The organism is Paenibacillus sp. FSL R7-0297 (genome assembly GCF_038009025.1).
Lineage (GTDB): Bacteria > Bacillota > Bacilli > Paenibacillales > Paenibacillaceae > Paenibacillus_AQ.
In genome coordinates this window covers 5,127,175-5,588,547 of record NZ_JBBPAQ010000001.1, presented here as the reverse complement: position 1 = coordinate 5,588,547, position 461,373 = coordinate 5,127,175, and the positions used below count along the sequence as shown (strand labels likewise).

The window sequence follows — 461,373 nt, the reverse complement described above, 5'->3', positions numbered from 1 at the left end:
CATGCTGAGACTGCTGGCTGAAGCGCAGCATTCAGGCGTTCTGAATCTGCAGCCGCGTAGAATTATCGCTGTAGCTGAAGTGCTGGACCCGCTGGACCAGCAGCATATTGAACGTACTTTCGGGCAGAGGGTGCATCAGGCATATCAATGCACTGAGGGCTTTCTTGGCTCCACCTGCAGTCATGGGACACTGCATCTCAATGAGGACATCGTACATATTGAAAAAGAAATCCTTGATAAGGAATCCCGTCGGTTCGTACCGGTTGTGACCGATTTCTCCAGATCCGTGCAGCCGATTATCCGCTACCGGCTGAATGATATTCTGACCGAAGCGGCTGAGCCTTGTCCCTGCGGTTCGCTGTTTACAGCGATCGAGCGGATTGAAGGCCGCTGTGACGATATCCTGTATCTGCCGCATGCTTCAGACGGCCAAATGGTCACGGTATTTCCGGATTTCATCACCCGGGCAGTGCTGGCAGCCTCTGCAGAAATTGAGCATTACCGGGTTATCCAGCATAGCCTGCTTGAGCTGGAGATCTCGTACCGCACACGGCCGGGCAGCGCGGAAGATATGGAGCCGCTGATTGCCGGCGAGCTGTCGCGTCTGTTCACGCGGCTGTCCTGCATTCCTCCGCAGCTGGAATTCACAGCGTACAGCTTCACCCCCGGCAGGCAGAAGCTGCGCCGGGTGGAGAGGGGCTGGAAGCTGTGAACAGCAGAGTCATTCAATATGACCGCCATTCGGTGGATCAGCTGGAGTGGCCGGATACAGAATATGGGCGGTATGCCCGCGATTATATTATTCCGCTGCTGGAACGGGAAACGGAATATTATATCTCCAACGTCCATACCATCGTTAAGGTGCTGACTGTGGACGGGATCCCGGTTCCGGTTACAGTCAATGATGGCAATTATGATAATTCATATGTGTGTTCCCCTTATACGCATTACGTCAGTTATGCGCGTGAGGAGCTTGCTCTGCTGAACAACCGGATGCTTGAAGGCGCATTGTCAATCATGCTAAGGGGAATGGGCTGGCTGCTGAGGCAAGGCAGGTTCAACCGGGTGATTCAAGTTAATAACTGGCTGCTGTCCACCAATCTCTATCCTGCGCTCAGCGCCGGGCAGCTGACGGAATTACTGGAGTATCTCCGTCAAGCCTATCCCGGCTATACGATTATCTACCGCTCGCTCAGTATGGAGACTTCAGGAGACCTCATCGGCAGTCTGCGCGGGTACGGCTGCAAGCTGGTGCCAAGCCGGCAGATTTATCTGCTGCAGCAGAACAGCGCCGGCTCCAAAGCCAGATGGCTCGTTAAACGCGACCGGAGTCTGCTGGCCAAACACGGGTACACCGAAGTATCCCCGGCTGAAATTACACCAGAGGATATTCCCCGGATTGTGGAGCTGTACAGGCTGCTGTACATTGACAAGTATTCGGCGTATAACCCGCAGTTTACAGAAGCTTTCATTGCCTTGGCACTGGAGCGGGGGACGCTGCAGGTCTATGGGCTGCGGCAAGGACAGGAAGGAAGGCTGGATGCGGTACTTGGCTTCTATGAGCGGGATGGCGCAATGACAGCGCCGCTCTTCGGCTATGACACGGCTCTGCCCCAGTCTGTGGGACTCTACCGTATGCTGTCTGCCGTTCTGATCGGGCTTGCCGGAAGCCGCAGTCTACTGCTGCATGAGAGCTCCGGTGTAGGCCAGTTCAAGCGCAACCGGGGAGCGGTGGCTGCTATAGAATTTTCTGCTGTATATGACCGGGGTACTACCTGGCTGAACCGCTGCGGCTGGTCATTTCTGGAGCTGCTGCTCCGGCGGATCGGCATGCCGCTGATTCAGAAGCTGAAGCTGTAGTCTGGATCAATGAATCGTCAGGAGGCAAAAAATGAATCTCGCTAACCGTATCACCTTATTCCGGATACTACTGATTCCTTTGTTCATTGCACTCTTTCCTATCTATCCGCAAGCGTTAATCAGCAAATCGGTGATCCTGCTGCATCTTGAAATACATGGTGTTTTTTATGCGGCCTTGGTCTTTATAGTGGCTTCCTTAACGGACAAGCTGGACGGGTATATCGCAAGAAAATATAATCAGATCACAAATCTCGGAAAATTGCTTGATCCTCTGGCAGATAAGCTGCTCATTGCTGCTGCGTTGATCCTGATGGTAAGCCTGCATTTGATCGCCTCTTGGATTGCTTTTGTAATCCTGGCGAGGGAAATAATAATGATGGGCATCCGGATCGCCGCTTCAGCGCAACGGATAGCTCTCTCAGCTGACAGATACGGCAAGTGGAAAATGGTGCTGCAGGTTGCGGCCTTCTCGGCAATCCTGTTGAATAATGCTCCGTTCAGCCTGTTCACTTCTTTTCCGGTCGGCCAGACACTGCTGTATGGAGCTTTGGCCATGACTGTATACTCCGGTTATAACTATATTAAGAACAACTATCTATTACTGCAGCTTGGACATTGAACATCACTTATCTATAAAAGGAGCTGCAATATGAGCATTATTCCAAACTTGCCCCACGGTCATGATCCAATTGCGCTGATCACCGGCACTTCCAGCGGTTTCGGGCTGCTGACTGCACTTACGCTGGCGCGCAGAGGCTATAAGGTAATCGCCACCATGCGGGATCTGAACCGCAAAGACGAGCTTGTAGAGCAGGCTGAACAGGCCGGTGTTCTGGAGCGTATTCATCTGATGACGCTGGATGTGACGGATGAATCTTCAGTTGCTTCAGCGATCCACGCGGTTACTGAGCTGTTCGGAAGAATTGATGTGCTGGTGAACAATGCCGGATTTGCTGTAGGCGGCTATGTGGAAGAAGTAAGCATGGAAGCTTGGCGGCGGCAGATGGAGACGAACTTCTTCGGCCTGATAGCAGTAACCAAGGGGGTACTTCCCATCATGCGCATGCAGCGTGCGGGTCTGATTATCAACGTGAGCAGTGTCAGCGGGCTGACCGGTTTTCCCGGATATGCGCCGTATGCCGCCTCCAAGTTTGCTGTGGAGGGCTTCAGCGAGAGCCTGCGGCAGGAGATGCTTTCTTTTGGCGTCCGCGTTGTATTGGTTGAACCCGGCTCATTCCGCACGCCTATCTGGGGGAAAGGTATTGCCGGCATCCATAGCAGCGAAGGCTCTCCTTACCAGGCCAGGCTGGAGGAGATACTGCGTTACTCCCGGCGGACCGCTGATACAGCACCGGATCCGCAGGAGGTTGCTGAGCTGATCGGGCGGATTACAGAGAAGCGCGCACCCAAACTGCGCTATCCGGTCGGCAAAGGCTCGCGGGTCCTCATGCTGAGTAAAATGCTGCTTCCCTGGAAGGTGCTGGAAGGCATAATTGCAAGGTCACTGCGCGCGATGAAATGAATGACAGCCTGAAATGGCAGGGAGATGCAAACCAAGGAGGAGGATTGCGTTCTGCCGGAATTTCCCTTACAGTTTAGCTATGGCGCTTATGCCGGAATTGTCCGGAAGATCAGAGGTTGAACTTGAACGGAGGAGAATGGTCATGCATGAGCTGAATGGAGCTAATCAATGGCATATCAGCATTGGCGGAGATTACGGGTTGAACTTCGCATCGTATGTAGGCTGTTCAGTCGGGGCATTGCGCGGACCTGGAGGGCAGCATGTGTGGCCTGCTTCCGGCTTTGACCCGGGTCTTCCGGACTCCGATTCGCTGAAGTTGGCTTATGAACAGTGGTGGCTGGAGCTGGTACGTTATAAAACGGATTGCATCCTGGCGGGGAAACATCCGCTTCTGCATCAGCCTCCGGGGTTTGAGACTGTGGCCGATTTGGCACTGCGGCAGACTTGTGCCGGACTTTGGCCTGCTTTTATAGAATGGTGGGAGATGGAGGTGGGGGGCCAGACCGCTATGCGCTTCTGGGAGGCTGCGCCGGACATCTATAATTATATTAACGAGTTTGAGGTGCAGACAGGCAGAAGCATTAGCACCTTCACACTCCGGATTGATCTGGTCTATGGTATTAAGGAACCCGTGAAGCCGGTCCATGGTTATCTTCTGCTGCCGCCCGGTTATAAGTATCTGGTGAACAAGCAATGGTGGATAACGCTTTTAGAGGAGTATTGTTAGCTGTAATTCTTATCTTTGCAGAAGCAGAACTGGGGTGTATGCATTGCCTGGAACAGTAGGATTACATATTTGCTTTGATGAGCGTGGCCGTGAGATTGAGGTTCTGGATGTGACTCCGGTTGCCAGGGACAAATACCGGATTGAAGAAACGCCTATTTTTAACCCGGGGATTGCTCTTGGTGACATCATCCGGGTGAGAGAACAAGAGGGCATTGCCTATTATGTAGAAACGGTGCAGAAATCCGGGTTCGTCAGGTATGCCTGGCTGCTTAGCAAAGAAGCGGCTGCTTCGCAGGAGATCCGCAGTTTCACAGAACGGGTTACGGAGCACGAGGGGAGATGGGAGCAGATTTTCGGCGGTTTGCTTGTAATTCATCTGCCTAAACATTCTGCTGTGGATGCAGAGCTGGAAATGTCACGGATTATCGGACGTTTTGAAGCCTAATTATACTAATTCGAGGTGGCAATATTATGAAGAAATTCTTGAGACAATGGGTGCCCAGTATTGCAATTGGCATTATTCTATCCCTATTTATCCGGACTTACGTGGCTGAAGCGATGAGAGTACCCACCGGCTCCATGATTCCGACCATTGAGATTAACGACCGCCTGGTTGTGGACAAAATGCTCTGGAACTCTTCGCTGAAGCATGGGGACATTGTTGTGTTCTATCCCCCGGTAGCCGGAGATGAGCATAAAAGATATGTGAAACGGCTGATTGGGCTGCCGGGAGATGAGATTGAGATTAAGGACGGTACCCTGTACCGTAATAATGAGGCGGTTGACGAGCCGTATCTCCAGGAAGCGATGACCTACACCTTCGGACCGGTCACCGTTCCCGCAGACCACTATTTCTTCCTTGGCGATAACCGGAATGTCAGCTTTGACGCTCATTTATGGAGTACTCCGTTTGTAGACAAAGACAAACTGATTGGTAAAGTGCTGTTTGATGTGAATAACCTTTTCTGAGAAAGGCTACGGGCGAACCGGGTAATCTACCACGACGACATTCTCCAGAATCCCCTCCAGCCTTGCAACAAACGCACGGTGCGCCGGATGCGGCCCGTATTGACGCAGGGCTTCCTGATCTGTAAAGGTTACGCGAAGCCCCAGCGTATAGCCGTGGATATTCTCCGTTTCCTCTGTCATGTTAACTCCTGCCGTAATCTCCACAATTCCCGGAATTTGATCCTTCAGCCCCAGCAGTACTGCGATCAGGCCTTCTTCACTGCCCGGCTTGAAATGCTCATTGAATTGGAACGCTACCAGATGCTCGTACATCATTGATCCTCCTAAAAGTTTAGTAAGCATAAGCTCCCTGAGATCACTTCGTCAAAACTGACTTCGGAAGCATAAGCATCGTTTTGTAAGCATAACGAGATTATACTATAAATTTTTTCAATAGAAAGGGGAAAACAATGCCTGAATACTCCACCGACAGCAAAATCAAGGCCCCAATGTCCCTTCGGACATTGATAGGCATCCTTCTCCCGGGGCTGCTCGTGGCTCTAACTCCCATAACCAACGTAGAGAGGCATCCGTATATCTACTATTTCCGGGTGTTCTGGTTAAGTGCCAGCCTCTTGGCCTTTCTGTTCATTCTAATCAACGCTTTGCGGAAGGCCGGCAGGCTGAAGTGGGGGACAGATGCACTTACAGTTCGCAACCGGAGTTACTCCGGCAAGGAGATTAAGGCAATATACATAGATGGTCCGTTAGTAGGAATATTGCCCGAAGGCAAAAGGATTGTCCCGGTTAATCTGTGCTTCAGGTTCATAGAAGACCGGGAGCAGGACATGAAAAGACTGATGAACTGGACGGAAGCCAACGGAATCAAGCTGAAATATAAGAGATTTGTGAAGTGGATGTGAATATTTAATGGAAAGGCGGCTAAAGACAGGGATTCATTTGAACTAGATTAAGGGCAGATTGTGACTTTCACCGGATTGTTACTTTGGGATCTATTGACTATGATCAAGTGGAGCATAACGGAATATTCCTATAAACTAAAGGGGTGCTGAAACTTGAAAGTACATGTCACGGATCTCAAACACGGCGATTGTCTTATGACAGACACTTTCAACGGTGTAGGTCTGCATGTTCTCCCCAAGGGGACGCATGTTGAACGGGAGGAGATCAGTATCCTCATCCGGCACAAAATTCATTATGTGGATATTGAGCCGCGCAGTATACTGCATACGGGCAGTGAAGAAGAGCAAAGTCATGGTTTGCATGATGATTTCGATCACGCCATTCTGAATTATGAAACGATTTTTCTGGAAGCATTGAGGGACGGGAAGTTCTCGCACTCCATGGTCGATAATACACTGAAGCCGCTTCTGGAAACACTGTCCGGACAAAAGGATGTAGTCTCCCTGTTGCTCCTGCTGGACCGCGATGACATCGATACATATCACCATTCTTTGCAGGTTGGACTGCTGTCCTATTACATTGCTTCCTGGATGGGCTACTCCAAGGAGGAGCGTTACCAGATCAGCCGTGCAGGTTATTTGCATGATATCGGCAAGAGCCAGGTGCCGTTGTCTATTCTGAACAAACACGGATTGCTGACGGATTCCGAACGGGATGAACTCGCGCGTCATACTTCCTATGGCTATGATCTGATCCGCGGCTCCAATATGGACGAGGTAACAGCGCTTGTGGCACTGCAGCATCATGAATATGAGGATGGTTCAGGATATCCGAAGAGGCTGCGCAAGAATGAGATTCACCCGTTCACTCAAATCGTATCTGTGGCTAACATCTATATGTCTCTGACCACTTCCACTATGAACCGTCCCAAGCAGGGGCTGGTTACCGTGCTGCGCAAGGTGCATGAAATGGGCTTTGGTAAGTTGAACGAGACGGTTGTGCAGGCACTTACCGGACATTTGCTGCCAAGCTTTGTAGGCAAGAATGTCCAGCTCAGCAACGGTGAAATGGGCATGATCGTAATGAATAATCCGCTGGATCTCTTCAAGCCGCTGGTTAAAGTAGATGAGGGCTTCAGAGATTTGTCGCGTGAGCGCAGCCTGTCTGTGGATGAAGTTTTTAACTGATATGCCGGATAAGCGGCTCTCTCTGGAGAGCACACGGTTCTTATGAACGGATATACCGTCCCCCGGGATAGTATATCCGTTTTTTGCGCAACTAGAAGAAGGTATAAGCTTGCCGGTTTGTATTCCGGGAATAGATTGGCTATGATTAATGAGAGATTACTATAGCAATTCTGTGCAGCAGCATAAAGGAGAAATTACAATGAATGCCGACAATCAGTTAGAGAAATTCAAGCAGATTAAATATGAGCTTACCCGGTTTATGATGATATACAAATTCGCCCTCGCTGAAATGGAGACCAAGATTGAGATTCTCAAAGAGGAATTTCAGCTGCTTCACGACTACAGTCCGATCGAGCACACCAAGTCGCGGATTAAATCCCCAGAGAGTATTATGAATAAAATGCTGCGCAAGAACAGCGAGCTGTCACTCCAGCAAATTAGAGCCAGCATTAAGGATATTGCCGGGCTGCGCATCACCTGCTCGTTCATTTCAGATATCTATCATGTCAGTGCCATGCTGCAGAAGCAGGACGATCTCAAGGTGCTGGCGGTCAAGGATTATATCAAGAACCCGAAGCCGAACGGTTACCAGAGTCTGCATCTGCTCATAGAGGTTCCGGTATTTATGTCTGACTGTCAGGAGCATGTCTGTGTAGAGGTACAGATCCGTACGATTGCGATGGACTTCTGGGCCAGTCTGGAGCATAAAATTTTCTATAAATACAGTCAGGCGGTCCCTGAGCATCTGACCCTTGAACTCAAGAATGCGGCAGACAAAGCGAATGCACTCGATCTGCAGATGGAGCGGCTGCACCGTGAGATTCAGGAGATCAAGGATGCCCAGGAGGACGAGGATTCCTTCTCTGGACTGCGGGAGATTATCCTCAATAATCAGCAGTTTAACCTGCCTGCCAACTTCATTAAGCTATTAGGGGAATAGCCGGATGACAAGCGGAAGATGGAGGGTGATAGACTCATGCACAGAAAGGCCTATGTTACGGATCTGGATGGAACCCTGCTGAACTCGGAACAAAAACTCTCTGCTTACACAGTGCGGGTACTAACGGAAGCGATGGAACAGGGGATGATAATCAGCTTCGCTACTGCGAGAGGGTTCATCAGTGCAGACAGCGTAGTAGCGGATATTTCCTGGAAATATCCGCTTATTCTTTATAATGGGGCACTTATCTATGACAGCATGACGCACAAAGTGATTACCGGTTACTGGCTGGATTCCATTATTTCCGGGGAAATCATTGACATTGGACGGGAATTTGAACTTACACCGTTTCATTTCCTGCTGGATGCAGCGGACGGCGAGCGGGTGCTGTATGAAGCGCCTATCCGGACCGGAGATGTGGAATTCTACAAGTCCCGGATGAATGATGTACGTTTCCGTGAGGTGAAGCGGCTTGAATGTCCGGCAGATCACCGGACGTTGGTGATAACTTACATTGGACGTTTGGAGGAGTTGGCCCCGCTGCATCAGAAAGTGCTTGACCGCTTCGGTTCAGAGGTACATATTCATTTCATGAAGGATATATACATAAAAGATCATTATTTCCTGGAATTCAGCCATCCGGATGCGAATAAAAGCCAGGGGCTGAAGCTATGGGCACAGCATATGGGGCTGGATACAGAGGATATCGTTGTCTTCGGTGACCATTTGAATGATCTGGGCCTGTTTGCCGCAGCGGGAACAAGTGTCGCGGTGGAGAATGCCCATGAGGAACTCAAAGCTGTCGCACATCGGATTACCGCATCCAATAATGAGAACGGTGTTGCAGTGTTTCTGGCAGAAACTATGAACAAGGGAGAGATGACGGGTGAGTGAACAGTGTCTTCGTACCATTACAGTGAACCAGGCAGGTTATTCGAGTGCAGGAGAGAAGCTTGCCCTATTTACCGGAGAGGGGTCCCGTTTCCGGGTAATTGATCTTCAGACTGGAAGCATTGTATTCACCGGACAGACAGGGGAGGGAGTGGAGGATAAGCCAAGCGGAAGCCGTGTGCACACCGGTGAGTTCTCCGCAGTAACGGCTACGGGGATGTACCGTATTGAAGGTGAGGATGGACAGGCCTCGGCTGCGTTTGTGATTGCAGACAAGCCTTACCAGGAGCTGCAGCAGGGTTTATTAAAAGCCTTCTATTTTTACCGCTGCGGAGTAGAGCTGAGCGGAGAATATGCCGGTCCTTGGGGACATGAAGCCTGTCATCTGGCAGCAGGGACCGTAATCGGCCGGCCGGAGCTGAAGCTGGATAGCTGTGGAGGCTGGCATGATGCAGGTGATTACGGGAAATATTCAGGGCCCGGAGCCAAGGCGGTTGCCGATCTGCTGCTGGCCTGGGAGCTGTATCCTGCGGCATTTGCCGGTGCACGTACGCTGCCGGAGAGTGACGGCGTGATGCCGGATGTACTGCTGGAATGTAAAGTGGAGCTGGACTGGTTGTTCAAAATGCAGGAGAGCGGCAGCGGTGCTGTGTATCACAAGCTGACCACACAGAACTTTCCGGGGCTTGATGTGATGCCGGAAGCGGATACGGCGGAGCTGTACTTCTCCCCGGTGTCCGCTGCGGCTACAGGTGACTTCGCCGGTGTGATGGCGATGGCGGCACGGATCTATAAGCCATTCGATGAAACGTATGCCGCCCGGTGTCTGGAAGCTGCAGCGGCGGCCTGGAACTGGCTGGAGGCACATCCGGCGGAGCCGGGCTTCACTAATCCGCCGGGCATTACGACCGGGGAATACGGTGATGAGGAAGATCGCGACGAGCGCTTCTGGGCAGCGGCGGAGCTGTTCCGGACTACAGGCGGTGAGCAATACCATAGCGCAGCGAGAGAATTGGTGAAGCATCCATTCCCGAAATACGGCCTCGGCTGGGCGGATATGGGCGGCTATGGCACATTGGCTTACCTGTTGAACGGTGAAGAGCAAGCTGTGGCCTCTCTGTATGCGGAGCTGAAGGAAGGGCTGGTGGCTGAAGCCGCTCGCCTCCTCCGGCAGAGCCGGGAGGATGGTTACAGAATCTCGCTGCGGGAAGAGGATTATATCTGGGGCAGCAACATGCTGGTCCTGAATAATGCCATGCTGCTGCTGGTTGCGGAGCATTTCAGCGGGGAGACTGAATATGCGGCTTGTGCACTGGATCATTTGCATTATCTGCTCGGACGCAATGTCCTGGGCATCAGCTACGTGACCGGCTTCGGTGAACACGCGGTCATGCATCCGCATCACCGCCCATCTGTGGGAGACAACATAGCAGAACCCGTTCCGGGTCTGGTCTCAGGGGGACCTGACCGCGGACTGCATGATGAATATGTGCAGGAGCACTTACAAGGCAAACCGGCAGCCCAATGTTTCGTTGATCATGAAGACAGCTACTCGACGAATGAGGTCACCATTTACTGGAATTCACCGGCGGTGTTCGTGACGGCAAGGTTCAATTCCTGATTAGAAGAGGAGACGGTCCATGCAGACATTTAAGGTTATTAGTCTGGATATGTTCCAGACTCTGGTGAATATTCAGGGGAGGCGGGCAGAAGTCTGGAAGCCGATCCTTAAGCAGAATTTCAGCGAAGACAAGTCCCGGGAGCTGGGCAGCCAGCTGCTTAGCCACTATTTCGCCGCAGCAACCAAAGCCCGGGAGGCGGGCAGCTTCATCAGCAGCAAAGAAATATACAGCAGAGGGTTTCAGCAAGTGTTCCTGCAGCATGGCATGGACTATGACTGTTTGCAGGCTGTAGATAACCTGTTTGCCCAGCACCGGCTGTCCGAAATGTATGCGGACACCGAAGCCTTTTTACAGCGGATTTGCGGGGAATATCAGGTCTGCATTGTCAGTGATACCGATGAGCTTATGCTTCCTGACTTCTACCGGAGTTATCCTATCTCTTTATTCACTTCCGAAAGGTATCAGTCTTATAAGAATGACAGTCATAACCGGATGTTCACTGAGGTTATAGCCCATTATGGTGTGGAGCCGGAGCAGATTCTCCATATCGGAGACTCGGCATCAGATGTGCTGGGAGCAGCCCGGGCAGGAATCAGGTCCTGCTGGATCAACCGGGAGCAACTCACCTGGAAGCATGGGGTGAAGCCGGATTATACAGTGGGTACCCTGGATGAAGTCTATGAATTTATATCAAAAGAGAGTAGTCCGATATCCATTGATTAATAGTGAAGGGGCCGTGAGGGAAATGAACCACAAACTGACAGAGCAGGACCTGGAGTTACTGAAGTATCCGATCGGGAAATTCACAGCTGTGGAGAACCGCACGGAAGAAGCACGGCAAGAATCCATACGGATCATGAAGCAGCTGGCGGCTGAACTTAGGGAGGCTGTAGGGCCGCTAACGGAGGAGCAGCTAGACACGCCTTACCGTCCGGGCGGCTGGACAGTGAGTCAGGTCGTGCATCATCTGGCGGATACCGGCATGTATGCCTATCTGCGGTTCAAGCGGGGTCTGACAGAAGAAGCCCCGCAGGTTCCGAGCTACAGACAGGATCTGTGGGCGGAGCAGAGCGATTATACGGATGAACCGGCGGAGTCCTCTCTTCAGCTGGTGGAGCTGCTTAACCGGAGATTCGCAACTCTGCTTACCTCACTGAAACCGGGTGATTATGATCGAAGCTTCGTAAGTGCCGGACTGGGCACGTTGACGCTGGATGCCGCAATTCAAAGATATATCTGGCATAGCCGCCATCACCTGGCCCAGATTACTTCATTAATCCAGCGTAACAGCTGGTAAATCATATTCTTTCAATCAAGAGCAGACGAAATTGGGACATACCCTTCCGTCTGCTCTTTTTCAGTTGTTCATTATCTCTGCATCATACGGTATTCTAATGAAATCTACTCCCTGCTGACCTGGACGTTTTTTCAGCAATGGAATCAGGTACCTTTTGGACAAAAAATGGAATGTAAAATGGGCGTGTGCTCCATTTCTTAATCGTATATAATTAAACAATACGGGCTCAGGCAGACATGGAGGTTAGGAAATGCCTATATCAAAGGGAGCGGAACATAAACCAAAGAGGAAAATCAGTCTTACTCTGCTCTTAATGGCCCTGGTGACTATGGTGTTTCTGCTCACTACAACGATCCTGCTTGCCGGGTCTTACCAATCTAAGAAGAAATCCCTGATGGCAACCACACTTAATTTGAATTATTCCAATGCGGACAGAATGAGTAAGACATTGGATTCACTCTTTCGATCGATGCGCAGCAGCCTGATTTACGATGCGTACACAATCTCCGGCATGGAGGCTGCGCAGCCTGAAGTTATAGATGAATATCTTGAGTTGATGCGTAACAGCAGCAATTATTTCAATTCAATTATCCGGGTGGATGCTGAGGGGAAGGTGCTCAATAACTCACCAGCCTCGTTGGGAATGGTTGGGAGTCAGCTTATTTCTCCACCAGCCCAGGAAGCGCTTGCCCTGCAGACCCCCTACCTGTCTGCACCGTATAAAGGATCTACGACCGGCAGGATGCTTATATTTATGAGCGAGCCGCTCTATAACAAACACAAGCAGTATCTTGGACTGCTCGGAGGCACGATCTATCTTCATGATGTCAATATCTTGAACATGATATTCGGGAGCAATGTTATCGATCAGACCGGATCGTATTATTATATTGTCAGCTCGGAGGGTCATGTACTGTTTCATCCCGATAAGGAGCGGATAAATCTGGATATCAGCGAGAATGTGGTTGTGCAGCAGCTGATGGAAGGGAAGAGCGGCGAAGTTCAAGCGCTCAATATGAGAGGAGTGCCGATGCTTGCCGGCTATTCGGCGGTTCCAGCCAATGGCTGGGGTGTTGTTGTCGTGTCCCCGGTGAGTGCAATTCAGAAAGAGCTTTTGGTACATCTGCGAAAAACACTTTCGTATACGATTATTCCATTTATATTATTGCTGCTGTGCGTATTTGTGCTGGCGCACCGGCTGGCGAAGCCGTTTGTGGTGCTTGCTGATCTGGTAAACCGTATCGGCAAAGAGAATGTTGAGCTTCCTGATCTGAAGCCTCACTGGAACCGGGAGGTGGATCTGCTGACCAAAGCGGTGGTCATTGCCTGGACGGATATCCAGAAGCAGACCAACCAGTTAACCCAGGAGGCCATGACGGATCTGCTGACAGGTCTTACTAACCGGAGAGCCCTGGATCTTAGCATAAGCCAATGGATTGCCGCCCGGGTGCCTTTTTCCGTGATCGTACTGGATGTGGATAAATTTAAGTTTGTTAACGATACCTACGGGCATCTGGCCGGGGATGAGGTGCTGAGGCAGGTCGCCGATGTTCTAACCGCAAATATCCGCCCGGGTGATGTGTGTGCCCGTTATGGGGGAGAGGAATTTGTGCTGCTGCTCCCGCGGACCAGACCCGAGGATGCCTACAATGTGGCCGAACGAATCCGTCAGACGCTTGAGAAAAGCAAGGTCCCCTTGCCGATGCAAGTGACCTCTTCCCAAGGGATAGCCCATTATCCTACGAATGGCCGCACGCGCGAAGAGCTACTGGGGAAAGCGGATGAAGCTTTATATACTGCAAAGCATACCGGCCGGAACCGCACTGTGATTGCCCGTGAATAGGGAAAAGGAGCATCTCCATCAGGGGATGCTTTTTAGGTTCCTCTCTGCAGCTGAAATTAATCGTCACCTGGGCCTGGGCGGATACATATCCTACCTCAGAACGATAAAAAACGGCCCCGATGAAAGGAAGGATTCGCGTGACCTCTTATATGGACTACACGTCACCTAATACACAGTTTACCTTTGATATGAATGGCAACACGTTGTTTAAAAAGGATGATTGCAATTATATCAACGTGCTCGGTATCAAAAACTTGAACACCCTGGAGAACACCTCGCTGCTGGATATATTTCTCAGCAAATCCAATGTGGTAGAACCGCATTATCATCAAAATGCTGCAGAGCTGGTGTATTGTATATCCGGCTGTGCAGTGGTATCTCTGATCAACCCGTTCACAAATGAGCTGCTGCATTTCCCCATATCACCGGGCCAGGTAGCCAATGTGCCGCAAGGCTGGTGGCATTATGAAGTGGCAACGACGGATTGTACCCATCTGCTGGCTATCTTCAATGCACCGACGCCGGAAGTCGTTCTGGGTTCGGATATTCTGAGCAAGACACCGGCCAATGTCCTGGCGCATACGTACTGTTTAAATGAAGCACTGGTTAAGGAAGCGCTGGCTCCCGTTAAGCCCCAGACCTTCATTGGCCCGCCAGCAGATTGCTGCGATCCCTCGCAAGCCGCTGCCGGGAATATGAAAGGAACCCATATGGCTCATGCCAATATGGCTCCGATGATGGCAATTGCAAATATGGCGCCTTATAGTTATCAGCCGGCTCCGCAAGCTTTTGGATACCAGCCTATGCCGGTCCATGGCTACTATACCCAGCCGTATGCCCAGCCTTACCGCCAGCATCCGTATGTCCAGTTCGATCCGAATGCGGGAAATGCCGTAAATGAAGCGGGAATCGAATAATAGAACAGGGAATGAAATAAGACGGTAGTGAATTCTGAGAAATCAGAATTCACTGCCGTCATGGTATATTGATTGAACTGAAAAATTAACCAGGAGCATCGCCGGGGAATTTTGGGGTTTTGGGACTTAGGACAGGCGGACAAGCACGCGGCCCCGTGTATTCGACTTCAAAATATCTTCGAGTGCAGCAGGCAGCTCCTTCAGGCTAATCTCGCGGTCCACCAGCTCCTCCAGCACGGCAGGCTTCATGTCAAGGCCCATACGTTGCCACAGCTTCGCCCGTTTCTCGGAAGGGCAGGAGACGGAATCGATGCCCAGCAGGCTGACTCCGCGCAGGATGAACGGCAATACCGTTGTGGGAACGGCGGTGCCTGCTGTTAATCCGCTTGCGGCAACTGCGCCGCCGTATGTGATTTTGCTTAGTACAGCCGCTAGAGGGGGGCCTCCGACGGAATCTACAGCAGCCTGCCAGAGCTGCTTATCGAGCGGCTTAACTGCACTGCCGGCCACATCCTCACGGGAGATCACTTCGGCTGCGCCTAAGGTCTGCAGATATCTGGCTTCATCAATTCTGCCGGTACTGGCCGTTACCTGGTACCCTTGCTTAGCCAGAATGGCCACAGCAGCACCTCCGACACCTCCGGTTGCACCGGTGACGAGCACTTTTCCATTATCCGGAGTTAGTCCGTGAGCTTCCAGTGCTTCAATAGACATTGCAGCTGTGAATCCGGCCGTTCCGTAGATCATCGCTTCCCGCAAATTTAAGCTCTCCGGCAAGGGAATAACCCAATCCGCCGGAATACGTGCATATTCACTGAAGCCGCCGAAGTGCGATACGCCGATGCCATAGCTGGTGGCAATAACGGACTGGCCTTCCTGGAAACGGCTGTCTGTAGAAGAGACCACAGTCCCAGACAGATCAATCCCGGGGACAAACGGATAATTTCGCACAATGTTGCCATTCGGGATGCCCGCTAATCCATCTTTATAGTTTACACTGGAGTAGGCTACCTTAATTAGGACTTCACCGGACGGCAGGTCTTCGAGTGACAGCGGCTTGACCTCTACAGAGAAAGTGTCAGTCTTATCTACCACTAAAGCTTGAAAAAGGTTAGTCATATCTTATATTCTCCTTAACCGAACTCTATTTGTACATCTGTTATATAATATTTATTCTGACCGGTCAACTTTTTATTGACTGTGATATAATACACATTACTCTTTATTCGCGGAGGTCTTATGGTACGTTACAAGAAATCTGAAGAGAAGCGCAAGCAGATCCTGCACGCTGCATTTCGGGCATTGTCCGAGCAGGGCTACGATGCTGTAACCCTGCAGATGATCGCTGATCATGCGGAGGTCAGCAAGGGTGTCGTCCATTATTATTTCGAGAGCAAGGAAGCGGTGCTGGTTGAACTTCTGGAATGGCTGACCGGCAGAATATCTGCCAAGGAGCAGTCCGCTGTGGGGGAACAGCATACCGCAACGGGGAAGCTGACGGCATACATCGGGTCTGCGTTTCCCGGTCCGGCGCAGAACCGTGCCTTTTACCGAGTCTATCTGGATTTCCTGGCGCGGGCCAGCCGTATTCCGGTGTACCGGGAGATTAATCAGCGTTTCTATGACAGCTGTGCGGGAATCAGTACGGAGGTGCTGACGCTGGGCCAGCAGGAAGGGATATTCTCCAAAGAGCTGTCGCCAGAGAAGACTGCCCCGGTGATCCGGGCGATTATTGACGGCTGCCTGATCCAGTGGCTGATGGCCGATAAGGACGAGCTGCATGAGGTGTTCAAGGATTCCTGTTACACGGCAATTATGAAGGTGCTCAGTGTGTAGAGGGGAGTATACAGAAAACAGGGGAAGGTTGATAGCATTTGGGGAGAAAATGGCGGAAAATCGTACTTATAGCTGTGGTCTGTCTTGTTCTTGGCGGGGGAGTGTTGTATTGGCTATACGGCACCGGATTCTCTCATGGTCACAGCAGACTGCGGATTAGCGAAGGGACACCCGTACAATATCTGCAGGGTGACGGGGTAGTGATTGTGGATGAAATGGAGCTTAGTTTAGGCAAGCAGAGCCAACCAGACGGCTACATCAGTATCTATAATCATTCGGAGATCTTGTGGAAGAAACCGGTCACGATTCCGGTGGGAGAAGGGCAGCTGATCAAGTTCACACAGGGAGGGAGTGCTGTATTTCCTGCTCCTGAGGTTATTTATTATTGGCTGTGTATTCAGCGTCCCGGCAAGCACGCAGAGGATGATCTTGTAACTTACTATATTGAAGCCAAAGTACTGGGAGAAGATGGAGATGCTGCGGCAGACAAGCTGCTAAAGCTTGCGGAGAACTGGGAAGTTCCGGATTGAGTAGGAATTATTATGTACAATCTGTGAACTGTAGTATATTGGACTTAGATTCGTCTGATGAGGGAGGCATATTCTATGTCAATTGCAACAACGATGATTATCCGGCTGGAGATCCGCAAGGCTGAAGCGTCTTTCGGGGATGTGGCAGCAAGGCTTGCGTCTGCGGGCGGCGATATCGTGGCGATAGACGTCATCCGTGGCGGCAAGGACGTAACAACCCGTGATCTTACAGTAAATGTGCAGGATGCGGCCAATGAAGAGATTATAAGTGTGCTAAGAAATATGCCGGGTATAAAAGTCATTAACGTCTCCGACCGGACCTTCCTGGCCCATCTCGGCGGCAAAATTGAGATTACTCCGAAAATGCCGATCAAGAACCGGGAGGATCTGTCCCTGGTCTACACACCTGGTGTGGCCCGTGTCTGTATGGCGATTGCCGAAGATCCCGCAAAGGCCTATTCGCTGACGATGAAAAGAAATACGGTAGCTGTCGTCACCGACGGCACCGCAGTGCTCGGTCTTGGCGATATCGGACCGGAGGCCGCGATGCCAGTGATGGAAGGGAAGGCCATGCTGTTCAAGCAGCTGGCGGATATTGATGCTTTTCCGCTGTGTCTGGACACGAAGGACCCGGATGAAATCATCCGGATTGTGAAAGCGGTTGTTCCGGGCTTCGGCGGAATTAATCTGGAGGATATCAGCTCTCCGCGCTGCTTCGAGATTGAGCGGCGGCTGTCAGCCGAGCTGGATATTCCGGTCTTCCATGATGATCAGCACGGAACAGCGGTGGTTGCGTTGGCGGGTCTGCTTAATGCGCTCCACGTGGTGGATAAGGTTATAGCCGATTGCAGAATTGTTGTCGTCGGCATCGGTGCGGCAGGCGTGTCGATCTGCCGTCTGCTGCTGGCGGCAGGGGCGAAGCAGATCTATGCTGTGGACCGGGCAGGGATTCTGAACCGGGACGAAACCTACACCAATTCCGAATGGAGCTGGCTGGCCAAGGCAACGAATCCGGAGAATGTGAGCGGAGGTCTTGACGAAGCGATGCGCGGGGCGGATGTATTCATCGGCGTCTCCGGCGGAGGGATTCTTCAAGTGAAGCATCTGCAGACCATGGCGCCGGACAGCATTGTGTTTGCTATGGCTAACCCCATTCCGGAGATTGAACCGGAGCTGGCTGAGCCTTTTGTCCGCGTGCTGGCCACCGGAAGAAGCGATTATCCGAACCAGATTAATAACGTGCTCTGTTTCCCGGGGATTTTCCGCGGAGCGCTGGACTGCCGGGCGAAGACCGTGAACCTGGAGATGAAGCTGGCCGCAGCACAGGCCATCGCTGCAGTTGTCCATCCGGATGAGCGGAATGAGCAGTACATTATTCCGAGTATTTTTAACGAAAAGGTAGTGGAGCAGGTACGTCTTGCTGTTATCCAGGCAGCCATCGCTACCGGCATAGCGCGGCGTATTCCGCCGGACATCAGCTGAGCGGAGAGGGCTAACCCGGACAGCGACTTGAATACTGGCAAGGCAAATGAAGCTGCGGCCACTATGGCTTGCGGCTTTTTGCAATCTGGGTAATTATGCATTATTAATAAAATGTATCACTCCGCTGAGAGACTAAGATAACGGAATAGAATTGCCAAGGGTTTGGCGGAGGAGGCGAGAGGCAGGGAATAGTTGGATTTTCTCCACTTGCTCATGAACGGAGGAGCCCTCGCCAGGCAACAGTTGGATAATCAGCACTTACTAGGCTGCAAATAGATCAAAGTGGAGGAAAGACGTGGAATTAAATAACGTATATCCAACTAATTAGTTAAGATGCATTGAAAGTTCCAAATTAAGATACAATTATCCAACTATTATGCGGTTGTAATTACGATCTGATTTTAGAAAGGAATCAGGTGTTATCAGACTATCCACATCCAATTAAAGCATGGTAGAATATACAATTGAAAACATCTATTCAATTATTCGGGAGGCGCTATGAACCGCAAAATTCATATTATGGGAGCTTCCGGATCGGGGACTACCACACTTGGCAAGGCGCTCGCGGCAAGGCTTCCGCATGTTCATCTGGACAGTGACGATTATTTTTGGGAGCAGAAATATAGTAAGCAAACTCCGGTTGCAGCGCGTCTAAGCAGATTGCGGGCCGATTTGGAGCAACAGGAGCCGTGGATTCTGTCGGGTGCAGTCTGCGGATGGGGAGACGGGCTGCGCGATACGTTTGATCTGGTGATTTTCCTGTGGATACCTGAACAGCTCCGGCTGGAACGCTTACGGGCGAGGGAATATCAGCGCTATGGCGATGCGGGTCTGCCTGGGGGAAGCAAATATGAGGATGTCGAGACCTTCATGGAGTGGGCGGCGCTCTATGATACGGCTGGACCGGAGGTCCGGAGCCGGGCGCTGCATGAGGAATGGATGGCCGGGCTGAATTGTGATGTTATGCGTTTGGAAGGAGATATGTCCGTGGAAGAACGGGTGGCGGCTGTACTGCACCATATGTCCCGGTAATTCCCGGCATGACCGGATCAGGCTTTTTTTCACAATATAAGCTATGGAAAAGAGGGCTAAACATGAAGAAGATCATGCGTGCGCTGCTGCTTCCCGGAGTCATGCTTATGCTGCTTACGTCCTGCAATACGGAAACTACTCATTTCAATTATACTTTTAAAGGCGAGGGTGAAACCTGGTCGGCTGTATATGAGCAGACAGCAAGCCAGAAGCTGATCATCAAAAATGACCGCGTGAAGGATTCCGTATCCAGCAAACGGTATACATTCGATCTTCATTACAAAGGTGAACAGTCAGACCTCGGAGAGATCAAACAGTTCAAATACAGCTATAAAGGGATAAGCGGCGGTGGCAGTCGGACTCAGGAAGGACCCGTTAGGCTCGACATGTTGCACTCAGGAGGGAATGGAACCGGTGCATTTGAGTGGGAGGATTCCGTCATTAAAGTAAATGTGGAATGGGACGGTCACAGTGAGGAATTTGAACTCATAAATGCTAAGTAGGGCAATGTTGTCACTGATTAGGAGAGGCTGCCCAAGATGATTAAAGAGAGGGTTACGGAGGAATGAGCTTAGGGCTGGTTAGGCATTTCAGAGTGCAGCACAAGCCGGAGCGGACCTGGCTGACCGGGGAACAGTTCAATCAATGGATTAAGGAATATGAGACTGCGCCTATTCAGCAGCCTGTACCTATGAGCAGCTTACAAAAATGGGATATTTGTCTGTGCAGTGATCAGGCGAGAGCGTTACATACGGCAAGTTATTTTGATGCTCAAGAGTTCGTATATACAGAGCAGCTAAGAGAAATTGATATAGCAGCCCTGCAGTTAGGTAAATTCAAGCTAAGCGGATTGCGCCTGCCTGTATCCTGCTGGCTTGCGCTTGGACGTTTGTCCTGGACTGCCGGTCATCCCTCTCAACCGGAGAGCAAAGCGGCTGTTCTGCAGCGTGCCCAGATGGTAATAGATTCTCTAGCGGCAGAAGCTGAAGCAGCTGCACCGGAAGGACGTGTGTTGATCGTCAGCCATGGAGCGTTCATGAAGGTGCTTGACCGGGAACTCCGGCGTAGGGGCTATAAGGCAGAACGGATGTTTTTTCCGCGCAATGGGCAATTATATCTGTATGAGAAGAACTAAAGGATTCACAAATATATGAAAGCGGGTCATACATACTATGGTAACGATCGAAGAAATCGGCATTGAATCGCTGGAAGCACTAAACACGCTGTACGAAGAACTGATTGGCGGACCGACAGATCCGGTGAAGCTGGAGACGGCATTCCGGTCCATCCGGGAGGATAGCCGGTATGTATTATTGGGTGCTTTTGTAGACGGGGAATTGCTGGGCTCTATGATGGGGATCGTCTGCCAGGACCTCGTTGGGGATTGCCGCCCGTTCATGGTGATTGAGAATGTAGTGGTCTCTTCGCGAGCTCGCCGGCAGGGCATTGGCAAAAAACTGATGACTGCCCTCGAAGACATCGCCCACGAGCGGGACTGCTACTATATTATCTTCGTGTCGGGAGAGAAGCGGAAGGAAGCGCATGTCTTCTATGAGAAGATGGGCTACAAAGAAGAGCCGGTGGAGGGCTACCGTAAGCATTTGAGCTCGCATTAGGCTAATCAGCCAACCGCCCAAAAGCTCTTAGCTGCAAAAGCTTTTCAATGGTTTTACATGATTTCCACCAGTTCTCGCTGATGGCAAATGCTTCAGGGTACCTGCTGTTGTTGTACCATTCCCAAGGAATAGACCAAACGCCGCTTTCGGGTTTTTGGTCTATTAATGTATCAAGTGCCGCATGGACCTCTTGCTTGTTCGCTTCATAAAATCTGCTTGCCCGCGACTGAACAAACTCAAGAGGGTTCGCCATAAAATTACCGGTTTCGTTACGTATTTTCTCACCAACCAAGCAGGGGATTTGCTTACACAGGAATTCATAGTCAAATTGCTCTGTTAATCCTGCACCTTCAATATCCTCAAGCAAATCACAATAACCACTAACCCCCATATCTCCGTACTCCGTTGTTGATTTCAGTTTTTCAATAAGAATTCCGCTGTAGGATAAAGCCATTGTATACAAGTGTGACTTGCTGTCTCCATAACGAAGAATGAAGCCGGATAGGCTTGCAGTAGTTCCAATACTCTGATAAGTATTTGTCCCAGCATTATAATCCCACCAGACACCATGAGGATAGTCATTATTCGATGGAATTGTAAACATCCAGCCCTCTTCCGTAATATGCTCTGTGTTCTCAAGATACCGGAATATACCCTTGTATATGGGGTGAGATACATCCGTGAAATCTATCTGTCTCAGCATTTTGATCACAATCTGGGCATTATACGGGGTGGAATGAGGGTTCCAGTTATCAGGATCAATGCCATTTCCATAACCGCCGTCGTTATTCTGATAATGCGATAGGGCCGCAAGAACAGGTTCTTTAGTTCCATTTTCAAAATGATACTGAAACAGAGTCAGATCAAGTGCTCTTGCATTACGATAAATCCAGGCCTTAATGTCATTGAAATCATGTATCCATAGTTTTTTCACAACAATCACCTCGTAAATATCTTATAGTCTAACATAGTATTTGTATTGCAAAAATCCGACTTCCCTTCATAAATAACTCCTTCTTCGCCTCCCCCTTCCAAATATTCCGTTTGACCATCCCGATGACAGCGCTTTATAATCCCTTCATGAGTGGCGGACCAGTGGTCATGACTACAGAAGGCGGGGGACAACTGTGAATCAAATATGCAAAGTGCTGATTGTGGACGATGAAATTCTGGTCCGGCAGGGGATTAAATATGTGCTGGACTGGGAACACGAAGGATTTCAGATTGTAGGTGAAGCGGCCAACGGGCAGGAAGCGCTGAATTCGCTGCAGACCCTGCAGCCGCATATCATCATTACCGATATTGTGATGCCGGTAATGGACGGCGAGGAATTAACACGCCTAGTGAAGCGGGATTATCCGGCTACAGAGGTAATCGTGCTGAGCAGCTTCAGTGAATTTCATTATGTGCGCTCCACGTTCCAGAATGGGGTGGCCGATTATATTCTGAAGCCGAAGCTGGAAGCCGGTTCGCTGCTGCAGGTGCTGCAGAAGACCCGGGAACGTATCCCGGGGCTGGGTGCCACCGCGGCTGGAGTTCAGCCGGAAGCGGCACCCCAGCGGCTGGATGCCCTGCTTAGCCGGTTGATCTCAGGCTACCGGCTGCAGCCTGAGGGGGAGGAGTTCGTGAAGCAGCAGCTTCCGCAGGACTGCTTCAGCTTCTTCGGCTGGGAGACCGGGCGAACCGGACCAGCCGGTGTTACCGGTGCCGATAACGCAGACAATGACGCAGACGCATTGACAGCCATCACCGCAGCTGTAACCGGGGAACTGGAACGGAATGTTCCAGGACTGATGCAGTGCATCATCCCTGGCGGCGAGCCGAATGCGGCACTGCTGCTGGTCAACCTGCAAGAAGAGCAGTGGCCGGCGCTCTTGCAGGCTGTGAATAAGCTGGCCCACGCCTTGGCCGGACAAGAGCCTGAGCTGCGCCTGACCCTGAGCCGGGCCTTCGGTTCGCTCAGCGAGGTGGCAGCGGTCTATCAGCAGAGTGTTCTGAAGCTGCGGCAGTACCGCTTCTTTTTGCCAGATCAGGTACTGCTGGTACACGATGAGCTGCCGCAGCGGGAAGCCCAGCTGCCGAAATTCAACCTGACCCAGTTCACGGAGCAGCTGAAGCGCCAGCAGCTGGAGGAGGCGTTCGGCGATCTGCATCAGCATGTCGATGCGCTAAGCCGGCAATATGACGGGGATGTGTTTCAGTTCAAGTCCTTCCTCGGCAATATGATCTTCAATGTGACGAATCAGTTCAGCCATCTGGGAGAGCTGGAGGAAGGGAAATACGGGCTGTTCCGGGCCATAGATGAAGCGGGCTCAGCGGATGGGGCCGTGCGGATTCTCGAACATTTTCTTGCCCGGGTCATGGAGCTGACCTCATCGGCAGCGCTGACACCAGGGAGCAATGCCAATATGGCCAAGCTGCTCCAGTATATGGAGGAGCACTACACCGAGCCGCTGAGTCTTACGGAGCTGGCCCGTCATTTTCATTTCAACCCTTCTTACCTGTCCAGTCTGTTCACGACCTATAACCAGGAGGGATTCAAGGAGCATCTCAATACGATCCGTACAGGCAAGGCGGCGGAATTGCTGCGGGCAGGCGAGGCACCGATTTCCGAGATTAGCAGCATGGTCGGATATGGGGATCACAGCTATTTTTGCAAAGTGTTCAAGAAATATACCGGCTTGTCCCCGAGCGCTTACAGACGTCAGCATTACGGACAGGAGTAGAGCCTATGCGCAGATATTGGGATCGTTTCAAATTCCACAGCCTGTTCATCAAAATATTCATCGTGATGCTAATCAGCATTATTGCTGTAGCCATCGCTTCTTCATGGACCACGGTCCGCATGTCGGAGAAGCTGTTCATGAACACCTTCAGCATTACGAATACCAAGGTGATCAGCCAGATTAAGGCGAGCTTCGAATCGTTTCATTATTCCATCGTTACAGCCACCAACAACACACAGCTGAGCGGCACCATTAAGAGCTTCCTGACGGAAGAGGACTCGAATTCCCTGCGGGTGCTGCGGACTTATTACAATATGACGACCCAGATGAAGAAAATCCAGTCTACTCTGGACTCCTACCAGGTCGGGATCAAAATCATGGGCAAAAACGGACGCAGCTATTCCACCAATACGAACAATCTGCTGATGAGTGACCAGGAGCTGCAGCAGCATGAGCTGACCAGGAATACACTGGCTGAGCCGAAACGGCTGATGTACCAGTTCTATGAGGAGAGCAGTAAGGATTCCCCGCAGAAAGAGGCTGTGATCGTAGCCAGCAAAGCACTCATGGAACGCACAACGGGCGATATTTACGGAACCTTGTATTTTACCATTCATGAGAAGGATTTCCGCCCCTTCTATGCAAGCTTTGTCAGCACCGGGAATGATGTCGCGATTCTGAACAGGGATGGCGTCATTGTCTCGAGCAACCGCAGTGATCTGATGGGCCAGCAGGCGGAGGATTTACTGCAGGTTGCCAAGGAGATTGAAGAGAAGCAGCTGGATTACAAAAATGTTGATTTCCGCGGCACAGATTCCATTCTGATTGCGGATTATCTGTCTTCCTATGACTTCTATATTGTGAATCTGATTGATAAAAAGACAGCTCTCGGCCAGATGGTCAACGGTAAGATGGTGGTGCTGATCTGCTCAGCCATCGTCATCGTGGCCCTGATCGTGGTGTTCCTGATCTTCAGAAGGCTAACCCGGTCGCTAACCTTGCTAACCCGGCAGATGTCCAAGATTACCCAGCGGAACTTCCATAATTACATCACGGTAACCGGCAGCTTTGAATTTCAGGAGCTGGGACATGCCTATAACTATATGCTTGATGAGCTGAATGATTATGTAGAGAAGCTGGTCGAGACACAGAAAGAACAGAGGAATGCCGAACTGGCCGCCCTGCAGCATCAGATTAACCCGCATTTTCTGTATAATACGCTGGCCTCGGTCAACTTCCTGGTGCAGCAGGGCAGCCAAGAGAAGGCGGTTCACACGATTCATGCCCTGATCTCGATGCTGCAGAATGCGCTGAGTAACGTCAGTGAGAGCATCACGGTAGCGCAGGAGCTGGAGAATCTGAAGTCCTATGTGTTTATCAACCATGTGCGCTACGGGGAACGGATCAGAGTGAATTTCTTCATCTCACCGGACTGTATGGACTTCCATCTGCCGAAGCTGATCATTCAGCCGTTTATTGAGAATGCTTTTTTTCATGCGTTTACGAAGAAAAGCGGGGGATATATTCATATCCTCATCTCCCAGGATGCCGGTTCCCTGGTCTGTGAGGTTGTCGACAATGGAGACGGTATGGATACCGGAGAAGCCGATCTCTACATGTCCGGGCCTGCGAGCAAGCGCCAGCTGTTCACCGGGATTGGGATCAAGAATGTGCATGACCGGCTGGTGCTGATGTACGGCGAAGAGTACGGAATTACTATTAAAAGCGTCCCTGGTGAGGGGACAGCTATTAAAATACGCTTGCCGCTCCTGAGGGGACAAAAATAATACAAATATCTAAAAAAAGAACAAATTGCAGATAGGTAGCGCTTACAATAAGGCGATAAAATGACAAATCCCTATAAAGTAAGTTCTAACGGCTCCTCTTACGCGGATGATAAGATTACTTATGTAATAAATAAGCGCTTACATTAAAGCGGACTCATAAAAGCGCATTAAAGGGGAGGATTACAAATGAAAAAAGGCATTGCGTTATTGCTGATTTGCCTGCTTTTGCTTACTGCCTGCAGCTCCAATTCGAACTCGGGCTCCGGCTCCAAGAACACAGGGAATGCAGCTGCGGACAACGGAACATCTGGAAACACAGCAACCACAGAACCTGCCCATGCAAAAGAAATTACAATTTGGGCCTGGGACCCTGCATTCAATATTGCCGCACTGGAAGTGGCCAAAGCGGAATATGCCAAAACCAACCCTGATGTAAAAATCAACATTGTAGAATATGCACAGGCTGATATTATCCAAAAGCTGAACACAGGGCTGAACTCTGGAACAACCAAAGGCCTGCCGAATATCGTGCTGATTGAGGACTACCGTTCCCAGAGCTTCCTGCAATCGTATAAGGATTCCTTCTACGACCTGAGCGGCTCGATCAAAGGCTCTGACTTCGCGGATTACAAAAGCGGTCCGACCAGCCTGGACGGCAAGCAGTACGGAATTCCTTTTGACTCCGGCGTAACCGGACTCTATGCCAGAACCGATTATCTGGAGCAGGCAGGCTATAAGCTGTCTGATCTGCAGGATATTGACTGGAACAAATATATTGAAATCGGCAAAGCCGTGAAAGAGAAGACCGGCAAGGCGCTGATTACTCTGGACCCGAACGACCTTGGACTGATCCGTGTGATGATTCAATCCGCCGGTGAATGGTATCTGAAGGAAGACGGCAAGACGCCGAATATTGCCGGCAATGCGCCGCTGAAGGAAGCATTTGAAATCTATAAACAAATTATGGAATCCAATGTGGCTAAGGTGCATGCAGACTGGAGCCAGTTCGTAGCTGCGCTGAACAGCGGGGACGTCGCTTCGGTACCGACAGGCAACTGGATCACTCCATCGATCACAGCTGAAGCCACACAATCCGGCAAATGGGGGATCGCACCGCTTCCCAAGCTGACTGCGAATGAATCGGTTCATGCCTCGAATCTTGGCGGAAGCTCATGGTATGTGATGAATGTGGACGGCAAGGAAACAGCAGCTGACTTCATGGCCAAGACCTTCGGCTCTAATGTGGAAATGTATCAGAAGCTGCTCACGGACATCGGTGTAATCGGTACCTTCAAAGCGGCTGCAGGCGGAGAAGCTTACACCCAGGCCAATGAATTCTTCAGCGGCCAGAAGATTGTATCGGATTTCGCCGCCTGGACAGAGCAGATTCCAAGTGTCAATTACGGCATCAACACCTACGCCATTGAAGACATCCTCATTGTAGAGATGCAGAATTATCTGAACGGCAAGGACATTGACAGTGTGCTGAGCGATGCCCAGGCCCAGGCTGAATCACAGATTAAATAGCTGAGTCTTGCACACAGGTAAACCTTGGGCGTGGCCTGCGGCTTCCGGGCTTTCAGGAGGGCGGGGCAGCGTCCGGGGTTTATTATTTCTTACCATGAAGGGGCTGGGCCGATGTGAAAAAAACAAATTCTAACGTTAGTATCCGCACCAAAAGCGTATTGACCGGATGGTCCTTCGTCCTGCTTGCGGTCATTTTGATCTTCGTCTTCTATTTCTACCCGATGCTACAGGCGCTGATTCTGTCGTTCCAGACAGGAACCGGCAGCAATCTTACCTTCACCGGATTCGACAACTATACACGGCTGCTGTCTGACAAGACTTTTATCGTTTCTGTAAAAAACACCTTCATTTATCTGCTGGTTCAAGTGCCGCTGATGATTGTGCTGGCACTGTTTATTTCAGTGCTGCTGAACGACAGCAAGCTGAAGTTCAAAGGGTTTTTCCGGACGGCGATCTTCCTGCCCTGTGTAACCTCGCTGGTTGCCTATTCTGTAGTGTTCAAGTATTTGTTCGCTGGTAACGGTCTGGTGAATACCATGCTGCTGAAGCTCCATCTGGTCAGTGCCCCGATTGAATGGATCACCGATCCGTTCTGGGCCAAAATTACGATTATTATCGCGATCACCTGGCGCTGGACGGGGTACAATATGATCTTTTACCTGTCCGCTCTGCAAAATATTGATCATTCCATTTACGAGGCCGCCAGAATTGATGGGGCTTCTGCATCGCGGCAATTCTTCGGAATTACTGTCCCGCTGCTGAAGCCGATCATCCTGTTTACCTCGATCACATCCACCATCGGTACCCTGCAGCTGTTCGATGAGGTCATGAATATTACGAAGGGCGGTCCGGGGAATGCAACACAGACGATCTCCCAGTACATTTATAATTTGTCGTTCAAATATTCAGCGGACTTCGGCTATGCAGCCACCGTATCGTATTCCATCGTGATTATGATTGCGCTGCTGTCGGTCATCCAGTTCAAAGTGGCAGGTGATAAAAATGGCTAAGAGTAAACGTTTCTTCTTGTATCTGTTCCTCAGCATCGCGGCCATTGTCTCGATCTTCCCGTTCTTATGGATGGTGGTCAGCTCCACGAACCAGTCGGTCGACGTCACCCGCGGGCGGCTGCTGCCCGGAACACATCTGCTGGATAATTTCCAGAAGCTGCTGGATACCACAGACCTGCAGTTATCCTTGATCAATTCCGCTAAAATCTCGATAACCACAACGCTGCTGGCGCTGCTGATTGCCTCGCTGGCCGGTTATGGCTTCGAAGTCTTCCGCAGCCGCTCGAAGGATGTTGTGTTCAACATCCTGCTGTTGTCGATGATGATTCCGTTCGCCGCGCTGATGATTCCGCTGTACCGGATGTTCGGCAAGATTTCGAATGTGTTCCCGTGGATGGGCATTGATACGATGACTTCGGTCATTCTGCCTACGGTGACCACGGCCTTCCTGATCTTCTTCTTCCGGCAGAGCACGAAGATGTTTCCGAAGGAGCTGCTGGAGGCCGGCCGGATGGATGGGCTCAGCGAGCTGGGCATCTTCCTGCGCATCTATCTGCCGACCATGAAAACGACCTACGCCGCGGGGGCAATCATCACGTTCATGTCAAGCTGGAACAATTATCTCTGGCCGCTGATCGTGCTGCAGACCCCGCAGACGAAGACGATGCCGCTCCTGATCTCGACACTCGGTTCGGGCTACGCCCCGGACTACGGCATGATTATGATCGCGATTGTAATCGGCACGATCCCGACTGCGCTGGTATTCTTTTTGATGCAGAAGCAGTTTGTGGCTGGGATGATCGGGTCGGTGAAATGAACAGAAGAGTTCACTTGGGGCGGGGCGTAGCTAGGGTGGATATTTTGGACTTCCGGCCGCTGTTGTCTCCAGATTTCTTGATTCTAGCCGCTTATAGCGGATGAAATCCGGAGACAAAGGCGGACGCTACCGCTCCTACAGTTCCAAAAATCCCCCTCCGTACGCAAGCCCTGTTGTAAAATTCTTAAGTTCATTTATGTGGGGTGTGGCAGGGGAGAATCGCGAAAGAGGCAAGCAGCAGAAAGGATGCTGCTTGCCTCTTTTTCTTGCTTATTTTACTAAACGAGGGTTAAATTAGGGGGGGAGAGGGATAAGATGAGATGCTTAACTGCGGACATTCATCCATAATGTGGCGGCTGGAGCGGTGTTCGTTCAACAATGCAGCAATTGATGTATTCATCCCCAAGCGGAATTCAGCAATAGTTGTATTCTGTACACTTAAAAACAGCGAAAAGGTAGACTCGCCTCTTTTAAGTGTAGTTTGTACAACTAAATTTGCTTGAATGGGTGAGAACCCATCTACATGGGCTTTTTAATTGTACGAAATACAACTAAACGGAGAATCGTTTGTAAATCAGACGTTTTAGTTGTACAAAGTGCAGTTAAGCGTAACAGAGGATGGACCGTAATCGGGTGATGTCAAACCTAAGCAGGCGATTTACCAAGGTTTTGTCATTAGGTTTAACCTGATACGGGTACTATTTTAATCGTTGCATGCGTTAACTTAACAAGAGCCGCAGTAGCGGGAGCGCTGCATTATTCCAAACGGAGCAGAATGAGAGGATGATTGTTACTATGAAGCAGAGAAAGAAGTTACTCGTGTTGCTGCTGACAACGGGAATGAGCTTGGCGTTATTAATAGGGGGTAGTACGGGGAAGGTGCAGGCAGCGCCTAAGGAATATCCGGTACTGCTCAAGATCAACGAGTATTATGTGCTCTATACGGCACCGAAGGCGCCTTATGTGGATTCACAGGGACGAATGATGATTCCATTGCGCTCGATCAGCGAGCTGCTCGGGGCGAAGGTCAGCTTCGATGCCAACAGTAAAACGGCTACAATCGGGATGGATGATGTAACGGTTAAGTTCACGATAAGGTCGAAGTCTGTTTCGGTTAACGGGGTTGCCGGCTCCATGGATACGATTCCGGTATTGGAGCAAAATTCGATGTTCATCCCGGTCAGTGTTCTGGCGGGCAGTTTGGGCATCGTGAGTAAATGGGATCAGAATAATCATCTCTATACATTGACAGGGGACACTCTGATGCAGACGGATATTATTAAATTAGCGATAGAGGATTTGGAGAGAAGCGCCTTTGGAGCACCGCCGGGGGCGATTATCAGCAACAATGCTTTCCGTCCTGTCTCGTATACGTATGACGCGGCAAAGGGCAGCTTTACTGTTAAATCGCAGAATATAACCGGAAATGATATTCCGGCAGGAGCAGCGGATGTAGCCGCATATGTGGTGTTTAAAGATTCGGTTCAGTTCCCGGTGCCGAGACGGGAAAGACCGGCTGTCGGGAAGGACGGGTTCACCTTGGTTACCGCTCAGAAGCAATCGCCCTATCCCCCGCTTTATTTGCTTGTCAAAGGGAGGCTGCTGGACCGCTCCCCCATATAAATACCTGAACAAAGGTGGAATCAGATGATGATAGATATGCAGGAAATCGTAAACGCTGTTAGCGGCTTGAAGCACCGCTTGATGAACGTATCGCGGCACCGGTTGCCAGCCTGCTGGGATACTACGCAATTCTGATGGATTCTCCCAAAAAGCGGGCATTCTGGGACTCCTCACCGGATTGTACGCATGTGCATATCGTATGCGGTGATTCCTTCGCTGAAGGCATGAAGCAAGCGTTGACAGGGCTGGGCTGGACAGACTCGCACAAGCTTGTTACACTCCGGGAGAATTATGCCATAGGTCCGCTGGGCCAGCTGGACTCGCCGGAGGGAAGGAAGGCCCGGAGTGAGTGGTTCCTCCAGAATATCCTGGGATACTCTACCGCCACTGATGAGTGCGAAGAAATGTATACGGAGCTTATGGACAAGCTTGTGCAGGTAGGTTTCCGACAGCAATGAGATTCTACAGTGTCAGACGCAAAGCAAACTGAGCAGGGAAACAGAACGTTGAATGCCGGAAGTTGAAAATTACATTACAATTCAGGAGGCAGCCTATGCAAACATTATTCCGTTATAACTGGATGGTCCGCGAGGAATGGTACAAATGGTGTGAGGAGCTGCCGGAAGAGGAGCTGCTGAAGGAACGAACAGGCGGAATGGGCGGAATTCTGAAGACACTTGTGCATATTATCGATGTGGAATTGAGCTGGATCCGGGATATGGAGGGTAAGCCTGATGTTCGGGCAGATTTCCCGGAATATAACACTCTGCAGAAGATCAGGGAGCTGGATGCAAGGTTCCGGCCGGAGGTGGAGCAGTTCGTGCTGGCCTGGCATGAGGGGCTGGAGCAGAACATACTGAAGGATGAGCGGGCGGATGGACGGGTAATTGAGGATACCTGGGGTGAGATTATGCGCCATATTATCGCTCATGAGATTCATCATTCCGGCCAGCTCTCTGTATGGTCCAGGGAGCTGGGCAGGAAGCCGGTATCCGCCAATCTGGTAGGCAGAGGGCTTGCGGGCATTTTGCCGGGCAGAGAATAAAGGGTGCGTTTAGTCACCTTTCAGACTTGATTTTACACTGCCAGCAGGCATGAACAAGATACAAATCTGAGTGTTGAAAAGGCTGCCGCCAAGGCGGGCGAAGCTTAGATTAGCTTTACAGCTCCGGCGGAAACCAAAGGTGACGCAGATCCACCCAGCCCTGGCTGTTGAACGTAACGCCGCGCACGGAGGGCAGATAAGCAGTTTCGGCAGGCTTTTCATACAGGATATGTAGCTGATGATCCTGGGTCAAGGTGTCCTCTATGATCTTGAAGCCCTCTGTCCGGGCAGCCGTATCAGGCTCGCGGGAGATCATCTGCAGTCTGCCTTCGATGTCGGCGCGGGTTCGCGGCTCGATATGCTGCGAGAGGGTCAGATACAGATCGTACAGCCGCAGCTGTTCATCCTGATCGCGGAGTAGCGAGAAGACAATCAAATCCGATTGCAGGCGGATCGGTCCTTTGAATTCCTCCGGGGATACGGAGACCACCTTACAGGAATATCCGTGCTGCTTCAGCCTTGAGGCAATGTATTCAGCGTCCCCGGCATACTGCGGAATGGTGGCAATTTGCAGTGCCGCCGCCGGAAGACCGGCTGAATGCCTGAAAGGTTCACGGGGAGCTTCATGCAGACAGGACAGAATATCGGCACGGAGAAGGGGATCGCTTAGCGGTCCCTTTTTTTTGGTGTTGCAGGTGACGAATTTGCGTACCGAGGATTCGGAATGAATCTTGCTCAGGGAGCCGGTACCCGCTGCCTGCGGATTCGGAATGACATGGAAGCCCGAACCCGTCTCGGAGGGTCCCGGCGCAAGCCCCCAGGGTACATAGATGATTTCCACACGATCCAGATGGGCCCGCCCCTGAAAATAATAAGGAAACACCTCCAGCACGCAAGTATCCTCGCTCATCTCTACTACCTTGAAAGGTCCCGTTCCCGCAGGTCTTCGTCCAAATACATTCTCACCGATGGACTGTAGGTCACGGGGGACGATCGCCGCCCGGCTGGTGCAGAGGAACGGGAGGAAGAGCTCGTTCGGCTTCTTCAGCAGAATGCGGACGGTGGAGGCATTCAGGGCTCTAACTTCCTGAATTTCCTTGAAAATATAGCTGTACAGCGTCCGCTGTGAGGTAGACATCATCCGTTCAAACGAGTAGACCACATCCTCGGCGGTCAGTACCTTGCCGTGATGGAACAGGACTTCTTTGCGCAGATGGAAGGTCCACGCGGTACGGGCTTCGTCGGTCTCCCAGGCATGGGCCAGACCGGGAATCACTTTGCCGCGTTCGCCGCTGCGGCCGACAAGACCGTCAAAGACATGGCTGGAAACAAAAGACTCTGCCAGCAGATTCATATACAGCGGATCGAAGGTGTGCAACTGCTGCGTGACCGGCAGCCGCAGCGTATCAATCCGTTTGTCACTCTGCATCTCGGCATGATGCCCGAAGTAAGCCAGCAGCCAGCCCTGTAGTGTATCCTGCAGGGCGGAGGTGCGGGCATGTCCGCGGATTCCCTCCAGAGCGCTGCTGATATCCTTGCTGCTGATGGCCTGCATCATGGATTCCAGGGCAATATCCTCGGAGGCTGCGAGGAACACCAGCTTGGAGCGCCGCCCCCGTCCACGGCTGGGCGTCCAGGTGATCCAGTTCATTTCTACCATTTTGCGGATCACATGCAGCGCGTTGCGGTGGGTACAGCCGAGGGTCAAGGCCAGCTCATCCAGGGTAACAAGGACCTCTGCCGGGCCTCCATGATGCGAATGCAGCTTCAGAAATTGGCTGTGCAGCTTCATCTATAAGCTCTCCTTTTACAAAATAGGAAATTAATAATAATATATTTCTCTTTTTCTTCTTATTTTATCAGCTAGAATCAGGGTAGGAAAGTAAAAAGATGGAGGAATTTACCATGGACAATCAAACCGTATCCAAACCGGGGTTTGCGCGCGTTGTTATGTTGGCCGCGTTTCTGCTTGCGCTTGTGCATCAGTACCTGTTCTACGGCAAGATGCCCGGAATCTCTTACCCGATTTTTGTAGTGCTGTTCTACGCGTTTATGTTCTATTTCGGCAAGGAGAAGCTGCGTAAGCACAACTGGTTCAGCTATATGTGGATGGGTTCAGTCTTCCTTTTGTCGCTGACGTACGCACTGTTTGGCAACTGGTTTTTCTTCGGACTTAATTTTCTTGTCATTCCGGCGGTGATTCTATTACATATGACTTATATGCTCAGTTACCGCCTGCCCTCCTGGGGCGGCTTCGGGCTGATCGGAGCGGCTTTGGAGCATTTCTTCCCCCAGAGCCTGCGCCACTGGAACACAGCGGTGAAGCTGTTACGCCGTAGCCAGGGCGGGGTGTCTAATGCACGCAAGCAGGTTCTTATCCGTATTGTGATCGGGCTGCTGATTTCCGTTCCGCTGCTGCTGATCGTCACCTCGCTTCTCTCCACGGCGGATGGGGTATTCAACCGGCTGCTGTCAGAGCTCCCGGGTTACTTTGACAATATCTCCTTTGGCGAATGGATCAGCAGGGCGTTGTGGATTATCCTGCTTGGCCTCGGGATGTTCGGCTTTGTGTGGGGGTTCATTGACAGTAAGTCCTATATCCGGACCTATCCGCCTGGCGGGCTGGATACTCTGACAGAGCGCGATGTGAACGAACCGGAAGAGGAAAGCATCGGCGTTGATGATCCGATCATCATTACTACGGTTCTGGCGGTGATCAATGCCGTATACATGCTGTTTGTGAGCGTGCAATTCTCGTATTTGTTCGGAGCCTGGGAAGGCATTCTGCCGGATGGCAAGACGTATGCGGATTATGCGCGGAGCGGATTCTTTGAGCTGATTCTGGTGACAGCGATCAATTTCGCTATTCTGCTGCTCTCCTTGCTGGCGGTGCGCAAAGCAGGCGGCGGGCTAAAGCGGGTAATTCAGATTCTGCTCTATATTCTGGTTCTGTGCTCCATGGTCATGCTCTACTCTGCATACGCCCGGCTGACATTGTATGAAGAGGCGTATGGCTATACCTATATCCGCTTTCTGGTGCATGCTTTCATGATCTTCCTCGGACTGCTGCTTGTTCTGGCTGCGGTGCGGATCAGCCGGGCAGAATTCCCGTTGCTTAAGTGTTACATCGTGCTTGGTTTGCTTTCTTATGTGCTGATGAACTATATCGGGATGGATCATATTATCGCCAGGCAGAATATTCAGCGGTACGCCGCAAGCGGCACCCTGGATGCCAATTATCTGGCCGGACTGTCCGCGGATGTGGTTCCGGAGCTAATTGAGTTCAGCAAGCAGGAGAAAGGTATTCTTGACGAAGCGCTGCACAGCCGTTTGTCTGACCGGTCAGAGCCGCTGAAGAGCTGGCCATCCTTCAATCTAGCCAAATTCCAGGAGCGTAAGGAACTGGAACAATATTTTGAGAAGGGCGTTGCACACTAATATGGGGATAAAACGGATAGTATTTATTCTGATTGCGGTGATCATTGCGGGTTTCGGTGTCTATCAATTCTCGGCATATTCCGAAAAGCTGACGCCTTCCACAGACCTTGCCCGCGAAGCGATCGGCGGTGTGAACCTGCATGACCATATTAATGACAGTCACCTGCTTAAGCAGTTAGGCAGCCCGTTAAGTAAAGAGGATAATGAGCTGTATGATTACTATCACTGGAAGGACGGTCTTGTCACAGCCTCAGTTCATTCCGGCCCGGATGAAGGAATGATCAAGCGGATCAAGATCACAGCCATAGATAATAACCGCTCAGATGACCCGCTCCATACGGCCTTGGGCATCGGACTGGGAGACAGCAAACAAAGTGTGCTTGACCTGTATGGAAGCAAATATTACAAAAGCAATGAGCAGACCGCAGATATTATCGGATATATTGATCATAAACAAGGAGTAACTTTGGAATTCTGGTGTTCTCCGGATGCTACAGTAAGTGAAATCCGTCTGGACGACGCCGATATGAAGTAACGCCGGTTCGCCCTTTGCCCTGGAGCTGTGGTACAGTTTGAACATAAGATTGACTTTACACGGCGGGAGAGGAAGAACTGCATGAATTCGATAGTAAATCCGGAGGCGGTACGCAGTCTTGCGGAGCAGAATAATCTTACGGCAATGTTCAGCAGCGTCGCAATTGCCCAGATGGAGCTTCGGCGCTACAGCGACGGGGACGCAGTGTGTTCAGTGGGCGACCGGCTGGAGAGCATGTTCATTCTGGTGCAGGGCAAGCTGAAGATTCACACCCTGCTGCCTAACGGCAAATCAATGCTGGTCCGGTTCGCCAGGCCGATGTCGGTAATCGGGGATGTGGAGCTGCTGCGCCAGTATCCGGTCAAGAATGAGGTGGTATCGGTGGGGGACAGCCTGCTGTTGGTGGCCGGAAGGAAGCTGCTGCTAAAAGAGTTCGAAGACAATACGGTGCTGCTGCGCTTCCTCGTCGGGGAGCTGAGCCATAAGCTGTATACGCTGGGCCAGACCTCGGCCATGAATGTGCTGTATCCGGTGGAGAACCGCTTTGCCAGCTACCTGATGTCACTCTTCTCGGACAACACCGGCGCTCAGCGCGTGGAGGAGATCCGCACCTCCAGCCTGACAGAGACTGCCGATCTGCTGGGTACAAGCTATCGGCATCTGAACCGGGTGGTGCGCCGCCTGATCGAAGAAGGGATCATCGAACGCAGGCGCGGCCGGCTGATCGTGCTGGACGAAGAGAGGCTGGCCATGCTGGCGAACGGGAATTTGTATGAATGAACCTGAGTGAACTCTAGTGAGACTGAGCAAACCTGGGTGAATGACAGCAGCCTACTTACATAGCTATAGAAGTTAAACGGATAGAGTACTCTTCCAGAACCGTCATCTCCTGCCTTTGGTCGGGGTGGCGGTTTTTTGTGTTTTTTATGTAAATATGGAGATTATGTTCTTGCATACAGGAATCCCGCTGAATCCCCCGGAAGCCGGGCCAAAGGAGAGTCAAATGTATGCGAAAAACCGAACACGATGTGCGGCCATGAAGGTACCCGGGTCAAATGTATGCGGAAAACCGAATACAATGGGCTGCTATGGAGGTAACCGGGGCAAATGTATGCGGAAAACCGAATACAATGGGCTGCTATGGAGGTAACCGGGGCAAATGTAAGCGAAAAACCGAACACAATGGGCTGCCATGGAGGTAACTGGGCCAAATGTAAGCGAAAAACCGAATACAATCGGAGCGGTGCTGCCATGGAGGTATGTTTCTGTAATTCATCATTCTTACAGCCTTGCCTGCATGTTTCAGCGAATGCTCAGCTTCATTTCAGATTGGTTTAAGGATTGGAACGTAAGATACAGACAAGAGGAAAAGATTAGTAACACGCTTAAGGAGGGACGGGCCAGCAGCAGACGTATGGAGCGCACATGCAGGTGGATACACGTAGGATACATAGTCTACAAGCCCCTAGGGGCAGGGGGTATGCAATATAGCTTACATATGGAGTGGAGGAAATTACTATGTTCAGCAGAATTAGAGGAATACGCGCCAAAATCATGTCCGGCTTCGCCGCTGTGATTATCGTGTTCATTATCGCAATTGCGGGCAGCACCTTATTTCAAGGTAAGGTGACCATGCTTACAGAACAGATCAACCGTAACTACAGCAAGCTGTCGCTGGTGCAGGGGTTAACCGATGATATCCGTACGGCAGATGGGCTGGCGGCGAGGTATGTCATGAGCAATACGGATGAGGAAAGAACGGCCAATCTGACTGCTTATGAAGCGATGATCCCGCAGATTACGGCGGCGGCTGAACAACTGAAGGATGCGGGCCTGAACGAAGCTGAGCTTGCGGGAATTACGAATCTGGAGAGTGAATGGGGCAATTATCTGGCCGTGCTGGAGGAAGCTTTTGCCTTAGCCAAAGACGGCAATTTCCCGGAAGCACAAAAGTCGTTTACAACGCTCTCTCTGGATACCATTATCGATTCACAGCTTGTATTTGAGACTATGCTGCATGAAGAAATTGCGAAGGAGCAGAGTCAGGCGGCTACCCACCGCAGCTCGTCTATGGTTACGAGTATGGGAGTCACGGGACTATCTGTCCTGCTGGCTGTGCTGATCGCGTTCGTGATGTCGGCACGGATTCTGAAGCCACTGAGTGATGTGAACAAGCAGCTCAAAGAGATTGCAGACGGCGATGCCGATCTGACCCGCAAGCTGAGTGTGCGGACGAAGGATGAGATCGGTGATCTGGCCCTGAATTTCAATAAAATGACCGATAATCTGGCGGCGATGATCGGCCAGGTGAATGCTTCTGCCAGCGGCCTCGCCGCTTCTTCGGTCAAGCTGACCGCTGATAGCGGAATGACTGCTGAAGCGACTGAGAAGATTGCCGGGATTATGGGCGAAGTTGCCACCGGCACGAGCCGGCAGATGAATGATCTGCAGACCAACATGAATACGATTATTGAAATGTCAGCCGGGATTCAGCAGATTGCTGCCAGTGTGCAGGATATTTCGGAAGCCTCGCTGCGCTCTGCCGAATATGCGGTTGCCGGAGATCAATCGCTGCAATCCGCCGGCCGTCAGATGGATTCCATCAACGAATCCATTCAGTCCCTCTCTCAGCAGGTCATAGGCTTCGTGAAGCGGTCACAGGAAATTGGCAGCATTGTCGGAGTGATCAAGGGGATTGCTTCGGAGACGAATATGCTGGCGCTGAATGCGACAATCGAAGCGGCGCGGGCCGGAGAGCAGGGCAGAGGGTTTGCGGTAGTGGCCGATCAGGTGCGCAGACTGGCCGAACAGTCAGCTGAATCCGCCAATCGGATTGCCGAGATGGCGGCCGGAATCCAGTCAGATGCCGACCATGCAGTGAAGATGATGAAGAACAGCATGAACGAAGTGCAAAGCGGAACTAATATCATTGAAGAGGCCGGACATTCCTTCCATGAAATCCGCAGCTCGGTTGATTCGCTGGCCGGACAGGTTCAGGAGGTATCCGGAGCCGTGGAAGAAATCACGGCGGCAACGGAGGAAATCGTAGACTCCATCCGCATGGTTACGCAGATCTCGGAGACCACTGCGGCGAATACGCAGCAGGTATCCGCTGCATCGCAGGAGCAGATGGCTTCGGTGGAGCAAATTGCCTCCTCAGCCAGCGCACTGAACAGGCTGGCGCAAGGTCTGCAGGGCCTGGTGGCACGGTTCAACGTGTAGATTAACTGGCCGTCAGCTTATTTTCAGCTTGATTATGCATAATAATTAAGAATTCTCTCCCAGAGAATAGATCTTAACCCCCTGCCAGAGACGGCGGGGGGCTTTGCACTCAGCGGGTAGAAGCGATCATAATCATACCTGCCCGATGGACGAATATACTATTTTGCCATCTTTCTCCGGTAGGCTTCCTCAAGAATTTGATGTAACCCTTCACTCCGTCTATGAATGAATGTTTCCCAGAACAGCCTGCCTTTCTCACTTAATTCTTGATCGGTGTAGCTGCCTTCTTCAAATTTCCCCCAGCAGCCATCTGCGGTAAGCTTGTCCCATCCCATATAGTCTGCGTACAACCGGTTATCAGCAGGGATGTTGGAGCCCATAGATTTCGTCTGGACAAGTTCAGGGCAGAGCCACATGGCGGTGCACACCGACAATAACCCGGCATGCATTTCATCTACCTCGTCCAAACCAGCTTGCGTCGCTGCTTCTGTCCAGGCATTAGGAGTGTTGTGATTCGGGGCGATCAAGAGAAGCTCAGGGTATTTGTAATTGATATGCTTAACAAAGGCGGCTTCCCAGTACGCTCCACCATGTCCATTGCAAACTACAAACTTGGTAAATCCCTGTCTTGCTAAATTAGTAATCATATCTTCTATCATTGCGGTCAAAATATTCGGGCTGACCGTTACCGTTCCCTTACAGTTGGCATGTTCTTCTGAAGTGTTAAATGGAAGGGTAGGCAGAACGTAGGTATTTAATGCCTTTCCATAGGATTCAGCATACAATTCTGCAATTAATGTATCCAAATGCATGGGAAGGAACGGACCGAATTGTTCGGTTGCACCAACGGATATAATAACAGTATCAATTCCGCTGGCTGCAACTTCGGTCGTTGTATTTTTATAACTAAGCATAATAACCTCCTGATCATTTGGCCATTTAATTATCCCGTAGAAATTACTTATACCTTCATATATTGTCTATACAGCTCCTCAAAAGTATCATAGCGTTCGACTGACCGGCCTGTCAGGTTATATTCTTCCAGATATTCATCCATCGCCTGCAGAAATTGCTCCTTAAATCCATCAAGCTGATCGGCATCGAAGTGTTGCATTAAATCAAACCTCCGGGTTCCCCGCGACTCCGTCATTTCATCCAGGAACTGCTGTGCTCCCATTGCGGTATAGAAGGCATAGGATTGGTCCTTCATTTCGGCGCTTGCAATAACCTTATGGCGGTAATTACACCATAGCTCCTCATAGGTGCCCGCCAGATTATCGTAGGCCGGTACAGGCGGGACTACATATTTTTGATATAGAGTTTTGTACAGATTGTGGATGCTTCTTAGAAGGGTATAGGTTGTGCTTCGTATGTCATCCATCGTCTTGGCATGAATCACATCCATATATATCCTTTCAAAATCCTCAGGAATATACCGGTAGGCGGCAATTTCCTCCAGATATCGCTTAAGCCCTCTTTTAAAATACGTATTATTCAAATTAGTCAGTGCACAGACCAGATTGTAGACCACCTCGCATGAAGCCAGCCTGACGGTCCCGAGATCCTCAGCAAGCATGGCATTCGCGTACTCCTGCTTGGCACTGTCGATCCACTTCTTCGCTCTGCCGATGCATTCGCTCCCGATAGGCTTAGCTAAAGTGTCCAGCGCCCGCTGTCTGTACGCATTGAATTTCTCCATATATTCCGGTTTGGCACAATAGAGCACCTGTAAATCTATCAGACTGGAGGTCATCGGACTCTCAAGCGCAGCCTGCTCTTCAATCCGGGTCTCCCATGGAGTGCAATAGATATCGTATCCGACATCCCCCAGTATGAAGCAGGAAGAGATGCCCCAGCCCTGATGGTTGTTATTGATAATAATTAGATCCAGATCGCTTTTGTCATGGAAATCTCCCGTACGAAAAGAGCCCGTAAGCCCGATCAATGCAATCTCCTCCGGATAATCCCGCTTGGCCCGCTCAATAACCATGTTAATGAGCTTCTCATTTTTGTGGAATAGTTCCTGCTGGTCAGCTTTATTCATGTGTAGTTCCTCCTTGGCCCGCGCCTTGTCTATTCATTGTATAGGCATCTTGCCTGCGGGGGTATGCCGACTTTAATTAAGATTAATCTCTCCTGGTGTTGGTCAGAGGAAGGACTCAAGTCAACTTCACTTAATTCGCTGCATAAAAATATGAAATCCGTATTTATGCACATACTAATCATAGAATACGCCATCGACCTAAATCTAGTGATATCTTATATTATTACCATAATTAGCTAGTTCGTAGCCATTCTCCGGGTTCGGTCGTTTCACTTGCGCTTGCGGAGAGGGCTGATCTGGCTGATTGCAACCTAATCTTCACAGCAGGGAAGGCAGGGGGAATCAAGGAGGCGAGGAGTATAAGGAGAGGGGATATTTTTGAAAGCGCATACTTTAAGGCCGCATCATAAAATTATAGGAGGTGGTTGGCAGATGATTACCAGACACAAGGCTTCTGTGAAAAGGACATTCCTGCTGTACAGTCTGATTCTTGCGCTATGTGTGGGCCAGTTGGCGTTATTCCCGGCAGTGGGGGCAGCGGCAGGCAATCTGGCTCAAGGCAAGACGATTACCGCTAGCTCGGTCGGTGATGTGTATGTGGCAGCGAACGCCAATGACAGCAACCAGGGGACGTATTGGGAGAGTGCCAGCAATGCTTTTCCGCAATGGATCAAGGTCGATCTAGGCTCCAACAGCAGCGTCAATCAGGTTGTACTCAAGCTGCCGTCAGCCTGGGAAGCAAGAATACAGACATTGTCCGTTCAAGGCAGTACGGAGGATGCTTCTTACAGCAACTTGGCTGCATCAGCGGCCTACAGCTTCAATCCTTCCAGCGGCTCTAACACAGTCACAGTTAATTTCACTGCTGCAACAGCCCGTTATATTAAAATAACCTTCACGGCCAACACCGGCTGGCCTGCTGCGCAGCTATCCGAACTCGAGGTGTACGGAACTGCGGTTTCTACACCGGGAACTTATGAAGCGGAAGCTGCCGCCTTGTCTGGCGGGGCCAAAACCAACACAGATCACACCGGCTATACCGGGTCGGCGTTTGTTGATGGTTATCTTGCCCAAGGAGCAGCGACAACGTTCACCGTTTCGGCTGCATCTGCTGGCAATTACAGCGCAGCGCTGCGGTATGCCAATGCCTCCGGCAGCACCAGGACGCTGAGTGTCTATGTGAACGGTATCAAGATCAAGCAGACCTCGCTTGCTAATCTGGCCAACTGGGATACCTGGTCTACACAGGCAGAAATCCTGGCGTTAAATGCCGGAATTAACACGATTGCCTACAAATACGATGCGTCCGACTCCGGCAACGTGAATCTGGATCAGCTGGTCCTGACCGTCTCAGCGGCACCGACCGCTACAGCTACACCCGTTTCGACGGTGGCACCAACGATAGCCCCGACTGCCACACCGGTGCCAACGGCAACAGTAGCACCAACGGCTTCTCCTACAGTAGCACCAACGGCCACGCCGGCTCCAACCCCAACTGTCACACCAACGCCTTCGCCAACTGCCTCGCCGACGGCCTCGCCAAGCGCGGGTCCTGGCTCGAACCTGGCAATCGGCAAAGCGGTTAATGCCTCATCTTCAGTCTTTACATTTGTACCCGCTAACGCCAATGACGGAGATGTGACTACGTACTGGGAAGGAGCGGGCGGAAGCTATCCGAATACACTGACTGTGAACCTTGGCGCGAACGCCAATGTAACCTCGGTAATTGTGAAGCTCAATCCGGCTGCGGCCTGGGCTACCCGTACCCAAACCATTCAGGTACTGGGTCATAACCAGTCTACAGGAACCTTCACGAGTCTGGTGCCGGCCACGGTGTATACCTTTAACCCGGCCAGCGGCAACTCCGTGACCATTCCAGTCACAGCAACGGCCAGCGAGCTGCAGCTGAAATTCACCGCGAACTCCGGTTCAAGCGCCGGACAAGTAGCTGAATTTCAGATCATCGGCACACCGGCTGCGAATCCGGATCTGATGGTAACGGCAATGTCCTGGAGCCCTTCCGCTCCGGTAGAGACCGATGTCATCACGCTGAATGCTACCGTCAAGAATACCGGGTCTGCTTCAGCGGCAACAACAAACGTCAGCTTCTATCTAGGTACCACGCTTGCCGGGACAGCATCAGTCGGTGCACTGGCTGCAGGTGCTTCGGCCACAGTATCGCTGAACATCGGTGCCAAAGATGCCGCAACCTATGCATTAACTGCAAAGGTAGACGAGAACAACACCGTCATTGAGCTGAATGAAGGGAATAACAGCTACTCGAATCCCGCATCGCTTACCGTAAATCCCGTATCCAGCTCGGATCTGATCGCTTCTCCGGTCAGCTGGTCGCCGGGGAATCCGGCTGGCGGGAATACGGTGAGCTTCTCCGTTGCTATTAAGAATCAGGGAACGGCAGCCTCGGCCAGTGGTGCACATAACATCACATTGACTTTGACTGATGCGACCACCGGTGCGGTAATCAAAACGCTGACCGGTGCTTATAACGGTGTCATTGCCAGCGGAAGCACTACAGCCCCGGTTACTCTTGGAACCTGGACCGCAGCGAACGGGAAGTATAATGTAAAAACTGAAATTGCCGCAGACGCGAATGAACTGGCAGTGAAACGGGCCAACAACATCCAGAATCATTCGCTGTACATCGGACGCGGGGCCAATATGCCTTATGACATGTATGAAGCGGAGGACGGGGTTGTCGGGGGCGGAGCGGTCAAGCTGAATCCGAACCGCAATATCGGCGATCTTGCCGGTGAAGCCTCGGGCAGAAGAGCAGTCACATTGAACACAACGGGCAGCTATGTTGAATTCACCACCAAAGCCAGCACCAACACGCTTGTTACCCGTTTCTCGATTCCGGACTCGGCAAGCGGTGACGGAACAACCGCTACACTTAATATCTATGTGAACGGCGTATTCAACAAAGCCATCACGCTGAACTCCAAATACGCCTGGCTGTATGGCTCAGAGATCAGCCCGGGCAATTCGCCAAGCGCCGGCTCTCCGCGCCACATTTATGATGAAGCGAATATTATGTTCGACAGCACTATTCCGGCGGGCAGCACAATCAGACTTCAGAAGGACGCAGCCAACACTTCACAGTATGCAATTGACTTCGTCAGCCTGGAGCAGGTAGCGCCGATCGCCAATCCGGACCCGGCCAAATATACGGTTCCGCTTGGTTTCACGCACCAGGACGTGCAGAATGCGATTGATAAGGTCCGTATGGATACGACTGGTAACCTCACAGGTGTATATCTTCAGGCCGGATCGTATGAAACCTCGAACAAGTTCCAGGTTTATGGCAAAGCGATTAAAATTGTCGGAGCCGGACCCTGGTATACGCGGTTCTATGCGCCGGTCAACCAGTCCAATACGGATGTTGGCTTCAGGGCTGCCGATTCAGCGAATGGATCAACCTTCTCAGGTTTTGCCTATTTCGGCAACTATACCTCACGCATTGACGGTCCCGGCAAAGTGTTCGACTTCTCCAATGTAGCGAACATTACGATCGACAACATCTGGACCGAACATCAGGTATGTATGTACTGGGGGGCGAATACCGACTACATGGTGATCCGAAACTCCCGTATCCGTAACACCTTCGCCGATGGCATTAATATGACCAACGGCAGCACGAACAACCTCGTGTCCAACAACGAAGCCCGGGCTACCGGAGATGACAGCTTCGCGCTGTTCTCGGCAATCGATTCTGGCGGCTCGGACATGAAGGACAATGTATACGAGAATCTGACCTCAATCCTGACCTGGCGTGCAGCCGGTGTAGCCGTCTATGGAGGTTACGCCAACACCTTCCGCAACATCTATATTGCGGATACACTCTGCTATTCGGGGATTACGATCAGCTCACTGGACTTCGGGTATGCCATGAACGGCTTCGGCGCATCGCCGACTACGAATTTCCAGAACATCTCAGTCGTCCGGGCGGGCGGACATTTCTGGGGCTCACAGACCTTCCCGGCTATCTGGGTATTCTCCGCCTCTAAGGTGTTCCAGGGCATCCGCGTCAGTGATGTGGATATCATTGATCCGACCTATCACGGGATTATGTTCCAGACCAACTATGTCGGCAATTCGCCGCAATTCCCTGTAGCGGACACGATTTTTACGAATGTCACGATATCCGGCGCGCAAAAGAGCGGCGATGCCTTCGACTCCAAGTCCGGAGTCGGTATCTGGGCCAACGAATCGGCTGAACCCGGCCAAGGCCCGGCGGTAGGTAACGTTGTCTTCAACAACTTGAAGATCCTGAACACTGTAACGCCTATTAAAAATACCACGTCAACGTTTACGATTACGGTGAATCCGTAGGCTGAATAGTATAGCTGATTATTGTATGGCTGAATACTACCCAGCTGCAATATGCTAAGCTGCATAATATTCAGCATGCTGCAAGAACCGCCTCCCGTGTGTCTGGGGGGCGGTTATTTGATGTAAGGAGAGTATGGGTCTACTGTTGCATCATCTTGATAGTATGATTCAGTTATGAGCCCATTTACTTTGGATGCGAAATTATTCCAGTGAGTATCATATCCAACATTATAGTTCCAGCCGCTTGACCGGAGCTTCTCAGCTAAATAAATATAATCAGCTCGTTGCTTATCGGTTAGGCTAACTGCCAAGGTTTCGTCACCAACCTTGAACTGTTTCAAGTAATCATGCAGCTTCCAAAGAACAGCATCCTTATCGTCACCCTCCATTCCTATGTGTAAGATAACTGAATCTATTGCATCATCTAATTTCTGCGTAACTAAGGGTTCGTTAATCCAGTCTTCTCTTCTCATACATTCCCTCCTCTGATTTTTACCATAATACCACATATCGGAATTCGCCTGGTTGCCGGAAATCCTGCATAATCTACAACAATTGTCATGTTCATGTCCCCGCCAAGTCTTGGCATCAGCTTTTACCGGAAGTCTGCTGGGTAATATGGATAGAATGTCAGTCCAGCAGCAGCGGCACCATCCGCCAAATCGACAGATAGCCTACTGTAGCGATACAATGGATGTTACATCGTGCATGAAGATTAAGACAGGAATAGGGGAGGTATATATATGACGAAGCTGGTAGTCAATAATATTACAGAGCTGATCGGCGGAACGCCGGTGGTACGCTTGAACCGAATTACCGGACCGGAGGATGCGGAGCTGTATGTGAAGCTGGAGATGTTCAATCCCAGCGGCAGCGTTAAGGACCGGGCCGCGTATAATCTGATTCTGCAGGCGGAGCTGGACGGGCGGCTGCAGCCTGGCGGTACGATCATCGAGCCGACGAGCGGCAATACCGGCATCGGTCTGGCGATGAACGCGGCGGCGAAAGGATATAAGGCAATCCTGATCATGCCGGATAATATGACGAAGGAACGGATCAATATCCTGAAGGCCTACGGCGCGGAGGTTGTGCTGACGCCGGCGGCGGAGCGGATGCCGGGCGCAATTGCCAAGGCAGTAGAGCTGGGCAAGGAAATTGCCGGGAGCTTCATCCCTCAGCAGTTCGAGAACAAGGCGAATCCGGACATCCACCGCATCACCACCGCTCCGGAAATTTTGGAGCAGATGGAAGGCCGGCTGGACGTATTCGTTGCTACATCTGGAACAGGCGGCACGATTACCGGCACAGGAGAGGCGCTGCGTGAGCAGCTGCCGGAGCTCCGCGTGGTTGTCGTGGAGCCTCAAGGCTCACCAGTGCTCTCCGGCGGCAAGCCCGGACCGCATAAGCTGGTGGGCACCAGCCCCGGATTCGTGCCGGCGATTCTGAATACCGGCATCTATAATGAGATTGTGCAGGTATCCGATGAAGATGCACTGGATATGGTAAGGAGGTTGGCCAGTACCGAAGGGATCCTGATTGGTCCTTCCGGCGGAGCAGCAGTATGGACAGCCTTGCAGGAAGCCCGGCGCCACGGCCGCGGCAAGCGGGTGTTGTGCATTGCTCCCGATACTGGTGAACGATATCTTAGTATGGGGATATTCGAATAACCCACTGGAGGGGACCCTATGAATCGCGTGAAGAGAAGTTCCCGGCACCGGCTGAAAGCTGCCGGATTGATGATTCTTACGGCGGCGCTAATCTCAAGCTTGTCCGGCTGTTCGCGGCCGGGCGGTACCGACAATTCAGGCGGTGCAGAATCTTCGGCCATGCCATCACCTCCGGTGGCGCAGAGTCCGTCGCCTGTCCCGCAGCAGACCGCCGTCCCGCAAACGGCGGACCCTACTGCAGCCGCCGCGGGTACCGAGTCGCCTGCCCTGGCGGCATTCCTCGATCCCGCCAAGCTGCAGCCTGTATTCGGCTTCGCCGACGAGACCGGGAGTCATATGCTTGTGACCTCGCAGGAAGAGGGAAGCGGGGAGCAGATGGAATCCCTGAATACCGCTATCGGCAACGGAGGCCAGGTGCTGGCTGTGAAGTTCGAGAAGCGGCAAGCGGGGAGTGAGAACAGCAATGGCCGGGAGCTGGCGAATAATTTCGCTAATCTGGCCGGATTTGTCTACACGATAGAGAGCGGCGCTGCGAAGCCGGATGAAACCTATTATCTGGCTGATTCCGCCCTCTTCCCTCCGGCTGCCTTGCTGGAGCTTCAACCGGCTGACCCGGCTGCTCCGCAGCTTGCCGCCGGAGATCCCGTGCGCAAGAGCATAGCTGCCGTTAAGCACCGGGAGATTCAGTCCGCCTGGAAGCTGGCTGATCTGGCCCAGAATAGGGAGCTGTATCTGATTCAATTCACAAGGCAGGATAAGGATATGCTGTTCAGTCTTGTCCTGAATGAAGACGGTAAGCTCAGCTTCATGGATTATCCTGCGGTTATTGAGAACGATGAATATTCGGTCTGGCGTGTCGATGACGGCGGGGAGATGCGGCCGGAGATGTTCTCGTTATTGTTTGCTGCACAGTCGGCAGACGGATTGCTGCTTGGCCTGAACTGGTGGGGAGCGGAGGGTGTGAACTCCTTTTTCCTGCTGCAGCAAGGCAATGCCTTCAAAGAACTGGAGATCCAGTACGGCCGGTACACTTCTCCTATATAAGGCGGGATATAGATTCTTAATGATGACAAAGGCTCCCCGTCACCTTTTGGTGACAGAGGAGCCTTTGACGGTTATAACAGGAGGATTAGACTTCGTATCATAGATGATCCTTCTATTGTCCGCTGGTGCGGAGTCGTCCTTATTGGCGGCACTGCCTTTTCCGCTTGGCTTAAATGCCTTCATCACAGGCCGGAACAGGATATACCCCAGCAGCCCGCCGAAGGTATTCAGAATGAGATCGTCCACATCAAAGGTTCCGATGTAGAATACCGCCTGCGCACATTCAAGCACCGCACTTAATGCCAAAGAGCGCAGCAGGACACCGGTGAAGGAGCCGCCGCCTTTTCCATTCGGGGACAGTAGCACAAGGAATATGCCATAAGGGATAAACAAGGCAATATTTCCCGCGAAATTAAGCATGGTAGTAGGTGTGAGATGATGATACGTATTGGACAGGGTAGCGAGCGGAACAAAGTTTCCTGTGCGCAGACTGCCGGCAATGTTATCCGGGCTGCGCTGCAGCTGCTGCCAGAGAAAGCTGAAGTTAATCGAACCAAACTTGAATAAGATGATTTTGAATAGTACATAGATGTATACGGCGAAAAGTGCCTGCAACCCGTATATTCTCAGTTTGTATGCCGGATTCATTCCGCATCACCGCCTTCTCTAGGTTATATTGTTATATGGCCTGGCTGTTATGGATATACCGTCATAATTACGCCGTCGATATTATTGCCCGAGAACTCGACATGCCGGCCTTCAGGGGTAGGAACCGGAGTATTTCCAGAGACCGCTATATAGGAAATCTGATATTCTGTATCGTTAACGGTAGCGGTAATCGTCTCCTGCTGCTTCAGATAATCCAGGTATTCTTCCAGGGTGAAATGCTTATCCCGCATAATGATGCTGTGCGGCAGGCCGACATAACGGAAATGCCAAGGCTCATACTGGATGCCGGTAATATCCGTCTTATCTTCAGGATAGCGCAGGATAAATCCGTAATCCCAGGCGTTGTTACGAAGCCATTGCCCTTCCGGAGCCTGGCTCATCGCCATCTGCGAGGAGCCGATATCAAGTGACAAGCCCAGGTTATGCTCGCTATGGCCCGGTGGAAGGGCATATTCGGCTCCCTTCTCCTCATAGAGCTGCTTCTGCTCCGAGTTGTTCCGGTATCCGCTGCTGATCAGGAAATTCTGGACACCCTGCCCGGCTGCAGCTCCTATCATAATCGAGAACTGCTCCGCTACCTGCTCGGAGAGCATCGTCTTGTTGTCCAGCAGACCATAGCCTTCGGTCAGCTCCTGATGCTCAGACAGATTCACAATATCTTTACTGACTCCCGGTTTATGTACAGGGTATTCTTTGTTGACGAGCAGCAGATTGCCCTGATGAACCCTGCTTTTAGGGATAACCGTCAGATTCTTGGAGCCGTGGTCCGTAAGGACTTGAACGATTGGGGTGTCCTGTCCGGGGACAACAGCTTCTCTGCCTTGGTGCACCCACTCCAATCCAAGCAAACCGGCAAGAACAACCCAAAAAAACCACTTCTTCATTTCATCTTCCTCCTTGGACTCTATGTCTATAAGAATAGGGAAGTGAATTTAAAAAGAAGTGGGGTAAAGATAAAGTTTTTCTTAAAATATTAAAATGCAAAGGCATTTCCGCGTAAAATAATTGAATTTAAATCTCTACTTGAGCAGACCCGGCAGCCGCACCTCAAAGAGAGTGCGGATCGTGTCACTCTGGACAGAGATCGTGCCGTGGTGCTGCTCGACGATATTTTTGGCAATGAACAGGCCCAGTCCGGTACTGCCCTCCTGATGGGTCCGCGCCCGGTCGCCGGTGTAGAACATATCGAAGAGAAAGGGAAGCTCCTCCTCGGGGATGCTATCCCCATAGTTGATCACCTGGACGAGCGCATTCTCTCCCTCCGGGTTGCAGCGGATATCGACATACTGGCCGTCTTTGCCATAACGTACGGCATTGGTCAACAGGTTCTCGAACACCCGGGCCAGCAGCTCGCCGTCCCCGGATATTCTCATCTGCGGAGCCAGCGCAAGGCGGGCAGTCAGCCCGTTGTTCTCCAGCACAGGATACAGCTCATCGTTCAGCTGGACGAGCAGCTCGCTTAGATCAAGCGGAAGCTTCTGGACGGTCAGCATGCCGTAATTCATCCGGGTAATCTCAAACAGCTCATCAATCAGCTTCTCAAGCCGCTGCGATTTGGTGTAGGCAATCGTTGTGTAATGCTTAACCTGATCGGCGCTTAACTGCCCGTCCTTCAGCACCAGATCCAGATAACCCAGCACGGAGGTCAGCGGTGTCCGCAGATCATGAGCCAGATTGAGCACGAGCTTGTCCTTGCTGTTCTCGGCGAAATCCCCGCGTTCTACAGCCTGCTGCAGCTTATCTTTGGCCAGATTCAAATCGGCGGCAATATCCTCGAACTCATCGCTGGATGTTATGCTGATGCGGCTCTTGAAATCGCCGTTCGCCAGAAGGCGGATATGCTGGGAGATCTCTTTGAAATAACGGGCATAAGGCTTGGTGAACAGGAAGAAGAACAGCAGCGCCAGCGGGATGAAGAAGATCAGGAAGAAATTGAGGTCGCCAAATTCAGCGATCATCCAGCGGTAACGGGCCAGCGTGTCCTCATACTTAACCTGTGAGGTATAGTACATTTGCAGGCTTTTATATAGCACAAAAGTAACAGCGCCCGAGCAGGCCATACTCAGCATCAACAGAAAGATCATTTTGAAGCGGAAGCTGCGGAACAGATTAGCCATTGAATGTGTACCCTACCCCCCAGATCGTTTTGATCCACATATTTTTGGTCTGTTCTTCGCCAAGTTTCTTCCGCAGGGTGCGGATATGAACCATGACCGTGTTCCCACCCTCATAATAGGCTTCACCCCAGACCTGCCGGAAGAGATGCTCTGCACTAAACACCTTCTTGGGATAGCTGGCCAGCAGATAGAGGATATCGAATTCCTTCGGCGTCAGCTCAACCGATTGTCCGTACAGCGTCACCGACCGGCGGTCCGGATCAATGATCAGACCTCCTGTTTCCAGCACTGCCTTTTGCTCCGTAACCGGCTGATTCAGCTGAGTGGACCGGCGAAGCTGCGCATTCACTCTGGCGACCAGCTCCATAGGGTTGAACGGCTTGGTCATATAATCGTCGGCGCCGATGACAAGTCCGGTGATTTTATCCAGGTCCGAAGTCTTGGCGCTCAAAAAAATAATCGGCAGCCCGTGCTTCTCCCGGATTTGCCGGGTCACCTCATACCCGTCCATGCCGGGCATCATAATATCCAATACCGCCAGATCAATATGCTGGGATTGGACCGCCTGCACAGCCGCTGATCCGCTTGTAACCTTGATGGGGTGATAGCCCTCTTTTTCCAGATGCAGTCCGATCAGCTCAGCAATTTCCGCATCGTCATCGGCGATAAGAATCGTAATACGTTTCATTTCGTTGTCTCTCCTGTATAGTCAGCATGAAATCATACTTGATTGTGCTTTGATCCTAGTGTACCCTATCGGATATGGTTTCGCGACCTGCTATGATAAGAAGATTGAGTTCCATCTTTGATGATTTTATATTTTAAATACTTAATTTTGTAACATTTACTTGCGGGCATAGCCCGAAAGAGTCATGCCGGGGAAGTCCCGGTAATGATAAAGTTATCTTCAGTATTAGGGAGGCGACTGCGACGTATACCCGAATTAAAGTGCTCATTCTGCTGATTCCAACACTTATGGTCGGCATCTGGGAGTTTGTGCGGCATCAGTTCCTGATGCAGTACATCTCCATGGACATGGGAAACTACTTAACTCCGGTGCTTGTCTTTCTGTTCAGTATCGTTCTGCTCCTGCCGCTCTTCCGGATGCTTGAACGGAGCCAGCGGGAGCTGGAACGGGAGCGGGCGGCAACTACGGCGATGGAAGCGCGTGAGCTGCTGGCCAAGGAGCTGCATGACGGGATGGCACAGTCGCTGTTTCTGCTCTCCGTGCGGATTGACCGCCTGGAACAGAACCGCAAAGACGGAGAGATCAGCGCAGAGAGCGTGAATCAGATCAAGAAAACAGTGCACGAAGTCAACCGCTATGTGCGCCAGGCCATTGCCAATCTGAAGGTGCCGGTCAGCGGCAAAGAGAGCTTCTCCCTGGAGCGGTCCATTCAAGAGCAGCTTGCCGGAATAGCCGGGGAAGTGATGATTGAGGTATCACTGGACTGGCATCTGGACGAGCAGGCGCTAACGGCAGCGGAACAGGCTGAGCTGTTGTCCTGCATCCGCGAGGCCATTATTAACGTGCGCAAGCATACGCGTGCAGGTAAAGTATCTGTCTCCGGCCAAGGCGATAGGCTGAATTGGAACGTGGATGTTGCCGATAACGGCGCCGGATTCGTGCATGCCGATCCTTTTGCGGTGAGTGGAAGTTATGGTCTTCAGATTATGAGAGAACGGGCACGCAGCATGGGCTGGAAGCTTAACTTACAATCCGGTTCTGCCGGAACAGTGGTAGAGATTTCGAAAGGGGGGACGACGGATGGAACGCTGCCGGGTGCTGATCGTAGATGACCATGCGCATGCTCGTGAAGCGATGAGTGAGATTGTGGCGCTGGATGAACGTTTCGATGTGATCGGCGCTGTTGCGAGCGGGGCGGAGGCGATTGTCTGGACGGGGCAATGGATGCCGGACCTGATTCTGATTGACATCGAGATGCCGGGAATGGACGGCCTGGAGACTACGCGGCGCATTAAGCTGGAATATCCCTATGTCAAAATCGTCATCGTCACCGTATCGGATGAGATCTCCTATCTGTTCGAAGCGCTCAAGCAGGGGGCGCAGGGGTATCTCCTGAAGAATCTGGCACCGTCTACCTGGATTGAGTATTTACTGGCTATTGTAAGTGAGGAGGTTCCGCTGAGCCGGGAGCTGGCTTTTCAGATTCTGAAAGAGTTAGCCGTGACCTCCGTCAAGGAAGAGCGGGAGGCATTAACGGCGAGGGAGAAGGAAATACTGGGCTGTGTATCTTCCGGGTCAACGAATAGGGAGATTGCGGCCACCCTCGGGATCTCTGAGCACACCGTCAAAAACCACCTCAAAAACATTCTCCAGAAGCTCCAGCTCCAGAACCGCACGCAGCTCACCCGGTATGCCATGGAGCAGGGACTGGCTTCGCGGGAACGGGATTTTCCGGGGAAAAGATAGAGCTTTGCAGAAGGATGATTAGACTACATAAGAGAGAAGGGGAGATCCCATTGAACAGACTTTTCCGTAAAATAGCAGCCCTGGCCGTACCTGCGGCCGCAGCACTAATGGTATTCGCAGCCGTAGCTAGTGCGCATGTAACCGTCAGCCCAGCACAATCGAGTGCAGGTGCCTGGGAGACTTACACGCTCAAAGTACCCTCTGAGAAAGATATTGCTACAGTGCAGATCGATCTGCGCATCCCGGCAGGAGCTGCATTCAAGCAATATGAGGCTGCTCCCGGCTGGGACGTAACGGTGGCTGGCGACAAGGTCAGCTGGATCGCGAACGGAGACGGCATTCTGGCCGGACAGTTCCAGCGCTTCTACTTCACCGTCCAGAACCCGGCCGCCGCAGGCGATATCGCCTGGAATGCCTATCAGCATTATGCCGACGGCAGCGTGGTCCAGTGGTCCGGCGAAGAAGGCTCGGAATCCCCGCATTCCATCACAGCGATTGCCGAAGCTTCCGGCGAAGGCACCCACTCCCACGGCTCCATGGACATGGCGGATAACGGCACCATGACCATGGACGAGCATGAGGCGATTATGGAGGAAGAGGGGAACAGCTCCAGCGTGTCACCGATGCTGTACATTGCGCTCGGCATCTCGCTGCTGTCCTTCCTGCTGGCCGCTATTGCTTTGCTGCGGGGGAAGAAGGAGTAGGGCTGGAACCGGGCTACTGCCTGAAGTTCAGGTAAGAGGATTGAAGCAGGTATTTGTACGAGGAATATAGTAAGCATATCTGCTATACTGGCCAAACGACTGTTCTGGCGAATCGGAAACCCCGTGCTTGAGGTGAGTATCACCCTCAGGTGCGGGGTTCTTTGTGGTTTGAGGAATGCTGGGATGTGGGGGATGTGGGGGATGTGGGATGTGGGGATGTGAGAATGGGAGAATGCTGGGATGTGGGAATGCGTAATATGCTGGAATGCTAGGATGCTAGGATGCTGGAATGCTGGAATGCTGGAATGCTGGAATGCTGGAATGCTGGAATGCTGGAATGCTAGGGATGAGGGTGCAGGATGTGCTGATGTGCTTATGCGATGATCGGTTGCATTCCCGCTGACTGGTGCCCAGCGATTTTGTAAACAAACTTTATCTATGGATGCTCACGCACGCCGGTTGGGAACAACAGTTGGAAAAACAACACTTAATTCCGGGAAATTCCCTAACATACCGGGCGTAGTTGGAAAAACAACACTTAATTTTGCGGGATCAGGCAATTACCCGGTGTAGGGGCAGAATTAAGTGACATAAATCCAACTGTTCTTGCTGAAGCTCCAGAGCCGGGAGCAATAAGTGTTATAAATCCATCTGTTATCCGGGTGCGGCGGTTCTACGAGCGAAGCGGCTGCTAAATGACAGTTCACATGAGAACAATCTTTACGGATGAGTTACTGACACCTATTCCGGGTGTGTTCCACGAATTTCCACATGTAGCCTTACAACTTATCCACTAACGTATTCCAGGTCAGCTCAATAATCGCGGTCATTTTATTCGGTTCGTTGGATACATAGGTAACCACTGCGTTCTTATCCGGAAGCATAATTACATACTGGCCATACATTCCGTCGAGCCGGTAGGAGTTAGGATAGGAGTTCATCCACAGCTGATATCCGTAACCCTGGTGATAATCTGGGGTTGCAAAGTCAGGAGTGAAATCATCAGTCTTTATCTGGACGGAAGTTGCTTGCTCCACATAACCGGATGGAATGAGCTGTTGTCCGTTCCACGCGCCTTTATTCAGGAGCAGCTGTCCGAATCTGGATAAATACTCTGCGGTTAAGTGTAACCCCGAGAACCCTTGCGGGAATCCCAGTGGACATCTGTCCCACTCCGGCTTGGGAATATCAAGAGGGTGGAATATTTTCTCATACAGATAGTCGTCCAGGTTTGCTCCAGTAGTGCTGCTAATGATTCTGGAGAGCATGTAGGTGGCGGAATTATCATAGGTGAAATGAGTCCCAGGCTCAAAGACAACCGGCTCCTCAAAAAACAGCTCAGCAATATCCCATTTCTGCCCGCTTCTCCAATCCGCCTTATTCACCGGACATTCCGCATGCCCGGACCCCATACACAGCAAATGATGGATCGTGATCCTTTTCAGAAATTCCGTGTTATTACTGCAGGTATGGAAATAATCAGGGAAGAAATCTACTACACGGTCGTTGAGTTTGAAATACCCCTCATGAACGGCAATCCCCACAGCCATGGAAGTAAAGGTTTTGCTTGCAGAGTATAGTAGGTGCGGCTGTTCCTCCTCAAAATCATGCCTGGCCATCAGCTCACCGTTCTGTCTGACCACCACATTCAAAACGCGCAGATTCTGCTTGTTCACCAATGCTACCAATTCGTCTAATAGTACAGTGTTCATTGTTTCGCCTCCGTAAGCCACAAAGTTAAGACTATTTGGAATTTGCCTAGTCTTACTATAGCTGGATATGTATTATACTGTAAGTGATATTGGTATGAGTGTAATAACTAACAAGACCCGATGTATTGTGGACGCTTGCGGAGGTGGATATATGGCTGCGAACTTCAATGTAATTACTTTTACCAAAAGGATAATTGATTTAAGCTGGCTACTCAAAGTCCTTCAAGGAAGAGGTTACGATGCTAATATTAATCAGATTGAATCTATCGGAAATTGGGAGTTCAACGATTTAATAAACCACCCGCAGGATGTTGAGATTGCAGAAGTCCTAGAGCTTCTTGAGAAAGGCCGAATTTTACTGATATTTGGTGAAATCCAGTCTTTTAAATTTGTAGTGATGTTAAGTAAAACTGATACCATCTATGAAACAAGAGTGTCTTTGGATACAAAATACATAGAATACTTAGATAGCGATACGCTTAATGATGTTACCCGGCCTATTTATGATGAAATTTCGAATGTACTGTTATCTTCCGAAATGGTGAATAAGTTACTTGTTTCTGCATTAGGTGTCGAGGTAGTTGTGGACTACGATGAGGATTTTAATAAGATGTATCTTGATAGCCATAATGTGGTGAGATGGGTTTTTGGAACGCAGGAGGGTGCAGGTAAACGTGATCTTATGGGTTACACGCGGGTAGCTGCTGGTGTTTGGGATAGAAATATTCAAGTATGACGACATAATGATGTAGAAGTTATATGGCGGGGAGATATCAAATGTCAGTATACTTTATGGACAATATTTTTCAGGAAAATGATATTGAACCTATGAAATGATCTTTAAAGAGATTAGAGAAAATTATTGGATTTTAAAAGGAGTTCCTTATTTTGAAGATGAACGGTAGTTGTTCTTTCACAATACGTAATGAAGCTTTAGATTTTGATTACATTACTAAAAGATTAGCATTTAAACCAAATTCAATCCTGAAAAAGGGGCAGGCCATCAGAAAAGAAGCAGTGACTCAGGCTCCCTTTGATATTTGGCGATATGAAGTAATAATATCTGAAGAAGTTGAACCGGAAGAAGCACTACAGCTTTTACCGAATGATCTAACTCCCAACTTTAAAGAAATTAATGAGTTAACAAGTCTTTATAAAGATGTTGGAATTGATTGTTACTTGAGATCGGGTTATGGCCAAATGGGCTTGCAGCTTACGACTGAAATGATGAAGAAAATATCGATTTTAGGATTAGGGCTTAATATACATATTCTTTCCTTTGGTGGGGTTGAAGAGGATGACTAGTACGAAACGGGAAAGGATAGGGGATTCATGTCAATCTCAGCCTCTATAAATATAAGTTTAAGCAATCATAGTCGTGAAAGCTTATCGTTACCGGATTTGTTTCAAAACTTTGAAAATGAAGGTTGGACATACGTAAAAAGTAATGGTGAGATTACTATACTGCCTTTGGGTGATGATGATTATAATTGGACATCTAGTGTACTTAATAGAGACAGCTTCTTCGATATCTTGAAAAAAAAGCAGGATCAAAAAGAGATTATTGGAATTGAGTTAATGCGGGTAGATTCTGAAGTTGGATGTGAGTTACTAATCTTTAATACAAATCAAATGATGTTTAGTTTATCAATAGCAAGAAAGAAAATTAATGCAAAAGATGATATAGATATTACTGATTTTAGTTGGTATTTGGAACGTGTTTTGCCTGTTTTAAAGAATTTACAAGTGGAACAAATAAGCTGTGAACAATTTTAGTAAGGAGTTTTTATTCTGGTTCTGATTGAGAGTGCTTAGAGAGGCGATAATTATACGATTCCATATAAATTAACTCAATATGAAGGGCTGATATAATATCTTTAAGATGGAGTTAACATTTGAGAAGCCGTTGGAAAGTATACCTGAAACAGAATACTTAATACCTGATTTAGAACTTGATGATGAAGTGGCTATTCTAATGTGTATATGCACAGCATTTGAAATTTCACAATCTGTATCTTTCGTTGTTGGTGGTTTTGGGCAAGATAATTGGCCTGTTGATTGTAGAACGGATCTATGTACTGTAATTGAACAAGTCCCTGATATATTAGGGAAAACAAGAGCGGGTATATACTCCTTTGAATTAGATTTCTACGAACAGGGAATTGAGAGACGGCTCCTATTCAAGGAGGATACAAATCTTGTTAAGGTCACTTGCATTAGTCGTACTAAATGGGAACCTCATCCAAGTTCAGTGTTTATGGAAAAGACCGTAGTTTCCAAAATATTTGAAGAGATTTATAGCGATTTTTGGGATTTAAGCGCTGTGTTGTGTAAGGGCATTACATGAAAACTTCATCCTAATTGAAAAATACCAAGCAATAGAAGATTCAATGTAGCTTATGATTTTTAATATATGATAAGGTGCTTATTTGAGAAACAGAACAGATCGACCGGCGGGTTCAGAGAGATTGCAAGCTTGAAGCTGCAGGCGGAGGGAGTACATGAACGACTTGAAAACATTTATTATCATCGGAATTATAGTCGTTGTATTGATCATACTGGCACTTGGCCTGGAGCGGCTCAAATCGGAGCGGGCCGCAGGGGGAAGAGCTGAATTCTCAGGTTCACTCTACGATCTGGTCAGTACGTTTAAGGGGGATGCGGCCACCAGCCGCGCCTTTACCTGGTACACCGGGGACCCCGGAGCAGACGGCTGGCTTGAGGTAATAAAGGGCAAGACGTCTGATTTTACCGGAGATGGGGTCATTAAGGTTCAGGCAGCCAATACCACGGTCAAGACGGATCAGGGTACAGCAGGCGTGCACAAAGCCGAGATTACCGGACTGGAGCCGGGAACACGCTACACTTACCGGGTAGGCAGCGGAGAGGAAGAGGAGTGGAGCCCCGAATACGGGTTCAGCACTGCGGAAGCGGACAGCGGTCAGGTGACCTTTATCAACGTTACGGATTCCCAGGGAGTAACAGATGCGGATTTCGCAATCTGGGGCAACACTTTGGAACAGGCATTCAAGACCTTCCCGGCAGCAGAGTTTATTGTGCATAATGGTGATTTTACTGAAGATTCGGAGGATAGTGCGGCGTGGAATAGCTTCTTTGGCTATGTTCAGAACAGGGTGGCCAGTGTGCCCCTCATGCCGGTGACCGGTAACCATGACGAGATTGATGAAGAGGCGGAGCTGTTTACCTCACATTTCAATCTGCCGGATAACTGGGCCAAGGGTTCGATCGCCGGCACTTCCTATTCCTTCGATTACGGCCCGGTCCATGTGACTGTGCTGAACACAGAGAGTAATCTGAAGAAGCAGGCTGACTGGCTGAAGAAGGATCTGGCAGGTACGGATAAGCCGTGGACAATCGTAGCGATGCACCGTCCGGCGTATGGAGGGAACATGTACAGTAAGGTCGAGGACTGGACGGCGATTTTTGACAAATACAAGGTGGATCTTGTGCTGCAGGGACATAATCATGAGTATTCCCGTTCTTATCCGCTGCGCGCCGGTCAAATTGTACCCGAGAGTGATGGTGGCAATGTTACAACAGGCGGAACGGTCTATGTGGTGACCAACGCCTCCGGGGCCAAATTCAACGGGAAGAAGGAAGACTTGTTCTACCATAAGGTTCATTTCCAGAATAACAAACCGATGTTCGCGGGAATCACGGTTAGCGGGGATACCCTGACTTATCAGGCGTATGATACAGACGGCAACAAGCTGGATGAGTTTGTTTTGAAGCATTAGTAAGCGAGGTTCTTTTGGATGACATTCCAACAGAACCTTTTATTGTTAAAATAGTAATAAAAAGTGTGAAAATGGTACGATGATTGCTGACAGTTTTCATATGAATTCGACCGTTTTCCCTCACGGTGCAGGTTGTCAACGCTCTATAATGAAAGCGTTATTAAAGAAAGAACCTGGGAGGTTAGAACCGTGATTCGAAAACGTATCCGAAGAATGGGAATGGTTGTCCTGCTGGCGGCAATGCCCGGCTCCTTGTTTACCGTTTCTCCCGCAGTAACTCATGCCGCAGCAAGTGAAGCCTACAACTGGAACAGCGTGGTTACCGGTGCAGGCGGAGGGTTTGTTCCGGGCATTATTTTTAACCAGACTGAGCCGAACCTGATCTATGCACGGACGGATATCGGCGGTGCCTACCGCTGGAATCAGGCATCCGGCAGCTGGACATCGATCAGTGATTCTGTCGGCTGGGTGGACTGGAACAAGAATGGCGTAGACGCGCTGGCTACCGATCCGGTGAATCCGGACAAGGTGTATATGGCTACCGGTACTTATACGAACTCATGGGACGGAAATGGACAAATCATGCGCTCCAGCGACCGGGGGAATACGTGGCAGACAACGCCGCTGCCGTTCAAGGTTGGCGGTAATATGCCTGGACGTTCGGCCGGGGAACGGCTTGTGATTGACCCCAATAAGAACAGCATCCTGTTCTTCGGGGCGCGGAGCGGGAACGGCCTGTGGAAGAGCGCCGACTCCGGGGTCACCTGGTCCAAGGTCAGCGCCTTCCCTAATGTGGGGACGTATATTCAGAATCCGACGCTTGATTACGGCAATGACCTGGTGGGGTTATCCTGGATTACTTTTGATAAAAGCACAGGCACCTCCGGGAATGCCACCCAGACGATTTATGTGGGAGTAGCGGATACGGCAAGCAGTGTCTACCGCAGCACGGACGGGGGAGCAACCTGGTCTGCTCTGCCTGGTCAGCCGGTAGGTTATCTGCCGCATCATGGTGTGCTGTCATCTACTGGCGATCTGTACATTACGTACAGTAACGGTGTGGGGCCGTATGACGGAAGCAAAGGTGAGGTCTGGAAATGGAACACAACAAGCGGGGTCTGGACCAATATCAGCCCCTCCACAGGAACGGATAACTGGTACGGGTTCGGCGGTCTCGCTGTGGATGCTCAAGACCCTGACACGGTTATGGTCTCCAGTCTGAATGCGTGGTGGCCGGATGAAGTGATCTTCCGCAGCAAGGACGGCGGTGCATCCTGGAGCCGGATTTGGGATTGGGGATTTTACCCGGAGCGGAGCTATAAATTTGCCATGGATATTACCGCTGCGCCATGGCTGAATCATGGCATTACCGACTCTACCTCACTCGACCCCTCGCCGAAGCTGGGCTGGATGATGGGGGATCTGGAGATTGATCCGTTCAACTCCAACCGGATGATGTACGGTACGGGTGCGACCATCTATGGTTCAAATAATGTAGGCGCTTGGGATACCGGCGGGAAAGTCAATATTTCCGTGATGGCGAAGGGAGTAGAAGAGACTGCAGTGCTGGGGCTGATCAGCCCTCCAGCAGGAGCGCACCTGATCACCGCACTCGGGGATGTGTCCGGCTTCCGGTATGATGATGTCACTGCAGCACCGGTGAAGTTCCAGACAAGTCCCTCCTGGGCAACCACAACCGGCATCGATTATGCTGAGTTAAGTCCAGCCTATGTAGTACGTGTTGGCGGTGCGGATAAGGAGAAGACACCAAGCATGAAGTCGATTGGAATCTCCAATGATGGGGGTATCAATTGGTATATGCCAAATGGCGAGCCTTCGAACGGAACCAAGACTACCGCAGGACAGGGACAGGTGGCAGTATCGGCGAGCGGAAACTCCATCCTTTGGAGCACCTCGGATATTGGAGTATATTATTCGAAGACTACCGGCAACACTTGGACCGCAAGCGCAGGGGTTCCGGCGGGAGCCAAAATCGCTTCGGACAGAGTGAATGCGAATAAATTCTATGCCTTCTATGCGGGAACCTTCTATGTAAGTACAGATGGCGGAGCATCCTTCACGGCTACGGGGGCAACAGGCTTCCCTACCAATAATGTCGGCGATCTGCAGCCTAATCAGGCCCAGATCAGTCTGAAAGCCATGCCGGGCATTGAAGGCGATATCTGGTTCGCCGGCGGCAATACGGTTGAGAACAAATATGGCATATGGCACTCTGTCAATTCAGGTGCAAGCTTCACCAAGCTGGCCAATGTTGATGAGGCTGACCTCATCGGGTTCGGCAAGGCAGCGCCGGGCCAGAGCTACATGGCACTCTATACAGTAGCTCAGATCGACGGTGTGAGAGGGGTCTTCCGCTCCGATAATGCCGGGGCGAGCTGGGTACGGATCAATGACAATGCCCATCAGTATGCCAAAATCAACATGGCCATCACCGGAGATCCGCGCATCTACGGACGCGTATATCTGGGCACCAATGGCCGGGGCACCTTATACGCCGATCCGGTGAATCCTCCGGCGGCAGGCTCAACGATCACGCCGGTCAGCGCCAGCTTCGACAAGAAGACGGCGAATCAGGCGGATATCGCCGTGACGATGACGCTAAACGGGAACACGTTAAGCAGCATTAAGAACGGTGCGTCAACGTTGACCGCCGGAACGGATTACACTGTGAGCGGCTCGGCAGTCACGATCAGCAAGGCATATCTGGCAGCGCAGGCGGTGGGTACGACAACGCTTAGCTTCAATTTCAGCGCCGGAGCGGCGCAGACCTTGGCTGTTGCAGTTGTGGACACAACGGCACCGGCCAGTAATTCTGCGATCACGCCGGTCAGCGCCAGCTTCGACAAGAAGACGGCGAATCAGGCGGATATCGCCGTGACGATGACGCTGAACGGGAACACGTTAAGCAGCATTAAGAACGGTGCGTCAATGTTGACCGCCGGAACGGATTACACTGTGAGCGGCTCGGCAGTTACGATCAGCAAGGCGTATCTGGCAGCGCAGGCGGTGGGTACGACAACGCTGAGCTTCAATTTCAGCGCCGGAGCGGCGCAGAACTTGGCTGTTGCAGTTGTGGATACAACAACGCCGGCCAGCAATTCTGCGATCACGCCGGTCAGCGCCAGCTTCGACAAGAAGACGGCGAATCAGGCGGATATCGCCGTGACGATGACGCTGAACGGGAACACGTTAAGCAGCATTAAGAACGGTGCGTCAATGTTGACCGCCGGAACGGATTACACTGTGAGCGGCTCGGCAGTTACGATCAGCAAGGCGTATCTGGCAGCGCAGGCGGTGGGTACGACAACGCTGAGCTTCAATTTCAGCGCCGGAGCGGCGCAGACCTTGGCTGTTGCAGTAGTGGACACAACAGCACCGGCCGCTGGCGGCCTTAAAGTTCAGATGTACAACAGCGGCACAGCGGCTGCGGCCAATACGCTGAGCCCGAAGATTAAGCTGATGAATACCGGCACGGCTGCAGTTTCACTGGCCGATGTAAAGCTCAGATACTTCTACACTATTGACGGTGAGCAGACCCAGAGCTTCTTCTGCGACTGGTCGCAGGTGGGAAGCGCAAATGTGACCGGGACGTTTGTGAAGCTTCCGGTTGCCAAGACCGGGGCCGATTATTACCTGGAGCTTGGATTTACAAGTGCTGCAGGCTCACTTGCGGCCGGGGAGAGCATAGACATTCAACTGCGGGCGTCCAAGTCGGATTGGAGCAATTACACCCAGACCGGAGATTATTCCTTTAATGCAGCGGGCACAGCTTATACCGATTGGGCCAATATTCCAGCCTATATCTCCGGCAGCCTGGTATGGGGAAATGAACCTTCTTGATTAGGAGTTCAAGTGAGTAGAGTAGCAGAGTCTTGAACAGTTTCGAACAGACAGCCCCTCTCCATATTATTGCGGAGGAGGGGCTGCTTGGTGTTTGTAGAATGAATCTGCCAGCGCTGTAGAGGCTATAAAGTCTGTCCGCTGTCGACTGTTATGATCTGCCCGGTCATGGCTTCCTGAGCGAGCGCGGAGCAGATGAAACGTGCGATATCTTCCGGCGCGGCAATGCTCTGCAGCAGCAGGTTCGGTGCGAGCTTATGCATCTGCGCTTCCCGGCCTGCCCACCACCGCGTCGCTACGGCTCCTGGGGCAACGCAGTTGACCCTTATGTCAGGGGCGAGAGCCTTGGCCAGTGACCGGGTCAGTCCGTGAACAGCCGCTTTGGACACGGCATAAGGAAGTGATGAACCGGCACCCGTATTTCCGGCAATACTTCCGAGGTTGACGATGGCCCCATGCCCGCTGCTTTTCATATACGGGGCGGCTGCCCGGGCACAGAAGAACATACCTTTGACATTCACGCCGTATAATTCATCCCACACTTCGGAGGTGACTGCCTCCAGATCATCCATAGGAATATGCTGAGTGATGCTGGCATTATTCACCAGCAGATTTACAGTGTCGTAGGTCTGTACTACTTGTTCTACCATTGCCCGTACCTCGGCATCTGCGGACACATCAGCTTGTACAGCAATGGCCTGCCCACCCTGCGCTATGATCATGTCAACCGTTTCCCGGGCTTCCGCTTCCGAACGGGAATAATTTACGGCAACCTTTACGCCTTGCCCGGCAAGCTCAAGGCAGGTAGCCCGACCGATACCTGTTCCTCCGCCTGTCACTATTGCGGTTTTACCCCTCAGATCCATCCTTATCCGCTCCCGACTACTTATTGTTATTGGATATCCTGAGTACAATTGTAATCAGTTTGCCTGGTTTTGTATAATTGAATGAAATGAATGCTTGGTTCAATAATATTGAACTAATCGAGCGAACTAGAGGGACTTCAACAGCAGATGGTCAATGGACTCTGAAATGAAACACCCTCAAGCTCAGGGCAGGCTGAATGACATTCGCCATTCCCTATTGCACTCTGTACAGTAGAATTCTGTTAATTCAGTGACTTTGAGCAGAAATCAGAAAATCAATTGTATGGAGTGCAACAGAACTGATTTTAGCGCATGAAAACGCAAATTCTATTGTAGAAAATGCAATGAAGAACGATAGGACGGCGGAAAACGGGAGTCTTACTGGAAAGAGGTTAGCGCAAATGGATTTCAAAACTTTAAAAACCTTTCAGGCCATTGTAAGAACAGGAAGCTTTAACCGTGCAGCCGAAGAGCTTAGCTACGCCCAGTCTACGGTAACAATGCAGATCCAGAAGCTTGAGGCTCAGCTGGGCGTTCAGCTGCTGGAGCGCGGCAAACAGCAGGTGATCCTGACGGAGGCCGGGAGGCTGTTCCATGAGCAGAGCCTGCAGATTGTGAAAGACATGGAGCGGCTGCAGAGCAGTCTGGCTGATCTGCAGTCGGGCGGAGCTGGGAGCGTCCGGATCGGTGCAACCGATCCGACTGCGAGTTACCGGCTGCCGCAGCTTTTGCGCATATTCATGGAACAGTTTCCCCGGATCGTACTTTCAGTAGAGATTGCTGGAACAGCGGCTCTCAGCGGGCGGCTGCTTCGGGGAGAACTCGACATGATCCTGTGTTCAGCCCCGCAGCTTGGGACGGAGCTGTATTTCGAGCCGCTTTTCACCGAGGAGTTCGTGCTGCTGCTGCCTGAAGGTCATCCTCTGGAGACGGAGAAGGAGATTACTGCGGACCTGCTTCGCGGACACCGTCTGCTCATTACGGCTGCGGATTGTCCTTACCGTAAGAAGCTGGAGAGTATTTTGCAGGAAGCAGCCGGTCCCCCGCTGAACACCATGGAAATCGGCAGTATGTCCTCCTTGAAATTCTATGTGGAGAACGGTATTGGGATGGCTTTTGTGCCTGAGATTACAATACAGACTCTTCCGTCTGGTACAGTGGTCAGGAGACTGTCAGGGCCGGCAGTTGATATGAGCTGCGGAATCGCCTGCAGAATAGCTGATTACCCGCTGAGAGGGGCGAGCTTACAAGTCTATCAGTTTTTGAAGCGGGAACTGTGGATACCTGTGCATATGTAGAATAGAGCTGATAAGAACCGTTTTTGACAACTATACATTACTTCCACATCCGGCAATTCATGACGAAACTCATGGGCGGCCGGTTTTTTTTGTGTAAGGATTGAATTTATTGTACTCAAAGGGAACCTTTGTCCCGCAGTGGACCAATATAGAGTGAAAACCAATACAGAAAGGAGAGAGACAGATGACTGAGGGAGAGCTGCATGGCTGTCTGCAAAGGCTGAAAGAAGGAGACAAGGATGCTTTCACTGCGCTGCATGACAGCATCAGGCACCAGGTGTACGGGACAGTCTGTCTGCTTGTTGACCGGCAGGGCGATGTGGCAGATGTAGTGAATGAAATCTACATTGAATTGTTCCGTAGTCTGCCGCAGTATGACAGGAATCGGCCCTTTGGGGCATGGCTGAACGGAATGATTGTACGGCAATGCAGCAACTGGAGCCGGAGAAGCTGGCGCAGGCTGCGCATCCAGATCCGCAGCAGGGAGAATGCATCAGAGTTGTTGCTGCCGGGGGCGGATACACCGCTCCTTGAGCAGGAACAGCGGGGAGAGCTGCTTCAGCTGGTGGCAGGGCTTCCCCCTAAACTGCGCAGTGTTGTTGTCCTTCGCTACTATGGGGAATGCAGTTTTGACGAGATTGCCTCTGCCCTGGAGATACCGCTGGGTACCGCTAAATCCAGGCATCACAAGGCAATGCGCAAGCTGCGGCAGCAAGCCGTATTCACAGAGGAAGATGAGATGAAGGGGGACTATACATGCCTGTCGAAAGTCAATTGAAACGGGAGTTTGCCAGCTTTAAGCAGAATACAGTAATGCCGGAACAGCTGGAGACACAGATTTCCGCAAGCTTTGATCAGTACTTTAAATCCCAAAACGAATGGAAAACCAAAAAACACATTCGCGGCACTGCAAGGATAGCGGTTGTTCTCTGCGGAATAATGCTGTTCGGAGGCGTGGTTTATGGTGCGGATAGGTTATGGGCCGTTACATATGGTTCTACTGGAATAGAGGCGATTGTTCATTCGGACTATACTGAATCCGTTGAACACGGTGAGCACGTGAAGCTGCTTGTTGAAGACATTCAGACTAAACTGGCTGTGAATGAATCCGCCTTCCTGTATGTGTCACTGCCCGAAGGGGGATATGACCTGCTTAAGGTAAACCGTCCGCAGCTGTTCTCCGATCTAGAGAGCTGGAAGGAGGTCATCGAGCCAATTACAGGAAAGCTGGCTGTACCTAGCAGTCTGCCGGAAGGATATTATTTTGCCGAAGCGAGGTCTGACAGTCAGCTTGGGATTATAGACGAATCCTGGGTAAAGAAATACACCAATGTCCTCTCGAAAAGGGTCAAGCCCGGTGAGGATTATGCCTGGATCAAGAGCTTCAATACTCCTAATAGAATAGCTAAGACTGTAAGCCCGCAGCTCATATATGAGGGTCCAAGAGGAAAAAGTGATGCAATTGTAGTTAAGTATACGCCTAGCGGACTGGAAGCGCAGCTCACAGCAAATTTTGCGGGGGCTACTACGGTTGAGGAGATAAAGGTTGGATCTTTAGATGCTTTATATATTGTGAATAAAGAAGCTTATGGGAACCAAAACAACTATTATGCTTATATCCAGTGGATCGAGCTAGGGGAGAATAGCGAATGGAACATTCTGCATGAAGTAAGCACAGAATCACCGGACGTATCCAAAGAGACTTTGCTTAAAGTTGCCGAAGGGCTGCGCTAAAGCAGCCTATGCCAAGGTCAGCTTTATGCTTGTCCGGCTATAACTAAAAAAATCCCCTATAACACATATAAACCTCTATTATTGATAGCTTCATCAACAATAGAGGTTTATATTATAACCACTATACCCATGTTCTTCTCAGACTCCTTATCCTATCCTTTGTACTCAGCCGGGTAGAAATCGTCCGAGGCGGCAGTCAATTTGCCTATCCTGCCCGTTAAATCTTCTCTAATTCATCCGCTGACCACGATAGGATTGATTGTGGGCTTTTGAGCTTAAAGAAGCTCATACCATTTCGTGTAGGGATGGATTGAAGGCTATAACGCCAGGATCAAAGATATAGTCTCAAGCTCAGGGAGTACAGCTGCTTAAGAGGACTGCCGGAGATTCTGCCCCCGCATGCGTTCTTACCGCAGTGTATGGTTCCTTGAGTTGATACCTGTATTATACCGGGATTCACCGCAGCCGTAAAAAGGCGAATACTTTAAATTTGCGGTTATTTTTCGCCGTAAGATCATGTAAGCGCTATTATGCTTCCTTATCCTTAGTTTTTAGGAGGATTCAGAACAATAGTTATTCACTCTAAACTTGATCCAACGTAACCCAGTCGCTGTAAGGAGGGATAAATACTCTGGACCGCAATCGGCGGTGTCAATCCGCGGACTGATTGCCGGTATATCGAAGCGGATTTCTTGCTGAAGTGGACTGAGAGGCCGTTATTTCGCCAAAAAGCCTCATGATCCGGAGGATTCGGACTGAGAATCCTTTATCCTGTTCTTTTAAGCGCTAAAACAAGGCGTTTCAGGATATTAACGGAATCTCAGTCCGAATGTCCTGCGAATTCGCCATTTCTTCGCAAATAACGGAATCTCAGTCCTCCTCACAAGCTGATGAGTTCATGAGCCCGTGATGCTCCAGCCAATCTCCAGACAAGCTCAGGTGAGGAAAAGTGCAATTGCTAAGCTTCTTAGCACCAGCATGATTTGTCCGCAGGTAAGCTTCACAATCTCTAGCTTGATTCACCTGCAGGGCAAAATTGGTGCCCTGGAACAGTGCCGTCTTATAAAATGGACGGCAAAAGCCTTGCCGTTTGCTGTATAATTTACTGATTGTTATGTTGCGGTTCAGCTATCCGGGTACTTGAAGGAGGAAGAAAAGGATGCGTTTGTTTGGAGTGAGGCTTGACGGAACCCGCAGCGGGTTAATCAAGTCTTTTCTGGAGGATAATTATGTATGTGCGGGAGATCCCTTTGCTGGAGATCTGGAGACTAGCGGAAGAGAGGATATCCGCAGCAGACTTGCTGCATCCGGAGCTTATCAGGGGCAAGAGCTGGAAGAGGCACTTGGCAGTTTAGACATCTTCATCAACGTGATGCAGGATGGGGATTATGTGCTGATTGCGGATGAGGAATGGGTATACCTTGGCGATCTGGGGGATTATTTCTATGATGCCCGGCAGGAGAGTGTGGAGGGCGGAACTGCGCACCGGCGCGGAGTAACCTGGCTGAAGAGTCTGCCCCGTACAGCTGTGAATTCTGCAGTACAAGCACTGCTTGCTTCGGATCAGGAAGTTACCCGTTATTCAGGAGTGCTGCCTGCAGCAAGAATGGATTTGTGGCTTGCAGACTCTTCGGCTGGCGATGTAGAAGCTGCTCATTCCCCGGCCCGTGTGGATGAAGCCACAATAGCTGAGGCGCTGGCTGTTCTGAAGGCTGCCCTGCACAGTCCGGATGCGGAGCGGCGGGAACGCGCGGCAGCGGCTATATTGCATTATGCCAAATAATCATCAGGCAGAAGCCTTATCTTATAGAGTGACAGCAAAAAGGTCTTCCGGTTAAGCTGCCGGAAGACCTTTTTGCTGTCAACTATGAAACAGGGACTTCTCTGGACCAGGTGTAGGCTCAGATAAATTCTACAAACTCATTAACCGGCTTGCGGTAGCCGCGCGGTCTAATTTTGTGCTTGTTGTCTTTGCCGATCGTAATCAGCATTACCGGAACGAAGTTATCGCTGAGTCCGAGAGTAGCTTTCACCGCCTCCGGATCAAAACCGATCATCGGGCAGGTATCCCATCCCTTGTCCTTGGCAATCAGCATGAACTGCATAGCCGACAAGGAAGCATTGCGGATCGCTTCATCCCGCTGGAAAGCGTCTTTTCCGGTGTAAGAATCATTAATAGACTGAATAGTACGGTCGTAATCGTCTTCACTCATGGCTCCCAGCATTTTAAGTCCGCTATAGATTTCTGGAGCCTGCTGGTAGGCATTTTTATCACCCAGCACGACGATGACAGCCGATGCAGTGTGGATTTTGTATTGGCCGTACGCACCTTTACGGATTTCTTCCTTCACAGTATCATCGCTAATGACTTTGTAGTGGGCGTGCTGCAGGTTGAAGGCCGATGGAGCCAGCCGGGCCAGTGAGAACATCTCCTCCAGCTCATTCTGTGGGATTTTCACCCCTTCAACGAAATTCATAGCCGATCTGCGGGACTGAACTAATTCTGAAAAAGTACTCATAAATAATGACCTCCATTGGGATATGTATGTTGGTTAGTAATAATCAATAGCTGATATTAATAAATAAACTTACAATAAGTTACTTACTTAAAATATCACGACCACAAGCATACGTCAATGATTAAACAACATTAAATTGTGAATTTTAGTTCAAATAGTCGATAAGTTTTGAAAAAGTGAGAAAAGAAGTGATTTTAATCACAAAATAAGGCTATAAAGCCAAAAACATTGTGACATTTATTACAACCGGAATGTTATAATAGTCACATAGTTTCAGTGGATGAATACTTTTAAGCAGCAATGCCATTGTAAAGGAGACTTTGATATGTCAGAAACCATTACCCAAACCCCTTTGGAACAAGAAATACCCGCAGCAGGCCTTCCCCAAGAGGATTTGCTGAATCAGCTTCTGAAACCGGAAGTTCAGGAATCCCTGATCCTTCTGGTGGAGCAGCTGCCGCAGATTACCCAACTGGTGAATGTATTAACCAAATCGGTCGATTTCGTACAATCGGTTGCAACGGATGAAGTATTGAAAAATGATACGGTAGGCGCAATCAAGGAGATGGCGGGTCCTGTGGTAGGCTCTGTCAAGAATCTGGCGGCTACGGTTATTGAAGCGAAAGACCGCGCGGATGCAAGCAGTGAAACCATCAGCTTGTTTGGCATGATGAAAATGATCAAGGACCCGCAGGTACAGAACGTGCTCCGTTTCATGAATGCATACCTGCAGGTCAGCGGCGAACGCCAATCCGGTAAGTAATTATTGTTCAAATCTTAATCGTAAGGACGGAGGAAATATGATGTCAAAACACATAGTTATTCTAGGTGCAGGTTATGGCGGCTTATTGAGTGCGCTAACCGTGCGCAAATACATGAGCAAAGCTGAAGCCAGAGTTACAGTGGTTAATCAGTATCCAACACACCAGATCATAACCGAGCTACACCGCCTTGCAGCAGGTAGTGCTTCGGAACAGGCGGTTGCCATGCCACTTGCGAAGCTGTTCGCCGGTAAGGATATCGATCTGAAGATTGCCAAGGTTAATTCGTTCTCGGTAGAGAACAAGCAGATCGTCCTCTCAGATGGTGTAATGCTGACTTATGATGCTCTCGTTGTCGGTCTGGGCAGCACGACGGCTTATTTCGGCATTCCGGGACTTGAACAGTACAGCATGGTGCTGAAATCGGCGGCGGATGCACTGAGGATTCACGGACATATTGAAGACCGGATTCGTGAATATGCCAAAAGCGGCAACGCGGCCGATGCAACCATCCTGATCGGCGGGGGCGGCTTGACAGGTGTTGAGCTTGTAGGTGAAATTGCCGATGTATTGCCCAAGCTGACTAAGAAATATGGAGCGAACCCGGCTGAAATCCAGCTGCTGCTCGTAGAAGCCGGACCGAAGATTCTTCCGGTCCTGCCGGATCATCTGATTGAGCGCGCTACAACCAGCCTCGAGAAACGCGGAGTTCAGTTCCTGACTGGTCTTCCCGTTACGAATGTAGCAGGCAATACCATTGATCTGAAGGACGGCCGCCAGATTGTGGCGAATACCTTCGTCTGGACCGGCGGCGTGCAGGGCAACCCGCTGATCGGTGAGTCCGGGCTTGAAGTGAACCGCGGCCGCGCAACCGTGAATGAGTTCCTGCAATCCACTTCACACCAGAATGTATTTGTAGCCGGTGACAGTGCGGTTGTGTTCGCACCGGACGGCCGTCCGTATCCGCCAACGGCACAAATTGCCTGGCAGATGGGTGAACTGATCGGCTATAACCTTTACGCTTACCTGAATGACAAAGCCTCCGAGACCTTCAGTCCGGTGAATTCCGGGACACTTGCCAGTCTGGGACGCAGAGACGGAGTAGCGATTGTCGGCGGCAATTCCACACCGCTGAAGGGTCTGCCGGCAACGCTGATGAAGGAAGCAAGCAATATCCGGTATTTAACCCATATTCACGGGTTATTCAGTCTGGCCTATTAATTCTCTCCTAACCATCTATACCTATTGCAGGCCGCTTCCATGCGGCAGATCATCCCCTTCAACCGCCAGCAGGCAGTTGAAGGGGATTTTTCATGCATTCAGACTGTGCAAGGAGAGCTGTGTGAAATTACATAGTAAATTACTGGAAGTTTCTTTATCCTGAATGAGGCATACATCCTATATATGAACTTATTGCGCAGCACTAGGAGGAGAAGATGATTCAGAACGGATTTATCTGCAATTGGATGGAGGTTCAAACGGACGGGCAGGGCCGCGGATTGTATTATAAATATTCTGCACACCGTGCACCTGCTGTCATCTTTATTTCCGGATTAGGGGATGGTTGCGATTCCTGGAGCGGTGTCCAGGAGAATATTGCACAGCATGCCTCAACGCTCGCTTATGACAGAGCGGGTACCGGGACCAGCCCGGGAGTGCCGGGACCGCGCACCTGCCAGGATCTGGTGGAGGAGCTGTACCGGCTGCTGGCACTGCTGGATATTAAAGCCCCTTATATTCTGGTCGGTCATTCCTTTGGCGGTCTGGTAGCCAGATTGTTCGCCTGCTGCTATCCGGAGCGGATTGCGGGAATTGTACTGATAGATGCTGCAGGCGAATATAAGGAGCTTACTTATGAGCGGGTGCTGCCCCCGCAGCATATCGCTGCGAACCGGGCGTACCTGCTGAACCCTTCGCTCAATAAGGAGCAGATCGATAAGATGCAGAGCTATAAGCAGATCTCTGCTGCCCGGGGTTCCATGCCAAGCCAGGTTCCGCTATCGGTGATAACCAGGGGGCTTGCGGATGAGGAGGGATCAGACTGGCCGGCACATGCGATACTGGAGATCGAGCAGAAGAACCAGGCGGAGTTCCTGGAATTATCTTCAGCCAGCAGACAGCTGATTGCGCCGGGTAGCGGTCATTATATCCATCATGACCAGCCCGGGCTGGTCATTGAAGTAATCATAGGGATGATACAGGCTCATTCTAACGGGCTTAAATACTGATATCAGCGTCTTCACAAGAACCTTCACAGTACTGGTGATTAGCTTGATCGCACAGCGCCACAAGGAGCATCCATTCCTTACATCTGAGGGTTTCCGGCTTCTGAAGTTGAGCGGATCGCCGCCAGGTTCGGTGGCCTGGCAATCAACCGAGAAGCCGCAGAAGGCAACCTGAATACTGTCCTGAATGAAGCGCTTAGAGCCGTGAACAGATTTACTCCGTAAATATGTAATGAAAACGTATTCGCAGGAAAATCTATTTGTTATAATGTTGATGTTTATACCATTTCAGATGTTTTCATAGGAGGATTTCAGGCATGCCATTTCAAAAGAACGATATCATCCTGTTCCAGGGTGATAGTATCACGGATTGCGGCCGCAATTACGCAGACGCTTCATCACTTGGTGTAGGTTACGCGCTGATGGCGGGCGCTCGTCTTGGGCTGCAGTATCCGGAGAAGAACCTTACCTTCATCAACCGCGGCATCAGCGGCAACCGCGCCGTGGATCTGCAGGAGCGCTGGGACCGGGATTGTCTGGAGCTTAAGCCGACCTGGGTGTCGATTTATATCGGTGTTAATGATACCTGGCGCTGGTTCGATTCCGGGCAGGAGACTACAGCAGCTGAGTTTGAGGCTTCCTACCGTGATCTGATTGAACGCACCAAGCAGAGCCTGGATGCCAAGCTGGTGCTGGTTGAGCCGTTCGTACTGCCGGTGCCGGAAGACCGTAAGGGCTGGCGTAAGGACCTGGACCCGAAAATTCATGTGGTCCGTGAGCTGGCCCGTGAATATGGCGCTGTATTGGTCCCGCTGGACGGACTGTTCGCCGCCGCGTCGGTTAAGGCCGAGCCTGCCTTCTGGGCCGGGGATGGCGTACATCCTTCACCTGCCGGCCATGCGCTGATTGCAGAAGCCTGGATGAAGGCTGTAGGGGCTATAAGCTAAAGCGGAATATAGCAGACTACTCCCTACATATTGAATTTGCTGCTCAGACCGGTTCCTGCGTATCAAGCGGACCGGTTTTTGCCATACACCGGGGCGGATAGGTTTCCTTCTGAACGGAAGCGGGAGATCCGTGAATTTCACTCTGCTTAAGAAGGCTGTTATACTTGTATCATACATAAGGATGTGGAGGTGGAACCCATAAGGCGGCTACAGCTGATTCTGCCTGTTTTTCTGGTTGTGCTATTAAGCGGCTGCCAGAATGCTTTCGGCTACATTAATTCAAGATGGATTTCTGAAATTGATTTGACCTATAACTCTATAGAGAGCCAAGCGGAGACGGCTCCCTCTGAGTCCAGGATTTTCAAAGACGGCGAGTTCATTAAGACGATGGCTTCTGCCATGAATACAAGCAAGCGTATTGCGGGAGAGCTGGATTACGATGCGGATTTCCGCATGAAGCTGGTGTACGGGGACGGCTACACAGAAGAATTTATTCTGGGTCTGGGCGAGCAGGAGGGGAACACCGGTCTGCTGCTGTCCGCTGAGCGCAGCGGGACAGGCTATACAGTCTCCGCCAAGAATGCCGATAAGCTGCGCAGGCTGATCTTCAGCGGCGGAAGTCCAGCAGCGGCGAAGTCCGAAGCGGATGAGGCATCGGTGGTAACTCAAGGTCCGATAACGGTCTCACGCAAAGATTTATTCCCGGTCACAGGAAACAAGGAATTTCTGAACCTGCAGCTGCTGAAAGGCAGCTACAGCGAGGATTGGTCCATCCCTTCTCCGCTGGCTGGACGGAACTGGAGCGGGCAATTCCGGCTGGCCATTACGGATGAACAGGGCGCAGCACTGGGCACGTTCGCGCTGAGCCGGCATTTCACCGAAGAATTGAGCTTCGGCGATTTGTTCCAGATTCAGTTCGCTGATTACAACGGAGACGGTAATCCTGATTTTACGGTTGGCCAATATGGTTCTTCGAATGGATCATTGTTCAAGCTGTTTACATTGAGACCGGATCATACGATCCAGGAGCTGCAGATTAAGGGGGCGGCATCCGGGCTGTTTATCAGTAGTCCTGAACGGTATTCGGTCAAGCTGGAGGCAGTCGAAGGCGGTTTCCAGGCGGATCATTATGACAACGCTCTTGGCAGGCAGGTTGAGTCTTCATACCGCTGGGACGGAGCTGCTTTTCAGGAAGTAGCCCCCTGAACCGCGGCTGAGAAGATAAGGAAGTGGAGGACCTGCAATTGTACAATATAATCGCTGTAATCTCCGATATACATAGCAACAGGTTTGCACTTGAAGCCGTGCTTAGAGACCTGGACAATCTGAAGGCTGATCTTATCATCAACCTGGGCGACAGCCTATTCGGGCCGCTAGACCCTCTGGCTACTGCAGAGCTGCTGATGCAGCGCCCGGATATAATCAACATCATGGGGAATTGTGATGAGCAGCTGCTGGAGGAGACGGGTACATCGCTCACCTACCGTTATGTTAAACCGCTGCTCCGGGAACAGGAAGAGAGCTGGATCCGAAGCCACCGCGGAACGTGGAGCTACGATGGATTATTGTTCTGTCACGGAACACCGTGGAGCAATACCGAGTACCTGCTGGAGGAACTTACGCCAGCTGCCGGTCCGATCTATAAGCCGGCGGAACAATTGGCGGCGGAGCTGCACAGGATAGAGGAGCGGATTGTTTTTTGCGGGCATAGCCATGTGTTCCACTTGCTGGAGCTGCCGGAAGGAAAGCAGGCGGTGAACCCCGGAAGTGTAGGCCTGCCCGCGTATGAGGAGGAACTTCCATATGCCTATGTTATGAAGTCGGGCACGCCTTTAGCCAGCTATTGCTTGTGCATCAGGGACAATGGTTCACCGGGCGGCTGGTGTATTGACCACAGGCTGGTTGAATACGACTGGGACAAGGCGGCGGACCTTGCGGAAGAGGCCGGGCGGCCTGATTATGCGGTGGCGATCCGCTATGGACGGATGACCGGAGAATCAACAGATACGAGAGGAATGTGAACAGGATGACGAGCGAGACACTGCAGGATTTGCAAGGACTGAAGGCAGCCGGTAAAGTGGTAGGCCACACCATCGCCGAGATGAAGAAAAGTGTAGTTCCCGGAATGACGACTGCGGAGCTGGACGAAGTGGGTGCGAGGATTCTGAACCATTTTGGCGCGAAATCTGCCCCTAAGGTAACCTATAACTTTCCCGGAACCACGTGCATCAGTGTCAATGAAGAGGTGGCACACGGAATCCCGGGTCAACGGGTGATCCAGGCCGGCGATTTAATCAATATTGATGTCTCGGCTGAGCTGAACGGGTACTACGGGGATGCCGGTGTCTCTTTTCAACTGCCTCCTTATAATGAGAAGCTGGTCCATCTCTGCCGGAGTACGGAGGAAACTATGATGAGTGTGATTAATCACCTCAGAGCGGGAATGAAGGTGAACGAGATCGGCCGGGTCATGGAGTCGGAGGCACACAAGCGCGGCTACAAGGTTGTGCGCAATCTGTGCAGCCACGGCATCGGCAAATCGTTGCATGAGAAGCCTTACGAGATCCTGCCGTTCTATAATCCGCGGGTAACGACTGTGCTGAAGGAAGGTCAGGTCATTACGATAGAGCCATTCCTGTCTACGGGTGCGGATTTTGTAGAGCAGCAGTCGGATGGATGGACGCTCAGTGTGGCGGACAACAGCCGTGTTGCCCAGTATGAACATACAATTGTGGTCACCAAAGGCAAACCGATTATTCTGACAAGCGCCTAAGAGCTTAGCACCTAAGAACGAACAGATACGGTCTGCCCTGAAGAGGGTGGACTTCTTTATTATTGTATTCTAGCAATGGAGGGACAAAGAATGGACAATCTACCGCAAGTCAGCAATGCATTCATGACGTTTATGAAGGAAGCACCGGAGCAGCAGAAGGCCTGGGGGGAAGTCGTGCAGAAGCTGGATGCAGCAAGTGCGCTTGATGCCAAAACAGAAGAAATTGCCTATATCTCCGTACTCGCAGCAGTCAGGCTGGAGAGCGGGCTGGCCTTTCATGTCAAGCATGCCAAATCACTCGGCGCTACCCGTGAGGAGATTATCAGCGCAGTCCTGCTGCCTCTTCCGGCTGTAGGCAATGTGGTCATTCAGGCCTTGCCCGTTGCTTTACAGGCTTACGACAGCGAGTAATATTGCAGAACGACGGATATAGAAGGAGCGGGTAGCGTGAAAATTGCTTTTATTCTGTTTGACGGCATTACGTTTTTGGATTTTGCGGGTTTTTATGATGTAATCTACAGGCTGCGCCAGTTCCCTGCAGGGGAAGGGCTGGAGTGGGATATCTGCGGTCCGGCCGGAGAAATCACAGATGAAATGGGTCTTACGGTCAAAACAGGTAAAGTGCTGCCGGATTTATCAGTGTATGATCTGGTATTTGTACCCGGCGGGTTCGGGACGAGGGCATTGCGTCATGACGAGAGCTTTATCTCCTGGCTTCAGGGAGCAAGCGGGGTTCCCTATCTGGTATCCGTATGCACCGGTGCCCTGCTGCTGGGTGCTGCCGGATTGCTGGAGGGACGCAGGGCCACAACACATACATCGGCTTATGAGCTGCTTGAGCCGTATTGCCGGGAAGTGGTTCAGGCCCGGATTGTCCAGGACGGGAATGTTATTACCGGAGGCGGGGTCTCAACCTCAATTGATCTGGGATTATATCTGGTATCCTTATTTGCCGGCCGGGAGGCTATGGCTGCCGTGAAGCAGCAGATCGACTATCCGTATGACGCGCAAGGTATTGTAATGTACTCCAATGAAGGAAACCATTGAAACCGGAGGGATGAAGGTGAATAGTGGCAAGCTTACCGCATTGCCGTTTCAGCAGCAGATAGAGAACAGTGAGCAATGGCCGCTGCTCGCAGAGGATTTCATGAACCGGAGCGGGCTGCCGGGTCCGCGGGCGAACCTGAGCCTTGCCGGGGAGTTCGCCGGGTATTACGCCCGTTCTGGACTTTCTGCACAGTCTTTGTCGCTGCTCGCTTCCTGGACTGATATTTCTGCAGCGGAGGCGGAGGCTAATGACCCGAAGGAATATCTTCCGTTCTGTGCTTTACTGGCTTGCGGTGCCTATTACGGATATGCGGAGCAGGGAGAAAGATCCGGGATAGAAGGCAGGCTGCGCAGGGCGATGAATGATTCAAGATGGCGCGTCCGTGAGGCGGCGGCAATGGCGTTGCAGCAGATCGGAGAGTTCGGCTTCGGGCTGCTGCACGGGGTGCTTGAAAGCTGGAGAATGGAAGCGACCATACTGGAACTGCGAACTTTTGTCGCCGCGCTGGCGCATCCTCCCTTGCTTAAGGATTATTCTTGTGCAGCGTATAGTCTGGAGCTGTCAGAGCAAATCCTGGATGAGCTGCTGTCGGGCAAATACAGTCAAGACGATCCTGAGCATCTCCGCGTATTATCCAAAGGAATGGAATATGCGCTTAGCCTGTTTGTCGCCAGCCAGCCGGATGCGGGCTTTGCCTTGCTGCGCAGACTGGCCGGGAGCGGCGATAAGCGGATGATCCGGATCGTAAAGAGCAATCTGGGGAAGAAACGGCTGAGTCAGAAGTACCCCGAAGAGGTCACGGAACTCCTTGCAGGATTGACAATTGTCTAGAATGTAACTATTATTGTTACATCTACCGCGAAGCATTCTGGTCAGTATGAAGGAGAGATTCCCATGAACATCAGCACCCGGTTTGCGGTCGCTATTCATATTCTAACTTTAATAGACAGCAACAAAGACGGTAAAAGCACCTCGGAGTGGATTGCCGGCAGCGTCAATACGAATCCGGTTGTTATCCGTCGTCTTACAGGCATGCTGAACAAGGCCGGTCTGGTGGAGGTCCGCCCCGGTGTAGCCGGTGCGAAGCTTACCCGAAGTAGCGCGGATATCACGCTTCTGCAGATTTACAAGGCGGTCAATGCAGTGGAAGAGGATTCACTGTTCTCTGTCCACGAGCATCCGAACCCGGAGTGCCCGGTTGGCAAGAACATTGCCGGGGCGATTATTCCCGTGTTCTCGCTTGCGCAGAAAGCCATGGAGAATGTACTGCAAGAGGTTACACTGGATCAGATCGTACATCAAATTCCTGTTTCGTGAGGCAGAGGAGGAATGTGCTATGCGAAACTCTATGCGCAAGCGAAAAGGCGCTGCTTTCTGGATAACGATTTTGCTCGGGCTCGGGCTATTGTATCTGCTCATTTTTCCTTCTCCTACACCTGAGCTCGCTGTACGCAAGAGCCTGCTGATCCGTGATCCTGCAGCTGCATTTGCGGGCAGGGTTACAGAAGGACAGATTAAGGATGATCCAAGGTACGGTAATCTGTACTATGCTGAAGAAACAGAGCGAAGCTACATCTATGTGAAGAAAAGCAGGCTGGGCTGGCATGTAGCCTCAAGCGGCACCGGACCGTGATGTAAGATTTTGTAGACTGCCACAGAAACTTAAGGAAACTTTCAGCATAGCTTTATGTACGCTTAAGGTTCGGGGATTATATTAAAGATCTCCACCCCCCAGTGGATACATTTATGATAGACTCCGCCGTGCCTCGGCAGGGTCTATCTCTTTGTTTAGGACTTATAAATTCATCAAACCTTTATTTGTTTTTCATCAGGCGTTAAGGTTGGGCCTGTATATTAATCACATGACCCCCTTATAATAGACTTTGGCCCTGCCGGTTCCCGGCAGGGTCCCTTTTTTGCGGCTGCAGAAATCGCTGGTACTGTCTTTACACATTATTCCAGATGGTTTAGACTGACACCAGGTGTGGTTTGCTGCAATAAATGGAGAAGAGGCGCGAAATATGATGATGTTCTTAGTACTGATTATATGGTTCCTGTCGTTGCTGGTCTTTATGCTGATTATCCGAAAGGCCATTGATGGATCTAGGGCTACCTACAAATTGGACGAATTGATTCAGGAAATCCGGCTGCTCCGCAAGGAGATCAAGGAGAACAAGCATATTATTGACAAGCGGCTGTAGCGGACGGTGCTGCCGGCAACTCATCTCTAAGGAGTGATTACCTAATGATTCTGTTCCACAGCGGGGACCTGAGCGTCCGTAGGCTGGAAAGGGAAGATGCGCCCCTGCTGGTACGGTGGCTCTCGGATCCCGTAGTGCTGGAGTATTACGAAGGCCGGGACCGTCCGCATGATCAGACGCTGGTGCAGGCACATTTCTATGAGGATGAAGAGGATGGAATAAACCGCGGAATTGTGCAGTTCAAAGACCGGCCCATAGGTTATATCCAGTTCTATCCTGTCGGCAGGGAAGAGAAAGAAGAGTATGGTTACGCGGATTATACTGGCAAGATCTACGGGATGGATCAGTTCATCGGCGAGCCGCAGATGTGGAATAGAGGTATCGGATCGCTATTGGTAGGCGGGATGGTGAAGCATCTGCTCGAAGCGGAGCTGGCCGACCTCATTGTCATGGACCCGCAATGCCGGAACCACAGGGCGCTTAGAGTGTACGAGAAGAATGGTTTTGTACGCGGCAAGCTTTTGCCGGAGCACGAGTGGCATGAAGGTGAATGGAGGGACTGCTGGCTCATATCCTATAATTCTAAATCTTAATTTACATACAAGTAAGGGGATGTTGTATATGAAGAACCGATTCACAATACTGGGAGCCGCACTGATTCTGGGTCTTTCGTATGTGGCGGGCTGCCTGCTTATCAGCAACGACCGGACAACCGGCTGGGAGCAGGCATCTGTGAGCCAAAGCACGGTCCACCCGCTTCTGACGCTTGCCGAGACGGCGGAGCTTCTGCGGATCAGTAAAGATCAGGTGATTAATATAATCAAGGCGGAGAATGCAGTTTTGAGCAATAACGGGCCTTTCGAGGGAATGATGCTGCCTTATATCAAGGTAGATGATAAGTTCCTGTTCAACGTTTTGGAAATACAGAACTGGGTTCAGCAGGCGACACTTGAACAACGGGTCTATATGGGTACGAAGATTACCAATAGATGAGACTAGGGGAGTATGGGAGCGCCAAATGAAATTTTATACAAAATCATGGTATGAAGAAATGCAGGTGCGCGGCTTTATGGTGTTCCCTGAGACGGAGCAGGATTGGCTGGAGGATGTTGCGTGGCATGCTGCGGAGGGGGTCAGCTATAGGGACAGGACGAGGGATTTCCTGGAATACCTCAAAGCGGATTTGCTGAAGTACCTTCCGGAATACTTCCATCCCTCCATTCATGACGGAACAATCAATTCTACTTATCCTGAACCTGAGTTCAAAGAAAAGGCGCAGCAGTGGCGTAGTGAATACGAAGCCAGGATGAAGGTGCTGGATGATAAATACTATAGAGGGTATCTCTCTATTAAGGACAGCTTGCCTGTACATGCTATTCAGCTAGTTGAGAAGTCCCTCCATGATTCAAGGGTGATTTCATATGCAGTGCCGGCGGCGGAGGTTGTGGAGATCATTCTGGACTGCAGTGGAGCCATGCATTATCAGTGTGATATCAGACTAACCTTTACCGGGGTGACCGGGCTGGTTCTGCCTGAACGCCTGAACAGAATGGTCTGGTTGTATACCGAGATCTATGCGGTGGAACAAGGGTTTGAATTACGTGTTCTGCTGGATTCGCCGCTGAGTGAGCTTAGAATTACTGCGCAGGATGTATCATTTGAAATGCTAAGTGAACCCAAATACAACGGATGACTGCTATCGGAGCCTGGCCAATTGGCCGGGTTTTTGTATTTCCTTGATTTTGAAAAGTAATTGACAAACATATAGAGCGCAACTATACTAAAGTTAGTTAATGTGTAACGGAAACAGTTACAAGCTTGAATGATGATTCTATAAAAAGTCAAGACTAAGCAGAACTGAGCACGAACGGCACCGGAGGGTTTGGCTTTTTTATATGATCCATATGCTTTTATTCAGGAGGGGTTTATATGACGACAACAGCAGCATTGCCGCAAGAACTGGAAATTGGACTAGTACAGATTAGAGTAAGCAATTTGGAGCGTTCACTCACCTTTTATCAGAATGTAATCGGACTGAAGATCCTGCACCGGCAGGGGCGTGAAGTGGAAATGACCGCGGATGGTGTGCATGTGCTTCTGGTGCTGCGGGAGATTGAACAGGCCCTGATTCTGCGCCGTAATTCGGCAGCCGGACTGTATCATTTCGCGATTCTGGTGCCCGACCGTCCAAGTCTCGGGTTGGTGCTGCGTAATCTGATTGATGCGGGCATCGAGATCGGCCAGGGCGATCATCTGGTCAGCGAAGCCTTGTACATTGAGGACCCTGACAATAACGGCATTGAAATATACCGCGACCGGCCGCGCGACACCTGGAAGTACGAGCCTACTGGCAATGTGGTGATGACTACAGACCCGGTTGATGTGGACGGCTTACTGGCGGCTTCCGAAGGGCTGAGCTGGACCGGACTGCCTGCGGGCACGGTGATCGGGCATGTGCACTTTCATGTAGGCGATCTGGCGGAGGCCAAGAAATTCTATGTGGATGCGCTTGGTTTTGCAATAACCGCTCATTACGGGGACGCTGCACTATTCATCTCGGCGGGAGGATATCATCACCATATGGGGCTTAATGTCTGGGCGGGACAAGGTGCTAAGGCGGCTCCGGCCCATGCGGCGGGAATCGATTATTTCACTCTGCTGCTTCCGGGCAGCGGGGATGTATCGGAAGTGGCGGAACGTGTGAAGCAAGCGGGGTACCCTGTAGAAGTAGAAGGCGGCATTACAACCTTGAGAGACCCGTGGAATATTGGAATCCGGTTGCTTGTCAAAGGCTGATAGGAATGAAAGCTTGTCCATTTTGGCTCATTCCCCTATAATATGTGGAAATAAATGAGCGAAAGGATGAATCTTTTGCACAATTTCAAAATGGCTTATGTTGTCCTCTGTCACAAGAGCCCTCAGCAGATTAATTTGCTAATTGATCGTTTAACGGATGAGCATGTGGAGTTTTTCATGCATGTGGATAAGAAAAGCGGCATCGAAGAGCAAATTATCCATCGCGAAGATATTCATTTCGTAGAGCAGCCGGTAGACGTACAGTGGGGCCATTACGGCCAGATTGAATGTATCCTGAAGTGCTTTGAACTGATCCGGGCAAGCGGGAATTATAACTATGTTCATATCATCAGCGGGCAGGATTTGCCTCTTGCCTCGAACGATACGATTGCTGATTTCTTCAAGGAGCATGAAGGACAGGAGTTCGTCAAGCATCTGCAGCTTCCAAATGAGGCGGAAATGTGGGGCTGCCTGTACCGGGTGTCTGTATATTATCCGAGGTTCCTGGTCTCCCGGGCCAAAGCTGTCTCAGAGATCCGCAACCGATACATCAATCTGGTGATGTCGGTACCCTGGCTTAAGCGCAGCCTGAAGGAACTGCCGGAGGTGCTGTATAAGGGCTCGAATTGGATGTCGCTTACCGGGGAATGCATGCAGTATATCCTCGAATTCATCGCGGAGCATCCCGGATACGTCCGGTTGTTCAGGAATTCGTTCTGCGGCGATGAGATCTTCTTCCATTCTATTATTTTGAACAGTAAATATAAGGATAAAGTAATCAATGAGATCAAACGCTATACGGATTGGGACACTGGACCGGAATTCCCCAGAACGCTGCGGGCCGAGGATTATGAACGGATTCGCGAGCAAGGTGCAGGCTGCTTCTGGGGCCGGAAGTTCGATCTGGATGTTGACAAGGAGATCATCAGCGATATTCTGCGGCTGGCTTGAGGCTCTAACTACCTCATCAGCCGGATGGATTCTGAAAAGAGAATATAGCGGGAGGCACAAGCGGAAATTCCGGTGTGTCTTCCGTTTATTGGCGTTTATGCAGTCAATGCAAATAGAGGATATAATATATTGAAAAAAGATATTCGGGAGATGATGGGGCTTGGAGACTTTTCTCGCTGTACTGCTGATGCTCGGGCTTATCGCGGTATCGAATATCGTGAACCGTTTCATTCCGTTTGTGCCGGTTCCTCTAATTCAGATCGGACTAGGGATCATTACTGCACTTGTACCGACCGGAATACATATGTCTTTTGAGCCTGAGCTGTTTTTTGTGTTGTTCATTGCCCCTCTACTGTTCAATGACGGGAGACGGACACCGCGTGATGAGCTGTGGAACCTTAGGGCACCCATATTGCTGCTAGCGCTGGGGCTTGTATTTGTAACGGTTTTTGTCGCAGGTTATGCCATTAACTGGATGATTCCTTCAATTCCGCTGGCGGCATCTTTTGCACTGGCGGCGATTCTGTCACCTACGGATGCTGTAGCGGTCAGTGCGCTGGCCGGACGGGTGCATTTGCCGAAGAGTATACACCGTATCCTTGAAGGTGAATCGCTGATGAATGACGCCTCCGGCCTAGTTGCCTTCAAATTTGCGATCGCGGCCATGGTTACGGGAGTTTTCTCGTTTCCTAAGGCATCGCTCAGCTTTGTAATGATTGCCGCAGGGGGTCTGCTTTTGGGTGCGGTGCTCTCTTTTCTGCTGATCCGCCTCAGTGTATTCATCCGCAGATTCGGCATGGAGGATGTGACGATCCATGTGCTTCTGCAGATTCTAACACCGTTTATTATTTATCTGATCAGTGAAGAGATTGGCGTATCCGGCATCCTGGCCGTAGTGGCCGGCGGTGTAATGTTTGCTATTGAGAAGGACAGGGCCGTATCGCCGCAGTATAAGCTGCAGCTTGTATCAGCCAGCACCTGGTCGGTGCTGCTGCTGGTGTTGAACGGTCTGGTATTCCTGATCCTTGGAGTATCCGTACCGGATGTGGTAGAGGTCATCTACCGCGATCAGAGGCTGAACAACTTTATGGTTGCGGGGTATGCGATGGCGATTACCGCGCTGCTCATTGCGCTGCGTTTTCTATGGGTCTATGCCTATTCCTTATGGGAGAGCCGATTCCGCCGGGTAGAGAAGGCGCCGCTTAAGTCACAGGTCATTACTTCAATCTCCGGGGTGCGCGGAGCGGTAACATTAGCAGGTGCCTTCTCCATTCCCCTTGTGCTCGGGGACGGTATCACGCCATTCCCTGAACGGGATTTGATTATTGCGCTGGCCGCAGGTGTCATTCTGATGTCGCTAATCATTGCCAGCATCTTCCTGCCACTGCTGGCCGACAAAGAGGAGACCGTGGTGAAGACCATTGGCTACGGAAATACGGAACTGGCAGCCAGGAATGTTGTGATCGACGCCGGGATGTCGATGCTGCGTAGCCTGGTTACGGAGAGCCCGGAGCGGGCGACACAGCCTGTCTTACTGGAGTTCACAGACAAGATCGACCGGCTGTGCACGGCCAAGCCGGACAGTGATCCGGCCACGGAGCAGTTCCGGCGTCTGGGCGTTGAAGCCCGGCTGAGCGGCCTGGAGGCAGAGCGCACAGAACTGCGGCGGATGCTGGAGAACGGTGCGGTACCCGCCCCAGTCGCCGTGAAGATGGAGGAGCTGCTCGATCATACGGAATCGCTGCTCTGCAGACGTCTGGATACACAAATTAAGTTCACAGTAACTGAAATTCAGCGTCTGTTCTCCGGCCTGTTCTCGGGCCGCTTCAATGGGGAAGAGGGCCGGCGTGCAGTGCAGAATGCCGAAAGTGCCCGGGCAGCGAAGATTGCGATGTGCCAGGCGGCCGTGTCAGCCGTCAGCGCCGGAATAAGCGACGAGAACCGGCTTGCCTCGCAGAAGGTCATCGACAAGTATGAGCGGCTGGAATCCCGGCTGGTGCAGGGCGAAGGCTGGAGTAAAGATGGTGTCGTCGATGACGAGAAGCTGGAACTGAAGCTGCAGGCCATTCAGGAGCAGCGGAATACCGTACAGGAAATGTATCAGAACGGGGCTATTAATCTCAAGATCGCGGGTAAGCTGCGGCGGTTCGTAGATCAGCTGGAAACATCCATATGGGAGGATTAATGAATGATGGGAGAATTGCTTGCTAGCGGGCTGCACTTTGCAGAAATTACTGAGGAACATCTGGCCGGTGTGCTAGATATCTATAACTATTATGTACTTAACACCACCGTATCGTTTCATACCGAGCCGCAGACCTTGACGCAAATGCGCCAGTCTGTGCTGAACGGGGATCCGCGATTTAAGTCATATGTCCTTCTTCGGGAAGGGGAGCTGCAGGGATACGTGCTGATTACTCGGCACAAGAACAAAGAAGCTTATGATACCTCCGGTGAAGTCAGTATTTACCTGAAGCCCGGCAGCGGAGGACAAGGTCTGGGCGGGCAATCGCTGCGGTTCATTGAAGAGCGGGCTAACGAGCTTGGGTTCCATGTACTGGTAGCTACCGTATGTGCAGACAATGAGCCCAGCCGCCGCCTGTTCGCGAAGCACGGCTACGAGCAGAGCGCCTTATTCAAAGAGATCGGCCGCAAATTCGGCCGGTGGCTGGATATTGTCAGCTATGAGAAAATCATCGGCTAATCGCTACCCGTTGCCAGAAGCCACTAACTAAATTCCTGCACGAAATATAACATTCTTTTCGTGATATCGAGAGTAATCAAGAATTGTTGTAGGAAATGCAGCATTGCTCCTTATCCGAGCGGTTACGCGGGGCAATTATTGTATTACATACAACAATCCTTAAGAATCACCCAGTTTCTGTAGTTCAAAGTTGCAATACGTACAACAATTAGGCATGTGTATGTAATCTAATAGGGAAGCAGGCACCGGTGGATGCCACCGTACAACGCAATAAGCCCGCTTGCCTTGCAAGGACCAGGTCCATGCAGGCAAACGGGCTTTATGTACGGTTAGGGCGTGCCGGCCGGCGGAACCCTGGGGAACAGCTATCCGGATACGTGCTTCCTCCGGAACATCTGTCCCAGTACCTCGCTCAGCACAAGGCCAGCGGCGATGGCCCCGGACAGCAGCAGCGCCTGTACGGCAAACTGAATTCCCTGGTTGTTGTCATTCTCCACGAACTGGCGCATGGCGTCATAAGCCAGGCCGCCCGGAACCAGCGGGATAATTCCGCCGACGCTGAATATAATCACCGGCATTTTGAAGGAACGCGCAAAAAATTGGCTGATCACTCCGACAACCACGGTGGCACCAAAGGTGGCAACAACGGTATCCCATCTGTCATCCAGCTGCAGATACAGCATCCAGCCGATCATTCCGGCGAAACCGCATTGAAGCAGTGCGCGCACCGGCGCATTAAACAGAACGCAGAAGGCTGAGGCAGCGATGAAACTGGTTATGAGTTGCAAAATCATGTAGGACTACCTCTTTCAAGTGGTAATTAGAAAAGGGACAGCACGAGTCCGATGCCGGTTCCAATGGCAAAGGCGGTCAGGAAGGCATCGGCTCCCTTAGACAGGCCGGACACCAGATGGCCGGCCATAAGGTCACGGACGGCATTCGTGATGAGCAGCCCCGGTACAAGCGGCATTACGCAGCCGATGATGATCTTGTCCATCTCTTGTCCGATGCCAAGCCTTACGGAGAAGAAAGCCAGCAGGCCGATGATAAAGGAGGCGATGAACTCCGCGAAGAAACGGATCTGAACCAGGCGGTGCAGATAGGTGACGGCGGCGAAGCCGACCCCGGAGATCAGCAGCGACGGAAGGGCATCCCACAGGCTGCCCTTGAACATTACGGTGAAGCAGGCGCCGGTCAGGGCGGCAGCTACAGTCTGCAGCCAGACCGGATAAGCATGCGCCGCGTCGTCGACAATACCCAGACGCTCGCGGGCTTCGGCGGCGGTAAGCTGGCGTTCGCTCAGCCGCCGCGAGATGTCATTGACCTCTGACACTTTTTGCAGATCGGTCGTCCGTTCAGCTATCCGGAACAGCTTCACCGGTTCGGTTCGGCTGGTGGTGAACATAATGACTGTCGGCGTAACGTAGCTATGCGCTCCAGGGAATCCGAGCGATGCGGCCATACGACTCATGGTATCCTCCACGCGGTAGGTTTCGGCGCCGCTTTGCAGCATGATTTTGCCGGCCAGCAGGCACAGGTCTATAATATCATGCGCGGTAGTATTGCTATTGTTGCTTGTGCTATCCAACTTCGTCGATCCTCCCCGGGAATGTTATCTATTCGATTGTCGCCGGAATGTGTGAAAATTTCAACCTTTATTCCATATATTCTGACGAATAATATATTTGTCTGGCAACCGGACAGCCTAAGGACGCGTTCTTTGCAGTCCAGTCTAGTCTTCCAGCGTACATAGACCGGTGGCAACACCGCCGGAGACAATAGTCAATATGGAATGGAAAAAAGTCTCTTTGGAGATCAGTGCACCGCCGGCGCCGATAATTACGAAATCCGTCAGGAAAATAATCACTCCGACATTGAGCGGAATGTAACGTTTCATAAACTTTGCCAGCAGATCTGTTCCACCCGTACTGGCTTTGAACCGCAGCATCAGGCCGAGCCCGCTGCCCATCAGGAAGCCCCCTATAATAGCGCTGGAGATGGAACCGAGTTCGATATAATACAGAAAGTAATATTGCAGCGGCCCGAGCAGTTCGATCAGAAAGGATGAAGTCATCAGCCCCAGAATGCTGTTATAGAAAATATCCCGCTCCCGGAACCAGGCCAGCAGGAAGATTGGAAGACTGCAAACAATGATGGCCAGTCCGATTTTGATGCCGGAGATGTAATTAATGATGAGGGCAATGCCGATAATTCCCCCATCGAGTATTTTATAGGGCACCAGAAAAAAGTTGGTTCCCGCTGCAATCAGCAGGCTGGCCAGCAGAATAATGACATACTTGGGATATGAACGCATCTTCAGCATCTCCAGACTTAAGGCATGTCTTAATAAATATGCGCCCGTCTGGAAAAAAATAGCTATTAAACAAAAAATCCTGCTTGCGCAGGATTAGAAGTGAGTTGCTCAGGCATGAACCGGCTCTGGTTTCTTTAGCTGCAGCGGAGGCGGGATCAGCCAGCCTTTCTGCTTGTTCATTTTGAGCAGTGCCATGCCGAAGGCGGCCATTTGCGCGTGGATCTTCATGAACATTGCGCCGATATCCTCGCGGATCGACATGCCCATGACCTGGCTGCAGACCACAAGACTGAGCGATACTGCACCGGAGAGGGCCGCAGCAATCTCGGGGTCGGAGAACCTTGCACCTGCCGGGATATCCTCGACCTTGACGGAGGGACGGTCCGGCAGTGCAGGCGGAGGCACGAAGCCGTTCAGCTTGAGGATTTTGTCACAGTCCTTAATTTCCTGCTGTGCCTGATCCATAAGATCATCGATAATCTTCTTCAGATCCTGGTCCCCGGCATGAAAGTGAAACGCCTGGTAGGTAGATAAGGACAATTTGGCTGTTGCCGAGACCTGCCACAGATTGAAGATCTCACCATAGTGAAGCGGTTCATCTTTGGGGCTGCCGTTTAGAACTCCCATAATTACATAACTCCTCTACAAATAGGTTATGAACGTAGTTTAGGTTGTCCAGTGCAATCAGCGTTATTCAAGTGCACTAAATAAAGTCACAGTAAAGCAGGTGTAGCCCGATGGATTATATCTATAAAGTGCTGGAGAGCGACATGGAGCTTCTGGCTGCGGCACTATCGGAGGTTCAGGTATCAGTTGTGCTGAAGGAGGGTACAGAGGAGGTGCTGGAACCGGGGGGACAGATCAGAGCATACACAGCGAAATCTGTCCGGATCCGTGGATTATCGTATTGCCGGGATGCACATGAATTCCGAATGCTTCCAGCTGAGCCTAGGTAGACTCCCCGCTCCCTGCCTAGAAGCGCTTGTGCTGCTGATTCAGCGGGAGTAACGCTTGCGGAAGCGCAGCGGAGAGATGCCAACCTTCCGGCTGAAGCGCCGGGAGAAGTAGGCGGTGCTCTCGAAGCCGGTGCGTTCTGCAATCCCGGAAATAGGGATTTCTGTCTTGAGGAGCAGCAGCTTGGCCTGCTCCAGCCGGTAATCCGTCAAGTATTCCATGGGGGTTAGCCCATAGACACGTTTCATGCAGCGGGCCAGATAATTGTAGTGAAAATGCAGCGCATCCGCCAGGGATGCATTCGTGAGATCCTCCGTAAAATGATTGCGCAGGTAGGCCTCCGTCTGCTCAGCGATCTCTGCCGCCTGGCTGCCCGCAGTATCCTGCTGGGCCAGATCCATCATCCGCAGCATCTCCTCAAAGATGCGCTGCTGTTGCCATACAGAGCTGGAGCGCCGTCCCTGACTAAGCTGCAGCAATTGCTCTGCCTGTCCGCTCCGCGCGAAGGGGTCCGGGAGTGGTCCGTACTGGGGGATGCGGATCGTATAAGGATGAATCAGGAATTGCCGGAAATGCTTCTCCCGCTCAGCATATACAGGATCGCCTTCCGCTTCCATCCACTCACCGACCGTGTGAAAATGAACCCACGTGAAGGAGGTGACCTCCTCGCAGGGTTTAACTGAATAATGATAGCGGTCCGGCAGCAGAAGGAGGGTGTGCCCGGAGGTTACCGCCCACTCCTTATCATCCTCACCGATGAACAGGCAGCCTTGTTCTACAATGATAAGATCGAATTTCCCCATGCGGCTGCGGTTTGGATGCTGCTCGCCGGGCAAATATACGGTATGGCCGCATTCCAGGAAATAGGGGAACGGCGGCGCCGACAGATGAATATAGGCAGGACTGGCTGGCATATCTGCTCCTTTCGCAAGCTCTTTTCAATTAGCCGGATTTCCGTGGAAGGTTAGAAATCTGAGTGTGAAATAGTACAAAAACAGAGTTGCTTATGATTCTGTTTTTTATTCATTTTACCGTCTATAATTGCAAATAGCGAGGATGAAATGAAAAGGGGAGATAACACATTGAGTAAATATGCAGATATTCAGCAAGCTACTGACACAAGCCGGCAGGTAGCTATTCAGGATGAATTCTGGGGGCGTTATATCCGGCTGGTTCAGGATACCGTTATTCCTTACCAGTATGAGGCGCTGCATGACCGGGTAGCCGGTGCGGAGCCAAGCCATGCCATCGCCAACTTTGAAATTGCCGCCGGCAGGAGAGAAGGCGAATTCAAAGGCTGGGTCTTTCAGGACAGTGATGTAGCTAAATGGCTCGAGGCTGTAGGCTATTCGCTCAGCATCAAGCGTGATCCTGAGCTGGAGCGCCAGGCGGATGAGATGATAGAGCTGGTCGGCGAAGCACAGCACGAAGACGGATACCTGAATACTTATTTTACACTCAAAGAGCCGGGCAAACGCTGGACGAACCTGCTGGACTGCCATGAGCTATATTGTGCGGGGCATTTCATTGAAGCGGCAGTGGCCTATTATGAAGCGACCGGCAAAGACAAACTGCTGGGCATTGTACGGCGGTTCGTTGACCATATTGAAACCATCTTCGGACCGGAAGAGGGGAAGCTGAAGGGCTACGATGGTCACCAGGAAATTGAGCTGGCCCTTGTGAAGCTGTACCGGCTGACCGGTGAAGAGAAATATCTGAAGCTCAGCAGCTTTTTCATTGATCAGCGTGGACAGGAACCGAACTTCCTGCATCAGGAGTGGGAACAAAGAGGACGGGTAACGCACTGGACAGGTACGGCTACAAGCAGTGTGGATATCAGTTATAATCAGGCCCATATCCCGGTCCGTGAGCAGAGCGTGGCTCTGGGACATTCGGTCCGTGCGGTCTATATGTACACAGCCATGGCCGATCTGGCCCGGCTTACCGGAGATGAGGGCCTGCGCGAAGCATGCGTGCGCCTGTGGAACAATATGACGGAGAAACAGATGTATATCACCGGCGGAATCGGTTCTACACATCATGGTGAAGCGTTCACCTTTGATTATGATCTGCCGAATGATACGGTCTATGCGGAGACCTGCGCTTCGATCGGGCTGATCTTTTTTGCCAAGCGGATGCTGGAATTGACCCCGGACGCCCGGTATGCCGACGTGATGGAGCGTGCGCTCTATAATAATGTGCTCGGCTCCATGGCACAGGACGGCAAACACTATTTCTACGTGAATCCGCTTGAAGTATGGCCGCAGGCCTGCAGCTGTAACCCCGGCAAACATCATGTCAAATCGGAGCGCCAGGGCTGGTTCGGCTGTGCCTGCTGTCCGCCGAACGTGGCGCGCCTGCTGACCTCGCTGAACCAGTATATCTACACTGAGCACGGCGATACACTATACACTAACCTGTATATCGGCAGTGAGCTGAAGACTACGCTGGGCGGCACAGAGGTAGCAATCAGCCAGCAGAGCCGTTTCCCTTGGGATGGAACCGTCACCCTGAAGGTTGATCCTGCGGAAGCCGGAGAGTTCGGAATGGCGCTGCGTATTCCTTCCTGGAGCGGCAACGTGGAGATCAGAGTGAACGGAGAGGCGTTAGTCGATTCTGCTGCAAGCTTGCAGCAGGGCTATGCCGTGATCCGCAGGGAATGGAAGGCCGGCGACGTGATTGAGCTGACTCTGCCGATGGAAGCGCACCGCGTTTACGCCCATCCGAATCTGCGTGCCGACGCCGGGAAGACTGCCATCCAGCGCGGACCGCTGGTCTACTGCCTGGAAGCGGCAGATAACAGTGAACCGCTAAGCTCGGTTTCCTTGAGTGAAGCAGCGCCATTCACCGAGACGTATGATGAATTGCTGCTTGGCGGTGCTGTAGTGGTAGAAGGCGACGGCTTCCGTGTAGCTCAGGCGGCCTGGACCGGAGGGCTGTACAGCAGAGAGAAGGCGCCGCTGGAAGAAGTGAAGGTAACCGCAGTCCCTTACTATCTGTGGGGTAACCGCGGTAGCGGCGAGATGAAGGTCTGGATTCCGTAGTTTACTCTTACGATCGGTAGCTACCGTATATAATGCTGAAACCAACCTGCCCATTTGGGCAGTAAGTGGACAAATGTATCTTAATTTCGCTATTTTGTTTCTCTGCAACAAGATAGCCCCCGGCTGAACCGCTTAGGCGGAACAACCGGGGGCTATTTTCAGTAATGCGAATTAACCCAATGTAACTACAACCTGGTGAACCGCACCGTCGCCCACAGGAGCGATGATGTTACCTTCAACAGCAGTGCCGTCGAGAGTCAGGCTGGCTACGCCTTTGGACACATGGTTCGGGTTCTGGATCGAGATGACATAAGTGTCTCCACGGAAGACGCGGGTGATTTCGAAGCTGTCCCACTCCGTCGGGATACAAGGGTCAACCTTCAGACCGGCAAAGTCAGCCTGGATACCGAGAATGGACTGTGTAATCGCTACATAGTTCCATGCAGCTGTACCTGTCAGCCAGGAGTTTTTCGCTTCCCCGTGACGTACAGCATCTTTACCGGCGATCATCTGCGAGTACACGTAAGGTTCCATGCGGTGAACTTCGCTGATATCTTCCAGGTAAGCCGGAGCAATTTTTTTGTAGATATCGAAGGCTCTGTCGCCGTGTCCAAGGACTGTTTCAGCGATCATGATCCATGGGTTGTTGTGGCAGAAAATACCGGCATTTTCTTTGTAGCCCGGAGGGTACGTAGAAATTTCACCCAGGTTCACGTAGTACTTGGAGTAAGGAGGCTGCTGCAATACGATACCGTAGTCTGTATCCAGACGTTCCTGAACGGAAGTCAGCGCACGGGCTGCTTCGCCGTTCTCCACACCGATACCCGCCATTACACACATCCCTTGCGGCTCGATGAAGATCTGGCCTTCTTCGTTCTCCTTGCTGCCGATCTTGTCGCCGTAGTGGTCATAAGCGCGCAGGAACCAGTCGCCGTCGAAGCCGTGGGACAGGGTGATGGCACTCATGTTCTCGATCTTGGCAACCGCATCTGCAGCGACATCATCCAGTCCGCGCATGCGGCAGATTTCAGCATAGTCCGGTCCAACGAAGACGAACAGACCTGCGATGAACACGGATTCCGCTACGCCGCCTGCGATATTCTCAGTAGTCTGGAACGATTCGCCCGGCTCAGTGGAGAAGCAGTTCAGGTTCAGACAGTCATTCCAGTCCGCGCGGCCGATCAGCGGCAGGCCGTGAGGTCCGAGGTTATTCGTTACATGCTCGAAGCTCAGCTTCAAGTGCTCGAACAGGGTAGCGGTGTGATCCGGATTGCTGTCAAAAGGAACCTGCTCATCGAGAATCGAATAGTCGCCGGTTTCCTTGATATAGGCAGCAGTACCCGAGATCAGCCATAGCGGATCATCGTTGAAGCCGGAGCCGACTTCGTTATTGCCCTTCTTGGTAAGCGGCTGATACTGGTGATACGCACTGCCGTCAGGGAACTGGGTAGCGGCGATATCAAGAATACGTTCTCTGGCACGCTCTGGAATCTGGTGGACAAAGCCAAGCAAGTCCTGGTTGGAGTCGCGGAAGCCCATACCGCGGCCGATTCCGGATTCGAAGTAAGAAGCGGAACGGGACATGTTGAAGGTAACCATACACTGGTACGGGTTCCAGATGTTAACCATCCGGTTCAGCTTGTCGTCACCGCTCTGGATCTGATATTTGGACAGCAGGTTATCCCAGTGTGCAGCCAGGGTAGCCAATGCAGCATCTACCTGGGCATCTGTAGCGAACTGATCGATTACAGCCTGCGCCGGTTTTTTGTTGATAACGTTCAGGGATTCCCATTTCTCATCTTCCGGGTTCTCGATATAGCCGAGTACGAAGATGAAGCTTTGCTCTTCGCCTGGTTCCAGCGTGATGTTGAGGGCATGGGAGCCGATTGGCGACCAGCCGCTGGCCACGGAGTTGGTAGCTTCACCTGCAGCAACTGCCTGCGGAGCGTCCAGACCATTGTACATACCCACGAAGGATTCGCGGTCGGTATCGAAGCCGGCGATTTCTTTATTTACAGAATAGAAAGCGTAGTGGTTTCTGCGCTCACGGTATTCAGTTTTGTGATAGATCACGGAATCCTTCACTTCAACTTCACCGGTGCTGAGGTTACGCTGGAAGTTCGTCATATCATCGTTGGCATTCCACAGGCAGAACTCGGCAAAAGAGAACAGCTTAACAGTCTTCTTCGCGTTGCCCGTGTTCTTAACGATCAGGCGGTGTACTTCAGCATTGTGGCCCATCGGTACAAAAGCAAGCTGGTTCACGGAAATTCCGTTACGCTCGCCTGTGATGGAAGTGTAGCCCAGACCGTGGCGGCATTCGTAGAAGTCCAGATCGCGTTTTACCGGCATCCAGCCCGGGGTCCAGAAATCACCGTCATCGTACAGATAGTAGTAGCGTCCGCCTGTATCGAGCGGAATATTGTTATACCGGTAACGGGTAAGTCTTCTCATGCGCGCATCGCGGTAGAAGGTGTAACCTCCGGCAGTATTAGAGATGAGGCCGAAAAATTGCTCGTTGCCGAGGTAGTTGATCCATGGGTAAGGTGTTTTTGGGGTGTTGATTACATACTCTTTGCGAGTGTCGTCAAAAGTTCCGAATTTCATTAGAGACAAGTCTCCTTTCAATTGTGAACGCGCGTTTACAAAGCTGAGAAAAAATCCCCTCGGGGTAAGGGGTTTTTCTGTATCCTGAAACATTACTGCTTCGGCGGCTGGCAGGAATCTCTTACCACCAAACGCGCCGGGAAACTGATAGTGCTGAAGGTCGGCTGCTGTGAATCGCACAGCTCGATGACCTTCTCGACAGCGGCCTTGGACATTTCGTAAATCGGCAGACGGACGGAGGTCAGCTTGGGATGAATCCGGGAAGCGAGCTGCACATCATCAAACCCCGCGATAGACATATCCTCCGGCACGGAAATGCCATGCTCGGAGAACGCTTCCATGGCCGAAATAGCCATATCATCATTGGAGGAGAAGAACGCAGTCGGCAGCGGGCCGCCGGAATTCAGCAGCTTCTTCACCTCTTCATAGGCGGTTTCCTTAAGGAAATCACCCTGTAGGATGAAATTCTCATTCAGCGTAAGCCCATGGCGCTTCAGCGTATCCTCGTAAGCCGTGTAGCGTTCCCGTCCGGAGTATGTGTTCATCCGTCCGCAGATCATGCCAATTTCCTCATGGCCGAGACCGATCAGGTACTCGATGGCTTCAGCCGTACCCTCATAATCCTTAGAATTCACTATAGCCAGATGATTGCGGTCCAGATGCTCCGACATAATCTCCGAAATGTCATAATCAATCAGCACAAGCGGCGAGTCGAGACCGACCATTTCCCGTACAATTCCGATATCCTTCTGGGTGCCGACAATGATGCCGCCGTCAATCCGTTTCTGCAGGAAAGCCTGCTTCACCTTCAGGAAGTCGTCGGGAGAATATACGGTGTGAATCAGAACATAACAGCCGCGGGCATTCGCCGTGTCAACAACGGCATCGACGAACGGGGCGAAGTAGTTATTCTGATAGATCCGCGTCGCGTTCTCTTTCTCATTCATGCTGATTGCAAAAAGCCCGATCGTATCGGTCTTCTTGCCGGCCAGAGCCCGGGCGAAGCTGTTAGGCTCGTACTGATGCTGTTCAATGACCTTCAGCACCTTGGCCCGGGTCTCCTCAGGGACATTGGAATAGTTGTTGATTACACGGGATACTGTGCTTCGCGAAACCCCGGCTAGCTTGGCAATATCTTCGCTTCGCATGGTGTACCCCCTCTATTGTAAACGCGCGTTTATGAACTCATTGTAAAATAAACCGGCGCGAAAATCAATCGTCCGCCCAAACTATTTTGCCTTGAAATATAAGAAAGATTAGTTTCACGCCAAACTTTATCCTTCAATTTCTCGCTGAAACGAATTCCATCCCTTGAGGATGGAATAGCCGTTTCCACTTGCCGGATTCTCCGATCTGCGTTACAAATAAATGCATCAGGAAAAAAGATTGTTATCTTTTATTCGTTAAAAAACCGTCTGATCGCGTACTTCGAGACGCTCGCTTCATGTTTAACTGTATTTTGTACAACTAAAGCGGGCGATTTATGACTCGGGGGAGTTATAACTGCACTTCATACAACTAAAATAACAGCTACGCCGCAAACGAACACTTTTCTCGATTTTAGTTGTACAGAGTGCACTTATCCTAAATCAACCGGGTTTTCGCCGTCTTATAACTGCACGAAATACAACTATTCCTTATGCAGTAAGTATAAAACCTCGTTGCAAAGAGATCGTATGTTCGCTATAGTGGTTTCATAATTTATATTTTTACTATAGAGGAGATGTATCCCAATGCAGCTGGGTTGTACGTATCTAATCGTCCGTGATATGAAGGGTTCCATTGCCTTTTATGAAGCTTTGCTGAATATGAAAGCAGATTCCCGGAAGCTGGAGCGCTGGGCACAATTCCACTGCGGGAACACGATCGCTCTTTGGAATCCGGAATTCGATAAGGAATTGATCCGCACGAATAGCGATGTGTCGGAGCATTTTAATGAGGCGTATTTAAATTATAAGCAAGAAAGTGAGGTTCGATACGGGAATAATGTGATCCTTAACTTCAACGTTTCTGATTTGAATGCTGAGTATGAGCGGGTGAAGTCACTGGAGATCGGAGCCGTATCTGAGATTTTCTATATCCATGTTGTGCGCCCTTATCACTGCTTCATGCTCGAAGATCCGGATGGTAATTTAATTGAGATCACAGGAGAATATCATACAGAATCAATTTCTCGATGGAGTCAGTGATTGCCTTGGATGCTTCTGTATTCCAGCGGCGAAGGAGTAGCAGTTACGGATTGATTAACCGTTAATTGAACTTTTAATTGAACCTTTGATCACCATCATCTCGCCCGGCAGCTTTGTCACATGACTCATTTACAAATAGTTCCACAAGAAATATGCTAACCTTACTAAATACTGAGCAATCACAAGGAGGACAACTGATGAAAGGGGCTTACCTGAAGTATTTTGGCGTGGCGATCATCGTGCTGGGGGTATTTGCTTGTATTCCAGTGGGATTCCATTTGGGCGGTGTGCTTGCAGTTGTTATATTCCTCGCCGTTTCCTGCATAGCCGGTATGTTTTTTATTGGCTTCGGTGAACTTGTCTATTCCTTGCAGCGCATTGAGCTAGAGATAGCCGGGGAACGTCCGCAGTATGATCCATTGACCGGACAATATCAGGTACCGCCCAAAGACAACGGTCGCTGATCATGGCAGAGTTCCACAGCTATTATGATTTACTTAAACATTCTGAACTCTAATACGATTACGAGGAGAGGGGCTGTGAGAAATGATGGCAACAGGTTTTGGGTCATGGCTTGCCGGCGGATTCAGCATATTTTTCTTTTTAATCTGGCTGGCATGTCTGGGGCTCGGTATTTATTTATTCGTTCTGGTAGTGAAGCTCGCGCGCAGAGGAATTGTTGCATTAGATCTGTACAATCATGCCAAGAATCTGGAAATCCGCAACCATTACGAATCCGTTCACAAAAATGATGAGTTCTAATTGATACATAGCCAATTAGAATTGGATGTGTGGATTCCCTGCCGGAAGGCGGGGTGTTTTTTTGTATTACGACAGATTCTAAGTCATTTGCATATTATGGTAAGATTTATTATACTCCCAGTATGTAAGTTTTAAATTTGAAATACATGGAGAGGAGTTTGATCGGGTGAAAAAGAAATTAACCGCTGCGCTGACTGTTTTTGCTGTACTTGGAGGAATGGGAACGGGGGTATACGCCGGAGCCAATCTGCAGGAGATCAAAGCTTTTCTGAACCCGGGAATTAAATTCAAGGTAGATGGCCAGCCTGTGCAGCTGAAGAATAGCAGCGGTGCAGTGATCGCTCCGATTTCTTATAAGGATACTACGTATCTGCCAGTCCGTTCTGTGTCGGATCTGCTCGGAGTTACCGTTAAATTCGATGCCGCCTCCAATACCATTTCATTAGGCGAGCAGACGGAAGGAGTCTCCATTGCAGCCGGTTTTGACTCGTCGTACCATACCAAAGATCCTGACAAAACCGTCTATAAAGATAAGGACTACAAAGATGTCCATTTCGATAATGGCAGCGGCACTCGCGGCAGCTCATTCATGCTCTACCCGAACAAGAAATATCAGAAGCTGTACATTCAGGTAGCGGCGATCGGCACTGATATTAAAGACTTTACCGTGCAAGACAGCGATACGGATACGGTGCTTAAGAAGCTGAACATTACCCCTGAAGAAGGGCTCGTAACCGTAGAGGTGGACATTGCCGGAGTAAGCTCTATCTATGTAACCGGGGACGTACAAGACGGCTCATCCATGTTCGTTCCATTGACTACTTCCTATTATAAATAACTATAGAAGAACCCGGGAGACTTTTGTCTCTCGGGTCTATTTTTTGTTGGCGGGGGTAGCTGTGACAGAGGTGTCGTATCCCCGGTCGGTCACATAATTCTCTATGCTCCAAATCCCCAGCTTCGCAGCCTTAGCCTTTTTCTCAGTGGCTCTGAGCTGATCCACATATTTCACATCCGGCGGATACATGGCAACCCTGGCCAGACCTTCTGCGATCAGCATTTCATTCACCATCTCATCACCGAGATAGACATAAGCCAGAATCCGGCCGTATGGATCACGTTCAGACACATCCATTTCGACCCTAACCGTTTGCCCGTTCAGAAGCTCCGTTAAGTATTCGCTGGCCTCAGGGCCAAAGGGCTGAACCGGTGTATTGGCGCGCTTGGTTTCAGGAGTATCAATGAGCAGGAGCCGGATTTTGTCCACCGTACCATCTTCGAACTTAACTTTGAAAGTATCTCCGTCGGTCACAGATAGAACTTCAGCCTGAGAAGAATATGTAAGAACAATCGTGTCCAGTGTTTCAAAGGTATTGTCCTGTTCATCTTTCGACAGGACAGCTGTCACCAACGAAAGCGTAAGAGCTAATACAATCAAGCCGTACCTGGTAAGCTTCTTACCGTTATTAGATTTGAACATTTGCTAATGACTCCTTTGCCGTGACTATATCATTCTGGTTCACTCAGCCGGAGGATCTTTTGGATCATTCTTAGATTTGCCGGGTCTAGAGAAAACAACTCCAAAGGCAATACCCAAGGCTATGCCCAAAGGCAAATTATCAAAAGCCATCCAAAACACTATACCAAAGCATAAGCCCAGGGCGATGCCTTGCTGGGAGGAGTCTTTTTTCTTATCCATATCCATGTCTCCTTCTATAGATGTAATTAAAATCAAGCAGCTGATTGGCGGAATAGCATAAAGGGTATTATCCGGTAAGCCTGCATATCTTACTGGCAATGTTAGGCCTAGAACGCTTAAGGAGTGAAGATGTGTATACCAAAAAACTAATCTTGACCTTAACGTTGATGTTATCCATGCTGGCAGTGAATGCCTGCAGTAATCAGCCGGATGTGCCTGCAACTGATTCTATGCAGACCTCTGCACCGTCCGCCGGGAACAATAGAGTTACGGCTCAGCCGGATGCTTCTGCCGCTTCCCAAGAGCTGCCGGAGAATCTGCCGGAGGATTTCCCGCTGCCTGAGGATGTTCAAATCAAGCTATCCCATTCTGAAGAGAACGAGGGTAAAAAGACAGCTCTTCTGATCTTCACCACAACGCAAAGCATGGATACCGTATCGAAGATCTATCAGGAGTATTTCTCTTCAAGACTCGGAAGCGATTCTGCGCAGACCCTTGATGACAAGAACCTGATTATCCAGGGGACCACCAAAGACAATAAGCAGAGCTGGTCGATCATCGGCGGTTCTTTGGCTTCCCAGGAAGGTACTGTAGAGCTAAATGTAACATGGGCGGAATTATAATTTTATAATCCTGTTTAGTGATGAACATCCGTTGGTGTAGGGTCAGGAGAGACCGGCGGATGTTTTGTTTGTATTAGTGTATTTTACCATACAATCCCCCGATATTAATCCCGCGTGGACCAGAGAAAGGCGGCAATACGCCTGAATTCCCTTCACTTGTTACGTTCGTCCTCTCAGAGAAGTTGCAAAATAAAAGAGCCTGGCAATTAGCCAGACCCTTGAAATCCGGTCAATTACGCTGGAGTAACAAATATCCGCTGATGCTTGAGGTTTTTTTGCGGAACACGATTCTGAAACCGATGTCGTTATCCTGCAGACAGGCTAAGGCCGTGCTAAGCAATCCGTTGGTTCTTAAGCTGGGCAAGCAGGGTTCGGCATTTCCGATAACCCGGCTGGCGGTAATTCTGCGTGCTGATCCGGGCACTAACGGGTTCCGGCTCCAGTTGATCAACACCAAATCCGGCTGACGAGTCGCCAAGCTAATCTACCCCTTTCTATTAAGGTTCTCTATATAGAATGCAGGGTAGAGAGTTTTGTGCTGGACAAAGGCGGAGAGAACGTAGGAGAGCTATAGAGTACGAACGAAATTTTGTGCAATGGACTTGGTTAACAGCTAATTGTTGAAAAAATACGCAGAATGGGGGAAAAAGTGTCGAATAATGTAAATAAGTAGTATACGTTGTGGCATGAGCAGTTATATAATTAATTCAATGAACGAAAATCAGTCAGGCGGTGTTATGGTTTGTCGTGGGAACCTGTGGGCTTTATGTTTTTCTCAACAATAGAAACTCTTGCTCTATATTATCTCATTATGTCGCTCTTTAGATTTAAATGGAAATGGTACTTATGGCAAGTATTGTTCGTTATCTTACTAAATAATCTACAAAGCTATTTGTTAAGAAATGAGCTCGGGATGGCGAATATCTCGCCGCTCATTCTAATATTCATTTTCATCCTGTTCTTCTCCGCTGTGGTCAGGATGCCTCTAATACTATCAATCATTGCTACAATATCAGGTTACGTTATTTTTGCTGTGATTCAAACGATCATAGTCCTTCTAGTATTTGGCTCCATATCTGATATTTATGCTAGCGTAGGGAATGGATATTTTCTGCAACTTCTAACTTCGGCAGTGGTGTTCTTTATCTTCAGTTATGCTTACCGCAAAGGGAAAGGATTCACTTTTGATCTGGATAAACTAAGACTGAAATTAGAAGATATTCTTCTGTCTGTATTGATACTAGGTTTTGTGATAGGCATATCAGTACTGCTCTACTACAATGATATCCTGTTAAATGCTGTGATCTTTGTGATCATGTCTGTATTCCTGCTATATTATTCAACCAGAAAGGAGAAGGAAGATGCTTGATATCATGTCCGCGAAGCTCGCTACCGGGATAAAAAATATTGTTCCGGAGCACCCGGCATCCTATGCTGTTTTAAAGTTTGCTATTGCGGTAGTCCTTAATGTGGTATTTATTATTGGTTTCACGTTGGCTGTATCCCTTCTGACCGGTAGGACAGGTGAAGCAATCCAGATACTGATCTCCTTTGCATTATTACGTCAAGTATCTGGAGGGGCACATCTCAAATCCGGAACAGCATGCGTCTTGTTTACGACAACGTTGTTTACGCTTTTGTCCTTTATTGAAATTAGCCCCTTATTGATTCTGCTTATGAATGGTATCAGTCTTATAGTTGTTCTATGGCTGGCCCCGATTGGAATCGAACATCAGACCCGGATTCCAAGAACGCATTGGCCCAAGTTGAAAATTGTAGCTGCACTACTTGTGACGGCTAATATCTTTATAGCTTCACCAGCCATTGCTGCCAGTTTTATGGCACAATCCATTAGTCTGATAGTCGCTAGAAAGGAGGTGAAAACCTTATGATGAAATCACTGCAACGTAAAGCTGTTTACAAACTTGCTTCTGGTTTGTCCGCAATGGCCGCTCTTCTAGTTTTGGTTACCGCTAGTGTATTATATGTAAATCAACCGGAAGTCCCTGAAGAGTTACTCAATTAATATTGGAGCTGATCCCTTTGAGTAGTATATCTGTCACAAGAGACACAGAGGGAAACACTGGTGTATTCTCACTCGATATTGCAAAGATAACTTATATGGAATTTGAACGAACTATCTATAGGATAATCGTCCATACGTACGATCAAACCTTTTATACAGTAGGTACGCTGAAATATTGGCTTAACACCCTTGCAAGTTCAGGATATAATTTCGTTCTTGCGGATAGAAACACGTTAATACAAGTCACCAATATTATCCAGATGGATAAGACATTTCATATCGCTTATTTCGGGGAAGACCACAAAGGGGTCGAACAAAAGTGTTATCTTTCAGAAAAGGGTTACAAAGAAGTTCTCAAAAATGTTAAAACGTCCGAAACGAATATTAAATTTGTCGAGCTACCGGAGTGGTAGCTCTTTTTTTTATTCGGTGAAGTTAAAGGGCGCCCCTAATCACTCAATCCCTTGCCATTCAAAATATGCGGCGTATATTTCTCAACCCGTGCTATACGGGTTTGGGATTGTTTGGGGTCCGTGAAATAAGTAATATATTGTCTTTTCCGTCCGGGGGTTAGGGCTTCAAAGGCTGCTTGCAAATCCGGATTCTCATCGAGTTTTGTTTGAAACTCTTCAGGAATCTCATACTCCCTATCCTTCTTATAGTCCACTTCCAGACCAGCGGTTTCAACCTCTATGGTATTATAGATATAGTCTTTAATAGTAGCTTCCCTATCGGCTATTTCTTGAACAGTAGTGAACCTGATCTGGCGCCCGGCCTGCACATTCTTGGTTTGCTGAATCAGAATGCCCTGGGGATCAGGCAGCAAGGAGCCTTTGACGAACATAATCGCACAATATTCTTTGAATCCGTGGATTAGAGCGATATTCCCGCCTTGAAAGGTATAACAAGGAACCCCCCACTTCAATTCCTCTGTCAGCTGAGATCCAAGCAGGATCGCCCGGAGTTTCCCGTATTCTTCCTTCCATTGGCTTACTTTATTAAAGAAAAAATCAACTTTAGGATTCATTTCACTACCCGTCATTCAGTAAGACCTCTTCTTATTAAATTATATATTTGGATGGCTATCCTCACTGGCAACTTTACGCTCGAAGTCTGTGATGAAGTAACGGCTGGATTGAGTTAGCCGGCTGCCGGTAACGACGGCCGATTTTATGCGATTTAGTAAACCGCTTCGTTTAAAAGTAATATTTGTAGCCCAGTCTGCTTTATGTATCTCTTCCAGGGCAGCGTAGAAAACTTTCTTACTAGTGCCTATTTCCCGGAATTTAGATTCTTCTTTTTGCTCGATATATTTTAGAATCAGATATATGATGGCTTCATTTCTTTTTATGTTCATTAGATAGGTCCTCTCGGAGTGAACTGCTATAATACTGCTGAAGTGCAGTGAATTCGGAAAAAGAATGGAGTTGAGGTTATCTCATGTATGATTTCATTTGGATCCATTTCAAACGATTATATCTCGAAAATCCAATCAACGGTACTCTAAGAATACTTGAATGCTAATTGGGAATTCACAAAATCAAACATCTAATGTTTTGTAAAGAAGTCAAAGGAGAAATTGAAGAAGTTACGGGGATATCTACTGACCCAAATGGGAGTTACGATTTTAACACACTTGATAATGTGAAAGAAATTAATTTAATTGAAATAGTTGTGCCGAGGAATATGGATGACAGTATAGAGAATGGGATCTCTAATATTGAAACCTCGATTGCTAAAGAGTTTTTTCTGGATTATAGATAAGTAACGGGTACTTGAATAAAAAAAAGATGGTTTACAGGAAAATAGACGCAGATTACTCTGAGATATACTTGAGTTTCGAGACACAATATTCACTATTCTAAATGAATAAGTATAGTGTATTACAATTATAGTTTATTTAGATTGGAATCTTTTAGAAGGTAAATGAAAGGAATTTGTCGAATTAACGGAAGGGGATTTTCATCCTAACATATACTTATTGGGAGCGGATTGTTATGAAAGACAAAACAAAAGGATTGATTTTTGGAGTATTGATTGGCACTATGTTAACGGGTTCTACAGTTTTTGCAGGTACGAATACAAAACTAAGTGTTGTATTAGAAAATGTAAAGTATATGTTTAATGGGGTACAGAAACAGGCTGCACAATCGATTGTATATAATGGACAATTATATGCGCCAGTTAAAAACATAGCCGATGGGCTAAATGAAAATTTTACATATGACGGTAAAACAAAAACAGCTTGGATCGGAAAGAAGGAAGGGACATTCGTTTATTTAGACGATGTTAGTTACGCTAGGATAGATGGAACCAATAAAGATAGTATTTATTTCAAGAACTGGACGTACCCTGCTGGGCTCAAATTTAAGATTGCTGATAAACAATATCTACATGGCATCGGCGCAATTTTAAGTACATCTATTATGTCTAACGATAATAAAAATTCAATAGATTATAACTTGAATGGTAAATATAAAAGGCTCACAGGATATATTGGGGTTGATGACTACACTAAAAATTCTGATAATACTGGTATTTTCATTATTTTAGGAGATGGGCAGGAATTATATAGAAAGGATAGTATGCGTGGTGGTGATTTAGCTACAGAAATAAACGTTAATATAACAGGAGTCTTAAAACTTCAAATTCAGTTTGAATCAGTAGTTGCTGATTTTGATAAGCCATTAGATCTGGTATTTACAGAACCTAAGATGTTTTAAACTTAATAATTGCGAAACCCTTGATCGAAATTGATTAAGGGTTTTTTATATAGGGATGTCGGATATTCTTAATAGTAAATTTATACCAATATGATAAGCTGGAATTATCCTACGCTGAGGAGAGGTTCAGATGGCTACTATTTTCAATGACAAGAACGTTTCGTTTGAACAAAGACAATCCCCGGTTCCTGAGTTTGCCTGGCATACAAGCAGGAAGCTGGCTGAAACGGCTGGGGCGAAGCAACTGCTTTTTGAGATCAGGTCGCTTGATCCAGGGAAGTATTCGTATCCATATCATTTCCATAGAAGTGTTGAAGAGGTATTTGTAATTATTTCAGGCCGGGCTACGCTCAGAACGCCAGCAGGGTTCCAGGAAGTGCAGGAAGGTGATACGGTGTTTTTTGAAACGGGGCCGGAAGGGGCGCATCAATTATTTAATCATACCGCCGAGCCTTGCAGGTACTTGGACCTACGTACGAACCTGGGGATCGATATTTGCGAATATCCGGATTCCGGAAAGATCAACATTCTGCCGTACGAGGAAATCTATATGGCGGAAGAGCGGGTAGACTACTATGAAGGCGAGGATAATGTGGCGGAGAAGTGGAAGTGAGCTAGCGTGCAGTCCGGGGCATTGTTAAAAGCCCTACCGCCAGTAATGGGGACTGACCCCATAACGTGAGACAAATCAAAACACCTACAAGAAAATGAAACCCTGTCGTAAGATAGGGAGATAATCTTGGAGGTGTTTTTGCGTTGGCAACGAGAGTGAGTTACCCGGTAGAAATCAAAATGAAAGCCATTGAGATGAGGTTGGCAGGAGTTCCGGTCAGAGAGGTTATGGAGGAGCTAGGGATACGGAATAACACACAGTTAAAGACATGGATGAGGTGGTATCGAAAAGGCGAAGTGCATCGTCTGGAGCAGCCCGTGGGCAAACAGTACAGCTACGGAAAAGGTCCAGAACACTCTACGGAGCTGGAAAGAGTAAAGGCGGAGAATCGTTTCTTAAAGCAGCAACTAGACGTGCTAAAAAAGTACAGGGAACTGGAAAGGAGGTGGAACCGCAAGTCGTTATTACCTGGATCGAGTCCATTCGAGAAGAAGTAACGGTGAAAGAGGCTTGCGCATGGCTTGGGATTGCAAGAGCCACATACTACCGCTGGAAAGCCGCAGTAGAAACCGAGCCTTCAGAGTCTATAGCGGAGAAGATAAGGCAGCTTTGCGTACAGCATAAATTCCGATATGGGTACCGGAAAATCACCGCACTCCTTCGGGCAGAAGAACCCATAAACCACAAACGAGTTCAACAGATTATGCAGCGTGAAGGGCTACAATGCCGTGTAAGGAGGAAGAAACGTAAGGCCCCGGGGCAGCCAGCACATCCAGCAGAAAATCTGCTGAAGCGGCAATTTCATGCAGAGGGGCATCTGCAAAAGCTCGTCACGGACATTACCTATTTACCGTTTGGAGGGAAGATGTTGTATCTCTCGAGCATTCTGGACCTATACAATGGGGAGATTGTAGCTTACAGTATAGCGGACAAGCAAGACACATCTTTAGTGTTGCATACACTGAATCAACTTCCAAAACGGGCAAATATGCTGCTTCATAGCGACCAGGGCAGTGTATATACGTCTCAGATGTACCAGACTGCAGTCAAAGGAAAAGGCATTACCATGAGCATGTCCCGCAAGGGAACGCCCGCCGATAATGCCCCCATCGAATCGTTTCATTCCACCCTAAAGTCTGAAACGTTCTACCTCGAAGATCTCATGTGTACAACGACGGCAATCGTTGAACAGACCGTTCGAGACTACATCACTTACTATAACTCAATTCGGATTCAGGCGAAACTAAATAACCAGTCACCGGTGGATTTCCGGCGACTGGCTGCTTGAACTTGCAGGGTGTTTTGATCCCTGTCTCACGAACGGGGGGCAGTCCCAATGGTTCGCAGGGCTTTTTTACTTTTTTAGATTACGCCTTCTCCTCCAATAGCATTTGCTGTGAATGCTATGGGTCCAAATAGATTTATAGGCAAGATGCTATCATTTTGAATTATCAATTCATAGTTGTGGATTCCAAGATAAGGACCATCAACCCACAGAACATTTAATTGAATATCAGTATTTGTAGTAAACGAATAAAAGGATCTATAAATATCGACCCCGGCACGCCGGATAATAACAATAAATTGACTATTAGCAAGTGCAGTAAGACTAAAACTGCCATTTAACTCGACTCTACTGGAGAAAGAGGCAGGATTAGCTGGACTAATATTTACTTGCGCTGTGGCTAGAGCCGCGCCTGCTCAAGGAATCCCCGCAACCGTTATAGCTGTAGTGAACGGGTCTAACGGGATTTTTGCCTCTGAACCATAACTAATAATTGTCGCCATTAATCATCACTCCATTTCATAGGTATACGTTAATATATTGTTAATCCGAAAGTATATATTGGACTTAATTCCTGATGATTATATCCATTTTAAAAAGAGAGAAATGAAATAACAGCAAGTAAAATCAAGCAAGGATCTTCCATTATCTTTAAAATAAATGTAGGGTGATTGAAACGGGGTGAATTAACGAATGTACGAGTGGCAGAAACAAATACAAATCATCATTGATGAAATTGACATAAGCATTAAAAATTACAATGATGAAGCTTTGACACTACGCAATCTTTCCTGCAGGCTGGGTTATTCCGAATTTTATACTACGAGAAAATTCAAGGAAATATCGGGGCTGCAATTTAGGGATTATCTGCGGCATAGAAAATTAGCTTTTGCACTAAAAGAAGTTCGGGATAGTGAAAAAAGCCTTTTAGATATTGCCTTTAATTATGGCTTTTCATCACATGAAGCGTTTACCAGAGCCTTTAAGGGAACCTATGCTGTAACTCCAAGTGATTTCCGGAAAAATCCTAAGCCAGTCGTTCTTCGTACAAAATTAAACCCTTTTGACCGCTACTTTTTAGGATTGGGAGAGATTGGGATGATTAAATCTACAGATGATGTGAAAATTTATTTTGTTACCATTCCCGCTCACAAATTTTTACACATTAAAAACTATGAGAGTAACGGGTATTGGGATTTTTGGCAAAAGCAAAATCTTATTCAGGGACAGGACTACGAGACCATCTGCGGCTTACTGGATAGTATCAAAGGCAAATTGGATGACGATGGCGGGAGTGAAACTAATGGGGGCAGCGGTCAGATTATGGCGTACATTAATGACCCGGACGGCAGACTCTGCGATTGGGGTATACCGCGTACAGAGTGTCATGGTGTACGGCTTCCTATGGAATTCGAAGGCCAAGTCCCCCCGCAGATGCTTATGATTGATGTTCCCGAAGACGAATATATTGTATTTGAACATGGGCCATTCGATTATGAGCAGGAGAATCGTAGTGTAGAGGAAAAGATTGAACGGGTAATGGCAACCTTTGATTTTGCAGACACGGGTTACTTCTTTGATACTACCCCCGGTCGAATCATTTACTTTTATTTTAATCCGGAACGGCATTTTAAGTACATTAGACCTGTGCGGAAGTAGAAGCAAAAAAGCCTTGAATATCTGGGCTTCCTGCGTAAAGGATGATGGGGTTCGGACCCCATCCCCCTACCCTGTCAAGTTGTTATAGCCCCTATAGATTACTTCCGTTTCTTCCGGCCAATTAAGCCGCCTACTATCCCAAAGATCAAAATACCAACAAAGGCAAATACAATCCAAAAAGCTATACGCACAACTATCACTCCTTTTAAATATACAATACGAGAATAGGTGGATTTCCGCAATGAAAGGTGTCAGGGGCGATTGATCCTGCAAGGATATGTAACGAGTACTTGTCTGGATGGCACCAGTAGGAGCGGTAGCAGATCATTGAAACCGGACAGAGCCGGACAGAAGTGTATTGGATCAACCTAGTAGTATCCGGGCTGATTGGATAGATGCAGTAAGCTTTTGGGCTGCAGCAAGAAAGTTACTCGGGGGCTCAGGTAGAAATGGCATAATAAAAGAGCTGCTTTCGCAACTCTCTCATGAACAGTCATTTTGGGATTAGAAATTTACTCCGGCATGATCCAAACGATCTCACAGATGCGTACAAAGAATTTTCTGCCTCTGATATCCAATACAACATGGTCTGGCTTTACATCCATCACACAGCCGCTAATCCCGCCGCGAGTGGTTTCAAGTACCACCTGCTTACCTTTTACAGACATTAAGGTTTCAACGACATAGGGATCAATTGGATAGACCATGATTGCTTGTGGCATCTGTTGATGCATTGGATACATTTGATTATTCAGCACTTTGTTACCTCCCAAATGGTTATACCTCATGCTATGCAAACGCCTAATTAATGAGCTGGGTGAGAGCCCATTTTTGATAGGTACTAAGCGTTATGACATAAATACGTAAAAATAATAATTCAACGTAGGGAACTGAGCCAGGAGATACAGAGAGTGAATGGTCAAGATTGTATTCCAACATGTCCAGAAAACTTCCGGGGATACTGCTTACAGTATAATAGCTAACACTTTTATAAATACCTTTGAAAATCGAGTACTGTTTATCCTCCTGATCGTATCGCACATTGGTATTAGAAGCTATCCGATCAAAAAAACAAAAACAAGAATGTGGCAGGTAATGCTCGACCCGTAATATTCATGCGGAAAGTCTTGTCGGATAAAATGTTTGATCGTGTTCGCAATCAAACTAGCGAAGGGCTCCATGTTACAAGTCGCAGTATTGAACGACAACAACTAACCTACACAGGCCGGAGCGTAGGAAGAGGAGGTGGACCTGGTCATCATCAATTCATAATATTTGGGGCTGCTTGCGGGTTTTTGAGTGCAGGCAGCAGAATGCCATCGATTAGCGCTGTAAAAAAAAGCTTGTCGAACGGTTTTCGCTGGATAAGTCCGCGAAAGGAAGCCATTGAAGTAATGACCTGGCAAGCCATCTCAATGTCCGCGTGAGCGGGAATTTCACCACGAACGACGGCACGGTTCATAAGCTCGCGGTTCATAGCCACCCATGGTTCGAAAATCCCCGCTGTTCCTGCTTCGGCAAATTCCGGCTGCTGCAAAAAGGAGCCCAGACCGGCTAGGACTCGGAATTTTCGCTCTTCTTCCGCAATCGATTGCGGCTTCAAAAGCACGAGGAAATCTTCGCGCAAGGTTCCTGTATCTGGTAAGCTTTCGAGCTCAAGTTGACTTCGGTTCATCCATGCTAAAGCGTCTCTGACTAATTCTGCCTTGGAAGACCAGCGGCGATACACTGTCGCCTTCCCAGCCTTTGCCCGAGCCGCGACCATGTCCATTGTCATCCCCTCAAAACTCGTATCAGCGAGGATGTCTATTGCCGCCTCGAGGATTTTATCATCCCGCGTGTGATCTCGCTTGCGGCCCAATGTTTGAGCAGGCTTGTCTGCCATGGCCTCTGGACTTTCGCCCCTCTCTGAAATTTCCTTTTTTATTTTACTCATAGAATTAGCTCCTTTTAAAATATATTTTAAAACTCTTTAGTTCCGGAACTTTACAGTTTCGTAATTATGTGATTTAATATCATTATCCCACATCGAACGGGAAATATATAGATGGTATCCCATACCAAGAAGGAGAACATAACCATGCAGATCAAACCCGTAGCCTTGATCACCGGGGCAAATAAAGGAATAGGTTTACAAATTGCGAAGGATCTTGCGGGACATGGCTTCACCGTACTCGTTGGATCACGCAGTTTTGAGAATGGGGAAACTGCTGCCAACAGCATCGGAGCAGATGCGCACGCTCTTCAGCTTGACGTTACAGATCAAAATTCCATCGTTGCAGCAGCAGCGCGAATTCGGAACGAATTCGGTCGTCTCGATGTACTCGTGAACAATGCAGGCATCTCACATGCAGGCAGACCGGGTGAGTTTCCAAGCAGCGGTGCGGCGAGCGGTCTTATGACTGTTGCTTCGCTCGAAGAGATTCGAGCGGTTTATGAAACTAATGTTTTTGGTGTAATTGCTGTCACCCAGGCCATGCTACCACTTTTGCGTGAGGCCCCCGCAGCTCGTATCGTCAACATGGGCAGCAGCGGCGGATCCCTTAGCTGGAACTCTATTCCGGGTAACTCACATCGTGCAATGTTCGGGGCCTATTCGGCGTCAAAATCGGCAGTTCATGCTGTGACACTTGCCTTTGCCTTTGCGCTTGAATCGACAAATATTAAGGTCAATGCGGCATGTCCAGGTTTTACATCGACTGCACTTAATAATTTTGCCGGCACTCGTAGCGTGGAACAAGGGGCGCATGAAGCTGTCCGGCTTGCGATGATTGGCGCGGACGGTCCAACAGGAACGTTTTCAGATGAGGCTGGACCAGTCGCGTGGTAATTATAGTTTATACATTAGTGGTTAACATCTTAAGGGGGATTTCATAATGCGTGTTTTTGTCACAGGAGCAACAGGTTACATCGGTTCCGCTGTCGTTCGTGAACTTATTGATGTGGGTCATCAGGTCGTTGGTCTGGTGCGTTCAGACAATAGCGCTGCGAAACTAAAAGATGTCGGGGCCGAAGTACACCGTGGCGACATCGACGATCTCGACAGCCTTCGTAGAGGCGCGGCAGCTGCGGACGGGGTCATTCATCTGGCATTCAATCACGACTTCTCGAACTTCGCCGGGGCACTCACAGCAGATCTGCTTGCGGTCGAAGCGATGGGGGCCGCGCTAGAGGGTTCTGGTAAGCCGTTCGTAATCACCACGCACAATAATGGAGCGGCAGTGGAAAACGTAGTATTATCTCTGGCTGAGCGTGGAGTGCGGACTTCGATCGTAGAGCTTTGTCCTTCGGTACACGGTGAGGGTGACACAGGATTTGTGCCGAGACTGATAAACATTGCCAAAACGAAGGGCATATCAGCCTATGTCGAAGAGGGGACCAACCGCTGGCCCGCTGTCCACCGTCTTGACGCCGCGCATTTATACCGCCTTGCGTTAGAAAAGGCACCCGCCGGTTCAAGACTAGACGGGACTGCAGATGAAGGAGTTCCATTTCGCGACATCGCAAGTGTTATCGGTAAACATCTGAACGTGCCTGTCGTCAGCATTTCACGTGAAGAGGCAGACGCCCACTTTGGTTTCCTCAGCACGCTTGCAGCACTCGATATCCCGAGATCAAGCGTTGCAACTCAGGAGCTTCTGGAATGGCAGCCAATGCAACCTGCCCTGATTCCCGACCTCGAACAGTCTCACTACTTCAACAACTGATTGGAATGTTCCCAATTCTAGCCAAAGGTACGGGAGCTTTTTTTTCTCTTAAACCTCAAGAACCTATTCGGTACGTCGAAGGATGATTAGCATTGAACTGGAGTTCAACACCATTTTTTAACGATCTCCTCTTGCCCAAACGGCGGAGGGATCTTTTGCTGTGAGTCGGCAAAAGATCCCTTATAGGTACATTACAATCTTTAGCACAAATAAATTCGTAGAAGCGCATTATCGTATCCTTCTAACCGGAATATGGCAAACACTGCTCCTATAGTCGGCATAATACAAAACTTGCCCCTACTTATGATAGGGTTCTCCGCGTTTAATCTTAAACTATTCTGCCAGTTAGCTTATTGAAGCTTTTTCATCGATAGTCATAGTGATTGATGCACAGTACGAAGAGATGATGCAATGGGCTGATAGGCCATCATCCGACAGCGTACGCTTAGCCGTCAGGCTGGAGCCGCACCAAATCATTAAGGGACAGAGAGGACTATCCCTCCTCTCCCGCTAAGGGAGGATACAACAAACGTGTATATTCGCAATTATCACTATTATCTCTCACACAACAGCTTTGAAATTAATAAAAAAGATGGTACTGATGAAGTATTGAAGATTTTGAGGAACACTAGAAGACATACCGCGAAGGACTTAAGGGTAAAAACGACCAGGACGGGGGAATAGGCCGAATGAAAAGGTGTCTAAGGATGTCTTTCTCAAAGGGTTGGAAAGATAAAAAATAAGTGGTGCCATAATCGGCACCAATTCACAATTTGAGTCATTGAGGCAATAGGCTGACAAAAAGAAAAAACCCTTATAAAATAAGGGTTTTTTCAGGTGATGCAGTATAGGACGGATGGGGTTCGAACCCATGACCCCTACCCTGTCAAGATAGTGCTCTCCCGCTGAGCTACCGTCCTGCAACGAGATTTATAATACCATACGATGTGAGGGAATGGCAAGATTTTTTTATAACGTTGAAATAGCTTAGGGCCAGCCGTGATTTGACAGGTGAGATTAATCCCTTTACTGGCGGCAGATGATAACTTAAGGCTCAGGTCCCGCTGAATGTGAGCGGGGCTTTTTTTGCAGCGAAAAAGTTGAGCGACACGGAAAAGATTATATATTATAATGATGGCGTTGCCTGGGAATATCTCTCAATCATTCCATTATACATAATGAAGCCGAAGGAGTTCTTCTAATGATCGTAACTTTGCATGAATCCGGGTGGCCTGAGCCCGGGATGGGTCTGAAATATGTTGTGATTGTCATGAAGCAGGGGGAGGACTGGGTTCTGGTGCGGCACCGCGAGCGGTCCACATGGGAATTTGCCGGAGGACATATTGAAGCAGGAGAGAGTCCTGATGAAGCTGCCGCCAGGGAACTGTATGAGGAAACAGGCGTTGAGGCGTACAAGTTATACCCTCTAGGCGTATATTCGGTCAGAAGTGAAGAAGTACCTGCGAGCTACGGGATGCTGTACTTTGCAGCTGTAGATAAGTTCGGCCCCCTGCCCCCATATGAAATGGAGGAGATTCGCAGATTCAGAGAAATTCCGGAAGCGGTTACGTATCCCGGGATATATCCCACGCTTATCGCGAGAGTAACTGAATATACCAAGCAGCTGAGCTAGAATGCCAATGAAACCAGATATATTGAGCAATTGTACTTTGGTGCGCAATAATCATACCCTTGAACGGAGCGATTGCCATGTCTATGCCTACTCATATTGTCGCGGTCGGAGGGATTGTAAAGAATGAACTGGGAGAAATTTTGCTGGTCCGAACGTTTAAGGGCGGCTGGGTGTTCCCCGGCGGGCAGGTGGAGGCAGGTGAGAATCTTATGGAAGCGCTAACCCGTGAAATACAGGAGGAAAGTGGCATCCTCACTGTTGTTGACCGGCTGATCGGCGTGTATTCCAATACGGGGATGTACAAAGGGCATGACGGTGTAACCGATGTTCCGACCAAAGTGATGTTGGACTATGTGTGCCGGCCAATCGGCGGGGCATTAGCAACATCGGATGAAACATCGGAGAGCTGCTGGATCAGCCGGGATAAAGTGCTTGAGATGATTACTAGCCCCGCTATCCGCACCCGTTATGAAGCTTATCTGGCGTTTGACGGTACAGTTGCTTATATGGCCTATCAGACCAAGCCTGAATTTATAGTTAGTCTAAGCAGGAAGATATAATGCAGTATCATATAAGGAGATTCTAGATGAACGTAGAATATGGGAAGTTAACTTTTCTGGAGATTAAGCAAAAAGCAGCCGAAGGCTATATGGCTATTATTCCAACCGGCTGCACGGAGCAGTAGGGGCCGCATTCGACCGTGGATTTTGATATCTGGTTGGCCACCGAGCTGTCTATTGAGGCAGCAACTATGGCAAATCTGAGCTACGGTGTGAAGTCGCTGGTAATTCCGACGATTCCGTTTGGTCCTACTCCCGAGCACCGTAATTACGGATATGGCTACATCGACATCCCGCAGAAGGTATATGAGGATGTGATTTATGCGGTTCTGGTTTCACTGGCCGGCCAGGGGTTCAGGCAGCTCGTGATTATGCGCGGCTGCGGCGGACATATGCTGAACCAGGTCGCTGTGAAATTCAATCCAGGAGTATGCAGGAAAAGCCATAGTTCATATTCCGCATCATCCGTTCCATGAGGTCTGGTGCACACATGCCGATCCAAATATTCCGGGTGGTCATGCCGACAGCTTCACCACATCACTGGGGCTCTACAAACATCCCGAGTGCATCCGTGAGGAGCTGATTGAGAATCCCGACAGCAGTGAACCGGATTGGGATGATCCCGGACTCGACTTCACCAACTACTCGGCAACGGGTGTCATTGGTGATCCAACTCATGCCAGCGAAGAATTAGGACGCAAGCTGTGGAAGGGCTCTGTAGAAGCTATAGCAGCCGAACTGCAGAAAATTGCTGGACAGGCTGCTGAGATTCGTGAGGCTGTAATGGAAACGTAGGCAAGCAGCAGAAAGATAAAAGCGAGATAGTTAAGCCCCATAGCTTCGTCCATGTTAACCGCGACGGCGGCTTGGAGAAGCCAGTGGGGCTATTACTATAGCTGGCGTTGCGAATGCGAAGGTGGTTTGCAGCTTTTTTATGCGAGAGATCATGTTATTGCTTCTCAAGTCCGAGTTCCGTGTAAGTTTGTGAACGGCAGAGAATAAGGTAGAATAGGGACACCAATTGCTGTGAGAAGAGGTTAGTTTATGAGCGATGAGAATTCGAAGTTCAAGCGGCTTGGAGAGTATCTGAAATCTCGCCGGAACCGGCTGCAGCCTGAAGCTGCTGGGCTTAAGGAAACTAACAGCCAGCGCAGAACACCCGGACTACGGCGGGAGGAAGTGGCGATTCTGGCTGGTGTCAGCAGCACCTATTACACGTGGCTGGAGCAAGGCAGAGAAGTTACCGCTTCCAGAGAGATTATGGAGAGTCTCAGCCAGGCCCTGCGCTTGACCCCTGATGAGCGGATGCATCTGTTCGAGCTGTGGAAACCAGGTATGCCGGATACAGTTCCTTCTATTAATACGGTGAGTCCCGATCTGAATCCGCAGTGGCGGGATATTATCAGCCAGCTGTCTTATCCGTCTTTTATTACGAATGAGCGGTCCGAGGTTCTGGCCTGGAATGATAAGGCGGGTGAAGTCCTTAGTGATTTCGGGAAGCAGCCCGCTTCCGAGCGTATTATGCTCCGTCTATTGTTTCTCGATCAGGGGCTGCGCCGCCGGATGCTGAATTGGGAGGAGTTCGCGCTCTACTCAGTAGCTGTGTTCAGAACCTATTATGACATGCATCTGCACGACCCCTGGTACAAAGACATGGTAGTGAAGCTTTGTGAGGACAGTATGGATTTCGCTGACATGTGGAAACTGCACAACATTCAAGGCAAAAAAGTAAATCGTGTAGTCATACAAAGTCTCGGCACGAATCAGTCTGTGACTTATGACATCAACTCTGTGGCAAGTCTGGCCGACCACCCGTGTCTGCATATCTGTATTTATACACCTGTGGCAGAGAGCCTAGAATCGAATTAAGTCATTTGAACGGCCGGTCTGCTGCTATTTCTGTGCTGTTCCCTGGTAATGATCTTACTAGCATAAACGTACTGTGGCTGCTCCATGGCAGGAAGGCTACAATAGGGACATATCCGAAGAATCTTTCACCGGGAAAAGAGGGAGACAACCGAATGCAGACAAGAACACTGGGAAACGAAGTACTGACAGTATCGGCTCTGGGACTAGGAACGATGATGATGCCGGACAATGAAGAGTCGGTAAAAGTGATCCATGGGGCACTCGACCTAGGAGTAACCCTGATGGACACAGCGGATATCTATGGAGATTTCGCGCTTCAGCGTTTTGGCAGCAATGAGAGGCTCGTGGGTCGCGCGCTTAAAGGCAGACGGGATAAAGCGGTCGTTGCGACCAAATTTGGCATTACGCATACTCAGGGCCCCAAGGGTGATCCGGCTTATATCAAAAAATCCATAGATGCCAGCTTATATCATCTGGGTATGGATTATATTGATCTGTATTATCAGCATCGTCCTGATCCGAACACACCTATCGAGGAGACTATAGGCACGCTGGCTGAACTGGTCAAGGAAGGAAAGATCCGCTACATTGGCTTATCGGAAGCTTCACCTGAGCTGATACGCCGGGCACATGCGGTACATCCCATCACGGCACTGCAGACAGAATATTCGCTCTGGAGCCGGGAGGTAGAGGATGAAATACTGCCGCTGGTCAAAGAGCTGGGCATTGGATTCGTGCCTTACAGTCCGCTGGGCCGCGGATTTTTGACCGGTCAGATTAAAAGCTTTGACGACCTGCCGCTGGACGATTACCGCCGTCACTACCCGCGGTTCCAGGGAGAGAATTTCGCAAGAAATCTCGAAGTGGTCTCTCTGATCGTGCAGATGGCAGCCGAGAAGGACTGCGCTCCTTCGCAGCTTGCGTTGGCCTGGCTGCTTGCGCAGGGGGATCAACTTGTGCCAATCCCGGGAACCAAGCGGCTGGAGCGGCTCCAAGAGAATCTCGGCGCGTTGCAGGTGGTGTTGTCAGCGGATGATCTGGCCCGGATCGAGCGGATCTCCCCGCAGGGTGTTGCAGCCGGAGGGCGCTTTCCCGGCCATTAAAGGCAGAAGGTTTGAGAACTGCAGCAGCATCGGTTATGCATCGAAATCCAAAAGCGTTCTTATCTGCACCGCTTGTTTTTGTGAGCGGTAAGATAAGGCCGCTTTTTTTAAGTTGCGCCGGCATACCGCCAATGTTCGGATTCTTGCGAAAACGAAAACGAAAACGAAAACGAAAACGGAAACAAGTAACAAGTAACAGGTAGCAGGTTAAAGGTAGGAGGTAGCAGGTAATAAGTAGTAGGTAGCAGGTGACGAGTAGTAGGTAGCAGGTGACGAGTAGTAGGTAGCAGGTGACGAGTAGTAGGTAGCAGGTGACGAGTGACAGGCGACAGATGACAGGTGACAGGTAACAAGTAACAGATGACAGGTGTACTGGAGCAAGTGTTCATCGCAATGTTAAGCGGACTGAGAGGACCCTATTTCCCGGAAAAGGCGCTTTTTGGGGCTCAATCGGACTGAGATTCCGTTATTTTGTTCATCCGGCCCCAAACTGAGGGGCCGCCGGGCATATAAGAGATTCTGAGTCCGATTGACCGGCGTATCTGCCTGATTTGCAGGAATAACGGAATCTCAGTCCGCCTCTTCAGCCAGTTGACGAGGGCAGATGAAGTTCCCGTTCATACCTCGTCAAAATGGGGGAACTCCGCATGATCATGCAAGATCCCGCGAGTTCCCGCCAAGTTCCCGCTCATACCTCGTCAAACTGGGGAAACTCTGCCAGTTTCCGCCAACCACAAAGGATGTTTTCGCTGCTATACAGTAGCCATTCTCCTATTAGAGACTAATTAGTGCATGCACGGCGGAGCAGTGCTTAGAGCTCGGCACTGCTAACTCTCGCCGCCACGGCACTGCTAACTCTAGCTGCCACGGCACTGCTAACTCTCGCCGCCACGGAGCTACTAACTCTAGCTGCCACGGAGCTACTAACTCTAGCTGCCACGGAGCTACTAACTCTAGCTGCCACGGAGCTACTAACTCTAGCTGCCACGGAGCTGCTAGCCCTCGCCGCCACGGCGTTGCAAGCTCTTGAGGCGCTCGGTCTCCTCCCCAATCCGCGCGATATCAATCCGTTCGAACAATAATTCCAGCTCCAGCACCGGCTGATGTGCCGGAACGGACACTGGCTGCCATAAAGGCTGTTCTAAGGCAAAGAAATGCCTGATCTTGCCGCAGGAGAATGGAATGAACGGGTTCAACAGATTAGACAGATTAGCGGTGATCTGCACACAGGTATACAGCGTGTTGCCGCAGGCGGCGGGGTCATTCCTAATCTGCAGCCACGGCTGCTGCTGATCGAAATATTTGTTGGCCTGGCGGATATGGGTGAAGACATGCTCCAGCGCTTCTTTGAAGCTGCCCCCCTCAATAAGTCTCCCGGTCTCGCTGTACAGAGTATTAATGCTGCTGGCCCAAACGGCATCCATTGTACCCTCAGGAACCTCGCCATTCCAGAACTTATTCACGAATACCAGACTGCGGTTAACGAAATTACCGAAGGCGCCCAGCAGCTCGCTGTTATGGCTGTAGATGAATTCTCTCCACGAGAAGTCGGCATCCCGTTTCTCAGGACCGTTCGCCGTCAGGAAATACCGGATGGAATCCGGGTCGTAGCGGCTGAGAATATCCGGCACCCAGACGGCCCAGTTACGGCTTGTGGAGAATTTCTCCCCTTCCAGCGTCATGTATTCACAGGAGAAGATGCGGTCCGGCAGATGCAGGTCTCCAGCACCCAGCAGCAGAGCCGGCCAGATCAGGCTGTGAAAAGGCACATTATCCTTGCCATGCACATAATAGGCCGTAATGGGAGGGTACGCGGCGTCTTTGCTCTCAGTGGATTCCAGCCAGAAATCCTCCCAGCGGTTGCCGGTCCCGGCAGCCCACTGCTTGCTGGCGGACAGATAGCCGCTGACCGCTTCGATCCACACATAGATTTTCTTGTCCGTGAAGCCGTCCACCGGAACATCCACCCCCCAGTCCAGATCCCGCGTTGCAGCGCGGTCCTGCAGTCCTTCCTGCAGATATCTGCGGGTTAAACGCACAGCATTGTCTCTCCAGCCTTGCGCAGAATCTACGTATTCTGAAAGTGCGCCCTGGAAGCTGGACAGTGACAAATAATAATGCAGGGTGGAACGCAGCACCGGAGGGGTTCCGCAGATTTTGCAGGTACGCTCCAGCAGGTCAACCGGGTCGAGTATCGTAGAACAGTAATCACATTGGTCACCCCTGGCCTGCTGTCCGCAGACCGGGCAGATTCCCTCTACATAGCGGTCCGGCAAGTAGCGCTGATCCTGCTCACAGTAGCATTGGAGCGTAGACTTCTGGTACAGATGGCCGTTATCCAGCAGCTTAAGGAACAGCTCCTGCACCACACTGTGGTGATGCTCCTGATCGGTCCGGGTGTATAAGTCATAGGTGAATCCAAGCGAACGGAAGCAATCGGCGAACTCCTGATGATATCTGCTGGCGAATTCACCAGGGGATACACCTTCCTGCGCTGCCTGTACAGCAACTGGAGTGCCGTGGCAGTCACTGCCGGAGACATACAGCACAGCGTCGCCTTTGGCACGGTGATAGCGGGCCAGGATATCTCCCGGCAGAATACTCGCAAGCCTGCCCAGGTGCAGGGAGCCATTGGCATACGGCCAAGCCCCTCCGATAAAAATGTTTGTCATGTCATTGTCCTCCTATAAGTTTTGTTGACAGATTTTCCTTGAAACGGCTTCGGACAAAACCCGTTTCGGAAAACATGTTTAGGTTTCTAAGCGCACAAAAAAGACTCTCATCCCCAAAAGGGACGAGAGCCTGCGCTCACGTGTTACCACCCAAATTCATCAATGCCTTGCGGCATCCACCTCTTCAGGTACGTCCGCATAAGCCTGCGGGTATACCCTAGCATGGTAACGGATGCGGGTTCCGGCGCAGCCTACGTCCCGTTTATGCGGGCTTCGATGCGCAGCTCTGAGACCATATTCCCGTGGGTTTTCTTTGCTCCTTTTCAGCGGCTGGAGCTCTCTGTGAAAGAATGGCCAAGGTACTCTTTCTCTTCATAGCTATTGTGGTTATCCTAATTACTGGATATCATATATGCAGGTGATGGCTTATGTCAACACCAGATACAGAAATAAAGGAGAATGAGACTTTTGCCGGAAAACAAGCAGGTAAAGAAAAGCTCAGGCATAATGGGATGGCTTGGTAGCGCGGGAGTACTGCTGCTGCTGAAGGGCAAAACTATTCTGTCTCTGCTCAAGCTGGGGAAGATTGCGGGACCGCTGATTTCGATGATGGTGTCTATCTGGGCCTATGCTCTGATCTCACCATGGCAATTTGCAGTGGGCTTCGTTGCCTTATTATTCGTTCATGAGATCGGCCATGTTATCGCCGCTAAGCGGATCGGGCTGCCGGTGAGCGCACCGCTGTTTGTTCCTTTTATGGGTGCATTAATTACGATGAAGAAACAACCGCTGGATGCCAGAGAGGAAGCCTACGTTGCTTTTGGAGGCCCTATTCTGGGGGGCATTGGCGCGGCCGCCGTCTTCGGAGCAGCTTATTATTATCAGAGCCCGCTACTCTTTTCACTGGCTTATGTCGGATTCTTTCTTAACCTGATCAACCTGCTGCCGATTCATCCGCTGGATGGGGGAAGAATTGCAACTGCGGTTACCCGCTGGTTATGGCTGGTAGGTCTGGTTGGAGGTCTGGCAGTGATCATCTATCTGAAATCTATTCTGTTCAGTATTATCTGGCTGTTATTTGCTTATGACATGTACAAGAAATATATCAGCCGGCGCACGAAGAAGCAGATGCATGCGGTTATGAAAAGCTTCCTGATACCGATTGAGGATTTGCAGGATCAAGGGTATCTGATTCCCGGACCTGAGCACAAAAGAGAACTACCTTTTACCACCTACAGTGATTTGAACCGCCAGCAATATCTTGGTGTCCGCTGGGATAATCTGGACTATTACGGTACAACGACTATGCCTGTACAGTCTATTATCAGTAAAGTCCGGATCGTGCAGCTGGACCAGCTGTATGTGGATGCTAAGCTGCAGCTGAAGATGCAGTGTGAGATCAGCTTTACGGTGTTTGATAATGATAAATATTATGATGTGCCGGCCGCGTCACGCTGGAGATATGGTATTGCTTATTTTGTACTCGCTGGCTTTCTCGGCGGCATGATGTACCTTGTGCATATCGTTGGCAATGTAAATCTGTAAGGATTCGTTTATGAAGCCCCTGATTCGTCAAAGCTGTATAGAGCCAAGAAGAACAGGGGGGTACAACTATGCGCAAGTCATTGGTGTGGAGCGGGGTCATTGGAGTGTGTGTGATGCTGGGGACGGCCGGATGTGCGGCTGGCAGTGAGGCTCCCGGATATACGGGGGTTCATAAGATGACTGGACTGGACGGGAGACTTGATACACCGGATGGTCTTATATCACCGGTTATGCAGGATGTGTACGACCGTTCGATTCCGGAAGAGGTGTATTCCATTCAATAGTCTGCCGGACGCGGCTTATCCGTCCTCCCTATCCCTGGAGCCCTCAGGCTCTATACAGGATATTAATAATTCTGTATAATGGCTCAATGTTGATAGGACCTACAGAGAGGGGTTAGAGGAGAATGGCAGTGGAAATCGTACATGTCACTACAGAGGAGCAGCTCCAGATGGCGCTTGCGATCCGCCATAAGGTATTTGTGGAGGAACAGAAGGTGCCGGCCGAAGAGGAAATTGATGAATACGATGTGATCGGAGACAATGCGCATCATTTCCTGCTTAAGGACAACGGTGAGCCGGCAGCTACAGGAAGACTGATTTATTACAAGGCAGAGATTGCTAAAATGCAGCGGATTGCTGTTCACGAGCAATACCGTTCCAAGGGTTTCGGACGGATCCTGCTGCTCGCTATGGAGGGGCACGCCCGTGAACTCGGCCTGGTAGCCTCAATTCTCGATGCACAGTGTCATGCAGAAGCCTTTTACAGCAAACTGGGCTATGAAGTGATTTCCCCGGAGCCCTTCTATGATGCCGGTATTCTTCACGTGAGAATGCAGAAAACGCTGTAATCAGGCCGGGTACATACTCTTTCGATTCTATGGACAAGCTATCTGGGAGCCAGATTGTTGGCTAATCCTAGGCGCGAAGGAGAAGATCCTAAGTGATGAACAACGAACGTGAACGCTTTATTGCAGCCCAAAGAAACGGTGATGGTGATCTGACCAAGTTCCAGACCTCTTCCGGCCGTGTGCTGGATTACCAGCAGGCACTTCAGGAGGTTCAGTCCGGGAGTATTGCCGGAGTCAACGCATTCAAAGGAAAAGATGGAGAAATGTATATTCGCGGCGATGCAGATGGAGATCCTACCAACAATCTGGATCAGCTTCCGCAATTTTAACTAGGTATAGATATTAGGATGAAACGGCCGGACAAGCGTCTATTCGATGCTAATGTCCGGCTTTTTTGTGTTGCGGGGAGGGGATGTCTCCCAGATATTTCTTATATTGCACGCCGAAACCGGTTTTATAATCGTGCGTTTTTCTTTTCTACTGCAAAAAGAAATAATTCCCTGAATTCTGCGCAACTTGTCGAATGGTTGGTAGTATACATTAACAGCATGAATTATTTGGAGGGGCTTTACAATGAGATGGAGAAAAATTGCTCTATGCGTGGTTGTGTTTTCCATGATGGGAAGCTCATATTTGTTCGCTGACGCTGTAAACCAGAAAATCAAAGTGTGGAGCAATGGAAAGGAAATAGCCGATGGCGGCTATTTGATTGACGGCAAGGCCTATATCCCTGCGAGAGAAGCGGGAGGTGTCGTCAGCTGGGACGGTTCAGGTAAAGTGACGATTCTCAAGCCTAATGTGCATATTGTGCTGTTCAAGGGCGATACGGTATTCGGCAATGTAAACACAGGCAAACTGAAGATGAAGATCCTTACCCAGGTTGACAGCCTGAAGGACAGCGTCTCAGCTGTGAAGGTGGCAATCACCGATCCGTCAGGGAATGTGAAGGATATTCTGGAGGATGCCGGCGGCTCGAAGAATGAGGACTTCTGGTTCTCCACCCCGGAATTCACCTATGATTTCAAAGAATCCGGTAAATACAGTGTAGGGTTCTTCATCAAGTCATCCAAGAGCGGAGATTACGTTCTTGTGTCAGAAAAGGTGGTTACGGCTTCGGCCAAGAATTAACCGCGGTCTGCAAATTGACCTGAACTTATCTTACGTGTTACGATACCAAATGTAGGATAATTCAATTTAAAGTGAGGTATTTCAATGAGCGATCACAAACATGAGCATGGCCATGAACATGGTGAAGCATGCGGTTGCGGACATGATCACGACCATGAGCACGAGGAGTTTGTGCTGACCTTGACGAACGAGCAGGGCGAAGATGTAGAGATGGTGCTGGTAGAAACGTTTGACGTAGGCGAGAAGTTATACGCACTGCTGCTCGAGCGCGAAAACCCTGAAGCAGACGGCATCATTCTGCGTATGGAAGAAGAAGACGAAGAAATGGTACTCTACAACATTGAAGATGAAGCTGAATGGAAAGCTGTTGAAGAAGCTTACAACGAGCTGCTGGCCCAGCAAGAATAGATTTCAGTGAATCAAGTACTTAGGCTTGCTGTCTTGGACAAGACAGCACCGCCTAATACAAAACCCCGATACTGTAATAGTATCGGGGTTTTGTATTGCTGCAGGGCCTGAGCCGATTAAGAAATAGGCTCAGCCTCAACAATTACTTTGATGTTGGTGATGCTGCGGTCCTCAGGGCCTTTGACCGGCAGGCCGATTTCCACATGGTCGATGATATAGTCAATGTTATCTTGGGTAATAACTTCACCAGGGAGAAGAATCGGGATGCCCGGCGGATAAACATAGATAAATTCTGCAATAATGTAGCCTGCAGACTCCCGGAAGGGAACCAGCTGTGTATCGGCGTAGAAGGCATCTCGGGGAATCAGGGCCAGCTGAGGGATATTCGGCACCTGTACCTTCATCTCATAGATCTCACCTTTGCTGTAATGAATCGCTGAGAGCACGCGCAGCGCGGCTAATAACTTATCTACCGATTCCTGGGTATCTCCAGGGGTAATCAGGCAAAGAATATTATACATGTCGCTGAGTTCTACTTCGATGTTATACTTCTGGCGCAGCCAGTTCTCGGTTTCGTATCCGGTAATGCCCAGATGGCGGACGTGAATGTTAAGCTTGGTCGGATCGAGATTGAAGGTAGCCTCTGTACCGAGAATTTCTTTGCCGAAGCTGTACAAGCCTTCAATGCTGTTAATGGCATCCCGGGCGTAGTTGGATAAGGCAATGGTTCTGGATGCCATCTCATGGCCGTTTAGCGCCAGATTACGTCTGGAGGTATCCAGAGAAGCAAGCAGAATATATGAAGTTGAAGTTGTGGTCAGCATGCTGAGAATGGTTTGTACCCGCTGAGGGTTAACAAGACCTGTCTTGGCATTGAGATTGAGTACCGAGCTCTGCGTCATGGAGCCACCCAGTTTATGCACGCTGGTTGCTGCCATATCCGCACCGGCCTGCATGGCCGATACCGGTAATTCCTCATGAAAATGAATCAATACTCCATGTGCCTCGTCCACAAGTACGGGAACCCCGTAACTGTGGGCCAGGTCGACAATCGAACGCAGGTCGGCGCACACGCCAAAATACGTCGGATTGATAACGAGGACACCTTTGGCATCCGGATGGCGCCTCAAAGCCCGTTCGAGCGAGCTTGTGGTTATGCCGTGGTCTATCCCAAGATTCTCATCCTGTACAGGAGAGACGAAAATAGGCTTGGCTCCGGAGAAAATAATGGCCGACATCACTGATTTGTGAATATTGCGCGGCACAATAATTTTATCTCCTTCTGAGCAGACAGAGAGGATCATAGTCATGATGGCATTGCTCGTGCCTTGTACACTGAAATACGTGTAATCGGCGCCGAAGGCCTCTGCAGCCAGCTTCTGAGCTTCAAGAATAACCCCGGTGGGCTGATGAAGATCATCAAGCGGTGCAATATTGATCAAATCTATGGATAGAGCGTTATCGCCGATAAACTCACGGAATTCGGCATCGGTCCCTAGCCCCTTCTTATGTCCCGGAATATGAAATTGAACTGGGTTTCCGGCGGCATGCTTTTTGAGAGCTGTGAAGAGGGGAGTTACATGTTGATCCATTTAATGCTGTCACAACCTTTCGCGAAGAGTCGATTTTTCAAAATATAAGGAAGTACTAGTTTATGCTATACTTGATCCTTATATTTCTCGTTGAAACGGATACCGCCCCTTAGAGGACTGACTAGCCATTTCTGCTTGAGCAAGCATCAGTATAACAAATCAATCACCATAATACTAGGATGTGATGAAATGTCTGGCAAAGTAGCGCAGCGTATGCATATCAATTTGGCCTCACCGTTCATTGTGGAGATGTGGGTTATTATTTTTCTGGTCGAATTCGTCAAAGGATCGCTGCTGGTAGCCTTGCTGCCAGTCTACATGGAGAATATTCTGGGCCTGTCGGTGACGGTGGTCGGCTTCGCCTTTGCCCTGCAGTATCTAGGGGATAATCTGTTCCGCAGCCCGTTCGGCTGGGTGATGGAGCGGATAGGCTACCGCTGGACGATGACAGGTGCGCTGCTGCTGATTCTGGTGGCTGTCGGAATGATCATCTATGCTAAAGATGCAACCACATTGTCCATTGCCTGTCTAGTCCTGGGCATCGGGACCTCGCCGCTATGGCCGTGTACCATGACCGGTATAACCGAACTTGCTGGTTCTACGGAAAGCGGCAGCAGCGGGGCGGCGATGGGCGCTGTGGAGATGGCGTCGCTGGCCGGTACCGGGATCGGTCCGATCATCGTCAATTTCATGATGGACCATGGCGGTCAGAGCTACCGTACGGTCTTTCTGGTGCTGATGGGCTTCGCCGCTGCTGTAGTGGCTGTAGCGCTGCTGCTGCCTTCTAGAATTGGCGGCCATGCGCCTCATGTCGTCCGTGAGATGAATCCCGAAGGGGCCGCAGTGCCGCACACGCCGCTGCGGCCGCTGCAGAGCCTGAAGCGGACCTGGCATCAGGTCAGAACTTCGCTGAAGGTAAGCCGGCTACTCTTCCCGGCGCTGTTCCTGCAGGCTTTTGCCATCGGACTCATGACCCCGGTGGTCACTTTGTTCGCCCGCTCCGAGCTGCATGTGACGCCTAACCAGTTCAGCCTGCTGCTGATTGCCGGCGGAGGCATCACGGTGCTGGCGCTGATTCCGGCGGGCAAGCTGGTTGATAAGATCGGGACATCGGTCTTCCTCAACATCGGCTTCCTGCTGGCAGCCTGTTCCCTGGCATTCTTCTCGCAGGTCCGCTGGCTGCCGCTCGCATTCGTTGCCGTGGCGCTGGTCGGAATAAGCTATGCGCTTATTCTGCCGGCATGGAATGCCTTCCTGGCCAAGCAGGTGCCCAAGGGAGAGCGGGGGACGGTCTGGGGCCTGTTCCTGACGCTGCAGGGCTCAGGAATGGTCGCAGGTCCCGTGTTGTCCGGCAAGCTGTGGGATTCCGTCAGCCATAGTGCGCCTTTTCTGGCCAGTGCAGGTGTAATGGTCCTGCTCTTCGGCCTGCATCTGCTGATTGTCCACCGGACGAAGCTGAAGCAAGGAAGCGCGCATTAAGTGCTGTTTTTCCTACAACAGCCGGTAATTGCAAAAGCCGCAGACAGACCGGTAAATCCGGCTGCCTGCGGCTTTTATATAGTTTATTTTGCCAATAGATCGGGGAATGACGTCAAAAGTAGGGTCTGGCGTTTGGAAAAGGCGGAAAGCGGGTAAAAATAGTCAATAAACCAAGTTACCGCTACATAAAATGAAGTATAAAATAAGTGTAAGACGAATGCAAAATGATGGTGCGTATGTGGAGGTCCGGCAGTCAGTTCTACTTCTTAAGTTAGGCCATGAAACTGGCTATGCTGTAACCAAGCAGTTAGGGGGGAGTGCCGTGAACAAAAATGACGAAGTGGAGTACTGCAATCTGGAGCTCCGGTTTGACAGACAACATATCCAGGACTTGATTAAGGATCTGATAAAGGAAGGCTATTCCCTTTACTGGAGTGAGAATGAGAATGTTTTTCTTATATCGGTGCGCACCGGACGCAAGCTGGTGAAGCTGCGCTTCCAGCGGATTAAGGATGGCTTCAAGCTGGTGGGAGATTATATGATCCGTGATGCGCGCCTGGCTGAATGGATGGAGAAGCTGATTGGTGATATGCGCGGTCATGCTGTAGTCAAACGTTTCCGCGACCGCCAGATTATTATTGAGAATATTCTATTCGGCGAAGTGATCCGCCTGGTGGAGATTTCCGGATATCAGCAGCGTGTCCTGTACCAGAAAGGTCCGCTGCTATCCGATCAGGAGCTGACGAAGCTGTTCTACTCTATTGAAGGCGAGGAGCGGATCCGTGACCGCCGGCTGGAGGTTGATGAGCAGCTGGACCGGCTGAGTGAAGCCATGCGCAATAAGGATTCTGCAGAGGTGGAGGCTTGCACGGCCAGGCTGAACATTCTAACGAGGGAGCTTGCCGCGCTTGAATGGTGAAATTGAATGAATTATCTTCAGTTCAAGGCATCCCGCTATGGGGTGCCTTGAACTTTGTAATGCAAGTTGCGTGCAGGGGTTCACTTCTGCGCCCAAAACCGTTAAAATAGTCATTGTGAGCAATTTCCCTGATTCTTAGGACTTTGTCAATGAAATTGATCTCTCTTTCGCAGGCAGAACTTTGCTGTCTCTGACAAAGGGTGGTATTCTTATACTGCGAGAAATGGATTTCACAAAAATACAGGGTGCAAAGGGTGGAGAACCAGATGTCAAAACAACAAATCGGCGTCATTGGCTTGGCGGTAATGGGCAAAAATTTGGCTCTTAACATCGAGAGCAAAGGCTTTAGCGTATCCGTGTTTAACCGTTCCCCGGAGAAGACACATGATCTGGTCGCAGAAGCATCAGGCAAGAACCTGGTAGGTACTTTCTCAGTAGAAGAGTTTGTACAATCTTTGGAAGTGCCGCGCAAAATTCTGATCATGGTTCAGGCGGGTAAAGCAACCGATGCTACCATTGAACAGCTGCTGCCATTCTTGGATCAGGGCGATATCATTATCGATGGCGGTAACGCTTATTTCCCTGACACCGTTCGCCGCAGCAAATATCTTGAGGACAAAGGCTTCCGTTTCGTAGGTACTGGCGTATCCGGCGGAGAAGAAGGCGCACTCAAGGGCCCTTCCATTATGCCTGGCGGTCAGGAAAGCGCGTATAAGCTGGTTGAACCTATTCTTACGGCTATTTCTGCCAAAGTGGACGGAGAGCCTTGCTGTACATATATCGGACCGGACGGTGCCGGACACTATGTAAAAATGGTGCATAACGGCATTGAGTACGGCGACATGCAGCTGATCGGCGAAGCGTATCATTTGCTGAAAGATGTGCTGGGCCTGGATGCCAAGGAACTGCATAACACCTTCGCAGAGTGGAACAGCGGCGAGTTGGACAGCTACCTGATCGAGATTACTAAGGATATCTTCGCGCAGTATGACGAAGAAACCGGCAAACCAATGGTTGATGTCATTCTTGACGCTGCCGGACAAAAGGGTACCGGCAAATGGACAAGCCAAAGCTCGCTGGATCTCGGCGTGCCTCTATCCATGATCACCGAATCCGTATTCTCCCGCTTCCTGTCTGCGATGAAGGAAGAACGTGTTGAAGCCAGCAAAGTGCTGAGCGGTCCCGCTGCTGTAGCCTTCGATGGTGACAAGGCTGAATTCATCGAGAACGTGCGTAAAGCATTGTTCGCCAGCAAAATCGTATCGTATGCACAAGGCTTCGCGCAGCTGCGTGTAGCTTCTGATGAATATGGCTGGGATCTGAAATATGGTGAACTGGCCAAGATCTGGCGCGGAGGCTGTATTATCCGCTCCCGGTTCCTGCAGAACATCACGGATGCCTATGCCAATAATGCAGACCTGAAGAACCTGCTGCTTGATCCGTTCTTCAAGGATGTTATGGATAACTACCAATCCGCATGGCGCAAAGTTATTGCTTCGGCCGTAACCCTGGGTATTCCGGTTCCAGGCTTCTCTAGTGCGCTTGCTTACTATGACAGCTACCGTACAGAACGCCTTCCCGCGAACCTGCTGCAGGCACAACGCGATTATTTCGGCGCCCACACCTTCAAACGCGTGGACAAAGAAGGCGTATTCCACCACAACTGGCTGGCTGAGTAACAGCAACCGCCCAGCTTAGGCTATAGAGAGCCCGAAATGCTTTTCGCTTCCTGCGGAGAGCTTTCGGGCTTTTTTACACCTCTGCTGCATTGTGCAAACTTTTCACCCTGTGTTATGATATGACAAATGTCGCGGTTGGAGGTAGTTATGTACCATAGAAATATCATACTCGTCGGAATGATGGCTACGGGGAAGACCACGGTAGGCGCTATGCTGGCTGAGGAGCTTGGATATGAACTGGTTGATCTGGATGCAGTGATTACGGAGAGTGAAGGCCGGAGTATTGCTGATATTTTTGCCGCGGGCGGCGAAGAGGCTTTCCGGAAGATTGAATCAGCCGTACTGAAGCGGATGCTGCAGGGTGAACGCAGAATTATCTCTACAGGCGGAGGCGCAGTGCTTGCACCCGGTAATGCGGAAGTTATGCTCGAGCAGGGACTTGTTGTGGCACTTACAGCCACTGAGGAAGCGATTATCGCCCGTGTCAGCGGGGATGAGAACCGGCCGCTCCTCGCCGGCAATGCTGCAGAACGGGTCCACGCTATTATGGAGCAGCGCAGGGAAGCTTACCGTTTCGCGCACTGCACGGTCGATACAACGGAGCTGAATGTGGCCGAAGTCTCACAATATATTTTAATGCATTACCGCGCTTGAGCTTTTAAGTGTGTTTGCGTTCGTGATATGACTAGGCTTGTTCGGTTTCATTCCATTCAATCATGCCGCCGCTCAGATTCGAGCCCTTAATGCCGAATTGCTGCAAATATTCGCAGACACGCTGGCTGCGGTTGCCGGAACGGCAAATGAAGATGATCTCGGTATCAGCCGGAAGCTCATCAGTCTGCTGCGGGATCTGGCCCATTGGGATATGCTGCGCACCGGGAATCATGCCGAAGGCAACCTCATCGTCTTCGCGGACATCGATCAGAACAAGCTCTTCGCCTGAAGCGAGCCGCTCACGCAGTTCCTGCGGTGTAATCTGTGGGATTTCATTCATGGTTGTACCCTCTTTTCTGTCCTAATAGAATGTATCAATGATAACACAACTGCGGATTACCCTGTCAAACGGGGCCGTACATACAGAAACTATATTACTTTAAGGAGCGCTTAAATTATGGACGTTATTGTTAGGCCAACGCCGACACTGCAAGGGGAATTCGGAGCTCTGTCATCCAAAAATTACACAACACGCTACCTGCTGGTAGCTGCCCTGTCGGAAGGAGTCAGCACGATTTATCATCCCGCGCACAGCGAGGACAGCGATGCCATCCGCAGATGTATCGCCGATCTCGGTGCTGTACTGACCGAAGATGAGGAGAAGATTGTAGTTCAGGGGTTCGGGCGGCACCCGCGTGATGTCAAGGAGCTGAATGTCGGGAATGCCGGCGCCGTGCTGCGTTTCCTGATGGCGGTTGCCGCGCTGAGCCCGGAGGTCACTTTCGTGAATACGTATCCGGATTCGCTCGGCAAACGCCCGCATGATGACCTGATTCAGGCGCTGAGCCAGCTTGGTGTAGAGGTGGAGCATCATAACGGAAGGCTGCCGATCACTATTCGAGGCGGCAAACCGCAGGGTGGACGGATTACCGTATCCGGTGCCGTTAGCTCACAGTATCTCAGTGCGCTGTTATTTCTTACTCCGCTTCTTGAAGATGACAGCGAGATTATCGTCCTGGATGATCTGAAATCCAAGGTGGTCATCGGACAGACGCTTGAGGTCATGGAGCAGGCCGGTATTACCGTACATGCTGCTGAGGATTATATGTCCTTCAAGGTGCCTGGCCGTCAGGCCTATGCGGCCAAGTCCTATACGGTTCAGGGAGATTATCCGGGATCAGCAGCTGTACTTGCTGCCGCAGCGGTGACCAAATCGGATGTGACGATTCACCGTCTGGCCGAGCGTAGCAAGCAGGGGGAACGGGCGATTGTCGATGTGCTGCGGATGATGGAGGTACCGCTCACGCATGAGAATGGTACCGTGCATGTGCAGGGCAACGGTATTCTTAAGGCGGTGGAATTCGATGGTGATGCCGCTACGGATGCTGTGCTGGCCATGGTGGCAGCGGCAGTGTTTGCCGAAGGGACATCACGCTTCTATAACGTGGAGAACTTACGCTACAAGGAATGTGACCGTATAACCGATTACCTGGCCGAGCTGACCCGTGCCGGTGCGAAGGTGGAAGAGCGCCGTGACGAGATCATTGTCCATGGCACGCCTGAAGGTGTCGAAGGCGGCGTAACCATTAACGCGCATTATGATCACCGCGTAATTATGGCGCTAACAGTAGTGGGCCTCAGAGCCCGTCAGCCGCTGCGGATCAAGGATGCCCATCATGTCGCGAAGTCGTACCCGCAATACTTCGATCACCTGCGTTCGCTGGGCGCGAATGTGGAATGGGTAGAATAACAACCATGACAACGGCAGGTCCATTAAGTATTGTTCCGCTCACTGAGGACGATATTTCGCCGGTATCGGAGCTTTATAAGATTGCAATCACGGATGCCTTTGAAAGAGAAGGATTGGGTCACCTGCAGGGTGACATTCAGCAGGAGGTCGAATCCAAGATACGAATGGCTACTGCTTCCTTGAATCCGCCGAATTCAGATACCTGGTTCTGGGTTGCCCGAATAGATGGGGGTGTCGCAGGCACCATTTCTTATGCACCCTGCGGAGAGGACATCAGGGTCTGTACCGGGAATCAGCTGGATGCTGTAGGCGAGCTGGGTAGTCTGTACGTTTTGCCTGAATATCAGGGGCAAGGGGTTGGGTCCGCTTTAATTGCGATGCTTATGGTATTTCTTCGGGAGCAGGGTATCACTCAGTTCTGCCTGGACAGCGGCTACAGACGCGCACAAACCAGGTGGCTGCGGAAATTCGGAGAACCCTATGTGATAGTTAAGGATTATTGGGGTCCTGATTCTGTCCATATGGTCTGGCTGTGTACGGTGAGCTGAAATTTCTACCGCACCAATGCGAACGTGTCTCCCCGGCGCCGGCTTCTTTGCCAGACTGGTAATGAACAAGTTCTGCAGTCGCGTGAGCCGTGTGAATTTGGAACTTGGTAAGCTCCGCTGTATGATGTATTTATAACGAACATCTAACCACAGGAAGGGGAAATACACATGAGCTTTGAGAATCCAAGCAGGGAAGAAATCGGAGATATTCTGGCTGGAGCAGGTAATATTGCCGTAGTCGGCCTATCTGACAAAACGGACCGCACCTCTTATATGGTCGCAGGCGCTATGCAGAGCCGGGGGTACCGGATTATTCCGGTCAATCCGTCGGTAGACGGAGAGGTCCTGGGCGAGAAATGCTATCACACGCTGGCGGAAATTCCTGAGCCGGTGGATATTGTGAATGTATTCCGCCGCAGTGAATACTGCGCAGCTGTAGCGCAGGAAGCCGCAGATATCGGAGCGCGCGTGCTCTGGCTGCAGCAGGGCATCATTAGCCAGGAGGCTGCTGACATCGCCGCTGCACACGATATGATCGCCATCATGGACCGCTGCATCAAGGTGGAAGAAGCGATTACGATGAAGGGCCGGAGCCGGACCTAGATGATCGAATGTAACCGGATGAAAGAGCTCATGTGGAGCCGGATGGAGCCCGGCTTCTGGTTTCCATCATCCGGAATTCTGGAACGGTACTGAGCCTTAAATCCGCTTGTTTGTAACAGAAACTGTCTTCTTGTCGTGCACGGCAGGGGGAGTATAGAAAGAATAGGCATATGGGTTTAGCATACATGATCAGCTCATCTGTGAAGATCAGTTACTCATGCAGATTATAGATTTTATTGATTGCGATTGCTGTACTTGAAACAGACGAAGAACGTCCTTAACTCCATTTCATGGGGGAAGGGCGTTTTTTTATTTTACAGGAGGTCATTCATATGGACTTTGAACAGGCACATTGCACGTTTATGGAGACGCATACTAATGAACGAGCTGGTGAACGGCGGGGGAGGATGCTGCGTGGACACAACTATGCGGAGAAACTGTTTTTACAGAATGTATGGTGGCCGCTGTTTGAGTAGCTGGAGCAGCTGCATCCGGAATACGGAGTATATGACTGGAACCGCAAGTCGCAATTTTTGGATTTTGCTTTTCTGCCTGCAAGCGGCAGCCGTTTCGGAATCGAATGCGATGGTTTTCAGAGTCATGTTAAAGAGATGGACCGTGAAAAATTCAGCTATGCATTTAACAGGGATACCTTCTTAACAGGAATGGGTTGGAAAAGGCTGCATTTCTCATTCGACGATATCCAGCAGCGTCCGGAGGTATGCCGGATGCTGCCGCAGCTGGCGTTGGCTCCTTATTTAGCCCGGAGTACTGCCGGAGGAGAGAAGCTGTTATCAGCAGAAAAAGAAGTGCTGCGCTTGGCGTGGCAGATTGGCAGGCCGCTGCGGCCGAAGGAGGTTACCGACTTTATCCAGATTAACTTTCGAACTGCCCGGAAGATGTTAAACTCTTTGAGCAATAAGGGGTTGCTCCAGCCCGTTCCTGGCGGAAGAGGAACAAGATCTTATGAATTGAAGCCGATGCATCCTGATCAGAGTTGGTAAAGAGAAGCAGTTAAGCTTAAGCGGCAAGCTCGTTAGGTGGGGGAGATGAGAAATGGAAGTGAAGCTGGGGATAGGGCAAATATATTGGTTATCTGTTACGGCCTCCACTACTTCTACAACTGCTACTGCGTTGGATTGATTGTATTTTGTACACTAGAATTCATTAAAAAAACACTTTTTTAAGACTCTGTTGCACTTTGTACAGCAGAATAATGAATTTTGATGGATTATAATCGATTTTTGAGAATTCTATTGTACGAAGTGCAATAGATCGTTAATTTGAGCGGATATAGAGTCAATCTATTGTATAAAGTACAATTGCGGCTTAAGAGCGACCAAGATAATGGTTAGGCCTACTATTCAATTACGATTCAACACATTCCCAATACATCCTTGTAAACTTTGCATATGTTTCCATTGCAGTTCTCACCTCTTTTTTGCAGATGTTCTTCGGAATTATGTCCCCGTCTCCATTACTTGTTCCTGAATTCAGACGATACGATTGCCTAAATTCTCACACGTATTCTTTTGACAAAAACTGCTGCAGCGCTTACCATTCAATATAGAAAGAAAGGAGAGGGTCACCTTGAATTGGCTCGGATCTTTGCAGCAGTTAGGCAGAGCCATTATGCTTCCTACCATGGTGCTTCCGGCGGCGGCCATCTTGCTGAGTCTGGGCAGCTTACCGTGGTCTGCATGGGGACTTTCTTCGGTATCCGAAGTGACGACATACGCGGGGCAAGGAATATTCTATTTCATGCCTTATTTGTTTGCTGTCGGTGTAGCGTGGGGATTGTCCAATCAGGCCGGACCGGCCGGACTGGCGGCGCTCGCAGGGATGTTCACTTATGACCGGATTGTTTCCAACATGGGAGACGGGGCTGTACAGCCTGCAACATTAATTGGTATTATCCTTGGGATTGTAGCCGGCGTAGCGCATAACCGGTTTAAGAATATTAAGCTGCCGGAGGCGATCCAGTTTTTTGGAGGGTCGCGTTTTGTACTGCTTTTTATGGGTTTGTTCTCCGCGCTGTTCGCCTGGGTGATGCTTGGCGTATCCCCGCTGCTCCAGCAGCTGCTGAATGATCTCTTCAGGGTAGTGCAGGTTACCGGCGGATATGGAGTTTTTGTCTACGGGGTATTGTATAGAGTGCTGACGGCCTTTGGCCTGCATCATATTCTCAATAATGTATTCTGGTTTCAGCTGGGCTCCTTCACGACGCCTGACGGAAGTGCGGTCGTGCAAGGGGATTTGCCGCGTTTTTTTGCCGGGGACCCTACAGCGGGGATCTTCATGGCCGGGCTATTCCCGATCATGATGTTTGCCTTGCCGGCGATTGCCTTTGCTATTATTCAGGAAGCGCGCGAGGACCTCAAGCCAAAGATCAAGAAGACTTTTTTGCGTGCCGCTTTGGTCTGCTTTCTGACCGGGGTATCGGAGCAGATTGAATTCGCGTTTCTGTTCGCTTCCCCGTATTTATTCGCGCTGCATGTAGTCATGTCCGGCCTTGCCATGGTACTGACCTACTCACTCGGTATTCATCACGGGTTCTCCTATTCGGCCGGTGCGATCGATTTCTTCCTCAATCTGCATCTGTCCCAGCGGGCTTGGCTGCTGATTCCGATCGGGATTGGTTACGCGATTGTTTATTATAATCTGTTCCGCTGGGCGATCCGCCGCTTCCAGATTCCTACACCGGGCCGCGAAGAAGGGTCCGAGCTGGGAGACTGGGCGGGGAATATACCGTATCAGGCTCCGCTGATTCTGGAGGCGCTGGGCGGCAAGGAGAATATCGTACAGGTACAGGCCTGCATCACCCGGCTAAGACTCACAGTGCATAACGACCGTTTTATAGATACAGGAGCACTTAAGGGGCTTGGCTCCGCAGGCATTATCAAGCTGGGCGGCGGCAATGTGCAGGTCGTCTTCGGTACATACTCGGAGCTGATCCGGGAAGAGATCGATAAGCTGATGCTGCGCGATTTGCCGCAGGTGCTGTTCAGCTCGCCCATCCAGGGCCGGATGATGCCGATCGAAGAGGTGCCGGATCATATTTTCGCCGCCAAGCTGGTTGGGGACGGAGTAGCCTTTTTCCCGGAAAAAGGAGAGCTGGTCTCGCCCGTATTCGGCAAGGTGATGCATGTATATCCTACAATGCACGCAGTGGGCATTTCTACACCCGAAGGGCTGGAGGTGCTTATGCATATAGGGATTGATACTTCGCAGCTTAAAGGGCCATTCGAGGCGCTTGTACAGGAGGGGGACAGCGTGGAGCCGGGGCAGCTGCTGGTCAGGTTTGATCTGGCTTTCTTGAAGGAGCATGCCGCTTCACTCGCTACACCTATGGTCATTACCAACCCGGACCGCGTAAAATCCTGGAGCTATGCTCCATTTAAAAATGTTAAAAAGGGGCAGTCGTCAGTCATGTCTGTGGTTCTACACGAAAGTAATGTTGGAGGGATCGAAGCATGATACAAGGCATAGGCGCCGCAGCAGGTGTTGCCATCGGGAAGGCCTTTGTCTTGCCGAACTGGGAATGGAGTCTGCCGGACACTCAGGTGAATCCGGTGGATCTGGCTAAGGAGTTTGAACGTTTATACGAAGGGATCCGCACCTCTAAGGATGAGATCGAATTTATCAAAAGAGAATTCCGTGAGGTCGTCGGACCGGAGGAGTCGAGTATTTTTGATGCCCATCTGGCGATCCTGGACGACCCTGTGTTCATGAGCGAAATCCGCGGTATTATCGAACGCCAGTATAAAGCGGCTGAGGTGGCGGTTAAGGAAGCCATTGACCATTTTGTAGCGATGTTCGATCTGCTGGACGATGAGTATATGAAGGAGCGAGCGGTGGATATCAAGGATGTCGGCAACCGTCTGCTGAAGCATCTGCTGGGTGCGCCGGAAGTTACCCTTCCGTCTGATACACAGCCTTATATTCTTGTGGCGAAGGAGCTCTCTCCGTCCCAGCTGGCGCATTTGAACCCGGCCTATGTGCTGGGGATCGTCACGATGATGGGAGGCAAGACTTCGCATTCCTCCATCATGGCCCGGGCGCTCGGCATTCCGCTGGTCGCCGGCCTGGAGAACAAAATCCTTACCCCGATTCAGACCGGGGACATGCTGGTGCTCGACGGGGAGACCGGAGCTGTGATGCTCCATCCGGATGAGTCCACCATGCGGGATTTCACCTCCAGACGTGCCAAGCAGCTCAAGAAGCGGGAACAGCTGGAGCTGCTCGCTACCGTTGAAGCTTTCACCAAGGACGGCGTATACCTGCGTCTGGCCGGCAATATCAGCTCTGTGAAAGAGCTTAATATGGCGCTGAAATATGGAGCCGAAGGTGTGGGGCTGTTCCGTACGGAGTTTCTGTATATGGACCGTAATACGTTCCCGACGGAAGATGAACAGTTTGAAGTCTATAAGCTTGTAGCTGAAAAAGTCGGCAAGGAGTCTGTCGTCATCCGCACCCTTGATATCGGAGGAGACAAGCATCTGGATTACTTCCAGCTGCCGGAGGAGCAGAATCCGTTCCTCGGCTACCGCGCCATCCGCATCAGTCTGGACCGCAAGGACATGTTCAAGACGCAGATGACAGCCATTCTGCGGGCCAGCCATTACGGTAATGTCCGGATGATGTTCCCAATGATCTCCTCCGTTGAAGAGGTTCAGGCTGCCAAAGCGGTGCTGGAGGAAGTGAAAAGCGAGCTGGACAGCCGTGGGATTCCATATGACCGCAAGCTGCCTGTAGGCATTATGATTGAGGTTCCAGCCGCCGTCATGATTGCCGATCTGCTGGCGGAGGAAGTGGATTTCTTCAGTATCGGCACCAATGATCTGGTGCAGTACGTACTCGCTGTGGACCGGATGAATGAGCAGATTGCCCATATGTATCATCCCTACCATCCGGCAGTGCTGCGCATGATCAAAATGACAGTAGATGCGGCCCGCAGCGTGGGTATCGATGTCAGTGTGTGCGGTGAGATGGCCGCAGATGAACGGTCATTACCGCTCTGGCTGGAGCTCGGAATTAGTGTGCTGAGCATGTCGCCGCAGGCGCTGCTTAAGGTGAAGCACCGTACCCTGAACACGCTGGCTTCCGAAGCCAGAGAAGTTGCCAAGCTCTGCTTCCGTAACCGGACCAGCTCGGAGACGGAGGCACAGCTGAGTGCCTTTGCCGGGCGCAGCGGAATTACACTGGGTGCAGGCGGGGATTCCAAAGAAAAAACGTCATAACCATTAACGGGCACACATAATGAGCTTATCTAATATAAAGTCCGGCGTGGTGGTCAACCCATACACGCCGGGCTTTTTGCTGTGAATAACAGCTGTCACTAGCTCCTTAAACAGAAGATGTCTTACCTATTTTTCTTATTTGTCCCAAAAAAGTAAAACCGTTTGCTGCGCAGCACAGTCAGTATATACAGAAATCAAAAAAAGCAGAGGGAGGATGCAGGATGGAGAATGTTTGGGAAGGCGAGCGGATGCGCGTCTTAAATGAGCAGGAACAGCTGTTCATCAGCCGGGTGCTAGAGCAGAAGAAAATACTCTACAGCATAGCCTATAGCTACTTACGGAGTGAGGCGGAGGCGCTTGAAGTAGTGCAGGAAACTACATACAGAGCCTGGGTCAAGCGTGGGAGTCTGAAGGATACGGACCGGTTTGCACCCTGGCTGACAAGAATTCTGATCAATTGCTGCAAGGATGAATTGAAGCGCAGGAAACGTCTGGCGTCTCCTGGTCCGGTTCCGGTTAGCGGCGGACTACAGGAGATGACCAGTGACCGCAAGCTGGATATGGAGCAGGCGCTGAATGGGGTCAAGCCGAAATACCGCCAGGTGCTCGTACTGAAGTATTACCGGGATATGACGCTGAGTGAAATTGCTGAGGTGCTGGGGAAGCCTGAAGGAACGGTCAAGACTTGGCTGAACAAGGGATTGAAACAGCTGCGCGACAAAATGAGACTTAGAGGAGGACTGCAGGATGGCCACGAGTGAAGAAACACTGCTGAAGGAGTATTATCACAGTCTGTCAGTTGAAGCGGATGAAATTGCTGAGCTGAAGCTGAATGCAGCCGTTCGTATGGGGATGGCCCGGTCGCGAAAAGTCACTCTGTCCTTAAGGGCGCGTTATGTACTAGGTTCGGTGGCTGTGCTGGCGATTCTGCTGCTGTTCTCATTGACCTGGGCAAGTGAAGCCTTAAAGCCCCAGACTGCATCTCAGGCTCCGCAGGTAACAGCGCAGAATTTGGAATGGTTTTGGGATTACAGCAATTTTGCCGGAAGTGATTCTACAGTTATTTCAGCATTTGAGGCGGGATCACTTAAGCAGCTAAGCGGAGCAACAGCTGAAAAGGACGGTTATATCCTAACAGTGGATTCTATCGCAGTAGATCGTATGGGGATTCTCGTGCTCTATTCGCTGGAGAACAAAAACAAGGAAGCACTGGATTACTCGTTTTCGGTGACCAATGACGGGGATATGGTATTAGGACAGGGACAATGGGTTAGCGGTAACCAGAACGACCTATCAGGGGTGAAGCATGGTTATCAAATCATACAATGGAACCGCAATTATACGAAGCTGCCCGTGCAGATAATGATGAAAGCTTCTGTGATCGTTCCGGCTCCGTCTGGGGAGAAAGCTGAGGGCCTACAGAGTTATGAGCCTACAACAGAAATCTCTGTGCCTATTACACTTGATCAGAGTGCCATTGCCAAATCGGGAGAAACTCTTACACTTAATAAAACGGTAAACGTGGCGGGTCAGGACATCGGGATCCGGAATGTATACGTGGCTGCAACGGGCATCTATGTGGAAACTGCATACAGTCCGCAGAATTCCATGGAAATATTCAGTCTGAATAGCCCGCATATTCTGCTTGGAGGTGGTAATGATTTTACTGCATTGTACTCCAAGGCATCGATTAATGTTGAGGGCAAACAGTATCTCGTATTCCCTGGCAGTGAATTGTCACCCGGCACCATGAAGCTGCAAATTAACGGTATCATCGGTCTTGAGAAATCTGCCCAGGAGCTGATAGTAGATACCGATAAGAAGCAAATTATTAAAGGACCTGACGGCCGCCTGCGAATCACCGCTGCGTCTAATCCTCATAGCTTGATTATGGAATACCAAAGACCTAGCAATAAAAGCGCTGGCTATATCGCAAATGTAATTCTGGATCGGACATTTAAGGACGGAGTAGGCAAATTGCATACGGCTACGTATAATTCCGCAGTGCCTGCTATTGATCCTGCTCATGCTGATGAGAAGGTTCCTCCGATTCAGTTTGGATACAAGCTGGGAACGGCTGAGCTGCCGCAGCCTTTGACTTTCAAGATCATCAGTTACCCGAATCTGATTAAAGGTTCTGCAGAGCTTACTCTTCGCAAATAATACAATGCAATTCAAAAGAGCCCTGCTCGCCGCTACAGCGGAGAACAGGGCTCTTCATGTATTAACATCACTCATCTTCAGTATGGAGCAGGTTATTCCCCCGCCAGCGCATCGCAGAAAGCCTTGCCGTAAGGCGGCAGATCCGGGGGACGGCGGGCGGAAATGATATGTCCGTCGGTCACCACAGGCTCGTCCTTCCAGATGGCTCCGGCATTCTCCATATCATCACGGATGCCTGGAGTGGAGGTGACCGTCACACCCTCCAGTATTTTGGCAGAGATCAATACCCAGCCGGCATGGCAGATCTGCCCGATAGGCTTCTTGGCATCATTGAAATCCTGCACCAGCTTCAGTACTGCGCTGTAGCGGCGGATTTTGTCGGGAGCCCAGCCTCCGGGTACCAGGATGCCGTCATAATCGGCTGCGTTAAGTTCATCCCATGAATATTCAGCGGTGGCGGGTACACCGTATTTGCCCACATAGGTCTTGTTTTTTTCCAGTCCGGCCAAATGAACCTCGGCGCCTTCTTCCCGCACGCGGTACACAGGGTACCAGAGCTCCAAATCTTCGAACTCATCATCTACAAGCGCTATAACCTTTTTGCCAGCCAGTCTCATTACATGCAGCTCCTTCCGGTTAATAACATCTCGGTTCTAAGCCATTCTATCAAAAGAAAAAGTTGAAGTCACTTTTCATTTGGTAAAACCTAAGCGTATTGCCAATTAAATCATTATATGCAAAACGGCAGGGATTCGCAGGAGTAAGGTCGAATATAGCATCTGAACAGGTAAACTTACGCGTTTTTTATAAGATAATGGATAGACTTCATGCAATAATTGTTCCAGGACGGTGTAGCTGTTTTTGCTTGGTTTATTAAAAGATCATTCTGAGGTGTGGGAGATGTATAAAGATAACTTAATGAAGAAGTCATGCGGCTGCGGCGGGATCATGACCATACATATGCATACGCTGATTTATAGTGCAAAGATCAAAATTACTCATGTACCGGTATATACCTGCAGGCAGTGTGCCCGCTATGAACCTTTGCCCGTGATCAAACGGGATCTGGGGAAGCTCATCGGGGAGCTTGCTGCAACTTCGCCTGGCCGGAAGCAGCTCTCGTTTGCAGAGCGCAATGAGTGGGCCAGTGTGCTGAAGGAAACGTTTGCTTCCGGTTTATTTGCCGGCGGCTTGCCTGAACTGGAGGAGTCAATCCGGAGTGCGATTCAGGGGCGGATAGATCTGCTGCTGGACGTTTACCGCGTAGCTGTAGATATGTGCGACAGGTCATGGATGGGTGAAACTGAACTTAGACTGTCCCAATTAACGGCTCAATCGGCAGAAAGTGCTAAATAAATGGCGCTTTTGGCGTTTTGAAAAATTTTTCTGCAAAATCAATGAAAATTTTTCAACGAATGTTGGATTTTTCACGCACTTTTTGATACGATAGAAAGAGATTACAGAATTGCTGCTGCTGTCTTGGGGATGGAGCGCAGGATCCGCTTTTATCCGCCCTTGCGTTTCTGAAATTTAAAGCGGTTTACGGCTGGGAGTTATTGGAGTATCAGGAATTGGCGGAAGGCTCTAAAGCCGCGCCAGGACTGGCGTTTCAACCTTTGAAAGAAATTTTGAAAGGAAAATGAAGCGTTATCATTGCACAATTGTACAAAGTGTCGTATCATAATTTTAATTAGTCGAACGATAAAATTTATCGCAATGGAGAGAGTAATTTGACGGTAACCATTTACGATGTAGCTCGAGAAGCAGGCGTATCTATGGCTACGGTATCACGGGTTGTGAATAATAACCCGAACGTGAAACCGCAGACCCGGAAGAAGGTTTTTGAAGCGATTGAGCGTTTGGGCTATCGTCCAAATGCCGTGGCGAGAGGTCTCGCCAGCAAGAAAACGACAACCGTTGGGGTTGTTATCCCTGATATCTCCAACTCGATTTTTGCGGAAATTGCCCGCGGGATTGAAGATATTGCCAATATGTATCACTACAATATCATTTTGTGTAATGCGGACAAGCGCAAGGAGAAGGAAATTCGTGTTATTAACACGCTGCTTGAGAAGCAAGTGGACGGGCTGCTCTTCATGGGCGGAACCGTTACGGAGGAGCATATTCAGGCTTTCCAGACCTCAGCAGTTCCAATTGTGCTCTGCGCCACGCGTGATGAGAAGGGTACATACCCTTCCGTCGATATCGATCATGAGACGGCTGCGTTTGATGCAGTGAACACGCTCATCCGTCACGGCCACCGTGAGATTGCAATGATCAGCGGAACACTGCAGGATCCCGCGAACGGCTATGCCCGGTTCCACGGCTACAAGAAAGCACTGGAAGCGGCAGGCATTGAGTACCAGGAGGATCTGGTCCGCATCGGTAACTATCGTTACGAATCCGGTGTCGAAGCCATGAAGTACTTCCTCGGTCTCAAGAAGAAACCGACTGCTATTTTTGCAGCAACCGATGAGATGGCCATTGGAGCAATTCACAGTATTCAAGATGAAGGTTTGAAGGTTCCAGACGATTTCTCGATCATCAGTGTCGACAATATCCGGATGGCATCTATGGTTCGTCCTTTGCTCACTACTGTGGCACAGCCAATGTACGATCTGGGAGCGGTCGCGATGAGACTGCTGACGAAACTGATGAAGAAGGAAACGGTGGAGAACCCGCGGGTTATTCTGCCGCATGAAACCATACTTCGCCTGTCCGTCAACCATGTGAACAAATAAGATTTGTCCGTTTAACAAGTGAATATAAGGTACGTAGAAAGCTCCTTCGGGAGCTTTTTATGTTTCAGGGTAGTAATAAAAGGGAGGGTTTTGGATGAGTGAAGTTCTGGGTCTGCTTGGCGCAATGGATGAAGAGATTATACTGCTGCTTGAGGAAATGAAGAATAGAGAGACAACCGTAAAGGCAGGGATAACCTTCCATTCGGGAAGTGTATTCGGCAAACCAGCGGTGCTCTGCAAATCGGGGGTCGGTAAGGTGAATGCTGCAGTTACAACGCAGATTCTGCTGGACAGCTTCGGCGTTTCGCGGGTCCTGTTCACAGGTGTGGCAGGCGCAGTGCATACCGATTTGAATATCGGGGACATTGTCATTTCATCGCAGTGCATCCAGCACGATATGGATGTGACAGCGCTTGGTTATGCCAGAGGGGTGATTCCCTACCAGGAGACCTCTTCATTTCCGGCAGATCCGCGGCTGGTGAAGCTGGCGGAGCAGGCGTGCCGGGAGCTGAATCAGAAGTCTGTGACAGGTATTGTATTGTCCGGAGATCAGTTTATTGCAAGTAAGGATACCGTTGCCGTGCTGCGTGAACAGCTGGACGGAGCTTGCGCCGAGATGGAGGGGGCAGCTGTCGCCCAGGTCTGCAATATGAACGGGACGCCGTTTGTGATCATCCGTTCCATGTCTGACAAAGCGGATGGTTCGGCCCATGTCAATTACCGTGAGTTCACGGTGACTGCTGCGGAACGTTCACACGCCATACTGGAGTATATGCTGAAGGCAATGTAAGCTCGGCGCAATGCAACTGGCTCCTATCAATACATGAACCGCTGTCTGAAGCGGACCCGGTCGAAGGTCTCGCGGGAGGACAGTGGAACAGCCTGGCCCATGCGGACCATCAGGCAATTGGCCGGATGGGAGCAGATTTCCGGGTCATCCGTGGCATACCACACCATATCTACGGTCTTCATCAGCTTCTCCATCATCTGCCGGTATTCCCAGACCGTGAGGCCGCTGCCCTTCAGATCCCAATGCCAATAATATTCTGTAGTGAATACGATGCAGTTCTCCAATTGCCCTTCTTCAAAAGCACTGGAGACCAGCAGCTTCGCAAGCCCGCATCCGCGGTATTCATCCGCGACTTCGATGGCCCCCAGCTCTACGAGATCTTCCATCCCTCCCTGGGACCACAGCTCCAGCTCATCCGGATAATGAAAGGTGACATACCCTACTATAACGCCTGAGACCACTGCAGCGACGACGCGGCCTTCCGCCAGTCCTGATATCTCGATCAACGCTTCCAGCTGTTCCTGCGGCTTCCGGAAGGCATCCAGATCCCGGTGCATAGCCAGGAGCTTGAGAGTATCCGGAGGTAAAGGTCCTTCAACGGATATAAGCCTGTCTTTACGCTCTAAGGTATGGGACACGAGGATTTTGCAGTGCTCCATGATTGGGCTCCCTCCGGTTCACTATATTATGGAATGTAACCGCTTCCTGTGATATACTGGTTCCGACACGAAAAATTCACATTTGGCGCGTTGACAACATTGCAGTTAAGAGATTCTTACCCTTAAAGCTTAAATCAAACCAGTAGGGGAGGCAAGAGTAATGGGGCAAGTCCACAGCGAAATTTTGCCGGGCCGTGTGCAGCACGCGAATATGAAGGATTATTCCCGGGCCGTTGACGAATTCCGGTGGGAGGATGTCGAGAGCAGCTTCTCCTGGCATGGAACAGGTAAGGTGAATATGGCTCATGAAGCCGTAGACCGTCATGTGCAGGAGGGGCGGGGAGCAGCTACTGCTTTGATCTATAGTGATACTGTGCGCGTGGAGAGGTATACCTTTGCCGACTTGCGTGAACGGTCGAACAAATTCGGGAATGTGCTCCATAAATATGGGATTGGTAAAGGGGACCGGGTATTCATCTTCATGCCGCGCACACCGGAGCTGTACTTCAGCCTGCTGGGCATTCTGAAGGTGGGAGCCGTAGCAGGCCCGCTATTCGAGGCGTTCATGGAAACAGCCGTGAAGGACCGCCTGGAGGATAGCGGAGCGGTGGCGCTGGTGACTACGCCGGAGCTGCTGCAGCGGGTGAAGCGCGACCAGCTTCCGGGGCTGCGCCACATTATTCTGGTCGGAGGTTCCTCATCTGAAGATCCGGGGCTGCTGAGTTATGAAGCGGAAATGGCTGCAGCTTCGGCAGAGCTGGAACCGGAATGGCTGGGTCTTGAGGATGGTTTGATCATGCATTATACCTCCGGGTCCACCGGTAAGCCTAAGGGCATCTATCATGTGCAGCGGGCAATGATACAGCATTATTATACAGGCAAGGTTGTACTGGATTTGCGTCCGGATGATGTGTACTGGTGTACGGCAGATCCCGGCTGGGTGACCGGAACCTCTTACGGGATCTTCGCTCCTTGGCTAAATGGAGTAGCCAATGTGATCCGGGGAGGCCGCTTCAGCCCGCAGGACTGGTATAAGACCATTGAACGTTATGGGGTAACGGTATGGTACAGTGCGCCTACGGCATTCCGTATGCTGATGGGAGCAGGGGAAGCAAGCCTTCAGGATATTGATCTGAGCAGTCTGCGCCATGTCCTGTCTGTTGGGGAACCGCTGAACCCGGAAGTCGTGCGCTGGGGTGATAAATTCTACCATCAGCGGATCCATGACACCTGGTGGATGACGGAGACAGGAGCGCAGCTGATCTGCAATTATCCGGGGATGGATATCAAGCCTGGCTCCATGGGGCGGCCGCTGCCCGGAATTGAAGCTGCGATCCTGGATGATCACGGCAACATTCTGCCGCCGTATTCCATGGGCAATTTGGCGATCCGGACACCCTGGCCGTCGATGATGGGTAAGGTATGGAACAATCAGGCCAAATATGATGAATACTTCCGGATTGCCGGATGGTATATTTCCGGGGATTCGGCTTATATGGACGAAGACGGTTACTTCTGGTTCCAGGGCAGGATTGATGATGTAATCAATTCTTCCGGAGAGCGGATCGGTCCGTTCGAGGTGGAGAGCAAACTGGTTGAACACCCGGCGGTGGCTGAGGCTGGAGTGATCGGCAAGCCGGATGTGATGCGCGGAGAGATTATCAAAGCGTTCATCTCACTGCGGGATGGCTACGCCCCGACTGCAGAGCTGAAGGACGAGATTGCTGCTTTTGTCAAAGCGGGCCTGTCTGCCCATGCTGCGCCGCGCGAGATTGAATTCAAGGAGAAGCTTCCGAAGACCCGCTCCGGCAAAATTATGCGCCGTGTCCTGAAGGCCTGGGAGCTGCATCTTCCGGCAGGCGATTTATCTACGATTGAGGATTGAAGACTCTATCAGCCAGCCTATAGAAAAGACCGTTCCCTCGGATACAGGGAACGGTCTTTTGCATTTCATTCAGAGCGCCATCCACAGACTGTAGCTTATGGCGTGGTTGCACCGGTATTGCCGCCAGATTCGTTGCTGCTGCCAGACGGTGTTGCTTCATTGCCGCCTGGCGGCTGGACAATGATTATACCCGGATCCTCGCTGCTTTCCGGAATGATTCCCGGATCAGGCGTTGGCTCCGTGCCGCCAGAGCCCGGTACTTCCTCTGGAGGCAGCGTCGGCTCTGGTGTAGGCTGAGTCCCGGCTACACTGCCGGAGGCTGCCTCATGCCCTGCAACGTCTACAGCAGCCACATAGAAGGTGGCATTGGCGCTGGCAGGCGTTCCGGGCTTGAAGACGGTACTCTCACCTGCTGAGAGTACAGCCTGCTTTTGGAAGGAGCCGCCGTTCAGTGAACGGTATAACCGGTAGCCTACAACATCGGATGATCCGCTTGAAGTGAAGGTAACTACAGCTTTGCCGGTACTGTAGGAGACCATCACTTCACCCGGAGCACTAGGCGCGCTGCCGTCATCCACCCGGGGGTCCACCTCAGTCGGGAAGTCAGTCTTGGCATCTTCCGGCATGTAATACGACAGAGATTCATGTTCTTTCATGGCCGGGAAGGCCGCAAGCAGTTCTTTGACCAAGTTCTGAATCGGCTTCTCCCGTTTGACGACAATCTTCTCTTTCAGGAAATCCTCGGGTGTTCCTTCCAACGGAAGGTAATTCACCCCGTTGTAGGTGATATATTTGGCTTTGGAGATTCCGTCATCACTTTCTGTGGGTACGAACTTGGTGTTGAACAGGTCCGTGGTGAATTTATCTGTCAGCTCCGACGGTTTCTTGCCGCTGTAAGCGGAGACCGTCGCTTTGACAATACCCTCAGGCTTCGGAAATTCCTTCGTCACGAACAGCTCCGGACGTTTGTCGATCACGGTATTCATAACCTTGGTCCACAAAGTCTGCGCTTGCCGTTTCTGCGTATCTCCCTGCAGGGTGTTAATCTGTTCTTTGTATCCAACCCACATGCCCAGGGTAACATCCGGGGTATAACCCATGAACCAGACATCCCCGTAGTTCTGCGTAGAACCGGTTTTGCCGACAATCGGAACTTTTTTGAAGTGCTCATATTTAGTTTTGACTGTACTTGCCGTACCGTCGGTTATTACTGTGCGCAACATATCCGTCATCAGATAAGCGGTCTGCTCGGAGAAGACCTGCTCAGGATTCACTTTGTGCTGATAGATAATCTTGCCTTGTGCGTCTACAATCTTCTCAATCATATAAGCATCATTGAATGCGCCTTGATTGCCGATTGAGGAATAGGCATTCGTTAATTCTTCAACGGAAACCCCGTAACGCAGTCCGCCGATTACTCCGGTCTGTGCGTTATAATCATCGTCCTGAATCGTAGTAATCCCGAGCTTCTTGGAGAAGGCCCAGGCTTTCTCGATCCCCACCTTGTCATTGAACAGCTTGAGGGCCGGAAGGTTCAGGGATTTGTTCAAGGCATAACGGGCGGTAACCAGACCCTGATAGCGGTTGTTGGCATTCTTCGGAATGTGGAAGCCTTTGCCGCCGTCCTTCATAATAATCGGTGCATCGTCCAGGATGCCGGCAGGCTGGATTAATCCGGCATCCAGTGCAGGCAGATACGCGGCAATCGGCTTCATGGTGGAACCGGGCTGGCGGATCATCTGGGTAGCATAATTCATTTGCTCGATGTTGAAGTCACGTCCTTCAATCATCCCGAGAATCGCGCCGGTCTTGTTGTTAATCATGATGCCGGCCGTCTGTTCCTTACCTCTGGCCTTGCTGTCCTTCGTGAAGTTATCGCTGTCTTCCGAGATGCTGTGCATCGCGCTGTACACTTTCTTATCAATGGTAGTGTATACACGGTAGCCCCCGGTCATCAGCTGCTGGCGGGCTTCCTCGAGAAGCTGCGTGTTGTCGGTGGGGGTGGCAGCAGCAGAATCCGAACCAGCACTTGCGTTGTCTTCGTTCAGCGTCAGCATAATTTCAGCCGCTTTGCGCTCTGTTTCCATCATCAGATAAGGGAAGGTAGCATAAGCCTTCTTCGTATGCGGAGCAAGCGAGCCCTTGACATCAAAGAGCAGGGCTTCATCATACTGGGATGTAGTAATCTTGTTCTCCTCCAGCATCCGCCGCAGCACCAGGCGCTGGCGCTCCATGGCCCGGCCAAAGGCAGTCTCATTGAATTCGCCTACGCCGCTAAAGGCGGAGTATTTGGATGGGAGCTGGGGCAGGCCGGCCAGATAAGCCGCTTGTGCTACATTCAGCTTTTCCAGATCATCGAGACCGAAGATGCCTTTGGCGGCAGCCTTGATGCCGAATACATTATAGCCATTCGATCCGTTCCCGAAAGGAACCTTATTTAAGTATGCCGTTAAAATTTCCTGCTTGGACAGAAAACGTTCCAGCCGAAGCGACAGCAGGATCTCCTTCACCTTGCGGTCTTCTGTCCGGTCCAGATTCAGGAACACGCGGCGAGCCAACTGCTGGGTCAGCGTACTGCCCCCGGTCTGAACGGATTCGTTCAGCAGCCTCTGCTTGACTGCACGCAGGGTGCCATTGAAATCCACCCCTTTATGATTGTAGAAATTATTGTCCTCTATAGCGAGAACGGCATCAATCACAAGCTGTGGAATATCGTTGAATTCAATAAGTCTGCGGTCTTCTTCCGTCCGGAGCTGGCCGATCGGCTGCCCGTCACTGAAATAGGCAAAGCCGGTAATAGCGTTCTGGCTGACTTCCTGTTGAATTAATTCTTCGGTGCGGACAGGGTCATCTTTCACTATCGAAGTCACGTAGCCTGCCACAGCGCCACCGGCAAACAGAATGCCGAGTATACCGAGTATAAACATCCACTTCACGACTGAACCGAACCTGCGGAGCCAGGATCTGCGCGGTGGACGCTGTTTTGCGGTCTTCTTCTTATTCTCCTCAACCATCGACGATTATCCTCCTTTTAACGGAACTATTATAGCACAATTTGGCGATTTTGAATGCGCTTCTGCCGCAGGGGATTTACTCTGACGCTGCTTTTGCCAAAGATGCTGAGGGCGGAATAGTCCTAAGTGTTGTTTCCGGGAGCAAACTATAGGAGTATCGCTATGCCGAGAGGGGGATAGAACAAAAAAAGCTCCCGGATAAAGTATCCGGGAGCTTTGATCAGATTCTGCTTGCAGCGGAATCTTAACGGTTGTAGAATTCGACGATTTGTTTCTCATCGATATCTTGGGACAGCTCGGCACGTTCTGGCAAACGAATGTATTTGCCTTCGAATGAACCATCAGCATATTCCAAGTAACCTGGAAGGTGGGAACGGTTGTCAAGAGCTTCTTTGATAGAACCCATAGCGCGGCTTCTTTCGCGAAGTCCGATAACGTCGCCCACGCTTACGCGGTAAGAAGCGATGTCGACTTTTTTGCCGTTAACGGTTACGTGTCCATGGGATACCAGCTGACGTGCGCCTGCACGGGAGTTAGCAAATCCAAGACGGTAAACCAGGTTGTCCAAGCGGCTTTCGAGCAGGAACATGAAGTTTTCGCCCGCGATACCCTGGAGCTTTTGTGCTTTGGTGAAAAGAGTTTTAAACTGCTTTTCGCCCAAGCCGTACATGTGACGCAGTTTTTGTTTTTCCAAAAGCTGCATTCCGTAGTTACTTACTTTTCTGCGTTGGTTAGCGCCGTGCTGTCCTGGTGGGAAAGGGCGTTTCAGGTCTTTGCCTGTACCGCTTAGGGAAATGCCCAGACGGCGGCTGAGTTTGAATTTAGGTCCGGTGTAACGTGCCATTATAGTAGACTCCTTTTAATTTGAAAATGTATTGTAGGGCCTATTTGCGCCGCAAATCGTATCCGTGAAAGCGTTAGATGGTTTCACACTGCCGAGGGAAGTTCAGCCGCTGCCCTGGCAGTAACGAAATGCGTAGAGGGTGACACAACGTTACGCCCAATTAAGACTTGTTACAGTCTTGTTCAACAATAAATATTATATGAAAATGACAGTCAAAGTCAAGCGCAACTTAAAAGAGTTTTTGTCTATCTTTGTCGTTAGTTCTTTGGTCCTAAAAAAAATCCCGGTTTTGAGGAAAATATAATGCAATACCTAAGAAAAGGGAGTAAAATATAGCTAATTAGATGTTTTCGGGAAAATTTGATATCAAATAGCAAAGGGGATCCTCTTTATGTCGGAGCAGGAAGCATACGACCGCAAGGGTAGTCGTATGCTGTTACAGGACATCAAGCAATCAGGCGGAGATTATGAAGATCCCACTGCTTGGCTGCGGGAGACGGACATAGTGTCCCATGATTTTCCTTATGCAGCCAATTTGATTGCCGAGAGTTTCAATGAATGGCTTGGACAGGCCGTACCGTCCTTCGCCAAGTCTTGGAACTGGTGTGTACTGAACTATGAAGCAGAATGGATTGATCCCATATTCGAATTCCGGCAGGGGCGTTGGAAGTCTGAATGGGAAGAGGCGGCGGAAGCCTGTCTGCGCTCTGGCGGGATGCATGCCATAGAGGTTCAAGAGGCTGGACAGGCGCGAACATTATTAGCTATGCCGATTTTCACACGCGGGCACGGGGAAATATTCGCGATCCTCGGCTGTGAGATGCCGTCAGAGCAGTATGCAGAAGGGGGAAGACATACGGCAGAAGCGATGTCGATGCACTACCAGACCTGCTTTTATCATAAATTTGAGCATGTATTTGTTTCAGATCTTGCAGGTGTGCACCTGCATGCTGAGCGGGAGAGCAGCCGCCGTTCACTGCTCTTTCAGATTGTCCAGCGGATGCATGACAACATTGATGTGGATGCCGTGCTTACCGAGGTGATTGACAGTATTGCGGCGATGTATCCCGGGGCTCGGCTGGACCTGTACATGTCGCAGGACCACCGCAGTGCGCATCCCCAGGTTAAACCGTTGCCGCTACGCTGGGCCATTAATGACGTATGTGCCAGAGCCTTCAAGGATGGCCGGGTTGCGCTTCATACCGGACGTGAGGACAGCTGTACGGTCGAGGTAGGTCTTCCGCTCGGAGGTAAGCAGGGGGTCTATGGTGTCTTTCATATGGTCCTGGACAAGTCCTCCTTCCGTGAAGTGGATCTGCGCTTTCTGACCATGGTTGCGGATACGGCCGGCACGGCATTCGAGAATGCCAAGCTGTATGAACGCTCCAACCAGCTTATCCGGGAGCTGCGCATGAGTAATGAACTTACGCAGCGTCTCAATCAGAGCCTGCGTCTTGGGGATATTTTTCAATTTGCCTTTGAGGAGCTTCTGGGGATGTTCGAAGCCGATTATTGCTGCATCCTCCATATGAATGAAGAAAGAGGCGGACTCGAAGTCATTGCCTGCAATCATATCCCGCTATTGGGGGAATTGGTGGAGGCCGGGCATGGACTGGGCGGAAAGGTCTATACTTCAGGCGAGCCGCTGCTTCTATCCGACTATAAGTACGCCGCCGGATTGACGTCTAAGCTTTTGGATGCTACAGGCTCACAGTCGCTGATCGCCACTCCGCTAAGTGTAGGGGGAGAAGTTCGGGGGGCTATTATGCTCGCCCATAAGGACGCCCACTTCTTCTCCTATGACAGCTACAGGCTGCTGCAGGCTATGGCTGGGCATATCGGGCTTGCGGTTGGCAATGCGCGGCTGCATGCTGAAGTGCGGCGCCTGGCGAACCGCGACAGCCTGACCGGGCTCTTCGCCCGGCATTATCTGGATGAGGAGATCCAACAGCGGCAGTCTACGGATTTCTGCGGAACGCTGATTGTTGTTGACATCGATCAGTTCAAGGCGGTCAATGACACTTACGGCCACCAGAAGGGTGACAAGATACTGAAGCAGGTAAGTGAAATTGTGAAGTCCTCGATCCGCCAGGGGGATATCGCCGCCAGGTGGGGTGGAGAAGAGCTGGCCGTGTACCTGCCCCAGCTTGGGGTGCAACAGGCAATATTTGTGGCCGAGCGCATCCGCAAGCGGGTGATGGGGGAGACGGAGCCGCGTGTAACCGTGTCCTGCGGTATTGCAGAGTGGAGCTGGACAGATGAGCGAGTGAGTGTAGAATCACTGTTCTACCGGGCGGACATGGCGCTGTATGAAGCCAAGAACAACGGGCGGAACCAGGTAGTGATTGATAACAAAATCGTTGAGAATACCGCTAAGAATCCTTGGGCCTAAGCCTCAAGGGTTCTTTTATTTATTGAGGCTCCCGCAAGATACTTGAGTCATCATCGAAGCCTAAGCTCCACTTTGTGGGGTTGTTTGTGGGGTTGATTTGCGTATAAGCCCTGCAATCAGGGAGACCCTAGGAAGAATGAATGTTAATCTGACCGGAGGTCTTGAATGCCATGATGAAAATATTGCTGTCCCGTCCAGGAATCCTCTCCCTTGTCCTGCTGATCTGTTTGATTCCTGTAAGCGGCTGCGGTGTCATGAATGACAGACCGGCTGCGGAGGATCTGAGTCTCGTACTGGCCGGGATGGACGGCAGTGACGGCGTTTCCTTCGAAGGGGCAGCAGCGCTGCTGGTCGGCGGCAAGGCGGTTCCGGAATCCTCACTCTATTATGGAGGAAAGGTGGCGGAGCATAACAAGGTCAGCTTATATTCCCTGCTGCCGGACGGGAGCCAGCCGGGTACCGCCTCCGAATCAGCCCCGCATCCTCTTGAGCAGGGCTCAAGGGATGTTCCGGCTTACTATACCAGACTGGTGAAGGAAGACGGTGAATGGAAGCCGCAGCAGGCAGCGCCGACTTCGCAGGAGAGTAATCCGCTGGAGGCGCTGAACCCGCTCAGGCAGCTGGAAGAGCTGGAGGGGCGGGAGAAGACGGTAACCGAGGAGGCGGGGAGTGCCAGGGGAACCCGCGTGCTGCGCATTGAACTGACGCCGGAGGAAGCGCGCAGCCAGCTGTCGGCGGAGCTGGAACGGGAGATGCAAGCGATAAGGCCCGCTAGCCAGGTTGCCACTGGAACGGCTGCTGGGGAGCCCGCTAAGGAGTTGGAGGCACGCGCAGCATTATGGGAGCAGAAGCAGGCTGAACTGCAGCAGAGACTGAAGCAAGCCAGTATCAGAACGGTTTATTATCTCAAGGTAGACGCGAAGCGCAATCTGCCCGCGCGGCTGACCTGCAACCGGACGACAACCTCCCCCGGCAGTGCGGGAGTGGTTACTGAGGAAACCTACATTACACAGGTTGATTTCTATGGCTATCAATGAAAGCTCACATACCGTAAGAGCTTGCGCTCTTTAGCGGGCATGCTACAATATAACGGTATATTTATTTTTAGCATGAGGAAGGAAGAGAGAGAAACATGAATGATCCACGAATTCAGAAGCTTGCGGCGAACCTGGTAGGGTATTCCGTAAACGTACAACCCGGCGAGAATGTGCTCGTCGAAATGATCGGCAGTGAAAGAGATTTAATCAAAGCAGTAGTGGAAGAAGTGGGCAAAGCCGGAGGCCGTGCATTTGTACAGCTGACGGATCGTACCGTTCTGCGCAGCATGCTTAAATATGCTACACCTGAAGGCATTCAGACCTGGGCAGAGATCGATCTGAACCGGATGAAGCAGATGGACTGCTATATCGGCATCCGTGCCGGTGAGAATGTCAATGATCTGGCTGATGTGCCTGAAGAGAACATGAAGCTCTACAATTCACTCTATTCCCACCCGGTACATAGCGAACAACGCGTCAAGCATACCAAATGGGTAGTATTGCGTTACCCTAATGCCAGTATGGCGCAGCTTGCCAATACAACAACCGAAGCTTTTGAAGACTTTTACTTTGCGGTCTGCAATCTGGATTATGCCAAAATGGACAAAGCCCAGGATTCGCTGGCTGAGCTTATGCGCAGAACGGACAAGGTGCGGATTGCCGGTCCCGGAACGGAGCTGACCTTCTCCATCAAAGGCATCGGCGCAGAGAAATGCTCCGGCCAGAAGAACATTCCCGACGGTGAAGTCTACAGCGCACCGGTGCGTGACTCTGTGAACGGGACAATCAGCTACAATGCGGCGACGCTCTATAACGGCGTGACTTTTGAGAATGTGAAGTTTACGTTTGAGAAAGGCAAAATCATCGAAGCCTCCAGCAATGACACGGTGCGGTTGAACGAGATACTCGATTCCGATGACGGCGCGCGCCATATCGGCGAATTCGCCATTGGCTTCAACCCGTATATTCTGCATCCGATGAAGGACATTCTATTCGATGAGAAGATCGCAGGCAGCCTGCACTTTACACCGGGCCAGGCTTATGATGTAACTGACAACGGCAACCGTTCGTCCATCCACTGGGATCTCGTGCTCATTCAGCGTCCGGAGTACGGCGGCGGAGAGATTTACTTTGACGATGTGCTCATCCGGAAGGACGGAATTTTTGTGTTGCCGGAGCTTGAAGGTCTGAATCCCGAGAATCTGAAATAAAATGTAAAACAAAGCTCTGAAATGCAAGCTTGCAAGCTTGTTTTCGAGAAACACCTTGCGTGAGTAAGCGGATTCAATGTATCATGGAATTGGTTACAAATGAACTTAAGTTTATAATCAAGTTGTGGAGGGATTCTCATGTCCAGTAACAATGCGGCAATCGTGGATATTGCACAAACAGCCAGCCAGTTTAATTCATCTATCGTTCTACAAGCGGACAACAAGTACATTGATGTTAAGAGTATCCTTGGTCTGTTCACTACTCTGGTATCCAGCCAAAGCTACGAGCTTCATGTACATGGCACAGATGCCGAGGAAGCCAAGAAAGCAATGAGCGAAGTATTTGCTAAGCACAATTTGAACTTTACAGTTGTAGCGGAGTAATCCATTATTTCCGAAGACGTCCGGCCTTGCGGCAGGGCGTTTTTGCTATGTGACCCGTAATATTTGTCCGTTCTTCACGAAACGTAAACTGAATTCTTGTATTAGGTCCTGATTTCGACTAATATTAAGTATAATAAGCAGTAGAAGCTGTAACTTTTGGACATAGGGGGGATAATGCATGACTTCATCGGATTTGCAGGAACAGCTTAATATTAAAGCAATCAATCTTCTACAAGAAGATGCCAATAAAATTGAGAAGCTTATCGAAGTGCAGATGGAGAATTTGGCGACTCGTTACTGCCCTCTCTATGAGGAAGTGCTGGATACCCAGATGTATGGTTTCTCCAGAGAGGTTGATTTTGCGGTCAGAGCCGGGCTGGTGCCTGAATTCACAGGCAAGCAGGTTCTAAGCAAGCTGGAACGCAACTTGGCTGTACTGTACGAAGCACTCAATAAGAAGGCTGAGGAGCGGGAGATGTAATTCCGGTCATTCATAAAAACGCACACGGGGACCCGGGAGGCCGCTCATGTGCGTTTTTTTTGTGCAGAGTTGTTATACCAGATAGAACGATACACCGAGAATCAGATATACCGTGAGCAGCAGCAGTCCTTCGTACCAGTTGGTTGAGCCGTCCTGAATAATCGACTTGGCGATAAATACCGATACAGCAATAGCTACAATCTCGATGGTAGTGAATACAATGGACATGGTGTTGCCCATGAAGTAGCTGGCAAAGATCAGCACCGGTGCAACGAACAGGGCAATCTGCAGACTGCTTCCAACGGCAATCTCTACCGCAGCGCCGATTTTGTTCTTCATAGCCAGCATAATGGCTGCACTGTGCTCGGCGGCATTACCGATGATTGCCACCAGGAATGCACCGACGAACAGCTCACTGAAGCCGAAGCGTTCTGTTAGGGTCTCCAGGGTGCCGACCAGCCATTCGCTGACGAAAGCGACCATAACCGTAGCAAGTACCAGATAGAGGATCGAACGGTTTCTGGACCAGACCGGGGCATGCTCATTAGGCAGCTCTTCTGCACTGTCATCCGTTACATCCGCGAGATATTTCTTGTGCGTAATCATAGAGAAGACGAGCCAGGCCATGTACGCGGCAATCAGGAGGCCGGCGACGACAAGGCTGAGTACATCTGTATCCTTCTCTGTGATAGAGTGGGTGTTGAAGAACATGGCGGGAACGAACAAGGCGATGACGGCAACAATCATCAGCGATCCGTTCAGCCCGGCGAGCGTGACATTGAAGTTCTGAACCTTGAACTTCATGCCGCCGGCAAAAATACTGAGTCCCAGCACCAGCAGCAGATTACCGATGATCGAGCCGGTGAGACTGGCTTTGACCATGTCAAAAAGTCCTTCTTTGACCAGGAAGAAGGCGATGATCAGTTCGGCAGCGTTGCCGAATGTGGCGTTAAGGAAGCCTCCCAGCCGCTGACCGGCATAGTGGGCTACGCTCTCTGTCGCCCGGCCGAGGAAACCGGCCACGAAGATAACCGAGATAGCGGACAATACGAACTGCAGGGTATGGTCCCAGTCCGCATAATGTCCTATGGCGCTGAGGAGGAAGGTGATGACCAGCAGCGCCGGCGAAATCCATTTTTTCAAGGTAAAGCACACTCCAGTCTCTGTATGTAGGTTGAATTCATAATCAATATACCCAAATTGTTCCTGACTGTAAACGGGAATGCGAGAAAGTCATTTGCTTTTTAGCCTGTTTTCGAATTACAATAATTGATAATGAGTGTAGGGGGGATATGGCATGGCAGAACAACTTCAACTTGAAATGGGAAATATACGGATATCGAATGATGTTGTCTCGAAAATTGCCGGATTGGCAGCTTTGGAGACTCCCGGAATTGCAGCCATGTCTGGCGGTTTGTCTGAGGGCTGGGCGAAACGCCTGAGCGGCAAGAATGTGCAGAAGGGCGTTACTGTTGAAGTAGGCCAGTTGGAAGCGGCAGTGGATTTGCGCATTATTGTTCTCTATGAAACGCCGATTCACGAAGTGTGCCGGATGCTGCAGCAGAATGTCCGCGAGGCTGTGGAGAGCATGACAGGGCTTCATATCGTAGAGGTAAATGTTAAGGTTGAAGGCGTGGCCTTCAAGAACGATGAGATCTCGTAAGCGCTAACTGCTTAAGGAGCATAGCGGGTACACAAAAGGCAGTCCGGGGAGTTCATTCCGGACTGCCTTTTGTTATACCCTATTCAACCGGTCAGGATGCAGCCACTTAACGGGCACGCGTGCTGGCACGGCTATTCGCACGCACCTGTCTGACGGTAGTGACAGACTTGACGACTTCCTCTTTGGAGGGACGGTTGGTTTCCCTGGAGATGCTGAGCATAATCCCCATACAGAGCATGGTGACCAGCAGGGAAGAGCCGCCGTAGCTGATGAAGGGTAACGTAACTCCCGTAAGCGGAATAGTGTTGGTCACACCGCCTATATTGATAAAGGCCTGAATCGCAATCAGCCCCATCACACCTATGCCGACCAGTGTGCCGAAGGGGTCTGTACACCGCAGTGCGATCAGAATGCCTCTCCAGATGAAATACAGATAGAGCAACAGGAAGATAGAGGTTCCTACAAATCCGAGCTCTTCACCGATAATGGCAAAAATAAAATCCGTATAAGGGTACGGCAGATAGTGCAGCTTCTGAATGCTTTGACCGAAACCGGAGCCATGTGTCCCGCCTTCACCTAAAGCGATCAGTGATTGCATAATATTATAGCCGCTGCCATCAGAGTTACTCTCGGGATCCAGAAAGGCTTCAATCCGGCCTTGTCTGTAATCCTGATTGGCCGCTGCCTTCTCGGTCGGCGGTGACAGGGAGTCGATGGCAGTCTTCGCTCCCATGACCAGTGCGACACCCAGCACCAGCAAGCTGATCGAACCAAGAATATGCTTCATGCTTGCGCCGCCGGCATAGATAACAAGTCCGCTGGTAGCCACGAGAATCAGACAGGAGCCCAGATCCGGCTGCATCATGATCAGTCCGGCCACAATGCCGACGATGATCATTACAGGGATATATCCGGTTCGAAGATCCCGCAGGCGTTCGCCTTTTTTGGTTATGAGTGCAGACAGGTACAGGATGATGGAGATCTTGGCCAACTCGGTAGGCTGGATGCCTAATCCGCCAATATTCATCCAGCTCTTGGCTCCGTTAATTCTCTCGGTGGTGGCCACGAACAGCAGTAGCACCAGGGTGATGACGAAGATCGGAGCGTACCATTTCTTGAACTTGCTGTAGTGGATATTCATCACCGTGAACATGACGAAGCTTCCCAGCACGGCCCAGACCAGCTGGCGTTTCACGAAATAAAAAGCGTCATAGCTGAATTTCTCACTGGCCAGAGTCAAGCTGGAGCTGGCGCTGAACACCATGACCAGTCCGAAGCCGACAAGCAGCAACGTGAGAATGAGCAATTGGAAATCGGGCGTTCCTCTTTTGGGCAGGCTGGCTTTGGAGGCTATCTTTCCCTTCGCGGTACTCAAGCTTCCAGCAGCTCTTTCAGTTGATGAATATGCTTCGTTGCCGTATCCAGCACCGGTTGAGGCACAGGAGATTCATACTCCAGACCATGGGGGAAAGTGGCTTTGCCCAAGTAGACGGCTTCAATGGCCAGTATGGCATCCGCCTTTTCCAGCTTCCCTTCCACAGCGCGGGTGTTGATCCGCAGGAAGTACTCGCCGCCGTTCTGGCGGTCTTCTATCTTGCAGTCGTATGTAGCGCGGTAGTATTCCCACTGCCAGCGGATAAACCCGGCTTTGGTTGCGCTCTCGTCCAGATAAAGAAGGTCACTCTTCAATCCTTCGAGGCCCGTGTTCTCAAATATCATAGCGCACAACTCCCCTGTTATGAAGTATAATGAAACATTTGTAATTAAAATTTGCGATGTTCCTCCTCATGATAGTATGTTTCACGGGGTTGTGCAAGGTAGAGCGGGCCTATTGATACCTACTTTTTTGTGTTTCTGCTACAATAAAAGATATATGGCATGCTGCGGCCGGTCTTTACATAGAAGAGTCAGACTGCAGGCTTGTCCGAAGTATGCTGCCGGAGAAGGGAATGGAGAATTATGGAGAGGTTAACGGTAGAGGACCTGCTGCCGGAGATGGTGAAATGGCGCCGCCATTTACACCGCCATCCGGAGCTGTCTTATCAGGAGAAGGAGACATCCGCCTATGTCGGGGCAAGACTGTCCGAACTGGGGATTGAAGTTAGAAGAAGCGGGTCCGGCTACGGGCTGACAGGTATACTTACAGGGGCATTGCCCGGCAGAACGGTTGTTCTGCGCGCAGATATGGATGCCCTGGCGATTACTGAAGAGAATGGGCGGGAGTATGCTTCGCAGAATCCCGGGGTTATGCATGCTTGCGGTCATGACGGGCATACGGCTATGCTGCTGGCTGCGGCTGCCTATTACAGCGCACGCCGTGAAGAAATCCATGGCGAGATCCGTTTCCTGTTCCAGCCGGCGGAAGAGGTCTGTCCGGGCGGTGCAATGGGGATGATCGCAGAAGGGGTGCTGGAAGGTGCAGATGCCGTCTATGGGCTGCATCTGTGGACGCCGTTTCCGCTAGGAACCGTGGGCAGCGCGCCAGGCCCGCTGATGGCTTCTGCCGATGAATTTTTCATCGATATTATCGGCAAGGGCGGCCACGGCGGCATGCCGCACCGTACGGTGGACAGCATTGTGGCAGGGGCGGCTCTTGTCACCCAGCTGCAGAGCATAGTCAGCCGGACTGTAGATCCGCTGCGTCCTGCAGTGGTCAGCGTAGGAACGATTCAAGGCGGATCTGCCCAGAATATTATTGCCGAGCGCTGCCGGATTACCGGGACTGTGCGCGCGTTCGATGAAGAGACGCGCTATCTGATCCGCCGCAGAATCGAGGAAATGACAGCTTCCATCGCAGCAGCGTATGGGGCAGAGGCGACTGTAGATTATCTGATGGGGTACCCGCCGCTGGTGAACGATGAAGAGGAGTTTAACCGCTTTTACCGTGTCGCCCCGGAAGCGCTGGGTGAAGGCGCTAATGTAATTCTGATGGAGAAAATTATGCCGGCAGAAGACTTCTCGTATTATGTTAAGGAAATTCCCGGCTGCTTCATCTTTGTGGGTGCAGGCAATCCGGACAAGGATGCTGTCTATCCGCATCATCACAGCAAATTTGACATTGACGAGGATGCCATGCTCTATGGGGCGAAGCTTCTGGTAGCTATGGCCGATTCCTGCCTAAATGAACAATAATGTATTTGTATAATATTTGACGCTTGAGGTAAAACTACTCACAAATGGCATGGTGACATGGCAGACAGGAGGGTTCATTCTTGAAGACAGTCAAGGAAGTAATGACCGCCGATCCGGCTTCGGTCACGCTGCTCGATAATATCTATGAGGTTGCCGTCAAAATGAGAGATTACGGGACGGGCTTCATTCCTGTAGTAGATTCGGCCGACGGGGCAACGCTGCTGGGTGTAATCACGGACCGTGATCTTGTACTCCGGGGCTATGCGGACAAGCATCCCGGTTCCACAGCCGTTGAAACCGTCATGAGCCGGGAGGTTATCTCCATTTCGGAGACGGCTTCTGTTGATGAGGCTGCGGAACTGATGGCTTCAAGGCAAATCCGCCGTATTCCGGTGACCCGTGACAAGAAGCTGATCGGAATTGTGTCGCTTGGCGACTTGGCGGTGAAAAGGATTTATGCGGATGAGGCAGCAGAGGCGTTAAGCGGAATCTCCCAGCGGCAGCTGCATTAAATAGGGTTATGGAAAGCTCATGTCCGTTACGCGGAGGTGAGCTTTTTCAAAATTGAAATTAATATGTGAAAAGCCCCACGTTGTGGGGTTATTTTGTGCTACCTGTCTATGGGATGATCCAATTCCTGCTGAATTAAAGCTTACACACTATAGATCACAAGGAGGGATACTATGAACACTGATGGAACGGGTGCGTGCATTACCAGAGACGACCGGACCGTTCTGCTGGAATGCGGCCATCCGGGTTATGAGGAGGCCAGGGCGGTCCTGGCTGAATTTGCCGAGCTTGTCAAAAGCCCTCCGGTCTATCATACCTACCGGATAACGCCGTTGTCCCTGTGGAATGCAGCGGCTGGTGGCCAGGAGGCAGAGGCGGTTATTGCTAAGCTCCGCAGGCTGTCACGCTGGGGAATTCCCTCAGGACTTGAGGGTGAAATCAGGCAGCTGATGTCCCGGTACGGAAGATTGCAGCTGCGCACGCATGTAACGGATCCGCTGCTCATGACGCTCTCGGCTGATCAGGCCGGACTGCTGGATGAACTGGAGGACAGCCAGATTCTGAAAGAACTGGGCTGGTATAGGGCAGGGCCGTTGCACAGCTATTGTCCGAAGAGCAACAGAGGGCTGCTCAAGCAGGAATTAACAGGACTTGGATATCCGGTACTTGATTATGCCGGTTTCCGGGATGGACAGGAACTGAAGCTTGCCTGGATAGAGGAAGCAGGCAAGGGCGACGGAATTACCGGGGAGGCTTTCGGGCTCCGGGATTATCAGAGGGATGCCGTCCGGCAGTTCCAGGGGATTGGGGGTATCGGAGGCAGCGGTGTTGTTGTTCTGCCTTGCGGAGCGGGCAAAACGGTAGTAGGGATTGCAGTCCTGGAGCATCTGCAGTGTGAAACGCTGATTCTTACCTCCAGCACCACCTCGGTGGAGCAGTGGCGGGGTGAGCTGCTGCAGCGGACGACCCTGAGCGCGGGTGAAGTAGGGGAATATACCGGTGAGAAGCGGGAGGTACGGCCTGTCACGGTCGCCACCTATCAGATTCTGACCCACCGTACAGCCAAGGGAGGACCGTTTGTCCACATGAATCTGTTCAATGAGCGGAACTGGGGGCTCATCATTTATGACGAGGTCCATCTGCTCCCGGCTCCTGTCTTCAGGGCTACGGCAGACATTCAGGCTACGCGCCGGCTGGGTCTTACAGCAACACTGGTCCGGGAGGACGGCCGGGAAGGTGATGTGTTCTCCCTGATCGGGCCCAAATGTTACGATCTGCCCTGGAAGGTGCTGGAGAGACAGGGGTGGATTGCGGCAGTGGATTGTACAGAAGTGATTGTCCCGATGGATGAGCGGCTGCGGCAGCAATATATCTATGCCGGGGCGAAAGAACAGTTCCGCCTAGCGGCCGGCAATCAGGCTAAGGCTGCAGCCGCGGCATCGATTGCTGCGGCACATGCCGGGGCGGCGATCTTGGTGATCGGCCAGTACCTGGACCAGCTGGAGCAGCTGGCGGAGACTCTGGGCGCGCCGCTTATTACCGGCAAAACTACACAGAAGGAACGGAGCGCATTGTATGCCGCCTTCAACGAAGGGCGGCTGCCCCTGCTGGTCGTCTCGAAGGTGGCTAATTTTGCCGTCAATCTGCCGGATGCCTCGGTGGCGATTGAAGTATCCGGAGCCTTCGGCTCGCGGCAGGAGGAGGCTCAGCGGCTGGGGCGTATTTTGCGGCCAAAGCCGGGCGACAACAAGGCGTATTTCTATACGCTGGTCTCGGGGGACAGCAGGGAGCAGGAATTCGCCTTGCGGCGCAGGATGTTCTTAACCGAGCAAGGCTACGATTACGCAGTCAGAATGCTGGAATCCGCGGAGGAGGCTATTCTATGATGAGGCAGAAGCCTGATGCAGATGTGCAGAAGCTGACGCCGGAAGCGCAGGCAGTACTCCAGGCGATATATGCGGAACATGCAGCCAGCCCTTGTGCGGCGGATAGCATTGAACGGCTGCGGCCGGCATTCCTGTGCCGCGCTGAGCAGGAGCTCGCGCTGAACGAGCTGCTCACGGCAGGAATGCTGGAGCTGCGCCAGAAAATGTGGGGAGAGAAGCTGTATCAGATCCCGCAGCAGAGGTTCCCCCGGATCGGGCGTAGCTTCTGGCCTGCCCGTCCGCAGAGTCTTGGAGAAACAGATGTACAGGCCCAGCTTGCTACCTGCACGGGGCTGGCTGCCGAGCTGTTCCGGGGGCTGTTATTTACAGCGCGGGAGGGCTTGCCGCTGACAGCCAAGGGACTTATACACAAGAAGCAGCTTGGCTTGCTCGCAGGCCAGCTGTCGGTGCAGGAGGAGCATCTGGCTGGACTTAAGCTGAACCAGGACAGTCCTGAGCTTTACCCGCTTTCGGTAACGGTTATCGTAGATTTGATGGTTGTTCTGGGTCTGATCAGCCGCAGCAGCAGCGGATATTTAATAGATATAACGAAGCTGCAGTGCTGGCTGGCGCTGACCGAGCAGGAGATGACCGATATGCTATACCGCATAGTAATCAACCGATACGGCTCTCCGAAGCCTGATGAACAGCATTTCAGGCATCTGATCTCCACAGCTGAATTCCCCTCGGGAGAATGGTTTGCCGTGCCGCCTCTTCTGGATTGGATGATACAGAGCGGCCTAACCAAGGTGCAGTCTGATGCCGGGCCGGACGCTTCGGAGCTTCATGCGTCCGCCATTGCCTGGCTCCGCTGCCTGGCAGGCTTTGGATGGTGTGACCTGGGTTATTCAGCCAAGGGAGAGCTCTGCTTCCGGTGGAAGGCAGTGAAGCCGCAACTGGACGGAGCTTCGGCAGGTACAATAGAACCGGAGATAAGTAGAGAAGATTCAGAAATAGTGAAAGCGAAGGAATCTCAACCAGATGAAGTTTGCGGCGGAGTTGCTGTATCAGAAGGCTGGCCAGAACATGGGCAGGAGGAGCAGGAGCAGGATCAGGAGGAGCAGGATCAGGAGGAGATACGCTCCGGCTGCTCATTGAAGTCAGGGGAGACTGGCGCGGACTGGGGTTTACCCGCAGAATCCGCTGTACCTGCGGCCTGCAGGTTCATTGTCCAGCCGGATTTCGAGGTACTGGTTCCGCCTGAAGTTCCTTATGCCATCCGCTGGACCCTGGCAGGATACGCCGAGCTGCTGCATAATCAGGACCTCTGGAGCTTCCGGCTGACCCGTGAAATGCTGGAGTCCGCAGCGGAGCTGGGCTGTCCTCCCGGGAATGCCATTGCTTGGCTTACCGCGCATGCTCAGGGGGGGCTGCCGGAGCAAGTGGAGCTGTCGCTGCGGCAGTGGGCTAAGGGAATCGGGCGGACATCATTGTCCGAGGTTATCCTGCTGTCCTGTGCAGGTGAACAGGACAGCGGAGATATTGCTGCCCATCCCCGGCTGCAGGATAGTCTGACCCGGATTGGCCCGCTCCACTTCATCGTTCGCCCGGAATCTGTCGGCCAGCTGCGCAAGGAGCTGGCTGCAGCCGGGCTGGCTCCGCCCAGAATCATCGGCGGCCGGGAGCAGGCCTTGCAGCCGCACAACCCGTTCGGACCTTTTGAACGGTCCGCTGCAACGCTCCGTTATGAGCTTCCTTCTCCTGCCGGGGAACGGGGACTGATGGATGCTGCCCCGTATCCGAAGCTCCTGCCGCTGGCGGGGACAGCGCAGGATCAGGAGCTGCTTCCGGGTGAAGATGCCGTTCCGCAAATGTGGTTCAACCACTGGAGGCAATACCATGTGACCACTGCGCAGAAGGTGATGGAGCAGGCGCTGGGCTGGGGAATCAAGGTTAGAATTTCCGTGCAGGGCCAAACAGCAGACTTCATTCCGGAGCAAATAAGCGGCCGCCCGTGGAGAGTACGTGGGAATCTGCTGCGTTCAGGTTCAGGGACTGTAGAGCAGATTCAGCTTGCTGCCGAAGACTGGCAGGAAATGAAGCTGCTGCATCCGGTCAAACAGAGAAATTCCTCTTCTTCTGGAGCAGCCGGATATGTTATGATAAGGTAGTCTACCGTTTGCGGTAGAACATTAATGCAGAAAGAGTTGAAGTTCATGAGCGTAGCCGAATTAAATACGGTCGATATGGCCGAAGTGCTGACATACGCCTATGAATTAGGCGATATGATTAACCAATCCGCCGAAGTGTCGGATTACTTATACTGGAAAGGGCGGGTCGATCAGAGCCCCGAAATCCAGGCCATGGTCAAACGGCTGCAGAGCAAGAAGGAGCTGTTTGAGGAGACACAGCGGTTTGGACATTTTCACCCGAACTATCATTCGGCCAAGGATGAGGTTGAGTTAGTAGAGCGGGAGATGGAACAGTTCGAAGAGGTTGTCCGCTTCAAGAACGCGGAGAAGACGCTGGATGATATTCTTCACTCCATGTCTGAAGCAATCGCCTTCTCGGTATCGGACAGCATCAAGGTTCCGAGCAATGACCCGTCCCCCAAAGGCGGATGCGGCAGCGGAGGCAAATGCTCTTGCGGATAAGCTGGCCGTATGGAGAATAGAGAAAGAAAGGCGGATGAGCTTATGTTTGCGGAACGGACAGGTTATATCGTTTGGGTTAGCGATGTCAAGGCAGCGCGTAACCTGGAGAAATACGGAACACTGCACTATGTTTCCCGAAAAATGCACTATGCGGTAATGTATGTGAACGCGGAACGCGCCGAGGAAGTTATGAAGAATGTCCGCAGACTTTCCTACGTGCGCAAGATTGAGCGTTCCTACCGCAATGAACTCAAGACTGAATACACCAGCAATGGACCGGACAAGTCCCGTTATTACGGTTTGTAAATTCAAATATAGTTATATTGGACAGGCGCCGCTGGCGTCTGTTTTTTTGAATTTAATGTATTTCTTGATCACTTAAACAATGCTCCAGCGATAGGGAAGACGAGCCGGATGTATGCGAAAACAATCATGGGTAGTGGGATGTGGATGACATTATGCAGGGGAATGTTAATTAAATTGACAGCTAACCGCCGGTGACTTACTATATCCTCAAGGAAAGCAAGCTGATCGCGCTGGGACTATCTGCAATAGATCTATACAATGAATACAACACAATAAATACAACACAACGAGTACAACAGAGGGCACAGACGTAATAGGTACGCATGGCAGAGCGATGCAAGGCTGATAAGGCGTCTTTTTTTATATCATGGCACTGCGGCAGGCGGGAGGGAATGGTATAGAACCGAAGCGCGAAATTACCAGTGTCGGAATTGATATTGGAACGAGTACGACTAAAATAGTCTTCAGCAGACTTACGGTCGGACGGAGATATGGTGTGTCCATGCTGCCGCAATATCAAATCACGGAGCGGAATATTATATATGAGAGCCCAATGCATCTAACACCGCTGATAGGCGAATCGCAAATTGATCTTCCGGCATTACAGCAGATTCTGTCGGCAGAGTACTGCAGTGCGGCACTGAAGCCTGAGGAGGTAGATACAGGGGCTGTCATTATTACTGGAGAAACGGCGGTAAGATCGAACGCGGATTCCATCCTCCATCAGCTGGCGGGAGAGTCGGGAGAGTTCGTGGTTGCCCAGGCGGGCGGGGATCTGGAGGCTGTCCTTGCAGGCAAAGGCGCTGGAGCGGAAGCTTATTCGCGAAGAGCGGCGGGGACGATAGTCAATGTGGATATCGGAGGTGGCACAGCAAACGCGGCATATTTCAACAGCGGAAGCATTATAGGAACCTTGAACTTTCATATCGGCGGCCGGCTGATTATGCTGGATAAGGCTGGAACCGTAGCGAAAATATATCCCGCAGCCCGGCAATGGCTGAACCGGGAAGGGCTGTGGCTGCAAGAGGGGGAGCAGACGGATTGGCCTGTGCTGCATGAGATCACCCGGAGATGGAGTGAACTGCTGCTGGAGAACCTGCTTAAGGGCAGTGATCCGCAAGCCTGTCCATTAATTTATGGTCACCCGGACCTTCCGGCTGCATTTGCAAGAGATGCTACAGTTACGGAGCTCTGGATCTCCGGGGGTGTGGGTGCATTAATGGAGCAGGCCGCTCCCCGCAATATCGCGGAGACTGCAAGGTATGGGGATATCGGGCCACTGCTCGCTCATGCCATTATAAAGGCGTCCGAACACTACCCGGTGAAGCTACAGGTCGCTCCAGGCGCGCAGCGGGCTACAGTGATTGGTGCCGGTGTTCATACCCTGCAGCTCAGCGGTTTATGCAGACCCCAACCTGCTGCCTCTGCGGAATATTCCCGTTGTAGAGCTGGTCTGGCCCGTACAGGTCCAGGACGGTGAGCAGCCGGATGAGATATTGGCCTCTATACAAGCCGCTTTTGCTGCGGGAGCCATAAGGCACGGTTCAAATGAACCGGAAGAAATGCAGTTTGCAATCGCCATCCCCGAAATGAACTCCTGCTCCTATTCTGTGTTACGCCGGATTGCTGAAGCAGTGACCGGGTGCTCCCGGAAGTATAAGCTGAAGCTTTGCATCCTGATCTGTGAGAATGACATTGCCAAAGCTTTGGGCAATTGTATCTATCTGCTATCCCAAGGCGGGCAAGCCTGCGTCTGTCTGGACCAGATTACAGTGGCACATGGCGATTATATTGACATTGGAATCCCGGTGGACGGGAATTATATACCGGTTGCCGTCAAGACCCTGGTTTTCAGTCCAACAAATTAGGGCGGAAAGGAATGAAGCGCGATGAAACTGACCGTCTCTTTGCTTGGCCAAAGCTACCGGTTTCATGATCTGAAGGAGCTGTTTGCCAAGGCAAATGAAGAAAAGTCCGGGGACCAGCTTGCCGGAATTGCTGCAGCGGACGACCGCGAACGGATGGCAGCCAAGCTTGTGCTGGCCGGCTTGACGCTGGCGGATATCCGCAGCCACCCGCTGCTGCCTCCAGAGACTGACGAGGTGTCCAGAGTGATCGAAGAGGGAGTGGATGAAGCGGTCTACGAAACGATCCGCAGCTGGACGGTTGGAGAGCTGAGGGAACAGCTGCTCGCTGCCTCTGAGACTGAGGTGCGCCGGATCGGCAGAGGCCTGAATAGTGAGATGGCCGCTGCGGCTGCCAAGCTGATGTCCAATCTGGATCTGATCCAGGCCGCGGCCAAGTGTGAAGTGATTACCCGCTGCAATACTACGCTGGGAGAACGCGGGCGGCTCGGGAGCCGGGCCCAGCCCAATCATCCTGCGGATGATCCGCTGGGGATGAAGGCTTCCGTCTATGAAGCATTGAGCTACGGCATCGGGGATGCGGTAATCGGTATCAATCCGGTCATTGATACAACAGAGAATATTATCCGCCTCTTCCATGAAACCAAAGAGGTCATTCACAGATGGGGCATACCAACGCAGAACAGTGTGCTTGCTCATGTGACCACCCAGATGAGAGCCATATCCAAGGGGGCTCCGGCGGATCTGATCTTCCAGAGTCTTGCCGGTACACAGAGCGGCAACCAATCCTTCGGGATTGATCTGCGGTTACTGCAGGAGGCGGATCAGCTGATCCGGGAGTCCGGCACGGCCAGCGGGGAGAACCGCTGGTATTTCGAGACGGGGCAAGGGTCTGAGCTGTCAGCGGGCGGTCATCACGGTGTGGACCAGCTTACACTGGAATCCCGCTGCTATGGAATGGCCAAAGCGTTCAAGCCGTTTCTGGTGAACACCGTCGTCGGTTTTATCGGACCCGAGTACCTGTATGACAGCAAGCAGGTAATCCGGGCCGGGCTTGAGGATCATTTCATGGGCAAGATCCAGGGACTCCCAATGGGTGTGGATGTCTGTTATACGAACCACATGAAGGCAGACCAGAATGACATGGATAACTTAGCTGTCCTCCTGGCAGCAGCGGGTGTGAACTTCTTCATCGGAGTTCCAATGGCGGATGACTGCATGCTGAATTACCAGTCGACCAGCTTTCATGATATTGCTACTGTACGGGAGCTGCTGCGTCTGCAGCCGGGGGCAGAGTTCTCGGCTTGGGCGGACAAAATGGGCATCCTGAAGAATGGCCGACTGACTGCACTTGCCGGGGATCCCACATTATTCATTTAAACAGCGAAGGAGGGGCAAGCATGGCATTCTACGATCCGGAGGGAATGGAAAGATTGCGTAAGGCTACACCGGCGCGGATCGGCACAGGCCGGGCAGGAACACGGCCGACGACCCGTGAGCAGCTGCAGCTGCGCCTGGATCATGCGGCTGCAGTCGATTCAGTATACGGCAGCGTCAGCAACACGTTGCTGGATGAGCTGGAGCTGTTTGCGGTTGACTCAGAGGTGACGGACAAGGAGCTGTACCTGAAACGGCCGGATCTGGGCCGGCAGCTGCCGGAGAGCAGTATCCGGCAGCTGCGGGAGCGCTGTATCCAGGCTCCCCAGGTGCAGATTGTGGTGTCGGACGGACTAAGTGCCGATGCCATTGACAGCAACCTGCGGGATATCTATCCGGCGCTGCTGGACTCTCTGTCGGTTCACGGTCTGGCTGCGGGGACGCCGTTTTTTGTACGGAAGGCCAGGGTCGGCTGTATGAATGCTATTGGCGATATTCTGGAGCCCGAAGTGATTGTAATGCTGATCGGAGAACGCCCGGGACTGATCACCTCCCGGTCTATGAGTGCTTATCTTGGCTACAGGCCGCGTTCCGGAATGACAGATTCCCAGCGGATGGTCCTGTCCAACATTCATCAGGGAGGTACTCCTCCGGTAGAGGCCGGCGCCCATCTGGGCAGCCTGATTGCCAGGATGCTGGAGCTCAGAATGAGCGGAGTCGGCCTGGAGCTGTAACTGAGGCTTTAATTCTAACGCATCCTAATTAAGTCTGATGCTCTTGTGTGTTTCTAACTTAACCTCATTCCGCAATTGCGGGCCTGAGGTTATTTGCTGTACCCGGAAATATCCTGAATATGTTCCGGTTAGTACAACAGTTCATTTAATGCAGTAATTTGTGTATTCAGTTTCAAATGGGTATTCAGTGATAGCTGTATTCTGTACTGTTAAACACAGCGAAAAGATGTGCGTGCATCTTATAACTGTATTCTGTACAACTAAATCTGCGAGAATCGGTGGAAGCCTTCTGCTACAGTCACTTTAATTGCACGAAATACAACTAAACGGAGAGGTGGTTGAAAATCAGAAGATTTAGTTGTAAAAAGTGCAATTATGCATACCGGATACTCTTAGGCATATACCATAACCGGGTCATTCCAGACCCTCAGCAGGCGGTTTGCCCATGTGTTTTTCACTAGTGTGAATCTAACGTTATACCAGTCCGGGCCTGTTCTAAATTACTGCCGGAAACCGATGACTGCCCCCCCATAGTTTATACCTGCTTAATACTTCCGGACTATGCTGGAGAGAGTGACAAAATTCACGAAGAAAACATACAGGTGATAAAATGAATAAATCAGGGACTCTGTCCCGCAAGCTGGCGGCACTGCCGCAATACCTCCAGCATCTGAGCGGAAGATTAAGGGAAGAAGCCAGGGAGCTGGGGAGATTATCCATGCTGCTTGATATTATGGATAAGGAAATGCTGGATACATACTTTCAGCCGATTCTGCATCTGCGGAGCGGGACAACGATCGGACATGAAGTACTGAACCGGCCGCCCAGCTCCCCGCAGTTTCCGAGCACCGAGCATTTCTATGATTTTGCCGGAAGGACAGAGCAGATGTTCAGATTCGAGCAGTATTGCCGGAGAATGTCCTTGTCCCGTTATATGGAGAGGCTGCCTGGGGCGGAGGCTGCGGGTGATAAACTGGTATTTATTAATGTGCATCCGGGAGTGCTGAATGATTCCCGCCACAAAAGCGGTGAAACTCTTACCCTCCTGAAGGAGCTGGGACTTGCGCCGGAGCGTGTGGTGTTTGAGCTGACGGAACGTCAGGCGGTGCAGGATTATATCGGATTCGAGAAAGTGCTGTCCCATTATCGTGAACAGGGCTTCCGCATTGCCGTTGACGATGCCGGTTCCGGTTATAATAGCCTCAAGACGCTAGTCTACCTGAAACCGGAGTTCATTAAGCTGGACAAGTCGCTGATTCGCGGAATTCACAGCAGCAGGGAACAGCAGGAGCTGCTGGAGCTAGTCAGGGAATACGCGGACCGCTCGTCCACCCGGGTGATTGCCGAAGGCATCGAGACGGCGCAGGAGCTGCTTTTTTTACAGAAGGCGGGAGTGGAGTTTGGTCAAGGTTATGCGCTTGGAAGACCGGCCCATCTGCCTGAACATGGAGGATTCCCTACTTCGGCACAGCCGTTTCCAGTAAGAGGAGGGTATAGGCATGTTTCTTCAAATTGGTGAAATCGCCGAACAGATTCCGGAAATTACGATTCATCACAAATGCGAGTTTGTAGATCAGATTTTCAAAAAGAATCCACAGCTCCAAGGCGTCGCAGTAACTGAGAATGGCTATACGGTAGCGCTCATCATGAGAATCCGTTTTTATCAGCAGATCGGTACGCTGTACGGTTATACGCTGTATATGGGCAGATCCGTGGAGCTGGTGATGGATAAAAATCCGCTTGTGGTGGATTATAAGACGCCGATCATTGATGTGAGCAGGCTGGCTATGGCCAGGAACGATGAGAATCTGTACGACTATGTGATCGTCACCCACGGGAACGCATTGTTCGGAGCGGTGAGTGTGCGGGATCTGCTGCTTAATTTTGCAGAAATTCAGGCGGTGGCGGCCAGCTTTCTGAACCCGTTAACAGGACTGCCGGGCAATGTCAGTATTACGGAGTGGATGGTTAGATCGCTGCTGCAGGAGCAGTTCAGTGTTCTTTACATTGATCTGGATCATTTTAAGGCTTACAACGATACATACGGGTTTAAGGAAGGCGACCGGATGATCCAGGCTACGGCGGAGCTTCTGAAGCATGAGGCGCTGCGGCTGGACGGTTTTCTGGGACATATCGGCGGGGATGACTTTATTATTTTCATCAGCCATTACCAATATGAGGAGTGCTGCAGGAGCATCATCAGGGCGTTCGATATGGTGGTAAAAGATTTCTATCATGCAGAGCATCTGGCCCAGCAGTTTGTGCTGACCGAGAGCCGTTCAGGACGGATGGAGGAAATTCCGCTGGTCTCGATCTCCATCGCCGTTGTAACCACCCGCAGCCGCAGATTCGCTTCGGTCGAGGACCTGTCCGAAGAGGCGGCCCGCTTCAAAAAAAGCTGCAAAATGATCAAAGGCAGCAGCTATGTTGATGACAGCGATATCTGCCTTCACAAGAACGGATACTAAGACTATCGCCTCTATGCTTGACGGAGAGGGCGGTATGCTTGAACAACAGACATCAATGCGGTAAGATTGACAACAATAAGAGCATGCCAAGACCCTTTTACGTGGAGTGTGATGACAATGCATGGCAAGGGGATGGAATGGTGGGGGGCGTATGAGCCCTTCCATATCGTGCTGAATGACTACGGGATTGCCGATATCGTGCTTACCCAGCATGCGAAGAGCCGCTATGCGGACCGTGTCGCAGAGGAGGATGACGGGAACGGCGAAGTGACGGCATGGATCTGGCAATGCTTGAAGCAGAACAGGGTGAGACCCTATTCGCTCAGTGAGTATAATGCCTATCTGATCGACGGTGATACGGTGATTGTGGTCGATTTCAGGCAGCTTGAGGGCGTGACTTCGCTCGCTGGTGAGCCGCTGTACGTCATGGTGATAGTGTCGTTTCTAGGCCGGATTTCGGCGACTCCCCAGCTGCGGGATCTCAAGAAGTACTATTCCTGGCTGCGCCACTCCCGCCGCATGAAGCTGATGAAGAAGCGCCGCAGACGCAAATAGAAGGGATGTAAGTCAAGGAAGGCATGCGGCTTAAGGCTGCGTGCCCTTTTTTTGAAGAATAGGCGTTCACCCGAAGCAAATCGCCACTTTGTGTGGTTATTTTGAAAAGGAGTCAGAAAAGCATGAACTTTCACCAGCTACATATTTTTTATACCGTATCCGAACGGGGCAGCTTCTCGGCGGCGGCACTGACGCTGCATATGACACAGCCTGCAGTGACAATGCAGATTCAGGCGCTGGAGGATTATTTCGGGGCCAAGCTGTTTGACCGGTCGACTAAGAAAATAATGCTCTCCGAAGCCGGCCGAACGCTGATGCCGTTCGCGCTGCGCAGTATGCAGCTAATGCGGGAGACGGATCAGGCGATGTCAGCCTTCACCCATATGCTGGAGGGGCGGCTGCAGCTGGGTGCGAGCCTGACCATCGGTGAATATGTGCTTCCGCGTCTGCTCGGTCCCTTCGGCAGAGAATACCCGAACATCTCAATCATGATGAAGGTGATGAATACCACGCAGATTATGGAGGAGATTAACAAACACCAGCTGAACTTCGGGCTGATCGAAGCGCCGGTATCCCATCCGGATATGGTCATCGAGCCGGTCATGGGCGATGAGCTCAAGCTGATCGTTCCGCAGGGTCATCCGCTGGCGGAGCTGTCTGAAGTTACCCTGAGTGATGCGCTCGGTTATCCGTTCGTGCTGCGTGAGCAGGGCTCAGGGACACGGAGGGTGATGGAAGAGCAACTGGTAGCGAAGGGACTTGATCCCGGTGACATGCGGATTGTGATGGAGCTGGGCAGTACAGGTGCAGTGAAGTCGGCTGTGGAGGCAGGGCTTGGAATAACGATTATTTCAACATCATCGGTTAAGCATGAGGTAGCGCTCGGACTGCTGAAGATTGTTAATCTCACAGATGCCTCATTCAAACGGCAGTTCTACGCGATTCATCTGAAGTCAACACTGCTGCCGATTTCGGCCGTGACATTCCTGACCTTCCTGCGCCAGCATGCAGACGGGCAATAGCTCATAAGAACGGCTAAGGCGTCTGCCCCTGGGCGGGTCCGGAAGCCGCAGACAAGATATACACTTGGAGAATGGAGGGGGATTCATATGGAAGTGAAGAATAATAACAGTGAATATACACAGGGAATAGAAGAGGGGCATGCACCGGGAAGATGTGATCTGCATAGCCATACACAGGCTTCGGACGGTATGCAGCCTCCTGCTGAGAATGTGCGTCTGGCTTATGAGAAAGGGCTGGCGGCAGTAGCCATTACCGACCATGATACCGTAAGCGGTATTGCAGAAGCGGTGGAAGCCGGTAAGCGGCTGGGTATTACGGTAGTTCCAGGTGTAGAGATCAGCACGAGGACCGGAGGGAAAGAGATTCACGTGCTCGGCTATTATATCGATACGGAGCAGGAGCTGTTCCTGTCCCGGCTGGAACAGCAGCGGAATACCCGCCTAGGGCGAAATGAGGCAATAATAGACAAGCTTCGCGGGCTGGGGATTGAGATCAGCATGGAGCAGGTGTTATCGGGCATGGGCCGGGAGCTGAAGCCGGATGAGAGTGTCGGCCGGCCGCATATTGCCGATGAGCTGGTGCGCCTGGGAGCAGCAGCGGACATGCGGGATGCGTTTGATAAATATCTGGCTGAAGGTGCAGCGGCGTATGTATCGCCTCCACGCATCACGCCGGAAACCGCCTGCCGCTGGATACAGGAAGCGGGCGGTGCAGCGGTGCTGGCCCATCCCGGTATTTACGGGGATGATGAACTGGTGCGGATGATCTTGGAGACCGGTGCTCTGCGCGGAATCGAGGTCTACCATTCCGATCATGGTCCGTCGGAGCATGAGCGTTATCTTGCGCTGGCTGAGGAATTCGGCCTGCTGGTCACCGGCGGCTCGGATTTCCATGGGGCGCGGCAAGGCGTGATTTTTCACGGGGATATTGGCAGTGTCCATGTATCCACAGCTGTGCTGGAGCAGTTGAAGGCGGCCCGAAGCTGAGCCTGAACCTGAATACAAAGCGATCCTCTTAAGGAAGGGCCGGCAGCCTGTGACAATACCTGCCCTATGAAACTTGAGGGCGGCAATACCACAAACAACCTCCATTCCATTGGCGATGATGCCAGTGGAATGGAGGTTGTTTGGTTTCCAGGGACTAGCTTCGCAGAACGCTTGCCAGACCTTTGATACGCTCTTCATCCGGTGTGACGAATAGCGTCCGCTGATGATCGTAGATGACGAAGCCCGGTTTCGCTCCGCTGGGCTTGCGGACATGCCGGATCAGGGTGCAGTCTACCGGAACGCTGCTCGACTGCTTGGCCTGGCTGAAGTAGGCGGCGAGCTGTGCAGCTTCTTCCAGGGTGGCATCGCCGAATTCCTCGCTGCGGATGACCACATGCGAACCCGGAATGTCTTTGGTGTGCAGCCAGGTATCGTTTGCTGAAGCCAGCCGGTTGGTGACATATTCGTTCTGGAGATTGTTTTTGCCGACATAGATATCTATGCCTTCGGAAGAGGTGAACACCTGCAGGGTAGGGCGGGTCGCCTTCTTCTTCTTTTTGCCCTTTTTGCTGCGGTCACGCAGGTAGCCCTGGCTTACCAGCTCCTCACGGATTTCCTCTATGTCATTCAGGGAGGCGTGGGCGAGCTGCTGCTGCAGCGTCTCCATGTAGGCAATTTCCTCATGGGTCTTGAGCAACTGTTCGCCGATGACCCGCAGGCTGTTCTTATATTTGTTGTATTTCTTGAAATAGCGCTGCGCATTGTCCGTAGGACTTAACAGCGGATCTAGCGGAACCGTGATTTCTGCCTGATTCTCATCGTAATAGTTTACTAGCTTTGCCGTCTTATCCCCTTTGTTCAAAGTATGCAGGGATGCGAACAGCAGCTCACCCCAGATCCGGAACTGGTCGGCGTCCTGGGCCTCGTCCAGATCCTTCTGCAGATTGGCAAGCTTCTTGATGTTTTTGCCTCGCTCATTGCCGAGGAAACGGATCAGGTCGCTTACCCGCTGCTTCACGGTATCCTTCTCCGCTTTATCCCCGTAATAATCCTCCAGACACGTGCTGATGGAGCTGTACTGCTTCACATTCCCGCCCATCAGTTTCAGCGGTATGGCGGAAAAGATCGGTTTGCCTTTGGCATTCAAGCCGGAGATCGGCGAGAACTGCAGCTCCCTTACCGGCTCCATTACGGAATCGAAGGCTTCCCACAGCCGCTCCGGATGTCTTGCCCCGCTGCTGAACTCCAGGGCTCCGCCACCGAGCTCCTGATACCGGAGGACAATCTCTCCGGCAATGAGCGGACTCAGGCCGCTCCAAGCATGAACCAGCCAGCCCGCGGGGTCGGCTGAAGGGGCGGGGCCGCCGGAGCCGTCGATTTTCGGTTCTTCCAGAGAGGCCAGAAGCCCCGCGATCTCGCCTTCAATCATATCCTCTTCAGGTTCTTCCGGATGCTCGGCCGCGTACAGAGCTGCTTCTTCGGCCGAAGCCATCAGGGCAATGAAATCCGCACGACCGGTGCTGAGCGGATTCAGCTTATGCTGCTGCGGCGGTTCGGTATAGGCCGCTCCCGGCATAACGACCCGGTAGCTGCTGATCGACGGGGTGACATGATGAATCCCGTCGATAATCGTGCCTGTGGACAACTCAGTCAGAATGATGTTGCTGTGGCGTCCCATCAGCTCGATGATGATCTTTTTGGCGGAGACATCGCCCAGCTCATCCCGGGTTCTGATTGTAATATGAATAATCCGCTCCATGCCTACCTGCGTGATGCTCTCAATGGTGCCGCCTTCACAATGCTTGCGCATCAGCATGCAGAACATTGGCGCTTCCGCCGGATTGATAGTGCTTCTCTCGGTCAGATGCAGCCGGGGGTAGGTCGGATTCGCTGACAGCAGCAGCTTGCCGCCGCCGCCCGCGCCGCGCAGGGTGAAGATCAGGTCATGTGTGCTGGGTTGATATATTTTGCCGACGCGTGCACCGATGAAGGATTGAAGCTCATGCACGATCGCTTTGGTAACGATGCCGTCTAATGCCATGATAAAGTTCTCCTGTCGCCTAAAAATAATGTACTCCCCCCTATGATGCCATACTTTCACTCGTTCGCGCAAAAGGAGAAACCGGATGCGGTGATAATTTGGGACGACCATGAATACACTTGGACATGAACAGGTGGAAAAGCTGTGCGCCGCCGGAAGTCAAGAAACGACCGGGAGGGGAAAGATAAGTCATGGAACAAAAAAGTTGGCACCGCCTCGGTGCAGAGGAGCTGCAGGAGATGTTCGGCGTTCATCCGGAAGCGGGTCTGAGCGCTGAGGCTGCTGCAGAGAGACGTAAAGAGAGCGGGTACAATGAGCTGTCGGAGGGCAAAAAGGTATCGCCTGTTACGCTCATGCTCAATCAATTCAAGGATTTCATGGTGCTGGTGCTGATGGGTGCGACACTGGTATCCGGCCTACTGGGCGAATATCTCGATGCGATTACGATTATTGCCATTATTCTGCTTAACGGGGTACTCGGTTTCGTACAGGAGTTCCGCGCTGAGCGTTCGCTCAGGGCACTGAAACAGCTGTCTGCCCCGTCTGCCAAGGTATTGCGCGGCGGGAAGCAGGAAGTGATTGCAGCCAAAATGCTGGTGCCCGGTGATATCGTCCTGCTGGAGAGTGGAGACCGTATCCCTGCGGATGTCCGCTGGCTGCAGTGCAGCGCCCTCTACGCCGAGGAATCGGCACTGACGGGGGAATCCTTACCGGTCTCCAAGCATGCGGAGGTGATTCATGCCGAAGAGATCCCGCTTGGCGACCAGAAGAATATCGGCTTCATGGGCACGATGGTAACCCGGGGAACAGGCCGGGCGGTCGTCGTCCGCACCGGCATGAATACCGAGATGGGCAAGATTGCCGACCTGATCCAGAATACCGAAACCCAGGAAACGCCGCTGCAGCACCGTCTGGAGCAGCTTGGCAAGATTCTGATCTATGTCTCCCTGGGCCTCACGATTGTCGTTGTCCTTGCAGGAATCCTGCATGGACAGCCCGCACCGGCGATGTTCCTGGCAGGTGTCAGTCTGGCTGTAGCAGCCATTCCGGAAGGTCTTCCGGCGATTGTAACCATTGCTCTTGCCCTGGGTGTCCAGCGGATGATCAAGCGCAAGGCCATCGTCCGGAAGCTGCCGTCTGTCGAGACCCTGGGCTGTGCCTCGGTCATCTGCTCGGATAAGACGGGAACGCTCACTCAGAATAAAATGACGGTAACGCGGGTGTGGAACGGCGGACGGAGTCTGGAAGTGACCGGAGAGGGTTATTCGCCTGCGGGACATGTACTCCATAAGGGCAAGCCTGTAGATCTGAAGAATGACCAGAGTCTGCGGCGGATGCTGCAGGTAGGCGCTTTATGCAGTAATGCGGAGATTTTTGAGACTGTCGCCGATACACGCGGCAAGAAGAAGGGCAAAGGCGCGGAAGTCGAAAAGGTTGCAGACGCCCAGTCTGTGTGGGAGCTTAAAGGGGATCCGACCGAAGGCGCGCTGGTGACCTTGTCTGCCAAAATGGGGTTAACCGCACAAACGCTTGCTGTTACCTATACCCGGGAAACAGAATTTCCATTTGATTCTGAACGCAAGCTGATGTCTGTGATCGTCAGCCATCCCGGCGGACGGATGATCTGCACCAAGGGCGCGCCTGATGTGCTGCTGAATTGCTGCTCCTATATGCTGTGGGAAGGCGGAGTGGTTCCTTGTACGCCAACCTTGCGCCAGAAGGTGCTGGAGGCCAATGAGGAAATGGCCGGAGGTGCGCTGCGCGTACTGGGGATGGCGTACCGCGAGATGCGTACCGGAGAAGTGGCCGGCAGCGAGAAAGAAGCGGAATGCCAGCTTGTCTTCGTAGGGCTTGCCGGAATGATTGACCCGCCGCGCCGTGAAGTGCGCGATGCGATTCAAGTTACCCGCCGGGCCGGAATCAAAACAGTGATGATTACCGGAGACCATGGAACGACTGCGGAAGCCATTGCCCATCAGCTCGGCATTCTGCAGAGGGGGGGCACTGTCCTAACCGGCAGCCAGCTTACCCGGATGGACGATGATGCACTCGACAAAGTGTCTGATAACGTCTATGTATACGCCCGGGTATCTCCCGAGCATAAGCTGCGGATTATCAAGTCGCTTCAGCGCCAGGGCCATGTGGTGGCGATGACCGGGGATGGTGTGAACGATGCTCCGGCAATCAAGGCGGCCGATATCGGAATCTCCATGGGTATCACCGGCACGGATGTAACCAAAGAAGCATCATCACTTATCTTAGGGGATGACAATTTCTCGACGATTGTTGCAGCCATTGAAGAAGGCCGGAATATCTATGAGAACATCCGCAAGTTTATCCGCTATCTGCTGGCTTCGAATGTCGGCGAGATTCTGACGATGTTCTTCGCCATGATGCTGGGGCTGCCGCTGCCGCTGGTGCCGATCCAGATACTCTGGGTCAACCTGGTCACAGACGGGCTGCCGGCTATGGCGCTTGGGGTAGATCAGCCGGAGAAGGATTTAATGGAGCACAAGCCGCGCGGAGCCAAGGAAAATATCTTTGCCCGCCGTCTGGGCTGGAAGATCGTCAGCCGCGGGCTGCTGATCGGTCTCTGCACCTTGGCCGCATTCTGGCTGACGCTGCGCATTGCTCCGGATAATGCACAGCAGCTGGTGCGGGCGCAGTCGGTTGCATTTGCCACACTGGTTATGGCCCAGCTCATCCATGTCTTCGACTGCCGCAGCTCCCGGTCGGTATTCCACCGGAATCCGTTCCAGAACAAAGCGCTGGTGCTCGCCGTTCTGTCATCCGTGATCCTGATGCTGGCCGTAATGTACCTGCCGTTCCTGCAGCCGGTATTCAAAACCGTCCCGCTCAGCTTCCGCGAATGGTGCCTGGTGCTTGTCATGGCCGGCGTCCCGACTTTCCTGATGGGTGCGGGCAGCGTCTGGGGCGGCAAGAAGAACCGCAGCCGCAGCGGTGGACGGCAAATGATAAAAAGTACAAAGTTTTCGGCATAAAATCAATAGCATCACTCCACTCCTTTAAGGTATGCTGGTTACACTGGGAAGCTTGGTTTATGATGAACCGGCTGGCATATTTCAAACAAAACTTTTAGGAGTGGACGATACAATGGAATTTACTAAGATGCACGGACTAGGCAATGACTTTATAGTTGTATTCGGCGAGGATGAGCTGCCGGGCAATGCTTCGGAGCTGGCAATTACGCTGTGCAACCGGTTCTTCGGCATCGGCGCTGACGGTCTGGTGTATATTCTGCCTTCAGAGCGCGGTGATTATATGATGCGTATCATGAACTCTGACGGCTCGGAAGCCGAGCAATGCGGCAATGCCATCCGCTGTGTCTCCAAATATGTGTATGAGCACGGACTGGTGGAATCGGAGCAGATTGTGATTGAAACGATTGGTGCCGGTGAACAGAAAGTGTCCCTGAAGGTAAAAGATGGTGTAGTGGAGACTGTTACAGTGGATATGGGCGAGCCGGTATTGTCAGGACTGCAGATTCCTGTAGCTATCGATGCAGAGCCTGTGCTGGATCAGCCGATCGAGGCGGACGGAACGGAATTCAAATTCACTGCCGTATCCATGGGTAATCCGCATGCGGTCATTTATGTAGACGATGCAGTATCCTTCGACCTAGGCACATGGGGACCGAAGCTGGAGGTTCACCCGCTCTTCCCGCGCAAAGTAAATGTGGAGTTCGCTACCGTTGTGGACCGCGGACATGTGGATATGCGTGTCTGGGAGCGCGGCGCCGGACCTACACTGGCCTGCGGAACCGGAGCCTGTGCCACTCTGGTCTCCTCCGTACTGAACGGGGTAACGGACCGTTCAGCCTGGATCAGCCTGAAGGGCGGCGACCTGTTCATCGAGTGGGATGAGGAAGATAACCATGTGTATATGACGGGTCCTGCACAGGTGGTGTATACCGGGTCGGTGGATATTTAATCTGTCTGACCCAATTAAAGATCAACACTATAAGAGCTATTCTCAAGTGGAATATTCACTTGGAAATAGCTCTTTTTTCGTATTTATGTAGAGAGTTAACTTATGTACTATAGGATAACATTCTTATTGTTGAATAAAGTCGAATAAGTGCAGGAAAAAACAACTGGACCAACCGATATAGAGTATAAGTTTCTTACAATTAAAGAAATTTACTTTCCAGACATTGATTAGTATTAGAGAGGCGGGCATTCATGAAACACAAAAAACACAAACCAACACGTATTTCAGCAATTTTATTAACCTTTGTGATGTTCATATCACTTGTGGGCTGTGCTGGGAAAGGGAACGAAGAAGAACAGAAGTCGGATGAACCAATCACATTGAATTTTATGTGGTGGGGGAAACCAACCCGTAAGGAGATCACGTTAAAGGTTATTGAGATGTTTGAGAAAGAGAATCCCAATATAAAAATAAAAACAGAGGATTACTCTTCAACTGCCGAGGTAGCCCAAAAGTTAGCGATCGATACCGCTGAGCAAAAAACACCGGATATTATGCAGACAGACTATAATTTTGCTTTCAATTATGTCACGCATAACTTAATCGAGCCGCTCGAACCATATATAAAATCCAAGATTCTTGATCTGTCCGATGTGGATAAATCCTATCTGGCCTCCGGACAGTATGAGGGGAAGCAGTATGGCATCCCCATGGGATCGAATGCTCTCGGAATTGCATATGACCCTGCTATGTTTGAACAGTATGGCATAGAGCTGCTTCAAGATTCGTATTCTATTCAGGATCTGCAACAAACCATGCAGCAATTTAAAGACAAGGTGGAAACCCCGGGTTTTTATCCTCTGTATGCGATGTTTGATTTGCCTTACTGGTTCAGAATGAACGGCGAATCCTTTTACAATAAAGAAAAAACGGGTCTTGGTTTCAAAGATGCCACGCTGGTTGAATATCTGACCTTGACGAAAACATGGCTGGATCAGGGGCTTCTGAACCCCGGTACGAATTCATCCTCTGATGAGAAAAATGCGCTGGCAACCGGGAAAGCCGCATTTTTACAACTTGTAAGCAACCAAATGGTTTCGAACGGTGACGAAGCGGGCAGAACCCTGAAAATCATGAACCTTCCCACGGTTGAGGGGGCTGTTGCAGAAGGGAACTTTGTGAAACCTTCCATGTTCATAATGGTATCTTCTTATTCTAAACATAAAGAAGCGGCGGTTAAATTCGTTGATTTTCTCACCAATAACAAGGAAGCGAATAACATTCTTAAGGGTGACCGAGGCGTTCCGATTGCTTCTAAAATTGCTGAAGAATTATCCGGTCAGTCCACCGAACAGGGGAAAGAACAATATACATATATGAATTATATTGCTAAACACTCTACCCCAATCGATCCGCCGGCACCACTGTCTGATACAGTTGTTCAAAATGCTCTGAAAATCATACAAAAAAACCTGTATGCCGGCAGTATTACACCAGAGGCGGCTGCAAGCACGTTCAGAGCACAGGCTGAAGAGATTTTGGGGCCAAGGGGGGAGGGAAACAAGTGAACAGAATCCAGGGGTTATTTCAAGCAAAAAGTATAAAACAGCGGTTGTATGTAGGATTTGGGATTGTTTTGATTTTGCTGGTGTTTCTCGGAGCTACCGGATACATCTATCTCTCACAAATTAACGGAACCTATACCAGCCTCCTGGAAAAACAAGTGGCTACGATTGGCTTACTCAAAGATTTGAACACTACAATCGAATCTGAACATGCCAATGTATCCGATTATATTATTTCCGCAGATCCGAAAAAAATGGATGGTTATGCAGCTGCACGCCTCGAATTCATGGAACATCATGCGAAGCTGGAATCACTGATAACTGATCCCGGAAATAAGCAGATTTTGGCCGGATTAGATCTGTTGCAGCTGCAATTTATTGTAATCTCCGATCAGATGATTGACGCGAAAAATAAAGGTGAAGTAGAGAGTGTTGTTTCTATTGCGGTTAATCAAAGCGTTGTGCTTGATAAGTTTGTTGAAGTAGCCCGCAACCTGGTTACCACAGAACAGGCTGAAGCTGATAATAGAACTGCAATGGCACAGCAACATGCCAAAGATGTGAAAGCGACAATCATAGGAATCAGTATCATATCTCTAATAGCAGCAGTGGCATCCTCTGTGCTGATCAGCAGTCAGATATCCAAGCCCATTAAGCTGCTGCAGACTGCAGCTGTCCGGATTGCTGACGGCGATTTGACACTTAACGAGATTCATATCAAGAATAAGGATGAGCTTGGAGATTTGGCCATTTCCTTTAATCACATGTCGGGCAATCTGCGGCATCTGATTCAGGAGATCGGGTCTCATGCAGAGCAGGTTGCAGCTTCCGCTGAAGAACTGACAGCAGGTGCTGAGCAAACAAGCCAAGCCACTGAACATATTGCCCGCACTACTGAGAATCTGGCCCAAGGTACGGATAAACAAGTGGAAAGTATAGCCGGAAGCATGAAGATGGTAAACAGGATGAATGAACAGGCATTTTTTATTGAAGAAAGTGCCTATAGTGTGAACCAGTCCGCTATTAATGCCTCGCAAATTGTGGTTCAGGGTTCAGATGCCGTTAAATTAGCTATACTGCAAATGTCATCGATCAAGGATAACTCTACTGAGGTTGCCGTATCTGTTAAATCCCTGGGTGAGAAATCAAAGCAAATCGGTACCATTATTAACTTTATCAATGAGATTGCAGAACAGACTCATCTGTTGTCCTTGAATGCCTCTATCGAAGCGGCGCGTGCAGGAGAAGCAGGCCGAGGATTTGCAGTTGTAGCTTCTGAGGTGAAAAAGCTTGCTGACCAAACCGCTATGTCAGGAAAACAGATATCTGAGGTCATCAAGAGTATACAGGCGGAGAGCGAAATCAGCGTATCCAAGGTATTGAAGGGAGAAGAAGTGGTGCTTGTGGGCATCCGTTCGGTCACTGAAGCGGTGGAAGCTTTTGGACAAATAGAATTGGCCATGAATGGTGTGACTGCTGAGATTAGTGAAGTTTCTGAGGCCTCCAAAGAAATGTCCCTTGATACCAACAATCTGGTTACAACCTTTGAAGGGATATCTGCAATTGTTAATGCAACCTCTGATGGGACACAAAGTGTGTCAGCTTCTGCGCAGGAAACACTGGCAACGGTAGAAGAAGTCAATAGTGCATCTATGGCTCTGGCAAAAATGTCTGAAGAATTATTAGAACTGGCTGGAAAATTCAAAATTAGCTAATCCTTCATTAATTTCACAGCAAGTCTCCCACTCGGAGATTTGCTTTTTTAAAATATAAGAATTTATATGTTTCACATAATAACTTATCCTTATATTTCTCGCTGAAACGGTACCGTCCTAATAAAAGGCCGGCAAAGCCGTTTCCACTTGTTAAGGTCTGTTAAGACGTATAGCTTTTGCTTGCTAAAGCTTATCATCCATCCCGTTTTATGTTACATTAGTATGAAACTAATGACAGTATAGGGGAGGTTCTTGCGGTGAAGCCGGATTTGCGCTCTGCATGGGAGAATAACGTATTGGTCGGAGACGGGGCGATGGGAACCTTTTTATATCAAAAGGGATTTCCTGTAGGCATCTCCTATGAGGAATTGAATCTGACCTCTCCGGAGGTGATTGAGGATGTGCACCGGAGCTACATGGAAGCCGGTTCAGTCCTGCTGGAGAGTAACACATATTCGGCAAACTATGATAAGCTCTCCAAATTCGGGCTGGAAGCGAAGGTTGCGGAGATCAACCGCGCCGGGGTGAGTATTGCCCGCCGTGCAGCCGGAGAGACCGGCTATGTAGTCGGGGCTGTGGGTTCTATACGAGCCGGCAAACGGGCTAATTTATCCTCGGCTGAACTTAAGCGGTTTTTCTCGCAGCAGATTGCTGCGCTGCTGGAAGAGCAGCCGGACGGTATCATGCTGGAGACCTTTTATGATGTGGAAGAGCTTCATCTGGCGCTCCGAACCGTCCGCAAGCTCAGCGGACTTCCTGTAATCTGCCAGCTGGCTGTAGATGACTCAGCGCGCACACTGGACGGGCTGACACTGCCTGAGGCGTTCCGCATTCTGGAACAGGACGGGGCGGATGTAATCGGCTTCAACTGCAACACCGGGCCGAACGGCATCAAGCGTGCGCTGGGCACTCTTCAGGGGCGGCTTGTGCTTCCGGTATCGATCTATCCCAATGCGGGGGTAGCAGATTATGTGGACGGCCAGTACCGCTATGGGGCGTCACCGGAATATTTCGGCCAGATGGCTCCGGTCTTCGCGGATATGGGCAGCCGGATCATCGGTGGATGCTGCGGCACTACTCCCCGGCATATTGCAGAAATTTCCGCTGCACTCAAGGATTATGCGATTACTCCGTTACCGGAACCTGATGAACATAGAATGGCAGAACGGATTTCTGTGCATGAGCATTTGAGTGAGGATGAAGGACAGGGCGGAGCAGAGCCGACGCTTGTGGATCTGGTGAAGGAACGGCATACAGTGATCGTAGAGCTTGATCCGCCGCGTGATCTTGACATCGCGAAGTTCATGCGGGGAGCGGAAGCGCTGCGCAGAGCCGGGGCGGATGCGCTGACGCTGGCAGATAACTCGCTTGCGGTTACCCGGATGAGCAATATGGCACTGGGACATCTGGTTCAGGCCCGTACGGGGCTGCGGCCGCTGGTGCATATTGCCTGCCGGGACCGCAATCTGATTGGTACCCAGTCGCATTTAATGGGCTTTGACGCTCTTGGCATTGACCATGTACTGGCGGTAACCGGTGATCCGGCGCGTTTCGGTGATCTGCCCGGGTCCAGCTCGATTTATGATCTGACCTCTTTTGAAATTATACGTATGATCAGACAGCTGAATGACGGTGTCGCCTTCTCGGGCAAGCCGCTCAAACAGAAGGCGAAGTTCGTGATCGGTGCTGCATTTAATCCCAATGTCAAGCATTTGGACAAGGCGGTGGAGCGGCTGGAGAAGAAGATCGCATCCGGTGCGGATTACATTATGACCCAGCCTGTCTATGATCCTGAATTAATTGCCCGGATTGCCAAAGCCACAGAGCATCTGGATATTCCGATTTTTATCGGAATCATGCCGCTGGCCAGCGGCCGGAACGCTGAATATCTCCATAATGAGGTTCCGGGAATTCAGCTCTCCCCCGAGGTCCGCAGCCGCATGCAGGGACTGGAAGGCGAAGCGGGGCGCGCGGAAGGCGTGCTCATTGCCAAGGAGCTGCTGGATGCGGCGACTGCGCATTTTAACGGCATCTATCTGATTACACCCTTTATGTTCTATGATATGAGTGTACAGCTGCTGGAGTATGTCTGGGCGAAGCAGGGACGCAGATTGTCCCCCTTGTTTCGCTAGTAAGAATCAATTACAATAGTGTAATGGATGTGATTCCGTTGTCATTTAGTATGACCGGATACGGTCAGTCATCCCTGCAATTCGGTGGACACAAGATTAGTTTCGAAGTCAAATCGGTGAATAACCGTTACTGCGAAGTTGTGCTGCGGATGCCCCGGGATTGGACGGGTTATGAGGATATGGTGCGGCGGCTGGTTCAAGCCCATATCAAACGGGGACGGGTAGATGTCATCATTAATAGGGAACTCACTGAGGGTGCGGCTGACGCGCATGCGCTGAACCGTACTCTGGTGAAGTCCTATCTGGACGCAGCAGGGGCCTTAAGACAGGAGTATGGATTCCAGGGAGAGTTGACTCTCCGTGATATACTTTCTATGCCCGGTGTTATGGAATTCAATGAAGAGATTCCAACTACTGCTGCGGATCCTACTGAAGAAGTTGCAGAGCTCCTCGAGAAGGGGCTCCGCCTTAGTCTGGAGGCCCTGCTGGAGATGCGTGCCCGCGAGGGCGGGTATCTGGCTGCTGATCTGTCACGCCGGCTTGACCGACTGGAGAAGCTGCATGCCGGGATAACCGGGCTTGCGCCTCTGGTTGTGCATGAATACCGCGAGAAGCTGCGGCAGCGGCTCAGCGGACTGAATGACGGGAACTTCCCATGGGATGAGCATAAATTCGGCATGGACATTGCTATTTTCGCCGACCGCTGCAGTATAGATGAGGAGCTTACCCGGCTGTACAGTCATTTCGGGCAATGCAGGGCTTTGCTGCTTGGCAGTGAACCTGCAGGACGCAAACTTGATTTTCTCATTCAGGAGATGAACAGGGAGACCAACACCATCGGGTCCAAGTGCAATCATCTGGACATCGTGAATCTCACGCTTGACATGAAAGCGGAGCTTGAGAAGATACGCGAGCAAGCGGCGAATTTAGAATAACAGGACCTGAAACAAGCAAAGATGTAACTTATGGGGGGAACAACCGGAACATGGCAATCAAATTAATCAACATCGGCTTTGGGAATATCGTGTCGGCCAACCGCATTATTTCCATTGTCAGCCCGGAATCTGCACCGATCAAACGAATTATTCAGGAGGCCAGAGACCGGCATATGCTGATCGACGCCACCTACGGAAGACGGACGCGGGCCGTCATCATTACAGACAGCGACCACGTCATTCTCTCGGCCGTTCAGCCGGAGACCGTTGCTCACCGCCTATCCAGCAAAGATGACGATAACGACGAATAACAACAAATGGAGTGTACTATGTCAAAAGGATTGCTGATCATATTATCCGGCCCTTCCGGCGTCGGCAAAGGTACGGTATGCACTGCGCTGCGGCCGAAGATGCCTGAACTCGTCTATTCCGTTTCCGCCACCACGCGTTCACCGCGTGCAGGTGAAGAGAACGGCGTCAATTATTTTTTCAAATCCAGAGAGCAGTTTGCGGACATGATTGAAGGTGACCAGCTGCTCGAATATGCGGAGTACGTAGGCAATTATTACGGTACTCCGCGTGACTTTGTGGAGAGAACACTCGAGAGCGGAAGAGATATTATTCTGGAAATCGAGGTTCAGGGAGCTCTCAAAGTCAAAGACAAATTCCCGGAAGGCATCTTTGTCTTCCTTCTTCCTCCGTCGATGGACGAGTTGAAGGACCGTATCCGCGGACGCGGTACGGAGCATCCTGATGTGATTAATCACCGCATGTCTGTTGCAGAGGATGAGATCGGCCTGATCCGGCATTATGATTACGCAGTAGTGAATGACGAGATCGATCTGGCCTGCAAGCGAATAGAAAGCATTATTATCGCCGAACATTGTAAGGTGAGATGACAGGCTCTACAGGATTGGTTCATATTTACAGTAAAAGATGAAGAGGTGTCTTACATGCTATATCCATCCATTGACGAACTGGTGACCAAGGTCGACAGCAAGTATTCCCTGGTTGTCGCTTCAGCCCGCCGGGCTAGAGCACTCCGTGAAGGCGGAAAGACTGATATCAAGAACCCGAGATCGCACAAGTATGTTGGTGTTGCGCTTGAAGAGATCTATGAAGACCGCATTATCGTAACCCGCGGCGACGAAGAATAGTCTCAAGGTTCCGGCTCAAGGCTCACAGCAGAAACGGAAACCATCCCGCTTAGGGATGGCGCAGCCGTTTCTTCTTGAGTTAAGCCAGTTAAGCTGCACAATGAAATAGATAATGGCCCGCACCGGGCTGTTCCTGACAACCGGAAGGTTGTTATTTTTTTCTCTATTTATAAGGGAATTTAGTTCCTTTATTCAAAAAACTAAATGAAATCTATACAGCTTCCTTTTGACGTAAATATGAAGATTTTCATTTCTTCTTTTCATAGCGGCATATACAATGGGCACAGATTGAGGTACAGGGGGGAGATCAGTTTGAAGAGTTTACAAGGAAAGTCGATTATACTCGGAATTACAGGAGGCATTGCTGCCTATAAGGCGGCGGCCCTCACCAGCAAGCTTACCCAGCAAGGCGCCGAGGTTCATGTTATTATGACTGCTTCGGCAAAGCAGTTCATTACGGAGCTGACACTGCAGTCATTGTCCAAGCAGAGGGTATACAGCGATACTTTTCAGGAACGCGACCCGTCCTCCATCTCACATATTGATCTGGCGGATTCGGCCGATCTGGTCTTGATCGCACCGGCTACCGCAAATATTATTGCCAAAATGGCGCACGGGCTGGCAGATGATATGCTGTCTACTACACTTCTTGCCGCTACAGCTCCTGTAATGGTGGCCCCTGCGATGAATGTTCACATGTATCAGCATCCGGCGGTACTCAGCAATATCGATACACTATACAACCGGGGGGTACACTTTATTGAACCGGGCGAAGGACTGCTGGCCTGCGGTTACGTGGGCAAAGGGCGGATGGAAGAGCCGGAAGCGATCGTGAAGGTTGTGGAGAACTTCTTTGCGCTGCAGAACGACAAGAAATCCGGCCCGCTCGCTGGTAAAAAGGTAGTTGTTACCGCTGGCGGTACGGTTGAACGTATCGATCCTGTCCGGTACATTTCCAATGATTCCTCCGGAAAAATGGGCTTCGCGCTGGCGCGGGCAGCACGCGCCATGGGGGCAGAGGTCACCTTGATCGCCGCGCGTACGGATGAAGCGCCGCCGCGAGATGCCGATATCCGGCTGGTCCGCGTGGAATCGGCGCAGGATATGTATGAAGCGGTCACGGAACGCTGGGCCGATTGCGACATTCTCATTAAAGCGGCTGCTGTCGCAGATTACCGCCCGAGACACAGCGCGGAGTCCAAGATCAAAAAGAGTGGTGACACCATGACCCTTGAACTGGTGAAGACTACGGATATTCTGGAGAGTCTCGGCAAAATGAAGGATAAGCAGTTCCTGATCGGGTTTGCCGCCGAAACCGGGAATGCGGAATACTACGCCAAAGACAAGCTGGTGCGCAAGAATCTTGATCTGATCGTAGCCAACGATGTTGCAGTGGAAGGTGCCGGATTCGGCACAGATACCAATATTGTGTCAGTCTATGATGCAGACGGTCTGGTTCTGGATCTTCCCTTAGCCTCCAAGGATGAGGTAGCGCGCCGGGTGCTGCAGCTCGCTGCTGAGCGTGTTGCCGGAGCCTTGTTATAATGGATATTGCCAAGGTCATAGTCGATGTTCCTGTGCGCAGCACCGACCGGCCGTTTGATTATTTGATTCCCGATTCACTGAAGCTTTGGATTGAAGTAGGCAGCAGAGTGGCAGTTCCGTTTGGACCCCGGACCGTTCAGGGCTTTGTTGTATCCCTGGAGTCGGGAGAGACCGGCAGTGTATCAAGAATGAAGCCGATTGTGGAAGTGCTCGATCTGCTGCCTCCGCTGTCGCCGGAGCTGGTTGAGCTGGGCGACTGGATAAGTCAAAGATATGCTTGCAGACGGATCTCCGCACTGCAGGCTATGCTTCCGACTGCCTTGAAGGGAAAAGCCGAGCGGCTGATCTCACTGGGTGATACAGAGGCAGCAGCCTATACTCCCGGAGATGAGCTGTTTCCGCTTTTCCTGGAGGCAGACAACGAAGAGCAGGAGATTACTGACTTCGTCAGACGTCACGGGGAAGTATCCATGAAGCTGCTGACCCGTACCTTCCCGGAGGCTGCTGAGACTGTAAAGTTCATGGTGCGGCGCGGGGTGCTGGCGGAGAGCCAGTCGATCAAGGACAAGATGGGCAAGAAGAAGCTGAAGGCGGTTGATTTGGCCATAGGCCTCTCGGCAGCACGCGAATCCCTGTCCGGCTTCCCGGCACGTTCGGCGCGCCAGAAGGAAATTCTGTCTTTCCTGATCGATATGGAGGCAACACTTCCCATGCCGCTCAAGGATGTGCTATCGGTTCTTCAGGTAACGGCCGGCACGGTTAAGGCTCTGGAGGACAAAGGGTATATTGAGATTAGTGAAATTGAAGTATACCGCGACCCCTATCAGGGACGCGATTTCAAGCCGAGCACACCCTTGCCGCTGACAGCGGAGCAAGAGGTTGTCTATAAGCGGATTGTGGGAACTGTTGAGCAGCAAACGCATGAAGTCTTCTTGTTGCATGGGGTAACGGGCAGCGGGAAGACGGAGATTTATCTGCAGTGCATTCAGCGCTGTGTGGAGCAAGGGCGTCAGGCTGTAGTGCTGGTGCCGGAAATTGCCCTGACTCCACAGATGGTTGAACGGTTCAAAGGCCGGTTCGGCAGCGGGGTGGCGGTAATGCACAGCCGGCTGTCTGTCGGCGAACGCTACGACGAATGGCGCAAGATCCGTGAGGGTAAAGCGATGGTTGCTGTCGGCGCACGCTCGGCAGTGTTTGCTCCGTTCGCCAATCTGGGCCTCATAATCATGGATGAAGAGCATGAAGGCTCTTATAAGCAGGAAGAAAATCCGAAATATCATGCCCGTGATGTCGCGGTCCGCCGGGCACAGCAGGGCGGGGCAGTAGTGATTCTGGGCTCGGCTACGCCTTCGCTGGAGAGCTATCACGCAGCCAGATCACAGAGCGACATTCATTTCTCGCCTATCCTGCTGGAGATGCCCAGCCGGGCACTCGGCAACGAGCTGCCCAAGGTGGCGGTGGTCGACATGCGGGACGAGCTGAAGGAAGGCAACCGCTCGATGTTCAGCCGCAGGCTGCATGCTGCGCTGGTGAGTAGGCTGGAACGCGGGGAGCAGACGGTGCTTCTATTGAACCGCAGAGGGTTCTCAACCTTCGTCATGTGCCGGAGCTGCGGATATGTCGCCGGTTGTCCGGAATGCGACATCTCGCTGACTTATCATAGCCGCAGTGACAATCTGCGTTGCCACTACTGCGGCCATGCCGAGCCGGCACCCAAGCTGTGTCCCGAATGCGGCAGCGAGCATATCCGCTTCTTCGGGACAGGGACCCAGCGGGTTGAAGAGGAGCTGGGCAAGCTGTTTCCGGGTATCCGCGTCATCCGCATGGATGTGGATACAACCACAGAGAAGGGTTCACATGAGAAGCTGCTCAACCAGTTCAGGGATAAGAAGGCCGATGTCCTGCTGGGAACGCAGATGGTGGCTAAGGGACTAGACTTCCCCGATGTTACACTGGTCGGTGTAATCACTGCGGACTCGGCGCTGAACCTGCCGGATTTCCGGGCGGCCGAGAAGACCTTCCAGCTGCTCACACAGGTTGCCGGAAGAGCGGGCAGACATCAGCTCCCCGGTGAAGTGGTGGTGCAGTCTTATACACCGGAGCATTATTCGATTATACATGCCAGCGGTCATGACTACAGGTCGTTCGTGCGGGATGAGCTGAAGCACCGCAAGGAGCTGCATTATCCGCCGTATTGCCGGCTGATTCTGGTTACGCTATCGCATGAGCAGCTTCCGCTGCTGCTGAAGCTGGCGGAGAATTATGCCCTGAATATCCAGGGCAAAGCAAGGCAGCTGCGCTGGTATGGAAGCCTGGACAAGCTCTCCTCGGATGCACTGGATCTGCTGGGTCCGGTAGCGTCACCCTTGCCGCGGCTCAAAGGCCGTTACAGATTCCAGTGTATTATCAAATGGCGCGGTGCGATTGATGCGATCGGACTGGCCCGTCAGGTGGCCGAGGAGCTGGAGGACTCTGTCCGTGACAAAGGACTGCAGATCAGCATTGATGTGGACCCGCAGATGTTGATGTAATCTCCCGGCGTGTTACAATGGGTAAGGTGTTTTACTATGAAATGAAAGAATGATTTCATTTTATATACTATAGACATGTTCAGAACAAGGATGGTGTTTTTGTAATGGCAATCAGGCTGATCGTGAAAGAACCGGATGAAGTATTACACAAGAAAGCTAAGACCGTAACAACCGTAACCCCGAATGTGCAAAAACTGCTCGACGATATGGCGGATACGATGTATGACGCGGAAGGTGTTGGTCTCGCAGCTCCGCAGGTTGGAATTCTAAAGCGTCTAATCGTAATCGATGCCGATGAAGAGCATGGATTGATCAAGCTGATTAACCCTGAGATTATCAGCATGGACGGGGAGCAGTTCGGACCTGAAGGCTGCCTGAGTATCCCCGGCCTGAACGGCGATGTACGCCGTGCAGAGACAGTAACCGTACGCGGTCTGGACCGTGAAGGCAACGAAATTACAATTACCGGAAGCGGATTGCTTGCACGGGCTTTTCAGCATGAAATCGATCACCTGAACGGTGTGCTGTTCACGGATATCGCCGAGAAGGTATATGAGTATACAGCAGAACGCAGTGAAACTGAGGAGTGAATGAAATGAAGATAGTGTTCATGGGAACGCCGGCTTTTGCGGTACCCTCCCTGCGGATGCTGCTGGAGGAGGGCTATGAGGTAGTCGCAGTGGTTACCCAGCCGGACCGTCCGCAAGGACGCAAGAAGACGCTTGCCCCTTCACCTGTGAAAGAGGCTGCACTTGAACTGGGCTTGCCGGTTCTTCAGCCGGAACGGATGCGGCGCCCGGAGGCGGTAGCTGAACTGGCTGCCTATGAGCCGGATCTGATTGTTACAGCGGCTTACGGGCAGATTCTGCCGAAAAGTGTGCTGGAGCTGCCGAAGAACGGATGTGTGAATGTCCATGGCTCACTGCTGCCGAAATACCGCGGCGGCGCCCCGATCCAGCGCTGCATCATTAACGGTGAGAAGGTAACGGGTGTGACGCTGATGTATATGGCGGAAGGACTGGATACCGGAGATATGATCTCGCGGGTAGAGGTGCCGATTGAGGACGAGGATACCTCAGGCACCATGTTCGGGAAGCTGAGCATTGCCGGACGTGATTTACTGAAGGCGGAAATGCCGCGCCTCGCGGCTGGACGTGTAGAGGCGACGGTGCAGGATGACAGCGAAGCAACTTATGCGCCGAATCTAAGCCGCGAAGATGAACGGATCGACTGGACGGCCGGGTCACTGGCAACCTATAACCGTATCCGCGGGCTGGTACCATTCTCGGGTGCCTTCACCCTATGGAATGACGAGACCTTCAAGGTATGGGCGGCGGCGAAGCCGGATAACGGCAGTTCCACCGGCGGCAATGCTGCTCCGGGTACAGTGCTGTCTGTAAGCGAACGCGGGGTTGAAGTGAAGACCGGCGACGGGATTCTCCTGTTGACAACCGTACAGCCTGCCGGCAAAAAAGCGATGAGTGCGGCAGATTTCAGCCGCGGCGCAAGTCTTAAGCCCGGCACGGTGCTGGGTTGAGCGCGGGCGGCAAAGGCGGCGGACCGCGTAATCCTTCTGGCGGCAATACATCAGCGGCTTCCGGGAGCTCAGCTCCGGGTGGTCAAGCCAGAGGAGCAGGCAAGAAGAAGCCGGGCGGCAAACCGCCGGCGGCAGCTTCTGCACGCGAGGTTGCGCTTGATGTTCTTGTCCGCGTAGAGCAGCAGGGGGCCTACAGCAATCTGCTGCTCGGCAGCAGCCTGCAGAAGGGCGCTCTCAGCCGTGAAGATACCGGACTGGCTACGGAGCTGGTGTATGGCACGATCTCACGGATGATTACTCTGGATTATGTTCTGGAGGGTTTTGTGAGCAAGGGAGTAGCTAAGCTTCAGCCTTGGGTGCGTAATTTGCTGCGTCTGAGCCTGTACCAGATTATGTATCTGGACCGGGTTCCTTCGCATGCAGCCGTTAATGAGGCTGTGAATATAGCCAAGAAACGCGGCCATCAGGGTATTTCCGGCATGGTTAACGGCGTGCTTCGAAGCGTGCTGCGGGCCGGGGAACTACCGGTGTTGCCGGAGGGGCTCAGCAGGGAAGAGCGGATCTCTATTGTTCATTCCCATCCGCTCTGGATGGTGCAGCGCTGGTCTGCGGAATATGGCACAGACACGGCGGAGGCCATGTGTGCTGCGAATAACGAAGCGCCTGCGGTCAGCGTCCGCGTCAATACAACTATGATCAGCCGTGAGGCGCTGCTGGCCGAGATGCTCGAAGCGGGTCTTGAGGCCTCTGAATCGAAGGTTAGCCCCTTCGGGGTGATTGTTAAGGGCGGCGGCAATATGGCTCTGACTTCCTGGTACAGGGACGGGTATCTCTCAGTGCAGGATGAAAGCTCCATGCTGGTGGCTGAGGTTGTAGCTCCTGAAGCAGGAATGAAGGTGCTGGACTGCTGCGCCGCTCCCGGAGGCAAAAGCGCGCATATGGGCGAGTTGATGAAGGACGAAGGAGCTATACTGGCCAATGATCTGCATGAGCATAAGGCGAAGCTTATCGCAGATCAGGCGGCCCGTCTGGGTCTGGAATGCATCGCCACCTTAAGCGGCGACGCACTGCAGTTGGGTGCCGTTCTTCAGCCGGAATCCTTCGACCGGATTCTGCTGGATGCCCCTTGCTCGGGGCTTGGAGTGATCCGGCGCAAGCCGGATCTGAAGTGGCGGAAGCAGCCCGGAGATGTGGACAGCGTAGCTGCGCTGCAGCATGAACTGCTGCAGTCGGTCGCCGGGCTCCTTAAGCCTGGCGGTGTATTGGTCTACAGCACCTGCACTACCGAGCAGGTGGAGAACGGCCGGATTATCGGGGAGTTCCTGGAGCATAATCCCGGGTTCGCTCCGGTCAGCTTCAAGACCGCCGTCTGGGGACGGCTTGAGGGAACCGCAATTGCCGCAGGCGATGGAATACAGCTGCTTCCCCATCATTTTGGAAGCGACGGATTCTATATTGCCCGGCTGGAGCGACTCTCGTAATATAGTGATTTCTGCATGGAATTACAGCTTCCCGCCCCGCAGAGGTTTTGCGCGGCGGGCTTTTCTTTTACCGGCTCTGGAATTTGTGTTAAAATAGGAAGAATGAGAAATAATACGCATATAATTTACGAAAGAACAGGTGCTAATAACAATGAAACCTTTAATATATGATTTTTCTTTAGAAGAGTTGCAGCAGTGGGCCAAGGATAACGGAGAGCCGGCTTTTCGCGGCGGACAGATTTTTGACTGGCTGTATGTGAAGCGGGTCAATGAATTTGAATCCATGAGCAATCTCTCCAAGGCACTGCGCGGCAAGCTGGTGGAACAATTCAGTATTTCGGCACTGACCGAAATTACGAAGCTGGAATCCAAAGACGGTACTGTGAAATTCCTGTTCGGTCTGCATGATGATCATGCGATTGAGACAGTTATTATGAAGCACAATTACGGCAACAGCGTATGTGTAACTACCCAGGTGGGCTGCCGGATCGGCTGTACCTTCTGCGCGTCTACGCTTGGAGGTCTGAAGCGTGATCTGACCGCAGGGGAGATTGTGGCCCAGGTAGTGCGTTCCCAGCAGATTCTTGATGCCCGCGGCGAACGCGTCAGCAGCATTGTTATCATGGGCACCGGCGAACCTTTCGAGAACTACGACGCAACCATGAGATTCCTGCGCCTCATGATCCATGAGAAGGGTCTGAATATTGGCCAGCGCCATATTACAGTATCGACCAGCGGGATTGTGCCGAATATTTACAAGTTTGCTGACGAAGATACGCAGATCAATCTGGCGATCTCGATTCATGCGCCTAATGATACGCTCCGTTCCAAGCTGATGCCGGTTAACCGCCGCTATCCGTTTGATGATGTAATCGAGTCATTGCGCTACTATCAGGCCAAGACAGGCCGCCGGATCAGCTTCGAATATGCCTTGATCGGCGGAGTGAACGATCAGCCTGAGCATGCCGAGGAATTAGCGGGTGTGCTTAAGACCATGCTCTGCCATGTGAACCTGATTCCGGTTAACCATGTGCCTGAGCGCAAGTATGTACGGACTTCCCGCAATGATATCTTTGAATTTCAGCGTATACTGGCCGATCATGGCGTGAACGTTACGATCCGCCGTGAGCAAGGCCATGATATTGCGGCCGCATGCGGTCAGCTGCGTGCCAAACATATGGAGTTGGGGTGAGGATATTTGATCAGAACAGTTCAAGCCAGCGACATTGGCCGGGTACGTACCGTCAATGAGGATTCGGTCTGGATCGGCGCTACGCGCCACGGTTATACCCTCGGCATTATAGCCGACGGGATGGGTGGACATTTGGCTGGCGATACCGCGAGCAGAATTGCGCTGGAGACGGTCAGGAACATTCTGGACCAGCTTCAGCCTGATCTTCCGGAGGCAGAGCTGAAGGAGGCACTGTCAGCCGCCATATTGGAAGCCAATCACACGGTCCACAAAGAGGCTCAAAGCGATGAGAAATACCACAACATGGGGACTACCATCGTAGCTGCTCTACTGAAAGGGTCAGCGGGATACATCGGCCATATCGGAGACAGCAGGGCATATCTCATTCAGGACGGTGCTGCAATACAACTAACCGAGGACCATACGCTGGTCAATGAGCTGTTCAAGAACGGCCAGATCAGCCTGGAGGAGCTGGGCAGCCATCCGCGCCGTAATGTGCTGACCCGGGCTCTGGGGACGGATGCCGTGGTGTCTGCAGATCTGGCTTCTGTTATGCTTGCGCCTCAGGAGCTTCTGCTGCTGTGCAGCGACGGACTCAGCAATTTCGTCAGCCCCGAGCATATGGCCAAGGTAGCCGGAATTCATGAGATTTCTCTGGAAGAAAGAGCGGATCGATTACTTCAGCTGGCATTGCTTGCCGGCGGCAACGATAATATCAGCGTTGCTATGTTAGAACACCAAGGAGAGGCCGCAGTGCCCGAGACAAAGGAGTGGGATAGATGATCGGTCACGAATTGGGCGGCCGCTACCAAGTCATCGAACGGATCGGTGGAGGTGGCATGGCGCTCGTCTACAGAGCCCATGACATTCTGCTCAACCGGAATGTTGCTATCAAAGTATTGCGCAACCAGTTTGTGCATGATGAGGAATTCATCCGCCGGTTCCGGCGGGAGGCGCAATCAGCTGCATCGTTATCTCATCCAAATGTAGTCAGCATTTACGATGTCGGCCAGGAAGATGAAGTTCATTATATTGTTATGGAATATATTGAAGGCAAGAATCTTAACGAAATCATTAAAGAGCGGGCTCCGCTGCAGGTTGACGAGTCCGTGCGGATTGCATCACAAATTTGTGATGCGCTTGATCATGCGCATCTGAATCAGATTATTCACCGCGATATTAAACCTCATAATATTCTGATCGGCCGTAATGGCCGGGTTAAAGTAACGGATTTCGGGATTGCCCGGGCGGTTACGTCCACTACCATAACCCAGACGGGTTCCGTGGTCGGTTCCGTGCATTATTTCTCGCCTGAGCATGCCAAAGGCGTGACCACAGGAGAGAAGAGCGACCTCTATTCTCTGGGAATCGTGCTCTATCAGATGCTTACCGGGGTGCTGCCTTTTCTGGGGGAAAGCCCGATTAGTGTAGCGCTGAAGCATCTGCAGGAGGAATTTGAGGAGCCGCGCCTGCTGAATCCGCTGATTCCGCAAAGCGTGGAGAATGTAATCCTGAGATCCATGCGCAAGAATCCGGAAGAAAGGTATCAGTCCGCCAAGCAAATGCTGCAGGATCTGGAGACCTGTCTGCTGCCAGAACGGCGGAGCGAGTCCAAGGTCTTATTCGATGACGAAGAGGACGAGGACAGAACGCGGGTAATTCCTGCAATCAAACCGCTCCAGCGGGGGCTGGGCAGCCGTGGCGGCGGTGGAGAGGAACGTGTCCGCAGTATGGAGGATGCTCCGCCTCCTCCACCCGGCAAGCGCAAATCGGGCCGCGCGGCGCTGTGGATCAGTCTTACCCTTATCCTGCTGATCGCCATGGGCGGGGTCGTCTGGTATGTCAACTCCAAATTGTCCGTGGATGAAGTGGCGGTGCCGGTTGTTACCGGTATTTCATTTGAGCAAGCCAAAGCTGCCCTAGAAGAGGTGGGCTTGTTCGCAGAGGAGCCGCCCGTGCAGGCGTACAACCCGAATTTTGCAGAGAATATCGTCTGGAAACAGAGCAAGACTGACACGATGGTCAAGGAAGGAACGCATATTATCCTTACGGTAAGTACCGCCAAGGTTCTGCCTAAGCTTAAGGATGTTTCTAATATGAGCTATGACGATGCAGTTAAGGAACTAATTGCACTGGGAATTGCACAGGATAGAATCAGCAGTCCGGACGAACGTTTCAGTGAAGAATTTGACAAGGGCAAAGTAATCAGCTCTGAGCCTGCGGCAAATAGTGAGTATGATCCTGAGACTGTAACGGTTAAGCTAATCGTGAGCAAGGGCGAAGAGAGCACGAATATGCCGGGCCTCCTTGGAATGACGGAGAAGGAAGCCAGAGCAGCGATTGAGAAAGCCGGCCTTGTGCTGGATGAGATTAAGGAAGAGCCAAGCTTCACTTATGAGAAGGGCGAAGTCACGAAGCAGTGGGCATATGAGGAAGGGGATCAGGTTCCCCCTGGAGAGAAAATAACCATTTACCTCAGTTCAGGTTATCCTCCGGAAGCACTGGAATATACCTTTAACGTACCGGTTGCACCTGCAGTGGACGGACAGAAGAGCAAAATCCGTATTGTCTTTGCAGATGCGCGTAATAATGGCGAGAACCAGGAGTGGGGTACACGCACGATTGGCAAAAGTCAGACCTTATCCGTGAACATGGTGCTTGCTCCCAACAAGGACGGAATGGTGTCTGTATACCGGGACGGGGAATTCCTCGAGACTTATCCTATAACTTACGTGGATGTCAAGAATAATAATGTGCAGACGCCTGAACCGCCTCCGGTTCAGACTCAGGCACCTGAGCCGACCGTTACACCTACTGAGGCTCCGGTTGAGCCGACGATCGAACCTGAGATTCTGCCGCCGGGCACCGGAGAGGGCAACGAGACAGGTACAGGTGATCAGACGGGCTTCGTACCAGGTAAAGACAACAATAATAAACTGCTTGCCGCTTCCCCTGGAAATGGCAAGGGCAAGGGCAAAAATAAATAAAAAGAGATAAGCTTCAGCGGGGCGGTGGCAACACCATTACAGCTGGAGCGGCGAAATGACCCGGGGGATCCAATCTTGGGTCATTTGCGCAAAATCAGGAGAGGAAGGCTTAATATGTATGCCTGAAGGAATCATTATCAAAGCGCTGAGCGGATATTACTATGTGAAGCCGCTTAAGGATGGACTCATCGCAACGGAGGAACAGGCTGTACAATGCCGGGGACGCGGAATACTGAAGAAAAGAGGAATAGCCCCTCTGGTAGGTGACCGGATTATCTATATGCTGACCGAGAACGGGGAGGGGATGGTGGATGAACTGCTCCCCCGTGACTCTGAACTGATCCGTCCGCAGGTAGCGAACGTGAAGCTGGCCGTACTGCTGTTCTCTGTACGGGAACCGGATATGAACCTCAACCTGCTGGACAAATTTCTCGTTCACATCGAGCATTCAGGACTGGACACGCTGATTGTATTGACCAAGCAGGATCTGGCGGATGATGAGGGCCAGGCTACAGAAGCAGTCAAAGCTCTCTATGAACAAATTGGCTATGAAGTAATGGTTACGAGCTCACTAAACGGATCAGGTGCTGATGAGCTGCGGAAGCGATTGGGCGGAATCATCAGCGTATTCTCAGGCCAGTCCGGCGTAGGAAAGTCAACCCTGCTGAACCGCCTCGTACCTGGCCTTGAGCTGGAGACAGGTGAAATCAGTATGCGGCTTGGCCGCGGGCGTCATACGACGCGTCACGTTGAATTGATGGATATCGGGAATGGCGGTTTCGTGGCCGATACACCAGGTTTCAGCCAGCTGGACTTTCTGGAGCTGGGTGTGGATGAATTGTCCGAATGCTTCCGTGAGTTCGCTTCCTATGCGGAGAATTGCAAATTCCGCGGCTGCAGCCATCTTCACGAACCGGGCTGCAAGGTGATAGAAGCATTGCAGGCTGGAGAGATTGCGGATAGCCGCTATGAGCATTACAAGCTGTTCTACAACGAAATGAAAGATAAAAAGCGGAGGTACTAAACACATGGTTATTATTGCTCCTTCCATATTGTCGGCAGATTTTGCCGCACTTGGCGCAGAAGTCAAGGAAGCCGAAGCCAGCGGTGCAGACTGGATTCATGTAGATGTGATGGACGGTCATTTTGTGCCGAATATAACCCTGGGTCCTGCCATAGTGGCAGCGGTCAAGGCTCATACTTCCTTGCCGCTGGATGTTCATCTGATGATCGAGAATCCGGAACGGTATATTGCTGATTTTGCCGCCGCAGGGGCGGCTGTAATTACCGTCCATGCCGAAGCTTGTGTACACCTGGACCGGGTGGTTCATCAGATCAAGGAGCTCGGCCTGATGGCCGGTGTGGCGATTAATCCGGGTACTCCAGCAGCGGCTGTGCGTGAGGTTCTCGAGGATGTTGATCTGGTGCTGGTCATGACAGTGAATCCGGGATTTGGCGGACAAGCCTTCATTCCGCGTACGCTGCATAAGATTACACAGCTAAGAGAATGGGCCGGTGAGATGAATCACAAGGGGCTGCGCATTGAGGTGGACGGAGGAATTGCCGAGGCTACAGCGCCACTCGTGGCTCAAGCAGGGGCAGATGTATTAGTAGCGGGCAATGCGGTCTTCGGACGCAGTGACCGTGCAGGTGCAATCCGGGCGATCCGCGAGGCGGCGGATGGTGCTGTCCTTTAATCCGGAGTGCTTAGGTATAGGCCAAGTTATACCCGCATAAATATGGTTACATGAGCAGAAATCTCATGTAGCCTTTTTTTGTACAATAAGGGAGGTCTGCAGTTCGTTGGCATACACATCATGACAGGATAGTCTCCTACTGCATGGCATGAATTGATGGGAGGGTTAATCATGAAATTTTACACGTTCAAGCTGCCAAGATTTTTGGGAGGTTTTGTTAAAGCGATTTTGAACACTTTTCAGAAGAGCTGAGCGAGGCAGAACAGAAAACATGAAAAAAAGCACCTTACGAATGTAAAGGGTGCTTTTTGCTTCATATGAGATATCGCTAGGTCTAGGATAATCCAAGACTAAACGCGTTCAACTTTACCGGCTTTCAAAGCACGGGTGCTGACGTACACGCGTTTCGGTTTGCCGTTCACTAGGATACGGACCTTCTGAACGTTAACTCCCCAAGAGCGACGGTTGCGGTTGTTTGCGTGAGACACGTGGTTGCCGCTGCCCGGTTTCTTGCCTGTTACTGTACATTTGCGGGACATAGATTACACCTCCTTGTTACTTACACCTGCGTAAAACAATACTTAAATATAATATCACAGCAAAATTTGCTACGTCAACCGATTCAAAAACATTTATTTCTTTAGACTCTTATAGTACAATATAAATTAGTGCATTATGTCCAGTTAATCATAGAATTGATTAGGCATGAAGTTAGGAAGGGGAATTCTCATTGAGTAAGCGTTCTATAAACGGGACAGATTTTACCGCAATGGTACTCGCCGGTGCGGAAAAGCTGCAGCAGCATGCGGAGCATGTCAATTCTTTAAATGTTTTTCCGGTTCCGGATGGAGACACGGGAACAAACATGAATTTGACGATGACCGCTGGCGCGAATGAATTGAAGAAAAATAATACTGCCTCTGTAGGCCAATGTGCAGGAGTACTCTCCAAAGGACTCTTGATGGGCGCGCGGGGGAACTCCGGCGTTATTTTGTCGCAGTTATTCAGAGGTCTTGGACGTTATGCAGCCCAATATGAAGAATTGAACACGCAGCAGTTCGCTGCAGCACTGCAGACTGGCGTTGATACAGCCTACAAAGCAGTGGTTAAACCGGTTGAAGGCACGATTCTTACCGTCGCCAAGGAAGCTGCGAGACATGCAGTGTATTATGCGCGCCGTACAACGGATGTTACTGAGCTGATGACCGAGGTTTTGGCCAAAGCCAAGGAAGCGCTAGCCAATACACCTGAACTTCTGCCTGTGCTCAAGCAGGTCGGTGTTGTGGATTCCGGCGGGCAGGGTCTGGTCTACATCTATGAAGGTTTCCACCAGTATCTGACCAGCGGATCAGCCGCTGTACAGACACCTGTACAAGGACAAGCCTCAGTTCCTGCACCAATTCCTGCAGCAGTACTGACTAAACCTGAGAACGTATTGTCCTCCGTACAGTCTTCCGCCCAATCCCAGCTTTCTACGGAAGACATCGAATTTTTATATGATATGGAATTTTTCATCAACCGCCAGCTTGGCGCATCTGTGAAATCAGATTTTGATGAGGAAGTTTTTCGGAAAGCGTTGTCAGTTAACGGTGACTCCATCATCGTAATTTCGGATGATGAGACCATCAAGGTGCATGTGCACTCGAAGACTCCCGGCGAGGTGCTTAACCTGGCGCTGCTGCATGGTGAGATCACACAGATTCACATTCTTAATATGCGTGAGCAGCACCGCGATCTGTTGACAGCCGGAATGGATATTGCTCCAATGCCGGATGTATTCGCCGATATTCCGGAAGAGAAGGCCAGCATACAGTCGCCGGCAGTTCCTCCTGCGGATGATCTGGCGCCATACGGCTTCATCGCAGTCTCTTCGGGAGATGGAATCTCTGATATCTTCCGCAGCCTTGGCGTGGATGCCATCCTGGCCGGCGGCCAGACGATGAACCCGAGCACGGAGGATTTCGTTAATGCGATTTCTTCTATTTCAGCGAAGCATATCTACATTTTGCCGAATAACTCCAATATAGTACTGGCTGCGCAGCAGGCCAAGGAGCTGCTGGAAGGCGAACGTGACATCACGGTTATCCCTAGCAAGAGTATTCCCCAGGGAATCTCGGCCGCCTTTGCTTTCCAGGAAGAGGAAGCGGTAGATGCCAACACGAGCAATATGCTGGAGGCAATCGCACAGGTCAAATCGGGACAGGTTACCAATGCCGTGCGGGATACAGTCATTGAAGAGCTGGAGATCAAAGCCGGGCAGTATATCGGAATCTCGAACTCCAAGATCGTTGCTGCCGCCGATGAACTGCTTGCTGTAAGCAAGCAGCTGCTGGCTAGCATGCTGGTGAACGGTGACGAGATTGTAACGGTGCTGACAGGTGCAGATACCGAAGCAGACGTTACAGATTCCCTCAGCACATGGCTGGAAGAAACGTATCCGCAGGTTGAAGTAGAAGTTCATGATGGAGGCCAGCCGCTGTATTACTATCTTTTCTCAGTGGAGCCATAGACATCTTAGACCTAAGCAAGCAGAGTGGATCAGCTAATCATAGTATGGGGAGGAAATCCATGAATCGTACCGTAATCGTTACCGACAGCACTTCCGATATCCCGCCTGCCTTGGCGGATCAGTACGGCATTGAAGTCGTTCCGCTGACACTGATGTTCGGCGAAGAGGCTTTCCGGGATAATCTGGATATGACTCCGGAGCAGTTCTATGAGCGTCTTCCCCGCTCGCCGCAGTTGCCGACCACCTCACAGCCGTCGCCGGTCGAATATATGAACGTGTACCGCAGCATTCAGGAACGTTATCCGGGCAGTCCGATCCTGTCCTTCCATATCTCCTCCGGACTTAGCGGAACCTATCAATCTGCTGTCCTGGCCAAATCCATGCTGGAAGAGGAAGGGGAGTCGGTCACCGTGGTTGACTCCCTGTCCGCTTCCTACGGATTCGGGTTCATGGTAGTGGAAGCCGCTAGATTGGCCGGGCAGGGTAAGGCGCCGGAGGAAATTCTGGAGCAGGTAGAGAGTCTGCGCAAGTCGCGCAAGCTGTACTTCCTGGTGGATACGCTGGAATATCTCCAGAAGGGCGGCAGAATCGGCAAAGCGTCCGCCATCCTGGGTACGCTGCTCAATATCAAGCCGATCCTGTCGATCGATGCAGAAGGAATCATCTATGCGGTAGAGAAGGTTAGAGGCCGCAAGAAGGCAGTTGCCCGCATGATCGAGCTGTTCAAGGCGGATCTGCCGGGTGTGAACAAAATCAATGTGGCCGTGGGTCATACGGCTGAACCGGCTTCCGGCGAAGAATTCCTGAGGGAATTGTCCGGGCATTTCACCTTGGAAGAGAAGGTACTGACCAACATTGGACCTGTCGTAGGCAGCCATGTCGGCAACGGGACCTTAGCCGTATTCATCTGGCCCGCCTAGTATAGGGGATGAACATGGTGCTGGCTTTGGAATCCATTGAAGTGAAACAAATAACTGGCGTGAGCGCTCAAAAGCAAGGTGAGCTTCACGCCTTTGGCGTCTTTACAGTGAAGGATTTGCTGGAATACTACCCGTTCCGTTATGAGGATTTCCGGCCTAAGTCTCTTAGTGAAGTTAAGCATGGGGATAAAGCAACCCTGGTAGCTAAGGTGATCGGCATTCCGGTGCTGCAGCGCTTCGGGGGCAAATCACGTATGAGCTGCAAGATGGTGGCCGAGCCGTGGATGTTCACGGCAACATGGTTCAATCAGCATTATGCACGTGAGCAGCTGACAGTGGGCCGCGAAGTAGTATTAACCGGGAAATGGGACCAGAAACGCAATCAGATTACCGTAACCAATTATGAATTTCCGGACCGGGGAGAAGGCAAGACAGGAACCTTGCAGCCGGTGTACTCTGTAGGCGGCAAGATCACTCAGTCATGGATCCGCAAAGTCATAGGCCAGGCCCTGCAGCAGTATGGAGAGCTGATTCCGGAAATACTGCCGCACAGTATTATGCGCAAATATGATTTCATGTCGCGTAAAAAGGCGATTGCCACTATCCATCAGCCGGAGGATACACGCGAAGGTCAGCAGGGAAGGCGCAGGATGGTCTATGAAGAGCTATTCTTGTTCCAGCTCAAGGTACAGGCCTTCCGTGTACTAAACCGCGGCAGAATGGACGGTGTGGTCCATACAGTGGATAACGCTACAGTTCGCCAGTTTGTGCGGAGCCTGCCGTTTGAACTGACGGACGCCCAGAAGCATGTAGAGCTGGAGATTCTGCATGACATGCGCTCAGGGCATTGTATGAACCGGCTACTGCAAGGCGATGTAGGCTCCGGCAAAACCGTGCTGGCGGCAATCGCACTGTATGCCACTGTAAGGTCAGGGTTCCAGGGGGCACTGATGGTGCCGACTGAAATCCTGGCAGAGCAGCATATGCGCTCGCTTACGAGGATGTTTGAGCCGTTTGGTATAACCGTCGGTCTGCTGACCGGGAGTGTGACCGGACGCAAACGTAAGGATCTGCTGGCTTCCCTGCAGCTGGGAATGCTGGATGTGGTCGTCGGAACCCATGCGTTAATACAGGATGATGTCTTCTTCCGCAGTCTGGGGCTTGTAGTCACGGATGAGCAGCACCGCTTCGGGGTGAACCAGCGCAGCGTCCTGCGGCGCAAGGGCTATAATCCGGATGTGCTGACGATGACGGCAACCCCGATTCCGCGTACGCTGGCGATCACTGTTTTTGGCGACATGGATGTGTCTACACTGTCGGAACGGCCGAAGGGACGCGTACCGATTACGACCTACTGGGTGAAGCCCGATCTGATGGAGCGGGTGCTGAATCTGATCAGCCGCGAGATAGACCAGGGCCGGCAGGCCTATCTGATTTGTCCGCTCATTGAGGAGTCGGAGAAGCTCGATGTGCAGAATGCGATTGATCTGCATGTTCAGATGTCTCAGGCTTTCCCGGGATACAAGGTAGGGCTGCTTCACGGGCGGATGACACCTGCGGAGAAGGATGAAGTAATGCGTGCCTTCTATAGCAACGAAGTGCAGCTGCTGGTCTCTACGACGGTCGTAGAGGTGGGGGTGGACGTGCCGAATGCCACGCTGATGATCATCATGGATGCCGACCGCTTCGGCCTGTCCCAGCTGCATCAGCTGCGCGGACGGGTTGGCAGAGGGGAGCATACTTCCTACTGCGTGCTGATGGCAGATCCCAAATCTGAGATTGGCAGAGAGCGGATGACGGCCATGACGGATACGGACGACGGCTTCGAGGTGTCCCGGCGTGATCTGGAGCTGCGGGGACCGGGGGATTTCTTCGGGACGAAGCAGAGCGGGCTGCCGGAATTCAGGTTGGCGGATATGACAGCCGATTTCGAAACGCTGGAGCTGGCGCGCGATGATGCTGCGGAGCTGCTGCGGGATGCCGCGTTCTGGACATCAGCGGATTATGCTCCGCTGCGCGGGTACCTGCAGCAGGAGCAAATTTTCCAGGGAGATTTAATTGACTGATTAGGCACATGCGGAGACCAACCCTCATATACTGTGAATGATTGGATATGACGGGAGGTGCTATGCTTGGGTTATCAGCAATTCGGAATCAGTCCTGCGCTGGTGGATCGCATTAAGCTGAAGATGAAGAATCCGGCGGTTAAGGAACGCATCAAGAATATGATCAACGGAATTTCCAAACAAGAGCTGCAGGACACTGCCGTTGTGCGCAGACTGGTGCGCAACGCTTCTGCAGTGATGAATGAGAAGCTGACGTCCTCGCAGGAAGAGCAAATTGTTAAATTTGTGATTGCCCAGAAGATTGATCCGGGCAACACATTTCACCTGATCCGCTTATGGGGAATGTTCCGCTGACAGGGCGGAGCCTGCCCTTGCCTGATCTAACCAAAAAGCGTTCCCGCAACTAAATGCGGGAACGCTTTTTGGTTGATCAGGGGCTGGAAGCTGTCCGGTGAATACCCTTGGTCATCCTGGCGGGTGATTACGGAAGAGCGCAGAAATCCGGCTGTTCCGGGCCGCGTTAATGACAATCTTACTATCCTGGTCGCATCCGTGGACGATGGAAGCCAGCTTCTCCTCCTCCAGCCTGCTAGCCAGGCAGAAGACGGTGCCCGGCTGTCCCTCAGGACCGGTGGACCTGACGAGTTTTACTTCGCGGTCAAGAGACTGCTGGAGCCTGCGGCGGATCTCTTCACAGTTTCTGCTCGTAATCCAGACAGCCTGGGAGAGGGATAAGTCTCTTAACGAGAAGCGCAGGGCTTCAAAGGCCAGGAGGTAAGCAATGATGCTGTACATCGCCTGATCCCACCCAAACAATGAACCGCCAAAAAGCAGAATGGCACAGTTGAACAGCATAATCACCATTTCAGCAGATTTGGGCGGACCGCCATTCAGCAGCCGGACTCCCTGCTTCTCGCTTCCGCTGGTAATGCCTCCGAAGCGGACAGAGATGCCAAGTCCAAAGCCCAGGCACAGTCCGCCGGCTATCGCAGCAGGCAACGGTTCGCTGGTGGCGGCAGGGAAGTGGTGGAGGGCCAGCGAGCCCGCCGTCAGACAGATTAATCCAAGCATTGTATACAGGGCAAACCGGAGATTAATCTGCCTGCGCGACATTAGAATGAACGGAAGGTTGAGCAGGAACAGAAATAAGCCAAGACGCATTTCGGTCAGATGAGACAGCAGGGCAGACAATCCGGCGATGCCGCCCGGCAGCAGCTTGTGCGGCATCAGGAACAGTTCCAGTCCTACAGCAGCGAGCAAGCCCCCGCCTATAACCGAGAGCAGGCGAAGTATTCTGGAAGGGCGCAGGGGGGCAGCCCCTCTATATCTGATTTTCAATGGATTTCCTCCTTTCAGCAGGAAACCTGAATGATAATGCGTTGTGCACTCAAAGGATTTAGGAAAGCCTTTACCTTATAAAGTGTGATGTGCATTTCAGCGGATACAGCAGCAGCCGCTTCAGAATGATGTAAATGATGGGGAAAAACGACACACAGAGCAGAGGCAGGGACGCTTCCGGATGAAGCGCCAGCAGGTTCTCAGGATGGGCCAGCCGCGCGGAAGGAATGTAATGGAACGTTGTGTTGTGCACACGGACCGGCTGAGCCATTTTATGCTCATAACGCTCCAGTCTGGCATGCTGCACTTCGGAAGCCTCCTGTACGTTCAGCAGTTGGGAAGAAGCAGCCAGAAATGTCAGGAGAAGCACCGGTATGAAGGCCGCCTTCAGCAGCTTAGAAATGGACAAGCGCGCTAGATATGTCATCAAGAGAACACCTCCTTACTGTATATTGTAGTTAAAGCATAACATATGATTCTGGGCAGGACCAAATTTCCGGCACTTTTTTTGGGGGGGGAATTTCATGAAAATACGAAACCAGAGCCGGTACACCGCGTATTCTCTAGTAAAATGAACATTTTATAATTATTTTTACCAAAGGAGCGTTTAATTTGCATATAGAGGGCATTTTTAACGGATTTCTCAATTCGGCTTTAGCCAGTTCCTCCCGCGGCTTCTTCTCCGAAGGGCCATATTTATTACAGCTGGTGCTGCTGCTGATCGCAGTTTTTGTTGCTTACACTATTACCAGAGCCCTGAAGATCTGGATGACCAACAATGCCAGCCCGCTCGAGTCGAGGGTGGCGACAGCAGTTACTAAACGCGCGGAGGTGTGGGGCGGCAGAGGGCATGCGGGTACTCACACCAGCTACTATGTAACCTTTGAATTCCAGGACGGGAACCGGAGGGAGCTGGAAGTGAAGGCCAAAGCGTATGGTCTGATCGTTGAGGGAGACAGGGGGGAGCTGACCAGCAAGGGGACCCGGTTCAAAGGATTCGCCCGTTCGAGCAGGCGCAACCTTTGATAAATATACATATGTTTTTAGAATTCTCCTGCTATTTTTGGGTAAAACTCCATATAAGGGTTTGATTGAACTAAATAAATTATAGAAGGAGCGGATGATTTGAACTCAGATTCTACTAAAAGCAAAAGTAAAGAAGGTGTACTGTTCCATACTCTGGATACGGCTGAGGTGCTAAAGCAGCTGGAGAGCAGGGAAGCAGGGCTGACTGCAGAAGAAGCGGCACGGCAACTGGAACATTACGGCAAGAACATGCTGCAGGAAGCCAAGTCTAAATCGCTGCTGGCCAAATTCATTGAGCAATTCAAGAATGTAATGATTTTCATCCTGCTGGCGGCTGCCGTACTCTCGGGAATCCTTGGAGAGTGGACGGATACCGTTATCATTTTGCTGGTGGTGATCCTGAATGCGGTGCTGGGCGTCATCCAGGAGAACAAAGCGGAGCAGGCGCTGGAGGCTCTCAAAAGCATGTCCTCTCCGCAGGCGAGAGTCCGCCGGGGCGGACAGGTCACAGAGATCAAAAGCGAGGAGCTGGTGCCTGGCGATATTGTGCTGCTGGAAGCCGGCAACGTGGTGCCCGCTGATCTACGTCTGCTCGAAGCGGCGTCACTGAAGACCGAGGAGGCGGCGCTGACCGGTGAATCACTGCCCTCGGATAAGCAATCGGGAGTGCTGGAAGGCAACGATCTTGTGATCGGTGACCGGACGAATATGGCTTATATGAGCAGCAGCGTAACCTATGGACGGGGTGTGGGTGTGGTAACGGCTACGGGGATGCATACCGAAGTGGGCCGGATCGCCGGATACATCTCCGAGGCGGAGAATGAAGTTACCCCATTGCAGAAAAAGCTGGATGAGCTTGGAAAATATTTCACCTTCATTATCCTGGGTGTCTGTGTCGTTATCTTCGTGGTCGGCTGGTTGGAGGGCAGAGAGCTGCTTGATATGCTGCTGACCTCCATCTCACTTGCAGTAGCGGCGATTCCGGAAGGTCTTCCGGCCATCGTAACCATCATTCTGGCGCTAGGCGTGCAGCGGATGGCTAAGCGTAAGGCAATTATCCGCAAACTGCCTGCTGTGGAGACACTGGGCAGTACGGAGATTATCTGCTCTGACAAGACGGGCACATTAACACTTAACAAGATGACCGTTGAAAAGCTGTATGTTGGCGGAGAGACGGTCGAGGCCGATTCGAAGCTTAACGATACGCCGGGCGGTGATTTGCTACTGCAGGCGATGACCCTGTGCAATGATTCCAGCATAGACGAAGGCAAAAGTGCTGCAGATAAAGCTTCGGATGGGGCCCGGGCAGAGGTGAAGCCTGGTTTAGCAGGCGGGACAAGGAGCGGTAAAGCCATTATCGGCGACCCTACCGAAACGGCGCTGGTTGACTTCGCACTCAGCATCGGGACAGACAAACGGGAGCTGGAGCAGCGTTATCCGCGGGTGAATGAGCTGCCTTTTGATTCGGACCGAAAGCTGATGACGACGATTCATAAGCTGGATAACGGTGAGTTTCGGGTGCTAACCAAGGGAGCGCCGGATGTACTGGTGTCCAAATGCAGCCATATTCAAGAGAACGGCACCGTGGTGCCCTTGACGGAGGCGCATATCAGCAGGATCACAGCCAGCAACAAAAGTCTGGCAGACGAAGCGCTGCGGGTGTTGGCGTTTGCTTACCGCGACCATGCAGAGCAGCCCTCCGATCCTTCGCCGGAGGGGACGGAGAAGGATCTGGTGTTCATCGGCCTGACCGGGATGATCGATCCGCCGCGCGAGGAGGTCCGGGATGCGGTTGCCGTGTGCAGACGGGCGGGCATCCGTCCGGTGATGATCACCGGGGACCACCGGGACACGGCTGCCGCCATTGCTAAGCGGCTTGGAATCATCGACGATGATAAGGCGGTGCTGACCGGGCGCGAGCTGGATCAGATCAGCGAGGCGGATTTTGCCACAAGAGTGGCAGATTATTCCGTGTACGCCCGTGTATCGCCTGAGCATAAGGTGCGGATCGTCAAGGCCTGGAGACAAATGGGCAAAATCGTTGCTATGACCGGTGACGGAGTCAATGATGCGCCTGCGCTGAAATCAGCGGATATCGGCGTTGGTATGGGGATCACAGGAACAGATGTGGCCAAAGGCGTATCCGACATGGTACTGGCCGATGATAATTTCACTACGATTGTCGTTGCTGTCGAAGAAGGCCGCAAGGTATACAGCAACATCCGCAAAGCGATCCAGTTCCTGCTGTCGGCCAATTTGGGGGAAGTGGTGACCCTGTTCATTGCGACACTGATCGGCTGGCGGATTCTTGAACCGATTCATATCCTGTGGATTAATCTGGTCACAGATACCCTGCCGGCGCTCGCGCTCGGACTGGAAAAAGCGGATAATGATGTGATGTCGAAGAAGCCGCGTAAATCGAGCAGCAGTATTTTTGCCGGAGGCGTGGGGATTGGAATCATCTATCAAGGGCTGCTTGAGGCGGCACTGACCCTGCTGGTGTATTACTGGGCACATACCCATTACGACGAAGGTGTTGCAGTCACGATGGCCTTTGCGACGTTGGGACTGCTGCAGCTTACCCATGCTTTCAATGTCAGATCCAATACCAAGTCATTGTTCCAGATCGGCTTGTTCAGCAACCGCTACATGCTGGGGGCTTCGGTCATCTCGGGACTTCTGCTGGTGCTGGTTATTATCATTCCCGGGCTGAATGAATGGTTCGGAGTGGAGCATCTGAGCGGTCTGCAGTGGGGAATTGTCTGCGGGGCTGCAGTGGCGATAGTGGTGATTGTGGAGCTGGTGAAGCTGATTCTCCGCTTAAGCGGGCGCAGTAAGAACTGGGAATAGTATACTGCCGGACAATGGCGGTGGCATAAAAAAATGCAAGGTGGTACGGCGCTTCGGCAGAAGCCCGTAACCTTCCTTGCATTTGTTATATTTAGGGGATTATAACACCCGCTGCATGTGCAGAATAACATTACTCCAGTACCCGCTGTCCAGGTCACTGATCTGTACTCCGGGATCGCCCCAAGTATGAATGAAACTGCCGCCCCCCATGTAGATGCCTACATGACCGGGAATGGCGTCGCTCTCGAATCGGCCGGGTACCGTGAAGAAAATTAAATCCCCGGGCTCCAGCTCGCTTCTTGATATGCGTCTGCCGATATTATCCTGATCTTTGGCCAGCCGAGGGAGATCGACACCAAATTTCTTAAATACATGACGGGTGAAGGATGAGCAGTCAAACCGTTTGGTCTCCTCATAAGGTCCGGCACCGAAATCGTAGGGTACGCCGAGATACTTCTTGGCATAGGCGATTAGTTCACCGGTATCCACATTGGAGACACTCTGGATCCGCAGCGGCTTAGCTGCTTCACCTGCACCAGTATTGGCAGTAGTATCCCTGTCAGAGGGGGCAGCAATATTGATCTCTCCGGTGCTTGGATTCCAGCCAACCTCGGTCTGCAGCAGCTTGGACAATGCATTAGGCGTGATGTAGATTTGACCTTCGCGGCGGATAGGAACATCCGGCAGGGTGATCTTCTCCCCCAGGGAGAAAACCTGGCTGGAATCCGGACGGAGCATGTACATTACATCGCTGTAGCCCAGCTTGGTATATCCTCCGCTTGAGGTGTCGTCTTTCATTCTGTATCCTATGGAGGCAGCGGCCGGCTTCAGCGGAATCCAATACTTGCCTTCTTTGTCCGTGATGGCATTCTTCTCATAGTAGCTCCCGGCAAATGTTCCGGTTGGCGTAACCGAATTCCCCTTCGGGGTATCGTCCTTGCTGGAATAGCTGCAGGCGGTTGAGCCAAGAATGACGGCAGTAAGCAGTGCGGCTGTGGCCGCAGTTTTGTATGCGTTGTTTATTGGCATTTGGCACGCTCCATCTTCAAACTTTAAGTAAAGTTTGTGCAGGGCGGCTTTTTTTATGTGGATAAGGGTTTAGCAATCAATGTCAAGAGCAACAGGCTTGTTCTTGTCGAAACATCAGCCCATTGTGCGTTTTTTGTAAAATATGGAGCCGTGATAAATGATTGACGGAAAATCAACCTACATATAATATATGTTTAATAGATTGCGGCAGTGGATGCGGAAATGGTGCGGGCTTTTGCTTTAATGCTTTCAAAGATGAAAGCGATACTGCTGAACCGCTAACCCAGGTTCGCGCGCTGAATCCGTAAAAGAAGAGGGGTTATCTGATGAAGAGAAAGAACATTTGGCTTGGCCTGAGTATGTCCTTGATGCTGGTAGCAGCAGGTTGCGGTAACAATAATGCAGCCGTAAATAATGGAGCCAATGCAGGAAATACTCCGGCAAACGCAACCAGCGCTCCGGCAGACACCGGTTCTGCGGAGACCAAATCCTATACGATTGCCATCTCACAGTATGTAGAACATCCGTCGCTGGATGCAACACGGGAAGGCTTCCTGGCGGCACTGAAGGACGCCGGAATCGTGGAAGGCGAGAATTTGACGGTAGACCTGGAGAATGCCCAGGCGGATCAGGCAAATAACCTGTCCATTGCCCAGAAGATTGCCGGCGACAAAAATGACCTGGTACTGGCCATCGCCACTCCTTCCGCTCAATCGGTCGTGCAGAATGTAAACAAGGACACACCAATTCTGTTCGCGGCAGTCACTGACCCGCTGGATGCCAAACTTGTAAGCGACCTGGATCATCCCGGCGGCAATGTCTCCGGCGCATCCGATACGAATCCAGAATCGATTACGCGTCTGATGAATTTCATCGCAACGCAGTTTGCGGATGTGAAGAAGCTGGGACTTGTCATTAATGAAGGTGAACCTAACGCAGTAGTTATGGCGGATATTGCCAAGGAAGAGCTGGACAAGCACGGTATTGAGCTGGTCAAGGCGGCGATCACGAATACATCGGAAGTGAAGCAGGCTGCTGAGTCCCTCGTTGGACGTGTGGATGCCCTCTACATTACACTTGATAACTCTGTTGTAAGCGGTGTGGATACAATCATTCAGACTGCCAATGACAACAAGCTTCCGTTCTTCTCTGCAGACCGTGATACGGTGGAGAAGGGTGCTTTTGCAACTGTAGGCTTCAAATATTATGATCATGGCTACCAGGTTGGCGAAATGGCAGTGGAAGTGCTTAAGAACGGTACAAGCCCGGGTGATATGAAGGTAACGATGCAAGAGAAGCTGGATCTCATTCTTAACCTCAAAGCGGCAGCAGCTCAGGGCATTGAAGTAACCGATGCTATGAAGGCTGAAGTTGCAGATCCTGACAATAACATTATTCAATAACATACAGATATCATAAGGGGGCGTTCCCAATGCGGGCGCCCTTTGCCGCTTGAGGGAGGAAGTCATCTATGTATAGTTCATTAATCGGCGCCCTGGAAATGGGCCTGCTGTACGCTTTTATGGCACTCGGGGTGTATATTACATTTCGTATTCTTGATTTTCCGGATTTAACTGTAGACGGGAGCTTCACCACCGGCGGCGCGATTGCCGCGGTCATGATAACCCACGGATATTCTCCGCTGCTGGCAACAGTATGTGCCCTGCTCGGAGGGATGGCTGCAGGCATGTGTACAGGACTGCTGCACACTAAAGGGAAGATCAACGGCCTGCTATCCGGGATTCTGATGATGATTGCGCTATATTCCATCAATCTGCGGATTCTCGTGCGGCCGAATGTTTCCTTAATGGGTGAGGTATCTCTTTTCAGCTCTATTAATCCTCTGTTGGTTATGCCCTTTGTGGTTCTGCTGGTCAAGATCCTGATGGATCTGTTCCTGCGTACAGACCTTGGACTTGCCCTGCGTGCAACAGGAGATAATTCCCGGATGATCCGCAGCTTCGGGGTCAATACGGATACTACGACGATTCTCGGTATCAGTCTGGCGAACGGAATGGTGGCCCTCTCGGGTGCACTGATCGCTCAATATTCTACATTTGCCGATTCATCCATGGGTATAGGCATGATTGTTATCGGGCTGGCTTCGGTAATTATCGGGGAAGCGATATTCGGTGCGGGTAACGTCTTCCGCGCTACATTGGCTGTAGTGCTCGGCTCCATCGTCTACCGGATCGTTGTGGCGCTGGCTCTGCGGGTGCCATGGCTCAAGGCTTCGGATCTCAAGCTGATTACGGCTATTATCGTTATCATCGCCCTCGTCTTCCCGTCTGTTCAGCGGTTCCTGAAGCAGAAGACGATGGCCCGCAGACGGACTGAAGAGCTTGCGGAGCTGACCCGCAGCAGCAAGAAAGGAGGGGCAGCCGATGCTAAAGCTTGATAATGTATCCAAGCTGTTCAACCCGGGTTCCCCTGACGAGAAGATTGCCCTGCTGGGTATAGATCTGGAGCTGAGCGCCGGAGATTTCGTGACGATTATTGGCAGCAACGGGGCCGGTAAATCGACACTGATGAATATTATATCCGGTGTCATGAAGCCGGATCTCGGTGAAGCGCGCATTGAAGGCAGCTCGATCAGCAATCTGGCCGAGTACCAGCGCGCACGCTGGATCGGCCGTGTCTTCCAGGACCCGATGGCTGGTACAGCGCCTCATATGACCATTGAGGAGAACCTGGCCATGGCTTATAAGCGGGGTCAGAGCCGCGGGCTGTCCTTCGGAGTGAATGCGGCCAGACGCACGCTGTTCCGGGAGCAGCTCAGCAAGCTGGGCATTGGCCTGGAGAACCGGCTGCGCGCTAAGGTAGGGCTGCTCTCCGGAGGCGAGCGGCAGGCGCTTAGCCTGCTGATGGCGACCTTCACCCAGCCGCAGATTCTGCTGCTGGATGAGCATACAGCTGCGCTGGACCCTTCGCGCGCTGAACTGATCACGAAGCTTACGGAATCCATTGTCCGTGAGATGAAGCTGACTACACTGATGGTCACCCACAACATGGATCAGGCTATCCGTTTAGGCAACCGGCTGATTATGATGGACAAGGGGTCGATCATTCTCGATTTTGATGAATCCCGCAAGAAGGATCTGACGGTAGAGCGGCTGCTTGGTGAATTCGAAGCCATTAGCGGCCATAAGCTGGCGGATGACCGGATGATGCTGGGATAAGCAGGTATCGAACCTGGTGAAGGCTTGAGTGCTGTCTGTTAAATGGACAGCTGCTCAAGCCTTTATTGTTGTGTCTTTACTCTTTAATGGTGAAGAGGATTCGGTTAAATCCGTCCAGGGCTTCCTTCAGTTGAGTCAGATGACGTTCTTCATAAATGCCGATGAAACACAGCTGACCATTTGCCTTCAGGCTTCCGGTTCAGGGTCTCGGACGAGAGGCCGGAGACCGCAGCGCAGATCTGATCACGGATCCCTTCATTATGATTCATCATGAGTAATAATCTCCTCTGTGTAGAAAATAAAAGCATGTCTAAAGTCAATTTCATTAGAGCCTCTTAAATTATATCCCCAAATATGCTTTGTCAAAACAGCAGGGCCAGCCGATTCACCAAGCGGTATGGGAGGTATATTTAACGAAAGAACTTGATTTTGAACAACAATGACCATAGGAGGAAACTACACATATGAACACTAAGAAGCTGGAAGGCAAAGTAGCAATCGTAACCGGAGGCGGATCGGGCATCGGCCGGGCCACGGTGCTGGAGTTCGCCAGAAATGGAGCTAAGGTGGCTCTTCTGGACCGGACCGTGGAGAACGCAGAGAAGGTTGCACGTCAGGTGGTGCAGGAAGGCGGAGAAGCCGCTGTGTTCGAATGCGACATCGCTGAGCCGCAGCAGGTGGAGGACGCCGTGAAGCAGGTTGTTGCCAAGTGGGGGAAGCTTGACATCGTGTTTGCGAATGCCGGGATTAACGGAGCGATGACACCAATTGAGACAATGGATATTGAGTCCTGGGACCAGACCATACAGATCAATCTCCGCGGTACGTTCGCTACGGTCAAATATGCCATCCCCCATTTGAAGGAGCAGGGCGGCAGCATCCTGATCAACAGCTCCATCAACGGTAACCGTGTATTCTCCAACATCGGATTCTCAGCATATAGCACAACGAAGGCCGGGCAGGTCGCTTTTATGAAAATGGCGGCGCTGGAGCTGGCCCAGTTCAAAATCCGCGTGAACGCCATCTGTCCTGGTGCGATCACCACTAATATTGATGACAATACGTACCCTTCGGATGATCTTAAGGAAGTGCAGATCGAGGTTGAATTCCCGGATGGCGGACAGCCGCTGGAGAAGGGACCCGGGCGTCCTGATCAGGTAGCCAAGCTGGCGCTGTTCCTGGCTTCTGCGGATTCGGATCATATTACAGGAACGGAAATCTACTGTGATGGAGCAGAATCGCTGCTGCATGGCTGATTCTTCTATTCGTACCTTTCCACTCATATAATGTATGGAGTACAGCCTTTTACTACAAGCGGGCGTTGTCCCTTTGCCGGAGCTCATCAGGTACTGATTGATGACCGGGTACAGAGGTGCAGACGTCCGTTTTTTCTTTTAAATCTGCTTGCGAAAAATTACTGTAAAGATTGCAGTGCTTTTCAGGTATACTGATTCTATCTGTCACGGAGAGGAGGACAACTATGAATATTGATTTGCACACGGAGTCGATTGTGAAGCTGCTTGTGGCCATGCTGTTCGGGCTGTTCATCGGGATTGACCGGCAATTGAAACAGAAACCGCTGGGAATCCGGACCAGTATGGTCATTAGCATCGCCAGCTGCCTGGTAACGCTGGTCTCGATCCATGCTTATGACAAGTTCGGCGGTACAGATCATCCCAATATGGACCCGATGCGTCTGGCGGCGCAGATTGTCAGCGGGATCGGTTTTCTCGGGGCGGGCGTCATTCTGCGCAGAGGGGGAGATGCGATATCGGGACTCACATCTGCGGCGCTCATCTGGACGGCTTCCGGTATCGGGATTGCGGTCGGCGCGGGATTCTATGTAGAAGCGGGTTATGCAGTTGTGCTGCTTATGTTCGCAGTAAATGCAGTGCCCCTGCTAATTAAAGCCATTGGCCCGGAGGTGCTGAACAAACATGAGATATCGATTAAGATCATCATGGAACCGAACTATATTCTAACCGATGTGATCCAGAAAATTGAGCAGCGCCATATCATTGCCGAGCAGCGCAAAACACGTAAAACCGGCCGGACGATCCGGCGGATGAAGATCAAGGATCTCGAAGACGGGAGACAAATGATTGATATGGTGATCTCCGCACCAGACCGTGATTATGCTACGGAAATCTATTATGATGTGAAGAAAATTGAACATGTGATGAGTGTCGAAGTGGAACAGCTGTAAAATTGGCATGTTGCCAATCCGGCAGATGTGGTACTCTATCTATGAGAGAGTCATTATGAGTTTATGGAAGGGAGTTTAAAGTTATTATGTCGATTACTGCATTTGAAGGACAATATGAGGGAGAGGCCGCAGTCTGGCTCAAAGCTGGACGTTATGAGGCCGCAGTTCTGCCGGGCATCGGAGGCAACCTGATCTGCTTCCGTGATACTGAGAGCGGTTACCGTTTCCTGCATGAGCCGGGCTCAGAGGAAATGGAAGCATTCAAGGCAAACCCCGGGATTCACGGCATCCCTGTATTGTTCCCGCCGAACCGATATGAGGATGGAGAGTTCCCGTGGAATGGACAAACCTACCGTTTTCCGGTAAATGAGGCTAAGACGGGTAACCATCTGCACGGGTTCCTACATACAGCAGCCTGGGAGGTCGAAGAATTCGGCAGCGGCAAAAGCGAAAGCTTCGTCACTGTAGCGATCAAGGTGGATGAGAATCATCCTTCTTATCAATATCTGCCGTTCAAATACACCGTCAAGCTGCGTTATACTCTGGGAGAAGGCGGCCTGTCCCAGCAACTGCTGGTTCATAATGACGGCGCAGAGCTGATGCCTTGTCTGCTGGCGTTCCATACTGCCATTAATGCTCCGTTCGCACCAGGCAGCACGCCGCAGGATTACCGTGTGAAGCTGACCATCGGCGAGCGCTGGGAGCTTAGCGACCGGATGCTGCCGACCGGCAAATTCCAGGAGCTGACTGCGGATGAAGTGGCACTGCGTGATGAGGGCTTGTATCCGTTCTATGCGCCAATGGATAACCACTATACCGCTGTAGCCCAGAATGGCCGCAACCGTATGGAGCTTACCGACAGCAAAGCCGGCGTTACCCTGGTGTATGATGTGGGAACCTCCTATAAGCAGTGGATGATCTGGAACAACGGAGCTACCGAAGGGTTCTTCTGTCCGGAGCCGCAAATCAACCTGGTGAATGCACCGAAGGTAGATCTTCGTGCCGATGACATCGGATTGTTTGGTCTGGAGCCAGGGGAGTATTGGGAGGAGACTAGCCGCCTATATGTGAAGTAGGGGGAAATAGATTGAACCGGGAAAATTCCACTGTAGGGATTAGCCGAGGCTGCAGAGAATGTTTGACTTCCGGCCACTGTTGGGTTTGTATTTCCTGATTTAAACTGCTGTTCGCAGTAGAAATACAAACCTAAAGGCGGACGCTATCGCTCCTACAGTTCAAACTTCTCTTCCGCCACTCCACCCTCATTGTATATTTTCAAGTTCAAGCTATATAGTTTTGAAGAATATATAAAAAGAGCAGCGAAGTTTGCTGCTCTTTTTTGTTGCAGAAATAACGTGCTGGAAATCTCGTATCCATGGATTATGGAGGAGGCTGTGAGGTGCATAATACGAAGATGTACTTCTTTTGGATACTGAATTTTAAGGCGGCTTTAAGCTAAAAGGCGTATACTACTCCTTTAATCTAGTTAGGAGTGAATCCATTTGTCGCGGTTATTGCCTTCCAAACGTTTGTCGTATTTGCTGTTAGTCTTGCTGGCCGGGGGATTTGTGCTGAATTTTTTCCTGCAGGCAGCATCCTTTAGTATGAATATATCCGGTGCTCTGCAGTGGACCCGCGGTTACCCTTGGCTGTATGGTGCGGGAGGTCTGTTCCTTTTCTTCATTCTGCTCTTAAGTTCAGTGATATTGCCTAATACATATGCAGGGCCTGCAGTTGTCAGTTTAATGTGTCTAATGCTGGGTGTAGCTGATTATCAGAAGCTTGTCACGCGAGGAGAGCCGCTTTTTCCATGGGATCTGATGCTGGTCAAGAATGCCGGTGAAATGAGCAAGATTACCAAAGGAATGATCTCACCGCTGGCGGTAATAGCCGCAATATTAGTGGCTGTTGGTCTGGTGTACATGATCCGCAAGTTGCCCAGGAACAGAATCAAGCTGCCTTTACGCTTAAGCCTGGGCGGAATCTCAGTCGCGCTGAGCGCAGGTTTTCTTGTGCTTGTGTCGGGCCATTCGTCTGTTGTTACCGCTATGAACTACCAGAACATCTTCTGGAACCAGAAGGTTAATTATTCGCAGAACGGATTCATATTTGCTTTTGCCGGGAATTTGCGGCAGAGCCTGCTGGAGAAGCCCGAAGGGTACAGCCGTGAAGCGGTTGAAGCGGTGTCAGCTAAGTATTCGGCATTGCCGGATGAACCGGCGGTAGCCAGTCCCGGGGAACAGCCGAATATACTGTTTATGATGGATGAGGCTTTCTTTGACCCTACGCGTCTGCCGGGGTATACCTTAAGCGAAGATCCGCTGAAATTCATTCATACGGCGGCGGATGAGACTCCGTCTGGTTATTTGCTGTCACCGGAATTCGGCGGCAATACAGCCAATGTTGAATTCGAGGCCATGACCGGGCTGTCGATGTATTTCCTTGGGGACGGAACCATTCCCTATCAACAGCGGATTGTCAAAATGTCCTCAATGCCGTCCATCGTCAGTATTCTAAAATCGCGGGGCTACCATGCACAGGCGCTGCATCCGTTCGATGAGACCTTCTATAACCGCAACCGTGTCTATCCGGTACTTGGTTTTGACAGCTTCATCAGTGAAAAGGATCTGCCGGATGCTAACCGCCTCACCCCGGATGGCTATATATCCGACAAGGCTGCTGTACAGGAGGCTGTCCGCGAGCTTAAGTCGGCGTCGAGGCCGGCCTTCCTGCATCTGGTGACGATGCAGAATCATTTCCCGTTCACCAAAGGGCTGAACGGACCGAACACGATTACCGTAGAAGGCGGACAGCCGGCGCAGAAGGACGAACTGGAGACTTACGTGCAGGATACTAAGCTGACCGACGAGGCACTGGCTTATCTGCAGGAAGAGCTGCTGACGATTGAACGTCCAACCGTTGCTGTATTCTGGGGCGACCATCTGCCGGCGCTGACCGCCGGGATCTATACAGAGGCCGGCTGGGATCAGGAGCCTAGATTGAAGCACGAGACGCAGCTGCTGATTCTGGCTAACTATGATATCGGAAATGAGCCGCTGGGGACACTTAGTCCGGCTTACCTTGGCCCAACCGTCTTTAGACTATCCGGCCAGCCGCTGCCTGCCTATTACAAGCTGCTGGAGCAGGTGCAGGAAGAAATCCCCGGCCTCAGCAAGAATGTGCTGGTCGGGTCCGGCAGCAGCGGAATCCTGACTGGATTGACACCCGGGCAGCAGGAGCTGCTGGATGACTATCGCCTGATCGAATATGATCTGCTGGAAGGGGAGAAGTACGCGGAAGGCTTAATGTTCTAACCGGAATAGCATGACTCAGCGCAGCCCCACATCATGGAAGCGGTTCTCGATCGGCTCGCGCAGCAGCACGCGGATGGACTGAATCGCTTCGGCCTCGGTATGCTTAGCCTCGCGGATGAGAGGAAGCAGCCTTTGTGGCCGTAGAGTTGGAGCATGAGACGCGTTCGGGCTTAATAGAGCTGTAATTTCATGATAGACAGCAGAAAGACGCTCATAATGGCTGGCGGTAGACTCGAGCTCAGGCCAATATTCGCAGGCTGCTCTGGTATAGCTGGACGCGTCTTTCTTAGAGGCAGCATAGAACACCAAGGTTTCATAAGCACCGGAAGCATCATATGATCTGCCTGACAAGGCGTCCAGCATGGCATCATAAGCCTGCAGTCCGCAGGCATACTGCGATTCCGGCAGCATCGGATCATGTACCTCTGCCTTGTATACAGCCTGGAGGAAGGATTCTCTGATCACCTGCCTTATGTCCTTCCGGATCTGTCCTTCGAAGATCTGACAGTGCCAATAAGGGCTCGCATTTCTTCCCAGCTGATCATAAGGCAGCTCCAGTTCTGCTCTTGAAGATATTTCGTTGTAGCAGAATACCTGCTTCTGATCATCGGAGCGGGTTATCACCACAAACTTATCTTTCCAGCAGACGACAGGAGTGCCTTGCTCAAGCGATTTGCGGATTTCCAGGATAGCCTGCTTCTGATAGAGCGGAAATGTAGGAGCGAAATGAAACCCTGCCGCCTGAGTCGAAATCATTCCGATTAAATCTGCAGCTACCGTATGCTCAGCCATCCAGTTATAAGCCGTAGGTGAGTCACGGTGAAGCTGCCTATGCAAGGACAGACGGAAACAGGAGGCAGTCATTCCGGATAACATATATTTGGGCAGTGTGAACCAGCCGTTAGCCGACAGAACCTGGTACATGGCATCTACATAAGAATGAGTCAACTGCGGAGGATGCAAGGCCGCTGGTACTGAATCCAATTCTGTTCTGTTCATCATCTGGCCGTATGCGCCCCCCATCTTGGCAGAATGGAACGTTTCCGGTCCGGATACCGCCCGGAGATTAATCTAAACTGCTGCATAGCGCGTTCCTCCAGCTCAAGCGCCTGCTGCAAGGCGGCACAGAGTGAGGGAAGCTGCTGCTGCACCAGCGTCATGCTGCCGTTAATCAGCGTATGAGCAGCCTTCGACTGCCCGCACAACATCTCATCCAGCTCAGCATAAATGCTATGAACCTCATTCAGCCCCGGCAAGACGGACTGAACCTCCTGCAGATAACTCCGGATCTCTGAGCGCGCTGTCAGGAGTGATTCGAGAATATAGACGGCTCCGCTGCTGTCGAACTTTCCCTGCTGAAGAGCCCGGATCAGGAAACTGTAAGCCATTCTGCCTGATGCAATGCTCTGATCGGGCAGTGTTTTGTATGGAGTCTCCCAATCCTCAAGGGCGAGCCTCAGTGATTCCAGTACTGCGTCATGCAGCGGAATATCAACCTTATCTCCGAAAAACTGGCAATACCAGAACGGGGTAATGTTGAGGCCGAAGTTATCATAGAGCACATAACGGGTCTCGATGGACGATCCATCCTGCACATAGAACACCCGGTCGTCCTCATCATAGCCGTGAATAACGCCGAACTCCGGTATCCAGTAGACACAGGCGAGTCCGCGGTCCAGACTATGCTTCACATCTTCAATGGCGGCCTGCTGATATACGGCGAACGAATCATGTCTTGTTCTCCCTCCGCTATGTCCGGTAAGGACGCCGAGATTATCGATGGCCGGTCCATGCTCTTTGCCCCACTGTCCATAAGCGGTAACGGAGAAGGGGAAGAGCTTCTCATGCACAGAGAATTTGAAGGCCATACCGCTGAGCCCGGAGAGCATGAATGTGGGTCCATGGAATAACCCTGCGGCAGTGAGGACGGCATAGAGGGCATCGGTAAAAGATTTGGATTCGCGCTTCATTTGTATTCCGTTAATGATCACTCCGGCTCTCCTGTTCATTCAGCAGATTCAGTACGTTCTGGCATCTGATCCTTACTTTCTCTTTCAGCCATTTGGGGGACAGAATTTCAGACCATTCCGAGCTGAACAGCTGCCCCACAAAGGCATCCGTGTCAATAAATTCAATTTCATAGACTTCTCCATCAGCGGATCGGATCGTATACCCTCCCCATGAGGAATCCGCAGGCATCCCGCTCAGCCGGATTCTGGCTGTGAACGGCTTCAGCTTCCGGATCTGATCCGGCGGAGCCGATGGAAATTCTTCGCTTGTTGCAAAATATCTGTCCGTCAGCTTCAGCTGCAGGATCTCGGACAAGTTATAGAACTCCGTCTGGCAGTTCCCTTCAACAGCTGCAAGCACATAATCTTCATCCAGACGGCGGCTCAGTTTCAGGGGACAGAGATATAGCTCCTGCGGTTTGTCCGGCTGTTTCCGGCAAAGGATGTGAATTACGTTACGGGCCTGAATGGCTTGCTCCAGGAGCCCGATAACCTGCAGACGCCGGGCATTTACTTCAAACAGAGGCAGCTTGTATTCTCCAGCCTGCAGGGGCTGGTCTGTGAACCGTTCCAGCAGGCCACCGACTCTCCGGATAGTCTGGCCGTTCTCATAATCATAATGGCTGTACCGGTAAGCCAGATATTTCAGTACCTGCTGCTCTTCGTCGGTGATGTACAGATGAGGCAGCACAAAGCTATTATCCTCGTACATATATCCGCGCTGGCTGGCCACGTACCGGAGCGGAGCCCGTAGAGATTCCGCCATATATTCAATATCCCGCTGCGCCTGGCGCCTGGAGATTTCGAATTGCTCCGCAAGAATATTGCTGTTCGGATAACAGGCATTTCTGATTTGCTGGTCAAACCACTGAATACGGTGAATATGGCTCATGCGGCTCCGCTCCTTTCTGTCAGATTTCAGTATAGCGTCTGATGAACTTCCACCGCAACAAGGTAAAGATGCCGCTCCGGCATCCATGCATGAAGCATGAAGCCGGGCGGACATCCGGGTTGTGTTTACTTGGCTACGGCATCTACTTTGGCTTGTGGCGCCTTGTCGCAGCGCTTGCAGACCTTCAGGGTTCCCCCATCAGACTTTACTTTTGTGTAGAGCAGCTTAATTCTGGTTGTTCCACAGACCGGGCAGGTGCCCCGGCCATGGGAGGGCAGGGTCCAAAGTACCCGTCCGCGCTTTGTTTTTACCATTTGTGTAGTCCTCATTTCAGCAATTTGAATGTTACTTGTCCAGTATAAAACAGCTGGTACGACATAAAATGTCGCATCAAATTCATAATTCTAAGAGCAAGGTCTCTGGTCCGCATAACGGATGCTCTAGCTGTAACAGTTCAATCCAGCGGATCGTAATTGACGGAAAGCCTGCCAAGCCTTTAGACTAGACTGGACGAAGACCGGACAATCTGGACGGCGTCATTTATTTCTTGATTTGAAAGGGGTTACATACGTGAAAAAGCTCTGGCTTGTCTACGTGCTGCTGATCGGCATCTTCCTGATCTACGTGCTGAACTACAAGCAGCAGGGGGATTCGGCGGACCCGTGGGAGACAGCCGGACTGCGCGGGAATATTGAAGATAAATATGTGATGGTCACGTTCCAGATCGGAATCGACTACTGGAAAAGCGTGCTGAAGGGCTTCGAGGATGCTGCAGAGGAGCTTAATGTGTCCGTGGAATACCACGGCTCGACCCAGCATAATGCCAATGAACAGATGACCGTATTGGAGCAGACTATCGCCAAGAAGCCGGCGGGGATTGCGATTTCGGCGGTGAATTCCAAGCTGCTCACGGCGACGATCAACAAGGCGGTGGAGGCCGGTATTCCGGTGGTCCTGTTTGATTCGGGAGCGCCGGACAGTAAGGCCTATTCTTTTCTGGGAACAGATAATTACAATGCCGGCACCCAGGCCGCACACAAAATGGCGGAGCTGACCGGCAGCAAAGGTGAAGTGGCTATAATCACCACGCCTGACCAGCACAATCATCAGGAACGGACAGACGGCTTCAGCGATACCATCCGCAGTGAATACCCGGAGATGAAGCTGGTGGGGATCAAGAACGGACGGGGAGACCAGGTCGCCTCGCGGGAAGCTGCCGAGCTATTGCTGGGAGAATATCCGCAGCTTGCGGGGATCTTTGCTACGGAGTCCAATGGCGGTATCGGTGTAGCGGAAGCGGTGGATGCGGCTCACGGCAACGGCTTGGTTCCGCAGATCATCAGCTTCGATACCGATAAAGGGACGCTTGATTTGGTGAAGGAAGGAAAAATAGCCGCTACGATGGCCCAGGGTACCTGGAATATGGGCTATTGGTCGCTTACGGAGCTGTTTCATCTGCACCGTGATCTGGAAGCGGACCCTGAAGCGTATGCGAACCATAAGCCCGTGCCCGTACCGGATACGGTCGATACAGGGATAGACGTGGTCACACGGGTGAACGTTGATAACTATTATGCCAAATAGGCTGCAGCAGAGGAGGAGCCTGTGATGCGGAGAAGCGGCCTGAACATGGAGAAGCTGAAGCTGAATAATCTGCCAATCCGCTATAAGCTGATTATTCACTTTTTGCTGATCAGCATCCTGCCTGCCATCGGGTTGGGGCTGCTGATTGGCTGGACCGTCGACCGGATTGTGGAAGAACAGAGCAACGAGAACACTATGCAGCTGATCGGCAAAGTGAATACAGCGATTGAGAACGATGTTGAGAATCTGCAGAAGATAACCTACCTGATGTCGTTTGATCCGGGAGTACAGAAGTTCCTGAAGGGGGATACAGTAAATACGGGGCAGTCTAACAATGCAGCTGGCAACGGGGAGTCGGCTGAATACAACATCCGCAAGTTTCTGCAGGGCTTCACTACGCTCAGCTCCGAGATTGCCGGGATAATGCTGGTCAATAGTGAAGGCGATTTCATCAGCAATGAGATGTATACCCGTTCTGGTACTCAGCTGACGGAGGAGGCCTGGTACAAGCAGGCAGCGGAGAACAAAGGGATCTTCAAGATTGTAGGTCATCCATACGGCCGCGCTGTAATGTCCCATGTGGATTATCAGGAGAGCGAGGTGGTCTCTGCCGTCAGGGCGATAGTCGATCCGGAAACGCAGGTCGTGCAGGGAGTGGTGCTGGTCGATCTGAAGTTGCGGGTGATTGCCGAGACGGCCAGGGATGTCACACTGGGCAAGACGGGCTATCTAACGGTGGTGGACAACAATGGGGAGATGATCTATGCGCCGCAGCACCCTATTATGCAAAAGATTCCGGCAGGTCTATTCACCGAGTCCTCTGGAATCACCTCGGAGACCGTGGACGGCCGCCATTTGCAACTGATCTACCGGACCTCTCCCTTTACAGGCTGGACTACGATGGGCGTGTTTCCGATGGATGAGTCAGCCTTTGGGGTGCGCGAGATTACCTTCAATGTCGTAACCTTCGTGTTTGTAGTCTGTATGCTGGGGATGACGGCTTCCTTCTATCTGGCGTATTCCATCTCCCGTCCGATTGGACAGCTGGCTTCTTTCATGAGCAAAGCACAGTCCGGTGATCTGACGATTCGCTACTGGGGGAACCGTTCCGACGAGATCGGGCTGCTGGGCCGCAGCTTCAATACGATGCTGGCCCAGATTGGGCGGCTGCTGTCACTGACGGAGCTGCAGGCCCGGCAAAAGCGGGAAGCAGAGCTGCGCAGCCTGCAGGCGCATATCAAACCGCATTTCCTCTACAATACACTCGATACGATCCACTGGATGGCCCGCAGCAAGGGTGCGGAGGATATTGCCGAGGTGGTCCAGTCCTTGTCCAAGCTGTTCCGGCTAGGGCTGAGCAAAGGGAGTGATATTATTCCCCTCTCCGATGAACTCGAGCATATCGTCAGCTATCTGAAGATCCAGCAAGTCCGCTACAGCAGCAAGCTGACCTACTCGATTGAGGTTGAGCCGCAGCTACAGGAGCTGTACGTGCTTAAGCTGCTGCTCCAGCCGATGGTGGAGAACGCTATCTATCATGGCATTAAGGAACGCCGTGGTCCCGGTCATCTCTCCATTGAGGTGGTGGAGCGGGAGAATGAGCTGTATCTTACCGTTCGTGATGACGGTGCCGGGATTCCTCCGGAACGGCTAAGCATGCTTAAGCAGCGGCTTGAAGCTGTCGGGAAACAGGATCGTGAGCATGCAGATACGCCCCTGCCGGATAGCGCAGGCAGCGGATACGGAATTCTGAACGTGCAGGCCCGGATCAGGCTGACTTATGGTGAGCCTTACGGAATTATGATTGAGAGTGAACCTGGAACGGGAACGGTTGTAACACTCCGGCACCCGGTTGTCCGCGATAGCTACCCAGCGAAGGAATAAGGAACAGGAGGATCTATGAGGATGATAGACAAGTGGAAAGTAATGATTGCTGATGATGAGGGGATCATCCGCGATGGTATCCGGCAGTGTGTGGACTGGGATAGCCTGGGGATGAGTGTGATGGCGGAGGCAGAAGACGGTGAGGAGGCCCTGGAGCTGGCGCTTCATCATTCCATTGATATTGCACTGGTAGATCTCAATATGCCGATTATGCACGGCATGGAGCTGATGAAGCGGCTGCGGGAGCAGCTTCCCGGCTGCAAAATCATCGTCATTACCGGACACGATGAATTCTCGTATGCCCAGGAATCGATTCGTCTGCAGGTGAATGATTACATTCTCAAGCCCGCCGATCCGAAGCAGCTGATGCAGGTGCTCCGCGGCGTCCGCGATGAACTGGAGTCGGTGAAGCAGCAGAGCCAGCATCTGCAGCAGGCCTCCCGGCAACTGCAGAAGAATTTCCCGCTGCTGCGTGAACGCTTCTGCCAGGAATGGCTGGATGGGAATCTGAGCCAGGCGGAGATCCGGGAGCAGCTGCAGTTCCTGCAGCTGCCGCCGGAGCGGCCGGAACTGATCGGGATTATCCGCTGGAGATGGGAAGGCCAGCATCCGGGAATGAAAGAGAACGAACGCCAGCTGTATCTGTTCGCCATTGAGAATATCATCACGGAGCTGCTTGAGCCATATTCCAAGGTGATCTTCCGGGATTCCGCCGGACTGATCGTCATTCTGCTCTGGGATGCTGCAGGTGAGCGGGTGCTGGCCGGGGCGGAAGGCGCAGTGCGCAGCAATCTCAAGATCGCGGTTGAAGTCGGTACCCAGAATGTGCAGGGGGAGATTACCGAGCTGGCATCGGCATACCGGGGCTGCCGGGTAGCGCTGGCCAAGGAGCAGCCGCTATCGCCGCTCGTCCGCAGGGCGAAGCAGTATATGCAGGAGCACTACAACGAATATGGACTTACGCTGGAGGCGATGGCCGGCCAGCTTCAGGCATCACCGGTGTATCTCAGCCGCCTGTTCAAGCAGGAGCTTGGAGAATCCTTCGGCACTTACCTGACTCAGATCCGGATCCGCAGAGCTGCACAGCTTCTGCATTCTACGGAGCTAAGTATCAATGAAGTCGCTGAGCAATCGGGTTATGAGACCCAGCATTATTTCAGCACGGCGTTCAAGAAGCATACAGGTGTATCGCCGTTACAGTTCCGCAAAGGGGTATTACCGGGAGCTGGAGACAGTAAGAACGAATAAAGAATAGGGAAACCATATATTCAAGCGGCAAGGGGTGCACTGCGTGGAGGAAGTTGAATACAAGAACAATACTGGCGGAACTGCCGGAGAATACAGACAAGCTGCACTGGGCAGCATTGGAGTTCTGGAATCCTGTCTGGAGAAGCTGTCGTTCTCAGAGCTTACCAGACAGCAGATGAATCAATTTTTCGGGCAAACGGGTCCGGTGGAAGCAGAGAATATTACCCGAAGAATCTCGGATGTTTATATGGCCTTTTTAAGTAAAACCAATTTTAAGGTAAAGGCTGCGGAGAGTAACCGCCTCCTCTTCACCCGACTGAAGCAGGAACTGGATGAGATCAAGCAGGCAATAAGCGAATTGGAATAGGTACCGACCGTGTGCGCCTCCGGGCTGCATGCGGTTTTTTTGTTGTGCTGCACATAAGTTTGATTTTTATAAAAACAGTAGTCTGAGTGTAAATACGCCCTATGGCTTCTGTTGCTATACTCAACTTGTCACACGGGAGTACCCGTGGAAGACAACAGAATAGTCCAGGGGGTAGTGCAGAATGAAAAGATATTCATTGGTCTCATTGCTACTAACACTCGTACTCATCTTGTCCGCATGCGGCAACAACGGCAACTCATCAAGCGGCGGAGACTCGTCCCAAGGCAAAGTAGGGATCGCAATGCCGACGAAATCCTCGGAACGCTGGGTGAATGACGGCAACAACATGGTGAAGGAGTTCGAGAAGCTGGGCTACGGTACGGATCTGCAATATGCAGAAGATGTCGTGGAGAACCAGGTATCCCAGATTGAGAATATGATCACTAAAGGCGTGAAAGCAATTGTAATCGCTTCAATTGACGGCGAGGCCCTGACGGATGTGCTGCAGAAGGCACATGATGCGAATGTCAAAGTCATTGCCTATGACCGTCTGATCAAAAAAAGTGAATATGTAGACTACTATGCGACCTTCGATAATTTCAAGGTTGGCGTACTGCAGGGCTCTTACATTGAGGAAAAGCTTGGCCTTAAGGACGGCAAAGGACCTTTCAACATTGAGCTGTTCGGCGGATCCCCGGATGACAATAACGCCTACTTCTTCTTCGATGGCGCGATGTCAATCCTCAAGCCTTATATTGATTCCGGCAAGCTGGTTGTCCGCAGCAAGCAGGTTACTATGGATCAGGTAGCTACGCTGCGCTGGGACGGTGCTGCCGCCCAGGCGCGCATGGATAACCTGCTGAGCGCCAATTATGCAAGCGATAATCTTGACGCTGTTCTCTCTCCTTACGATGGCATCAGCATCGGGATTCTCTCTTCCCTGAAGGGTGTAGGCTACGGTTCAGGCGACAAGAAGCTTCCGGTTGTTACCGGACAGGACGCTGAGCTGGCTTCCGTGAAATCCATTCTGGCTGGAGAGCAGACACAGACGGTATTCAAGGATACCCGTGAATTAGCCAAGAAAGCTGTAGAAATGACCGAAAGTGTGCTGAAAGGTACAGAAGCCGAAGTCAACGATACCACAACCTATGACAATGGCGCCAAAATCGTTCCGTCCTACCTGCTGGAGCCAGTTTCAGTAGATGCAAGCAACGTAGACAAGGTACTGGTAGACGGTGGCTACTATACCAAAGATCAGCTGGGAGAATAACCTGCTGAATACCATTTAGCAGCAACCGGCGGCATCTCTGAGTCAGGAGGAGCCGCCGGTACCCGCTGCTACAGTCACAAGGAAAGCTGGGTGAGACACTTGAGTGAATATATCTTGGAGATGAAAAGCATTACAAAGACATTCCCCGGCGTCAAGGCGCTCTCGAATGTCAACCTGCAGGTCAAGGCCGGTGAAATCCACGCCCTCTGCGGGGAGAATGGAGCCGGCAAATCCACGCTGATGAAGGTGCTAAGCGGAGTGTACCCGCATGGAACTTACGAAGGGGATATTCTGTATCAGGGAGAGGTATGCCAGTTCAAGGATATCAAGGACAGTGAAAGTCTGGGCATCGTCATTATCCACCAGGAGCTGGCGCTGATTCCGTATTTGTCTATTTCGGAGAACATCTTCCTCGGCAATGAGCAAGCGCGGCGCGGGGTGATCAACTGGAACGAAACGACGGTGAAGACCAAGGAACTGCTAACGACCGTCGGCCTCAAGGAATCGCCGTTTACCGGAGTATCAACGATCGGCGTCGGCAAGCAGCAGCTTGTAGAGATTGCCAAGGCACTCTCCAAGGAAGTGAAGCTGCTCATTCTCGACGAACCGACTGCGGCGCTGAACGAGGATGATAGCGAGAACCTGCTGATGCTCATTTTGGAGCTGAAGAAGCGCGGGATTTCCTCGATTATCATTTCCCACAAATTGAACGAAATCGAGAAGATAGCGGATTCCGTAACGATTCTGCGGGATGGACAGACCATTAAGACACTGGATATGAAACGCGATGCGGTCACTGAAGATGTCATTATTAAAGGCATGGTCGGACGCGATCTGACGAACCGTTATCCAGAGCGTACACCGGAGCTGGGAGAGACCATCTTCGAGATCCGTAACTGGGAGGTATATCATCCGACGCAGCAGGACCGCAAAATGCTGGATCAGATTAATCTGCATATCCGGCGCGGCGAGGTTGTCGGCATTGCCGGACTGATGGGTGCGGGACGTACGGAGTTGGCCATGAGCGTGTTCGGCAAGTCATACGGCAAGCGGATCAGTGGCCAGACCTTTATGCACGGCAAAGAGGTCCAGCTGAATAACATCACTCAGGCCATTGAGAGCGGACTGGCCTACGTTACCGAGGACCGCAAGCAGTACGGGCTCATCCTGATCGACGATATCAAGCGGAACATCTCGCTCAGCAGTCTGAAGAAGCTGTCCCGCCGTGGAGTGATTAATGAGAATGAGGAAGTGCTGGTCGCCGAGGAATACCGGAAGAAGCTGAATATTAAGTCTCCGAGCATTCTGCAAAAGACAGTGAATCTCAGCGGCGGCAATCAGCAGAAGGTGGTACTCAGCAAATGGATTTATGCCCAGCCGGATATTCTGATCCTGGATGAGCCCACCCGGGGAATTGATGTGGGTGCCAAATACGAAATCTACTCGATCATTAACAGCCTGGCCGCAGAGGGCAAGGGAGTGCTGGTTATCTCCTCCGAGCTGCCGGAAATCATCGGGATGTGCGACCGGATCTACACCATGTGCGAAGGGCGCATCAGTGGAGAAGTGGAACGCAAGGATGCATCGCAGGAGCTGTTGATGAAATTTATGACACGAAGCAGGGGGTAATACCGCATGGGAGCCATTACTGAACTTTTCAAAAAGAATATCCGCCAATACGGCATGATCATCGCCTTGATCTTTATCTCTATCTTCTTTCAAATTATGACCGACGGCATTCTGCTGAAGCCGCTGAACGTAACCAATCTAATTCTGCAGAACAGCTATATTCTGGTGCTGGCCATCGGAATGGTGCTTGTCATTATTACCGGGCATATCGACTTGTCCGTTGGTTCGGTAGCCGCCTTCATCGGCGCACTGTCCGCCATTATGATGGTGGATATGAACATGAATCCTGTGCTTGCCGTGGTTCTCTCGCTCCTAATGGGAGCACTCGTTGGGGCATGGCAGGGCTTCTGGGTCGCATATATCAAAATCCCGGCGTTTATCGTCACCCTGGCAGGTATGCTGCTGTTCCGGGGCTTAACGATGATCGTGCTGAACGGACAGTCGATAGCGCCTTTTCCTAAGACTTTTCAGAAGATCAGCTCGGGGTTCATCCCCGATATCTTCAGCGGCAGCTCTACGAATGTGCTGACACTGGTCATTGGAGTGGTCCTGTCTGTCTTGGTTATTTATCAGGAATACCGCAGCCGTAAAATTACCGTGAAATACGGTTTTGAACAAGCTCCCGCCTGGATTTCGATTGCCAAGGCAGCGGCGCTGGTGATTGTGATCAACCTGTTCACTTATGTACTGGCTCAATATAACGGGATTCCGAACATTCTAGTGATCCTGATGGTGCTGATCGTTATCTATTCATTCGTGATGAACCATATGACGATGGGCCGGCATATCTATGCACTGGGCGGCAATGAGAAGGCTGCGAGCCTCTCCGGCGTCAAAACCAAACGGGTTACCTTCTGGGTATTCGTCAACATGGGCGTACTCGCTGCACTGTCCGGCTTGGTATTCGCTGCACGGCTTAACTCTGCGACACCAAAAGCCGGAACCAACTTCGAGCTGGATGCCATCGCGGCCTGCTTCATCGGTGGAGCCTCCGCTTCCGGCGGGATCGGGACAGTGGTTGGTGCGATCATCGGCGGTCTCGTCATGGGTGTTATGAATAACGGGATGTCGCTCGTCGGCCTCGGCGTAGATTGGCAGCAGGGCATCAAGGGTCTGGTGCTGCTGCTGGCAGTAGGCTTTGATATTTATAATAAGTCGAAGACGGCTTAGGCTTGAAATACCGCCAGAAATGCTCCCTGACAGGGGGCATTTCTGGTTTTTTGACATAAAGATTCCGTGCAACACTTGCAGCATCCCGCCCGGCCATGGATAATAGCATCTAAGGCGTATACTAATTCATAGCTGTGACAGGAGGCCACAGATGCAGATTATTGCCATGCTGACCATGCTGATTGACCACATCGGCTATATTTTTTTCCCGGGCGAGCTGGCCTGGAGATATGTGGGGCGAATTGCTTTTCCAATTTACTGCTACGCGCTGGTGCAAGGGCATATACATACTTCATCGAGACCCCGCTACCTGCGGCGGCTGCTGATGATCGCCCTGCTTGCCCAGATTCCGTACAATTTGGCGCTGGACCCCGGTGGATGGAATGTGGTGTTCACCCTCCTGCTGTCTGCTGCCGTGCTTACGCTGCTAGATAAGCTGCCGAAGTTGTGGTATGGGGTTCCGGTAGTTATCGTTGCGGTGCTGCTCATGGATCTTCTGCCGCTGGACTATAATGCATACGGGCTGCTTCTGGTGCTGATTTTCCGTTATACCCGCTCGTATTGGCTTGTGCTGGCACATTTTGCGCTGAATGGATTCTATTTGTTCTATTATAATTGGCTGGTGCAGATGGCCAGTATTGTGCCTACCCTTCTCATTGCGCTGACTCCGGGCTTCTGGATATTACTGGAGCGCAGACGGCTGCCACGCTGGGTCTGGTGGTCATTTTATCCCGCACATTTAGCGGTACTTGCGTTGGTAAAGATTCTCTTTTTCCAAGATTGGGTATCTATAGAGTGGCGGAGTTTATTTACCTTTTGAAGGAATAATAGATTCTGTCCTCTACATTTACAAATCCTTCCTCCTTTGAGATGATGGATACGTTACCACATTATGAGCTAGAGGAGACATGCTATGAAGAAAATGAAAGCAAGAACTAAATGGCTGGTGCCGTTTCTTGCACTGCTGCTGATCCTGGCAGGCTGCCAAACCGTCGGCGGATTTGATGTCAACAAGGCATTGCTTGGGGATCTCGATGTGAAATCCTCAGAATCAAGTACGACGCTTAGCTTAAGCGCTGTTCCTGCAGTAGGCATCCGTGCGGAGGATCAGGAGATTGTCGATCTTATTAATTCATTATCCCTTACGCTTGGAAGTGTGAAGCTGCAGGACAACGGCAATGTCTCGGCATCGGGAATTGTAGGGTATAAGCAATCCAAAATTCCGTTCTCCTTCTTCATGGATCAGGCGAATATTGTCTTTACCGCTGAAGGAGCCAAGCAGCCGTTCTACTTCCCGATTCAGGGATATGAAGACACACTCGGCATAGAAGGTCTGGATCAGACGAAGACACTGGAGCTTTCTAAGCTGATCTCCCAGTTCGTGGTGAAGAACCTGCCGAATCCTGGAGCAATTACGGTTGCCTCAGTATCGGAATCTGTATATGGCCAGCAGACGAGCTTAACGAAGCTACATACGGAAATTACCGGTGAAGAGCTTCCAGTGCTGCTGAAGAGCTTCCTGAGATCGATCTCCAAAGACACTGAAGGCTTCACTGCCCTGATCAGCGGCCTCTATGATTATCTGTATCCGCTTCTGGAGGCTTCAGGTGAAGATCTGAATAGTCTTGGCTTCGGAGAGATCCCACTGGATGACAAAGAAGGCGTAGTCACTGTAGCGCATGATGCTGCCAAGCTGGCAGTGGATGCTCTCCTGCTGGTCTACGACAAGCAGCTTGAGAGTCTCTATGAGAGCACACCTGAACTGAAGACTGTTCTTGGCAAAGATACGAAGCTGACCGTGGACCTGTTCGTGGATAGCGGTTTCCATGTCCGTAAACAGAACATTGATCTCAAGGTTGCTCTTCCGGCCAGTGAAGATCTGCCGCTGCAGAGTATCAATGTGAAGCTGGTTTCAGAGACCTGGAACGTGAATGGCCCTGTAACTGCTGATCCGATCAGCACAACCGGCGGCATTGATTTCTCCTCAGCGGAGCTTACTCCGGGTGAGACATTGAGAAGCTTTGAACAAGGCTCTGCGGTCTATAACCTGCTCAAGGATGATATGGGAATTACGTCCAAGAGCCTGATGATCGCACCGGATGATGATTACTATTATCCTATCGTGGACAATGGCACAACCTATGTTCCGCTGCGCTATATTGCAGAGGACCTGGAAGCTTCTGTTGAGTGGGATGCGGCTAATCGCGCGATTAATGTAACCGATGATGTCTACGGCGATCTGCTGGTATTCAAAATCGGCTCCGCACAGGCACAGATTGCCGGCGCTACCGTGAAGCTTCCACAGCCTGTATTCGTGGATGAATACGGAGATGCTTATGTGCCGCTGCGCGTTCTGGCACAAGGTCTACATGCTTCCGTTGAAGTGGATGAAGACGGATATATCTGGATTGACCGTCCGTAAGGTTTAAAGAGGTAAGCATGAAGCCGGAACCCCTAAGAAATTAGGTGGTTCCGGTTTTTTTTATATTCAGGTATAGTGAAATTAAAGAGAAGGATAAAATTTCAGATAAATGAAAGGGCGGCGAGGATGCAGCGGATTTTTCTAATCTACAAACAATTCTTAACAGAACCTCTGTGGTTTAAGATTCTTATTATTACCACTTTGCTTGCGGCCGTCATATTCAGCAGTTCCTCTTTACCACAAAATGGTTATTATCAGCTTACTTCTAAATTAGCAGCAGCAATCTTTTTTACAGCCTATGGCGTTAATTTCCGTTCAAACACCCGGGTTTCTGCTGTTTTTTTAGTAATGGCGGCGGTTTGCATTTTTCTGTCCTGGACTATCTGGACGGGCCTTCCGCCAGCTGAGTAGGACTACCTTGACATTCTCGTTCAGAACCGGCCAACCGCGACAATTAGAGCCAACACGATGAAGAAGATGTTCACACCGATCTCCCGGTATTCCTTGCGTTTGATATGGAAAAGGGCGCCGCTTAGGACAGTCACTGCAAGGGCTGCTGCGGCAACCGGCGTTAACACAGGTACACTATTCAGCGCATAAGGAAGTATCAATCCAAGTGCGCCCAATAGTTCGGCTACCCCTATAAAGACCACAAATGCCTTGGGAACATCTGATACCCATCCCCAGGATTTTTTCGCCTGCCCGTACCGAAAGGCCTTAAGCCAGCCCGAATATACAAAACCTGCTGCTGCAATTCCCTGTACAATCCATAATGCAATATTCATAAATGACTCCTCCTGATACGTTTTAGCTGTCTGTTACTGTATAATAGCCCCAATGAAGCAATACGCGATAGTAGGCACTTTTAATAAACATAGTTAAGAATAAGTAACCATACGCAGGATAAGGAGCTGGAGGCTATGGAATCGTATTGTAAGTTTGAATCGGCACTGGACATTCTGATCGGGAAATGGAAGCCTGTTATTCTGCTTCAGCTAATTAACAAAGGCACCATGCGATTCGGAGAACTGCAGAAATCCATTCCTGATATTAACAAGAAGATGCTCACCCAGCAGTTAAGGGAGCTAGAGTATAACGATATCGTGCACCGTGAAGTGTACAATCAGATCCCGCCAAAGGTTGAATATTCAATCTCGGAATATGGGAAAGGATTAAGTTCTGTGCTGCAGGTATTGAATGATTGGGGAGTTTCTCATATTGAGCATATGAAGAAGCTGTATGAAGCGGATCGTACAGGAAGTTAAGCAGATGCGAGGAAATGCTGGATACATTAAATCAGTAGAGTCTAGGCTGTGCAGTTCAAAATCAAGGGGGCAATGTAAATGCAGACGGATGAGCAGAAGGTACCGGAAGATATTCAGAAGGGGAGAGGGGGGGCCCTTCTTGAAGTGCTGCTTGTATCTGCTAAACTGGGTTTTACTTCGTTTGGAGGACCGATCGCTCACCTGGGTTACTTTCACAATGAGTATATACGCCGCCGGAAGTGGATGGATGAACGGAGCTACGCTGATCTGGTAGCTCTTTGCCAGTTTCTCCCTGGTCCGGCGAGCAGCCAGGTTGGTATCGGTATCGGTGTTGTAAGAGCAGGTTTGCTGGGAGGGGTTGTTGCGTGGCTAGGCTTTACTTTACCTTCTGTCATTGCGCTGGTTGCGTTTGCCTTTTTGCTTCAAGGCTATGATATAGGCAGTGCAGGCTGGATTCATGGACTGAAGATCGTTGCTGTGGCGGTTGTTGCCCATGCTATTCTTGGCATGGGGCAAAAGCTGACGCCTGACCGGGAAAGAGTAACCATCGCTGTTATTGGAGCAGCTGTTACATTGTCCTGGCAGACAGCCTACAGCCAGGTACTTACAATTGCTGCAGCTGGCATAGTTGGGGTTTGGCTTTATCGCAAAAAAACTGCGGAAGGCACAGCAGACCTTCACGTTTCAATCAGCCGAACCTTTGCTATTCTCTGTTTACTATTATTTTTTGGTCTCTTAGTAGCTCTCCCTTTATTAAGAGGAACAGCAGAGACCGGAGGGTTAGCGATATTTGACAGCTTTTATCGTTCCGGTTCTTTGGTATTCGGCGGCGGACATGTCGTGCTTCCGCTTCTGGAAAGAGAAGTAGTTCCTACAGGCTGGGTTAGCCAAGCAGATTTCCTGGCGGGGTACGGAGCCACGCAAGCAGTTCCGGGCCCGTTGTTCACTTTTGCAAGTTACCTTGGGGCCCTGACCGGAGGTGTTACCGGAGCAATCGTTGCCACGTCCGCTATCTTCCTGCCGGCCTTTCTTCTTGTAGTCGGCACACTTCCTTTTTGGAACAGCTTAAGAAAAAGCCTGAAAATTCAGGGAGTCTTGGCCGGGATTAATGCAGCTGTTGTTGGGATTTTACTTGCTGCCTTGTATGATCCCCTGTGGACTTCAGCTATTGTGGAGCCGATGGATTTCGCGCTGGCCGCCATTCTATTTATTATGCTGGTTTTCTGGAAGCTTCCGCCTTGGGTAGTCGTTGTAGCTGGTTCAGCGGGCGGAATGTTACTTGGAGTATTTTAATCAGCGAGGGGACTGGAAATGAAATTACATATTATAGGCGGCGGGGGGAGCGGGAAATCCTACATATCCGCATTAATGAGCCGGAAGCTGAATATCCCCCATTACGAGTTAGATGATATTTTCTGGGATAATGAAGCGGATGTATATGGAGTAAAAGCGCCGGAGGAAGAGCGGGACCGTAAGCTAAAAGAAATCGTCAGTCGTGAATCATGGATCATCGAAGGTGTATACCGTGCGTGGGTAGGGCCAAGTTTACTGGCTGCAGACAAGATCATCGTGCTTATGCCGCCGTTATCCGTACAAGAAGAGCGAATATGGAAGAGGCATGAGGAGCGTGTATCCGGAGTGGCCGTAAGTAACAAGCGTGAGACTCCTGAAAGTGTCCGGGAGTTTATAGAGTGGAACAGGGATTATAATCACGTGAAGCTTCCCCGGTTTATTGAGAACTGTGAGTATAAGGATAAGCTGATTTCCGTGAACAATAACCTGGATATTCTGGAGCTGCTGGCAGTCCAAACGGAGTAAGAGAGCAGGGGCTGTATACGGGGGATTTCGGCAAATACAAAACAGTCCTTGGAAGGATTCCAAGGACTGTTTTGTATGCCGATTTTATTCAAGACCTAATTCAACATAATAACAGAACGGAAAGAAACAGTCTATATTTTTTCCGGGAAATATAATACAGTGGGGTAGCCGGCAATAAATGAAGAAGCGGAGTGTTGTTCCTTGGAAATTTATTGTCATCTCGATGCTGCTGTCTTACAGGCGTATTTGGGGAAGGTCTTTGGCACAAGTTATTCTGTTGCAATGGTTACGAAGCTGCATGGTGGCGCGCAAAAGGTGGTCTATAAGATAGAATGCACTAATGGATTTTCTTGCGTTCTGTATGTGTGGGATATTACCATGAATTATTTTCAAGAAGAAATTGTGAATCAGAATACGAATGAGCAATCCTACGGCAGTGAACAATTTGAGATAAACAACAGATATTTACTCGAACATTCTATCCGGACGCCTGCTCTCTATGATATGAATAAGGAAGGGAATCCTTATGATTTTGATTATGCGCTTGTTGAGGATGTAGCCGGGCAAGCAGCCGAGGCCTATTTCAATCATTCTGATTCCAGGGTTAAGGATACTATCTTTCAACGCCTGGGAGACATGATTACGGGCATGCATGCGGGGGAAAGCGAAATTTACGGAAAACCGGATCAGACCGAGCCCGACACGGGACAATGTCATCTTATCCAGTTGCAAAATGCTATAATTCAGTTGTCATATGCCTCTGAATATATTGATGTTATCCGCAGGAATCAGGGTAAGCTGCTCGATATGCTGTACAACCTTGAGTCCAAAATAGAACCCAGAAGCCGTTATGGATATATTCACGGAGAGCTTGGTCCTAACCATGTGCTGGTTACGGATCAGCTTGAACCCTGTTTGATTGATATTGAAGGAGCCGGATTCTACGATATTGAGCACGAGCACAGTTTTATGGAATTCCGTTTTGGCGATTTCTACCGGTATCTGAAGAATGATAATCTCGATGTAAACAGGAAGCTGTTCTATCAATATCATCATCATCTTTCGTTGATCTCGGCGGGCTTAAAGCTGGTTCATAGAGGTTATCCGGATCAGCAGACAGCAAAGGGAATTACTGATTATCATACCAGACGTGCTTTGCAGTTTATAGAATCTTGAGGGGAATCAAAGATGTAACCGCGAAATAAAAAATATTGCGGACTTCAGAAAGAAGGTCTCTCTCCACGATGTGGATGAGAGACTTCTGTTAGGAGTTTAGAACATGGACAAAGCTAAAAGAGAACATTTAATGAACATCTGCCTATTCTCGCTAGTGTTAAGTGTGTTATACGGCATAATGATCACGGGCATCGATAATTCATTAGTATCTGAGACCTCATATATCAGTGGCCCCGGCGGATTCGTTGTGTTTGTGCTGTTCTTTTTAATTCTGTACCCTCTGCATATCCTGCTTAGTATGCTTCAATTTGCTGTCATCAGATTAGCCGGGGAATCGCTGGTAAAGCGGCTTGTTATCTCTAATGCAACAGGGCTTGTGGTTGTCGGAGCCATTTATTATATTACACAAGAAATTGAAGCGCTCTGGCTGATTTTCTCTCTGGCGGTTTTCTCTGCGGTAGCGCTTATAAGGAAATGAAGAATTCCTTTTTCCTTATAAGCAGGCAGTAAGAGCGCCTGGCACATAGCTGTATTCTGTACAATTAAAATTGAGCAAAGTATTCTTCTTCGGCAAAAAAGAATTATATAAGAGTACAGAGTGCAATTAAATCTCTTTCTTAGGCATATTGGCTCGCTTTAGTTGTACAAAATACAGTTAAAGCTTGCCCATGTCTCTGGCTAAGCCAGTACAACATAACAGCGGCAGCTCAGGACTTCATCCCGTCCATGGCTGCCGCTGTTTGATGTATCCCGTTGAGCGTCACACTAAACCAGCTTACTTAGCAAAATCAAGCCCTTTGTCTGCAAGTGCCTGGCGGAGAATACGGATGCCCTTGGGACCCATGCCGTGCAGCTTCAACAGCTCTGCTTCTGTAATTGTGTTTAGCTGCTCCAGGCTTACAATACCGGCTCCGGCCAGCGCCCGGTGCGCCGGCTTGGAGATTATCTCTGGCAGGCTGCTGCCTGGCGGGGATTCATGAGTATCTGTCACTAAGCATGCTCCTCTCAAATAATGTCGGTTACTGTGTAGTCAGAACCATCTCCAGCGATACATTGCTCTGACCGGAGTGTTCGGCCATACTGCGGATATACCCGGACATGAATCCGCCCTCCATACTCTCCCACAGCTTGTATCCCGGCATGGCTTGGATCTCATCCAGTGAGTCAGCTGCGCTGCCAGCGAAATATTTCACGTTCAGCCTGGACATGACTTCGGCCATCGACTGCTTCTGAGCCGCTGTAAAGGTGCTATCCTTCAGTCTGGTCATTGCCTTCTCATAAGATTCACTTGCAAAGGTCTCTTCAGCATATGATTTGAAGTTCAGCAGATGAGGGTCGGTAATATCCTTCGCTTGAGCCCAGCCCTCCACGTCTACTGCGGCCGTATTATAAGTGAAAGCACGGGAGACCGGATCAAACGTCATCGCGCCGTACTGATGGGGATTAACTGCCATTGCGCTAGTAGCAATATCGTATACAGGCATGGCCGGATCAATAGAATCTGCAGAAGGGTCCCGGCGGATATCCTGCATATGGATATGTCCGGATAAGACCAGATTGAGGCCATCCTTGCGGAGTGTCTTCATGGTTTCCTGGCTGTTGTTAAGCTTGAAGCCGGATACCGCCATGGAGGTGTGGCTTAACAGATTATGATGCATTACGGTAATGATCGAGGCATGCTCCTGTGCGGCCAGCTTCACATTTTCATCCATTCAGGACAAGGTTGAAGGTAAGAGCCGCCCGTCTGTCTGCGGGAAATTGTACTCTTCATTATGTGCATACTGGGCGCTGTCAATCATCAGAAGCCAGAGGCCTGGAGCGGCCTTAACCACATAGCTTAGGCTGTCAGCATCCCGGGATAGCGCCTCATGGTAACCGAAATCCTCATAGGTCGCGAGGAAATCCTCCGCGTTAATATGATCTGCAACCACCTGCTTGTCACCGTCAAAGGATCTGGCCCAAGGGTTATTAATATCGTGGTTACCGGGAATAACATATACGCTGGTACCCATTGCCTCAATCCGGTGCAGCTTCGCGGCTAATTCTTTATGGCTGCTTGCTTCACCATTGTTGGTGAGATCGCCACTGAGAATGAGGAATTCAGGCTCCTTCTGTTCCACATCATAGACAAGGGCTTCAGTCAATTCATCACTGTAGGGAAGCATCTTACCGTCTCCGCCCGTGACATAGGTCTGGAAGGCTTGGCCGCCATCCTCAAGCGCTTTATCCAGATAATGTGTATCGGTAGCGACCCAGAAGGACACAGGCGCAGTGGAATCTATAGCTGTCTCAGGTTCTGTAACCGCGGCCGCTGCATTTAAAGATGTCGAAGCTCTTTCTTTGCAGCCGCTTAAAATCAAGGCAGAACTTAGCAGCATTAATAATGTGAATTTCATTGTTCTTTTAGTTCCATCCTTAACAGGGGAGCTCATGAATTGACCTTCTTTCTGCACTTTTGCTGAATCATTGTAGCGTATTTATTGACAGGTTGTATATACGAAAAGTTAGTGCCATGTTTCTAAACGTAAAGATCAGCTTATAGAAAATAGTGGAAGGCGTATAATTACTGCGAATACTGCGACACTAAGAGCTGATATATAAGCATAAGCAAGCAGACAGGAGAAAGTTGTGAATAAGAGTTGTATTCCGGTAGGAAAAGTGTTAAGATTTATAAAAGTAAGTTACTTAATTAAATGGAGGTAGTTATTTTATGTCTAAGAGCTTTTTCGAAGCGGTAAAAGGTAGACGTTCCGTATATGCCATCAGTAAAGAATCGCCAATCTCTGATGAACAGATCCAGAAGATCGTTGAAGAGGCAGTATTACATAGCCCGACTTCCTTCAACTCCCAGAGCTCCAGAGCCGTGGTTCTGCTGGGTGAACAACATGATAAACTGTGGGATATCACTGCAGAGACTTTGCGCAAAATCGTTCCCACTGAACAATTCGAAGGGACAGCACAGAAGTTAGCCTCCTTCAAAGCCGGTTACGGCTCCGTGCTCTTCTTCGAAGACCAGGCGGTAGTGAAGCATCTTCAAGAGAACTTTGCACTGTATGCAGAGAATTTCCCGATCTGGGCCAATCAGTCCTCAGGGATTCTGCAGTTCGTAGTGTGGACAGCTTTCGCAGAACAGGGTCTGGGCGCTTCGCTTCAGCATTATAACCCGCTGATTGACGATGAAGTCAAAGAAACATTCGGTATTCCGGCAGAGTGGAAGCTGATTGCGCAGCTGCCATTCGGTACAACTGTAACCCCTCCGGGAGAGAAGGAATTCCAGCCGATCGAAGAGCGTGTGAAAGTCATTAAATAAGGAAACATAACAATAAGTGGTTTAGAACCTCCCTGATCCGGCTAAGTATGAGTATAGTCAGATCAAGGAGGTTTTTGTTATGCCATGGAATAAAGGAGACTATCCGGATTCTCTGAAGAACTTCACTGCACCAGTGCGCAACAAGGCTGTGGAAATTGCCAATGCGCTGCTTGAGGATGGCTATGAGGAGGGGCAGGCGATTGCCATTGCAACCGCGCAGGCCAAGGAGTGGGGCGAGAATCATGACAAACAGATCCGTAAAAAGAATCATTGACCACTGTGCCCGGGCCTAAGGCCGGACAGCAAAGAGGACAGGCGGGAATCCGCCTGTCCTCTTTAGGTATGTGCATATTATGCAGGAATGAATAGATTACTTGGCTGGAGCTTCTGTTGCAGCAGCAGGGTCTGCACTGGCATCTGGTGCGGCAGATGCTGCCGGAGTAGCGGATGCATCTGGAGTATCGGTCAAAGTATTGGTGATGGTGGCATTCTTGGTCAAATCAGCCAGCCAGGTAGAAGACATTTCCGAGACTTTCTGCGCTTTCAGAGTCTTGGTGATTTCCTCTTTTTTCTCAGCAAGCGTGTATTCATGTGCTTCTTTACGGTCAGTAACCTTGATAATGTGATAACCGTAATCCGTCTTCACAGCACCGCTGGTTTCGCCAACCTTCATGTTGAAGGCTGCATCGGAGAATTCAGCAACCATATCGGCACGTTTGAAGAAGTCGAGGTCTCCGCCTTTGTCTTTGGAACCGGTATCTGCAGATTTCTCTTTAGCGATTGTGGCGAAGTCTGCTCCGTCTTTCAGCTGTTTGACGATGGCATCGGCTTCTTCTTTGGTTTCAACGAGGATGTGGGAAGCGCGAACTTCTTCTTCCTGATTGAAGGTAGCTTTGTTCTCATCATAGTATTTGGAGATATCCTCATCCGTAATGGTTACCTTCGGTTCAACCAGCTTGCGGATTTCAACCTGCAAAGGCATTTGCTTCTTCAGGTCTTCCAGAGTCATGGAGCTCTGCTGCAGAGCAGAATTCAGGGCTTCCTCACCGCCGAACTGGGTGATCAGGTCTGCGATCTCCTGGTTAATGTCTTCATCGGTTACGGTAATGTTGGCTTTCTTCGCTTCCTGATCCACGAGAGTGGTAGTAATCAGGTTCTGCAGCGTGGATTCCCCGCCTGCTTCAACCAATTTATCGTAAAGCTGTGCTTTCGTGATATCCGTTCCGTTAACGGTAGCAACAGCGATCTTGCTGTCGTCTTTCTTGAAAGGCTGCACAATCAGGACTACAATTAATGCCGCTGCCAATATGATGGAGGCGATCATCCAGCCTTTACCGCCCGCAGGTGCGGCCGGCTTGGAAGGAGGAGTACCGTCGCCTACCTTGTTCATTACGGGAACGCTTTCTTCAATTTTCGGAGAATGCACGCTGCTGGAGCTTTCTGTTGCAGCTTGTACAGGTTCTGCCGGAATCATTACTTCCTCCTGAGGGTCAGATACGGCCTCCGCAGGTTCAATTCCATCTTCCGGGGTAACTACAGAAGTGTCGTTCTCTTCCGGCGTTCCGCCGTTTTCAAGCTGTCCATTTTCGTTGAAATCTTTTTTGTCCATTATAATTAATGACTCCCTTCAATATAGGTGGTGCCTGTCTTTCTACAACTTTACCAGAAAACAGAATTCCAAACCTTAAGAAAGTATAAAAAAGCATAATAACTTTTTAAGATTCCATTAAGAAACAGGAAAAAGCCGGAGCAGCAATAGGTTTCCCCATGCACGCTCCGGCCAGATGAGAGAGACATTGAATGCATAAAAATGATTCCATGCTGTATTCTACGGATTAGCGGGCAGCGGATATGTATCCGCCTTAGGAGCTAAGTCCTCTCAGCAGATGGCGGATGCTTTCCTGTTTGCGTCTGGGAACACGCACAGACTTGGCATACAAGCCCATTTCACCGAAGTAGATACAGTCATCTTCGATGGAACTGATCTTGTTCAGGTTAACGTAGCAGCCCCCGTACACATGATAATAGCTGTTGCTTGACAATAAGCGGTTCAATTGCTCGGCAGTCATTCTCTTTTTAATGTTGTAGTTTCTGCCGTGAAAAATGACCAGGTCATGGTCCCCGACCTTAAAGAACAGAATGTCTGTCTCCACCTCGAAGTCCTCATATACATTTCTGGCTTCCAGCAGGCTGCTCATTCGTGTTCCCCCTTTATACTTAATTAACATCGATGTTAGCGCTTTCATTATAACATACTCTTTTTGCTTTGAGAAGTCTTATTTTTGAAATGTTTTTTGTCATTTTTTCCGTTGCATTTGTCATACCTCACGAAAAACTGTAAATTATATAGATGGCTGATATGCATCCATAACCACAAGTTGGAGGAGGATTACCCAGATGAATGAGAATACGAAGCTGCTGTTGTTTACCGGCTCTTATGCAACGGTTGAGGAGAGCGGGGTTCAGGTGTTTGCTTTTGACGGTGAAGCCGGAGGTACACTTGAGCGGCTGGATACAGCTGATGGCATAACGAACCCGACGTTCGTAAATGTGGACCCTTCCGGGCTGAAGCTGTATGCGATTGGCGAGAAGCCAAGTGGGGAGGGCGGCAAAGAGGGAGAGATTGTAACCTTCGCGATTGAGCCTAAGACCGGTAAGCTGAGTGAATTGAAGCGGACTCCGACGATGCCTGCCGCAGGCACAGGTCAAACCACGACCTGTAATATCAATAGAGATGCTGAAAGCGAACATATTGTAGTATGCAGCTATCACGGGGGAACGGTAGGACTGCTCACCCTGGATGCAGACGGAATACCCCAAGCCCTGACGGATATTGCAGTACATACCGGTCATAGTGATCTTCCTGGCCACGACCGGCCGCATCCGCATTCGGCCATCTTCAGTCCGGATGAGCGTTTCCTGTTTGTGTCTGATCTCGGGCTGGATCTGATCCGGACCTACCGGATTAACAGAGAAGCGAATAAGCTTGAAGCGCTTGGAGATACTGCACTGCATGAAGGAGCGGGACCACGCCATTTCGTGTTCCATCCGGATGGCAAATCCGCTTATGTGATCAATGAGCTGGATTCCACCGTAACTTCTTTCCTATATGATGCTGCTGCAGGGACTCTGCAGACGGCATTTACGGTATCGACACTTCCTGAAGGTTACCCGTCAGACAATAACAGCTGTGCTGAAATTGCATTTTCCAAGGATGGGAGATATCTGTACGGTTCAAACCGCGGCCACGACAGTATCGTTGTCTACAGTGTAAATACGGCATCGGCTGAGCTTACATTGGTGGAGCATGTATCCACAAGAGGGGGGCATCCGCGCCACTTCTCGGTAACGCCGGACGGAGGCTATCTGATTGTTGCCAACCGGGACGGCAATAATCTGGTGGTCTTCTCACTGGATGCTAATGGTGGACGATTAACCTTCACAGGAAATACGGCGGAATTGTCCAAGCCAGTCTGTGTCATGCCTGCCGTATTTGCCGGATAGTTATTTCGGACCGGTTAGTAGCTGCTACGTGTAATGCTTGTCCTGCCAGGCAACTATGGCAAAAGGAACACCGGAATGGCTTGCTCCGGTGTTCCTTTTGAATTCAGGACGGTTAATTTGTAGGTGTTAGGCCCAGAGATGTTGCGCCGGGCGGGACTGCTTATTTGAGTGAGACGGGCTTCAACGGCACTACCGTGGAGACTGCCGATTTGAAGAGTACGTTCTGTCTGCCGTCACCTTGACCCTGCAAGGTGATAGTATAAGCGTCATAAGAGGTTACGAGTCCCTGCATTTTGACTCCGTTAGTTGTAAAAATGGTCACGGGCACTTTTGTTGAGATACACTGGTTCAACAAACGTTCCTGCAATTTTAGACTTTCCACTTTGGCAGCACTCCATTTTTATATGAATTAACTTCTTAGGCAATTATAACACGGGAGAGATGCTCCCAGGAAATCTGTCATCGGGCGCGGAAATAGACAAGGGGGTAGTTATGCTTTATTATCATTACTGGTCCGGCGGATTTCGCCGTTTTATATGGTTTTTGCTGGGATTTATCCTGATCGCTGTATTAGTTAAACAGGGCGGAGCTGCAGGCTTTGACCGTGCTGTTATACATATCGTGCAATCTATGGAATCGCCGCCGCTCACTGCGCTGGCCAAAAGCCTATCGCTCGTCGGCTCTTCGAGACTGGCTATCGGGATTTCGCTGCTGACTATGACTATATTATTCTTCGCCTTGAAGCACCGGATGGAACTGGCTTTGTTTCTGTGGGTAGGCTTAGGCTCCCAATTGCTGAATACACTGCTGAAGCTGTGGTTTCACCGCGAACGTCCCACTGTACACAGACTCATTGAACAGGCCGGGTATAGCTTTCCAAGCGGACATTCTATGGCTGCCTTCTCATTATACGGGGTGATTGCCTATCTTCTCTGGAGGCATATGCACAACAGACGCGAGCGGTTCATCCTGATTCTGTTCACCGTACTGATGACCGGTGGGATCGGCTGGAGCCGGATTTATCTGGGAGTGCATTATCCCAGTGATGTGATCGGCGGATACGCAGCCAGCGGCGCATGGCTGATGCTGTCTGCCGCCTGCTTCGAGGCTTACCGGAACTTCAGGGAACGCCAGGGGTCAGGACCGCACGGCAAAAAGGATGCCCGCAAGTAATCTGCTGGGCATCCGCATTATTGACTGTAGCTTTAGCGCGTCTTCGGCGCAGCAGGCTGCTGTGAAGGCTTGGCCTGGTGAAACTGGGCCGCACGGCTAAGGCTCAGCTTGATCATTACGGGCAGCCCGGTCTTCAGCTTGTCGGCATCCTCTTTCGTAATCCGGCCGTCCTTGACGGACTCGTCCACCTTGAGGCTGGCGGCTTCACTCAGCTTCTGGATGTACTGATCTTCGCTCCAGCCCTTTTTCTCCTGGGCGAGGGCGGAGAGTGTCTTGCCTGCCTTGAGGCTGTCTATCAGCTCTGAACGGTCCATCTCAAGCAGCTTAGCCGTTTCATTGATGATGAAATGGCCTCCGGCCCGAAAGTTCTTATTCCCGCCGTGAGGATGCCCATGCTCCTTGCCGGCGTGTATGGAATCCGGTGCGGAAGTAGGCGTTACGGCAGATGGATTCTCTGCAAAAGCGGCAGCCGGTGCCATAGTGAGCATTACGGCTGCAGTGAATGCAGTGATTCTTTGGATAGGGTTGTTCATGATTCACCTCTTCTGAGTTGTGAGTTGGCTGACATGTACCCATTATTCCCTGAAAGCTGAAAGAATCCTTAAACCTGGCTTAAGCCATACTAAAATTCGCCAGCGTGCTTCATGGGTAATAATGTGTGTGCAATTATTAGAGATTTACCGAATACCTTCAGGATATACATAAATTTTTAATCACAGCATCTATATTGAAATAGATTAAGCTCTTTAGGAGGGATGGATTTGGCTTTTGGTGCCCGCATACTCAAAACAGGAATGGCAGTCACGCTCGCACTTTATCTGTCCGTTCTACTTAATTTCGCCTCCCCTGTCGGTGCGGCTATAGCGGCTATTTTTGCAATGCAGCCATCCATATACAGATCATGGAGGTATTTCCTCGATCAGATTCAGACCAGCACCATGGGAGCTGTGATAGCACTGCTGGGCGGAATGCTGCTGTCCAATGAACCGATTGCGGTCGGGCTGGTATGTATTCTGGTGATTATGATCAGCATGAAAATGAACCGCGCCGATACGATCGGCCTGACGCTTGTTACCGTAATCTCCGTAATGGAGGCTTCCGGGCAGTGGCAATTTGCGCTCACCCGTTTTCTGCTGACGCTGACCGGTATTCTGTCGGCATTCATTATTAATATCGCTGTCTTTCCGCCGAAGCCGCGCAAGCAGTACATTCAGCAGATTGAGAATGTATTCACCAGCCTATCACTGCTGTTAAGGACTGCGGTATCGCATGAAATGAAGGAAAGTGTATTCCGGGATGAGAAGAACGCTCTAGAGGGTTCCATTAAGGCGCTGGCTGACAAGTATGCATTGTTCGAAGAGGAGCAGAAGCAGCTAAGAAGGGCGAAATACAGCCAGACAAGGCAGATGGTGGTGTATAAGAATCTGCTAAATTCTCTGCAGAAGGGGTTTCAGGTGCTGGAGGCTATAGACCGGCATTACTTCCAGGCCGAGCGAACAGAACGTACCGATAAGCTGTTTGACCGGCATCTGGAGCAGCTGATCAAATATCATGAGTACATCCTGCTGAAATTCGAGAATAAGCTGAAGCCGGGTGCGCATGATTCTGAACTTCTGGCAGAAGACAACGACCGTTTTCTGGAGGCGGCTATCCACGGATATGATTCTGAGAAATCGGGGCAGCTGCGGTTGTCCGTGGTGGCAGCGGCAATATATGATTACGGCTATCAGCTGGATCGTCTGGATAGGGTGGCTGATCAGATTAACCGGATGAACACGGACGAGAAGGACTCTGCCGATATGACGGGGGAAATATAAAGAACAAAAAATCCGGTCCCAGAGGGACCGGATGAAGATATACATCATAAGGTTATGTATTGCGTGAAGCATATAAATTCTTAACTTATTGAATAAATTGTGCCGGAAACTTGTAAAAGCGCTAAAGAGTTGGTAATATAAAAAGATATCAAATAAAGTCTAACTAAAAAAACATAGTTATTCAATTTAATTATAACATGAAGAATTATGAATGTCAACCTTCTGAAGGGGATGAAATGATTTGGATAAACATGATCACGAGTGGCAAGAGGAGCAGGAGCGGGTCACCGGAATTACCAGGCAGTTATCTACACACATCCGGCTGCTGTCGGAGGAGCTTGGACTCCACCGTACAGATGTCGTGGATATGCGTAAGGACTTCTGGGAAGAAGTTACCGTGAACTTCAGCAGCCCTGACGATCTGGGCGAGACCTCAACCAGCCTGCGGCAGCAGGCACAGATCCTGAACGAACGCGAACGCCATCATCTCCAATCCAGTAAAGCGCTCAAAAAATATAAAAAGCTGGTCGTATCCCCCTACTTTGGCCGGATTGATTTCTCGGAATCCACGGATACTGCGGCAGATAAAATCTATCTGGGCATCGGTTCACTGATGGAGGATAACGGAACCTTCCTGATCTATGACTGGCGGGCCCCGATATCGAGCCTGTATTATGACGGTGCGCCGGGTCCGGCTGCCTATGACACACCGGGCGGATTAATTACGGGGAACATGGAGCTCAAACGCCAGTTTGTAATCGATAATGGAGAGATCGAAGTGATGTTCGATACCGGCGTAACGATCGGCGATGAGCTGCTTCAGCAGGTGCTGAGCCACAGCGCCGATGACCGGATGAAGAGCATCGTAGCGACCATCCAGAAGGAGCAGAATGCGGTGATCCGCAACGACAGAAGCCGGATGCTGGTTGTGCAGGGTGCGGCCGGAAGCGGCAAGACCTCAGCGGCGCTGCAGCGGGTAGCCTACCTGCTCTACAAATACCGCGAGGTGCTGCAGGCAGACCAGATGCTGCTCTTTTCACCGAACCCGCTGTTTAACAGCTATGTATCGACCGTCCTGCCTGAACTCGGTGAAGAGAATATGCAGCAGACCACCTTCCAGATGTATCTGGAGCACCGGCTTGGACAGGAGTTTCAGCTGGAGGATGTGTTCAATCAGACGGAGAGCCTGCTGAATGCGCCGGATGGGCCGGAAGCCTCCATACGCAGAGCCGGGATTACCTATAAATCCTCCGTATCGTTCCTGGATGTCATCCGGCGGTATGTAAACCTGCTGGAGCACGAAGGCATGATGTTCAAGCCGTTGATGTTCCAGGGGCGTGCGGTCGTCGGCAAGGAAGAGATGGAGCGCCAGTTCTATAGCTATGATCCGAATATCAAGCTGGCTAACCGGATCGAACTGATGACGGGCTGGCTGCTCAAAAGAATAGCCGCGTTTAGCATTGAGGAACGCAGTGCATCATGGGTCGAGGACCAGATTGAGCTTATGGACAACAGCGACTATCAGCGTGCTTATAATATGATGCGCCGCAAGGGCGGAGGGCATAATGAGAGCTTTGATGATTTTGAAACGGAGAAAATCATGCTCGCCCGTTATATCGTCAGCCAGCGCCTCAAGCCGCTGCGCGGCTGGACTAAACGCGGACGGTTCGTTGATGTGAAGGGGCTGTACAGCCGGCTGTTTACCGACCGGGAGTTAATGGACAGCTTGAACAGCAGCCAGGTTCTGCCTGGTGTATGGGATGATATCTGCAGCTTCACGCTGACTACCCTTGCCGGGAACGAACTGGCCTATGAAGACGCGACACCATTTCTATATTTGAAGGAGCTCAGTCAGGGCTTCCGTACCAATACACTGATCCGTCATGTGATTGTCGATGAAGTGCAGGATTATTCGCCGTTCCAGCTGGAATTCATGCGCCGGCTCTTTCCGCGGGCCAAAATGACTGTACTGGGCGATCTCAACCAGGCAATCTACGCGCAAGGTGAGGTGCTGGGGGATTTGGCCGGGCTGGTCAGCATCTATGGCGAAGAGAACACGGAAGTAATCTCATTGACCCGCAGCTACCGCTCCACCTATGAGATTGTCGAGTTTACACGGGCGATGATTCCCGGAGGGGAGAAAATCGTACCGTTTAACCGGCGCGGCGAGGAGCCTTTGCTGACGGTCGTGGACAGTGAAGACGACCTGCTGGCCTCGGTGGAGCAGGATGTGCTGAATCTGCATGCACAGGGCTATCATTATGTAGCTGTTATCTGCAAAACAGCGGAAGAAAGTGCACGGGTGCATAATGAACTGCAGAGCAGGCTGCCGGTAAGGCTGGTTACCAAGGAAACGCCTAATTTCCAAAAGGGTACTCTGGTGCTGCCCGCCTATCTGGCAAAAGGCGTGGAGTTCGATGCGGTAATTATCTACGATGGCTCGGCAGAGAAATATGGCCGTGAGCATGAACGCAAGCTTTTCTATACAGCCTGTACCCGGGCGATGCATCTGCTTCATATCTACAGCCTGGGGCAGCCTAATCCGTTCCTTCCGGCTGCGGTGCGTGAGACTGTATCGGTAGGAGCTTTACAGGACTGAGAGCAACCGATTGTCTGCAGAACCGTCTACGCGTGTATACGCCGGGCGGTTTTTTTGCCGTTGGCGAATATCAGACTCCAGTTTGTGAACGATGAGCGCCGCCCTGTACAGCAGCATTCGGTTCAGCGGAGTGGCACTTGGACCGCCGATGGTTCGCTGCTGCTGATGTCAAGGGGGCATTGGAAGGTATTTGAACTGTAGCGGGGTTAGGTATGGCTGATTACTTCGTGTGCATGAGAGTGGCGTCCTCGGCTGCGCTGTGATGCATAGACGAAGAGGTAGATTACGAGCAGCAGGACAGGTGCGATTATGGAGTATCTGTACATAACGGCATAACTTGTATATAAGGCAATTGCTCCAAGCAGCAAGGTGCCGATGGCGACTCCGAGATCAAGGGAGTTAAAGAACATGCCGTTAGCCAGTCCGCGCTGGCGCGGTTCTACGGATTGGATCATCCAGGTCTGGAGTGCAGGCTGCATCGACCCGAAGCCGAAGCCGTAACATAGGGCGGCTGGGAACAGTGCAGCTGTCGTTGATGCAAAAGAGAGCAGCAGCAAACCGCCGGCGATAAACAGGCTTCCCGGGATGAGCAGGGCTGCCGGGCCAAAGCGGTCATAAATCCTGCCGGACAGCGGACGGATAATCACAATCGAAACGGCATTGAACAGGAAGAAGTAGGCTACATGGGACAGGTTTTTCTCAGCTCCGAAGAGCGCCAGGAAGCCAATCAGCCCGCCATAGGAGATGGATAACAGGAAGTTAAGCAGGCAGGGAAGAAACAGCCTGCGGTACGCCCCGCCCCCGGAGGCTGAAGCGGGTACTCCTGCGGGCTCTTTGTGCTGCGGGGGCAAGGTTTTGGCCAGGCGGTAGCCCAGCGGGAAGATGATGGCCAGCGCAGCTCCCGCGCCGAGGAGCAGGGAGCCAAAGCCGGGTCCCTGCAGCAGGCTGAGCCCGATCAGCGGACCGGCGGACATCGCCAGACTGGTGGACAACCCGAAATAACCCATGCCTTCACCCATCCGGCGGACAGGGATCACATCCGAGGCCATAGTCGGAAAGGCAGTACTGGCCATTCCGAAGCCAACGCCGAATAACATCCGGAGCAGCAGCAGGGCGGCGATACTGCCTGCGAAGTAGTAGCCGGCCACGGCCGCGAGTGAAACGGACAGTCCGAGGAAGATCAGCAGATTACGGCCGCCCTTCTCCATGGCTTTGGCCGAGAATAGACGGGAAGCGATAGCGCTGAGTGCAAATAGGCTGGTTACGAGGCTGACCTGCACGGAAGTTGCATGCAGTGTACCTTCCGCATACGCCGGAAGGGTGGATAAGGTCATCTGCAGGCCCGTGAACAGCAGCAGATTGCATAGGGTGAGAGTAATGAAGGACTTGGTCCAAAGACGTTCTGTTGAATTGCTCAAAGGTGTATGCTCCTATTCTTGATGGTTGGTGTTGTGGTAGATCAGCTCCAGCATGCTGCGGAGCTCTTCAAGCTGATGCGGATTCAGTCCGGCCACGGCAGTATTAATGGTCTGCTGCTCGAGTTCGAGCGTATTTCCGATAAGCGACTGCCCTTCTTCTGTGGCGTAGAGCTGAAAAGCCCTGCGGTCACCGGGATTCATTGACTTGCTGATGAACCCTTTCTTGAGAAGGAGCTCAACGATCCGTGCAGTGGTCGGCTGGTCCTTGGCGGCAGCAGCGGCAACCTCCTTCTGGCTGATTCCGCTGCGGTCACAGATCATGAGCAGGACCGACCATTGCTCGGGAGTAATATCATAAGGCTTCAGAGCCCTGGCAAATCCGGTGGTAATCCTGCGGTGGGTGGAGCCCAGCAGGAAACCGAGAAATTGCTGCGGAGAAGAATGCGGCATAAATTTGCTCCTTCGAATATAGTTGTCATGACAATTATAATTACAACAATCAAATTGGTCAAGGCATTTGCGGGACAGCAAACAACAAAAAGCCCCGCTCCGTGTTCGCGGAAAGGGGCTCGAACTAAAAAACCGTTATGAGTTTAAACTTGCGGCACTTTCTCCCAATCCTTCAGGAAACGCTCAATTCCGTTGTCTGTCAGCGGGTGCTTCCAGAGGGAAGGTAAGAGTGAACCCGGGATGGTCGCAATATGAGCGCCGGCAATAGCTGCTTGCTCTACATGGGCGATATTGCGGATGCTGGCTGCAATAATTTCGGATTTCAGGCCATAGTTGGTAAGAATGGTCTTCAGATCCTTGATCAGCTTCATGCCGTCAACGCCGATATCGTCCAGACGTCCGACGAACGGGCTGATATAAGTAGCACCTGCTTTGGCTGCCATGAGGCCCTGAGCAGCAGAGAATACGAGCGTAACGTTAGTTTTGATGCCTTTCTTAGTCAGTTCATAACAAGCTTCAAGACCATCTTCAGTCATTGGCAGCTTGATTACGACATTCGGAGCCCATTCAGCGATTTCGTAAGCTTCCTTAAGCATCTCTTCCGCTGTGAGACCGATAACTTCAGCACTGACCGGACCGGGAACAATCGCCACGATCTCCTTGATTACATCTTTAAACAATCTGCCTTCCTTGGCGATCAGCGACGGGTTCGTCGTTACGCCATCCACTAATCCGAGGCGGGTAATACGTTTGATTTCCTCAATATTTCCGGTATCCAAGAAAAATTTCATTTCCAGGTATCCTCCCTTGATTTCGTATGGATTGACAAATCAGTTTGCTCCACTTCATTATGAGACATGCCACGGGAAGTTTCAACTGTTAATTTGAATATCTCAAAATAACTTTATAGATGAAACGCTTAAATAAACATTTCTTGCGTCTGGGCCATTCACGGCAGACTTCTCTACATGATAATATAGAAACGGTATTGTCCATTTCATGCGATTGGCGGTGAAGGGAATATTTACTTTGATTGGAAGTGTGGTGCTGTTTCTGCTGTTCGCCGCCGGAATTATTGCCTTTCAGAACAGCAGAATGCTTGCTGAACGGGAGAATGATTCATCCAGAGCCTACACCGGCCATTTGATGTATTCTGTATATCATCAGACTTTCTCTCCAAATGAGGAGTTGCCGGAAGCAGTCCCTTTGTTTCAATTCACACTGTTTGACGGGGCGGACGAAGAGTCCTTCATCACGCATGCGCTGTGCAGGGTTGCTGCCGGACGGGGCGAGATGGTGTTATCCGACGCGCAGAATTATATGCTCAGCAATCTCCGCCAGGCCGCGCTGCAGGGAGTCCGGTTTGAACATTTATCTTTTCCGGGCAAGGCTGCCCGCAGGGGGGAGAAGGAATTGATTAAAGCGCTGGAGACTGCGGCGAAACAGGAGGCCGAACATGCAAATCACCGTTAACAATGTAGTGATTTCAGTAAGTGAAGGCGATATTACCGCCTGGCAGGGTGAGATGATTGTGAATGCATCCAACTCAGGTCTCTACGGGGGCGGGGGAGTGGACGGGGCGATTCACCGGGCAGGCGGACCCCGCATTGCGGAAGAATGCGCTGTAATCCGGCAGAAGCAAGGCGGAATACTCCCGGGACAAGCCGCGGTAACCACAGCAGGTCTTCTCCCGTTCCGGGGAATCATTCATACTGTAGGACCGATTTGGAAAGGGGGCACTGCAGGCGAGACGGCTATTTTATCCCAATGTTATAGCAGCAGCCTCAGTCTGGCATGCTCCTACGGAGCACGGAGTGTGGCCTTTCCGAACATCAGTACCGGAATATTTAACTTTCCCAAAGAGCTGGCCTGCAAGACGGCGCTGGATTCAGCCGTCACTTATGTGCGTGAACGGACATCAGCGGAGCTCCCGCTGCAGCGGATTGAATTTATCTGCTTTGAACATGACAATGCCATATTGTATGAGGCCATGCTCAACGATTATATCTGAGCTGACAGTGTAGGCCTGCCCGCTGATCTGTTCGGGCTTACATATTGTCCTTAACTATCCGTTAGGCGTGATATTTACCCGTGGGTGCGTTCAGTACCCATTCGAGCATCATCATCATATCTTCCAGCCGGGTTAGCTGGACATTCAGCGCTGCCCGCTGCGGATCACCGGCAGACAAGGGTGCCAGCCGCGACTCCAGAGATCTGCGCTGAAGCGTCAATTCGTTGATTTTGGATTGAATCTGATTTTCGGTTCTCATCCGGAATCCTCCTGGTGTGCATTATTGTACTTGGTTCATTATAACGGATAACATGGGGGTAATAAAATGAGTATCAATGTTAAGCAGCTGGCAGCAGAGAAAGCCGTCGAGTACGTGCAGGACGGAATGAAGGTAGGGCTGGGTACGGGTTCTACGGCTTACTGGGCCATCCGCAAGCTGGGTGAACGTGTTAGCGAAGGCTTAAACATCACGGCAGTGGCAACCTCGCAGGCTTCGGAGGATCAGGCCCGTGAGCTGGGGATTCCGCTGGTTGCTTTTGGCGAAGTGGATTCTCTGGATCTGACCATTGACGGCGCGGATGAGCTTGATGGTGCACTGCAGCTGATCAAAGGGGGAGGCGGAGCGCTTCTCCGCGAGAAGATTGTTGCGATGGGCAGCACCCGTATGATTGTGGTAGCAGATGAGAGCAAGGCAGTGACCACACTTGGCAAATTCCCTCTGCCCGTTGAGATCGTGCCGTTTGCCTGGGAATGGACTGTCGCTGACCTGGCCAAGCTTGGCTGTAAGCCGGAGCTGCGCCGCAGCGGCGGTGAGCTGTATAAGACGGATAACGGCAACTACATTGCTGACTGCCGCTTCGAGGCTATTGACTCTGCTGCTGATCTGGCGCTTGCCCTCCAGCGTATTCCAGGAGTCGTGGAGCACGGGCTGTTCATCGGTATTGCCGATATGGCAGTGATCGGCAAGAATGACGGCACCATTGAAATCATTGAAGGTGAGAGCAATCTCTAACACGCGTAAACACCGGCGGAAAGGAAAACCGGCGGCAAACAGACAGAAGCTGCCCCCGGGGCGGCGGATACTGGCCTGGCTGCTGCTACTCATATACAGTGCAGTGCTGATCTACTGGATGTTTCTCGGCTTTGGACGGACGGTTCAGACGGAGGGGCCGCTGCGCTACAATCTGGAGCCGCTGCGCACAATGCGTTTGTATTTTGATATGAGTAACGGAGTGTCTTACTCAGGGCGGGTGGTCAACCTGTTGGGTAATGTTGCTGTGTTTGTGCCTTTTGGCATCCTGCTGCCTCTGGTTAGCACCGCCTACCGCTCATTGCTGCGGTTAACGCTAGTATCCGTTCTATGTATAATAGTGCTTGAGCTGATGCAAATGCTGCTGCGGGCGGGCAGCCTGGATATTGATGACCTGCTGCTTAATCTGCTGGGGGTATGGGCGGGATATGCACTGCTGCGTGTTAAACAAACTTTTAGGAGGTCACATAATGTTGATTGATTTGAAGCCACTTGTCGGAACACCTGAGGTGAACGAACTGCTGGCTTATGCGGTTATAGATGATCCGGATGCGCTGGAGCGCACGTCGGCAGAATACCGGGAGCAAGCGGCGCTGCAGCTATGCGGCTGGGAGGAGGAAGGGCTGCTGCTCGGCCTCACCGGCTTTGAAGAGACTGAAGACGGTTCGCTGGATATCCGCCATATTGCAGTGCTGCCGGAGAACCGGGGCAAGGGCTATGCGCGGGGGATGATTCTGGAACTGGTGACGACCCGTCAGCCGCGTTATCTGGTGGCGGAGACCGAAGATGAGATTGCCGCGGATTTCTATCGCAGCCTTGGATTTATGGTATACAGCCTGGGCGAGAATGCAGCCGGAATCGAAATATTCCGCTGTGTGTACGAGGTTGAAGAGACCGAGGACGAGGAGTAGAGCGGAAAGGCTGGCATCAACGTAACAGAACATCACAGACAGAACATACCGGAAGAGAACAGCCATTCAGCACTTTACGGTGCAGGGTGGCTGTTTTTGCGATGGAATGTAAAATTCATGATGAGCGGTTGACTTTTTAAGATTAGGACAATATAGTTTTACTGTGAAACTGTTCTACACGTGAACTATTATTTCGTAAAGGAGGAACCCGCATGAAAAAAGATGCAGAGGAATGGATCAACCGTTACGTGGACGCATATATGGTGGTTACCAGGCAGATTAACGCCAGGCTCAGGGATATTTTTGGCGAAGGGCTGACGAATGACCAGTTCCTGATCCTCCGGCTGATTGCCGGACAGGAGAAATGTACTTCCACCTATCTGGCTGAGGCTGTAGCGGTGGGCAAAAGCTCAATTACGGCTATTATCAACCGGCTGGACGAAGCGGGAATGATTGAGCGGACCCGTGATGAGAATGACCGCCGGCAGGTGTATCTGACGATGACCGAGCATGGCAAAAGTGTCTACAGCACTTCTGAGAAGCAGATGCAGGAGGTTATCTCCCCCTACTTGTTCCACTTCGAGGATCACGATATCGAGCGGTTTATTACGATGTTTGAGAAGCTGGCATTTTTGATGCAGGAACCAGGAGGTAGACAAAATTGAGAACTATTTTAAAAGCAAGATGGGCAATTATCGCTATTTGGCTGGCGGTGGCAGTAGTGCTATTCCTGACCGCCCCGGCTATGTCTGATCTGGTACGGGAGAAGGGGCAGATCTCGGTCCCGGCAGGATACACTTCGTCAAAAGCCGCCGAAATCATGAAGGAAGTGGCAGAAGCCAAAGGCGGGGAAACCGTACATCAGGTTGCGCTTGTGTTCAACAAGCCGGAGGGCCTGCAGGCTGCGGACACCGAGAGTATTAAGCAAGGCGTTGAGAAGCTGGCGGCGAATAAGGCTTCCCTGAATCTCAGTGCGATCACCGATCCTTTTACACAGCCTGAACTTAAGGATACCCTTATTGCCAAAGACGGCAATACAATCATGGTTGCTTTGTCGGTGCAGGGCGGAGAAGAAGAGGTTAAAGAGCTGCCGGCCAAGGCCGGGGCATTGCTGGGGGACGTCACCGCTGATCATTATATGACCAGTGAAGGGCTGATTACAGAAGATACGATTGCCAGCTCTGAAGCCGGGCTGAAGAAGTCGGAATACATTACAGTTGTCTTTATTCTGCTCATTCTGTTCGTTGTGTTCCGCTCGTTCGTAGCGCCGTTTGTGCCGCTGTTAACCGTGGGGCTGAGTTATATTGTGTCACAGTCGGTTGTGGCTTTTCTGGTGGACCGGTTTGATTTCCCCCTGTCCACGTTCACACAGATTTTCATGGTCGCTGTTATGTTCGGGATCGGGACGGATTACTGCATTCTGCTGATCAGCCGGTTCAAGGAAGAGCTTGCCCATTCCGAGGATACGACAAGTGCCATTATCTCTACTTACCGTAAAGCGGGCGGTACCGTATTCTATTCAGGGCTGGCGGTGTTCGTCGGATTCCTGGCGATCGGCCTGTCCAAATTCATGCTGTACCGTTCAGCGGTCGCGGTAGCTGTCGGGATTGCCGTGATGCTGCTGGCGCTCGTGACGATTGTACCGTTCTTCATGGCGGTGCTGGGCCAAAAGCTGTTCTGGCCGTCACGCGGCAAGCTGGAGCACAGCGAGAGCCGGATTTGGGGGGCGGCAGGCTCCTTCTCCCTGAAGAGACCCTGGGCTGCGCTGCTGATTGTGGCAGTCATCGTTGTACCGTTCCTGCTTACATACAGCGGGAAGCTGAGCTTCAACAGCATGGATGAAATCGGCTCGGATTACGCGTCGGTCAAAGGCTTCAACATGATCTCGGAGAGCTTCGGTCCGGGTGAGTCGATGCCGGGCAAGATTGTCATTAAGAATGATGACCGGATGGATACGGCTGAATATATGGGCCTGGCCGAGAAAATCAGCCGTGAGCTGGAAAAGGTGGACGGAGTCAAGGCTGTGCGCAGCATGTCCCGTCCAACCGGGGAGCAAATTAATGACTTCCTGATCCCTACCCAGGTCGCTACGCTCGCCGACGGGCTGGATCAGAGCAATGAAGGCTTAACCAAAATTCAGAGCGGGCTTGCTGAAGCAAGCGAGCAGCTGAAAGAGAATGGGCCGAAACTTACAGAGGCCGTATCCGGGAGCGCCAAGCTGACGGAAGGTACAGCTGAGCTCAAGGCAGGCATCGATGCGCTGGGTGACGGCCTGTCACGTATTGAGAACGGAATCCGCAGCGGATCAGCCGGAGCCGGAGAGATTAAGACCGGCCTCTCGCAGGCGGCGGCAAGCGCGAAACAGCTGGCAGCGGCCAATACGGCACTGCTCGAAGGCTACAAGAAGATCGGAAGCGGCCTGACGGCGCTGGATGGAGGGCTTGCCGGCCTGCAGACACAGCTTCAGGGTGTTGCCGATGCACTGACAGGCCTGCAAGGCTCCTTCACCGGACTTGAGTCCGCGCATCCGGAGCTGCTGCAGGATATCAATTACCAGACGATCAAAGGTACAGTGACGCAGAGCGGCGCTGGAGCTGCAGGGCTGGCCGGAGGGCTGGGCCAGATTTCAGCCCAGCTCAAAGGGGCGGCAGCAGGGCTGAGCGAAGCCAATGCCGGTTATGTCAAAGCGGCAGCAGGCCAATCCGCGCTGGCGAAGGGGCTGGATCAGCTGGTGGCCGGTATCGGCCAACTGCAATCCGGCCTGAATCAGGCGGCAGACGGACAGGAGCAGATTGTCGGCAAGCTTCCGTCCATCACCAGCGGGCTGGATCAGCTGCAAGGCGGACAGCAGCAGCTCGCGGACGGTTTCGGTGAGCTTACAGGCCAGCTTGGCCAGCTGCAGGGCGGACTTACCCAAAGTGCGGATGGCCTGGGACAAATTACTGGCGGCCTGAGTTCCGCGCAGGATTATCTTAAGCAGATTCAGGATGCCAAGGATGACGAGCTGAGCGGGTTCTTCGTACCGGCAGAGGCGCTTGAAGCTGACGGTATTCAGCAGGTATTTGATACCTATCTGTCCGGAGACCGTAAGGTCATGACACTGGATGTTGTATTCGCTGAGAATCCATACAGTGCTGAAGCCATTGACAGTGTCGGAGATATCCAGGCTGCAGTGGACCGTGCTGTGGCCGGTACGAAGCTGGAAAATGCGGAGACAGCCATGAGCGGCGTGACCAGCACCTACAGCGATTTGCAGAAAATCTCTAATGAGGATTACACGCGGACCGTGATTCTGATGCTGGGCGGTATTTTCATTATATTGGTGCTGCTGCTCCGGTCAATCATTATGCCACTGTATCTGATTATCTCACTGCTGATTACCTACTTTACAGCACTGGGCGTAACGGAGGCGATCTTCGTCCATCTGCTGAACTATTCCGGGATCACCTGGACGACTCCATTCTTCAGCTTCGTCATGCTGATTGCCCTCGGGGTAGATTATAGTATCTTCCTGATGGCCCGGTTCAATGAGAATAAAACATGGGATGTGCGTGAAGCCATTCTGCATGCCATGCGGAATATGGGAACGGTAATTCTGTCAGCCGTTGTTATTCTTGGCGGAACCTTCGCCTCGATGTATCCTTCAGGGGTGCTGTCGATGATGCAGATTGCCACCGTGGTGCTATCTGGTCTGGCCCTGTACGCATTGCTGTTCCTTCCGTTCTTCGTGCCGGTAATGGTGCGGATGTTCGGCCGGGCCAACTGGTGGCCGTTCAGTACGGCAGCTGCAGAGGAACAACCCAAATCCCTGAATCTCTAAGGAGCTCTAAATCCCTGAACTTGAGATAACGGTTCCTGTAAAATAACACAAACAACCTCCGGGGCACGGTAACGTGCAGCAGCCGGAGGTTGTTTGCGGTAAAGGTCCTGTATCATTAATAATAAGCCGCTCAGCGCAGCTTGGCGAAATAGCTGCGCAGCGCCCAGCCGCGTTCCTGGCGTTTCTTGTATTTGGGCAAGGTGCGGTAGACGGCAAGCGATTCGGCAAAAGCACGCTTGGCATCTTCCCCGCGCCCCAAAGCCTTGTACATGGAACCCGCCAGATAATAAGCTTCGCTGGAGGAGGTCTGAATCTCCTGGAATTGGCTCACATAGTGGAGTGCCTTGTCATGGTCTACATGCCGGAAGGTTTCGGCAAGTCGAAGGTAGGGCTGCCCGTATTGCGCCCTGCGGTTGATCTCCAGTCCCTTGAGCATCTGGGCTTCTCCTTCGGGAAGCTGGCCCAGCTTGAGGTTAGCATATCCCAGCTCCACCCAATACTCAGCCGATGTTTCGTAACGGTCAACAATTGCTGTCAGAAGCTCCTTGGACTCGCTGTAGCGTTTGCGCTCTGTCATCAGCCGGGCCAGATCGAATTTGGCGGTTACATCGTTCGGGTTCTGTGCAATGGTCAAGCGCAGTTTGGAAATCTGGCGGCTGCGGCGGAAAGGCTTGGAGAAGCTGGGCAGAATGCCTACATAACGGCGGTCTACAAAATATAGAACGACGAGCAGAATGATCAGGGCCAGAAATGGATTGCCGAGCAGACGGTACAGCAGCAGGAAACCTAGAAATTTAATCATGGATAATGAATTCCCTCCGTTATGGTTGTGTTTATGTAAGCTTCCTGCAAGAATTAGAGCAGTATGGCAGGGCAATTATACCATATCCTCCTTTTTTAAGGCCATGGCCTTATTATGCAGTGTTAATGGCACTACAATTGACAGCCCGTAGGGTAAGACTTAAGCTTTGTGTACAATGATATTGTCTCATAGCTATATATGCTCTTACATATTGGATTCAATTAATTCTCTGAGAGAAGGATGAACTATGGAGACACTGACAAGCAAGGTCAATTTACGCCTGCTGGGGCAGTCGGATTTATCCGTATCGCCGCTTGGACTCGGCTGCTGGCAGTTCAGCCGGGGAAGCGGCATCGTGGGCCGCTACTGGAGTAATCTCACTGATGCGGATATTCTGGATATTGTACGGGTCAGCCTGGAAGGCGGCATGAACTGGGTCGATACGGCAGAAATCTATGGAGGGGGCAAATCGGAAGAGGCGCTGGCTCATGTGCTGGATCAGCTCCGGAAGGAAGGCAACCCGCATGCCGCACCGCTGATCGCTACCAAGTGGTGGCCGTTGCTGCGGACAGCCGGCTCCATTACCGCAACGATTGACCAGCGCATCGCCTGTCTGGGAGGAAGAGGAATTGATCTGTATCAGATTCATCAGCCGTTCTCCTTATCCTCCATTGCCAGTGAGATGAAAGCTATGGCTGGACTTGTGGGGGCAGGCAAAATCCGTTATGTGGGCGTAAGCAATTATTCCGCCAAGCAGATGGTGGAGGCACACCGGCTGTTGAAAACCTTCGGGCTCCCGCTGGTATCCAATCAGGTCAAATACAATCTGCTGCACCGCAATATCGATCAGAATGGGACTCTGGCCGCTGCCAAGGAGCTGGGGATTTCCATTATCGCCTACTCTCCATTGCAGCAAGGCATCCTGACCGGTCGCTTCCACAATGATCCGTCGCAGATTGCTGCAGTCTCCCGGATACGGCGGATGCAATCGGGTCTGGACGATGCCGGTCTGACCCGCAGTAAGCCGCTGATTGATTCTCTGGGTAAGCTGGCAGAGAAATATGAGGTGACACCGGGCCAGGTAGCCCTTAACTGGCTCATTCATTATCATGGCGACACCGTAGTTGCCATCCCGGGAGCATCCAAAGCCCGCCATGCCCGGGAGAATATCGGTGCCATGGCCTTCCGGCTAAACCAGGAGGAGCTGGGACTGCTGGATGAAGCATCCTGGGCAGCACTGAAGAGATAAGCGGTAATTGTGTTTGTACATAGCCTCCGGCCGGGTTAGCGGCCTGGAGGTTATTTTTTTGCTTAAATTAATAAATAACTGTTTAAGACTGGAAAGAGCAGGTTATATAAGGGATAAGATATTTCGCACTCACGCAAACTAAGGTGAAGATTACAGAAGGAGGTTGAACTTCAATGAGTATGAGCGTACATAATCTTATGGCTTTTAATCATCAGTTTTTTAGACCTCAGCCCGTTCTTAATCCTAAGCCGCAGAAGTCAGAAGACAAAGTCCAGAGCTTTCAGGAAGTTCTCAATGAGAAGCTGAGCGCTTATGGCGATAGGAAGAAATGAATCTCAAATAGGAACCGCCAGATGCAGAATATATCGCAGCAAACTATAGAACCAGAAGAAGCAGGTGCTTTCCCGGATGGGGGGCACCTGCTTCTTTGTATATCTGGTTATTTCACTCTACTTACCTGGTGCAGCTTAGCGTTTAATTCGTATTTCCGGAAGAGCTTATATTGGCTGCCGACTGCAGGCGGGCAGCAATGGCGAGGAAATCGTCCTCGGAGATGCCCGGAGCGAATTCTTCAGGCACCTCTGGCGCCTCGGGAACCGGGAAGCCCTTAGGTATACCTTCGATTACTTCGAGCGGCTGTCCATCCTCCGGATGCAGCCCCTTCCAGATCTGCCTGATCGCTGTGAAGTCACCATCGCTGTTCGTATACAGCTTCGTATGAACGCCTCTGGACTCGTATTTCCGGGTCTCATTAAAAGCCTTGTTGCTGAGGGAAGGGATTGGAATTAGCTTGCTGACATCAACACCGGTAGCCACCTCCAGCGCTTTGGCATAAGCCACTACATGGACTCCCCCGCGGACCAGCAGATAACCTATAACCTCACGCGCAGCCGGATGGTCGGTCAATTCATACACCTTCATCTTGTGTGTACGGGCACCGCACTCCAGGAAGAAGTTATGCAGCAGATCGAGAATCAGATTCCCGCTGTTGAAGACATATTCACCGCTCCAGGGACGGCCCATAGAGTCGAAGGGCATAGCGGATTGGGCTCCGCCGAGGGCGAAATATGTATTTCGCGCATCTTTGAACGGATTAAGCGGAGTCTGATCCGGTTCCTTATAGGCTGTTGATCCGCACAGGCATTTATTGACCGCATGCGATACCAGTTCTACATGACCAAGTTCTTCTGCAGTGATACTTGTAACGAGATCGTAGAAGGGCTTGAGCTTTTTTTTGCTGCGGAAATTAAACGACTGGAACAGATAGTTATTCAGTGTCGACATCTCGCCGAATTTACCGCCAAGCAGCTCTTGAACTGCTGCTGCGGCATTTGGATCGGGACGCTCCACTTCAGGAATCTCAATGGCAATTTCGTCAAAGCGCTTGAACATAAACGCACCTGCCTCACTATAGAGTATTGTTGGCCTGCCGGCCATTCTCCGCTCTATAGTGTCTCTATATCAGGCAATCTATTCATATTTTCGGTCAAGCGGCTTAATATCCACCCCGCACACGCTTGGATTTGCGGAGCTTAGGCTCAGAACCTGGCGGCTGCCTGATGATCCATTGGAGATATGCGGCGATCCTGGGGTCGTGTCTAAGGTTGTCTAGCGTTGTCAGGCCAAGAATGACCAGATCGCTGTTGGTATACAGGGCATGAATCTGCCGGTGGCAAGCCTTGCAGAGAAGAGCGGTAGGCAGCAGGGCTCCGCCTTTCTCACGGGGAATCAGATGATGGACGGTGGTTGCGAGAGGGGAACGGCCGCATAGCTCACACTTGCCCAAGGCTTGTTCTTTCATGTGCTACGGCCGGACTTCGAAGAATTCGCATCGGCTGCGCGAATAATAGGTCAAATCGCTGACCCGGGACTGGATCACAACATCTGAATCTGTGAAGCGGACCACAGTTGCACCGGAATTCACTAGATGGTCATCCTGGAATACACGGACGGGCAGCTTGCGGTCAATCGCTTCCTGGAGATCGCTGTCGGTCAGCAAAGGACGGTTGATGGGCATGGGATAAATCTCCTTTTTATAGGGATGAAAGAAGTTCAGTAAATACAAACAGTATACCCGCGAGCAGGCCATAAATCCACTTCGCTCATCCCGGTTAAGCAGTACTTGCACTGGAAACGTAATCACTTCTATACTGTGGGTTAACCTGGAGCAGGAGCTGATACGATGAAAATTCTTAACAAATTCGCTGTTGTGCCGCTGGTTCTGCAATGGGTATTGAACCTGTCCCTTGTTGTACTCGCTTTGATTCTGGTCATTTTCCTGGGCAAGGAAACAGTATACATCTTCAGCCACATTAATGATGCCAGTGAATTATCCAAGCTGGAGCTGCTCGAAGGGATACTGGTGTATTTCCTGTATTTCGAATTCATTGCGCTGATTATCAAGTATTTCGAGGCCCATTATCATTTCCCGCTCCGTTATTTCATCTATATCGGCATTACGGCGATCATCCGGCTGATCATCATCGATCATGAGAGTCCGCTGGACACTATATTGTATTCCGGTGCCATACTTGTACTGGTGATCACGCTGTATCTAGCCAACACCAAGCAATTGAAGCGCGAATAAATCGCTTATCCACATTTTACGAGGCTGTCCCAAAAGCCATGAAATGGCTGCTTGGGACGGCCCCTCTTTTTTGAGTTGGATTAACTTGTGAACGTGGTGTGGACGCTGCGCGAACGGACCGTTGCTACAATCGCTGTGATCTCCAGATTTTATTTATTTCCCTTAGCGGTAAAAATCCGGAGAGCAAGGCGACCGCTACCGCTTTTCCACAATCAGTCCGTCCTCTCCGCTGTTAAAGCGGGGGGCGTTTCTAAAAGGTCTTTCAAAAATCACAAAAAGAAATCGCTCGTTTTGGTAAAATGGAGGTACCACCCAACCATTCCCAAAGGAGCGATTTCTTTGTACATTTAATAGTCCATGGACCAACTTTGCTTGCCCATGGATCTCGAAGAAGATATTCCTTCGAACCACCTCGATCGCGTTCGTGAATGCAGCCGTCAACCGGCTGGAATCAGATCCTCGGGATATTGCCAAAGACAGTCATTGCGGATGCAGGTTATGGCAGCGAAGAAAACTACGCCTATCTGGAAAGGGAAGAGATTCAGGCGGTAGTAAAGTACGGCAGCTACCACAAGGAAAAGAGCTAAGCCTGGAAAGCGAATGTTGGTAAAATTGAGAACTGGATACACCATACAGCCGAGGATAACTGGACGTGCCCAGCCGGGAAAATGCTGCATTTTCATAGGGAAAGCAAAGAGACCTTAGAGAGCGGCTATAAAATTTGTAGACGTCATTACCGAAGCGGCTCCTGTGACGGCTGCCCCCTAAAGGAGCATTGCACGAAAGCGGCAGGAAATCGGGAGGTGGTCGTCAGTTTGGAACGACTACGATACCAGAAACAGGCTCGGGAAATTCTACGGAGTGAGGAAGGTTACGCCTTGGCCGTACGCCGAATGACGGAGCCAGAAAGTGTGTTTGGACAACTGAAGAACAACCGTGGGTTCCGGTGATTTCTGCTTCGCGGCTTGGAGAAAGTGACGCTTGAGGTCGGATGGCTTTCCCTTGCTCATAATCTGCTGAAGCAAGCCACCAATGACCAAAAACGCAGAGCAGCGATCCTCCAATAACGGGAGAATCGCTGCTCTGCTCACTTTTTGTAGTATTAAGAATGAAGAGAACTGTCTTCCGCGGTAGAAAACCTACTTTTGGGAAAGCCCCGTTGTGCGTTCTGGACTGAATAGCAGTCTGGTTTCTTCTGTATTGAAGCCTCGCGTTTGGTAAAGCTGCCGAATCGGAAATATTTCCACCATAAATCGGCGGTTTGCCTCCTCAAAAAAAAACACTCGCCTACTGTACACTAAATCTTGTAAGAGAAACCTTTGAGAGGGGTACAGAGGAATGAAAAAAGCAAAGTACTTGGCGCTGACGCTGGTTTCCATCATACTCATAGGTTCGCCCGCGGCATTCGGAGCTAACAACAACAGCGGCAACATTGCTGCGGATAAATATACGGGTAACAATACAGCAAGCGCGAATGCACCAACCTCCGGGGAGAAGAATACAGAGCCCGAAGCGAAGGTAAAGCTTACTTTCTGGACAATGGGCGACATGAACTATGAAGAGCTGGCCAATACATACATGAAGGAACACCCGAATGTAACCATTAAGGTGCAGAACACCGGTGACACGAATGCACACCATAACAAACTGGCGGCAGCATTCTCGGCAGGTTCGGGTACACCTGATATTTTCCAGCTTGAGGCCGGTTTCATGGAACATTACCTGGGTGTTCAGGACAAATTCTATAATCTGAACGACCTTGGAGCCAAAGATATCCAGACGGACTTTCTAAAATGGAAGTGGAAACAAGCCTCATCCGTGGACGGCAGCTTCCAGCTTGGACTTCCGGCTGATATCGGACCAACTGTGGTCTATTACCGCACCGATCTGGCTGAAGCAGCCGGCCTGCCCGGCGACCCTGAAGGGTTCAGCGCAGCGATCGATACATGGGATAAATTCGCTGCTGTCGCCAAAGATTTCAAAGAAATAACCGGGAAGTACTTTTCCGACCTGACGGATCTTACGTTTAATGCACTTCGAGACCAGTCTGTAGATGAAATCTATTTCAGCAGAACAGATGGAACATTCTTCGGCGACACCAATCCGTATGTGAAGAGAGCGTATGACTTTACTGTTAAAGGCATTCAGGAAGGCTGGATCAGCAATTCGGAGATCTGGTCGCCTGAATGGGAACAAGGCATGAATGACGGTTCATTCGCAGTTGTGATAGGACCGGCATGGCTTGCCGGCAAAATCAAAAGCAGTGCACCTGATTCTTCCGGAAAATGGAGAATTGCTCAGCTTTCTGAAGGCGTCGGCAACTGGGGCGGTTCGTTCATTACCCTGCCTAAGGAAGGGAAGCATCCGAAGGAAGCCTATGAATTCATCCAGTGGCTCGTTAACAAGGAGAATCAGCTGGAGTCCTTCAAGACCAAAGGGTTGATCCCCTCGACCCCTGCTCTGTATGAAGATCCTGCATTCGCAGATTTCAAGGATGAGTTCTTCGGCGGCCAGCAGACTGCTGTTGAATTCGGTAAAGCGGCTAACCGTGTTAAATGGGTATACTACGGACCGCTGCATGACAAGGCGGATACCTTCTTCAAGAATGCGCTGAGAAACGTGTCGGAAAAGAAAGCCGATCCGGCCAAAGAATGGAACTATGCAGTGAAGCAGGCGAAAACGCTTGCTCCACCCGGTTAACCAATCTATAAATGACTGCGACAGGAAATAAAGAATGCTATGAAGAATAATAATAGACAGAGTCAGCTGGAGGAAGGGAACATACATGAAGCTCCGTCGTAAGATCTTGTTCGCTATTATTCTTCTCGTCTTCATTCCCGTGATCGTCATGGGGATTGTTACGTATGTCAATTTCTCTAATGCTATGGAGAAGAAATCAAGCAATTTCTACTGGATCTCCCTGCAGGAGACGGACCGCAAGCTGAAGTTCGCGCTCAGTGAGATTTCATCGACCACCAATTCAGCCATTACGCAGCCGCCAATTCAGCAGGCGCTCAAGCAGCAGAACTTTGTCCTCACCTATGACAACAAGCAGTTGATCAACAATCTGCTGTTAATTCATCCAATGATCACCTCCTTCAGCCTATACGGCAAAGACCGGCTGATCTATCAATATAACGCGCCGATGTCTTTTGCCGAAATGCAAAATCAGGTCTGGTTCGGAGCGATGAATAGTGCCGAGGGGCGTCCTGTCTGGTCCGGTCCCGGAGAGAACGGCTCGGCAAGCGCGGGTAAACCTGTGCTTGTGCAGGCAAGAGTGATTAAGGATTTCTATTCTCTGGAGGATATTGGCTACCTGGTCGTTTACGTGAAGCCGGATTTGCTCGATCAAATCTTCTGGGAGGCTGCCACCTTGAAGAAAGGGGATATTCTGCTGGTGAACAAGCAGGGCAATATCGTCTTTAACAAGTCGGGGGAGCATATTGGTGAGCGGACGGATTTTCCATTTTTGCAGGAGGATTATACGCAGGAGCAGGACTATTACATTGACAATTATCAGGAGGAGCGGTCTCTGATCACTTTCCTGCCCTCACATAATTCAGACTGGTATCTGGCTGCTATTACACCGATGAATCTGATTTCATCAGAATCGGTATCTATCCGTAATATTGCGGTTATCCTCGGGATTGTGTCGCTGCTGTCTGCTTTTCTGTTCGACCATTATTTCATCCGCAGGCTTGTCCGCAGCATTAACAGTGCGGTGAATGGAATGAAGCGGGTCAAGCAGGGGATATTCATCCCGATCCCCGTACCGCTCCGTGCCAATGATGAGAGTGATTCCCTCATTGACGGCTTCAACCGGATGAGCTCGCAAATCAATGAATTGATTGAGCAGGTGCAGACGGAACAGGGGCGCAAGAAGGAAGCGGAAATGAAGGCGCTGATGGCGCAGATTAACCCGCACTTCATCTATAATTCACTGGAATCGATTAATTCGATGGCCGTGCTGGCAGGTAACAGGGATATCAGTAAAATGGTTATTTCGCTCGGCAGGCTGCTGCGGATCAGCATCAGCCAGAACCAGGAGCTGATTCCGCTGCAAATGGAATTCGAGCATGTCCGCCATTATCTCGATATTCAGAAGTTCCGTTTCGGAGAGAAGTTCTCGTATGAGCTGGAGCTGCCTGAACCGCTGAGGTACGTGATGACCCAGAAGCTGATTGTCCAGCCGATCGTCGAAAACGCTTTATATCATGCAGTTGAACAGATGGAGGAGCATGGCACCATTACGGTCAAGGCACAGGAGAACGGCAATGATGTTATCATTATCGTCAAGGATAACGGACCGGGCTTTGACCTTGAGGTGCTAATGAGCCAATGGAACAAGGAAAGGGCCAATGCCAAGAAATACAGTGACAGCGGGGTGGGCCTGAAGAATGTGCATGAGCGCCTGAACATCCGGTTCGGCAATCCCTATGGCATTCTGGTCTGCTCATCTCCCGGCTTTGGATCAACAATTTGTATCCGGATTCCGAAGATTCAGCCGTCATGAGAAGGAGAAACCAAATGAAAGAGGAGCGGAGTATTGCTAGATGGTTGACCAATTGGGGATGGATTCTGCTCTATACTGTACTAATGTCCGGTGCGGTATGGTTCATTATGCAGGAAGACAGCGGGCAGATCGAAGATAACTCTCCCGAGAAAATCACGCTGACCTTCCGGCACTTCTGGATCAAGGAGCATGACCGTCCGCTTCTGGCCATCTTTGAGGAAGTTGTGAAGAACTATCAGGTGAGCCATCCGAATGTGAAGGTGAACTTCGAGGGTCTGGACCAGACCATTCACCGGGAGCAGAAGCTGAAGAGTGAAATGGTCACTGGAACACCGCCTGATATGTTCGTCCTCTTCGGCGGAGCGGAGATCGAGCCTTATGTGCGTTCGAACCGGCTGATGGATCTAACGGATTTCACCGAAGTGAACGGACTGGGCGATCAATTTAAGGATTTACATCTGTGGACTTTCAATAAGCGTATCTATGGGCTGCCCATTGAGGGCAATGCTGAACCGCTTTATTATAACAAGAGTATCTTCGCTGAGCTCGGACTGGATATTCCCGTAACGGTTGCGGAGCTCGATAGAGTCATTACGAAGCTGAAAGCGGCAGGATATATCCCGTTTGCGCTGGGCAACGAAGACCTCTGGCCCGCAGGGGTCTTCGCCCATTATCTAATGGACCGCTATGCCGGACCCGAGCTTATACAGAAGCTGGTTACCGGGGAGGATGGGGCGAGCTTTCAGAACAGCAGCTACTCGGATGCGTTCCGCCATCTGGATAAATGGATAGATGAAGGTGCTTTCAGTGGTGATTCCAATAATGTATCCACCGAGAATGCTGTGGGTCTGTTCACGGAAGGGAAAGCAGCCATGTATCTTAACGGAAACTGGGACATCAATTTGTTCTCAGGCGCGGCAGCACCGGCAGATTTCCAGAACCAGGTTGGTGTAATTCCGTTTCCCGCGCTGATCAAGGGGGCAGAGACGTCGATCGCCGGCGGCTACACTATAGGAATCGGACTCTCTTCGAGCCTCAGCGGAGCGAAGCGGGAAGCTGCCCTGGAACTGATGAAAGCTTTCTATACGAAGGAGATTCAGACCCGGATAGTATACGAAGGACTGAGAATTCCGTCGATGCGCATTGCCTTCGACCCGGATAAGACCGGCCCGGTGTTTGCCCAGGTCATGGATATGATGGAGGAGAACAATCAGAGCTTTGTGCCATATGACAATCTGTTGTCCCCTGAAGTGAAAACGACATTTCTGAGTGTAATTGAAGAGATGATTGATGGAGGGATGCATACGGATCAGGCTTTACAGCAGCTGCAAGATGCATCCAAGCAATACTGGAATCTGATCCGGAGTTCGGCCGGTCAATAAGCCTGGGGGGGTGCAAGAGATGAGTGAACATAAGGATAAATATAAAGTGCTGCTGGTGGATGATGAGCCGATTATTCTCCGCAGCCTGAAGGTTGCGGTTTCCTGGGAAGAGCTTGGCCTGACGATAGTCGGTGAAGCAAAGAACGGGGAAGCTGCATTGCAGCTGATTCAGGAGACCACGCCGCATATTATTATCAGCGATATCCGCATGCCGGTGATTGACGGGATCGCTTTAATGAAGGAGGTGCTTCCGCGCAGCGCCAAGCTGATTTTTATCTTCATCAGCGGCTACGGGGAGTTTACATATGCCAGGGAGGCGCTGCGGCTCGGTGCGTTTGATTATCTGCTGAAGCCGATTGACCATGAGGAACTGGCGGAGATGCTCACCCGGGCCAGAGAGCGGCTTGACCGCCAGAAGGAAAATGAACAGCTGATGCTGTCAGTGCAGACCTTGTCAATGCTTGCCCGCGAGCGCATGCTGGCCGAGTTCACGCTGGGCAACCCGCGTCCGCTGCAGCATCTGAAGTGGCTGGAGAATAGCGAGCTGGAAGATGAATATTTCATGGCGGTTGTCCGTCTGGACGATTATGCCGGGCTGACAGCCAAGTGGAGTGCGGAAGAGAAGCATCTCTGGCTGTTCGCGGTCCGCAATATCCTGGAGGAATGGTCCCTGGAGAATGGGGCGTTGTCCATCTTCCCGTTCTACAACGGGGAATGGATCTTGCTCTTCCCGGCAGGCATTAGTGCCGGCAAAAGAGAGCTCGGTGAACAGCTGATTGCCGGCATCAAACGTTACTCTAAGCTGAACTGTTCTGTTGGCATCAGCCGGTCCACCCAGGGAATTGATCAGTTAAGCACGGTCTATCCGTTAGCTTCCCAGGCCTTATATCAGCGGTTCTATTCCGGACAAGCCGGTGTATTCATTGAAGAGGAGACTGCAGCAGCTGGCAGCCGTGAGGTGAAGTATCCGAAGGAGCTGGAGCTCTCGCTGATTGAAAGTATCCGCACCCTGAACCTGGAGCGTATGCTTGCCCTTTTTGACGAGATGTCTGTCTTCATTGAATCCCAGGCCCTTCCGCAGCCGCTCGCGGAGCGTCTGATTATTGAGATGAGCGTGGTGCTGTACCGGCAGTTCGAGCATTTGAACACCCATAGCGAATGGTCGATAGAAAGTCTGCTAAGCAAGCTGCATGGCCTGGGAACGCTGTCAGGCATGATCGAAGCACTCAAGTCGGAATTCCGTGAATGGCTGCTTCAGAGTCACAGCACAGCAGCCCGCGAAGATGGGCGCAGCATCATTGAGAAGGTTAAACGGTACATTGAATCCAATTACCACAAGGATCTCAGCATTGAGGAAGTGTCCGAGGTGGCCGATCTCAGCATCAGCCATTTCTGCACACTGTTCAAACAAATCTCGGGCTACACCTTCCTGGAATTCGTCACCCACTGCCGGATGGAGAATGCCAAGTACATTCTGCGAAGCAGCAATGTGAAGGTCTACCAGGTAGCGCCGCTTGTGGGCTATCAGGACCCGAGGTACTTCACTCAGGTGTTCAAAAAGGCTACCGGCAAGACGCCGACGGAGTATCGTGAGGAGCATGTGAAGCAGGATTGATGCATCGGGGTGGCGCTAACCGTAAAGACCAGATAAGAACATATAGCATAGCATATAGGCCATAAGAATGTAGGAACATAGGAACATTGGGAAATAGGAACATAGGACATAAGAATATAAGTATGAGGATGAGTACGAGCACTTTGAGCACCTTCGGGTGCTTTTTTTATGGTTATAGAGATGATAATCGTCAGTAACCCCTCTAATTTCACCGGTCGCGAGCCAAGGGAGAGCCAATGTATGCGAAAACAAACATGTCTTTCAAGGCACAACTCCAGCATGAAAATGAGCAGCGCGCCTAAAAACAGAACGTCGTCTGTTCATCTATTCAACAAATTTTAACGGAAAACTGAACACAATTAGACCGGGTGGGTAGCGTAAGCCAAATGTAATCGAAAAACCGAACACAATTGGACTGGGAGCGCCACGTAAGCCGAATGTAATCGAAAAACCGAACACAATTGGACTGGGAGCACCACGTAAGCCGAATGTAATCGAAAAACCGAACACAATTGAACTGTGAGCGCCACGTAGGCCGAATGTAATCGGAAAACCGAACACAATTGGACTGGACGTGCCACGTAGGCCGTGCGTTTATCGCAGGTTGTGCCAGAAGTATTTTCACAGAAAAACCGAATACAATGCAATGTGCTACCACGGAAGAAATGAGGAGCGCAAGTACGCTTGTTTGCTGGAGGCGCCCCAGAAGTAATCTAAATGAAGTAATATGCGGTGGCACTTAATATCTTATAAGCGCATAAGCCGCATAAGCTCCAACATCATTCACTTGAGCGGTTACTTTTTTTATGGAACAGTGTCCATCTGTGATGTTATAGGATTCGAGCCATATTCACAGTTATAAAATAGATTAATGAAATAATAATCTATTTTATGACTAGACAAAATAACTTAATATCTATATATTAATAAACAGATTAGATATATATCTATTTAGTCTATATTAATGTATGGGGGATAGCGTCGTGTTAAGGAACAAATATGTAAGAACGATTATTATGTCAAGAGTATTTCTGCAGCTCGGAGTATGGGTGAGGAACTTTGCGATTCTGCTGTACGTGACGGATATTACGCAGAATGATCCATTCTATGTCTCGCTCATTTCGGTGGCCGAATATGCTCCAATTTTTCTGTTTGCTATTATAGGCGGTACCTTCGCGGACAGGTGGCTGCCCAAGCGGACGATGATGATCAGTGATGCGTTATCGGCATGTTCCGTCTTTGTGGTGCTGCTGGTTGTCATGTCCGGATCGTGGAGGGCACTGCTGCTGGCTACCCTGGTATCAGCTATATTGTCACAGTTCTCGCAGCCTTCTGCGATGAAGCTGTTCAAACAGCATGTGCCTGAAGATCAGTTACAGAGTGTGATGGCCATGTTCCAGTCGCTGTCTGCTTTCTTTATGGTGATTGGTCCGGTAATCGGCGCTTTCATCTATAACCATTACGGAATTGAGGTATCGCTGGCTGTGATGATCGGTATGTTCACCGGCTCTGCGCTTATTCTGGGCCTGCTGCCCAAAGACGCGCCGCAGCAGGCCGGAAAGCTCCGGAACGGGATCATGGCTGAAATGAAATCCGGACTGGATTATGTTCGTTCGAGCCAGGTGCTGAAGAATCTGGGCGCAGCCTTTGCGTTTGCGGGGCTTGCCGCAGGACTGATCCAGCCGCTGGGGGTATTCGTAATCATTGAGAATCTGGGCAGGGACAGAGGGTTCCTGCAGTGGATCATGATGGCGAACGGGGCGGCGATGCTGCTCGGCGGAATGCTCATTATGAGCAAAGGCAAAGCCGTGAAGCCACAGACGATGCTGGCATTCGGTCTGCTGGTCAGTGCGGCTGGAACGGTCGGCGTGGGCTGGTCGCATCATGCAGCATTGACGATCCTACTACAGACGCTGACCGGATTCTTTTACCCGTGTATCCATATCGGCATCAACACACTGATTCTGCGGAATACCGAGGCCGGCTACATGGGCAGGGTTGGCGGTATAATGGGGCCGATGTTCATGGGCTTCATGGTGATCGGAATGTCTGCGGCAGGTTATTTGAAGGAAGCCTTCTCGCTGTTCACAGTATTCACCGGAAGTGGCATACTGTTCCTGATGGCGATGCTGATTCTGCTGCCGATGGTCAGGGCGAAGGAGTCTGGGCGGCAATCTCTTCAGGGGTGACTATGACATATGTCATACACCGGGGTTGATGTTTGTGACTTACAGGGGTGACACTTTCTTCTCTATAATGTAGAGAGATAAGTATCCTTGAATGGATGCATCCGAGGAGGAAACGATCCCGATGACTACAAACCAGACATCCCAGCTCTCCAGCTTGAAGAAAAGCGTAGCCCCTTACGAAAAAACAGACCGTAAAGCGAGCATCTACCAGCTCATTAATACACTTGGACCACTAGTGCTCCTATGGACTGCTGCTTATTTCAGCTTATCCGTTTCCTACTGGCTGACGCTGCTGTTCGCCGTTCCGGCTGCAGGTTTTGTCATCCGCACCTTTATTATTTGTCATGACTGCTGTCACGGCTCATTCTTCAAGAACCGCAAAGCGAACGATATTTTCGGAACAATAACCGGTGTGCTCACTCTGGTCCCTTACCGCCAGTGGAAGCACAGCCATTCGATACATCATGCGGGAAGCAGCAACCTCGACAAAAGAGGCATCGGCGACATCTGGATTATGACGGTGGATGAATATGCAGCCGCGAAACCGCTGCAGCGACTATACTACCGGATCTATCGTAACCCTCTGGTTTTGTTTGTACTCGGACCCATTGCCGTCTTCGTGATCCAGTACCGTTTCAACGCCAAAGGTGCCAGACGCAAGGAACGCATGAATACGTATTTGACGAATGTCTCGATAGTGGCTCTGTACGGTACGATGATTATGCTTGTCGGTTGGCAGGCATTCCTGCTGGTGCAGCTGCCGGTTGTGTTCTTCTCCGGTTTTCTCGGGATTTGGCTGTTCTATGTGCAGCATCAGTTTGAAGATACCTACTTCGAGCATGATGAGGAATGGAGCTATGTCAACGCCGCAGTAGAAGGAAGCTCCTATTATAAGCTGCCGAAGCTGCTGCAGTGGATTACCGGCAACATCGGTTTTCACCATGTTCATCATTTGAGCCCGAAGGTGCCCAATTATAATCTGGAGCTGGCCCATAATGCCACCCCGCCGCTGCAAAAAGCGACAACCATTACGCTCAGCACCAGTCTGCAGGCCTTGAAGTACCGTCTGTGGGATGAGGAGCACAAAACGTTCGTCAGCTTCAAGGAAATGAAGCAGCGGCTGCAGCAAAAGAAGCCTGCGGCAGCCGAGGTGCTGAAGGTAATCAAACCGGGATTCCAGAATAAATAGAAGCCGTCACAGAAGGGAAAGACAGTTCCGGCGTGCAGGATGCCGGAGCTGGTCTTTCTTTTTGTCCGAAATGTTGATCGGAATTGCCGTTTATGTGATGGTTTATGCTAAAATGGGGGTATAATCTTGCTGGCAAAAAGGATGGCAAACATGCAGAAGTGGCATCATATTTTTCATAAAAGTACGGGACTAAGTCCTTATGTGTGGGTCATTTTTTACATTCTCCCGTTCTACTCCATCTTCCGTTCAGCCTCTCCGGACCGCTGGGTTTACGGAATACTGATGATTATTATCTTCTTTGCCTGCTATGTGCTGTCGTTCAAGTCTAAGGGCTGGGTGGTCTATTTCTGGACCAGTGTACAGATGGTGGTCTCGATTACGATGACGCTGCTGTTCGGTTACATGTACTTTGCGCTGTTCCTGGCTTTTTTTATCGGGAATATCCAGAAACGGGCCGCCTTCTTCACACTGTATTCCATTCATATGCTGACGACGATTGTTGCCATCAACTATGAGCTGATTACACGTGATCCTGTGTTTCTCTCACAGCTGCCGTTCGTGCTGGTTAGTATCATTGCTGTGGTGCTGCTTCCGGCCACGACATATAACCGCAACAATCAGGATAAGCTGCAGGGACAGCTGGAGGATGCCAACAAACGGATCTCCGAGCTGGTCGTTATGGAGGAGCGTCAGCGGATCTCCCGTGATCTTCATGATACGCTGGGGCAGCGGCTGTCGCTGATCGGACTGAAGAGTGACCTGGCAGGCAAGCTGATCACTAAGAATCCGGCGCAGGCCCAGATCGAAATTAATGATGTCCGGATGACGGCCCGCAGCGCCCTCAAGGAAGTCCGGGAAATGATTACCCAGATGCGGGGCATCCGGCTTGAAGATGAGCTGATCCGTATCCGGCAATTACTCCAGGCCGCAGAGATTGGCTACATGCTGGAGGGTGACCCTAACCTGACCAACACTTCACTGATTACCGAGAATGTGCTGAGCATGTGTATGAAGGAGGCCGTGAACAATGTGGTCAAACATAGCGGTGCCTCGCTCTGCCTGATTCAGATTGAACCTTCCCGGACCGATCTGGTCATCAGGGTGAAGGATAACGGCGCGGGAATTGAAGGGACTAATCACTATCATAAAGGTCATGGGCTGCAGGGGATGAGAGAAAGGCTTGAATTCGTCAACGGAAGTATGGATGTGGTGCTTGACGAAGGAACAACGATAGTTATTAAGGTGCCTAATGTTGCACAGCGGCCGGAAATGGAGGTAAACGTGTAATGATTACGATAGTGATTGCCGAAGATCAGCGGATGCTGCTGGGAGCGCTCGCCGCCCTCCTGGATCTGGAGGAGGATATGAAGGTTGTGGGCCGGGCAGGCAACGGGGAAGAGGCCGTGAAGCTGGTGAAGCAGCATCAGCCGGATATCTGTATCATGGATATTGAAATGCCGGCCATGACCGGTCTCGAAGCAGCGGAAGCACTGAAGGGATCGGGCTGCAAAATCATGATACTGACCACGTTTGCACGGACCGGTTATTTCGAACGTGCAGTTAAGGCCGGAGTTGATGCCTATCTGCTCAAAGACAGTCCAAGCGAAGAGCTGGCCTTGTCGATCCGCAATGTGATGGACGGCAGACGGATATACGCGCCGGAGCTGATGGATGAGGCTTACAGCAGCGAAGCTAATCCGCTGACGCAGCGTGAGAAGGAAGTGCTGGGGCTGATCGCGGACGGCAAGAATACGAAGGAGATCGCCAGCCAGCTGTATATTACAACCGGAACGGTCCGCAACTATATCTCTGTGATCCTGGACAAGCTGGATGTCGGCAACCGGATTGAAGCGATCACGCGCTTTAAGGAAAAAGGCTGGTTTAAATAAAATAACTTGCTTGGAATATTGAAACGGCAACTGTCTTCTGTGGCAGTGGGCCGTTTCTTTTATTTTGCAGACAGAGACAAGGCTTATTCTAGTGGTAGGGAAGACGGGCCGACGGGCCGACGTAAGGGGCGGAGCAGAGGCGGACTTTGATTGAAGTAGAGAAATCAGCCTGGCTCTAACTGCATTTAATGCAACTGAAATCTCCTGACAGTACGAGATAAGCTGGATAACTGTATTTTATGCACTTATATAGACTGCCTTTCGTTGAATGATCAATTTTCGTAATTTTAGTTGTACAGAATACAATTAATGGAACAAATCCGCTGGAAATCCTATTTTTTAACTGTACGAAATACACTTATTCCCTGCATCCGCTCCCTAGATAAGTTTATATAGCTAGTTCATATTTACTATTTTCTCCACGAAAAGCCCTCCGGGATTGGATCGTTGGAATATTTTTGCTAAGATAAATGCAAACATGTGATCTTATCCGTTGAAGTTGGGTAATAACTTGCATGTGTCATAACCGCACTCCTTTTTATGCCGCGTACATCTTATTTCAGCCGGGAGGAATCTGATTTGCCTGAACTTACTTCATCATACGTTGATTCACTTGCACCCAATGCTGCAGCCATCAAGAACGGTCAAGGTCTGGTCCGCAAAAAGAGCTTCATAGAGCTTCATCAGTCGGAGGACGGAGAGCTGCTGTTTGGAAAATGTGCAGGGAGTGGCAAGACTCCCTATGAATGTTCTGTGGATTTCATCGTGCCGGACAATCCGGTCTTCCGCTGCAGCTGTCCCAGCCGCCAGTTTCCCTGTAAGCATGCGTTAGGCCTGCTCTATGCCATGGCCGAAGGCCAGACGTTCAGCCCCGCTCCCGTCCCTGAAGACATAGCTTCCAAGCGTGAGAAGGCCGAGAAGCGGGAAGAGAATAAGGTGAAGCAGGCGGCCGAAGGGGCAGAGCCTAAGCCAAAAAAGGTTAACAAATCCGCGCTCAAGAAAAAAATTACCGCCCAGCTTGAAGGGCTCGATATGCTTGAGAAGCTGGTGCTGGGGTTCGTCCGCGGTGGACTGTCTACCATTGACCGTTTGAGCATGAAGACGATTCAGGAGCAGGTGAAGCAGCTTGGCAACTATTATCTGTCAGGAGCACAGATTGAGCTGCGCCGGTTCACGATTCTAATGTTCGGCGGCAAGGACCAGGAACAGAACTATACATATGCGATGGAGCAGCTGTCACGTCTTCATGCATTTATTAAGAAGGGGCGGGCGTATCTGTTGGCCCGGAGCGAGGACCCGGAGCTTGCACTCGATCATGAATCGACCATCGATGAATGGCTGGGGCATGCCTGGCAGCTGAGCGAACTGAAGGAATACGGGCTGGTGAAGGAAGGGGCTGAGCTGCTGCAGCTGGCCTTCTACAGCTTCAATGATATGGCCCGGCTGGAATATGTGGATCTCGGGTATTGGATGGACCTCACTGCGGAAGGCGGTAAGATCCACCGGACGGTTAATTACCGGCCGTACAAGGCAGCTAAGCTGATGCGGGAGGAAGACAGCTTCTTCGAGATTGCCGTGGTCCCCCAGCTATATACTTATCCGGGGGATATGAATGCACGGGTCCGTTTTGAAGCCATGTCTCCAAGGACAGTGCAAGGTCCGGATATAGAACGGGCTACCACCCAGGCTCACCGCTCCTATGCGGAAGCTGTCAAGACAGTGAAGAATCAGATCAAGAATCCGCTCAGCGACAAGCTGCCGGTGCTGCTGCTGCATGCCGCCAGTCTGGGCATTACGGAGAGCGGCCAATATGTCATAACGGATGAATCCGGCAGCAGGCTGGCTCTGGAGGATATTCCGTCCCTGCCGCAGGGAACCGTGCATATGCTGCCGTTTGTGCCGGCTGCCGCGCATACGGATTGCTACCTGCTGGTGATGTTCGAGCATAATCTGGACGAGGGAAGGTTGACTGCCCAGCCGCTGACAGTCATTAAGGGTGAAGAAATCATCCGGTTGCTGTATTAGTTAAGATTGTATCTAGGAAGGACACTGCCGAGCATCTGAATTCTAAGATAACTCAAGTTCATTCATATAGGAGGACAGTCCATGAGCACAGCGTTATTACAGGAGCTGCATCAGGAGATTAGAAGACTGTATATTGCCGGAAGCGGGCTGGCGGCTGGAGACTTCCGCCTGAAACGCCTGCTTCCGCAGTTTCAGCAGCTGGGGGAACGCGCACCAGTCTTTAAGAAGCTGGGCGAGGGCGTGGCTTCATTACTAGAGCCTGACGGTGCTGAAGAGATCGCTCCCGGTGTTCAACTGCAGGAGCTTACGCTGCTGCTGGAGTCGGTGCTGTATACCCAGGGGACAACAGCAGTTGACGGAACCCCCGGACCTTTGCCAGCCTTGAGCTTTGAACTTAAGACGAACCAGCCCTACCGCAAGATTGGTGCCGTTCAGCAGGCGCTCAGCACAACAGGAAGCGGAAGATATGAAATTGTAATTGATGCTTTTAAGGAAGGTGTTTTTCAGGATTTGCGGCTGCTGCCTCCGGCAGTCTCGGCGCTGAACGATCCTTATTCGGAACTTGCAGACTTTGCGATGACCGATATTCTTCCGTCGTATGGACCAGACATTGCCGGATTCCTGTTCGAAAGCTTGGATCCAGCCGGTGGCAGGAGCGAGGTCCGCAAGCTTGAAGTGATCGGCAAGGTGGGAGGAGAGCGGTATCTGGAGGAGATGTTCCGCATCGCCGGAAGCGGCAGTGAAGACATCCGGGTAGCCGCTATGAAATGGCTCGCCGGTCATGAGCCGTATGTGGACGCACTCTTGGAGTGGACAACAGATAAGAAGAAGGCCATCCGTGAAGCTGCCTTCTCGGCGCTGGCAGCAGGCGGTTCGCAGCAGGGCGCTGAACGGCTTGTGGAGGCTTTCACGGCGAAAAAGGACCGTGAGATGGTCGCCGGTGTACTGGCGGGCAGAGCTTCCGCAGAGGTGTCTGATAAGCTGGCGGCATTGTTCATGGAAGAACTGCAGAAGGCGCCGCAGAATAATGCAGACAAGAAGCTGACAGAGTCCGCATGGAATAGCCTTCTTCCATTCTTAACCGCTCTGCGCCATGAGCGGAGCCCGCAGCTGGATGAAGTCTACAGCTATATCCTTCAGGAGTACGCCCGGTTCTCCCCGCTCGGCTGGATTCCGCTCATTGACCAGGCAGCCTGGTATAAAGAGAATACTCCGGGCGGAGCTGCACTGGCAGAGCTGGAGGCACTGGATAAGCGGAGTGTGCGTTTCCTGCCGAATTACTTCCATGCTGCCCAGCGGGTGATGACGCCCAAGGAGCTGTACAGCAGGTTCGGCGGAACCTTTATGGACAAATTGAAAGCGCTAGTGGGCAAAGATGCCAAAGATGCGGCTCAGCGCGCCCAGCTGCTGATAAATACGATTGAGGAGCAGATCGTGGATATCCGCCGGAGGGCGTATGAGGTAGAGTGGGATGCTGCAGGTATTAGGCAGCCTTACAGCAGGGAGATGCTGTCAGCCGAGGAGATTGCGGCAGACTGGGATTCCCGCTGGCTGGACTGGTTCATTCAGCATGATGCGGTGAACCTGGCAAGCGCTTTTGCCCGGCCGGGTCATAAGGGCGTGCGGGACTACCTGCTTGGCAAGCTGCAGGAGCCATTTAAACGCACGACGTATGATCTCCTTGCTAATATTTTCAAGGGTCTGGAGAGGGCGGGGGTGCCGGAGCCGGAGCGTCTTGAGCTGCTGATGACAGCCCTGGAGAATAAAAATGTTCATACAGCTTACACCTTTGAGCTCTACTTATTTAAACTGATGGAGCGCTTCCCGGCCAGCTATGCAGGACGTCTGGAAGCGATTGTCCCTAAATATAGATATGAATGCAAGCAGCAGCTGGAGTATGTGCTGAACAGCTTGAAGAGTGCGCAATAATCCAGGGCGGAAGTAGCTTAAGAAATCTAATTGAAGAGTTCTTATAAAGGAGAGGTGTTCATGTCGACGGAACAAAGTCAGCTTCAGGATTACATGCGTCTGCCAGCCGAGGTTCTATACCGTGAGGAACTGGAGGCCTTACGCAGGGAAGATACAGGCCGTATCCCTGCCGGGTGGCAGATGTCGCCGCGTTCGGTGTTAACGTTCATTGCCGGAGGCAAGGCGGGCAAGACCGTGATTACCCCGAAATATATCGGTAACACGCGGCTGATCGAGATGGCGGTGGCCACGCTGGTAACAGACCGGGCGCTGCTCCTGATCGGTGAGCCGGGAACGGCGAAGTCCTGGCTGTCCGAGAATCTGGCGGCTGCGATCTACGGCAACTCGGGCCTGGTTGTGCAAGGGACTGCCGGAACCAGTGAGGAGCATGTACGTTATTCCTGGAACTATGCCATGCTCCTGGCGAACGGGCCAACGCCGGAGGCGCTGGTCAAGAGTCCGATCATGCGGGCAATGGAGGATGGCGGCATAGCCCGGTTTGAGGAGATCTCCCGCTGCGCTTCCGAAGTGCAGGATGCGCTGATCTCCATCCTCTCTGAGAAGACGATCTCTGTGCCAGAGCTGGGCAAGGAGACCAGTGCCCGCAAGGGCTTCTCCATTATTGCCACCGCCAACACGCGTGACCGCGGCGTGAACGAAATGTCAGCGGCGCTCAAGCGCCGGTTCAACATCATCGTGCTGCCGGCACCGTCTGATCTGGAGACTGAGCTGTCTATCGTGAAGAAGCGGGTTGCAGAGATTGCTTCTTCGTATGAGCTTCAGGCTTCCGTTCCGGCTGATGAAGCACTGCTCAAGGTAGTGACGATCTTCCGCGAGCTGCGCAGCGGCATGACGCTCGACAAGAAAGAGAAGGTGAAGACACCGGCCGGTGTAATCTCCACGGCGGAAGCCATCTCCCTGCTGACGAACAGCATGGCCCTGGCAGCCAGCTTCGGCAGCGGAGAATTGACCGACGGGGATCTGGCTGCCGGCCTGCAGGGGGCTATCGTCAAGGATGACGACAAGGATAAGCTGGTCTGGAAGGAATACCTCGATAATGTAATGAAGAAAAAAGGAGCGGACTGGCGCGGATTGTATCAAGCCTGCAAGGAGATGAACGAGTGAGTGGGGCGACTGTTGCTGCCGGTGTGAATATTTTCGGGGTGCGCCATCTGTCTCCGGGCGGTGCGAAGCATCTGCTGGAATACTTGGATGAGCTTCAGCCGACCGCTGTCCTGATCGAAGGACCCGGCGATGCCACTGATGAGATCCGCCATTTGACTCACAACGTAACGAAACCTCCGGTTGCGATTCTGGCCTTCACCGAGGATTTGCCTGTGCGGACGGTGCTGTGGCCGTTCGCTGTCTACTCCCCGGAATACCAGGGGATGCGATGGGCGAAGGAGCATGGGGCAGAAGCGGAATTCATCGATCTTCCCTCTTCCGTAACCCTGGGTCTGCAGGATGCCCTGCGGCTTGAATCCGGGAGCAGGCCGTTGCTTAAGCCTGCGGCGGATGAACAAGGTGAGCCTACGGATGATGAGTTGCAGGAGCAGCAATCGGTATACAGCCAGATTGCCCGGCTCGCCGGTGAGTCTGATTATGATATGTATTGGGAACGCAATTACGAGCATAACGCCAGCAGCGGAGCGTACCGTGCGGCGATACTGGCGTTCTCTGCCCGGATGCGTGAGCTGTCAGAGTCCCGGGAGCTGATAGAGCAGCCCCGCGAATATGCTTATAACGCGCTGCGCGAAGCTTATATGCGGCGTCAGATCCGGAGGAAGATTGAAGCCGGCCATCCGCCGGATAAGATAGTAGTGATCTGCGGCGCTTACCATGCTGCGGCCCTCTCAGACCTTGCAGACGGGATGACCGACAGCGAGCTGTCGTCACTGCCTACACGCAGCACGAAGCTGACGTTGATGCCGTATTCGTATTACAAGCTCTCTACGATGTCGGGTTATGGTGCAGGCAACGGGGCTCCGCATTACTTTGAGCTGATGTGGGAGCTGATGGAGTCCGGCAGGGCTGAGGAGCTGCCGCATCTCTACCTGTCCTCCGTGGCTAGGCAGGTACGCGGTTCCGGGACGCACCGCTCCACGGCAGAAGTCATTGAAGCGGTCCGGCTGGCAGAGTCGCTTGCAGCTCTGCACGGCGGGAGCGCGCCTACATTGCGTGATCTGCGCGATGCCGCCCAGACGCTGCTCGGCCATGGCGACCTCGCGGTTGTTGCCGAATCACTGGCTCGCGTGGATGTCGGTACGGCGATCGGCAGCCTGGCCGAAGGTGTCAGCCAGACACCGATTCAGGATGACCTGAACCGGCTGCTGAAGCGGTATAAGCTGGAAAAATATAAGTCCACTGTAGCCAGTGACCTGGCGCTCGATCTGCGGGAGAACCGCCGGGTGTCAAGCGCGGAAGCGGCCTACCTGGATCTGCACCGTTCCGTGCTGTTTCACAGGCTGGAGCTGCTGGGCATATCCTTCGTGCGGAATATGCCAAGCGGACAGTCCGGGGCAACCTGGGCAGAGCACTGGATTATCCAGTGGTCACCGGAAGTGGAGATTCAGGTAGTTGAATCGACTCTCCTGGGCGAGACCATTGAAGTCGCTGCAGCTTATGTGCTGAGGGAGAAGCTGCTGGAATGCCGCTCCATTACTGATGCGTCTGCGCTGATCCGCATCGCCTGCCAGTGCGCGATGACCTCGCAGATGGAGGAGAGCAGCCGGGTGCTGCAGAGCCTGGCGGTGGACAGCCGCGATGTAGTTGCTATTGCCGCCGCTGCCCGGGAGCTGGCGACAATTATCGGCTTCGGCGATATCCGCAAGGTGGATACCGCTCCGCTCGTGCCGCTGCTGGAGGAGCTGTTCCGGCGCGGCTGCCTGTTCCTGCTGGATGCGAGCGGCTGCAACGACGAAGCAGCGGCGCTAATGATCAGCGCCATGAATGAGCTGAACGGCATCTCGCTGGAACATAGCGGGACTCTGGATTCTGTCCTGTGGCTTCAGGAGCTGCAGCAGCTGTCACAGCGGGATGACCGTAACCCCCGGCTGTCCGGCTTCGCCTGCGCGATCCTGATGGAGCGGGCTGCGGTCTCTGCGGAAGATGTGGCCGCAGAGGTGTCGCGCCGGCTGTCTCCGGGTATCCCCGCTGATCTGGGGGCGGGCTGGTTCGAAGGGCTGTCGATGCGTAACCGCTACGGCCTGCTGTCACGGATGAGCCTGTGGGAGCAGCTGAATGATTACATTAATGCCCTGGACGATGAGGAATTCAAACGTGCCCTGGTCTTTCTGCGCCGGGCATTCAGCACTTTCTCTCCCCGGGAGAAGACGATGATCTCCGAGCTTCTGGGTGAGCTGTGGGGGGTTAACACAGAACAGGCTGCTGAGATACTTACAGGCGAGCTGAAGGAGGAGGAAGCCAAAATGCTGGATGAGCTGAACGATTTTGACTTCGGTGACCTATAGATGGCGGAGGATATTAAGGATAACGGGCGGAACGGGGCTGTGTCGCGCTGGAGGCTGATTCTGGGCCAGGAAGCAGAGGAAGCTTTATCCGGCTATGGGGCAGGCGGCGGGCCTACTCTGACCGAGGAAGAGCGGATTATGGATGCGGCGCTAGCTGCCATCTATAATGAGGCAGGTGCTTACGGGACCTCTCAAGCGGGTTCAAAGGGCAGGGGGGCGGGATCAGGGCATGCCGCCATTAACCTGTCCAAATGGCTTGGGGACGTGCGCACCTTCTTCCCGGAGGATGTTGTCTCGATTATCCAGAGTGATGCCATGGAGCGCAAAGGCTGGAAGCAGCTGCTGTTCGAGCCGGAGCTGCTGGCGGCAGTGAAGCCGGATATCCAGCTGGTGGGTACGCTTCTGGCACTCAAAGGCAAAATTCCTGAGAAAACAAAGGACACCGCAAGAATGCTAGTCCAGGCACTGGTTGACGAGCTGGTCAAGCTGCTGGAGACGGATATCCGCCGTGCGGTCACCGGTGCGCTGAACAAGCGCCAGCATTCTCCGCTGCCGTCCCTGAGCGGGCTGGACTGGAAGCGGACGATTGAGCGCAATCTGAAGCATTATGATGCAGAGCGGCGGATGATTATCCCCGAGCGGTTCTTTTATTTCGACCGGGCCCGCCGCAGCAAGGAATGGACCGTGATCGTGGACATTGACCAGAGCGGATCGATGGCCAGCTCTGTTATCTGGGCTTCGGTGATCGGCTCGATCTTCGCCAGCATTCCGGCGCTTAACACGCGCGTGGTTGCTTTTGACACTGAGGTCGTAGATTTGACTGAGCAATGTGCCAATGATCCTGTAGACATGCTCTTCGGCATTCAGCTTGGCGGCGGCACAGATATCCATAAGTCCGTGAAATATTGTGAGCAGTTCATTGAGGAGCCGAAGAAGACGCTGTTCATCATTGTTTCCGATCTGTATGAGAACGGCAACCAGGCCGGATTGGTCCGGCGGATGCGTGAGCTGCGCGAATCCGGTGTGCGGACGATGACACTGCTGGCCCTGTCGGATGAAGGGAAGCCTTCCTACGACGAGCGCCTTGCCGCCCAGCTCACCCGTGACGGAACCCCTTGCTTTGCTTGTACTCCGGCGTTACTGCCTGTTTTGGTGGAGGGAGCGCTCAAGGGCCAGGATCTCGGTGAATTGTCCAAGCGTCTGGGGATGGCGCGATAATTTTTTGCAACAGGAAACACTTACTTTATAATCACATATTGTGTAACATGCATATATCATTTATAATCGGTTATTAAAAAGCACCTATCGCTAGGCGCTGCTTGAAAGGAAATGAATTTCTTATGTCAAGTAAGTTGAGAGCGGGTATTGTTGGCGGTACCGGTATGGTCGGCCAGCGTTTCATTGCACTTCTTGAGAATCATCCATGGTTTCAGGTAACGGCTATTGCCGCGAGTGCGAATTCGGCCGGCAAGACGTACGAGGAGTCCGTCAAAGGCAGATGGAAGCTGTCCACACCCATGCCGGAGGCCGTTAAGAGCATTATGGTTCAGGACGCCTCCAAGGTGGAGGAAGTGTCTGCGGATGTGGATCTGATCTTCTGCGCTGTAGATATGAAGAAAGAAGAAATCAAGGCACTGGAAGAAGCCTACGCACGCACCGGCACTCCGGTTATTTCCAACAATTCCGCGCACCGCTGGACGCCGGATGTTCCGATGGTGATTCCTGAAATCAATCCTGAGCATCTTGAGGTGATTGCCCAGCAGCGCAAACGTCTGGGTACCGAAACCGGATTTATCGCTGTCAAGCCTAACTGTTCCATTCAGAGCTACATGCCTACACTGCATGCGCTTCATGATTTCAAGCCTTCGAAGGTTGTTGTGACGACGTATCAGGCGATTTCCGGAGCCGGTAAAACCTTTGCCGACTGGCCGGACATGGTGGACAACGTGATTCCATTCATCGGCGGCGAAGAAGAGAAGAGCGAGCAGGAGCCATTGCGGATCTGGGGGAAGGTAACTGAAGAGGGGATTGTCAAAAGCGAACAGCCAGTGATCACGACACAGTGTATTCGTGTACCGGTTGCTGATGGCCATATGGCTGCAGTATTCGCCTCCTTTGAGCAGAAGCCTAGCAGGGAAGATATTCTGGAACGCTGGAACAGCTTCCAGGGACGTCCGCAGCAGCTGGGGCTGCCAAGCGCACCTAAACAGTTCATTACCTATTTCGAAGAAGAGAACCGTCCGCAGACCCGTCTGGACCGTGATATTGAGAACGGAATGGGAATTTCAGCAGGCAGACTCCGTGAAGATTCACTCTATGACTATAAATTTGTCAGCCTGTCCCACAACACTGTAAGAGGTGCTGCCGGCGGTGCTGTCCTGATCGCTGAGCTGCTGAAGGCCGAAGGTTATATTCAGCCGAAATAAGCAGCAGGAACAACTCCATTTCAATTCGTATTGCAGCCTGCCGGAGCTTCTCCGCGCAGGTTGTTTGCGGTTTTACCTGACATTACCCCCGGAATAATGGTAAGATAGAGGAATGCATGACGAAAACTGAATACTGACGGAGTGATATTGTGGCAAAAAGTAAAGGCGGCGGCACAGGCAGAGGGACAGGGAGCAAGGGCTGGACCCGCTGGAATAAGACGGCGAAACCCGTGAAGCCGGCAAAAAGCGGACCTCCCGGAAGCCCGGGTACCAAACCGGGAACTAAGGGAGCAAGCGCAGCCAAGGGCGGCGGCGGAGGCAACAAAACCGGAGGCAGTAAATAAGGCGGCCATGTGCCCATATGCAACATCTGATTTGTAAGTGAATCAGGTGTTCTTTAATATGTAGGGCAGGAAAGCGGGTACTGGAGTGAGAATTAATAAATATATAAGTGAGACAGGCGTATATCCGCGCAGAGAGACGGACCGGCTGATTGCGGCGGGACGGATAACCATTAACGGTATAGCCTGTGCAGCGGGGGCTAGTGTTGAGCCTGGAGATACGGTGGCCGTTGACGGCGTTACGCTGAGCCCGGACCGGGAAGAACGGGTCTATCTGGCTCTTAACAAGCCAGTTGGGATTACCTGTACAGCTGCCCGGCAGGTGGAAGGGAATATCATTGATTATGTCGGTTATCCTTCCCGGATCTTTGCCGTCGGCAGGCTGGACAAACAGTCCGAAGGACTGATACTCATGACCAATGACGGAGCCGTGGTTAACCGGATGATGCGCTCCGAGCATGGGCATGAGAAGGAATATAACGTTACGGTGGACAAGCCGGTGACTGAAGCATTCCTTCAGGAGATGTCAGCCGGTGTGGATATTCTCGGGACCCGGACCAAGCCTTGCCTCACCCGCAGGATCACGGACAACGAGTTCGCGATTGTTTTAACCCAGGGGCTGAATCTGCAGATCCGCCGGATGTGCAAGGAGCTGGGATACCGGGTGCTCCGCCTGGAGCGCATCCGGATCATGCACATTACACTCAGCGGCCTTGAGCGGGGGCAGTGGAGGCATCTGACCGCAGAAGAGCTGGCTGAACTCCACTCCAGACTGGACGCAGAGAAATAGGGATTCACAGCATTTAAGCGTTTGCTGACATACTGACAAACCTTCAGGAGGATCAAATGAGAATAATAAGTTTGCTATTAGCGCTAATGGTTATAGCCGGTTGCTCGGGAACCGGCAGTAATGAATCTGCGGAGCCGCCGGAAGCATCTGTGACTTCAGAAGCAGCAGCACAGTCAACTGCACCACAAGCCTCTCCGGCGGATGCAACCGCTGATTTTACGGGGGAAGTACCGGAAATCTCCCCGGAGATTTCGGATAAATATTCAGGCTTCTTACATATGGATGCCGTTCAGCTGAACGGGCAGATCTACGAGGTGTATTACTGGAACAAAGGGGAGTTTACGTATAAGCAGTTTGCGATTGTGAAGGACGGGAAGATTGTCTTTGACAGCAAGCAGGCCGGAATTAAGATTGAAGGCGGCAATATCTGGAGTGAGGAGGATGATCTCTGGGCGGAAGCGCTTGTGCAGAATAACCATGCCACCTTTTTGTTCAGTCTGATGGATAACCGTCCTGAATCATCCTATATTGTCGTGGAGGAAATCGACGGAGTCATGCAGGTGACTGTTAACGATAATGTCTCGGTGAACTATGAGGATACGGATCAGGACGGAGATGAGGATTTGCTTGCAAGTCCCTTTTCCGGGCAATTGCCGCTTGGTCCAGCGCTGGTAGGCGTGTATGAGCTTCAGGGAACACGGTATGTACCGGATAAGACCCTCACCAAGCAATATGCGGAAGACCAGCTGCGGCTAAATGAGCAGGAGTACAAAAATAACCCCACAGACCTGACATTGGACAGCCTGCTCAGTGCTTATCTGATTCTGGAGCAGCGTAGTTTTGCGTTGTCGCGGTTTGAAGAATTCTATGAGTGGGCAGGACAGCGTGCCGGAGACGGCGGTTTTGTGGACGAATATTATGACCGCTTGAAGAAGAACGAGACGCGGGAATACTTCAGCGGATGGATGGACAAGCTGGAGCCATTGCGTACAGAGAGATAAACCTGGACTTGTCTGTTCAATTCTAAAAAGGGATTCCGGAGGCAGCGGTTAATGGCCTCCGTGAATCCCTTTTTTCAATTCCGTACAACATCAAGTGGCGGACTCTGATGCCTGAAACTGCTTGTTATACAAATCCCTGTAGACCCCGTTGTCCGCCAGCAGAGAAGCATGTTGTCCATACTCCACAATAGCGCCGTCCTGAACGACGAGAATCGTATCGGCAGCCATAATGGTGGAAAGCCTGTGAGCGATAACGATGCTGGTCTTGCCCAGCAGCAGCTGATGCATCGCCTGTTGGATATAGAACTCCGACACTGTATCCAGTGACGAGGTGGCTTCATCCATGATAATAATGGGCGGATTCTTGAGCAGCACGCGGGCGATCGAGATCCGCTGCTTCTCTCCGCCGGACAGCTTGATTCCCCGGTTACCGACTACCGTATTGTAGCCTTCAGGGAGCTGCATAATGAAATCATGAATATAAGCGGCTTCACAGGCAGCAATCATCTCAGCTTCAGTGGCACTGGCGCTTGCATAGAGCAGATTCTCTTGGATGGTTCCGTTGAACAGATACGTATCCTGCGTAACCAGCCCGATCTGAGAACGCAGGGAGTGCAGCGTGAATTCACGGATATCTTTGCCGCCGATGCGGATCACACCCGAATCCAGTTCATAGAGTCTGGGGATGAGGTTGGTAATGGTCGTTTTACCCGCTCCGCTGGGGCCGACCAGCGCAGTCAGTGACCCGGCGGCAGCCGTGAAGGAAATCTCCTTCAGGGCCGGTTTGCCCGGCTGATAGGCGAAATTCACCTTGTCGAAGACGATATCCTGGCCGTCAGCACTGCTTGGCAGGGCCAGCGGCGAATCCACAATCAGCGGGTCCATATCGAAATAGTCAAAAATCCGTTCAAACAGCGCCACCGACCGGTTCACATCCACATACAGATTAGTCATTTGCAAGACCGGCCCGTATAATCTGCCCAGCAGCGCCACAAAGGTGATAATCGCACCCACCGTCAGCTCTCCTTGAATAAATAAATAACCCCCGTACAGATATATCAGCATGGGCCCGATACTGGTGAAGGTGGTGAGGACCAGCATAAACCAGCGGCCGGCCATCGATTCTCTGATCTGCAGGCGAGTCGCCTGGGCATTAACGGTTCTGAAGCTTGCCAGCTCGGTGTCTTCCTTGGTGAATAGCTTCATGAGCATATATCCACTGAGACTGAGCGTTTCCTGGATGATCTGGTTTTGCTCGGAGATCTTCTCCTGGGTTTCCTTGGCCAGCTTCCAGCGTACATTGCCCATTTTGCGGGTTGGCATAATGAACAGGGGGACGACCAGTATGCCCAGCAGCGCCAGCTTCCAGTTCATAATAAACAGAGTTGCCGCTGTCGTAGTCAGAATGAACAGATTGCTGGCAAAATTAACGATGGTGCTGTTGAACACGCCCTGAATTCCGGCAATATCACTGGTCATCCGGGTGATGACTTCGCCTTGCTTGACCCCTGAGAAGAACTGCAGCGGCATGCCCTGCAAATGGCGGTACATCTGATTTTTCATATCATGGACAATATTTTGCGAGATAAAAGAGTTAAGGTAATTCTGCAGCACTCCCAGCAGACCGGACACTACAGTTGTTCCGAGTGAGGCAAAAACGAGCAGAACCAGCAGCCTCAGGTTTTTATCCGGAAGCGCGCGGTCAATAATATGCTGAATCAGGATCGGAGGGAGCAGCCCGAGCACTGCGGTAATGCACAGCACAATCATCACCAGCAGGGTCGGCTTCCAGTAAGGCAGGAAATATTTCACGATGCGGAGCAGCAGCGTCTTGGATATATCCGGCTTCGCCTCATCATCGTCGAACTTTAATTTGCCATGCCCGGGCCCGCCGAATCCCATTGGACCGAAGCCTCTTCCCATTATTCATCACCAGCTTTGTGTGTATTTAAGTTATCCTGATTCCGGGTCAGCTGTTCGAGCAGCTGTGAGTGCATTTGAATGAGCGACTGGACTTCTTCTCCGGAAAAATGATCCAGAGCCGCGCCCAGCATTTGGTATGAGTAGGCGTCTTCGTTATATTGCCTGCACAGCGCTTCACCTGCCGGTGTGAGATTCAGCCTCGTTTCCCTGCGGTCTGCCTCGGAGGCGGTCCGGGTCACCAGTTCCTTCTCGGCCAACACATCAATATGCAGGCTTACGCGGCTCTTGGCAAATACCAGACGCTCCGTTATTTCCTTCTGCGATTGACCCGGATGCTTGAGGAGAGAATTCAGTATACCGATCTGATGCACGGTTAAACCGAGATCCGCAGCGCTCTGATGGGCCAGCTTACGGAGCTGGCGGGCAACGGCAAGCAAGGAATGATACACCTCTATCGTCTGCGCCGGATCTGTCATGGGGCAACCTCCTCTGATCTGATAATAGTTTCTTTTGTTAACAGTTAACAATGTAAACTGATTATACGCCTGAATATTCCAAAAGTAAATGTTACGCTGAAATAGCGGTAAACAGATTATGCCGGAATACATAAGAAACACCCGCAGCGCCTGTGTGAAGGCAGCAGCGGGTGTATTTGTAATTGAAATACGCTCATTTATATAAGCTCATTCCGGAAGCATTCCGCATTGTATAATCCGCCCGAATGCCCTCGCGGTCTCCCGGATATCCTCCGCTCCGGCAATGGCCGAGATGACGGAGATTCCGTCTGCACCGGCCCGGATTACCGGCAGGGCGTTATCCAGGCTAATACCGCCGATCCCTACCAGGGGAACATTAAGTCCGCTGCGGCGGAGCGTTTCAATGACAGCCGTCCCTTGAACGGCTTCGGCATCGTCTTTGGAGGAGGTGGGGTAGACCGGACCGACCCCGAGATAATCGGCTCCGTCCGCAATAGCCTGCTGCGCTTCCGCGAGATTATGGGCGGAAACGCCGATGATCTTGTGCTCGCCGAGCCGCTGGCGGATCGTCCGGGCCGGCAGATCATCCTGGCCGGCATGGACCCCGTCTGCATCAAGTGCTACCGCCAGCTCCAGGTCGTCATTGACGATGAACGGAATCTGCCGGTCCCGGCAGATTGCCCGGAGCTGCTGGCCAAGCTCTAGCAGAGCAGCGCCGGTCAGAGCACCGGGACCCTTTTCACGGAACTGGAATAAGGTGATTCCCCCGTCTGCTGCGGCAGATAAAGTCTCGGCTGGAGAGATGCGGCAGTTCACGCTGCCCATAATGAAATATACCTTAAGGAGCTTGCGTATATCCTCACGGTCCATTCGTTTCATAGCTGCTGCCCCCTTGATCTGATACGGTTCCCGTAAGCAAAATGATTGGTCGGCCCGTGTCCTGCCCCGAGGTTCAGACTGTCCTCAATAGCTGCCTGAATGAAGGCTTTGGCTGTATGAACCGCTTCATCAATGGAGTGGCCGAGCGCAAGTCCTGCCGTCACTGCCGCCGAGTAAGTACAGCCGGTCCCATGCGTATGCCTGGTCTCGATCCGCGGACTGGTCATATATTGGAATTCCCGGCCGTCATAGAGCAGGTCCACCAGCTGATCGCCTGACGGATCATGTCCACCCTTAAGAACAATGTACTGCGGCCCCATCTGATGCAGGAGTCTTGCAGCCTGTTCTCTGTCTGCTATTCCATTAATCTTCATCCCGGTGAGAATCTCTGCTTCGGGAAGATTAGGAGTAACCACAAGTGCCAGAGGCAGCAATCCGTTAATCAGTGCCTGCACGGCTTCCTGCAGCAGCAGAGCGGACCCGCCCTTGGCAATCATTACCGGGTCGATCACAAGCCGCTGCTGCCAGCCGTACGCTGTCACCTTATCCGCGACAACACCGATAATCTTACTGCTGAACAGCATACCGGTCTTAATGGCATCTGGCGCCAAGTCGCTCCCAATAGAATCCAGCTGTGCAGCAACGGCTTCCGGCTCCAGCGGATATACACCTTGAACGCCTAAGGTATTCTGTGCCGTGACCGCAGTGAGCGCGGACATTCCGTAGACTCCAAGCTCCTGGAAGGTCTTCAGATCAGCCTGGATACCGGCACCGCCGCCGCTGTCAGAGCCGGCAATCGTTAACGCTTTACGTATAAGGGTCATCGGATATTCTCCTCTATAAGGTGCGGTTTATTGTTCAAGCAGCTGCAGGCGTGACCGGCTGCTGTAGATATCTGGTGTGACCAGGGACAATTGATTCAGGAACTCCATCTGGAAGCTGCCGGGTCCTTGTCCTTCCGCGGCTTCAGCGGCAATCTCGGCTGCCACGCCGTAGAACGAGATTGCTTCGGCAGCTGCCTCAAGCGCATTCCCGCCGCTTACTGCAAGAAATGCGCCTACTACGGCACTGAGCAGACAGCCGGTTCCCGTCACTTGGGTCAGGATGGAATGGCCGTTGCTGGCGATGTAGGTGCGCGTGCCGTCGGTAATGATATCCTCCTTGCCGGTGATGATCACCACGCAGTCCAGCTTCCGCGCAGCCTTGTTCGCCAAGGCAATCACATCGCCGTCACCTGCTCCGGCGTCGACGCCTTTGCTCGCCCAACTCTCTCCGGCGACATTGGCAACTTCGGCCACATTGCCGCGCAGAGCGGTCAGCTGCAGCTCACCGAGCAGCTTCGCGGTAACGTCAGTGCGGTACGGTGTAGCGCCTGCTCCAACGGGATCGAGCACGAGCGGGACACCATGCCGGTTCGCGGCTTGTCCGGCCTTCACCATTGAAGCGATGGCGGCTTCATTCAGTGTACCGATGTTCAGCACGACCGCCCCGGACATCGCGGCAACATCCGCCACCTCTTCCAGTGCGTCGGCCATGAACGGGGAAGCCCCCAGCGCCAGCAGTCCGTTAGCGGTGAAATTAGCCACAACAATATTGGTAATGTTATGTACGAGCGGATTTGCCTGCCGTACCTTAGATACAAAAGACATGATTATTCCTCCTGAAAGTTTGATAGCATACGCATGCTTGAGATCATTTCGCAAAACTAACTTCGAAAGCATGTTCTATAAATTAATAAAAGCATCTGCACTGTCAACTTCCTCTGCCAGCAGACCGCCCTCGCTCAGCCATTTACGGACATTCTCCCAGGAAGCGGTATCCTGATATCCGAAGGGCTGTGACCCGGCGTCCATAAGCGGCAGCAGAATTTCCAGGCTGCGCTTCTCGATGGCTTCATCAAGCGGTGCGGTGGCATCCTGATGCTCCAGCAGAAGCTTCAGCGCCTGCTCCGGCTGCTTAGTGACGAATTGCTGACCCTTGCGCGCAGCATTCATGAACTTTTGGAAATATGCCGAGGAATCCTGTAGACCCTGGTCACTTGCGACCAGCACCAGCTCATAATAATCAGGAACCCCGTAGTCTACCGGATTGAACGAACGCACAGGATGGCCTTCCTGTTCTAATATCAGCTGCTCATGGTTGATGAAGCCGCCCATAATTCCATCCACACGCCCGGTGGAGAGGGCAGGGATAAGCTCAAAGCCAACGTCAATCAGCTTCAGGGAGGCGGGATCGCCGCCATCGGTTTGGATCATAGTGTGCAGCATGGCTTCATACAGCGGAATGGAGGAGTAACCGGCTTGCTTGCCTGAGAGCTCTCCGGGGCGGGTTATTCCGCTGTCTGCGGAAACCATGAGATGGTTCAGGGGATGCCGTACCAGAGCGGCGACGGATTTGACCGGAATCTGCTCTCCCCGGGCCATCAGCACCTGCGGCTGGTAGCTGAGGGCCAGATCGACTTGTCCGGCAGCTACCAGCTTCAGCGCGTCGTTGCTGTCGGCAGGCATCTGTATCTCAACATCAAGCCCCTCTTCGGCAAAATACCCCTCACTCTGAGCTGCATACAAAAAGGAATGAACGGCATTCGGATACCAGTCGAGCATGATCGTCAGCTTATGGGCTGTACCGTCTGCGGCTGCCGCCGGAGCGGATGATGCCAATGATGAGCCGGAGCCAGTCGGCCCGTTATTGCCGGCGCAGCCGGGCAGAACCAAAAGAACAGACAGTAGCAGTACATAAGGCAGCAACTTATAAGGTTGAGCACTACGGGGGTAGAGATAACGGGTATAGCGGATTGGAGTCATGAATAACGTCCTCTTTTCTTCAAAAATAACTTCTCAAGCGTAGCAATACAAAGAAACAGAGTGATCCCAAGAGCGGACAGCAGCACAACAGCGGCAAACATCTCGGCACTCTGCAGATTGCCGGCCATTCTCCGGCTGAAGTAACCGAGCCCCTGGCTGCCACCCAGCCATTCGCCGATGGTAGCGCCTATGACACAGTACACTACCGACAGCTTCAGTCCGGAGAAAAAGGACGGCAGGGCCAGCGGAACAGCAGCCTTGCGGAGAATCTGCCAGCGGTTCGCGCCAAGCGTCAACAACAGCTCGCGGTACTGCTCCGTATTCTTGCCCAGCCCGTCGTAGGTGCCGACAACCACCGGGAAGAAGGCGGTCAGGAACACTACGGCGACCTTACTCCACAAGGTGTAGCCGAACCACATGATAAACAGGGGAGAGAGGGCAACCAGCGGAATCGTCTGGCTGATAATCAGCAGCGGATACAGCGCCTTGGCCATCGGCCTGAATAGATGCATGCCCGTTCCCAGCAGACTGCCGCAGAAGACGGACAGAGCGAAGCCTGTTAGTACCTCAAGCAGCGTTGCGGGCAGGTGCACACCGAAGAGCAGACGCCGCTCCTCCATCAGAGCGCTCCAGATGGCAGTGGGGGCCGGCAGGATGAACGGAGGAATCAGCCCCAGCCGGGACACCGTTTCCCAGACTGCAAGGATCAGCAGCACGAGCAGAATAGCCGGGCTGTATTCCCGCAGCAATCTTCTATAAAAGACGGTTGTCATACAGCTTCAGCTCCAACTCCTTCCGCAGGGCAACAAACTGCGGTTCGTAATTCAGACTGTGATGTCTGGGACGGGGGAGACCGGTGATGAACTCCTGCATACCGCCCCCGGCACCGCCGGTCATCAGATAGATGCGGTCGCTAAGCAGAAGCGCTTCTTCAAGGTCATGGGTAATGAACAGCACAGTCTTCTCCAGTCCCGACCATAATTCCAGCAGCCAGCGGTGAAGCTCCCGCTTGGTTATGGCGTCCAACGCCCCGAACGGCTCGTCCAGCAGGAGCAGCTCATTCCCGGCGGCAAGGGTGCGGAGCACCGCAACCCGCTGGCGCATGCCGCCCGACAGCTCATGCGGATACGCAGCCCCGGTCTCACCAAGGCCGAACTGCTGCAGCATGCTGCGAATCTGGATAACGGCTTCCTCTTTGGAGCCGCTCCGCTTCAGTTCCCAGGGCAGCAGGCAATTGTCCAGCACGGTTCTCCACGGCAGCAGGAGATCCCGCTGCGGCATATATCCGACCTGGCCGAGCCGCTCCGAGGTGTTTTTGGACGGTTGCCCGTGCAGTGCAACCTCGCCGCTGCCGGGTTCCAGCAGGCCGGCGATAATCTTGAACAGCGTGCTTTTGCCGCAGCCGCTGGCCCCCACGACGGAGATGAACTCCCCGCGGCGGACCTTCATGGAGATTTCGGAGAAGACCGGAGCCCTTGAAGCTGCGCCGAAAGAATAGGACAGGTTCGCGATGTTGATCATAGGATGGAGAAGCAAGCCTCCTTAGGGAAAAGTGATTACGCTACGAAAACAAGAAAGACCCATCCATTTCCGGAGGAAATGAATGGGTCTGAAGGTACAGTCAGTTTGCAAAGACGCGGAACCGCTGATACATTCTGCTCCACTTCCCTCCGCTGGTATGATCCAGATCAGGTTCCAAGGGTCCGGAGCTTAAGCTCCGTCTCAGTCGGCCGACTCCCCTAGTGAAATAACAGGTGCTATTGAATTCGTAATTGCTACTTAATATACCATAATTCCTCCGCTTGTAAAGAGCCTGTACTCAGCGCTTGGAGAGGCCGGTTATGAACAATGCAACAATTCCCTGCGAGATTTCCTCTTTGGAGGATCCGTTCCGTTTCTGTTCATACAGGTAAAGATCGGGACTAAGTACAGAGATAAGTGCTGTGGCAGCGAAGCGGGGATCAATCCCGATAATCTCTCCATTCGCGGATGCGCGGTGCAGAAGTTCACTCATAATCCTCCCGAGCCGCTGGAAAAAAGGATGTTCGAACTGGGTAAGCTGCTTCTTGCCTGTGAATTCAGATTTGATCATATTCAAGAGCTCCGCATATTGCTCAATGAAACCAACGACCTGCTCAATGCTGCTCTGCAGATGCGCGAGGGCAGCCGTTTCACCGGCGCTGGCAGCAAGCTGCTGTTCCATCCCCGACAGAAACTGCTCGGTGCTGTCCAGCAGCAGAGCCGAACAGATTTCGCCCTTATCGGTGAAGCGGCGGTACAGCGATCCCTGTCCTATGCCGGCCCGTTTGGCGATGCCGTACATACTGACAGCTTCGAGGCCGCTCTCGGTGAACAGCTGGCGGGCCGCTTCGAGTATCCGCTGCATATAAGGATCGGCGGGTTCTTTTGCAGCGTTATCTGCGTGCCCTGTGTTCTCGGGAGCTGCTGATGTTACAGGTTCAACTTCCGTTTCTGTTTTTTTCATAATATCCCCTTTCAGTCATACAACAATCCATCCGGATACCCGGCTATCCATGAATCAAAGCTGCAAAATAAACAACATTTATGCCTACAGTGAGTTCTAATAAATCTCTATACTGCCGGTAACGAATCAAGTGAGGGGGAATTGACGTATTCCGCTAGCCCGAAGTAATTCACTGGTAACTTGTGTGTTGTTTACAGGAAATTATGTAAAACAATTGACACATCGGACAATTGTCCGTAGACTATGAAATGCGATAACGGACAATTGTCCGTTCACTAATTATATAGACAAACCTGCCCGCAGGTCAACGTAGCTGACTGCGGACAATTCAGGAGGAGAAGGAGTATGAATCAGACCTTGAAGCAGGATGCCGATTTCCGGTTATCCGGCATTCTAGTTCCGCTGCTGGCTATTATTGCCGGCGTATTTATGGTTGTGCTGGACAGTACCGCAATGAATGTGGCATTGTCCAGACTAGTGGTGGATTTCAATACAGACCTGCATACGCTGCAGTGGGTTGTAACCGGGTATATGCTGGCGCAGGCTTCGGTCATTCCGCTGTCAGGCTGGCTGTCTGACCGGTTCGGGGCTAAGAACGTCTTTTTGACAGCTGTTATTGTGTTTACGATCGGCTCCATTCTGTGTGCAACGCCAAGCAGTGCAGAATGGCTGGTCGTATTCCGGGTATTGCAGGGTCTCGGAGGGGGCTGTGTGCTCCCGGTCGGGATGGCTTATGTGTACAGACTGGCTCCCAAGAGTAAAGTCGGCGTTGTTATGGGAATTATGGGGATTCCCGTGCTGTTCGCACCCGCGATTGGTCCTGTATTGTCAGGCTGGCTGGTGGAATACCACTCCTGGCGCTGGATCTTCCTGATTAATATCCCCATCGGTATTATCTGTGTGCTGATCGGGCTGCGAAAGCTGCCGAATGCGGCGAAGAACACCGTTCCCGGCATGGATAAATTCGGAATGGTGCTCGGACCGCTGGCTTTTGCTTCACTCACTTACGGTGTAAGTCAGGGTGCGCAGAGCTGGACCTCGGACAAAACGCTAATCGGGTTATCTCTGGGAGCTGTTGCACTGATTGCCTTTGTCATTGCCGAGCTGCGTTCCAGGACCCCTTTACTGGAGCTGCGGATTCTGAAATCCGTGGATTTCACCACCGGAATTATCGTGCAGTGGATCGCCCAGTTCGGCTTATATGGTGCTTTATTTCTACTGCCGCAGTTTCTGCAGCAGGCCCGCGGCTTCGGCGCATTTGATACCGGATTGACCCTGCTGCCGCAGGCCATTGCTTCCGGGCTGATGATGCCGATTGCCGGAATTCTGTTCGACCGGATCGGGGTGCGCTGGCTGGTGGTTTGCGGACTCAGTCTGGTCTCTGGCGCATTGTTTCAGTATTCCCATGTCGATCTGACCACCCAGAGCCGTGATCTCATTCTTCCGCTAATCATGTGCGGTGCAGGGATGGGGATGATGATGATGCCGATGAATACGCATCTGCTGAACAAGGCGCCAGGCAATCTGGTCAACCGGGTAACCTCACTCACCAACTCCATGCAGCAGGTCATTAACTCACTTGCAGTGTCAACACTGGTTACGATTCTGACGGCCAGAACCTCCGCGCGTGGTCTTGAAATGCAGGAGGCGGCAGCCGCTGCCGGGCAGACGGTGGACGGAGTCTCGAAGGAAGCCCTGCAGCTGGCCAAGCAGACTGTATTGGCCCAAGGCTTTGCCGACACCTTCCACATTATGATTTTTGTAGCTTTAGGCGGCGCCGTCCTTGGACTGCTGCTGCGCAGGGGCCGCAAACCAGAAAGCGGAGGCTCCAGGGAGAAAGCGTTGCCTGAAATCATGCACGGTTAATAGGTGCATTCACATTCATAAGAAGTAAGGCGGCGATTCTCCGTTACTGGAGGGTCGCTGTTTTGCGTTGTGGATCATTTAGTTTGTCTTCCACTGATGTAGAAATGCAATTTCGGGGCAAGCTAAACTATCAAAAACCTATATAACATAAATCCGATGTTTATTATCGGAAAAAGTTATTGACGGATGTAACAGCTCAGTGTTACGATTCATTTTGCTGGCAAGTCCGGAACATAAAGAGAGATGAGAGGGGATTAATCTTATGAAAAAACTTAGTCTGACAATTATGCTGCTCCTGACCATGGCCGTGGTTGCGGCATGCGGCAACAACAATAACAATAATTCAGCAACAGGCGGCAATGCGGCGGCTGAACCGACTGCGGCGGCTACTGATAGTGCAGCACCTGCTGAGCAGAATAGTCTGGAAGCTGTCAAAGCCAGCGGCAAGCTGCGTATCGGAACAGAAGGCACCTATGCCCCGTTCACATATCATGATGCCGACGGCAAGCTGACCGGTTTCGATGTGGAAATTGCTGAAGAAGTAACTAAACGTCTGGGCGTGGAAGCCGAGTTTATCGAGACTCAGTGGGACGGTATTTTTGCCGGCATGGATGCCAAGCGGTTCGATACGATCTTCAACGAAGTTTCCATTACGGATGAGCGCAAAGTGAAATATGATTTCTCCGACCCGTATATCGTATCCAAGGCTGTGCTGATCGTCAGTGAAGATAATGAAGATATCAAATCATTCGCGGACCTCAAGGGCAAGAAAGCCGGCCAGTCCCTGACAAGTAACCTCGGACAGATTGCAACGGATAACGGTGCAGAGATTGTATCCACCGAAGGCTTCAATCAGGCAATTGATCTGCTGACCTCCGGCCGGATTGATGCAACCGTCAATGACGGCTTGTCCTTCCTGGATCTGAAGAAGCAGAAGCCTGATATCAAGATCAAGAAGGTTGATGAGATTGCAGAAGGCTCGTATAGTGCAGCGGTCTTCCTGAAGGGTAACGATGAGCTTGTGCAGGCAGTGAATGAAGCGCTGACTGCCATGCATGATGATGGCACATATCTGAAGATTTCCGAGAAGTACTTCGGAGCTAATGTATCGAAATAAGCTTGCCTGCTTGACGGCAGTCTCAAATAACTTATGGACACAGGGCGGAGCTGGTTGCTTCCGCCTTGCCGTTCCAAGAAGGATGTCAGAACGATGGATGACCGCAAAATACAAATATTTCTCGATTCACTGCTGCCTCTGTTCAAAGCCGGGGTGGCTTTTACCATTCCGCTGACCTTGGTCTCCTTTGCACTTGGGCTTACACTTGCTGTAATTACTGCGCTTGTGCGGCTCTCTTCCTGGAGAATTCCGAAGCTGATTGCCGGCTTCTACGTCTGGGTCATCCGCGGAACACCGCTGCTGCTTCAGCTGTTTATTATTTTCTACGGGCTGCCTACGGTAGGTATTGTGCTTGATCCGTTCATCGCAGCTGTGATTGGCTTCACCCTTAGTGTCGGGGCATACTCCTCGGAAATTGTCCGGGCGGCTATTCTCTCCATACATAAAGGGCAATGGGAGGCTGCCTTCTCCGTCGGTATGAGCCGTGGACAGGCTTTGCGGCGGGTGATTCTGCCTCAAGCTGCCCGGGTATCGGTTCCGCCATTATCCAATTCATTTATTAGTCTGGTGAAGGATACATCACTTGCAGCAAGCATCACATATGTAGAAATGTTCAGAAAAGCTCAGCAAATTACAGCCACCACCTATGAACCGCTGCTGTTGTATTGCGAAGCGGGTTTATTCTATCTGTTATTTTGCTCAGTATTATCGGTGCTGCAGAAATACCTGGAGAAGCGGCTGGACCGGTATTCGGCCAGTTAAGGAGGCATACCCATGATTGAAATACGTGATTTACATAAATCCTTCGGTCCGCTGCAGGTCTTGAAGGGGGTTGATCTTACCGTTGAGCATGGCCAGGTGATGGTCATTATCGGACCTTCCGGCTCCGGCAAAACCACCCTGCTGCGCTGCTTCAACCTGCTGGAGACTCCCGACAAGGGCAGCCTGGCTCTGAATAATATTAAGCTGGATTTCACTCCCGGCGGCAAAATTCCACAGCGTACCGTGCTGTCTCTTCGCCAGCAGACGGGAATGGTCTTCCAGTCCTACAATCTGTTCCCGCATATGACGGCGCTCGGTAATGTAATGGAGGGCCAGGTGACCGTTCAGAAGCGTTCCAGGGAGGAAGCCAGAACGAAGGCGCTTGCCCTGCTGGACAAGGTAGGGCTGGCCGACAAGGCGGATACCTATCCGCATCAGCTGTCCGGCGGCCAGCAGCAGCGTGTGGCGATTGCCCGGGCGATGGCGGTCGAGCCGGAGGTGCTGCTGTTCGATGAGCCAACCTCGGCGCTCGATCCGGAGCTGGTCGGTGAGGTGCTGAAGGTCATCAAGCAGCTGGCCCGGGAAGGAATGACGATGGTCATTGTTACCCATGAGATGAAATTCGCGGCCGATGTGGCCGACCGGATCATCTTAATGGATAACGGGGTCATTCTGGAGCAGGGAACTCCGCAGCAGGTGCTGGAGCAGACGAAGAATCCGCGCGCCCTGCAGTTCCTGAACCGGCTCAGCGGAGAAGTCTAAGCTTGTTTAAGCAATAACGCAAAAAGGCAGTCCGGGAGGGGAATCCTGGACTGCCTTTTCCGCTTGTGAATTTACTCAGCCATTAGTTAGTTCTGTGTTGCTCCATCACTGCGTGAGTTCAAATAGTCCAGTGCGTTGTAGAGCATAATTGCCGCTTCGGCGCGGGTGAGCTGGCTCTTCGGGTTGAACTTGCCGTTAGCATCCAGTGTATTGATGTTGTATTTCAGGGACCGCTGGATAGTGCCCTGGTAGGATGGCTCAAGCGCATCTGCATCGGCGATGTCCACCGGCACGATGTTGATCATCGGCAGGTTGCCTGCCTTCTCAACGCCCTGAATCAGCAGGCTGGTGAACAGCTCTTTGGTAATCGGTTTGGATGGATCAATATCAGCGGGAATATCCACGTCATTATAGTGTGCATTGATGAAGGCTTCTGCGTACCAGGCGTTGTCTTTTACTTTGGAGAAGATCGCACTGGCTACGGGAGCCTTGTTGAAACTGATTGCGGCCAGGCTAAGCTGGAGTCCGCCCGTGATAAACTGAACGCCTTGTGCTGTAGTTACAGTGGATGCGGGCAGAAACTGGGTATCCGATATCCCTTTGATCAGGCCCTGCTGCTTCAGAGAGTTGATTTTGTTCTTACCGGTTACACTGTCAATATCCTTAAAGCTGCTGCCGGCTGCAAAAATTTGTCCGCCGAAAGAGAAGGTAAGAAGCGTTACGGCTGTAAAAGCTGCGATCGTGTTTTTTTTGATACTCATCTGAATTCCACCTCTATTGTAGGTTGTACCACTAGATTTCACGCTGATCCGGTGATTGTCCGTTACAGCACGGCGTAACCGTTTCAACTTGACTCTAATGACGCAATGACAATAGAAAAGGTTGCAGACGTTTTACATCATTTCCTGGAACAGCAGGTTGCGGTAAGGGTATTTACTGAACCGGGTTCTGAACAGCAGCGCGATCCCGCTGTCTTCAATGGTTACGGATTTCAGCGAATCTGCTGTGACGAGGCTGCGTACCATCGCTGTTACCGCACCGCGGTCTCTGCGCCGGATGGCTGCAGCCAGACTCTCCGCGAAGCAGTTATTTACAGAGAGCTCCCGGTAGAGCGGAATAACGGCCCGTGCGATGCTCCGGTGGGCTGCTGTACTGAAGGTGAACTGGACCGTGCCCGGCGGAATCGTTGTTCCATTCGTGTAGAACGCAACCGGCAGCGGAAAAGGAAACGAGATGAAATAGCCGATGCCGTTCGTCCCATAATTCTCTACTCTGGAAAGGGTGGGAATTCTGGCCAGCAGGCTGCCCATCAGATCAAGATCTGCGGAGACAACAGCGGTTGTCCAATCAGCGGCATAACTGCTGTTGCCGGCAATTTTCCGGTAGAACGGCAGCATGGCCGTGGCTACTCTGCGCAGTACACGGGCTGTTACAAGCCGCTGGGTCTGCTTAGGTTTTATTTTCACCATCCGGATCATCCTCACTTATAAGAGATTTAGTCTATATAAGGTATGGAGGGAGGGCGCACTTCGGATTGGGCGTATGACTAGCCGGCGATAATATAATCATAATCCGCAGAACCTATTTATACGTTTTTGGGGAAAAGTGATGTTATACTGGTGTCAGGCCTTTTCTTTGACGGACAAGTTTGTTATGCTTATATCGTAAAGATTACTAATTATTGTCGGGAATTGTTCAACTTCCGGAAAGGTGGGAACCCGGGTGAACCGAGTAGCAAATATCAGCCAGCAGTTTGCGGCGCAGAATTATAAGCTTACGCCTCAGCGCGAAGCTATAGTAAGAGTATTACTGGACAACGAGAAGGATCACTTAAGTGTGGAAGAGGTCTATATGCTGGTCAAGCGCAGTTATCCGCATTTGGGACTTGCGACCGTATACCGTACCTTAGAGCTGCTGTGTGAACTTCATATTGTAGAAAAGATGAATTTCGGCGATGGCGTTGCCCGCTATGACCTGCGCGGTGACGATCATGTTCATATGCACCACCACCTGATCTGCAGTGTATGCGGCAAGCTGGAGGAGATCAAGGATGACTGGCTGCTGGACCTTGAAGCGCGGCTGGCCCGTGAGTACGGCTTCAGTGTGACCGATCACCGGCTTGATTTCAAAGGCACCTATAATACCTGCAAGGGAAACGGCTGCAAGGGCGATAAAGAATGCCGGGCTGTATCCTGAGCCGCAGCTGGGGCACATTCAAAGACGCATGGCTGATTTAACAGCCGGCGTCTTTTTGTTTGACTGCAGCGGAGAATCAGCGCATTTGCGACTTATGGGGCAGGGATATGACGCTGGTGCACATGCTATAATGACGTTATGCCAAAAAAAGTGGACCATGATGAACGCCGTAATCATCTGGCGGAGGCGGCTTGGCGGATCATCCGGCGTGATGGTCTGGAAGCTGTATCCGTGCGGAATGTTGCCAAGGAGGCAGGCATGTCGCTGGGATCGCTGCGGCATTATTTTGCCAGCCAATCCGAGCTGCTTGCCTTCTCCATGAGACTGGTGAGTGAACGAAGTTATCAGAGAGTTGAGGTCTTTCAATACTCGGGGAATCCCCGGGAGGATGTGGAGAGGCTGATTCATGAATTAATGCCCATTGATGAAGAGAGGAGAGCGGAAGCGGAGGTCTGGTTGGCTTTTGTCGGACGGGCAGCAGCGGACCCCGCCATACAGGCGCTGAAACAGGAAGTACATAACGGGCTGTATAGCGGCTTCTGCCAGATGATGGAGTACCTGGATGCCGTGAATCTGTTAAGACAGGACCTGGATCTGGACCGGGAAATTAAGACGCTGCATGCATTAGTAGACGGATTGGTCGTCCATAGTGTAATCTATCCCGAAATGGTAACACCGGAAGATATGATTATGCTCATTTCCAGTCATTTCGACAAGCTGATGGCTTAAGTACCCGGTCAAACGCGGATGAATTTCCAAAAAAGATTGAACCTGTGATTCTTCTATTAACAGGTTCAATCTTTTTTAAATTTCGGAATCGGCAGCCCGCCGCTGCTACGGCCGGTTCGGCACAAAGGACTTGATCCACGTCCCGAAGCTTCCGGGATTGCGGGTTTGTACCAGAACGACGCCTTCGCCGCGGAACCGGCAGACCAGGGCTTCCCCGCTGGTTAAGCTGTTCAGCCAGCCGGAGGCTGCCTTTTCCACTTTATACTCCATATAATCCGGCCAGGCCACGAGGTGACCGTTATCAATGATCATTTCCTCGCCAGGGCCGAGGTTAATGGCGTGAATGGCTCCGAAGGAGGAGAGGAAGACGGTACCTTTGCCGCTGATTTCTACAATGAAGAAGCCTTCGCCGGAGAATAAACCGCGGGTCAGATTCTGCATTTTGGTGTTTACTTGAATGCCGTGGGTTCCAGCCAGGAAACCATCCTTCTGCACCATCAGCTTGTACGAGCCGTCCAGCTCAATGGCTTGAATATCCCCAATTGCCCCTGGTGAGAGCAGCACTTCACTCTGTCCGCGGGTGGCGGTCAGCTCCTGGAAGAAGAATTTCTCCCCGCTCAGCATCCGGCCGAGGCCCCGCATGAGACCGCCGTCTACCGTTCCTCTCAGCTCCACATTCGGCGACATGGCGACCATCGCCCCCATCTCCGCCTTCACACTTTCTCCTGACTCCAGGACTACCTTCAGCATGGCAAAAGCGCCGTCATACAGCACATCGTATTTCATTGATTTCTCCTCCTGATTCTGCCTATTCAATTCCGGGTATGATGCATGACATTCTTGTACCAGATGCATGTACCTTGCCCATCAAGAATACTGTAACAAGCTGCTCCGCTGCAAGCCGGGGACAAGGCCGCGTAAGCTCGCCATAGGGTAATCGACTATTATAGTTAATTATACCGGGCAGTAGTGTGGTGATTATGTTAATATTAAAATAACAGTACCGCATGTACTGAATAAGATTATGGCAAGGAGTGTTACCGCATATGGCACGTACACGCACGCAAAAAGCTCTGCTGAAGGCAGGACGCTCCGGCACCTGGTGTGCCGAAAGAAACCGCAGGATGAATCAGGATTACGGCACCATCTCCCAGCATGTACGAATGACACCCGGCAAGCGCCAGCAATTGAATAAAGTTAAACACAAGGAGCGGATCTATAATGATGGCGCTCCTTTTGCATGCCTCCTGGTCTCCTGACCTTACGCCTGCGCCCTGCTATGGATACGGTACTGCTTGGGTGACATTCCGAACCGGCTGCGGAAGACACGGTGGAAGTACGTATAATTGGCAAACCCGCAAGTTTCAGAGACATGCTCCAGCGGCATCGGACTGAAGGTGATCTTCTCCCTCGCCATATCCAGCCGGACGTCATTTACATATTTTACAATCGTAGTGCCGAACGCCTCTTTGAACAGATGAACCGCGCGGGAGACGGAAATATCGACATGGCCGGCCACATCCTCCAGACGGAAGGCGTACGCGGCATGCTCCTCGACATATTGCTTCATCCGGTAAGCAAGATAGGCCTTGGGTGAAATTGCCGGCTGCTCGGACATTAGCCTGTCAATTTCCATACATAGAATCTGCAGATAACACGCGGAGATATCCGGTGAAGAATCCGATAAACGGCGCTGCTCCAGTACAAGCTGGCGGAACAGGCCAAGAATATGATCGCTGAGCGGCAGACGGAGTACGGCCGGACGATGCTTGCGTCCCCACCATTCTTCAATCCAGGGACCGCTGCAGAAAATATGATAGTCGCCGCTCTCAATCCGCGGCTTGCCGACAGGGTAGACTTCCTTGTCGATACTTAAATAGTAGGGATCAGTCGGTGCGAACAGCATCAGATTGCCGCTCTCGACAGTAGTGATGACTCCGCCTTCCATCGTCCGGCTGCGTCCTTCGGTCTGGAGGCGCAGCAGATAATACTGGACGCCTTCGCTGCGGGACATATGAAACGGCTTGCGGTGGAAGGAGAATCCGGCGGATAGGATGTGGCAGGCTGCGTTAGGTGTCATGAGTCCTCCTGGTTGTTAAATGATAAGCAGATTGTTCATGTTTTAATCATATTATTCATTTTATTATATACGCTTTCATATTACCATGTACCTAAGCAAAAAAACATACAAATGATGTGGGGGAGGCTGTATTGCGGCTCTGATCGCTACATAGGCAAACACTGGACGCAGCGGATGGCAGATAGACAGCTATATTCCATCCTATGTTTACAGCCCGTTTGTTCAGGTGGAATGCCTGGCATAGGTGCGGGCAAAGGGCGGTGGCGGCAAGATCAGTCTGACTCTCGGATCAAACTTAGGAGTGAGAGCAATAATGTTGAAGGTAGGACTTCAGCTGTATACGCTGAGAGACGAACTGGAACAGGATTTCGAAGGGACAATACGCAAGGTTGCCGAACTGGGCTATAGCGGTGTGGAATTCTTCCACTATTTCGGCCGGACGGCCGGGCAGGTGAAGGCACTGCTTGAGGAAACAGGACTCGCTGCTCTCGGAGCACATCGCCCGTATGATGTTATGCTGAACAATACGGAACAGGAAATCAGCTTCAATCTGGAGATTGGCAACCGTAATCTGATCGTGCCTTTTCTGACGGAAGAACAGCGCAATTGGCCTGAAGTGGCTAAGAACCTGCATCTGATCGGCGACAAATGCCGGGCAGGCGGGGCGGTTCTTTCTTATCATAATCATGATTTTGAATTTACTGAGAAGGTGGGCGGCCTTACTGCTTTTGACTATCTGTTCGAACAGGTGCCTGCTGAACAGCTTCAAGTGGAAATGGATACATGCTGGGTGTATTTTGGCGGATATGATCCGGTAGAATACATCAATAAATACGCAGGACGGCTGCCGATCATCCACCTCAAGGACCTGAAGAAACGCGAAGACGGATCTCCGGAGACTGTTGTACTGGGTGAAGGCGAAGTCAATCTGGCTGCTATCATTGAAGCGGCTGCTGCGGCTGGTGTGGAATGGGCAGTGGTTGAACAGGATTATTGCAGCCGTTCACCGCTTGCCAGTGTAGCTGACAGTTTGAATTGGATCAAATCATATGGTAATCAAGGAGGAAATATTCATGTCTAACAAACTCAAAATTGCTATTATCGGTTGCGGTGGTATCGCAAACGGCAAACATATGCCAAGTCTTTCCCGTCAGGCGGATGCCGAAATGGTGGCATTCTGTGACATCGTAGAAGAACGTGCCCAAGAGGCTGCCAAGACTTATGGCGCTGAAGGCGCTGCTGTATTCACCGATTTCCGTGAGATGCTGGCCGCTGGCGGATTCGACATCGTGCATGTATGCACACCAAACGACAGCCACTCCGAGATCACTGTGGCCGCCCTCGAAGCCGGCAATCACGTGCTGTGCGAGAAGCCGATGGCAAAGACCACTGCGCAGGCGAAGGAGATGCTGGATGCCGCCAAGCGTACAGGGAAGAAATTGTCCATTGCCTATCAGAACCGTTTCCGCGCAGACAGCGATTATCTGAAGGGGCTGTGCGAGAGCGGAGAACTCGGCGATATCTATTACGGTAAGGCTATTGCGCTTCGCCGCCGTGCCGTGCCGACTTGGGGCGTATTCCTGGATGAAGAGAAGCAGGGCGGCGGACCGCTGATCGATATCGGTACACATGCACTGGATCTGACGCTCTGGCTGATGGATAACTACAAACCGCGTATGGTTGTAGGCTCCACCTTCCATAAGCTGGGCCAGAAGAAGAATGCGGCGAATGCCTTCGGTCCATGGGATCCGGAACAATTCAAGGTTGAAGATTCCGCATTTGGCTTCATTACAATGGAGAACGGTGCTACAATTGTGCTTGAAGCCAGCTGGGCGCTGAATGTGTCAGAATTTGGTGAAGCCAAGACAATGCTCGCCGGCACGGAGGGCGGAGCAGACATGAAGGACGGCCTGCGTCTGAACGGCGAACGTGCCGGACGCCTGTACGAAACCAAGGTTGATCTTGGATCAGGCGGAGTAGCGTTCTACTCCGGTGCTGCTGAGACTGAAGCTGACCGTGAAGCGCGTCTGTGGCTGGAAGCGGTAAGGGAAGATAAAGATCCGGTTGTATTGCCGGAGCAGGCTTTTGTTGTTACCCAGATCCTTGAAGCAGTGTATGAATCAGCACGTACCGGACGTGCCGTTTATTTTGACGGAAGTTCTGACAACTAAGAGCACCTCCGGTTCACGCGACTATTAGAGAAAACAGGAGTGGAATCCATGAGTTCAATCAAACATACTGTAGTTATCGTTGGTTACGGCGGAATGGGAAGCTATCACACGCAATTAATCAAAGAAAGTGACCGCGTGATAGTGAGCGGAGCCTTCGATCTGCTGGAAGACCGGCGCGCTCTGGCTGCCGAAGCAGGTTACACCGCTTATTCCAGCTATGAGGAAGTACTGGCAGATCCGGAGGTGGACATTATTCTGATCGCTACACCGAATGATGTCCACAAGGACATTGCTGTTCGTGCATTTCAGGCGGGTAAGCATGTGGTCTGTGAGAAGCCGGTGGCCATGTCTTCGGCCGAATTTACCGAGATGCAGGCAGCGGCAGATGCGGCCGGACGTGTGCTGATGGTACACCAGAACAGACGCTGGGATGAGGATTTCCGCGTAATCAAGGAGATGTATGAGAAGGAGACGATTGGATCACTCTTCCAGCTTGAGTCCCGGGTGCATGGTGCTAACGGAATTCCCGGCGACTGGCGTCATGTGAAGGCGCAGGGCGGAGGGATGCTGCTGGACTGGGGCGTTCATCTGCTGGATCAGCTGCTGTTCATGATTGACAGCAAAGTCACAAGCGTCAGCAGCAGTCTGAGCTTTATTCTCGGCAATGATGTAGATGACGGTTTCGAGGCCAGCCTGCAGTTTGAGAACGGGATCAAGGCTATCGTTGAGGTTGGAACCACCAACTTCATCACGCTGCCAAGATGGTATGTGAAGGGGCTTGAGGGGACAGCTATTATTGAGGACTGGTCTCTGAGAGGAAGAATGATCACCCGTAACCACGCATCTGAGAAAATAGAACCGACACCGATCCGTGCAGGTGTTGGCTTGACCAAGACGATGGCTCCGCCTTCAGAAGGCTCGACAATTACCGAAGACCTGCCGGCGGCGTCTGAGCTGTCCTCCAGCTTCTATGACAATCTGGCTGCAGTAATCGAAGGAACAGCAGAACCGATTGTCAAGAACGCTGAGGTGCTGCGTGTGCTTGTTCTGATTGAAGCCATCTTTGAAGCGGCAGAGAAGAATGAGACCATTAAGAATTTCGATATATACGGAGCATAACAAGATACGAGAAGAGATCAGGGAGAGGTGGCAACATCAATGAAACTTGGAGTATTTATGGTATTGTTCGGCGGCCGCAAGCTGGAGGAAGCACTGGATTATGTGGCATCCAAAGGTCTGAAGGCCGTTGAGATCGGCACCGGAGGTTACCCCGGTAACAGCCATTGCGATCCGAAGCTGCTGCTTGAGAATGAAGCAGCGCTTAAGGAATTCAAGCATGCAGTAGAATCCCGCGGTCTGATGATCAGTGCGCTTAGCTGCCACGGCAATCCGCTGCATCCGCAGAAGGAGCTGGCAGCCAAGGACCATGAGGATTTCGTAAACACGGTTAAGCTGGCACAGAAGCTGGGTGTTAAGGTTGTGAATACCTTCTCCGGCTGTCCCGGCGATCATGAAGGCGCGAAATATCCGAACTGGCCGGTTGCGCCATGGCCGAATGATTACCAGGAGATTCTGACCTGGCAGTGGGAGAACAAAGTGATCCCTTATTGGACGGAGCAGGCTGCTTTTGCAACTGAGCATGATGTGAAGATTGGCCTTGAACTGCACGGAGGATTCTCGGTGCATACGCCAGCTACGCTGCTGAGACTAAGAGAAGCTGCAGGGGAAGCCATTGGCGCGAACCTGGACCCGAGCCATATGTGGTGGCAGGGGATTGATCCGGTGCAGGCGATTCATATTCTGGGCCGTGAAGGTGCAATTCATCACTTCCATGCGAAGGATACAGTGATCGATCCGGTTAATGTCAACAAGCATGGTCTGACCGATATGCAGTCCTATACGAATATGCTTGACCGCGCGTGGCAGTTCCGTTCCGTAGGCTACGGACATGATGTCAAGGTGTGGGCGGACATGATGAGCGCGCTCCGCCTTGTAGGATACGACTATGTGGTCAGCATTGAACACGAAGACGGCCTGATGTCCATTGAGGAAGGGTTCTCCAAGGCTGTAGACAATCTCCGCCAGGTACTCATTGAAGAGCCTCTTTCCGAGATGTGGTGGGTTTAACGTGGTGGAGAGCTTCACCAAGGTCAAGCTGAATGACCAGCAGCTGAGTCTTTTGGCAGCAAGCGCCTTCGGTGCAGATTCAGCAGTTGTCGGCAGCAAAGAGCTGACCGGAGGTTTCTTTAATACAGGATATGATCTGGAGCTAAGCGATGGACGGTCGGTCATCCTTAAGGTTGCTCCAGGGCCGGAGACAGCGGTGCTCAGCTATGAGAAGGATATTATGCGTGCTGAGGTGGAAGCTCTCCGCCTGGTCCGTGCTGCAGGCGGAATTCCTGTGCCTGAAGTCTACAGTTATGATGAGAGCCTGCAGCTGATTCCATGCCCCTATTTCTTCATGGAGAAAGTAGCAGGCGAACCTTACAGTGATGTGAAGGAGAGCCTGTCCGCTGAGCAAAGAGCTTCTATTGAGTACGAGCTCGGACGGTATCAGCGGCTGATCAATGAAATCAAAGGGTCGGCCTTCGGTCTGTTCAGCGGGGGTGCTGCTAGTGCCGGAGCATCCTGGCGGGAGACCTTCAGAACGATGATGGGGAATGTTCTCCAGGATGCCCGGAGACTGAATGCAGTGTTACCTGTATCTGAAGCTGAGATTGAGCAGGCGCTGGAGCGTTATCTGCCTGCGCTGGATGAGGTGACACAGCCGCGTCTTGTTCACTGGGATTTATGGAACGGCAACATTTTTGTGCAGGATGGCATGATCGTATCCATTATTGACTGGGAGCGGGCGCTTTGGGGTGATGTGCTTCAGGAGTATTATTTCCGGCATTTCGAGAACTCGGAAGCGTTTTTTGAGGGTTATGGGACAGCACTCAACAGTCCGAATGAAGTGCTGCGGAAGCGGCTGTACGACCTGTATCTGGATCTTATTATGGTTATTGAGTGTTATTCGCGCCAATATAAGGATGAGAATCATGTGAACTGGACGCGTGATAATCTGGCGGAGACCTGGAAGCTGTTCTCGGCTGCAGAATAAGCTTAAGTCCTAAAGAATACAACGGTTTCTTGCATAAACGTGTCTGGTGCGAAAGCGTGCACAGGAAGCGGTGACGTTAATACACACAGGAGGCCGGTTCTCTTATGAGAATCCGGCCTCCTGCATTTGTATTTCCGGAGATACTCCGGTTAGCCGCAGTACCTGTTACGGACAGGTACGACAGGATCAATATCGGCTTCATAATCGACGCCTTCGGCCTCAAATCCGAACAGCTGGAAGAATTCGCGTCTGTAGCCTTGCAGGTCGGTACATTCATAGACATTCTCCGTGCTTAGCTTGGGCCAGATGCGGTCCACTTCTGTCTGCACTGCGGGGCTCATCTCATGATCATCAATCCGGATGCGCCCTTGTCCGTCTACCGGAGTCCCTTCCGGGTTGTACAGGAAACCGGTATACAGCCGGTATGCTTGTTCGATGCAGCCTTCATGCAGTCCCTGTTCTTTCATAACCTTGTAGAGAACGGAGATGTAGAGCGGAACTACAGGGATCGCCGAGCTGGACTGGGTGACCAGGCCCTTGCTGACTGCTATATAAGCGCGGCCTCCGCCTGGTGATAATTGGGCATTCAGTTCTAAGGCTGTGGCTTCCAGATGATCCTTAGCCCGGCCGATGGTGCCGTCGCGGTAGACGGCCTGTGTAAGCTCCGAACCTATATAGGAGAAGGCGAGAGTGACCGCATCTGCCGCCAGAGCACCGGAATTCCGAAGCGCTTCAATCCAGAGCTGCCAGTCTTCTCCGCCCATCACATGAACCGTGTCATCGATTTCAGCTTCGGTGGCAGGTTCAATCTGTACAGTGCTTAGTTCTCCGGTATGGAAATTGACCGTTGTATTGATATAGGTGCTGCCGATCGGCTTCAATACAGAATGATGTACTGCTCCGGTCTGCGGGTCTGTTCTGCGTGCCGAGGCTACGCTGTAGATGACAAGATCAACCTGTCCGAGCTCACTGCGGATCAACTCTATGGTCCGTTCTTTCGTTTCTGCGGTAAAAGCGTCACCGCATACGCTGTAGGAGCGCAGGCCGGCCGTATAGGCCATTTCCTCAAAAGCTGCGGAATTATACCAGCCTGCGGAGGCCGTCCGCGTCTCGCTGGCTGTGCTGGGTCTGTATACACCTACAGTTGCTGCTCCTGCACCGAAGGCTGCTGCAATCCTGACTGCAAGTCCATACCCGGTTGAAGCCCCGATAACGAGTACATTGCGGGGGCCGGTAAATCTACCCTGATTTTGTACATAGTTCACTTGCTGCTGTACCTGATGTGCACAGCCTGCGGGGTGGGCAGTCGTACAGATGAAACCGCGCGTTCTGGGTTTTATGATCATTATAATATTTACCTCGCTTTCATCGATGGTTGCAGGGATTGTAGAATGGAGAGGATCTGCCTGATTCAGAGTGAGTATTTTCTCATGGTGAACCTCTCAGGGGATCGTTATAATGAAGTGAAGAAACATCTGAGCTGCCAGATCAAGCTGTATGATTGCTATATTGATCTAATTTACTTCATTGAATGTTATTCCCGCAAGTAAGACAGGGACGACGGCCAACTGGAAGGGGCCAGTGGCAATTTGCTTGAGGTTGAGGCATGGGGGAACAAACAATCGTCCAGCTATATCAGCGTCGCCCTCTCCGTCATTGCGGAAGCGCCTGGCGCCTATGATGGCATGCCACCAGGAATTTTGCTATGGATGTGCTCTTCGTGTATATTCTGATAGTGGGGGTAACCTTCACACATTTGGCACAAGTATTGTTCTAGGCTGTATCCCCCGGGTGTAGTGACAGCCGTGCTCGTAGCATTGCCGCACGCTATAAATGCTTTTAACCGCCTGCAGTATGAGAATATTGTCAGCGAAGCTAACATAGGGTGGTCGGTGCTGCTCATGCTGATCCTGACACCACTGCTTGTATGGGGCTTGATGTAGTACGGGACAAGACATAACCGCACCTGAGAATGATGATTTGTTACGGTGACGTTTTCAGAAAAATCTTGACGTGACCCCCTAGTGATAGATAAAATAATATTATTGCGTGTTTTTTGACTACTGAGAATTATTATCATAATTTGAAAAGAAGCAGAGAGGGTGACAGGATGGAGCGCCTTTTAGAGGTAAAAGACCTAGCTATATCATTCAGAACACGCGGAGGAGAAGTCCAAGCAATCCGTGGTGTCAGCTTTCATGTAAATAAAGGGGAGACTCTGGCGATTGTAGGTGAATCCGGTTCCGGTAAGAGCGTAACCTCACAAGCAGTCATGAAGCTGGTTCCTCAGCCTGCGGGCGAATATAAGCGTGGACAGATTCTGTTCGATGGACAAGATCTGATCGGCAAGAATGAGAAGCAAATGCAAAAAATCCGCGGCAAGGAAATCGGAATGATCTTCCAGGATCCGATGACCTCGCTGAATCCGATGATGAAGGTCGGCAGACAGATTACCGAAGTTTTGTTCAAGCATGAGAAAATTTCTAAGGATGCTGCCTACAAACGCGGCATTGAGCTGCTTAATCTGGTGGGAATTCCTTCTCCTGAACGCCGTTTCCAGCAGTACCCGCATGAGTTCAGCGGCGGGATGCGTCAACGTGTCGTAATCGCTATGGCTCTTGCCGCTAACCCTAAGCTTCTGATTGCCGATGAGCCGACAACCGCGCTCGATGTAACCATTCAGGCCCAGATTCTGGATCTGATGAAGGACCTGCAGAAGAAGATTGATACAGCGATCATTTTCATCACCCATGACCTTGGGGTTGTGGCGAGAATGGCTGACCGCGTAGCAGTTATGTATGCCGGACAAATTGTGGAAATGGGTACAGCGGAAGAGATCTTCTATGACCCGAGACACCCGTATACTTGGGGCTTGCTGGCTTCCATGCCAAGTCTTGAGAGCAAGGGATCTCTGCTGACAGCGATTCCGGGCACACCTCCAGATCTGATTAAGCCGCCTAAGGGTGATGCCTTCGCACTGCGGAGCACATATGCTATGGCGATTGACATGGAGAAAGAACCGCCAATGTACAAGGTTTCCGATACTCATCTTGTGAAGTCCTGGCTGATGCATCCGATGGCACCCGCGGTAGAACCGCCGGCTGTCGTGAAGAAGCAGCGCCGCGTTTTGAGCAACACCTATCCGGAGCCGGTTTTAGTGCAGAACAGCAGCGAGTATTAAGAACAGGGCTATAGCACATACTATTAAGATTAGCGTCAGGCCGATTGCGGCTTGGCGCTTTTTTGCCTTTCAGGACCACACCTAGAACATGCATGACGGGTTTTCCAGACTTTATAGTTTAAATAAATCTAAAACAATATTAATAAGTATAAATAAAAATCTTGACTATTTGGTCTGTGCGCAGCAAAATGTAAGGGTATACATAAGGGGGGGTATAACTTGATAACAAGAACGCTAACCGCTTTGATATCCTTAGCTTTGCTGTCTGCCTGCAGCGGCGGGAATGCTGTAAGCACACCTGAGTTTGAGAATGTATCGGTACACGATCCATCCGTGATCAAGGCTGACGATGCTTATTATGTGTTTGGTTCGCATTTGGCATCGGCCAAATCTAAAGATCTGATGTCGTGGACTCAGGTTTCCTCCGGGGTAACGGATGGCAACGTGCTTATCCCCAATGTAACGGAGGAACTCAGTGAGACTCTCAACTGGGCACAATCGGACACCCTGTGGGCGCCTGATGTCATTCAGCTGGCGGACGGGAAATTCTATATGTATTACGATGCCTGCCGGGGAGATTCACCGTTGTCGGCACTTGGCATCGCAGTCGCTGACAAGGTCGATGGTGCTTATAAGAATAAGGGAATTATTCTTAAGTCGGGAATGGCCGGCATCGGGGATGACGGTGAGGTCTATGATGCCACAGAGAAGCCGAATGTAGTAGACCCTGATGTGTTTTTTGATAAGGAAGGCAAGCTGTGGATGGTCTATGGCTCGTATTCCGGAGGCATCTTCATTCTGGAACTGGACCCGGCTACGGGATTTCCGCTGGCAGACCAAGGGTATGGGAAGAAGCTGCTGGGGTCGAATCATGCCCGGATAGAAGGGCCTTATATGCTGTACAGTCCGGAGACGGATTACTACTACTTGTTCCTGTCTTACGGAGGGCTAGATGCGAATGGCGGCTATAATATCCGTGTTGCCCGCTCCAAGCAACCGGATGGACCGTTTGAGGATTCTGAAGGCAAAGCTATGATTGACGCGCAGGGGACACCTGGTGTTCTGTTTGATGATCCGGCGTATGCCCCTTACGGGGTGAAGCTGATGGGGAATTATGAGTTCCTGAATACAGATCAGGAACTCTCAGCCAGCGGTGCAGGGTATGTCTCTCCCGGACATAACTCGGCATATTACGATGAGAAGAGCGGGCAGTATTATCTAATATTTCATACCCGGTTCCCGTATCTTGGCGAGCAGCATGAAGTGCGGGTGCACCAGATGTTCCTGAACGAAGCGGGCTGGCCGGTAGTGGCGCCCCACCGCTACAGCGGGGAGAAGATCGGCAAGTATTCCGGTAAGGATGTGGCCGGCGAGTACAAATATATCAATCACGGCAAAGATATTTCCGCTGAGATTGTAGAGTCGCAGCTTCTTAAGCTGAACACAGACGGGACGATAAGCGGTGCAGTAACAGGCACATGGAGCCTGGGTGATGAGCATAATGCAAAGCTGACTATAGACGGGACGGAGTATAGCGGCGTGTTCCTGCGTGAATGGAATGAAGCAACCGCCAGCAACGTAATGACATTCACGGCATTGTCGGCGGAAGGCATCTCAGTCTGGGGAAGCCATGTATCCCCGCAGAACAAGTGAATTTATCCCGGTCAAAGCTATTGTAAGCAGAAATATAAAGTAAAGGGATCACCTGTTATAAAAAACAGCGACAGCAAAGGACGAACTATAGTCCCTGGCTGCCGCTGTTTTTTATTCTAGAGAACTTTTTTGTTCCCAATTGCCAATTGAACGATAATCTGAAGCACGATGATGCCAGCCAAACCATAGAATGCTTGTACGAAGCTGCCCGTAGCATCGTAGTACCAGCCCATGGCCAGCGGCCCAAGCGCTCCGAGAATATAACCGCCGGATTGAGTCATTGCAGACCAGCTACTGGCTTCCTGGGCGTTGCTTGTTTCATCAATGGGCAACATTAATGCAATCGGGAACAGTCCGCCCGCACCAATACCGAGCGGGACCGCTGCGAGCCAAGGGCTAACGCATAGGTTCAGCATCAGGACACCGGTCAACTCCATTAACGCACACCCGACAAGCCAGAATACACGTCTTTGGTAGCGGTGTACAAGCATGGGAATGAACAACGTAGCGGGCAGCGATATCAATGTGAATAAGGTTTGGATGTTTCCGGCCGTCTCCTGGCTGTACCCCTGGCTTTGGATGGCTGGTGCGAGCCAGGCGGTTAAGGAATAGAAGATCGCTGCCATCAGCCCGAAGAATAGGGTCAGCACCCAGGCACGCCTGTTTTTCACCGGAAGAGGTGCATGAAGTACACTCTTATTTATACCGGATTGTCGGTCTGTGTGCGCAGACCAGGCTAACCGCAACCAGACAGGCAATGCAACGGCTGCGGGGAATGCCCATACAGCCAGTGAACTCCTCCATGATCCCCCCAGCAGATGCTGAAGCGGAACCGATAGTCCCACACTAATGCTCGCCCCCGCCACCATCGCTGAAGAGTAGATCCCTACCATGGCTGCCACCCGGTCAGGGAAATGCTGTTTAATGAAGCTGGACAACAGCGGTCCTGCCAATGCAATCCCTACACCCGACAGAAAAGAAGTGAACATTATCAATGGAGTAGTACCCACAAACCAGCGTAATCCCGTACCCAGCCCGATGAGGATTAGAGCCAGAACAATGGCCCCTTCATTTCCCCACCTTCTGCTTAATCTAACGGAGAACGGAGCAAATAGGCCCATACACAATACCGGAAGTGTGGTTAAGAGACTGGCGGTAATCCCTCTTATACCCAGATCATTTTGTATGGTGCTCATTAGAGGAGAAATGGATGTTATAGGCGGCCGTAAATTCAGTGAAGCCAGGATAAGCGCCAAGACGATGTAAAAAAGTTTCATTCTGAATCTCCTCATGGTAGTATTGTGGCTTTCACCCGTGAGCATGAGCCCGTGACAGAGCATTGGGGGATGCACGGTTAAGTATAGAATCATTAGAATGATTGAACAATACTATTGTTTCTATTAAAATGATTACTAAAACCAATGATTGGAGGTGGCTGATATGGAGATTCGTCAGATGGAAAACTTCATTGCGGTGTGCGAGGCGCTTCATTTCACACGGGCAGCTGAGAAGCTTGGCATATCCCAACCTACCCTGAGTCAACAAATACGTGCGCTGGAGGATGAACTCGGCGTTCCCTTATTCGACCGGGTCGGCAAAAGGATTGTGATGACACAGGCAGGAAATCTGTTTCTGGAGCACTGTGTACAGATGATCCGTCATTTACAGAATACCAGGGATGCATTAGCTGAATTCCGCAATGATCAGCGGGGCCGACTGGTAATCGGGGTTCTCCCTTCCGATCTGGACTACCGGATTACTCCTTTGCTGGCAGATTTTCATACCCGGTTCCCGAAGGTGCAGCTGAAGGTTGTCTCTTCGGTCTTCGTCTTGAATCAAGTGCTGGAGAATGAAGTAGACATCGGCATCGACGTCTTGTCTGCTCCTGATGACCGGCTTATACGCATTTCTTTGTGCAGTGAAGAATATGTGCTCGTCGTTTCCGAGAATCATGATTGGGCGAAGCGAAGTTCAATTGGTATCCGGGAGCTGCGTGATATCCAAACGGTGATGTTCCCCGAAGGATTTACAGGCCGAGAACTGGTGGATAACTATTGCCGTAAATATGGCTTCAGCTTAAATACGATCATGGAGATCAGTTCGGCCACTTCCATTATTAGCCTGGTAAAAGCCAATGTCGGAGGAACCCTGCTGCCGTATCCTCTGATCCAAGCGATGAATGAACCGACACTGCGCTGCATCCGAATTACAGATGATCCGCCATACCGTCACTTTGAGATCATTCACCGGTCAGACCGGTTTCTGACTCAATCGGCCAAGGCATTTATTGAGAAAACTATTGCGTATTTCAATTGATTTATATGCAGATCTTGATAGGGTAACTTCTTATAAAATCATCCTATAATACAACATTTCTCTGATCCTGCCGAACACCCGGCTACTAATCGGTCAGAGTTGCAGAACGTACAACATTTAGGTCTAGAGTGCTTCCTAAAAGACTCCATTCTCCCAGTAACGAATCCAATGTCAGATATTGTCGCCTGTGTTCCAGTCCCGCTGCGTGACCGGTAACTTGTATGACAAACAGCGGGTCTCCATCCGGAGATCCGCTGCTCAGGTAGCAACATTCTATTCCCACACCACTGAATACCGTAAGCTTACCTTGACTTACTCCTCATACCTGCGCAGTACGATGACCGCATTATGTCCGCCGAAGCCAAAGGAATTGGAGATCCCGATCTTCAGATCCGCCTGACGGGCATGGTTAGGAACATAATCCAGGTCGCACAATTCGTCAGGCTGCTCCAGATTGATTGTCGGCGGAATCAGGCCCTCCTGCATGCTTTTAAGCAGAGCGATCGCTTCCAGGCCGCCAGCGGCTCCGAGTGCATGTCCGGTCATAGATTTGTTCGCTGTAACCGGAATCCGGTAGGCGTCATCGCCGAACAGCTTCTTGATTGCCATGGTCTCAGAACGGTCTCCGACGATCGTACTGGTCGCGTGGGCACTAATTACATCCACCTCCGCCGGAGTGATTCCGGCCTCTCTCAGCGCCAGCTTCATCGCCTGGTAGGCACCTATGCCTTCAGGATGAGTGGCTACCATGTGATAAGCATCAGAGCTGGCACCATAACCGGTTACTTCGCCATAGATTACAGCATTTCTCTGCAAGGCATGGGAGAGCGACTCCAGAATCACAATTGCGCCGCCTTCCCCGATAACAAAGCCGTCACGGCTCTGGTCAAAAGGCCGGCTGGCCTTCTGCGGCTCCTCATTGCGGGTGGATAGGGCGGTTGCATTGCCGAAGCTGGCCAGGGCAATTTCGGTCACCGCCGCTTCGGCACCCCCGGCGATGATCACATCGGCTCCGCCGTAACGGATCAGGCGGAAGGCCTCGCCGATGGCCGTGTTACCAATCGAGCAGGCAGTGACCGGCGAGAGGGTCGGCCCTAAGGCTCCAAGCTTAATGCTGATCATTGCTGCTGCCATATTGGAGATCAGCATCGGGATCAGGGTTGGACTTACCCGCTCCGGGCCACGCGAGCGCAGCAGATCACCCTGCTCCATCAGGGTCTGGATGCCGCCTACTCCGGAGCCTACATAGACACCGAGCCGTTCGCGGTCAATCCTGTCCAGCTGCAGGCCGGAATGGGCCCAGGCCTCCTCGGCGGCGGCAAGTGCGAACTGGCTGAACCGGTCCATGCGCCGCGCTTCCTTGCGGCCGAATCTGGCGTCAGGATCGAACTCTTGTACAGAGCCGGCAATTCTGGTCTTAAAATGTGCAGTATCAAAAGTAGTAATCGGAGTGATCCCCGATTCACCAGCAGCCAAGCGGCTCCAGAACTGTTCGACGGTATTGCCAAGCGGCGAAATTACGCCCATCCCTGTGATCACTACGCGTTCCATACGATAATCCTCCTGTTCAAGCTTCTTTATAGATCTATTTTTCCATTTAACTTATCCTATTACAAGTTGTAGTTTATACTAGTATAATTACTACCACACTAATAGGCAGACCAACCGGAAGGCAGGGAGATTCAATGTCCAATCAGAACAGGCTGCAAGCATTATCCGATTTCCTGAAATCCAGACGTGCGGCCATCTCGCCGGCAGCGGCAGGACTGCCGGAAGGATCGCGCAGAAGAACGCCGGGGCTAAGACGCGAAGAGGTGGCACAGCTGGCCGGAGTCAGCAATACCTGGTACACGTGGCTTGAGCAGGGGCGTGACATCAAAGTATCTCCATCCGTTCTGGATTGTATTGCCGCAGCACTGCGGCTGACCAAGGATGAGCGGAGTTACTTATTTGCCCTGGCCCTGGATAACGGGCCGGGAAGTATGATTTATCCTCAAGAGGAGAGCTCAGTGATTCATCCGTCCCTGCAGAAGATCCTGCAGGAGCTGAAGAGCTGTCCGACAATTATCTCGGACCGGCACTGCGGTATTGTCGGCTGGAATGAGGCGGCCGCACATGTGTTTCTCGATTTCGCCAAGCTGCCGCCGGAGCAGCGCAATATGATCTCCCTGCTATTTGTACGCAAGGAATTCAGACGGCTGGCCGTGAACTGGGAGCAGTTTGTCCGAGGGTACCTGTCGATTTTCCGCGCCTATTACGGACAATATCTGGAGGACCGCTGGTATGATGATTTCATTATGGAGATGAAAGATCAGCATCCGGAGTTCCATCAGCTATGGGAGGAGAGCCGGGTAAGCTCCGCTCCGGACGTAGTACTGGAGTTCCGGCATGCCAAAGCCGGAAAAATGCTGTTCCATTTAACCTCACTTCAGGTGCAGGGCGGCACCGATCTGCGCTGCAGCATCTACACCCCCGCCGGAGATTCCAATACCGAATCCAAGCTGAAGCAGCTGATGGAGCCTGAATCATAGGGTGATAGATATTATTTATGGAATCATAAAAAACTATAAATATACAATATCAATTTTGACGTTTATACTCCTTATATGATGAATTAATTCCTGCGGGATCGTAAAAGGAGCAAAGGTCAATGGCTAAAGTAACCGGATTGGAAGGCGTAGTTGCCGGAGAAACTGAAATTGGATTGGTTGATGGGGAGAAAGGACATTTGGTATACCGCGGATATTGGGCCAAAGAGCTTGCGGTAAGCAAAAGTTACGAGGAAGTGGCTTATTTGCTCTGGAACGGGCGTCTGCCGGATGCAGAGGAACTGGCGCTGCTCAAGGCACAGATGGCAGAGGAAAGAGTTATTCCAGAATATCTTTGCAAAATGTTGGATCTGTTTCCGGCGTCGGTACCGCTTATGCTGGTGCTGCAGAGTGCAGTTGCCGCGCTAGGCGATAAAGAGAATACGACCTGGCCGCCAACGCTGAAGCAAGCGGTACGGCTGACAGCCGTTCTACCGGCGATCATCGCATACAGAGCCCGCAGCCTGCAGGGCCTGGCACCGCTGGATTCGCTTCCTGAGCTTGGTCATGCTGCGAATTATCTGTATCTGCTGACAGGAAAGCTGCCGGAGGAAGCCCATGTCAAGGCGCTCAGCGCCTATCTGATTCTCTGTATGGAGCATGGCATGAATGCTTCGACTTTTGCCGGGCGGGTAGTGCTCTCGACTGAATCCGATATGTGCGCAGCGGTATGCGGAGCTATCGGGGCGATGAAAGGACCGCTGCATGGCGGTGCACCTTATGAAGTAATCTCAATGTTGGAGGATATCGGGACGGTAGAGCGGGCAGAGCCTTGGCTGCGCAATGCGCTGGATAACGGGACGAAGCTGATGGGCTTTGGACACCGCATCTATAAGACCAAGGACCCCCGTGCGGAAGCACTGCAGATTGCCACGCTGGAGATGATCGGCAAGGATGCATCCTTTGACCTTGCTCTGCATGTAGAAGCCACTGCAATTGCACTGCTGGAGGAATACAAACCGGGCCGGCGGCTGTTCACTAACGTCGAGTTTTATGCCGCAGCCATTCTGAAGGCGCTGCAGCTCTCACCGGAGATATTTACTCCAACGTTTACGGCTGGTAGAATTGTCGGCTGGACGGCCCATATACTGGAGCAAGCGGCCAATAACCGGATTTTCCGCCCGCAATCTACGTATATCGGACCGATGCCTGAATCAGAGGTTGTGTCATAGCAGCACAAAAACATCCCCGGCCGTTAAACAGCCGGAGATGTTAAACAAGGGAATGTTAATGAGAGAGTATGAGGGGGATACTCTGACATTAGATTAGAAATCAGAGGTTGCAACTTCGATGGTGCCGAAGACTGCGCCTGCAGCTGAGCTGAGAAGTGCGGCAACAAGCAGCAGGTTTACAGAAATTGTGAGACTGTTCAGCGCAGGAATAGTATAAGTGACGACTGGAGCATTGACTCTGTAAAGAACAAGGTCCACAGGGAAACCGGAGTTGTTATTTACAGTTACAGCCGCGTTGATGCCTCCAGCCAGATTCTCATAATATGATTTACCAACGCCTGCAGCCAGGTTGAAGAATTGTTGCGGTAACAAGATTGCCATGGTAATGACCTCCTTTTCGTTTGATAGGATATCATATTCGCCGAAACTATGATTGCTGCAACGAATGTCTTGGGAGATTAGCACATTTTAATAGGGTGATGAGAGTTAGAATGAAATAGAAGAAGAGCCTCTACCCATGGCGGGCGGAGGCTCTTTGCGGTTCGATTACTCTATGGATTTGGTCTATGACCGAAGCTGGAGCATTTTACGCCCGAAGAGCATTCCGGCAAAAGACATGGCAGCTATGCTGAAGTAGAGCACTCTGCCGCCGTAAGCCTGATAGATTGCGCCTCCGCATAGGAGGCCAGCATGCCGGACACTCAGCTCCTTGCCCTTGCGCAGTCACCAGAAGATTAAGGGGAAGACTACAATCTCGCTGATTGCGGCTATGAAAAAGGACTGGCCTACCAGTGCAGATTTGCCTCCCAGCTCCAGAAGATAGACCCCGATAAAGGTGTCGTCCATCCGTGCCGGACTTAAGTCAAGGCTTACCGGGTGCGAATAGTATGGTACACTGGAGCTAATTCTAGTGAATGGTAAGGAGAATGACAACGATGAAGCTGGTGTCCTGGAATGTAAACGGTCTAAGAGCTTGTGTGAATAAAGGGTTTAACGAATATTTCCGGGAAAGCGCCGCAGACATCTTCTGTGTACAGGAAACGAAGCTTCAGGAGGGTCAGATTGTTCTTGACCACGGTGAGGAGTATTCGCAGTACTGGAATTATGCCCTCAAAAAAGGATATTCAGGCACAGCCGTCTTCACCCGGATTAAGCCGCTGTCTGTCAGATATGGTCTGGACAAGGAGACCGAAGACGAGGGAAGGATTATTACCCTGGAATTTGCAGACTTCTATCTGGTGAATGTATACACTCCGAATGCCAAACGGGATCTGTCGAGACTGGATTACCGGATGGAATGGGAGGATGAATTCCGCAATTATCTGCAGAAGCTGGATGCGCATAAGCCGGTTCTCGTCTGCGGGGATTTGAATGTGGCGCATCAGGATATTGATCTCAAGAATGCCAAATCAAACCGCGGCAATTCAGGATTCACCGATGAAGAACGCGGAAAGATGACAGAGCTGCTGGAGGCCGGGTTCGTTGATACTTTCCGGTATTTCTATCCTGAGCTTGAAGGTGCCTACAGCTGGTGGTCCTATATGCCGAAGGTAAGAGAGAAGAATGTAGGCTGGCGGATCGACTATTTCCTCGCTTCCTCGCGGCTGGCCCCGCGCCTCCTGGATGCAGGGATAGAGTGTAATATTCTTGGCAGTGATCATTGTCCGGTAGTCCTTCATCTTGCCGATGCGGCGGGAGTGTAGATTTATATTTGTTGTACAAAAGAACATAAAGCATAGAGGCGGTATCCCGGGTTGCGGGGTACCGCCTCTATTTGTAACATCAATCAGCTTCTCCGGCCGTGTCAAGAAGCGGAGGGCGCCGGTGTTTCGTGGCCTGCTCGAAGCTGTAAGCAATGCCGATCAGCACGGCTTCGCTGAAGGCTGAGGCGGAGAAGGTGACCCCCTGTGGACCGTTGGTGATATAGCCTCCCGGTGCAGTTATCCCGGTAGTGGTATATCCGGCCGGGACTGTAATGAGCGGATAGCCGGCTCTGGCTGCCAGGTCAGTGCCGTGAAATCCGGCAAACATGATGGCATCCAGACCGTAATGCTCCAGTGCATAATCGATGCCTTGTCTGCCAGCCATGGACCGGGAGAATTGCAGCTGCTCCAGATATTCCTGCTCCGTAATGTCGTCTCCGGAAGTATCCAGCCATTCAAGCGTTCCCTGACCATATTTCAGCGCCTGTGCGCTGTGCTGGTTGTTGAATTCGATTAACTCCTGCAGGGAATGCACCGGGATAGAAGCAGGCAGGCCGCTTAAATAACGGTTTAAGCCTTTTTTGAATTCATATTGCAGAATAACTGCATTCCACTCGGCATTCTGGCAAGGAAGCTCAATGGGATCAATGACTTCAGCGCCAAGTTCTTTAAGAACAGCTATGGCAGATTCCATCAGGAGCAGAGCCTCCTCATCCAAATCCCGATAATAGAATCTCGGGATACCAATCCGTTTGGATTTCACGTATTCAATATCCAGAGAGGCAGTATAATCCTGTCTGCCTGCTGTCCCATCCGATAAAGTCCCGTGGGGATGCTCTCCGGTACCGGCAATGATACTGAGGAGGAGTGCGGCATCCGATACGGTTCTGGCCATCGGACCGGCGGTATCCTGGCTGCCGATCCCTGGTATAATCCCCGCATTGCTTACCAGCCCCCACGTAGGTTTGATGCCGGTAAGCGAGTTCTGGGCAGCCGGACAAATGATGGAACCCGAAGTTTCCGTGCCCAGAGCGGCAGCTGCCAGGTTAGCGGCAACGGCCGCAGCACTTCCCGAACTGGAGCCGCCAATGAACAGCTCGCCGGGCCCGTAAGGATTCAGCACCAGTCCGCCGCGTGAGCTGTATCCCGCCCACATGGTGGGCGACATGAAGTTGGCCCACTCCGTCATATTTGCTTTTCCCAGAATCACTGCGCCTGCAGCGCGCAGCTTATTAATTACTACGGCATCTTCAGCAGCCCTGTAATCTGCCAATGCCAGCGCTCCCGCACTGGTGTGCAGCTTGTCCGAAGTAGCGATATTATCCTTAACAAGTACTGGGATTCCGTGCAGCGGACTACGCACTCCCTTGTCCCGGCGTTCCTGATCCAGCCCCCGGGCAATCTCTAGTGCATCCGGATTAATCTCCAGTACAGATTTCAGCAGGCTGTCATACCGGTCAATCCGCTCTAAATACAGCGCTGTTAACCGCTCGGAAGATAATTTTCCCTGCTCCATTTCCTGCTGCATGGCTGTTATATCCGCTTCAATTATCCATTCCTGCCATTCCCGGGCGGGGGATTGAATGTTGCTGAGGGGGTTGCTGCTAAGGTCTGCATCATTATTTTTCATGGCTGTTTTCTTCTCTCTATACATAGAATTTTAGTTGGCTAGCGTCTCAGCGGCAGCAGCCGGCTGCGGGTCCGGCCAGGTAATCACATTGCGGGTCCGGCTCCACTCTTCATAGAATAGCGGCCGGTCACGCTTAAACATCCGCAGAATCAGATGAATGAAGAAGATCAGATCGGCAAGCGCGGCTGTAATTCGTATAACCGTAGAACTGGCAGTGCCGAAATTAAGCATTAAGGCAGAATCAAGGGACAGGAAGTTTATTCCTCCAAGCAATCCATAGAGTAGTCCATACCTCACCCACACCATCCATAATTTGAGCGGACCGCCATCCGCACTGCCCAGCCGGATTCGCACCACCCATTTGCCGAGCGTCCGCCCTCCGGTAAAGAGAGGGACAATCAGGAAATACACCACACTGACTGCCCAGAATGAAATATTCAGAGATAGCTGATTGAGCAGAAGTGCCGCTGACATCCATAGGACTGCATCCAGCAGGCAAGCGAGGCCTCTGCGGGTGTAGGTAACCTTTTTGGCGGATAAATCCTCCTGGCTGTCCAGCTGTTCAATCCGCGGCAGCAGTCTGGAGATCCATAAGGCGATCCGGAATCCGGCTATTCCGCCGAACGTATTGGTGATCAGGTCATCGACATCAAAGATCCGGTAAGGATGGTCGAAGAAACCGTAAATTCCGGTAATCTGTGTAATCTCAAACAATAGCGACAGCCCGAAAGATAGCATGATGCACACGACCCATCGGGTCCGGAAATAGTAGCCCAGAAACAGCCCGAAAGGTAGAGTCAGTACAACATTGAAGGCAGCCAGCAGGAAATCCGTTTCACGCAGTACGTTAAGATAGCTTGACGGGTCATTACGCGAGAGATGCGTATTGCGCAAGATGTCCTGAATGAACTGCAGCGGCACAGGCTGGAGCATATGCCCGGTAGGCGCAGCATTATGGCGTGAGTCAGGCATGGGCAGCAGCACCAGGAAAAAGGCGTTCAGCAAGTATAGGAGCAGCAAATAGAGGATCAGTGCCCGAATCTTGTTGATATAACCGTGCCGGCGGTATTGAACGATCAGGAACGGCAAAGTGAAGAGCAGTGCCGCTAACGGAAAAGCCATAAATGCATAAGAGATCGGAAAAAGATAGGATTGAAACATGGTTCACCTGCTGCCTTTAGTTTTTGTCTGAACGATTTCTCGATAGGATGCTAAACATTATGTATGAGACCCCGGTACTTAACGTTGCAGACTATTCCCCTATTATAACTTGCTTGAACCGACTTCAGTATAGAATTAAACCTGGCCTTAATCCATGGAATTAATCATTCTATCCGTTCTTTCCTGCATACATATGAGGAGAGGAGCGTGAGACAAGATGGAGAAGAAGGTACAGCAGTATTATAAACTGAAGACCAGGCAGAAGGAGCTGGAAAAGGAGCTGGCCGGGCTGAGGCAGGATATTCTGGCCTATTTTGCTGAACAGGGCAAGGCGGAGTCGGTTATCGGCAGCTACAAAGTGAAGCTTGTCACGCAGAACCGGAAGGAATATGATGATGATAAGCTTTTCCAGACATTGTCAGATCCTGAACTATGGAGGCTGCTCTCCAAGGCAGATCCGTCCAAAGTAGCGAGTCTCACGAAATTGAAAGTGATTGACGAAGAGAAGATTTCGCATACGTATGACTTGAAGACAATTACGCTGCTGCAGGTGGATAAACAGTAGATTCTGCGGTACCGGAGGCGGAGGGGGAAAGCACTTTCCGTCTCCGGCGCAGCAGGTCCTGGAGATTAATATGATTGGAGGGGGATGGAAATGAACAGGACAAGGACCGGAATGAAGAAGGCCCGGTTTCGCCTCGTTGCAGGAGTGCTGCTCATTATCGCTCTAGGATTGCTTGCCTTTTTTTACAGGGAGATTTCTTCCGGACCGGAGAAGCTTCAGGCATGGCAGAAGGTATTCAATCTAACGGTTCATGCTGCAGACGGAACACCGGAGCTGGCGCAGCCGGATCGTGAGGCTTCTTATGGAAGCTACCGTGTAACCGACAGCAAGGCACCCGGATATACGCTGATTGTAAATGCTGAAGATGCGGATGAGATCAGGCTGAGTGCAAGTACGGGCAGCTTTATACGCTGGAATGCGCCGGATTATAAGGTGAACCAGGTTGGTAAGGAGATTACTATAGCGCCGGGTGAGACGATCTATTGGACTCCGTTAACCGGAGAATCATCAGAGACGATTACAGAGAGTGAGCTGACAATGTCTGCTTACCGGCATAACTCGGTGTTCAGCGAAGCCCGGTTTATTATCCGGAGTGATGAGAGCGGTGTCTATACAGGAAAATGGGCAGAGGGGGATTAACTGATCGCCACATGCCCTTTTTTGCGTTAAAATAACAAGTGGGTTTGTTCAAGCAAGGCAAGAATCATTTACAGACGGAATAGATACGGAGGAAGAGAAGATATGAAGGATTTTGATCTGATGCTGGAGAAATATGCAGAGCTTGTGGTAAAGGTTGGCGTAAACGTGCAGCCAGGGCAAGTGCTGATGGTGCATGCACCGCTTGAGACCGTGGAGCTTACCCGGCTTATCGTGGGCAAAGCTTATGAGGCAGGGGCTAAATATGTGCTTGTGGACTGGGATGATGAAGCTGTAACCCGCATCCGTTATGAGAAGGCTTCTGAGGATTCCTTCGGATATTATCCGCAGTGGCACGCGGACATGCTGGAGGGATTCGCTGAAGAAGGCGGGGCTATATTACATATTAAGGTGCCGGACCCTGAGCTGTTCCGCGGAATTGATTCCGCCAAAGTCTCAACAGCAGTTAAGGCTGCTGCGGTAGCACGCAAGAAATATCAGAACTATACCCGCAACAACAGAATCAGCTGGTCGCTGGTCAAGGCACCAACTCGCGCCTGGGCGGACAAGGTATTCGCTGATCTTCCTGAAGAAGGCCGGATTGAGGCAATGTGGGAAGCAGTATTCCAGATGAACCGCGTGGGCAGTGAGGACCCGGTTGCTGCATGGCGCAGTCATATCGGTGATCTGAAGCAGAGCCAGGAGCGGATGAATGCCAAGCGTTACAAGAGCCTGCATTACCGTGCACCGGGCACGGATCTGCGCGTAGAACTGCCTGAAGGTCATCTGTGGCGCGGCGGCGGAGGCGAGAATGCCGGCGGTGTATATTTTGTAGCGAATATGCCTACGGAAGAGATCTACACGATGCCGCATCGAACCGGAGTCAATGGTACTGTCAAAAGCACCCTTCCGCTGAACCTGAACGGACGGCTGGTGGACGGAATTACGGTTACCTTTACGGACGGCAAGGTTACAGCCTATGATGCCAAGTCCGGGCGTGAGCATCTGACCTCGCTGCTGGACACGGATGAAGGGGCCTCTTATCTTGGGGAGGTGGCACTGGTGCCGCATAACTCTCCGATCTCCCGGCTGAACAGAGTGTTCTATAATACCGGGATCGATGAGAATGCTTCCTGTCATTTCGCTCTAGGCAGTGCGTATCCGGTTAACATTGAAGGCGGGACTTCCATGACAAGCGAAGAATTGATTGCCAGGGGAGCCAATGTCAGCCTTACACATGTCGATTTCATGATTGGCTCGGCGGAGCTTGATATTGACGGGGAGCTGGCCGACGGAACCATTGAACCGGTGTTCCGCCAAGGCAATTGGGTACTGTAGCTGTAGAACAACCGGCTGCACGTCTGCTGCATATCACAAGAAAGGCCGCAACTTTTCCCGCTCAGCGGGGAATGCGGCTTTTTTTGTGATAATAAATGCCGCAGGATAAAACTGTTTGTGATACCTCTCCGTCTAATTCATGTAAAAGTGATGGAGAGGAGAGGGAGAGATGACGATGTCCGGGGCAGAGATGAAACGGGTTACTGCCGCTGTGCCGCATGAAGAGACGGATTTTGTTAAGGCGGTTATGGAGCACAGTGATCAGCTGTATCATATTGCATACAGTTATCTGGGCAACCGCAACGATGCGCTGGAAGCCCTGCAGGAAACAACCTGCCGGGCCTGGATGAAACGAAGAACCCTAAAAGACCCCCAGGCCTTCAAATCCTGGCTGATACGGATATTAATCTATGCCTGCATTGACGAACAGCGGAGAAGGAAGAGGGCAGTCCCAACCGCAGCGGAGAATATGATGGAGCCGGTCATTCATAACAGCACTCATACAATGGAGATGCAGTGGGCGCTCTCGCAGGTGAAGCTGAAATACCGTCATGTGCTGCTGCTCAAATACTACAATGATATGACCTTGGCTGAAATCGCCGTCCTGCTTAAGAAGCCGGAAGGGACAGTCAAAACCTGGCAGCACAAAGGACTGAAGCAGCTTAGAATAATTATGAAGAACCGGGGTGAATGGAATGAACAGTAGCATGGAAGAACAGGCGATGTTGTCTGATGCGGTCCGTATGCACGAGGCAGCTGAAGCGGACGCCGGAGGCAATGCGGTCAGAATGGCAGTTCAGGCGGGAATGGAGAGCGGACGCAGGAGAAGCTGGCAGGGCAGATTCACCAGAGGTTCCTTTATCGGTCTGGCTGCCGCTGCGGTTGCCGCAATGATCCTATTTTTCATTCCAGTAATCCACGATTCTGCATCGCATCCTGCCGCACCACCTGGAGTAGTGAATTGGGGAGAGCTGGAAAAGTTTAAACGGCTATATTCTTTTGATATGGAGGCGGCGACTCTGGATTCAGCAATCCGGCATGATTATATCCAGATGATTAATCAAAGTGCCGCTAGCGGAGATTACAAGATTACATTAAATGCCGTTACAGCGGATGAGAACCGCATTATCTTTTTGTATACCGCAGAAGTGGCTGAAGGCCAGGAGGTCTATGGTACCAGCAGTGCTCGAATGAAGGATATATCAACAGGACAATATTTGGAGCACGGTGGCGGAATCGGGGGCAATAGGGCGGCTTCTGGCCTGCTCAATAACCGTATTTACTACGGCCGAAGCATTATTAATCTGGACCGGAACAAGCCGTTCCCGGATCAGCTGGAAGCGGATTTCCAGATCGCCTCTGTAGACACCGGCAAGCTTGGTCAGCCGAAGACAGGGACGATTGTAGCCGACATGCATTATTCCCCCAGACTCAAGGTCAGCTTCAAGCTGGACCCGAAATTCAAAGAGCAGCAAACCGTTATTGTTCAGCCGGACGAAGACTTCTTCCTGGACGGGATCGAAGTGACACTGGAGAAGGTTGAAATCTCACCACTTCTGATCCGGACGATGATTAAAATTAAGAATGAGTCAGATGTTACCTGGCAGAACAGGCAAAACATATTTGAGGTTGTATACGGGAATGAAATACAGTCCATTACAAAATATGGAACTGTCCACCTAGGAATGACGCTGGGTTCCGGAACTTATGAGGGCTTTGAACGGAGCTTCGGAAGCAATCTGCTGGATCAGCCCGAGTCCCTGAATTTGATTCTGAAGGCGGGCACAGGTAAGAATGTCAAGGAAATTAACCTGCCCATTCTGCCGTGAAATATGGAGAGAAAAGGCTGACCGCTGTCTTTTCAGCGCGTCAGCCTTTGTGCTGTATGACTTGTGAAGTGTCTATGTTAACACTCATTCAATCCGGTTATTAAACCGGAAGGCAAGCATATTCCCATCGAAGGTCTCTCCGGTGCGCTCTGTATATTGACCCTGCGTATAGCGGGAGACCGTCTTCCGCCAGAATTTCTGTCCGGTTATATTCCTTGCCGCCGGATTGGTGAACAGCTCCCATTCGCCCCGGAACCGTTCAAATACCTCCGCCGCAGCTTGCTCCGCGATACCATTCCCCCTGAAGGGCTGCTGCAGAAAAAAGTCATTCACGAAATAATTAACCCCCTGCGCGCAGTGCGGCGGAGTGGCAATCAGTGCGAACCCGGCCGGCAGTGAATTCACCATGATCAGAAAAGGGTAGAGAATCCCGGGTTTCTCCCACCAGATATTCTGCACTTCATACTGGTCCGCCAGTGTGCGGCATTCGTCATCATCCTCAAATATACCGTGCCGGTTAGGGGTATGTCCTTCCACAAGTCCGTAATGTCCCGACAAGTCATGCAGATAGAGCGGGTACATATTTTTGATAATATAGGCTTCATTAAGCCCGGTAAGCTTAACTTCGATGTTCATCTGATATTCTGCCTGCTTTCTATGCGTATTGGGTAACAACAACTATTAAAACTTTATACCGGAAGTTCTATTCTTTCTAGTGAGATCTCTGTTATAAAATAAACTTTATCTATTGTGCTGCAGCTTGGCTGGAAATGATAACGATTATCAATTAGAATGAGAGTATTAAATTTTTGAGCTGACTGCATCAATATTTAAGCCCGGTGCAGCAACTTTTTCAGGAGGAATAGATCAATATGTACGTGCAAACCAGATCCATCGTTGTAGAAAAAGGCAACAGTAGCGCCGTAGTAGAACGCTTCAGTAAACCGGGGGCACTGGAGGAGATGGACGGGCTGATCGATGTCAGTGTGATGGTCAATAAGAAGAGTAAGGAGCATGAAGAGGTTCTCCTGCTGATCCGCTGGGAATCGGAGGAAGCCTGGAAGAACTGGGAGAAGAGTGATGCGCATCTCCAGGGCCACAAGAACAGCAGAGGGCAGGAGAAGCCTGCTTATATCATTAGCACTACAGTAAATATGTATCATGTACAGACGGTAAAAGAGGGCAAGGCTTACGGGAAACGCTCCTAAACCGGGCTAATTCAACGCACATTTCTCATACTACTCTGTATCCGTACGGCCTTAGTTCAGGCCTGATTAAGAATATCTGAGAAGGAAAGATACAAGACTTCCTTAATAATGGGGAATTAATACAGGGAAGCGGGGACCGGCGCATAGGCTGATCCCCGCTTTTAATGCGTGTGGTAGGTACGGTATCGAAAATTATGCTAGAAACTGCATGTTATAAAGAATCTGCTCCTATATAGGCCTCCAGCAGCTGCTGTTCGTTCAGCCCGGTCCTTACCGGTTGAAACAAGTTAATGGCTGCTGAAGCCCATTCTTTTATAACCTCTCCCTGTTTGCTGACAAGCCGGACACCCCGGAAGGAATCTGCCGGATCCGGCACAGCCGCAGCAGCGGATGAGGAAGAAGGCGCAGATGAACCTGCCTGCTCTGAACTGCATCCGCCGAGTGCGGCAATCGATACAAGCAATAGCAAGAATAGCCTAATACTGCGGGTCATAGATTCACATCCATTTCCTATTAATGGGATAAGGAATCCCTATTATTAGGGATAGACGCGGAAATCAATGTGAAGTTGCAGCCGGGCGAGGCAACTCGAAGCTCCAGTCGACGTCATTGAAGAGTTTGTCTGTGACTGTACGGATTAGCGTCAGCTCCTTCGGGATGGATTTCATACCGTCAACAATCAGGTACACAGGATCAGCGTCCTCACTACTCCCGCCAAAGGTAATGAGATTCCCCTCCCGGTAGGAAACCCAGCGGATTACATCATACTCCGTGCCATTGCCGTCCCGTGCCATCCATTTGTCCATATCGAATTCATTGCTGAATTTGCCGCTGACAGACATCCAGGCCGACAGACCCGGTAAGGTCTGAGTCTCAGTGATCTTTATATTATTCACATTCAAGATATCGCCCTCTGCTGCAAAGACAGCAGGCTGCGTCTTCAGCAGCGCCGGATTGAACGTTAATGAATCATCCGATTCAACAGGGATGGAGAAGCCGTCAAGTACGAAATAAATAGGCTCGCTGAGATATGGAAGTTCTGTTAAGTAATAACTCCAGTTCAATTGGAGATCATGACCGACTCTGTACATCTCAGAATTTCCTCCATATTTATTATTAATGAGTGATCCCACAATTTGACCGTTGGCATTCTCGAAATGATACCTGACACCCAGATTAACCCTGCGGTTCTCCGGAACCTGGGAGGCCAGCTCATCCTTCAGCAGGGTACTGAATTCAATTTTGGCACCTGCAGGAGAATGCGTGATGCCTTTCATCAGAATTTCCAGCCCTTGAGGTGTGGTGTAGCTGTATTTACTCAAATCAGTGTTCACTGTCAGAGCATTGGCGGTTGTCATGTCTGCAGCATAACTGAAGCTCCAATTTCCCGAAATTATATTATTGGACTTGTAGTCCAGCATCAGCTCATGAACCTTTCCTTCAATAAATACGGTATCCCCGGGCTGTTCTCCTTTGAAATGATAGGTTAATAACAGATATTCAATCCTGAACTTATCGGGGCCGAGCTTAGTACTCATATGATTGATACCCTGCAGGTCTCCAATTTCAAGCCCTTCCTCGTTACGGAGCTGCAGCTGGGTGATATCAAACATACTCATCATTTCTTCATCTGGCTGCCCTTTGGCATCGGTGATTCTCAGATTTAGAATCATCCGGTTTGGGTCGGCAACAACCTCTTGAAGCGTTAGCGTATAGCCCTGATCCGTGACCTCAATATCAGGCAGCTTCACTACCCCGGCTTTCTTGGCTTCCAGCAGGTGATGGTCACTCCACTCGGAAGGCAGAATGAGCAGCCGCTGGGATTTGGCGGATTGTATCTGCTGTAGAGCAGATAAGTCCGGGAGCAGGAACAGCAGGAACGCAAGCGCAATAGCAGCTATACCCAAGCCTGCCCATAGTACAGTATGCCGGAACCTTCTGCGGCCGGGATTTCGGGTATTGCCAGCCATGGACCCTCTTGATGCTGGCAGAATCTCCGTCTGGCGGATTTGCTCCATAACATGCCCCGTGAAATCCTCATCCATCTGATGATCATCATAACCGGACAGAGACATCAGCATTTCCTCATCGGCCACATTATCGTGTGCGCGGTAATCCGATTTTTTCATTGCGATCCTCCTTCGGTTTCTGCCATTGTTTTTTGAGCTTCAAGCGGGCGCGGTGCAGACGGTTCTTTACCTGATGCAAGGTCATACCTGTGATGGCCGAAATCTCCTCGTAGGTCAATTCATTGGTATAACGCAACAACAGCACGATCCGGTAGCGTTCCGGAAGCCGGGCCATCTTTTTTTGCAGCTCCAGCTTGTTTTCCTTGATCATATAACGCTCTTCAGGTGTCGGGGCCTGATCCCTCTCCTCCAGAATGGAGCCTCCCGAGAAAGAGAATGCCTTGCGCCGCTTCTGTGATCTGAACCGGTTGATGGCAATGGCGTAGAGCCAGGCTGCGAAGCTCGATTGTTCATTATGGCTGCGCAGCTTCTGATAGGCCTGAATGAAAGTCTCCTGCGCCAGATCCTGCGCATCCTGATGGCTCGCTCCGAGGCCCAGCAGCAGACTGTATAAACCGGATTTATACTGGTCTACCAGGATAGCAAATGCCTCACGATTTCCGGCCAGCACCTCGGCAATTATGATTTCGGCATGGTCTTGTTCCTTCATCTATTGCCTCCAAATGGACGTATTTACTTATAAGACGCGCGGGCGGTCTGATCCTTCTCACTTTTTGCGCAAATATTTCAGATCCGGTCATCCAGGCGTCTGATTGGGTAATGAATATGGTTGAACTAATGTTTAATTATTACAGAGACATCCATTCTTTCGGGGAGGTTAACAGATGAAACGAACCCACCCGGAGCAAGTCCAGCAAGTGATTGACAGAGCTGCAGCCAAGAGCGGGCTAACGTACAGCGGATTGCTAGGCTCGGTTCAGGAGGCCAATATTGCAAAAGATATTGCAGCCTATATTGATCTCATGGCTACAGAGACCAACCGCCCGGCAACCTACGATGCCGGAATCGTCATTATGTGGGATGAGATTATTGCCAGAGCGGTAATCATGGAGGATTTTGTCCGGAAATATCCGAAGTCTAACCGGGTCAGCGCAGTCCAAACAGAGCTTGGATACGCAGTATTGCGAACGTTCTACGGGATGGGCAACACTCCGGCTTATGATTATGAGGGCGAAGCTATTGACCCTGCACTTAATGCCTCGGATGACCGCTTCACACCTCAAATTGAAAGCTATCTGAAGACGGCCCTGAAGGAATTTATTAAATGAACAGATTCAATCCGATCCTGCAGTTAGTGTGATAAACAATAGATAAGAATGGCCTGTTGCAGATAGATCAGGCTTTTCTTGAATCCGAATCCGGCAAAATAAGGCGAAGCAATCGCATCTTCACTTACTTCCTCATTGCGGAAGAAGGGAGGGCAAGGATTTAAGATCGCCTCCGGTTTGGCACATCTCATCCGCTCAAGGGTAATTTGATACGCGTCAAGATACTCCTGCGTCAGGCATGTCACTGGCAAAGAATCCGTAAGAATAACGTCGCTCTCCGGCAGGATGCTGTCCAGACTGGTGTGATATTTATAGTTAGGGGTATCTGTTCCCATCTCTTTTCCAGCCGTGCATACATGATTGAAAGAGAGGTTCAGGGCCTTGGCGGCTTCCATCCAGCTTCTGGATATATTCCCTGCCGGACCTACGAAGGTGTAGGCCAGTTCCCGGTAGTTATCTCTGATGGAGCGCAGGGCGTACAGGTCAGCCAGAATCTCACAGGGGTGATTGTGCGCTGTCATGGCATTAATCACTGGAATCGAGGCGTGCGCCGACAGCTCTTCCAGCTTGGACAAGTCCGGATGCCTGGCGATAATCCCGTCACCCCAATTCTCCAGATAGCGGATCATATCGCCGGGAGACTCTTTCTTGTCCAGGGCTTCCGGCGGAAATGTGATATACGCTCCACCCAGGTCCCGGATGCCTTTCTCGAAGCTGATCCGTGTCCGCAGACTGGTGTCAGGGAAGAACAGAATCATGGTTTTGCCTGTAAGTAAAGGCTCCGGGCTTCTGTAACGAAGCTGATCGGTTAATTCAAATATATCAAGGATCTGCTCAGCTGTGAGCTGGCTTATATCCAGAAAATGCATCGTGGTATCCCTCCCTGGCAAAGGTATATTCATTACAGTAACTGTATAAATATACAATAGTGTGGAGGGATATACAATCCAATATTTGTTTAAAAAGGTTACCGGATTTGTATCAGCCGGATATGCCAATAGCAATGGCCGGAGAAAGTTCAGGGTCAAGCAGCCTCATCAGCTGAAGCAGATTAGACTCCGACATGGCAATGCAGCCGGCAGTAGGTTTGCCAGCGGCTCGCCAGATATGCAGGAAGATAGCGCTGCCTTTGCCTGACACAACGGGATCATCGTTGTATTTCAGAATGATAGCGTATTTATACAGGGTCTGCTGCAGCCGCTCATAAGACCGCCAGCGCTGATCCGGATTGCCGGCATAATTGACCCATTGATTGTACTGGCTGGAGAACGGATCATCGACCCAGTAATCCTGATTAGACGTTCTTGTATAGGAGATACGAAGTCCGCCGGGATCTGCTGCTGATCCGAAGCCTGAGCCGAGGCGATAGATGCCGGAGGGGGTCCGCCCGTCGCCTTCCTTGGTTTTGCCGATGCCCTTGCTGCCCAAGGTGACGGGAATTCCTGAGAGGACGGATTGCCATTGCCCGCCGATGTTCTGCTGAAGAGACAGCTGGCCGGTCTGGGAATGGAAGGACTTCGCTTCGACAACAACCATCTGCTGGCTATGTATAACATCTGCCTTGTAGGGCCAGGAAGCGGCGAAGCCGGCTGCATAGGACCGGGGAGACCAGGTAGCGCAGCTTAAGAGCAGGAAGAAGAGAGACAATAACCAGATGGAAAGTTGTACGGAAGTCCGCGGTTTCATGTTACGACAACACATAGCTCAGCCCCCTTTGTCTTCTTATTACCTCTGAAGCGCTGGGGGGAATCGCCAGGATAATGGAATGTTATATAGAATAATATGTATCGAAGAGCAGTCTGTACAAATAACTCATGACAGTATTGACTATCACTTGAAAAAATGACCTTGGATAACATTCTTGATTATTTTCCTCTTGGTTGGCTGTTCCATCCCGGTGCTTTTTCCTCAATCTGTTCTCACGGCTTTGACCAAGCGCTCGATAAACTGAATGGGGAGGAGGGTATCCTGGGGACTCTTGGAGAAAGCCGAGTTTACGACAATTACCAGATCAAGGTCGGGTACGAGGGTCAAATATTGGCCGGCATAACCCATACCGAAAATGGCCTTGTGCCCGCTGTACTGATTCATCCACCAATGGTAGCCATAATTACCGAAATTCGCATTTCCCTCCGAATGCGGAGAGGTCGATTCCTGGATCCATGCCTCCGATACAATACGTTCACCATTCCATATGCCAAGGTTAAGCACCAATTGGCCAATCTTCGCCAGATCCCTTGGCATCATCTTCAGTCCGAAACCACCTGAATTCGAATCATCAGGTGAACTAGGCCACTCTACGCTATTAATGTCGAGAGGACCCAACAGATATTCCTTGGCAAAATCGAGTTCGGATTTTCCAGTCGTTTTTCTGATAATCGCCGCCAGCAATTGGGAACCGCCAGTATTATAATTCCAAATACTACCTGGAGCGTCATTCATTGATTGGCTAAGTATAAATTGGTTCCAGTCCTTGGTCTCCGTCATAGGTTTGAGCATATAATTCCACTCGGTCCATTCCGGGAAATGCAAGCCACTTGTCATACTGAGCAGATGCTCTATGGTAATAGATTTCTTAGCTGATGAATCGAACGAATCCTTATATTCGGGAAAAAAAGCCTCGATCGGCTCATCAATTCCTTTCAGATAGCCTTTGTCGATAGCTATCCCGATTAAGAGCGAAGTCACGCTCTTAGTGATGGAGTTTACAGCCAGCATAGAATCCGGCATGCCATCCTTGTAATACTCGGAGACGATTGTGCCGTCTCTAACAACAAGCATGGAGAGAACCGCCGATTCCTTGGCTTGTTGCATCACTGCCTCGATTTCCTTGGAATCCATCCCTACCTGCTCTGGAGTGCCGATCGGCCACTCCCCATTAGGCAAGCTAATCACCTTGGAGCTGTTGAGGGATGGCACAGAGGTTGAGGACTTTTCGGAAGAGCAAGCGGAAGTGGTAAGGATCAGACAAACTGCCCCAGCCACCATGGCCAGCTTAGCAAAGCTGAATAATTTGTTCACAGCGTAACACACCCCTTAAGTTTATAAGTCGAACTCCCTTATGGTAGTGTAATGGGCGCGTATCGTCTTCCAATTTCTTGCTAACGAATTAACAAATCTTGCTATAATAAAAAATAAGGCTGAACCTATGAATGGGATAAAGGAAAGGTGGGAAACGGATAGTGGCGGCAAAAGCCTTGGAATTGGAATACCGGTACAGGATCAACCATGTCGTCAACTACATGGAAGAGCATCTTACGGAGTCATTAACCCTTGAAGAATTATCGGACGTGAGTGCCTACTCCCCCTATCACTTTCATCGGGTGTTCAAAACGGTGATGGATGAGAACGTGCACGGGTTTATCCAGCGGATCCGCATCGAGAAGGCAATCAAGCTGTTATTGTTTCATCCAGGTAGAAGCATCACTGAGATCGCTTTGGATTGTGGTCTGCAAACTCAGGCCCATTTTTGCAGAGTATTCCGCAAGCATACCGGGCTCAGCGCTTCTGAATACCGGGACAGATTTCGCCTGCGGACGATCGCCGAACGGTTTAGGGCTAAAGTCACCTTGGAAAAGTCCACCGATCTGTCCTGCAAGCTGGCAGAGCTCCCGATCGAGATTCGGAGCCTCGCTCCGATGAATACGATCTATGCCCGATATAGGGGGACTATCAATGAAGGAAGGATTAATTCGGATATTACAGGGCTCTTTGAGCATGTAACCTCGTGGTTGGCCGCGAGAGAAGCCTTGACTAAAGACAGCTTAACTGTCGGACTCATCCTGGATGACCCTTACATTACACCGGATGGCAGACACAGGTACGATGCTTGCATTACAACGGAGCACCGGATGACACCGACTGGCGATCTAGGCGTCCGGACGATCCCGGGAGGCAAGTACGCCCTAGTGCAGCTGAGAGACAGACCCGATAAGGTGAAAGATTTGCTCCACTTAGTCTCCACCGAGTGGCTTCCTCTAAGCCCGTATGTATGGGACGTCTCACGACCAGCCCTGGAAATTTTCTTATCCAACTCGCTTGACCATAAGGCAGGACAGTGGAAAATGGAATTTGGCATCCCTGTTAAACTAAACGAAGCCGGCTTCTGAGGTAACACGTAATAACGGTATTCCGTATGTCTGTGAACACTAGGATATAACGTTATCTATGGAAACAGCGACAGTCAAGGACGCTATTTTTCTGTCCTAAGCTGCCGCTGTTTTGATTTTAGAGCTCAGTCCAATCCATTACTTTATGCTGACAACAGTAGTGCTCAGTAGTGCTATAACCCCAGCGTACTGCCTTTTTCCAGCCGCCGGATCTGCTGTTCTCCGTTATCCGCCAGTTCCCGGAACTGGTTGATCGTCTCCCGCATCTTGGGGAGGGCTTCCTGCTTGTAGGTGCTGATAGAATCGAGTGCAGACAGGACATCCGTGAACGCTTGCTTCAAGGTGTCAGCGGAAATACTGGTTTCGAGCGATTGCTTGTGAATGGCCGCGCCTTGGTCCTTCAACATTTTGGAGGTGCCGCTGATCAGGTTGTTGGTGGTCTGGTTCAGCAGCTCGATCTTTTTGAGCACGATCTTCTGATTGTATAAGGCACTTGCGACCGTAACCGATATTTTGAGCGCAGATACCGTAACATTCCGTGCTCTGTCCACACCGCGGATCAGCTCTTTGTTGTTACGTATTACGACTTCAATGGCCATGATCCCCTGTTGATTCACCACCAGCATCTGCTGCAGGTCCATAACCCGCTGGCGCAGAGGGAAGAGTACTTCTTCGGTGATGAACCGGATTTTATCCTCGTCTTCACTGCGCTGCTTAGCCGCCTCAATCTGCGTCTCGATCTCCTGATCCATGAGGATGCCGAGCTGAATTTCCTTTTTAAGCCGTTTAGTCAGCTCCCGCAGAGTCTGCTGCTCAATCTCTAAGGTGGTATTGTCATTTTTCAGCACGCTTTTGCCTTTATCCAGAGACAGAATGATATCGGAGATGACACTATCCGCCTTCTGGTATTTGGCGAAGTAATTGCGCAGGGGATGGAAGAACTTGCCCAGGAAGCCGTTTTTGGCGAAATCAACTGCACTCGGGTCCAGATCCTTCAGCTGCAGATGCAGCTCTGTTAATCCCCTGGCGACCTGGCCGCCTTCATCACCGGTCTTGGATAGATTACCTACAGATACCTGAAGGAGTGAATTCTTCTCAGAAGAGGAGCGCATGGTGCCCATCCCGAAGCTGTCAATCGACTGCAACACTGATTTGCGTTTCTCCAGTGAATCGAAATCCAGTGCAAGAATATTGGATACATTATTGACCGCCTGTTCCTTCAGCTGCGTAACTTCCTCCGGCTCCGGCTGAACCTGCTCTTCGACGGCCTCTTTCAGCTTCTCAGGGCTGGGAATTTCCATTGAGAATGACATGGGAACCCTCCTTCGGGAATATGGGACTTACATTTGTACATTGAGCAGATTGCCGATTTTGTAGACCACATCTTCAGTATCTGCATTGATATTTGCCGCCTCGTTGATGCTTGAAATGCTCTCGAGTGCCTTGATGTTGGCGTTATATCCAATTGTATATACGGGGATTTTGTAGCTCTCAATCAATCCTCTGATCTCATCCAATGAATGTCCTTCATTCGTTTCCCCGTCACTAAGCACGAAGATCAGCGGTTTCATCTCCGGATGCAGCGTGAGTTCCTCTTTCAGCATCTTCATGGCAACGACCATTCCGTCAAAAGTAGCCGTTCCTCCGGCAGCCTGCAGGCTATTGATCGCCCCAACGAACATGGACTGCTGATTGGTGTCGTATTTGCCGATCGGCAGATTAATCGTCACATCACTGGAGTAGGAGACAAATCCGATGCTGTTGTCCTTGCCCAGAAACTTCTGGCCCTTCAGCAGCGATTCCTTGAGCCGGTTCAGCGGTTCCCCGGCCATGCTGCCCGATACATCAGCTACGAATACTGCGGCAATCGGTTTGCTGCCGTCTTTTTTCTCCTTCCATAGCTTCTGGGCTGAGGAGAGGAGGGAGCCGTTCACCGGAGCCAGCTCGGACTTGTAATCATTCAGACCGTTAAAGCCTCTGTCCGAGGCTGCTGTCTGGGTTTTGTCCTGCACGGCAAATTCGGCGAACTTGCGTATAATCTCCAGCTTCTCTTCTGGCAAATCACCCAGTGCATAGAGCGGACTGTCATGCCGTACCCCGAAGGGGGTAAACACATACCCGCTTGTCAGATCCGCCGCATTGACATATGTCTGATATTCCAGCACAAAGGCATCCAGCATGCCCGACTTCGCCGCATCCCGCATCTGCAGGGTAGTGGAGGCAATGAAAGGCACATTCGCCTGGAACTTCTCAAAGCCTTGAACCGCCTTGTCCCCCAGCAGATCCGTACTGTCGAACGAGCCCAGTGCAGTCACGAGGAAATTCAATCCCGTGGAGCTGGCAAAAGGATCAGTGTAGCCCATCGCGAGCTCATTCGCTGCAATGGCATCGGTGATCGTCTTCACATTAATCGAGCCGTATTTGCCGACCAGCTGATCATATTTCTGCTTGCTCATGACCACCCCGGCTACATTGCCGGCCAGCCGCTCAGATACAAGTTCTGCAGAGACGCCGCTTGCCTTGACCATTTCACCCCATAGCTCATTGGACGGAGTGTAGGCGTCTGGCACATATTTGCCGGACCGGATATAATCCGCGGCTGTACCCGAAGCGATATTACGGATGCTGACAGAGACGGGCTTGCCATCCACGAGGATACCCGCAGCGTTGAAGTCATTGGCCACTTCATTCAGCCAGCCGTCGTTGCCGGTGCCGGATTTCTCGGTCGAGGAGAAAATTTCGGCGTAGCTGTCCGTTGTGCTGTTCACAGAAAGCGGGAATTTGGAGATATCGGGCAATGAATCGCCGACTGCTGCCGGATCAAGATCGATTTGCCCTTTTACAGGTGCGGCACTGCTCACGTTAATATCTTTATAGATTCTGTTCAGCCTTTTATCAGCATCTTCTGCAGAGATCTCAGTTTTGGATTTACCCAAGTTCGCCGTCAGACTGATTCCGAAGTAGACAAGCGCAAAGACAGACACGGCAATGAGGCCCAGAACGATGAATGTTTTGCTTTTCCTGGCCATAATCATCTTCCTTTCACTACTGATTCACTATTGATAGAGTTTCGTCTGCCCGATCAGAGCGGTCAGCTCCTGCATGCAGGGCATTTCCAGAGCGGCGTCATAATCAGCACTTCCGAGCTGGGAGATCTCCAGCAGCAGCTGGTCCAGCTTCAGCAGAATCTCTTCATTTGCTGCCAGACAGCCTTTGACATGGGTGAAATATTCGTTGAACAAGGCGTTCTTCTTCTGGATGAATGTACTTGTGAATCTGCCGGAGTTGATTGTACCCGTAAACTGGGAGAACTCTGCGGCATCGAATACGCTTAGCTTGTTCAAGATACTGCGGATATTCAGGTATAGGAGCTTCTCAACGTCTTGAATCACCGTGTGGAATTTCCGGAAACTGAGCTCTGTCCGCTCGAAACGCACGGCAAGGACATTCAACAGCGTCAGCTTCTTCTTATCCATCCGCTCCAGCTGTTCCAGGGCCAGGGCGACATCCTCTTTCAACACCCTCACATTACGGTAGCGGTTAAGTTCAGCTATATAGTCTTCCCGTGAATCGAGAGAGGGGACAGCGGGAACAATTGCCCGTTTGAAGAGCGGGATATAACTCCCGTAGAGCACAATCAGCAGGCTGACAACCAGCAAGGTTACCCCTGTTGCAGTTTCAAGAGCACTGGACCCGCTGATGGCTACTCCAAGCAAGCCTGGCGATAAGATAGCAATGTTCAGAATGACGACTCCGGCAATAACGCCCAGCAGCTTAACAGGTCCGGAACTATTCAGGATTAACACCCCCTCCAAGAGTATATTTAGCTACTGCTCCTTTTGATTCGTAAATGGAGAGAAATACTGTGCAGGGACTGTAAATAATGGCGGTAAAGAGGGCAGCGCATAGAAAAAAAGAAGAGCCCGCATCCGCTGCGGACTCTTCCTATAAGCTTCACCCGTCTATGCTAACCCTTTACAGCTGCGCGGCAGCGGTTGCCTCAATCTCAATCAGGAACTCGTCGCGGATCAGCTTGCGGGCCTCTACGGCAGAGCTTGCCGGAGGATCCGCTGTATTGACATACTGATCGCGGATTTCACGGACGATGTGCATTTGCGAAATATCAGTCATGTAGAAGGTCAGTTTCACCACATCATCAAACCCGGCACCGGCAGCTTCCAGGGCGGTCCGGATATTCTCAACACCTGCCTGGTCTGCATAGCCAAATCGCCTGCTCCAATCACTTGCCTTCCGGATTCAGGGCAATCTGGCCGGAAACATAAATGGTCCGGGCATTTCTAACCTCTGCCACATGACTGTATCCATTAGACTTCGGCATGGTTTCGGGATTAATGAAAGTTACTTGAGTATTCGTCTGCATCCTATGTATTGCTCCTTCCGGGGGATCTGTTGATTTGAGCTATATTCCATCATATTTTAGCAGAGGATCATTTACATTTGTCCGCTGTGCTGTACTAATAATTGGAAGTATACTAGTCTATATAGGTTGGAAGATATCTGGTGGATTATTGCAAAATCATGCACATAATACAATGATTCCATCCTCTTATCGGCTCAAATCCAAAATTGTTGTATAAAAGGCATGAATTTTCCTTTCTCGAGTGGATTAGCAGGATTATTCTTGTATTTTATACAACAATCTTGTCAAACAACCGGTTTCCAATGAATCAGAGTTGCAAAACGTACAACATTTATGTATACAGTGCTTCCTAAGAAGTCTCTATTTTGCTGGTAACGAATTAAGTGCGGGGGCTATCTAAAGCGCTGTTTATATAGTACACAGAATATTTTTGGGAAAATATTAAGAGGGGGAACTGACTTTGCTTTTACGTAAAACAGTTATTCAGCTCATAGTATGTATACTGGCGGTGTCCTTATGTATGCCTTACGGCAAGGAAGCAGCTGCGGCGCCTGTGTTTAAAGTGGTAAGCGCATCGGGCGGTTCTGCGCATGGAATTGCGGCCTGGAGCGACGGGACTGTGACCGGCTGGGGATACAACAAACAAGGCCAGGTCGGCGACGGTACCAGCATTAATCAGTACGTTCCCAGAAGAGTGGAGGGTCTAAGCGGTATCGTGCAGGTGGCGGCAGGCGGGAATACATCCTTCGCGCTAAGCGGGGGCGGTGAGGTATGGGGCTGGGGTCAAGCCTACAGCAGCTTCATTCCGAATGACCCCATTCTGCCCGATCAAAGAAGGGGAGGTCCGGTTAAGCTCGAAGGTCTTCAGGACGTGTCTTTCCTGACAACGGACGGCTCCAAGGGAATTGCTGTGAAAAAAGACGGGACCGCAATGCTATGGTATCCGTCCTATGATCAGGCTGACAGCAGCTTGGTGCAGATCCGGTATCTAGAGCTTGAAGGCGTTTCAGGAATTAAATCCGCTGTGATTAATGGTAACGATGCGTTGTTTCTTACCGGGGCTGGCAGTGTGAAGAAGGTGAGCCTCTATAACAGTGTCCTGAACCGGATGCGCCTTGGGAGTGATCCGGTCAATGTAGGTACGCTGGCTTCATCTTCTATAACAAGTATGGCAGCATCGCAAGGTGAGGTGTTCCTGCTCCGGAGCGACGGCCAGATCCTGCGCTGGAACAAGGAGCTTCAAGCGACGTCACCCGTTGCCGGTCTTAACGGCGTCTATCAGCTGCAGGCGGGATTCTACCGGCTCTATGTGCTGAAGAAGAATGGGACAGTCTGGCAATGGAATTACAACTCAGGAGCGCAGGTTAAACCGTTTCAGGTAAAAGACGGAGCCGGCATCACCAACATTTGGGGAAGCAGCGGGAACTTCGGATTTGCCCAGCGCAAAGAGGGAGCTTTTCTTGGTTGGGGGGACGGTTTTGACTCGGGACTTGCGACTGGCAGCGGTACGTCAACCAGGGATGAAGAGGGTTATGTCCTGGCGCCGGTCCAGCATCCTCTAACTTTCGCCGTGAACGGGAAGCCGTTCTCTTTTTATGGAACCGCAGCAGTGATTGACAGCAAACTGTATGTTCCGTTAACCAGTGTGTTTAAGGCGCTTGGTGTACAGGTCAGCAGGGGGATATCCAATCAGGATTCGAAGCTCGGCAATTATCATTTCACTGTCTGGAACTTTGTTTACGGGAATTCGACGATTCAGGCTAAGGTCAGCGATCCGCTCGAATTGTATATCAACGGCAAGAAATCCGCCCGCGAGTTTACAATGGGCAGCTTGCCCGACAGCACAATGTTCCCGCTGGAGAATATCTGCGGGATTCTCGGGATCGGCCTGCAATGGAATACAATCACAGGTGAAGTGAAGCTGGGAACTGCAGCAGCCCGATAAAATGAGTGCCGCGGACACTTTGAAGCGGTTACGCTTCAACTCTGGACATTCCGGTCTACAAGTTGTAAACTGAACTCAGTTTAGTCTACAACTTGTAGACCGAAAGGACTGAATAACTTGAGGAAAAATGCATTAACGGATATGGAGTCCAAATTCGCAGATTTAATCTGGAGCCGTGAGCCTATTCCTTCAGGCGATCTCGTGAAGCTGTGCGAGACTGAACTGAACTGGAAGAAATCAACAACGTATACGATGTTGAAGCGTTTGGAGAACAAAGGCATATGTGAGAACCGGAATGGTATAGTCACGGCAATATTGAATAAAGAGGATTTCTACGCCGAACAGAGCAAGCAGTTCGTGGAGGAGACCTTCGAGGGCTCCTTGCCCAGGTTTCTGGCTGCGTTCACCCGGAGCCGGAAGCTTAGTGAAAGCGAAGTAGATGCCTTTGTGAAGCTAATCAAGGAGCATAAGGAGGAATAGCCGTGGATCAGCTGTTTGCACACCTGATTAAGATGAGTATTACGGGCAGCTACTGTATTGTAATTGTGATACTGGTGCGGCTGCTGCTCAGCAGGGTTTCCACAATTTATTCCTATGCTCTATGGTCCATAGTCTTATTCCGGCTCGTCTGCCCGTTCTCCTTCGAGAGCACCATCAGTCTTATTCCGGCGGAGGCGCAACAGATCTCAATGAAATTGACGGGTTACCAAGCAGCTGCAGAGGTAATCCTGCCAGAGTCCCAGCCCGCTCCAGCCATGAAGACACCGGAGGAGGGTTATGCCGCAGACGTCAGCCTGCACCCGGAGAATGCGGTACCACAGTCAGCTGCTTCTGCTCAACCTGCAGACAGCATGGCTTCCGCTAATCCATGGTTTGAGCTGGCGCTGTATATTTGGCTTACCGGGATTGGCGTTATGCTTGTTCACAGCCTGATGGCTACGATCCGCCTGAAACGCAGCCTGGGCAATGCCCGGCACTTATATGACAATGTGTATGAGACAAAAGAGCTAGCCACCCCCTTTGTCTTCGGCATGCTGAGACCGCGGATTTATCTTCCTTCCGGTCTGCATGATCAGGAGCAGGCTTACATCATCAAGCATGAGCAGGTGCATATCCGCAGGTTTGACCCTATCATCAAGCCGGTAGCTTATGCTGTACTCTGCATCCACTGGTTCAATCCGCTGGTCTGGCTGGCCTTCTTCCTGATGAGCGAGGATATGGAGAAATCCTGTGATGAGAGTGTGATCCGGCAGCTGGGCAGCGGGATCAAGCAGGATTATTCGCTGTCCCTGTTAGCGTTATCAACCGGCAGACGGTTTACAGGCGGCTCCCCGCTTGCTTTTGGAGAGAGCGGTACGAAAGGGCGTATCCGCAATATTTTACATTACCGCAAACCTGCATTCTGGGTGGCTCTGCTCTGTATTGTTGGAATCGCCGCTGTAGGTGTGGGGCTGCTTGGCAACCCCAGACAGCAGGCAGAAATGACAGAAAGAGATTATGCGGAACAATACATTGAGGCGAATATAGCCTCCTATCAAAGAACGGTACCGGATCTTCAGTTTGAGGGCAGTACCCTCACTAAATTTGCGAAACTCGGTCAATTCGATCACCTGCTTGATATACCTGTACAGCTATGGGCTTTGGAATACAGGCTTAAGCCGGATAATGCAGACAAATTAATGCAGCTGGGAAATATAAATATCGAAGACGGCATGCTTACCGAAGACGGGAGTATGGGCAAGCCGATACTTGTATTCTCTTATCAGGATTCTATTCCGAAGTATCTGGGGGAGATTAGGAGCGGTGAGAACGACATGTCCCGGCCAGCCGGTCAGGAGATAGCTCTCCGCAAGTTCTTCGAAGGCAAAGGCATGCTTCTGCATGAGACGTTCAGCGGCAATCATATTCTGGTCAAATTTATTTTGACCACTGGTGAGACCAGCCAGCTATTATTATCCCAGCCGGTGAAGCAGGGAGAGCAAGGTATCTGGACCGTCGAACGATGGATGGATACGCGCGGCAATGAGTATTACGAAACACCGGAGACGGAAGTGACTCTGGCTGCATACTATGCGGGCCTGCAGGCGGGAGCTGATGCGGGGACAGAACAGGTATGGCTTGACCCGCTTCAGGTGGCGGTTCAATATATCAGAACTGAACTGGGCCAGCCGGTATCCAGAGACAATCTTGTAGTAGATTATGAGGCAACTGCCGCAGATTTTGCAATTGCACCTGTGAGCAGCTTCCTTGGTTACGTTACAGGTCTTGCCATGGACAGCGACACATTAAATTTGGATCAGGTGGAGTGGCTGACGCTTGAAGATTCTGACCGGTTTGCCGCCCTGGGTATCACGGAGGAGGATCTGCCGGGAGGATTCTATATCCTCAACAAATATAAGATTAACGATCCCTACACTGTCACGGCGGAAACAGAGTATAAGCTGATAGACCGAGAGAATCCCGGCTCGCTCCAAAGCGTCAGCAAAGCGGAGTTTATTGCGTATTATGAGCAGTTTACCGGCTTCGCACCTCCTTGTATGATTACGGTAAGCAATAACACGGTTAATACCGTCACAGAGGTTTATGTTCCGTAACTCCACAAATTTTAAGAATTAAGGGTTGACGCCAGCTCACTTGACGTGTAACATATGAACAGTCGTCAACCCGATAATTACATATTGTTCTCGTATAACCTCGCAGCCATCAGGTACAATCAGGGCGAGGGTTTCTACAGGAAGCCTACTCTTCCTAACTACGATGATAAGGACTTTGTTACACAGGTCCCTATCCCGGAGTTAGGATTATTTACGTGTTGCGGCCAATACAACAGAGATTCAGGGGGCATAATTGAAATGAAAGATATGAAATATTTAATCTCCGTGCTCATAGGCGCAATGAGCTACGGCATTTTATCCACAATCGTCGTATTAGCATACGGAGAAGGCTATAAGCTGGGCGAAGTCGTTGGTACGCAGCTGCTGACCGGCTGCATTCTTGCCTGGCTGCTGGCTTTATATACTAAGGTTAGAGAGAACCGCAAACAGCGCAGCCGCACCAATACTGCGGCAGCGGTTGCTGTCAGCAAGGCTCCGGCCATGAAGCTGGCCTGGAAGCACAGATTGCTGCTGATGCTCGCCGGCGCGCCAACAGTGGTTACCGGTCTGCTGTACTACCAGTCCCTCCGGTATATTCCGGCGTCGCTCGCGATTATTCTTCTGTTCCAGTTCACCTGGATCAGCGTGCTGATCCAGGCCGTAAGCAAACGTCAGCGCCCGGATAAAATCACTGTGCTGACCTTGATTCTGCTGTTCGGGGGAACGCTGCTGGCAGCCGGAATTCTGAATCAGGGAGCTGCCGAGTTTAACGCACTTGGGCTTATGCTCGGGCTGTTATCTGCGGTAAGCTACTCCATGTTTATTATCTTCAGCGGCAAAGCCGTTCCGGCTGCACATCCGGCCTACCGGAGCGCCTGGATGGTTACCGGCGGCCTGCTGCTGCTGTTCATCCTGTTCCCGCCATACTTCCTGTTTAACGGTTTGCTGTGGAGTCAGCTGCTGTTGTTCGGCTTCCTGCTGGGATTGTTCGGCGCCTTTATCCCTCCAGTCCTGTTCGCCATCGGTGTCCCGCATATTGGGGGAGGAATGGCTGGTATTCTAGGTGCCGCTGAACTGCCGGTTGCCGTGCTGCTGTCCTCGTTCGTACTGCATGAGCATGTGAGCGGCCTACAGTGGGCCGGAGTGATTCTGGTGCTGATCGGAGTCGTACTGCCGGAGCTGTATAAGCTGCGCTGGGGGAATTCCCGGTCGGTAACTTCAACATCCGTTTAAGTCTTACTCAACATTAACATGAAGCAGAGGAATAATTTCCGTATTACCCGGAAATCAATCCTCTGCTTATTTGCATACGCAGAATGTCCGGTCATCCGGCGGAATGACATTTATTGAAAGCGCAAACATTTTTGTTGCCAAAAGTGAAATAGAGTGCTATTCTGTATTTGGGATTGTTACTGAAAAGGCAAAACCCAAAACATGGTCACGTGTTTTGGGTTTTGCCTTTCTTTATGTTAAGGCCTGCGGGACGCCGCGGGAATCCTTGATTAATCCGTCTACATCCTGCATTGATGAATGAAATTCGGGATAAAGGAGGGCAGAGGGTTGATTATCGAAAAAATTTTCAATAACAATGCCATTATTGCCAAGGATTCAGGCAAAGATGAATTGGTCGTCATGGGACGCGGCATCGGATTCAAGAAGAACGCCGGCGATCCGGTGGATGTATCCCTGATTGAGAAGACGTTTGTACTGAAACAGAATGATGCTTCGGAGAAATTCAAGGCACTCATGGCAGATGCGCCTGCCGAATATGTAGCCTTAAGCTACGATATTATCGAATATGCCAAGCAATCCCTGAAGGTGCGCCTAAGCGATTATATCTATGTTACATTGACGGATCATCTGACCCATGCACTTAGGCTCTGGAATCAGGGAATCCGCAATACCAATCCGCTTATTTGGGAGATACAGCGCTGTTATCCCAAAGAATATGGTATCGCACTGCAAGCCTTGCAGATCATTGAGAATTATACCCGCATCCGCCTGCCGGATGATGAAGCCGGTAATATTGCCCTGCATCTGATCAATGCACAAATGAACAGCTCCGGTCATAAGATTGCAGATGTCACCAGACAGACGCAACAGATTGATGACATTCTCAATATTGTTAAGTATTCGTATAACAACGAGATTGATGAGAGTTCGGTCAGCTATGAACGGTTTATTACCCATCTGCGGTATTTTTTCCAGCGGACACGTAAGAAGGAAGCGGTGGAGTCGGTTGATGATTTTCTGCTGAAGCAGGTACGGACCAAATACAAGAAGGCGCATAGCTGTGTACTCAAAATTGAGCAGTACCTGGACACCCGGCTTCTGGATGAGGAAAGGCTGTACTTGACGATTCACATTCAGCGGGTAACACAAAGACAAACTGAATAAAACCTTTGGATTGTTACTGGTCATGCAGGCGAAACCAAATCAGGCAGAATATTGCTGTGATGGTTTCGCCTTTCGTTTGTTAACCATGATTTGGGAGGGCTCATTATGAAATACGATACACTCGCAAAAGAGATTATCAGGAATGTCGGCGGCAAAGAAAATGTTAACGGATTAACCCACTGTGTGACCCGTCTGCGCTTCAAACTTAAGAACGACACACTGGCGAACACAGATGTGCTGAAAAATATGGATGGAATCGTTACAGTCATTCAGAGCGGCGGCCAATATCAGGTTGTCATCGGCAATCATGTATCTGAGGTCTATGCCCAGGTTATGGCTGCTGGCGGATTCCAGGAGGGCGGGCCAGAGGCAGCCACGGCCGGTAAAACAAGCCTGTTCAACAGGTTTATCGATATGATCTCCGGGGTATTCTCTCCGACGCTCGGTGTGCTGTGCGCAACGGGCATGATTAAGGGGTTCACTGCCCTGTTTGTGACGCTTGGACTGATTACGAATACTTCGGGTACCTACCAGATTCTTAATGCGCTCGGGGATTGCCTGTTCTATTTCTTCCCGATTTTCCTCGGGTATACATCGGCGAAGAAGTTTGGCGCCAATATCTTTATCGGGATGGCAATTGGTGCAACGCTGGTATATCCGGCCTTCGGCAATATAACAGCTGCCGGCGAGCCGCTGTATACCCTTTTTAGCGGAACGCTGTTTGAATCACCGGTCTACATTACGTTCCTGGGTATCCCGGTCATCCTGATGTCGTATACCTCCAGCGTTATTCCGATCATCATCTCAACCTTTGTAGGCTCCAAGCTGGAAGGCTTCTTCAAGAAAGTGATTCCAAGTGTAGTGCGCACCTTCCTGGTTCCGTTCTTCACTCTGCTGATCATCGTTCCGCTGGCACTGATTGCGATTGGTCCAATCTCCACGTGGGCAGGACAACTGCTGGGAGAGGGAACCCTGTTCCTCTACAATCTCAGCCCGGTTATTGAAGGCTTGCTGGTTGGCGCGTTCTGGCAGGTATTTGTCATCTTCGGCTTGCACTGGGGTCTGGTGCCGATTGCGCTCAACAACATGGCTGTGTTGAAATATGATCCGATTCTGGCGGCTTCCTTCGGGGCTTCCTTTGCTCAGACCGGTGCGGTGCTGGCTATTCTGCTGCGGACCAAGAACGTCAAGCTTAAGTCTTTGTCTATTCCGGCAGTCATTTCAGGGATCTTCGGTGTAACCGAACCCGCCATTTACGGGATTACGCTGCCGCGCAAGAAGCCGTTTGTCTTAAGCTGTATCGCTGCAGCAGTCGGTGGCGGTATTGTCGGTCTGATGGGGACCAAGGGCTACATTCTCGGGGGGCTGGGCATCTTCGGGATTCCAAGTTATATCAGCCCGGACGGTATGGATAAAGGCTTCTACGGTGCAATTGCGGCGATTATAATCAGCTTCATTCTAGGCTTCATTCTTGTATTCTTCTCCGGTTTTAAGGATGAAGAGGCTGCTGAGAGCAAGAGCACAGGCACCCCGCGCAATACGCTGGTGAAGCAGGAGACTGTGGGAAGTCCGCTGAAGGGCCAGATCAGAGCGCTGTCCGAGCTGACAGACGAAGCCTTCTCTACAGGAGCCATGGGCAAGGGCATCGCGATTGAGCCTCTGGAAGGCAAGGTATACTCACCGGTAGACGGGGTACTGACCACATTGTTCGCATCCGGGCATGCCATAGGGATCACCAGTGATAACGGGGTCGATATCCTGATTCATGTGGGCAAGGATACCGTCAAATTAAAGGGCAAATACTTCACTCCTAAGGCCAAGCAAGGTGATCTGGTCAAAAAAGGACAGCTGCTGATGGAGTTTGATGTAGCGGCGATCAGAGAGGCTGGCTATACCCTGACCACACCGGTCATTATTTCGAATTCCGCAGAGTATCTCGATGTGATTGAGACGGACCTGAAGAGCATTGATTACAGGGAGAATCTGCTGACGGTCATGATCTGATCTGTTCAATGAAACCCCAAACGAGGAGGAACTAGAATGAGCATAATGTACAAAAGTTTTCCGGAGGATTTCCTGTGGGGCGGTGCAACCGCTGCCAATCAGCTGGAGGGCGGATTCGATGCTGGAGGCAAGGGACTAAGCACTGCCGATGTGATTACTGCCGGAACGCATACGTTATCCAGAAGAATCACACCTGTTCTTGAAGCCGGTTCTAACTATCCTAGCCATGAGGCAGTGGATTTCTATCACCGCTACAAGGAGGATATCGCTTTGTTTGCCGAAATGGGCTTCAAAGTATTCCGCTTGTCCATCGCCTGGTCACGGATTTTCCCGAATGGGGATGATGCGCAGCCGAATGAGGAGGGCCTTCAATTCTACGATCAGGTCTTTGCCGAACTCAAAAAGCATCAGATCGAACCGCTGGTGACGATCTCCCACTATGAAACCCCGTTTCATCTGGCTGAAGCCTATAACGGGTGGGCAGACCGCAGAACGATTGACTTCTATGTCCGTTACTGTGAAGTGATCTTCAATAGGTACAAGGACAGTGTGAAATACTGGCTGACCTTCAATGAGATTAATATTCTGACGATGCCGTTCGGAACATTCATGGCGGGAGCGATCATGCCACAGGGCAATGCAGAACTCGGTACTTCCGCAATCGGCGACAATGAGCAAATGCGTTATCAGGCGCTGCATCACCAATTCCTAGCAAGTGCCAAAGCCGTGAAGCTGGGGCATGAGATCAATGAGAAGTTCCAGATCGGCTGCATGATTGCCTACATGTGTTCTTACCCGTTGACCTGTAATCCGGAAGACGTTCTGCTGGCGCAGCAAAAGGATAATCTGAGCAATTTCCTCTGCTCGGATGTACAGGTCAGAGGCGCATATCCGGGCTTCGCTACAAGATACTTCAAGGAGAAGAATATTAAGCTCCAGGTGGAGGGGGAGGATGGGCAGACGCTGCGGGAAGGCTGTGTAGATTTCTACACCTTCAGCTACTATTCATCCACCTGTGTAAGCGCAGCACCGGATCAGCAGGCAATCGGAGGCAACCTGTCGATGGGGCTGAAGAATCCATATTTGCAGGCAAGCGCATGGGAATGGCAGATAGACCCGCAAGGGCTCAGATGGTCCCTGAACCATATTTACAACCGATATGGCATTCCTATGATGGTAGTGGAGAATGGACTTGGAGCTGTAGATACCGTTGAAGCGGACGGTTCGATCAAAGACATCTACCGGATCGAATATTTGCGGGAACATGTCAAGACAATGGGAGAAGCGCTGGAGGACGGGGTAGAATTGATCGGCTATACTCCTTGGGGCTGCATTGATCTGGTCAGCGCAGGAACAGGCGAAATGAAGAAACGCTACGGATTCATCTATGTCGACAAGGACAATGAAGGGAAGGGCACACTGGCCAGATCCCGCAAAGACAGCTTTTACTGGTACAAAAATGTAATCGCCAGCAGCGGAACACAGCTGGATTAATCAGGCTATCAGCAATGACTTCATAAGAATAGCAGCCAAAGAAGGCTGTCCCCCAAGCAGGAGCTATCCCAAGCAGCCAGTTCATGGCTTTTGGGTCAGCTCCTTTTTGTTGTGTATGAGCTCTTTAGTCCGGGCGGCACAGGGAATATATTTCATCAGTCCTTGCTGCTGCATACGGCAATATAATTCAGGTCCTTGCCGGTTGTATTGAAGAAGCTATACATCTTCTTGAACTGGGCTCGGTTTTCTTTTTTAAGTGCATTCTTGAAAATACGCAGCGTACCTAGGACACCTTCATCACGGAGCATGCCTTTAACGCTCATTAGCGACATGGTGCCTGTAGCATGTTCGATCTTGGTGAATCCGGTGGAGTTGAACAGTCCTTCCCACTCTGCAACAGGCAGCGGCTCTACATTAATATGAATTGTCCGGCGCAGCTCCGCCAGCTCCCCGGTCATATTGTCCTTCGCAAAAGTGATGTCATGCGTTAGCAGAACCCCTCCGGGCTTCAGCACGCGGTAATATTCAGCTACAGCCTTCTGCTTCGCCGCCTGATTCAGCATGGTCAGCATCGCTTCGTTAATCACGACGTCGAAGCTGTTATCCTCAAAAGGCAGCTTCATCGCATTGGCCTGTCTGACCTGAATGTACCCCTCCAGATTGGCATCTCTAATATTCTTCTCAGCCTTCTCAAGTGCCCTGGGGTCCATATCAATCCCGGTAATCTGGCACTTATACTCCCGCGCAAGCTGGATAGAGGTGGTACACATGTTGCAGGCCACTTCCAGCACACGGCTGTCTTTACACAGCTTTGCATGCCGGATCAACCAGTCCGTAGCAGCCACACCGCCGGGACGCAGCCGCTTTTTGCCCAGTTTGGCCAGGAAATTATGCCCGACTTCCTTTTTCAACGTGTCTCAGCTCCTTCTTCTCCGGTTTGACCACAATCAGCAGCATTTGGAAGGCTTCTGTTGCATACAGCGCATGCGGAATATTAGCAGGTAATATGATCGTTTCCCCGGCATGCACCGTGTATGGTTTATCCGCAATGGTGATCTGAGCTTCGCCCGACAGCATATTCACCATGGCATCACCCGGGGAGGAGTGGCCGCCAATCGACGAGCCCTTATCCAGGGAGATCAGTGTCATGGCGAGACTGGAGCGTTGTACCAGGGTCAGGCTCGATACCTGCTGCTCTTCCACCGTAATGATCTTCCGTAAATCCATGACTTCGGCTTGCGGCAATCTTTTAATATAGTGTTCTTGCTCCATACGATCTACCTCCAGGTTATATGCTGATTTGCAGAAATTTGCAGCTGCTCTGCGCAGCGAATTCATGCCAGGTACCGGCCTGGACGATTACCGCTGCCCCGGCGGTTAATGGACAGGGCTGCTCTCCTATGAGCATGTGAAGCTCTCCCTCCAGTACGTGAATGAGCTTGGATCTGGGCGAGGTCTCCGAGCTGATGGTCTCATCCTTATCCATGCCGTATAGTACCCATTCAGGTGCTTCAGCGGCTTGGCCCGAACCTTCTGTGATATTCAGTGTTCTGCTCGATATCTGATAGGGCCGGATGCTAATCATGTCATTGAAATAAAATACTGTGCCTGCAGTCATTCCGCTCATGCCGTCCTCCTGTATATATTGAATGATTCTTAACATTTGGTATAATGAGATGAGGTGAGAATCGTTCTCATTTATTAAATTGTAGCAGAGTTTGTACAATGACTCTGTTGCCATGGCAACAGGAGGCGGATAAATGTGCAGCAATATATGAACAAAATCCAAAGCACGGTCTTATTTAAAGGATTTATGATCAGTGAGGTGCAGCAGGCACTGGGCTGTCTTCAGGGTACCATCAAGGATTTCGCCAAGAAGGATGTCATCTTCAAACAGGAGGAATATCTGGTTTCGGCGGGTATTATTCTCCAGGGAAATGTATTGCTGTGCAAAGAGAATAGTTCGGGCATGCGCTTCATATTCTCGGAGCTTGAGAGCGGGGAGATTATCGGGGAGACCGCCCTTCGTCTGGAGCAGGAGCCCAGCGGCTACGAAGCGGTTGCAGGCTCGGCGTGCCGGGTGCTGTTCATCAAGATTAACAAAATTGTACGTCCGGGCCAGGCGACCTGCCATTTGAGAAGCCGGATTATTGAGAATATGCTGACCTTGCTGCTTGAGAATAACCGGTCGATGTATCAGAAGCTTGACCTGGTCTCACACAAATCACTGCGGGAACGGATTATCCACTTCTTCAGCCTGCAGGCCCAAAAAAATAATTCGCCCGTCTTTGAAATTCCATTCAGCCGGAATGATCTGGCGGATTACCTGACTGTGGACCGGAGTGCCTTATCCAGAGAGTTGCAGCGGATGGCACAGGATGGACTGATCCGGTTTACACGGAACCAGTTTGAATTGCTGAAGGCAGATTATGAGAAGCAGTGGTGGAAGAATCAGTGGTAAAAGCATGCGGACTCCTGTAAGTACAGATTGACAATCTGTACTTTTGGATATATTGTAGATACATTAAGTCTTTGATTTAAGGTGTTTACTTCCGGTCCAATTAACCAGAACAATCTGTAGAAGTTAAAGTGGAGGGCGTAGTCCGCTTTTATTAAGGACTTAATATATCTTTAATATATTTTATAACAAGAGAGACAGGTGGAGACGGAATGAAAAGCAGACCCGGATTAATTATATCTTCGCTGGTCATCGCGAATTTCCTCGGGCAGCTGATGCAGACGATGCTGAATACGGCATTGCCCAGAATGATGCTGGATTTGGGGATTAATGAAGGCAGGGCCCAGTGGCTGATTACAGTATACTATCTGACTGCAGGCATAACGGTGCCTGTTGCCGGATTTTTAATCGGAAGATTCACGACAAGAGGTTTATTCTTCACTTCGGCAAGTGTCTTTGCAGCAGGCACACTGATCGCGGGAATATCCCCGGACTTTATCCTTATTCTGGGCGGGCGTATTATTCAGGGTTTGGGCGCAGGACTGCTGATGCCTCTGTTCCAGACAACGATTCTAAGGGTGTTCCCGAAGGGGAAGATAGGCTCGGCTATGGGGTTAATCGGACTGGTAATGGGCCTGGCTCCGGCGCTGGGTCCGACCCTGTCAGGATTAGTCGTTCAGGATCACTCCTGGCGGATTCTCTTCTATGCATTGCTGCCTGTAGTGATAGCCAATCTGCTGCTCGCTGCGTTCAGTCTGCAGAATGTGGGGGAGAGACACCGGGAGAAGCTGGACTACATATCTATTCTATTATCAACAACCGGATTTGCCGGTCTGTTATATGGTGTTAATCTGGCAGGGGATCAAAGTGCCCCGCGGGTATGGGCAGGGGCCGTTATCCTAAGCGGGATATTGTTCATAATTCTATTTATCAGGCGTCAGCTGAAGCTTACCGTTCCATTGCTGGATTTCAGGCTGTTCAAGAGCAGGAGCTTTAGCCTTGCCTCAATCATTGGAGTGCTGATGTTCATTGTAATGGTGGGTGCTGAGCTGCTGATTCCGTTATATGTGCAGAATGTCCGGGGGCTGACGCCAAGTGAGTCAGGTCTGATGCTGCTGCCGGGTGCGCTGCTGCTGGGGTGTACCAGTGTAATCTCTGGAAAAATATATGACCGCTATGGAGTGAAGATAGTGCTTCGCGGCGGGTTTACCCTCATTGCCGGGGTATCTTTGCTAATCTCGCTTATGTTATCCCAGGATTCATCCATACTTATACTCGCTGTGCTCTATGTATTTCTAATGGTGGGAATCGGGTTTATTATGACCCCTGTTACCGCCTATGCGATGGCAAGTGTACCTCCTCAGATGATTGCACATGCCTCTCCAATGACGATTTCGATCCGCTCGTTAGCCAGCTCTATGGGAGGGGTTCTGCTGATAGCCATAATGACGATTACGATGAATTACAGTTCTTTCACATTCCCGGTGAATATGATGCAGGGATTCCATGCCGCTTTTTGGTGCCTGACCGTAGTAGCCATAGCCGGATTAGGTTTATCGTTTAATCTGAAGGGGCTGACTCATTCGTAAAGAATAGTTAAGGGGATATTCACTTTACGCAGATCGTCCATGGTTTTAACGACAATAATCCATGTTCAAAATGGGGAGATGAATCTATTATATTAGTAATGGTGATAATGATTATCATTATTAATAAATGATGGAGAGTGGTAGCAGGCTATGATTAAGAGAATAACAGGTTTGGTACTTGCTGGTGTTATGGCGCTGGGTATCGTTTCTGCCGCAGGTGTAAATGTCGCACCTGTGGGCGTTGCGGAAGCCGCACAGGCAACGCAAAAGATTACCTATAAAGGCAAGGTATACACCGTTCCTGTCAAAACCAGTAATATTGTTATTACCGGTGCAGTAGAGGCGCTGGAAGACGCACTGGTACTCAATTTCAAACCCAAGGGAGCACTGACTGTCGGTGGTGAGTTCCCTTCAATCTTTTCCAAAATAACAAGCGGTGTAACAGCGATCGGGGAAAAGGCAGAACCTGACCTGGAAGCGATCCTGAAGCTCAAACCGGATATTATCCTCAGCAGCACGAAATTCCCGGCGGAGACCAATGAGAAGCTGGCGAAGATCGCGACTACGATTCCAGTATCGCATATCGCGACCGATTGGATGGACAACCTGAAGCTGCTCGCCGCACTTACGGGCAAACAGAAGGAAGCGACCACTGCGATTCTGAAATACCAGAAGGAGCTGAAGGAAGCCAAAGTGAAGCTTGCGCCGAAGCTCAAGGACAAGAAGGTCATTGCTCTGCGCATCCGCTCAGGCAGCCTGTTCCTCTATCCGCAGGACGTATTCTTTAACCGCTCCCTGTATGCCGATCTGGGGGCAACTGTACCGAAGGAAGTACAGCAGGTCAAAGCCCAGCAGAATATTTCCCTGGAATCCTTTGCCGCAATCAACCCGGATTACATCTTTGTACAGTTCTCGGCGGACGAGAACAAAGACAATCCCAAGGCTCTGCAAGAGCTGAAGAAGAACGCCATCTGGAAGAGCCTGAAAGCTGTGAAGGGCGGCAATGTATTTGTCAATCTGGTGGATCCGCTGGCACAGGGCGGGACTGCATTCAGCAAGTTCTCCTTCCTTGAAGCCCTGATGAAGACCAAACTGTACACAGGGAAGTAAGATTAACTCCAGCCAGTTGAAACCAATGGAAGAATAGGAGAGAGCCCAGGCCGGCTCTCTTTTTGCTGCACCAAGAGCTGGCGCAATTCATTGCTGAATTATATATAGCACCTTATATTATGTTATAATGAATTTCTTATTGTAAATTACAAAGAATAGAGGTCGCTAGAGGATGAAAGTTAAAGTTAACCGCAATGCTGCAAAGGTTCTGAAGGATATGCTGAATACTCCTGAAGCGGAAGGCAAGAAGATCCGCGTCATTATTACTCAGGATCACGGCAATCACGGGCACTATGATGTTGCTCTTGATACACCAACTGAGCATGATGAAGTGGTTGCCACGGATAAAGGTATCGAGATTGTGCTGGATACACGTCAACCGTTGCTCGACGGTGTTTGGATTCAGTATTTCTATGTTCCCCAGGAAGGCTTCTTCATTACGAATCCCTCTACAGGATTTCTTGAGAAATAAACAGCTGATCCTGATATAGCACCATATGGTTTGAGACGGCATTGTCTTAACAGCCTTATAAGGGCTGCTAAAGATAATGCCGTCTCTTTGGGTTATTTAAATAAACAGAGCGGCAATATTCATCATTTATTGTACTTCCGCCCAAAAAGTCGTTGCAAAAGTATGTATAATCGTTGACTGCCTACATTAGACGGGCTTGGATTTTTTATTATACTGTAATTGTAAGCGATTACACATACGCTGGGGGGAAATTCAATTGAACAAGAAAAAAAGATTAACACTGCTGTCCGGTATACTGATGATCTCTCTGCTTGCTGCATGCGGCAATAACAACGGTAATGCCGGAGGCAGCACGGCGGAGCCGCAGGCTTCGGCAGCCGCGACAGAAGCTGCAGGGACGAATGCCAGCCCAGCCGGAGATTCCGGCACAGTGGATACGTCCCAGCCCGTAACACTGAAGATGATTTTTGTAGGACCTAAGCCGGTCGACTATGACCTGGTATTTGGAGAGATCAACAAGAAGCTGAAGGAGAAAGTTAACGCTACGCTGGAAGCCGAGTTCCTGGACTGGTCGGATTGGGCACAGAAATATCCGCTCAAGCTGGCGGCGAATGAGAATTTTGACCTCATCTATTCTGCCAACTGGGCAGGCTATAATGATCAGGCTCTCAAAGGCGGGTTTCTTGAGCTAACCGACGAATTGCTGCAGAAGTACGCGCCGATGACCTGGGAAGCGATGCCGGAGGTGGGCTGGGGTCAGGCGAAGGTGAACGGCAAGCTCTATATGGTGCCTCAGAACCGCGGGGAAACGATTGAGAAGCTGATTCTGTACCGGGAGGACCTGCGCAAGAAATATAACCTGCCGGAGATCAACAGTCCCGAGGCGTATGCTACTTATCTCAAGACGGTCTCCGAGAAGGAGCAGGGTGTCACTCCGTTCGTACCGGAGACAGGGGACTGGAAGCTGCACAATCTGGACCGGGTCCTGCTGAAGCAGCAGAATGAATGGAACATGTTCGACTTTGATCTGCCGATTGGCTTCAAGCTGACAGATCCGGCCGGTAAGGTATTCAATGTATACGAAACTCCGGAATTCAAAGAGCTTGTATATTATTATAAAGATCTTGCGGATCACAACGCCTGGTCGAAGAGTGCACTCAACAGCAAGCTGGATCACCAGCAGGAGTTCCGTGCAGGTAAGACAGCATCGATCACACACAATCTTGGCACACTTGGGGCTTTAATGACCGATATGCGCGAGAAAAATTCACCGTATGAGCTGGCTCTGGCTGATATTACACCGGACAAGAAGAAGTCTGTTGCTGTCTCCACCCAGAACGGGGTCTCCATTCACGCTACGACCAAGAACCCTGAACGTTCACTGATGGTGATTGATCTGCTGCAGAATGACAAGGAACTGCATGATCTGATGATGAACGGCATTACGGCTGTGCATTATAATCCGGTTGGGGACGATAAATATACGAATGCTGAGAAAAATGCTAACTATACCGGATTCTCCAACTGGGGCTTTAACTCTCCATTGAACCGGGACAACGCCTCCTTCCCTGACGAAGGCAATGCGCTGACCGACAAATGGGAAGGTGAGGTTTACCACTATCCGCTGGAGACCTTTGTCTTCGATAACAGCAAAGTGAAGACGGAGGTAGCTAATGTCGGTAATGTGATGCTGCAATACGGCATTCCGCTGGAATACGGTTCAGTGAAGGATGTGGACGGCGGACTGGCCAAGCTTCAGGCACAGGTGAAAGAAGCTGGAATTGATACCATCATCGCAGAAGTTCAGCGGCAGATTGATGAATTCCTGGCTAATTCCGGCCAGTAAAAGGCTGGAAGCATAAGAAGGCCCGCGTGGATACATGCGGGCCTCTTTATGTTCAGCGTAATCTTATTCTTATACCTTACAGGCCGGGGGAATGCTTTGCGGATTATTGAATACATTTCCGGGGTCATATTTGGCTTTGACTCTCCGTAACCGGGGATAGTTTGCTCCATAATAAACCGGTCCGGAATGTTTGATCCCCTGGTCCGGAACATTAATATAGCTTCCGACGATGAACGGCTGCAGCTTCCGGCGTGTATTCCGCACGATGGCAATATTTCTGGCAGCATCCGATTTCTTGACCCATGAACTGTTCCACTCTACATAGAATTTCGCTTTACGCCAGTAGAAGGCGGTAGCTCTGGGTGATTTACGGCTTACAGCCCCGCCCCAGTTGAGGAAATAGAACCCTGCGAACTCGCCCTCCACATTCTCCAGGAACTCACGCATAGACTTAATCGCTGTGTCCGGGAAAGGTTTTCTTCCGAAACCGCTGGAGAACTGGTTGCTGACTCTTTGAGTCTGCACCGGATCGGGAGCCAGCAGGAAACTCACTACTTTGGGATAAGGTAATGAGCGGATCAATTGATTCGTGGGCGTCCCTACGTCCGTAATGGGCTTTAGCAGGCGGACCGCCTCCGCTTTTGATCCGAGGAACAGGCCCAGCATGCTGACATTACCGCCCTTTTTGGGACCAATGGATAGCTCGCTGCCCAGTCTGGTGTTGACGGAAGGAGCCCAGCGCTGCCAGGTTTTGAGTACCTTCTCGAACTGGTTCCAGGGCCAGGTGATGCGGAATACGGTCGCTGTGGCCGGTGCGGGACGCACTTTGAACTTATAACGGGTGCAGACTCCAAAATTACCCCCGCCACCCCCGCGGGAAGCCCAAAGGAGATCGGCGTTGCTGTTCTTATTGGCGACAATAATCCTGCCTTTGGCATCCACCATCTCGAGCTCAATCAGATTATCGCTGACAAGGCCTACGGTCCGCTGAAGCGGCCCAATTCCCCCGCCTAGTGTAATGCCTCCGATTCCGACAGTAGGGCTATCCCCGAAAGGGGCCATGTATCCCTGCCGTGCAAGCGTATGGGCGATTCTTCCCACCGTATTTCCGGTCCCCACAACTGCAGTTCCCGATTTTTTATTGAGCTTGATGCTCCTCAGTTCACTTACATCGATGACAATGCCACCGTTGACCTGGGACAGATTGACCTCCAGCGAGTGTCTGCCGCTTCTTGGCCGGATAGGGATGTTATTCTCGTTGGCCCATCGGATGGCGTGGGCTACATCTTGCGTTTTCTGTGCGAAGACAAATACCTTCGGAAATCTGTCAGTATGCGGATCCCAATTTTTGCGTGCCGTTTCATAGCCCGGATCACCTTTATAGATAACCCGCCCGGTAAGTTTTGTTCCTGATTTCACTGATTCCAGCTCCTTTTGAGCTAACAATTTAACTGCATGTATGCAGTCAGGTCCCAATATAGTATGTAGGGCGTTAGTCTATGGAGTGGGCTAATCAGAAACATGGTTTTAAACGAAATTAATCCATATTTAACATTAGGCAGTAAGACGAAATCTATAAATACACAAACAAGGCAGTCCTCAAAAACGAGGAACTGCCTTGTTGCAGCCGTAGGAGTGGTAACGGAAAACGCCCAGCGCACTTCCCATCTGAAGAACTAATTGAGGGTCTTTACCAGCTCCCTGTGAGCTTTGATTAGATATCTATCCGCAGTCTTTTTACCATGGACATATACATAAAAGGAGTCATTATTGGAGGAAAGGACATTAAAATTGCCGGATACTGTCCCGGGATACGCTTGTGTAATAGTGCTTTCTAAGGAGTTATCGAGATAAGAATTCTCGCGCAGCGCATAATGGTCAACCTCTTTCAATTCAGCATCCAGCTTTAGCATGTCATATCGAACTTCTCCTGTTTCCTTGCCTCTAACATAGAGATTAAGATCAGCGGGGGCAGCCATATTATTACTTCCCCTTGTCTCCAGTCTGGAAGCAGGCATATTGGCTGCCTCAAGAGAGCCGATGTGCATTTGCTCCAGGTAGCCTGTAAAACTCAGTTTAGACATTTCTTTTCCGTTTGCAGGGTTCAAGGTTACGAGGTAGTCTGTCCGGGAAGCCTTGTCCTCGTATTGCAGATAGATATATCCAGCTCTGGTCATTAATTTTGGGGTTTCTAGTACTTGTTTAGGATACGTATTCTTCCAGAGCAGATTGCCTTTTTGGTCGTATTTCTTTAACGTGGTATCGTCATAATAATGAGAGAAAATAAGAAGCGAGCCATCATCCATTATTCGTAATGAAGTTTTTGCTCTTGTAGGATTCGGATCTTTATAATCTGCCTTCACCTTATACAGCAGCTTACGTTGTGTATTGTACACCTCATATACAGTTTGTTTATTCCTGTTGTCCAGGAACAGATAATAGCTTTTGCTTTCAGTGGCAAAATATTTAGGAACCGCCAGCTCTTTAGGAAGCGGCTGAATTTTGCCAGTGGCGGCGGATAAGCTGAGATTTTTATCAAGAGAGGCAAAAATAAGCTCTTTGTTGCTGCTGGTAAGCATAAAGTCATACGCCACAAGTGCATCAATAGCAGTAGACCAGCGGATTTTCCCTGTATTGCTAAGGCTGATTGCCTTGTAGTTTCTCTCATTCCCCATGGCTGGAGGAACCAGCAGATATACATTACCTTCGGGGTCAACGAACGGGTGAATCGTGGCGCTTAGTTTACCGGGAGGAGTATAGCGCCACTTCACCTTACCGTTATGATCTACTACGAATATACTGCGGGTATCCATGTCTTTATTAGCGTGTCCGATAAAATATGTATCCCCCGAGGCAACTGTAATAGGAACACTGTAGTACACATCTGACCGGCTATTGACAAAGATGGGATGGGAAACGAAATAAACCGGCGACAGTCCCTGTTCATACATGGGCAATGTCCAATCCAGAACATATTTATATTCAGGCGGTGAAGGGTCCTCTATAGAAGTTCCGTTAGCGTAAGATTGTCCGGAATAACATAGCGGAAAACCTATAAGTAATACGATTAGTGCTTTTGCCCACAAATACATAAATTACCCTCCAATATAAAATAATTCTCCCGAAGTATAATAGTAACATGATTTGTACTTTGAGAAGGTAATAATAGGCAACACTATAGGCAAATCAGTGAACAGCAGATTACGGTTGCCCTGTTTATCTCTCTTTCTTTAATAGAAGATATAGAAAATAAGGAGCGCCGATAAACGCAACCATGATTCCGGCAGCGATACCGTCAGGCTGTATCAGGTTACGGCCAATTGTGTCTGCCAGCAGCAGCAGCCAGCCGCCGATTAATATGGATACCGGCACGAATTGCTGATGCCGTGCTCCTACCAGGGCTCTGGCAATATGCGGAGCCATCAGGCCGACAAAGGCGATGCCGCCGGTCATCGAAACAGCCGACGCCGCCAGCGCAACCGCCGCCAGCATAAGGAGGACCCGGTCTCTGGAGACCGCCACACCTGCCCCGATAGCAGTAGGCTCGTTCATAGCAAGCAAATTCAGTGTTCTGGATTTGTACAGCACATAAGGGACCAGAATGATCAGCCAGGGCAGCAGGGCGAGAACGAAAGGCCAGTCTGTCCCCCACACATTGCCGGCCAGCCATTTGGAGATGAAGTCCACCTTGGTCCGGTCCACGGAAGAGATGAGTACGATCATCACGCCGGAGAGCGCCATAGAGAACCCGACTCCGGTGATGACCAGCCTGATCGGCTGAACGCCATCGGTACGGGTGTATGAGAAGGCATAGATGAGTACAGCTGTTACCAGGGCTCCGGCGAATGCCGCAAGCGGAATCATGTATATGAAGGACCCGGCGTCGATGGATGCAAAGATGAAAAAGACGGTAACACCGACCCCTGCCCCGGCATTAATGCCTATAATTCCCGGATCAGCCAGCTCATTGCGGGTAATGCCCTGCAGAATAGCACCGGATAAAGCTAGCGCCATACCTGCGAGCAGCGTAATCAGTATCCGGGGAAGGCGGATGGAGAACAATACAAAATTATCCTCGAAAGAACCGTGCCCGAGGATTGTCGGAATCAGTCTCCCGTATGACACAGGGGAAGATCCGATCCCTATTCCGATAACGATGGTGGCCAGGATAAGAAGCATGAGCAGCGACACGACAAGCGGTTGCTTACGATACAGCCGGGCTGGTTTCATGAGAAGGATCGCACTCCTTTACGGACAATGAACAGGAAGAACGGCAGGCCCAGCACAGCCACGATCGCGGCGACAGGCGTTTCGAACGGGACGTCAATCATCCGTCCCAGTGTGTCTGCGAACACCATAAAGGTGGCGCCGGCAATGGCGGACAGCGGCAGAATGGCGCGGTAATCCGTACCGGCAAATACCCGCACGAGGTGGGGGATCATCAGGCCGACGAAGGCGATGTTGCCGACAAGCGCAACAGCAGCGCCTGCGAGCAGTGTGATTAATATGTACAACGCAATCTTAACCTGAGTCGTCTTGAGCCCAAGACTTACAGCCGTTCCTTCGTTCAGACTAAGGATTGTCAGCTGACGGGACAGCAGGATGGAGACGATGAGGCATAGGATAATAATAGGGGCTATTGCTGTAATCTGACCCCAGGTGGTGCCGATCAGCCCGCCGGATGTCCACATCGATACATTTTTGGAGATTTTGAATTGAAGGCTGATTCCTTCGGCCACTGCCGTCAGTAGGGCTGATACGGCAGAACCGGCCAGTACCATCCGCAGAGGCGACATATTCTGCCTCCGGAGTGCAGCGATACCGAACACCAGCATCACGCCACAGGCTGCGCCGATGAAACAGGCGATCATGATTCCGTAGTATCCGATGGAAGGGATGAAGGCAAAGGATACCGCAAGTGCAGCATTGGCACCTGCGGTCAAACCAAGCAGCCCCGGGTCGGCAAGCGGATTTCGGGTTAGTCCCTGCATGATTGCCCCGGCAACAGCAAGGGCGGCGCCTACCAGAATCCCGCCGACTTCGCGGGGGAGCCGCAGTTCACGGATGATAGAGATATCACCACCCGTAGCCTTCGGGTTGCTGATGGCGCTCCAAATATCCGCCAGTGAAACATTTTTGGCACCGAGCCTGACCGCCAGGGCAAATACGGCCACAAATATAATCATGCTGACGAGCAGCTTAAGCACAAAAGCAGAGTTTATCGGCTTTTGAGGAGACTTTTTCTCCATTTCGACCATCCGTTCCTTATCAATTTGCGAAAAAAAAGAACGCGATTGCGCTCCTTTTTTTCGGTTTCAACCTGGCTGGACTCTTAAATAATAATTAATTCCCCAGCAATGACCTGGAAATGAAATCAAGCTGATAGTCTAGCGACAGGGCATCGTTGAAATAGAAAGATGTAGCATCTATTTCGTAGACATGATTATTTTTGACGGCAGGGATATCCTTGTAAGTGGAAGTCTCCTGGAAGGAAGCATCGCCGGCAGGGTCTTTGCTGTAGATCACGTAATCTCCCATATAATCCGGCAGGATTTCCAGTGACAAATTGAAGTATCCGTCTTTGGCTGTCATTTCCTTCACTTTATCCGGCATCTTCAGCCCCATGGCCTGATAGATGATTTCTGTACCGCGTCCCCAGGCGCTGCCGAAGGTGTACAGATTTTTGGAATCTCCTTCAATAACCGAGATCGTGCTATCAGCACCGATTTTGGCTTTGATTTCTTCACCGGCTGCCTGGGCACGTGCCGTGAAATCAGCAATCCAGTCAGAGGCTTTCTGCTCCTGGTTAACCGCTTTGCCGATCTCCAGGATCTGCGTCAGATAATCCACTTTGTTGTATGTATAGGTAACTACCGGTGCAATTTGTTTCATCTTGTCCAGGTTTTTGGTGTCTGACGAAGCAATGATTAAGTCTGGCTTGAGATTCAGAATACTCTCCACATTCTCCTCGGAGACTTCGGCGATATCCTTCAACTGATCCTGGAAATTCGGATTTGCTTTGATGTAGGAATCCACTCCGGCGAGGGGGACATCCAGAGCGAGCAGGTTGCCTGTGTATCCCGCAAGAACTACAACACGCTGGGGATTAGCGGGAACTTCGACAGGTCCGGTTTCGGACTCATAAGTAATGGTATCCGCGCTGCTGTTGTCAGCACTCGCAGTTGCGCTGGCTTCGGGTGCCGGTGTAGTTGTGGCAGCAGCCGTATTGCTGTCTGTACTGTTGCTTGCATTATTGCCGCAGGCACTTAGTAGCAGGAGGGTAAGGATGAGTAAAGGTAACAACAATTTCTTCATTTCTGGTAATCTCCCTTTCCATAATGTTTTATGAAATTGATAATCATTATCAATCATATGACTGTTAAAACTTTAAATGGTTATAGGCCGTTTGTCAATCCTTAACTTGATTTCGTAACCATGGTGCCAGTTGTTCGTATTAGGATAAAAAGCAGGGTCCCCATTTGTTCAAAGGCCGAAATACAGCAAGATAAAACCAATATGAAGCTAAGGTTGTGCGATCCTATGAATGAAATTGTCAGAGTTCATCCCCATACAGGTTATCAACTGGCTGAGCAGAAGGCCGCCCGCTACTTAAGCTCACTCCATGATCAGCTGAAGAGCCAAACTTATGTGACTGTGTTGACGGCGGATATCCATGAGTGGAAAAAGAAGCATATCCGGCGTTTCTCCGTGTTGTCCTTGTGGTCACCCGGAAAGAAAAAGCCGGACACCCAAGATTATTACCGCTACATCCAATGGCTGAATTACACGAAAAAGCTGGATGATTATCTGGACCGGAGCGTCTCGTACATTTATATGAGGGATCTGGGTAAGGCACCGGATTCTCCAGATACACAGAAACGGATCAGGAGAACCATCGCTGATCTGAACCGGCATCTGCTGAAGTCTGCCCGCTCAGGCAGTGGAGAAGTGCCGGATTTCATGAATCTGGACGGGGTATACCGCTGGGCCCAGAAGGAAGGGATAGAAGCTGCAGTGATCTGGGTTTTTGCCAAATTAAGAGCTGTAGCAGCCCATATACCGGAGGGAATGAACGCAGAGCATGCCCAGCGCAAGCTAATCAAGATTATCGTTGGCGTTATTCTGCATGTTATCGAAGAGATGGACGATGATACTGTGCTTGAGGAACGGTCCCGGAGATTGGATGAAGCGATCAGGCTTGGCTATTCCTATGGACTGACGTATCCTTTCGTCGATGATCTGCTGGATTCACAGCTACTGACGGTTCAAGAGAAAGAGCAATACTCTGAGCTGATTCGTTCAGCGCTGCTCACAGGAGTTGTGCCGGTACTTGGGGAGTGGTCCGGAGAGAACATAGAACTTATCGAGTATATTCATTCGGAGCTTTCTGAGGCATTCGGGTATATTAAGCAGCAGCAGCATCCGGAGACACAGCATATCTTTTTCGGCCAGTCCTTTGTTTTTTTTCAGGCTCAGGATATGGACCGAGTCAAGGTGCTCACCAGGGGGAATTACACTAACGATGATCTGTACATCCCCGTTATCTTGAAGTCATCATCGTCCCGGCTCATTGCGCGTTCGGTGATTAGTGCGCCTGCGGATGATGGATTTGAAGAGCGGACCTTCTTTTTTGGCCTCTACAATCAGCTTGCCGATGATTTCGCGGATATGACCGAGGATATGAGTGATGGAGCCGTAACGCCGTACACCTATTATTTGAAATATCATGAGCAAAGGCCGGATCTGATAAATCCTTTTGAATTATACTGGGCGGTGATCTCCAATCTGATCCACAATGTATACCACTCCAATGCCAAAGCCCGTGAGGTAATACTGGACCGGGCGATTAACGGGCTCAAACGTTATAAAGTACGTGTGGGATCAGATAAGTATAATGAGACGATGAGGATTTTTGCAGCAGGAAACTCGGATTTTAACAGGCTCATTCAGATCATGGTAGACAAGGCGGATGATGTGGACTTTTTTGATAAGCTGCTGCGGGACCGGATGATTGAGCACTTGAAGAAGGATGCCAGGGAGCAAATGGAGTTCTTCGCTACGTTTAAAAATGTCCGCAGTCTGATCAATGACGAACTGCTCTTTACCAAGCCGCAGGATCTACCGGCCATGAAGGAGCGGCTGATCGATGCGGCCAATTACAGTCTGGAGGGTGACGGCAAGCGGGTGCGCCCGATTCTAACCTGGGTGATGGGTGTGAAGGAATACGGCTTGGAGCCAGCAGCCATAATTCCGCTTCTCCGCTCGCTTGAATACATGCATACCGCCTCCCTGATCTTCGATGATCTGCCTTCCCAGGATAATGCCTCTACACGCAGAGGGCGCACGACCTTGCATGAGATTCACAGCAGTGCAGTAGCAGAGTTAACCGGTTTGTATCTGATCCAGAAGGCAATTGGGGAGCAAGCCTCGCTTGACCGGTTTAAGGCGGAAACTGTGCTTGCCTTGATCCGTTATTCGGCCCGGAAGGCAGAGGAGATGTGTATGGGCCAGGCGATGGATTTGGATGCAAAAGGCAGAACATTGACGCTGGAGCAGCTGAATAATGTGTGCTTTTACAAAACAGGAGTGGCCTTTGAGGCATGTCTGGTCATGCCGGCCATGCTGGCTGAGGTTAGCGATGCGGAGATCAGTGCGCTCAAAAAAATCGCTTACCATATGGGCATTGCTTTTCAGATTAAGGATGATTTGCTTGATGTGGAAGGGGATATGTATGTACTTGGTAAGCCTGTCGGCAACGATGCTGTTAACAATAATTCGAATTTTGTCTCGATTCTTGGCCAAGAAGGGGCCAGTAAAGAGATGTGGGATCACTATTGCAAAGCCAATGAGGCATTGCGCGGAATCCCGCGTAATATCACCTTCCTGAAGCATTTAATGAATTATGTGGTGAACAGGGAGCGGTAAACCCAGACTAATCGATCATTCGTCTGATCTCATCTGAGACCAGTCCGGGCTCGCTGTACATGATCATATGACCGGATTGCCTGGCTTCGACCAGGCGGCCGTGTGCCAATCCTGCGGCCGTCTGCTTATGCGCTGCATGAAGCGCCGGCCGGAAATTCCGTTCCATCCGGGTGATTAGCGTTCCGGAGAGGACGGACACCTCCATGCCCTCCAGCCTCAGCGGACGCGCCAGAAGTGCCCTTAAATCCTCGAGGAAGGTTGCTCCCTCAGCAACCATGGTATGAGCTGCCCGCATAGTGAAATCCTCCTGCCGCTGTTCCTTGTAGACATCCGCTGGCAGCACCTTACCCGGCTTGCTTCCCATCAGCTTGTATATGCCGGTTCCTGCAAGCAGCGGAAGAAGAGTGTTCATCTTAGCAAAATGCTTCACGGAAGCTTCTTCGAAATAGAGCCCGCAATGCTCGTCTGTCGGATCGACCAGAATAAGTCCCCGGATGATGGCAGGGTTCCGGGAAGCTGCTGTGCGGACAACAGGGCCGCCCCAGCTGTGTCCGACGAGAATGAAGGGGCCCGCTCCCAAGTGGCTCAATAAGCACATGAGATCATCAGCCATTCTGCTCAGGGTCCTTGGTGCCTGGTCCGCGTCGCTCTTTCCGCTGCCCGCCCGGTCGTAGACGACGGCCCGCGCGTACCCGGCGGCTACCGGCTGCACCAGCCCCCAGGCAGAGCGGGACATGCCCATGCCCGATTCGAATACCACAGTTACCGGACCGGCTCCGTTCTCCATGTAATGGAGCTGACGCCCGTCCTGTGTTTTTATGTAATGACTGTCTCCATACGTATGAGAGATCACAGCTGGCAGCTTCATTTTCCACCCCATCCATTAAGAATGATTATCAATTGGACTCATTGTAAGTGAAGAACGGGGAAAGGACAAGTCCGGGGAAATTCAATTTATATACTCTTAATTGTTTACATTTCGTGTAATGTATATATACTTATAATTTAAAGGGTTGATATCTCCGGGATAACCGGCAAGGGAGGACTATATTAGACATGACTTCAATTATCAAAGTTGGGATTGTAGGATACGGGAATTTGGGCAAAGGGGTACAGCAGGCGATTGAACAAAATCCGGATATGGAGCTTGCAGCTATTTTTACCCGCAGAGACCCGCAGCAGCTGGGGGAAATCACAGGAGCAGTCACAGAGCATATATCCGCAGCCGAGCAATACATAGGCAAAATCGACGTAATGATTCTGTGCGGCGGATCAGCGACAGACCTGCCGGAGCAAACCCCGCAGCTGGCCCGATTGTTCAATACAGTGGACAGCTTTGACACCCATGCCAAAATTCCTGACTTCTTCACTGCCGTGGATAAGGCAGCCCAAGGCGGCGGGACAGTCAGTGTGATCTCAACGGGCTGGGACCCGGGAATGTTCTCCATGAACCGTCTGCTGATGCAGTCCATCCTGCCGGAAGGTGAGGATTATACCTTCTGGGGCACCGGGGTCAGCCAAGGGCATTCGGATGCGATCCGCCGTGTTCCCGGTGTGAAGGCAGGCGTGCAATATACCGTTCCTGTCCAGGAGGTCATTGACAGCATCCGGGGCGGAGAGACCCCGCAGCTGACTACCCGCGAGAAGCACCGCCGCGAATGTTTCGTGGTGGCGGAAGATGGGGCAGACCGTGAGGCAATTACCCGGAGCATTGTGGAGATGCCGAATTATTTCGCCGATTATGATACAACGGTCAACTTCATTTCGGAGAATGAGCTTGCTGCGAAGCATTCCGGCATGCCGCATGGCGGCTTCGTTATCCGTAGCGGTATAACCGGCGGCGGAAGCAAGCAGATTGCCGAATTCGGCCTGAAGCTGGACAGTAATCCTGAATTTACGGCCAGCGTGCTGGTAGCCTATGCCCGTGCAGCTGTCCGCCTGAAGCATGAAGGCCATAAGGGGGCCAAGACGGTATTCGATATTCCGCTCGGCCATCTGTCCCCTAAATCGGCAGAGACGCTGCGGCGCGAGCTGCTGTAGGCTGGCGAAGATCAGCACAGCAATTGGAACAACGGTCCATTCGTGGAGCGTTCTCCCGAAAGCTTAAGTATCGCATATTCCAAATAACGAGGGGTGTCTCACGCAGCCAGTTCATGGCCTTTGAGACACCCTTTCTGCAGGTTCTGATGGAATCAAAAAAAATCAGAGGTAGAAATACCTCTGATTCATAGTGAGTGGAAGTAACCGGACAAATGCGGTAACTAAATAAGCTGGACTTAATCTTCATACTGAAATCCTGCACGAAATACAACATTTCCCTCATAATATCGGGCCTAATCAAGAATTGTTGTATAAAAAGCAGCATTTCCCACGTATTCACGCGGCAAAAGGGACAATTGTTGTATTTCATACACCAATCCTTACAAATTCCCCAGTATCAGTGAATCTATGTTGCACTACGTACAACAATATGTACAACGATAGATTCAGGCCTAGCTCTACAGATAAGCTTTATACATATAGCAACGTATAGCAACAGCATCATTCCGGGCAGTCCATACTGCTCGCCGTAATAACCAAGGCTTGTTCCGCCCGCCATTGATCTGCTGCTTGTTTAGTTACACAATCCCCTGCGCCAGCATAGTGTCCGCAACCTTCAGGAAACCGGCGATGTTAGCCCCGGCCACCAGATTACCGGCTACCCCGTATTCCTCTGCCGCCTGCACGGTTCTGCGGTAGATATTCTTCATAATCTCCTGCAGCCTCGCATCGACCTCTTCGAAGCTCCAGGCCAGCCGCATGCTGTTCTGGCTCATTTCAAGTCCGGAGACCGCTACACCGCCCGCATTCGCCGCTTTGGCCGGAGCGAACAACACATTATTCTCAAGGAACAGTTCAACCGCTTCAATCGTTGTCGGCATATTAGCCCCTTCGCCGATGGCTTGAACTCCATTCAGAATCAGCGTCCGGGCAGATGCCAGATCAAGCTCATTCTGGGTGGCGCAAGGCAGGGCGATGTCGCAAGGCAGGCTCCAGATTCCGTTGCAGCCATCCACATACTGTGCGTGCGGATGCTCCTTCACGTATTCGCTGATACGCAGGCGTTCGGTTTCCTTCAGTCTTTTGACAGTAGCGAGATTGATGCCTTGCGGGTCATGAATGTATCCGTTTGAATCACTGCACGCGATGACAAGAGCTCCCAGCTGCTGAGCCTTCTCGATAGCATAAATGGAGACGTTTCCTGACCCCGAGATAACTACCCGGCTGCCCTCGAAGCTGGTTCCCCGCGTGGACGACAGCATTTCCTGCACGAAGTATACGCAGCCGTAGCCGGTAGCCTCCTTGCGTGCCAGACTGCCCCCGTACAGCAGCCCTTTTCCGGTGAGCACCCCGGCCGCATGTCCTCCGTGAATCCGTTTATATTGTCCGAACATATAGCCTATCTCGCGTGCGCCTACACCGATATCACCAGCGGGAACATCCGTATCCTGGCCGATGTGGCGGTGCAATTCCGTCATGAAGCTCTGGGTAAAGCGCATAACCTCCTGATCGGATTTATCCTTGGGATCGAAATCGCTGCCGCCTTTGCCGCCGCCCATGGGCAGGCCGGTCAGGGCATTTTTGAATATCTGCTCGAAGCCCAGGAACTTAATAATGCCAAGATAAACCGAAGGGTGGAAGCGGAGTCCGCCTTTGTAAGGGCCGATGGCGCTGCTGTATTGAACGCGGTAACCGCGGTTGACCCGGACCTTGCCGGCATCGTCGACCCAGGGCACACGGAAGGATATGCTGCGCTCGGGTTCTACCAGCCGTTCGAGTATGCCATGCTTCATATATTGCGGATGACGGGCCAGGACGGGCACTAGGCAATCGAGGAACTCCTTGACCGCCTGATGAAATTCGGCTTCTTGCGGGTCGCGCTGCTGGACCTCCGCGTATATCTGATGAACATATTGTACAGCCTGGTTAGTAATTTCTGAAGAAACGGAATGAACGGTGGACACTTTAGCTAGCACTCCCTGTCTGATAGTGGATTCGGGCAGCCCCGGATTTATTTTTAATTTAAAAGAATTCTATAAAACCTTACATCAATTTACCAATCAATTATTTTTGGTGTGGTCATTAAGAAATTCTATGAACCTTACATGCGATGCCAGATATAGCTTGTGAAAGGACTGATTTGGGCTTCAATATAATGGTAATTATGTTTCAATGTTGTCATATCCTTGTCCGTAAACTTTACAAACAGTATCGGAATAGATATAATTTAAGTATAATTTTTAGGGTTTGAAACAACAGAAAGGGGCCTAACGCCAGTAGGCTCCTTTTGTATTTCTTGCCCATGTTACAGGAGGGCGAAGGTCATTCACAAGGAAAAAATTATGGTATGCGTTCATTATGGTCCGCACGGGGAGCGTTTGATCCGGCGTGGAGTCGAGCTGTCTGAGATGCTGGGGGCACCGCTTTATGTGCTCAATGTGGATAGCTCGGATAGTGATGAATACAATCAGAGCAAAGAAATGTTCATGGCGGTCTGGAAGCGTCTCGCCGAGGAGGCCGGAGCAGAGTTTATGGTCCGCAAACGCCGGGGCCGCAAGACAACGGATGTAATCGTTGAAGCGGCAGAAGAGAAGGATGTCACGCAGATTATTATCGGACAATCCGCCCAGACACTGTGGCAGGAGCTGACCAAGCGCAATTTTGTCAATGAGCTGATCAGTAAAATGAAGATGATGGATCTGCATGTTGTGGCAGTACAGCGGATGCGCGCCGGTCTTGAAGAGACGCATGAAGAAGGTGTAATCTCCTATCTGGTGAAGAATGAGGGCGTTTATCAGCTCAGCGATGAGCCGGAAGGTCAGGATTTCATCAAAGGGAAATTTTTTCACGAATTGCACACGGAATTTGAGAATGGCTTATTCAGAATTGAGCAAGATGGTAAAGCGAGATATTTGCATATCTGCGAGGGGACACTTAGCGATCCCTTATAATCGTTTTTACTTCCAGTAGTATGTACTATTGTTCACAACTTAATTTGTAGAGTGGAAAAGGAGGCTTGCCTTTGCTGCATATAACCGTACTTGTTCCGTTTCTGCTGGCCCTAATGATAGCGCTTCTACGCGGGCGGATGGCCTGGCTCCACCGGGGTTGGCTTGTACTTGCCGGACCGCTGGCGTTGTTCATTTATTTCTTGACCCGGATTCCTGTCATTAAGGGAGGGGACTCCGGATATGAGACTGTATCCTGGATTCCGTCCCTTGGCATTAATCTGGTATTTCATCTGGATGGATTAAGTTTGCTGTTTGCATTGTTAATTACGGGAATGGGGATGCTGGTCATCTTCTACTCGATTTATTATCTGGACAAACGCAAAGAAGAACTGACCCCGTTTTATGTATATCTCCTAATCTTTATGGGCGCGATGCTCGGGGTGGTAATGTCCGATAACCTGATGGTTCTGTACGGCTTCTGGGAGCTGACAAGTGTATCCTCCTTCCTCCTGATTGCCTATTGGCACCGTAGACAGAAGTCACGCTACGGCGCACTGAAGTCGATGCTGATCACGGTCTTCGGCGGTCTGGCAATGTTCGCCGGCTTCCTGATGCTGTATGGCATGACAGGGACCTTCAGTATCCGTGAAATCTGGAGCCAGGCCGGGGACATCAGCGGACAAACGCTGTTCATACCGTCGATGATCCTGATTCTGCTGGGGGCTTTCACCAAATCGGCCCAGTTTCCGTTTCATATCTGGCTGCCGGATGCGATGGAAGCACCGACCCCGGTCAGCGCATATCTGCACTCGGCAACGATGGTCAAAGCAGGACTGTATCTGGTCGCGCGTTTCAGCCCGGTGTTTGCGGGGCAACATGAGTGGTTTTGGATTGTGTCGGGCGTCGGCCTGATCACCTTGATCTATGGATCGATCCAGGCGATGAAGCAGACGGACCTGAAGGCTCTGTTAGCCTATTCTACAATCAGCCAGCTGGGGCTGATTATGGGATTACTGGGAATGGGATCGGCAGCTTCATTCTATACGGGTGAAGAGGCTGTGTTCTTTACCGCCGCAACAACGGCTGCCCTTTTTCATTTGATTAATCATGCCATATTCAAGGGTTCGCTGTTCATGGTGGTCGGGATTGTCGACCATGAGACGAACACCCGTGATCTGCGCAAGCTGGGGGGATTGGTGTCGCTGATGCCGGTGACCTTCACGGTAGCACTGATCGGCAGCTTCTCCATGGCAGGGCTCCCGCCGTTTGCGGGATTCCTGAGTAAGGAAATGTTCTTCACGGCTGTACTGAATATCAGACAGCTGGATATCCTCAGCCCGCAATCCTTCTTCACGATCTTTCCGGTGCTGGCCTGGATTGCAAGCATATTTACCTTTGCATACAGCATGATTATGGTTTTCCATACCTTTTTCGGCAAATACCAGCCCGAGAAGCTGGATAAGAAGCCGCATGAAGCACCGTTTGGGCTGCTGCTTCCTCCGATTCTCCTGGCACTGCTGGCCGTTATCACCGGCCTGTTCCCGAACATCCTGTCCAAGACATTGATTGTACCGGGAATGAATGCTATTCATCCGCAGCTTGCGGCAAGCTCGCCCTTTTATGTGAACATTTATTTCTGGCATGGCTTCACAGCTGAAGTGTGGATGACTCTGGGGGTGATCCTGCTGGGAATTGTCGTATACCGTGTGTATGGCCGGTTAAGTCTGGTCGATAAGGAATGGCGCAGCGGGTATACACTCAACCAGGTCTACGACGGCAGTATCCGGCTGGTGGAGCGGGTGTCCCGTTCGGTGACAGGGCTATATATGACAGGCTCCATGCGCCATTATCTGATGTATATTTTCACCTTGATTATTGTTGTAGTTGGCGGTTCATTGCTGTACGCAGACGGAATTACGTTTGGCCAAGGGCAGTATGCTCCGGTCACCTTCTTTGAAGTCGTGGCAGTGCTGGTCATGCTGACAGGTGCGCTCGCGATTCCGTTCGCCAGGTCCAGGATTGCGGCAATTCTGTTAACGGGAATGGTAGGGTATATGGTGACATTGCTCTTCATCCTGTTCCGTGCACCCGATCTGGCGCTTACGCAGATGATCGTCGAAGTGGTGTCGGTGACGCTGTTCCTGCTCTGCTTCCGGCATTTGCCCCGACTGAAACGGGAGAAGGTCAAATTCCGGGTAAAGATCCCGAAGCTGATTATCGCCGTAGGATTCGGGGCAACGATGACACTTGTCGCACTGGCAGCGCTTGGGAGCAGTCCGTTCGAGTCCATCTCAAGCTACTACGTGGAGAACAGCTATACCCTCGGCGGCGGCAAAAATATAGTCAACGTGCTGCTGGTGGATTTCCGCGGCTTTGATACCATGTTTGAGATTACGGTGCTTGGTCTGGCCTCGCTGGCTATCTATTCAATGATTAAGCTGCAGCTTGAACCGGGTAGTAAGCCTGATCTGGTCAGAGATGTGCCGGACGATAACAAGCCGCGTTATGCGCGCAGTAACGATGTGCTGCTGCAGTCTGTGGCCAAAGTGGCCTTCGTGATTATTATTACCTTCTCGCTGTATTTGTTCTTTGCCGGTCATAACCATCCGGGCGGCGGATTTATCGGCGCATTGATGGCTGCAGCCGGGCTCGTGCTGCTCTCGATTGCGTTCGGTACAGAGTTTGTAGAGAAGGTGCTGCCTGTCGATTACCGTAAGTTAATTGCGGCCGGAATTTCTATAGCTTTTCTCACAGGGATAGGTTCCTTTGTATTCGATGTTCCGTTCCTGACCCAGACCTTCGGCTATTTCGAGCTGCCGGTGATGGGCAAGACTGAACTTACTACAGCAACACTGTTCGATCTGGGCGTATACCTGTCAGTGATCGGTGTTACCATGAATATCATCTTTACGATCGGGAGGGATAACTGATGGAGATCCTTATTGCCCTGGCGATCGGCGTATTGTTTACCGTAGGTGTATATCTGGTCTTATCCAAAAGCCTGCTCCGCATCCTTCTGGGGACAACACTGCTGACTCACGGTGTTCATCTGCTGCTGCTGACCATGGCGGGACTTAAGACTGGCGCTTCACCGCTGCTTGGCGAGAAAGCGGAGAGTTATGTCGATCCGCTGCCGCAGGCGCTTATCCTTACTTCGATTGTAATCAGCTTTGGGGTATCCGCGTTCTTCATCGTGCTGGCTTACCGGGCATACCGCTCGGCAGGCATGGATGATGTGGAAGGAAGCAAGGGGGAGAGACCATGAACAATCTGCTGGTACTGCCTTTGCTGATTCCGGCCTTTACGGCGGTCATCCTGATTTTTCTGAAGGAAAGAATTAACCTGCAGCGTATAATCAGTGCAATCAGTGTATTTGTCAATATTGCTGTTGCGATAATTATTGTGTATCAGGTGAATACAAACGGGATTCAAACGCTGTACATGGGAGGGTGGCTGCCGCCCTACGGCATCGTCTTTGTTGCTGATATGTTTGCGGCATTGCTGGTATTAACCACGGCGGTTGTAGGCGCGGCCTGCCTGTTCTTTTCCTTCGCAAGCATTGGGGAACAGCGGGAGCGGTTCTACTACTATACCTTCTTCCACTTCCTGCTGACCGGTGTGTTCGGCTCCTTCCTTACGGGAGACCTGTTTAATCTGTTCGTATGCTTCGAGGTATTGCTGGTTGCCTCCTATGCGATGATTGTACTGGGCGGAACCCGGGTTCAGCTGCGGGAGACACTGAAATATATTCTTGTCAATGTGATCTCCTCCAGCTTGTTCGTAGCGGCAATTGCTTATCTGTACGCTGCGACAGGTACGCTTAACATGGCGCATCTGGCGGTCCGTGTAGCGGAGGCGGGGCAGGGCGGTGTCATGAATGTAATTGCTGTACTGCTGCTGCTGGTCTTCTCGCTCAAAGCCGGTCTGCTACTGTTCTTCTGGCTGCCGGATTCATACAGTGCTCCTCCCCTGGCTGTAAGGGCGCTGTTCGGAGCCTTGCTGACCAAAGTTGGGCTGTATGCCATCACACGTACATTCTCCCTGATTTTTGTTCATGATCCGGGGCTGACACATACGCTGATCGGCTGGATGGCCGGAGCAACAATGATTCTTGGAGCTGTCGGCGCGCTGGCTTACAATGATCTGAGCCGGATTTTTAATTACAATATTGTGATTAGCGTAGGCTTTATTGCCTTTGGCATATCGGTGGCAACCCAGGATTCATTCAACGGGGTAGTGTTCTATCTGATGCACGACATGATTGCCAAGGCGCTGCTGTTCTTCCTGGGCGGTATGATTATTGCAGCGTCAGGAACGGAGCAGCTACGGCAAATGGGCGGCCTGATCCGCCGGTATCCATGGACGGGCTGGATGTTTTTCATCCTGACTCTGGCGCTGGTGGGCGTTCCGCCGCTTAGCGGTTTCGCGGGGAAAGTGATGATGGTCCGCAGCGGCTTCGGGGAGCAGCACGTCGCTCTTGCACTTATTGCACTGGCGTCAAGTTTCGTTGTGCTCTATTCGCTGATCAAAGTGTTCCAGGAAGTGTTCTGGGGTGGTGAAAGAAGCGAGGAAGAAGTCCACCCGCTGCGCTACAAAGCAATGATGGCACCGGCTGCCATGCTGTTTGTCCTCATCATCCTGATGGGGGTCGGCGCCGAAACGGTGAACGGGCTTGTGGCCCAAGCCGGGGCCGTGCTGGCTGATCCGGCAGAGTACATTAACGCTGTGTACATTAACGCTGTCATGAAGGAGTAGATGAAGATGGCCTTTCAAATATTATTAAATCTCATGATAGCGTTCTTGTGGATGTTCCTGAATAATGACTGGACGGCCTCCGGCTTCATTGTCGGGTATGTGCTGGGTATTGCCGTTCTTATGGCTATGCGGCGTTTCTTCGACGGGCGGCTGTATCTTGGCAAGGTATGGGCTATTGTGAAGCTGGCTGGCCTGCTGCTGCGGGAACTGGTTGTATCCAGCTATATCGTGGTCAAGGCGGTGCTTCGGCCGAACCTCAACATCCGCCCGGCCATCCTAATGTACCACACGGAGCTGGAGTCGGACTGGGAGGTTGCCGTGCTGATTACACTGCTCTGCTTGACTCCGGGGTCCGTGGTGCTGGAAGTATCCAAAGATAACCGGACGTTATACATTCATGCGATGGATATACAGGATGTGGAACAGTTCGGCGCGAATATCCGCAATACGTTCGAACGAGCGATTCTGGAGGTGACCCGTTCATGATTCATTTTATACTCATGCTGTCGCTTTCGATCATGGTCATTTCGATTGCAATTTGCGCCTGGAGGCTGGTCAAAGGACCCTCGCTGCCTGACCGGGTCGCAGCACTCGATACAATCGGAATCAACCTGCTGGCGATGGTGGCGGTTCTCTCGATCCTGTTCAAGACTGAGGCCTTCATTGAATACATTCTGCTGATCGGCATTCTCTCTTTCATCGGAACTATGGCGCTGGCCAGATATATCGAAAGGGGAGTGGTGTTTGAATATGGAAATGATCAAGACGGCCGTTGAATTGCTGTTCGTATTGCTTATCCTGACAGGTGCACTCCTCAGTGCTGTCAGCTCTGTGGGGCTGATCCGTCTGCCGGATGTCTACTTAAGATCACATGCTGCTGCCAAAAGCGCTACGCTTGGTGTATTGTGTGTGCTCAGCGGGGCGTTTCTCTACTTTGCTTTTTTTCTCGATTACGTCAGTGCAAAGCTGCTGCTGGGGATTGTCTTCGTATTTATGACTTCACCGTTGTCAGCCCACCTGACCGGCCGGGCGGCCTACCGCTCCGGTATTCCGCTGTGGAACCGCCGTATCCAGGATGACCTCAAAGAGGTGCTGGAGAAGGAACGGATCAAGTCGGATTCTTCAACGTCATAGCCGTAAGGTGTAAACAGGGATGTCCTCCAGGCCATAAATGGTCTGAGGGACATCCCTGCCCTGGTTTATTGTGAAAGCTGCTGCGGAGAATTGTGATTCTGTGCAGTCCGTCTGCGGTACAGATGCAGCAGTGCGTATGAGAGGACGAACGCAGCTGTAACCAGCCATAGAGGGATTCGCGGATCGAGCTTGTACGCCCAGCCGCCGATGATGCCCGCAGGTGCAGTGAACAGCAGGATCAGCACGGACAGTGTGGAAAAGACTTTGGCCCGTTTATCGTCATCGATGGCGTTCTGTACGGCAGCCTCCAGATAAGGTGAACTGATCATCAGTCCCACGGCTGCCAGTATGGTGCTGAGTCCGATCCACAAGAGGCTGGACGAAGGATATAACACCAGCATAGCATTGGACAGCGCAGATAGTCCGAAGCCGGCCATCATGGAGCGGTTGGCGCTCTGGTCCGGGATTTTGGGCATAAGAAGCCATAAGGTCAGCAGCATGATTATAGAGGAGACTGCGGGAAACAGGGAGAGGATACCGCTATCCATATGCAGATAATCAGCCAGGTACAGTGACAGATAGGTGCTCTTCAGCGTGGCCTGGAAATTGAACAGGATGTATACGCCGAAGATCAGCAGCAGATTGCGTTCCACCCACAGCTCACGGAATGCTCCGCCATATTCGACCATAATTTCCCGCAGTCCAAGTTCACGTGTTTCCTGACGTTTCCTTATTCCGGCTTCGGTTTCACGGGTCGTTAGCTGACGGCCGACGAACTGGAAGGTCATGAACAGAAACGCGAGCACATACATCATCCGCATCCCCTGAATCATGCCGTACTGGTGTACAAGCAGACCGCCCAGCGGTGCAAACAGCCCTCCGATGACACCGATAATCTGCAGCAGCGTGAAGACATACGTCCGGTCAGAGGGCCGGGTGTCCTCGACAATCAGGCAGTAAAAGGCAATATGCGGGACACGCTGGAAGCCGTTTATGACCGCAGCAGCTACAAAAAACCACAGATTGTGTGAAAACGCCCATAATAGAGTTGCCAGGCTCCAGCTAAGCAGGTCAAAGTATAAAATAGCCCGCTTGCGTCCCAGACGGTCCGTCAAATATCCGCTGATTAATGAAGAGAATACCTGTACGATCAGTCCGATCGTGGTAATCCAGCCGATGTTCAGCTCCGACAGTCCCAGCTCGTACATATAAAGCGTGGCATAGGTGGAGAACATGCTGTAGGGAATCAGGAAAAAAGGTTCAAAGGTTAAGCAGCCCCGGCTGTTTCCCTGCAGCCGCGGAAATAAAGGTTTGGCCATGATTAAATCCTCCAGGGTTGTCTGTAAAGTAAGGAAAGGTCCAGACCATTAAATGATAATTACAGGACAATGTCAACAACAAAACGCAGCTAAGTTGCAGCGGTGCCTGAAGTTACTGTAGACTGGTTAGAAAAGCTGTTGTACTCGGATGAAATTTACATAAGGTGGTTAACATGCATATCCTTATCGGAATCGTATTTATCATTGTATATGCCTTAATTGTATTCTACATCGGCTGGAGCGGCTGGGGCTGGATCAAGCCGGTAGTGTCGGGCAGGTTCCGGCTATTCTATATCCTTGCGCTTGTTTTTCTGGCCAGCTCGCTGATTCTGTCCAGAGTGGTCGCAGGATCGGCCATTTTAAGTATTATCGGCAGCTACTGGCTGGCATTGTTCAGCTTGTTGATTATGCTGCTGCCGCTTGTTCATCTATCGGTTTGGCTAACGAAGCTGAGCAGGCTGCCGCGTCATGCCGTTCAGAAGTGGTCGGGAATTCTTACTATGCTGCTGCTGGCCGGTCTGCTTGGATTCGGGAGCTTCAGCGCTTACAGTCCGGTTGTCCGTTCCTATGAATTGAAGATCGGCAAGACCGGGCCGGCGAATGGTGAACTTCATATTGTGATGGCCTCAGATATGCATTTTGGCTATTTATCGGGTAAAGGCCATGCGCTGCGGATGGTAGAGAGGATCAATGCGCTGAAGCCGGATATTGTATTATTCCCCGGTGATATTGTGGATGATGATATTGTACCGTATAAGGACAAGGGCATCGGTGCGATATTAGCGGAGATTGAAGCACCGCTTGGTGTGTATGCTTCTCTGGGCAATCATGACCGCTTCAAAGGCGGGACGGAGGAGATCATCAGTCTTCTGGAGGAGAGCGGGATTCAGGTCCTCTATGATGAAGCCATTGAGGTAGGAGACTGGCTGACGCTTATCGGGCGGAAGGATTATAGTGATAAGGATAGAGCTGAGCTGTCTGTTCTGATGGAGAACGTAGATGGCTCGAAGCCGGTATTTATGCTGGAGCATCAACCGGTCGGCTTCGACACAGCAGAGGAGCAGGGGATTGATCTGATGGTCTCCGGCCATACCCACCGCGGGCAGATCGCGCCTGCCAATCTGATCACTTCCAGAGTGTTCGAGAATGACTGGGGATATCTGCAGAAAGGGCAGCTCCATTCCATAGTATCTTCCGGATATGGATTCTGGGGTCCGCCGATCCGTATCGGATCGCGGTCGGAGGTAGTATCCATTCATGTGAATTTTAATAATTCAGAGCGATAGTGCAAGAAGGGTTCATCCGGATATTCGGATGGACCCTTCTTGTACTAAGCCACTCTGATCTTGTGGAAATAGACTGCTCCGCACAGCCAGCGGAATCCGCGTCTGCCAAGGGTTCCGGCAGCTACTCTTGAGACGGAGCTCCTTTGCTGCTCAATATTTCCTTGTAGAGTTCTATAGCCAGCGCCTGTGACCGCCTAAGATAGCATCCGGCTCCCCGTAAAGAATATGGAGAAGCTTACCTTAATGCGCATATTCCTGCTGCAGGCTGGATACATGCTGGTGGAAATTTAGACCGCTATGCTCAAGATAACGTTCATTCCGTAACAAAAAAGGCTCCAGATTCAATACATGCAGGGAATTTTCCTGCGCAGAACAGGGTGGCGTCAAAAGCCGGAAGATCATCCGTCCGCAGATCCTACCGGTGAATGAACAGAATCATAGCTGTAATTCTTTTGGTTCATACAACCGGGTTAAGGCGTGCATATGCAGATCGTTCATGGGAGCTACTCTAGAAAAATAAGGCAGCTGCCATTTCTGCGCAGCAGAAGCCTGCTTATTAGTCACGGTATCCCAGTCCGGATACACGCGCATTGCCATTCTGCGCCGCATCCGGCATTCTGCGGTTCTTCCTGCACTGAATCAACAGTGAAGCGGGCCGGTGCATACAACGCATCAGTTATATAAGCTAACGTATTATAAAAGTTATTCATGAGATGCCTTCTTCCTGAGTGGTTATAATGCTGTCTCCAATTAAGTTAATACCAGTCCATCCGGCATAAATGTAAGCTGTTTGTAATGTTATGCGGGATGATATTTGTTAGAATGGGGGAACTGCAGGAATTTACTCGACTAAAGGAGAGGTTTAATTGTTAAGAAAAGGATTCACAGTTATGTTCTCAATACTATTGCTATTATCCGGCAGTTTCACGGCATTTGCTTCCGGGAAAGGCAGCGGGGGAGCAGAGGGAGCAACCCCATCAGGGATTCCGCTGACCGGTTTGGAAGCTTTTGTCGACGATTATGTAAAAGAGTACATAGGACAACAATCCGTAGGGGCGTCTGTTGTTATGGTAAAGGACGGCCGGGTGGTACTGTCCAAGGGTTACGGATACGCCGACTTGGAGCAGCAGATCCCTGTTTCGAAGGATACGGTAATGGAATGGGGCTCGATCAGCAAGCTTACCGTATGGACCTCCGTAATGCAGCTGGTTGAGCAAGGAAAGCTCGATCTGAATGAAGATATCCGCAAGCTTTTGCCGGACAATTTCCTGACCAGGCTGAAATATGATGATCCCATAACGATGCTTCATCTGATGAACCACAATGCCGGATTCGAGGAGTATATGTTCGACATGGCCTATCAGTCCCCTGAGGAAGTACGCTCTTTGGAAGAGGGGCTGCAGCTGGCCCAGCCGGCACAGATTTACAGACCGGGTGAGGTTATAGCTTACTCTAACTATGGGAACTCACTGGCTGCCTATATTGTGGAGAGAATCAGCGGCCAGCCATATCATGAATACGTTCAGCAGCATATTTTTGATCCTCTCGGGATGAAGGATTCGATTGCCTATTCTGTTGTAGAGGACCGTCCGGAGCTGCTGAAGCATAAAGCTAAAGGTTATTTCTTCGAGGGAGAAGGGAGCTTTACGCAAGGATCATGGAATTATATGTCCATGTACCCTAACGGAGGCAATAACGGCACTGCAGAAGATCTGGCTAAGTTCGCGATGGCATTCATGCCTGCAGCCGGAGAAGCATCCCCTCTGTTCGAGAAGCCGGAGACACTGGGCACGATGCTGACTCAGAGTTATACCTCTGCTGAAGGAATGCCGGGTATTGCCCATGGGTTCTGGGAATATCCCGGAATGAAGCGTACGCTCGGACATGGCGGAAATACGATTGCATTTGCCACCAATCTGCAGATTGTGCCTGAAGACCGGTTCGCGATCATAATTATGACCAATCAGGCTAGCGAATCCAATATTGTACATGGTCTGACCAAAGTAATACTGGGCACACGTCAGCAGGCAGATGTTGTTGATCTGCCGGATTCGTCAGAGGTTCAAGGCGAGTTCATGGCTGCGCGGCGCCCCGGACACGGCTTCATGAATCTATTCCCCTATCTAACCCTGATGAAGCTTGAGCCGCAGGGGGAAGATCAACTCCGGGTATCACTTGCCGGGATGACCGGAAGCTATAAGCAGGTTCAGCCCTATCTCTATGAGAAAGTAAGCGGAGACTCGGCGCTGGATGCCTGGCCCATGCTGCATGCCACGGTCAGAGAGGGTAAGGTGGAGGCCATCTCGGTATATACGACAGATTATTTGCCGCTGCCTGCTGGTAAGTCAATGCCGGTGCTTCTCTTGAATGCCGTGCTTGCGGCACTGGCCGTCCTCTATTTCGTTATCGCCCCGTTTGTGTTGCTGATACAGGCAATATTGAACAAGCGAAGAGCCGGAACACGTCCTGCACCCCGTGCCGTCAGCCGCATGCTGGCAGCTGGCCTCACCTTGACAGGCAGCGGCATTGTGGTGAACAACCTGGTTCTGGCCTTGAGAATGCTCAGCAACAATGAACGTGCCTATGCCGAAGTGCATCCGCAGATTCTGATTAACTATGGTCTGACTGGACTGGCGGTGTTGTTCTTGGCCGCGCTGCTGCTGTCCTGGAGGAAGAACCGCTCTGCTTCAACTGCCCGTGGCAAATGGTCAGCAATTCTTCCTACTGTCATGATGATTATTCTGGTGTGGTTGCTTATATTCTGGCAGTTATATAGTTAAACAGGGGGATTACACCGCAAATAACGCCTGACGAATTGAATTTTCCTAAGCTGATTTTCCAATTGTTCGTCATTACTGAATACATCGCCAAGTGACGTAAGCGCACCGGCGATGTATTTTTGTGTGTTCCTGCTTAATCAGCTGCGGTGCATCAATCAATATTTAGGCAGCTTGAGTACCGGCCATAATAGCTTCCTCAATACCGGACGAAGCCAATAAGCCAATACAGTCGTTCCGGTCCATGAGCTGCGCTTATTCTGCAGGTATTGATCGTTGATAATATAAGTCCGGGTAGAAGGGGGACTCTTGAGACCGAGCTCATCCCATTTTGCCGGATCATTCGAGCCATTGAGCCTTTTAAGCATATTTGCTGTTTCATGGTCTATTTTAGCGGGAATCTGTTCGTAGGCCTGGGAAATTTGCATATGAAATTCATCGATCGGACTGCGGCTGGCCAGGCTCTCCAGGTGGATGCTTTCACGAAGGTAAGAGACGTATGCCAGATGGTCCGCCCAGAACCCGTCGATATAAAAAAGCCGTACCCGCTGCTCCGCAGGGCTCATCGGTTTCGTGCCTTGCAGAATTCCGAGCCGCTCCGCGTATAGAATCCGCCTCTGATCCTCCACCATATCCGAATAACCGTTCAGTTCCTGGTGGATATCGAAGTTTTGGCTCATAATAACGCGCTGGGTATGCGCGATTTTGCTGCGGAGCACCGGATCATCGAGTGCCTCATCCTGCCTGGGAACGCGAACCGCTTTATCGAATCCGAACCGCAGCATCAGCTCATCCTCTAAGCTTACGTAGAATACCGAGGCCCCCGGGTCACCTTGGCGGCCGGAACGACCGCGCAGCTGGTCGTCGATTCGTACGCTTTCATTCACATGAGTGCCTATCACGTACAACCCGCCCAGCTTGGCTATTACCTCTGCTTGCACGGGGTCACCTCCACCGAGCCGGATGTCGACGCCGCGTCCCGCCATATTCGTAGACACCGTGACGGCGCCGGCTGCTCCGGCTTTGGCGATGATCCCGGCTTCTTCTGCATCGTTTTTTGCATTCAGAACCTGACAGGGTACACCCGCAGCTGCTAATGCCTCCGCCAGCATATCAGACTCCTGGACGCTGGACGTTCCAATGAGAATAGGACGTCCCGCCTTGTGAACGGACGAGATTTCTTGTACAAGCGCTTTAAATTTGGCTTCTTTATGGGTATAAATCATGTGTGGATGGTCGATTCGTATGTTTGTCCGGTTCGGCGGAATTTGCACGACCTGCAGCATATAAACCGCTTTGAATTCCATTGCGGACGCGTGCGCGGTCGCCGTCATTCCGCAAATTCCCGGATACAGGCTAATGAAATGCTGGAGGGTAATTGTGCCGAGAATTCTCCCGCTGGCGGTCCACTGCAGCCCCTCTTTGACCGCAAGCGCGGCTTGCAGCCCGTCCGGTAAATACCTGTTCTCGGCCACACGGCCGGTATATTCTTCGATCTGCTCGATTTTACCGTCCCGGACGATATAATCAATGTCTTTGTTTAATAACGATTCCACATGCAGCGCGCAATTTAATGACGTTAATAAGTGAGAATTATGGCTATCGTACAAATTACCGCATCCCAGCAGGGATTCCGCTTTCGCAGCGCCGGCTTCATTCAAGTATACATTCCGCTGGAACTCATCGAAGTCGTAATGCTCCACGGGCTGTAGCTGCCGGGCCACTTCTGCGAACAGAATGCCGTCACTGATGGAAGAGTCCGACTCCCCGCTGATGACTAGCGGCACCCGCGCTTCGTCAAGAAGCAGTGAATCCGCTTCATCGACGATGACATAGTGGAACGGACGATGTACGGTATCGGCTTCGCTTAGTGCTATCGTGTCGCGCAAGTAATCGAAGCCCGCCTCTTTCGCCGTAACGTAGGTTATATCGGCGGCGTATGCTTCCCGTTTCCGGGACAGGCTCATGCCCGCCTGCACAGGCTGAACCGTTAATCCGAGGAAACAATACACCGGACCCATCCACCCGGCATCGCGCTTGGCCAAATAATCGTTAAAAGTCAGCACATGAACACCTTCGCCGGTCAGTGCATTAAGATAAGCAGGCATAACTGCAGATAGCGTTTTGCCTTCACCGGTATGCTGCTCGATTAAGAATCTCTCATGCAGTGCGATCGCAGCCATGATCTGAACATCGTAAGGCTGCAGTCCGAGCGTTCTTTTCGCTGCCTCACAGACAAGCGCATAAGCATCAACAAGCAGCTCGTCCAATGGCGTACCCGACCGAGCTTCTTTTTGCAGCCGTAGGGATTCCGCTTGAAGCTGGCCATCCTCCCATGCTTGCAGATTCCGGTTCCTGATGAGCTCCGTTTGGTCCTGATAGGCCTTCAGCTTAATCCGGTTATCGTAGTCTTTGAACCGATGCATCAGCTTGACGGCTATATTCATAGGAATATGATCTCCTCTCGGTAGTAGAATGAAGTCCAATCGCTCCATAACATGGAATGCTTTGCCTGGCTTCAAGCTCATAAACTTCGTATTACTACGTAAAAGCCTGCCCAAAGTTTCTATTTATTTCCTCCTAGGCAAAATTGCCAGAAAGACGCGGTCTTACATACAAAAGCAGCAGCAACCTCGGTCTACGGGGTTGCTGCTGCTTTTTCAATGAGTGCAATCTGTCCTAAATAGTGGTATGAGTAAAAGGAGGTCTGTGCTAACCGGAGTTCAAGGGTTGTTGAAACCATATCCCTAATATCCGCAATGATCCATCCCACAAAATACAGAAACATAAGAGGGTATGCAAATGCTATAGGTGTTCCGATCCAGTGTCCAAATTGTGCGGGAAACTACTGGACCAGAGAGAGCCACGGGTTCATCCGCATTAAGGTGGTCTAGACGAGAATAATAACTACTCTCAGAGCACTTGAAATTAGTTCGTCAATCCATGCATCTCCATCTCATCAGTATGATTATTTCCATAGGAGGGACGTGGCAACATGAGAAGCTCAGAGGGATATAGACAATTATTATATTTCTCGCCGCTCCGTTCTCCGTATTTAAAATATAATGAACCGTGCTGCATACCCATCACCCGGTCCAGTCCGCCAAAATGCTTATCTAAATCCTTCGATTCTTGTATGCTAGCTCCCCTGCGCTCTTGAAGCGGGAGGAATATAAAGATGACAAGCTGTATGTTACATTGCTGCAACTGGATAAACAATAGGCAGATGGAATCGTTTGCGCTAGAATAAGAAATATGGGCAAAGGAATATCAGGTTCATGGATGCGGAAGCGTTGCGGGAGGAATTAGAAGACTCAGTTATTGATGAAAGCGTTTAAATTATTTAGAGGAGGGAATTAGATGATCAAAAATTGGATTTACAAGTGCAGTTGTTGGGGACTTATAACATTATTAATGATAACGCTCACAGGTTGTGTGAAAGAACAGGAGCCAACCGCTGTTCAGCCTTCGCCAACCCAGGAGGGGAAGGCTGCTCCTGATGAAACCATAGGTACAGTGAGCATAGAGAAGCTCGGGGAACGGAGAATCTTTGTTTACCTGCCGCCTGGGTATGAAACCGGCGAAGACCGTTATCCTGTAGTGTATATGAACGACGGGCGGAGTGTGTTTAATACCGGCACCAGTTCTTTTAATAAAGAGTGGCTGGTTGACAAGAAGGTAGACCAACTTGTTAAGGATGGCAAGATGGAGAAGGTCATTGTAATTGCAGTTGATGCAGGCGAAGGCTCAGAACGGGGGAATGAGTACGTCCCTTTCCCTAATGATTCTATTCCTACGGATGGGACCGGGGCGGAGAAATTTACCCGCTATTTTGTTGAAACCGTCATTCCCTTTGTGGATTCAACATACAGAACGATCCCGGACAGGGACCACCGGATGATCATAGGATCGTCATTTGGCGGAGTGCAGGCGTTCTGGATGGGCTACCACCATCCCGAGACTTTCTCGATGATCGGTGCGCTGTCCGCCTCCACATGGGTAGCTAACGGACCAGCGTTTGAAGATTGGGTGCAAGAAACCGGAAAGCCGGATGTGAAGATTTGGCTGGACATGGGAGCTAAGGAAGAAATGGTAATCGATCCACTGGTAGATATACTTTTATTGAAGGGGTTTAAATATGGGCAGGATTTATTTTTTCAGATGGATCCTATTGGTGAGCATAACGAGATTTCCTGGTCCAGACGAGTACATAGTCCACTGATCATGTTCGCCGGGGAAGCACCCGGTCAAGCAGTTAATCTGGAAGTAAGCGACTATTGGGCAACTTCAGGGATGGGAGAATCTTATCTCCGCATCAATCCGGTAGCAACCATGTACAATGGAATGGACTACTCTGTCTCCTCCGAAGCCGTATACAAGGTGCTTAATCCCGAGGTTGGACAGGTGGATCCATCAGGGAAAGTGACCTTTTTGAAACAGGAAGACTTGCATGTTGAAGTTACATATCAAGGGATGACCCAATTGTATGATATAGATAAAGATCGTTAGGCACTATAATATGATAGTCTGACTTTTTATATGAATGCATTTTTTCAAGTGTATAAAGATATGTTCTGTTGCAGGCATCAGTACCAGCCAAGCTATATTTCTTTTACTCCAGTAATCGGCTAGACTACTTGCCTTTTGAGTAACAGCATTTTCATCGAACAATCGTTTGATTCTGCTTTGTTCAACCTTGTCTACAAACTGTCCTGGCTTCAACATCGATATGATTTGTCTTGTTTGCTTGCCAACGACAGTTTTGTAAGCCAATAATGATTTGAAATTTATACTTAAACTTAACTCGGCAATTTCTTCTTCACTCATCTCATTACCAGAGTGAGTAAATCTAGTGTTCATTTTTTCGAACCAATTTCCAGAATAAAGAGCTTGTTGTTGATCAGCAACTAGAATACTCATGGTCATATCCTCAAGTCGGGCACTATGCCAAAGATGCCATGCAATCGAGTTTTTCGTATCCGAAAGGTTCACTGGGTACTTTCTGAAGGTTTGTTCGTCCAAACTTGTTATTGCGGCATCATGTAATGTTAGTTCGGTTAAATTCCCAACGGATGAAGAATGTAACCAAGCATGCAGAGAAAGAAATGATTGAACGGACTGTGCATGTTCTTCGGGATTCAAAATCATTTCATTTAAAGCCTTAAGATTCTCACTCCAAACCCTTTGTTCTTCCAAGTCCATGAAATCAACACCTCCTCTTGTGACGTTTGTTGAAGATTGCCGTCCTTAGCGCAGCGTAGATTGACTGAATAAATATGTATGGCTTGTCCGCTTGGATTACCAGTTTATATAATTATTATGTATGAACTGGCATGTTCCCGCCATAACTTTTGCAGCTTTTTTGCAACTGTTTTGAGAAGAGCGCTTCATATCTGGGCGGGCGCCAACCGTTAGCCAAGGGCAAGGGTGTCCACTGCGAAGTGGATTCTTAAGCAAGCCGGAGGCAAAAGCATGGGCAAGTTACACGAACTTGATTTGAGGCTGTGCCAGTCGGATGAGTCACCCAAACATGAAGAAATCCAAAGCTGCTAAGGACTGGCGAGGTATACTCCTGTGGTCGCGAGCGAAAAGATGGCGTTCTTTTCTGGGAAGACCTGCCGGATTCCAAAGCGGCCTCCGATGGATTGATTCGTTGCTCTCCGGTTACTCCGGAGGCAGTATAGGACAGCTGCTGCAGTATCCCTGATCTGCTCTGAGCTGATAGGCCAGACAGCAGGTTGCCTTAATAGATATAGTTTCATGTGGAGAGCAGGGGTCTATTCGGAATTTGGTCTTGATACGGAACGGGTTGCTGCGAAGTCCGAATACCTCCGGTTCGAGGTCCCAGGTTATGGATTTGAACTGCCTGATGATATGGCTGCGGAGGCTGTCATCTGCTTCATCCTGCACATCCTCTTCCATAAAGGCATACAGCTGATTATAAACATGCTTCCATAACATTACTGCTCTGGTCTGTGCAGCTTCGGCAAGAGCAAGAATAATCGGTCTGACATCATTCTTGTAGAACATGCCTAGCTCATCTAATAATTCTCCAATACCATGCTTGTTTCCGCTACTGTCCCAATTATCATGGACAAGGAAGGAGAATTCGGGGAACCCCTCAGTGCGGATGAGCTGTACAGACATGTTGCTCAGGCACAAGACATGAGCCATCGGGTGTGCAGCCGTGAGCAGTGCATATTTGGCTCCGCAAATCCCGGCGATCCAACTGCAAAAGATGGCAGCTGCCAAACGTTTGTCCTCTGTTCCGAGCATGGAAGCATAAGTTCTGAGCAGATGCTCAGCTTTTGCAGGCTGGCTTAATTCGGTAAGCGATAAAGTAATCACTACATTCTCTACAGCTTCAGGATGGATGAAAAAACGTTCTGCCCATTGTATCTCGTCGGTTTGGCACATCCTTAAGTCCCCATCATTTCGAGTTGCCTTCAAAGGCTTGGAGAACGGCATCAATCGCATAGCGGTTCGCCAGCGGAGACATGCCCAGATTAAACCAATCCTTGCCCGCCATCGTATACACCTGATTCTTCTTGACCGCATTCATATTCTTCCACAATGGGCTATCCAGCATATCTTCATAGGTCTGCTTAACCTCAGCATTGTCCTCATTATTCAGCTGAAGAATGAGATGGTCTGGATTATACTCAGGCAGCTTCTCTAAGGATATGGATAATGACCGATCTGTACCGGGGAAGTTCGGAATCATCTCCAGTCCAAGCGTGGTATGAATAAACTTTCCGCGATCAATCTGATCCCCGTAGAGGATAAGGCTGTTAGGCATAACCATCATATACATTACGGTTTCGTTGCCAACCAGCTCATCAAGCTTCTGCTTCGCTTCCGCTTCCTGTGCTTCCAGCTCCTGTATGACCTTCTCTGCAACTTCATTCTTGCCCAGCACCTCGGCTATATCCGTCAGTTCATCACGCCAGTCATCGCGCTCGGGTAACAGAACCGTCGGAGCAATCTCGGATAACTGATCATAGTCCTTTTCAGACCACCATACGGGAGCAATGATAAGATCAGGATCGGAGGCCAGTATCATTTCAAAATTCGGGGTTTCTGCAATACCCATTTTCAGCGTATCCTGGAACGGTTCTTGCAGATAGGTGGGAAAATCTTCTTGGTAGTTCTGCACAGCTATGGGTGTAACACCTAAGGCTTGCAGAAACTCCGGATAGACAACGGAGAGACCGATGACTCTGACTGGATTGGCTGGTATCTTGATCTCGCCTTTTTCACTATTCACTACACGAAATTCCGCTTCAGCTGTGGCAGCAACCTTGGCCTGTCCATTGTTATTTGAGCAAGCTGCCATCACAAATATCATTACAATAGCCATACAGAACGCCATTCCTTGTCTCATCTGTCTCATTTATTCTGTAACCTCCTGAGTTTCGATACCTTTAGTCTCACCTGAGAGTGAGAATCAATATCACTGTTAGGAGTATAAAACAATCTTTTCAATTCGACTATTGACGATCACGCCAATATTTCATGTCTGATTACGCCACAGAGACGGCACCAGATCAAGAATCAGCTCCTGTGTGAACGATGTATACTCTGTCCAGGGGAAGGGAGGGAGGTGTTCAATACGCGAATATCCGGTGGAATCAGGTTGCTTCCATGACTCCTTGTTCTGGAGCTCAGACCAGACGGCCTGCGAGTGGACATCCTCATCCACAATCAATAGGACCCTGTCCGCATCTACAGACCGCAGCTCTTCCAGCGTCAATGTCTGATGGCTAAGCTTGCGGTTTACAACCGTCGCCGGAATCAGATGCAGATCATCATAGAGCACCTCACCCAAGCTCCGATTAGACAAGGCGGTAATCGTCTGACCGGATATCCGGGCAATTAGAAGCTTATCCTTGGCAAGCTCCGGATCTAAGTCTGCCCGGATAGCCTTGGCTTTGCAGTCATATTTGCTGAGCCATGCCGTGGTTTCCTTTGACTTGCCCAGGCATTCTCCGATGAAGCTTAATTGCGCCCTCCAGTCCATTTGGAGCCAGGGCACAAGATAAGTGGGGGCAAGCTCTTGAAGCTGCAGCAGCATATCCTGACTTAGCGATTGCTCCAGCCCCAGAATATAATCAGGACGGAGGGAAGCAAGCTGCTGCATTCTGTTATTGTCATCTTGGGCAAGCGGCAGCACTGCACCGGGCTCATATTTACGGCGGTAATATTCAGTCCACGGATGGTCAGCCGGCGCTGCACTGGGAATAATATTCAGAGTAAGCAGTGCCCCGATCAGGCTGCCGTGGTAGGCGACAATCTTCAGCTTGGCATTTCGCATGAAGGTTGCCGGAGCTACACCGGTAATTTGCTTGAATTTGCGCCGGAAATAAGGAATGTCCTTATAACCGACATAAGCGGCAATATCCTTCAATTCATAATCTGTTTGCGGCAGCATAAGACTCCTGGCTTGTCTGATCCGGTATTCAGTCAGGTATTCAATCGCGCTGAGGCCGTATTTCTGCTTGAACAGTCTGATGAAATGTCTTGTGCTAATGCCTGCCTCGCCAGCCAGCAGAGAGATGGAGAGATCTTCGCGGTAGTGCAGTTCTATGTATGCCTTTATCCGCTCCATAACAGCGTCAGTATCGTTCAGCTGAGATTGGCCGGCATCGCTTAGCAGACTATACAACAGCTCATAGAATCCGCTCTGGGCATGCAGCCGCTCTAAGCGGTTATTGCTTCCCATGGAAGCGGTAATGGCCTCGCAGTGTTTGCTGTAAATGATCGACGAACTAACCGCTGCTTCTCCGCACAAAGGGAAGGGAAGCTGGAGCTCAGATGAGCTTGGCAGTTGCATAGCTTCAGGCTGACTACGCTGACCAAATACATCAAACCGCAGAACATATAATTTGTGGGCTCCTGTACCTTCAAAATAGGCTTCGACCAGTTGCCCTGGCAGGCAGACAAATACAAATCCCGCTCTAAGTTCGCAATACTTGCCATCAACCGTTATGGAGCCCCGGCCTAATATGGGAATCAGGAGCATATGACATTCAAGAAATTGCAGCCGCAGCGACCACTCTTCCGCAGGACTGTGGTTCTGTGTGATGCTTCTAAGCCTGAACCACATCTGATCCAATTGTCCGAATCTTCCCGAAGGGGGAACACCAGCTATGCTGTCCATTCTTCGTACCACCTTCCATTATGGTTCAATATGCAGGTCTTACAAATCTCCGAAATCAAGAGGCGTACCCCTCTGCTTATTCCTCCGCTTCTTTCCTCAGCACCCGTGTGAGCACATGCCCCAGATGGATAAATGCCAGCCTGGAGTGACGGTAGAATGTGGTGCGGCTCATATGAAAAGCTTCGGCAAGCTGTGATTTCCGGTAGTTCTTTTGCAAATAACTCTCTCTTAATATACTTTGCTCCAGCTCTGTGAGCGGGTAAGGCGGCTGTTTATCCGTCAAGAACTGCTGCACCTGCTGACGTACCGCCCCTCCGGCAAGCCCGAGCCGCTTCACTAAGGGCATGTCCTCCAGCAGGGCATCATTATACAAATGCTGAACAATCTGCTTAACATCTCTCCAGTCGGGCTGCGGCTCTTGCTGAATGTCTGCTTCTGGGGCTTGCACAGTCAGTTGAAACACCCGTTGTACCCACTCCTCAAACTTCACCTGGCGGAAATCCAGGTCCCACACGGTCAGCTTCGCGGAATCATTCTGTTCAGGTCTAGACAGAATCTGTTCCTGAAAGCCCAGAAGCGGCAATAGCAGGTTCAACTGGTTATCCGCTGTCGCTACAATGGTACGCAAGCCGCCGGAAGTATACACCAGCCATGACTGGAGCAGCATTGCACCCAGCTCTTCCGGCCGGTAAAAGGGCTGCTCTATATCTACCGCAGACAGCAGAATGGACAATGTATCAGCAGCTTCTGAAGGCAGGGTATACAGAGGTTCGGCCAATGCTCCCAGCAGTTCCCTGTGGGATGGTGCGTAACGGTCGAGCAAGGGCAGCGTTAGTGCATGCAGCCGCAAGCCGGCCGAGAAACCCAGCGGAATCCCGCTGCTGTCACAGAGGACAACAATGCTGTCCGGATCATGCGCTGCAATATCATCCAGCAACGGGTGATGTTCCCCGGCCGCAATCAGCTCGGACTGCCAGTCCGATCGTGCCAGCGATGCCTCAAGAAAACGGTGCAGATAAGGAAGATCCTCCGGCTCATAACCCCGCTGCCGTTCCTTGCTCCTTAGTCCTGTGAAATCTGTGTAGGTGCTGACAGCAGGCAGCTGTTCACGGTAAAGCTCCAGCACATGGGCGGCAATCTGCATTTGCTGCAGTGTATTGGACGCAGGGAACCTTTCTATGAGCAGTTCAAGCGATCTGGACCGCATCAGGCGATATTGTCCCGGGTCCCGGCGCTGGTAGTCCTCCCGCAGCATCCGCGATACGAGCTGGTGCAGGCATAGTCCGTTCAAGCCAGTACGTACGCAAGACAATCTGCTCAGCTTCGCATAGTCAGAGGCGGACAGGGGGGTGACCAGCAATTGGTTCAGGATCGTCTGATCTGCTGCCGGAAGGAGAGATAGAAGCTGTAGAGCCTCATACATAAAGGGGGAAGCGGCTTCCTTCAGCATTTCTGCACTGAGTATCCCCGGAAGCTGGTATTCGCGTTCCTGCCTCTCCGGTTCCTGACGGAGCAGCACATCAAGCGTAAGCGCGAGCAGCAGGGGATGGCCTTCTGTCTTATGAACGATATCAAGCTGAACAGCCGGGATAGTCCGCTGTCTTGCAAATATTCATAGATTTCTTCCCGGGAGAACAGCTCCAGGGGATAAGAATGAATTCGCTTGGACCAGATGGGGTTCGAATGCCATTTGATCGGGAGACCGCTCCGGGAGGCCAGAATGAGCAGGCATTCAGATGCTGCCAGCTTGGGTAGCAGACTGGCCAGGAGCCAGCTTTCAATAGAATCCAAGTGCTCACAGTTATCTATAATCAAAACGGTCCGCTGGCGGGTTAACTCCCGTACAGCATGGGCCAGCATCGTCTCGCCTGTTGCCCGTGTCAGGCCGTATTCCATCTCCAGGCTCATCTCCAGACAGGCCAGAAAAGCACCTGGAGTCTGCAGGCATATCTGTCCGTCCATCCATATTGTAAGTGTGGAGGAACGGCGGGCTTCGGCGTTCATTTCTGTGAGCAGGGTGGTTTTGCCGATACCGCCAATACCCGTTACCGAGAAGATGTGCGAACCGGCACCGGGGGCAGCAAGCCACCGGGATAAGGCATCCTTTTCCCGGCTGAAGCCGACGATTCGCTGAGCTGTGGTTTTGCTGTTAGCCGAAGAGAGGTTCATGCTACACCACTTTCTATTAAAATTTGAAACAAAAACGGGACCTTTCTATTCCATTCATATATTATACTATTCTTTGATCCGCTACTTCGGCAGATTTCGCAGATATTTGAACCATTATTTTCGTAACCAAAGGGGAGACTGTAATGAAAAAACGACTGACTATACCGGCAGCCTTGCTGGTTATTGTGATGCTCGTGGGACAACTTGGACTTTATTCCTTAAGGGTCAATGCAGCCCCCGATTCCAATGAATCCAATGTCATCCCGCTTGTTGTAGACGGATGGGTAGAGGTGTCCACCAGAGAGCAGCTTGTGTATCTCAATCAGAACCAGGGGGATTATTTGAGCGCGCATATCCGCCTGATGAAGAATATTGACTTATCCGGGTTCCATTGGGTTCCGCTCGGAGGGAATGCTTATTCTGCCTTCAGCGGGGTGTTTGATGGACAAGGTCATACGATCAGAGGTGTGGAAGTAACCGCTGCCTATGGTACTTATGCAGGCTTTTTTGGCCAATCTACCGGTGCGATCCGAAACATCAGTCTGAAGGTCAGTATAAACGGCGGCTCTATGACAGGTGGTCTGGTAGGGCATCAAAGCGGGGGGAGTATCGAACGGGTCTATACGGAAGGAAGCGTCAGAAGCGGAACCCATGGTGGAGTAACTTCAAGCGGGGGAATAGCTGGTGTTATTATGAATACCAGTGTGAAAATGTCATCCTCCAGTGCCTCTGTCACAGTCGCGTATTCTCCTAACATGTACGCCAGCGGTCTTGTGGGTTCCCAGGGTTACGGATCTGTAGAAGATTCTTATTCGACGGGCGAGATAAGCAACGAGCCTCCCGATTACTTTGTTTTCACAAGCGGGATTACAAGCTATCAATATCTGAATACTATAAAAAATACCTATGCTGCAGGACGCATCTCCACTTCGAATGCTGGAAGCTATACATCAAGAGGCGGAATCGGAGCTTATGGTTATGGGACTACTGTAGTGAGTTCTGTTTTTGACACGACGGCAACAGGAATACCTGAAAGTGGAATCAGGACTACTGAATGGGAATTATTCACAGACAGCACAATAGATATTAAGGCCCTCACCACCGGGGAGATGAAGAAGAAGAGTAACTATACAGGATGGGATTTCAACAATACATGGAACATTCATGCCAATATAAATAACGGTTATCCCTACCTGCGTCCGGCCGTATTGACGGAGGAGCTTCCCGGGGCACATAAGGGTCAGCCTTATTCCGTAGACCTGTCCGCCTTCGATGGTGCCCATGCCGGACTGAATTGGAGTGCCTCAGGGCTTCCGGAAGGATTGAGTGTAAGTACCAATGGAGAACTGCAGGGTACGCCGGAAGAGGCCGGCACCTTCAATATTCGTCTTCAGGTAACGGATGCGGGCTTCGCCGCCGCTTCACAGGATCTTCAGCTTGTTGTCAGTCAATACGCTCCAGAAATCGGCATACTTGCGATTCATCCGGGCCAGGCGGTAGGCTCCACAGCAATAACGGTTGAACCGAACCAGTCCGGCGGCAGCTTTGATTATGTTCTGGGAAATACGGAGACTTTACCGCCGCTGCTTGACAGTGCGCTGCCGATGGACGCGGTGGATTATATTCCGGACACGGATATCCCGGCTGTCCTTGCCGGACAATATCTGGAGCTGTATGAGGTAAATGAACACCGGCTGATTCAGGCATGGCAGCAGTTCAAGCTTGAAGACGGTCATATTCGTAAGGTCATTCCAGTCAGCGGCGTTAACCTGAGCGCCTCCCGGCTAACTCTTAGAGTCGGTGAGCCCTCCGTCAAGCTGCAGGCAATCGTTATGCCTGAAGACGCAACGAATCCTGCTATCATCTGGAGCTCCAGCAACACGGAGGTTGTCACTGTTGACCAGAACGGGCGGGTGGAGCCTGTTGCTGCCGGCGAAGCAACGGTTAACATTATTTCTGTGCAAGGCGGCTTGACGGCACAGACAGACATCACGGTACTTCCCGCCCCTGTCCAGACAGGAACGGTTACCGGTTCAGTCTACGGTTCGGGGAATACGCCTCTGGCGGGAGCCAATGTATCTCTAAGCAGCTTCAGTGCCGTTACCGACAGCGAGGGTGTTTTCAAGCTGGAAGAGATTCCTGCCGGTGTATACACGCTCCATTTGTCAGCACAGGGTTATACTCCAATGGAGCAGCTCGTGAATGTGTATGCCGGGCAAACGGCAGATGCAGGCCGCACTTCTCTAACCTTGCTGGCGACGCCGTCACCGGCGCCAACACCAACAGCAACAGCAACACCAACGCCAACACCGACACCAACAGCAACACCAACGCCAACACAAACACCGTCACCGACGGCAACGCCAACACCGACAGCAACACCAACACCGACACCGACAGCAACGCCAACACCAACACCAACACCAACACCAACACCAACACCAACACCAACACCAACACCAACACCAACACCAACGCCAACGCCAACACCGTCACCGACAGCAACGCCAACGGCAACACCGTCACCGACAGCAACAGCAACGCCAACACCAACACCGACAGCAGCTCCGGCAGCAACGCCAACGACAGCTCCAGCGTCCCCGTTTGTGCAGGAAGCAACTGTCGTTCAGAGTCCGCCTGATCCTGGCGTTGTTCTGATCAGGCTTACAGCTAACAATCAGGAGCTTCTGGCGAAAGCAACGCTTGAAGCTATGGATGATGGCCGATCGGCGATCCGGGTCAAGCCTGATGATGCTTTTATTGTCCAGGCGTTCGCTTCAGACAAGGAAGCCGTGATCAAGTTCGAGAACAGTAGGGATATCGCATTTGTTGATTTATCCCTTTCAGTTCTGAGGGAGGTATTGAAGCAACGGCCGGGTGCTTCGTTAACTATTGAAGTAAATGGAATCGGGTTCGAACTGCTTCTTGACCCGTTAATTCTTAGGACAGGCAGCAAGATTATTACAGTCGGAATGGGTACAGTCGCACCTGCAACCAGCGACAGCTTCAACACAGCTTCTATGAAGAAGGGCTATAAGCTTCTTGGCAGTCCTGTAGACTTCTCGCTCGATATAGATGGTGTTCAGGCAGAGAGCTATAGTACCCTGTACACCAAACATGTACTTCCTCTTGCTTCACCAGCCGACCCGGGGACAACAACAGTGGTATGGATGGACAACAACCATGAGCTTCATTTTGTACCAGCAGTGTTTGCCGCTGACGGTCAAGCGGTCCAGGCTATAGTCTACACGCCGCTTAACCGTGCATATACGATCGTCACGTCTGAACATTTCTTCGCGGATTTGGCTGGACATTGGGCGAAGGCTGACATTGAGCTGCTTGCCAATAAGCTGATTGTTGATGGGGTAAGCGACACTTCCTTTGCGCCTGACCAACAGGTTACCCGCGGTGAGTTTGCAGCACTGCTTGTGCGTTCACTTGGACTTCATGACAATACATCGGCAAGCCCGTTTGCAGATATCCCGGCAGAAGCAAGGTATGCTGAATCCATCGGCATGACCCAGGCCGCAGGGATCATGGACGGCTTCGGGAAGAGCTTATTCAGACCGGAGGATTATATTACACGGGAGCAAATGGCTGTAGTTATGGCCCGGGTGCTGAACTTCTCAGGCAAGCTGCCGCAGTCGTCCGGAATAGAAGTGTTCTCCGACCAGAACAGCATTTCAGGATGGGCGTCTGAGTCTGTGGCTATACTGTCGCAAGCCGGGCTTATCCAGGGAGTTCCCTCAGGAGACTTCAAGCCCAAGGAGCCGGCAACCCGTGCAGAGAGTGCAGTAATGATTAGGCGGCTGCTGCAATATATGCAATGGATTAATAGCTGAGCCTGTTGTATTGAAACATATAAACAATCTGCAATAAGCCTGTTCCTGCGGAATGAACGTAGGAACAGGCTAGTTTTGTGATACTGTCTGCAGAGGCAGATAGAGGCTGATATATAACCTTACGGGAGTATTGTCTGCTAGCTGGTTAGCCGTCCGATTTAGAATTTCTCCCATTGCACTGACCTCAGAGGCATGGAGTCATAATCATCGGAAATGAATACCACAGTAGGGGCGGTTTTGTCCAAGCGGCTTGCGCAGGAATTCCCGTAGTCCAGCAAACGGCCCGGAACATCAACTGTGCAGAATAATTCTCATATGTGCAGATAATAAGGAATCTTGGCGAGTTCAAATATTGGGACCGGGTAAGTCTGAACGTACTTATACCGGCAGTGAACTGATTACGCGGCAAAAAGCCGTCCGGTCTTCGCAAGCAGCAAAGTCCGGACAGCCCGTTGTATTTTCTTTCGTATTCGTAAGTGTTTCCTGAAATTACAACATTTGCGCAGCGGGTTCGCGAGCGGTTACGATGTCTTCCTATTCCGTGGACTCAGAGTCCTGGCGCTTAACTGCTTCCTCGTCCCGCACCCCATTCAAATCATGTTCGTTTTGGTGAAGCTCCTTGAGCATATTCCGGTATATATGGGCCTCCTGACGGTCAAGTCCGTCGCGATTTTCTTTCAAAACCCAGTTCTCGACTGTTTTCTTCAGGATTTCGCTTTTCCGTTCCAGTAATTCCGTATAACTCAATTGACTTCATCCTTTCCGGTTTGCGGTTTCAGACGCCGGATGGACTTAGTTTACCTGTTGGTGAGTATGTTTGACATCACATCCGGCGTAATGTTTCTCATTATACAGGAAGCCAGGAATGTACCCAACGTGGATCAACTGCCCTCAGATTGGGTGAGCGGCTCTCAGGCCGGAACAGGGGGCCTCAGCGGAACGCTTCGCAGAAGTGCGGACAGATGCTCCGGGATGCTGACAGATGCTGCAGTTTGATGATTACCGCTTTCAGCAGCTCCATCCTGGCATAAAAGAATAACAGATATGTTTCTAGTAAAAGGGGGTCTGTGTTAACCGGAGTTCATGGGCTGTTGTCAAATTATACGAAAGCGCATTGTGGCGCAACTCCAGGTACAGCTCTGCCTTCGTGGCATTGATATAGGGCTGGACAAATAAGACGCCGATGCCGAGCGCCAGCAGGCCCAGAAGAATCCAGCCAATGAAGCTCAAATCAAGCACAAACATGCTGAATTTATGACCGCGTGTCATTTGCTTACTTAATTCTACTGCGCGGTTATACCCGATGTGTGGATTGTCCGCAAGTATGTAAGGCACCTGGCTGTATGCATAGGATTTTACAATGCCAGGAATGATCAGCAGCAGGAACCATAAGAAATTCAAAAAACCTCTCCACAGCATAGTTAGTACTATAGCCCAATACCGCTCTCTGTTAAACGCATAGCCGACATTACCCATCCGGACTTCTCCCTCGGCAGCTCGTTTGAAGTAACGCAGTGAACCTACGGTAAGAGGCGAAGCGATCAGGATATAAAACGCTATTCCAATTACTGCGATGATGCCAATTATGAATAAGGCGATTACAAGAAAAGATCCTAACACGTTCCAATCCAAATCCACACCGGAGCTGGAAATCTCAGATCGGGCCGAGGAACCCCAGTTCCGATTAAAGCTTGGAAGACCTGAGCCTTCTCCGAGAAAGACCAGCAGTAGACTTACTACAAAAGCCTTCCAATACGAGGCGCGGAGGACATTTTTAGCCCTCCCCTTTATTTCTTTACGATCCCACATCAAAAAACCTCTTTCCTTGTTAGCATTTTGTTCTTCGTCTTACAATTGATACCATAGATTATGTCATTAGACAAACAATTAATTACTATAATCTTTGGCTGAATACTGAAAATTGCAGGGAGGAGCTGGAAACTGTGTTTATGGCAGGCATTTCTTGAGCTATATACAAATTGTGCTCAAAATGAACTGAACCGTGCTGCATACCCGTCATCCGGTCCAGTCCACCCAATGCTTATCTGAATTATTCGTTTGTTAGAATAGGCCGAGTATCTTCTGGTGCGATAAATTCCTGAATGATTTGACGGAAGTATTCGTGATTATCATAGCTATTGTACATACGCAGGGCTAACGTTTGGGAGTTGCCGAAAAACAGCCGTTCAAACTGGGTTTGCCGGCCACCAAAAGCACCCGCTCCCAATTCCCAGGCGAGACGGAATAAAGCATTTCGATTCCGTGCATCCAAGACATTTCCCTTCAAATATTTGCTGAGGTACTGACCGGCGCTTGAAGTAAAGTCGGTTTCGGAGGGGGTCATGATCAGACTGCTTGAACTGAGATTCTGGATCATTTCAACCATCTCCGGATAAAACTCTGAGAAGTGAATGGTTGAAGCCATTAGCGGCCCTCTGTCCGGAACGAGATAGCCTGCTCTATCGGAGGAAGCACCAATTTCGGAAGCAAGCCTTAGCGCCTTGAATGTCTCCAGATAGGAGATTACTTTGGAAATAGGCAGGATTGTGTATGACTCAAGGGAAGCATTTTGTTCTTCAGCCAAATTTTCCAGCACACCAAGAAAAAACTCTGTTTTTGCTATATAGCGGGTAATAATTTGGTGGGCCATATGGGTATGGAAGTGACTTTCGCCGAACAATAAGGTGCAGTATTTTTCATCTCCGTAATAAAATATACGATCATGAGGGATAAGCACCCGGTCGAATATTACAAGGATATCCATTTCTTCATATCTTGAACTTAACGGATAGTCGTAGGCAGACGAGGCGGCGCAGCTCTCGCGGCAAAAAAATGTCATTCCAGGCAGATTATTAGGGACTGCAAAGGCAAATGCAAAGGGATTATCATCATATAAAAATGATGGAGAGGGAGTCGGGAATACAAGCATTTCATCGCATGTGGCCCCTTGTGTTGCCATCATAAAAGCACCGGTAACAAACATCCCTTCCTCATTAATTTCTACCACCTTAGCCGCAATGGAATCCTCAGTACCATCAATCAGGCCCGATATTTTGCTTGCTTGTGGCTGGATGAATGCATGGGATAGAGTAATGTCATGATCCCGGCAGTAGGCATAGTAATTCCTGAGGTTCTCGGCATATTTAGGATTAAGGTCCTCAAGAATATCGGCAGCAGTGAACAAAGACATGATAGCGGTATTCATATAATCGGGGGAACGGCCTAAAAACCCATGGTGCCTGTTGGACCAGAGTTCAATCATTTTTCTCCGGCGTTGTAAATCCTCAGCATTTCTTGGCGGGAGAAAGGATAGACCCACAGGCTCACCGGTAGCGGGCGAAGGATAGGTCATCAACGTTAAATAACGCTCATCACCTTGCATATTGTACATTTCGGCTTGTGTTTGTATGAGGCCTTGAAATGCAGGGTGCTTGGATAAGGGGCCTTCAATACGCTTTCCTTTGTAAAAAATATTGATGTTTTGCCGGTCGATACGTTCGATGTACTGATTACCAGTCTTGACAGGCACACCCTTCACCCTCTTTGGATTGCAGCTTGAAGTAAAAGCCGTGTAATTACTTTTAATGTACGTAACAATAGTCCACGTTGTACATTGTCCGGATTTCGTACGCGAGAGAGGGGGGGAATGATAATTCTGAAACAAGTCGAATTCAATGCGTATTCATAATTCACAGTATTTCGGATGACCGCTGTTCGGTCATGCGGTAACCCAGGGACAGAATCAGCGAAGACTAGTACGGGTGAAGAGGCCACCAATCAGCCATACTTGGAATCGCTGTTCTATTCTGTCCAAGGCTCCGATGCTTTTTTATCTGTCTACTTGACAAGGATATGACCAGTTTGACGAGTTAGCGCAGGACTTTTGCCTTACGCTTCCCCGGTAGCTACCCGGTTCACTTCGTACGAAATCCAGTCACTCCAGCTCCCCGCATACAGCCGCACATTCTTATACCCGGCCTTCTCGAGAGCCAGCACATTCGGGCAGGCGGTTACGCCGGAGCCGCAGTAGACGATAATCTCCGCGTTCTTGTTAAGTCCGGCAAAATGCTCCGCAAGCTCATCGGCGCTCTTGAAGCTGCCGTCTGCGTTCTGCGTGTCTTTCCAGAAGTAGTTGACCGCACCCGGGATATGCCCCCCGACCGGGTCCAGGGTCTCATTACGGCCGTGATAGCGGTCATTGGCTCGGGAATCAATCAGAATAGGGTGAGCCGAGAGCGAAGCGGCAACGGCAGCGGTAGTCCCGGTATCCACACCAGCATCGGCTCCAACTTCAATCCCGATACTAGCACCGTCACCAGCCGTCTTCTCCGACACGCGGCGAACCTCTTCAACTTCCACGAGCATATGCGGCTGCATATTTGCCGTAAATGTACTCGGCACCCGCACCGGCTGATGACCCGTCACCGGGTATTTCTCGGCTTTCCACTGGCTGAAGCCGCCTTCCAGGATGAATACCTGCTCGTGTCCGAGGTAGCGAAGCAGCCACCACAGCCGGGCGGCGTTCATACCGCTCTCATCGTCATAAGCGACAATACGGGAGTCATTGCCAATTCCGAGCTTCGCGAGACGGGCCGCAAGCACCTCCGGATCGGGAAGCGGGTGGCGTCCGCCGTGTTCGGTAACCGGACTGGACAGATCCAGCTCCAAATCAAGATAGACAGCGCCTGGAATATGTTCTTGTTCATAGCTTTCCCGGCCTGCTTCGGGTTTGCCCAGGGTGAAACGGCAGTCGATGATGGTCTGCTCCGGCTCATAGAGCCTTGCCAGCAGCCAGCGTTTGGTAATAGTTGCGTCCATAAGTATCCCATCCTTTGCATATTTCAATATGAAATACATTATAGCGGAAAAATCATAGGCTTGGCAGGATATGCTTCCTGTCAGTTAATTCTGTTCTGCGAATTGAGCTTCAACGGCGGCAGTTGCGGGAGGCAGATCCATGCCTTGCTTCCAGATCAGGATCGGATTATTATCCTTAGGGCCATAGTAGATGGCCTTGATTTGAGTGGAGGGGGTGGTCCGGTTTGCGTTTAATAATTCGAGATCTATGGTGTCATATCTGTTGCCAAGCCCAAGCTCCGCGAACTTTCGCGATTTAATTACAGGCCGTACTGGCGTAATATAGAAAATCCCGTCATTGCTCATTCTGCCATTGATCTGATTCACCTCATAGCCGTCGGTTATTTTTACATGATAAGCAATTTTTCCGTTATTTAGCCGGCTTACATCGGTAATCTCGATCGAACTGGAAGGCACTTTGGTAATGTTCCAGCGGAATAGACCGGCATAGCCGAGAATGAGAACAGCACATACGGCTGTAGCCAGGAGCAGACCCTTAACAAAGGAAAGCACTCTTGCACGGTGCCAGTAGCCTTGAAAGCTGGAGAGACCGGCGCTCTCCTGCTTGTTTCTGGCGATTACCTCAAAAGGCAGACTGCTATTCTGCTGAAGCTTGCGTAAGGCGGCGGAGCAACGTCCACAGGTGGCTAAATGGGCCTCAATGGCTTCATTTGTAGCAGCACTGCATACCTCGTCGTGATATAACGGCAGTAAATCCTCAACGACCTCACAGGTCAATTTGTTCATCGGTCTTCCTCCATTAATAAGTCTTGTATGATGTTTCTGGCGCGGTGATATGTAACCCTGGCCCAGCTTTCCGTCCTGCCGAAGACCTGACTGATATGGTCAAAAGATAATTCTCCAAATACCCTCAGTGTGAAGACTTCCTTGTAAGGCTCCTTCAGACTGTGCAGCAGCTTATGGATACGCAGGGCCTCTGTCTTGTCGATCAGCTTTTGTTCAAGATTAAGGCTGCTTGCCTGCAGCTTTTCCTGCGGCTCAGCAGGTTCCCGGCCTTTTTGCCTCTCCATATAAGTGAAGTAGGTATTTTTAGCGATTTGACAGAGCCAGACACTGATTTTACAATTGCCTTTGAACTGGTTAATATGTTTCACGGCTTTGACAAACGTTTCTTGCGTAATTTCCTCAGCAATTTGTGTATTCCGGCTTAAGGACAACGCAAATAAGTACACATCTTGAAAATATTGCTCGTAGATCTGCTCTACCTCGGCCACATGTTCACCACCTTACATAGATAAGACCCGGCTGCGGAAGATTCGTTACATCTCATTACAAAAAAAGAGAAAGGGGCACAAGCCTATGAATAACATTGTAAGCCAGGCCTGGCCGGAGTGGAATGGGACGTTAAGGAAGCGGAGCGGAGGCTGGAATAATACCACCTACTTCATCGACAAGGACTCCCGCCGCGCTGTACTGCGGATCTATGATACACATCGGGACCGGAATAAAATAGAGTTCGAGCATGCCGTGCTGCAGAAGCTGGCCATCCTGGATTTGCCGTTTAAAACCCCTGTTCCCATTCTTACCTCCACAGGGGAAACGATGGTTCAGCTTGAAGAGGGGGGAGGAAAGCTCGCTTGCCTGTTCGGCTATATCGATGGTGAATCTCCCGCTGAACAGGATTTGGGCTTCTATGAGTCGTTCGGTGAGGCGGCCGGAACATTATCTGCTGTGCTCGCTGATGTGAAGCCTGAGAGCCCTCCAGTATACAGGCCCTACTATGAGCTGGCGCGGTCGTACCCGCTGTGTACCCGGCAAGCGCTCCGCGGCCTGTTGTTGAATCCGCCTGAACCACTCCAGGGTTTACTGCCCGAACTGAAAGTGCTGGTTGAGGCTTATGAAGGTGTGACAGACTCACTGGAGCAACTGGAGGAATTACCCCACCAGCTGGTGCATGGCGATCTGAATGCCTCCAACCTGCTGGTGGATGCGGAGGATGCTGCGCAGGTGACGGCACTGCTTGATTTTGAGTTCTGTACCTGGGATGTACGGGCCATGGAGGCTGCGGTCATTCTGTCCGGAATGCTGTGCCACGAAGAGGAAGAGCGGATTATCCGTGATTTCTGGCGGGGCTTCAGCCGCAAGATCATGCTTACCGCAGAAGAATTCATGGCGATTCCCACGCTGATCCTGCTGCGTAAGGTCGACGTCTTTCTTCATTTTGTCACCCGTTACTGGAAAGGCATTGATGAAGTGCAAGTGCTGCAGGAGCAGATCGCAGTGCTCGCGGCAGAGGTGATACAGATGTCAGGCGGGAAGCTGTAGCTGGAATTCTATTTGCTTAAAAGCGAGCGCATAACAAATAAGACCTGTAAGTAGAAGCTTAGCTGAAAGAGAGCTTTTACTTACAGGTCTTTTGGCTGTGTTCAATCTTATAATAAATTATTATCATAAATTCTATGTAAAAGTTCCCTGCCATAATGGATGACGTTAGGCTGTTTGTTGAGGGTGCCCCAATATATATCGCCAATTGCCATCTTTATGCAGCAGATTTGCAATTCTATTTTCCTCTCCTTAAGTACTCCGGCTCCATAGCCTTCAAAATATGCTTTCATAGCAGGTTTATTATCTTTGAAATACCGCCCGAATAGAATGGAGAAGTTATCCACATCAATACCCCATAACATATTTTCAAAATCAATCATTCCGGTGAAAATACCGTTATTATCAACCAGCCAATTCCCTGGTGTAGAATCCCAGCTTATGGGGACTGGTTTAGCAGGCTCAAAAGCTTGAGTGTTCTGAAGAGCCCATTGGGTTAACTCGATCTCTGAAGATTGCAGCAACCCTTCCTGAGTACACCGCTTACTAATATCAGTAATTGAATTGGTTATATATTTAACTGGGTCTGCATCATGGTATAACTCAATTGGATTTCCATTCTTATCGGGGCGGCCAAACCAACGGCCATTTTGTGATCTATGTAAGACCCTTGTAAGTTCACCAGCTTTACGGTAAGCAGCTTCATTAGCTGCGGGACTTATTTCCGCCTCTCTCAGGATTGTGCCGTTAATCGCAGTTATCAATATCGCTTGCCATCCATCGCCCTCACAGGAACCGATCAGCTCTGGTACATACGGCTTCAAGTGATCTGTCCAATGAGTATAAGCAAAAACTTCCGGATGCCATCTTTGTTTTCTGGTATAGGTTTTTAAGTAATAACATTTGTTACCGGTGTCTGAGCTAAGCTTCCAGACTCCTGTCCTTACGCTATTCAATCTTAAATTAGCTATGACTTGAAAGGGGCCAATGGCGGATAGAACCCATCCGCTTAATTCAGGTGGATATAATTCTAGCTGGAGCATGCTTATCCTAATCCTCCTTATGCCGTTGCCGGATACTATTGACATTTCTAACATATCATATCGTTCAGTCAGTGGATATTTTTTGTTTACTGCCAGCCCTTCGGTATTATCTTCCTTGATTATCAGTCCTTCAACTCATTTGAACAACCAAATAGGGCACACTCCGGCTGGGCGATACCGGAGCGTGCCCTATTGGTCTTGTGGATGCTACTAGATCAGCCGGTAACCCGAAGGCAGATTTCCGCTGCTGCGGATGCTGCGGATTTGTGCCAGGGTCAGCCTTTGGTTAGTTGAGATAATCGACTCTACATCGTTGCCTGAGATATAGTCATCCAGATCACGAATACTGTGGTTCCCGCGAAGTACACGGAAGCTGCCTCTGAACCGGGTTCTGCTGAACAGGACGAGCGTAGCATTGCTGCTGGTGGAGAAGAAACGGAGACTTTCGATTCCGTCCAGGATATTGTCTGTATTACGGATACCCAGATTGCCCCTGTAAATTCTGCTTCTTCCCCGGTAGTTTTCCTCGCTGTACACGGTCAGCCGCGGATAAGTCTGTGAGATATGAACCTCTTTGTCCATGCGAACTCCTCCTCGAAGCTGGAATGGCAAATGCAGTGCGATACTGCCAGTTGCAATACTATTCTATGATTGCTTTGGAAGACTGGTATGGTTAAACCCCACGCATGAATAGCCTGTTTCAGGTGAGGATAAGGAAAAAATTCACAAACGGGCTTTACAGATTGAAATGTCTAGTGTACTATTTAACTAACACACCAATACAACAATTTAAAAGCACAGTTGAAAACAATAACAATCCCGTACTACACAAGGAGGCTGTCATGAATACATCCACTCGTAATCAAGGGCTGTCAGGCCCGGTGAAGAAAGAAACCGTATTGGAAATGCAAGGCGTCAGCAAGGTGATAAAAGGGAAGGCAATCGTAGACAACCTTAGCTTCGACATCCGCAGAGGGGAGATTATCGGACTGCTGGGTCCAAACGGTGCGGGCAAAACGACCACCATCCGCATGATGACCGGACTCATCCGTATGAGCGGAGGAGATGTCCTCATTCATGGGCACAGCATACAAAAGGATTTCAAGCGGGCCATCTCGCAGATCGGAGCGATCATTGAGAATCCGGAGTTTTATCCCCATATGACCGGTTATGACAATCTGAAGCAGTATCTGCGGATGAGCGACGGGGCCGGAGAATCGCGGATTGATGAAGTTGTGGCGCTGGTTGGACTGCAGGAAGCGATGGAGAAGAAGGTAAAAGCGTATTCGCTGGGCATGCGCCAACGTCTGGGCATCGCCCAGGCCTTGCTGCATTCGCCGAAGCTGCTCATTCTGGATGAACCGACCAACGGGCTGGACCCCGCTGGAATCCGGGAAATGCGCGATTATATGCGCACGATTGCCGAGGTGGAAGGCATTGCAATACTAATCTCCAGCCATATGCTGGCCGAGATTGAACAGATCTGCCACCGCGCAGTTGTCATTCAGAACGGGAAGCTTGTGACGGTTACGCAGATTGCTGAGGCGCCGGAAGCGCGCAGTGAAGTAGCCCTCACCATCCGGGTGGATAATACCGGGAACGCGCGTACTGTTGCCGAAGCATTGCAAGGTGTGGAGGTGACCGGGACAGATGAAGCTCACTCCGAGCTGCATGTAAGCCTGCCCGACGGGAATGTTCCGGTGCTTGTGGCTGCACTCAGTGAAGCCAAGGTTGGGGTATACCGGATTACCGAGAATAAACAGAGTCTGGAAGATGATTTCCTGAAATGGACAGGGGGGAACCGCATTGCGTAAATTTAATCAGCTCGTACTGAATGAATGGCTCAAAATCTCGAAGAAACGCAGCTTTACTGTTCCATATGCCCTTCTGGTGCTGATGGTATTTGTAATAGGTTATATTGTGCACACGGTGGCAGGGGCGGATACGTATACCTCTGCGGCGGAATTCACAGCAGACTCACTGCTGCCTACAGGAATCGGCCAGGTGCTGGTGATCCTCGTCATTGTAGGGATATCGGGGATTGTGTCCAAAGAATACAGCCAGGGGACCATCAAGTTTCTGCTGATCCGGGCCCGCAGCCGGACTGCGATACTGGCCTCTAAATATGTAACCGTACTGCTCTATTCATTGAGTATGCTGCTGATTGCAACGATCGCGCTGTTTGTCTCAGGAATGATCTTCTTTGGACTCAGCGGAGGGGATTCAGGACTCAGCGATATCCTTACCTCACTGTTGTACTCCTCCGTATACTGCATCGTGTATGCCACGCTCGGATTTATGCTCGGAATCCTGACCCGCTCAACAGGGGTAACGATCGGTGCGACTATCTTTGCCACTACCATAGATAAAATCATCATCAACCGTGATTTCTATAAATACTTCCTGTTCCCGAACCTAAATCTCGCAGCGTATAAAGATGGGGGTGCGCCGATGCCTGGAATGACGTTGAACTTCTCCATTGTGCTGCTGTGCATATATCTGGCGTTGTTCCTGTTCGCTGGATTTGCGGTCTTCAGACGCAGGGATGTTGCTTGATGGTTATCGAATTTGATAACAACCAGCCGATTTATCTTCAGATCATGAATTACATCAAAGGGGAGATCATTACAGGCAAGCTGAAGCCCGGTGACAAAATCCCCTCAGTACGTGAATTGGCGGCAGAACTGCAGATTAACCCGAATACGGTACAAAGAACCTTTCAGGAACTGGAGCGTGAGACAATCGTGGAGACCCGCCGCGGCATGGGCAGATATGTTACCGGAAGAGAAGAGACGATTCTGACCATCAAGAAGGAAATGGCACAGGATGTGCTGGACCGTTTTATCCGCGGCATGCAGGAGCTCGGCTTCCAGGGTGAAGATATTCTGGCGGCCGTAGCGGAGAATATACATCAGCGCGACCAAGAATAGGGGGATTACCAAGAGTGGATGAGTTACTTGAAGTACAGGGTGTGACCAAGAAGTTCGGCTCCAAACAAGCGCTGCGCAATGTCTCCTTTAGACTGGGCGCAGGCAGAATTACCGGACTGCTCGGCAGCAACGGCAGCGGCAAAAGCACCCTCATGAAGCTGATCGCAGGATTGGCACAGCCGGGCTCAGGCCGGATATCAGTCCTCGGTGTTCCCATTGGGGTGGAGAGCCGGAAGCTTGTATCCTTCATGCCTGATGTCCCCGTTACGGAGTCTTGGATGAATGTGGGGGATGCGCTGAAGTTCCAGCGGGATTTCTACCCGGACTTCGATCAGGCCAAAGCACATCGGATGCTCGATTTCATGAACCTCAGAGGGCAGGATAAGGTCCGGACGTTATCCAAAGGGATGAACGAACGTCTCCAGCTCACGCTTGCGCTGTCGCGCCGGGCCAGACTCTACATGCTGGATGAACCAATCGGCGGTGTCGACCCTGTAGCACGGACCAAGATTCTGAATGCGCTGATGGAGTTCTATGAGGAAGACAGCAGCATTCTGATCTCTACACACCTGGTGAACGATATCGAACGAATTTTTGACGAGGTTATTTTCTTGAAAAACGGGGAGATCGTTCTCCAGCGCGAAGTGGAAGAGCTCAGACTGGAGCGCGGGAAAAGTATAGATGAGCTGTTCAGAGAGGTGTTTGCCGAATGCTGAAGCTGCTAAAATATGATCTGAGACGCAGAAGGGAACGGATCCTTGTCTTTATTGTAATTGCTCTGCTGGTTCAGCCTGCGATTTGGATATCCAGCACTAAGGTTAATGAACAACTAGTTTCGCTGAATCTGGTTATCTACTTTATACTTGCATTGGCGCTTGTATTTATAGCTGTATTCAGTTATTTCCGGAATCTGAAGTCTTACCAGCGGCGGCTTATCCCGGTTACTGCCCTGCAGACGGTCATGTCACCGTTGCTGTTTGCGCTGCTGCTAATCTTGACGGTGATCGCTCTGGGCCTGGTGCATTTTAGCATTTACCAGCTTATCTACCCGCTAGACTTCCTGCCGGACAATATAGTGTCAGTTGGCTTAAGATGTTTACTGCAGTTTATGTGGTCAGCTGGTTTCATGATGATTATGGTCATGTTCTCTATTACTGTAGCATTAAGCTTAAGGTTCAAGTGGAGAATATGGGTAGGGATTGTGATCCTCACACTTCTGCAGAATGGTATAGCCTATCTTGAAAAACTTATGTTTAACAGCTATTTCATCGGTCTGGACAATACCTTTAATTTTGAGATTTACGAGAGTAATCTGCGGCCAGAAAGCGGAGTAACGATTAGATACCTTTCTACCAATCAATGGCCGCTTGTGCTCGAATTTGTAGTTGCCTTTATTCTGATCTATTCAATGGTTGTAATGGTGAAGAAAAGAATTGAAGTGTGATCGTGTAGGGGGCTGCCCTGAGCATATGTCCATTCAACAAGAAAGCAAGGCTGACGATGTCAGCCTTGCTTTCGTTTTTGTGCAAATTACAGTTACAATCCTTGAGCCCTTCTGCCGTGGGTCCAGATCTCCAGCTCCCGCAGCAGTTGTTCTTCTTCGGCTTCCTGCAGATCAAGCCTTACCCCGTACTGGAATTGTCCAAGGCCGAACATCCAGCCCCAGCGGACACTTCCTTCATACTGAAGCTTCTCTTCCGCCAGCTGGAAATGTATAATCAGCTTCGTATCACCTGCAGTAAAACGGAGGTTCAGAGAAGTACGTACCTTACAGCCGGAACGGCTAAGGTCTAGCAGGATGCCTTCCGTCAATTTACCGGCTCCGGGCCCGTTATTACTGGCCGGGATTTCAAGCCAGCAATCGATGGGCTGGTTCATAACATAACGGAACGGTTCTTTTCTGCTGGAGTCATCCATCATTTACCTCCGCGAGTTTATTTGCTATTATATCGAAACGGCTACACTTGGACAATCTCCTAAAGTAGTATATTTAAAAATAAATTATTATCCGGTATTCAGAACTTTAGAATCAATACCCATAGGAAGAGGGGTCAAAACATTATGTATCAATACCACAATGAAACCTTTCAGAATCATAACTTTGATTATGCCAATATGCAGGATGGAGAAATAAATGGTTGTACCTTTGAACACTGCTCGTTCAGAGGGGCTTCCATGGAAGAAATGACCTCCACCGGCTGCCGTTTTGTGGACTGTGATTTTACTGGTGCGCTGCTTAATGCTTCACTGCATCGAGACGGGGCTTTTACCAATTGCAAGTTTACCGGGGCGAATCTGTTTGTGTCGAAGTTTGAGAATTGCAAGATGATTGGTTCCGATTTTGCGAATGCCTATATGGATGGGATTACTCTCACCGGAGGGGACTGGGCTTATACGAATCTGCGCCATCTGAATCTCAGCAGGCAGGATCTGCGGGGCATCCGGTTCGCCGAGGCGGATATGCAGGGCTGCAATTTGCAAAAAGCGGACCTGCGCGGTGCCGACTTAAGCCGTGTACAGCTTGCGCAGTGCCAGCTTGCAGGGGCGGATCTGCAGGGTGCCAAGCTTGAGGGGATAGACCTGAAGAGTCTTGATCTTAAAGGGGTACGGCTGGATGTGGAGCAGGCTGTGCTGCTGGCGCGCTCGATGGGAGCCAAGGTCGGATAACCGGAGGGGCTGGCCGGTTATTCCCTATACACCTGCATAGGTGAAGCAACAAAGGAACTGCCGCCCCGGAACGGGACGGCAGGGCTGCAGTTTTTGTTGGGGCTGCTTTATGTAACCTGGTGAAGAATTAGAGGCTATAGAGTGAAGCCATGCAATCTACGAACATTTTGTTGTACTGGGAACGGGTCAGATCGCTGGAAGAGGCAATATCTCTGCCAAGGAACTCAAACCAGGTAATTTCCGTGCCGTCTTTTTTATAGAGGAATCTCTGGTGTTCAATGGCAAAAACCTCATTCTCATAAGAAGGGACATGCTCAAATTTCAGCTCGGTCCCCTGTTTCTCCGATATAAGCGTTGCCAGCAGAATAAGCATCTTGAACGGATCATCATACATTTCAAATTGTTCTGTCATCATCAATCACTCCTTAAGGTGGCATGTGCTACAGAGCAGATTATACTATAATGCCACAAAGTAAACACTATCATCCGCCCAACTCCGCACAATATTGATACAACATATGAGCTAAATTAAGGAAATCGGAAAGTCTGCCGGTAGCTGTATTATATTTCCCCTGATTCCTTCCGATAAATAATTATCGACGCTTTTCGACATTGAGTGTGCTTCCAGGCAACCTCGGCGGTCGGTGCTACGAAAAGGTCTTCCGAAGAGGAGAATGTGAATGTCTTTAAATCTGCGTACGTTATTTGCAACGGCTTTTGCGGTCATTATTATCCTATTAACGGCGTTGCTCAGCTATGTTATCGGCCACCGGTCTACTCAGTCCGTAGAGATCAGCATTGGCAGCTCTCTGGCAGAAGAAGCCTACCAAATGTCTGAGAAGCTTGATCATTTCATGTGGTCACGTTCCGGAGAAGTCGAGGTACTCAGCAAGCTTAATGCGTTTCAGGAGCCGGTTGACTCCTCAGAGATCAGCGGATTGCTACATCAGCTGAAGAAGAGTCTGCCGGTGTTCACCTGGGTGGGTTTCCTCGATAAAAAAGGGAATGTCCTTTCTTCCACAGATCATATTCTCCAGGGTACGAATGTTAGCCAGAGGCCGGTGTTTCAGGAAGGCCTGAAGGGGACCTTTACCGGTGATGTCCATGATGCGGTGCTGCTCTCCAAGCTGCTTCCCAATCCTACCGGCGAAGCCTTACAGTTTGTGGATGTTAGCGTGCCGGTTATTGACAAGCAAGGCCGGACAAGCGGTGTACTGGCCGCACACCTCAGCTGGGAGTGGTCGCGTGAAGTCGAGGCTTCCATTGTGACTCCGCTTAAGGAGCGCCTGAAGGGCGTGGAAGTGTTTGTAGTCAGCAGGAAAGATGACACAATCCTTCTGGGTCCTGAAGCGCTTGTCGGCAAAAGAATGCCGCAAGAAGTGCTGCAAAAAGCCCGTAGCGGAAATAGCTCATGGATTATTGAACAGGAGCGGAATCAGGACTCCTATCTGACCGGCTACGCATACGGAGACGGCTATCTGAATTACCCCGGGCTGGGCTGGTCGGTTATTATCCGCCAGCCTGCGGATATTGCTTTTGCCTCGGTGCATCAGCTTGAGCGCTTCATTCTGATCAGCGGACTGATCACCGCAGTTGTCTTCGCGGTTATCGGATGGCTGCTGGCCGGATGGATCAGCCGTCCACTGAGGAACATTACCCGTACAGCCGACCTGCTCAGCTCCGGCGCTGATGTGGAGATTCCATCTTCGACCCGGTTCAAAGATGTGGCGATTCTGTCTGCGTCACTGCGCAACCTGGTGAATAATCTGACCAAGACAGAGAACAAGCTGAGCTATATGTCGGATATGGCGCTGCATGACAAGCTTACGGGCTTGCCCAACCGGGCAGCACTGGATGAATTTCTGGCCCATGCGGTCAGCAAAACCAAGCAGAGCCGCACAACGCTTAGTTTCTTATACCTTGATCTGGACGGCTTCAAAAAAATAAATGATACCTGCGGCCATGCAATCGGCGACGCTTTGCTGCAGGAGGTAGCCTTCAGACTGGTGGATTGTACACGTGATAATGAAATCGTAGTCCGGCTGGGCGGCGATGAGTTCGTCATTATTCTTAATACTTCTGCCGGTAAACCTATGAAGGAGGCAGAAATTGTGGCTTCACGGATTATCAGTAAAATCAATTTGCCTATTGTGATCAGAGGTGAGAATCTGCATGTCGGCTGTAGTGTAGGCGCGGCAGTATGGACACCGGACGGGGGCAGCGACATCGTTGAAACCCTGCGGCTGGCGGATGAAGCGTTATACATTTCCAAGCGGAGCGGAAAGAACCGGATTACCTTCGAAGCGGCTTCTTAAGTGATCCAGCGCAAGTTCATATACGCAGCGAATAACCTCTCTCCGTCAAATGACGGAGAGAGGTTATTCGGCATTCTAGTTATAGAGAACTATATGCAAATATGTATCTAACGAATTCAGCGTAATCTCTTGCGTGGCTTAGACCACCATTTAATCCACAGAAATCCTTCGTCATCACGGAAAAACTTAATACCTATCCAACTAAGCGGTGTCCAGAACTCCTTAAAATAATATGACGGCATAGTAAATTAGTCCCTCCGATATAGTTAATTATTACTAGTTTACGCTACGATGGAAGATTTCACAATACTTTTTTTGCTTATAATTACCATATTATGCATTAGCCCGGTTTTTTCAGGACCTCAGGCATATGATGCTAAGGAAAGACATAAACGACGGCACAGGCTGAGGGAGGAATTGCAATGGGAGAGAATGTGGCTGGTTACGGCTATGGCTGTATTGGAACGTCTGCTGCTACCATTTTGGTACTGTTTATCTTGCTGGTTATTATCCTCAGCGTATTTTAGCTGATGCTAACTAGACGAATAACTTAAAGAAGCGCCGGAGCGGGAGCTCTGGCGCTTTTTGCATAAATGACCCTGAAGTATCAGGGATAAGCACAGGCAGCATAACTGAACGAGCATTTAATATAGTAGGAAGGGATGTGATGAAATGACGGATTCTGAGTTTATCAACCGAATGGTCTCCTTTGCCGTGGCTGATATGCACCGCAGTCATATTGCGGCTTCCCTGACAATTGCCCAGGCCGCGCTGGAATCCGGCTGGGGGAACAGCAGTCTGACTGTAAAGGCGAATAACCTGTTTGGCATCAAAGGCAGCGGCCCCGCCGGAAGCTTGTCAATCCGGACTACGGAATATAGGAACGGCCAAGCTGTGCAGGTATCTGCGCTTTTCAGGGCCTACAATAACTGGGGCGAATCTGTGGCTGACCACTCTGCCCTGATTGCCCAGGGCGTATCCTGGAACCGGGCCTTATACAGCAAGGTGATTGGAGCGGACGGCAGAACGGCTTCCAGGGAGATCGCCGCTGCTGGGTACGCGACCGATCCGAACTACGCGTCAAAGCTGATTCAGATTATGGATGCATATAACTTGTATCAATATGATGAGCTGAAGGAGGATGAGGAGATGTCGATTGAAGATAAACAAAGGCTTGCGGCTTTGGAAACGGAGCTTCAGGAGATGCGGGGATTGCTGGCAGGACTTACCGTAAGCCGGGATACGCTCAAAACGGGTGTTCTGGAACAGGGACAGTCAATTAAAGGAGTAGCAGAACGGCTTACCGCAATAGAAGGCCGTGCTGCAGTAAGCACACCTGCCTGGGCAGAGCCGGCGGTTCAGGTAGCGGTAGCAGCGGGACTGCTCGATTCCCCTACAGGAGGAAGCTATGATTTCTACCGGATATTGACGGTGTTGAACAGGGCCGGACTGCTGGTTACCAGGAAGGAGGTGTAGACCTTATGTATAACGATGCGCTTAACAATGTGCTGGCGTTTGCGTCGCTGTTGGCCGTCTTTGTGATGGCGCTGGTTCAACTGGTGAAGAACAGTGTGAACCTTCCGCGCAACGTTGTTCCCGCAGTGGGACTGGGAATTGGTCTGCTGGTCGGAGCTGTAGCCTATCCTTTTACAGACATGAACCTTATTCTGCGTTTATGGGCAGGCGGGCTTGCGGGATTGTCGGCAACTGGATTGTTTGAACTGGCCTTTAACAAGCGTGGAGGGACCACCAAGGAAGATTAAGCAGGCTGCTCGTACTATGGGGAGATGTGCGTTGGCGTTATATCCAAGCAATTCTGGGGACTTGTTAATACACATATATGAAGAAAGGAGGTGCTTGATATGGGAACTTATGTTGATGGAAGAACTTCGCAGAATGCCAGTACTGCCAACTCTATTGCAATACCGATTCTGGTGGTTGATACTCCGCAGCTGTTCGGGCAGATTGGTATTATCACAGAGGGTGTAACCACTAACCCACGAGTCATAATGAAGGGTACTGTAAGTGTACAGCTTCCGCTTGCACTCGTTGGGATTACTATTTCAATCGTTAGAGGAACGTTGCCCACGGATCCTTTAGTGTACTCCGCTACCTCTACTTTCAGCCTTAGTGTGCTGGCTCCACAGGTTATCACCTTCTCTGCGGATGACTTCATTCCGCCGATTACTCCGCAGCTGACTTATACTGCATTTATCTCCTCTAGCCTTCTCGGTACGGTTCGTGTAGGTCCTGAGAGCTTTGACGGAATTCTGGTTTCCGATTAATCCTTAGATTCATGCATCCTGTCCGGTTCGGTTGACCGGGCAGGATGCCCTTGTACATACCCCCAAATTTTGACCGTTTCGCCCAATCTGTTAAGGCATTCTGCTCATATTCTGTTCTGTAGTCATCATTTTGAAGGAGGTAATCTCATGGGTGCAGATTGCGGATACGGTGGTAATGTAGGCGGCGTTAATGTGGTTCCGGTAAGTCCTTGGACTTCAACCGGTGCGATTCTGGTACTTTATATCCTGCTGGTTATTATTCTGAGTGCCTGCTTCTACTAGACCTTAACGTCAATCAGCGCAGTCCTGGGCAAAGGCCTTGGGACTGCGCTTTTTTTCTGATTAGCTATGTCTGGCAGGAATATGCGATAATAGTAGTCATTGTCTTCATGGCAATCAATGCAGTGATGAAAGAGGTGCTTCATGGAAGAGAAGGAATTGGTCTATGCCATACTTAAGCGGATTGAATTGGGCAAGCCGGTCGGTCAGGATGAAATGGGGCTGGAGGCCGCAGAGTATGCCGATATTATGGAGGAGCTTGTGGACAGCCGGATGGTGGAGAATGTGAGCTTCCCGAGAGCCGGCAATGGTACTGTAACTGTCCGGACTACCGGAATGAAGCTGACCCGCCGCGGCCATGATTTTATTCTACTGAAAGAATCGGGCAGAATTTGAATTTACGCTGACTGAGATACAGAATTTGATGTTTCAGCACAAGGGGGCTTGTATGGATATCAGAAAATTGCTGCCCGGCGAATTGCCGCCGATGGATTTGCTGCTGTCCGCCGATCCGTCCGAATCATTGGTGAAGGACTACCTCAAAAGAGGAGACTGCTATATTGCCGTCCAGGATGAGGAGTTATTGGGTGTGTATGTGCTGCTGCCTACCCGGCCGGATACAGCCGAGCTGGTGAATGTGGCGGTTGCTGAAGAGCATCAGGGTCAAGGGATCGGCAAGATGTTGGTGCAGCGCGCCATTGAGACAGCGAGGCAAACGGGCTATACAACTATTGAACTGGGAACGGGGAATTCAAGCTTGGGGCAGCTGGCGTTATATCAAAAATGCGGCTTTCGGATCGTTGGCGTAGATTTTGATTTTTTCACCAGACATTACGCGGAGATTATATACGAAAATGGCATACATTGCAGGGATATGGTGCGGTTATCACAGGACTTGAATGGCGGGAAATAAATTTGGGATTATGTAACTATCTGCCAAATGCTCCGTATAAACAAAAGGATGTGAGTATTGAAGGGAGTTGTAATCCATGAGAAGACCCAAACGATTCTTGTTGTCCATGCTGGCCTGCTCTCTGCTGTTATCAGCGGGCTTTGTCACACCGCGGGTAGCGCAGGCAGCGGATAACAAAGTAACTCTGAGTGTGAACGGTGAAGTATTGAAGTTCCCCGCAGCCGAGGCGCCATATCTGGAGGGTACAATGATCATGGTGCCTGTCCGTCAGGCAGGGGAAGCTTTGGGGTTTGAGACGGCTTACATAAAAGAGAGCTCCAGTCTGCAAATCAAGCTCAGCGGTACAGAGCTCTTGATGAAGCTGGAAGGCGGTCAGTTTATCTTAAATGGAAAGGATACACTTACCATTGAAGGTCAGCTGTTCTGAAGAACAATCGAATTTATGTACCGTTGCCGCTACTGGACGAGATCGGCTATATTACTAAGCCCGGTCCGGGCTCTGGCCAGGCAGAAATAAGCACACCGCAGAATTACACCGAGTCAGTAATGAAGCTGCTTGCTTCCGGCCAGTATGAAGCATTATCAGACCGGTTCTTCAGCACAGAGGTGAGGAAAAACTTGTCGAGTCTTAAACTTCAACAGGTCTGGGAGAGCTTTACTGCTGCTTATGGAGAGTATGGTAAGGTCGATTCGCTGAAAAGCAGCCGTGACAATGGGCGGTATTCTCTGTCCGGTATCGCTGTATTTGCACATGGAAAGCTCACGGTGAAGTTTACAGTCAACAGCAGCGGCCAGATTCAGGGGCTGTGGTTTACTCCGTACGAAGATCCGCAAGCAGCGCCGGAGCTGGCTCTGCCGGCAGGTGTTACCGAAGAAGCAGTTACAGTAGGAGCAGGGACCTCACATCCGCTTAAGGGCATTCTGACTCTCCCCAAAGCAACCGGGAAGCCTTTGCCTTCTGTAGTACTGGTGCACGGTTCAGGTATTTCTGATCTTAATGAAGCAGCATATGCGTACAAGCCCTTCCGTGATATAGCGTATGGTCTTGCAGAACAGGGAATTGCAGTTCTGCGTTATGACAAGCGGGGCTACAGCTATCCGCAGGAATTCATGGGAAGTGCCGCCGCATCGGTTACCGTTAAGGAAGAAACGGTTGAAGATGCCATTGCAGCGGCAGCTCTGCTTAAGCAGGACAAGCGTATGGATGCTGTGCAGGTATATCTTGCCGGGCACAGCCTGGGCGGGATGCTGGGCCCGAGAATTGATGCGGATGGCGGCAACTTCGCCGGGTTAATCCTGCTTGCCGGCTCACCGCGAAGCTTGTGGGAGATTATCTACGACCAGAATATGAGAGTGATCTCCAGGCTGGATGATGCTATTCCTGCTAAGGCAGAAGCCGCTGCCGGCGTGAATGCGGAGCTGGCCAAAGCCAAGGCGCTGTCGGCACTGACAGAAGAGCAGGCCAAAGCTGCTCCGGCTGTGTTTGGTGCAGCGGCGTATTACTTCAAGGAAATGGATCAGCACAGTACCGCCGAGCTGGGCCGGAAGCTTACGAAACCTGTGCTTGTGTTGCAGGGAAGCGATGATTTCCAGGTCTATGCGGACGTGGATTATCCGCTCTGGAAGGATGTTCTGAAGAATAATAGCTTGGCAGAGTTCAAGCTGTATCCGGGCCTGAATCATTTCTTCGTTGATTATGACGGAGCGGGGGCAGGAACACCGGATGAATACAATGTCCCCGGTATGGTCGATGCCCAGGTGATTAAAGATATGGGGCGATGGATTTTGAAGCAGAGCAGGTAGAATAAGAAGCTTGGTTCTGGTACAATCTATTTATTAAGTTTTAAGGAGCGGGATGCATGGATAATGATCTGGCAATGTTGTTAAGATCCGTCATTCGTGAAGAATTAGAGCCTGTGAATGAGCGCTTGGAACGGATTGAGACTGAACAGACCGGCTTGAAGCAGGAAGTTCAATTAGTGAAGCAGGATCAACAGACGCTGAAGCAAGATGTGCAAATATTGAAGCAGGATCAGGAATTGATTAAACGTGCGGTATTGGATACCAATGAACGGGTGATCCGGATGGAGTCCATTCTGGAGAATCAGCATCGGATCATCGAACTGCTGTCGGCACGCTCGATTGAGCAAGAGGCTCTCATTAAACGAATTAAATAAATTGCTTAGTCCGGCACTGCATGGTGCCGGGCTTTTCTTATAGGTTTCCCAACACAAAAAATCGAGGCTCCCTTTCGGGAGCCTCTTTCATGGGAGAGGAGAAACCGGACGAAGAGCTTATGGGGAAACGTAAGCCTGCTCCGCGGTTGTCTACGACATTTTGCGATGTCGATAGTTACATGATGGCCCGGTTGCCGGACTTTTATACATCCATTCTCCAAAACTTCTGAACTGCGCATTGTGACAAAGTCGGACAATCTTTTTATTTCACGGAATAATTGTGGTACTATAGGCTTGGACTTGTGCCCTGAAACGGCATAATAAATAGAGACATAAAAGCAGGTGGATGATCGGTGAGAGTAATATCGGGCACTGCAAAGGGCAGGCCGCTTAAGAGTGTTCCAGGCAATGGCACCCGGCCTACAACCGATAAAGTGAAGGAAGCCTTATTCAGTATGATCGGGCCTTATTTTGAAGGCGGAACGGCACTGGATCTGTATGCCGGTACCGGAGGGCTTGGGATTGAGGCCTTGAGCAGAGGGATGGAAGCCGCCGTATTTGTGGATATGGAGCAGAAGGCGCTCGACACTGTGCGGGCGAATCTAAAGGCAGCCAAGGTGGAGTCGCAGGCCGAAGTCTACCGCAATGATGCCGGAAGGGCACTGGCTGCGCTGGAGAAGCGGGGGAGAGCGTTTGATCTTGTTTTTCTGGACCCACCGTATCGTCTGAAGCACGGGGATGAGCTTATGATGACGATGGCAGCCAAGAATCTGCTGAAGCCTGATGCCGTAATTGTGCTTGAGCATGAATCGGGTTATGAATATCCGGAGAATATACCGGGATTCAGCAGGACACGGCAATCCGTATATGGAGAGACTACGATCTCAATCTATCAGTATGAAGCTGCTCTGCCGGAAGTTGCCGTCAGTGGCGAGGAGGTTAATGATGAGTCTGCAAATTAGAAAAGAGCGTGTGGCAATCTATCCCGGAACCTTTGATCCGGTAACCCTGGGACATATGGATATTATTCACCGTGCAGCGAAACAGTTCGACAGGCTGATTGTGGCGGTGCTGAACAATTTAAGCAAGAATCCGTTATTTTCAGTCGAGGAGCGTACAGAGCTTCTGCGCCAGGCTACAGCGGACATCCCGAATGTAGAGATCGACAGCTTCCGTGATCTGCTCGTTAATTATGTCCGGCAAAAGGATGCACAGGTGATTGTACGGGGTATCCGTACGGTCACCGACTTTGAGTATGAGCTGCAGAATGCATCGATTAATCATAATCTGGATCCCGAAGCAGAAACGATATTTATGATGACCAATCCGAGATATTCCTATCTTAGCTCAAGTGTGGTTAAGGAAATTGCCCACTTTGGCGGGAACGTCTCGGATTTTGTAACGCCTGAAGTGGAACAGGCCATGAAGCTTAAGTTCAAACGGATGGATGGCGGCGCCAAGTAAAAAGCTTTAGAGCTACTGATAAGCTTAGCAGGAGCAGGAGTATTAGTCCCTGCAGACTAAGAATCTGAGGGAACAAGCCCCATATTCCGGTTGCAGAGCCTAAACCGGTTTCCAGACTGTCTGAACCGGTACTGGTGAAGACCGGAAGTACAGCGGCGCGGATATTTACGAGCGGCTTCCAGAGCAGTAGGGTTAAGGCAAAGGCGGTTAGTCCATGCAATAACCGAACTGCAGCAAACGGGAGAAAGCGGACATTCGCCGGTTTAAGCAAAGTCAGCGCCTGAAGCTGGGCGCAGATTCCGCTCCAGGCAAGCAGAGCTGACAGCAAAGCGGGACCGAGAAGACTGCCGGACAAGAACCCTCCAGGGCTGGCCGAATCTGAGGTTACCGCATGGGCACCTAGGTGAATCTCTAGCACTCCGGCAGCCAGCGGAGACGGGAGCTGCGGCAGCAGCCTGGTGATGATGTTAATAACTACTGCGAACATGATCATATAGCCGCCTACGATCATCAGATTCTGGACAGCGGCGGATACAGATTCGCCCAGCACTTTGCCGAAGCCCCGTCCGTCTCTCGCGCGGGCATCCAGTGCCGCCTGATGGATTCGCCCGGGCAAGGATGCTTTTTTGGCGTGCGGGCCGCTGCCTGGCAGTCTGCTGACAGTGGCGGCGGCCCCGCTACTCTTCCGCGTTCCGCTGAAGAGAGCGGATAGCCATCCGGCGGCAAGGCCTGAGAGCCAGTGAATGGCAAGCAGGGCGTATCCGGCTGCCGGACTGTGCAGAAAAGCGGTGCCGACGACTATAAGCAGTGTAACCGGGCTGGCATAATGGACCATGGAGGCCAGCCGTCCGGCATCCTTGTCCGTGATGTCCCCCTGCTTATGCAGCTGCATCACCGCTCCGGCTCCGGCCGGGAAGCCGGCGGTGATTCCGAGCACAAGCGTCCAGCCGCCTGCTCCGGGAAGCCGGAACAGGCGTTTCATCAGCGGCTCCAGCAGGACGCCAATGCCATGCACGAACCCTGAAGCGGTCAGCATCTCTGACAGGATCAGGAATGGCAGCAGTGCCGGGAAGACAAGGGACCACCAGAGCTTCAGTCCCGCAAGGGAAGCCTTAAATGAGGATTCCGGTGCCAAGACGATCGCTATTGCGAGCAGGATCGCAGCCGCCCCTGATAGGAATGGAGCCGAACCCCGGAAGAACCGCCGTATTGTAAAGTTAATCATTAGTAGCATCACCTCTTCATAGCTTAGGACATGGGCAGAGCTTGTTATCAATTTATGCAGGGGAGACAACCATCATGCCACAGCCGGAGAGAAGCTCCCGGCTCCTGGCAGCACATTCCAATGCCGGGGCTGCATGCCGCGGGAAAGAAGGGGAAGAGACTTGAGGCAACAGAAACGCCGTGTGGGTATCCGCGCCACAGCCTACTTATTTACATTTGTGGTCATTCTCTATGTTGCTGTCTTTATGAATACTCCGTATATTGTGTATCAGCCGGGAAGCGCCTCCGAGGTAGCCCCGATGATCAAGGTGGAGAATGCTGATCCCGCGGAGCAGGGCATGTTCATGATGACTACCGTATCTGCCAGTTATGCCAATGTGGCGCTTCTGGTCGCCTCCGTATTTAACTCGAATGCGGAGGTTGTCCTGAAAGAGACCCGCCTGCAGGATAAGACGGAGCAGGAATACGCGGCTGAGCAGGTCTTTTATATGAACAGTTCACAGTCTTATGCTGTACAGGCCGCTTATCATGCTGCCAAAGTGCCGTATGAGGATGTTGTGGATTATTTGTACGTGTTCTCAGTGCCGGACGCAACCAATCAGGGCCAATTTAAGCCGGGCGACAAGATTATCAGTGTAAAAGGACAGCACGCAGCTGATCCGGCGGCTCTGTCTGCCTTGCTGTCTGCATACAAAATCGGCGATACCGTTGAGGTAGTCCTGCAGCGTGGAGGCAAGGAAATTTCCGAGCAGGTGAAGCTGGTGGAGGTTAAGGATAAAGAAACCTCGGCCGGACGGCCTGGCTTCGGGGTTGTTATCGGAGCTGTTCAGAAGGTACAGCCTAAAGAAGAGGGGAAAGGCGTCAGTTTTGTGGATACGAATGTAGGAGGACCTTCCGCAGGATTGATGTTCACCATGGAAATCTATAACCGGCTCACTCCGGGAGATTTGACCAAGGGCCACCGGGTAGCGGGTACAGGTACAATTGATGCTGAGGGAAATGTGGGAGCGATCGGCGGAGTGAAGCATAAGATTGTGGCTGCTGACCGCAAAGGTGCCGAATTCTTCTTCGTTCCAGTCAAAAACTATGAGGAAGCCAAGGCAAAAGCTGACCAGATCGGCACGGACATGAAGCTGATTCCGGTATCGACTCTGTCTGATGCGCTGAAATATATGGAAGAACAGCCGGTCATCAAATCCTGACCGGCGGCTCCAGATAATCGCTGTACAGATCATTTCGTGCGGGATCGGCATAAGCAGCGGCGAACACAGCTGCCGCCTGCAGATCCCGCTCCAGCATAGGATGGGAGAAGCGGGCAGGGCTTGTGACCACCGGAAGTGCCGCGCGCTGCTTCATTTGCTTCAGCAGCCTGCGGCCGCTCTCCCGGAAGCCAAGAACCCGGATATAACCCGGACCCTGGGCCAGTGCGGCCGGGGTCATTTCTTCTTTGCTGTGATTCAGCAAGGTATGAAGCAGCAGACGCTGCAGCCGTGTATGGGTGTAACGTCTGCTCTTCAGCTCCTGCAGAAGACCGGCGACCGTGAACCTGCCGAGCTGGGGAAGGATGCGGAGTATCCGGTTCTCCAGCCCTTCATTCATATCCTGCACCGTTCGCAGCTCAGCGGCTGAGTGTGTGGAGAGCACGTGGCGCAGCGGAGTCTGGAAGTCCTCGAGCGTAACCGGCCCCCGGCCCGCTGCATGCTCTCTCTCCAGGATGGACACGCTATACTCCGGCATGTATGCCGCCGGAGAGCCGCCTTCCCGCAGCAGCCTGCGGATTGCTGTCGCACTGGCAATGGACGACCCGCCCTGCAGCGGGTCGTGGAAGCCCGCGCCGGTCCGCGGCACGGTGAAGGGCCTGATCGCGCTGCCGAGCCGCTGCAGCGCGATCAGGTAGTGCAGGCCGAGGCTGTTGTTCGGCTGCCGCAGCAGCGCCTCGGCATCAAGGGGACTCCCGTTCCCGGCGGGAGTCTCCCCCCAGGCTGCCGCCGCAGCTGCGCTGTATGCGGCGGGGAATCCCGCACCTTGTGCCATGCGCGCGCGGATCTCGTCCTTAAGCGCGCTGCTCTCCTCGGCCAGGAATCCGGCCAAGGGCAGCAGCGCGCCCAAAGTGCCGGCTTCGGAGCCAAAGCACAGGCTGTCCACGACGCCGGTAGCCTCCAGCAGGAATACCGCTCCGAAGGCGAACCATTCCGCCGGCTGTACGGCATAAGCCACCGGCAGCTCAATCACGAGGTCGGCGCCCATATGCAGCGCCATCTCGGTGCGGGCACGCTTGCTGACCGCCGCCGGCTCGCCGCGCTGGGTGAACGGGCCGCTCATGATGACGATGGAGCTTTCGGCTCCGGAGATTCTTTTGGCCTCGCTGAAATGGTGGACATGCCCGTTATGTAAAGGGTTATATTCGGCTATAATGCCTACAGTTGTCACGTTTGCTTCACGCCCTATTCTGGGATATCTGACGATTCGGGTTCCGGATTCAGACTCATTCCTTCCCGTTTTTTGCAGATTTCTTGCATTAAACTTATCTATATCATAAATTGTCTCTGTGCCTGAAACAATATAAAGGAAAAATGGTTGACAAAGTTCGGTAATAATAGGTATAATAAATTTTGTTTGTTTGGAGTGATAACTATGAACATTCACTTTCGCAAATTAGCGAATGCCGACGAGCCCCTGGTCCTCCACGATGTTGTGGATGTCAGTGAGGTTGTCAAAGGGCGCAAGGATATTCTTGCTGTTGCACCACTCTCAGTAGACCTTAAAGCGCTGCCCGCGGGAACCGATAGTGTGAACGTGGTGGGAACACTGAGTGGAGAAGTGGACATGTTATGTTCACGTTGTCTCACGGAGGTTAACAGTAAGCTGAACATTCCTTTCGCTGAGACTTTCAAGTGGCTTAAACAGCCAATTCTTCCGGAAGATGAAGGTGAGGAACTCATTTACATCAAGGATGAGATTGTGGATCTTATCCCCTATGTGGAAGAAAATTTCGTACTGCACTTACCGGATTCGGTATTGTGCAAGGCAGACTGTCTTGGTCTTTGTCAGAAATGCGGACAGAACTTGAACGAAGGCACCTGCAGTTGCGACAACACAGTGATCGATCCAAGACTCGCTGGGTTGAAAGGATTCTTTACCAAGCAAGATAACTAAGAACAAATCCCGGGCTATAACGGGTCAAAACCAAAATCAGGAGGTTGATTAACATGGCAGTACCACAACGCAGAACGTCCAAGACACGCCGTGACAAGCGTCGTACTCACTTTAAACTGGTAGTTCCAGGTATGGTGAAATGTGAACAATGCGGAGAGCTGAAACTGGCTCACCACGTATGCAAAGTTTGCGGAACATACAAAGCAAGAGAGATCATCAAACAATAGTTTGCATATTTGCATATAAGAGTAGCACTTCATCTGCCGGTGAAGTGCTATTTTTTTGGGGATATATGAATTTATATGCTTCACATGATAGTTCATCCTTCTGTTTCCCGTACTGTTTCCCCAAGTCCGCTGCGGGTTTGCGCCGGTTTTCAAGTCAAAGCTTTATTTTTGCGGCGTCATGCTTTATACTACATATTAGTACCTGGTTCTAATTGTTAATTAAGAACAGAGAATTATAACTACAAGCGGCCACTCTTGCGGCCGGATGCTTTTCAGTAGAGGCATGTGCCAGGAGGTGAGTCGCCATCGAACGGTTGTCCAAGAAAGAACGGCAGCAGCAGCTGCTCTCAATCATTGAAGGTAATCCTTTTGTAACGGACCGGGAATTGACCCGCCAGCTGAAGGTGAGCATTCAGACGATCCGGCTGGATCGGATGGAGCTGGGGATTCCGGAGCTGCGTGAACGGATGAAGCAAATGGCAGAGCACTCCTATGATCAGGTCCGTTCCCTGCCTGTTGATGAAGTGGTTGGTGACATAGTCGATTTGCAGCTGGACCGGAGCGGGATTTCTATTTTTGAGATCCGTGAAGAGCATGTTTTCTCCAGAAACGGGATTGCCCGCGGCCATTATGTCTTCGGCCAGGCGAATTCGCTGGCAGTTGCTGTTATCAATGATGAAATTGCCCTGACCGCTTCAGCCGATATCCGGTTCGTGCGCATGGTCCGGCTGGGTGAGAAATGTATCGCCAAAGCGCAGGTACGCTCGCTTGCGGGCCGGAACGGCAAAGCTGAGGTGGACGTGTTTACATATGTTGGAGAAGAACTGGTATTTCAAGGCCATTTTGTAGTGTACCGTTCTGCAATTGAAGAGTACAGCGAAGGGGGAAACCGGAGTGCTGATCGCCATTGATGCCATGGGCGGGGATAATGCTCCTGAGTGTAATGTAGAAGGGGCCCTGGCCGCAGCTGCGGAGTGGAGTGATACGCAGATCGTGCTGGTCGGTGATGAAGCCAGACTTGCGCCGCTGCTCAAGAACAAGCCGTCCAATGTGACGGTGCGTCATGCAGGGGATGTGATCGGTTCCGATGAGGAGCCGGTGAAGGCAGTCCGCCGTAAAAAGGATTCGTCCATGGTAGTCGCCGGACGGATGGTGCGCGAAGGTGAGGCCGATGCCATGATCTCGTCCGGCAATACCGGAGCACTTATGACTACGGGGCTGCTGGTTGTGGGAAGAATGCAGGGTATAGAACGTCCTGCCCTGGCACCGATGATACCAACGCTGGATGATGTCGGCGTATTAGCCCTAGACCTGGGTGCCAATATGGATGCCAAACCGCAGCATCTGGCCCAATATGCCCTGATGGGCAGCATATACCGTAATAAGGTCCATGGCATTGCGAAGCCCCGGGTAGGCCTGCTGAACGTAGGGACTGAGCCTGGCAAGGGGAATGAGCTGACCAAAGAAGCTTATCCGCTGCTTGAAGCTTTGACTGGCATTCATTTTGTCGGCAATGTGGAGGCGCGGGATGTGCTCACGGGAGCCTGCGATGTGCTGGTCTGTGACGGGTTTGCCGGCAATATCCTTCTGAAGACGCTGGAAGGAACGGCAGGAGCCATGTTCTCTCTGCTGAAGGAGCAATTCAGCAAGTCGCTTAAGACCAAGCTGGGCGCAGCCATACTGATGCCGGAGCTTAGAAGTCTGAAGGGCAAAATGGATTATAAGGAGCACGGCGGAGCGCCGCTGCTCGGTCTTAGCGGTCTCGTAGTGAAGGGGCATGGCTCCTCCGACGGCAACGCGGTGAAGAATGCGGTAAGGCAGGCCCGGATTGCACTGCAGGCGGATCTGGTAGCCAGTATATCCAGAGAAATTAGCGGGAAGTGAGTGACGATATGAAACAATTACGTCCGGTAGGAATCATTGGTACAGGGAAATATGTACCCGAGAGAATATTGACCAACAGCGATCTGGAGAAGATCGTCGACACAAACGATGAATGGATTGTCAGCCGTACAGGAATCCGGGAACGGCATATTGCAGCTCCGGAACAAGCCACATCCGATCTTGCTTATGAAGCAGCGCTGAAGGCACTGGAATCCGCTGGCATGAAGGCGGAAGAGCTTGATCTTATTATTGTAGCCACAGTTACACCGGACAGCACTTTCCCATCCACAGCCTGTATTCTTCAGGACAAGCTGGGCGCTAAGGGGGCTGCGGCCTTTGACCTGTCGGCAGCCTGCTCCGGTTTCGTCTACAGTCTGGCTACGGCAACCGGCTTTATCCAGAACGGAATGTATAACAATGCGCTTGTTATTGGTGCTGACACATTGTCGCGCATCACGGATTATACAGACCGCAACACTTGTGTACTGTTCGGTGATGGTGCCGGCGCAGTCATTGTAGGTGAAGTTCCGGAAGGCCGCGGCTTCCAGTCCTTCGATCTTGGCGCTGAAGGTTCCGGCGGCAGCCTGCTCAAGATGGAAGCAGGCGGTTCACGTCTGCCGGCTTCCCAGCAGACGGTAGAAGACAAGAAGCATTTCATCTATATGAACGGCCGTGAAGTATTCAAATTTGCGGTGCGTGTAATGGGGACGGCTACGGAACGTGTGCTAACCAAAGCGGGATTGACCAAGGAGAATATCGACTTGTTCGTGCCTCACCAGGCTAACATCCGGATTATTCAATCGGCGATGCAGCGTCTGGATCTGCCGCCTGAGAAATGTGTTATCAACGTTGATAAATATGCGAATACTTCAGCGGCGTCCATTCCGCTGGCACTTGTGGAAGCAGCAGAGGAAGGCCGGATGAAGGAAGGCGACACGGTGCTTATGGTCGGCTTCGGCGGCGGACTCACCTGGGGAGCTTCCGTACTGATCTGGTAAAGAACAGGGCAATACTAACAGAACGAAGCGGTTCTATCCGGGCGTAAGGCGGGAGGAGCCGCTGTTAACGGGAAGGGAGCTTTTAAGCATCATGGGTAAAATCGCATTTGTCTTTCCCGGTCAGGGTGCACAGGCAGTTGGTATGGGTAAGGATGTATATGAAGCCCTGCCGCAGAGCCGTGCAGTATTTGAAAAGGGTGACGAAGTACTTGGATTTCCGCTAAGTAAGCTTATATTTGAAGGACCTGAGAGCGAGCTTAAGCAGACTGTCAATACACAGCCGGCATTGGTTACAGCCAGTGTGGCTTATCTGGAAGCACTGCGGGATTTAGGGGTAACGCCTGATTATGTAGCAGGTCACAGTCTTGGTGAATATAGCGCTCTTGTAGCCGCCGGGGTCCTCTCTTATGAGGATGCAGTGCGGCTGGTCCGTCTGCGCGGACAATTCATGGAAGAAGCTGTACCAGGAGGACAAGGGGCTATGGCTGCTACACTTGGCGCAGACCGTGCGGCCCTCACGGAACTTTGCCGCAGTATTTCAGAGGCTGGCAATTCCGTTGAGCTGGCTAACGTCAACTGCCCGGGACAGATCGTGGTTTCCGGCACCGTGGCTGGCGTGAATGAAGTGGTGCAGCGCGTTAAGGAAGCAGGCGGCAAACGGGCAATTCCGCTGGAGGTCAGCGGCCCGTTCCACTCCTCATTAATGAAGGAAGCCGCTGAACAGCTGGCTGCAGAGCTGCAGAAAGTAACCTTTAACGTTCCTGTTATGCCGGTAATCGTCAATGTCACAGCTGCCCCGGTAACGGATCCGGAAGAGATCCGTAATCTGCTGGTAGCGCAGGTATTCTCTCCTGTACTCTGGCAGGACAGCGTGGAATGGCTTATTGCAGACGGCGTGGACACTTTTGTAGAGATCGGCTCCGGCAGCGTGCTGGCAGGCCTGATCCGCAAAATTGACAAAAATGTTAAGCTCGTGAATATCAACAGCCTTGAGAGCGCTCAGACTGGCTGGTAATCCGCTTGACATGAGAATAGCGGCATGATTATTGAAGGGGGACAACTGGAAATGTTTGCAGCACTCAAAGGTCAGACCGCCCTGGTTACCGGCGGTTCCCGGGGGATTGGCCGTGCTATTGCACTGGCACTGGCGGAGCAGGGCGTGAAGGTTGCCGTGAACTACTCGGGTAGCCTTCAGTCGGCAGAGGAAACTGTAGCCCGGATTCAGGAGCTGGGCTCGGAAGGAATTGCTCTGCAAGGGAATGTCGGTAACAGCGAACAGGCGGAGAACCTCATGAAAGAGGTTATTAACACTTGGGGAAAAATTGATATTCTTGTGAATAATGCCGGCATTACCCGGGATAATCTGATTATGCGCATGAAAGAGGAAGAATTCGACCAGGTCATCGAGACGAATCTGAAGGGTGTGTTCAATTGTCTGAAGGCAGCGACACGTCCGATGATGAAGCAGCGTTACGGCCGGATCATCAATATTTCCTCTGTCGTGGGTGTGACGGGTAATCCCGGTCAGGTGAACTATACGGCTGCCAAGGCAGGGGTTATCGGGATGACGAAATCCGCGGCACGCGAGCTGGCTTCACGGGGAATTACCGTGAACTGCATTGCGCCAGGGTTCATCGATACCGATATGACCCGCGAGCTGTCCGATGAAGTCCGCAGTGAGCTGATCAAGGGGATTCCCCTTGCGAAGCTTGGGCGGGCGGAGGACATTGCTAACGCGGCGGTATTCCTGGCCTCGGAAGGGGCAGCCTACATGACAGGTCAGACACTTCATGTGGATGGCGGAATGTACATGTAAGGCTTCTAAGCGTCAGATCATTACGGGGGAAGAGAGCAGAGGCGGCCAGAAAGCGTTTTTTATGCTCTATGGTATTTTGACTTCATATCTCGTATAATACCAAAAGAGGAGGTGAACCGGATGTCCGATGTATTGGAGCGTGTAAAACGCATTGTCATCGACCGCTTAGGTGCCGATGAAGCTGAGGTAACATTAGAAGCGTCTTTCAAAGATGATTTAGGTGCTGATTCTCTTGATGTAGTAGAATTGGTTATGGAATTGGAAGATGAATTCGATATGGAAATCTCTGATGAAGATGCAGAGAGTATTACGACCGTGGGTGAAGTTGTGAAGTACATACAATCTCATACCTAGAGTCATATGATTGAGGGTCCCGTTCCTGCCAGGGCGGGACTTCTCCTCATTTTGAGGTGATTTAAGGGCAGCAGCAAAGGGTGCATGAGCATCTTTATGGGGAAAATAACAGAACCGCAGATGGGTTAATCTTGCGGCGACTGCAGTTTATATAGACTTCTGGCCGGAATACAATTACATGTTGTAGAAGTATTACAGCCTACAGATGGGGTGAGCGCGTTTGAGTCAAAGAGTGGTTGTTACAGGTATGGGAGTGATGACGTCGCTGGGCAAGGATCTGGAAACGTTCTGGGACAGCCTGATGAGCGGTACATCCGGAGTATCTCTTGTTGAAGCTTTTGATGTCAGTGAATATACTACGCGAATTGCGGCTTCGGTTAAGGATTTCAATGCTGAGGAACATTTCGGCCGTAAGGAAGCCCGCAAAATGGACCGTTTCGTGCAATTTGCGGTTGCTGCCGGCGAAGAAGCCCTGAAGGACAGCGGACTGAAGATTGGCGAAGATATCGATGCTGAGCGTATCGGCGTTTCTGTCGGCTCCGGTATCGGCGGTCTGGGTACTTGGGAAGACAATCACAATCTGCTGCTGGAAAAAGGCCCGAAACGGGTCAGCCCGTTCTTCATTCCAATGATGATTGCCAACATGGGCTCCGGCCAGCTGTCGATCAATCTCGGTGCCAAAGGTCCGAATACAACGACGGTAACCGCTTGTGCGACAGGCAGCCATTCCATTGGTGAATCCTTCCGGCTGATACAGCGCGGTGATGCGGATGCGATGATCTGTGGCGGTGCAGAAGCAACCATCCGTCCTACAGGTATGGCAGGCTTTTGTGCGATGAGAGCCATGTCCACCCGCAATGACGAGCCGCAGAAGGCAAGCCGCCCGTTCGATGTTGACCGTGACGGTTTCGTTATGGGTGAAGGCGCAGGAATCCTGATTCTCGAATCTCTGGAACATGCAGAGAAACGCGGAGCCAACATTTACGCCGAAGTGATTGGTTATGGCCTGAGTGCCGATGCCCATCATATGACCGAGCCTGATCCTGACGGTGCAGCACGCTGCATGAAGATGGCGATCCGCGATGCCGGAATTAATCCGGAGGATATCGATTACATCAATGCGCATGGCACCTCTACACCGGTAGGCGACAAATCGGAAACAGCGGCTGTCAAGAAAGCTCTGGGTGAGCACGCGTACAAGGTAGCGATCAGTTCCACCAAATCAATGACAGGCCACTTGCTTGGCGCTGCCGGAGGTGTGGAAGCGATTATCTGCGGTCTTTCGCTGCAGAAGGGCATGATTGCTCCTACGATTAATTTGGACAATCCTGATCCGGATTGTGATCTGGATTATGTTCCGAATGTGCCCCGTAAGGCGGATCTGAATATCGCAATGTCGAATTCATTCGGATTCGGAGGACATAACGCGACTGTTATACTCAAAAAATATAATAAGTAGGGGGACAGTGCAGTGAAAGGAGACCTGAAGCAGTTACAAAGCCAACTTCAAATCCAATTTCACGATCCTGTACTTCTGAAGCAGGCTTTTACCCATGCATCTTATGTGAACGAACACCGTTTCAATCAGCATCAGGACAATGAGCGCCTGGAATTTTTGGGTGACGCTGTACTGGAGCTTACGGTGTCCGAATATTTGTACAATCTGCTCCCGGACAGGCCTGAAGGTGAACTGACCAAGCTGCGTGCCGCTATTGTATGCGAGCCGTCGCTGGTCCGGTTTGCCGAGACGCTCGGCTTCGGACGGTTTGTGCTGCTGGGTAAGGGGGAAGAACTTACGGGCGGGCGTACCCGCCCGGCTCTGCTGGCCGATGTGTTTGAAGCCTTCGTGGGAGCGCTTTATCTCGATCAGGGACTGGAAACGGCCCGGAAGTTTCTGGATAATCACGTTTTCCCGCTGGTCGAAACCGATGGTAAGCTGCAAATGCAGATGAGCGATTTCAAAACAGAGCTTCAGGAACTGATACAGCATCATGGCATGGGTACGCTGGAATATCGGATTATTGAAGAGCGCGGACCGGCGCACGAGCGCGAATTCGTATCTGAAGTGTTCATGGCCAGCCGTTCGCTGGGCAGCGGCAGCGGCCGTTCCAAGAAGGAAGCGGAACAGCAGGCCGCAGCAGCGGCGTTATTGCATTTGAAGGAAGACGGTGCCTGAAGTAGACTTGAACAGCAAAGCTGGGCAAGCGGAGTAGAGCAGCAATGGTCTGAATGCCGGCGTTTAGGCGGAAGTCAGACTTTTGCTGCTCTTTTTCGAGATATCAGAAATAAAATGTTTTGGGGTCCCCGCAAAGTACTTGAGTAAACGTCGAAGCGAGTGCACCACTTTGTGGGGGTGTTTAGGCAAGGAAACGCTATGGTATAATGGGTTAGAGGTGATAGGCGAGTTATGTTTCTGAAACGGATTGAATTAGCTGGCTTCAAATCATTTGCCGACAAAACGGAAATGGAGTTTGTGCGCGGAATTACGGCCGTAGTCGGCCCGAACGGAAGCGGCAAAAGTAATATTTCCGACGGTATACGCTGGGTGCTTGGCGAACAGAGTGCCAAATCACTGCGCGGCGGTAAAATGGAAGATATTATCTTTGCCGGAAGTGACGCCCGCAAAGCGGTCAATTACGGCGAGGTCTCTCTTACGCTGGATAATGAGGATCATGTACTGCCGCTGGATTTCAGCGAGGTTACGGTTACCCGCCGTGTGCACCGCAGCGGAGAAAGTGAATATTTAATCAATAAGCAAGCCTGCCGGCTGAAGGATATCACAGAGCTGTTTATGGATACCGGGATCGGTCGTGAGGCTTATTCGATTATTGGACAAGGCCGGATTGAAGAGATACTTAGTACCCGTTCCGAAGACCGGAGGGGGATTTTTGAAGAGGCTTCGGGGATTGTTAAATATAAATCGCGCAAAAAAGACGCCGGACGCAAATTGGACGAGACCGAGCAGAATTTGCTGCGGATTCATGACCTGATCAGTGAGCTTGAGGATCAGGTGGGGCCGCTGAAGGATCAGTCCGAGAAGGCCATCCGTTACAAGGAACTGCGTGAGCAGCTGAAGCATTTGGAGATCTCCGTATATGTGCATCAGATTGAAGGCATACATACGGCCTGGCAGGAGGGGAATGCCCGGCTTGAGCTGCTGAAGGATGAACAGCTGGAGCTGTCGACAGTAGTCTCCGCCCATGACGCCAAGCTGGAGAGCGGCCGTGCTGAGCTGCGGAGCCTGGAGCAGGAAGTGGAGAAGCTGCAGGAGCAGCTGCTGCATTACAGTGAAGCGAATGAGAAAAGTGAAGGCTACGGAGAGTTGCTCAAAGAACGCCGCCGCAACCTGGAGAACAACCGCGAACAGCTGATGCAGACACTGGGTTCTGTAGGCGAGCGTTCTGAGGGACGGCAGCGTGAGCTGGCGGAGCTTGAGCATAAGCTGAAGCAGTCCCGCCAGGCACTGGAGGAACTGCGTCTGCAACTGGCCGATGAAGAATCCCGGCTGCAGGGTGTTGCCGGGGGCATCAGCCAGAGCAAGGAAGAGAAGCTGAAGAGCGCGCTGCTCGAGCTGATGAACCTGATGGCTCAGGCGCGCAATGAGATCCGCTATGCGGATCAGCAGAAGGAGAGCCTGGAGAAGAGGATGAGCCGCAGCCAGGAAGAGAGCGGTAAGTGGACTGCCCGGCTGGAGGAACTGACCTCTGCCCAGAGTGGGCTTAAGGATAAGATTGCCGGACTCGGCAAGGAAATCGGCACTTTGCGCGGCGCATACATTACGGAGAGCGAGCAGACCAGTAAGCGGCAGAAGCTGCTGGAGGAAACGCAAAGCGGCCTGCGCAAATGGGAGCAGAAACGCGAAGCCCAGGTCTCCCGGCATGAGACGATGAAGGAAATGCAGGATGATTTTGACGGATTCATGCTTGGGGTTAAGGAAGTGCTGAAAGGTGCACGCAAAGGACAGTTAACTGGCGTACACGGCGCGGTTGCTGAACTAATCTCGGTTCCGGAGAAGCTCGAAATGGCTATTGAGACGGCCATGGGCGCTTCACTGCAGCATGTTGTTATGGAGAACGAAGCTGTGTCCCGGCAAGCGATTGCTTTCCTAAAGCAGCGCCAGCTGGGACGGGCGACCTTCCTGCCGCTGGATGTTATCCGCCCCCGGCAGATTACCGGCAGTGACCGCAGTATGGTAGAAGGTGCCGAAGGGTTTGTAGGAATCGGATCTGAACTGGTCGGCTTTGAGGAGAAGTATTCTAGCATCGTAGGAAGTTTGCTTGGGAATGTCGTCATCGCTGAGAGTCTGGAGCAGGCAAACCGCATTGCTGCCAAATGCCAATACCGGTACAGAGTCGTAACGCTCGAAGGGGATGTAGTTAATGCCGGCGGTTCGATGACCGGGGGCAGCCAGCATAAGAAGAACAACAGTCTGCTCAGCCGCAAACGGCAGCTGGACCAATTGTTCGGCGAGATTGAAGAGAGCGAGCAGCAGATCGCCAAGCTGAAGCAGGGAATCCTCCGTCTGCGCGCCGAGCAGGACAAAGCAGCGCAGAAGCTGGAAGAGCTGCGGCATGACGGTGACGAGAAACGTCTGGAGGAGCAGCGGGTCTCCGGTGATCTGAAGCAGCTGGAGCAGGAGCTTCGCCACGTCAAGGAGCAGGTTGAGGGTGCTGGCGCAGAGCGCAGCGGATTCGAGAATGAGGTCCGCGGCTTCGAAGAGACCCGCAAGCAGGCGGAGGCGGAGCTTGCCCGGCTGGAGAAGGAAGAGAAGGAAGCCCACGAGGCCATCCGGAACGCCGAATCCGACCGTAAGGCAAATGAAACCGCCAAGGAAGAGCTGCAGGGTAAGCTGACAGGCATGAAGGTTACGGAAGGGAAGCTGGACCAGGAGATTTTCTCCCTGGAGGAGCAGCTGCGGCGTATGCGACAGGATGCCGGCTCGCAGGAGAAAGAGCTGCGGCAGAGCCGCAGCCTGCTGATGACCATCGAGCAGGATCTGGAAGAGAATACACGCGAAGCTGTGAAGCAGAAGGAAGATGTGAACAGCTTACGCCTCAAGAAGGAAGATACCTCAGCGAAGCTCGACCTGGCCCGTGCCGACCGTACCGCGATCTCTCGCAAGCTGGAACTGGCTGAAGGAGAGACCAAAGACCAGCGGCAGGCGCTTAAAGGGGTTGAAGACAAGCTCCGTTCAACGGAGGTTGCCGTCGGGCGGCTGGATGTTGAGCTGGATAATATATTGCGCAAGCTGAGCGATGATTATGAACTAAGCTATGAGCTGGCTAAGCAGCGTTATCCGGTTCCCGAGGATGTGCCAGCAGCGCAGATGGAAGTACAGCGTCTGAAGCGCAGCATCTCCGGACTGGGTGAGGTGAACCTTGGCGCCATTGAAGAGTATCAGCGGGTGCATGAACGCTATACCTTCCTCAGCGGACAGAAAGACGATCTGGTCGAAGCCAAAACTACGCTGTATCATGTCATTCATGAGATGGAAGAGGAAATGTCCAAACGCTTCAAGCAGACCTTTGATGCTATCCGCCGTGAATTCGGCACGGTATTCTCAAAGCTGTTCGGGGGTGGGCGGGCAGACCTGATGCTGCTTGATCCGGAGCATATGCTGGATACGGGGATTGATATTGTCGCCCAGCCTCCGGGCAAAAAACTGCAGAACCTGCAGCTTCTGTCCGGCGGTGAACGCGCTTTGACCGCTATGGCCTTGCTGTTCGCGATCCTTCAGGTCAAGCCGGTGCCGTTCTGCGTACTGGATGAAGTGGAAGCGGCGCTGGATGAAGCCAATGTCGTGCGCTTCGCCCAATATCTTCGCGAGTTCTCGGAACAGACGCAGTTTATCGTAGTCACCCACCGCAAAGGAACGATGGAGGAAGCGGATGTACTCTATGGCGTGACCATGGAGGAAGGCGGCGTGTCCAAGCTCGTATCGGTGCGGCTGGAGGATGAAGAGGCGGAAATTGCCTGATAGGCTGATGCTTACGAAGTGAGTTTTATTGCGGAGTAATTCTATGCAGTATCGCTTCATAAAACTTTTAGGAGGAACAATATGAGCTTTTTTAAGAAACTGAAAGAAAGCATCTCCGGCAAAACGGAAAGCGTAACGAAACAATTCCGCGACGGCCTGGAGAAGACCCGCAAGGGCTTCGTTGAGAAGGTCTCTGATCTGATCATCCGCCGCAAAAAGATAGATGAAGAATTCTATGAAGAGCTGGAAGAGATTCTGATCGGTGCCGATGTTGGCGTCAATACAGTAATGAATTTGGTGGAAGAGCTGCGCGTCGAAGTGAAGCAGAAGCGGATCGAGGATGCTTCAGAGCTGCAGCCGATTCTCTCCCGCAAGCTGATGGAGCTGCTGCGCGGCGATGACGATAACAGTCTGAACGAGAATCCGGACGGCATTACAGTCATTCTGTTCGTAGGCGTGAACGGGGTCGGTAAGACTACGACGATCGGCAAGCTGGCGCACCGTTATAAGCAGGAAGGCAAGAAGGTGTTGCTGGCGGCAGGCGATACTTTCCGCGCGGGAGCAATTGAACAGCTCGAGGTCTGGGGTCAGCGCGCGGGCGTGGATGTGATTAAGCAGCAGGCAGGTTCTGACCCGGCAGCTGTTATGTTCGATGCGGTACAGGCTGCCAAGCAGCGTAACGTAGATGTACTGATCTGCGATACTGCCGGTAGACTGCAGAACAAGAGCAATCTGATGGAAGAGCTGAACAAAATCTTCCGGGTGATTCAGCGCGAAATACCGAGTGCCCCGCATGAGGTATTGATGGTACTGGATGCAACGACCGGCCAGAATGCACTCAGCCAGGCCAAGCTGTTTGGAGAGAAGAGCGGTGTGACCGGGCTGGTGCTGACCAAGCTGGACGGCACCGCAAAGGGCGGAATTGTAGTAGCCATCCGCCAGGAGATGAATCTGCCGGTGAAGCTGGTGGGGCTGGGCGAGAAGATGGAAGACCTCCAGCCGTTTGATTCCGACCAGTTCGTGCATGCCCTGTTCGCAGGCATGATCTCTGAAGAGGAAGAGACCGAAGGCCAAGCGTAATATCCGGGTCTCAACTCCTGCTGCACCAGTATGAACGTAATCTATAAGGCCTCCAGTGAGCGAAAATGCCCTGGAGGCTTTTTTGGTATGGGAAACTATAGACTACATGTTTTGTGAAAAAGGCGTTGTTGAATCCGGAAATCCGGAAATCCCCAAGTATAACATGTGAGGAACCAGGCTTCATAGTAGAAGTAGAAGTAGAAGTAGAAGTAGAAGTAGAAGTGGAAGTGGAAGTGGAAGTGGAAGTGGAAGTGGAAGTGGAAGTGGAAGTGGAAGGTATGAGGAGGGCAAGAGGAAGGTAAGAGGAAGCTGTAGCTGCAGACAGTACGGGGAACGGACTTATTTCCTGAAAAAACCGCTTTTTGATAGTGCAGAGATTCCGTTATCCTGTTCATTGGAGCTGAAAATGAGGTGTCAGAAGTCATATAAGGGATTCTCAGTCCGAATGCTCCGCAAATCACAAGATTTTGCGCGATTAGCAGAATTTCAGTCCGCATCATAGGTGATGGGCATGAATTAGCCCCACTCACTTCTTTAAGGCATGAAGCGGTCGAACCCACTTTTTTAAGTCGTGAAGCAGCCCGCCCACATTTAAATAGAAGGAACGGCTGTTGTTTTACCGAAATCAATATAAAAAAACATTATATGAAAAATTCATAATAGTACTGCTTGTCAACGCTCCTGCATACAATTTGATGTACGATTCCCATTAGCACGCCTCCAAAGCACCTTTAAGAGAAAGGAAGCGATTCCAATCATGCGGGATGGTTCATAAACTCCATTTTGCTGTTATATATATTGACATGAACATTATCATTTACGTATTATGAAGTTAGTATTTAATATTTTCATGATATATTTCTAAAAAGTAAGCTAATTTGTCAATAAACTTTACACATTACACTGATCCGAGAGGAGTCGGGCTCATGTCCAAACTAGATCCTTTGCCCGGTGTAGCTCCGTATTCATTGCAGCATTTTTACGATGAAATGTATGCCGATGAACGGAGTATCCGGCCTCATTACAAGCATGTGAACCGCATGTTTTCCGGGATGAGCCCCGAAGAGCTGCAAGGCAAGCAGAAGCTGATGCAGCGTCGGATGATGGAAGAAGGCATTACTTTTACACTCTACAACCCGGCACAGGATCAACCGATGGAGCGGACAATTCCCTTCGACATGATTCCACGGATTATTCCAAAGGCAGAATGGGAGCGGCTTGAAGCTGGCATTGTGCAGCGGATTACAGCACTTAACCTGTTCATTCATGATATTTACCATGAGCAATATATCGTGAAGGATGGGGTTGTCCCCCGGCGGATGATTATATCCAACTGCTATTTCCGGCCGGAAATGACTGGACTTCGGGTCCCTGGCGGTGCTTACGTTACTACCTCGGGGATCGACCTGATCCGCCATCATGACGGTGAGTATTATGTGCTTGAAGATAACTTGCGTACGCCTTCCGGATTTTCCTATTTATTCAAAGGCAGATCCCTTATGAACCAGCTCTTTCCCGAATTATCGTTCGCCAGCTCTATCCGCGATGTGGATCACAGCCTGAACCGGTTCCTGTCGGTACTTCGCAGCCTTTCCCCTTCGCGCACCAAAGATCCGGTGATCGCTTTGCTGACCCCTGGCGAATATAACTCCGCGTATTACGAGCATGCTTTTCTCGCTCAGCAAATGGGCATCCACCTGGTAGAAGGACGGGATCTGGTAGCCCAGGACCACAAGATCTACCTGAAGGAAATGAATGGCTTGCGCCGCGTGGATGTACTGTACCGCCGTTTGGATGATGATTTCATCGATCCTTTGGCTTTTCAGCCCAGCTCACTGCTTGGGGTTGCCGGCTTAATGAATGCCTACCGTGCCGGGAATATCGCAATTGCCAATGCACCAGGAACCGGCGTCGCAGATGACAAGGCCATGTATGTGTATGTGCCGGATATGATCCGTTATTATCTCAATGAAGAACCGATTCTGGGCAATGTTCCGACATACCTGCTATCCCGGCCGCAAGAGCGACAGTACGTGCTGGATAATCTGTCCGAAATGGTGGTGAAGGAGACCTCACTCTCCGGCGGATACGGTATGCTGATCGGAAGCGAGGCGACCAAGCAGGATCTGGTGGATTTCCGGCTCAAAATTCTGGCGGAACCGGAGCGGTATATCGCCCAGCCCATAATGTCGCTGTCCCGTGCACCGGTATTGTCGGGAGCTTCCATGGCGCCGCGCCATATTGATCTTAGAGCGTTCGTGCTAATGGGGGCTGACCGCAAGCCCCATGTGATTCCCGGCGGTCTTACCCGGGTGGCGATGCGCGAAGGCTCGCTGGTCGTGAACTCATCACAAGGCGGCGGAGTGAAGGACACTTGGGTAATGGCCTAGCGTGATATGGATTCACCAATAATGCAGCATCAATATGTAAGGTGAAGGGGTGGCTACGATGCTGAATCGCAATGCGGAGGCTTTATTCTGGATTGGCCGGTATATAGAACGGGCCGAGAATCATGCAAGGCTGATCGATGTGCATTATCATATTCAACAGGAAGAGGATTTCCAGGCGGAAGGCCATAAGTGGTCGAGGCTGATTGATGCGCTTGGTGTCCGGAATGAATATCTGCAGCAGTTCGAGAGCTTCGCCGAGCAGGATGTACTGTCCTTCATCACACTGGATCTCGGTAATACAAATTCATTGTTCTCCTGTGTGCATCAGGCCAGGAACAATCTGCGCACCCTGCGCCAGCATTTGCCCAGTGAGCTGTGGGATATAGCCAACAGCTTCAATCTGTGGCTTGGCGAGCAGTCGGTAGCAGATATTATGAGCAGTCCCCACCAGTTCTATCAGCAGATCAAAGAACGCGCCGCCATGTTCCTCGGAGCAGAACAGTCGGTGATGCTTCGCGGCAACGAATGGCATTTCATTGAAAGTGGCCGGTTCCTGGAACGGGCCGAGAATACAACGCGTATTCTTCAGGCAGTAACGGTATCCTGTAAATCGAAGGATATCAATTCAATCTATACGCAATTGCAAGCGGTGCTGAAATCGGTGAGCGGTTATCAGTCATTCCGCCGGTATTACGCGGATGATATGTCCCCCGAATGCATTTTGGAATTCCTGATTGTGAATCCGCAATTCCCGCGTTCCATAAGATTCTCCTTCCATAAGCTGGAGGAGCATCTGGCTAAGCTGGAGCTGGATAGCTCCGAGAAGGGCTCGGGGCATGAGAAGGTCATCCGTCAGGCGGGGAAGATCAAAGCCGAGCTGGACTATATGGAGAAGGAGGAAATGTCCGGTGACTTGGTTGAGGATGTACTGCAGGCTCTAATGTTATCCTGCCAGAAGCTCGGCAAAACAATGGAGGGTGCATTTTTTCGCCGTGAAGGAGTCTCGGTATGAAGATCCAAATCAATCACACGACAACCTACACTTACTCCGAGCCGGTGACGGACAGTGTCAATGAGATCAGGCTGACGCCGCGCACCAATTACCGCCAATCCTGTTACCATCATGAGGTGGAGGTGCACCCGCCGGCCAATCTGTTGACCTATGAAGACTTCTTCGGCAACCGCGTCCATGCCTACTCAGTGAACAAGCCGCATACAGAGATGGTGATCCATACCAAAGCGACGGTAGTGACGCTCGACAAAGCCCAGGGTGCGGACCTGCCGCATATCCCGCTGGAGGAGCAGGTAAAGCTGCTTAATGATGAGAAGTTCCAGAACCGTTATGTGGAGTTTATTCTGCCGACAAGGTATACCGAGGTGACGCCTGAGCTGGTGGAGTTTGCTTCACAGCATCCTTTTGAGGAAGCCGAGGATATGTATGAGTGGACCAAGAAGCTCTCTTCAACGATCTATGAACAGTTCACGTATGACCCTGAAGCGACCAGCGTAAACACAACGGTCAAAAAAGCGCTGAAGCTCAAACGCGGGGTCTGTCAGGATTATGCGCATCTGATGATTGCCGTCTGCCGCAGTGTAGGGCTGCCGTCGCGTTATGTGAGCGGGTATCATTTTGTCGGCGATCTGCAGGGAGGCAATGCCAATTTCGAGCAGGCCTCACATGCCTGGGTAGAGACCCATATTCCGGGAACGGGCTGGCTGGGCTTCGATCCGACTAATAATGTTGAAGTCAGCTGGCGGTATATCAAGCTTGGACATGGACGGGATTACAAGGATATTGTTCCGGTCAAAGGCGTCTACCGCGGGGTAGCGGGCACCCTTACTGTTAAAGTGGATGTCCGTCGGCTGGATAATTAAAGACAACAGGCAGGACCTCACAACGGTGGGGTCCTTTCTTATTGTGAACGTGTGATAATACTGTGCAAGTTGCACAAACTTTGTGCAATTTTTGCATAAAATGATTATAATCCAGGCTCAAATGGGTAATCTTGAAACAGAGCCATTCTCATGAAGATGGACGATACGGAGGGAGAGAGTACATATGAGCCCAAATATAGCTAAAAAGCAGCGTTTTCTCGGGAAAACGGCCATAATTACAGGTGCGGGCTCGGGGATCGGCAGAGCGGCCGCGATTCAGATGGCGCGTGAAGGTGCGAATGTGGCCTTATTCGATCTGGTGAATGAACGTACCTCGATCCTGGAGCAGAAGCTGAACAAGCAGCGCAAAGACTGCGCATTAGCCATTGATGTAGATACTTCGGATGCCGTGCGAATGGAAGAAGCGGTGCGCAGGACCGTGGAGCATTTCGGAGGGCTTGATATTGTCTTCGCGAATGCCGGCATTAACGGAGCAGTCGGTCCGATTGAGGAGCTGAGCCTGAGTGATTGGGAGAAAACCATTTCAGTCAATCTGACGGGTACCTTCCTGACGCTGAAATACAGCATTCCCCACCTGAAGGAGAAGGGCAAAGGCAGCATCATTATCACCAGCTCGATTAACGGCAACAGCAGATTCGCCAGCTTCGGCTGGTCACCATACAGTACAACCAAGGCAGGCCAAGTGGCGTTTGCGAAGATGGCCGCGCTGGAGCTGGCCAAGTTCAAAATCCGTGTGAATGTCATTTGCCCGGGAGCAATATCCACGAATATCGATGAAAGCACAGAGTTCAATGAGGATGTAGAATCGATTGTGATTCCGATTGAATTCCCCGAAGGTGCACAGCCCCTCGCTGACGGTCCAGGTAAACCTGAGAATGTGGCTGATCTGGTGGCGTTCCTGGCCTCAGATGAGTCGATCCATATTACCGGTGCGCAGATTGTTATTGATGGAGCGGAGTCATTGTTATCTTGAGTAGCTTGTATAAATAGGCTGTAGAAAATAACCTTGTCCGAAGATCCGCGTGATCAGGACAGGGTTGTTTTTTATGTGACCGGATCAGGTACGGACAGCACAGAACAATGGCGCAGTATGTGGGCCAGAGTGAAGGGGAAGACGGAGAATGATCTGCGCAAACTGCCGTTCCGGGGAACCTACTTCTTTCGTCCGGGGTTTATCCGGCCTACTCCGGGCTTGACCCGCACACATAAATATTATTATGCTATTGGATGGATGTACCCCGTGCTGCACGCCTTATCACCGGGGTATGCCGTGACTCTGCAGGAAATTGGACTGGCCATGATTCACATTGTGGGCCGGGGCCATGACCGTGATATTGTGGAGAACCGGGATATTGCTGCTATAGCCAAACCGTAAGAGCCTGCATCACATCCTCCAGAAAAAGGTGATTCCATGAATGAAGAGGTTACAAATTTCATTGCTCAAATCAAAGTACCCTGGCAATTGGAGATATGCTCTAAGTTACGTCAAGTGATTCACGAAACTATTCCTGACGTGACGGAACGGATTCAATACGGCAAACCGCATTTTCTCAAAAACGGAAAATATGCAGCTGTAATCTCCACCGCCAAAGGCTGGGTGAGCTTCTCCATATTCAATGCAGCAGCGCTGGAGGTGCCTGAAGGCCAATTCGAAGCGGGAAGCGGGGACCGTCTGACAACCAAGCTGCCGGAGGGCAAGACTGTTGATTATGAGCTGCTGTCCTCCTTGCTGAAACAAGCCACGGCTTCATTATAGAACGATTAATCAAATAACCACAGCGGGGAACTGAGACACTGCCTTAATTGGCGGTGTTTTTATTTTTTAAACAAACAATCTAATTAGATAGTTGTAAAATAACAAACGAAATGATATTATGTCTATATAAAAACAAACAAAGAATGTGGTGATCCAGTTGTCGGAAGGAAATGAAGCGATGCGGATTTCAGAGAAATTCTGGAATGCCTCCATTGCAGAATTGAAGCAGGGCTATACCTGTGAAGGTGACGGGCACCTGGCTGTGTTCCATTGTCTGGTCTGCGGAGAGCCATTCGAGAAGGGGATTATTTATAAGGATGGGGACAGCTTCTATGAAGCTGAGAGGTTCGCAGCTCAGCATGTAGATACCATGCACGGTGGAATGTTCGCTTGGCTGCTTACGCTGGATAAGAAGCTGACCGGATTAACGGAGCTGCAGAAGGGTCTGCTGCAGGCCTTCCGTCAAAGTCTCAGTGACGCTGAGGCCGCCAAAGAGCTGGGAATCGGCAGCACGTCTACAGTCCGCAATCACCGGTTCACCCTTCGGGAGAAGGTGAAGCAGGCCAGGCTATTCCTGGCTGTAATGGAGCTGGCCGAAGAGAAGCCTGGGGCTTCATCCCCTTTTGTTAGTATTCCGCGTACGGCTGTGATGGTTGATGAACGGTTCGCCATTACTGAACAGGAGAATACCGAGATCTTGGGTGCATATTTCAAACAGGGCCTGGACGGTCCCTTATCAGAGTTCCCGAAGAAACAGAAACGCAAAGCGGCAATTCTGCGGCATTTGATCCAGCGTTTTGAGACGGGACGCGAGTACAGTGAGAAAGAAATTAACGCCGTGCTGGAATCGGCTTATCCTGATTATGTGACGCTGCGGCGCTACCTGATCGATTACGGACTGCTGGACCGCGAAGATGACGGAAGCAGCTACTGGGTGAAATTATAGCGCAGTTTAAGGGAGAACACAGACTAGCGCAGATATGAAGGAGAGACAAGAGAATGGACAAATCAAGACGCAAAGAGCTGGGATATAATTATGCGCACTCGCACCGGCCGATGGGGGTATACAGAATTGTAAATACCGGCAACGACAAAGCGTATGTAGGAAGCAGCTTGAATCTCGATGGGGTCTGGAACAAGCATAAGTTCATGCTGGATATCAACAACCATGACAACAAGGAGCTGCAGGCCGATTGGAATAAATATGGTGAGGCCGGGTTCCGTTTTGAGGTGTTGGAGCAGATTAAGCCAGAAGAAGATTTCGTGGCAGATGTACAGGAATTGAAGAAATACCGCAAAATGCTGCCGGAGCTGGAGAACAAATGGCTGGAGCAGCTATCTCCATACGGGGAGCGGGGTTATCATAAGCAGAAAGTAAACCGGGAATGAATTTCATCAGCGCCTGTGCTAAAATAAGGGCAAACAGCAGGCGCTGGCGAATGGAGCGGTGTGAATGGCTATATTATCTTGGCTTGCAGAACAGAGAATTCAGGAGGCCATGCGCAGCGGAGAGTTCACTAATCTGCCTGGGCATGGCAAGCCGCTGGAACTGGAGGATCTCTCGGGAGTGCCTGAGGATCTGCGGATGTCCTTCAAGATCATGAAGAATGCAGGGCTGCTGCCCGAAGAAGTCTCGCTGCGTGCGGAGTGTGTAACCCTGGAAGAATTGCTGGCTGCCTGCCATCGCAGCGGGAACAGCGATAGCGGTGAACGCAAGGAGCTGGAATCTAAGCTGTCCCTGAAGCGCCTGCGTCTGCAGGCACTGCTGCAGGAGCGCGGACTGGACGGCAGTGCGGCTTATATGGATTACGGAGATAAGATCCGGCAGCGGCTTGAAGGAATGGACGAGTAAGGAATATGTAGGAGCAGCCTCCAGTTCGAAGAACTGGGGGCTGCTTCTCTGTGTATATAGCTGGAGCGAAAATATACGTAGTCTGTACAACAGCGGGTTGTACCGTGAGCTCTTATAGTGCAGACAATAATACAGAGCGTTAGCGGATAATTGATATCCTGCAGTTAAAAGACGGGGATGAAACGGATGATCCGGGATAACTGCATTCTGTACAACTAAAAATAGGAGAATTATTCTTTTACGGCATAAGAGAATTTAATAAGTGTAGAGAGTGCAATTAAACCGGCTCCCAGGCAGAAATGGCTCGTTATAGTTGTATAATCTTAATTTGAGCTGAACTCCTTGATATCCAGGCCGGTTTCGCCCATGATAATGAAATGGATATACCTGATTAAAGTATGTTAATTCAAATTACACCTAATTTGTAGCAGATGATGGAGAGATGAAATGAAGCAGCTTCCAATTATGCAGGTGCTCCCTGACCTGAAAAGAATACTTACAGATACTACTGCGGCAATACTGATCGCCGAGCCGGGAGCGGGTAAGACAACAGGGACCCCTCCGGCTTTTTTGGACGAGCCTTGGCTCGCCGGTAAAACCATTCTCATGCTGGAGCCCAGACGTCTAGCAGCCCGTTCGGCGGCGGCTTATATGGCTTCCTGTCTCGGTGAAACGGTCGGCCAGACGGTCGGATACCGGATGCGGATGGATACCAGGGTCGGCAGGAATACGCGTATCGTTGTAGTTACAGAAGGCGTGTTAACTAGAATGCTGCAAAGCGATCCTTCGCTCGGTGATGTCGGACTCGTGATCTTCGATGAATATCATGAGCGGAGCCTGCATGCTGATCTGGGGCTGGCGCTGACGCTCGAAGCGCAGAGTGTACTGCGGGAGGATCTGCGCATTCTGGTGATGTCGGCGACACTGGATGGTGAGCGGGTATCGGCTCTGCTTGGCGGGGCGCCGGTAGTCCATTGTCCGGGACGGACTTATCCGGTTGAAACGGTGTATGTACCGGGCCCCGAAAAGATCTATCCAGAGATAGCGGCAGCGGCTGCCGTGCGCCGGGCACTTGCCGAGCAGCCGGGGGATGTACTGGTCTTCCTGCCGGGCGAACGGGAGATCCGGCGGACGGAGCAGGAACTGGCCTCCTGTGGTCTTCCGGAGGGAACTGTGCTGCGTCCGCTATATGGCCAGCTGCCGCAGCAGATGCAGGATGCAGCGGTCGCAGCGGCTGTACCGGGAGAACGCAAGGTCGTCCTGGCGACATCCATCGCCGAGACCAGTCTGACGATTCAAGGTGTGCGCACGGTGATTGACACGGGACTAAGACGGACCCAGGTGTTCTCTCCGCGCACCGGCATGCCGCGGCTGACCACAGTGCCGGTCTCGAAGGCCTCGGCGGATCAGCGGCGCGGCCGGGCCGGCCGCACGGCGCCGGGCGTATGCTACAGGCTGTGGAGCCGGGAAGAGCATGACCGCCTTCCGGACGATAACGTGCCGGAGATTATGGAGACCGACCTGGCGCAGCTCGCCCTGGAGCTGGCGCTGTGGGGCGTGCGCGGGCCCGGAGCGCTCGCCTGGCTCGACGCGCCGCCTGCCGCGCCTTACGCGCAGGCCACGGCGCTGCTGCGCCAGCTCGGCGCGCTGGACGCCGGCGGCGCCATCACGCCGCACGGCCGCAGCATGGCCGCGCTAGGCGCGCACCCGCGCATCGCGCACATGCTGCTGCGCGCGGCAGACCTTGCAGCAGCGCCGCTCGCGGCACTGCTCGCGGCGCTGCTGCAGGAGCGGGACCTCTTCAAGGGTCCCGCGGCACTAAGCAGCGACCTCACGCTGCGCGTGGAGGCGCTGCTCGGGTCCGGGCGCTCCGCTGCCGGCGGCGGAGCGGACCCGGCGGCCCTTCGCGCGGTGCAGCGCGAGAGCCGGAACTTCCTGGCGCAGCTGCAGGCAGCGCCGGGCGGACCGCCTGACAACATCAGCCTCAGCGGGCTGCTGTTGTCGTTCGCCTATCCCGACCGCATCGGGCAAAAACGCGGCGATGGCGCGTTTCTGCTCTCCGGAGGTCGGGGGGCGGCGATGCGTGAGGGCCAGCCGCTGGCGCGCTCGCCCTATATTGTGGCGCCCGGCGTGGATGACCGTGCCGGGCAGAGCCGGATCATGCTTGCCGCAGAGCTCTCCGAGCAGGATCTGCTGAAGCATCATGCGGACAGCCTTCTTGAAGAGCGCGAAGTCTACTGGGACAGCGAGAGCGGAAGCGTGAAGGCGCGCAGAGTAACCCGGCTGGGCGCGCTCATCCTGAAGGAGACGACGCATGAACGCGCAACCCCAGAGGAGACGGAACGCGTACTGCTGAAAGTGATTGCCGCAGAAGGGCTGGAACGGCTGCCGTGGGAAAAGGGAACCATCCAGCTGCGCCAGCGGATGGGCTTCCTGCATGCCCTGCGGGCGGACTTTCCGGATATGTCCGATGCTGCGCTGTGCGGTACCCTGGACGAATGGCTGGCCCCGTATATCCACGGAATGCGTAATCTGCGCGATCTGCAGCGTGTGAATCTGACCCAGGCTTTGGAGAGTATGCTGGACTGGAACAGCAGGCAGACGTTGAACAAAGAGGCGCCCACACATATTACCGTGCCTAGCGGGTCGCGTATTCCACTGGATTACAGCAATCCGGGATCTCCAGTATTGGCCGTGAGGCTGCAGGAAATGTTCGGGCAGACCGATACGCCGAGGATTGGCGGAGGGAAGATTCCGGTACTGCTGCATCTGTTGTCTCCGGCCAGAAGGCCGATGCAGGTGACCTCAGACCTGGCCAGCTTTTGGCAGGGCACATATTTTGAGGTCAAAAAAGATTTGAAAGGCCGCTATCCTAAGCACTACTGGCCGGATGACCCGCTGGAGGCTATTCCAACCAACCGCACCCGCCCGTCCAAATAAACATTTTTGCATATTAACGCAAATTAGCCCGCAAAGAATTGGAATCGCTGTTTGGCACACCTGTGAATGGGTAATACAATAGCGAACGACAATTTCGAAGGAGGGCTTCAAGTGACAGATAAAATCGTAGGTGTATTCGACACAGAACAAGAAGCGACCAGAGCAATTGAAAGTTTACAGAGTCAAGGGTTCACTAACGACGATATTTCAGTAATTACACGGGATCGTGATGATTTAAAAAGCATTTCCAAGGATACAGGAACGATGGCGCCGGAAGGCGTAGCAACAGGAGCGGCAACCGGGGGCGTAGTCGGCGGAATCACCGGATTACTAGCAGGAATCGGCGCACTCGCTATCCCGGGGATAGGACCGATCCTCGCAGCAGGTCCCATTGTAGCCACTTTGACAGGCGCTGCAATTGGCGCAGGTGCAGGCGGACTGGTGGGCGGATTAATCGGACTCGGCATTCCGGAGGATGAAGCCCGTGATTACGAAGGATACGTGGACAGCGGCAAAATCCTCGTCCTCGTTGATGACAACGGCCGCGGCAGGGATATCCATAATATTTTCCGGGGGAACCGTTCCCTCAATGCAAGCCGTTACGACAGCCTCTATGCAGACGATACCGTAAACAGCACACTGGCAGACCGTGGACCTACGAATCCCGATATTATTCCGGAGGATACAAGGGTCGGCAACACGCTGGGTAATAGAGGTGCGATGAACGCCGACAGAGATCCGGACCTCTATAACCGCGACAAAATGTAAATCAGCAGATTCATTTCAAAATGATATAAAGGATAACAAGGACTGCCTCATAGGAGCATTCGGCCTGGGGCAGTCTTTGCTTTGGGAGGGATATCGAGCAGGTATCGTCTAAGAGTCCGTAGGGTCTATGAATGCTTTTCTGAAGTGATTATTGTTCCCTCTGCTGCGGTGCTGTTAAGCATTTTGGTCATTATATAATCAGTCTGTTCCTCGTCGCCCATATAGAAACAATGCGTACCGGTCTGGACAAACCCCATTTTTGTATAAAAAGCAATCGCACCCCCGTTTTGTTCCCACACGCCCAGCCAAATTTTATCGATGTTCCGCTCAACCGCAATTGCTATGGCTTTATTTATCAGATATTTTCCAAGTCCCTGATTGTGAAAAGGCCTCCTGATATAGATCCGCTCGATTTCAAGCGAATGGTTACCCATATTTTCAGATTGGGCCTCATTCGTGTTTACTTTCAAATACCCGGCAGGCTCGCCTTTGGAGTAGATGAAATAGAATTCAGAAGCGGTATTAGATAACTCGATATTTAATTGCTCCAGGTTAAAAGCTTTCTCTAAATAGGTTTGCATAACCTCCGCTGAATTTTGATGCTCAAAGGTACCCCTGAAGGTCTCAACACTAATTTCTTGAAGCAAGCACAAATCGCCGGCCGAGCATTTTGTTATAGTTATACTCATGTATGACTCCTCCTTATTCCAATCAAGCTCCCGTTATTACAACTACCCTGTATAAGCTGAACTTCAGAGACTAACGGCACTAACTAAAAATCCTTACGAATCAACTTGGATCAATACATACAAGTTGCAATTTGTACAACATTTAGGACTGTTCGCTCGGGTGATTTTACCGTGACTTCTGCAGCCCGTAATAATTTTGTCACATGGAGGTAAAAAAATAGTACATGATTTATGTTGCATTTACAACAATAAATATGTAGCAAGAATTGAAATTTCAATACGTGAAAAATTCACAATAGTAACTCAAGCATTATGAAGAAATAAACAAAGGATACAAACAGACAAAGGAAAATAGAAAAACAAAAACCGACCAAGAACACGCACACAAACAAAACAAATGAAGTAAAAGGAAAGATTAAATAGATCGATAAAATAAATATAGACCAACTGGAGACCAACAAAAGACCAAAAGAGACAACAGAGTTCAAAGAACAAACCCCGAAAAAATTGTTGATATAATATCACTATGTGAAAAATTCATAATAGGTTGATAGCATTAAACAAACTCACTATAAATAAACTCCCAATTAATAAATAAATATAGATAAGTCCGGTCAGTACAGGTATACAGCTGCCAAGAAACAAAGAAAACTCCAGCTCAACGAGGGATCAAAATGGAATCGACCGATAGTATATTTCGACACCATGAAATTGGAGGGTTCTTCCGACTAATCAGTCCGCTTGAGCAAGCAAGGCCACTTCGCCCCACTGATTCCTATTATTCTGCAAATTCATTATATGAAAAATTCACAATAGAAATATATAAAAATACCACCACGTGCCTACACACTCATACACCTTAAATCAAACTCAACATGTATCTATCAAATTTTTCAAACCGGAAAAAGGGGGCTAGTATTCAAACCCTCCCGATGTCCTGAATTTAACTTGGGCATAACTTGTTGTGAAAGATGGGAAATAGGGTTTATACTAGGGTAATAAGGAAGCCAAAACAAACCATAAAAAAGCCATATCAAAAACCATATCAAAGAATCCAAATCAAAAAAACACCCAGGAGGTGACCTATGGCGTTCATGATTGCACAGCGGGCGTTTATAAAGGTATATCTGATTACTATGGTGGAACAGCACAAAGGATACGGTTATCAGATGTTGGAGGATTTGCGGAGAGATTTCAAAGCGTATGGGTATTCCCCTCCCCAAAGTGAAATTTACCGTGCGCTGCATGAATTAGTGCAGCAGGGGATACTTTTCCGCACGAAGCAGCTAAAGGGCAGTGATCCCAAAGTCGATTTTCAGGAGATTGTCCTATATCATTTCACTGCCGACGGGGAGGAGAAGGCCAAGCTGTACAAAAAGCAGGTGAAGACTGATCTGGACCGCTGTCTGGGGATATTGAATAAGGCGGTCGCAGACAACTTTTGAAGCTAATCTATTGACCCGCCATTCTGCCCGTAGCGCAGGAATCCTCTTATTCGGTATCCTGGCCCGGAGGGGGAACAGGTGAGCTCGCACTGCCGTAATCCTCGACTGCTTCCCAGGCACCGGCGTCATCGAATCTCCCGCTATGCTCCTGCCGTCCCTGGCCTGCGCCGGAAGGCGGTGGAGTCATGACTTCTTCTTCCACGGGACGCACGTCTGAATTCCGGCTGGACGGGGCATATTCAACAGCGTAACGGGTGTGGGGGATGGCTTCAAGACGTTCATAAGGAATTTCCTGCTTGCTGATTTCACAGATTCCATAAGTACCGTCTTTAATCCGCTGAAGGGCAGCTTCGATATCGGTTAATTCTTCGGATAGTGAAGTGTTGATGGACAGGTCACGGCTGCGTTCAAAGGTTTCGGTTCCTGTATCGGCAGGGTGGTTATCGACAGAAGAGAGTTCTCCCGTAGAGAGTGTAAGTGAATCGCCCAGTAGGCTGTCTTCCGCCCCGTTGCTGGAGAAATGCTGTTCCAGTTCTGTTCTGCGCTCCTCAAGTAGCTGCTGGAGCTTAGTCAACTCTGATTTTGTTAAGTGGCTCATCGGGTCATCTTCCTTTCGGATGTGTGTAGTGGTTATACTGTTGTAATCTTTCCTTACCCTATTGTCCCAGAGTGCAATCAGCAGGCTCACTTCTGCTTAAATGCAACTTTAGTGATGTTTTCAGGTTGCTTTCACCCTGTTATAATAATTACTGCCGGATGAAAGCAGCATAACTTTGGAGGTTACTTAAATGGACGAACATATGAAACGCCGGTTGGACAAGCAAAGAAAGCTGTTCAGCCAGCTAGGTATTACTCTGGATGCACTTACTATTCATGAGAAGGAATTCAGCATGAAGCTTCGCGGTTACGATGCCGAGGAAGTGGATACGTTTCTGGATAGTGTA

At 51.1% G+C, this 461,373-nt stretch carries 440 protein-coding genes, 1 tRNA gene, 4 pseudogenes, 2 riboswitches and 1 other annotated feature (2 of these 448 cut by a window edge); of the genes and pseudogenes, 317 read left to right on the top strand and 128 right to left on the bottom strand.

The annotated features are described in order from the left end of the window. From MKZ24_RS24610 to lepB, 7 genes are all read left to right on the top strand, one after another. A protein-coding gene (locus MKZ24_RS24610; RefSeq protein ID WP_445324197.1) for a F390 synthetase-related protein crosses the window boundary here: on the top strand, positions 1-712 show its 3' portion. It extends 596 nt beyond the left edge of the window; 712 of the gene's 1,308 nt are visible here — the last part of the coding sequence; its start codon lies off the left edge, out of view; the stop codon is at positions 710-712. Beyond that, on the top strand, positions 709-1,860 hold the full coding sequence (locus MKZ24_RS24605) for a GNAT family N-acetyltransferase (protein WP_052416288.1): 1,152 nt from the start codon (positions 709-711) through the stop codon (positions 1,858-1,860). The genes MKZ24_RS24610 and MKZ24_RS24605 overlap by 4 nt, the downstream gene beginning before the upstream one ends. A gap of 31 nt (positions 1,861-1,891) precedes the next feature. After that, positions 1,892-2,479: a CDP-diacylglycerol--glycerol-3-phosphate 3-phosphatidyltransferase gene (gene pgsA, locus MKZ24_RS24600; RefSeq protein WP_340787705.1), complete on the top strand. Its 588-nt coding sequence runs from the start codon at positions 1,892-1,894 to the stop codon at positions 2,477-2,479. A 30-nt stretch (positions 2,480-2,509) separates the two neighbouring features. Then, the gene (locus MKZ24_RS24595) at positions 2,510-3,382 is read left to right on the top strand and encodes an SDR family oxidoreductase (RefSeq protein WP_340787703.1); all 873 of its coding nucleotides are present in this window, start codon (positions 2,510-2,512) and stop codon (positions 3,380-3,382) included. A gap of 142 nt (positions 3,383-3,524) precedes the next feature. After that, the gene (locus tag MKZ24_RS24590) at positions 3,525-4,109 is read left to right on the top strand and encodes a hypothetical protein (protein WP_042235426.1); all 585 of its coding nucleotides are present in this window, start codon (positions 3,525-3,527) and stop codon (positions 4,107-4,109) included. A 43-nt stretch (positions 4,110-4,152) separates the two neighbouring features. After that, the gene (locus MKZ24_RS24585) at positions 4,153-4,554 is read left to right on the top strand and encodes a DUF4265 domain-containing protein (protein ID WP_160311794.1); all 402 of its coding nucleotides are present in this window, start codon (positions 4,153-4,155) and stop codon (positions 4,552-4,554) included. Between the two features lie 26 nt (positions 4,555-4,580). Then, the gene (gene lepB, locus MKZ24_RS24580) at positions 4,581-5,078 is read left to right on the top strand and encodes a signal peptidase I (RefSeq protein ID WP_340787695.1); all 498 of its coding nucleotides are present in this window, start codon (positions 4,581-4,583) and stop codon (positions 5,076-5,078) included. Between the two features lie 6 nt (positions 5,079-5,084). Here the strand turns inward: lepB and MKZ24_RS24575 are convergent, their stop codons facing one another. Next, positions 5,085-5,393: a Dabb family protein gene (locus tag MKZ24_RS24575; RefSeq protein ID WP_231637849.1), complete on the bottom strand. Its 309-nt coding sequence runs from the start codon at positions 5,391-5,393 to the stop codon at positions 5,085-5,087. 134 nt (positions 5,394-5,527) lie between these two features. Here MKZ24_RS24575 and MKZ24_RS24570 point away from each other — a divergent pair, with 134 nt between their 5' ends. From MKZ24_RS24570 to MKZ24_RS24530, 9 genes are all read left to right on the top strand, one after another. Beyond that, positions 5,528-5,980: a hypothetical protein gene (locus MKZ24_RS24570; protein ID WP_340787692.1), complete on the top strand. Its 453-nt coding sequence runs from the start codon at positions 5,528-5,530 to the stop codon at positions 5,978-5,980. Between the two features lie 153 nt (positions 5,981-6,133). Continuing rightward, positions 6,134-7,168: an HD-GYP domain-containing protein gene (locus MKZ24_RS24565; RefSeq protein WP_042235432.1), complete on the top strand. Its 1,035-nt coding sequence runs from the start codon at positions 6,134-6,136 to the stop codon at positions 7,166-7,168. A gap of 199 nt (positions 7,169-7,367) precedes the next feature. Beyond that, positions 7,368-8,108: a GTP pyrophosphokinase gene (locus tag MKZ24_RS24560; protein WP_042235434.1), complete on the top strand. Its 741-nt coding sequence runs from the start codon at positions 7,368-7,370 to the stop codon at positions 8,106-8,108. A gap of 36 nt (positions 8,109-8,144) precedes the next feature. Then, positions 8,145-9,002 carry a Cof-type HAD-IIB family hydrolase gene (locus MKZ24_RS24555; protein ID WP_340787686.1) on the top strand — a complete coding sequence of 286 codons (858 nt, stop codon included), beginning with the start codon at positions 8,145-8,147 and terminating at the stop codon, positions 9,000-9,002. Beyond that, positions 8,995-10,620, top strand: coding sequence for a glycoside hydrolase family 9 protein (locus MKZ24_RS24550; protein ID WP_340787684.1), 1,626 nt, complete (start codon positions 8,995-8,997; stop codon positions 10,618-10,620). Before MKZ24_RS24555 ends, MKZ24_RS24550 begins: the two co-directional genes overlap by 8 nt. Positions 10,621-10,639: 19 nt before the next feature. Continuing rightward, positions 10,640-11,344: an HAD family hydrolase gene (locus MKZ24_RS24545; RefSeq protein ID WP_340787681.1), complete on the top strand. Its 705-nt coding sequence runs from the start codon at positions 10,640-10,642 to the stop codon at positions 11,342-11,344. A gap of 22 nt (positions 11,345-11,366) precedes the next feature. Further along, positions 11,367-11,918 (top strand): YfiT family bacillithiol transferase, encoded by a 552-nt coding sequence (locus MKZ24_RS24540; protein WP_340787678.1) that lies wholly within the window; start codon positions 11,367-11,369, stop codon positions 11,916-11,918. Between the two features lie 250 nt (positions 11,919-12,168). Then, positions 12,169-13,761: a sensor domain-containing diguanylate cyclase gene (locus MKZ24_RS24535; RefSeq protein ID WP_340787676.1), complete on the top strand. Its 1,593-nt coding sequence runs from the start codon at positions 12,169-12,171 to the stop codon at positions 13,759-13,761. Positions 13,762-13,898: 137 nt separating this feature from the next. After that, positions 13,899-14,678, top strand: coding sequence for a cupin domain-containing protein (locus MKZ24_RS24530; protein ID WP_445324173.1), 780 nt, complete (start codon positions 13,899-13,901; stop codon positions 14,676-14,678). Between the two features lie 126 nt (positions 14,679-14,804). Here MKZ24_RS24530 and MKZ24_RS24525 read toward each other — a convergent pair whose 3' ends face one another. After that, a complete protein-coding gene (locus MKZ24_RS24525; RefSeq protein WP_340787669.1) occupies positions 14,805-15,797 on the bottom strand; it encodes an acrylyl-CoA reductase family protein in 993 nt (330 codons plus the stop codon). 120 nt (positions 15,798-15,917) lie between these two features. On the opposite strand from MKZ24_RS24525, the gene MKZ24_RS24520 reads away from it, so the two are divergent. From MKZ24_RS24520 to MKZ24_RS24490, 7 genes are all read left to right on the top strand, one after another. Further along, on the top strand, positions 15,918-16,514 hold the full coding sequence (locus tag MKZ24_RS24520; RefSeq protein ID WP_340787666.1) for a TetR/AcrR family transcriptional regulator: 597 nt from the start codon (positions 15,918-15,920) through the stop codon (positions 16,512-16,514). Between the two features lie 38 nt (positions 16,515-16,552). After that, the gene (locus MKZ24_RS24515) at positions 16,553-17,044 is read left to right on the top strand and encodes a hypothetical protein (RefSeq protein ID WP_340787663.1); all 492 of its coding nucleotides are present in this window, start codon (positions 16,553-16,555) and stop codon (positions 17,042-17,044) included. A 75-nt stretch (positions 17,045-17,119) separates the two neighbouring features. Continuing rightward, entirely contained in the window at positions 17,120-18,526 is a 1,407-nt protein-coding gene (locus MKZ24_RS24510) for an NAD-dependent malic enzyme (protein WP_340787660.1), read from the top strand. A 498-nt stretch (positions 18,527-19,024) separates the two neighbouring features. Further along, positions 19,025-19,558 carry an AAA family ATPase gene (locus MKZ24_RS24505; RefSeq protein ID WP_042235452.1) on the top strand — a complete coding sequence of 178 codons (534 nt, stop codon included), beginning with the start codon at positions 19,025-19,027 and terminating at the stop codon, positions 19,556-19,558. Between the two features lie 62 nt (positions 19,559-19,620). Continuing rightward, on the top strand, positions 19,621-20,061 hold the full coding sequence (locus MKZ24_RS24500) for a hypothetical protein (RefSeq protein WP_042235454.1): 441 nt from the start codon (positions 19,621-19,623) through the stop codon (positions 20,059-20,061). A gap of 62 nt (positions 20,062-20,123) precedes the next feature. After that, positions 20,124-20,693 (top strand): histidine phosphatase family protein, encoded by a 570-nt coding sequence (locus MKZ24_RS24495; protein ID WP_042235455.1) that lies wholly within the window; start codon positions 20,124-20,126, stop codon positions 20,691-20,693. Positions 20,694-20,730: 37 nt separating this feature from the next. Beyond that, the gene (locus MKZ24_RS24490) at positions 20,731-21,174 is read left to right on the top strand and encodes a GNAT family N-acetyltransferase (protein ID WP_042235456.1); all 444 of its coding nucleotides are present in this window, start codon (positions 20,731-20,733) and stop codon (positions 21,172-21,174) included. 1 nt (position 21,175) lies between these two features. Here the strand turns inward: MKZ24_RS24490 and MKZ24_RS24485 are convergent, their stop codons facing one another. After that, complete coding sequence (locus tag MKZ24_RS24485; RefSeq protein WP_042235457.1) at positions 21,176-22,108, bottom strand: hypothetical protein; 933 nt, start codon at positions 22,106-22,108, stop codon at positions 21,176-21,178. Between the two features lie 193 nt (positions 22,109-22,301). On the opposite strand from MKZ24_RS24485, the gene MKZ24_RS24480 reads away from it, so the two are divergent. From MKZ24_RS24480 to MKZ24_RS24445, 8 genes are all read left to right on the top strand, one after another. Next, positions 22,302-23,900 (top strand): response regulator transcription factor, encoded by a 1,599-nt coding sequence (locus MKZ24_RS24480; protein ID WP_340787653.1) that lies wholly within the window; start codon positions 22,302-22,304, stop codon positions 23,898-23,900. Positions 23,901-23,905: 5 nt separating this feature from the next. Next, positions 23,906-25,687 (top strand): sensor histidine kinase, encoded by a 1,782-nt coding sequence (locus MKZ24_RS24475; RefSeq protein ID WP_340787651.1) that lies wholly within the window; start codon positions 23,906-23,908, stop codon positions 25,685-25,687. Between the two features lie 186 nt (positions 25,688-25,873). Further along, positions 25,874-27,214, top strand: coding sequence for an ABC transporter substrate-binding protein (locus tag MKZ24_RS24470; protein ID WP_042235461.1), 1,341 nt, complete (start codon positions 25,874-25,876; stop codon positions 27,212-27,214). A 113-nt stretch (positions 27,215-27,327) separates the two neighbouring features. Further along, positions 27,328-28,224 carry a carbohydrate ABC transporter permease gene (locus MKZ24_RS24465; RefSeq protein WP_042235463.1) on the top strand — a complete coding sequence of 299 codons (897 nt, stop codon included), beginning with the start codon at positions 27,328-27,330 and terminating at the stop codon, positions 28,222-28,224. Beyond that, complete coding sequence (locus MKZ24_RS24460) at positions 28,217-29,041, top strand: carbohydrate ABC transporter permease (RefSeq protein WP_042235465.1); 825 nt, start codon at positions 28,217-28,219, stop codon at positions 29,039-29,041. The genes MKZ24_RS24465 and MKZ24_RS24460 overlap by 8 nt, the downstream gene beginning before the upstream one ends. Before the next feature lie 795 nt (positions 29,042-29,836). Next, the gene (locus MKZ24_RS24455; protein ID WP_340787646.1) at positions 29,837-30,664 is read left to right on the top strand and encodes a stalk domain-containing protein; all 828 of its coding nucleotides are present in this window, start codon (positions 29,837-29,839) and stop codon (positions 30,662-30,664) included. 134 nt (positions 30,665-30,798) lie between these two features. Beyond that, complete coding sequence (locus MKZ24_RS24450) at positions 30,799-31,122, top strand: DUF1835 domain-containing protein (protein ID WP_340787643.1); 324 nt, start codon at positions 30,799-30,801, stop codon at positions 31,120-31,122. A gap of 95 nt (positions 31,123-31,217) precedes the next feature. Further along, positions 31,218-31,709, top strand: coding sequence for a DinB family protein (locus MKZ24_RS24445; protein WP_042235466.1), 492 nt, complete (start codon positions 31,218-31,220; stop codon positions 31,707-31,709). 115 nt (positions 31,710-31,824) lie between these two features. On the opposite strand, the gene MKZ24_RS24440 is transcribed toward MKZ24_RS24445, so the two are convergent. Then, a complete protein-coding gene (locus tag MKZ24_RS24440) occupies positions 31,825-33,501 on the bottom strand; it encodes an ABC transporter substrate-binding protein (RefSeq protein WP_340787640.1) in 1,677 nt (558 codons plus the stop codon). Between the two features lie 113 nt (positions 33,502-33,614). On the opposite strand from MKZ24_RS24440, the gene MKZ24_RS24435 reads away from it, so the two are divergent. The 4 genes from MKZ24_RS24435 (at position 33,615) to MKZ24_RS24420 (ending at position 38,904) form a co-directional block, all read left to right on the top strand. Further along, positions 33,615-35,147: a DUF4153 domain-containing protein gene (locus MKZ24_RS24435; protein ID WP_340787638.1), complete on the top strand. Its 1,533-nt coding sequence runs from the start codon at positions 33,615-33,617 to the stop codon at positions 35,145-35,147. A gap of 1 nt (position 35,148) precedes the next feature. After that, entirely contained in the window at positions 35,149-35,682 is a 534-nt protein-coding gene (locus tag MKZ24_RS24430; RefSeq protein WP_340787635.1) for a hypothetical protein, read from the top strand. Positions 35,683-35,763: 81 nt separating this feature from the next. Next, positions 35,764-36,462 carry a Crp/Fnr family transcriptional regulator gene (locus MKZ24_RS24425; protein WP_340787633.1) on the top strand — a complete coding sequence of 233 codons (699 nt, stop codon included), beginning with the start codon at positions 35,764-35,766 and terminating at the stop codon, positions 36,460-36,462. Between the two features lie 738 nt (positions 36,463-37,200). Further along, the gene (locus tag MKZ24_RS24420) at positions 37,201-38,904 is read left to right on the top strand and encodes a methyl-accepting chemotaxis protein (RefSeq protein ID WP_340787630.1); all 1,704 of its coding nucleotides are present in this window, start codon (positions 37,201-37,203) and stop codon (positions 38,902-38,904) included. A 158-nt stretch (positions 38,905-39,062) separates the two neighbouring features. On the opposite strand, the gene MKZ24_RS24415 is transcribed toward MKZ24_RS24420, so the two are convergent. Further along, a complete protein-coding gene (locus MKZ24_RS24415; RefSeq protein WP_340787627.1) occupies positions 39,063-39,818 on the bottom strand; it encodes a creatininase family protein in 756 nt (251 codons plus the stop codon). A gap of 47 nt (positions 39,819-39,865) precedes the next feature. Next, positions 39,866-40,948: a nucleotidyltransferase domain-containing protein gene (locus MKZ24_RS24410; RefSeq protein WP_042235479.1), complete on the bottom strand. Its 1,083-nt coding sequence runs from the start codon at positions 40,946-40,948 to the stop codon at positions 39,866-39,868. Between the two features lie 432 nt (positions 40,949-41,380). On the opposite strand from MKZ24_RS24410, the gene MKZ24_RS24405 reads away from it, so the two are divergent. Next, the gene (locus MKZ24_RS24405) at positions 41,381-45,298 is read left to right on the top strand and encodes a galactose-binding domain-containing protein (protein WP_340787624.1); all 3,918 of its coding nucleotides are present in this window, start codon (positions 41,381-41,383) and stop codon (positions 45,296-45,298) included. Positions 45,299-45,411: 113 nt separating this feature from the next. On the opposite strand, the gene MKZ24_RS24400 is transcribed toward MKZ24_RS24405, so the two are convergent. Next, entirely contained in the window at positions 45,412-45,771 is a 360-nt protein-coding gene (locus tag MKZ24_RS24400; protein WP_042235481.1) for a hypothetical protein, read from the bottom strand. 270 nt (positions 45,772-46,041) lie between these two features. On the opposite strand from MKZ24_RS24400, the gene cysK reads away from it, so the two are divergent. Together cysK and MKZ24_RS24390 are read left to right on the top strand one after the other, a co-directional pair. Beyond that, positions 46,042-46,965 carry a cysteine synthase A gene (gene cysK / locus MKZ24_RS24395; RefSeq protein WP_042235483.1) on the top strand — a complete coding sequence of 308 codons (924 nt, stop codon included), beginning with the start codon at positions 46,042-46,044 and terminating at the stop codon, positions 46,963-46,965. 18 nt (positions 46,966-46,983) lie between these two features. Next, positions 46,984-48,009, top strand: a complete 1,026-nt coding sequence (locus MKZ24_RS24390; protein WP_340787620.1) for a hypothetical protein — start codon at positions 46,984-46,986, stop codon at positions 48,007-48,009. Between the two features lie 39 nt (positions 48,010-48,048). Here MKZ24_RS24390 and MKZ24_RS24385 read toward each other — a convergent pair whose 3' ends face one another. From MKZ24_RS24385 to MKZ24_RS24370, 4 genes are all read right to left on the bottom strand, one after another. After that, positions 48,049-48,657 (bottom strand): VanZ family protein, encoded by a 609-nt coding sequence (locus MKZ24_RS24385; protein WP_340787616.1) that lies wholly within the window; start codon positions 48,655-48,657, stop codon positions 48,049-48,051. A gap of 47 nt (positions 48,658-48,704) precedes the next feature. Then, on the bottom strand, positions 48,705-49,562 hold the full coding sequence (locus MKZ24_RS24380) for a M15 family metallopeptidase (protein WP_340787613.1): 858 nt from the start codon (positions 49,560-49,562) through the stop codon (positions 48,705-48,707). A gap of 135 nt (positions 49,563-49,697) precedes the next feature. Next, the gene (locus MKZ24_RS24375) at positions 49,698-50,795 is read right to left on the bottom strand and encodes a HAMP domain-containing sensor histidine kinase (RefSeq protein ID WP_042235488.1); all 1,098 of its coding nucleotides are present in this window, start codon (positions 50,793-50,795) and stop codon (positions 49,698-49,700) included. After that, entirely contained in the window at positions 50,788-51,483 is a 696-nt protein-coding gene (locus tag MKZ24_RS24370) for a response regulator transcription factor (RefSeq protein WP_042235491.1), read from the bottom strand. Before MKZ24_RS24370 ends, MKZ24_RS24375 begins: the two co-directional genes overlap by 8 nt. A gap of 287 nt (positions 51,484-51,770) precedes the next feature. Here MKZ24_RS24370 and MKZ24_RS24365 point away from each other — a divergent pair, with 287 nt between their 5' ends. Genes MKZ24_RS24365 through MKZ24_RS24355 form a run of 3 tightly spaced genes read left to right on the top strand, consistent with a single transcriptional unit; the run spans position 51,771 to position 53,933 of the window. Continuing rightward, complete coding sequence (locus MKZ24_RS24365; RefSeq protein ID WP_042242331.1) at positions 51,771-52,595, top strand: sensor histidine kinase; 825 nt, start codon at positions 51,771-51,773, stop codon at positions 52,593-52,595. Beyond that, the gene (locus MKZ24_RS24360; RefSeq protein ID WP_340787606.1) at positions 52,564-53,229 is read left to right on the top strand and encodes a response regulator transcription factor; all 666 of its coding nucleotides are present in this window, start codon (positions 52,564-52,566) and stop codon (positions 53,227-53,229) included. Before MKZ24_RS24365 ends, MKZ24_RS24360 begins: the two co-directional genes overlap by 32 nt. A 50-nt stretch (positions 53,230-53,279) precedes the next feature. Continuing rightward, complete coding sequence (locus tag MKZ24_RS24355; RefSeq protein ID WP_340787600.1) at positions 53,280-53,933, top strand: YcnI family protein; 654 nt, start codon at positions 53,280-53,282, stop codon at positions 53,931-53,933. Between the two features lie 779 nt (positions 53,934-54,712). Here the strand turns inward: MKZ24_RS24355 and MKZ24_RS24350 are convergent. Further along, positions 54,713-55,645, bottom strand: coding sequence for a serine hydrolase domain-containing protein (locus MKZ24_RS24350; protein ID WP_340787598.1), 933 nt, complete (start codon positions 55,643-55,645; stop codon positions 54,713-54,715). 151 nt (positions 55,646-55,796) lie between these two features. Between MKZ24_RS24350 and MKZ24_RS24345 the strand changes: the two genes are divergently transcribed. The 6 genes from MKZ24_RS24345 to MKZ24_RS24320 all read left to right on the top strand — a co-directional run bounded on the left by MKZ24_RS24345 (position 55,797) and on the right by MKZ24_RS24320 (position 63,264). Then, on the top strand, positions 55,797-56,381 hold the full coding sequence (locus MKZ24_RS24345) for a hypothetical protein (RefSeq protein WP_340787595.1): 585 nt from the start codon (positions 55,797-55,799) through the stop codon (positions 56,379-56,381). A gap of 158 nt (positions 56,382-56,539) precedes the next feature. Next, positions 56,540-56,950: a DUF4279 domain-containing protein gene (locus MKZ24_RS24340; RefSeq protein ID WP_340790213.1), complete on the top strand. Its 411-nt coding sequence runs from the start codon at positions 56,540-56,542 to the stop codon at positions 56,948-56,950. 27 nt (positions 56,951-56,977) lie between these two features. Further along, on the top strand, positions 56,978-57,421 hold the full coding sequence (locus MKZ24_RS24335) for a hypothetical protein (protein ID WP_042235500.1): 444 nt from the start codon (positions 56,978-56,980) through the stop codon (positions 57,419-57,421). A gap of 106 nt (positions 57,422-57,527) precedes the next feature. Then, positions 57,528-57,992, top strand: a complete 465-nt coding sequence (locus MKZ24_RS24330; protein ID WP_052416304.1) for a hypothetical protein — start codon at positions 57,528-57,530, stop codon at positions 57,990-57,992. Between the two features lie 154 nt (positions 57,993-58,146). After that, positions 58,147-59,403 carry a purple acid phosphatase family protein gene (locus MKZ24_RS24325; RefSeq protein WP_340787590.1) on the top strand — a complete coding sequence of 419 codons (1,257 nt, stop codon included), beginning with the start codon at positions 58,147-58,149 and terminating at the stop codon, positions 59,401-59,403. Positions 59,404-59,595: 192 nt separating this feature from the next. Continuing rightward, positions 59,596-63,264, top strand: a complete 3,669-nt coding sequence (locus tag MKZ24_RS24320) for a X2-like carbohydrate binding domain-containing protein (RefSeq protein ID WP_442950517.1) — start codon at positions 59,596-59,598, stop codon at positions 63,262-63,264. Between the two features lie 125 nt (positions 63,265-63,389). On the opposite strand, the gene MKZ24_RS24315 is transcribed toward MKZ24_RS24320, so the two are convergent. Then, complete coding sequence (locus MKZ24_RS24315; protein ID WP_042235504.1) at positions 63,390-64,130, bottom strand: SDR family NAD(P)-dependent oxidoreductase; 741 nt, start codon at positions 64,128-64,130, stop codon at positions 63,390-63,392. A gap of 401 nt (positions 64,131-64,531) precedes the next feature. Between MKZ24_RS24315 and MKZ24_RS24310 the strand changes: the two genes are divergently transcribed. The 4 genes from MKZ24_RS24310 to MKZ24_RS24295 all read left to right on the top strand — a co-directional run bounded on the left by MKZ24_RS24310 (position 64,532) and on the right by MKZ24_RS24295 (position 68,945). Beyond that, entirely contained in the window at positions 64,532-65,428 is an 897-nt protein-coding gene (locus tag MKZ24_RS24310; RefSeq protein ID WP_042235508.1) for a LysR family transcriptional regulator, read from the top strand. A gap of 184 nt (positions 65,429-65,612) precedes the next feature. Then, positions 65,613-66,206: a sigma-70 family RNA polymerase sigma factor gene (locus MKZ24_RS24305; protein WP_042235510.1), complete on the top strand. Its 594-nt coding sequence runs from the start codon at positions 65,613-65,615 to the stop codon at positions 66,204-66,206. A gap of 35 nt (positions 66,207-66,241) precedes the next feature. Beyond that, on the top strand, positions 66,242-67,162 hold the full coding sequence (locus MKZ24_RS24300; protein ID WP_156123109.1) for a hypothetical protein: 921 nt from the start codon (positions 66,242-66,244) through the stop codon (positions 67,160-67,162). A 1,159-nt stretch (positions 67,163-68,321) separates the two neighbouring features. Beyond that, positions 68,322-68,945, top strand: a complete 624-nt coding sequence (locus MKZ24_RS24295; protein WP_042235515.1) for a hypothetical protein — start codon at positions 68,322-68,324, stop codon at positions 68,943-68,945. 118 nt (positions 68,946-69,063) lie between these two features. Here MKZ24_RS24295 and MKZ24_RS24290 read toward each other — a convergent pair whose 3' ends face one another. Then, positions 69,064-69,681: a nitroreductase family protein gene (locus tag MKZ24_RS24290; protein ID WP_042235519.1), complete on the bottom strand. Its 618-nt coding sequence runs from the start codon at positions 69,679-69,681 to the stop codon at positions 69,064-69,066. Between the two features lie 325 nt (positions 69,682-70,006). Here MKZ24_RS24290 and MKZ24_RS24285 point away from each other — a divergent pair, with 325 nt between their 5' ends. From MKZ24_RS24285 to MKZ24_RS24190, 21 genes are all read left to right on the top strand, one after another. Continuing rightward, positions 70,007-70,444, top strand: a complete 438-nt coding sequence (locus tag MKZ24_RS24285) for a DUF1641 domain-containing protein (RefSeq protein ID WP_042136226.1) — start codon at positions 70,007-70,009, stop codon at positions 70,442-70,444. Between the two features lie 40 nt (positions 70,445-70,484). After that, positions 70,485-71,663: an NAD(P)/FAD-dependent oxidoreductase gene (locus tag MKZ24_RS24280; RefSeq protein ID WP_340790212.1), complete on the top strand. Its 1,179-nt coding sequence runs from the start codon at positions 70,485-70,487 to the stop codon at positions 71,661-71,663. A 215-nt stretch (positions 71,664-71,878) separates the two neighbouring features. Beyond that, on the top strand, positions 71,879-72,670 hold the full coding sequence (locus tag MKZ24_RS24275) for an alpha/beta fold hydrolase (protein ID WP_231637850.1): 792 nt from the start codon (positions 71,879-71,881) through the stop codon (positions 72,668-72,670). Positions 72,671-72,704: 34 nt separating this feature from the next. Beyond that, positions 72,705-72,842: a hypothetical protein gene (locus MKZ24_RS33160; protein WP_445323679.1), complete on the top strand. Its 138-nt coding sequence runs from the start codon at positions 72,705-72,707 to the stop codon at positions 72,840-72,842. A gap of 142 nt (positions 72,843-72,984) precedes the next feature. Beyond that, positions 72,985-73,614, top strand: a complete 630-nt coding sequence (locus MKZ24_RS24270; protein ID WP_042136230.1) for an SGNH/GDSL hydrolase family protein — start codon at positions 72,985-72,987, stop codon at positions 73,612-73,614. A 189-nt stretch (positions 73,615-73,803) separates the two neighbouring features. After that, positions 73,804-74,820 carry a hypothetical protein gene (locus MKZ24_RS24265; RefSeq protein WP_340787579.1) on the top strand — a complete coding sequence of 339 codons (1,017 nt, stop codon included), beginning with the start codon at positions 73,804-73,806 and terminating at the stop codon, positions 74,818-74,820. A gap of 38 nt (positions 74,821-74,858) precedes the next feature. Further along, a complete protein-coding gene (locus MKZ24_RS24260) occupies positions 74,859-75,635 on the top strand; it encodes a metallophosphoesterase family protein (protein ID WP_340787577.1) in 777 nt (258 codons plus the stop codon). A 5-nt stretch (positions 75,636-75,640) separates the two neighbouring features. Beyond that, the gene (gene map / locus MKZ24_RS24255; protein WP_039297084.1) at positions 75,641-76,387 is read left to right on the top strand and encodes a type I methionyl aminopeptidase; all 747 of its coding nucleotides are present in this window, start codon (positions 75,641-75,643) and stop codon (positions 76,385-76,387) included. A 90-nt stretch (positions 76,388-76,477) separates the two neighbouring features. Further along, a complete protein-coding gene (locus MKZ24_RS24250; protein WP_042136236.1) occupies positions 76,478-76,798 on the top strand; it encodes a carboxymuconolactone decarboxylase family protein in 321 nt (106 codons plus the stop codon). 36 nt (positions 76,799-76,834) lie between these two features. Further along, positions 76,835-77,434, top strand: coding sequence for a DJ-1/PfpI family protein (locus MKZ24_RS24245; RefSeq protein ID WP_340787570.1), 600 nt, complete (start codon positions 76,835-76,837; stop codon positions 77,432-77,434). A gap of 16 nt (positions 77,435-77,450) precedes the next feature. Continuing rightward, entirely contained in the window at positions 77,451-78,266 is an 816-nt protein-coding gene (locus tag MKZ24_RS24240) for a HEAT repeat domain-containing protein (RefSeq protein ID WP_340787568.1), read from the top strand. A 63-nt stretch (positions 78,267-78,329) separates the two neighbouring features. Further along, on the top strand, positions 78,330-78,752 hold the full coding sequence (locus MKZ24_RS24235) for an Rrf2 family transcriptional regulator (protein ID WP_039297077.1): 423 nt from the start codon (positions 78,330-78,332) through the stop codon (positions 78,750-78,752). A 19-nt stretch (positions 78,753-78,771) separates the two neighbouring features. After that, positions 78,772-79,068, top strand: coding sequence for a hypothetical protein (locus tag MKZ24_RS24230; protein WP_340787565.1), 297 nt, complete (start codon positions 78,772-78,774; stop codon positions 79,066-79,068). A gap of 388 nt (positions 79,069-79,456) precedes the next feature. After that, a complete protein-coding gene (locus MKZ24_RS24225) occupies positions 79,457-79,636 on the top strand; it encodes a hypothetical protein (RefSeq protein WP_039297066.1) in 180 nt (59 codons plus the stop codon). Positions 79,637-79,680: 44 nt separating this feature from the next. After that, positions 79,681-80,229, top strand: a complete 549-nt coding sequence (locus MKZ24_RS24220; RefSeq protein WP_340787560.1) for a GNAT family N-acetyltransferase — start codon at positions 79,681-79,683, stop codon at positions 80,227-80,229. 28 nt (positions 80,230-80,257) lie between these two features. Then, entirely contained in the window at positions 80,258-80,629 is a 372-nt protein-coding gene (locus MKZ24_RS24215) for a hypothetical protein (RefSeq protein ID WP_340787557.1), read from the top strand. A 25-nt stretch (positions 80,630-80,654) separates the two neighbouring features. Then, positions 80,655-81,329 (top strand): DUF4085 family protein, encoded by a 675-nt coding sequence (locus tag MKZ24_RS24210; RefSeq protein ID WP_042235540.1) that lies wholly within the window; start codon positions 80,655-80,657, stop codon positions 81,327-81,329. 236 nt (positions 81,330-81,565) lie between these two features. Continuing rightward, the gene (locus MKZ24_RS24205) at positions 81,566-82,432 is read left to right on the top strand and encodes a VOC family protein (RefSeq protein WP_340787555.1); all 867 of its coding nucleotides are present in this window, start codon (positions 81,566-81,568) and stop codon (positions 82,430-82,432) included. Positions 82,433-82,507: 75 nt separating this feature from the next. Beyond that, positions 82,508-83,383 carry a beta-1,6-N-acetylglucosaminyltransferase gene (locus MKZ24_RS24200; protein ID WP_052416308.1) on the top strand — a complete coding sequence of 292 codons (876 nt, stop codon included), beginning with the start codon at positions 82,508-82,510 and terminating at the stop codon, positions 83,381-83,383. Between the two features lie 160 nt (positions 83,384-83,543). Then, positions 83,544-85,568 (top strand): Na+/H+ antiporter, encoded by a 2,025-nt coding sequence (locus tag MKZ24_RS24195; RefSeq protein WP_340787552.1) that lies wholly within the window; start codon positions 83,544-83,546, stop codon positions 85,566-85,568. A 3-nt stretch (positions 85,569-85,571) separates the two neighbouring features. Next, positions 85,572-86,087 (top strand): GNAT family N-acetyltransferase, encoded by a 516-nt coding sequence (locus tag MKZ24_RS24190; RefSeq protein WP_231637852.1) that lies wholly within the window; start codon positions 85,572-85,574, stop codon positions 86,085-86,087. Positions 86,088-86,452: 365 nt separating this feature from the next. Here MKZ24_RS24190 and MKZ24_RS24185 read toward each other — a convergent pair whose 3' ends face one another. The 4 genes from MKZ24_RS24185 to MKZ24_RS24170 form a co-directional block, all read right to left on the bottom strand. Next, a complete protein-coding gene (locus MKZ24_RS24185; RefSeq protein ID WP_171716507.1) occupies positions 86,453-86,881 on the bottom strand; it encodes a threonine/serine exporter family protein in 429 nt (142 codons plus the stop codon). A gap of 26 nt (positions 86,882-86,907) precedes the next feature. After that, complete coding sequence (locus MKZ24_RS24180) at positions 86,908-87,675, bottom strand: threonine/serine exporter family protein (protein ID WP_042235553.1); 768 nt, start codon at positions 87,673-87,675, stop codon at positions 86,908-86,910. Positions 87,676-87,819: 144 nt separating this feature from the next. Beyond that, positions 87,820-88,401, bottom strand: coding sequence for a YitT family protein (locus tag MKZ24_RS24175; protein ID WP_042235555.1), 582 nt, complete (start codon positions 88,399-88,401; stop codon positions 87,820-87,822). 108 nt (positions 88,402-88,509) lie between these two features. Further along, positions 88,510-89,028 (bottom strand): DUF3231 family protein, encoded by a 519-nt coding sequence (locus MKZ24_RS24170; protein WP_042235558.1) that lies wholly within the window; start codon positions 89,026-89,028, stop codon positions 88,510-88,512. A gap of 110 nt (positions 89,029-89,138) precedes the next feature. Between MKZ24_RS24170 and MKZ24_RS24165 the strand changes: the two genes are divergently transcribed. Beyond that, a complete protein-coding gene (locus MKZ24_RS24165; RefSeq protein ID WP_042235561.1) occupies positions 89,139-89,357 on the top strand; it encodes a hypothetical protein in 219 nt (72 codons plus the stop codon). A 39-nt stretch (positions 89,358-89,396) separates the two neighbouring features. Here the strand turns inward: MKZ24_RS24165 and MKZ24_RS24160 are convergent, their stop codons facing one another. Beyond that, positions 89,397-90,269, bottom strand: coding sequence for a helix-turn-helix transcriptional regulator (locus tag MKZ24_RS24160; RefSeq protein WP_042235563.1), 873 nt, complete (start codon positions 90,267-90,269; stop codon positions 89,397-89,399). 147 nt (positions 90,270-90,416) lie between these two features. Here MKZ24_RS24160 and MKZ24_RS24155 point away from each other — a divergent pair, with 147 nt between their 5' ends. Further along, positions 90,417-92,399 (top strand): glycoside hydrolase family 127 protein, encoded by a 1,983-nt coding sequence (locus tag MKZ24_RS24155; RefSeq protein ID WP_340787536.1) that lies wholly within the window; start codon positions 90,417-90,419, stop codon positions 92,397-92,399. Positions 92,400-92,570: 171 nt separating this feature from the next. On the opposite strand, the gene MKZ24_RS24150 is transcribed toward MKZ24_RS24155, so the two are convergent. Together MKZ24_RS24150 and MKZ24_RS24145 are read right to left on the bottom strand one after the other, a co-directional pair. After that, on the bottom strand, positions 92,571-95,006 hold the full coding sequence (locus MKZ24_RS24150; protein WP_042235569.1) for a GH36-type glycosyl hydrolase domain-containing protein: 2,436 nt from the start codon (positions 95,004-95,006) through the stop codon (positions 92,571-92,573). Positions 95,007-95,098: 92 nt separating this feature from the next. Continuing rightward, a complete protein-coding gene (locus tag MKZ24_RS24145) occupies positions 95,099-96,154 on the bottom strand; it encodes a LacI family DNA-binding transcriptional regulator (protein ID WP_042235573.1) in 1,056 nt (351 codons plus the stop codon). Positions 96,155-96,739: 585 nt separating this feature from the next. On the opposite strand from MKZ24_RS24145, the gene MKZ24_RS24140 reads away from it, so the two are divergent. The 4 genes from MKZ24_RS24140 to MKZ24_RS24125 all read left to right on the top strand — a co-directional run bounded on the left by MKZ24_RS24140 (position 96,740) and on the right by MKZ24_RS24125 (position 98,795). Further along, on the top strand, positions 96,740-97,195 hold the full coding sequence (locus tag MKZ24_RS24140) for a VOC family protein (protein ID WP_042235576.1): 456 nt from the start codon (positions 96,740-96,742) through the stop codon (positions 97,193-97,195). Between the two features lie 197 nt (positions 97,196-97,392). Continuing rightward, positions 97,393-97,659, top strand: coding sequence for a hypothetical protein (locus tag MKZ24_RS24135; protein WP_042235578.1), 267 nt, complete (start codon positions 97,393-97,395; stop codon positions 97,657-97,659). 82 nt (positions 97,660-97,741) lie between these two features. Continuing rightward, positions 97,742-97,957: a hypothetical protein gene (locus MKZ24_RS24130; protein WP_042235579.1), complete on the top strand. Its 216-nt coding sequence runs from the start codon at positions 97,742-97,744 to the stop codon at positions 97,955-97,957. A gap of 166 nt (positions 97,958-98,123) precedes the next feature. Next, entirely contained in the window at positions 98,124-98,795 is a 672-nt protein-coding gene (locus MKZ24_RS24125) for a stalk domain-containing protein (RefSeq protein WP_042136296.1), read from the top strand. A gap of 36 nt (positions 98,796-98,831) precedes the next feature. Here the strand turns inward: MKZ24_RS24125 and MKZ24_RS24120 are convergent, their stop codons facing one another. Both MKZ24_RS24120 and MKZ24_RS24115 read right to left on the bottom strand, forming a co-directional pair. Then, complete coding sequence (locus MKZ24_RS24120; protein WP_340787525.1) at positions 98,832-99,437, bottom strand: thermonuclease family protein; 606 nt, start codon at positions 99,435-99,437, stop codon at positions 98,832-98,834. A gap of 39 nt (positions 99,438-99,476) precedes the next feature. Then, positions 99,477-99,656, bottom strand: a complete 180-nt coding sequence (locus tag MKZ24_RS24115; protein ID WP_340787523.1) for a hypothetical protein — start codon at positions 99,654-99,656, stop codon at positions 99,477-99,479. A 131-nt stretch (positions 99,657-99,787) separates the two neighbouring features. Between MKZ24_RS24115 and MKZ24_RS24110 the strand changes: the two genes are divergently transcribed. The 5 genes from MKZ24_RS24110 (at position 99,788) to MKZ24_RS33155 (ending at position 102,718) form a co-directional block, all read left to right on the top strand. Then, positions 99,788-100,279 (top strand): hypothetical protein, encoded by a 492-nt coding sequence (locus MKZ24_RS24110; protein WP_340787520.1) that lies wholly within the window; start codon positions 99,788-99,790, stop codon positions 100,277-100,279. A gap of 182 nt (positions 100,280-100,461) precedes the next feature. Next, a complete protein-coding gene (locus MKZ24_RS24105; RefSeq protein WP_340787518.1) occupies positions 100,462-100,746 on the top strand; it encodes a hypothetical protein in 285 nt (94 codons plus the stop codon). A gap of 894 nt (positions 100,747-101,640) precedes the next feature. Then, positions 101,641-102,171 carry an accessory gene regulator B family protein gene (locus MKZ24_RS24100; RefSeq protein ID WP_340787516.1) on the top strand — a complete coding sequence of 177 codons (531 nt, stop codon included), beginning with the start codon at positions 101,641-101,643 and terminating at the stop codon, positions 102,169-102,171. Further along, positions 102,168-102,305 carry a cyclic lactone autoinducer peptide gene (locus MKZ24_RS24095; RefSeq protein ID WP_340787513.1) on the top strand — a complete coding sequence of 46 codons (138 nt, stop codon included), beginning with the start codon at positions 102,168-102,170 and terminating at the stop codon, positions 102,303-102,305. Before MKZ24_RS24100 ends, MKZ24_RS24095 begins: the two co-directional genes overlap by 4 nt. Positions 102,306-102,307: 2 nt before the next feature. Beyond that, positions 102,308-102,718, top strand: coding sequence for a LytTR family transcriptional regulator DNA-binding domain-containing protein (locus MKZ24_RS33155; protein WP_445324172.1), 411 nt, complete (start codon positions 102,308-102,310; stop codon positions 102,716-102,718). A 35-nt stretch (positions 102,719-102,753) separates the two neighbouring features. Here the strand turns inward: MKZ24_RS33155 and MKZ24_RS24090 are convergent, their stop codons facing one another. Together MKZ24_RS24090 and MKZ24_RS24085 are read right to left on the bottom strand one after the other, a co-directional pair. After that, positions 102,754-103,347, bottom strand: coding sequence for a YdeI/OmpD-associated family protein (locus MKZ24_RS24090; RefSeq protein ID WP_340787510.1), 594 nt, complete (start codon positions 103,345-103,347; stop codon positions 102,754-102,756). Between the two features lie 24 nt (positions 103,348-103,371). Further along, positions 103,372-103,662 (bottom strand): hypothetical protein, encoded by a 291-nt coding sequence (locus MKZ24_RS24085; RefSeq protein ID WP_340787508.1) that lies wholly within the window; start codon positions 103,660-103,662, stop codon positions 103,372-103,374. A gap of 640 nt (positions 103,663-104,302) precedes the next feature. On the opposite strand from MKZ24_RS24085, the gene MKZ24_RS24080 reads away from it, so the two are divergent. The 4 genes from MKZ24_RS24080 (at position 104,303) to MKZ24_RS24065 (ending at position 108,585) form a co-directional block, all read left to right on the top strand. Next, complete coding sequence (locus MKZ24_RS24080; RefSeq protein ID WP_340787505.1) at positions 104,303-105,028, top strand: NPCBM/NEW2 domain-containing protein; 726 nt, start codon at positions 104,303-104,305, stop codon at positions 105,026-105,028. A 130-nt stretch (positions 105,029-105,158) separates the two neighbouring features. After that, positions 105,159-105,641, top strand: a complete 483-nt coding sequence (locus MKZ24_RS24075; protein WP_340787502.1) for a cupin domain-containing protein — start codon at positions 105,159-105,161, stop codon at positions 105,639-105,641. Positions 105,642-105,784: 143 nt separating this feature from the next. Continuing rightward, positions 105,785-106,929 (top strand): IS3 family transposase gene (locus tag MKZ24_RS24070; protein WP_156123389.1). Its coding sequence is split into 2 segments (ribosomal slippage): positions 105,785-106,058 and positions 106,058-106,929, totalling 1,146 coding nucleotides; the frame shifts between segments, so codons are not numbered across the junction. Positions 106,930-107,619: 690 nt separating this feature from the next. Further along, the gene (locus MKZ24_RS24065; RefSeq protein ID WP_042235589.1) at positions 107,620-108,585 is read left to right on the top strand and encodes a helix-turn-helix transcriptional regulator; all 966 of its coding nucleotides are present in this window, start codon (positions 107,620-107,622) and stop codon (positions 108,583-108,585) included. Between the two features lie 512 nt (positions 108,586-109,097). On the opposite strand, the gene MKZ24_RS24060 is transcribed toward MKZ24_RS24065, so the two are convergent. After that, the gene (locus tag MKZ24_RS24060; protein ID WP_063840107.1) at positions 109,098-109,328 is read right to left on the bottom strand and encodes a YuzF family protein; all 231 of its coding nucleotides are present in this window, start codon (positions 109,326-109,328) and stop codon (positions 109,098-109,100) included. Between the two features lie 518 nt (positions 109,329-109,846). Beyond that, positions 109,847-110,521, bottom strand: a complete 675-nt coding sequence (locus tag MKZ24_RS24055) for a TetR/AcrR family transcriptional regulator (RefSeq protein ID WP_042235596.1) — start codon at positions 110,519-110,521, stop codon at positions 109,847-109,849. 144 nt (positions 110,522-110,665) lie between these two features. Between MKZ24_RS24055 and MKZ24_RS24050 the strand changes: the two genes are divergently transcribed. Both MKZ24_RS24050 and MKZ24_RS24045 read left to right on the top strand, forming a co-directional pair. Beyond that, positions 110,666-111,415: an SDR family oxidoreductase gene (locus tag MKZ24_RS24050; protein WP_340787499.1), complete on the top strand. Its 750-nt coding sequence runs from the start codon at positions 110,666-110,668 to the stop codon at positions 111,413-111,415. 46 nt (positions 111,416-111,461) lie between these two features. Continuing rightward, positions 111,462-112,292 carry an SDR family oxidoreductase gene (locus MKZ24_RS24045; RefSeq protein ID WP_042235600.1) on the top strand — a complete coding sequence of 277 codons (831 nt, stop codon included), beginning with the start codon at positions 111,462-111,464 and terminating at the stop codon, positions 112,290-112,292. An 848-nt stretch (positions 112,293-113,140) separates the two neighbouring features. On the opposite strand, the gene MKZ24_RS24040 is transcribed toward MKZ24_RS24045, so the two are convergent. After that, a tRNA-Val gene (locus MKZ24_RS24040) sits at positions 113,141-113,212 on the bottom strand. A 281-nt stretch (positions 113,213-113,493) separates the two neighbouring features. Between MKZ24_RS24040 and MKZ24_RS24035 the strand changes: the two genes are divergently transcribed. The 6 genes and pseudogenes from MKZ24_RS24035 (at position 113,494) to MKZ24_RS24015 (ending at position 117,457) form a co-directional block, all read left to right on the top strand. Continuing rightward, positions 113,494-113,925 (top strand): NUDIX hydrolase, encoded by a 432-nt coding sequence (locus MKZ24_RS24035; protein WP_340787496.1) that lies wholly within the window; start codon positions 113,494-113,496, stop codon positions 113,923-113,925. Positions 113,926-114,002: 77 nt separating this feature from the next. Beyond that, a complete protein-coding gene (locus MKZ24_RS24030; protein ID WP_042235645.1) occupies positions 114,003-114,485 on the top strand; it encodes an NUDIX hydrolase in 483 nt (160 codons plus the stop codon). Positions 114,486-114,622: 137 nt separating this feature from the next. After that, positions 114,623-114,961, top strand: a pseudogene (locus MKZ24_RS24025) (creatininase family protein); the annotation flags it as partial. Continuing rightward, complete coding sequence (locus tag MKZ24_RS33150) at positions 114,906-115,280, top strand: creatininase family protein (protein ID WP_445324196.1); 375 nt, start codon at positions 114,906-114,908, stop codon at positions 115,278-115,280. The pseudogene MKZ24_RS24025 and the gene MKZ24_RS33150, both read left to right, overlap by 56 nt. Before the next feature lie 249 nt (positions 115,281-115,529). Beyond that, positions 115,530-116,354 (top strand): helix-turn-helix transcriptional regulator, encoded by an 825-nt coding sequence (locus MKZ24_RS24020; RefSeq protein ID WP_340787491.1) that lies wholly within the window; start codon positions 115,530-115,532, stop codon positions 116,352-116,354. Positions 116,355-116,506: 152 nt separating this feature from the next. Continuing rightward, positions 116,507-117,457, top strand: a complete 951-nt coding sequence (locus tag MKZ24_RS24015) for an aldo/keto reductase (RefSeq protein WP_340787487.1) — start codon at positions 116,507-116,509, stop codon at positions 117,455-117,457. Positions 117,458-118,452: 995 nt separating this feature from the next. Here the strand turns inward: MKZ24_RS24015 and metG are convergent. Further along, on the bottom strand, positions 118,453-120,129 hold the full coding sequence (metG, locus tag MKZ24_RS24010) for a methionine--tRNA ligase (protein WP_042235652.1): 1,677 nt from the start codon (positions 120,127-120,129) through the stop codon (positions 118,453-118,455). A 115-nt stretch (positions 120,130-120,244) separates the two neighbouring features. Next, positions 120,245-120,514, bottom strand: a binding site (T-box leader). 74 nt (positions 120,515-120,588) lie between these two features. Here metG and MKZ24_RS24005 point away from each other — a divergent pair. The 6 genes from MKZ24_RS24005 to MKZ24_RS23980 all read left to right on the top strand — a co-directional run bounded on the left by MKZ24_RS24005 (position 120,589) and on the right by MKZ24_RS23980 (position 124,060). Then, positions 120,589-121,674, top strand: coding sequence for a site-2 protease family protein (locus tag MKZ24_RS24005; RefSeq protein ID WP_042235655.1), 1,086 nt, complete (start codon positions 120,589-120,591; stop codon positions 121,672-121,674). Between the two features lie 68 nt (positions 121,675-121,742). Then, the gene (locus tag MKZ24_RS24000; RefSeq protein WP_042235658.1) at positions 121,743-121,958 is read left to right on the top strand and encodes a hypothetical protein; all 216 of its coding nucleotides are present in this window, start codon (positions 121,743-121,745) and stop codon (positions 121,956-121,958) included. A gap of 122 nt (positions 121,959-122,080) precedes the next feature. Continuing rightward, the gene (locus MKZ24_RS23995; RefSeq protein ID WP_042235661.1) at positions 122,081-122,524 is read left to right on the top strand and encodes a GNAT family N-acetyltransferase; all 444 of its coding nucleotides are present in this window, start codon (positions 122,081-122,083) and stop codon (positions 122,522-122,524) included. A 92-nt stretch (positions 122,525-122,616) separates the two neighbouring features. After that, positions 122,617-122,853, top strand: coding sequence for a DUF3892 domain-containing protein (locus MKZ24_RS23990; RefSeq protein WP_039297904.1), 237 nt, complete (start codon positions 122,617-122,619; stop codon positions 122,851-122,853). Between the two features lie 244 nt (positions 122,854-123,097). After that, entirely contained in the window at positions 123,098-123,652 is a 555-nt protein-coding gene (locus MKZ24_RS23985) for a hypothetical protein (protein ID WP_039297906.1), read from the top strand. Positions 123,653-123,736: 84 nt separating this feature from the next. Continuing rightward, positions 123,737-124,060 carry a DUF1292 domain-containing protein gene (locus tag MKZ24_RS23980; RefSeq protein WP_019911532.1) on the top strand — a complete coding sequence of 108 codons (324 nt, stop codon included), beginning with the start codon at positions 123,737-123,739 and terminating at the stop codon, positions 124,058-124,060. A 116-nt stretch (positions 124,061-124,176) separates the two neighbouring features. Here the strand turns inward: MKZ24_RS23980 and MKZ24_RS23975 are convergent, their stop codons facing one another. After that, positions 124,177-125,652 carry an aminotransferase class I/II-fold pyridoxal phosphate-dependent enzyme gene (locus MKZ24_RS23975; protein WP_039297911.1) on the bottom strand — a complete coding sequence of 492 codons (1,476 nt, stop codon included), beginning with the start codon at positions 125,650-125,652 and terminating at the stop codon, positions 124,177-124,179. A 189-nt stretch (positions 125,653-125,841) separates the two neighbouring features. On the opposite strand from MKZ24_RS23975, the gene MKZ24_RS23970 reads away from it, so the two are divergent. From MKZ24_RS23970 to MKZ24_RS23955, 4 genes are all read left to right on the top strand, one after another. Beyond that, positions 125,842-127,131 carry an MFS transporter gene (locus MKZ24_RS23970; RefSeq protein WP_042235665.1) on the top strand — a complete coding sequence of 430 codons (1,290 nt, stop codon included), beginning with the start codon at positions 125,842-125,844 and terminating at the stop codon, positions 127,129-127,131. Positions 127,132-127,453: 322 nt separating this feature from the next. Then, on the top strand, positions 127,454-128,050 hold the full coding sequence (locus MKZ24_RS23965; RefSeq protein ID WP_039297913.1) for a hypothetical protein: 597 nt from the start codon (positions 127,454-127,456) through the stop codon (positions 128,048-128,050). Between the two features lie 266 nt (positions 128,051-128,316). Beyond that, positions 128,317-129,729: an NADP-dependent phosphogluconate dehydrogenase gene (gene gndA, locus MKZ24_RS23960; protein ID WP_340787474.1), complete on the top strand. Its 1,413-nt coding sequence runs from the start codon at positions 128,317-128,319 to the stop codon at positions 129,727-129,729. A 147-nt stretch (positions 129,730-129,876) separates the two neighbouring features. Then, entirely contained in the window at positions 129,877-130,383 is a 507-nt protein-coding gene (locus tag MKZ24_RS23955) for a shikimate kinase (protein WP_042235669.1), read from the top strand. Positions 130,384-130,414: 31 nt separating this feature from the next. Here MKZ24_RS23955 and MKZ24_RS23950 read toward each other — a convergent pair whose 3' ends face one another. After that, entirely contained in the window at positions 130,415-130,723 is a 309-nt protein-coding gene (locus tag MKZ24_RS23950; protein WP_042235672.1) for a rhodanese-like domain-containing protein, read from the bottom strand. A gap of 117 nt (positions 130,724-130,840) precedes the next feature. Between MKZ24_RS23950 and aroA the strand changes: the two genes are divergently transcribed. The 8 genes from aroA to MKZ24_RS23910 all read left to right on the top strand — a co-directional run bounded on the left by aroA (position 130,841) and on the right by MKZ24_RS23910 (position 140,687). Further along, positions 130,841-132,133, top strand: a complete 1,293-nt coding sequence (gene aroA / locus MKZ24_RS23945) for a 3-phosphoshikimate 1-carboxyvinyltransferase (protein WP_042235675.1) — start codon at positions 130,841-130,843, stop codon at positions 132,131-132,133. Further along, positions 132,121-132,681 carry a GNAT family N-acetyltransferase gene (locus MKZ24_RS23940; protein WP_231637854.1) on the top strand — a complete coding sequence of 187 codons (561 nt, stop codon included), beginning with the start codon at positions 132,121-132,123 and terminating at the stop codon, positions 132,679-132,681. Before aroA ends, MKZ24_RS23940 begins: the two co-directional genes overlap by 13 nt. A 168-nt stretch (positions 132,682-132,849) precedes the next feature. Continuing rightward, positions 132,850-133,284, top strand: a complete 435-nt coding sequence (locus tag MKZ24_RS23935; RefSeq protein ID WP_042235678.1) for a CoA-binding protein — start codon at positions 132,850-132,852, stop codon at positions 133,282-133,284. Between the two features lie 533 nt (positions 133,285-133,817). Next, positions 133,818-134,288 carry a hypothetical protein gene (locus MKZ24_RS23930; protein ID WP_340787467.1) on the top strand — a complete coding sequence of 157 codons (471 nt, stop codon included), beginning with the start codon at positions 133,818-133,820 and terminating at the stop codon, positions 134,286-134,288. Positions 134,289-134,874: 586 nt separating this feature from the next. Beyond that, positions 134,875-136,761, top strand: a complete 1,887-nt coding sequence (locus MKZ24_RS23925) for a glucose PTS transporter subunit IIA (RefSeq protein ID WP_042235684.1) — start codon at positions 134,875-134,877, stop codon at positions 136,759-136,761. After that, a complete protein-coding gene (gene ptsP / locus MKZ24_RS23920) occupies positions 136,758-138,524 on the top strand; it encodes a phosphoenolpyruvate--protein phosphotransferase (RefSeq protein WP_340787463.1) in 1,767 nt (588 codons plus the stop codon). Before MKZ24_RS23925 ends, ptsP begins: the two co-directional genes overlap by 4 nt. Positions 138,525-138,745: 221 nt before the next feature. After that, complete coding sequence (locus MKZ24_RS23915; protein WP_340787460.1) at positions 138,746-139,285, top strand: sigma-70 family RNA polymerase sigma factor; 540 nt, start codon at positions 138,746-138,748, stop codon at positions 139,283-139,285. Then, on the top strand, positions 139,272-140,687 hold the full coding sequence (locus MKZ24_RS23910) for a hypothetical protein (RefSeq protein ID WP_340787457.1): 1,416 nt from the start codon (positions 139,272-139,274) through the stop codon (positions 140,685-140,687). Before MKZ24_RS23915 ends, MKZ24_RS23910 begins: the two co-directional genes overlap by 14 nt. Positions 140,688-140,779: 92 nt before the next feature. Here the strand turns inward: MKZ24_RS23910 and MKZ24_RS23905 are convergent, their stop codons facing one another. Further along, complete coding sequence (locus MKZ24_RS23905; RefSeq protein WP_042136527.1) at positions 140,780-141,304, bottom strand: type 1 glutamine amidotransferase domain-containing protein; 525 nt, start codon at positions 141,302-141,304, stop codon at positions 140,780-140,782. Between the two features lie 283 nt (positions 141,305-141,587). Between MKZ24_RS23905 and MKZ24_RS23900 the strand changes: the two genes are divergently transcribed. From MKZ24_RS23900 to MKZ24_RS23890, 3 genes are all read left to right on the top strand, one after another. Beyond that, the gene (locus tag MKZ24_RS23900; RefSeq protein ID WP_340787449.1) at positions 141,588-142,043 is read left to right on the top strand and encodes a hypothetical protein; all 456 of its coding nucleotides are present in this window, start codon (positions 141,588-141,590) and stop codon (positions 142,041-142,043) included. Positions 142,044-142,417: 374 nt separating this feature from the next. After that, positions 142,418-143,428, top strand: coding sequence for a catabolite control protein A (ccpA, locus tag MKZ24_RS23895; RefSeq protein ID WP_036695017.1), 1,011 nt, complete (start codon positions 142,418-142,420; stop codon positions 143,426-143,428). Between the two features lie 94 nt (positions 143,429-143,522). Then, entirely contained in the window at positions 143,523-144,218 is a 696-nt protein-coding gene (locus MKZ24_RS23890; RefSeq protein ID WP_340787446.1) for a 5'-methylthioadenosine/adenosylhomocysteine nucleosidase, read from the top strand. A gap of 26 nt (positions 144,219-144,244) precedes the next feature. On the opposite strand, the gene MKZ24_RS23885 is transcribed toward MKZ24_RS23890, so the two are convergent. After that, positions 144,245-144,877: a GNAT family N-acetyltransferase gene (locus tag MKZ24_RS23885; protein WP_340787442.1), complete on the bottom strand. Its 633-nt coding sequence runs from the start codon at positions 144,875-144,877 to the stop codon at positions 144,245-144,247. Between the two features lie 160 nt (positions 144,878-145,037). Here MKZ24_RS23885 and acsA point away from each other — a divergent pair, with 160 nt between their 5' ends. Next, positions 145,038-146,762 carry an acetate--CoA ligase gene (gene acsA / locus MKZ24_RS23880; protein ID WP_340787439.1) on the top strand — a complete coding sequence of 575 codons (1,725 nt, stop codon included), beginning with the start codon at positions 145,038-145,040 and terminating at the stop codon, positions 146,760-146,762. Between the two features lie 95 nt (positions 146,763-146,857). Here the strand turns inward: acsA and MKZ24_RS23875 are convergent, their stop codons facing one another. Beyond that, positions 146,858-149,776, bottom strand: a complete 2,919-nt coding sequence (locus tag MKZ24_RS23875) for a transglycosylase domain-containing protein (RefSeq protein WP_340787437.1) — start codon at positions 149,774-149,776, stop codon at positions 146,858-146,860. Between the two features lie 244 nt (positions 149,777-150,020). Then, a complete protein-coding gene (gene rpsD / locus MKZ24_RS23870; RefSeq protein WP_039297946.1) occupies positions 150,021-150,620 on the bottom strand; it encodes a 30S ribosomal protein S4 in 600 nt (199 codons plus the stop codon). Between the two features lie 391 nt (positions 150,621-151,011). Here rpsD and MKZ24_RS23865 point away from each other — a divergent pair, with 391 nt between their 5' ends. From MKZ24_RS23865 to MKZ24_RS23845, 5 genes are all read left to right on the top strand, one after another. Further along, entirely contained in the window at positions 151,012-153,012 is a 2,001-nt protein-coding gene (locus MKZ24_RS23865; RefSeq protein WP_340787433.1) for a sensor domain-containing diguanylate cyclase, read from the top strand. Between the two features lie 170 nt (positions 153,013-153,182). Further along, complete coding sequence (locus MKZ24_RS23860; RefSeq protein WP_042235706.1) at positions 153,183-154,049, top strand: hypothetical protein; 867 nt, start codon at positions 153,183-153,185, stop codon at positions 154,047-154,049. A 95-nt stretch (positions 154,050-154,144) separates the two neighbouring features. After that, a complete protein-coding gene (locus MKZ24_RS23855; RefSeq protein WP_042235709.1) occupies positions 154,145-155,260 on the top strand; it encodes an aminopeptidase in 1,116 nt (371 codons plus the stop codon). A gap of 138 nt (positions 155,261-155,398) precedes the next feature. Further along, positions 155,399-155,644, top strand: a complete 246-nt coding sequence (locus MKZ24_RS23850; protein ID WP_042136544.1) for an HPr family phosphocarrier protein — start codon at positions 155,399-155,401, stop codon at positions 155,642-155,644. Between the two features lie 178 nt (positions 155,645-155,822). Further along, the gene (locus MKZ24_RS23845) at positions 155,823-156,125 is read left to right on the top strand and encodes a YlaN family protein (RefSeq protein ID WP_039297956.1); all 303 of its coding nucleotides are present in this window, start codon (positions 155,823-155,825) and stop codon (positions 156,123-156,125) included. A 72-nt stretch (positions 156,126-156,197) separates the two neighbouring features. Here MKZ24_RS23845 and cax read toward each other — a convergent pair whose 3' ends face one another. After that, positions 156,198-157,268, bottom strand: a complete 1,071-nt coding sequence (cax, locus tag MKZ24_RS23840) for a calcium/proton exchanger (protein WP_042235710.1) — start codon at positions 157,266-157,268, stop codon at positions 156,198-156,200. A gap of 154 nt (positions 157,269-157,422) precedes the next feature. Here cax and MKZ24_RS23835 point away from each other — a divergent pair, with 154 nt between their 5' ends. Next, on the top strand, positions 157,423-157,788 hold the full coding sequence (locus MKZ24_RS23835) for an Asp23/Gls24 family envelope stress response protein (RefSeq protein ID WP_019911482.1): 366 nt from the start codon (positions 157,423-157,425) through the stop codon (positions 157,786-157,788). Between the two features lie 106 nt (positions 157,789-157,894). Here the strand turns inward: MKZ24_RS23835 and ftsW are convergent, their stop codons facing one another. Together ftsW and MKZ24_RS23825 are read right to left on the bottom strand one after the other, a co-directional pair. After that, positions 157,895-159,163 carry a putative lipid II flippase FtsW gene (ftsW, locus tag MKZ24_RS23830; RefSeq protein WP_340787353.1) on the bottom strand — a complete coding sequence of 423 codons (1,269 nt, stop codon included), beginning with the start codon at positions 159,161-159,163 and terminating at the stop codon, positions 157,895-157,897. Continuing rightward, entirely contained in the window at positions 159,160-159,507 is a 348-nt protein-coding gene (locus tag MKZ24_RS23825) for a YugN family protein (protein ID WP_042212854.1), read from the bottom strand. Before MKZ24_RS23825 ends, ftsW begins: the two co-directional genes overlap by 4 nt. A 240-nt stretch (positions 159,508-159,747) precedes the next feature. Between MKZ24_RS23825 and MKZ24_RS23820 the strand changes: the two genes are divergently transcribed. From MKZ24_RS23820 to MKZ24_RS23755, 14 genes and pseudogenes are all read left to right on the top strand, one after another. After that, complete coding sequence (locus tag MKZ24_RS23820; protein WP_340787348.1) at positions 159,748-160,920, top strand: M20 family metallopeptidase; 1,173 nt, start codon at positions 159,748-159,750, stop codon at positions 160,918-160,920. An 80-nt stretch (positions 160,921-161,000) separates the two neighbouring features. Further along, positions 161,001-161,432, top strand: a complete 432-nt coding sequence (locus tag MKZ24_RS23815; protein ID WP_340787345.1) for a CBS domain-containing protein — start codon at positions 161,001-161,003, stop codon at positions 161,430-161,432. A 171-nt stretch (positions 161,433-161,603) separates the two neighbouring features. Continuing rightward, positions 161,604-163,316 (top strand): DNA repair helicase XPB, encoded by a 1,713-nt coding sequence (locus tag MKZ24_RS23810; RefSeq protein WP_340787343.1) that lies wholly within the window; start codon positions 161,604-161,606, stop codon positions 163,314-163,316. Continuing rightward, positions 163,313-165,466 (top strand): helicase-associated domain-containing protein, encoded by a 2,154-nt coding sequence (locus MKZ24_RS23805; RefSeq protein WP_340787340.1) that lies wholly within the window; start codon positions 163,313-163,315, stop codon positions 165,464-165,466. The genes MKZ24_RS23810 and MKZ24_RS23805 overlap by 4 nt, the downstream gene beginning before the upstream one ends. A 45-nt stretch (positions 165,467-165,511) precedes the next feature. Beyond that, on the top strand, positions 165,512-165,949 hold the full coding sequence (locus tag MKZ24_RS23800; RefSeq protein WP_042235721.1) for a YlbF family regulator: 438 nt from the start codon (positions 165,512-165,514) through the stop codon (positions 165,947-165,949). Positions 165,950-165,991: 42 nt separating this feature from the next. Next, entirely contained in the window at positions 165,992-166,255 is a 264-nt protein-coding gene (locus MKZ24_RS23795) for a YlbG family protein (RefSeq protein ID WP_020432997.1), read from the top strand. A 367-nt stretch (positions 166,256-166,622) separates the two neighbouring features. Next, positions 166,623-168,123, top strand: a pseudogene (locus MKZ24_RS23790) (ethanolamine ammonia-lyase reactivating factor EutA). Between the two features lie 21 nt (positions 168,124-168,144). Further along, entirely contained in the window at positions 168,145-169,500 is a 1,356-nt protein-coding gene (locus MKZ24_RS23785; protein WP_340787330.1) for an ethanolamine ammonia-lyase subunit EutB, read from the top strand. A gap of 20 nt (positions 169,501-169,520) precedes the next feature. Beyond that, positions 169,521-170,231, top strand: coding sequence for an ethanolamine ammonia-lyase subunit EutC (gene eutC, locus MKZ24_RS23780; RefSeq protein ID WP_340787328.1), 711 nt, complete (start codon positions 169,521-169,523; stop codon positions 170,229-170,231). 610 nt (positions 170,232-170,841) lie between these two features. After that, positions 170,842-171,750 (top strand): EAL domain-containing protein, encoded by a 909-nt coding sequence (locus tag MKZ24_RS23775; RefSeq protein WP_042235727.1) that lies wholly within the window; start codon positions 170,842-170,844, stop codon positions 171,748-171,750. Continuing rightward, the gene (locus tag MKZ24_RS23770) at positions 171,731-172,699 is read left to right on the top strand and encodes a GGDEF domain-containing protein (protein WP_340787325.1); all 969 of its coding nucleotides are present in this window, start codon (positions 171,731-171,733) and stop codon (positions 172,697-172,699) included. The genes MKZ24_RS23775 and MKZ24_RS23770 overlap by 20 nt, the downstream gene beginning before the upstream one ends. A gap of 117 nt (positions 172,700-172,816) precedes the next feature. Further along, positions 172,817-173,254: a hypothetical protein gene (locus MKZ24_RS23765; RefSeq protein WP_042235732.1), complete on the top strand. Its 438-nt coding sequence runs from the start codon at positions 172,817-172,819 to the stop codon at positions 173,252-173,254. Between the two features lie 122 nt (positions 173,255-173,376). After that, positions 173,377-174,276: a selenium metabolism-associated LysR family transcriptional regulator gene (locus tag MKZ24_RS23760; RefSeq protein ID WP_340787322.1), complete on the top strand. Its 900-nt coding sequence runs from the start codon at positions 173,377-173,379 to the stop codon at positions 174,274-174,276. A 126-nt stretch (positions 174,277-174,402) separates the two neighbouring features. Continuing rightward, complete coding sequence (locus tag MKZ24_RS23755; protein ID WP_445323715.1) at positions 174,403-175,263, top strand: PHP domain-containing protein; 861 nt, start codon at positions 174,403-174,405, stop codon at positions 175,261-175,263. Between the two features lie 154 nt (positions 175,264-175,417). Here the strand turns inward: MKZ24_RS23755 and MKZ24_RS23750 are convergent, their stop codons facing one another. Continuing rightward, positions 175,418-177,304 carry an Rqc2 family fibronectin-binding protein gene (locus MKZ24_RS23750; protein ID WP_340787316.1) on the bottom strand — a complete coding sequence of 629 codons (1,887 nt, stop codon included), beginning with the start codon at positions 177,302-177,304 and terminating at the stop codon, positions 175,418-175,420. A gap of 191 nt (positions 177,305-177,495) precedes the next feature. Between MKZ24_RS23750 and MKZ24_RS23745 the strand changes: the two genes are divergently transcribed. The 20 genes from MKZ24_RS23745 (at position 177,496) to spoVM (ending at position 201,981) form a co-directional block, all read left to right on the top strand. Then, positions 177,496-180,306, top strand: a complete 2,811-nt coding sequence (locus tag MKZ24_RS23745) for a calcium-translocating P-type ATPase, SERCA-type (protein ID WP_042235740.1) — start codon at positions 177,496-177,498, stop codon at positions 180,304-180,306. Between the two features lie 112 nt (positions 180,307-180,418). Next, positions 180,419-181,255 (top strand): diaminopimelate epimerase, encoded by an 837-nt coding sequence (gene dapF / locus MKZ24_RS23740; RefSeq protein ID WP_042235742.1) that lies wholly within the window; start codon positions 180,419-180,421, stop codon positions 181,253-181,255. Between the two features lie 251 nt (positions 181,256-181,506). Continuing rightward, positions 181,507-182,823, top strand: coding sequence for an ABC transporter substrate-binding protein (locus MKZ24_RS23735; RefSeq protein WP_042235745.1), 1,317 nt, complete (start codon positions 181,507-181,509; stop codon positions 182,821-182,823). Next, positions 182,820-184,535, top strand: a complete 1,716-nt coding sequence (locus MKZ24_RS23730; protein WP_052416322.1) for a methyl-accepting chemotaxis protein — start codon at positions 182,820-182,822, stop codon at positions 184,533-184,535. Before MKZ24_RS23735 ends, MKZ24_RS23730 begins: the two co-directional genes overlap by 4 nt. A gap of 257 nt (positions 184,536-184,792) precedes the next feature. Further along, positions 184,793-186,667, top strand: a complete 1,875-nt coding sequence (locus tag MKZ24_RS23725) for a bifunctional homocysteine S-methyltransferase/methylenetetrahydrofolate reductase (protein WP_042235748.1) — start codon at positions 184,793-184,795, stop codon at positions 186,665-186,667. A 38-nt stretch (positions 186,668-186,705) separates the two neighbouring features. Then, positions 186,706-187,602, top strand: a complete 897-nt coding sequence (locus MKZ24_RS23720; RefSeq protein WP_042235751.1) for a YicC/YloC family endoribonuclease — start codon at positions 186,706-186,708, stop codon at positions 187,600-187,602. Positions 187,603-187,652: 50 nt separating this feature from the next. Next, entirely contained in the window at positions 187,653-187,913 is a 261-nt protein-coding gene (remA, locus tag MKZ24_RS23715; protein WP_006209218.1) for an extracellular matrix/biofilm regulator RemA, read from the top strand. Between the two features lie 18 nt (positions 187,914-187,931). Beyond that, entirely contained in the window at positions 187,932-188,501 is a 570-nt protein-coding gene (gene gmk / locus MKZ24_RS23710; RefSeq protein ID WP_039298007.1) for a guanylate kinase, read from the top strand. Between the two features lie 54 nt (positions 188,502-188,555). After that, positions 188,556-188,759: a DNA-directed RNA polymerase subunit omega gene (gene rpoZ / locus MKZ24_RS23705; RefSeq protein ID WP_039298009.1), complete on the top strand. Its 204-nt coding sequence runs from the start codon at positions 188,556-188,558 to the stop codon at positions 188,757-188,759. Positions 188,760-189,071: 312 nt separating this feature from the next. After that, positions 189,072-190,304, top strand: coding sequence for a bifunctional phosphopantothenoylcysteine decarboxylase/phosphopantothenate--cysteine ligase CoaBC (gene coaBC / locus MKZ24_RS23700; RefSeq protein ID WP_042235754.1), 1,233 nt, complete (start codon positions 189,072-189,074; stop codon positions 190,302-190,304). Continuing rightward, positions 190,304-192,835, top strand: coding sequence for a primosomal protein N' (gene priA / locus MKZ24_RS23695; protein ID WP_042235757.1), 2,532 nt, complete (start codon positions 190,304-190,306; stop codon positions 192,833-192,835). The genes coaBC and priA overlap by 1 nt, the downstream gene beginning before the upstream one ends. A gap of 104 nt (positions 192,836-192,939) precedes the next feature. Beyond that, entirely contained in the window at positions 192,940-193,425 is a 486-nt protein-coding gene (gene def, locus MKZ24_RS23690; RefSeq protein WP_042235760.1) for a peptide deformylase, read from the top strand. A gap of 5 nt (positions 193,426-193,430) precedes the next feature. Further along, positions 193,431-194,372: a methionyl-tRNA formyltransferase gene (gene fmt, locus MKZ24_RS23685; RefSeq protein WP_042235762.1), complete on the top strand. Its 942-nt coding sequence runs from the start codon at positions 193,431-193,433 to the stop codon at positions 194,370-194,372. Then, complete coding sequence (gene rsmB, locus MKZ24_RS23680; protein WP_081956500.1) at positions 194,369-195,853, top strand: 16S rRNA (cytosine(967)-C(5))-methyltransferase RsmB; 1,485 nt, start codon at positions 194,369-194,371, stop codon at positions 195,851-195,853. Before fmt ends, rsmB begins: the two co-directional genes overlap by 4 nt. Positions 195,854-196,004: 151 nt before the next feature. Next, positions 196,005-197,045 carry a 23S rRNA (adenine(2503)-C(2))-methyltransferase RlmN gene (gene rlmN, locus MKZ24_RS23675; RefSeq protein WP_042235764.1) on the top strand — a complete coding sequence of 347 codons (1,041 nt, stop codon included), beginning with the start codon at positions 196,005-196,007 and terminating at the stop codon, positions 197,043-197,045. A 6-nt stretch (positions 197,046-197,051) separates the two neighbouring features. After that, a complete protein-coding gene (locus MKZ24_RS23670) occupies positions 197,052-197,828 on the top strand; it encodes a Stp1/IreP family PP2C-type Ser/Thr phosphatase (RefSeq protein ID WP_042235766.1) in 777 nt (258 codons plus the stop codon). Continuing rightward, positions 197,825-200,032, top strand: a complete 2,208-nt coding sequence (gene pknB, locus MKZ24_RS23665; protein WP_042235767.1) for a Stk1 family PASTA domain-containing Ser/Thr kinase — start codon at positions 197,825-197,827, stop codon at positions 200,030-200,032. Before MKZ24_RS23670 ends, pknB begins: the two co-directional genes overlap by 4 nt. 118 nt (positions 200,033-200,150) lie before the next feature. Further along, positions 200,151-201,056: a ribosome small subunit-dependent GTPase A gene (gene rsgA / locus MKZ24_RS23660; protein ID WP_042136602.1), complete on the top strand. Its 906-nt coding sequence runs from the start codon at positions 200,151-200,153 to the stop codon at positions 201,054-201,056. Positions 201,057-201,060: 4 nt separating this feature from the next. Beyond that, positions 201,061-201,729: a ribulose-phosphate 3-epimerase gene (rpe, locus tag MKZ24_RS23655; protein WP_042235769.1), complete on the top strand. Its 669-nt coding sequence runs from the start codon at positions 201,061-201,063 to the stop codon at positions 201,727-201,729. Between the two features lie 171 nt (positions 201,730-201,900). Beyond that, a complete protein-coding gene (gene spoVM, locus MKZ24_RS23650; RefSeq protein WP_020431362.1) occupies positions 201,901-201,981 on the top strand; it encodes a stage V sporulation protein SpoVM in 81 nt (26 codons plus the stop codon). Between the two features lie 98 nt (positions 201,982-202,079). Here spoVM and rpmB read toward each other — a convergent pair whose 3' ends face one another. Continuing rightward, positions 202,080-202,268: a 50S ribosomal protein L28 gene (gene rpmB, locus MKZ24_RS23645; RefSeq protein WP_019911441.1), complete on the bottom strand. Its 189-nt coding sequence runs from the start codon at positions 202,266-202,268 to the stop codon at positions 202,080-202,082. Positions 202,269-202,459: 191 nt separating this feature from the next. On the opposite strand from rpmB, the gene MKZ24_RS23640 reads away from it, so the two are divergent. The 4 genes from MKZ24_RS23640 (at position 202,460) to MKZ24_RS23625 (ending at position 207,578) form a co-directional block, all read left to right on the top strand. Further along, positions 202,460-204,238: a DAK2 domain-containing protein gene (locus MKZ24_RS23640; RefSeq protein ID WP_042235772.1), complete on the top strand. Its 1,779-nt coding sequence runs from the start codon at positions 202,460-202,462 to the stop codon at positions 204,236-204,238. Between the two features lie 59 nt (positions 204,239-204,297). Beyond that, positions 204,298-205,158, top strand: coding sequence for a DegV family protein (locus MKZ24_RS23635; RefSeq protein WP_042235774.1), 861 nt, complete (start codon positions 204,298-204,300; stop codon positions 205,156-205,158). 14 nt (positions 205,159-205,172) lie between these two features. Further along, entirely contained in the window at positions 205,173-207,224 is a 2,052-nt protein-coding gene (gene recG / locus MKZ24_RS23630) for an ATP-dependent DNA helicase RecG (RefSeq protein ID WP_042235776.1), read from the top strand. A 66-nt stretch (positions 207,225-207,290) separates the two neighbouring features. After that, complete coding sequence (locus tag MKZ24_RS23625) at positions 207,291-207,578, top strand: stage VI sporulation protein F (RefSeq protein WP_039298036.1); 288 nt, start codon at positions 207,291-207,293, stop codon at positions 207,576-207,578. 111 nt (positions 207,579-207,689) lie between these two features. On the opposite strand, the gene MKZ24_RS23620 is transcribed toward MKZ24_RS23625, so the two are convergent. Together MKZ24_RS23620 and MKZ24_RS23615 are read right to left on the bottom strand one after the other, a co-directional pair. Beyond that, positions 207,690-208,562 (bottom strand): YitT family protein, encoded by an 873-nt coding sequence (locus MKZ24_RS23620; protein ID WP_042235778.1) that lies wholly within the window; start codon positions 208,560-208,562, stop codon positions 207,690-207,692. Between the two features lie 70 nt (positions 208,563-208,632). Then, on the bottom strand, positions 208,633-208,992 hold the full coding sequence (locus MKZ24_RS23615) for a hypothetical protein (RefSeq protein ID WP_340787259.1): 360 nt from the start codon (positions 208,990-208,992) through the stop codon (positions 208,633-208,635). Positions 208,993-209,174: 182 nt separating this feature from the next. Here MKZ24_RS23615 and MKZ24_RS23610 point away from each other — a divergent pair, with 182 nt between their 5' ends. Both MKZ24_RS23610 and MKZ24_RS23605 read left to right on the top strand, forming a co-directional pair. Next, positions 209,175-209,588, top strand: a complete 414-nt coding sequence (locus tag MKZ24_RS23610) for a DUF2500 domain-containing protein (RefSeq protein ID WP_231637855.1) — start codon at positions 209,175-209,177, stop codon at positions 209,586-209,588. A gap of 141 nt (positions 209,589-209,729) precedes the next feature. Next, on the top strand, positions 209,730-212,438 hold the full coding sequence (locus MKZ24_RS23605) for a calcium-translocating P-type ATPase, SERCA-type (RefSeq protein WP_042242388.1): 2,709 nt from the start codon (positions 209,730-209,732) through the stop codon (positions 212,436-212,438). A 99-nt stretch (positions 212,439-212,537) separates the two neighbouring features. On the opposite strand, the gene MKZ24_RS23600 is transcribed toward MKZ24_RS23605, so the two are convergent. Further along, positions 212,538-213,467 (bottom strand): C40 family peptidase, encoded by a 930-nt coding sequence (locus MKZ24_RS23600; RefSeq protein ID WP_042235783.1) that lies wholly within the window; start codon positions 213,465-213,467, stop codon positions 212,538-212,540. Between the two features lie 326 nt (positions 213,468-213,793). Between MKZ24_RS23600 and MKZ24_RS23595 the strand changes: the two genes are divergently transcribed. The 3 genes from MKZ24_RS23595 (at position 213,794) to MKZ24_RS23585 (ending at position 216,646) form a co-directional block, all read left to right on the top strand. Next, complete coding sequence (locus MKZ24_RS23595; protein WP_042235785.1) at positions 213,794-214,870, top strand: ABC transporter substrate-binding protein; 1,077 nt, start codon at positions 213,794-213,796, stop codon at positions 214,868-214,870. 68 nt (positions 214,871-214,938) lie between these two features. Then, entirely contained in the window at positions 214,939-215,865 is a 927-nt protein-coding gene (locus MKZ24_RS23590; protein ID WP_042136618.1) for an ABC transporter permease, read from the top strand. Then, positions 215,852-216,646 (top strand): ABC transporter ATP-binding protein, encoded by a 795-nt coding sequence (locus MKZ24_RS23585; protein ID WP_039298046.1) that lies wholly within the window; start codon positions 215,852-215,854, stop codon positions 216,644-216,646. Before MKZ24_RS23590 ends, MKZ24_RS23585 begins: the two co-directional genes overlap by 14 nt. 149 nt (positions 216,647-216,795) lie before the next feature. Here the strand turns inward: MKZ24_RS23585 and MKZ24_RS23580 are convergent, their stop codons facing one another. Continuing rightward, positions 216,796-216,918 carry a hypothetical protein gene (locus tag MKZ24_RS23580; RefSeq protein ID WP_269322101.1) on the bottom strand — a complete coding sequence of 41 codons (123 nt, stop codon included), beginning with the start codon at positions 216,916-216,918 and terminating at the stop codon, positions 216,796-216,798. A gap of 192 nt (positions 216,919-217,110) precedes the next feature. On the opposite strand from MKZ24_RS23580, the gene MKZ24_RS23575 reads away from it, so the two are divergent. The 4 genes from MKZ24_RS23575 (at position 217,111) to MKZ24_RS23560 (ending at position 222,166) form a co-directional block, all read left to right on the top strand. Continuing rightward, positions 217,111-217,902 (top strand): SDR family oxidoreductase, encoded by a 792-nt coding sequence (locus tag MKZ24_RS23575; RefSeq protein ID WP_042235790.1) that lies wholly within the window; start codon positions 217,111-217,113, stop codon positions 217,900-217,902. Between the two features lie 224 nt (positions 217,903-218,126). Then, complete coding sequence (locus tag MKZ24_RS23570) at positions 218,127-218,852, top strand: MgtC/SapB family protein (protein WP_039298052.1); 726 nt, start codon at positions 218,127-218,129, stop codon at positions 218,850-218,852. An 86-nt stretch (positions 218,853-218,938) separates the two neighbouring features. Further along, on the top strand, positions 218,939-219,928 hold the full coding sequence (locus MKZ24_RS23565; protein WP_042235792.1) for an aldose 1-epimerase: 990 nt from the start codon (positions 218,939-218,941) through the stop codon (positions 219,926-219,928). 426 nt (positions 219,929-220,354) lie between these two features. Further along, positions 220,355-222,166 (top strand): LTA synthase family protein, encoded by a 1,812-nt coding sequence (locus MKZ24_RS23560; protein WP_340787245.1) that lies wholly within the window; start codon positions 220,355-220,357, stop codon positions 222,164-222,166. 15 nt (positions 222,167-222,181) lie between these two features. Here MKZ24_RS23560 and MKZ24_RS23555 read toward each other — a convergent pair whose 3' ends face one another. From MKZ24_RS23555 to MKZ24_RS23540, 4 genes are all read right to left on the bottom strand, one after another. After that, positions 222,182-223,168, bottom strand: a complete 987-nt coding sequence (locus MKZ24_RS23555; protein ID WP_042235797.1) for a hypothetical protein — start codon at positions 223,166-223,168, stop codon at positions 222,182-222,184. Next, the gene (locus tag MKZ24_RS23550) at positions 223,165-224,157 is read right to left on the bottom strand and encodes a hypothetical protein (RefSeq protein WP_340787241.1); all 993 of its coding nucleotides are present in this window, start codon (positions 224,155-224,157) and stop codon (positions 223,165-223,167) included. Before MKZ24_RS23550 ends, MKZ24_RS23555 begins: the two co-directional genes overlap by 4 nt. Then, entirely contained in the window at positions 224,147-225,067 is a 921-nt protein-coding gene (locus MKZ24_RS23545; RefSeq protein WP_340787238.1) for a helix-turn-helix transcriptional regulator, read from the bottom strand. Before MKZ24_RS23545 ends, MKZ24_RS23550 begins: the two co-directional genes overlap by 11 nt. A gap of 125 nt (positions 225,068-225,192) precedes the next feature. After that, positions 225,193-225,381, bottom strand: coding sequence for a hypothetical protein (locus MKZ24_RS23540; RefSeq protein ID WP_042136633.1), 189 nt, complete (start codon positions 225,379-225,381; stop codon positions 225,193-225,195). 256 nt (positions 225,382-225,637) lie between these two features. On the opposite strand from MKZ24_RS23540, the gene MKZ24_RS23535 reads away from it, so the two are divergent. The 9 genes from MKZ24_RS23535 to MKZ24_RS23495 all read left to right on the top strand — a co-directional run bounded on the left by MKZ24_RS23535 (position 225,638) and on the right by MKZ24_RS23495 (position 236,641). Next, a complete protein-coding gene (locus MKZ24_RS23535; RefSeq protein WP_042235806.1) occupies positions 225,638-226,651 on the top strand; it encodes a substrate-binding domain-containing protein in 1,014 nt (337 codons plus the stop codon). A gap of 24 nt (positions 226,652-226,675) precedes the next feature. Next, entirely contained in the window at positions 226,676-228,535 is a 1,860-nt protein-coding gene (locus MKZ24_RS23530; RefSeq protein WP_340787234.1) for a cache domain-containing sensor histidine kinase, read from the top strand. 21 nt (positions 228,536-228,556) lie between these two features. Then, complete coding sequence (locus MKZ24_RS23525) at positions 228,557-229,783, top strand: response regulator transcription factor (RefSeq protein WP_042235812.1); 1,227 nt, start codon at positions 228,557-228,559, stop codon at positions 229,781-229,783. Between the two features lie 43 nt (positions 229,784-229,826). After that, complete coding sequence (locus MKZ24_RS23520; RefSeq protein ID WP_042235816.1) at positions 229,827-230,150, top strand: hypothetical protein; 324 nt, start codon at positions 229,827-229,829, stop codon at positions 230,148-230,150. 181 nt (positions 230,151-230,331) lie between these two features. After that, the gene (gene chvE / locus MKZ24_RS23515; protein ID WP_042235818.1) at positions 230,332-231,420 is read left to right on the top strand and encodes a multiple monosaccharide ABC transporter substrate-binding protein; all 1,089 of its coding nucleotides are present in this window, start codon (positions 230,332-230,334) and stop codon (positions 231,418-231,420) included. 99 nt (positions 231,421-231,519) lie between these two features. Beyond that, a complete protein-coding gene (gene mmsA, locus MKZ24_RS23510) occupies positions 231,520-233,049 on the top strand; it encodes a multiple monosaccharide ABC transporter ATP-binding protein (protein WP_042235820.1) in 1,530 nt (509 codons plus the stop codon). Between the two features lie 6 nt (positions 233,050-233,055). After that, positions 233,056-234,219 (top strand): multiple monosaccharide ABC transporter permease, encoded by a 1,164-nt coding sequence (gene mmsB / locus MKZ24_RS23505; RefSeq protein WP_042235825.1) that lies wholly within the window; start codon positions 233,056-233,058, stop codon positions 234,217-234,219. Positions 234,220-234,370: 151 nt separating this feature from the next. After that, complete coding sequence (locus tag MKZ24_RS23500; protein WP_042235828.1) at positions 234,371-235,039, top strand: TraX family protein; 669 nt, start codon at positions 234,371-234,373, stop codon at positions 235,037-235,039. A gap of 93 nt (positions 235,040-235,132) precedes the next feature. After that, positions 235,133-236,641 carry a copper amine oxidase N-terminal domain-containing protein gene (locus MKZ24_RS23495; RefSeq protein WP_052416327.1) on the top strand — a complete coding sequence of 503 codons (1,509 nt, stop codon included), beginning with the start codon at positions 235,133-235,135 and terminating at the stop codon, positions 236,639-236,641. Positions 236,642-237,072: 431 nt separating this feature from the next. Here the strand turns inward: MKZ24_RS23495 and MKZ24_RS23490 are convergent, their stop codons facing one another. Beyond that, on the bottom strand, positions 237,073-237,426 hold the full coding sequence (locus MKZ24_RS23490) for a DoxX family protein (protein ID WP_042235833.1): 354 nt from the start codon (positions 237,424-237,426) through the stop codon (positions 237,073-237,075). 135 nt (positions 237,427-237,561) lie between these two features. On the opposite strand from MKZ24_RS23490, the gene MKZ24_RS23485 reads away from it, so the two are divergent. From MKZ24_RS23485 to MKZ24_RS23465, 5 genes are all read left to right on the top strand, one after another. Further along, positions 237,562-237,906 carry a winged helix-turn-helix transcriptional regulator gene (locus MKZ24_RS23485; protein ID WP_340787224.1) on the top strand — a complete coding sequence of 115 codons (345 nt, stop codon included), beginning with the start codon at positions 237,562-237,564 and terminating at the stop codon, positions 237,904-237,906. Positions 237,907-237,984: 78 nt separating this feature from the next. Next, positions 237,985-239,199 (top strand): chromate transporter, encoded by a 1,215-nt coding sequence (locus tag MKZ24_RS23480; protein WP_340787222.1) that lies wholly within the window; start codon positions 237,985-237,987, stop codon positions 239,197-239,199. An 18-nt stretch (positions 239,200-239,217) separates the two neighbouring features. Then, positions 239,218-239,724: a hypothetical protein gene (locus tag MKZ24_RS23475; protein ID WP_042235838.1), complete on the top strand. Its 507-nt coding sequence runs from the start codon at positions 239,218-239,220 to the stop codon at positions 239,722-239,724. 246 nt (positions 239,725-239,970) lie between these two features. Next, positions 239,971-240,900, top strand: a complete 930-nt coding sequence (locus tag MKZ24_RS23470) for a phosphotransferase (RefSeq protein WP_340790211.1) — start codon at positions 239,971-239,973, stop codon at positions 240,898-240,900. 103 nt (positions 240,901-241,003) lie between these two features. Further along, positions 241,004-241,378 (top strand): hypothetical protein, encoded by a 375-nt coding sequence (locus tag MKZ24_RS23465; RefSeq protein WP_340787215.1) that lies wholly within the window; start codon positions 241,004-241,006, stop codon positions 241,376-241,378. A 297-nt stretch (positions 241,379-241,675) separates the two neighbouring features. On the opposite strand, the gene MKZ24_RS23460 is transcribed toward MKZ24_RS23465, so the two are convergent. From MKZ24_RS23460 to MKZ24_RS23450, 3 genes are read right to left on the bottom strand one after another with little or no spacing between them, the layout of a single operon-like run. Next, the gene (locus tag MKZ24_RS23460; protein ID WP_042235843.1) at positions 241,676-241,891 is read right to left on the bottom strand and encodes a DNA-binding protein; all 216 of its coding nucleotides are present in this window, start codon (positions 241,889-241,891) and stop codon (positions 241,676-241,678) included. A 28-nt stretch (positions 241,892-241,919) separates the two neighbouring features. Beyond that, entirely contained in the window at positions 241,920-242,600 is a 681-nt protein-coding gene (locus MKZ24_RS23455) for a hypothetical protein (RefSeq protein ID WP_340787210.1), read from the bottom strand. A gap of 12 nt (positions 242,601-242,612) precedes the next feature. After that, positions 242,613-243,296 (bottom strand): metallophosphoesterase family protein, encoded by a 684-nt coding sequence (locus MKZ24_RS23450; RefSeq protein ID WP_340787207.1) that lies wholly within the window; start codon positions 243,294-243,296, stop codon positions 242,613-242,615. A 314-nt stretch (positions 243,297-243,610) separates the two neighbouring features. On the opposite strand from MKZ24_RS23450, the gene MKZ24_RS23445 reads away from it, so the two are divergent. Together MKZ24_RS23445 and MKZ24_RS23440 are read left to right on the top strand one after the other, a co-directional pair. Beyond that, a complete protein-coding gene (locus MKZ24_RS23445) occupies positions 243,611-244,210 on the top strand; it encodes a nitroreductase family protein (RefSeq protein ID WP_042235844.1) in 600 nt (199 codons plus the stop codon). A gap of 79 nt (positions 244,211-244,289) precedes the next feature. Continuing rightward, the gene (locus tag MKZ24_RS23440; RefSeq protein WP_340787200.1) at positions 244,290-244,484 is read left to right on the top strand and encodes a DUF2188 domain-containing protein; all 195 of its coding nucleotides are present in this window, start codon (positions 244,290-244,292) and stop codon (positions 244,482-244,484) included. Positions 244,485-244,580: 96 nt separating this feature from the next. On the opposite strand, the gene MKZ24_RS23435 is transcribed toward MKZ24_RS23440, so the two are convergent. Next, positions 244,581-245,819 (bottom strand): peptidylprolyl isomerase, encoded by a 1,239-nt coding sequence (locus MKZ24_RS23435; protein ID WP_042235850.1) that lies wholly within the window; start codon positions 245,817-245,819, stop codon positions 244,581-244,583. A gap of 253 nt (positions 245,820-246,072) precedes the next feature. After that, complete coding sequence (locus MKZ24_RS23430) at positions 246,073-246,408, bottom strand: LytTR family transcriptional regulator DNA-binding domain-containing protein (RefSeq protein WP_039298093.1); 336 nt, start codon at positions 246,406-246,408, stop codon at positions 246,073-246,075. A gap of 199 nt (positions 246,409-246,607) precedes the next feature. On the opposite strand from MKZ24_RS23430, the gene MKZ24_RS23425 reads away from it, so the two are divergent. Continuing rightward, positions 246,608-247,714 carry a lactonase family protein gene (locus tag MKZ24_RS23425; protein ID WP_340787194.1) on the top strand — a complete coding sequence of 369 codons (1,107 nt, stop codon included), beginning with the start codon at positions 246,608-246,610 and terminating at the stop codon, positions 247,712-247,714. Between the two features lie 160 nt (positions 247,715-247,874). On the opposite strand, the gene hfq is transcribed toward MKZ24_RS23425, so the two are convergent. After that, positions 247,875-248,096, bottom strand: coding sequence for an RNA chaperone Hfq (hfq, locus tag MKZ24_RS23420; protein WP_039298097.1), 222 nt, complete (start codon positions 248,094-248,096; stop codon positions 247,875-247,877). A 110-nt stretch (positions 248,097-248,206) separates the two neighbouring features. Here hfq and MKZ24_RS23415 point away from each other — a divergent pair, with 110 nt between their 5' ends. After that, positions 248,207-248,887 (top strand): phosphatase PAP2 family protein, encoded by a 681-nt coding sequence (locus MKZ24_RS23415; RefSeq protein ID WP_042235855.1) that lies wholly within the window; start codon positions 248,207-248,209, stop codon positions 248,885-248,887. 32 nt (positions 248,888-248,919) lie between these two features. Here MKZ24_RS23415 and MKZ24_RS23410 read toward each other — a convergent pair whose 3' ends face one another. After that, entirely contained in the window at positions 248,920-249,420 is a 501-nt protein-coding gene (locus MKZ24_RS23410) for a hypothetical protein (protein WP_340787189.1), read from the bottom strand. Between the two features lie 228 nt (positions 249,421-249,648). Here MKZ24_RS23410 and MKZ24_RS23405 point away from each other — a divergent pair, with 228 nt between their 5' ends. The 3 genes from MKZ24_RS23405 (at position 249,649) to MKZ24_RS23395 (ending at position 253,504) form a co-directional block, all read left to right on the top strand. Continuing rightward, positions 249,649-250,704, top strand: coding sequence for an FUSC family protein (locus MKZ24_RS23405; RefSeq protein WP_042235860.1), 1,056 nt, complete (start codon positions 249,649-249,651; stop codon positions 250,702-250,704). A 241-nt stretch (positions 250,705-250,945) separates the two neighbouring features. Then, positions 250,946-253,303: an RNA polymerase recycling motor HelD gene (helD, locus tag MKZ24_RS23400; RefSeq protein WP_340787186.1), complete on the top strand. Its 2,358-nt coding sequence runs from the start codon at positions 250,946-250,948 to the stop codon at positions 253,301-253,303. A 60-nt stretch (positions 253,304-253,363) separates the two neighbouring features. Further along, positions 253,364-253,504: a hypothetical protein gene (locus tag MKZ24_RS23395; RefSeq protein WP_340787184.1), complete on the top strand. Its 141-nt coding sequence runs from the start codon at positions 253,364-253,366 to the stop codon at positions 253,502-253,504. Between the two features lie 5 nt (positions 253,505-253,509). Here the strand turns inward: MKZ24_RS23395 and MKZ24_RS23390 are convergent, their stop codons facing one another. The 3 genes from MKZ24_RS23390 to fsa form a co-directional block, all read right to left on the bottom strand. Continuing rightward, entirely contained in the window at positions 253,510-254,721 is a 1,212-nt protein-coding gene (locus tag MKZ24_RS23390; RefSeq protein WP_042235867.1) for an MFS transporter, read from the bottom strand. A 12-nt stretch (positions 254,722-254,733) separates the two neighbouring features. Beyond that, entirely contained in the window at positions 254,734-255,171 is a 438-nt protein-coding gene (locus MKZ24_RS23385; protein WP_042235870.1) for a MarR family winged helix-turn-helix transcriptional regulator, read from the bottom strand. Between the two features lie 143 nt (positions 255,172-255,314). Continuing rightward, entirely contained in the window at positions 255,315-255,962 is a 648-nt protein-coding gene (fsa, locus tag MKZ24_RS23380; protein WP_042213033.1) for a fructose-6-phosphate aldolase, read from the bottom strand. Positions 255,963-256,200: 238 nt separating this feature from the next. On the opposite strand from fsa, the gene MKZ24_RS23375 reads away from it, so the two are divergent. After that, positions 256,201-256,644, top strand: coding sequence for a hypothetical protein (locus MKZ24_RS23375; RefSeq protein WP_340787174.1), 444 nt, complete (start codon positions 256,201-256,203; stop codon positions 256,642-256,644). Further along, a complete protein-coding gene (locus MKZ24_RS23370) occupies positions 256,628-257,182 on the top strand; it encodes a macro domain-containing protein (RefSeq protein ID WP_340787171.1) in 555 nt (184 codons plus the stop codon). Before MKZ24_RS23375 ends, MKZ24_RS23370 begins: the two co-directional genes overlap by 17 nt. A 61-nt stretch (positions 257,183-257,243) precedes the next feature. On the opposite strand, the gene MKZ24_RS23365 is transcribed toward MKZ24_RS23370, so the two are convergent. After that, positions 257,244-257,441 (bottom strand): hypothetical protein, encoded by a 198-nt coding sequence (locus MKZ24_RS23365; protein WP_039298117.1) that lies wholly within the window; start codon positions 257,439-257,441, stop codon positions 257,244-257,246. A 72-nt stretch (positions 257,442-257,513) separates the two neighbouring features. On the opposite strand from MKZ24_RS23365, the gene rpiA reads away from it, so the two are divergent. From rpiA to MKZ24_RS23340, 5 genes are all read left to right on the top strand, one after another. Continuing rightward, a complete protein-coding gene (gene rpiA / locus MKZ24_RS23360) occupies positions 257,514-258,194 on the top strand; it encodes a ribose-5-phosphate isomerase RpiA (protein WP_197073117.1) in 681 nt (226 codons plus the stop codon). Next, positions 258,163-258,693 (top strand): VanZ family protein, encoded by a 531-nt coding sequence (locus MKZ24_RS23355; protein WP_231637857.1) that lies wholly within the window; start codon positions 258,163-258,165, stop codon positions 258,691-258,693. Before rpiA ends, MKZ24_RS23355 begins: the two co-directional genes overlap by 32 nt. Then, complete coding sequence (locus tag MKZ24_RS23350; protein ID WP_042235882.1) at positions 258,683-259,123, top strand: GNAT family N-acetyltransferase; 441 nt, start codon at positions 258,683-258,685, stop codon at positions 259,121-259,123. The genes MKZ24_RS23355 and MKZ24_RS23350 overlap by 11 nt, the downstream gene beginning before the upstream one ends. Positions 259,124-259,335: 212 nt before the next feature. Then, on the top strand, positions 259,336-259,788 hold the full coding sequence (locus MKZ24_RS23345; RefSeq protein WP_042235886.1) for a MarR family winged helix-turn-helix transcriptional regulator: 453 nt from the start codon (positions 259,336-259,338) through the stop codon (positions 259,786-259,788). After that, positions 259,785-262,943: an MMPL family transporter gene (locus MKZ24_RS23340; RefSeq protein WP_042235890.1), complete on the top strand. Its 3,159-nt coding sequence runs from the start codon at positions 259,785-259,787 to the stop codon at positions 262,941-262,943. The genes MKZ24_RS23345 and MKZ24_RS23340 overlap by 4 nt, the downstream gene beginning before the upstream one ends. 130 nt (positions 262,944-263,073) lie before the next feature. Here MKZ24_RS23340 and MKZ24_RS23335 read toward each other — a convergent pair whose 3' ends face one another. Then, positions 263,074-263,745, bottom strand: coding sequence for a tetratricopeptide repeat protein (locus tag MKZ24_RS23335; RefSeq protein ID WP_042235893.1), 672 nt, complete (start codon positions 263,743-263,745; stop codon positions 263,074-263,076). Between the two features lie 247 nt (positions 263,746-263,992). On the opposite strand from MKZ24_RS23335, the gene MKZ24_RS23330 reads away from it, so the two are divergent. Both MKZ24_RS23330 and MKZ24_RS23325 read left to right on the top strand, forming a co-directional pair. Then, a complete protein-coding gene (locus tag MKZ24_RS23330) occupies positions 263,993-264,994 on the top strand; it encodes an aldo/keto reductase (RefSeq protein ID WP_042235895.1) in 1,002 nt (333 codons plus the stop codon). Positions 264,995-265,167: 173 nt separating this feature from the next. After that, positions 265,168-265,326 carry a hypothetical protein gene (locus MKZ24_RS23325; protein ID WP_197073083.1) on the top strand — a complete coding sequence of 53 codons (159 nt, stop codon included), beginning with the start codon at positions 265,168-265,170 and terminating at the stop codon, positions 265,324-265,326. Positions 265,327-265,468: 142 nt separating this feature from the next. Here MKZ24_RS23325 and MKZ24_RS23320 read toward each other — a convergent pair whose 3' ends face one another. The 3 genes from MKZ24_RS23320 to MKZ24_RS23310 form a co-directional block, all read right to left on the bottom strand. Further along, a complete protein-coding gene (locus tag MKZ24_RS23320; RefSeq protein ID WP_042235898.1) occupies positions 265,469-266,386 on the bottom strand; it encodes a manganese catalase family protein in 918 nt (305 codons plus the stop codon). Between the two features lie 103 nt (positions 266,387-266,489). Beyond that, positions 266,490-266,795 carry an HNH endonuclease gene (locus tag MKZ24_RS23315; protein ID WP_081956504.1) on the bottom strand — a complete coding sequence of 102 codons (306 nt, stop codon included), beginning with the start codon at positions 266,793-266,795 and terminating at the stop codon, positions 266,490-266,492. 3 nt (positions 266,796-266,798) lie between these two features. Further along, the gene (locus tag MKZ24_RS23310; RefSeq protein WP_039298136.1) at positions 266,799-267,011 is read right to left on the bottom strand and encodes a hypothetical protein; all 213 of its coding nucleotides are present in this window, start codon (positions 267,009-267,011) and stop codon (positions 266,799-266,801) included. Positions 267,012-267,176: 165 nt separating this feature from the next. On the opposite strand from MKZ24_RS23310, the gene psiE reads away from it, so the two are divergent. From psiE to MKZ24_RS23210, 19 genes and pseudogenes are all read left to right on the top strand, one after another. Next, positions 267,177-267,581 (top strand): phosphate-starvation-inducible protein PsiE, encoded by a 405-nt coding sequence (gene psiE / locus MKZ24_RS23305; protein ID WP_042235901.1) that lies wholly within the window; start codon positions 267,177-267,179, stop codon positions 267,579-267,581. Positions 267,582-268,039: 458 nt separating this feature from the next. Next, positions 268,040-268,648, top strand: a pseudogene (locus tag MKZ24_RS33145) (transposase); the annotation flags it as partial. A 271-nt stretch (positions 268,649-268,919) separates the two neighbouring features. Then, on the top strand, positions 268,920-270,281 hold the full coding sequence (locus MKZ24_RS23290) for an ABC transporter substrate-binding protein (RefSeq protein ID WP_340787142.1): 1,362 nt from the start codon (positions 268,920-268,922) through the stop codon (positions 270,279-270,281). 85 nt (positions 270,282-270,366) lie between these two features. Beyond that, a complete protein-coding gene (locus MKZ24_RS23285) occupies positions 270,367-272,094 on the top strand; it encodes a cache domain-containing sensor histidine kinase (protein WP_042235905.1) in 1,728 nt (575 codons plus the stop codon). 14 nt (positions 272,095-272,108) lie between these two features. Continuing rightward, the gene (locus MKZ24_RS23280) at positions 272,109-273,476 is read left to right on the top strand and encodes an ABC transporter substrate-binding protein (protein ID WP_042235908.1); all 1,368 of its coding nucleotides are present in this window, start codon (positions 272,109-272,111) and stop codon (positions 273,474-273,476) included. Positions 273,477-273,495: 19 nt separating this feature from the next. Beyond that, a complete protein-coding gene (locus tag MKZ24_RS23275; protein WP_340787137.1) occupies positions 273,496-275,091 on the top strand; it encodes a response regulator in 1,596 nt (531 codons plus the stop codon). Positions 275,092-276,074: 983 nt separating this feature from the next. Then, a complete protein-coding gene (locus MKZ24_RS23270) occupies positions 276,075-277,280 on the top strand; it encodes an MFS transporter (protein WP_042235914.1) in 1,206 nt (401 codons plus the stop codon). Positions 277,281-277,401: 121 nt separating this feature from the next. Beyond that, positions 277,402-278,469 (top strand): fatty acid desaturase, encoded by a 1,068-nt coding sequence (locus MKZ24_RS23265; RefSeq protein ID WP_042235916.1) that lies wholly within the window; start codon positions 277,402-277,404, stop codon positions 278,467-278,469. Between the two features lie 150 nt (positions 278,470-278,619). Next, positions 278,620-279,756, top strand: a complete 1,137-nt coding sequence (locus MKZ24_RS23260) for a sensor histidine kinase (RefSeq protein WP_340787132.1) — start codon at positions 278,620-278,622, stop codon at positions 279,754-279,756. Continuing rightward, on the top strand, positions 279,756-280,358 hold the full coding sequence (locus MKZ24_RS23255) for a response regulator transcription factor (RefSeq protein WP_042136705.1): 603 nt from the start codon (positions 279,756-279,758) through the stop codon (positions 280,356-280,358). Before MKZ24_RS23260 ends, MKZ24_RS23255 begins: the two co-directional genes overlap by 1 nt. Positions 280,359-280,937: 579 nt before the next feature. Beyond that, positions 280,938-282,383: an SWIM zinc finger family protein gene (locus MKZ24_RS23250; RefSeq protein WP_340787128.1), complete on the top strand. Its 1,446-nt coding sequence runs from the start codon at positions 280,938-280,940 to the stop codon at positions 282,381-282,383. Positions 282,384-282,464: 81 nt separating this feature from the next. Next, entirely contained in the window at positions 282,465-284,312 is a 1,848-nt protein-coding gene (locus MKZ24_RS23245) for a HEAT repeat domain-containing protein (RefSeq protein WP_340787124.1), read from the top strand. 60 nt (positions 284,313-284,372) lie between these two features. After that, positions 284,373-285,476 carry an AAA family ATPase gene (locus MKZ24_RS23240; RefSeq protein ID WP_039303646.1) on the top strand — a complete coding sequence of 368 codons (1,104 nt, stop codon included), beginning with the start codon at positions 284,373-284,375 and terminating at the stop codon, positions 285,474-285,476. After that, positions 285,473-287,821, top strand: coding sequence for a DUF5682 family protein (locus tag MKZ24_RS23235; RefSeq protein WP_340787120.1), 2,349 nt, complete (start codon positions 285,473-285,475; stop codon positions 287,819-287,821). Before MKZ24_RS23240 ends, MKZ24_RS23235 begins: the two co-directional genes overlap by 4 nt. Next, entirely contained in the window at positions 287,822-289,039 is a 1,218-nt protein-coding gene (locus tag MKZ24_RS23230) for a VWA domain-containing protein (protein ID WP_340787117.1), read from the top strand. It abuts the gene before it with no gap. A gap of 122 nt (positions 289,040-289,161) precedes the next feature. Continuing rightward, the gene (asd, locus tag MKZ24_RS23225; protein ID WP_340787112.1) at positions 289,162-290,247 is read left to right on the top strand and encodes an aspartate-semialdehyde dehydrogenase; all 1,086 of its coding nucleotides are present in this window, start codon (positions 289,162-289,164) and stop codon (positions 290,245-290,247) included. A 146-nt stretch (positions 290,248-290,393) separates the two neighbouring features. Beyond that, positions 290,394-290,591, top strand: a complete 198-nt coding sequence (locus MKZ24_RS23220; RefSeq protein WP_156118779.1) for a DUF3934 family protein — start codon at positions 290,394-290,396, stop codon at positions 290,589-290,591. Between the two features lie 85 nt (positions 290,592-290,676). Further along, entirely contained in the window at positions 290,677-291,378 is a 702-nt protein-coding gene (locus tag MKZ24_RS23215) for a pseudouridine synthase (RefSeq protein ID WP_340787109.1), read from the top strand. Positions 291,379-291,434: 56 nt separating this feature from the next. Continuing rightward, positions 291,435-292,379: a hypothetical protein gene (locus MKZ24_RS23210; RefSeq protein ID WP_340787107.1), complete on the top strand. Its 945-nt coding sequence runs from the start codon at positions 291,435-291,437 to the stop codon at positions 292,377-292,379. A 90-nt stretch (positions 292,380-292,469) separates the two neighbouring features. On the opposite strand, the gene MKZ24_RS23205 is transcribed toward MKZ24_RS23210, so the two are convergent. The 9 genes from MKZ24_RS23205 to MKZ24_RS23165 all read right to left on the bottom strand — a co-directional run bounded on the left by MKZ24_RS23205 (position 292,470) and on the right by MKZ24_RS23165 (position 300,946). Next, entirely contained in the window at positions 292,470-294,281 is a 1,812-nt protein-coding gene (locus tag MKZ24_RS23205; protein WP_340787105.1) for an ABC transporter ATP-binding protein, read from the bottom strand. Between the two features lie 20 nt (positions 294,282-294,301). Further along, on the bottom strand, positions 294,302-294,778 hold the full coding sequence (locus MKZ24_RS23200; RefSeq protein WP_042235941.1) for a MarR family winged helix-turn-helix transcriptional regulator: 477 nt from the start codon (positions 294,776-294,778) through the stop codon (positions 294,302-294,304). 207 nt (positions 294,779-294,985) lie between these two features. Next, the gene (thiE, locus tag MKZ24_RS23195; protein ID WP_042235943.1) at positions 294,986-295,657 is read right to left on the bottom strand and encodes a thiamine phosphate synthase; all 672 of its coding nucleotides are present in this window, start codon (positions 295,655-295,657) and stop codon (positions 294,986-294,988) included. Further along, positions 295,654-296,481 carry a bifunctional hydroxymethylpyrimidine kinase/phosphomethylpyrimidine kinase gene (gene thiD, locus MKZ24_RS23190; protein WP_042235945.1) on the bottom strand — a complete coding sequence of 276 codons (828 nt, stop codon included), beginning with the start codon at positions 296,479-296,481 and terminating at the stop codon, positions 295,654-295,656. Before thiD ends, thiE begins: the two co-directional genes overlap by 4 nt. Positions 296,482-296,508: 27 nt before the next feature. After that, positions 296,509-297,306 (bottom strand): hydroxyethylthiazole kinase, encoded by a 798-nt coding sequence (gene thiM, locus MKZ24_RS23185; protein WP_340787102.1) that lies wholly within the window; start codon positions 297,304-297,306, stop codon positions 296,509-296,511. A gap of 75 nt (positions 297,307-297,381) precedes the next feature. After that, a complete protein-coding gene (locus tag MKZ24_RS23180) occupies positions 297,382-298,461 on the bottom strand; it encodes an ABC transporter substrate-binding protein (RefSeq protein WP_340787100.1) in 1,080 nt (359 codons plus the stop codon). Further along, on the bottom strand, positions 298,458-299,234 hold the full coding sequence (locus MKZ24_RS23175; protein ID WP_340787098.1) for an ABC transporter permease: 777 nt from the start codon (positions 299,232-299,234) through the stop codon (positions 298,458-298,460). Before MKZ24_RS23175 ends, MKZ24_RS23180 begins: the two co-directional genes overlap by 4 nt. Further along, entirely contained in the window at positions 299,215-299,997 is a 783-nt protein-coding gene (locus MKZ24_RS23170; protein WP_340787086.1) for an ABC transporter ATP-binding protein, read from the bottom strand. The genes MKZ24_RS23175 and MKZ24_RS23170 overlap by 20 nt, the downstream gene beginning before the upstream one ends. Before the next feature lie 112 nt (positions 299,998-300,109). Next, a riboswitch (TPP riboswitch) is annotated at positions 300,110-300,212 on the bottom strand. A gap of 68 nt (positions 300,213-300,280) precedes the next feature. Further along, entirely contained in the window at positions 300,281-300,946 is a 666-nt protein-coding gene (locus tag MKZ24_RS23165) for a TetR/AcrR family transcriptional regulator (protein WP_340787083.1), read from the bottom strand. Between the two features lie 345 nt (positions 300,947-301,291). On the opposite strand from MKZ24_RS23165, the gene MKZ24_RS23160 reads away from it, so the two are divergent. From MKZ24_RS23160 to MKZ24_RS23145, 4 genes are all read left to right on the top strand, one after another. Beyond that, on the top strand, positions 301,292-302,812 hold the full coding sequence (locus MKZ24_RS23160) for a DHA2 family efflux MFS transporter permease subunit (protein WP_340787080.1): 1,521 nt from the start codon (positions 301,292-301,294) through the stop codon (positions 302,810-302,812). Positions 302,813-303,074: 262 nt separating this feature from the next. Next, positions 303,075-303,929, top strand: coding sequence for an amino acid ABC transporter substrate-binding protein (locus MKZ24_RS23155; protein WP_340787078.1), 855 nt, complete (start codon positions 303,075-303,077; stop codon positions 303,927-303,929). Positions 303,930-304,022: 93 nt separating this feature from the next. Continuing rightward, positions 304,023-304,691, top strand: a complete 669-nt coding sequence (locus MKZ24_RS23150; RefSeq protein WP_042136746.1) for an amino acid ABC transporter permease — start codon at positions 304,023-304,025, stop codon at positions 304,689-304,691. A 12-nt stretch (positions 304,692-304,703) separates the two neighbouring features. Continuing rightward, positions 304,704-305,453, top strand: a complete 750-nt coding sequence (locus tag MKZ24_RS23145; RefSeq protein ID WP_340787073.1) for an amino acid ABC transporter ATP-binding protein — start codon at positions 304,704-304,706, stop codon at positions 305,451-305,453. Between the two features lie 86 nt (positions 305,454-305,539). Here MKZ24_RS23145 and MKZ24_RS23140 read toward each other — a convergent pair whose 3' ends face one another. After that, a complete protein-coding gene (locus tag MKZ24_RS23140) occupies positions 305,540-306,214 on the bottom strand; it encodes an S-layer homology domain-containing protein (RefSeq protein WP_340787070.1) in 675 nt (224 codons plus the stop codon). Between the two features lie 132 nt (positions 306,215-306,346). Then, entirely contained in the window at positions 306,347-306,922 is a 576-nt protein-coding gene (locus tag MKZ24_RS23135) for a hypothetical protein (protein WP_042136753.1), read from the bottom strand. Positions 306,923-307,175: 253 nt separating this feature from the next. Between MKZ24_RS23135 and fur the strand changes: the two genes are divergently transcribed. Both fur and MKZ24_RS23125 read left to right on the top strand, forming a co-directional pair. After that, positions 307,176-307,649 carry a ferric iron uptake transcriptional regulator gene (gene fur, locus MKZ24_RS23130; protein ID WP_042136755.1) on the top strand — a complete coding sequence of 158 codons (474 nt, stop codon included), beginning with the start codon at positions 307,176-307,178 and terminating at the stop codon, positions 307,647-307,649. 138 nt (positions 307,650-307,787) lie between these two features. Next, a complete protein-coding gene (locus MKZ24_RS23125) occupies positions 307,788-308,378 on the top strand; it encodes a TetR/AcrR family transcriptional regulator (protein WP_042136757.1) in 591 nt (196 codons plus the stop codon). Between the two features lie 105 nt (positions 308,379-308,483). On the opposite strand, the gene MKZ24_RS23120 is transcribed toward MKZ24_RS23125, so the two are convergent. After that, positions 308,484-309,164 carry a TIGR00266 family protein gene (locus MKZ24_RS23120; protein WP_042235978.1) on the bottom strand — a complete coding sequence of 227 codons (681 nt, stop codon included), beginning with the start codon at positions 309,162-309,164 and terminating at the stop codon, positions 308,484-308,486. A gap of 260 nt (positions 309,165-309,424) precedes the next feature. Between MKZ24_RS23120 and MKZ24_RS23115 the strand changes: the two genes are divergently transcribed. Beyond that, on the top strand, positions 309,425-309,637 hold the full coding sequence (locus MKZ24_RS23115; RefSeq protein WP_340787056.1) for a hypothetical protein: 213 nt from the start codon (positions 309,425-309,427) through the stop codon (positions 309,635-309,637). A 2-nt stretch (positions 309,638-309,639) separates the two neighbouring features. Here MKZ24_RS23115 and MKZ24_RS23110 read toward each other — a convergent pair whose 3' ends face one another. Then, complete coding sequence (locus tag MKZ24_RS23110; protein WP_039303582.1) at positions 309,640-310,458, bottom strand: helix-turn-helix domain-containing protein; 819 nt, start codon at positions 310,456-310,458, stop codon at positions 309,640-309,642. Positions 310,459-310,771: 313 nt separating this feature from the next. On the opposite strand from MKZ24_RS23110, the gene MKZ24_RS23105 reads away from it, so the two are divergent. Genes MKZ24_RS23105 through MKZ24_RS23085 form a run of 5 tightly spaced genes read left to right on the top strand, consistent with a single transcriptional unit; the run spans position 310,772 to position 315,729 of the window. Further along, positions 310,772-311,539, top strand: a complete 768-nt coding sequence (locus MKZ24_RS23105) for a sugar phosphate isomerase/epimerase family protein (protein ID WP_340787052.1) — start codon at positions 310,772-310,774, stop codon at positions 311,537-311,539. Then, complete coding sequence (locus MKZ24_RS23100; protein ID WP_340787048.1) at positions 311,532-312,629, top strand: Gfo/Idh/MocA family protein; 1,098 nt, start codon at positions 311,532-311,534, stop codon at positions 312,627-312,629. Before MKZ24_RS23105 ends, MKZ24_RS23100 begins: the two co-directional genes overlap by 8 nt. 48 nt (positions 312,630-312,677) lie before the next feature. Beyond that, positions 312,678-313,748, top strand: coding sequence for a Gfo/Idh/MocA family protein (locus tag MKZ24_RS23095; protein WP_042235988.1), 1,071 nt, complete (start codon positions 312,678-312,680; stop codon positions 313,746-313,748). A 39-nt stretch (positions 313,749-313,787) separates the two neighbouring features. Then, a complete protein-coding gene (locus MKZ24_RS23090; RefSeq protein ID WP_340787045.1) occupies positions 313,788-314,756 on the top strand; it encodes a sugar phosphate isomerase/epimerase family protein in 969 nt (322 codons plus the stop codon). 1 nt (position 314,757) lies between these two features. Then, a complete protein-coding gene (locus MKZ24_RS23085; RefSeq protein ID WP_340787043.1) occupies positions 314,758-315,729 on the top strand; it encodes a phosphotransferase family protein in 972 nt (323 codons plus the stop codon). A gap of 149 nt (positions 315,730-315,878) precedes the next feature. Here MKZ24_RS23085 and fabV read toward each other — a convergent pair whose 3' ends face one another. Beyond that, positions 315,879-317,075: an enoyl-ACP reductase FabV gene (fabV, locus tag MKZ24_RS23080; RefSeq protein ID WP_340787040.1), complete on the bottom strand. Its 1,197-nt coding sequence runs from the start codon at positions 317,073-317,075 to the stop codon at positions 315,879-315,881. A gap of 459 nt (positions 317,076-317,534) precedes the next feature. Between fabV and MKZ24_RS23075 the strand changes: the two genes are divergently transcribed. The 3 genes from MKZ24_RS23075 (at position 317,535) to MKZ24_RS23065 (ending at position 320,563) form a co-directional block, all read left to right on the top strand. After that, on the top strand, positions 317,535-317,672 hold the full coding sequence (locus tag MKZ24_RS23075) for a hypothetical protein (RefSeq protein ID WP_340787037.1): 138 nt from the start codon (positions 317,535-317,537) through the stop codon (positions 317,670-317,672). 167 nt (positions 317,673-317,839) lie between these two features. Then, complete coding sequence (locus MKZ24_RS23070; RefSeq protein ID WP_042235994.1) at positions 317,840-318,910, top strand: ABC transporter ATP-binding protein; 1,071 nt, start codon at positions 317,840-317,842, stop codon at positions 318,908-318,910. A gap of 219 nt (positions 318,911-319,129) precedes the next feature. Beyond that, positions 319,130-320,563 (top strand): glycoside hydrolase family 43 protein, encoded by a 1,434-nt coding sequence (locus MKZ24_RS23065; RefSeq protein ID WP_445324171.1) that lies wholly within the window; start codon positions 319,130-319,132, stop codon positions 320,561-320,563. Between the two features lie 116 nt (positions 320,564-320,679). Here MKZ24_RS23065 and MKZ24_RS23060 read toward each other — a convergent pair whose 3' ends face one another. After that, positions 320,680-321,840 carry an MFS transporter gene (locus MKZ24_RS23060; RefSeq protein WP_340787033.1) on the bottom strand — a complete coding sequence of 387 codons (1,161 nt, stop codon included), beginning with the start codon at positions 321,838-321,840 and terminating at the stop codon, positions 320,680-320,682. Positions 321,841-322,003: 163 nt separating this feature from the next. Here MKZ24_RS23060 and MKZ24_RS23055 point away from each other — a divergent pair, with 163 nt between their 5' ends. Next, complete coding sequence (locus tag MKZ24_RS23055; protein WP_052416341.1) at positions 322,004-322,879, top strand: LysR family transcriptional regulator; 876 nt, start codon at positions 322,004-322,006, stop codon at positions 322,877-322,879. 312 nt (positions 322,880-323,191) lie between these two features. Here the strand turns inward: MKZ24_RS23055 and fabF (MKZ24_RS23050) are convergent, their stop codons facing one another. Beyond that, complete coding sequence (gene fabF, locus MKZ24_RS23050) at positions 323,192-324,430, bottom strand: beta-ketoacyl-ACP synthase II (RefSeq protein ID WP_340787028.1); 1,239 nt, start codon at positions 324,428-324,430, stop codon at positions 323,192-323,194. 134 nt (positions 324,431-324,564) lie between these two features. On the opposite strand from fabF (MKZ24_RS23050), the gene MKZ24_RS23045 reads away from it, so the two are divergent. Together MKZ24_RS23045 and MKZ24_RS23040 are read left to right on the top strand one after the other, a co-directional pair. Next, complete coding sequence (locus tag MKZ24_RS23045; protein ID WP_340787027.1) at positions 324,565-325,410, top strand: helix-turn-helix transcriptional regulator; 846 nt, start codon at positions 324,565-324,567, stop codon at positions 325,408-325,410. A gap of 119 nt (positions 325,411-325,529) precedes the next feature. Then, positions 325,530-326,639 carry a citrate synthase/methylcitrate synthase gene (locus MKZ24_RS23040; RefSeq protein ID WP_042236002.1) on the top strand — a complete coding sequence of 370 codons (1,110 nt, stop codon included), beginning with the start codon at positions 325,530-325,532 and terminating at the stop codon, positions 326,637-326,639. Positions 326,640-326,732: 93 nt separating this feature from the next. Here the strand turns inward: MKZ24_RS23040 and MKZ24_RS23035 are convergent, their stop codons facing one another. Together MKZ24_RS23035 and MKZ24_RS23030 are read right to left on the bottom strand one after the other, a co-directional pair. Further along, entirely contained in the window at positions 326,733-327,020 is a 288-nt protein-coding gene (locus MKZ24_RS23035; protein ID WP_042236003.1) for a hypothetical protein, read from the bottom strand. 342 nt (positions 327,021-327,362) lie between these two features. Continuing rightward, positions 327,363-327,485: a hypothetical protein gene (locus MKZ24_RS23030; protein WP_269322102.1), complete on the bottom strand. Its 123-nt coding sequence runs from the start codon at positions 327,483-327,485 to the stop codon at positions 327,363-327,365. A gap of 89 nt (positions 327,486-327,574) precedes the next feature. Here MKZ24_RS23030 and MKZ24_RS23025 point away from each other — a divergent pair, with 89 nt between their 5' ends. Beyond that, positions 327,575-328,342, top strand: a complete 768-nt coding sequence (locus MKZ24_RS23025) for an exodeoxyribonuclease III (RefSeq protein ID WP_042236005.1) — start codon at positions 327,575-327,577, stop codon at positions 328,340-328,342. Between the two features lie 79 nt (positions 328,343-328,421). On the opposite strand, the gene MKZ24_RS23020 is transcribed toward MKZ24_RS23025, so the two are convergent. Continuing rightward, the gene (locus MKZ24_RS23020) at positions 328,422-329,972 is read right to left on the bottom strand and encodes an amidase family protein (RefSeq protein WP_081956507.1); all 1,551 of its coding nucleotides are present in this window, start codon (positions 329,970-329,972) and stop codon (positions 328,422-328,424) included. Positions 329,973-330,002: 30 nt separating this feature from the next. After that, on the bottom strand, positions 330,003-331,133 hold the full coding sequence (locus MKZ24_RS23015) for a VanZ family protein (RefSeq protein ID WP_042236007.1): 1,131 nt from the start codon (positions 331,131-331,133) through the stop codon (positions 330,003-330,005). A 217-nt stretch (positions 331,134-331,350) separates the two neighbouring features. Here MKZ24_RS23015 and MKZ24_RS23010 point away from each other — a divergent pair, with 217 nt between their 5' ends. The 5 genes from MKZ24_RS23010 to MKZ24_RS22990 all read left to right on the top strand — a co-directional run bounded on the left by MKZ24_RS23010 (position 331,351) and on the right by MKZ24_RS22990 (position 335,501). After that, the gene (locus MKZ24_RS23010; protein ID WP_042236008.1) at positions 331,351-331,698 is read left to right on the top strand and encodes a hypothetical protein; all 348 of its coding nucleotides are present in this window, start codon (positions 331,351-331,353) and stop codon (positions 331,696-331,698) included. 90 nt (positions 331,699-331,788) lie between these two features. After that, the gene (locus MKZ24_RS23005; protein WP_042236010.1) at positions 331,789-332,337 is read left to right on the top strand and encodes a hypothetical protein; all 549 of its coding nucleotides are present in this window, start codon (positions 331,789-331,791) and stop codon (positions 332,335-332,337) included. Positions 332,338-332,439: 102 nt separating this feature from the next. Then, positions 332,440-333,672 carry an aminopeptidase gene (locus MKZ24_RS23000; protein ID WP_042236012.1) on the top strand — a complete coding sequence of 411 codons (1,233 nt, stop codon included), beginning with the start codon at positions 332,440-332,442 and terminating at the stop codon, positions 333,670-333,672. 169 nt (positions 333,673-333,841) lie between these two features. After that, positions 333,842-334,378, top strand: a complete 537-nt coding sequence (locus MKZ24_RS22995; RefSeq protein WP_340787013.1) for a sigma-70 family RNA polymerase sigma factor — start codon at positions 333,842-333,844, stop codon at positions 334,376-334,378. Next, entirely contained in the window at positions 334,368-335,501 is a 1,134-nt protein-coding gene (locus MKZ24_RS22990) for a DUF4179 domain-containing protein (RefSeq protein ID WP_340787010.1), read from the top strand. Before MKZ24_RS22995 ends, MKZ24_RS22990 begins: the two co-directional genes overlap by 11 nt. Before the next feature lie 84 nt (positions 335,502-335,585). Here MKZ24_RS22990 and MKZ24_RS22985 read toward each other — a convergent pair whose 3' ends face one another. Then, positions 335,586-336,137, bottom strand: a complete 552-nt coding sequence (locus tag MKZ24_RS22985) for a hypothetical protein (protein WP_340787008.1) — start codon at positions 336,135-336,137, stop codon at positions 335,586-335,588. A gap of 236 nt (positions 336,138-336,373) precedes the next feature. On the opposite strand from MKZ24_RS22985, the gene MKZ24_RS22980 reads away from it, so the two are divergent. Continuing rightward, the gene (locus tag MKZ24_RS22980; RefSeq protein WP_039303525.1) at positions 336,374-336,709 is read left to right on the top strand and encodes an antibiotic biosynthesis monooxygenase; all 336 of its coding nucleotides are present in this window, start codon (positions 336,374-336,376) and stop codon (positions 336,707-336,709) included. Positions 336,710-336,920: 211 nt separating this feature from the next. On the opposite strand, the gene MKZ24_RS22975 is transcribed toward MKZ24_RS22980, so the two are convergent. From MKZ24_RS22975 to MKZ24_RS22965, 3 genes are all read right to left on the bottom strand, one after another. After that, positions 336,921-337,202 (bottom strand): hypothetical protein, encoded by a 282-nt coding sequence (locus MKZ24_RS22975; RefSeq protein WP_340787005.1) that lies wholly within the window; start codon positions 337,200-337,202, stop codon positions 336,921-336,923. A gap of 64 nt (positions 337,203-337,266) precedes the next feature. Further along, positions 337,267-338,838: a DUF4179 domain-containing protein gene (locus MKZ24_RS22970; RefSeq protein ID WP_340787003.1), complete on the bottom strand. Its 1,572-nt coding sequence runs from the start codon at positions 338,836-338,838 to the stop codon at positions 337,267-337,269. After that, positions 338,807-339,388, bottom strand: a complete 582-nt coding sequence (locus MKZ24_RS22965; protein WP_340787000.1) for an RNA polymerase sigma factor — start codon at positions 339,386-339,388, stop codon at positions 338,807-338,809. Before MKZ24_RS22965 ends, MKZ24_RS22970 begins: the two co-directional genes overlap by 32 nt. A 175-nt stretch (positions 339,389-339,563) precedes the next feature. Between MKZ24_RS22965 and MKZ24_RS22960 the strand changes: the two genes are divergently transcribed. Next, entirely contained in the window at positions 339,564-340,007 is a 444-nt protein-coding gene (locus tag MKZ24_RS22960) for a hypothetical protein (protein WP_340786998.1), read from the top strand. 23 nt (positions 340,008-340,030) lie between these two features. Here the strand turns inward: MKZ24_RS22960 and MKZ24_RS22955 are convergent, their stop codons facing one another. From MKZ24_RS22955 to MKZ24_RS22945, 3 genes are all read right to left on the bottom strand, one after another. After that, positions 340,031-340,876, bottom strand: coding sequence for an ornithine carbamoyltransferase (locus tag MKZ24_RS22955; protein ID WP_340786995.1), 846 nt, complete (start codon positions 340,874-340,876; stop codon positions 340,031-340,033). Positions 340,877-340,988: 112 nt separating this feature from the next. Next, positions 340,989-341,693 (bottom strand): L,D-transpeptidase family protein, encoded by a 705-nt coding sequence (locus MKZ24_RS22950; protein ID WP_340786993.1) that lies wholly within the window; start codon positions 341,691-341,693, stop codon positions 340,989-340,991. A gap of 222 nt (positions 341,694-341,915) precedes the next feature. Next, positions 341,916-343,028 (bottom strand): serine hydrolase domain-containing protein, encoded by a 1,113-nt coding sequence (locus tag MKZ24_RS22945; protein WP_340786989.1) that lies wholly within the window; start codon positions 343,026-343,028, stop codon positions 341,916-341,918. 161 nt (positions 343,029-343,189) lie between these two features. Here MKZ24_RS22945 and MKZ24_RS22940 point away from each other — a divergent pair, with 161 nt between their 5' ends. Then, on the top strand, positions 343,190-344,116 hold the full coding sequence (locus MKZ24_RS22940; RefSeq protein WP_052416349.1) for an AraC family transcriptional regulator: 927 nt from the start codon (positions 343,190-343,192) through the stop codon (positions 344,114-344,116). A gap of 173 nt (positions 344,117-344,289) precedes the next feature. Here MKZ24_RS22940 and MKZ24_RS22935 read toward each other — a convergent pair whose 3' ends face one another. The 4 genes and pseudogenes from MKZ24_RS22935 to MKZ24_RS22920 all read right to left on the bottom strand — a co-directional run bounded on the left by MKZ24_RS22935 (position 344,290) and on the right by MKZ24_RS22920 (position 348,497). Beyond that, positions 344,290-345,429, bottom strand: a complete 1,140-nt coding sequence (locus tag MKZ24_RS22935; protein ID WP_340786984.1) for a toxic anion resistance protein — start codon at positions 345,427-345,429, stop codon at positions 344,290-344,292. A gap of 27 nt (positions 345,430-345,456) precedes the next feature. Then, positions 345,457-347,145: a vWA domain-containing protein gene (locus MKZ24_RS22930; RefSeq protein WP_340786981.1), complete on the bottom strand. Its 1,689-nt coding sequence runs from the start codon at positions 347,143-347,145 to the stop codon at positions 345,457-345,459. A 27-nt stretch (positions 347,146-347,172) separates the two neighbouring features. Beyond that, positions 347,173-347,922 (bottom strand): hypothetical protein, encoded by a 750-nt coding sequence (locus tag MKZ24_RS22925; protein WP_340786977.1) that lies wholly within the window; start codon positions 347,920-347,922, stop codon positions 347,173-347,175. 169 nt (positions 347,923-348,091) lie between these two features. After that, a pseudogene (locus tag MKZ24_RS22920) lies at positions 348,092-348,497 on the bottom strand (RidA family protein). Positions 348,498-348,957: 460 nt separating this feature from the next. On the opposite strand from MKZ24_RS22920, the gene MKZ24_RS22915 reads away from it, so the two are divergent. From MKZ24_RS22915 to MKZ24_RS22885, 7 genes are all read left to right on the top strand, one after another. Further along, positions 348,958-350,442 carry a stalk domain-containing protein gene (locus MKZ24_RS22915; RefSeq protein ID WP_340786975.1) on the top strand — a complete coding sequence of 495 codons (1,485 nt, stop codon included), beginning with the start codon at positions 348,958-348,960 and terminating at the stop codon, positions 350,440-350,442. Positions 350,443-350,559: 117 nt separating this feature from the next. Next, entirely contained in the window at positions 350,560-350,922 is a 363-nt protein-coding gene (locus tag MKZ24_RS22910) for a BlaI/MecI/CopY family transcriptional regulator (protein ID WP_340786972.1), read from the top strand. 2 nt (positions 350,923-350,924) lie between these two features. Further along, a complete protein-coding gene (locus MKZ24_RS22905) occupies positions 350,925-353,036 on the top strand; it encodes a M56 family metallopeptidase (RefSeq protein WP_340786969.1) in 2,112 nt (703 codons plus the stop codon). 70 nt (positions 353,037-353,106) lie between these two features. Then, positions 353,107-353,217, top strand: a riboswitch (purine riboswitch). 86 nt (positions 353,218-353,303) lie between these two features. Further along, positions 353,304-354,269 carry a DMT family transporter gene (locus tag MKZ24_RS22900; RefSeq protein WP_340790208.1) on the top strand — a complete coding sequence of 322 codons (966 nt, stop codon included), beginning with the start codon at positions 353,304-353,306 and terminating at the stop codon, positions 354,267-354,269. Between the two features lie 327 nt (positions 354,270-354,596). Next, positions 354,597-355,433 (top strand): BglG family transcription antiterminator LicT, encoded by an 837-nt coding sequence (licT, locus tag MKZ24_RS22895; RefSeq protein WP_340786967.1) that lies wholly within the window; start codon positions 354,597-354,599, stop codon positions 355,431-355,433. Between the two features lie 105 nt (positions 355,434-355,538). Beyond that, positions 355,539-357,437: a beta-glucoside-specific PTS transporter subunit IIABC gene (locus MKZ24_RS22890; protein WP_340786964.1), complete on the top strand. Its 1,899-nt coding sequence runs from the start codon at positions 355,539-355,541 to the stop codon at positions 357,435-357,437. A 45-nt stretch (positions 357,438-357,482) separates the two neighbouring features. Continuing rightward, the gene (locus MKZ24_RS22885) at positions 357,483-358,931 is read left to right on the top strand and encodes a 6-phospho-beta-glucosidase (RefSeq protein ID WP_445324195.1); all 1,449 of its coding nucleotides are present in this window, start codon (positions 357,483-357,485) and stop codon (positions 358,929-358,931) included. 155 nt (positions 358,932-359,086) lie between these two features. On the opposite strand, the gene MKZ24_RS22880 is transcribed toward MKZ24_RS22885, so the two are convergent. The 3 genes from MKZ24_RS22880 to MKZ24_RS22870 are packed head-to-tail and all read right to left on the bottom strand — an operon-like array spanning position 359,087 to position 360,558. Then, a complete protein-coding gene (locus tag MKZ24_RS22880) occupies positions 359,087-359,842 on the bottom strand; it encodes a class I SAM-dependent methyltransferase (RefSeq protein ID WP_340786958.1) in 756 nt (251 codons plus the stop codon). Further along, a complete protein-coding gene (locus MKZ24_RS22875) occupies positions 359,820-360,203 on the bottom strand; it encodes a cupin domain-containing protein (RefSeq protein WP_340786956.1) in 384 nt (127 codons plus the stop codon). Before MKZ24_RS22875 ends, MKZ24_RS22880 begins: the two co-directional genes overlap by 23 nt. Before the next feature lie 16 nt (positions 360,204-360,219). Further along, entirely contained in the window at positions 360,220-360,558 is a 339-nt protein-coding gene (locus MKZ24_RS22870) for a cupin domain-containing protein (protein WP_042136832.1), read from the bottom strand. 135 nt (positions 360,559-360,693) lie between these two features. On the opposite strand from MKZ24_RS22870, the gene MKZ24_RS22865 reads away from it, so the two are divergent. From MKZ24_RS22865 to MKZ24_RS22845, 5 genes are all read left to right on the top strand, one after another. Beyond that, a complete protein-coding gene (locus MKZ24_RS22865) occupies positions 360,694-361,392 on the top strand; it encodes a Crp/Fnr family transcriptional regulator (RefSeq protein ID WP_340786953.1) in 699 nt (232 codons plus the stop codon). Positions 361,393-361,601: 209 nt separating this feature from the next. Then, positions 361,602-362,978, top strand: a complete 1,377-nt coding sequence (locus MKZ24_RS22860; RefSeq protein WP_042136835.1) for a DHA2 family efflux MFS transporter permease subunit — start codon at positions 361,602-361,604, stop codon at positions 362,976-362,978. A 150-nt stretch (positions 362,979-363,128) separates the two neighbouring features. Continuing rightward, positions 363,129-364,088 (top strand): ABC transporter substrate-binding protein, encoded by a 960-nt coding sequence (locus tag MKZ24_RS22855; protein WP_340786949.1) that lies wholly within the window; start codon positions 363,129-363,131, stop codon positions 364,086-364,088. Between the two features lie 172 nt (positions 364,089-364,260). Further along, positions 364,261-364,560 (top strand): heme biosynthesis protein HemY, encoded by a 300-nt coding sequence (locus tag MKZ24_RS22850; RefSeq protein WP_042136836.1) that lies wholly within the window; start codon positions 364,261-364,263, stop codon positions 364,558-364,560. Positions 364,561-364,816: 256 nt separating this feature from the next. Then, complete coding sequence (locus MKZ24_RS22845; protein WP_340786945.1) at positions 364,817-366,406, top strand: ABC transporter substrate-binding protein; 1,590 nt, start codon at positions 364,817-364,819, stop codon at positions 366,404-366,406. A gap of 69 nt (positions 366,407-366,475) precedes the next feature. On the opposite strand, the gene MKZ24_RS22840 is transcribed toward MKZ24_RS22845, so the two are convergent. From MKZ24_RS22840 to MKZ24_RS22820, 5 genes are all read right to left on the bottom strand, one after another. After that, positions 366,476-367,825: an FAD-binding oxidoreductase gene (locus MKZ24_RS22840; protein WP_340786942.1), complete on the bottom strand. Its 1,350-nt coding sequence runs from the start codon at positions 367,823-367,825 to the stop codon at positions 366,476-366,478. A 257-nt stretch (positions 367,826-368,082) separates the two neighbouring features. After that, positions 368,083-369,498, bottom strand: coding sequence for a hypothetical protein (locus MKZ24_RS22835; protein ID WP_340786939.1), 1,416 nt, complete (start codon positions 369,496-369,498; stop codon positions 368,083-368,085). A 124-nt stretch (positions 369,499-369,622) separates the two neighbouring features. After that, on the bottom strand, positions 369,623-370,636 hold the full coding sequence (locus tag MKZ24_RS22830; RefSeq protein WP_340786936.1) for a FecCD family ABC transporter permease: 1,014 nt from the start codon (positions 370,634-370,636) through the stop codon (positions 369,623-369,625). Then, entirely contained in the window at positions 370,633-371,655 is a 1,023-nt protein-coding gene (locus tag MKZ24_RS22825) for a FecCD family ABC transporter permease (protein WP_340786931.1), read from the bottom strand. The genes MKZ24_RS22830 and MKZ24_RS22825 overlap by 4 nt, the downstream gene beginning before the upstream one ends. A 94-nt stretch (positions 371,656-371,749) precedes the next feature. After that, the gene (locus tag MKZ24_RS22820) at positions 371,750-372,721 is read right to left on the bottom strand and encodes an iron-hydroxamate ABC transporter substrate-binding protein (RefSeq protein ID WP_340786928.1); all 972 of its coding nucleotides are present in this window, start codon (positions 372,719-372,721) and stop codon (positions 371,750-371,752) included. Positions 372,722-372,946: 225 nt separating this feature from the next. On the opposite strand from MKZ24_RS22820, the gene MKZ24_RS22815 reads away from it, so the two are divergent. Then, complete coding sequence (locus MKZ24_RS22815) at positions 372,947-375,331, top strand: polyprenyl synthetase family protein (protein WP_340786926.1); 2,385 nt, start codon at positions 372,947-372,949, stop codon at positions 375,329-375,331. A gap of 7 nt (positions 375,332-375,338) precedes the next feature. On the opposite strand, the gene MKZ24_RS22810 is transcribed toward MKZ24_RS22815, so the two are convergent. Further along, complete coding sequence (locus MKZ24_RS22810; RefSeq protein WP_340786925.1) at positions 375,339-376,199, bottom strand: alpha/beta fold hydrolase; 861 nt, start codon at positions 376,197-376,199, stop codon at positions 375,339-375,341. Between the two features lie 188 nt (positions 376,200-376,387). Here MKZ24_RS22810 and MKZ24_RS22805 point away from each other — a divergent pair, with 188 nt between their 5' ends. Next, on the top strand, positions 376,388-377,371 hold the full coding sequence (locus tag MKZ24_RS22805) for a diaminopimelate dehydrogenase (RefSeq protein ID WP_340786922.1): 984 nt from the start codon (positions 376,388-376,390) through the stop codon (positions 377,369-377,371). Between the two features lie 578 nt (positions 377,372-377,949). Here MKZ24_RS22805 and gdhA read toward each other — a convergent pair. After that, complete coding sequence (gene gdhA / locus MKZ24_RS22800) at positions 377,950-379,305, bottom strand: NADP-specific glutamate dehydrogenase (protein ID WP_445324194.1); 1,356 nt, start codon at positions 379,303-379,305, stop codon at positions 377,950-377,952. Between the two features lie 408 nt (positions 379,306-379,713). On the opposite strand from gdhA, the gene MKZ24_RS22795 reads away from it, so the two are divergent. The 7 genes from MKZ24_RS22795 (at position 379,714) to mnhG (ending at position 386,211) form a co-directional block, all read left to right on the top strand. After that, positions 379,714-380,322, top strand: coding sequence for a universal stress protein (locus MKZ24_RS22795; protein ID WP_042136847.1), 609 nt, complete (start codon positions 379,714-379,716; stop codon positions 380,320-380,322). A gap of 65 nt (positions 380,323-380,387) precedes the next feature. Continuing rightward, positions 380,388-383,252: a Na+/H+ antiporter subunit A gene (locus MKZ24_RS22790; RefSeq protein WP_042136849.1), complete on the top strand. Its 2,865-nt coding sequence runs from the start codon at positions 380,388-380,390 to the stop codon at positions 383,250-383,252. After that, positions 383,252-383,587: a Na(+)/H(+) antiporter subunit C gene (locus MKZ24_RS22785; RefSeq protein WP_042136851.1), complete on the top strand. Its 336-nt coding sequence runs from the start codon at positions 383,252-383,254 to the stop codon at positions 383,585-383,587. The genes MKZ24_RS22790 and MKZ24_RS22785 overlap by 1 nt, the downstream gene beginning before the upstream one ends. After that, complete coding sequence (locus MKZ24_RS22780; RefSeq protein WP_336100517.1) at positions 383,584-385,077, top strand: Na+/H+ antiporter subunit D; 1,494 nt, start codon at positions 383,584-383,586, stop codon at positions 385,075-385,077. Before MKZ24_RS22785 ends, MKZ24_RS22780 begins: the two co-directional genes overlap by 4 nt. A gap of 6 nt (positions 385,078-385,083) precedes the next feature. After that, positions 385,084-385,563 (top strand): Na+/H+ antiporter subunit E, encoded by a 480-nt coding sequence (locus tag MKZ24_RS22775; RefSeq protein WP_042136855.1) that lies wholly within the window; start codon positions 385,084-385,086, stop codon positions 385,561-385,563. Then, positions 385,560-385,853, top strand: coding sequence for a Na(+)/H(+) antiporter subunit F1 (locus tag MKZ24_RS22770; protein ID WP_039306104.1), 294 nt, complete (start codon positions 385,560-385,562; stop codon positions 385,851-385,853). Before MKZ24_RS22775 ends, MKZ24_RS22770 begins: the two co-directional genes overlap by 4 nt. Beyond that, positions 385,828-386,211, top strand: a complete 384-nt coding sequence (mnhG, locus tag MKZ24_RS22765; RefSeq protein ID WP_336100647.1) for a monovalent cation/H(+) antiporter subunit G — start codon at positions 385,828-385,830, stop codon at positions 386,209-386,211. The genes MKZ24_RS22770 and mnhG overlap by 26 nt, the downstream gene beginning before the upstream one ends. Positions 386,212-386,276: 65 nt before the next feature. On the opposite strand, the gene MKZ24_RS22760 is transcribed toward mnhG, so the two are convergent. Continuing rightward, positions 386,277-387,530 carry an MFS transporter gene (locus MKZ24_RS22760; RefSeq protein WP_042236056.1) on the bottom strand — a complete coding sequence of 418 codons (1,254 nt, stop codon included), beginning with the start codon at positions 387,528-387,530 and terminating at the stop codon, positions 386,277-386,279. A gap of 173 nt (positions 387,531-387,703) precedes the next feature. On the opposite strand from MKZ24_RS22760, the gene MKZ24_RS22755 reads away from it, so the two are divergent. Then, complete coding sequence (locus MKZ24_RS22755; protein ID WP_340786910.1) at positions 387,704-388,816, top strand: metallophosphoesterase; 1,113 nt, start codon at positions 387,704-387,706, stop codon at positions 388,814-388,816. A gap of 435 nt (positions 388,817-389,251) precedes the next feature. On the opposite strand, the gene MKZ24_RS22750 is transcribed toward MKZ24_RS22755, so the two are convergent. Continuing rightward, complete coding sequence (locus MKZ24_RS22750) at positions 389,252-389,413, bottom strand: MepB family protein (protein WP_340786907.1); 162 nt, start codon at positions 389,411-389,413, stop codon at positions 389,252-389,254. A 269-nt stretch (positions 389,414-389,682) separates the two neighbouring features. Between MKZ24_RS22750 and MKZ24_RS22745 the strand changes: the two genes are divergently transcribed. Next, positions 389,683-391,596 (top strand): serine hydrolase domain-containing protein, encoded by a 1,914-nt coding sequence (locus MKZ24_RS22745; protein ID WP_340786904.1) that lies wholly within the window; start codon positions 389,683-389,685, stop codon positions 391,594-391,596. Positions 391,597-391,751: 155 nt separating this feature from the next. Here the strand turns inward: MKZ24_RS22745 and MKZ24_RS22740 are convergent, their stop codons facing one another. After that, entirely contained in the window at positions 391,752-394,040 is a 2,289-nt protein-coding gene (locus tag MKZ24_RS22740) for a preprotein translocase subunit SecA (RefSeq protein ID WP_340786900.1), read from the bottom strand. A 913-nt stretch (positions 394,041-394,953) separates the two neighbouring features. Here MKZ24_RS22740 and MKZ24_RS22735 point away from each other — a divergent pair. Then, positions 394,954-396,102, top strand: coding sequence for an alpha/beta hydrolase (locus tag MKZ24_RS22735; protein WP_340786897.1), 1,149 nt, complete (start codon positions 394,954-394,956; stop codon positions 396,100-396,102). Positions 396,103-396,105: 3 nt separating this feature from the next. Here MKZ24_RS22735 and MKZ24_RS22730 read toward each other — a convergent pair whose 3' ends face one another. From MKZ24_RS22730 to MKZ24_RS22705, 6 genes are all read right to left on the bottom strand, one after another. Further along, positions 396,106-396,795 (bottom strand): DinB family protein, encoded by a 690-nt coding sequence (locus MKZ24_RS22730; protein ID WP_340786894.1) that lies wholly within the window; start codon positions 396,793-396,795, stop codon positions 396,106-396,108. Between the two features lie 462 nt (positions 396,796-397,257). Continuing rightward, the gene (locus tag MKZ24_RS22725) at positions 397,258-398,010 is read right to left on the bottom strand and encodes a (2Fe-2S)-binding protein (protein WP_340786892.1); all 753 of its coding nucleotides are present in this window, start codon (positions 398,008-398,010) and stop codon (positions 397,258-397,260) included. Between the two features lie 13 nt (positions 398,011-398,023). Continuing rightward, on the bottom strand, positions 398,024-398,986 hold the full coding sequence (locus tag MKZ24_RS22720) for an ABC transporter substrate-binding protein (RefSeq protein WP_340786891.1): 963 nt from the start codon (positions 398,984-398,986) through the stop codon (positions 398,024-398,026). 120 nt (positions 398,987-399,106) lie between these two features. Continuing rightward, positions 399,107-400,753, bottom strand: coding sequence for an AraC family transcriptional regulator (locus MKZ24_RS22715; protein ID WP_340786890.1), 1,647 nt, complete (start codon positions 400,751-400,753; stop codon positions 399,107-399,109). A gap of 76 nt (positions 400,754-400,829) precedes the next feature. Next, positions 400,830-402,203: a hypothetical protein gene (locus MKZ24_RS22710; RefSeq protein ID WP_340786888.1), complete on the bottom strand. Its 1,374-nt coding sequence runs from the start codon at positions 402,201-402,203 to the stop codon at positions 400,830-400,832. Further along, entirely contained in the window at positions 402,197-402,922 is a 726-nt protein-coding gene (locus MKZ24_RS22705) for an AAA family ATPase (protein WP_340786886.1), read from the bottom strand. The genes MKZ24_RS22710 and MKZ24_RS22705 overlap by 7 nt, the downstream gene beginning before the upstream one ends. Before the next feature lie 143 nt (positions 402,923-403,065). On the opposite strand from MKZ24_RS22705, the gene MKZ24_RS22700 reads away from it, so the two are divergent. Next, positions 403,066-406,764: an S-layer homology domain-containing protein gene (locus MKZ24_RS22700; RefSeq protein ID WP_340786884.1), complete on the top strand. Its 3,699-nt coding sequence runs from the start codon at positions 403,066-403,068 to the stop codon at positions 406,762-406,764. A 534-nt stretch (positions 406,765-407,298) separates the two neighbouring features. Here the strand turns inward: MKZ24_RS22700 and MKZ24_RS22695 are convergent. The 6 genes from MKZ24_RS22695 to MKZ24_RS22670 all read right to left on the bottom strand — a co-directional run bounded on the left by MKZ24_RS22695 (position 407,299) and on the right by MKZ24_RS22670 (position 412,856). Next, positions 407,299-407,511 carry a hypothetical protein gene (locus MKZ24_RS22695; protein ID WP_340786881.1) on the bottom strand — a complete coding sequence of 71 codons (213 nt, stop codon included), beginning with the start codon at positions 407,509-407,511 and terminating at the stop codon, positions 407,299-407,301. Between the two features lie 303 nt (positions 407,512-407,814). Beyond that, entirely contained in the window at positions 407,815-408,165 is a 351-nt protein-coding gene (locus MKZ24_RS22690; protein ID WP_340786878.1) for a DUF975 family protein, read from the bottom strand. 649 nt (positions 408,166-408,814) lie between these two features. Then, on the bottom strand, positions 408,815-410,293 hold the full coding sequence (locus tag MKZ24_RS22685; RefSeq protein ID WP_340786870.1) for a 4-hydroxyphenylacetate 3-hydroxylase family protein: 1,479 nt from the start codon (positions 410,291-410,293) through the stop codon (positions 408,815-408,817). 359 nt (positions 410,294-410,652) lie between these two features. Next, positions 410,653-411,582 (bottom strand): sulfurtransferase, encoded by a 930-nt coding sequence (locus MKZ24_RS22680; RefSeq protein ID WP_340786867.1) that lies wholly within the window; start codon positions 411,580-411,582, stop codon positions 410,653-410,655. 84 nt (positions 411,583-411,666) lie between these two features. Next, the gene (locus MKZ24_RS22675) at positions 411,667-412,368 is read right to left on the bottom strand and encodes a zf-HC2 domain-containing protein (protein ID WP_340786865.1); all 702 of its coding nucleotides are present in this window, start codon (positions 412,366-412,368) and stop codon (positions 411,667-411,669) included. Beyond that, positions 412,365-412,856, bottom strand: coding sequence for an RNA polymerase sigma factor (locus MKZ24_RS22670; RefSeq protein WP_340786862.1), 492 nt, complete (start codon positions 412,854-412,856; stop codon positions 412,365-412,367). The genes MKZ24_RS22675 and MKZ24_RS22670 overlap by 4 nt, the downstream gene beginning before the upstream one ends. 85 nt (positions 412,857-412,941) lie before the next feature. On the opposite strand from MKZ24_RS22670, the gene MKZ24_RS22665 reads away from it, so the two are divergent. Continuing rightward, on the top strand, positions 412,942-413,907 hold the full coding sequence (locus MKZ24_RS22665) for a phosphotransferase (RefSeq protein ID WP_340786860.1): 966 nt from the start codon (positions 412,942-412,944) through the stop codon (positions 413,905-413,907). Positions 413,908-414,014: 107 nt separating this feature from the next. Here the strand turns inward: MKZ24_RS22665 and MKZ24_RS22660 are convergent, their stop codons facing one another. After that, positions 414,015-414,947, bottom strand: coding sequence for an aminoglycoside phosphotransferase family protein (locus tag MKZ24_RS22660; protein WP_340786857.1), 933 nt, complete (start codon positions 414,945-414,947; stop codon positions 414,015-414,017). Between the two features lie 210 nt (positions 414,948-415,157). After that, positions 415,158-415,529, bottom strand: a complete 372-nt coding sequence (locus MKZ24_RS22655) for a hypothetical protein (protein WP_042236079.1) — start codon at positions 415,527-415,529, stop codon at positions 415,158-415,160. Positions 415,530-415,789: 260 nt separating this feature from the next. On the opposite strand from MKZ24_RS22655, the gene MKZ24_RS22650 reads away from it, so the two are divergent. From MKZ24_RS22650 to MKZ24_RS22630, 5 genes are read left to right on the top strand one after another with little or no spacing between them, the layout of a single operon-like run. Continuing rightward, a complete protein-coding gene (locus MKZ24_RS22650; RefSeq protein ID WP_042236081.1) occupies positions 415,790-416,761 on the top strand; it encodes an ABC transporter ATP-binding protein in 972 nt (323 codons plus the stop codon). After that, on the top strand, positions 416,754-417,503 hold the full coding sequence (locus tag MKZ24_RS22645; RefSeq protein ID WP_042236082.1) for an ABC transporter permease: 750 nt from the start codon (positions 416,754-416,756) through the stop codon (positions 417,501-417,503). Before MKZ24_RS22650 ends, MKZ24_RS22645 begins: the two co-directional genes overlap by 8 nt. Further along, complete coding sequence (locus MKZ24_RS22640; protein WP_171719315.1) at positions 417,503-417,877, top strand: GntR family transcriptional regulator; 375 nt, start codon at positions 417,503-417,505, stop codon at positions 417,875-417,877. Before MKZ24_RS22645 ends, MKZ24_RS22640 begins: the two co-directional genes overlap by 1 nt. A 14-nt stretch (positions 417,878-417,891) precedes the next feature. After that, positions 417,892-418,593, top strand: a complete 702-nt coding sequence (locus tag MKZ24_RS22635) for an ABC transporter ATP-binding protein (RefSeq protein ID WP_042236085.1) — start codon at positions 417,892-417,894, stop codon at positions 418,591-418,593. Next, positions 418,587-419,321: a hypothetical protein gene (locus tag MKZ24_RS22630; RefSeq protein ID WP_340786846.1), complete on the top strand. Its 735-nt coding sequence runs from the start codon at positions 418,587-418,589 to the stop codon at positions 419,319-419,321. The genes MKZ24_RS22635 and MKZ24_RS22630 overlap by 7 nt, the downstream gene beginning before the upstream one ends. Positions 419,322-419,413: 92 nt before the next feature. Here MKZ24_RS22630 and MKZ24_RS22625 read toward each other — a convergent pair whose 3' ends face one another. Continuing rightward, on the bottom strand, positions 419,414-419,797 hold the full coding sequence (locus MKZ24_RS22625; RefSeq protein ID WP_231575371.1) for a PilZ domain-containing protein: 384 nt from the start codon (positions 419,795-419,797) through the stop codon (positions 419,414-419,416). A 141-nt stretch (positions 419,798-419,938) separates the two neighbouring features. Between MKZ24_RS22625 and MKZ24_RS22620 the strand changes: the two genes are divergently transcribed. After that, positions 419,939-420,544 (top strand): pentapeptide repeat-containing protein, encoded by a 606-nt coding sequence (locus MKZ24_RS22620; protein WP_042236088.1) that lies wholly within the window; start codon positions 419,939-419,941, stop codon positions 420,542-420,544. A gap of 127 nt (positions 420,545-420,671) precedes the next feature. On the opposite strand, the gene MKZ24_RS22615 is transcribed toward MKZ24_RS22620, so the two are convergent. Then, positions 420,672-420,959 (bottom strand): hypothetical protein, encoded by a 288-nt coding sequence (locus MKZ24_RS22615; RefSeq protein ID WP_231637862.1) that lies wholly within the window; start codon positions 420,957-420,959, stop codon positions 420,672-420,674. 265 nt (positions 420,960-421,224) lie between these two features. Here MKZ24_RS22615 and MKZ24_RS22610 point away from each other — a divergent pair, with 265 nt between their 5' ends. The 13 genes from MKZ24_RS22610 to coaD all read left to right on the top strand — a co-directional run bounded on the left by MKZ24_RS22610 (position 421,225) and on the right by coaD (position 429,977). Then, positions 421,225-422,859 carry a sensor domain-containing diguanylate cyclase gene (locus tag MKZ24_RS22610; protein WP_340786835.1) on the top strand — a complete coding sequence of 545 codons (1,635 nt, stop codon included), beginning with the start codon at positions 421,225-421,227 and terminating at the stop codon, positions 422,857-422,859. A 422-nt stretch (positions 422,860-423,281) separates the two neighbouring features. Next, the gene (locus tag MKZ24_RS22605; RefSeq protein ID WP_197073088.1) at positions 423,282-423,386 is read left to right on the top strand and encodes a sporulation protein YjcZ; all 105 of its coding nucleotides are present in this window, start codon (positions 423,282-423,284) and stop codon (positions 423,384-423,386) included. Positions 423,387-423,531: 145 nt separating this feature from the next. After that, on the top strand, positions 423,532-424,335 hold the full coding sequence (locus MKZ24_RS22600; protein WP_340786831.1) for a glycoside hydrolase family 73 protein: 804 nt from the start codon (positions 423,532-423,534) through the stop codon (positions 424,333-424,335). 5 nt (positions 424,336-424,340) lie between these two features. Beyond that, positions 424,341-424,622, top strand: a complete 282-nt coding sequence (locus MKZ24_RS22595; RefSeq protein WP_039305999.1) for a holin — start codon at positions 424,341-424,343, stop codon at positions 424,620-424,622. A gap of 99 nt (positions 424,623-424,721) precedes the next feature. Then, positions 424,722-425,144 carry a hypothetical protein gene (locus tag MKZ24_RS22590; RefSeq protein WP_340786826.1) on the top strand — a complete coding sequence of 141 codons (423 nt, stop codon included), beginning with the start codon at positions 424,722-424,724 and terminating at the stop codon, positions 425,142-425,144. Positions 425,145-425,291: 147 nt separating this feature from the next. Further along, the gene (locus tag MKZ24_RS22585; protein ID WP_099052468.1) at positions 425,292-425,426 is read left to right on the top strand and encodes a sporulation protein YjcZ; all 135 of its coding nucleotides are present in this window, start codon (positions 425,292-425,294) and stop codon (positions 425,424-425,426) included. A gap of 141 nt (positions 425,427-425,567) precedes the next feature. Further along, positions 425,568-425,819, top strand: a complete 252-nt coding sequence (locus MKZ24_RS22580) for a YjcQ family protein (protein WP_340786819.1) — start codon at positions 425,568-425,570, stop codon at positions 425,817-425,819. Positions 425,820-425,871: 52 nt separating this feature from the next. Continuing rightward, on the top strand, positions 425,872-426,336 hold the full coding sequence (locus MKZ24_RS22575; protein WP_340786818.1) for a GNAT family N-acetyltransferase: 465 nt from the start codon (positions 425,872-425,874) through the stop codon (positions 426,334-426,336). A 76-nt stretch (positions 426,337-426,412) separates the two neighbouring features. Further along, positions 426,413-426,763: a stalk domain-containing protein gene (locus tag MKZ24_RS22570; RefSeq protein ID WP_340786813.1), complete on the top strand. Its 351-nt coding sequence runs from the start codon at positions 426,413-426,415 to the stop codon at positions 426,761-426,763. Positions 426,764-426,882: 119 nt separating this feature from the next. After that, on the top strand, positions 426,883-428,139 hold the full coding sequence (locus MKZ24_RS22565; RefSeq protein WP_340790207.1) for an alpha/beta hydrolase: 1,257 nt from the start codon (positions 426,883-426,885) through the stop codon (positions 428,137-428,139). Between the two features lie 56 nt (positions 428,140-428,195). After that, positions 428,196-428,513: a hypothetical protein gene (locus tag MKZ24_RS22560; RefSeq protein WP_042236102.1), complete on the top strand. Its 318-nt coding sequence runs from the start codon at positions 428,196-428,198 to the stop codon at positions 428,511-428,513. 353 nt (positions 428,514-428,866) lie between these two features. Further along, positions 428,867-429,475: a 16S rRNA (guanine(966)-N(2))-methyltransferase RsmD gene (gene rsmD / locus MKZ24_RS22555; RefSeq protein WP_042236104.1), complete on the top strand. Its 609-nt coding sequence runs from the start codon at positions 428,867-428,869 to the stop codon at positions 429,473-429,475. Then, a complete protein-coding gene (gene coaD, locus MKZ24_RS22550) occupies positions 429,459-429,977 on the top strand; it encodes a pantetheine-phosphate adenylyltransferase (protein WP_156123140.1) in 519 nt (172 codons plus the stop codon). Before rsmD ends, coaD begins: the two co-directional genes overlap by 17 nt. Here the strand turns inward: coaD and MKZ24_RS22545 are convergent. Further along, positions 429,949-431,202, bottom strand: a complete 1,254-nt coding sequence (locus MKZ24_RS22545) for a nucleoside recognition domain-containing protein (protein WP_042236108.1) — start codon at positions 431,200-431,202, stop codon at positions 429,949-429,951. The genes coaD and MKZ24_RS22545 overlap by 29 nt on opposite strands. A gap of 160 nt (positions 431,203-431,362) precedes the next feature. Here MKZ24_RS22545 and MKZ24_RS22540 point away from each other — a divergent pair, with 160 nt between their 5' ends. After that, positions 431,363-432,403 (top strand): YlbL family protein, encoded by a 1,041-nt coding sequence (locus MKZ24_RS22540; RefSeq protein WP_340786807.1) that lies wholly within the window; start codon positions 431,363-431,365, stop codon positions 432,401-432,403. Here MKZ24_RS22540 and MKZ24_RS22535 read toward each other — a convergent pair. Further along, complete coding sequence (locus tag MKZ24_RS22535; RefSeq protein ID WP_042236110.1) at positions 432,393-433,631, bottom strand: nucleotidyltransferase; 1,239 nt, start codon at positions 433,629-433,631, stop codon at positions 432,393-432,395. The two genes, MKZ24_RS22540 and MKZ24_RS22535, sit on opposite strands and share 11 nt — an antisense overlap. A gap of 204 nt (positions 433,632-433,835) precedes the next feature. On the opposite strand from MKZ24_RS22535, the gene MKZ24_RS22530 reads away from it, so the two are divergent. The 23 genes from MKZ24_RS22530 (at position 433,836) to MKZ24_RS22420 (ending at position 458,295) form a co-directional block, all read left to right on the top strand. Continuing rightward, positions 433,836-434,357, top strand: coding sequence for a YceD family protein (locus MKZ24_RS22530; protein ID WP_039307410.1), 522 nt, complete (start codon positions 433,836-433,838; stop codon positions 434,355-434,357). Positions 434,358-434,410: 53 nt separating this feature from the next. Beyond that, the gene (rpmF, locus tag MKZ24_RS22525; RefSeq protein ID WP_019911234.1) at positions 434,411-434,584 is read left to right on the top strand and encodes a 50S ribosomal protein L32; all 174 of its coding nucleotides are present in this window, start codon (positions 434,411-434,413) and stop codon (positions 434,582-434,584) included. Between the two features lie 314 nt (positions 434,585-434,898). Next, a complete protein-coding gene (gene fapR, locus MKZ24_RS22520) occupies positions 434,899-435,495 on the top strand; it encodes a transcription factor FapR (RefSeq protein WP_039307413.1) in 597 nt (198 codons plus the stop codon). Then, the gene (gene plsX, locus MKZ24_RS22515) at positions 435,479-436,468 is read left to right on the top strand and encodes a phosphate acyltransferase PlsX (protein ID WP_042236112.1); all 990 of its coding nucleotides are present in this window, start codon (positions 435,479-435,481) and stop codon (positions 436,466-436,468) included. Before fapR ends, plsX begins: the two co-directional genes overlap by 17 nt. An 8-nt stretch (positions 436,469-436,476) precedes the next feature. Next, a complete protein-coding gene (locus tag MKZ24_RS22510) occupies positions 436,477-437,466 on the top strand; it encodes a beta-ketoacyl-ACP synthase III (protein WP_144026103.1) in 990 nt (329 codons plus the stop codon). Between the two features lie 91 nt (positions 437,467-437,557). Beyond that, the gene (gene fabD, locus MKZ24_RS22505; protein ID WP_340786626.1) at positions 437,558-438,481 is read left to right on the top strand and encodes an ACP S-malonyltransferase; all 924 of its coding nucleotides are present in this window, start codon (positions 437,558-437,560) and stop codon (positions 438,479-438,481) included. A 51-nt stretch (positions 438,482-438,532) separates the two neighbouring features. Beyond that, entirely contained in the window at positions 438,533-439,282 is a 750-nt protein-coding gene (gene fabG / locus MKZ24_RS22500) for a 3-oxoacyl-[acyl-carrier-protein] reductase (protein WP_340790206.1), read from the top strand. 120 nt (positions 439,283-439,402) lie between these two features. Then, entirely contained in the window at positions 439,403-439,636 is a 234-nt protein-coding gene (locus MKZ24_RS22495) for an acyl carrier protein (protein WP_039307421.1), read from the top strand. Positions 439,637-439,856: 220 nt separating this feature from the next. Continuing rightward, on the top strand, positions 439,857-441,095 hold the full coding sequence (gene fabF / locus MKZ24_RS22490; RefSeq protein WP_081956512.1) for a beta-ketoacyl-ACP synthase II: 1,239 nt from the start codon (positions 439,857-439,859) through the stop codon (positions 441,093-441,095). 12 nt (positions 441,096-441,107) lie between these two features. Then, positions 441,108-441,812, top strand: a complete 705-nt coding sequence (gene rnc / locus MKZ24_RS22485; RefSeq protein WP_042236118.1) for a ribonuclease III — start codon at positions 441,108-441,110, stop codon at positions 441,810-441,812. 231 nt (positions 441,813-442,043) lie between these two features. Further along, complete coding sequence (smc, locus tag MKZ24_RS22480) at positions 442,044-445,613, top strand: chromosome segregation protein SMC (RefSeq protein WP_042236120.1); 3,570 nt, start codon at positions 442,044-442,046, stop codon at positions 445,611-445,613. 81 nt (positions 445,614-445,694) lie between these two features. Further along, positions 445,695-446,693, top strand: a complete 999-nt coding sequence (ftsY, locus tag MKZ24_RS22475) for a signal recognition particle-docking protein FtsY (RefSeq protein ID WP_042236121.1) — start codon at positions 445,695-445,697, stop codon at positions 446,691-446,693. Between the two features lie 926 nt (positions 446,694-447,619). Next, a complete protein-coding gene (locus tag MKZ24_RS22470) occupies positions 447,620-449,083 on the top strand; it encodes a circularly permuted type 2 ATP-grasp protein (RefSeq protein WP_042236125.1) in 1,464 nt (487 codons plus the stop codon). Positions 449,084-449,141: 58 nt separating this feature from the next. Further along, on the top strand, positions 449,142-450,095 hold the full coding sequence (locus MKZ24_RS22465; RefSeq protein ID WP_042236126.1) for an alpha-E domain-containing protein: 954 nt from the start codon (positions 449,142-449,144) through the stop codon (positions 450,093-450,095). Continuing rightward, positions 450,092-450,958 carry a transglutaminase family protein gene (locus MKZ24_RS22460; protein WP_042236127.1) on the top strand — a complete coding sequence of 289 codons (867 nt, stop codon included), beginning with the start codon at positions 450,092-450,094 and terminating at the stop codon, positions 450,956-450,958. The genes MKZ24_RS22465 and MKZ24_RS22460 overlap by 4 nt, the downstream gene beginning before the upstream one ends. Positions 450,959-451,142: 184 nt before the next feature. Next, entirely contained in the window at positions 451,143-451,952 is an 810-nt protein-coding gene (locus tag MKZ24_RS22455) for an SDR family oxidoreductase (protein ID WP_042236129.1), read from the top strand. Positions 451,953-451,985: 33 nt separating this feature from the next. Beyond that, the gene (locus MKZ24_RS22450) at positions 451,986-452,354 is read left to right on the top strand and encodes a hypothetical protein (RefSeq protein ID WP_340786613.1); all 369 of its coding nucleotides are present in this window, start codon (positions 451,986-451,988) and stop codon (positions 452,352-452,354) included. A 36-nt stretch (positions 452,355-452,390) separates the two neighbouring features. Further along, positions 452,391-452,735 carry a DUF1801 domain-containing protein gene (locus MKZ24_RS22445; protein WP_042236130.1) on the top strand — a complete coding sequence of 115 codons (345 nt, stop codon included), beginning with the start codon at positions 452,391-452,393 and terminating at the stop codon, positions 452,733-452,735. Positions 452,736-452,913: 178 nt separating this feature from the next. Then, a complete protein-coding gene (locus MKZ24_RS22440) occupies positions 452,914-453,681 on the top strand; it encodes a DUF2087 domain-containing protein (RefSeq protein ID WP_042236132.1) in 768 nt (255 codons plus the stop codon). A gap of 53 nt (positions 453,682-453,734) precedes the next feature. Beyond that, the gene (locus MKZ24_RS22435) at positions 453,735-454,124 is read left to right on the top strand and encodes a GIY-YIG nuclease family protein (RefSeq protein ID WP_340786609.1); all 390 of its coding nucleotides are present in this window, start codon (positions 453,735-453,737) and stop codon (positions 454,122-454,124) included. A 64-nt stretch (positions 454,125-454,188) separates the two neighbouring features. Beyond that, positions 454,189-454,587, top strand: a complete 399-nt coding sequence (locus tag MKZ24_RS22430; RefSeq protein WP_340786606.1) for a DnaJ family domain-containing protein — start codon at positions 454,189-454,191, stop codon at positions 454,585-454,587. Between the two features lie 447 nt (positions 454,588-455,034). Further along, entirely contained in the window at positions 455,035-457,527 is a 2,493-nt protein-coding gene (gene hrpB, locus MKZ24_RS22425; RefSeq protein WP_340786604.1) for an ATP-dependent helicase HrpB, read from the top strand. 111 nt (positions 457,528-457,638) lie between these two features. Next, positions 457,639-458,295 (top strand): general stress protein, encoded by a 657-nt coding sequence (locus MKZ24_RS22420; protein ID WP_340786602.1) that lies wholly within the window; start codon positions 457,639-457,641, stop codon positions 458,293-458,295. A 125-nt stretch (positions 458,296-458,420) separates the two neighbouring features. On the opposite strand, the gene MKZ24_RS22415 is transcribed toward MKZ24_RS22420, so the two are convergent. Beyond that, the gene (locus MKZ24_RS22415) at positions 458,421-458,984 is read right to left on the bottom strand and encodes a GNAT family N-acetyltransferase (RefSeq protein ID WP_340786599.1); all 564 of its coding nucleotides are present in this window, start codon (positions 458,982-458,984) and stop codon (positions 458,421-458,423) included. Between the two features lie 1,085 nt (positions 458,985-460,069). Here MKZ24_RS22415 and MKZ24_RS22410 point away from each other — a divergent pair. Beyond that, positions 460,070-460,429, top strand: coding sequence for a helix-turn-helix transcriptional regulator (locus MKZ24_RS22410; RefSeq protein WP_042236138.1), 360 nt, complete (start codon positions 460,070-460,072; stop codon positions 460,427-460,429). Between the two features lie 46 nt (positions 460,430-460,475). Here MKZ24_RS22410 and MKZ24_RS22405 read toward each other — a convergent pair whose 3' ends face one another. Continuing rightward, positions 460,476-461,027, bottom strand: a complete 552-nt coding sequence (locus tag MKZ24_RS22405; RefSeq protein ID WP_340786594.1) for a TraR/DksA C4-type zinc finger protein — start codon at positions 461,025-461,027, stop codon at positions 460,476-460,478. Positions 461,028-461,217: 190 nt separating this feature from the next. On the opposite strand from MKZ24_RS22405, the gene MKZ24_RS22400 reads away from it, so the two are divergent. Beyond that, a protein-coding gene (locus MKZ24_RS22400) for a DivIVA domain-containing protein (RefSeq protein WP_042136936.1) crosses the window boundary here: on the top strand, positions 461,218-461,373 show its 5' portion. It continues 228 nt past the right edge of the window; 156 of the gene's 384 nt are visible here — the first part of the coding sequence; the start codon lies at positions 461,218-461,220; its stop codon lies beyond the right edge, outside the window.

What these genes read in the sequence shown, in the direction of transcription:
- MKZ24_RS23025 (WP_042236005.1), top strand. Translation starts at nt 327,575, where the DNA reads ATGAAGCTGGTGTCCTGGAATGTAAACGGTCTAAGAGCTTGTGTGAAT.
- MKZ24_RS22620 (WP_042236088.1), top strand. Translation starts at nt 419,939, where the DNA reads ATGTATCAATACCACAATGAAACCTTTCAGAATCATAACTTTGATTAT.
- MKZ24_RS23105 (WP_340787052.1), top strand. Translation starts at nt 310,772, where the DNA reads ATGTTGAAGGTAGGACTTCAGCTGTATACGCTGAGAGACGAACTGGAA.
- MKZ24_RS22975 (WP_340787005.1), bottom strand. Translation starts at nt 337,202, where the DNA reads ATGACCCGCAGTATTAGGCTATTCTTGCTATTGCTTGTATCGATTGCC.
- MKZ24_RS22465 (WP_042236126.1), top strand. Translation starts at nt 449,142, where the DNA reads ATGCTGAATCGCAATGCGGAGGCTTTATTCTGGATTGGCCGGTATATA.
- MKZ24_RS22680 (WP_340786867.1), bottom strand. Translation starts at nt 411,582, where the DNA reads ATGGACGCAACTATTACCAAACGCTGGCTGCTGGCAAGGCTCTATGAG.
- MKZ24_RS22750 (WP_340786907.1), bottom strand. Translation starts at nt 389,413, where the DNA reads ATGGCAATGCGCGTGTATCCGGACTGGGATACCGTGACTAATAAGCAG.
- MKZ24_RS24020 (WP_340787491.1), top strand. Translation starts at nt 115,530, where the DNA reads ATGAGCGATGAGAATTCGAAGTTCAAGCGGCTTGGAGAGTATCTGAAA.
- MKZ24_RS23555 (WP_042235797.1), bottom strand. Translation starts at nt 223,168, where the DNA reads ATGATGAACAGAACAGAATTGGATTCAGTACCAGCGGCCTTGCATCCT.
- MKZ24_RS22455 (WP_042236129.1), top strand. Translation starts at nt 451,143, where the DNA reads ATGAGCCCAAATATAGCTAAAAAGCAGCGTTTTCTCGGGAAAACGGCC.
- gmk (WP_039298007.1), top strand. Translation starts at nt 187,932, where the DNA reads ATGTCAAAAGGATTGCTGATCATATTATCCGGCCCTTCCGGCGTCGGC.
- MKZ24_RS24525 (WP_340787669.1), bottom strand. Translation starts at nt 15,797, where the DNA reads ATGACTAACCTTTTTCAAGCTTTAGTGGTAGATAAGACTGACACTTTC.
- MKZ24_RS23775 (WP_042235727.1), top strand. Translation starts at nt 170,842, where the DNA reads ATGAATAAATCAGGGACTCTGTCCCGCAAGCTGGCGGCACTGCCGCAA.
- MKZ24_RS22730 (WP_340786894.1), bottom strand. Translation starts at nt 396,795, where the DNA reads ATGGACTTGGAAGAACAAAGGGTTTGGAGTGAGAATCTTAAGGCTTTA.
- MKZ24_RS23600 (WP_042235783.1), bottom strand. Translation starts at nt 213,467, where the DNA reads ATGCCAATAAACAACGCATACAAAACTGCGGCCACAGCCGCACTGCTT.
- asd (WP_340787112.1), top strand. Translation starts at nt 289,162, where the DNA reads ATGTCAAGTAAGTTGAGAGCGGGTATTGTTGGCGGTACCGGTATGGTC.
- MKZ24_RS22795 (WP_042136847.1), top strand. Translation starts at nt 379,714, where the DNA reads ATGGTATGCGTTCATTATGGTCCGCACGGGGAGCGTTTGATCCGGCGT.
- MKZ24_RS24250 (WP_042136236.1), top strand. Translation starts at nt 76,478, where the DNA reads ATGGACAATCTACCGCAAGTCAGCAATGCATTCATGACGTTTATGAAG.
- MKZ24_RS22655 (WP_042236079.1), bottom strand. Translation starts at nt 415,529, where the DNA reads ATGGACAAAGAGGTTCATATCTCACAGACTTATCCGCGGCTGACCGTG.
- MKZ24_RS22990 (WP_340787010.1), top strand. Translation starts at nt 334,368, where the DNA reads ATGAACAGTAGCATGGAAGAACAGGCGATGTTGTCTGATGCGGTCCGT.
- cysK (WP_042235483.1), top strand. Translation starts at nt 46,042, where the DNA reads ATGACGAAGCTGGTAGTCAATAATATTACAGAGCTGATCGGCGGAACG.
- MKZ24_RS24145 (WP_042235573.1), bottom strand. Translation starts at nt 96,154, where the DNA reads ATGCGAAGCGAAGATATTGCCAAGCTAGCCGGGGTTTCGCGAAGCACA.
- rpmF (WP_019911234.1), top strand. Translation starts at nt 434,411, where the DNA reads ATGGCAGTACCACAACGCAGAACGTCCAAGACACGCCGTGACAAGCGT.
- MKZ24_RS22435 (WP_340786609.1), top strand. Translation starts at nt 453,735, where the DNA reads ATGGACAAATCAAGACGCAAAGAGCTGGGATATAATTATGCGCACTCG.
- MKZ24_RS24235 (WP_039297077.1), top strand. Translation starts at nt 78,330, where the DNA reads ATGAACATCAGCACCCGGTTTGCGGTCGCTATTCATATTCTAACTTTA.
- MKZ24_RS23010 (WP_042236008.1), top strand. Translation starts at nt 331,351, where the DNA reads ATGGAGAAGAAGGTACAGCAGTATTATAAACTGAAGACCAGGCAGAAG.
- MKZ24_RS24590 (WP_042235426.1), top strand. Translation starts at nt 3,525, where the DNA reads ATGCATGAGCTGAATGGAGCTAATCAATGGCATATCAGCATTGGCGGA.
- priA (WP_042235757.1), top strand. Translation starts at nt 190,304, where the DNA reads ATGGATATTGCCAAGGTCATAGTCGATGTTCCTGTGCGCAGCACCGAC.
- MKZ24_RS22955 (WP_340786995.1), bottom strand. Translation starts at nt 340,876, where the DNA reads ATGCATTTTCTGGATATAAGCCAGCTCACAGCTGAGCAGATCCTTGAT.
- MKZ24_RS24385 (WP_340787616.1), bottom strand. Translation starts at nt 48,657, where the DNA reads ATGAATCCGGCATACAAACTGAGAATATACGGGTTGCAGGCACTTTTC.
- MKZ24_RS24455 (WP_340787646.1), top strand. Translation starts at nt 29,837, where the DNA reads ATGAAGCAGAGAAAGAAGTTACTCGTGTTGCTGCTGACAACGGGAATG.
- thiE (WP_042235943.1), bottom strand. Translation starts at nt 295,657, where the DNA reads ATGAAACGAATGGACCGTGAGGATATACGCAAGCTCCTTAAGGTATAT.
- MKZ24_RS22510 (WP_144026103.1), top strand. Translation starts at nt 436,477, where the DNA reads ATGAAACAATTACGTCCGGTAGGAATCATTGGTACAGGGAAATATGTA.
- mnhG (WP_336100647.1), top strand. Translation starts at nt 385,828, where the DNA reads ATGGAAATGATCAAGACGGCCGTTGAATTGCTGTTCGTATTGCTTATC.
- MKZ24_RS24335 (WP_042235500.1), top strand. Translation starts at nt 56,978, where the DNA reads ATGTCAATCTCAGCCTCTATAAATATAAGTTTAAGCAATCATAGTCGT.
- MKZ24_RS23500 (WP_042235828.1), top strand. Translation starts at nt 234,371, where the DNA reads ATGCAGATTATTGCCATGCTGACCATGCTGATTGACCACATCGGCTAT.
- MKZ24_RS23015 (WP_042236007.1), bottom strand. Translation starts at nt 331,133, where the DNA reads ATGTTTCAATCCTATCTTTTTCCGATCTCTTATGCATTTATGGCTTTT.
- MKZ24_RS23875 (WP_340787437.1), bottom strand. Translation starts at nt 149,776, where the DNA reads ATGGTTGAGGAGAATAAGAAGAAGACCGCAAAACAGCGTCCACCGCGC.
- MKZ24_RS24005 (WP_042235655.1), top strand. Translation starts at nt 120,589, where the DNA reads ATGAGACTTTTGCCGGAAAACAAGCAGGTAAAGAAAAGCTCAGGCATA.
- MKZ24_RS23585 (WP_039298046.1), top strand. Translation starts at nt 215,852, where the DNA reads ATGCTAAAGCTTGATAATGTATCCAAGCTGTTCAACCCGGGTTCCCCT.
- MKZ24_RS24130 (WP_042235579.1), top strand. Translation starts at nt 97,742, where the DNA reads ATGATGGCAACAGGTTTTGGGTCATGGCTTGCCGGCGGATTCAGCATA.
- MKZ24_RS24475 (WP_340787651.1), top strand. Translation starts at nt 23,906, where the DNA reads ATGCGCAGATATTGGGATCGTTTCAAATTCCACAGCCTGTTCATCAAA.
- MKZ24_RS22860 (WP_042136835.1), top strand. Translation starts at nt 361,602, where the DNA reads ATGAAAAGCAGACCCGGATTAATTATATCTTCGCTGGTCATCGCGAAT.
- acsA (WP_340787439.1), top strand. Translation starts at nt 145,038, where the DNA reads ATGGGGCAAGTCCACAGCGAAATTTTGCCGGGCCGTGTGCAGCACGCG.
- MKZ24_RS23005 (WP_042236010.1), top strand. Translation starts at nt 331,789, where the DNA reads ATGAACAGGACAAGGACCGGAATGAAGAAGGCCCGGTTTCGCCTCGTT.
- recG (WP_042235776.1), top strand. Translation starts at nt 205,173, where the DNA reads ATGGTGCTGGCTTTGGAATCCATTGAAGTGAAACAAATAACTGGCGTG.
- rpmB (WP_019911441.1), bottom strand. Translation starts at nt 202,268, where the DNA reads ATGTCCCGCAAATGTACAGTAACAGGCAAGAAACCGGGCAGCGGCAAC.
- MKZ24_RS24390 (WP_340787620.1), top strand. Translation starts at nt 46,984, where the DNA reads ATGAATCGCGTGAAGAGAAGTTCCCGGCACCGGCTGAAAGCTGCCGGA.
- MKZ24_RS24190 (WP_231637852.1), top strand. Translation starts at nt 85,572, where the DNA reads ATGATGGGAGAATTGCTTGCTAGCGGGCTGCACTTTGCAGAAATTACT.
- MKZ24_RS22760 (WP_042236056.1), bottom strand. Translation starts at nt 387,530, where the DNA reads ATGGCCAAACCTTTATTTCCGCGGCTGCAGGGAAACAGCCGGGGCTGC.
- MKZ24_RS23210 (WP_340787107.1), top strand. Translation starts at nt 291,435, where the DNA reads ATGAGAATAATAAGTTTGCTATTAGCGCTAATGGTTATAGCCGGTTGC.
- MKZ24_RS23045 (WP_340787027.1), top strand. Translation starts at nt 324,565, where the DNA reads ATGTCCAATCAGAACAGGCTGCAAGCATTATCCGATTTCCTGAAATCC.
- MKZ24_RS24595 (WP_340787703.1), top strand. Translation starts at nt 2,510, where the DNA reads ATGAGCATTATTCCAAACTTGCCCCACGGTCATGATCCAATTGCGCTG.
- MKZ24_RS24090 (WP_340787510.1), bottom strand. Translation starts at nt 103,347, where the DNA reads ATGACGGGTAGTGAAATGAATCCTAAAGTTGATTTTTTCTTTAATAAA.
- MKZ24_RS23260 (WP_340787132.1), top strand. Translation starts at nt 278,620, where the DNA reads ATGCAGAAGTGGCATCATATTTTTCATAAAAGTACGGGACTAAGTCCT.
- lepB (WP_340787695.1), top strand. Translation starts at nt 4,581, where the DNA reads ATGAAGAAATTCTTGAGACAATGGGTGCCCAGTATTGCAATTGGCATT.
- thiM (WP_340787102.1), bottom strand. Translation starts at nt 297,306, where the DNA reads ATGTCTTTTGTATCTAAGGTACGGCAGGCAAATCCGCTCGTACATAAC.
- MKZ24_RS22665 (WP_340786860.1), top strand. Translation starts at nt 412,942, where the DNA reads ATGAATAACATTGTAAGCCAGGCCTGGCCGGAGTGGAATGGGACGTTA.
- MKZ24_RS24065 (WP_042235589.1), top strand. Translation starts at nt 107,620, where the DNA reads ATGTACGAGTGGCAGAAACAAATACAAATCATCATTGATGAAATTGAC.
- MKZ24_RS22650 (WP_042236081.1), top strand. Translation starts at nt 415,790, where the DNA reads ATGAATACATCCACTCGTAATCAAGGGCTGTCAGGCCCGGTGAAGAAA.
- rlmN (WP_042235764.1), top strand. Translation starts at nt 196,005, where the DNA reads ATGAAACCTTTAATATATGATTTTTCTTTAGAAGAGTTGCAGCAGTGG.
- MKZ24_RS23785 (WP_340787330.1), top strand. Translation starts at nt 168,145, where the DNA reads ATGAAACTGACCGTCTCTTTGCTTGGCCAAAGCTACCGGTTTCATGAT.
- MKZ24_RS23570 (WP_039298052.1), top strand. Translation starts at nt 218,127, where the DNA reads ATGAATATTGATTTGCACACGGAGTCGATTGTGAAGCTGCTTGTGGCC.
- MKZ24_RS23450 (WP_340787207.1), bottom strand. Translation starts at nt 243,296, where the DNA reads ATGAAATTCACATTATTAATGCTGCTAAGTTCTGCCTTGATTTTAAGC.
- MKZ24_RS23115 (WP_340787056.1), top strand. Translation starts at nt 309,425, where the DNA reads ATGGCACGTACACGCACGCAAAAAGCTCTGCTGAAGGCAGGACGCTCC.
- MKZ24_RS22430 (WP_340786606.1), top strand. Translation starts at nt 454,189, where the DNA reads ATGGCTATATTATCTTGGCTTGCAGAACAGAGAATTCAGGAGGCCATG.
- MKZ24_RS24210 (WP_042235540.1), top strand. Translation starts at nt 80,655, where the DNA reads ATGAAATTTTATACAAAATCATGGTATGAAGAAATGCAGGTGCGCGGC.
- MKZ24_RS24165 (WP_042235561.1), top strand. Translation starts at nt 89,139, where the DNA reads ATGGATTATATCTATAAAGTGCTGGAGAGCGACATGGAGCTTCTGGCT.
- MKZ24_RS22875 (WP_340786956.1), bottom strand. Translation starts at nt 360,203, where the DNA reads ATGGAGCAAGAACACTATATTAAAAGATTGCCGCAAGCCGAAGTCATG.
- MKZ24_RS22980 (WP_039303525.1), top strand. Translation starts at nt 336,374, where the DNA reads ATGTACGTGCAAACCAGATCCATCGTTGTAGAAAAAGGCAACAGTAGC.
- dapF (WP_042235742.1), top strand. Translation starts at nt 180,419, where the DNA reads ATGGAATTTACTAAGATGCACGGACTAGGCAATGACTTTATAGTTGTA.
- MKZ24_RS24330 (WP_052416304.1), top strand. Translation starts at nt 57,528, where the DNA reads ATGGAGTTAACATTTGAGAAGCCGTTGGAAAGTATACCTGAAACAGAA.
- MKZ24_RS23125 (WP_042136757.1), top strand. Translation starts at nt 307,788, where the DNA reads ATGCCAAAAAAAGTGGACCATGATGAACGCCGTAATCATCTGGCGGAG.
- ftsY (WP_042236121.1), top strand. Translation starts at nt 445,695, where the DNA reads ATGAGCTTTTTTAAGAAACTGAAAGAAAGCATCTCCGGCAAAACGGAA.
- MKZ24_RS23440 (WP_340787200.1), top strand. Translation starts at nt 244,290, where the DNA reads ATGCCATGGAATAAAGGAGACTATCCGGATTCTCTGAAGAACTTCACT.
- MKZ24_RS22565 (WP_340790207.1), top strand. Translation starts at nt 426,883, where the DNA reads ATGAAGCTGCTTGCTTCCGGCCAGTATGAAGCATTATCAGACCGGTTC.
- MKZ24_RS24175 (WP_042235555.1), bottom strand. Translation starts at nt 88,401, where the DNA reads ATGCGTTCATATCCCAAGTATGTCATTATTCTGCTGGCCAGCCTGCTG.
- MKZ24_RS23120 (WP_042235978.1), bottom strand. Translation starts at nt 309,164, where the DNA reads ATGAAATACGATGTGCTGTATGACGGCGCTTTTGCCATGCTGAAGGTA.
- smc (WP_042236120.1), top strand. Translation starts at nt 442,044, where the DNA reads ATGTTTCTGAAACGGATTGAATTAGCTGGCTTCAAATCATTTGCCGAC.
- MKZ24_RS23760 (WP_340787322.1), top strand. Translation starts at nt 173,377, where the DNA reads ATGAACTTTCACCAGCTACATATTTTTTATACCGTATCCGAACGGGGC.
- fmt (WP_042235762.1), top strand. Translation starts at nt 193,431, where the DNA reads ATGAAGATAGTGTTCATGGGAACGCCGGCTTTTGCGGTACCCTCCCTG.
- MKZ24_RS24520 (WP_340787666.1), top strand. Translation starts at nt 15,918, where the DNA reads ATGGTACGTTACAAGAAATCTGAAGAGAAGCGCAAGCAGATCCTGCAC.
- MKZ24_RS23030 (WP_269322102.1), bottom strand. Translation starts at nt 327,485, where the DNA reads ATGGACGACACCTTTATCGGGGTCTATCTTCTGGAGCTGGGAGGCAAA.
- MKZ24_RS22605 (WP_197073088.1), top strand. Translation starts at nt 423,282, where the DNA reads ATGGGAGAGAATGTGGCTGGTTACGGCTATGGCTGTATTGGAACGTCT.
- MKZ24_RS23865 (WP_340787433.1), top strand. Translation starts at nt 151,012, where the DNA reads ATGTCGGAGCAGGAAGCATACGACCGCAAGGGTAGTCGTATGCTGTTA.
- MKZ24_RS24280 (WP_340790212.1), top strand. Translation starts at nt 70,485, where the DNA reads ATGTCAAAACACATAGTTATTCTAGGTGCAGGTTATGGCGGCTTATTG.
- MKZ24_RS24495 (WP_042235455.1), top strand. Translation starts at nt 20,124, where the DNA reads ATGAGCTTAGGGCTGGTTAGGCATTTCAGAGTGCAGCACAAGCCGGAG.
- MKZ24_RS23415 (WP_042235855.1), top strand. Translation starts at nt 248,207, where the DNA reads ATGCTTTATTATCATTACTGGTCCGGCGGATTTCGCCGTTTTATATGG.
- MKZ24_RS23795 (WP_020432997.1), top strand. Translation starts at nt 165,992, where the DNA reads ATGTTTGCGGAACGGACAGGTTATATCGTTTGGGTTAGCGATGTCAAG.
- MKZ24_RS23915 (WP_340787460.1), top strand. Translation starts at nt 138,746, where the DNA reads ATGGAGAATGTTTGGGAAGGCGAGCGGATGCGCGTCTTAAATGAGCAG.
- MKZ24_RS23800 (WP_042235721.1), top strand. Translation starts at nt 165,512, where the DNA reads ATGAGCGTAGCCGAATTAAATACGGTCGATATGGCCGAAGTGCTGACA.
- MKZ24_RS22965 (WP_340787000.1), bottom strand. Translation starts at nt 339,388, where the DNA reads ATGAAGGAACAAGACCATGCCGAAATCATAATTGCCGAGGTGCTGGCC.
- MKZ24_RS23580 (WP_269322101.1), bottom strand. Translation starts at nt 216,918, where the DNA reads ATGATGAATCATAATGAAGGGATCCGTGATCAGATCTGCGCTGCGGTC.
- MKZ24_RS24440 (WP_340787640.1), bottom strand. Translation starts at nt 33,501, where the DNA reads ATGAAGCTGCACAGCCAATTTCTGAAGCTGCATTCGCATCATGGAGGC.
- MKZ24_RS23750 (WP_340787316.1), bottom strand. Translation starts at nt 177,304, where the DNA reads ATGGCATTAGACGGCATCGTTACCAAAGCGATCGTGCATGAGCTTCAA.
- MKZ24_RS22755 (WP_340786910.1), top strand. Translation starts at nt 387,704, where the DNA reads ATGCATATCCTTATCGGAATCGTATTTATCATTGTATATGCCTTAATT.
- MKZ24_RS23980 (WP_019911532.1), top strand. Translation starts at nt 123,737, where the DNA reads ATGAGCGATCACAAACATGAGCATGGCCATGAACATGGTGAAGCATGC.
- MKZ24_RS22675 (WP_340786865.1), bottom strand. Translation starts at nt 412,368, where the DNA reads ATGAACAAATTGACCTGTGAGGTCGTTGAGGATTTACTGCCGTTATAT.
- MKZ24_RS23890 (WP_340787446.1), top strand. Translation starts at nt 143,523, where the DNA reads ATGAGTGAAGTTCTGGGTCTGCTTGGCGCAATGGATGAAGAGATTATA.
- chvE (WP_042235818.1), top strand. Translation starts at nt 230,332, where the DNA reads ATGAAAAGATATTCATTGGTCTCATTGCTACTAACACTCGTACTCATC.
- MKZ24_RS24405 (WP_340787624.1), top strand. Translation starts at nt 41,381, where the DNA reads ATGATTACCAGACACAAGGCTTCTGTGAAAAGGACATTCCTGCTGTAC.
- MKZ24_RS22830 (WP_340786936.1), bottom strand. Translation starts at nt 370,636, where the DNA reads ATGAAACCAGCCCGGCTGTATCGTAAGCAACCGCTTGTCGTGTCGCTG.
- MKZ24_RS24055 (WP_042235596.1), bottom strand. Translation starts at nt 110,521, where the DNA reads ATGAGTAAAATAAAAAAGGAAATTTCAGAGAGGGGCGAAAGTCCAGAG.
- MKZ24_RS24045 (WP_042235600.1), top strand. Translation starts at nt 111,462, where the DNA reads ATGCGTGTTTTTGTCACAGGAGCAACAGGTTACATCGGTTCCGCTGTC.
- MKZ24_RS23160 (WP_340787080.1), top strand. Translation starts at nt 301,292, where the DNA reads ATGAATCAGACCTTGAAGCAGGATGCCGATTTCCGGTTATCCGGCATT.
- MKZ24_RS23845 (WP_039297956.1), top strand. Translation starts at nt 155,823, where the DNA reads ATGACTTCATCGGATTTGCAGGAACAGCTTAATATTAAAGCAATCAAT.
- MKZ24_RS24365 (WP_042242331.1), top strand. Translation starts at nt 51,771, where the DNA reads ATGGTCGGCATCTGGGAGTTTGTGCGGCATCAGTTCCTGATGCAGTAC.
- MKZ24_RS24135 (WP_042235578.1), top strand. Translation starts at nt 97,393, where the DNA reads ATGAAAGGGGCTTACCTGAAGTATTTTGGCGTGGCGATCATCGTGCTG.
- MKZ24_RS23810 (WP_340787343.1), top strand. Translation starts at nt 161,604, where the DNA reads ATGAACACTGATGGAACGGGTGCGTGCATTACCAGAGACGACCGGACC.
- MKZ24_RS22715 (WP_340786890.1), bottom strand. Translation starts at nt 400,753, where the DNA reads ATGGACAGCATAGCTGGTGTTCCCCCTTCGGGAAGATTCGGACAATTG.
- MKZ24_RS23910 (WP_340787457.1), top strand. Translation starts at nt 139,272, where the DNA reads ATGGCCACGAGTGAAGAAACACTGCTGAAGGAGTATTATCACAGTCTG.
- MKZ24_RS22970 (WP_340787003.1), bottom strand. Translation starts at nt 338,838, where the DNA reads ATGAAAAAATCGGATTACCGCGCACACGATAATGTGGCCGATGAGGAA.
- MKZ24_RS24030 (WP_042235645.1), top strand. Translation starts at nt 114,003, where the DNA reads ATGTCTATGCCTACTCATATTGTCGCGGTCGGAGGGATTGTAAAGAAT.
- hrpB (WP_340786604.1), top strand. Translation starts at nt 455,035, where the DNA reads ATGAAGCAGCTTCCAATTATGCAGGTGCTCCCTGACCTGAAAAGAATA.
- MKZ24_RS24430 (WP_340787635.1), top strand. Translation starts at nt 35,149, where the DNA reads ATGGGGATAAAACGGATAGTATTTATTCTGATTGCGGTGATCATTGCG.
- MKZ24_RS22930 (WP_340786981.1), bottom strand. Translation starts at nt 347,145, where the DNA reads ATGGCCAGGAAAAGCAAAACATTCATCGTTCTGGGCCTCATTGCCGTG.
- MKZ24_RS23000 (WP_042236012.1), top strand. Translation starts at nt 332,440, where the DNA reads ATGAAGGATTTTGATCTGATGCTGGAGAAATATGCAGAGCTTGTGGTA.
- MKZ24_RS24050 (WP_340787499.1), top strand. Translation starts at nt 110,666, where the DNA reads ATGCAGATCAAACCCGTAGCCTTGATCACCGGGGCAAATAAAGGAATA.
- MKZ24_RS24460 (WP_042235465.1), top strand. Translation starts at nt 28,217, where the DNA reads ATGGCTAAGAGTAAACGTTTCTTCTTGTATCTGTTCCTCAGCATCGCG.
- thiD (WP_042235945.1), bottom strand. Translation starts at nt 296,481, where the DNA reads ATGACCCTTATACGTAAAGCGTTAACGATTGCCGGCTCTGACAGCGGC.
- MKZ24_RS23850 (WP_042136544.1), top strand. Translation starts at nt 155,399, where the DNA reads ATGTCCAGTAACAATGCGGCAATCGTGGATATTGCACAAACAGCCAGC.
- MKZ24_RS24120 (WP_340787525.1), bottom strand. Translation starts at nt 99,437, where the DNA reads ATGTTCAAATCTAATAACGGTAAGAAGCTTACCAGGTACGGCTTGATT.
- MKZ24_RS24555 (WP_340787686.1), top strand. Translation starts at nt 8,145, where the DNA reads ATGCACAGAAAGGCCTATGTTACGGATCTGGATGGAACCCTGCTGAAC.
- coaD (WP_156123140.1), top strand. Translation starts at nt 429,459, where the DNA reads ATGAGTCTGCAAATTAGAAAAGAGCGTGTGGCAATCTATCCCGGAACC.
- MKZ24_RS24115 (WP_340787523.1), bottom strand. Translation starts at nt 99,656, where the DNA reads ATGGATAAGAAAAAAGACTCCTCCCAGCAAGGCATCGCCCTGGGCTTA.
- MKZ24_RS23820 (WP_340787348.1), top strand. Translation starts at nt 159,748, where the DNA reads ATGGAGAGGTTAACGGTAGAGGACCTGCTGCCGGAGATGGTGAAATGG.
- MKZ24_RS23265 (WP_042235916.1), top strand. Translation starts at nt 277,402, where the DNA reads ATGACTACAAACCAGACATCCCAGCTCTCCAGCTTGAAGAAAAGCGTA.
- MKZ24_RS22590 (WP_340786826.1), top strand. Translation starts at nt 424,722, where the DNA reads ATGGGAACTTATGTTGATGGAAGAACTTCGCAGAATGCCAGTACTGCC.
- MKZ24_RS22440 (WP_042236132.1), top strand. Translation starts at nt 452,914, where the DNA reads ATGCGGATTTCAGAGAAATTCTGGAATGCCTCCATTGCAGAATTGAAG.
- MKZ24_RS24375 (WP_042235488.1), bottom strand. Translation starts at nt 50,795, where the DNA reads ATGGCTAATCTGTTCCGCAGCTTCCGCTTCAAAATGATCTTTCTGTTG.
- MKZ24_RS22935 (WP_340786984.1), bottom strand. Translation starts at nt 345,429, where the DNA reads ATGTCATTCTCAATGGAAATTCCCAGCCCTGAGAAGCTGAAAGAGGCC.
- MKZ24_RS22985 (WP_340787008.1), bottom strand. Translation starts at nt 336,137, where the DNA reads ATGAACATCGAAGTTAAGCTTACCGGGCTTAATGAAGCCTATATTATC.
- MKZ24_RS23040 (WP_042236002.1), top strand. Translation starts at nt 325,530, where the DNA reads ATGGCTAAAGTAACCGGATTGGAAGGCGTAGTTGCCGGAGAAACTGAA.
- MKZ24_RS24400 (WP_042235481.1), bottom strand. Translation starts at nt 45,771, where the DNA reads ATGAGAAGAGAAGACTGGATTAACGAACCCTTAGTTACGCAGAAATTA.
- MKZ24_RS24270 (WP_042136230.1), top strand. Translation starts at nt 72,985, where the DNA reads ATGCCATTTCAAAAGAACGATATCATCCTGTTCCAGGGTGATAGTATC.
- MKZ24_RS23950 (WP_042235672.1), bottom strand. Translation starts at nt 130,723, where the DNA reads ATGAATGAAATCCCACAGATTACACCGCAGGAACTGCGTGAGCGGCTC.
- MKZ24_RS22640 (WP_171719315.1), top strand. Translation starts at nt 417,503, where the DNA reads ATGGTTATCGAATTTGATAACAACCAGCCGATTTATCTTCAGATCATG.
- MKZ24_RS24185 (WP_171716507.1), bottom strand. Translation starts at nt 86,881, where the DNA reads ATGATTTTGCAACTCATAACCAGTTTCATCGCTGCCTCAGCCTTCTGC.
- MKZ24_RS23825 (WP_042212854.1), bottom strand. Translation starts at nt 159,507, where the DNA reads ATGATATTTGAGAACACGGGCCTCGAAGGATTGAAGAGTGACCTTCTT.
- MKZ24_RS22625 (WP_231575371.1), bottom strand. Translation starts at nt 419,797, where the DNA reads ATGATGGATGACTCCAGCAGAAAAGAACCGTTCCGTTATGTTATGAAC.
- MKZ24_RS23975 (WP_039297911.1), bottom strand. Translation starts at nt 125,652, where the DNA reads ATGGATCAACATGTAACTCCCCTCTTCACAGCTCTCAAAAAGCATGCC.
- MKZ24_RS24505 (WP_042235452.1), top strand. Translation starts at nt 19,025, where the DNA reads ATGAACCGCAAAATTCATATTATGGGAGCTTCCGGATCGGGGACTACC.
- MKZ24_RS22570 (WP_340786813.1), top strand. Translation starts at nt 426,413, where the DNA reads ATGAGAAGACCCAAACGATTCTTGTTGTCCATGCTGGCCTGCTCTCTG.
- MKZ24_RS23435 (WP_042235850.1), bottom strand. Translation starts at nt 245,819, where the DNA reads ATGGACAAAAAAGATTTCAACGAAAATGGACAGCTTGAAAACGGCGGA.
- MKZ24_RS24445 (WP_042235466.1), top strand. Translation starts at nt 31,218, where the DNA reads ATGCAAACATTATTCCGTTATAACTGGATGGTCCGCGAGGAATGGTAC.
- MKZ24_RS23900 (WP_340787449.1), top strand. Translation starts at nt 141,588, where the DNA reads ATGTATAAAGATAACTTAATGAAGAAGTCATGCGGCTGCGGCGGGATC.
- MKZ24_RS22575 (WP_340786818.1), top strand. Translation starts at nt 425,872, where the DNA reads ATGGATATCAGAAAATTGCTGCCCGGCGAATTGCCGCCGATGGATTTG.
- MKZ24_RS24160 (WP_042235563.1), bottom strand. Translation starts at nt 90,269, where the DNA reads ATGCCAGCCAGTCCTGCCTATATTCATCTGTCGGCGCCGCCGTTCCCC.
- MKZ24_RS22470 (WP_042236125.1), top strand. Translation starts at nt 447,620, where the DNA reads ATGTCCAAACTAGATCCTTTGCCCGGTGTAGCTCCGTATTCATTGCAG.
- MKZ24_RS23835 (WP_019911482.1), top strand. Translation starts at nt 157,423, where the DNA reads ATGGCAGAACAACTTCAACTTGAAATGGGAAATATACGGATATCGAAT.
- MKZ24_RS24100 (WP_340787516.1), top strand. Translation starts at nt 101,641, where the DNA reads ATGCTTGATATCATGTCCGCGAAGCTCGCTACCGGGATAAAAAATATT.
- MKZ24_RS22820 (WP_340786928.1), bottom strand. Translation starts at nt 372,721, where the DNA reads ATGAAGAAATTGTTGTTACCTTTACTCATCCTTACCCTCCTGCTACTA.
- MKZ24_RS24560 (WP_042235434.1), top strand. Translation starts at nt 7,368, where the DNA reads ATGAATGCCGACAATCAGTTAGAGAAATTCAAGCAGATTAAATATGAG.
- MKZ24_RS24410 (WP_042235479.1), bottom strand. Translation starts at nt 40,948, where the DNA reads ATGAATAAAGCTGACCAGCAGGAACTATTCCACAAAAATGAGAAGCTC.
- MKZ24_RS23095 (WP_042235988.1), top strand. Translation starts at nt 312,678, where the DNA reads ATGAGTTCAATCAAACATACTGTAGTTATCGTTGGTTACGGCGGAATG.
- rpsD (WP_039297946.1), bottom strand. Translation starts at nt 150,620, where the DNA reads ATGGCACGTTACACCGGACCTAAATTCAAACTCAGCCGCCGTCTGGGC.
- MKZ24_RS23020 (WP_081956507.1), bottom strand. Translation starts at nt 329,972, where the DNA reads ATGAAAAATAATGATGCAGACCTTAGCAGCAACCCCCTCAGCAACATT.
- MKZ24_RS23100 (WP_340787048.1), top strand. Translation starts at nt 311,532, where the DNA reads ATGTCTAACAAACTCAAAATTGCTATTATCGGTTGCGGTGGTATCGCA.
- MKZ24_RS24140 (WP_042235576.1), top strand. Translation starts at nt 96,740, where the DNA reads ATGCAGCTGGGTTGTACGTATCTAATCGTCCGTGATATGAAGGGTTCC.
- MKZ24_RS23180 (WP_340787100.1), bottom strand. Translation starts at nt 298,461, where the DNA reads ATGACTCCAATCCGCTATACCCGTTATCTCTACCCCCGTAGTGCTCAA.
- MKZ24_RS24470 (WP_042235461.1), top strand. Translation starts at nt 25,874, where the DNA reads ATGAAAAAAGGCATTGCGTTATTGCTGATTTGCCTGCTTTTGCTTACT.
- MKZ24_RS24310 (WP_042235508.1), top strand. Translation starts at nt 64,532, where the DNA reads ATGGATTTCAAAACTTTAAAAACCTTTCAGGCCATTGTAAGAACAGGA.
- MKZ24_RS24155 (WP_340787536.1), top strand. Translation starts at nt 90,417, where the DNA reads ATGAAAAGGGGAGATAACACATTGAGTAAATATGCAGATATTCAGCAA.
- MKZ24_RS22900 (WP_340790208.1), top strand. Translation starts at nt 353,304, where the DNA reads ATGAAATATTTAATCTCCGTGCTCATAGGCGCAATGAGCTACGGCATT.
- MKZ24_RS23475 (WP_042235838.1), top strand. Translation starts at nt 239,218, where the DNA reads ATGAAATTACATATTATAGGCGGCGGGGGGAGCGGGAAATCCTACATA.
- MKZ24_RS22410 (WP_042236138.1), top strand. Translation starts at nt 460,070, where the DNA reads ATGGCGTTCATGATTGCACAGCGGGCGTTTATAAAGGTATATCTGATT.
- MKZ24_RS23385 (WP_042235870.1), bottom strand. Translation starts at nt 255,171, where the DNA reads ATGCCGCATTCTTCTCCGCAGCAATTTCTCGGTTTCCTGCTGGGCTCC.
- MKZ24_RS24350 (WP_340787598.1), bottom strand. Translation starts at nt 55,645, where the DNA reads ATGAACACTGTACTATTAGACGAATTGGTAGCATTGGTGAACAAGCAG.
- MKZ24_RS23805 (WP_340787340.1), top strand. Translation starts at nt 163,313, where the DNA reads ATGATGAGGCAGAAGCCTGATGCAGATGTGCAGAAGCTGACGCCGGAA.
- psiE (WP_042235901.1), top strand. Translation starts at nt 267,177, where the DNA reads ATGAAAATTCTTAACAAATTCGCTGTTGTGCCGCTGGTTCTGCAATGG.
- MKZ24_RS23255 (WP_042136705.1), top strand. Translation starts at nt 279,756, where the DNA reads ATGATTACGATAGTGATTGCCGAAGATCAGCGGATGCTGCTGGGAGCG.
- MKZ24_RS23140 (WP_340787070.1), bottom strand. Translation starts at nt 306,214, where the DNA reads ATGAGTATCAAAAAAAACACGATCGCAGCTTTTACAGCCGTAACGCTT.
- MKZ24_RS23765 (WP_042235732.1), top strand. Translation starts at nt 172,817, where the DNA reads ATGCATGGCAAGGGGATGGAATGGTGGGGGGCGTATGAGCCCTTCCAT.
- MKZ24_RS23860 (WP_042235706.1), top strand. Translation starts at nt 153,183, where the DNA reads ATGATGAAAATATTGCTGTCCCGTCCAGGAATCCTCTCCCTTGTCCTG.
- MKZ24_RS22850 (WP_042136836.1), top strand. Translation starts at nt 364,261, where the DNA reads ATGAAAGTTAAAGTTAACCGCAATGCTGCAAAGGTTCTGAAGGATATG.
- gndA (WP_340787474.1), top strand. Translation starts at nt 128,317, where the DNA reads ATGTCAAAACAACAAATCGGCGTCATTGGCTTGGCGGTAATGGGCAAA.
- MKZ24_RS23090 (WP_340787045.1), top strand. Translation starts at nt 313,788, where the DNA reads ATGAAACTTGGAGTATTTATGGTATTGTTCGGCGGCCGCAAGCTGGAG.
- MKZ24_RS22835 (WP_340786939.1), bottom strand. Translation starts at nt 369,498, where the DNA reads ATGTATTTGTGGGCAAAAGCACTAATCGTATTACTTATAGGTTTTCCG.
- MKZ24_RS22580 (WP_340786819.1), top strand. Translation starts at nt 425,568, where the DNA reads ATGGAAGAGAAGGAATTGGTCTATGCCATACTTAAGCGGATTGAATTG.
- MKZ24_RS22710 (WP_340786888.1), bottom strand. Translation starts at nt 402,203, where the DNA reads ATGCTGAAGGAAGCCGCTTCCCCCTTTATGTATGAGGCTCTACAGCTT.
- MKZ24_RS24425 (WP_340787633.1), top strand. Translation starts at nt 35,764, where the DNA reads ATGAATTCGATAGTAAATCCGGAGGCGGTACGCAGTCTTGCGGAGCAG.
- MKZ24_RS22610 (WP_340786835.1), top strand. Translation starts at nt 421,225, where the DNA reads ATGTCTTTAAATCTGCGTACGTTATTTGCAACGGCTTTTGCGGTCATT.
- MKZ24_RS22810 (WP_340786925.1), bottom strand. Translation starts at nt 376,199, where the DNA reads ATGAAGCTGCCAGCTGTGATCTCTCATACGTATGGAGACAGTCATTAC.
- MKZ24_RS24380 (WP_340787613.1), bottom strand. Translation starts at nt 49,562, where the DNA reads ATGAAGAAGTGGTTTTTTTGGGTTGTTCTTGCCGGTTTGCTTGGATTG.
- MKZ24_RS23060 (WP_340787033.1), bottom strand. Translation starts at nt 321,840, where the DNA reads ATGAAACTTTTTTACATCGTCTTGGCGCTTATCCTGGCTTCACTGAAT.
- MKZ24_RS23230 (WP_340787117.1), top strand. Translation starts at nt 287,822, where the DNA reads ATGGCGGAGGATATTAAGGATAACGGGCGGAACGGGGCTGTGTCGCGC.
- MKZ24_RS23370 (WP_340787171.1), top strand. Translation starts at nt 256,628, where the DNA reads ATGCAAATCACCGTTAACAATGTAGTGATTTCAGTAAGTGAAGGCGAT.
- MKZ24_RS23155 (WP_340787078.1), top strand. Translation starts at nt 303,075, where the DNA reads ATGAAAAAACTTAGTCTGACAATTATGCTGCTCCTGACCATGGCCGTG.
- MKZ24_RS23350 (WP_042235882.1), top strand. Translation starts at nt 258,683, where the DNA reads ATGTTGATTGATTTGAAGCCACTTGTCGGAACACCTGAGGTGAACGAA.
- rpoZ (WP_039298009.1), top strand. Translation starts at nt 188,556, where the DNA reads ATGCTATATCCATCCATTGACGAACTGGTGACCAAGGTCGACAGCAAG.
- MKZ24_RS24370 (WP_042235491.1), bottom strand. Translation starts at nt 51,483, where the DNA reads ATGAAACGTATTACGATTCTTATCGCCGATGACGATGCGGAAATTGCT.
- MKZ24_RS22560 (WP_042236102.1), top strand. Translation starts at nt 428,196, where the DNA reads ATGGATAATGATCTGGCAATGTTGTTAAGATCCGTCATTCGTGAAGAA.
- MKZ24_RS24220 (WP_340787560.1), top strand. Translation starts at nt 79,681, where the DNA reads ATGATTCTGTTCCACAGCGGGGACCTGAGCGTCCGTAGGCTGGAAAGG.
- MKZ24_RS22950 (WP_340786993.1), bottom strand. Translation starts at nt 341,693, where the DNA reads ATGAAACCGCGGACTTCCGTACAACTTTCCATCTGGTTATTGTCTCTC.
- MKZ24_RS23735 (WP_042235745.1), top strand. Translation starts at nt 181,507, where the DNA reads ATGAAACACAAAAAACACAAACCAACACGTATTTCAGCAATTTTATTA.
- MKZ24_RS22460 (WP_042236127.1), top strand. Translation starts at nt 450,092, where the DNA reads ATGAAGATCCAAATCAATCACACGACAACCTACACTTACTCCGAGCCG.
- MKZ24_RS23035 (WP_042236003.1), bottom strand. Translation starts at nt 327,020, where the DNA reads ATGGCAATCTTGTTACCGCAACAATTCTTCAACCTGGCTGCAGGCGTT.
- spoVM (WP_020431362.1), top strand. Translation starts at nt 201,901, where the DNA reads ATGAAATTTTACACGTTCAAGCTGCCAAGATTTTTGGGAGGTTTTGTT.
- MKZ24_RS24300 (WP_156123109.1), top strand. Translation starts at nt 66,242, where the DNA reads ATGCCGGAACAGCTGGAGACACAGATTTCCGCAAGCTTTGATCAGTAC.
- MKZ24_RS22585 (WP_099052468.1), top strand. Translation starts at nt 425,292, where the DNA reads ATGGGTGCAGATTGCGGATACGGTGGTAATGTAGGCGGCGTTAATGTG.
- def (WP_042235760.1), top strand. Translation starts at nt 192,940, where the DNA reads ATGGCAATCAGGCTGATCGTGAAAGAACCGGATGAAGTATTACACAAG.
- MKZ24_RS24015 (WP_340787487.1), top strand. Translation starts at nt 116,507, where the DNA reads ATGCAGACAAGAACACTGGGAAACGAAGTACTGACAGTATCGGCTCTG.
- MKZ24_RS22870 (WP_042136832.1), bottom strand. Translation starts at nt 360,558, where the DNA reads ATGAGCGGAATGACTGCAGGCACAGTATTTTATTTCAATGACATGATT.
- MKZ24_RS22825 (WP_340786931.1), bottom strand. Translation starts at nt 371,655, where the DNA reads ATGGAGAAAAAGTCTCCTCAAAAGCCGATAAACTCTGCTTTTGTGCTT.
- MKZ24_RS23480 (WP_340787222.1), top strand. Translation starts at nt 237,985, where the DNA reads ATGCAGACGGATGAGCAGAAGGTACCGGAAGATATTCAGAAGGGGAGA.
- metG (WP_042235652.1), bottom strand. Translation starts at nt 120,129, where the DNA reads ATGACAAACATTTTTATCGGAGGGGCTTGGCCGTATGCCAATGGCTCC.
- MKZ24_RS23315 (WP_081956504.1), bottom strand. Translation starts at nt 266,795, where the DNA reads ATGAAAGAACAAGCCTTGGGCAAGTGTGAGCTATGCGGCCGTTCCCCT.
- MKZ24_RS22890 (WP_340786964.1), top strand. Translation starts at nt 355,539, where the DNA reads ATGAAATACGATACACTCGCAAAAGAGATTATCAGGAATGTCGGCGGC.
- MKZ24_RS22815 (WP_340786926.1), top strand. Translation starts at nt 372,947, where the DNA reads ATGAATGAAATTGTCAGAGTTCATCCCCATACAGGTTATCAACTGGCT.
- MKZ24_RS22405 (WP_340786594.1), bottom strand. Translation starts at nt 461,027, where the DNA reads ATGAGCCACTTAACAAAATCAGAGTTGACTAAGCTCCAGCAGCTACTT.
- MKZ24_RS24035 (WP_340787496.1), top strand. Translation starts at nt 113,494, where the DNA reads ATGATCGTAACTTTGCATGAATCCGGGTGGCCTGAGCCCGGGATGGGT.
- MKZ24_RS24225 (WP_039297066.1), top strand. Translation starts at nt 79,457, where the DNA reads ATGATGATGTTCTTAGTACTGATTATATGGTTCCTGTCGTTGCTGGTC.
- MKZ24_RS23430 (WP_039298093.1), bottom strand. Translation starts at nt 246,408, where the DNA reads ATGAGCAGCCTGCTGGAAGCCAGAAATGTATATGAGGACTTCGAGGTG.
- MKZ24_RS24575 (WP_231637849.1), bottom strand. Translation starts at nt 5,393, where the DNA reads ATGATGTACGAGCATCTGGTAGCGTTCCAATTCAATGAGCATTTCAAG.
- fabG (WP_340790206.1), top strand. Translation starts at nt 438,533, where the DNA reads ATGTTTGCAGCACTCAAAGGTCAGACCGCCCTGGTTACCGGCGGTTCC.
- fabV (WP_340787040.1), bottom strand. Translation starts at nt 317,075, where the DNA reads ATGATCATAAAACCCAGAACGCGCGGTTTCATCTGTACGACTGCCCAC.
- pknB (WP_042235767.1), top strand. Translation starts at nt 197,825, where the DNA reads ATGATCGGTCACGAATTGGGCGGCCGCTACCAAGTCATCGAACGGATC.
- MKZ24_RS24170 (WP_042235558.1), bottom strand. Translation starts at nt 89,028, where the DNA reads ATGGGAGTTCTAAACGGCAGCCCCAAAGATGAACCGCTTCACTATGGT.
- MKZ24_RS23310 (WP_039298136.1), bottom strand. Translation starts at nt 267,011, where the DNA reads ATGCCCATCAACCGTCCTTTGCTGACCGACAGCGATCTCCAGGAAGCG.
- MKZ24_RS23985 (WP_039297906.1), top strand. Translation starts at nt 123,098, where the DNA reads ATGAGATGGAGAAAAATTGCTCTATGCGTGGTTGTGTTTTCCATGATG.
- MKZ24_RS23545 (WP_340787238.1), bottom strand. Translation starts at nt 225,067, where the DNA reads ATGAGCCATATTCACCGTATTCAGTGGTTTGACCAGCAAATCAGAAAT.
- MKZ24_RS24535 (WP_340787676.1), top strand. Translation starts at nt 12,169, where the DNA reads ATGCCTATATCAAAGGGAGCGGAACATAAACCAAAGAGGAAAATCAGT.
- MKZ24_RS24490 (WP_042235456.1), top strand. Translation starts at nt 20,731, where the DNA reads ATGGTAACGATCGAAGAAATCGGCATTGAATCGCTGGAAGCACTAAAC.
- MKZ24_RS23335 (WP_042235893.1), bottom strand. Translation starts at nt 263,745, where the DNA reads ATGATTAAATTTCTAGGTTTCCTGCTGCTGTACCGTCTGCTCGGCAAT.
- MKZ24_RS24540 (WP_340787678.1), top strand. Translation starts at nt 11,367, where the DNA reads ATGAACCACAAACTGACAGAGCAGGACCTGGAGTTACTGAAGTATCCG.
- map (WP_039297084.1), top strand. Translation starts at nt 75,641, where the DNA reads ATGACGAGCGAGACACTGCAGGATTTGCAAGGACTGAAGGCAGCCGGT.
- MKZ24_RS23465 (WP_340787215.1), top strand. Translation starts at nt 241,004, where the DNA reads ATGGACAAAGCTAAAAGAGAACATTTAATGAACATCTGCCTATTCTCG.
- MKZ24_RS23540 (WP_042136633.1), bottom strand. Translation starts at nt 225,381, where the DNA reads ATGGTAAAAACAAAGCGCGGACGGGTACTTTGGACCCTGCCCTCCCAT.
- MKZ24_RS24545 (WP_340787681.1), top strand. Translation starts at nt 10,640, where the DNA reads ATGCAGACATTTAAGGTTATTAGTCTGGATATGTTCCAGACTCTGGTG.
- MKZ24_RS23970 (WP_042235665.1), top strand. Translation starts at nt 125,842, where the DNA reads ATGTCTGGCAAAGTAGCGCAGCGTATGCATATCAATTTGGCCTCACCG.
- MKZ24_RS22720 (WP_340786891.1), bottom strand. Translation starts at nt 398,986, where the DNA reads ATGAGACAGATGAGACAAGGAATGGCGTTCTGTATGGCTATTGTAATG.
- MKZ24_RS24085 (WP_340787508.1), bottom strand. Translation starts at nt 103,662, where the DNA reads ATGAACATAAAAAGAAATGAAGCCATCATATATCTGATTCTAAAATAT.
- MKZ24_RS23110 (WP_039303582.1), bottom strand. Translation starts at nt 310,458, where the DNA reads ATGACACCTAACGCAGCCTGCCACATCCTATCCGCCGGATTCTCCTTC.
- MKZ24_RS22415 (WP_340786599.1), bottom strand. Translation starts at nt 458,984, where the DNA reads ATGAGTATAACTATAACAAAATGCTCGGCCGGCGATTTGTGCTTGCTT.
- MKZ24_RS22630 (WP_340786846.1), top strand. Translation starts at nt 418,587, where the DNA reads ATGCTGAAGCTGCTAAAATATGATCTGAGACGCAGAAGGGAACGGATC.
- MKZ24_RS22600 (WP_340786831.1), top strand. Translation starts at nt 423,532, where the DNA reads ATGACGGATTCTGAGTTTATCAACCGAATGGTCTCCTTTGCCGTGGCT.
- MKZ24_RS23935 (WP_042235678.1), top strand. Translation starts at nt 132,850, where the DNA reads ATGAGCTTTGAGAATCCAAGCAGGGAAGAAATCGGAGATATTCTGGCT.
- pgsA (WP_340787705.1), top strand. Translation starts at nt 1,892, where the DNA reads ATGAATCTCGCTAACCGTATCACCTTATTCCGGATACTACTGATTCCT.
- MKZ24_RS23995 (WP_042235661.1), top strand. Translation starts at nt 122,081, where the DNA reads ATGGCAGTGGAAATCGTACATGTCACTACAGAGGAGCAGCTCCAGATG.
- MKZ24_RS24510 (WP_340787660.1), top strand. Translation starts at nt 17,120, where the DNA reads ATGTCAATTGCAACAACGATGATTATCCGGCTGGAGATCCGCAAGGCT.
- MKZ24_RS23070 (WP_042235994.1), top strand. Translation starts at nt 317,840, where the DNA reads ATGGAGCGCCTTTTAGAGGTAAAAGACCTAGCTATATCATTCAGAACA.
- MKZ24_RS24345 (WP_340787595.1), top strand. Translation starts at nt 55,797, where the DNA reads ATGGCTGCGAACTTCAATGTAATTACTTTTACCAAAAGGATAATTGAT.
- MKZ24_RS24295 (WP_042235515.1), top strand. Translation starts at nt 68,322, where the DNA reads ATGCGTTTGTTTGGAGTGAGGCTTGACGGAACCCGCAGCGGGTTAATC.
- MKZ24_RS22770 (WP_039306104.1), top strand. Translation starts at nt 385,560, where the DNA reads ATGATTCATTTTATACTCATGCTGTCGCTTTCGATCATGGTCATTTCG.
- mmsB (WP_042235825.1), top strand. Translation starts at nt 233,056, where the DNA reads ATGGGAGCCATTACTGAACTTTTCAAAAAGAATATCCGCCAATACGGC.
- MKZ24_RS22885 (WP_445324195.1), top strand. Translation starts at nt 357,483, where the DNA reads ATGTACAAAAGTTTTCCGGAGGATTTCCTGTGGGGCGGTGCAACCGCT.
- MKZ24_RS22775 (WP_042136855.1), top strand. Translation starts at nt 385,084, where the DNA reads ATGGCCTTTCAAATATTATTAAATCTCATGATAGCGTTCTTGTGGATG.
- MKZ24_RS22700 (WP_340786884.1), top strand. Translation starts at nt 403,066, where the DNA reads ATGAAAAAACGACTGACTATACCGGCAGCCTTGCTGGTTATTGTGATG.
- MKZ24_RS24340 (WP_340790213.1), top strand. Translation starts at nt 56,540, where the DNA reads ATGAACGGTAGTTGTTCTTTCACAATACGTAATGAAGCTTTAGATTTT.
- MKZ24_RS24075 (WP_340787502.1), top strand. Translation starts at nt 105,159, where the DNA reads ATGGCTACTATTTTCAATGACAAGAACGTTTCGTTTGAACAAAGACAA.
- MKZ24_RS22855 (WP_340786949.1), top strand. Translation starts at nt 363,129, where the DNA reads ATGATTAAGAGAATAACAGGTTTGGTACTTGCTGGTGTTATGGCGCTG.
- MKZ24_RS22995 (WP_340787013.1), top strand. Translation starts at nt 333,842, where the DNA reads ATGACGATGTCCGGGGCAGAGATGAAACGGGTTACTGCCGCTGTGCCG.
- MKZ24_RS23855 (WP_042235709.1), top strand. Translation starts at nt 154,145, where the DNA reads ATGAATGATCCACGAATTCAGAAGCTTGCGGCGAACCTGGTAGGGTAT.
- eutC (WP_340787328.1), top strand. Translation starts at nt 169,521, where the DNA reads ATGGCATTCTACGATCCGGAGGGAATGGAAAGATTGCGTAAGGCTACA.
- MKZ24_RS23240 (WP_039303646.1), top strand. Translation starts at nt 284,373, where the DNA reads ATGTCGACGGAACAAAGTCAGCTTCAGGATTACATGCGTCTGCCAGCC.
- MKZ24_RS24275 (WP_231637850.1), top strand. Translation starts at nt 71,879, where the DNA reads ATGATTCAGAACGGATTTATCTGCAATTGGATGGAGGTTCAAACGGAC.
- MKZ24_RS22725 (WP_340786892.1), bottom strand. Translation starts at nt 398,010, where the DNA reads ATGTGCCAAACCGACGAGATACAATGGGCAGAACGTTTTTTCATCCAT.
- MKZ24_RS24060 (WP_063840107.1), bottom strand. Translation starts at nt 109,328, where the DNA reads ATGTATCCAATGCATCAACAGATGCCACAAGCAATCATGGTCTATCCA.
- MKZ24_RS24415 (WP_340787627.1), bottom strand. Translation starts at nt 39,818, where the DNA reads ATGCTTAGTTATAAAAATACAACGACCGAAGTTGCAGCCAGCGGAATT.
- ptsP (WP_340787463.1), top strand. Translation starts at nt 136,758, where the DNA reads ATGATACAAGGCATAGGCGCCGCAGCAGGTGTTGCCATCGGGAAGGCC.
- MKZ24_RS23175 (WP_340787098.1), bottom strand. Translation starts at nt 299,234, where the DNA reads ATGACAACCGTCTTTTATAGAAGATTGCTGCGGGAATACAGCCCGGCT.
- rsgA (WP_042136602.1), top strand. Translation starts at nt 200,151, where the DNA reads ATGCCTGAAGGAATCATTATCAAAGCGCTGAGCGGATATTACTATGTG.
- MKZ24_RS24450 (WP_340787643.1), top strand. Translation starts at nt 30,799, where the DNA reads ATGGATTCTCCCAAAAAGCGGGCATTCTGGGACTCCTCACCGGATTGT.
- MKZ24_RS22595 (WP_039305999.1), top strand. Translation starts at nt 424,341, where the DNA reads ATGTATAACGATGCGCTTAACAATGTGCTGGCGTTTGCGTCGCTGTTG.
- MKZ24_RS23770 (WP_340787325.1), top strand. Translation starts at nt 171,731, where the DNA reads ATGTTTCTTCAAATTGGTGAAATCGCCGAACAGATTCCGGAAATTACG.
- MKZ24_RS23745 (WP_042235740.1), top strand. Translation starts at nt 177,496, where the DNA reads ATGGAACAAAAAAGTTGGCACCGCCTCGGTGCAGAGGAGCTGCAGGAG.
- MKZ24_RS22530 (WP_039307410.1), top strand. Translation starts at nt 433,836, where the DNA reads ATGAACATTCACTTTCGCAAATTAGCGAATGCCGACGAGCCCCTGGTC.
- MKZ24_RS23565 (WP_042235792.1), top strand. Translation starts at nt 218,939, where the DNA reads ATGTCGATTACTGCATTTGAAGGACAATATGAGGGAGAGGCCGCAGTC.
- MKZ24_RS22740 (WP_340786900.1), bottom strand. Translation starts at nt 394,040, where the DNA reads ATGAATATAGCCGTCAAGCTGATGCATCGGTTCAAAGACTACGATAAC.
- MKZ24_RS22545 (WP_042236108.1), bottom strand. Translation starts at nt 431,202, where the DNA reads ATGATTAACTTTACAATACGGCGGTTCTTCCGGGGTTCGGCTCCATTC.
- MKZ24_RS23290 (WP_340787142.1), top strand. Translation starts at nt 268,920, where the DNA reads ATGAAAAAAGCAAAGTACTTGGCGCTGACGCTGGTTTCCATCATACTC.
- MKZ24_RS24000 (WP_042235658.1), top strand. Translation starts at nt 121,743, where the DNA reads ATGCGCAAGTCATTGGTGTGGAGCGGGGTCATTGGAGTGTGTGTGATG.
- MKZ24_RS23490 (WP_042235833.1), bottom strand. Translation starts at nt 237,426, where the DNA reads ATGAATATTGCATTATGGATTGTACAGGGAATTGCAGCAGCAGGTTTT.
- MKZ24_RS24290 (WP_042235519.1), bottom strand. Translation starts at nt 69,681, where the DNA reads ATGAGTACTTTTTCAGAATTAGTTCAGTCCCGCAGATCGGCTATGAAT.
- fabF (WP_340787028.1), bottom strand. Translation starts at nt 324,430, where the DNA reads ATGGAACGCGTAGTGATCACAGGGATGGGCGTAATTTCGCCGCTTGGC.
- MKZ24_RS23345 (WP_042235886.1), top strand. Translation starts at nt 259,336, where the DNA reads ATGAAAAAAGATGCAGAGGAATGGATCAACCGTTACGTGGACGCATAT.
- MKZ24_RS23410 (WP_340787189.1), bottom strand. Translation starts at nt 249,420, where the DNA reads ATGAACAACCCTATCCAAAGAATCACTGCATTCACTGCAGCCGTAATG.
- MKZ24_RS23055 (WP_052416341.1), top strand. Translation starts at nt 322,004, where the DNA reads ATGGAGATTCGTCAGATGGAAAACTTCATTGCGGTGTGCGAGGCGCTT.
- MKZ24_RS22785 (WP_042136851.1), top strand. Translation starts at nt 383,252, where the DNA reads ATGGAGATCCTTATTGCCCTGGCGATCGGCGTATTGTTTACCGTAGGT.
- MKZ24_RS23330 (WP_042235895.1), top strand. Translation starts at nt 263,993, where the DNA reads ATGGAGACACTGACAAGCAAGGTCAATTTACGCCTGCTGGGGCAGTCG.
- MKZ24_RS24500 (WP_042235454.1), top strand. Translation starts at nt 19,621, where the DNA reads ATGAAGAAGATCATGCGTGCGCTGCTGCTTCCCGGAGTCATGCTTATG.
- MKZ24_RS23205 (WP_340787105.1), bottom strand. Translation starts at nt 294,281, where the DNA reads ATGGGATTCGGCGGGCCCGGGCATGGCAAATTAAAGTTCGACGATGAT.
- MKZ24_RS22495 (WP_039307421.1), top strand. Translation starts at nt 439,403, where the DNA reads ATGTCCGATGTATTGGAGCGTGTAAAACGCATTGTCATCGACCGCTTA.
- MKZ24_RS23425 (WP_340787194.1), top strand. Translation starts at nt 246,608, where the DNA reads ATGAATGAGAATACGAAGCTGCTGTTGTTTACCGGCTCTTATGCAACG.
- MKZ24_RS22780 (WP_336100517.1), top strand. Translation starts at nt 383,584, where the DNA reads ATGAACAATCTGCTGGTACTGCCTTTGCTGATTCCGGCCTTTACGGCG.
- MKZ24_RS24570 (WP_340787692.1), top strand. Translation starts at nt 5,528, where the DNA reads ATGCCTGAATACTCCACCGACAGCAAAATCAAGGCCCCAATGTCCCTT.
- MKZ24_RS23165 (WP_340787083.1), bottom strand. Translation starts at nt 300,946, where the DNA reads ATGAAAAAAACAGAAACGGAAGTTGAACCTGTAACATCAGCAGCTCCC.
- MKZ24_RS24305 (WP_042235510.1), top strand. Translation starts at nt 65,613, where the DNA reads ATGACTGAGGGAGAGCTGCATGGCTGTCTGCAAAGGCTGAAAGAAGGA.
- MKZ24_RS24150 (WP_042235569.1), bottom strand. Translation starts at nt 95,006, where the DNA reads ATGAAATTCGGAACTTTTGACGACACTCGCAAAGAGTATGTAATCAAC.
- MKZ24_RS23280 (WP_042235908.1), top strand. Translation starts at nt 272,109, where the DNA reads ATGAAAGAGGAGCGGAGTATTGCTAGATGGTTGACCAATTGGGGATGG.
- MKZ24_RS22615 (WP_231637862.1), bottom strand. Translation starts at nt 420,959, where the DNA reads ATGATGACAGAACAATTTGAAATGTATGATGATCCGTTCAAGATGCTT.
- MKZ24_RS23150 (WP_042136746.1), top strand. Translation starts at nt 304,023, where the DNA reads ATGGATGACCGCAAAATACAAATATTTCTCGATTCACTGCTGCCTCTG.
- MKZ24_RS22705 (WP_340786886.1), bottom strand. Translation starts at nt 402,922, where the DNA reads ATGAACCTCTCTTCGGCTAACAGCAAAACCACAGCTCAGCGAATCGTC.
- MKZ24_RS24215 (WP_340787557.1), top strand. Translation starts at nt 80,258, where the DNA reads ATGAAGAACCGATTCACAATACTGGGAGCCGCACTGATTCTGGGTCTT.
- MKZ24_RS24325 (WP_340787590.1), top strand. Translation starts at nt 58,147, where the DNA reads ATGAACGACTTGAAAACATTTATTATCATCGGAATTATAGTCGTTGTA.
- MKZ24_RS24285 (WP_042136226.1), top strand. Translation starts at nt 70,007, where the DNA reads ATGTCAGAAACCATTACCCAAACCCCTTTGGAACAAGAAATACCCGCA.
- aroA (WP_042235675.1), top strand. Translation starts at nt 130,841, where the DNA reads ATGGACGTTATTGTTAGGCCAACGCCGACACTGCAAGGGGAATTCGGA.
- MKZ24_RS24230 (WP_340787565.1), top strand. Translation starts at nt 78,772, where the DNA reads ATGCGAAACTCTATGCGCAAGCGAAAAGGCGCTGCTTTCTGGATAACG.
- MKZ24_RS23320 (WP_042235898.1), bottom strand. Translation starts at nt 266,386, where the DNA reads ATGTTCAAGCGCTTTGACGAAATTGCCATTGAGATTCCTGAAGTGGAG.
- MKZ24_RS23245 (WP_340787124.1), top strand. Translation starts at nt 282,465, where the DNA reads ATGAGCACAGCGTTATTACAGGAGCTGCATCAGGAGATTAGAAGACTG.
- MKZ24_RS22445 (WP_042236130.1), top strand. Translation starts at nt 452,391, where the DNA reads ATGAATGAAGAGGTTACAAATTTCATTGCTCAAATCAAAGTACCCTGG.
- MKZ24_RS23275 (WP_340787137.1), top strand. Translation starts at nt 273,496, where the DNA reads ATGAGTGAACATAAGGATAAATATAAAGTGCTGCTGGTGGATGATGAG.
- MKZ24_RS22735 (WP_340786897.1), top strand. Translation starts at nt 394,954, where the DNA reads ATGATCAAAAATTGGATTTACAAGTGCAGTTGTTGGGGACTTATAACA.
- MKZ24_RS23485 (WP_340787224.1), top strand. Translation starts at nt 237,562, where the DNA reads ATGGAATCGTATTGTAAGTTTGAATCGGCACTGGACATTCTGATCGGG.
- MKZ24_RS24080 (WP_340787505.1), top strand. Translation starts at nt 104,303, where the DNA reads ATGAAAGACAAAACAAAAGGATTGATTTTTGGAGTATTGATTGGCACT.
- fabD (WP_340786626.1), top strand. Translation starts at nt 437,558, where the DNA reads ATGGGTAAAATCGCATTTGTCTTTCCCGGTCAGGGTGCACAGGCAGTT.
- MKZ24_RS24435 (WP_340787638.1), top strand. Translation starts at nt 33,615, where the DNA reads ATGGACAATCAAACCGTATCCAAACCGGGGTTTGCGCGCGTTGTTATG.
- MKZ24_RS23445 (WP_042235844.1), top strand. Translation starts at nt 243,611, where the DNA reads ATGTCTAAGAGCTTTTTCGAAGCGGTAAAAGGTAGACGTTCCGTATAT.
- MKZ24_RS23590 (WP_042136618.1), top strand. Translation starts at nt 214,939, where the DNA reads ATGTATAGTTCATTAATCGGCGCCCTGGAAATGGGCCTGCTGTACGCT.
- MKZ24_RS24315 (WP_042235504.1), bottom strand. Translation starts at nt 64,130, where the DNA reads ATGGATCTGAGGGGTAAAACCGCAATAGTGACAGGCGGAGGAACAGGT.
- MKZ24_RS23530 (WP_340787234.1), top strand. Translation starts at nt 226,676, where the DNA reads ATGCGGAGAAGCGGCCTGAACATGGAGAAGCTGAAGCTGAATAATCTG.
- MKZ24_RS23940 (WP_231637854.1), top strand. Translation starts at nt 132,121, where the DNA reads ATGGGTAGAATAACAACCATGACAACGGCAGGTCCATTAAGTATTGTT.
- MKZ24_RS23200 (WP_042235941.1), bottom strand. Translation starts at nt 294,778, where the DNA reads ATGACAGATCCGGCGCAGACGATAGAGGTGTATCATTCCTTGCTTGCC.
- MKZ24_RS23495 (WP_052416327.1), top strand. Translation starts at nt 235,133, where the DNA reads ATGAAGAAAATGAAAGCAAGAACTAAATGGCTGGTGCCGTTTCTTGCA.
- MKZ24_RS23635 (WP_042235774.1), top strand. Translation starts at nt 204,298, where the DNA reads ATGAATCGTACCGTAATCGTTACCGACAGCACTTCCGATATCCCGCCT.
- MKZ24_RS22805 (WP_340786922.1), top strand. Translation starts at nt 376,388, where the DNA reads ATGACTTCAATTATCAAAGTTGGGATTGTAGGATACGGGAATTTGGGC.
- MKZ24_RS23955 (WP_042235669.1), top strand. Translation starts at nt 129,877, where the DNA reads ATGTACCATAGAAATATCATACTCGTCGGAATGATGGCTACGGGGAAG.
- MKZ24_RS23885 (WP_340787442.1), bottom strand. Translation starts at nt 144,877, where the DNA reads ATGGAGCACTGCAAAATCCTCGTGTCCCATACCTTAGAGCGTAAAGAC.
- MKZ24_RS23595 (WP_042235785.1), top strand. Translation starts at nt 213,794, where the DNA reads ATGAAGAGAAAGAACATTTGGCTTGGCCTGAGTATGTCCTTGATGCTG.
- MKZ24_RS24205 (WP_340787555.1), top strand. Translation starts at nt 81,566, where the DNA reads ATGACGACAACAGCAGCATTGCCGCAAGAACTGGAAATTGGACTAGTA.
- MKZ24_RS23905 (WP_042136527.1), bottom strand. Translation starts at nt 141,304, where the DNA reads ATGAGACTGGCTGGCAAAAAGGTTATAGCGCTTGTAGATGATGAGTTC.
- MKZ24_RS24095 (WP_340787513.1), top strand. Translation starts at nt 102,168, where the DNA reads ATGATGAAATCACTGCAACGTAAAGCTGTTTACAAACTTGCTTCTGGT.
- MKZ24_RS23365 (WP_039298117.1), bottom strand. Translation starts at nt 257,441, where the DNA reads ATGAGAACCGAAAATCAGATTCAATCCAAAATCAACGAATTGACGCTT.
- fsa (WP_042213033.1), bottom strand. Translation starts at nt 255,962, where the DNA reads ATGAAATTTTTCTTGGATACCGGAAATATTGAGGAAATCAAACGTATT.
- MKZ24_RS22660 (WP_340786857.1), bottom strand. Translation starts at nt 414,947, where the DNA reads ATGCTCCAGCTAGAATTATATCCACCTGAATTAAGCGGATGGGTTCTA.
- remA (WP_006209218.1), top strand. Translation starts at nt 187,653, where the DNA reads ATGGCAATCAAATTAATCAACATCGGCTTTGGGAATATCGTGTCGGCC.
- MKZ24_RS24420 (WP_340787630.1), top strand. Translation starts at nt 37,201, where the DNA reads ATGTTCAGCAGAATTAGAGGAATACGCGCCAAAATCATGTCCGGCTTC.
- MKZ24_RS23145 (WP_340787073.1), top strand. Translation starts at nt 304,704, where the DNA reads ATGATTGAAATACGTGATTTACATAAATCCTTCGGTCCGCTGCAGGTC.
- rpe (WP_042235769.1), top strand. Translation starts at nt 201,061, where the DNA reads ATGGTTATTATTGCTCCTTCCATATTGTCGGCAGATTTTGCCGCACTT.
- MKZ24_RS23285 (WP_042235905.1), top strand. Translation starts at nt 270,367, where the DNA reads ATGAAGCTCCGTCGTAAGATCTTGTTCGCTATTATTCTTCTCGTCTTC.
- MKZ24_RS24360 (WP_340787606.1), top strand. Translation starts at nt 52,564, where the DNA reads ATGGAACGCTGCCGGGTGCTGATCGTAGATGACCATGCGCATGCTCGT.
- MKZ24_RS22960 (WP_340786998.1), top strand. Translation starts at nt 339,564, where the DNA reads ATGAAACGAACCCACCCGGAGCAAGTCCAGCAAGTGATTGACAGAGCT.
- MKZ24_RS23525 (WP_042235812.1), top strand. Translation starts at nt 228,557, where the DNA reads ATGATAGACAAGTGGAAAGTAATGATTGCTGATGATGAGGGGATCATC.
- MKZ24_RS23135 (WP_042136753.1), bottom strand. Translation starts at nt 306,922, where the DNA reads ATGGTGAAAATAAAACCTAAGCAGACCCAGCGGCTTGTAACAGCCCGT.
- MKZ24_RS23575 (WP_042235790.1), top strand. Translation starts at nt 217,111, where the DNA reads ATGAACACTAAGAAGCTGGAAGGCAAAGTAGCAATCGTAACCGGAGGC.
- MKZ24_RS23325 (WP_197073083.1), top strand. Translation starts at nt 265,168, where the DNA reads ATGAGTATGAGCGTACATAATCTTATGGCTTTTAATCATCAGTTTTTT.